The organism is Saccharophagus degradans 2-40 (assembly GCF_000013665.1).
Taxonomy (GTDB): domain Bacteria; phylum Pseudomonadota; class Gammaproteobacteria; order Pseudomonadales; family Cellvibrionaceae; genus Saccharophagus; species Saccharophagus degradans.
Map to the genome: position 1 here is coordinate 3505856 of NC_007912.1, position 461373 is coordinate 3967228.

Here is a 461373-nt window from a genome sequence, read left to right on the forward strand (position 1 = left end):
CATTGGGAATCGCGATTCCCGTCAGACCACTGACCAAGAAATATGGCATCAGTTGTCTGCTGAAATGTTTCTTCTGGCCGCCTGAAAATACCAGTAGGAGCGTTCCTGCGATCAGCGTCTGCCAGAAGGCATAGCTTGCTGCAGGTAAGCCCTGTGAGGTAGCCGTTTTAGCTAGCGCCAGCATCAGCGCAATCAAAAGTCCGTTCAGCAGGAGCAGCCCCCAGGTCAGGACCTTTTCTGAAATAGGCAGCGGTTGCCGCAGTAAAATATTCATGGTCAACACTCTCCGGTTAATCAATGTTTCGTTCTGACCGATAGTGTGCCGCTTTTTTTTACCCCGACAATTAGCTAAACTCGAACATGTTTTTTTCCAAAAAAGAAAGAATCAGGGGGCGCCATGGCTACCGACAAATTCGTTGCCATGAAGATCTTCCGACGGGTGGCGGAGCTGAAAAGTTTCACGCTGGCGGCGGATGATCTGGACACCACGCCGGCCACGGTCAGCAAACATATTGCTTTTCTCGAGCGCGATCTGGGTACCCGCTTGATTCACCGGACCACGCGTCGGCTGAATCTGAGTGATGCCGGACTGACGTTCCTGAAACGCACGCAAGAACTATTGGATGCACTTGAAGAAGCCGAGCTTGAAGCACAGGGCTATCAGACAAGCCCTAAAGGGTCGATTCGACTAAATGTACCGATGTCTTTCGGGTTGACTCACCTCACCGAGGCTGTCGACAGTTTTTTGCGCCGCTATCCGGATATCGACATTGATCTGCAGTTCAGTGATCGTCTGGTCGATCTGGTAGAACAAGGCGTGGATCTTGCCATACGGGTGCGTCACTCGCTCGCTGATTCCAGCTTGCAGGCCCGTGCGCTGAAACAGTCCCGCAACGTCGTGTGCGCTGCCCCGTCCTACCTTGCCCAGAATCCTGAGATCAGGTGCCCGGATGATCTGGTCCATCACAATTGTTTGCTGTACACCCTGCACGACCGCCCCAAAGTCTGGGAACTGGGCAATCAGGAAGTGATCGTGGGAGGCAATTTCAGAACCGACAGCAGTCTGGCGATCCGGGAGTGCCTGATTGCTGGCGCAGGAATCGGTTTCATCCCGCGCTTTCTGGTCGAAAACGATCTTGAAAACCAGAAACTGGTACCCCTGCTGACCGATTTTCCCGCCAAACCGTACACGGTGTTTGCCTTGTTTCCCCCCGGACGCAAACAGCCAGCGAAGGTTCGCCTGCTGGTGGCACACCTCGAAGAGCACCTGAATCAGAAGTCGTTCTGGGAATAAGGTCGACCCGCTGATAAATTGAGATCGTGATATTTTCCAAATTGGAAAAAATATTGTTCTTAATTCTCTATTTTTTGAACCAAAGCGATTTCTTACAGTGGCATCTCCAACAACCAGGAGATATCGCTATGAACCGCAAACTGAACATTTTCCGAACTTCCATTTTTGGCCTGATGCTCTTGCCGGGTTTGACGTTTGGCGCAGACGTCGCCTCCAGTCCCTGGGGATCAGACGATGAAATTGGTCGCCTGAACCTCATCACACCGGAGTCCAGACGAGCGGCATTGCAGAATCTGAACCCTGCTGTGACTTACGACCTGAGTGTGGAATATTTCATTGGCATGCCCAGCTGGCAGGCGGCAGGTGATCCGCATTTCCAGATATGGATGACGCACACACCGAAAGGAACCAAAGTCGATGACCCGTTATCCGTGGGAGACCGGCAAAATGACCGGGTCAGCTATTCCGGTTCGGCCTTCTCGATGTATGCGCATACCGGCACCCATATCGACGCGCTCAACCATTTTGGGCTCAATGGAAAGATCTGGAACCACTTCTCGGCAGCGCAGTATCTCGGTGACCGCGGCTGGCAGAAGACCGGGGCAGAAAACATTCCGCCGATCATTGCCAGAGGCGTCTTGCTTGATGTACCCGCAGCCAAGCAAGTTGATGAACTGTCACCGGGATATCGGATCACCCGGGAGGACCTTGAAAAGACGCTCGTCGCCCAGGACACCGTAATCTTTCCTGGGGATGTGGTACTGATCCGTACAGGGCGCATGCGCCACTATAACGACGCACAACGATTTATGGAAAATGCTCCGGGGCTGGGCATGGCTGCAGCACGCTTTCTGGCTGAAGACAAACAGGTTTTGTCATTAGGCGCAGATAACCTCAGCTTCGAAGCGTTCCCATCCGAAGACGCGAATAACTACGTGCCCGTTCACACCTATTTGCTCGCGCAGCAGGGAGTCACGATTATGGAATTGGTCGATCTGGAGCAACTGGCCAGAGACCGAGTCTATCACTTTGCCTTTATCGGCACTCCGTTAAAGCTGCGCGGCGCTGATGCGGCCCCTCTTCGCCCCATCGCCATTCCATACGCTGATGCTGAATAACAGCAAGTCTTAACCACTTACCCTACATTTGGAGATATTCAAAATGAACATTCTTGAAGCCCTTGACTGGCGCTACGCGGTGCGAGAATTTTCACCCAGCATTCTGGACCATCAGACGGTTACCACCCTGCTGGACGCAACGCGCAAGAGTGCCTCCTCTTATGGACTACAACCCTACAAAATTTTGCTGATCCAATCAGAAAGTATTCGTCGAGAGTTGCTGGCCCATTCCTTCGGGCAGCAGAAAGTCGTCTTTTGTTCGCATCTGGTGGTCTTTGCCGCCCAGACGGATATCGGGGACCCGGCTGTGGATCGTTATATCGCCCAGTGCATGAAAACGAGAGGGCAATCAATGAGCGAACTCGCAGGTTATGCTAGCAACATGAAAGCCGCCCTTGCCGCTAAATCCGATTGGGAAAAGAAAGCATGGGCCCATCAGCAAGTCTATATCGCACTGGGAACGCTGCTCGCTGCGGCAGCCTCAATGCGTGTTGATAGTTGTCCAATGACTGGATTTGATCCGAACGGATACGACCAGGTTCTGGGGCTGGCTGAGCGAGGGCTGGAAAGTTCCGTCGTCGTTGCTTTAGGCTGTCGAAGTGCTAACGATTACAGCGCAAATCTGCAAAAAGTACGCTTTGATTACGATGAGGTGGTCGAATCAATAACGGCATGAATGGCCCGGATCATTGAAACCAGAATGTAGACAAAGGACTACTTCGGGAGGGGCCGGTTATTTCGAAGTGTTTCAGGCTAGGGTTTGGCGCAGGCGAAAGGCACCGTTTAATAGACCAATTCAGTTCCCGTTTTGGGAGTTGAACCCGCGTCCTACAGCACCACCAAACCAATAAAAAAGCCTCACCCGCAAGGGTGGGGCTTTTTTATTGGCTGTGAGCCTGAGCTTTGGACTTGCACAGTCGGGGTTCACAAAATTGTCAGGAACAATTTTGGACGACCGTCAAGTCGCCCCCCAGGGGTGAGGGCCAAGGATGGCCCGAATCCACCCCCCCCGCCTCCACCACCTTGTAAATAGCCCTAATGAGCCCTCACCAGCCATTAGGGCTATTTATTAACCCACAACTTTACCATCAAGAAATTAGGGCTGATGCGGGGATTTGCGTGTCAACTTCCCCATCAGTGAGACATTTCTAAATTAGAGTTTTCCAGTTTTTGTCGATAGACAGCTGGAGGTACATCACCAGGACTGTCATGCGGTCTTTCTTCGTTGTAACCAATCATCCATACCCAAGCCATGTCGCGAACCTGACGTATAGTTTCAAAAAAATAGACATCCAAAAACTCTCTTCTGAACGATCCGTTAAATCGTTCGGCAAAGCCATTTTGTTGCGGCTTGCCAGGCTTGATGTAAGCCATTTCGATATTGTGCTCATTGCAGCAGGCAGGGAACTGTCAACTACTATTGCCAAACATTCGCGAGCTCCTTCGTCTATAACATTGAGGGTGCGAAAGGTTTTTCCGCAATACAAAGTGTCGTGCATAAAATCCTTAACAGCTTCGTGTTCAAGGCTCAGGTTGGCATACACTTTTTTCAGACGAGCATTTTCGTCTTCCCGTTCTTAAAGCCGTTTAACATCGGAAGCTTCCATACTTCCGTATTTACTTTTCCAGTTGTAGTATGTTGCATTGCTTATGCCATGCATGCGGCATATCTACTCAACTTTCAGCCCTGCATCTGCTTCTTTAAAAATTGAAACTATTTGGGTTTCTGTAAAACGGGAGTTTTTCATACCAGCCTCCTGAGTAGGTTTTCTCAGAAAACTCTAATTAAGTCTGTCTCAGTCCAGGGGAGGCTGACAGTGAATTAATACCGGTATAGACCGAAGGAAAATAAAGCATAATCGGGTTAAGGTTCACATTAACGTTCCGTTCCCGATTATTTATCTGCAATTATTTCGTCCCCAATTATTTTATAACGCCTGGAATGGACACATATTTGGCTACTATCTTGACATGTTGTATCTATAATATTTTCGACTAAAAAAGCTTCTTCAATATCTGGGTTCACTATGGTTGTCACTTTCCTGAGTTTATGTTCTTTTTCATCCCATATAAAAATATCATAATTTTCATTAAGTCCTCTGGGGGCTACGCCAACCCATATACCCAGATCAATGAAGCCATCAAAATTGAAGTCTTTGGTTATATTGTAGTTGTCATTCCAATTCCTGGTTTCCAGGGTTGTTATCTCTTCAGCATTTCCATTCGGATAGACAACTCTAACGCTACTGTTCTCTTTGGTTAATACTAGTTCGAGATTTGGAGTTGGTTTGTATTTGAATGGGAATACATTTTCCGGAGAACTTAACTCTGATTCTGCATGAACTCCTGCAGAAATAATAAGCATAAACAACAAAATATATTCCAGTTTCATGGCTTGTACTACTCCTGTAATGATAGGATTAACCGGCAATTGTACCAGTGTTTTTCAAACTCACTAATTCGCTAATTGACTTATACAATTGTCGAGTTGTTTTGCCGCTTTTATAACTGCGTGATCTTCAGAGAATGACTTTTGATAACAAATTAACCAGTCATTATTATTGTCTTTGATATGAGAGGCGCTCTGCTTGATTAAAGAAATCCTCATCTGCGCACTGCACGTCCTTGTTTTTTTAAATCCATCCTCGGAAATGGGCCCAGGATGGGGAGCAAAAAGAGCCGTTAATATTTTATCAAGCTCACTGTAATCTGAGGAACCGCTACTATGTTTGTTGGCGAGCTCTTTAGATATATAATTGACATCATTTAGCAATTCTTGCGATTTATTTTTTTCGTAGATACAGGCTTCTATTCGTCCCCACGATGTCTCAGTAGAAGCGTTGGCTTCAATGCAAGTAAAAAAACAAACATTACAAAAAATCATAACTCTACAAAACATAACCATTTCCTCTAATTCGCAGGCTATTATCGAGTGTTAATAAGACGTTTTTGCTATTTCCACATATTGTGGGTGGTATTCTCGAGTCGAGCTCTTAGACTACCATCATCTCTAAATTCTATGTGCAGAACAACACCGATGCGATTTCCATTGGACTTTCTGCTACCGAGTAATTTCATTTCTTGTGACTCATTTAGTTTTGTTAAGTCAACTTCTTGGTTATACCTCTTATCAGGCAGAAGATGCCACTTTTTACAATGACGTTTTGTATAATATTTCTGGTCTAAAACTCGCTTGGGCTTGCCACTACGTTCAAATTCTAAAGGATATTCCAAATAGCTAGTGCTGCACTCTGACAACTCCGCGTATTGGTACTCAACATTGATACTATCAGGCAATTTTTCCCCTTCAAAATCTTTAAAAGGCGGAAGCACCACCAAACCGGTCCACTCACCTGGTACGTTTGGGTGAACGTAAATGACGGGATCGTTTAGGTCGACATTTACATAGCCAGCGTAACTTTGTGAAACGGGGAAATTATATAAAACTACACCGTAGCCGCTTGTCGAAGCTACATTGACCTTTACGCTATATGACTGCTTTGAGCAGCCTGCCAACACACTAAATGTAATAACAAGCATTAAATATATATTCAGAAATTGCTTTTTTTCCATGCTCCTCTCTTTCTTAACCTATTTTTTTCGCTTAAAAACAACAATAGCGATATAATCACGGTCTGGACCATATTAAAGTTTCCGCCAAAATATGGCCTCGCCATGTAACCCACTTTATAGCAATACATGAAAGGGGATGCCCGGTAATTTAACGCACAATACACCCAAATTGACACGCAGTGGTTTAGAGTATAGGAAGTATAAACGACCTTTTTGGCCTTCTAGAGGGTATAGGAAGTATAAACCACCGATTTGCCCTTCATCCGAAGTATCTTACCTGAAATCCCCTCACCCGTTTACCACTCAAGCCCCAATTTTCTCTATCGAACCAACCCAAACCGCTTAAAAAAGGTTCAGCTTAGCGGCAAATTCTCTGATTGATGATTCACGGGATGTAAGCAGCCCCACCGCTCCACTTAAAAGTTGGAAGTGTTAGCTTTGTGCTTATCAGTCAAAGAGACGACTCTGCGATGGATCGAACAGGCTGGGCGTCAGTGGCGGCGCTCGCTCTGGTGGCAACTCTTGCTGCTTGGCAGCATTCGCTTTGACCGCTTTCTGCTTTAGGTGCTTGAGAATCTGCTCAATCACCTTGGGATCTTCGATGCTGGCAATCACTTTGACGCGACCGCCGCAGTGTTCACAAACCTCGATGTCGATGCTGAACACTCGCTTGAGGCGTTGCATCCAGGTCATAGCGCGATGGCGCTCTGCGGGGCTCTTGTCGAGCCAATCCACCTCCGACGATTGCAACTTGTCGGAGTTTTTACCCCGTTTGGCTGACGTCACATCAACTCGGTGCTTGCTATTGGGTGCGAATACTCCGTGAAATCGAGTGAGGTTGACTCGTGGCTTAGGAACCAGAGCAGCCAACTTGGCAATGAAATCCAAGGGCTCGAAGATCACATGCGTTGTGCCATTGCGATAGGGTGTCTTCAGTTCGTAACGCACCTGACCATTGGCCGTCACTACCAGACGCTTTTCTGAAACTGCCGGCCGGCTAATGTAACGACACAGCCGTTCCAGCTTATCGCGCTGATGCGCTTCCGCCATCACGCCCGCATGCAAGGAGAAGCCGGCATGGTTGGCTACTCGACTGCTTGAGTCGGCTTTATCCTCACGCTCTGGCAAGGTTTGCAGGGTGAAGACTTTGCGCCCCTGTTGGGGGCCGGTGGCAATGCGGTAGGTCACCGATGCGCCGTGCAATTGAGTGAGTGCATCGTCTTCACTGTCTTCCAGCATCAACCAGGTATTCTCAGCATAGCGTTCCAGCAGACCTTGCTTTTCCAGACAACGAGCGATGCGGTGGCTGAGGGTGTGAACGAGGGTATTCAACTCACCGTGAGTCGGCGCTTTGACGCGATGGAAGCGCTGCTTGCCATAGTCATCTTCGGCATAGACGCCATCGAGAAACAGCATGTGGTAGTGGACATTGAGATTTAGCGCGGAGCCAAAGCGTTGGATTAGGGTCACTGAGCACAGTTTGTGCAGAGGCTTTGGTGTAACCGGCTTTTTTTATCAGATGAGTTGAGAGTGTGCGATAAACGATACTCAAGACCTTGCCCATCAGCTCTGGATGGCGAGCCAGTAGAAATCGCAACTGGAAAGGAAAGCTCAATACCCACTGACGAATGGGCGCTTCAGGAAACACCTCATCCACCAGCAGAGCCGCACTTTCTGCCATACGTCGAGCGCCGCAGCTGGGGCAAAAACCGCGTCGTTTGCAGCTGAAAGCGACCAAACGCTCGTGATGGCAATCCTCACAGCTCACCCGTAAGAAGCCATATTCCAGGCGGCCGCATTGGAGGAAGTCATCGAATTCTTGTTGAATGTAGCGAGGGAGGTTTTGTCCTTGGGCTTCGAGTGAAGCTTTGAAGGCTGGATAGTGCTGCTCGATGAGCTGGTAGAGCAGCGCCTGTTCGGGTTGATGACGTTCGTAACGGTTTGCTTGAGTGGGCGATTGATTCGCCGTGGCGCTCCTTGCCAGTGACATGGGTATCTTCCGCTGATACTGTACTTATATACAGCATAACGACTTGCGGTCAGACGTCCAGTTTAGACCGAGATATCGCTCAACGCTTAACCCGCGTTAACCCTCACGAGTTGTTATCAACCCCCAGCAGCTGAGCGAATGGGTTTTGAACCGACGTCCCACTCCACCACCACCTTGTAACTAGCCCTAATGAGCCCTCACCGGCCAGTAGGGCTTTTTATTTACCCACAAGAAATGAGGGCTGAATCCCTTTAAAGTAACTGGCGACATACTTCATCGTTTCAACCTAAACCTTTCATCAATATATAAATGTGATCATCTATGAGCTTTGTATAGGCGCTCTTTGATTGTTCTCCGGTAATCATGCTCCAAGTCGTGAACATGACAACCGGCGCCATCACTAAGCGATTATCAATGGTGTTTGCTAACTTGTTGAGCTCTCCTCTTGCAACGCCGCGCCTTAGGATGTTGGCAATGGAATGTATGCCGTTCGATAAAACGACGGATTTGTAGGCATTCACCAGGCTGGGAAAGCGATGCCCTTCCGCAATCAGAACCTTCATGAGGACTGCTGATCCGTTCACGAAAAGTTGCTGGTATACCCTCCAGTAGAAGTTCTTTAGCAAGTCCCTAGTGCTTAACGACTCATCTTTGCTGGTCTCATCAATCTGCGTCATGGTGCCCGCCAACCGGATCTTTACGGCTGCCTCAAAAATGGCCTCTTTCGACTCAAAATAGAGATAAACGGTACCTTTTGCGACACCCGCACCCTTGGCAATGTCTTCGATTTTAGTGGCGGTGAAGCCTTGGTTTGCCCAAAGTTTCATGGCTGAATCTACGATTTCGTCTGGTCGCGCCTCTTTGCGGCGTAAGTTACGTTTATGGCTTTCTGTATGGGTCACTTAATAAATTCTCTTGCCGATTATGCATTGCTACAGTATATTACTGACTTGCAGGTCATTAATCTACCTTTTTAAACAAAGTTTGGCCATTTCATGTGGTCAAGCTGGGGCACAGCATGACGAAGAAAGCGAAAGATAGAGCGGTATCTGAAGAGATAATGCCATTAATCGAAAATGGTATTGCGAAACATCTCGCGATAAAGCGTAACTGGCAACCCGTGCGTCGTAAGTTTTTGATTCTATCCGTCGTTGTGGGGTTAATCGCATTGGGCGGAATTGTTGGCATGTATTTTCAGCCACCGGGATTGCAGCTCTTCTTCAGGGCGACAGGTCTTGTGCCCGGTGCTGGGTCAGAACACCCGATTGCGACGCCGGTTCAGCGGCAAGCATCACTGGCAACACAGCAGAATATGACGATTAAAGCGCTCGGGAGGTTGATGCCCTATGGTGACGTCATCGTGGTTGCTCCACCGTTCGGCGCTGGTGATGCGCGCATCGCAAAAATTCTCGTTAAAGAGGGTCAAGTGGTAGACGCCAACGATGTCATCGCGCAACTGGATAGCCTAGATCAATTGCAATCCGCGGTTAATGTTGCAGAAGCAGGTTTGGGTGTAGCGCTAGCAACATTGAACCAAATGGAAAGCCTTGTAGACACTTCTCTAAAAGATCTTTTTGCCAAGCACGAAGGCGCAGAGGAGTCTTTACATGTTGCTTCACTAAACCACCAGCGCGTAGTCGATCTTTATAAAAATTCAATGGTGTCACTCAAAGAATTGGAGCAAAGCGAATTAAGCGTAATTACAGCGAAAAAGTCACTAGAACAAATTGAGGCTCAATTGAGTCGCACGGTTGGCGGCGAAAGCCAAACAGATATTCAGCTTGCATTGTCTCAATTAAAATTGGCAAGGGCTGATGTTGAGCGCGCAAAAATAGATCTTCAAAAAGCGTATATACGAGCGCCGAAACCCGGCACCATAATCCGTTTACATGTGCGTGTAGGCGAACGTCCTGGAAATTTGGGTGTTGCTACTCTCGGTGCCACTGATTCGATGCAGGCTGAATTAGAAATCTATCAAACAGATATCGCTGATGTAGTGGTAGGCGCAAATGTGTTACTTACTAGCCCAGCACTTAAAACACCGCTACAAGGCAAGGTTTCTGAAGTTGGCTTGGAAGTTGAACGCCAGAGTATCGTGGGCACGAGCCCTGCATCCAATCTAGATGCACGCATTATTAGAGTAACAGTCGATTTAGATGAGATGTCCTCGCAGCTCGCGAAGAGCTTAACGGGTTTAGAAGTTACCGCCACGGTGGACATCTAATGCTCAGCGTAAAATGGCTAAGCAAGCTTCTAGGTAGAATGCCGATCGGTTGGCTGCAGCTAAGTCATTCTAAAGGGCGCATGTTTGCGGCTATCGCCGGCGTGGCGTTTGCAAATGTTTTGGTATTTGTTCAATTGGGTATTCTAGGTGCGCTTAGCGGCACTATCAATTTTTCATATAACCCTCTCAGCGCAGATATATTAGTCTCCTCATCGAATGCCAATACCCTCACAGATGGAGTGCCATTGAGTCGCCGCTGGCTTTGGAAAGTGTTAGCAGTACCTGGCGTGTCCGCCGCGTCGCCTCTCTATTTAGGTAAGGTAGACTGGCTGCTGCCAAATGAAAAAACCGCGTCTTTAACCGTTTATGGCTTGCCTATTGAGGCTACTGCGTTTTCAGGCAGCTTACTTAGCGACAAATTAAAAGCGATTGCAATTCCGGGCACTGCTTTACTTGATCGTCGTACCCGAGGTTTAGATACACAAACCATTGACGCACTATTCGGTAGTAAAAATGCCACTATTGAACTGTCAGGCACCAAAATTAATATCGTCGGAGATTTTGAATTAGGCGGTGGTTTTAGTGCAGACGGTGCACTTATTGTTTCAGATCAAACCTTTTTAACGTTGTTTCCAAATCGCAGCTCAGGCACACCGTCTCATTTATTAGTCAATCTAGTTGATGGCACGCAGGTTGCGACCATGGTTAACAAACTCATGGATATTTTCAGTAATGAACCGTTAAAAATCCGCAGTATGGCAAAGGCGCAAGCCGAAGATCTCGCTTATCAAACTACCCAGCGCCCGATAGGCGTTATCTTTGGCATGGGTGTTTTTATCGGCATATTGGTGGGTTTAGTTATCGTCTATCAAGTTCTGTCTACGGACGTGGCAGACCATTTGCGTGAGTATGCAACGTTTAAAGCGATCGGTTATCGGCACAGCTTCTTTTTAGGTATTGTGTTTGAAGAGGCAATTATTCTTGCCATCTTGGGGTTCATTCCAGGTTTGAGTATTTCGCTACTCATTTATGAAGTGATGTCCACAGCGACGGGTTTACCCGTGGCGATGGATATTTCTCGTGCAAGCTTGGTCTTTATCGGCACCATCGCTGCCTGTACATTGTCGGGAGCTTTTGCCACGCGGCGACTAAAATCCGCCGACCCTGCGGAGCTTTTTTAATGCACCCAATTCAAGTTAAAGAATTGAATCACTGGTTTGGTCAAGGTGAGGCAAAAAAGCAGGCATTGTTTGATATCAATTTAGATATTGAAAAAGGAAAACTGACTATTCTAATGGGACCGTCGGGCTCAGGCAAAACAACACTGCTTACCATAATGGGCTGTTTGCGAGACGTGCAGCAGGGCAGTATTCAAGTGTTGGGTAATGAGCTATTAGGGCTTGACGATTGGAGCAAAGAAAATCTACGTCGCAAGTTTGGCTTTATTTTTCAAGCACACAACCTTCATGAAAGCTTAACCGCAATTGAAAATGTCTTGATGGGTTTAGAAGTACATGGCTTAGGGCAAAAGGATAAGCAGAACACTGCCGCTAAACACGTGCTCTCACTTTTTGGGCTGGGCGATAGAATGCATTACCTACCAGAAAATTTGTCCGGCGGGCAAAAGCAGCGTGTTGCTATCGCCCGAGCCTTAGTTTCGAATCCACAGATAATATTTGCCGACGAGCCGACGGCCGCATTGGACTCAACATCTGGAAAAAACGTGGTGCAAACTTTAAAAGTCCTAGGCGAGCAACGTGGCGTTACAACAATTATGGTTACTCACGACAACAGAATATTAGAGTATGCCGACAGAATCATTACCTTAGAAGATGGCCGTATCATTTCCGATAAGTTGGTTTAGCACAGCAGCGCGCAGTCGAATTAATAAGACAGAACACACCATATTAGAGGAATGGAGTAAAGCCATAAAGCCTTGGGGTACCAGATTTCGCTTAATGATGAAGTGCATGACCACAGTCAATTGTCAACCCGAGTTTCAGCTAGCCTCTGACAAACAGGGCTTTGAAGCTCCTGCGTAAGCAGCAGCCCGCATTAGCTTGCTACAGCAATCGTTGGACTGATTCAGTTTCCATCTTGGGAACCAGACCCGTGTTTCACCCCACCACCATCTTGTAAATAGCCCTAATGAGCCCTCACCGGCCATTAGGGCTTTTTATTAACCCGCAATTTTACTCTCAGGAAATGCGAAACGATGAGGGTTATGCCCACTCTTTCGTACTCAGACAGCTTCAGAGGTACTTTTACGCAAGCAACTCGCCTCATACTCCAGCACATCTTCGCGACGATACCTGACTTGACCGCCCAACTTTACGTAAATTGGTCCAATCCCTTCGGATCTCCACCTCTCTAGTGTAGCCTCACTCACTTGCCAACGATTACACAGCTCTCTTTGCGTCATAAGTGATTGATATTCATTCATATTAATTCTCCAGTATATTTTAGTTGATACAGTCCCATTTTGGGACTATTATTTACTTTATGAAAATCATTGCCTTGTCGACACTGAAAGCTTTCTGGGAAGAACACCCAGAGTACATGGACGCTAAAGAGCCAACGCTAGCTTGGTATCGCCTTGCGTTAGCGGCTGACTGGAGTACACCTGTTGACGTTAAGCAGGATTTTAGAAATGCCAGTATCCTCAAAGACGGGCGTGTGGTTTTCAATATTGCAGGGAATAAGTATCGATTGGTCGCTTGGATCAACTACGCCTATCGCGTGGTGTACATTCGTTTTATCGGCACCCATACGCAATACGAAAAATTCGTCGGGAACGAATTTTCATGAGCGAAGCGAGCCCGAAGGGTGAGGCTCATGGACGAGCTGAATACAAGATTGATGTACAAACTATTTAAATGCCCCAAAAGGTAGAAACGAGAGGTACAAACTATGGACATCAAACCCATTAAAACTGATGCCGACTACCGAGCGGCATTAAAAGACATTGAAAGCCTAATGATGGCTGGTCCTGACACACCTGAAGGTGAAAAGCTGGATGTGATGGTCACCCTTATCGAGGCCTATGAAGGCAAACATTTCCATATGGAACTGCCTGATCCCGTTGAAGCGATCAAATTCGAAATGGAGCGTAAGGGCTTAACTGTAAAAGATCTTGAACCCATGATTGGTAAGAGCAATCGCGTGTATGAGATTCTCAACCATAAACGCTCGCTCACACTGAAAATGATATGGAACCTGCATAAGGGATTAGGCATTCCTGCGGAGTCTCTGATCAAACCGCCGCAAGCACATGCCTTATAACGCAAACCCTCAAAGCATTGCCGAGATAGATGCGAGGCTCGCTGAACTCAAAGAGGAGCAAAAACAGCTTTTAGCCTTCAGAGAGCAACTGCAAGAAGCCTCGCCGATTGCGCCTGACTCGACTTCATATTCACCAGATCAAAAGATTGCCATCTTCAGGAGTTTGTTTCGCGGACGAACAGACGTTTTTGCTAACCGCTGGCAAAACAAACAAGGGCGCAGTGGCTACTCTGTCGCTTGCGATAACGACAAAACGGCAGGACAGCCGTTTTGCACAGCTTCAGCTGCCTGAAAGGTGAGCGCCATAGACGGCGCGAATGAATGGGTACAGGGGATCTGCCACAAGCCTCGCGTCAAATGCCAAGATTGTAATCATCGACAATTCACCGAAATCAACGACCAGGTAATTTATCGCCACTTAGCTGGTCAACAGGTGGTGGGAGTCTACCCGTTGATGCACGACAGCACTTGTTACTTTCTCGCAGCCGATTTCGTTAAAGGCCAATGGAAGGATGAAGTGAAAGCGATGTCGAAAGCCTGCCAGAGTTTCAAAATACCACATGCCTTAGAGATTTCACGTTCAGGCAACGGTGCGCACCTTTGGATTTTCTTCAACGAGAAAGTTCCCGCCAAGGAAGCAAGGCTCTTGGGGTTTGGTCTGCTAGATAAAGCAATGGAAATTTACTCGAATCTATCATTTGATTCTTATGATCGTCTTTTCCCAAATCAGGATATTATGCCTGAAGGCGGGTTTGGTAATTTAATCGCACTACCTTTGCAAAAAGAAGCGAGACTGTCGGGCAATAGTTCCAAGGCTGAGTGAAACCGACAAAAACAAGATTTTGAAGATTATTGAGAAAGCGAGGTAAGCGGATATTACTATTTATCGAGTCGCGCCTCTATCCAACCTTGTGGTGCATGGTTTTTATGCCTAAGCTGAAAATGATACTGACATCATCGACAGCAGGGGCAATATGAAATTGAAAAATTTCAAACAATACAATGACGACTTAAATTCAGTCAAAGTTAAAAACCTAAACGGCAGTGTAACCAATAAGCGCCTATACAACCCTTGTGGATCATGGATTAAACACTGGGAAAAGTTAGCCAACAAAACCAATAGTGGTTGTGGTGTACAAGGTTGTTCAACAAAAACAAAGATAGAAGGCGGTCACGTGATTGAGTCCGGCAGCGACGACGATAAACACTACATCGTTCCGCTATGTGACAAACACAATGGTGGTCCCGATGGTGAAGAATTTACCGTGAAATCAGATGACCTAATGTCAGCCATAGAGTGTAAAGCTTAGAGACTTCTATAGCGACAAATCTGCAAACGACTATTGGAAATTAGTCTAAGATAACTATTACATTGCCTAACTGATTTCCAGCTTCACCGGATTTGTATTCAATCTCAATTTGATTATTTTTAATAATGAGCCTTTCTGGTGTCCCAAGGGACGTATCAACGTGCACCTGAGACAAGGCATCAGCAGAGGTTATTCCACACTCATCAAATGATGGCGCCCCCTATACAACTCATAGAAGTGTTCTTTCTCGCTAAAGCCAGATGTTCGCAAATAAAGATTTAGCCCTTTGTTATTCAGTGATTCATTTCCGATTTCTTGAATTGAATCAGCTGCCATGCAATCTGGCATTTTTGAACAAGCAGAACTGGCAACCCCTAGCATCACAAGCATGAACACCTTTTTCAAAATCATTTCCAGAATTCCTGCCATGTAGATATATTCTTAAAGTCCTTAGCAACACCGATTTTTGTAAGATGATGAGAAAGTCCATCAGGAAGCTTTAATACAAAGCCTTTAGCTAACGGAATGTCAGTAATATAACCTTTGCTGAATGGCTCAAAATCGTAAACGCTTTCAACTTTCCATGACGATAAAAAGTTAGCGCCATTTTTGGTTGTATTGACCTTTAAATAAAAACGGTGGTCAGCATTTTTTAAGCGTTGATTGGTCGGTTCTACAAGCAGTGCACCATTGTTCAAAATGTAGTCGTGTGTATTGACGTTCCTTTTACCTCTCATCAAAGGCTTTGCTTATGAAGAGTTGAGAAATACTTTATCACCTGTGTTGATATTAGACAAAGGGCTTCGTTTTGCGGCAAGGTTTTTAATGTAGGACTTCATTGCAGTCATTGTATCTTTAACAACTACAGATTCTTTATAAACTTGCGCATTGATTGTTAATATTTTCCCATCGCCATTAACATAGTGGTTCGCTAATTCAGCAGCTTCTTTAAAACCGTGAAATTTCCCACCCCACCATAGAGCCTCGAAAAGTTCTGTCATAAATTCCTTTTCATTGCTGGTGAACTGCCTTCCCGCCTTACCTTTACACGTGAGGTAATCAATTGTGTTTTGCAATAGGTCAAAGCTTTCTTTTGACTCAAATACAGCAACCTTGCCCATATGCCATAGTGGCGCAGATGGAATATTTTCTCGATCCTCTAAGCATTAGTTGCTTTTTACAATTACGCTTTCAACTGACATAACGAATAGTGCCCCGTGTTGTAGTTTTTCCCTGAATAATTTGACGCTCTAAATCAGCCGATTGTAAGACTGTGTGATGGGCATCGCAGGAATTGTTTCACAGGTTGATTTAGCGATGGCACCAATAACGTTATTTGACTGGGTTTGGCGGTGGTCTGTCGCAACCTAAAGATATGAGCATCGCCAATATGGACGTGAGCTCAAATCCCATATTGCCGCTGGATTGAGGGCGAAGCCGCCCTTAGGAAGCAGATGTTCCTTAAGGCCTAACAACTATGCCTGCACTCAAGCTTATTGCTAATCCTTGCTACCTTTGCTGAACTTATGGAAATAGCAGTTTTAAGCGAAGCGCATTCAACACGCCCAGCTAATGCTTAATACCCCACCTCATCCACACTTTTATAAGCGTAAGGGTGGGCTAGCTCCCACTCTTTTGCTAGGCGTTTTGCTTCGGCTATTTTTTGGGGTGGCATATTGTTGTCGGTAGCAATTTGTTGTTGCAGGCTTTGGGCAAAAGGCTTTCGGGATATTGCGTAGTTAGGGTCGTTTTCGGCGACATCTAGCGGGCGATTAATCGTTAATTCTAGCCACTTATAGGATTCCACCAAATCTCGTTCAATACCCCTGCCGTCGAAGTAGGACATGGCAATTGCAATCTTCGCTCTGGTATACCCCTGCTCTGCTGCAATATAGGCCCAATCAAACGCTGTTCCGAAATGAACTGGTTTTACGCTATGGCTTGGTTTTGTGTGCAGGTAGCTGTAGGCATATTGCGCCTTTGCATACCCTTTAGCTAAACACTTATCTAACCAATACAAAGCTTTCTCTGCATTTTGATGTGAAAAGTCCGACGGCTCATGCCAAGGGATGTAGAAGTGGTACAGCTCAAACTCTGCATCTACATAGCCTTCTTCTGCTAACGCTAAAAGTAACTCTTCTGCTTTTTTATGTTCTTCTTTATTTATCGACTCTTTAGCCTCTACAAAAATGGCGTGTTTACCTGGAGCCGATGCAGTGAATTTTAATTCATTGCGTTTTAGCGCTGCCTGTTTTGCTTTCTGCTGTAGCTCGGCTAGGGGCGTGCTCGATATTGTCCACTGCCATTCGTCGTTTGGCCTATCTTGAGTGCGCCCACGCTTTTCGTTAGCCCACTCCAAATCTGCAAGCCTTGCACTCTCCCACTCCGCTAATGCCTTTTCTTCTTCTGTTTGCTCGCGTGCAGGCTCGCAGCCTACAACACACACAACCAAACCAAACGCTACAAGCCTTAATATAGCTTTAGTTGGAACAGGAGAAGTCAAGCCATACAAATTGTAAATAACTTTACTCATAAGCCAACTGCTCGAGGCGCGGAGGCGCTATTCAACTGGTTGTAGGTATCCACTAAAGACTTTTTGGTGCCGCGCAATGACGCTGTCAATAACGAGCTCACGCTTGGCTGGCTCATGGTGCGCTCTCTAACGTAGCTGGTATCCATGCAAGGCTCTATTGTAAGAAAGTCTTTATGCGTAATTTCAAACTTATGAGCATTGGCATAAAGCTCTGCCATACCTTGGCGTATCTGTAGTATCCACCTGCCTGTAACCTGCTGGCACCTGCCGCTGCACACCATAACCACTGCAACTGTCGCTAGCTACACTTCGCGAACTAAGTAACTGCGCCGGTCTGCTATTTTTTGCCTAAACACTAAGGGGCAGCTTATTGGACACATAAAGAATTTTATTTCGCCCTGCTTGTGCAGAGCCTTGACAAATATCGATAATACCTTGCGCTACTTTATTTAGGTTCTTTTGTATTAGCGCGCGAATCGTTTCATCTGAAGTTACTATTACCTTTGATTCGCGAATTAACACTCTAATATTATCGATCGATTCTGTTGCTCGATTGAATTGACTATTCTTATATAGCTCACAAATACACGTCTGTACTTCTCGCGCAAAAGGCTGAACGAAAAAGCGTCGTTCTGCATCATCAATACTATCTATAAGTTGAGATTTAAACCGCTGGTAATGCGTGCTAAGCATTGCATAGCTATCACTTTGTTTCTCGCAATAATGGCTAGCATATAGCTCTTGAGCTTTAATTGTTAACCAAATGGGAAGCGCTGCTTTATTTACAGTAGCAGCAACTACCGCAGATAAGTTTTTGCCGGCATCCAGCCCGAAGTTTTACCAAATGGCTGAAGCGATAATTGGGTCGTTTTGGGGTAGCGGAGGAAGCTCCAAGACTCGAATATTCCCTTTCATGTTATTTTGCCAAATACATACCTCTTCCTCAAGGGCTTCTCTTACACACTTCTCTACACTAAACATATACAGGAAACTCTGATTAACCCCAAACGCATTTTGGCTTACAGGCATCATCGTCCTCGTCGTTATTTTATTTCGCCAGACAACCAGTCTGTCTCAATAAAATGCCTAGAGGACAAAAATGCCTGTAAGCCAAAATGCGTTTGGGGTTAATCAGAGTCTCCCTAGATCGAAATAAATAAGGCTAGTCATTTTCACATATCAATTTCGGATTGCGGCATTGTTTCAATACATATATTAAGCAGATTGAATTTGATCGATTTTCGCCTTGTTTATTGTTATGTCTTAAGCTGAAAATTTTGTGAGCATGCCGTCAGCGATTATAGTGGCATTTTTTAGTCAATGCAGCGTTTCAGTTGCCGCTCTGAACCCGACGATGATTTATGTCGTGTTCATCGTCTGCAAACTATTATCCTCGCTTTATCAAAACACAAAAGCAAAACCAACGCTGAGAGCTTGATACAAAGTACTATCAACCACCCAGCGTTCGCTTAGATTTACCGCTTTAGATCCCCACACAAATAGCAAAATGCGCGGCGCGCTTTTCATCCTATCTTTAAAAAAATCGCTTTGCTACCAGGCAAATTAACGACCAATAATCTCGACCTCCGTAAAACTGTTCCAGTTATTTACGCTATTTCCGTAGCCAATAATTCTTACATAGCGAGCATTGCTATCGGTCACATCAAAATTTTGAATCTCTGTTGTGCTGCTTGACTGCTCATCAGAATAAACGGTTTGCCAGGTACTATTATTGGTTGAGGTTTCGATGCTGATAAATGCCGTGCGTTGGTCGCCTCTAAAAAAGGCGATGCCCACATCGGTCACAGTTTTACTGCTGCCAAGATCATAGGTAATCCACTGCGAATCACCATTAGCCGACCAGCGTGTACCCAGGTCGCCATCACGGGTATTGGCAGGCACATTGCCATCGTCCGCACTGGCTAAGACAGAAACAACCTCTAGAGAATAAGCTGTTTGCGAATCAGCTTTAACACTCATATCAGAAATCGTATAAATCTCTGCGCCATAGCTGGTATAAACATTGGCGATAATTTCTAAGCTACTGCCATTGATACCTGATACCGATACGGTTTTTTCAGAAAACGCATTCACATTTTCAGATATCACTTGTTGGGCACCGCCATCAACGCGGTAATAAACGTTCAAGTAATCGGCATCTTCCATGGCGCCTACACCTTCTAGATTCATGGAAATTTCAACGTTGGAAGCACATGAAATATCAATAGCACCGGAACTGTAGTTAACTATTTCTTTTTCAACGCTGAAGTCACTGTCACTCCAAGGCAGAGAACAATTCGTTGCAGCTTGCGTGAAGTTAAACCAATTAACATTCATTAAATAGCCACTATTTCCGGTAAACACGAGGTACAAATCCTGCACGCCGCTGACGCCACCGATATCGCAAGAAACCGTTTCATAGGTCGTCCAACTGCCCGTTCCATTAACAGAGCACGTGCCAATTAACGCGCCTGTTTGGCTGTCTAAACGAAGCTCAATATTGCCACCGGAGGTAGCACTACTAACGCGCGCTTCAAAACCGCTTGCGCCATTGCCAAAATCAACATCGTTGAATGCAATCCATTCGTTGTTGTTAATGTAACCAACCTGTTCGCCACCGTCATCGCTGGAGGATTCAATTTCAACGCCAGCCATATCGCAGTAGGCTTCGGCTTGGATACCGGCGAATGCATCAAAATCACCGCAATCCGTTATAACTTCGTTAGTCTCAAGAGCTTTACATATCGCTGGCTCGTCAGCTGCGCTTGACAGTTTTACCACCGTGTTAGAACTGCCACTTGAATTACTGATGCTACCAACAGAATAAATGGTGGAGTTGGTCACGCTGCTGGCGACAGTCACGCCTTGTTTTGTCATGTTACAGAGCAATAGATTATCCGCATCACTCACCTTAACCACCAAGTCACGGGTTAAGGCTTGGTTATCACGTTTCCAAAGTCGAATATCGTGATCATCACCTTTAATAAGCGCCAAAGCGTTTGATGCCGAAGGACGGTTGTAACCGTTTAACGGGTCCAACACTTCAATATCGGCCGTCACGTTATCGACAAAATTGGGGATTTCTAAAACAGTGGAATAGGCGGCATCGGCTTTCGCACGCTTAAGTACACTGTTTGATGGAGGACCATAGGCGGAAGCATCGCCTTCACCACCGTTAGCTGAATTCCACGCGCCGTCGCACGCTGGCACGCCATGCCCGGCAATACCTCTAACCGTCATACCGTCTACAATCATACCCTCGCTCGCATATTCCATGACGACGCCCGCTCTTGAACCCGTAACGGTGGCGTTATAAATCTCGATATTGCCAAGGGAACCAGCACTGTAGTACCCGCGAAACGAATCTTCAGTCAGGCTATATTGGTAACCTTTTCGGATGGGCGAATATTGCACGCCACCGCTCATGTTTTGACACTGATTGAAGTTATCCGTATCAAACAGGTTAAGAAAGTAATCGGCATCGGCAAAATTCGTTCCTATGAGTTCATCGCCATTAAAGAGGACGTTAAAAGGCACACCATTGCGGTCTGTTCCGCCAATGCCGTTAGCATACAAATCATCGGTAGAGCGAGATTCTGCGATGATTTCAACGGTATTGAATACCACGTTATCGACACCGTTAAAGGCAAGCGTATGACCAAAGCCACTGTGATCAATCAGAACATTTTCAAAGTAACTATCATCTAAACTAATAAGAAACATGGCCGTTTTCTTGGACAGGCGAACGCCGGGCAGCGTGCTAGACGAGTTACCCGTTTTTCCATAGAGAGAACCTAAACCATAGGGCCGAGAAAAACGTGTCTTTAAAGTAAAATCAGAAACTTTGTGATTATCCCCAGTGAATACAGCGATGGTGCCGCCAGAGGTATGAATAAAAGCGCCGTACTCGCCCTTACTGTTGGGCTTCTCCTGAATATTCAGCCCCTTCCAAACGTTACCGGAACCCCCAAACTCCATGAGGTTTGCGTGAACAAGATTAGGCATTTCTAACAAGATCGTGGAGTCGAAGGTGAAGGTAACGCCGGTCAGGTCAAACGTATTATTGTTGCCACTAAACTTAAACAGGCCCGGCCAATTACCTTCGACGTTCGCCCGCCAATCCCCACCGGGGAACAGTGATTTAGACGATGATGATATATGATAGGTGCCGGGGGCCATTTTTATGTTTTGATTGCTGCCATCTTGAAGAGCAATAAACTCGGCAAGGCTTGAAATCGTCTGCTGGGCAAACGAAGCCTGACTTATTAAAAGGCCTAAGGCCAAAAACAGGATTTTTTTCATGTGTGTAACTGTTCCGTTTATTTTTGGTTTAAACAGTCGGTTTATTACAATTACTACCGCAATAAACCTATCTTTGATAATGTCGTGGTGGAAGTTGCAGGCACTATACTAGCGGCAGTATAAACTTTATACGCACGCCTAAGTCACACGAATCACTATTCGTTCTCAAGCATCTCAAAACGCCCCATGGGTAAGAGAGAAACTGGCTCGCTGCTAGGGTACCAGCGCAGCCAATTTGCTATGAACCCCAATGACTCGAAGATCATATGAGTCGCTCCATTGCGATACGGTGTTTTGCGTTCATAGCGAATCTGCCCGCTAGCCATCAACGCCAGACACTTCTCGGGAAGCGCAGGGCGGCTCACGTAGCAGCAAAGCCGCGCAAGTTTGTCCCGCTGAAGAGCTTTCGCAACTACGCCAGCATGCTGGAAAAAACCGATGTAGCTGGCCACGCGGCGGTTGGTCATTGCCTGATCTCCTCGCCCAAGCAAGATTTGCAGGGCAAAGACCTTACGACGACGCTGAGCCTCAGTGGCGATGCGGCAGGCGACGTACAAGCTTGCCATTACGTAAGTACTGTTTGTCGCTCGGACAACCATCAAGTCAGTAAACTTCGCGCTGCACTGGGCGAGCAAGCCAAGGTCGACAAGTTCCAAGACCAAGAGGCCCCAATTGTGTTCTTGAGCATGTGTGCCAGCGACACCAGTGAATCACCCCGAGGACTGAACTTCCTCTTCGATAAGCACCGCATTAACGTAGCTATATCGAGAGCACAATCACTGGCAGTAGTCGTCGGCAATCCTAATATCGACAAAACACCGGTGAGCCGGGTTGACCAGCTCAAGTAGGTAAATCTGTTTAATGCAGTCACGAAGAACTAATACTTTCTTTGACAGCCCCAGAAGTCGACTGCCTCAAGCAGTTGGCTTCTGGGGCCTCAATATCTTTCTCCCGATACATAACTCGCCCCTGTAGTTTCAAATACCTGGGGCCAATCCTTTCGGAACGCCACCGCTCTAAAGTCGCTTCACTTACGCCCCATCGATTCGCCAGCTGCCTCTGATCCATGTGTATTACCGTCATAAAAACTCCTGTGTTGGACTATTTGGTAACCACCATGAACGCTCAAAACTACGGATCAAATCAAGCTAATTTGGGTTGGTTAGAGGCATAAATATCGATAGCTAATCGCAGGTATTTAATGGACTTGTTCGGTTGCGAGTTAGGGAACTGAACCCGCGTCCCGCCCCACCACCAAACCAATAAAAAAGCCTCACCCGCAAGGGTGGGACTTTTTTATTGGCTGTGAGCCTGACTTTTGAGCTTCCACAGTCGGGGTTCACAAAATTGTCAGGAACAATTTTGGGCGACCGTCAGGTCGCCCCGCAGGGGTGAGGGCCAAGGATGGCCCGAATCCAATCCCCCCGCCGATTGCCGAGGAAAGTTAACAGGCAGATTAATGCGGCCGTCGTATTTACAATAACTTATCCCTTATTACCAATACTTCTAAACCGTAATGCCGCCGTATCGCCCCAATCCCCCCACAACGGCCCTTTATCTATCTGCCCTTAAAACCCAAACAACACTCACCCAGCCTAAAACACGGCTTTTTGGCGCCAAACAACTCCTTTATTGCTAATCTAAATGTTAAGCGTTATCATTCGCACACATTAAGAGCATTATTTCTAACTGCTCACTTTGGCCATTTTTGGAGTGTTTCCTTATTATGATTTCCCGACTGTCCCCTTTGGTAGCTTTTATCTGCCTAACTACTACATCTGTTGCTTTTGCCGAGGAAGGCACCAGCTCTAAGCTGGAAGAAACCTTTATATATGGTGAGCAGGGAAAGACAGACACTGCAACAAAACTTGAGCTAAGTATTTTTGAAACCCCGCAAACCGTTACCGCGGTTTCTAGAGCGCAGCTGGACGAATTTGCGTTAACCAGCATTTCTGATGTGCTTAACTATGCACCAGGCATTACCGTAGAAGAAGTTGAAACTAATCGAACCTACTACACTGCGCGCGGCTTCGATATTGTTAACTTTCAATACGATGGTGTGGGCATTCCTTTTATTAGCGGCTTGAATTTAGGCCAACAAGATACGGCTATTTATGAAAAAGTTGAGATTGTTAAAGGCTCTGCAGGCTTGATTACTGGCTTGGCGAACCCTTCTGCAACAATTAACTATGTACGCAAACGACCAACTGATGATTTGCAAGCATCTGCTGCACTTAGCCTTGGACAGTGGCAAAACAAGCGCGCCGAAGTGGATATAGCAACTGCACTTTCAGATTCAGTGCGAGCACGAGCAGTTGTGGCCTATGACAATGGTGAAACCCATTTAGATCGCAATAAAAACACAACTCAATTGGGCTACGGCATTTTTGAGTTCGACTTAAGCGATAACACCATGCTAACGGCGGGATACAGTTACGACCGCAATGAATCTAAAGGTGTTTTATGGGGTGCGTTGCCCTTACTTTATACCGATGGCTCGCGTACAAATTATGACGTATCTACCAGTAATGCGCCCGACTGGACGTTTGCCAACACTACGCAAAAACAAAGTTTTGCAGAGCTGGAACATCACATAAATCAAAATTGGACAGCGCATTTACACCTTACGCATAACCAATCAACTTACGATTCAAACTTATTTTACGTATACGGTACACCCGAGCGCGAAACCGAAGTTGGACTATTTGGCTATGCCAGTGCCTATGAGCGCGATGAAGAGCAATTAAATGTAGATTTGTTTGTATCTGGCGATTTTAGCCTGTTTGAAAGAAACCACCAGCTAGTACTTGGTTACAGCGATTCTGATACCAACCTTGCCGAAGCATCGCATTACAATAATACCGATGGCTTCCCGGTACTTGGCGCCGACTGGGCCAAAGGCAATACTCCAGCGATGGATTTTCCTGATCACGACCCCGCCACAAGCTCCACCGATATAGACCTAAGCCAAAAAGCGTTTTATGTGGCTGCGCGTTTAAATGTACTTGATAACCTAGCGTTATTATTGGGTGCAAGAAATACAGAGCTTGAGCAAACAGGCGTAAGCTACGGCGGCGAATCGAATGCGAGTGCAAATAAAACTGTACCCTATTTCGGGGTTACCTATGCATTAATCGACAGTCTAATGTTGTACTCAAGTTACAGCGAAGTATTTAAGCAACAAACTTGGGTGAACAGCGAGCTGCAACCGCTTGGTGCTACCGTGGGGGCATCCTCTGAATTAGGGTTGAAAAAGTCGTTTAATGACGAGCGCTCAGTGCTAACACTTGCAGCATTTTCATCTGAACAAAGTGATTTTGGTGTATTTGTAGCTCGAAATGAAAGCGGCATTGCAATCTACCGAACTGCGGAGTTAAGCAGCTCTGGCTACGAGCTGGAATTTTCTGGTGAGGTTACTGATGGCTTAAACATTGGCGCCGGCTTAACGGTATTGGATATTAAAGAAGACGACGAAGATGCGCGTCCGTTCATTCCCACACAGCTTTTAAAATTCTCGGCTTCATATGTATTGCCTAGTCTGCCTGACTTAAAAATTGGTAGCTCGGTTAAATGGCAGAATGAAACTACCACAAGCGATGGATCGTATACCCAAGATGCCTTTACCTTACTAGACATTGCTGCGCACTATCAAATTAACGCCCAGTTAAGTGTGTCGCTAAACCTAGAAAACCTAGGTAACGAGAAGTATTTAAACAGCCTGTATTGGAGCCAAGCGTATTTCGGCGAGCCGCGCAACATGAGTGCCACAGTACGCTGGAAGCTATAATCTAACCAGTACTTTATACCTAAAAAAGCCCGCCTCTGTTGCGGGCTTAATTCGTTTAGTGTGAGAGAATAATGCGAAAGACATTTTTTAAAGTTCACAGTTATTTGGCTCTAGTTGCCTTAATACCACTATTTATAGTCTCAATAACGGGCAGTATTTTGGTGTTCAAGGTTGAGATTGACCAATGGCTTATGCCAAAAGTAGCCGCTCTACCTTATACACAGAGCGAAAAAGAAGTACCCGAACGACTTAATCACAACATTCTGCAGCAGCATATAGAAGGTGAGTTTCCAGATTATATTTTGGGCGCGTGGGAGCTATTTAACGATGGGCACGAAGCTGACCGCGTGTACCTCGTTAAAAAAGGCACCGACGACTGGTTTAAAATTTACTTTGACCCCTTTGCAAATAAAGTACTGAGCGAGCCGGTAAACTTTAGTCACTATATAACCGATTTTCTACTGCAACTGCATTACACGTTTATGCTAAACGGCATAGGTGGCAAGCACGCCCAATGGGGTACGGTACTGGGTTTAATTGCGGCAGTAATATTAACCTTGCTGGGCATAACTGGCTTAGTTATTCACAGAAAGTTTTGGCTAAAATTATTCGACCTCCGTATTAAAGTATCTTTGCGTGTATTTTCTGGCGATTTTCATCGTTTAGTTGGTGCTTGGTCGTCTCCTATTATTTTTATTCTAGGCGTTACCGGTATTTACTTTAATGCCGTGGCTATTTATCACGAATTATTTGAACACCCCAGCGAAGAGCATTTTGAACCGACAGAAAACCTCTACGATAGCAGCATCGATTTTCAACAGTTACTAAACGATAGCCGAGTACAACTTGATACTTTTACCCCAACTTATTTACTCTACCCGTACGAACCAGAGGTAAATATAACTGTATTTGGTCACCAACAGCGCGCCAACCCTTTTGCGAGCAACTACTCCTCTACCGTCACCTACGACCGTACAAATGGAGAATTACTTAACGCCTTTGATGGTCGCGATGCCAGCGCAGTAGTTAAAACAACCGACAGCTTTCGCGAACTTCACTTTGGGTCTTTCGGAGGCTTAGGCAGCAAGATTATATGGTGTGTGGTGGGATTATCGCCCGTTTTACTGGGAGTAACAGGCTTGTATATTTGGATATTTAGAAACAGGAAAAAGAAGAAAAAAGGATGAGCGCACCAAGAAAAACAATCTTCGGGCAGTATCGTAGATTCACAACTTAAACAATAATCGCACAGTGTGAGAGCCTATATCTTTGCCAGACTAGGCATGGCCTTTAATATTGATTAGCTACAGGTAATAGGCTGAGCTGTACTCAGACACTTAACGCACCCCTTGGATAGTTTGCACTTGCTTTCGCTATAACAGGGTTATTAATTATATTTTTAATTAAGGAAGGATTTTTGATATGAGCGCAATTAATTTTTTCAGCTCTTAATATTGTTTATATTTTTCGTATTATGCTTGGGCCCAGAATTTCATGTGCTAGTGTCTAAACGTTCCCACGGTGGAAAAAATAGGCTGGTTTATCGCGGTATTTATATTTTGGGTGTTGGCCTAGGTAGTGTTTCTTATAATCACGCAAAAGCGTGCGGACGAAATTAAGCGGCAAAGAGGTACAAACACTTAGCATTATTCTGCTAAGCTCTGCTGCGTATGCTGTGTAGCCTTACTTCACACTTATACTCTGCGAAAAGCCGCAGTTGAATCTGGCAATAATGATACTAAGTCGCGATTAGGCAGAGCTGCGAGATACTGGCGTTACAATACCCGATAAACACTACTCACTCGCGGCAGCTCTTTGCACATCTAACCAGTATTCAGGTTCGATAAGTTTTATAGAGTCCGGCAGGGTTGGATTGTGAATTATTATTATGTCGCGCTCAGATAATTTCGCGCTCTGAATATACTCGCCATACTCCTGCTCAAATAACGCGTGCAACTCGCCAGAGCCTTGCATTATTTCTAGCCCATCTCGAATACGCTTTGCAATAAGCGGTTCGTGCTTACTTACAAAAATATACGAGGGCATATTTATGTACACTGCCACACCAGGCACTATGCTTATGCCCTGCTCACCAAGCGAGTGGTGCTCTGCCTCTTTATAAGCTTCATTTACCCCTAGCAACATATAATCAAAACGGCCGTGAGCAAGCATGCTATAGAGCGTGTCACGTTCGGTACCGTAAACTATAGTGTAACCCTGCCGCTTCATTACATCTGCTGTTAGCCAATTTACGGCCATACCAACAGATTTTGTTTTTAACTGTTCCGCCGTACGAATATTTTGAAACTCTTGCAGGTCGGCATTTCGCACCAGCATTAGCCGATAGTTAAGTAAGCCGCGTCGAATTGGAATGCGAATAGGTATAGCGTCCATTTCACGCTGTTTAGTTGGCAGGCCAACAACGGTATTAATATCACTCTCGCGCAACATTAGCTTGTTGAAGGCGCGCAAACTGTTCATGCTATAAGTGGGTGTTTGAATGATGTAGGGGCCATATTGTTCGATGGTTGCATCGAGCGCAGCTTTGATAATTCGTATTTTATAGGCGTGGCGTAAATCGTTATCGGATTCCGGAGGCATGGTTTTGATCACCATAGGGCCAATTCCGCCGGATATACTTGGCTGGGCGTGAACCAGATTGAAGGTTAGAACAATTAACAATAAACATGCCTTTACACCACAAAGAAGTAGCAACTTGCAATAGTTGATGCGGCAATAGGCACTGAGCGCTCTACAGAATGACTTAGGCATTAGACTACACAGCCGTTTTAGAGTGTGTTTATCCCCAAGTAGGCATGACATTACCAATAGGCAACTCTTTAAAAGAGGGATTGTTCTTTAAGTTTAGACGGGATTAGATATTAAACAACTTAGCCCTTCTTAATTGCGAAGTAGCTTTATATTAATGCCCTACCCCATGACTCTATAGGTTGGCAGGCCGTACATAAAAAAATAGCGCTCCGAGGAGCGCTATTTAATTTGATTTTAGAAAAATAAATCTAAAACTTATTCCTCGGCAACAACAGCTTCAGAAGTAGCTGAGTGATAAGGTGAAGAACCATTATCAGTATCTAGCGAATCACCAGTGTTGTAACCACTCTCAAAGCTATCTTCAAATACTAACGCGGTACCAGCAGTATCAGAGTAGATTTTAATATCATCAACATTAAAAGTACCAGTTACTGTTCTGGAGTTATCCGCAAATCGGAATGCGATATGGGTAACACCACCAACAGCCGTAGCTGAACCGGTATAAGGAACCGAAGTAACCGCAACACCATCGATAAGAATATTCAACACAGGAGCAGACGAAGCATCAGCAGCTTCCCATGTTACTTCAACATCCTGCCACTGACCTGGTGTAAAGGCATTCATCACATCGATGCCGTCTTGGTCACGTATTGCAAAGTTGTCATCTTGAATACGTAAATCAAGAATTGCTTTACCACCACTAGTACTAGTATCAGTGTTGTACAGAGTGATATAAGCATCTTTAATCGTATCGTCAGACCCTAAAGTATCAAGGTCTTTGAGGAAAGATACATTTAATTTACCCGCCAACTGCGCTGCAGGCAGAGCATATCTCAATTCACCAGTGTCATCGGTGCTTGTATCAATAATTTCTGCATACTTATTGCCAGCGGTGCCAGGGCCAGATGTATCGCCAGAGCCACCCGAACCGGAGTCATCCCCAGGAACTTCCATAACCGCTACAACAGCTTCGAAAGTACTTGAGTTATAAGGCGAGTTCGCGTTGTCAGTATCAAGCGAATCATCAACACTATAACCTTCAAAGTCATCAGAGAACACCAAAGCAGTGCCAGCTGTATCTGAATAGATGAATAGGTTATCTATATTGTAAGTACCCGTTACTGTTCTTGAGTTATCTGCGAATCTAAAGGCAACGTGTGTAACACCACCTATTGCAGTTGAAGAACCAGTGTAAGGTACGGAAGTAACGGCTACGCCATCGATAAGGATGTTCAGCACAGGAGCAGAGGCATCATCAGCGGCTTCCCAAGTAATCTCTACATCCTGCCATTGACCTGGAGTGAAAGCATTCATCACATCAATGCCATCTTGATCACGAATTGCAAAATTGTCATCTTGAATACGTAAATCAAGAATCGCTTTGCCACCACTTGTGCTTGTATCAGTATTATACAAGGTGATGTAAGCATCCTTAATGGTGTCATCAGAGCCTAAAGTATCTAGATCTTTCAAGAAAGATACAGTGATTTTACCCGCTAGCTGCGCAGAAGGTAGTGCATATCGTAGCTCACCAGTATCGTCGGTTGAGTTATCAGTGATACGAGCCACTTGGCTTGTAACTGGGCCGGAAACCTCTGCACCAGTGATTGTGATAACCAAGTTTGCAGTTGTACCGTCAGCCGACTCAAGCTCGATAGAGTCTAATAACGGATCGTCAGTAGAGGTTAGGTTCGCAACGGCGTCTGCTGAAGTGTCTAGAGTGTATGACCAACTGCCTTCCGCAGTAATAGAAAAAGTGCCGTATGTAGTCATAGCGTCGGTTAGCGCTACAATTGTCGCTTCACCAGTATTGGGGTCGGTAACAGTAACAGTACCAGTAAGCGCTTCTGTTGCTTCATTGCTAACAGTGGCAGTTAAACCTGCAAATGTCGCCGGAGTAGCTGCTGCTTCAATTGTAACGGAAGCAAAAACAGACTCATCAAAGTTATCGTCATCGGTATAAGTAGCCGTTACGCTTATGCTATTACCTTGGTCGGAATCGGCAATTACATAAGTAGAGCCTGTCGCACTGGTAATAACAGTATCGCCGGAAGTCCAAACGTAGGAAATAGAGCCTGAGATGCCATTAGCATCTGTTACGACTGCGGTTAGGGTGGCACCTGGATCGGTGTCGCCAGATAAAGTTATCTCGCCATCAAAAGGAAAGCGAATATCGGCTTCACCGCCATTGTCACTACTGCTGCTGCCACCGCAGCCGACCATAGCCATACATAGCGCTGAGAGCGCCAATGCCTGTGTCTTCATCTTCATTATGTTTATTCCTGTACTTGGATAGCAATTAGTCCTCAATTTGTTCGGCTCACGAAGTACCCCGCACTGCAGAGTCACCGTGTTATCTTTATAAAGCTCCCATTCTCATTTTCTTTGGGTAGCTATGCTTTGCTTGGCTATTCATTATTTAGGCATAAAGCGAGCGCCGGACTGTACCTGCTCGTCTATTGCTCATTCGATAACCTTTTGCAAAACCGCATTCGAGTAACTACATTCAACCATAAAGTTTACAGCTCGACTAGCACTGCAAGGCATTAGAACTAAAAAATCTCTTAGGCGACCAATTTATACCCAGTAACTGTGTATATACGCCCAAAAGTGTGTATATTTGAAACAAACTCATAGATTGTATTACCAAATACACGCTATTGGTTTACAAACAAGAAGACAATAAAGACTCTAAAAGCGCCTTCTTGGCGTTAAAACCAATTAGAAACTCTCAATTATTTCTCGCTCGTAGCCGCAAATTGTTAACCAATTTACTATAGTCAACATCTAGCTATCTCGCCAATTTCAAACTGGATTTTTTAGGCTTATTGAGGGAGAGACTTGCCTGACTAGGTATTTAAAGAGGAAGAATAAACGGCTTTTCTGTCTAGCGCAGTAAATCGCAGGCACTAAAAAGCCCAGTTAGCCACCCACACAAATTGGATACGCTAAAAACTGGGCTAAAGATGAAATAACTTATTAAATAGTACTATTTAGCACGCCAATGGCTAATAAAGAGAGGCTAACAAATTAGCGTAGCTCTGGGTCTTCGCCTACAAGCTGTAAAATACACTTTAAGTTTGCATTGAATGCTTCGCCACTTAAACCTTCGCTAGTAATGGTAATGTGGCCTATTTTTCTTCCGGGCTTTTCATCTTTGCTGTAATCGTGAAAGCGAGCCCCTTCTATGGCGGCAACATCTTCTTCGCGAGGCAATTTGCCAATAATATTCACCATGGCGCAGGAGTTTATCGCGTCTGTTTTACCCAAAGGCAAACCGCAAATAGCTCGCAAATGGTTTTCAAACTGAGAAGTATGCGCACCCTCAATAGTCCAGTGACCAGAGTTATGCACGCGTGGCGCGAACTCATTGGCTACCAAGCTTTCACCAACCTGAAACAGCTCTACAGCAATCACGCCAACGTAATCCAGCTCATCGAGCAAGGCTTTTGCAAGCTTTTCTGCTTGCTGCTGATAAGGGTCGTTCTGCAGGGGAAGTGATAAGCGCAAAATCCCCTCGCGATGATGATTCTCTGTAAGCGGGTAATACACAATCTCACCCTGCTTAGATCTCGCGGCAATAATAGAGACTTCTCGGCTAAAGTTAACCATAGACTCTAAGATGCAAGGCACTTGCCCTACACTCTGCCAAGCGGCTTCTAGCTGGCTAACATCGCGAAGCACCGCTTGCCCTTTACCGTCGTAGCCTTCGCTGCGAGTTTTAAGTATGGCGGGCAGCCCAATCTGCTCTACGGCGCTTTGCAAACTTTCTAGGCTATCTACGGGAGCGAAATTTGCTGTAGGTATACCAAGGCCGTTAAAGGTGCGTTTTTCTTTAAGCCTATCTCCCGCAACGTTTAACGCTTTTGATGATGGCAACAGGGCGAGCTTCTTTTCTAGTGATTCCACAACAGATTTGGGAATACTTTCAAACTCATAGGTGAAAACGTCGGCCCACTCAAGCATTTGTTGATACGCTTGCTCATCTTGATAATCTGCACAGATATGCTCGCCATAAGGCGCCGCGCACGCTTTTGGGTCGGGGCTGATAAACTTAAACGACATATCAAGGTTTGCACCAGCTTGTGCGATCATTTGAGCAAGCTGCCCACCACCAAGAATACCTACTCTCATATTACTGCTCTCGCGGGTCTGGATTATCTAGAACGGTTTCTGTTTGATTTTTTCTAAACGCTAACAGCGCTTCTTTAATAGCTGGGTACTTATTAGAAAGCATGCTCGCTGACAATAACGCGGAATTAGCCGCCCCAGCTTTACCAATAGCCAATGTTCCTACAGGAATACCAGCTGGCATTTGCGCAATGGATAACAACGAATCCATGCCGTTTAATGCTTTGGATTGCACCGGCACGCCCAATACAGGTAAATGGGTTTTCGCGGCAACCATGCCAGGTAAGTGTGCTGCGCCACCTGCGCCGGCGATGATCACTTCAATACCGCGACCATCTGCGGCTTCAGCGTATTGAAAGAGCTTATCTGGGGTGCGATGAGCCGATACAACCTCGGTTTCGTATGGAACACCTAGCTGCTCCAATATATTGATAGCGTGCTGCATGGTTTCCCAATCGGACTTGGAGCCCATTATCACGCCCACAATGGGAGTGTTTGGCGTATTACTCATAAACAATTACCTTTATAAAAAGAATGGCCGCCAGCCTGAAAGCACACCAAGTAAGCACAACAAACAGGCAACTATACACGTTAGGACAAACGAAAGCCGAGCACCACCTTCCCCATAAAGGCAGAGAAGGCGATAGATTCACCGGCATCGCGGTAAAAGAGGTGCGCAAACCCTGTCAAGGTTAGCAAAACCCTAGCAATTACTAGCAATAGAGCGCTACATAGCAACAAAGTAGCTGCTTGCTTATATTACTCTTAGAAAAAGATGCCGCAATATAAAGGAATGCACACAACAAGTATATTCGAATATAATGGACGAAACATTCGTTAAAAACTGACAAAACCCCATGATTAACTACAAGCAACTTTATTATTTTTGGGCTGTGGCGAAACACGGGGGCATAACCCGCGCATCGGAACAGCTACATCTCACCCCACAAACCATAAGCGGGCAATTGAGTGAGCTGGAAAAGGGTTTTGAAGCCACACTGTTTGATCGCGTTGGCCGCAGGCTTGAACTCACCGCCTTAGGCAAACTCGCATACTCTTACGCCGATGAGATATTCCAAGTAGGCAAAGAGCTGGAAAACGCAATTACTAAAAAAAATAACATTCGCGAGCGTGTTTTTAGGGTGGGTATTTCTAGCTCGGTCCCTAAATCTATCGCTTACAAACTGTTGTCGCCAGCCTTAGAGAAAGACCCCGGCATACACCTTGTGTGCAAGGACAATAACCTCGAACACCTATTTGCCGATTTAGCGCTTCACAAAACCGATTTGGTTATTGCCGATAAGCCTTTGTCCTCCGACGTAGGTATTAAAGGCTATAACCATTTACTGGGCGAATGCCCTATTGCTTTTTATGCCACACCTGCACTCGCTGAGCGCTACCGCCCTAACTTTCCACACTCTCTTAACAACGCCCCACTGCTACTTCCTGGCGAAGATAGCGCCTTGCGCATTATGTTGCAGCGCTGGCTATCGCAACAGAGCATCAACCCTATAGTTAAAGGTGAGTTTGACGATACCGCATTAATGAAGGCGTTTGCCCAGGAAGGGGTGGGCATATTCCCAGGCCCAACCGTTATCGACAAGGAATCCCAGAAGGAGCATGGCGTAGAAATGCTAGGGGAGATAACCGAGTTAAAAATTCGCTACTACGCAATTTCTGCCGAGCGCAAACTACGCCATCCCTCGGTTGTGGCTATTAGTGAAGCCGCGCAGCAGAATTTGTTCGCTCCACATCAAGCTGCACGGAATATAGACATGGATGGACATCAGGATATCTAAGTGAACGGAACTAGCTAAAGCTTTATCTGGCAACCGCTACAGGCGAGAAGTTAATTTTCGCCCTCAATAATAAACTGATTTTTGCCGCCCTGTTTAACACGGTACATAAGGGCATCTGCGCGATTCATTACATCTTGCAACGTGGCCTCGCCATTGGTTAGCGCAACACCAATACTCGCTTTTGGTGCCCATGTTGCGCCGCCCTCAAGTGCAATAGGCTTTATTAACGCGTTAAACACCCTCGCAACTAAATCTTGCGCTAAACAAGCAAGGGCCTGCGCCCCATTTTCGGCGTGGTATACGCTGTCGAACCCCAACCGAATAGTAAGCAGCATTTCGATGCCGTCGCGCACAAGGCTGTGATCATCTGTAAGAAGGGCTTTCATTGCTATCCATTGTTATTTCACTTGCTTAAATATGGTTTAAGCGGCTGAATACTGCAAATATCAAAATAACCTAGCAAAAGTAAAAATGAGGCTAACGGGGCGAAATAAACCTGCAAAGAATAGTCTGGAACTCTTGTTGGCTCATATCCACAAACTCTAAAACACGCCCATAAAGCATAGCCGTAGGCACATTGCGCTGCCCCAGCTCTTGCTGAGCCTGATGTAGGCAATACAAAATTACACGCTCGGTACGGGTTAAGCCATCTCGCACATCGGCTAAGTTGTACCAATCGGCTTGCTCGAGCTCAGCTTGCTTAGTGTTGGTTGGCTTGCCAATAGACAATGGTTAGCACCGTTGTAGTAAATTACGAAAAACTGACACAGCTGCCAGCTATATATACCCACAGACTTTAGGGCAAACTAACGTAAGAATAAACACCCCCACCCAAATTCGCTACCCTACAGACAATTTCTGCACAAGCGTGTGATTACATTCCCCCAGCCTCCACCTTTAATTTGCTAGTATCTGCATCAAAGTACACGTTCCAATAACCGAACATTTACTCACTATAACGATAAAAACATATTGAGGCGCAAGCATGAAGCCACTGCAAAAAATAGTGATTCTAGGCGGCGGCACCACAGGCTGGATGTGCGCGGCAATGCTCGCTAACAGCGTAAATACCAAGCGCATAAATATAGAGCTGGTGGAATCTGAACAAATAGGCACAATCGGTGTGGGCGAATCTACGGTACCGCCGTTTATGGATATGCTGGCGTCGCTGGGTATAGATGAGGTGGAGTTTATTCAAGCCACTCAAGCCACTTTTAAGCTGGGAATTCAATTTAAAGATTGGCTTAAAAAAGACGAAACTTTTTTTCACCCCTTCGGCCGCGCCGAAGCCGGTATGGATGAACTTAGCCTTTACCATTTATGGCTGCGCGCGCAATTAAACGGCGACACTTTTTCGCGTTTTTTAGATTACTCCCCCAACAGTGTAATGGCACAACAAAAACGGTTTGCCCCATACAAAGCCGTGCCCGGCACACTACTGGCAGACTCGCGCTATGCATTACATTTAGATGCGGGCTTAGTAGCAAAATACTTGCGTAACTTCGCGCAACAAAAAGGCGTTAAACGAACAGAAGGTAAGGTAGAAAAAGTAAATACATCTATAGACACAGCACCGCGCATTTTATCGCTGCAACTAGAAAGCGGCCAAACAATTAACGGCGATTTTTTTATAGACTGCTCTGGCTTTAGGGCGCTGCTTATCGGCGATGCTTTGCAGTCTAGCTTTACCGATTGGTCTACCTATTTACCCTGTAACCGTGCAGTTACCGTACAAAGTGAAGCGCTACCCGAACTGCCGCCCTACACAAAAGCCACTGCACAATTAGCTGGCTGGCAATGGCGCATACCGCTACAACATCGCACGGGCAACGGTTACGTGTATGCAAGTAAATACATTAGCGATGAGCAAGCTACGCAAACACTGCTAAGTAATATACAAGGTAAAACATTAACTGAACCGCGTATAATTCCTTTCACTACGGGCATGCGCAAACAAGTTTGGAAAGCAAACTGCATTGGCGTTGGGCTTGCCGCTGGTTTTATAGAGCCTCTGGAATCCACCGCTATACATTTAGCTATGCGCGGTATTGCAGAATTTTTACAGCAGTTTCCACACAGCGATTGCAACCCAGCATTAATTAACGAATACAATGCACGCCTACAACAGGATTACGAAGAAATTCGCGATTTTATTATTTTGCATTACGCTGCAACCGAGCGAAATGACAGTGACTTTTGGGCCTACTGCAAAAATGTAGACTGGCCAGCATCGCTAGTGCAAACGGTTGAGTATTTTAAAGCTCGCGGCGACGTGCCGCGCAAGCTTGCCCCACTTTTTGAAAGTACAAGCTGGCGCAGCCTTTGCGAAGGCATGAACATTCGGCCTAGCGCTTATTCTGCCTTTATTGAAAACGCGGATTACAAAGCCAGCAAACAACACATGCAAAACTACAAGCAGCAGCTTGTAAGCCTCGTAAAACAAATACCCACCCACAAGGCGTTTATTGAACAAAACTGTGCGAGCAGCAGCAAATAACCAAACATTAAAAGCTAGTTAGTGGCGCTTTCATTTTCCATTACCGATGCCGCCATTAACACACCAATAACCGCATGCGGATGATGCCCGTCAGTTTTGCTTGGTACACTAATAGGCCGCTTCGCAACATATGCGGAGTAATCCACTTGCGCGCCCATCGGTGGCGCAACAGAATGAATTTGAGGGCCGCCGTCTTCGAACACAGTTATAAAAGGTTGAACGCCCTGCCAACCGCGCTGCGCCACCTCTAAATACCGCTTATTTAACAAACCGAGGTTTACCCCTTTGCGCAGCGAATAAATAATCATACTGCTGCCGCTTATTTCAGGATAATTATTTTCTTTTTCGTAACTATCCATCACTTGATACCACAAACCGGTATCGGGGTGCTGTACCGCTGCTGCGCCAGCTGCCCAACGCTGAAATAAAGTAAGCACCTGCGCGTAACGTGGGTGGTCTTTTGGCAGGTACTCTAATACATCTACCAGCGCCATGCTAAACCAACCGGAAGCGCGCGACCAATATTCTGACGAGGTACCTGTTATTGGGTGTGCCCAAGGTTTATTTTTGTCGTAGTCCCAAGATTGGTAGGGTAAATTTTCTTTAATGTTAAATGTACGCTCGGACGTTAAGATAATTTGCCCCGTTGCAATATCTAATAAGTCTGGCCTATTAAACCTTATGCCATAACGCACCAAAAACGGGTGCACCATATACAAACCATCTACGGTCATTACATTGTGGTACTTCGCGTTATTTTTATGCCAGTAGCCACCGGTGGGCGTTTTATTGAAGGTAGACGGCGCAGCCTGTGTACCCAAAAAGAAATCCAACATATTTTTAGCTGCAACAGCATATTTTTGCTCGCCCGTTTGCTCGTACAAAAATAAAGCGTTTATCGCAGGGTGCACTTTATCTAACTCGTTTTCTAAATGGTGAATTGTGCCATCTTGCTCTATATACGAGTCGGCAAACGCTTTTACGTAAGCTAGGTATTGGGGCTTGGGATGATTGGCATATATTTTTTCCATGCCGTGCAAAATAATACTATTGGAATGATCCCAACCTTTTTTAGTCATGGTATTAATGGTTGGCTGATAACGCTGAATTAACGCATCACTTAGCTCTGTACCTACATTCTTGTTTTGGTATTCGGCATTAGCAAAGCTAACCGGTATATGCGCTAAATGTGCAAACAGCACAATGAGTAATAATCTCTTCAAGCTGAAGGTCCTTTTAATAACGTTGCTAGATCGGTGGCCTTATTTTTATAACTAACCACACTTTTCACTGCTTTACCGCAGCGACTACGATTATAAAACCACCCAACCGGCATTACCATTATTGCTAACCCTGCCTAACCAATAGCATCAAACAACCCAAACCTGACTGACCAACCAAGCTAAGCTCTCTTAACAGCAATAAATGCATTGAAGTGAAAGCCTGCCATTACAAAGCATGACAAAAACCAGCCAATGTGAGGACTTATGCCTCTATTTGTACATTTTATGAAGCGCACAATTGATTATTTAGTACTATTGTAATATTAATATGCAAGAGCCTAGCTGGCTCCAAACCAAAATAATCAATAACAGGCTGCGTTACCAAGTAAATAATCGGGTTTCAGCAGTTTTAACTTTCTGGGTTTTCACCACTAAAACTGGTGCGCAGTCTAGCCCCCATAAAAATAAGAGAGAAAATAAGAGAGACACTCATGTTTAATATACGCGCTTGGCAACTTGACTTGCCCTTGGCGTTATTGGCGTTTTCGTCTACAAGTTACGCTATCGATAACGGCACTTACACAATTCAATCTAAACACAGTGGCAAGGTTGTAGAAGTGGCCGCAGGCAGTGTAGATGATGCTGCAAATGTGGCCCAATGGCCCAGTAATGGCCATCCTACCCAGCAGTGGATAATTACCCAAATTAGCGGCGATGATTACTCGGTAATAAATGTAAATAGCGGCAAAGCTATGGAGGTATACGACTTCGGCACCACGGACGGCGGCAACATAGTGCAATACCCCTACTGGGGAGGCGCCCCCCAGTTGTGGACAATTACAGATCAAGGCGGTTATTACAGCTTAATAAACAAACACAGTGGTAAAGCTTTAGATTTGTTAAATTGGGATACCACAGACGGCGCCAATATAGGCCAGTGGGCTTGGTGGGGCGGCGATGCGCAACTGTGGGCACTGAACACAGTGCAACCCAGCACAGTCACCTTCACACTTGAAGAAAACCAAGCGGGTTTTTGCAGCGTAGATGGCAGCATAGATAGCAATCATACGGGCTATACCGGCAGCGGGTTTGCCAATACAACCAATGCAAATGGCCAAGGAGTTAATTGGTCGGTAAATGTAGCCACAGCTGGTACCTATACGTTTACATGGCGCTATGCGGGCACTAGCAACCGCCCAGCCAACTTGCTAATAGATGGCAGCACACAGGTTTCGGGCATTGCTTTAAATTCAACCGGCGCATGGGCAACTTGGGCTAATAGTGCAGAAATAAGTGTTTGGCTTGACACAGGTGTGCACTCACTTCGGCTGCAAGCCACAACCAGCGCGGGCTTACCTAATATAGATTCGCTTAGCATAACCGGCCAAAGCGCAGCAGCGGGCAACTGCAGCGGCGCAATTGAACCTATCACTTTTGCCACACCAAGCTTTACCAATATAGCGGTGCACGACCCCTCGGTAATAGAAGCAAACCATCAATACTACGTATTTGGCTCCCACCTTTCTGTGGCTAAAACGCCCGACCTAAAAAACTGGTCGCGCGTGGCGGATGGTGTAACCACCAATAACCCATTGTTTAACGATGTAACCAGCGAACTTGCAGAAGCATTAGCTTGGGCAGAAACCACTACCCTGTGGGCGCCAGATGTTACCTATGTAAATGGTCGGTATTTGATGTATTACAACGCCTGCCGTGGCGACTCACCACTGTCGGCTATGGGTATTGCTTCTTCGAACAACATAGAAGGCCCTTACACTAACGATGGTATATTCCTTAAATCTGGAATGTGGGGCCAAACCAGCGAAGATGGCACTGTGTACGACGCAACCGTGCACCCCAATGCTGTGGACCCCGTTATTTTTAGCGACGCAAATAATCGCATGTGGATGACCTACGGTTCGTATTCGGGTGGTATTTTTATTATGGAGTTAAACCCATCCACGGGGTTCCCTTACGCGGGGCAAGGTTATGGTAAACATTTAATGGGTGGCAACCACGCGCGCATTGAAGGCGCTTACACCATCTACAGCCCAGAAACGGGCTACTACTATATGTATGTAAGCTACGGTGGCCTAGGCGCAGATGGCGGCTATAACGTTCGTGTGGCCCGAGCAACTAGCCCAGACGGCCCCTACTATGATGCCAACGGCACCAATATGGCCAACGTAAAAAGCAACCCAAGCTTGCCACTGTTCGACGACGCCAGCATAGCACCCCACGGTGTAAAACTTATGGGTAACCACGTGTTTAGCGGCACTAACAATGTACTTGGTTACGTATCACCAGGGCACAACTCTGCATACCGTGACGCCACTACCGGCCAAACATTTTTACTATTCCACACACGCTTCCCTGGGCGCGGCGAAGAGCATGAAGTGCGAGTGCATGAAGTGTTCTACAACGATGCAGGCTGGCCGGTAATAGCACCATTGCGCTATGCCCAAAAAGTAGATGCCAACAACCCAAATAGAAGTGCGAGCGAGCTAAATGCAGTGTACGCAAGCGAACTGCCAGGTAGCTATCAGCTAATTAACCACGGCAAAGACATAAGCGCGACAATTAAAAATTCCGTTAACATCACGCTAAACAGCAACGGCAGTATCTCTGGCGAGCTATCTGGCAGCTGGACATACAACGCCAACACCCGCAATACCGTAATCACCGTTGCCGGTGTGGCCTACCGCGGCGTGGTATCTCGCCAATGGAACCAAGCACGCAACCGCTTCGAAGTCACCTTCAGCGCCCTATCTGCAGACGGCACAGCAATATGGGGGGTGAACAGCGACTAAACTTTAATCGCTAATTGCTAGTTATTAATGGCTAGTTGCTAATCTCCAACAATATATCCAAGGGCGGTTTCGATCGCCCTATTCACAAACATCCTGTGAACTGCGACCTGTCAGCTGTCTACTATCGCCTGTCAGCTATCCCCTAATAGCCTTTCCCAATCACCTCCATTTTATTAATCAATTTCTATTAACCCTGCCAATCTAATAGTATTTCTCTCGTAAGTTAATCACAGCAAACAACGAGGCATTACTATGCAAACTATTATCAACACTAAAATTCTTCCATTTAAAGCCACCGCTTTTTCTAAAGGCGACTTTATTCCTGTAAGTGAACAAGACCTACTAGGTAAGTGGTCGGTAGTGATGTTCTACCCTGCGGACTTTACCTTTGTATGCCCAACAGAGCTTGGCGACATGGCAGATCACTATGCGCAATTACAAGAGATGGGCGTTGAGGTTTACTCCGTATCTACCGACACGCACTTTACACACAAAGCTTGGCACGACAGCTCGGACACCATAGGCAAAATTAACTTTCCAATGATTGGCGACCCAACCGGCACCATTTCGCGCAACTTTGGGGTAATGATTGAAGAAGACGGCCTAGCACTGCGCGGTACATTCGTCATTAACCCAGAAGGCGAAATTAAAGTAGCGGAAATTCACGACCTAGGTATTGGCCGCTCTGCGAAAGAATTGGTTCGTAAAATTCAAGCAGCACAATACGTAGCTGAGCACGACGGCGAAGTTTGCCCTGCCGCTTGGCAACCAGGTGAAGCAACACTTGCTCCTTCTTTAGACCTTGTAGGCAAAATCTAAACCCTACACTTGTGGCTCCCCGTAAGGGTAGAGCCACACCCTTCAACGGTAAATTTCGACTGAGGCATAAACATGTTAGATCAAACTTTAATTAACCAGCTCAAGCAGTACGTTCAACATATTAAACGCCCAGTTGAGTTGGTACTAACACTAAATAGTTCCGACAAAAGCGAAGAACTACAAGCATTAGGTGAACAACTGGCAAGCTTGAGCGATTTAATTTCACTGCAAATAGATGCGGCAAGCAGCAAACGCAGCCCAACGTTACTGGTGCGCTCGCCAGATACAAAAAGTGAAATACGCTTTAGTGGCATTCCGCTAGGACACGAATTTACCTCGCTGGTACTTGCGTTATTGCACACAGGTGGACACGACACCAAACAAGAGCAGGCCATACTAGACCAAATTAAAACACTAGAATTGCCGAAAGGGGCTGAATACTTTGAATTTGAAACGTACATATCTCTTAGCTGCCAAAATTGCCCAGAGGTAGTACAAGCGTTAAATATTTTGGCGGCAATTAACCCGCAAATTAAACACACAATGATAGACGGCGCGCTGTTCGAGCAAGAAGTAAGCGAGCGCAAAGTAATGGCCGTACCCAGTGTATTTTTAAACGGCAAGTTATTTGGCCAAGGCCGCATGAACATTAGCCAAATACTCGCTAAGTTAGATAGCGGCTCGGCAGAGAAACAAAAAAACGCGTTAAACGAAAAACCTAATTTCGACATGCTTATAGTCGGTGGCGGCCCCGCAGGTGCATCTGCAGCGATTTATGCCGCGCGCAAAGGCATTAAAACCGGTATTGCCGCCGAACGCTTTGGCGGGCAAGTAGCCGATACATTAGCCATTGAAAACTTTATTTCGGTAAAAGCCACAGAGGGCCCGAAGTTAGTTTCAAGCTTAGAAAGCCACGTACGCGATTACGATGTAGATATAATGCAAGGCCAACAAGCCGCAAAACTCACCCCCGCAAGCGAATCGCAATCTGGCTTAGTTGAAATAACACTTACCAACGGCGCGGTATTAAAAAGCCGATCCGTATTACTCGCTACCGGTGCACGCTGGCGCGAATTGGGAGTGCCAGGTGAACAGGAATACCGAGGCAAGGGCGTGGCTTACTGCCCACACTGCGACGGCCCTTTATTTAAAGGTAAACCAGTAGCGGTAATTGGCGGGGGCAACTCAGGCGTAGAAGCCGCTATCGATTTAGCCGGTATTACTTCGCACGTAACACTGCTTGAATTTGGTGAAACTTTGCGAGCAGATGATGTGCTTGTACGAAAACTAAAATCGCTGCCTAATGTAAAAATTATCACCTCGGCGCAAACCACAGAGGTACACGGCGACGGCGAAAAAGTAACAGGCTTGCGCTACACCAACCGCGAAACCAATATTGAACACTCTGTTGCACTTGCAGGGGTATTTGTACAAATAGGTTTAATACCAAACAGCGAATGGCTTGGTGAACCGTCTGGCAATGCGGTAAAACGCACACGCTACGGCGAAATTGAAACCAACAGCAAAGGCGAAACATCTGTGCCAGGCGTATTTGCTGCCGGCGATGTAACTACTGCACCCTACAAACAAATTATTGTAGCTATGGGCAGCGGCGCCAGTGCAGCGTTAGGCGCGTTTGATTATTTAATGCGGCAAGAAACTGATGAGTCGAAATCTGTTGCGGCTTAAGCTTTTAATCACCAATTAATGGCTTCAACATACACCACCACGCTACATAAGAGTGATGCAAACTAAAGAGTAAACTCTATATGGATATAGAGATTACTCTTTTTTATTATCCACTAGTTAATATTTAGAATCGTCTGAATAACCTTAGGTCTGCGCCCATTGACGAAGCAAATTATGGTACACGCCAGTTAGCTGAACTATTTCTGGGCTATCGTCGACTTGAGCGCGCAAAGATTGAATTGCCATATCCATATCGAAAAGTAGCGTGCGTTTTTCGTCGCTATTTACCATGCTTTGCAACCAAAAAAATGAAGCCAAACGTCGGCCTTTGGTTACCGGGGTTACGCTGTGTAAGCTAGTAGCAGGGTAAAGCACCATATCGCCAGCGGCTAATTTAACGCTTTGCGAACCGTAAGTATCTTCTATAACTAACTCGCCACCCTCGTACTCATCTGGCTCCGATAGAAATAGTGTCATAGAAATATCTGTACGCACTTTTACTGGCGTGCCGGGCACTTGGCGAATTGCGTTATCTACATGCACACCAAAACTGCGACCACCTTGGTAGCAATTAAATAATGGCGGGAATATTTTTAGCGGTAGCGCGGCGGACATAAACATATTATTTTGCGCTAGCGCGGTAAGAACAATATCACCCAGCTCAATGGCTATAGGTGAGTTTTCAGGCAATTGCAGGTTGTTTTTTGCTTTGGCAGACTGGTAACCTGCCGTTATATTGCCGTCGGCCCAATCTGCATCTAGCAGTTTGCTTTTTGCAGTTTCAACTTGCTCTTTACTAAGTACGTTAGGAATTTTTAATAGCACTGGTAATGCTCGCCCAATAGATAGTTAAATTTTATTTCAGATACAACAAAGCGGCGAGCTTTACTTAAGTAAAACCCGCCGCCCTTTATTTACCGATTAGAACGAGAAGCTAGTTTTTACAGAAACGTAGCGACCGTCACCCGGTATAAAGTGCCCACCGCCCAACTGATCGATATACGACTCGTCAGTTAAGTTTTCGGCATTTAGCTGTACCGCCCATGCATCACTAATTTGATACGATACCATTAAGTCAAAAATTTGGTAATCGTTCGCTTTTTCTCTGCCAGTAGTACTAGTGCTATTGTAGCGCTCGCCCAAATACTGTGAACCCAAACCAAAGGCGAGTTTTTCGTTTACATCGTAGCGACCCCACAAGCTAAACGAATGCTCTGGTGTGCGTGGCAATGCATTACCTTCTTGGTCGACTTCATCATCACCCTCGGCGTTTAATACTTCACTTTTTTGGAAGGTATAACCGGCGGTGATAGATAGCTGATCGCTAACCTGACCTACTGCGCTTAACTCTAAGCCATCTACACGCTGATGACCATTAAGCGTATCGTAACGGCTTTGCTCGCTATCTGCAGTAAAGAAAGGATCGTCAGTAAGCGTATTGGTTTTATCTGTACGGAATAACGCACCACTTACAAACAATTTGCTATCTAACAGCTCCCACTTGGTGCCCACTTCATAGCTTGTGGTTTTTTCTGGGTCAAGGTTATGCATATTACTGTCTGTACGTGTATTCGCGGTTAAATCTTCGGCCATTGGGTTAAAGGAATTACCCGCACCAAAATACACGCTGCCGTTTTCTGCAGGCTTATACACCACACCTAAGTTCCAGCTTAGTTGAGAATCTTCTGTACCTACTTTCACACTTGGGTCATCGCCACTTAAATCGTAAAAGTACTCGGTTTCGAAAATATCGTAACGCAAACCAACAGAAACTTCCCAGTTAGGGTTTAGTGTTAAAGTGTCAAAAGCATAAATAGAGGTGGTATCACCGGTCGCCTTGTCGTCTTTACCTAAGCTTGTATAAGTACCTTCGTAATTAACACGCGGGTTTGGATTGTACAAATCATTTAGCTCAGGCGTAGTATCTAAATTATCAGTACCGTTATCGTCATACACTCCACGCTCAAACTTTTCTTTACCCATTTCGAAACCCGCAACTATATCGTGGGTAACACCGCCAAGCTGGTATTGGCCGAGTAAATCTACTTGAACAACATTTAAGGAATCGCGAGTATCACGTGTTTTCTCATCATTTAAGCGTACATCAGTGCTTGTGGTTAAGCTAATAAAACGCGGCGCAGTAACAACAGATTCGCGGCTCACAGAACCGGTACGCCCTAATACACGCAAGGTAGTAGAAGCATTTAAATCTTTTTCGTATTTAACAGTAAGCGATTGCGCTTTAATGTCTTCGAAATCGCGGTAAACATTACCGTAGAAATTGCTAAACTCAACGGGTGGCGCTCCACCTTCTGAATCAGCTAGCTCCGCAACCGGATCTGATGTTGCGCTGTTTGATACCCACGGGATGCCGTAATCAGGCAAATTATCTTGTGTTTGGAAATCTGCATTCACGCTCAAGCGCGAATCGGTGCCAATACCTGTCGCAAAAGACAGCGCTACGGCTTTAGTCGCGTTATTTACTTCGTCGCGGCCTGCAACATCGCCAGCATCAGAAAGCACGTTTACACGCAAAGCACTGGTCGCACCCAACGTTTTGTTTACATCCAATTGCGCGCGGTGATCGCTTTCACTACCCAAACGTAAAGATACGTCGGCAAACTCATCGAGCTTCGCAGTTTTAGTTTGTAAATTAATGCTGCCACCTGTAGCACCACGACCATAAACTGCAGACCCAGGGCCCTTAGCAACTTCAATTGCTTCTACGTTGTATGTGTCACGCGTGTAGCCTGCAATATCACGCACGCTATCAATCATTATGTCGTTTTGCGTACTAAATCCGCGAATAGACATACTGTCGCCTGTTGGCGTTCCGCCTTCACCTGCAGCCATAGAAATGCCTGGCACATTGCGCAATGCATCGCGCAAGCTGTCCACATTGCGATCTTTCATTACTGACTGTGGGATAACACTAATAGATTTTGCAGTATCTAGTAACGGCTGAGTGTATTTAACAGAAGTAGATTCATCTACTTTATAGCTCTCTTCTGTTTGAGCAGACGCCTTCGCTGTCGCCAACTCCGTAATTTCTTCGGCATTCGCCATTGAGATAGGTAGCGCGGCAGATATAGCCAATGTAAACGCGCTGTATTTAAAGCCTGTAAGTGCTGGCTGAGAGTGTTTATTTTTCATGGTGAATCCCCCTAGATAGATAAAGTTTCTAGGGTGCGGCGTATCGCTTCTCCCTAGAAAGGCCGCGACAATACCAACAGATCAATCTAAATGCAAATCATTATTGTTTACATGCGTATTATCTTGTGCGATACTGCGCCGCGCGATTAGGGTGCTATCAGTACGCCCCCTACAAACACATATGTAACTCGCACATTTAAGTGCCCCCTTCTTTCGAGGTAAATTTCTTGCAACCGTGTCTAAACTTCAAGCCGATACGCTCGTTGGCGGCAGCACTCCTTCTATGGGCAGGGTCAAGCCAAGCTCAGACGCCCGACACCGTAGATAGGCTTACGCAACAATGGCTAGCCACCGAGCAGCAAGCCAGCGCGTTAATGTCGGAATGGCAGCTTCAGCAACCTATGCTTGAGCAGCGCAAAGCACTACTGCAAGCCGAAAAAGAACAGCTATTAGCCATTCTCAAGCAAAGCGATGCTGGTCAAAGCAGTGTGGATACTCGCCGAAGCGAGCTATTAGCAGAGCAATCGAACCTGGAGAAGCAGCAACAGCAATTAACGCAATCTTTGGAACAGCTAGTTGCTCGTCAACATTCGCTTACTGAGCTGCTGCCCCCTCCACTAGCCAGCGCCTGGCAAAAGGAATCGGCTACTCTCAGCGAGTCACCAGAAGCGTCGCAACTTTTACAGGTAGCCTTAGCCCAACTCGGCCAACTTGCAGATTTCGACAATCGACTCTCCGTACACGAAGCCCCCATCCAACAGCCAGACGGCGGTGAACTATTGGTTAAACAGCTGTATTTAGGAGTGGGCATGGCATGGTTTAGTAGCGCAGATGGCGAATTTGCCGGCTGGGGACAAGCGAGTGATGCAGGCTGGGAGTGGCACATAGACACTAGCGCCAACGCCAAAGAAATTCACAAAGCAATTGCCATCTATGAAAAACGTCAACAAGCAGATTTGGTAAAGCTCCCAATACAACTCACTAGCTCGAATGCGCAAACGCCATTACATAACGTGGAGGCGCAACAATGAAACTGCCAATTTCTTGCATTATTTACGCCCTGCTATTTATTACGCTACCAGCTACAGCCGCGAGCGATAACATTGAGACCTCCTTGCTTAAGCACATTAGCGAGGCACAAAAAAACCTTAGTGCTACCGAGCAACGTATTGCAGGGCAACGCAATAAACTCGCCAAGCAACTTAATTCACTAGAGCGAGAAGTACTGGCTCTACGAGAAAAAACAGCTGTAGCGCGACGCTTAGCCGACGAAAAAACGCTAAGCCTTTCGCAATTAGAAAAGCGTTTAGAAGGCTGGCGCCAACAACAGGCGTATCAGCACAATTTGTTAAACCGGTTTTTACAACAACACGGTTCAGAAAATACTGGCGAAACCCATTCCGTTGCCGACCAACTTGCAGCCATAAACAACGTTAGCCTTAAATTAGAACAGCGCTTCTTCCCCCAATGGAGTAACAGCAATATTGTTTTAGATTCAGGCAAAATCACTAAGGCCCCAACGTTAGCCGTAGGCCCGGTGACTTGGTTTTGGGATAAAACAAACAACAGCGTAGGGCTGGCCAGCAAAAGAGAAACCACACCAAACGCTTTGCATATAGAAGCGTACCTAAGTGGCGGTGATAGTAATGCAGTAAATGCGTTGCGTACTGCACCAATAGGTGAAATTGTTTTCGACCCAACACTAAACCGCGCACTAGCCCAGCAACAACATGCAGAAAGCGTTATAGAGCACATTGTTAAAGGCGGCCTTTGGGCAATACCTATTGTGCTATTTGGATTATTCGCGTTGGCCATCGCGCTGCACAAGGTTGCACAACTATGGCGATTACCCGCCTACGTAAGCTTTACTCCGCAAACATTGGCAAATGTGCTGCGCAATGCACAATCGCCACTAGCTCAAAAAGTACAAGGCATGCAGCGCATTCTGCTTGATATTGGCGCAAACACAAAATCGGCGCGCGAACGCGACGATTTGCTGTTTATGCAATTGCAACAAGATAAAACAACGTTAGAAAAACGTATTGGCGCCATAGCAATTACAGCCGCCGTTGCACCGCTATTAGGGTTGCTAGGTACAGTAAGCGGCATGATTGAAACCTTTAAAATGATGACCCTTTTTGGCGCCGGCGACCCAGAAGTCGTTTCTGGAGGTATAGCACAAGCACTTGTCACTACAGAGTTGGGCTTAGTAGTAGCAATACCGGCATTAATTCTAAATGCGGTACTGTCGCGCAAAGCCAAAACCTATTACAACGAGCTAGAAAGCTTTGCCATTTTAATAAGCAAGTGCGACGAACAAACTGAATTAGACAACACTGATAAGCAATCAGGCAACGCTAAAAAATTACCTGCATCACGCAACAGCGCCACTACCACACTCAACGAGGAAGTAACCGCATGATTGAGCAAATAAGCCAAAATATTCTTTGCTGGGTGATCATTGCACTCGCTTTTTTTTGCTACCAACAATTATGGCTAAATTTTCTAGCGCAAAAAAAAGTCCCCTCAAATAAAGAAGCGAACCACACTATAAAGCACGACTTTACCGCGGTGTTAATTGGTGCCCTGCCCCTGCTAGGCTTACTAGGCACTATAACCGGCCTGCTAGATTGCTTTGCCGGCATAGCCAACCAAGGTGCCGATGGCAGTCAAATTAGCGCAGGCATCGGCGATGCGCTACTCACAACCCAATTAGGTCTTGTGTGCGCTATTCCTGCTTGGCTGCTACAAGCGTGGGTTAAATCTGTAGCAGAAAAACCGGCCTCTATTAACCAACCTGAACTAATCGGCTAACACTATGCCAACGCGATTACAACGCAGACTAGAACAGCAACATCCGCAATCTATTGATATGTCACCCCTGCTCGACGTGGTATTTATTCTGCTTATATTTTTTATTGTAACCACAGTATTCGTAAAAGAAACGGGGGTTAAAGTAGATAAGCCACAGGCTATTTCGGCGCAAAAGCTAGAACAAACAGCCATACTTTTAGCCATAACCGATGCAGGCGAAATATTTTACGACGGCAGCAACATCGGAGTTTCGGGCGTGCGCAGTACCGTTGAACAATTACAGCGCTCCAAGGCGCGCCCCGTTGTTATCCAAGCAGATAAAACTGTACCAACGCAACTCTTACTAGAAGTAATAGATGAAGCAAAATTAGCCGGTGCACAAACCGTTAACCTTGCGGCTCTTACACCTTAGGCAATTAGCATCATGAACTATAAAGCAAATATTAAACGGCGCGTAAGTTGGCCGTCAAAATTGCAATTACAAGCAAGCTTGCTAAGCCTAGGCATTCTAAGCGCTGCTTTATTTTTGCTGTGGCTAGGCCAATGGCTGCAATTTACAGTAGAAGACAAAATAGAAATTCGTGAAATTGCTATCGCAACACCGCCTCCTCCACCACCACCGCCCCCCACATTGGAGCAACCAGTAGTAGAAACGCCAATTACCTTACAAGTAGAAGGCACAGGCCCCTCGCTTGAAACCATCAAGCTTGAGCCAAAATTTACTTTAAAAAAACCAGATACCCCCACCATTAATACTCAGCAAACCCAATGGCAATCTCTAGAAATAGATTGGGATGCATTGAGCTTAAACGACCTAGACGGCTTACCCTCGCTGCTTACACAGCTGCGCGTTACATTTCCTAAAAGCTTATCGCGCAAAGGGGTAAATAAAGTACTCGTAAAACTTGATGTTGTTATCGATGAGCAGGGCAAGCTGACACTTGTGAATATAGTAGAAAACCCCCACCCCGAATTGGTGAGTGAAATACAACGGCTAGTTCGCAGCACACGCTTTACGCCACCCCAAAAAGACAACCAACCTGCACGCGCACGTTTTATATGGCCCGTAGAGATAGAAGCTTGAGCAAAATAACAATGAAGAATTATATCACCCCAAAGCTATTACTTTTGAAGTTAGTACATAGCAAAGCCTATGCAGCTATAATGGTTAGCGCTTGTCTGTACGCCCAGTCAAATAGCGCCCACGCAGAATTACACATTAAGCTACAACAACCCACGTGGGAGTTTTTACTGCACAACCAACCACAACCCACAACACAGCTATCTACCCAAGCACAACTGGCTAGTAGTGAAAGTCACTTCGCTAGTAAAATTCAGCCTTTACTGGCCGCACAAAAATACGATGCAGTATTAAAAGCCTTTAACCAACGCGACATAAAAAATGACAGCGCAGCTTTACGGCAACTGCGCGGGCAAATACTGCTTAGCATGCAGCGCACAAAAGAAGCCGAGCAAGCACTACTTGCCGCTATTGAGCTAATGCCAAACCTAGCACTTGCGCATCGCAGTTTAAGCATGGTGTATATGGTAGAAAAAAACTACGCCGCCGCAAGCAAACACCTGCGTAAAACCATCGAGTTAGGTGTAGCCGATGCCCAAGTGTACGGGCAACTCGCTTACGTTAATTTACAGCAAGGACAAGCGGCCAGCGCCGTAGCGGGCTACCAATATGCGCTCTTACTAGACAGCGATAATCAACAATGGCAGCAAGGGCTACTCTATGCACTTATAAACAGCCAGGCATTCGATCAAGCGCAAGCCTTACTTGAAGGCATGTTGCAAGCCAACCCGAAAGACACCAACCTGTGGCTGCAGCGCGGGCAAATTGCACTTAAGCAGCAGCGTCCACAACAGGCACTTAGCAGCTTGGAAACAGCCCTAGTACTGGGTGAAAACAACGCAGATAATATTGCTACCCTTGCGCAACTCCATATACAAAGTGGCAGCGCAAATAGAGCGGTAACTCTACTGGCAAACAACATTACCAAAATGGTAGCCAACAACAATAAAATTGAAGTTATAGACCAAGTATGCGCTTGGCTTGCCTACCAGCAGCAATGGCAGCAACTTGCAAACCTTACCCAAGCCCTGCAAAAAAACACCAATAACATACCTGCCCATTACCGTTCGCGCTTTGCGGTTTACGCCGCGCAAGTTGCACAAAGCAACGGTAAAACCAAGCACGCCACCAAACTGCTAGAAGAGGCAGTTAACAACGACCCAAGTAATGGCGAAGCCTTATTAACACTGGCAAATATTTTACGCAGCCAACAGCGTACGCAACGCGCCAACCTTTATTACATTCGCGCAGAAGCCCTAGCCGATTACAAAGAGCGTGCTTTATTAGGTCGCGCTCAGCTAGAAATTGACGCAAACAATTACCCGGAGGCGCTGCGTTTGCTGCGCTTGGTAGCTCAATTAAACCCAGCCCGCACGGATGTATTGGCGAATATTCAATCCCTAGAAAATCTAGTACGTAATCGGAGTTAAGATTAGTGAAAAAGTTTTTAATTACGCTTCACCGCTGGTTAGGCGTACCCCTTGGTTTGTTGTTTATTGTTACCTTTGGCACAGGCTGCCTAACGGCGGTAGATGAGTTATTGCATCGCGTGGACCGACAGCAATTAAGCGCTAATTATGAATACACCCCAACAACTATTGAACAAAATGCTGCAGCGATAGAAAAAATCACTGCAGATAAACCTGGTATTCGCGCAGTTACACTGCCCACACCCAGTAAGCCCTATTATCAAGTAGTGGCGCGCGGTGAGACTTGGACTTACGCCATAAATGATCTAGACAATGCCGCCCACTACCAAGAAGGCAACGATGGCTTTTTCCACACGGTGCTCGATTTACATCGCCATTTTTTACTAGGTAAAGAAGGCCTGTTTGGCGTGCAGGGTAAAGAATATGCCGCTTGGGTAGGCTTGCTAGCACTGCTGTTAAGTTCACTTGGCCTATGGCTTTGGTGGCCCTCGAAAAAAACATTTAAAGTAAAAGACATGTTACCGCGCGGTAAAAAACGCAAACACTTTTACTACAGCCATATGACCAGCGGGGTTGTTGTGCTCGCAGTAATCGTTCTGCTTGGCCTAACCGGTGCATCTATTACTTATCGCTCAATAACCCAACAACTGTTTGGCGTTGAACGCAATAAAGCCTCTACCATGGCCCCTATCGTCGTGGCGCCCACATGGCAGGCTTGGTTAACCGCAGCGCAGATTGCAATGCCTGAAGGCGCTCAACTAGATTCCGTGCGCTTTCCTCGTCAGCCACGCAATAGTGGCGCCGAGCAGCGTAATACCAGCAAGCCCGCTAACAGCGAAAATACTACGCCGAACAATAAAATGGGCAATAGAGCAAACAGCGCAGCTAATGAGGCTCGCAAAAATACAAAAGGCGAAGCCGAGGAAAGCGCTGAGAAAATATTTGAGTTTAAATTTAACGCCGCAGGCAACTGGTTTGGCATTGCATCTAGCTCGGTAAAAATAGACAAAACTACATCTGCCCTAAAAGACGTAAATCTATTTAGCCAACAAACGTTTGGCGAAAAATTCTACTCGATATTGGTGCCACTACACACTGGCAGGCAACTACCTGCAGCATATGCATTTGTATTGTTGGTATTTAGCTTTTTTGGCACAGTAATGGTGCTGTCTGGTTTGGTAAGCTTTGCAATAAAAAAGCGCAAATGGAAAAAGGCAAAGCGAGCTAACACGCTCGAAACAGAACTAAGCCCTAGCTAACAAGAAAAAATACACCATTAGAAAAATGTAAAAGATAGGACGACCAGCTGTTAGCCTAACACTAGCAACTGGTCGTTATTAGATATGCGCGTAACAACAATAATAATTAAGCGCGACTCATAAATTTATGATCGACAGTACTCACTTTAATTTTTTCGCCAGATGCTATGTACTCGGGTACCTGAATAACTAGGCCGGTAGAAAGCGTTGCAGGCTTGGTACGCGCGGTAGCTGATGCACCTTTAATTGAAGGGTCGGTTTCCACAATAACCAAATCTACCGATGCAGGCAGGTCGATAGCAACTGGCTGACCATTTACGGTAAATACCTGAATACCTTCTGTTGTTTCAGTAACGAAGGGTAACTCTTCGGCAATAGCATCTTTATGGAGGTTGTACGGGGTGTAATCTTCGTTATCCATAAATACGTATTCGTCGCCGTCTACATAGCTAAAGGTTGCTTGATGACGGGAAAAATCCGCTAGGGTAATCATTTCGTCGGCTTTAAAGCTTTCGTCTACTTTTAACCCGGTAGCGACTTCGTACATGCGCACACGGTAAATACTGCCACCAGCACGGCCCTGCGAGGTGGATTTATACACATCTTTAATAAGGTAGACCTTACCGTTATGTTCGATGGCTTGGTTCTTTTTAATGTCACTGGCTTTAGGCATAGCAATCTCACTGTCAATTTTGCCCGCGAAATTAGCATATTCTTTAATTTTGGCCAAGTATTAGCGTGGCCTGCAACCATATAAAGTGAACAAACCTGTACCACCAGCGCTTAGGGTTAAACTGCGCGACCGCTACGCCCATACGGCTAAACCGGCTACAATAGCTCGCAGTGGCTATCCAACCACCCCACAGTGTTATATAAAGGCGCTTAAAGAATGCAATTTACCCTCAACGCCATAGGCAAAATTCACACGTGTTATAAGCAAAAGTTTGGTATTCCACGCCAAGCGGGGCTTAGCCCCAGTGCAGAAGCGCGCATAGAGATTTTCGCCCCCTACAACCGGATAGAAGCCTTTGAGGAGCTAAAGCAGTCTTCCCATATTTGGGTGCATTTTGTGTTTCACGAGAACCGCCGTACGGAGTGGAAACCCAAGGTTAAGGCCCCTCGTCTTGGCGGCAATAAAACCATTGGCGTATTTGCCACTCGCTCGCCGGTTAGGCCTAACCCTATTGGGCTATCGGCAGTGCGACTAGAGACGATAGAGCATTCGAGTAAGGGGCTATTTTTAGTAATACGCGGCGGCGACTTTTTAGATGGCACCCCAGTTGTAGATATAAAACCTTACGTGCCCTATTGCGATAAAATAGACAACGCAACCAATGGCTTCGCTGCAGATGCCCCCGCAACCTATGCCGTACAGTTTGATGAAGAAACACTAAGTAAAATTCGCGCGATATCTATCGCCAATTTAGAGCCGCTAATTATAGAAACATTGCAGCTTAACCCCGCCCCACAATACCAAACAGCCGATACCAGTAAAACTTACGCCTTGCGCCTGTTCGACTACGATATCCACTGGCAATTGGCTTCGGTAAATGCCATTCGGGTAACGGGCATTACTCAAGCAACCATATGAGCAACCACATAAGCAAATACATAAGCAACCAACTGCAACTTGCTACTATCGGCTATAAACCCAGCTCGGTAAGCCCAGGGTGCCCCTCCGGCCTTGGGCCGCTAGGCCAGTGAAATTTGCGCTGTGCTTCGCTAATGGCCACATCATTTATACTGGCATGGCGCTGCGCCATTAGGCCCTGCTCGGTGAACTGCCAATTTTCGTTACCGTGCGATCTAAACCAATTACCATTGGCATCGTGCCACTCATACACAAACCTCACCGCTATACGGTTATCTGCGTGCGCCCAAAGCTCTTTTATTAAGCGGTAGTCGTTTTCTTTTTGCCATTTGGCAGATAAAAAACGCACTATCTCGCGTCGGCCATTTAAGAAAACATCTCGGTTGCGCCAGCGACTATCTAATGTATAGGCGGTTGCGACTTTGTGAGGGTCTTTATTGTTCCATGCATTTTCAGCCATGCGCACTTTTTGCAAAGCGTCTTCACGCGTAAAAGGCGGTAATGGCGAGCGTGTATCTTCTATATTAATATCGAAATTCATTGCCATATTCCGCCTGAGTTAGCATTAGAACACCATTTAAAACAATCACATTAAATAAAAGGTGAGATAACCTCACCCTACTTGGCTAGTATGTTTTGTAAGGTAAAAACTTACCCGAGAGCACAACATTGACCCTATCCCCTTTTGGGCATGCTTCGCGTTTTATATCCATACTAAAGTCGATAGCGCTCATAATGCCGTCGCCAAACTCTTCGTGTATTAGCTCTTTAATAGTAGACCCGTACACGTTTACCACTTCGTACCAGCGATAAATTAACGGGTCTGTAGGTACAGCGGTTGGCAGTGAACCTTTGTATGGCGCTATTTGCAACCAAGCAACGGCTTCATCTGGCAAGTCGAATAATTCGCCTATTGTTTCTGCTTGTTTTTTATCGAATGTCATTTGCCCCAAACAAGCCGCAGTTGTCCATTCTTTAGAGAGGCCAATCGCCTCTGCAACGGCAGACCATTTAATGCCCTTTTGTACTTTAGTGGCAACTATTAACTGGGTAACTTCTTCGCGACTGCTAATCATAACTATCTCCTAGGTAAGAGGAATACAATGGAGCTAAACCACTGCGTTAAAAAACATTTACGCGCGCACTTATTTATTCACCAACAAATAAACAACAATAACAGCCAGAATGAGCGAAATTCCCTGCCATACGGCAATCGGGTTTCGCTCCATTAATGGCGGGCGCGTTTTATCTAAAAATTGTTTATTGGGATGGCGCAGGTCGTGAATATATTCGAATATTTCTTCTTGGCGCCTATCGGGTAACGGGTGCACAGCTTTGCGGATGGCATCATCTACCCAAGCAGGAATTTCACTGTCATCACTAAGCAAGCTGTTGTACCAAAGGTTGCGCTGCGCCGAAATTGTTTTAGCTTTGGGTACATTGGTACCGTAGGGGTATTCGCCAGAGAGTAAAAAGTAGGTAATCACACCTAGCGAGAATAATTCTGAGCGAGGCGAGCCTGGCTGACCTAAAAAATACTCTGGTGCACTATACAATGCAGTGCCTTGCAGGTAGGTATCGGGGTTAAACAGCACCGCCTCATTTAAGCCCGCAACACTTACCGCACCAAAATCTATAATTTTTACGGTGCCGTCTTTATCTAGCATAATATTTTCGGGACGCAGGTCTTGATGTAGCATTTCCATACGATGAAAAGCCTGCAAACCCTTGGCGATTTGCTCGATGATATCGCGCACAATTTCGAGTTTAGGCTTTGGGTTATCTAGTGCCCACTGCGCTAGCGTTTGACCTTCGATATATTCAAATACCGTATAAATATAGTTACGTTTTCTATCGGGTAAGTCAGCTTTTAGTACATGGCTACTATTAATGCGCCGCGCAACCCACTCTTCTAGTAAAAATCGCTCTAAGCTTGCTGACGTATTACTTAGCTCTGTAGAAAGTACTTTAAGCACTACGTTGTGTTTAGTTTGTTTATCCTGCGCTAAATACACTCTGCTGCGACTAGTAAAATGCAGCTCTCTTAATATGATATAGCCATCGAACTCCATACGCGGCTGCAGCTGTGGCGGTAAGGGAAGCGCTTCTGCTTGCTGCTTAACACTTTTATTAGCTTGCTCAGGTAACTCATCTACCCGTAGTATTTGAATAGATAAATTGTCGTCACTGCCGTTACTTAGAGCGTATTCAACTATTTTTTTAGCGGCCTCATCTAAATTAGCAGCGCCACTGTTCACTGCGCTTATAATTTCTCCCGCTGGCGCGAATTCATATACACCATCAGTAGCGATAATATACACATCATCTTTGTGCACGGTTTGCGCTTGGTAGTCGAAAGTGCAATTTGACTCTATGCCTAGCGCGCGACTTAAATAGCTTATTTCCTGCGTTTCCCATAAACGATGATCGTTGGTGAGCTGCTCTAAACCATTTTTGTTCAACCTGTATACGCGGGTATCGCCTACATGAAAAATATGCGCGGTAGTATTTTTGATTACTATGGCGCTAAAGGTACATACATAGCCTTTATTCAAATCGAACCGATAAACGCTACGTAACGATTGCGAATGCAACCACGAATTGGTCGCGCTTAACACGCGCTCTACAGAATTTTTAACTGACCAGGCTTCGCTGGTACAGTAGTAATCATCTAAAAAGTTTTTAACGGCTACTTGACTTGCAATTTGGCTTACTTCACTGCTGCTAATGCCATCGGCCATGGCCATAGCCACGCCTTTCATCGTTAGCATGGCGTTTTTGGGTATATGCACTGCATGAAAATCCTGATTCACCGCCTTGCGGCCTTTATCAGAACATTGCCCTACAGAAACTTTAAGCTGTGCAGTCATTATTATTCTCTTTAAGGCTTAACCCCCAGCAGCACTAACAATGCCACTGAGGGTTATTTAAATTAAAGAAATATGTTGCTATTACGCCGTACGTTTTGCACCCGTGCGCACATGTGTGGTGTAAAGCGTTAAACCGGTAAATGCCAAGCCACCCACAAGGTTACCCAATGCAGTTGGAATTTCGTTCCAAATAAAATAATCCATTACAGAAAACTCACCGCCCATAATTAAACCAAATGGGAACAAGAACATATTTACAACAGAATGCTCAAAGCCCATAAAGAAGAACAAGAAGATAGGCATCCACATTGCTATAACCTTGCCGCTAACCGATGTAGAAATCATCGCCCCTACTACACCTAGCGATACCATCCAGTTACACAGCATGCCGCGAATAAAAATAGTTATCCAACCTGCAACACCATGCTCGGCATAACCTAGCGTACGTGCCTCGCCAATACCCGCAACTTTAGAACCAATCGCGCCAGCCTCTACGTTAAAGCCATAAGTAAAAATAAACGCCATCATAAAAGCTACCGTAAGCGCACCACCAAAGTTACCTAAAAACACAAGCCCCCAGTTGCGCAATATTCCTTTTACCGTTACGCCTGGGCGTTTATCCAGCCAAGCAAGCGGTGCCAACACAAACACCCCTGTTAACAGGTCGAACCCCATTAGGTAAAGCATACAAAAACCAACGGGGAACAAAATTGCACCAATTAAAAACACGCCCGTTTGCACAGCAATGGTAACGGCAAATACCGCTGCTAACGCTAATATTGCGCCAGCCATATAGGCGCGAATTAATGTATCGCGGGTGGACATAAATACTTTAGATTCACCGGCATCCACCATTTTGGTGGCGAATTCCGCGGGGGCTAAATAAGACATAATTTCACTCTCTTCTGGTTGGGATTCTGCTAACTTAAAAGTTAATAAATATTGCGTACCGTTTTGCGGGCTAACTAAGATAAAAAATATTTTTTACGTTTCGAATCACTCTGTAATTAGTCGCACTGTTGTTAATCACCCCATGGGTAGTACAAAACAGAAGCACAAAACGGAACTACAAAACACACAATCGATAACAGGTAAGAGCAAGCCCTATGCCAGAACAGGTAGTTCACCCCATATACAAGCCTAATTTTGACTTATGCACCATTACGCCACAGTGTTTCCCTATAAATAAAATTCGCCAGCGCCCCAACATATGACTTTATATTTTCACCCAACGGTAAAACGCTCCAACTTCGAGCAAGCAAATAAAAATCCAACAACTTAGTCCTCAACCAAACCAGATCAATCACTACAAGCCTCCAAACCCACAAGACAAAAGTAGTGCATAACACCCAAATTGGTGCAAAAGTTATCCATAAAAAAAGGCGAGCCCATAAGACTCGCCTTTAAAGTAGTTATACAAAATTTATATCGATCTATATTTTTACAGGTAACAGTATTTTTACTGGTACCTGTAAACTGCCAACTGTAAGCTCGCCCTTATTGACAACTACTCCACACTAAATCCAATACCTGTGGGCTTTGCTCTTCCACCAAAAAGCCGCGGTCTGCATCATAGTAGCCCACACATTCTTCTGGTATTGTTTCCCTATCGCCCCAATCGCTGCCATTCAAGAAGTAGTAGCCACCTTCTGCACCTACGGCTAAATCGTAACTAATGGTATAAATTGCGCTAGCGCCAACTTGTGTAAGCTCGGTGATTGTCCAAGCATTTAAGTCGCCTGCAACATACACACCACCACTTACATCTACACCAGTCATATCTACATTAAGCGTTAAGGTTGTTGGCCCAGCCGCTTGCGGATCGAAAACATCACAGCTTGCCCAAACTGCGGTAACTAACTGCTCCCCATTTTCGCCCACCGTATATAAACGATTTAACGTATCTTCTGGGTTTGCACATTCGCTAGGAACCGTTTCGCGCGTACCATTTTTTAAGCCAATCGCATAGTGGTAGCTTCCGCTTTGCGCTGCTTGGATATGCGTGGTGTAACTATAAATGTTTTCGCCTTCATATAGCATGGGCTGCAATGTGTCTTCGGTAAACGCCCCGCGAATAAATACCCCTGCGCTGGTGTCTTGGCCAGTCATATCCACTCTAAAGGTAGTAGCTAGCCCCGCTTCTGGGGTTTCGCTTAACTTGGTAACCTCCATCCATTGGCCACCAATATGAAAGTTTAAGCCGTCGCGGTGATCGAAGTAAGCAACATGCTCGTGAGATGAGCCCTGCCCCCAAGGTGTGCGACATTCGGTTGATACCCAAGATGGCTCCCAAAACACCACTCCAATACCACCAGCATCAGCAACCGCTTGCGATAAATCGGTAAGATATTTAAGTTGGTTCTGTTTGCTCACAGGTAAATATGCGGGGTCGGCAATGCCAATAATATTGCCTAAGCTATCGATGTTTTCTTCATCCCACAGGTAGCCTGTTTCAAGCATTAACGGGTCTAAATTAGGGTGACGTTCCTTTAAGGTTGCAATCATGCTTGCAACGTCTTCTATTGGTGCTTGCTCCCAACCGTAATAAAACGAGAAGCCCGCGATATCAATATCCGTTACTCCGATGCTTTTTAACTTATCAAAAAATGCGACGGCTTTATCTGCACCTGCCACGTGGATAGCAATACGCGGAGCGTTGGTCATCCCTTCACTAATATCGCGCACAGCAGAAATCGCAGAGTTATACATACGCGCAACATATTGATCTGAGTAATTTGTTTGCCCGCCTTTACTCACATTTAACCCCGTACCCGCATCATTCATTTCTATAATGAGGTTTTGAGTCGTCATCATGCCGGAGTTAGATTCGTTACCAATTTGAATAAGCTCGGGCATTAAACCTTCGTCGTTTAACCCTGTGAGTACTGATGTTACGTAATCGTATATATGCGCAGCCATGGCGTCTTCATCGCCAAAGTCATTTTCCCATGCGCGCGGCGTTGTTTGCCTGCCGGGGTCTGCCCAAATATCTGAGAAATGAAAGTCGAGCAGCACTTCCATACCGGCGGCTTTTGATCGTCGAATTGTTTCTGTTACATCTTCAAGCCCACTGTAATTAGCTTTCCAATTTGCCGCTACAGATTCTGGCTGGGTAATAAGCGCCTGCCAGTAGGGGTCGTTCCAGTGACGCACGCGCACAAGGTTGCCGCCGTGATTGGCGATCACTTCGTAGGGGTCTACTACACTGCCTGCATCTTTATACACTGCGCCGCAGTCTTCCATTTCGTTTACGTAGGAAAGGTCGTTACCGAAATAGAATGCAACAGGCTCCGCTTCTGGTTCAGCTTCTGGCTCCTGCTCTGGTTCTTGTTCAGGCTGGGGTTCTGGCTCAGTCACCGGTGGCGGGTTGCTGTCACTGGCACCGCCACAACTCGCCATAAAACTGCACGTTAAGGCAAGTAGAAATAGCTGGATTATTTTTGTCTTCACGAAAGCCTCCTCTTAGGGCTGTTTATTGTTATCTACTGGTTACTTTAGAGGCAATTTAAACACTTCAGGTAAACGTTTACCACATATTTTCATACAATCTTACAAAGGAGTACAAACCCAGGTCACGGCAATTTAAAGAACCACCCTCACCCGCTCACATAAAAACCATATATATCAATAAGTTACAACTAAGCCAGCAGCCATTCAAACCACTTCAGTGACTCACCAGCACGGGCAACTTAAACAGAAAATAAGGTAAACGATTACCCATTGAGTTATAAAAATACAACGCATGAATACTTATTTTTATAACGCTCTATGCGTTCAGCCCAGCAAGTGCAAGAGCGAGAGCAAGAGCAAGAAAGTAAACATACCGCCCCCACATATGGGAGATAAGAGGTGATACGCTAGCCCAAAGCTAGCATTTAACAAATTGGCCACCCTAGATAGGTATGGGTGGCGCTTTGCAATACTGCTGAATGTAATCGGTGTGCTGCGGCATGCTGGCAAGTGCCTGCTGAACCGAACTCCGAATATTTTTTAAAAAGTGATGAAGCTCATCCTCAGACATCATATCCACAATAGGATGATACCCCTCTGGCTCTATGCCCTGCCCCAACATGACTTGCACCCAGGAATACTCGCCAAATAGCTCATCGTCTTTTGGGTAAAATCGAGAAGATTTTTTAAATAGACTGATACGGTGCGCGAGTGTTTCGGGTATAGACATATTTGCGCAGTAGCGCCAAAACCGCGAATCGTTACGCTGGTTTACGTGATAATGCAAAATAATAAAATCGCGTATATGCTCAATCTCTGCTTTAGTTTGCTGATTGTATTCAGCCACATCGGTATCGTTTATTCCATTCGAAGGGAACAAAAAAAGCAGTCGCAAAATGCCGCGCTGTATTAAATGAATACTTGTAGATTCAAGAGGCTCGATAAAGCCGCTTGCCAACCCTAATGCAACGCAGTTTTTATTCCAGTGTTTTAAACGCTGGCCCGTGCGATATTTAATTACTCTTGGTTCTGTTAGCAGTTCGCCTTCAATATTATTTAATAGTGTTTGCTTAGCTTCTTCATCGCTAATATGTTTACTGCAATACACTAAACCGTTTCCCACTCTATGCTGCAGCGGTATACGCCACTGCCAGCCGGCAGCGTGAGCAGTAGAGCGGGTATAAGGTATGGGCGCTTGCGTTGCTGCTGTTTGCACTGCCACTGCGCTATCGCAGGGCAACCAGTGGGACCAGTCTTCGTAACCGGTTTGCAATGTTTGCTCTATTAATAGGCCAATAAAACCTGTGCAATCTATAAATAAATCGCCTTCTACTTCTTGGCCGCTTTCTAACACTAACGATTTAATATAATCGTTATGTAAGTGTGTTTTAACTTCAACAATTTTACCCTTTATACGTTTTACGCCAAAGGTTTCGCTGAATTTACGCAGATATTTAGCGTACAGGGTTGCATCTAAATGGTAGGCGTAAAAAATATTGCCGCTATTGGGGTGGGCAAATTTATTTTGTTTGGCGGCTTCTAGCTCTAAGCAATAATCGCCGTAATCGTGGTTAACGCCTAAGTCTACTCCCCGCCGCCAAAAATGTTGGAAGCCTGCGGCCCAACAATCTTTACCTACTGCGCCAAACGAATGAATGTAGCTCGACTGGGTATCCTTCCAACGTTTGAATTCGATACCCAGTTTGAAGGTTGCTTGGGTGGCAGCCATAAAGTGCGGTTCTTTAATGCCCAACAACTTATGGAATGTTTGTAACGCGGGAATGGTAGCCTCACCCACCCCTACCGTGGCAATCTGATCGGATTCCACTAAACTAATATCGAGGTTTTTACCGAGTAACTTAGATATGGCCGCTGCGGCCATCCAACCTGCTGTGCCGCCACCTGCGATGACCACTTTTTTAATTTTATTTTGTTTCATTTAAGCCTCGCAATTAACGGTGAACCGCTCAACGATTAAGCTGGGCGAGCAGCAGCGCGCGCAATTTACGTGCGGCAGTATCGTCTAACTCACCTAGAAACCCTAGCGCCTGCTCGGGAATATGAGCGTTGGTACTTTCGTCTGCATCGAAAATGTAGTGATTAAAGATATTCTTCCAAGCTTGGCGTTGCTCTGGGGGCAAATCACGCAGCGTTAATAGCGCGTGATGCAATACATTTATGGGTGGCCCCATAAATGCGGGCGTCTCTCGCCACCAGTAGTTAATTAACACATTGAGTTTGTCTAGGCTCTCTACGTGATGCCACCACATGCTTGGAATAAACACCGCGTCGCCAGGCTCCAGTTCGGCAACCTGCGCGCTTGCTAACGCATTGCGAAAACGCGGAAACTTGTCAAAATCGGGCGCATAGAAGTCGACCAAACTAATTGATTGGCCACCGGGCGCAAATGTAAGCGGGCCAGGGTAAAGGTTTTGTAATTGCTCCGGAGGGAAAAGCGTAAAGCGCCTGCGCCCCACTACTGAACAAGCTATATTATTTGGCAAGTCATAATGCGCAGCTATTCTATTTTTATTGCCTATCCAAATACTCACCCTAGGGTTCAATTCGTTAAGGGCAAGGTCGTTAGCCCCACGCATACCCGGCAAGAAGCTATCGATTACCGAAGAGCTTACATACAATGTTGGTGGCTTAGACTGTTCCGCCACTGCGAGAATTTCGTTTAAAAAGCTTCCGAGATGTACTTTTTTAGCGGCGTAGTTAAAGCCAGTAAAATCTTCGTTATAAAATATGCGGCCTTCTATTTCTGGCGCACCTATAGATACCGGTACAGGCAACCCCTGATAAAACTGTTGAATATATTCAACAGCTTGTGCGTTAGATTGCTGCCCCGCCTGTACAATGGGCCACTGGCTTACCAACCCTTTAAGAATTAACGGCTGGGTAGAAGTAAGGACCTCTTGGGAAATGTTGCTTGGCGTACAGCCGTTAACTTCTCGCACTTTGCCCCCAATATTTGCAATACTTTCAACGCTCACCATACGATCAACACTGCCTGCAATATTTTGTGTATTAGGCATTCTTTACACCCACTTTTTATTAACCGGCACTAGTTGCTTTTGCTATTTAGCAGCCGCTAAGAGTCGGTTTTTTCTATCTATAAGTACACTAAAATTAGAGAGCGAAGCCAATGCCATATAGGCATGCTGCAATGTACCACTACGACTAAGCGCTTCTAACGCCGCACCAGATAAATTCTCTAATCGCTCTTCGTGCACGGTATAAAAACCTACCAGTTTATTTTCTGAGCCATCATTTAATGTAACACTAAGCTCAAAGGCCTCTAGTAGGTCATGCTTAATTAACTCGTCAAAAAATAATTTACTGCCCTTTTGGCCTTGGTAAATGGCCTCTAAAATAGACCCTATGCGCTCTAGGTAAGGTGTGTTACCACCCATAGGTAAAAAAACCGGTTCACCTTGGGTAGTACTTATTCTCGGGCTTTCCATATTCACATGAATAATTCGCCCAGGCTCACCACCTTGTTCGCTAGCCTGAAAACCAATTAGAAATGGCTCGCGCTCTATTACAAGCGGAATATAACTGGCTTGCCAGCCGGATTCGGTTAAATATAAGTTTTCATTTTCTTCAAACCCCATAAACGCTGCCGCATAAAACTCGCCGGATTGTTCATCTTTTTTAAAGCAAATGGGGTAATGGGATAATATATTGCGAAACTCGAAAGGAAAGGTGAGCACAGAGGCAACCGCATCGCCTAAACTGGCGCTACGTTGAGTATTAATTTTTAGGTTTTTATGGGTTACGTTATTTAAAATTACGTGGCTACTCATTTTATCTCCAGCCTGTGGGCACCATATGAAAAGCGTTATTTATATGTAGCTCTAAATTCTGCTGTTTGCTGTTTGCTGTTTGCTGTTTGCTGTTTGCTGTTTGCTCAGCCTATAACATAACATTGTGTTTTACCACGCCATCTAGCTTATTTAAACTACATTATAGAACATAAAAAAAGCCGCTAAATTAAGCGGCTTGTATGGGTTACCATATTACTCATTAGCTTTACTACACACGCTTAAAAGACGTAACGAGCGCCTAGGTTATAGCGGGCGTGACCTACAGCGTATTCACGTACTTGATAGCTTGAACGACCGTGTACACGTTTATTTTCTTCGGTGATGTTAATACCCTCTACGAATACAGACACATTGTCGTTAATTTCGTAGCTAACATTCAGGTCTAACTGAAAATACTCTTCAACAAACTTTGGATCTTTACCTGGGTCAACTAAGAACTGATCACGCCAGTTATAAGCCAAACGGATTTCTAAGCCATTTTTATCATAAAAGCCCACAAGGTTAGCGGTATCGCTCATTCCGGGCACAACCCACTGCTCTTCATTAAGGTTAAGGTCGTAATCTAAATCGCCATCTACAATAGTGTAGTTCGCCTGTAAGCCGAAACCCGTTTCGCCAAAGGTATGCTGCACCATAAACTCCATACCATTCACGCTGGTTTTGCGTTGATTGACTGGTTTACTTACGTCAAAGTAAATAGCAGGGTCCCCGGGTGCGCCATCTAGCTGCACAGTGGCATCTTCGCCTTCACCAGTGATAATTACATATGGGTTATTCCCATTCGCGTAGTTTTCAATGAAATAGGTATTAATGTCGTCGTCATCAAAAGTAACGCTTGAATCGCCACCTGTAATGGCCTCTATCGCTTCTTGATACAAGGCTCCACCATAAGGTGTAGTAACATTCTCATATAGTAGAATATCTTCAAACGTGCCATTCGCTATAAAGTTAGTAACATTTTTAGACCAAATACCAGCAGATGCGTAGCTGGCCTCACCGTAGTACCACTCTATAGAAAGGTCTAAGTTATCGGACTCCATAGGTAACAATTGTGGGTTACCACTACCGGCTGTACTATCTTCTTTACCTATCGACCAAATATTTAACTGCCCCTTTAAGGCACCATAGGTAGGACGAGTAATTGTTTTGCTATAAGAAGCGCGCAAAATTAAATCGTCTATTAATTCAATATCAAAATCAATGCTAGGCAATAAGACATCGTAATCACCTGTTAACTCAGTAAATTCCTGCAGGTCATCGCCGTTTTCATCTTTTAAATAACCGTAGAGGAATGTGTTAGACGAAACATCCCAACCAACCCCGCCTACAACAGGGGAAAGAGCTTCGGAATTCACTTCGGTGTACTCATACCGTAAACCAGCATATACGTTGTAATCACGATTAAACGCTTCACCTAAATAATGGCCTTGCACATAAACCGAACTAGAGGTTTCGGTGGTCAACTCATCAGAATTAAAATTATAGGTTGGGCAATAACCGGTACCGCACGGTCCCCCACCCTTAGAAGGGTTTGTTGTGTGGTCTCCAGAAATTAACAGATCTTCACCTCTTTCAATAAGAGCATCGAAGTCCCAAGAATAAAGTAACGTTTCTTGTCGTGGGTCGCCGCCACCATTCAAGCTATCAAACACACCGTCAATAGATTCGAAACTTAATAGATCGGCTATATCACCTGGCTCACCGACGCCGCTCCAATTGTTACGCTGAATATCGGTATATTGGCTGCGGTTTTTAACTTCCATTGTAGCCACACCAAAATCGATGGTATGTCCGCCATCGAATTCAAAATCACCCTGTATTTGTAGCTGCTTAACATCCATTCGAGAAACTGCAGTGCCAAATATACTACCGGTAATTCGTACATCGTTCGGGTCTTTTTCATCTACACGAATAATTTGACCGTAGTCGTTACGCTCACCTAGTTCAACATCCAGTATTGGCATACCGTCTGCAGAGAAATAACCGCTAGTTGTAATTCGGTTGTTAGACGCAACAGCAACTACGCTATTTGAACCGTACTTACTATTAGGGCTGTTTTCACCGCTTGAGTCGTGATAATCCAAAGAAAAGCTTAATTTTTCTGTCGCGTCCCACTTAATATTTAGGCCAATAGAATTGTTCTCGTTCAAAATCGCAAACTTACCAACGCCTTGTAAACTATCAGTAGCACACCCTACATGACGATAAGTAGTTGGAGACCAGATACGCCCTTCCTGCACCCATTCGGACTCTCTAGTTTGACAGCCAGGGTCAATCCATGCGGATAAATCTGTATGCTCGGTCGATATGGCATTTTCTGCATAGGTGTAATCCACTGTTGCTGTAACAGTATCAATTGGGCGCCATTGCATGGTTAGCTGGGCATTTGTGCGCTCGCGCTTAAACTCATCAAGGTTGTATTGAATGTTAGTAGGAATTGCATAAATGCCACCCTCACCAACTTCAGAAGGGAATCCAATAGCTGTTGGATCGCCAACCGCTATCGCACCACTATCTCCTTCACCGTTATCAATTTGCTCTTGCGTAACCAAGTTACGGCTGTAAAAATCCTGCGTGGTTGCAGACTGAGATCCACCTTCTCGATCTTGATAACTTGCAGCCAAAGAAATACCGAAGGTGTCGTCTGCAAAAGTATTACTAAAAATGCCTGATATTTCAGGCGTTACAGATGCCCCATCTCTGTTGCTCGGGTCATGCACACCCTTACCGCTAATTACAGCTTGAAAACCGGGCTTGTCCAATGGCTTAGCTGTTTTTACGTTTACTGTTGCACCAATACCACCAGTAGCAACATTTGCGCGACCAGACTTATAAACCTCTACCGCCGAAATACCTTCTGAAGCAATGTTCGCAAAATCGAACGACCTACCCCCGTTAGTAGGCATTTGCCGATCATTAAAAGTAACAATGTTAAAATCTGGTCCAAAACCGCGCACCGTAATTTTAGAACCCTCACCACGCTCACGGTCAATCGCAACACCCGTAATACGTTGTAACGATTCAGCGAGGTTTGTATCGGGGAATTTACCCATATCTTCTGCGGAGATGCCATCCACAACACCTTTGGCATCGCGTTTCATATCCATGCTGCGCTGTAAGCTTGCGCGAATACCCGTAACGATTACTTCTTCAAGTGCATTTTCTTGATTATCTTCTGCTTGTGTTTGCTGCTCTTGTGCATTGGCACTTGCAGCTACTGCTGTAGCAATACTTACAGCCAGTAATTTATGTTTGAATGATTGCTTATACATTTTTTGTCCCCTAATTGGAGCGATTATTTTTTTAAACGTTTGTATTTATTTCGAGTAACGCATTCAAGGTATGCCCGCCGCTTAAGTGTGCGGCGGGCTATGTTAAGCGTTAGTTGGTGACATTGATCCAGTTAAAGTTAATGGCCCCACCGATAAAGTCGAAACGAAGTGTTTGTTGACCAGCAGACAATTGCATCTCTACAGTTTGAGTAGTCCAATTTTGCCAACCACCGGTATCCGCTACAGGAATAGTGCTTGTAGTAATGCCATTGGAAGTAATGGTAAAGCCATCGCTACCACCACTGCTGGCTACACGCAATTCAATGAAGTAGGTACCATCAGCCGGCACTTCGACGTTGTATTGAAGGAAATCACCTGCGTCGATATACCCAACATTTTGACCGCCGCCTTCATCTGCGGTGTCTTCAAGCTGAACACCAGCCATTGACGAGTAATCTTCAGCTTCGATAAAAATCGCAATAGGGGGCGGAACAATTGCAAACCAGTTAAAGTTCATACCGCCAGCAAAATTAAACACAATAGCGTGTTCACCAGCAGTTAGATCAAACTCACCAGACTCCAATGTGGTCCACACTTGCCAGCCACCAGTACCAGGTAGGCTTTGGCCATCGATAAGCATATCGTCGATAGAAACATCAAACTCAGAAGCGCTTTCTAAGCCACTTGCCAAGCGATATTGGAATTTATAGGTACCGTCGATAGGTGCAACAATGGTGTATTCCAATGCTTCACCTGCGTCGATATAGCCAACGTTTTGGCCGCCGCCCGCGTCTTGGGTATCTTCCGTTTGCACTTCACCCGTTACCGCCGTGTAAGCTTCTGCTTCGTAAATAATGGGAGCAGGACCGGCCTTTACGATGGGCTGTTTGGCTAATGGCCCCTGGAAGCAGCTTTCATTCGAAACACAAGTAATTGCAACGTTATCGAAAACTAAATGCCCTGGTGCTGCTAGCTGAACCACAATGGCTTTAGTAATTGAATTGGTATCTAAATAGAGAGGCTGCCCTTCAACACCGTTACCGCCCAAGAACCAGTCTTGGCCCACTGCCCAATCGGGTGTAATAAATGGATTGGCTAAAAAGTCGCTAACGGGAATGTTGTACGTCACCCAAGTATCTAGCTGCAAGTCTGCAACGTTTAGCAGAACAGTGCCAAGGAATGGCCAACCGGTTTCCATGCGTATTTCGATGGTTTCGGTAGTTGTAGATGCGCTATCGATATACATATCAAACTGCAGCGCGGAATCTTTTCCAACTAAGCCTAAGCTCGGAGTATTCAAACTAAAATTAGACCATGTGCTTGCATCCGATTGATACCGAATAACAGCGCCACGTTCGCGGCTTGGGTCCACTGTATCTAAAAATGCGAGAGTTTCTAAATAGTTCAGGTAGTCCACATAAGCTAAGTAAGCTTGATATTCCTCGTAGCCCTCTTCACCTTCTTCTACAGGGTCCACTGGTGCAACTTCTGCTACAGGCTCCATAACGTCGGGCTGAGAAACAATACCTCTATGAGTAGGCACAGCGCTTTCTTGCTCTGTAACAAAAGTAACAGCTTCTTCGGCATCAGAGTAATGCCAGCTTAACGATGTAAGCTCATCTGTGAACAATGGGGTAACAATTTCACCAACCGACTCAATACGGTTGGAAGCAAGCTTATCCACATTTTCGTCAGCCGCGAATGCGCAGCTTTCTATTTGATCGGTAACAGACGTGTCACACTCATAAACCTTTACAAAATCTACCAGCATTGCATTTGGCAAACCTGAACTTGCTGCCGTTAACTCCATCATTATTTGCAGGTCTTGGCTAAACGGCTTAGTGGTAGTATCGGCAACCACGGTATCGCCGCTTAAATTGTATGACCAGGTATTAAGGGTATCTACGGTATGAATATGTATATCATCTATATACCAGCGAATCAGACTCTCATTCCACTCTATGGCATAGGTATGAAATTCCGCACGTACTACTGCGTTAGTGGGTTCATTAATTTCAACACCATTTACTAATCCAATACCCCAATGACCACCAGCAGTTGCCTTATTGTTCGCGCTCTCGATGGCCATTAATGCATTTTTACCATCGAACATGTCGGCCATTGGCATTAAGCCAAAGCCAGAGTACAAGCTTTTACCATCGGGCAACTGAATGCTCGCCTCAATACGCCCAGCCTGCCCCAGTGCAGCGGTGCTTTTAACGTAAGATGTTTGCCCTTCTACAGCGCTTACCGACAACACACCTTCAGAAGCAGATGCGTTCATCGCATCCCACGCCATGCTATCTAAACTATCGAATTCGTCGGACCACGTTAGCGTCCACCCAGATTCCTCGATGGTTTCAAAGTCACTTATTACGTTAATAGTCACCAAGGCACTGGCTGTATCGCCCGATGCGGTGTGGGTGGCCACATAGGTAAAGGAGTCTTTACCAGAGAAGTCCGCATTGGGTGTATACGTAAAAGAGCCATCGGCATTGAATACCAGCTCGCCATTAGCCGTGGTGCTACCGCTTTCTAATGCGAACGTGAGGCCTCTGCCAAAATCGTTTTCACTTACATCCGCCTCAACCGCATCGCCATCTTCTTGCGTTTTAAACACATCGCCTACGGCAAATACGTTGCGTTTAACAGTGTCATCAGCCGCATCCCCGCCACCACCACATGCCGTTAGGCTTGTAGCAGCCGCTATAGATAGCGCTAGATACAATTTATTCTTAACCATTGTTAACCCCATTATTGATTATTATTGATTGCGTATTGGGCATGCCTGAAACGTTGCTTCGCAGCAACGCGAGCGACAAACACGCCCTTAAATCAGTGATTAGCACATAGCTATAAACTTGATACAGCTCACAAAAAATGTCGCTATGTACCCGATAGTAAGAGGGGATGAAAAAAACGTCGTTCGACTAAAGGGTACTGAGTGAGAATCAATTGAAAACAGAAGGTTCGACCTAGCCAAACGATTCGAACGCCTAGGTTTTATAGGGCTTGCAGGGCAGTTTTGGCGTTTAGATGCTTAGCAAAAAACAGCAGAAAAGATGTTGACACAGGTCGATTTAAGGGGGGATATGTCGCTGTTTTGAGGTATAAATTCGAAAAAGCACTCAAGACCATGTAAGCGCTTTCGCGTAAAGCTTAACCACCGAATATTATTGTATGATTTTTTAACGACCCAAACGGAACCAAAAAAGCCGAGCGGTGACCACTCGGCTTTTTGAAATCTTAGTACCCATGAATGGGGTAATAATTTTAGCTTAAAGTAATTCTTACAATTTCAGTTCGATACCTTCATTCTTTAAAAAGCGGCGCCAGTCTTTATCTAGATCTGCCGGGTCGCCAAAGGCTTTTCTAAAGGCTTTTTCTCTATACATAGATTTTTGCGCATTTTTGTTTTGCTTGGGCAAGAGCAATAGGTAATCTATAAGCTCATCCCCTCGCTGCTCGTATAAAAAACGTACCAAATAGGTACCCATTATGTAGAGCACTTCTTTGTTGGACTTCTCTTTTTCTTCTAGATTATCCAAGCGAACGAGGTCTTGAATACTCAACCAACCGCCATTGTCGATTAGATCTTGCGCTCGCGACCAGTTAGTAGAGGAGATATTTTGAGTATGCGGGCCGAAGGGTTGCTTAATATCATTAAACTCAAAGGAGTAAGCTAAGCCATCGTACAGCCACAGTGGGTAGTAGGTTTTCGTTGTGGAAAACACGTTTGCCGCAACCGCAACCTGCTGTAACGCTTCTTTAGTTATAAAGTTGGTTTGCTTGAAGAAGTTCCAATCTGAACGCTTGCTTAGGTTGTCGTGCATAATGAGCAAGCCCGCTCGCTCACTGTATGAGCCTTTACCACGAATAAGGTAGTCCTTCTTTTTTAGGTAATCCATATACTCGGCTTCGTCTTGAAACAATATGGCTACCAGCTTGGTATCTAGGGGTTTAACCGCAAGGTTGGCAGAAATTAAAAACTCGCGTATAGAGCGGTAGGATATTTCAAGCTGCTGATCGAATATTTTCGCACCTTCGTCATTATTGCCAGTGTACAAAATGGACCAGTGATCCCCCTCGTGGGTTTTTACAGATAAGCCCGTGGTGGCGGTAATGTCTGCAGCTACATCACTTACATTATCTGCTGGCGGTAAAACCCCCTCGTCCATCGACTTGGCAATTTCACCTGGGTTATGGCGATAAAGCAGCTTGAAGTAGCGTACTTTCACATCTTCAGCAGACTTAGGGCTAAATTTGGCTTCAATTTTGTAGATAGACTCGAGAATAGGAACCAGCGATTTAGCGTAACGGCCGTATGCGCGTTCGTTATCTGCCAACACGGCTTTGTACAGTTTCAATGCCCCTTTGCTATCCCCTTTTTTAAGTAGCAAGGCTGCGTAATTATCGGTAACTGCCAAAAGGCTTTCGCTATCTGGCTCTAATACCAACATACCTAGGTCGTAGGTTTTTTTAGCGTATTGTAATGCTGCCTTTGCATCACCTTTTTCTAACGCTTGAGTGTATTGACTATACGCTTGAGCAAAATCCTTTTCTTCATCTGCGTGAGCTACTGTTAGGAGGGTAAAACTAAGTGCATATAAAAAGAAAAGTATAGCCTTCATAAATCTCACTATTTTGGTTATATAAGCATGCCTACTTTGCTGTACGCACAACTTAGATTATTGAATAAAGCCTAGCGAAAGACTTTAGCACACGGCCGCAAGCCTTCCAACACAAGATTCAACCAATTTTAATACCAATAATGGATAACTATATTGACCAATCCTAATTCAAGTAATTAGCCCACCTACCCATGGCCTTGCTTCCTAGCCATATAAATAAATAGTGACCACAAAGGGGCGTGCACCCCGCGAGGTGCACGCCATAACAACCAAGCTTAAAAAGTGTAGTTTTCCCAATCGGTATCGTACGCGCCGCCATCTAATGGAATAACGGTAAACGAAACTCGCACCACATCCCCCGCGCTTAGCCCAGTTACCTCGTAAACACTTGTGTCTGCCTGAGCAGACATCCTTACATTTTGCTGGTTACCACCGTTCACTAAGTAGTGAATATCTACCGCGCCCGCTTGATGCACAGTAAACGTAACAGATGAGCTAGAGGTAGCGCTGGCACAAATCAATTCGCAACCGCTGCCAAATGGATTGCTGGTGGTATTAACAATACCGCTAATAGTGGCAGATTGTTGACCGCCGGTATCTGTAGCATAAACCGCCACATTGTATTCGGTTGCTTCGGTCAATCCGCTAAGCGCATACGAAGTATCAAACACTGTTTCAGTTACAAATACTGCGCCGCCAACCTGCACCTCTATGGTGTAACTTGCTATACCGCGATCATCTGTTGCTGCCGCCCAGCTTAAATCCGCAGAGTTAGGCCCCACGTTTGCGCTATATACACCGCCATCAAGTGTTGGTAGTAAATCGTCGGTTTCGCTGGGCGTGGTTACCGTAATGCTTACCCATGCGGTTTCATTGCCAGAGCGATCCTTAGCTTTAACTTGAATGGTGTAACTTGTGCTGGCCGTTAAGTTATTAAACGAGGCGATGCTGGCTATAGAAGACGTTTCTTCTATTAATGTATCGGCTTGTAATACCTGCACTACATAACCTGCCATACGGTAGTTATCGGTAGATGCATCCCATTTAACATCCAAGCTCGTTTGGGTAAGGTTAAGCGCTTGCAAGTTTGCCGGTAGTGTAGGCGGTTGCGTGTCGTCGGGGTTGTTATCGGCGGTGGTCACCACGGTAAAATCATTGGGCTGCGCAATAAACTCAAAGCCATCGCTAGCCAAAATAGTTTTTGGTGTACCGCTAAAGTTATACGCTACGTAGGTTTTTATTCCGTCCTTTTCAAACACTAATGCAGCGGGGTCGTTTACCGTTAGCTCGCCAGTGCCGGTTTTTAAATGGCCGAGCGCATTCCACGTGTGCAACCAGTGGTAGGTGTGCGCCTTGGTTTCACCAAACTCTGGCGCATAGTTACTGCCTACCGTGTTGTAATCGGCGATGGCCGCTTCTGCATCAGTCAAGGCCCATAGGTTCCACCAAATATCGCGCCACTGATCGTCGATTAACCCCGAAGGTTTATTGTTGCTCGATTCACTTAAACCCAGTGCCACATAGTCTTCCATATACTCGGGGTGTAAGCCCACATGAAAAATAAGCGGGTTGGTAGGCAGCCCTTGAATACCAAGAATATGAGCGTAAGCGCCACTGAACCAGGTAGAGAACACGCCGCCATGCCCCCAAATAATAGAGGTAGTTAGTTTGTCGTAACCCGATGGAAAATTATCGCGGTCGGCATCGGCCCCCAAGTAGCGGTCGATGTTGTTCCAATATTCCCAGTAGGCCACCGACGAAGACGCGTGCAAATACATACCGCGCTCCACTAACTCATTATCGCCAGTTATTAACCCGTACAGAATAATTGCACCATAGGCATTGGCCGCTTCGGATGTGGATTCGTTGTTGTTACCCAGCACAAAGTTGGCACTACCCGATGCCCAAGAAAAGCCATTGGCGGGGTCGAAGTTACGCACGTAAGGGAACATAGTATCGTCTTTGGCACCGGCGTAATCGCGAATAAGCAGTTCCACCATGGGACCATACTGGTCTGCGCCACACCAGCTTGCATCTACTCGGCATATTTCTGCAGCGGCGCGTACAAAATAGCCGTAGTGAAAGTGGTGATCGTTTAGTTGTTGGTGTGCAGCAAAAGATTCTTCTAGGCCAAGCAAGGTATTCCACTCGGCATCGTACACAAAGTATTTTTTCTCATCCAAACTGCCGTTGGTGTTGGCGCTAAACCAATCTTGCAGTTCGGCTTTAAGCCAATTTAACAGCGTATCTGCTTCGCTTGTCATACCTACCGAGCGCGCTATTGCCGATAACTCGGCAACTTTATTAAACGCTTTGCCCGACCAATAGGTATCGGTGTGCGGGTTCCAATTTTCTGGCCCTTCAGCTACAAACGCCTGCACTAAGCCTGCGAGCACAGAGGAATCGAAATCCCCTACCGATGACGGTAAATACGGTAATACTCCCACATAAGGAATGGTGTAGCTAAACGAATCAATATGGGCAAATTGCACCATCCCGCGCGCACTTCGGGTTTTGTAGCCGCTTAATGCTGTATCGGAATACTTCCAATGCATGGGCAGTAACCCCGCGAGGGTTTGCACTGGCGTATTGCTTTCATTTTTATAGGTATGAGTAACCGTTACCATGTTATTGGTACGGTCTACCGAGTATTGAATATCTACTTTGGCAACCACTGCACGGGCGCTATCTTCAAACGCCTGAATAACAGTACTTGAAGGTGTACCGGCGCCCGCTGTAGGTAATAACGTTAAGGTAAATTCGTTCGCTGCATTGGTTAACGTAATGGTATCGGTTTCGATATTGTTAAAAACCGTTTCGCCTTCACCGGTAATTAAAAAGTCATTTTTGTTACCCGCTACACTGGTCCAAATACCTAAACTATTATTTTCATTATAAAACGTGCCTTTTTCACCGCCGTCTGCAGCTTTGGTGCGCAACACCATGTTGCCGCGATAGGCTTTAAAAAACACATAGGGGGAGCCGTGTACAAATGTGGCCTGCATAACCGGCAGGTTGCCACTCTGCCATTGCACGGTAGCGGTGCCATCGCTGTAGGATTTTAAATACGCTTCTAGGTTGGCATATTCGCTATTCGCTACCGCTATTCCATCGAATACCTCGCTAAAAGGGTCGGGTACAGAGTAAATAAACTGGTTGCCTTGCGCGCCCAAGCCGTTGGGTATGCCCATAATACGCACGCCTTTATTCGAGATACGTGCAGTTATTGGGTCTGGCGTTATGTAACCTGCGCCTGCCGGGTCACCTATTTTCATTTCACCTAAAAAAGAAACCGAGCCCCACCATTTATGCGTTGGGGTTGGCACGCTTGCCGCTTCCCCAACCACCTGCGGTGTACGGTAGGTTGGTGCGCCTATAGGGTCACAGCCGCTTACTCCTGGCTCCACAACGCCGGCGTTATAAATCCAATTACCGTAATCGTACACACAGCCATAGCTAGCAGGGTTAATCGCATCCGCAATACTGCCCGCGCCGTAGGCAGTAATAGTGTAAGTACTGGTATCCGCCGCATTTACGGTTGGGCGACTCATCGGTGTTGGTGGCTCTTCGGTGTAGCTCGCGCTAACTGCAATTGTAAATTGCTGCTGCAGGGTTACGTTGCCGTCACTATAGCTAAGCACCACTTCAGCATTACCAGCATGAGCTTGCTGGGGCGTGCCGGTAAGTATTCCGGTATCTGGGTCGAACGCCAGCCAGCTAGGCAAAGTAACCGCCGCATAGCTAATGACATCCGATTCGTCTGCGTCGCTAGCCATTATTTGATAGCTATACACGTTGCCCGCCGCAATGGCTGTAGCCGGCGTAGATTGAACAACTGGATCGCTGTTTTCGGGTTCGGGTGTTCCCGTGTCAGGCAGATCCGTATCGGGAATATCCGGTTGCGCGGGCTTGGATGTGCTTGAGCCCCCACAGGCGATAAGAGAAACAAACGCCACAATGTAAATTGCGGCACGTATCAGTCGCAGTATCATGTAAGTATCCTAGTGTAATTATTATTTGATAGATGAGGCAGGCTAAGCACACAGACAGTAAAGGTGTGGCAGCCGGTCAAAACTTGCGCTGTAGTTTTTATAGTTAGGCAGCAAGCTCGGCCAAATTACACTTGTGGGGTATGGCGGTCGTCCTTTATTCAACAAAGTGTGAAAGCGGGAGAAAAACGCTGTGCCTGAAACGGCAAAATTTACTGGCACACAGCTGTAAAGGCCGTCACACGGTGCACCGACTTCTAAACCAAGTATTTTCTCGCCTTGGTAACACGGATTATGGCAAAGCTAATTACGTAAATTTTAAGCTCCCACTTTCAACAACGGGCGCAAATGAAGCCTTTAGCAAAGCCCACGTTTGTTAAATTGGGCGCCAAGCAAGCAATCCACTTATAACCAGCAAAACTTTCGGCTTTCGCCTATGCTTATAGGTATGGGCGTTTAGCTCTCCCTTTTAGCAATAAGTGAGAATTGGCTGTAAATATTGAATAAGCTATTTAACAAACAATCCAAACTCGCACCTCAGCAAGCAACTCGCCTGCAACGCTTGTCTATGTCTGTTGCTTCCTACTTAGTCACCCTGAGTATTCTCTCGTTTTGCGCTTGGCTAGACCTGGTCGCCTGGCAAATACCTTTTCATTTTTTTGTCAGTTTGGTTGTTATTAATGCCGTATTCTTTTATCTAATATACCGCGGTTACAACTTGCGCTGTAAAGACCATAGTATGACAGCAGCGCAAATGATCGTATCTCTGGTCCCAACGCTTTATAGCGTCTATTTTCTAGATTTAGGGCAAGCACGCGCGTCTTTCCTTGTGGTAGCGATTGTGCCCCTGCTTTACGGCATGCTGGCACTTACAACCCGTACTTTTCTCCAAATTGGCATATTGTTTATAGCTTTATACATACTGATGATACTTCTCATTAATAAAAATAGGCCCGATTCAATCAATCCAACCATGGAGGTATTACAGGCTTTTGCCTTAATAGTTGTAGTCATTCAAATCACTATCATCGGCGGGTACATTAGCGGCCTAAGAAGTAAACTACGCAATCGCAACAAAGAACTAAATATTGCCTTAGTTAAAATTAGCGATATGGCAAACCGCGATGAATTAACTGGCATAGCCAATAGGCGTAAAATATTTGAAGTACTGGATACAGAAGTGAAGCGTAAGCGTGAGCCGAATACCGCTATCGGTATCTGCATACTAGACGTCGATCACTTTAAACGCATTAACGATACCTATGGACACCAAGCGGGCGACGAAGTACTAAAACGCATAGCAGAAGAAGTACCCAAATCACTACGCACAATGGATTGTTTTGGCCGATATGGCGGTGAAGAGTTTTTACTCATTCTACCTAGCACCTCTCTCGAAGGAACTGAAATTAAAGCAAACAGGGTAAGGGAAGAAGTTGCTAAGCTAGAGTTTAAAAACCTACCACCGGGTGAAAAAGTTACAATATCTATAGGTATTGCGGAGTATTTTCCTGAGGAAGAAATAGACGCCACTATTCAACGTGCCGATAAAGCGCTATATGAAGCTAAAGCCCATGGTCGCAACTGCTGCGTTGTGCACCCTTCTCCTTAAGTTAGCCTCTTACGTCAGCCAAACGGGTTTACTGCATCAAACCTTAAGCTGCAATTGCCACACAACAATAAAGCGCAGGCACTTTCGCGCCTGCGCCGCCATTGTTATATAGCTATAGCTATGCAGCCATGTTTTTTAGTGCACACTATTAATTGGAATACGTTTCACGTCTTCCGGTGGCACGTCTTTTTTGGCGATAACCAAATTTAATACACCATCTTTTAACTGGGCGGTTATATCGTCTGTGTTGGCATCACTAGGCAGCGAAAGAGTACGCTGAAAAGAACCATAGCGACGTTCCATACGATATACATGCTTCTCGTTTTGCTCAGCCTTTTCCTCTTTACTACCGCGAATAGTCAATACATCGTTACTTACATCTATCGATATATCCGATTCGCTCAGGCCGGGCACATCCAAACTAATATGGTAGTGAGTTTTATCGCCACTCACATCCACAGTGGGGCGGTAACCGCCAAGCAAACTATTAGCGCGGTTAGTAAGTAAATTCGCATCTGCGAAGCGCGCGCCCAACGACGGAAAACCGAATGAACTAAATACATCGTCAAACAGCTTATCCATTTGTTGATGCAATTGGATTAAACTATTCAATTGCGGCGCGCTTGTCTCGCTGTTTTCCGCACTGTGTATAGCTGGTGCTGCAGCGTGTTGTTTTGCCGCCTCTTCGTGTTTAAACCAATTCCAAGGGTTAAGAGTTTGTAAGTTCATAAACACTACCTCCATCGAATTTGACTGTTGGGAATCGAACATTAGAATTCGCACTTTATAATTCAAACATCGCTATTCGAACATAGGGGCCGCAGCAAGCCACGGCCCCCTTGCGGTTATGCAGCTTCACTATCGTTAGCTTCTGCTTGCTCCTCCTGCTTGTTTTCTATCGCTTTTTCACCACTATTTATGGGAATAGCGCGAGGTTTCATCGCCTCTGGCACCTCTTTAACCAAGCTAATAGTGAGTAAACCGTCGCTTAACGTAGCGTCAACAACCTCTACGTAATCCGCAAGATTAAAATTGCGCTCGAATGCACGATGCGCAATGCCCTGATGGAGATATCGGTGCTCTTTGTCGGTATTTTTCTTACCGCGAACAGTTAACACGCCTTTCTCTACATTAATATCGAGTTCACTTTCAGAAAAGCCCGCCACAGCAAGTTCTATTGCGTACCGGTTATCATCTAGCATTTCGATATTGTAAGGGGGGTACCCCGACGAAACAGCATCGGTAGTTGCAGCACTGTTTAATAATGACGCTAGCCTATCGAAGCCGATACTGCTGCGATAAAGAGGGGTAAGATCAATTGAGTTCATAATACATCCTCCGTTAGAAGCAATATAAAATAAAAACAACCAAACTGGTGCGCTCACCAAGGACACAACACCAGTACTTCTTATATATACCCTGTGGAGATATTTTCAACTCTGCTTATTAGACAATCTAAGCATAATAATTATTTTTGTTTATAGCTTTAGATTAAATAGTTTCATTCCTTGTGCTGTAGAAATAGCAGAACGCTAACAACCGATTAAAATCGTTAGCGCTAAATGTTATCGATGACTACCACCACATTAAGATTTCGCAACAAGCTAAGTCTTCACAATAACTAAAGTCACATACCCCACTTTCACGCCAAATTTGGTTAATACCGATTCATTAATAAGCGTGTTTTTATTTACCATATACATTCGGTCTTCTACTTTTACATTTATAGCGCTACCTTTGTATGGAACCGTTAGCACGTAATTTAAGAATAAAGCATTGCCGGCAACTTCGCCTACCCCCTCCCCAACGGTGTCATTCGCGGTTGCTACAAAGCCACCCGTGCTATCGGGCTGTAATTGCCATTGTCTGCGCTGTTGTTCGCCGTCATCAAACTCAAAGTATTCATCTAAATGCCCTATACCGGCATCATCCCAATGCGCCAATATTTTTGCATTAAAATAGCGAATGACTTTACCTTGCCTATTTTTAACTATGCCGTGAGCGTGCAGCTCGCCGTTAAAAAACTGGGGCAACACTAGGCGTGGCGAGTTGTTTTTATAAGTTTTCACATCTACACCACTGCACCCTGCTAACCCGGTAAAGAGTACTATCAACGCCGTACACGCCAGAGCACGTCGTAATTTTTTAGCTATTTCGTTCATTTGGCTCCACCTTGCTTACAGCCGGCAATTGAATAAAAACACCCTTACCTTTACGCGCTAGCCAGAAAAATAGATCAATCCCCCTGCAGTAAAAGAAATTCCGCCCCAAAAAAAAGCCCCGCTTTAAGGCGGGGCTTTAAAAATAGATAAAAATTAATTCGATTACTTGCTTACGCTATAGCCTTTACCTAGCTCAAGCTTTGTAAATGTTACGCGTGTGTAGTCACCGTTTTTCTTGTCGGTTTCCCAATCGCCGGTACCAGCGCAGGCTGGGTACCAAAAGCCAGGGTCATCTTTCACACTACACTGATCGTAAGCGCCGGCTTTAAAGTACAACCAATCGCCTAAATAACCTTTAGGATGATCTTTTTCATCCACCTTGCCGTAAGCATTTACATTGTTTGCTAGGTTAATGCTGTATTTAACTGTAGGTTTATTCGCCGCAGTAAAGGTTAAGTGCATGATGTCTTTGTACACGTTTATCTCATAGCTAAAAGATTCATCTAATGCTATGCCTTTGTCGCCTGGGTTTTCTGAATTATCCCAAGTGTTGCCCCATACTGGATAAGCAATATCGGTTCTATCTGGATTTGCTTTTTCTAGGTTGCGCTCGTATGTCCAAAAAACTGACCCCGTTTTATGATCGGGCCATTTTTTGTAATAGATTTTGATAGGCTCGTTACCCCAGCCATACCCCTCGCCTTTGGCGATTAGGTCTTTATCTTTGCCGGCGTGAATTTGCCCCACTACAACAGAGTATGCAGGAAACTTATCAGTATATTTGGCATTAAGGGCAACGTGGTTTACCGCTAAAGTAGCTTTTAAGTTGCCGCCTATATCGCCAAATGCTTTTGCCTGTGGGTGCGAAGCCAATGCAAAGTTATTGCCTGGCGACTTAGTTCCAATTCTAGTATTGGTGCCGCGAATCATTTGGCGCAATTCACTGCGTGAGTTTGACGAGCCGCTGGTAGTGGTGGCTTGGTTAGGAGTAGCAAATACCAATCCGCCCTCGCTATTTACATAGAAATAGTCTGAGTGCATATACTTTTGCAGCGCCTTGGTATCCACTTCGTCAACTTTGCCATCTTTGTTGTCGTCTAGCGGAACGGTAATTTTCCAATGGCTTAAATCGTATGCCATTGCGGGCAGTACAACATCGCCTGCTTGCATCTGCTTTTCTTGAACGGTATTCGAACAACCGATTACGCCCACAGCACCGGCCACAAGGCCTAAGCTTAAAAGGCTTTTATTCTTTATTTTAAACATAAGAACTCTCTACTATTAACCAAAACCCCAAATTGGTTTTATTTCAACCAATCCAATTTGAAGACCAATTTGCTTGTACGCTGAGAATAGCCGCAATTTAGGCTTTAAACAAGAAATCCCACTGGTTATGAGTAAAAACATCTAGAAACAGCCTTTTATATACCCTGAATTGGTTAACCAATTCAGGGTGGTCTGAATAAAGAGTATAGACGCTTGTGCAGAAAATTCTTGAGGGGGAGTGCGCACCCGAAAGGGTGCGCAAGGTTAAAGAAAGGAATTAAGAACCCGCTTGATCGCTGTCGGCTGTATCGTTTGCGCTCTCTTCAGATGGCTCAGCATTAGCAATAATCAGGTCACTGCTTTCGATGCCCGCTAAGCGATTAAACTCGTAGCTAGATAGCGTGAACACTTGCTTGCTACCAACCTCTTTCACGTAGTAGTTGTTTTCCTGCTTTAGGAACTGCAACGTGCGCTGAGCGTCCCCTTCTACCTCTAGGGTTACAAGGTTATCGCTAGCTGAAGGCTCCTCGAAATTTGGCGCCTGCTCTGCAATACCAGACACCTTGAAGTTTTCCATCGCGCGACTTAGCTCACTGGCTTTTTGCACATTGGCAGTCCAGGTTTCACTTTCATCTGGGCTCGCAATTAGCCAGTCGCTATTTTCTTTACGCAGCACGTAGCTTTCGCTCTTTACTCGCGTCACATTGTTTACTGCCAGTAGCGAGCGATCTAACCAATCATTTGGCTTTGCAGGAAAGTCATAGGCATTTAAATTTAACGCATAAACTTCATCGTGTTTTTCAACCCGTACATGCGATTGCTTAAAGCCTGGCGACGTACCTATGTAAAGAGTGGGCAGCTCTTTATTACCACTAAATAGTTGAATTTTTCGTTCGAACGATTCATCTGTAACATTAAATCGAGCATGGGCACTTTTGGATGTAGCAACTGGCCACCGCGTTTGTAACTGTGAAATTTGATTTAATACAGTGCTAAGTTTGGATTGCGCTGCGGGGTACGCCTGCTGCGCGTCTATATGCCACGAATCACTTTTTTTGATTAACGTAACACTCGCATCGGCAGTGGATACGATTATTTTATCTACCGAATCTTCACTCACTGCCAGTAATGGCTCGGCAGAAAAGTCACCATTTTGCGACTGATTTCCTAGTATTAACCCACCGGCAACAAGCAGTTGCACCGCGAGTAAACTAGCCAACCATTTATTTAGCTTTTTCATTGCAACCACCTTAGTTAGCTAAAAGCTTTACATATTGACGTTGTTTTACTTGGCGTGCTCGGCGAGCGCCAAAGGCGAGTAGCGCTAACGCGAAAGCGGCCAGGCCATAGTTAAAGTACTCCCAAAACATCTGTGTGCTTTGCTCCATTGCAGGGAGAGTGCGGTTAAAGTGGCCGCGCGAGCGAATACTTAATAAGCCTGCGTCTTCTAAAGACCACTCCACAGCATTTGCTGCAAACTGTAACGGGTTGAGGTACTCGGTACGCTGTGCATTGCTTACTAACTGTAAAACCTCATCGCGTAGAAAGTCGTTAGAACTTACAAGAATAATTCGTGCAGTTTCAGGCGAGCGTTCAATAACGCCGCTAAATTGAAACGCCTCTTCTGCTTCGCTAGCAGTATCTTCTTGTGACGCGTTTTCGGTTTCAGCTTCTGGCTTGCTCTCTAACAATGGCGAGTTTTTACCCGCGAAGTAGGAGTCGAAACGCCCTTCGCTTAGCACGCCCAAGGCGAAGCTATCGCGCTGGGTACTGGGTGTAAATCCACTTACGCCATTGGCGCTAACCTGCGGCACAACACTAAGCGATTGAGATACCCACGACTTGTTTGAACTGCGCAGCAATTCGGTTATCGTGCGTTCGTTTTGCTTTTCTTGGTTTACCACAATGGGGGAAGCCCAAGGTACTGTTAGTTGGGGTAACTCTGCGCTAATTAAATTATCGCCATTTAACCCTTCGCCGCGCACATCGACAAAATAGGGGTAATCCAACATGCGAATTTCTTGCAGCTGAAAGCCACCCACATTGCGACTAACAGGCACGGGGAACGCCGTATTTTGCGGGTCGAGTACTAGCTCATCATCTACGCTTAAACCATAGTGCGCTAACCAATCTTCTAAGCCGCTGGTATGCTTTTGCATAGCTAAACTGCGGTTAGATAAATTAGCCGAAAACGGTGAGGTTGCAGCGATAACCGTACCGCCTTTCATCAAGAACTGATCCACCGCAAACACTTGTTTCTCATTCAGCTCTTTTGGCGCGGCCAGCACTAGAATGTCCGCCTCACCCGAAACAGCGCCATCGGATAAGTCTTCGCTAATAACATTCAACTCGCTGCCTATAAATGCTTCTAAGCGCGAGAAACGAGCGCCACCTTGGCCGTAACCCATATAGGGTGATGCAGGGGCATTGCTAGGTGTAACCAGCGCAACCGTTTTGGTAAAACCTGTAGCGAAGCGTTTTATGCCTGCCTCTAAGTTTCGCTCGAAGCTTGCCTGGGTCATGTCATCAATGGGGATTTGCACAACCTGTTCGCCGTTGCTGAGCGTCATATAAAAATAAAAACGCTCGTTACTAAACAGGCTGGTAGCCATGGGCATAAAGCCGTAATCATCACCAATGCGTTTGGCTATTTCGGCGTTGCTATCTGGGTCGATAACATTCACTTTTAATCGCCCATCGGCCTGCGCTTTAGTGCTATCAAGTACGCTGGTTACTTGCTGTTTAAACTCCGCCAATTGAGACGGTAGTTTCTCGTCTGCAGAGAGGTAAGCGTTAAACATTAAATTGCTTTTTACGGTATCAAATAAATTACCGCCAGCTTGATAGCTGTGTAGCACCTTTTTAATTGCGCGGGTTAAATCGTGCTCTGGGTTACGCAATTGCACATTAATGTCAGATTCACTGCGCGCTTGTACTTCTATAAGGTCGCCAAAGCCGAGTACTTGATATTCGTCGCCGTACTGTACTAGCACATCAAAATAGGAACTCACAATGGATGATTGGTATCTATCTGCCACTTGGAATGGCACTGGCTGAATGCCAAATTTTTGATTAGCCTCTTTTTCTAACTCTGGCTCGGCCATCGGGTCTACAAATTCAATGCGAACTTTACCATTGCCCGCTACTTGGTATTCTTTTATTAAGTCGCGCATTTGCGGCACTAACGGCGCAAGTAGTGGGTGAGTTTTTGCACTGAAATAACCGCGAACCAAGAGCGGTTCTTGCAGTTGATTTAAATACCCCTTAGTGGATTCAGAGATGGAATATTGGTTGCCGTGGGTAACATCCATGCGCAATACATTTATTTGATTCAACCAAATATTTGCCCCTAGCGCATTTAAAGCAAGCAATGCGGTGGCGGCCACCCACTGCTTATGACGCGGTTTAACCCCATCGGTAGCCCAGCGTTCGCGCTCTAATACGTAGGTATTCAGAACTAAAAATACCGCAGCAATACTGATGTAGTAATACAAGTCTCGCATATCAATTACGCCGCGAGTAATAGACTCGAAGCGCGAGCCTGTACCCAATAAGCGCAACCATTCGCCAAACTGATTACCGGCAAAACTGGTAATACTGCTAGTGCCAACCAAATATAATAAACCGCTAAGCGCACAGGCACTTATTAAACTCACAATTTGGCTATCGGTACGGGCAGAGGCAAACAAGCCGATACTTAAATAAGCCGCACCAAGTAAAATAGCAGCTATGTAACCGGCGAATACAGGGCCCCAATCTAAATCGCCTATGTACGCTACGGTAATAGGCAGAGGTAATGTCAACACTAACGCAACGGCAAGTAAAAACATACAGCCTAGAAATTTACCTACAACAAAATGCCATAACGGCACGGCTTGAGTAAGTATGTATTCAAGGGTACCGCTGCGACGTTCGTCACTCCATAGTCGCATTGTTAAGGTTGCACACAAAAATACTAACAGTAGCGGCATCCATTCAAACAGTGGGCGCACATCGGAAATATTGCGCGCAAAAAACGACTCCCCCCAAAAGAATATAAACAATGTAATTGCGGCAAATGTTGCCAAAAACAAATAGGCAACGGGCGAGGCGAAAAACAACGCAACCTCTTTTTTGGCCACACGCATTATGGTGCCCTTTGGCAACATGTCTGAGTGCACGCTTGCATTATTATTAGGCTGCATGGCTTATACCTCCTAACGAACTCGTTTGATTAACTTCTTTAAATAGCGATTCTAGGTCACGTATTTCGGGTTTTAATTGAATGAGCTTGTGCTTTGCTTGCACAATGGTTTCGGCCACTAACGCGGCCACGCTATCTAGCTCGGCATTTTTTTCTATTTCTATGCAGTAAATGGCATTGCTGCTTTCGCTGGGTAATGCAGACACACTCGCTATCCCCGTAAGCTGGGTAAGCAACGTAGATTGATCGGAAGGCAACGACGTATGTAGCAGTAATGAGTTACTGCGTTTTAGATTTTCGAGTAATTCATCCACAGCCAGCTGCCCTGCACGCAACATAAGTACACGCGAACAGATAGCTTCTACCTCTTGCATAATATGGGTAGAAAGAATAACGGTTGCATCCTGCGCGATATCTTTAATAAGTTTGCGCATTAGCAAGGTTTGCTCGGGGTCTAAACCATTAGTTGGTTCATCTAGAATTAGCAACTTGGGCTTACCGAGAATGGCCTGCGCCACCCCCACCCGCTGCTTGTAACCGCGCGATAACGTCGCTATGGGAGCAAGTAATTTTTCAGATATATCGGTAGCTTGTATAACGCGTTTTATCTCCGCGTTTTTTATTTCACCCTCTAGCCCTTTTAAACCTGCAGCGTAGTTTAAGTAATCTGCCACGCTCATTTCGGGGTATACGGGTAGGCTTTCTGGTAGGTAACCAAGCCCCTGCTGCACAAGTTTCGCGTCGTCCTCTAGCGAAACATCATCTAAGCTTACCGAGCCATTAGAGGGCTCTAGGTAACCGCTTATCATTTTCATGATTGTTGTTTTACCTGCGCCGTTATGGCCGAGCAAACCAACAATCTCGCCAGTTTTAATAGTAAAGCTTACGTTATCTACCGCTTTGAAATCGCCATAGCGTCGAGTTAACTGGGTAACATCCAGCATACATCCCTCCTTTCGAGAAGAGTTATTGTTAGTATTTAAGTGCAAGCAGGTGCTGCAGCTTAATAGGAAGTAAAACGAGAACTAAATCGCAATTTAGAACGGGGGTGGTCGAGCAATAACCCTAGAAATGGGGGCTGATGCGTGAGTACGCATAGCAGAAGGTGTGTTCATCGAAAAATACATTGCTTTTGCCTCCAACGCTGCAGGGGAAAGTCCCATAACAAAGTGTTTTACGAAATGCGGAGGTTAAGATAGGGATTCTTTTAAAAAGTTCAAGGGGATTTTAAACGGGAGTTTTGAGACGCTAATCACTAGCAACTAGTGATTAGCGTTTAGCGCTTAATTAGTTACAAGACAACGGCTCTAAAGTAGCGTGCAGCTTTTGGTTGAACTCGCTCACACTTTCACCTTTAACCCAATCTCGTGGGCGAGTTTGGTTATCGGTAACTGCATCTACGCGCGCTAGCATATGGCATGCCACTTGAGTGCGCCCCAGCTCGTTCATGCGTACGGCGTAGTTCAGCGAACTCTGAATAGAATACACCGAAAACCAGCTAAACCACTTGCGTGGGTGCATAGGTGAAATATTGCCTGCGCGAACTTCCTGTAAAAAGAACGCAGCCAATTCCGGTAGTGTGAAGGCGGCTTTAGTTAATTCAAAGCCCACTAGCACGGGGTCGTGGTCGGAGTTGCGAGCAGCAACACTAGCGTCAAAATAGCTCGCGCTGCGGCCGTAATCCAAGTTGTAATCTATTGCATCGGCTTCGTCGGCGTTCACATTCCAAACCTGCGCAGCGGTGAGTTTTTCAAATAAACTATCGCTCACTAACAAGTAATCTAAGGTGCCTACTTGACCATCGAATACGTAGGAGTATGCATGCTCAGATTCCACATTATTAAAGCCTTCTGCCAACAGGTATTGAATGGGCTCCTCTGCAGCATAAGCGTTTAAGTCGCCCAATATTATTTGATCGCTGTCGACCAAGCCTGTGGGAGAAGTTTGCAACCAAGCAATCACCGCTTGCGCAGCCTCCAAACGGCGCTGATTCCAGAAGCCGGCGCCATCATTTTTATCGAAGTTAGCATCGCTGCTATCAGTTAAGCCCGAACTGCCTTTAGATTTAAAATGGTTAGCTACCACGGTAAAGCTTTCTTTACTTTCTAAATGAGTAAAGCTAACCGCCAGCGATACTCTATTGGTAGCCACACCGTTAAACAATGGGTTAGTGGCAAAATCGCGGCCGGCAAATAAAGGCAAGGTTTGCGCAACACTGTCTTCCAGCAGCGCAGGCACTGTACCCTCGGCCAATTGCACAACCGCAGGCTTATAGATCACCCCCACGGCAATGGCATCTGTGCCTACAAACGAAGAGCCTGGGAATGCATAGTCGTACAGAGTTTCACCCGCAACTGCGTTCACGCTATTCACTAGCATTTCAATTGCAGTGGAACCGTCGTTCACATTATCGAACTCATTTTCCAGCTCAACCAAACCCACAACATCGGCATCCATTGCTAAAATTGCCTGGGTTAATTTTGCTAGCTGACGATCGCGTTCTGCAATTGAATCTGCACCGCGCGGGTCGTGCCCTGCCATTGTAACCACACCGCTTTCATCGATAGTTGCGAAGAAATTAAGCACGTTAAAAGACGTGATTTTTAAATTGCCGTCAATACTAGGCGCGGCGGTTGGTCGAGGGTTACTTCGCTCAAAATGGTTGGTGCCATCGCTATGCGAACGCAGTCTCCAAGTCGCGCCAGATGAGGCATTACCGGCCCACTTGTAATCCAACACCCCAGTTAAATTATTTGCCGTATCACCCATTCTTGGTGCAGTTGCGGTTGTATATGGGGCGAAGCCATCTAATAAGTCTATGCTCTCGTTTTGGCTATTTAAACCGTCGTCATACACCATTGAGCGTGCACCTTGCTCTTGCAACCACACATCGTACAGAGTGGCATCTGGCGTATTTAGCTGGCTAAATTGCACTGGGCGCTCGCCCGCCGCCACACGAATTTCGTTAAAGCGGTCTAGCTGATACTGCTCGGTTATTTGCACAGTATCCACTAGCGTAACCAGCATACCTTCGTAGGCTTCTAAGTTGGGCTGATAGCGACCATCTTGATTGATTGTTACATTGCTATTGCCTAACAGCGACACCTGAGCAACATTGACTAAATCCAACTGTTGCTGGGCAAGTATTTCGATGGATTGCACATTCGTTAATTGGGTTTCACCGTAGTACTGCCCCACCGTAGCAACCACTTTTACTAGATCGCCCACATTTACATCAGCTAAAGACGTATTACCCTCGTAAACAAACACGCCCTCAGATGACAAGGCATTGCCGTCTTCGTCGCCAGCCTCTTCCTGTAAATAAAAGCCGCCAAGATTGCGCGCGGTATCGGCATCGTTATTTTGAAAGTCGCCAACAACTACCGCTTCAACGTGTACAACTGTGCCGTTCAACGGGCTTACATCCTGCTCGCCGAACTGGTTGGAAATATAAGTACTTGGGTTACCTTGTATAGAAGAGATAAATACGGTTTCAATGACTGGCGTTTCGCCGTCACCGTCGCCGCCCTCTCCTTCGCCACCGCCATTGCTGCCCGTAGCAAACTGCTGCATTGGCAAAGGCACTGCAGCAGTGGCATTAGTTGTTTCGCCATCCCATGCATTTGGAGTACTGAATATCCATTCAGCAGCATTAAATGCTGTAGATGGCTCACTACCTGTTACACGATAGGCCCAACCGTCTAAATAATCCCATTCGGTACCTGTTCCATCCTGTGTTTGCACACCAAAAACATCGTACAAGGCGCCGTGCTGAAACAATTCAATTGCATCATCACCGTTAATGCTCATAGCAGAGCTTGTGTAATGGGGGGCGAAGCCAAAAAACGCTTCAAATTGCACAGCTTCGCTGGCAACGTAGAGGTACTCACCAGCGCTTACGCTTACAGCGGGGAAGGTAAACTCCTCACCATCGGTACCGCCGCCGTTACTGGCGCTACCCAAACCGTACACACTTAAATCGGCTACATCGTCCGCTACATATAGCTCTACCCCTTTGGGTACGCCACCGGTAATCGGCCCATCGTATACAGCAGTAATTATTACGTTGGCTTGTGTTGCCAAAGGCGTGAGCCCCAGCAATAACGCCATTAATGTCTTTTTCATGCGTCCATAACCTCGAGTTGGCAAAAAGTAAATTCTCGCGCAATGGAAGCAAATTAACGTGACACACAAGTAACTGTTTTTTGGCGTTTTGGGGGCAGTTTTTTTACACAATTAATTTTGTGAAAAATGAGGGGAATAACGTTAACGAAGTTCAAACAAAATCGCCCAGCAACAAAGTGCTGGGCGATAATTAAGTATTTCAAAATAGGCAGATCAATTAACTACATTCAAATAACAAACAATTAATTAAACTGTTTACTCAATTAATTTGCGTAGTACTTGGTAGATATAGACTGCTGCAACACAGAACCTGGCTTGCTAAGTTTGCCACCGGGCACTGACGTTTTCTGGGCAGTTTGCAGGCTATCGAACCCATCGTCGATACTATCATCGTCCACGAATTCATCTTCGCAATAATCTTCGCTCTCCCATGTGTTAATAGTATTCACCGAAATAGCACCATTCGATGCAACCACAATATCGAACACTGCCCAGCACAACGAAGGCTCTCCTGCTGGTGGGGCATAAATGGTTTCGACCCCGTTTAAATTCAATTCCACACGAGCTGGCGATGCCGCTATGTCACTTAAGCCTGAATAGTGATGAACTGCATACCGGTAAGTACCTGGAACCGTAAACGAAGAGATACTTACTACTTCTGGACCAAAGCTCGATGTATCATCCACATCTAGGTATATGTAGCTGTCTCCCATTACTGCGTCTTTTTGGGAGTAATAAACGTGGAAATCATCTATTAAAGCGTCATCTGCAACACCGAAAAAGTGGCTATCTAAATCGTCAGGATCTTCACCCCAACTTAAGGTAATAGTAGAAGAAGCTACATCGACCACCAAACAATCGGCTTGAGCAATATCAGCATCCCCCACATCAATGGTCAATGTACGGCTTTGTACACCGTTAATTGCCGTTAAGAAGGCGGTGGAATTAATCTTCACAGGAACACTAAATAAACCCTGCTCATTACTTACTGCCGAGGCAGTACCAATATAATCGAAACCTCGGGTAGAAACCGCCGCGCCAACTACGGCGGCGCCATTGGCGTCTTCAACACAGCCTTGGATATAAACAGTTTCGTAAATACGGTCGGCATTCCACACAGTAAAATGGGACACTGTACCTTCGTAAACCCAAACACCTTCGCGCTCTACTAATACAGCTTCGCCATCTTCTACCCAAAAACCTGTAGCCTCATCGAAGAAATACAGCGGGATAGTCGCCGGAGGTGCAGAGTTAACTGCAGCCACGGGGATACGAATAGTCGCGGTTTGCCCTTCACCAAGATTCAACTCGTTACCAGCGGCATCGAAAAATTCAACGTTGATAGCGCCAAAGCTTTCAATCTGTGCCACTTCGCCAGAATCGGTAGAACGAGTTTGATATTCACCAGGCATTAATGCTGGGTCGCGGGTTGGGTCGATAATGGTGATCTCAGATGCAATTTCACCGCTGTATACATTGCCGTCGGCATCTACAAATGCGTTAGCAGCAACGGTTACAACATCTACGTTTTCCACATCCAAATCACCGCCGGTAGCGGCGCTAAAGTTAACCACGGCATTGATGGGTTGCAATCGTAATTCAGATTCAACTTCTACAGATTCCGCGGTTAAGTCGATTGAGCGCGATTGAGCGCTAAAACCTTGACCAGAAGCGCTCAATGTAACTCGGCCTTCCATTGGCGACACATATATTATTGCTTCGCCGTTATCATCTGTTTGTGCTGTTTGAGTAGTCACACCGTCTTCGGCTGTCCAGCCGGCCGTGACGTTTACATCGGCCAAGCTAACACCGGTAAAATAATTGCTTAACGTAACTTTTAGCACCGTTTTATTTGAGCAGGTAATTACCACATTGCTAATATCGGCAGCTACGGCATTAAATGTTGTATCGCTGGTAATGGCGCAATCTTGCTCTACGGGTATATTAGAAAGGCTTAACTCTACGTTTTCCCCCTCTTCAACGGTAGCAGGGAACTCAAAATTGCCATCTTCTGTGAGTTCTTTATTTGTGGATAACCCATTAAGCTGAACACTCCCATTCAAGCCTGTGACGCTACCGCTAACATCAAATACTTGAGGCTCGATAACTGGGTCTACGACAGGGTCTAAGTTAGGGTCTACTTTTGAATTGGAGCCCCCGCAAGCACCGAGGGTAAGTGCTGTTATTAATAGGGTGAGCCCGCTGATAGATTTGTTGAACATACTTTCTCCTACTCCATGATAAGCCCGCACATTTCCATATGCAGGTAACTTTTCCAATATAAGGCACTTCTTTTTGCCGAGCGCATTAAACCAAATTGTGCGCCTAAAGCAACACTGGTTAATAACGTCATTATTGAGATACGCATCACAATTACTGCAAACGCCGCAAAAAAGGTTCGCTCGCGAGATTCAATCTGTCGAGCTAGCGCACGTTTCACGCCAGTAAAATCTTACTGAAGCAAGCTTAACCCAATCTGAACAACGCAAAAGATACATTTACTAACCTATGGGCTAACACTATTTAGTAAGCGCGACCTATAACAAAAGCCATATTTTGCTGCACTGTTACATCGATATACTGCGATACATATGCACCAATATACCAATGCTTGCTAGGCGAATAGGTTAGGCGGGGCTGTAGGTAAAAGCCGGTATTTACTTTGATGGGTTCTTCATAGCAATTACGGCAGTTTATAATGCCGCGGCTAGAAAAAAGTTGATGTTCATACCCTGCGGTAAATGCGATTTGAACAGAAGATAACAAAGAGTAGTGATATCCACCTTCTACATATAAGTTTACGGCGCCCGCGGTGGAGCTAACAGAGTTACCCGAACCATTGGTGTTATTTACTTGTTGGGTGAACTTAGCGTTATCGTGATACAAAAACGCAGATACGCCACCCGCTAGCAACCAATGTTTTTGCTGCTTTTCGCTACCAAATCGCAGCGCTTGGGCCGTGGTATCTATGCCCTGATTCAATACTGTATCTGCTAATGTTATTTGCCCTATGGCAGCATAACCGCGATATTCGTCGTACGGAAAAGCATCCTTTACAGAAAAGGCGCAACCACTATAAATAAGAGCACAGCACGCAAACAGCCAAGCGCCTAATGTCTTTTGCCCTTTGACTAAACTGAACGGGTTGATAATCAAAACATATTCTCCGTGAACTGAGCGTACCTATTTTGCCTTTTTATTTGGCCTATATATTTGGTCTATTTATCTAGCCTGTTTAATCGGCCGATTTATTTAACGAGCTTTGACCAACTTACTGTGCCTACCTACACTTTGCCAGCCCTCTTCGACGAGTGGCTTCGCGGCATCCCCTCACCGCCTTACGCGGCCAACATACTAGCGCAATATGTTAAGCCGGCAGGGTAACTTGTTTACACTAAGGCAATAATGCAAACTAGCTTGTTTGTAATTGGCCAAAACGAGATAAAACGCCCTATGGCGCCATCCTTTTATCGTTCCTTTTATTACTATCATCATTGCTATCGTCGCTACCTTCGCTATCGTCTCCCAAGGCTCTTTGGCGCGGTAGCCGTATTTGCGCTCTTAATAGTAATGTTAATATGCTCTGCAAACAGCCGCGCAGATCAAGCGCTAGTAGCAGTGGCATCCAATTTTAATGCGCCCATGCAGCGTATAGTAGCCGAGTTTGAGGCTCAATCTTCACACCGTATAACACTTACCTTTGGCTCATCGGGCAAAATATATGCACAAATTCTGAACGGAGCCCCGTATGATGCTTTTTTCTCCGCCGATCAAGACCGCCCGCAACGCTTAGAAAGTGCTGGGCTAACAGTAGCCACTAGCAGATTTACCTACGCCACAGGCAGGCTGGCCCTTTGGGCAAACAACAGCACCGCACAGGTAAATAACGCTGAAATAATTAGAGCAGGAAACTACAACAAACTCGCCCTAGCCAACCCTACTCTAGCCCCTTACGGCCAAGCAGCACAACAAACCTTAACCCACTTGGGGCTTGCCCAACCTAGCCAATCTCACTGGGTGCTTGGTGAAAATATTGGCCAAGTTTACCAGTTTGTTAAAACCAATAATGCCGACGCAGGCTTTGTTGCGCTCGCACAAATAATGACGGCAGGGCACATTAAAGACGGCACCGCTTGGGTGGTACCCAGCCACTATCACCAGCCTATTCTGCAAGATGCCGTAGTTTTAACGCGCGGCAGCAATAACCCTGCTTTGTTAGCATTTATGGCATATGTTAAATCTGCCCAAGCCCAAGCGATACTGAACGACTTTGGCTACCTCACAGCAAACACGCAAAGTGCACCCGTCGCAAGCGTAAACAATACAAGCACAATTAAAGATGATATTGCCGCTATTTGGCTTACGTTAAAACTGGCGGCCACGGTTACAATTATATTGCTATTTATTAGCACACCCATTGCGTGGTGGCTTGCTCGCAGCAGGTCTTGGTTGCGTGGCCCGGTTAGCGCATTGGTTACCTTGCCGCTTATTTTACCACCCACGGTGTTGGGGTTTTATCTGTTAATCGCCATGGGGCCAAGCGGGCCTATTGGCCAACTTACCCAGCAACTTGGCATTGGGTTGTTGCCCTTTACGTTTTGGGGGTTGGTAATAGCCTCGGTATTTTATTCATTACCTTTTGTGGTGCAGCCCATTCAAAATGCCATTGTAAGTATGGGCGACGCGCCGCTAGAAGCCGCTGCCACATTGCGTGCAAGCCCGTGGGATACGTTTTGCAATGTGGTATTACCACAAGCCAAACCCGGTTTTTTTACCGCTGCCATTTTGGGTTTCGCGCACACTATTGGCGAATTTGGGGTAATTCTCATGATTGGCGGCAACATACCGGAAGAAACCCGCGTAGTATCTGTACAAATATACGATCACGTTGAGGCGCTTAACTACGGCCATGCCCACGCCCTTTCCGCAATAATGATTGCCTTCGCATTTAGCGTACTGCTTGCGCTAAATATTTTAAATAATAAAAAAGCCAATGCGCGTTTAAATATTGGAATTTAACCCATGACAGCATCAGGCCTATATTTAAACCTTAGCATTGGCAGCGCCGACGCCCCCATATTGCAAGTAGATACCACTATCGCTACCCGCGGCATCACCGCTATTTTTGGCCCTTCAGGCTCAGGGAAAACGACACTGCTGCGCTGTATAGCCGGCCTAACGCGTGCTACAAGTGGCAACATTCTATTTAATGGTGCAGTGTGGCAAGATCAAACCCAATTTTTAGCTCCGCATAAGCGACCAATAGGTTATGTGTTTCAAGATGCGAATTTATTTAGCCACTTAACTGCGCTAGGCAATTTGCAGTTTGCAATTAAACGCGCAAACAATGCCAGCGCGAATGAGCTTTTAGATAAAGTGGTGGCGCTACTGGGTTTGCAATCACTGCTTAACCGCTACCCAAACCAGTTATCTGGCGGCGAAAAACAACGGGTAGCCATTGCGCGTGCGCTGCTTATTTGCCCGCAACTTTTACTTATGGATGAACCGCTAGCCTCGCTAGACGAGCAACGTAAACAAGAAATACTACCCTACCTAGAAGCGCTCCACGAAGAATTCTCTACCCCAATACTTTATGTAAGCCACGCCATGAACGAAGTGGCGCGCTTAGCCGACAATATGCTGGTATTAAATAACGGCACGGTGGTGGCACACGGCAATTTAAACCAAGTGCTTACTGATACACAAAGCCCCACCGCGCAGGGCGAAGACACCTGCGTAGTGCTTAACGCAACAGTTGAAAGTAAAGATACTAAGTGGCAGCTTATTTGCGCACGTATTTCTAACGCACAACTTTGGATAAAAGCACCAGACCACGCAACAGCCATTAACCAAACATTGCGCGTGCGTATTCTTGCGCGAGATGTAAGCTTATCGCTAAGCGAACACAGCGACTCGACTATTCTAAATAAATTAGCCGCCACAGTTATTAGTATTAGCGACGATACCGATAGCGCTATGGCCCTAGTAAAACTCGCGGTAGGTAGCGATACCCTATTAGCGCGAATTACGCGTAAATCTGCCCATCACCTTGCCCTACAACCCAATATGCAACTGTGGGCGCAAGTTAAATCTGTTGCCATTGTGGGGTAGCCCACACACAGGCGCAGCCTTAGGCGCGAGTGAGCAACAATCTACCCAATAAACCTGTATAGTGGCTCTTATTAGCAGTGTAACGCTTTGTGGCAATATGAATGGGTTTAACAACCCTTCAGATACCCAAAGCCCCTATACTCCACTCGCCCTGCGACCTCTTAAGTTCCCGTTGGACTAAGCATCGCCCCCACATAGGTTGGCTTATGTCTAATTACCGTGTGCGCTACCAAACAATAGAGTTTGGTGATACCGATATTCATGTGCGCAGCCTGCGCGACAACCAAGAGTTTAGCGACGACTTTGGCATTGCCGAAAAACTTGGTATTTCGTCGTCTACTTGGTCTTTATTTGGCATTCTTTGGGATTCAGGCCTAGTGCTTGCCCACCATATGCATACAGCATCAACAGAAGGCAAACGCATATTAGAGTTAGGCTGTGGAATTGGCCTTGCAAGCTTGGTGTTAAATAGACGCAACCAAGATATAACCGCCACCGATTACCACCCAGAAGCCCATGCATTTTTAAACAAAAACACAGCGCTTAATAGCGATGCAGAAATTCCATTTTTACGCACAGGCTGGGCAGATGAAAAATCTGAACTTGGGCTGTTCGACATAATTATTGGCAGCGATATTTTGTACGATAACTACCACGCAGAGTTAGTATCGGAATTTATTGAGCAGCACGCAAAACCCCATTGCCAAGTGATTATTGTCGACCCCGGCAGAAAACAAACCGGCAGGTTTAGCAAAGAAATGGTTAAACGCGGCTACACGTTTGAAAGCCACAAACCAGAAAACTGTGAATATATTAACGGCGAATACAAAGGTAAAATTTGGTCGTTTACTCGCGTATAGCTTCGCAAAAGTTTGCACTTGTTTAAGGTTGAGGATTTTCTAGAACCGTCGATGTGGAAGTGTCTGCGGTAGGCGCTTGTGAGAAAAAAGCCATAGTATCTAACCACATGCGGTTATCATTTAATGGAGTTTTATCGGAGAGGTAGGGGTTTTCTAAGTGGAATACTTTTCTACTGTTAAAGTCGGTATTTTCTAGCGCGGCTTTTACCTCAGCATCGGCATAAAAGTATGCGTCGAATGAGCCATCATTTATGGCTTGATTCAAACCATACTCTAGCATTTTGGCCAACTCTGGGTTCTTGGGTGAAACAAATATATAGGCGGGCATGGGGTAAACCAACATGATCGATTTATCCACCACTATGCCACGCTCCTGCCAAAGCGTAGCTTCCTTCCACACCTCATGTGCAGCCCTAGGGAAGAGTTCGTACCTGCCCAGCGCAAGCATATCGAACATGTTGTTATAGCGCGTACCAGTAACAACATTAAACCCCGCGTGCTTTAATATTTTGGTGTCGGACCACTCATCCCCCTGCCCCAAGCTAAAAGCTTTTAATTGCGCAAGGGATTCAACTTTTTTTAAACGGTTAACCGCTTGCTGACTTGCCAAAAAAACACGATGGCCCATTAGCCCTTTATAAACCGGTACACGTATAGGAATAAGTTTCGATTCTAGCTCCTGCGTGGTGCCTGCCCACATTAGATCTAACTCGCCTTGTAGAAGCATATCTAACTGACGCAGTTGGGAACAATCCTTCGCTTGCCGGCTCTCTATCAACTGCTCATCACTATAAGATAGGGCTATAGAAATTAGCCCAACAATATATGGGTTAACTGGCGACGTACAGTGCCGCACCAGAGTGTGTGCTTTAGCTTGCGCAGTAAGCAGCAAACACACCACTAGCAGCAATATCCCCCAGCCAACACGTGTAATAGGCTGCAGAGTATTGGTTTTTGAACCTGAATAAATCGTCACATCAACCTTGCTTAAGTATGTACAACAAAAATAGTATCAATAACTACAGTGTAGATGACTTTTACAACCTATAGCGCTTGAAGCCACATTCCGCTTTTGACCGAAACGTGGAAACTATTTCCCAGCCTGCTTTTTATTCGCTTCCGCTATTAATTGTTTAATAAACTGCAGTGCTTGCTTATAAATATCGGGGTGCGTTTTTGCAATTGCATGGCCGGCCCCGGCCAGCTCGCGGTATTCATACCTCACCTTTTCCTTGGCTAGCGCGCTTGCAAACACCCTACTGGCTTGCACATTCACCACAGTATCTGCATCGCCGTGGGCAATAAACATTGGTGAATCTGTTTCATCCGCATAGGTTATGGGCATAGCTGCCGCAGCCAGTTCTGGGGCATCGCTAGGTTTAGCCCCCAAAAACATAGCAAGGCTTTGATTGTTTCGATAACTTGGGTGCTCAAACTCCGCAAGTGGGCCAGCAAGTAATATAGCGGCAAAAATAGACGCGCTTTCACTCTCCCAAAGGCCATGTGTTGCAAACGGGTCGTTATTGCCCGTTACCGCCAGCATTGCAGCTAGATGCGCGCCAGCGGATGTACCTAAAACAATTATACGATTAGGGTCTATGCCATAAGTTGCAGCATTCGCTTTTAAAAAACGAATTGCCGCTTTTACATCCTCGACCTGCGCGGGAAAAGTGTAATCAGGCGCAAAGCGATACATTAGTGCCGCCCCAACAAAGCCCTTGCGTGCGTAGCCTTCTATGGATTTTCGCTTACTTTCCTTGGAGCCCCGTCGCCAAGCGCCACCGTGAATAATCACTAGTGCTGGCCTGGCTGCATTACCTGCCGTATGCGCCGAAGCGATATCAATAGTAAGCGTCACCTCCCCTACTTTTCCCACAGGCACATCGCTATATAACTTTACTGTACCAGTGCTATCGTTTTTATTGGCGCAAGCAAAACTAGCAAACAACAAAACACTTACAAAGCCACAGAAACGTATTAAAAGTTCGGCCTTTATAACAAGTCGCTTCAAAAACATTATGCTCTGCCTCTCATTCTGCTTTGCCTCTGGTTAACCAATTAAATAAAAATGTGAAAAAAAATGCATTTGTATAAAAACGTATATCTTTCTATGCAGAATGTGCCAATAATTTAACCATTCTCGCCCAATAACAAAATAAAGGCTAGCCACTACAGTAAAGCGGCATAACCCAGAGGCACACAATGAACAACCAAACCGCCAAACAGAGCGAGGCACAAATAGCTGCAGTCATTGCCACCCATCGTTTTGGCCTAGGCCCGAAGCCAGGCGAACTTCGCGCAGCGCAAACTAATCCAAAAGAATGGCTTAAAGCACAAATAGGAACTCGGGTATTTAATAACCCACAACAGCCGTTACCAACATCTAGCGACCTAATGCTTGTGTATTACCAATTTAGACAAACTAAAAAGCAGCTCGACGAAGCGGAGGCTAGCGGAAAAAAAATACTCCAACAGGCACAACTTGAATTATTTGCCGAGAAGAACAAACCCATTCGGCATTTCGAAAACTTTATAAATGACTCGCTTAACCAAGCCGCAATGGCTAACAATAGTTTTGCGTGGCGCTTACTCGACTTTTTTTCGAATCACTTTAGTGTATCGGCCAACAACGGTGGCATGAAGTTTCTTGCCCCCACCCTAGAGCGCGAAGCAATAGCGCCACATTTATTTGGTAAGTTTGCAGATATGCTCGTTGCGGTAGAATCGCACCCCGCCATGTTAGTTTATTTAAACAACGAAAAATCATTTGGCCCTAACTCCACCGCAGGTAAGCGCAGTGAAAAACGTAATAAAAAACTGGGATTAAACGAGAACTTAGCCCGCGAGATATTAGAATTACACACCCTTGGCGTAAATGGTGGCTACACACAGGCCGACGTAATAGAACTTGCCAAGGCTATAACAGGCTGGAGCATTCATTTCGCGCGCGACAAGAGCACCGCACCGGGCTTTTTCTTTAGAGCCAATACACACGAACCCGGCGCGCGCAGCATTCTTGGCAAAACCTACCCCACCAGCGGCTTAACACAAGGCCAAACCGTACTGCGCGATTTAGCAGTACACCCCGCCACAGCAAAGCACCTTGCATTTAAGCTAGCCCGTCACTTTGTTAGCGACACACCACCTGCCAGCCTTGTTGCTACGCTAGAAAAAACTTGGCTCACCAGTGGGGGCGATTTAACCCGCGTAATGCACGCGCTTGTAGATGCGCAAGAGGCATGGCTACCAGAAAAACAAAAACTTAAAACCCCGCGCGAATTTTTACTGTCTGCTAGCCGCGCCAGTGAATATGCTAAATGGCAAAAGCATCAGGCCATCAACGCATTAACGGAATTAGGGCAACAACCCTTTAATGCCGGCTCACCCGCAGGGTATGGTGATACAGCCGCAGCGTGGAATGGCGCAGACGCGCTGCGTGCGAAAATTGAATTTAGTGCGACTGCGGCTAAACGTATTAATACGCCAGCCAAAACGCTTATTGAACTTTGCTTTGGCGACACGTTATCGCCATTGTCTCGCCAATCTATTTTACGGGCCGAAAGCCAAGCGCAAGCGCGCGCGTTACTTTTTCTTAGCCCAGAATTTATTCGTCGTTAAACCTCGTATAAAAAGAGAAAACTATGCAACGCCGCAAACTTATAACACTTTTTGGAACAAGCTTACTGTTGTGGCAAACTCCTTTGCTTGCGGCCGCACCCAGTAGCATTGATAAACCCGACAATAAAAGCCCCAGTAAAAAATCCAATAAAAAGCCCAGCAAAAAAATAGTATGGATAATGCTGCGTGGCGCAATGGATTCCCTGCACGCGGTGGTACCACCTATAGATGATGATTTACTGAAGCTGCGCAAAGAATTAGTTGAGCCTATAGCCAATACGCTACAACCACTAGAAAAAGGGTTTGGCCTCCACCCAGACTTGGCTTTTTTTCATAAACTATACAAACAAAAACAGCTTAGCCCCGTAGTCGCTACTGCAACACCCTACAGGCAGCGCTCGCACTTTGACGCGCAGGATTTTCTAGAAAGTGCCACCACGCCCACAAATCACAATAATGGTTGGCTGGCTCGCACAGCGCAGCAATACAATGGCGACGCTATTGCCATTGCACAGTCTACGCCTATTTCTTTGCGCGGCGAGATCGCCGCGCGCTCTTGGTACCCCTCTTCGCTGCCAGAAGCAGAGGATGACCTATACAATCGTTTAGCAACAATGTACGAAAACGATGCTGAGCTTTCCAATTCGCTAAACCAAACCTTAGATACGCAAAACATGGTGGGAGACTTAGCAACCAATAAGCGCCCCAAGCTACCCGAACTTGCACGGGCCTGCGCTACCTTATTGAAAGAAAACAACCAATTAAACTTTGCCATGATAGAAATGGGCGGTTGGGATACGCACAACAACCAAGTGCGCCGCTTAAGTGTTGCCTTTAAAGAATTAGATGCAGGCTTACAAATATTGCACGATCAATTGGGTGAGGCTTGGCAGGATACTCTGGTAATTATAGCTACCGAGTTCGGCCGCACGGCTAAAATTAACGGCACCAAAGGCACCGACCACGGTACAGCGAGCGCTTTATTTTTTGCGGGAGGAAGCTACCAAGGTGGCGATGTAAAAGGTAAGTGGCCGGGCCTGGCAAGCAATCAACTTTACCAAGCCCGCGATTTAATGCCCACATCCAATACATTCGACTGGATAAACCAAAGCATTCAAAGCCACTTAAACCTAACAACAACTCAAATGAATCAAGTTTTCCCAACAATTTAGACGTTTTTATTCGCCAGTATCTAGCCGCTAATTGCTAGCGACTAGATACTAGATACTAGATACTAGATACTAGCGATTAGCGATTACTAAACTTTAAGCACTTTATTTACAGGTAAATCTCTAATGCGTTTGCCGCTAGCATGGTAAATAGCGTTTACAATACTCGGTACCACAGCTGGCAAACCTGGCTCGCCTACACCACCTGGCGCCTCATCCGATTCGACTAAGTGTACAAATAACGGCGGAATTTGATTAATTCGCGAAACAGAATAATCGTGAAAATTACTTTGCTCCACTTCACCATCTTTCACCGTAATTGCGCTAAACAAAGCTAACGAGTGCCCCATAATCATGGCGCCTTCCATTTGCGATTTCACTCTATCGGGTGTAACTACTAAGCCGCAGTCTATTACCGTGTGCATTTCCAACACTTCAACTTTGTCTTCCACCACACGCACTTTAGTTGCGGCTGCAGCGTAAGAGTTAAAGCTTGTGGCGTAGCCAATACCCCAACCTTCGTTAGCGGGTAATTTTTTATCAATACCCGCCTTATCCGCAATAAGGTTAATTACGTTTTTCATACGTTTAGTGTTTACTGCGTATGCGGGGGTAGATTGGCCATAGTTCACCCAGCCGTCAAAGCCCTCTTGCGCAGGGTTTACAATGCGATCGTCGCCCAGCAAGTTCATCCACATTTTGCGCGTGCTAATTTTTGCTTTTGCGGCCAGCTCATCAACAAAACAGCCCATAGCAAAGGCATTGTGAATATTCTGTACCGCGCGAAACCACCCTATGCGAAGATGTGTAGACACTTTTTGTGTTTCTACGCTTAGGTGATCCACAGCGAAAGGTAAGTCGCCAAAACTTTGCGACAACAACATGTTACCGGGGGTATCGGTTTGGTGATTAAAAATCCACCCTATTGGCGGGTGCGCAACACGTGCAATCACATACTCGGCACGATTATCTTTTGTTAATTCTGCCTTGTAATAATTGGCCGAAGGGGAGTGATAAAAACCGTGCTTAACGTCATCTTCCCTGCTCCAAACAACTTTAACTGGGCGGCCACTCGCTTTGGCCAGCTCTACAGCTTCAATAGTAAAGTCATTTTTACCTTTGCGACCAAAAGCGCCACCCATTAATGTAGTGTTAAAAACAACTTTGTCGGCATCTTTTTCTGGGTCGAGGCCTAGCTCTTGAAACACCATGCCTTTACCCCATTGCGGTGTTTGAGTACCAGCCCAAACAGTGCAAATACCATTTTCAATAACGGCAGTTGCAGCAGGCGTTTCCATAGACATATGGTGATGATATGGAAAAGTGTATACCGCCTCTACGGTGCGCTCGGCATTATAAGCATGGCTGTACACGTCACCTTCTGTGCGAACAGAAATACCTTTTTCGCTCACTTTCTTAACAAGATCTTGCATATAGGCGTCGGAATTGTGACTTACGTTTTCGCCCAAGTCCCACTCTATTTTTAGTTTCTTGCGGCCTTCTAATGCTGCCCAGGTATTGGTTGCTAATACAGCAACACCTGAAACTGGATTCGTTAACACGGGTAAGCTTCTATCTCGCAACTGAATTACATCCACCACACCCGCTACTTTTTTTGCTTCGGTTGCATCAAAGCTTTTCACCTTACCTAACAATACTGGTGGTCGCTGTATGCTGGCAATAAGCATATTAGGTAGCTGTATATCGTGCGCGTATGTTGCCTTGCCTTGCACAATATCGGCCTGCCCCTGTAGGGCTACGTCTTTACCTATAAGCGAGAAATCTTTGTTCGCTTTTAGTTTTACGCTTTCTCTATCGGGTACAGGTAGTTTTGCCGCAGCACTTGCCAACTCACCAAAACCTAATTTTTTACCCGTCGCGGTATGCACCACATAATGCTTTTGCGCTTTAACCGCCGTTTTATCTACTTGCCAGGCATTGGCTGCCGCTTGCTCAAGCATATCGCGCGCTATTGCGCCCATTTGTCGCGTATAGGTAAAAAAGCGACGAATAGAAGCCGAACCGCCGGTGCTTTGATCGCCAAATTTACTGTCGCCCGGTGCCAATTGCGCAGTTACTTTTTGCCAATCGGCTTCCAACTCATCGGCGATTATTTGCGGCACGCTGGTTAATATGCCCTGGCCCATTTCCATTCGATGACAAAATATTTTTACGGCACCGTTGGATTCTATACTCACAAACACCCCTAGCTCGGCACTTGCTTGGTGTGCATTATTACCCGCTGCGATACTTAGCCCTGGTATTGCAGCCCCCAAAATAAATGCACCGCCCGCTACACCAGTGGCTTTTAAAAACCGGCGTCGATTAACATTAATAATTTGCGACATTACTTCACCTCCTGCATTTGCACAGCGGCTTGCTTAATCGCTTTTTTAATACGCGGGTAAGTACCACAGCGGCAAATATTGCCTTGCATATAGGTGTCTATATCTTTATCGGTAGGGGATGGTTTTTGCTTAAGCAGGGCCGCAGCACTCATTAATTGCCCAGCCTGACAATACCCGCACTGAGGAACATTATTATCCACCCATGCTTGTTGTAAGGGGTGCAAGCCCTCGCCACTGGCCAACCCTTCTATTGTGGTAATAGCCTTACCTGTTACTGCCGCGAGCGGTGTTAAACAACTGCGCACTGGCGTGCCATCTACATGTACAGTGCAAGCTCCACACTGCCCCAGCCCACAGCCAAACTTTGTACCGGTTAATTGGGCAATATCGCGCAATGCATAAAGCAGCGGCATATTAGGGTCTGCATCTAAAGAGTGTTTTTTTTGATTAATGGTAAGTTCTAGCATGGCTTTTTCCCATCCGAGTTCGATCTATTATTGAGCCCTTAACGTTTGCGTTAAACGTTAGGTCGAATATCCCTAGCCTATAAAAGTATGCAATTACATTTTTATTATTGGGGTAAGCCCCCTATTAGTAACCAAGTATAACTAGCCCGCAGTGGAATATAAGTTATTAGCACAGCCAGTAACCGCACTTGCACATTTTTATCTTATTTTGAGTTTTACCCATAAAATGTGACCCGCTTAGTGAAATCAAGGTTGATTTGTGCGCCACCACTTTTTACTATAGCGATATTCAGCCAACCACTCCGAACCCAACCATATTCCTCATGCCCACTCAGCACTTACATACCCTAGGCCTTCCCGAGGACGCGGATATGGAGGCGATTACCAAGCGCTTTAGGCAACTGGCAATGCACTTGCACCCAGACCGTTCGGGCAATGCCTTGGATGAGAAGTTTTTGCGCTTATGTGAGGCGTACCGCCATTTAAGGCGCCACTATAACGAGCAATCGGCCACCCCATTATCGTTAGCCACTCAAACTCGCTGGGATGGTATAAACCGCCGTCGTGGCCGTCGTGGTTGCCGTACACAGCGTCGTTTTCACACTGTGTGCCATTCCGACTTCAAGGGCGTACACCTCAGCGTTAAAGCCTAATTGCCTTCCTTTGGTATTATTTAACCAACAACAAATGTATACGCTGCTAGACTATTTATAGACACTTATTAGCTAGCCGCTACAGGATCACACCAACCTCACCTCAACTGCCGGCCCATACCCAAGGCACAGCGCTATGAATTTGCAAACGTTAATACAACGGCTTTCAACGCTTTATACCACCCCAGCTAATGGTAATAGCGTAAAGCTAACCCCCTCTACTAACGATTTGCTCTTCACCCCCTTAGAAACTAGCCTACCTGCCTTTAAGCAAGCCATCACCGCTTGCATAGACTGCGTTCTTGCGCTTACTAGCAATTCTACAATTAGCGTAACGCTCACGCCGTCTGGCGATAACCACCTAAGCTCAAACCCGCAGCAACTAGAAACTACCCTTAGAGTAACAAGCCCTACCGCCCACAACGCGCACTTAGTTAGCTTTGCAAAAGCCCTGCAGCAAAGCCCGCATATTTTTGCTTGCCACCAGTACATTCAATCCGTGCATGGCAACCTTCAGGTTAGCGATATAGTTACGGCACAAGAAAACCACTGCCTAGTAATAACCTTTACGGCTTCAATTGCCCAAACAAAGAATAATTCTGATGAACCGCAAACTGAAGAAGAAAATTGGTTCAGCGATGATGCGCCCGATGAAATAAGCCCAGCGCAAACAGATATACCAAATTTAACAGGCAAACGTATTTTAATCGCGGAAGATGATTTGATTAATCGACAGCAAATTACCGCAATACTAGACAAAACAGGGGCGCAATTAGATACAGTAAACAACGGCTTGGCAGCATTAGATAAACTAACCAATTCTGGTTTTTTCGATTTAGTGTTAATGGATTTACAAATGCCTTTAATGGACGGCATAGAAGCCACTAGAACAATCAGAGAAAACCCAGAATGGCAACAGATACCCATAATAGGCCTAACCGAAAACAGTCTAGAAACAGATATTAATATGAGCCTTTCTGTGGGAACAAACGAGCACATTAACAAGCCAATAGAAGAGGAAGCGCTACTTCACATTGTAAATAAATGGCTAACAATCCATTCAAAACGCCCTACAGATTTACCGCAAGTAGTCGTCGACTTTAGTAGCGTAAGTTTTATTGCGCCTACACATGCACAGTTAACTTATTTACTCAATGAATTTACGTCTAAGGTTGCTGAGTTCGTGCAACCGAACAGCCTCAATGCAGAACAAACAATTACACTGTGTAGAAGGCTGAACGAATTAGATATTTGTTTAGCGCTACCTCCACTGCAACACGAAGTAAACCGAATACTAGAAACAAACGACGGTAATGAGAGCACATTGCTAGAGCACTTATTAGACCAATTAATAATAGCGTGTAAACGCGAGCTAAATAAATCTACGCAAACACCAGCATTACCCTATCACGGTATTACCATAGAGGGGTTTGATTGCGACTCTGCAATAGCGCGTCTAGCCAACAAACCAGACAGATACCTACAAGTGCTAAGTTTGTTTCTAAAAAACAACACAAACACTACCAACGAATTATATACCGCTATTGCCGCTGCCGATTGGCAAGCAGCACAGCGAATTGCGCATAGCAGCAAAGGTTTAGCCGCCACCATAGGCGCCACCGCACTAACGGAGGTGGCCGCGCAACTAGAGCATCACCTCAAAAGTAACCAGTCGGTGCCAACAGAATTAAACGCTAAGTATGTAGAGACACTTGAAACCACACTTACCTCCATTAAAAATTACCTAAATACGCAATAATTTTTAATTTATTGAATAATTCCTTTCTTTTTTGAAAAACCTCTCTTTTCATATTGACCCCACACTCTTATTGCGGCTAAATCGCGCAAGTTAGGATGGTCGTGCCAATGCAATGAATGCCCACCTGCACGGTTCTACGAAGTAACGACACTCGCTAAAAAATAAACTTTATTTCTTTTACTCGAAAACCTTAAGGGATTTAAGATGACACTCTCGTTTACACCTCAACTGCGAAACATGCTCGCATCAGCGGCATTTATTCCGCTGCTATTTAGCGCAAATCAAGTACTAGCGGACGAAACCGTTCAAGCCACACCTCAGTGGAAAATAAATTGGTGCGAAAAGCTCGCCCAAAAAGACACGCGCTTAGCCCGCATAATTAGCCACTATTTGCGTTGCGATAGCATTGTAAAAACCAATACAGCTCCCACTGCAGTAGCAAGTGCGCCGCAGGTTAGCAGTGATAGCAGCTATATCACTTTAGATGGTACAAGCTCTAGCGACCCAGATGGCGATACGCTTAGCTACCAATGGACACAACTAGCAGGCGCAGATGCCATAGTTGTAAGCAGCCTAACCTCGGCCACACCCACTTTTTATATACCAACAGGTAGCGCAGGTGATGGTCTTGTATTTGAGTTAGTTGTAAGCGATGGTGAGCTTAGCAATAGCACAGAAGTTGTTATTGACGTGCCCTATTGTAACGATGCCGAAGGCGAAGTATTTAACGAATGTGTCGACCCAGACTGGGCGGGCATTAGCGCGTGGGAAATGCTAAACGACGGCACCTATGAAAACTACCACTACACCAGTGGCCACAACAACTACCAAGCCAATTGGCAGGTGGTAGATAGCGGTGAAGCCCCCTACGGCAATGTAATTGATGTGCAATACGCGGAAGGCCACAACGCCTATTCCATGGTACGCATTTATAACCGCTATGGCGCAGGTAGCACAGCGGATATGGCAGCGTATCAATACGGTCATATCGAATTCGACCTACGCGTGCTGGATTGGGGCAACCAACAGCCCACAGGCTTAGAAGTGATTATCGAATGTGTATACCCCTGCACTAGCGCAGCCTACCCTGTAGACGCTGGCGACATTGGCGAATGGCGTAAAATCACCATGCCGCTAGAATATTTCATCAACACAGGCTTAGACATTTACAACGTCGAAATGGGCTTTCAAATATCGCCTCAATGGGGCGCACAAGCTGGCGTGCATTTTCAAGTGGATAATGTGCGCTGGGTAGAAGGCGAAGCACCGCCTGTAGACACAAGTTACTTTTTATATAGCTTTGATGAACCAGAAAGCATAGACGCCTGGCAAGCTTGGTTTGCCAATAATAATGGATCGACGCCCAATAAAAGCTTTGAAAACGGCGCACTTGCTTTTAGCCCTACATGGGTAAGCGAGAATGATTACTTTAATCACGTTGTTGATTTAGGTGGGGCATACGACCTTAGCCGCGCACGCCTTAGCGCCGATGTTTTACTACCAGAAGAGTATTTCCCTAATTTTGAAGTTGGCTTGAGTTTATTTTTGCTAGATAGCAACGGCATTTATGCCTCTGGTAATTTCTATGGCCCCTGGGACCCAGCTGTACCAGGTCAATTCTTTAATGCCGAATTTTACAATGCAGAGTTTGGCATAAGTTCAAGCGAAGAGAATTTTGATATAACCCAAGTCACGCACATTGGCATAGGTATTTATGCTATTAGCGGGCTTCCATCCTCTTCCAGCACAATATTATTCGACAATATTGAACTAAATTTAAACCACCTAGGCGAACCACCTGTAAACGTAGACCTAGGCAATCCGCCACCAGAAGCAGTAGATAACTACGAACTTAGTTACCTTATTTATACCAGTGGCGGTGCGCCAGATTACGACATGGTGTTCGACTATGAACCGACCGGCAACGGCTTTTATATTCGACCTTACTGGCAGCAAGATGAATTCGCCGTTGGTGTTATGCTTAATCGCCCAGAAACCTTTAACTTTACCGATGGCGAATTAACTGTAGATGTATTTGTACCCCAACAAGCAGTCGCTACCGATGGGGCAATAGAGCTCGAAATGGATGATGCCTACGGCAACTTCGCCAAAGTTCAACTGCAATCATTTAGCACTTTAACCAATAGCGGCTGGCTAACCTTAACCCTCTCACCAATAAACTACGCCACCATAGGCGCCCCTGCTCACTTCGACGTAACTAAAATTACACGCGTGCGCTTACTTATTACACGCGGCAGCGCAGCAGAAGGTAGTTTTGGCGAATTTATTGTTAACAACCTTCACCTAGCCCCGGGTATCGATTTTACTAATGGCGGTAACAGTGGCGGTGATAACGGAGGTACTGGCGGCGACGGGCTTACGTTTTTACCCTTCGATGAATTCGGCTGGGTAGCAAATAATTGGAGCGGTGACTCACCCTTAGATTGGTATCAAAACGGCAATAACATAAGTGTACAATTTTCGACTATTAAAGCCGACGATCGCATGGCACTTATCAATTATTTACCCCATACCATCAATCTAACCAATGGCGCTTTTGTTGGTGAAGTGTATGTACCCAGTGAGCTATTCAACAGCCTGCAATACATTGATGTATTTGTATTCGACGAAGATTACAACTACGCAAGTATACACTTTGCAGATAGCTACGCTCTGGTAGTAGATGGCGAAACAAATCTCGCTCGATTTGAACTTAACGCAGATACCCTTTCAAATTACGACATACAATTAGATCGTATCCACGCGTTAGGCCTACATTTTTACTTTGTTAACGATCAAACAGGCATAACCGAAACGATTGAGTTCACCAACTTAGGCTTGCGGTACGACCCAAGCTTACCAATAGGCAATGGCGAACCAAGTGTGGATTTCTCGGAATGGGGTGTGGGCGCTTATAACGGTGAACCCGGCGCTTCGTTTTATGCCAGTGGCGACACCTTTTATGTTACCCCAAGATGGTATGCGGAGGACGATCAACTAGCAATTGGCCCAGACTTCTATTCGCCCATTGATGTGAAATACGGGCAGCTATCTTTAGAAGTGTTTATTCCTGAAGCAGCGGCAAACTCACCAGCCACCATGACATTTTTCGCACAGGATGTGCACGGCAATCGCGCCAGCACACACCCCATGGCGCTAAATATGTATGGCGGTGCTTTTTGGCACACTATTTTTATAGCACCATTTAGCGCCGAAGCGTTTGCAAACGCAGACCCCGCTTTCGACGCCTCGCAGTTAGCCAGCTTTGATGTTGTAATCGCAGCCAACGGCAGCCCTCTAGGGGAAGCCGGTGAATTTGCTATCCGCAATTTAATATACATGGCTGGAGACCCGCCCCCAGGTAACGAAAATCTTATAGAGAATATGTTTGTATTTTCAACCCAAGGCGCAGCGCAACCCAGCTGGTACTTTGTAGGCGAATCGCTTGCGGTTATACCTAGCTGGCAAAGTGCAGAAGATATTATTACCGCTCAGGCAAGCTTGCCGACTCTTGCTAACCTGCTTTACGGCGGCGCCAGCTTCGATATTTTCGCCCCAGCAGAATATTCGCAAAGCAACTTAAGTGCACGCCTTGTATTTTTTGATATAAATTATCAAACAGCAACCACACAATGGGTAGAGCTAAATACGCAATCAGGTAACTGGCAAACTATTGCGGTAGATAATATTAGCCACCATAGCTTTGCAGACCAACACGTTGATTTTGACGCAACGCTTGTCACACAGGTGAATATAGAGTTCGCAGCAAACGGCAACCTACCACCGCAAGCGGATATAGAAATAGCAAATGGAAGGCTTATAAGTAATTAAGTGCGTGACGCACTAAAGGATATATACGCTGTACTAGAGCCAACCTAAAGGTTGGCTCTTCTATTCTTAACACTCAAACACAACAACCGAACTAATTACTAGTTATACAAACCTATTGCAACACCAACAAAGGTGGCAACTGCCATCAGGGCAGAAAGCCCACCTAGCAAACTATTTCGTTTAGTTTTACAGGCAGACAACCAAAACAAAACGCTCACAATCGTTAAACTAACCGCTGGAATAATTTCAGCAGGTCCCCCCCAATATAACGCGTATAAACAAATCGGAAACACACACAAGCTCAACGGAATACCTATTACAATATCTTTTACTTTCTCGCTTGCGTAATAAGCCAAACGCATAGCGCCAACAGCAACCACCAACGCTGCTAGCACAAAAGCCAATAGAGAAAACGATAAAAAATTGAGTATAAAGGCTGCAGGGAAGCAAACATAAAGCAAGAAATCGCCAAAAATATCTAGGTTTCCGCCGAAATCCGAAACCACATCAAGCTTTCGCGCTATTGGACCATCAATTTGATCGCATACAACGCCAACCACTACCAGCATCACCGCCCATTCCAAACGACCCGCCACAGCCAAACACACACCAGCAGCCCCGCAAATAACCCCAACCAAAGTAACAACAACCGCAGGATTTACATAGAACAGTAGAGGGAAAAGTGGCTTAATAGCACGGCGCATATGTATGTCTCACATTTAAATTCTTAAGCATTACACGAAACCAATGCCATTGCACCCCTAACAAGCAATAGCTAATCCATACCCGCTAGAAACAAAACCAAAGCGTTTGCCACTTCACCTAATGATACAGCTATAGCTTCTAGTTCCGCTTTTTTCTTCGTCTCATTAAAGTTGGTGTCGTCGGCTTTCTTAACTAATAGATACGAATTAGTCGCCACGGAAGTAAACGGTACTATCCCTTTGCGCACATCTAACAAAGCGGCCTCTACACTACAATATGCCTTGGTCTCATTCGCGGTCAAAAAGCGATACTTTTGATACGAATTACAACTAGAGCGGTATACCAATAGCAAATCAGCTTGATAACGCGCAGCCGCTTCGCGCAGATAGGGTACAGTGCGCTTTTCAGGAACAAGCATACTAGGCAAGAAAGACGCATCGTAAATCTTGGGTGAAGCCACGAGCGCCTGCACAAAGTTGGTAGTTATCGAATCGCTCAACTCAGTAAAGTCATTCGAGTAGTAACGCCAATAACTGTCTTCAGATAACTTTAATATCGCCACTCTATTTAGCTTAGGCAAGGTGAGTTTATAGCTAAGAATCCGTTCTATATCTGCGTCGGAAAGCAATTCGCCCGTGCCGAATAAATCAGTACTGCCTTCGCTTTCGGCTTGATATTTTCCCGCATAATATGAGTCTGGCCGTTGTAACGAAGATGTAGAAGCACAGCCCACCACAGAAAGCACCAACAATATACTTAGTATGGTTTTCATAATATTCCCTATATACAATATTTTTTATACATACCTAATAAACAATTTCAGAGTTACTTAGCGGGCGTAAATTTAATCGACCCCACATAAATTTCACTACCGGATTTTTCTACGCGCATACTTTGCGTTTGCGAATCTTCTTTTTCATACCCGTAATAGGTAGTGGCCGTTAACGTTAACGTTAACGTGACCGGTTTGGTTAGCTCTGCCGACATATTTGCATAGAGATTGACATACACCTTGTATTCACCCTCAAGTGCGTAGCGCGCATAATAAACCTCAGGACCATAGCCATCTGTAATATCTACGCTAATTGCACCGCCGCTAAAACCTTGCTTATTACTGTAGCCTACTCGCTCACCTGTCGGCTCTTCCACCCATAGGTCTATATCTGCCGTACGCGAATTCCATGCAAGCGAGAGCCTTATCTCCATAGGTAAATACGCAATTAGAGATTGAGGTAAATCACCAACATTTAGTTTAAAGTCGGTGGTATGTAACAGCCTATTCAACGACTCTAATGCGAGAATACGTAATGGTTCATCCTCTTCCCAGGGGCCCAAAGCAACATATAAGAAGGTATCAACTGCGGCTTGAAAATCCGTTTGCAACCTAGTGGTACGCGCTTTTGCAGATTGTGCCTTGGCTAAATTCAAGTGTGCAGAAGGCTCATAGGGCTGTAATTTAATCACCTCTTCAAACAGGAATATTGCTGTATCAAAGTCTTCTAACTGTAAATAGTTAAACGCAGCTAGGCTTATTGCCTCATCATCCCCCTCACCAAGTTCAAGCACATTGCCAAGAATTTTTCTTGCTTGCTCAACCTCACCGTGCTGGATAAACACCTGGGCGGCATCCATATAAAAGTTAAACGAGGCACGATACTCTTCTCTCCACGTCAAATATTGTATATATCTCGCTTTCGCATCCAACGCATTATTTAATGATGCGTAATACGGGGCCTCGGGTTTCCATTGCGACAAACTAATGCTTTGGTCGCCACCAACTTCGTCCGCGTCTCTACGTATATCTTCAGCTGTGCGCATCGACGCGCGAATTCCCGCAACAACAACCTCTTCAAGCTCACCGTCATCCAAGCTAGCAGACAGTTTTTTAGTTTCTATTGCCTTCCAGTTTTCAATATCCTGTTTAGTTTTTCGCTCTTGGCTTTGCCAACTTTGTACTCGGCTGTGCCATTGCTTTTCCAGAGCGCGAATAATATCTTCCCGTGAAAGCGCTTCATCAGCTATATCCGCTCGATACTCGTCATATTTATCTGCATATTCTATTTGTGCGGGCGGTGGAATGCCGTATTCCACATATTGCTCAATGTCTTCAAGCACCAATAGCGAGGTGTAGGGCGTGGGAATTCTGTGCCGTACACCCAAGGCAACAATACGCTCTTTTGCTGCTGGCCCTTCGGCATTAAGCTCGTCTATTTTAGCGCTTAGCCATTTGAACTTTGCAATGCCAGCCTGTTTCAATGGCAGCTTATTTAAATTGAGTGTTTTATATCTACCATTACCTACGCTTACACCCACTTTGCTAGCTATTTCTGGCACTTGCGAAACTATGCTTAACGACAATTTATTTTCAATATTCCACTTTATAAAACTATCAGCGTTCCAACTACCGCCCCGCCCTTCAAATTTAACATCTACTTTTGGTGGTCGCATACCAATTAACGCAACTAAATCCGAAACAGGTAACAGCCTTGAGCTTAAACTCAAGCCTCCAGAAGCGCTGCTTATTCTGTTCGCCAGACTATGGTTAGTGGGTGCGGTGGTGGTTATACAATACACCGGCCTAGCAGAAGGCTGAAATTCACCATTAAAGAACTGCGGTTTGAAATCGCTAAAAATGATGGAGTAAGATGCATCTAAGCCTGCTAACCTAGAGAACAGAGGATAAAAGTTAGTCGCTCCATCATAAGCAACAGTATTTATATATTTCGTAACGTTAGAGGTTAGCTGTTCGTCTACCGCAAATACTTGCGAGCCTGTAATTGCGTTGGCAAACAATACCACTTCCACTTCAAGCGGTTTGCTTTTGCTATTTTTGGTTTTAACGTTTGCAAGCAATTCTGCGAGTATTGCCTTGTTTTGCACTTCGCTTTCAAGCATAGATAGCGAAGTATCCCAATAAAGGGTTACACGCTCGGCATTCTCTATGGGCGTAAGGTTCGTTCGAGAAAAAGTCATAATGGTCGCCCAATAGCGATCCCCAAAGTCATCTTGCTCTACAATATCTACACGCTTATCGTTAGTGGCAATGGCAAGTACTAGCGGCAAGGTTGCTTCTAACCTCTCTGCATCGCGCTGGCGTGTATAGCGGTAGCCGCGAAAATGCTTATGCTTTATTTTTTTCCAATCTTGCTGCTCACCAAGCGCGCGCTTAAGCTCTGGGAATTTATTTGACGCTAGCAGATCAACTTTCACATCCAATTCGGCTTCACCGCCAATCTTATCAAATGGAAAAGTATATATAAGTCTGCCCGTTTCATCCGCTTCAAGCGACTCTACATAGGTAAACCGGATGCTGCGCGGTTGCCCTTGGTTTATAGGGTAAATTTCTATTGCAAGTTCATTGCTATTGGTTAACTCAACTAAAGAAGGATCTATATTTTCGTCCTCTATCAACTCAAACACTTGCCGCGCCCGTGCTTTTTCTACCGCAACACTGTCTATCATTACTCCTTCCACATCTAAAGCATACGCGGTAAGGGTTGCACTACTCGGTAGAGGGAAGCGCAACATAGCCTCATAGGTTTGGTCGGTGGCATGAGTAACAGACAATTCGACCGTTGTTTTAGCATTACGGCCCGTAATTTCAGTATGAATAGCAACCTTGGGAATAGTAAAAACGGTCCACTCATGATTTTCCAATATGGAAGGCAGCGTTTTAACACTCGCCATTCGAGTAAGCTCGATGGTTTCATCCCCTTCCGGCATTAACGATAAACCATCTGGCGTTAAAGCATAATCAACAACCATCTCTTCAAAATCATCGGCGTCGATAAAAATAATACGCGAACCTTCTACTTTATATTTGTATCGGGTTATTTCGTAGTCCGCCCCTTGGCCTTCTTCTATTAGGCCTTTGCTTGCCTCATCAAATTGAACGATTATTTTACTTCCATCTAGAAACCCGACCCAACGCCCCAATAAACTAGCAGTAGGCGAAGCAAATGCAGACGCGGTTAGAAATATATTAACTAAGATGAAACAGAGGGTAAGTGATCGAAACACTTGCATGGGAAGTCCTTTTCTTAACCTATAGGCATTGTAGGAGGAAGGTTGGCTAGCTGATATTACCCGCAACTAACCATAGGGACAAGCTTGCACCCTCTCGCACACAACAATGAGACAACCCCACCGTCTGTAAACAGCCACAGGGGCCAGCCCATACGTAAACAGCGCAGGTTTAGCGTAAAAGCCATATATAAATTAAGAGAGAATGCGTTTGTTGCACGGGAAGAAATGGAAAGGCTTATTGCAGGGTAGAAAACACTAAAACACCAAGGCCAACCACATGCAGGGCTGGCCTCGATCAGATTTATTACTGCATATTACTACATATCTTATTAAAAACTAATCCACTCTTACCTCAGCTACGCCTAATCCTTTCGGCGCCCAGCCAAACTGCGCATAGGCAATAAACATTAAGGAAACGGTCAACATAACCACAGGATACACCGCAGCAGGAATGGAGTATTCGACAGTATTTAAGAACGTAGTTGCCACAACCACAGCCATTACTGGATTTTGAATACCGGCTTCTATGGCTATAGTGCGGCGGTGAGCACCACTAAAACCTAATAGACGTGTTAACAGTAGGCTAATGGCTACGGCAGCTAAGCAAAACACAGCTAATGGCAGCCCTAAAGTAGAAAACATAGCAGCGATAGTCGCTTTTTCTTTAACGATGGTGGCAATCACTAGCAATATAATAAACACCAGCGTCATTACTTTTACACCTTGCTCACAACGCGCGGCAAACCTTGGTGCTTTCCATGAGGTAAATACTCCTAGAAACGTCGGCACTAATGTAACAACCAAAATCATCACAACCATTTGCGCAATCGAAAAAGAAACCGCTGCTTGAGATTGAAAATATGCGAGTGCTAAGCTTGTTATTAATGGCACACTCACAATTGCCAAAATACTACTCACAGACGTTAACGCAATAGAAAGCGCCACATCGCCGCGACTTAAGTAAGACACCAAATTTGAACCTGGCCCGCCTGGGCTTGCGGCCAAAAGCATTAAACCCACAGCAAGAACTGGGTCTAGCGAAAAGCCAACCGCCAATGCAAAGCCCAATGCTGGCAGTAAAAGTACTTGCAAGCTTACCCCTACTACAACGGGCTTAATATTTTTAAGCAAGTATTTAAAATCTTTTACTTGCATTGAAAGCCCCATACCAAACATGCCCACAGCCAAAAACAAGGGCGCCAATTTCGCCAACACAGCCACGTTATCCATAAGCAGTTCCTTTTAACTTATCCACTGGTTTTAAAAGCGCTGATGGTAGCACAGGCTAAAATCACAAAAATAAAATAACATTCCACCTATAGTGAAAGATTAGTGAATAACAAGGATTTATTTTTAGTAGGGCAAGAGCTAGCGATTGGGGAGCAATTTAAAAACGCGCCAAGCATTGCGGGCTGCCGACGGAAGACAAAATGAGTAGACAAAATGAGAAGTGACAAAATGAGACAGTCACTTATTCAATCAAATCAAAAGACCGCGCCATCCAAAAAATCATAAATGATTACGGTGGTGATGCTACGAAGATTAAAGTTTTGGCTAGGAACAAAATTATCGTCCCTCCTGATAAGCTGGACGCAGCAGTAGCGGAATTGGCCAAACGAGGCGTGAAAATTAAGGTAATAGATGGCACCAAAGATCCATTAGGCTATAGCGGTGTCAACTTCACGATTAAGACGCAATCTGGAATAGTTGGCGAGATTCAGGTCAATACACCTGCGATGATCTATGCGAAAGAGCCAGAACCAATAGCAAGAGCCTTACTTGGAGACGATTTATATACATCTATTGCAACGAAATCTGGAATACCTAGTGGCCAAGGTCATAAACTTTATGAGCAATGGCGAGTTTTGCCAGATTCTGATCCAGAACGTTTAGTAATTGAGGCTCAAAGTAAAGCCTATTATGACGCCATAAGGAAATCTATCAATGGCTATTAAAACAGGGGAGTATTTAAACACTAAAGATGTTTATATCGATTACCCCTTTGAAGAAGTAATGTTTAGGCGTATGAAAAAAAACGGAGCTATTTACAGAAAATTTTATGGCGAGAAAGAGTCTACCGAGGTAATACATTATCAAAATAAGTTATACAATGAGGCTCTGTTGTCCGGCGATGAAATTACGCAAGAAGAATATGAAATTGGTGAACATCGTTGAGTAATCTTGAGAAAGCTATAGCGGTAGCTACAAAAGCACATGCCGGCCAGATAGATAAAGCAGGTCAACCTTATATTTTGCACCCATTACGATTGATGTTTAAATTTGAAGCTGAAATCGAAATGATTGTGGCAGTGATGCACGATGTAATTGAAGATAGTGCCTTTACCCAAGACGACCTTAAAAAGCTAGGCTTCTCAAATGATGTAATTGAAGCAATTGATTGCCTGTCGAAGAGGAATGGGGAGGACTACAATAGTTTTATATTACGCGTATCAAAAAACGAACTAGCTAAAAAGGTCAAAATTGAGGACATTAAGGACAACCTGAATTTAACTCGATTAAAAATAATCACAGATAAAGATCTTCGAAGAGCTGAAAAATACCATCGTGCATTAGCCTTACTCACTAAGCAATAGCTCCAAATAAATCACATCGAGGGTTGATCTCCCTCGTCCGCATGGGAACGCACACGAACTTACCAAGCTACGTAAACCGTCCCCCCCCTATTCAACCCTGCATATTTCCTTGCACAGAAATAACGCCAATGCCCGCCTCATCGATATATCCTCGCTTAACCGGATTTTGATGAAAGAATTCAATATTCTGCTGTATCACCACTTAGCCTTACATCAATTCAAGCTGCACACCTTCTTGCCAAAATTGATTAGCGCGATCACTTTTCTAGGCTTATTTATAAAACACCAATTACTCTAAAGCTTTCCTTGCGTTACATTAAGGCGATATATGTATCCCTTCGTAGAAGCGTGGATACGAGTATACGAATTAACACCGCTTAAGTTTAAGTAAATGGAAATATACGACTAACAAGCCAACCAACTACGCCAACGGCTCCACAATAAATAAGCATTGGGCCGAAAGTTAGTCGTATTATGTGGCCTTCTTTTCCTGTTAGGTGCACAACGGCCGCTGCGGCCACCACATTCATCACGCACACCATATTGCCCGCGTTAGAGCCCAGTAGTTGCAAGGCCAAAATCAACGAAGGTGAAAGGTTTAATGCCTCTGCCGCTTCCATTTGCAGACCAGAAAACATCATATTTGAAAAAGTAGACGATCCTGCGACAAAGCTGCCCAAGGCGCCTATTAACGGAGCGAAGAATGGCCAGTGTGCTTGCAAGCCATCTACGGCTTGGTTAGCTAATTCTGTTGGCATGGCATTTAAACTATTGTCGTTCACTCCAGAATGGATGAATATACGCACCATTGGTACGGAACTACCCAGCGCGATAGCAGCCGGCCATAGGCTTTCTACTGTTTTTTTAACGGCATAAAGGGTTTGCTGTTTAGATGTTTTAAATACAATACAGGTTACACAAGCAACAAAGGCAAACAAGGTACCCGGTAAATAAAGCGGTGCTAGGCTGCTTGAAATGTTCGTGCCAAGAATATTTGCCCAGAGCCATTGAAAAGACAGTAAAGCCGATTTTAGCGGCAACATTGATAGCCGGCTAAGCACAAGCAACAACGCTGCGCTTACATAGAGCAACCAAGCCTGCCACAGGGGGATAACCGCAGCGGAATGATTTACTTCAGTCAGTTCGCTTAGGGGCGGGTCGGTAGCAAATCGCCAAGGTTGCTTTGGCAGTAACCAGCCGTGCCTTGCAACAAAAACCATAATGAGCATGCCTATTAAAGCCCCTATTAAGGACGGAAATTCAACGCCAATATATTTTGCTACTAGCCAAGCGGGTGCGGTAAACATTACCCCAGAGAGAAGCGCGAACGGCCATATCTGAAAACCCTCACGCCAGCTTTTGTTTGCACCAAAAAGACGAGTAAGTAATAGCGTCATCATTAATGGAATAAAGCTTGCGACAAAAAAATCGATAGACATTGCTGTTACAGCGATAGTCCGTAACTCCGCATACTCAATGCCTGGTACACCCTGACCAATACCGACGAGAACCGGTGTTCCAATGGCACCAAATGAAACTGGCGCACTGTCTGCAATTAACGCCAGCGCAACAGCGGCCAAAGATGGAAACCCTAAAACAACAAGAAGCGGGGCTACAATAGCTGCCGGCGTACCAAAGCCCCCAGCCCCTTCTAGAAAGGCACCAAAAAACCACGCGATGATAATGGCCTGTACGCGCCTATCTGGTGAGATGCCAAAAAAGCCGCTTCGGATGCTATCTAATGCTCCACATGCTCTTAAAACATTTAATAACAATAGTGCGCCAGAAATAATAATCAAAATAGAAAGGGCTATTACCCAACCCTCGAGGGTGGCAGCGGCCATTTGTTTTAGGTGTATCCCCCATGTACTCCAGGCAAGAAATGCGAATACAGCAAAGCACAACGGCATGGCTTTTACAGCAGGCATGCGAAAAACCACTAAGAATAAAAATATAGAGGCAATGGGTGTAAGCGCGGTTAGTAGTTGCAATAAACTCATAGTTGAGCACCCTAAAGTAAATGCGAGAACCTTAACTTGATGCACCGCAAAGGTTACGCTATTTTGTGAGCACACTAGCACAAGAAGCTATACAGTATACGGCGTAGTAGAAATTACACATCTCAACGAATTCATGCCCACTTTAATACAAAGGGAGCCGCGTAATGAAAATAGGTCTTTTTAGCAGTAAAAAGTACGATAAAGTTGTTTTTCATCAAATAAACTCTGGGCAACATGAAATAACTTATCACCCTGTTAGGCTCAACAAAGATACGGTGAAGTTAGCAAGCGGATTTGAAGCTATATGCTGCTTCGTTAATGATGAGATTGACGCCTCTGTGATCGCAAGCCTAAGCAACATGAATGTAAAGCTGCTTGCCCTGCGATGCGCCGGTTTTAATAATGTTGATTTACCTGCCGCGAAAGCCAATAACTTGCCTATTTGCCGAGTACCAGAATATTCGCCCCACGCCGTAGCGGAGCATACTTGCGCACTAATATTAGATTTAAACCGTAACATCCACCGCGCTCATAATCGCATACGGGAAAACGATTACTCTTTGGACGGGCTTTTGGGTTTCGACTTACATGGAAAAACGGTGGGAGTGATTGGGGCGGGTAAGATTGGTCGTGCCTTTATCAAAATCATGCTTGGTTTTGGTTGTAACATACAAGTGTGTGACCCCGATTATGCCCAGCCGGACAATCCCAAAATAAAAAAAGGGGACTTGGATGACGTGCTGCAAAACTCGAACATTATTTCGCTACACTGCCCGTTGGTGCCAAGTACACATCACATGATCAACCAAGCGGCCATAGATAAAATGAAACCAGGTGTAATGTTAATTAATACGAGCAGAGGGGGATTAGTGGATACCTCGGCGGTTATACGTGCATTAAAGAACAAAAAAATAGGTCATTTGGGGTTGGATGTATACGAAGAAGAAAGTGAAATGTTTTTTGAAGACTTTTCTGACACCTTCATTCAAGACGATGTATTTGCCCGCCTACAGACTTTCCCTAATGTAACCATTACAGGCCATCAAGCATTTTTCACCAAAGAGGCTTTAGAAAAAATAGCCCGTACAACCTTAACTAACATCGAGCACTTTCAGCGCGGCGAGTTTGATAAAGTTCATTTTGTTTCCACTTAAAAATAAAGTAACAATTTAATGATAGCTCTTATCGACTCTATGGGCGATGAAAAATTCAGGCAGCCGAGTAGGATAAGAGGTAGGCCTAACATTTTACACATCAACAAAATACCACCTCGTTCCCACGCTCCCGCGTGGGAACTCATACGAACTTACAAAGCAGAGCAAACCGCCCTTCCGCAATTCTACCCGGCTTAACCCCTTGCGTTGGTATAGCACCAATAAACGGCTCCATTAACATACCACACTTAACCGAGTGTTAATGAAAGCATTCAACTTTGCGCCACATAATCTCTTCACCTTGATTCAATTCAGGTGGATGCATTCATGCCAAAATTGATAGGCGCTATCGCTTTTATGAGATTATTTATAAAACGCCAATAGCTCTAATATTTTCATTACTTTGCATTTAAGTAAATATTGAGTAAGAGCAAAGCAGACAGACCTAGTTCTTATATAAAAAATACTCTACCTCTTTACTATTATTTAAATACCGTACTCGTTCCCTTAATTAAAATATAGACAATTCTGTTTTAGTAGTTAGCGCTTCGAGCACTTTCATTGCCTTAACAGAATTACCCGAGGCGTTAAGCCGCGGGCTAAACACCGCGATGCAATATTTACCAGGATGTACGGCTACAATGCCGCCACCTACACCGCTTTTACCAGGCAGCCCCACCTTAAAAGCAAACTCCCCGGCCTCATCGTAGAAGCCACACATTTGCATTATGGAATTAATGCGTTTTGTGCGTTTGGGAGTAATAACTTGCTGCTGGGTAGCGGGGTTTACTCCACCCGCAGCTAAAAATAAGAATGCTTGCGCGAGCTGTTTGCAGGTGAGTTTTATTGAGCAAAGCGAAAAATAGAGATCTAGCACACAATCTACATCGTTATGAATATTGCCAAAGCCTTTCATCATGTGGGCTAGCGCGTAATTTCTATGGCCGGTTTTTACTTCCGACTCGGCAATAACAGGGCAGTATTCAATACTAGGAATACCCGAGGAGGTGCGAATAAAATCAAGTAAATCTTCTTTAGGGTTTTTAAGGCAAGACACTAAAATATCGCAAACCACAATTGCCCCAGCATTAATAAAGGGGTTACGCGGAATACCCATTTCATATTCAAGCTGCACTAATGAATTAAACGCCGTACCCGATGGCTCTACGCCCACCCTTTGCCAAGTATCTGCACCCAAGTGTTTCAACGCCAAAGTAAGCGACCAAACCTTGGCGATACTTTGAATCGAAAACGCTTCCTCAGCATCGCCGTAGGCAAAGTGTTGATTAGTAACTGTGGTTAGGTGCATGCCAAGCTTGTTCGGGTCTACATTGGCTAACTCGGGAATATAAGTTGCCACGCTGCCCTTTTCATCTTCACTACTCAGCTCATTAACAATTTCACTGAATATTTTTTTATAATCTATTGCGTCCAATCTTTCACCTACAGCCTTATTTACGAGCTAGCCCAAGCGCGCTACTAAGCTCTAGCAGTGCATTTATTAAGGTGTAATATACGTGAATGACTGTTTAAGTGATATTGATATTTAGGGTACCTCTAAGCAACCGCTCTGTCGCTGTACCAATGCACCACAGCAAAACAAAGTGTTAATAACATACATTAATGCTGGCCTGTAGAACCGTTCGCAATATATTGCTTAAATATAAACGCCAGCCCACGCGCAAATGTAGGGAATTTCACACCGCCGTGATGTACGCCCGCTATAGTATGAAACTCGTAACTAAAATCGCTATATTTTCTGTGAGCAATCAGTCGATCAAACGCCTGCACTTCGTACAACCAATTTAATTCGGTTTCTGGCTCTCCCGCTGCCATAAACAAGCGGGTAGGCAAATTCCTAGCAGGGGTATCTTTCCACAGCTCTTTGCTGTCTCCCCAAAAGAACTCGATCTCCCTTTGCATTATCCAACGGCGCCCCCAAAGAATGGCTGGGCTACAAACAATATACCCTTGAAACAACTCCGGACGCTCGAACATGCTATAGAGACCAAATAGCCCACCAAGCGAGCTACCCACCAGCCCTCTAAAGGATGGATCTACCCGCAAATCACTTTCTATTTTTGGAATAACTTCATTTTCTAGAAATGATAAAAAGGCCTTGGCACCCCCACTGTTTTTATCGAATTTATTTACTGTTGGCGTGTAATCTAATTGTCGCAGGGAGCCAAAATCTGGGTTGTCACCTGCGTAACCTATTCCTACCACAATCAACTCAGGAATATACTTATCGTAAACCAGCGCCCCCAACATGGATGTGATTGCATTAAAGTCCCAATAAGGGTCGAGTAAGTACACTACAGGGAAGTGCTTATCGGTATTTTGGTGATAGCTTTCTGGCAGGTAAATATTGAGTAAATAATGCTTGTTATCGGTTAGGCTGGTTGTAATAGGTATACCCTGTGTCGCACTAGAACGAATATTCTCTCTCGCCCAATCCTCAACGTTAAAATCTTGGCTAGGCGCTGCGCCTGCAAATACTGCCCAAGTAACTGCAATACAAACCATTACCAACTTATATGTATTTCCCATAGCCTAAATCCTTTGAGCTACGGCTTTGCCCGTTTTGTAGCAGCGCCGTAGCCTTCTTATTAAATACGCCGCAGCGCTAATTAATAAACGCGTCTATTGAATAGCGAGCTTATTCGCTTACAGTATACGAGAAGCATTTAACGCTATGTCTGCCCACTGCCAGCTTTGTTCAAATTGCTTACCAATAGCTTTAGCTTTTTGCTTTTTGCCTTGGCCAAGTAATGCTTGCTGCAAACCATATAAAGACCAGCCGTTTTTAGGGAACACGGCTAAGTCTGCTAGATACACCTGCTCTGCAGCGCTGTATTGTTTTGCATCTAACAGTACTGCGCCTAAAGACTGCCGAGCAGGGTAATGCCAATCTGATGGTTCGTTATAGTTAAGTGATGTTTCTAGCGCTATTGCCTTTTCGAAAAGGGCTATGGACGCTTCGTAGTTTTTCGCTTTGCCCTCAAGCTCCCCCTCAAGCACCAAGGCTGCAATACTTAATACGCTTTGCGCGTCGTTTATTTCCCACACAGTGATATTTTTTAGGTCGCTATCGGTAGCTAAAGTTTTAACCATCGATAATTCCAAGCGCGCGCGATCGAGTTTATTTGCCGCAACAAATGCAATGCCCCTTGCATAGTGCCATACCCCAAGCGGGTACTTTAACGCTAAATCTGGCTTTTTAGTGGCGAATATTTTGTCCCACTTACCAAAGCGCGAGTATGCGTACAACGGTGTCACCCAATAGTGTTGCAATGTGCCCAAACCTGGCTCGCGCATAAGTGCAGTATCTATGTGTTGCGCCATATGCTCCGCGGCGTTAATCGCTTTAGCGCTACTGCCTTGCATCGTTGCCATGGCCCATAAAAAATGCCTGTTATGTGGCACATATGCTACGGGGTAAACACCCTGTGCGCCGCACTGCGTTATGTAGTCATCGTCTACCTGCATGGCTTTTTCGTTTGCGATTACACCATCTTGATAGCGCCCAACACGCATGTAGATATGCGAGGGCATATGTACCAAGTGACCTGCACCGGGCACCAAGTCACGCAAGGTATCTGCATAGTCTTCGGCACGCTGCGGGGTTTTAGAGGCTTCTGTGGCGTGAATATAATAGTGAATTAACCCTGCATGGCGCGGGTGACGAGCCAAGCCGGTTTCAAGCACAGTAATTATTTCTGGGGTCCACTCTTTTGGCTTACCGTCGGCATGCCAGTAATCCCACGCATGGATAACCATAAGCGCCTCTGCCAACAGGGCTTTTATGTGTGCATCCTTAGGGTATTTATTTGCTAACGCCCGCATTGCGGCCGCATAGGCCATATCTAGCTCTGCCCGATCTGCCATTGTTTGATCATTGGAATACCGTGCAGCTAAGGCATCAATAAGGTCGCGCTCTTTTACCGTTGCATGTGCCTTAAGGGTTTTGGCCTTGGCAATGGCATCTGCTGCGGGCTTTACAGAATCTGGCTCCATTGCGCCATTAATATTGGGCCCCAATACCAAAGCCTGCCCCCAGTAGGCCATGGCTGAATTTTCATCTAATAGCGCCACTTGCTTATAAGATCGGGCGGCCTCGAGGTGGTTAAACCCATAGGTAAGCGCAATGGCTTGGTTGAAAAAGATTTTAGCCATGCGACTTTTTGACGATATCTCAAAATCGTGCTCACCCATGCCTTTTAGCATGGGCGCTATTTGCCCCTCGAATACATTGTGCCCGCCTTTGGGGCCCTCATTCATAGGATGCTCTGCATTTGTCACATAAGCCACAGCGCAAATCAAAAAAGACGCAAACAGCGCCCGCACACGTTTAATTAGTTTTATTCGGCTCATAGCGTTATCCCTTAGCTTATTTATATTGCGTTGCACTGCATATAACGGCGCACCTCTTCGTCTGTACTAACATTCTCGCTGGCAGCACCACTAACAGCTAAGAGCTAGCCTGCAGCAGTTAGCACTTTTTCAAAGCAAGTAACTTGCGAGTAACGAATATGGTCCACAACGGCCAAGCGCGCTTAACTAGAGTGTAATCGTTGAATAACAATTAGATAATCTTTAGGTAAAATGCTTAATGTGCACGCAACAATACGCCACCAGCACTTGTGAACACTCTGTACCCCATTTACAGTGGGTGTAATCCCATTGCCAATTTTGCTCACTTAACGTTTTTATAACGTTCACACAACGGAAAGTGCACCACTGCGCTCAATACAGATAAGGCTGTCTGCAAATGAGTTTTCACTTTAACGATGTTGAAATAGATACGAAGCAATACCGCATCACTTGCGCGGGTCTCACCGTATCAGTAGAGCCCAAAGTATTTGATATCATTGTCTACCTCATCGAAAACCGAAACAGACTGGTTTCGCGCGATGAACTCTTTGAAAAGATATGGGATGCGCGTGCGGTATCCGACACCACGCTAAGCAACCACATTAAAAGCGCCCGCAAAGCATTAGGGGATGACGGGGAACAACAACACACCATTAAAACCGTTCGCGGGCGCGGCTATCAGTTTATTGCTGAAGTATCGGTTTCCGCTTTAACTGACGAGCCAATTGCAGCTTCAAGTAGTGCGCCAAGCGAGCGGAGCGCACCAGTACAAAGCACTAATCGCTTCCAGCCTAAAGCCACCATTGCATTTTTAATATTTGGTTGCTTATGTGTACTCACACTTATAGGTTATTTGTATAACCTCAGCCGCACGATAGAACCACAACAGCCTAACCTTTCCCCTCTAAATCCCACACTAAGCCCCCCGTTACACGCACAAAATACAACCATACCCTACATTCTGGTTGTTCCTTTTTCAGTATCCAGTGGGGAACAATCTAAATGGGAGCCCTTTGCCGACCAAACTACGCGCGAACTGATTCAATATTTAAGAAAAATATCCGGTATTCGCGTAGTGCCACCCCCATCTTCATTCACATTTAAAACCAATAAGGTGCGCGCACACATTACTAACCAACTGCCTGAGGTAAATTACATTATTGATGGTGTGGTAAAAGAGGATGGCAATGGCAATTTTCGCATTAGCGTGGAGCTAGAAAACATAACCGACAATACCTTAGTGTGGAGCAACAACTACGACATAAAGGTAAACGAGAATAACCAATTTAAAGTGCAAGCAGAAATTGCTGCATCGGTTACGGCATCTCTTCAGGTCGAAGTATTAGAAGCCGAAAGGCGCACCTTAGCACAGGTACCAACCTCTAGCGTAACGGCCTACGAGCTGTACGTTCAAGGTCAGTATCAATTAGGCGCAATGACCCATACCTCTGTTTTGCAAGCTATTACATTATTCAGCGATGCAATCGAAATAGACCCCAATTTTGAAGAGGCATATATTGCCAAATCGGATGCCTTCCGCACAATTATGACGTGGTTCGCCAAACCTAAAGATTTACTACCCAAAGTAATCACATCCAGCATTGATGTTATTGATATCAACCCAAACTCAGCGCGTGCGCACTCTTCACTTGGCTTAGCCTATGTGCACGCTTGACTATGGGATGATGCCTGGAAGATGCTCAACGAAGCCAAGCACCGCGACCCCAATATAGCACTTACCGAGCTGGGCTTTGCTTTGTATTATTCCGCCATTGGTGTGGCTGACGAATTACAGGCAGCCTTAGACAGGGCCGATAAAATAGACCCCTTAAACGAAGAAATAGCCGAATGGGGTATGTGGGCACTGATGATGGCAAACGAGCTAGACGCAGCAACAAAGTGGGGAGAAGCAAAACTAACACTTTTACCTAATACGCCTTACCCAAATCTTAGTTTAGCGGTAGCCGAATATATGAAAGGAAATTACTCGCGCAGTATAACGCTAGCAGAAAAAGGCGTAGCCATGAGCGAACGCGCTCCGCTTCCACTTATTCTTTTAGCACAGGCCTATGCCGCGACAGGGCAAACAGAAAAAGCACATTCATTAATACAAGAGGCCGAAGCGCAAAATGAATACATGTGCCCTTACGAAACTGCCGCCATTTACGCACTACTAGAAGAAAACGAAGTCGTTTTCCCCTTGCTTGATCAAGCCGTTGAATACCGTTCAAACTGTTTAATATTCTTGCGCCATGATCCTAGATTCGAACCCATTCGCACCGATGAACGCTACTTTAATATATTAAAGCGGGTGGGGTTAGATGATAAGGCAGTATTAAACTATGAACGCTAATTTTGCATTTACCTATTTACCTATTTGCCTATTACCTATTACCACGTATAAATCTAGTTAAGCCTCGAACAAAAGCAGAAAAATAAAAATTAAAATAATAATGCAATTAAAAGAATAGCCCGCAGTAAACACCACGGGCTTCGCTATTTAATTAGTACGCTCGTACACGTATATAATCGCACGCATTGCCTGCACTAGAAGTTAACCGCAACACCCTACCCGTAAACGACGAGCTCGCTTTGTAGTTAGATGTTATAGACACCGCTCCACTGCCATCAACAGCTTGCACTGTACCGCGGAAGTCGCAGGAGGTATTCGATTCGCTATCCCAAAACTGTACCGTATTACCGCTTAGGTTTTCTGGAAAGCGAACGCAGTTAGTTCCACCATTTAGCGTTATTTCTGTAGCTGTTTTCATTGCCACATCGGTATAGCTAGCGCACACGCCACCGCCAGATGACGAACTGCTAGAAGACGACGAACTAGATGAAGACGATGAACTCGAACTGCTAGATGTACTTGAACTGCTGCTAGAGCTAGACGACGAGCTGGAACTGCTACCCGTATTTGCACTGCCATATGCCTGCACTTTTATATACGGGCAATTTTCGTTGGCGCTTGGGGTAAGCATTACTACGGTACCGCTAAACGCTGAGCTATTTATATAATTGCTATTAATAGAAAGGCTGCCACTGCCGTTTACCGAGGTTGCAACACCGCGAAAATTACACACGCTATGGGTGTCACTATCCCAAAATCTAATAGCGTTGCCAGCTAGGTTACGGTCTACGCGAATACAGTTTTCACCATTGCCCACATTTATTTCGGTTTTTTGATTCCAACTTAAATTAATAAAATTCACACAACCGCCGGCACCGCCACTGGAACTGCTCGAGCTAGAGGATGAGCTTGATGTAGAACTAGAAGTAGAGCTTGTACTACTAGAAGAGCTGGAACTGGAAGAGCCGCTACCACTGCAACTTATCGCATCGACCGCCGACACCAAAGAAGCACCAGAATAAGTGCAGTTTGCGTTTACCCCTACATTGGGTAGGGCCGTGTAATCTTTAGTTTCGTTGTGTGTCCACGTAGAAATTAACTCGTCTCCCAGCGCAAGGTGCACCCACTGTGAACCTTCACCGTTTGCATCCCAGCCAAATTGGTACACCGTATTATTGTTGTTGCCGTAAGGGCCATAGGGTTCAAAAGGCCCGCCTTCGCTTGTTTGCTTACTCATGGAATTTGAGAAAAACACATTGCGTGGGCCGCTCGCGCCGCTCCAACCGCCTGCATGATAACCTGCTGCCCACCAAATGGGGTACCAAGTACCATCACCAGCCCCACAACCTGGGTTGCAATCTCGATGGTGGTACGGCACTGCTACCGTATTGTTCTCTATTAGGTTGTTGCGTTCCCAGCCACCATGCAAATTTATATCGGCATCTATATTATTGCCTGTAATAACATTGCCCGAAGCAGACCACTGCAGCGTTAAATGACGCAAGTCGCGCAAGGTATTATTTTTTATTAAGCTGCGCCACAGTTTGCTGCCGCGCACATAGCCATTACCACCTTTGCCTTTATTCCACGAGCCTTCTAAATAATTATTTTCGAACTGCAAATTAATGGCCATTTCAGTTACAAGCGGGTGCGAACCAGTCATAAAGGTTCGCACGTTCGATACATAACTGTTAGCAGCCCATTTAAACACTATGCCCATCATTGCGCGCTGGTGATCTAGGTTGTTGTAATTATGTTTTGCATCTTGCGCAGTGTAACCACTCGGCCCGGTTTGGGTGAGATAGAAGTTTTCGAAACCAACACCTTCAACCATTGTTAACGCTACAGCGCGACTATTGTACGAGCCGGATATTGCGCTAGAACCGTCACCGGTGCTATTAACCGGTAAATCAAACTCAAGTGGTTTATCAAGCGTTAACGTTTTGTTGCTGCTATTAATGGCCAATACTTTAAAAATTTGTTGGCGCATATGCATATTAATACGATCGGCGTTTTGCACGTTTTGTTGATCGTACATTTTATGGGTATTTGCAGCGCCAACCCACACATAGCCACCTACGTTAAAATTAGACACATCTTGTATTTTTATAGTGGTGTCACCCACGCTTGCGCTGGCGGTTACATTTTTATGCTTCCAGTGAAAATTCACCGAGCCTTCGTAAAAATCTTTGCGGTTTGCAGGGGCAGTGTTATAGCTATTAGCATAGGATGAATGCACACCGCGAGTTTGCACTCTAAAGGCTCCTCGGCCAGGCCAAATCCAACCGCCCTTGCCACCGCCAGCATCGGTTAGGTCGTTTAAATCAAAATCACTCATGCCTAAATACGCGGTATCGTTGCTCGGTGTAAATACTATGCGTGTGGCAGTGCTGGCGCTTGGGTTATTACCCTTACCGCGAATAACCAAAAAGCTGGTATCTACATGAATTTCTGTATTTATATTTAGCTCGCCAGAGGGTAACTCAATACGAGATAGGTTTTGATAATTGCCCGCACAGTTAGCGCCAATATAATCGACTGCGGCTTGCAACCCCGCGGAATCGTCCGCGCCATCATTTGCGTATACGCCAAAACCACTACTCAATTCGCTGGCTGTAACAATACAATTATTATTGGTTGTAAAACTTGAGGCACTAGGTAACCCAGCCCCGTTTAGATAGCCGGCATCACTCCAATCGGGTAACGCCGCAGTAGCACCTGTTGCCATCACGCCAAGTAGCGAGACGTGCAAATGTTTAATTAATTTATTCTTATTTATTTTCATTTTTTCACCTTTGAATAGCTTTGATATTTGAAGAGTAGAGCTAAGCTATTTATGCATAGGCATCTCCTTGAATTCGAAAGTTAGAGCTCAAGAAGCAAAGGCAGGCTACTGCAATACAAGGGGCTTAGTCGGCCAGGAGCTTCATGTTCATTCCGTACCGACAGCAATACTGGTAACAGTGCCCACAAAGGATGAATCCATATAGCCTAGCCGTCAAGTGGTAATACCAATGCTTGAGTGGCAATCATCGATTTGCACTGCATTTCTGTGACGGTCATACACTCAAACACTGCAATGCATACCTAAAAGCATAAAAAAACCCGCACAAGCTAGCCTGCGCGGGTTTTGGGTTGGCGCTACTCACGCCACGAATATAGGTGCTTATTTATTAAAAATTGGTGGCAGAGCCCACACCTACATCGGTCTCTTCTACCACTACTAATGAATTACTTGGCGCTCCTTTACCAGCGAGAGAACCAGTAGCTTCTATTAAGCCATTCTCGCCTGCTATTAGCGTAGCCTCGCCGTCGTAACCAAAGGTGCTGGCAGCATCGAACCATAGGCCACCGCCATACGCACCCGAAGTGTTGTAAAGCAAATCGCTAAAGTAGGCTTCGCCGGTAAACGAGTGTGCAGGGTCTAGCTCACAGCTGTAACGAATAGCCGCTCGACCTGAAACTGGCGCACCTTCATAAAATTCAGATACACCGCTAACACCGTTCGCTATTAGGTTGTTACTGAAATTTGCTATAAACGCCGGGCCCACTTCGCAGCCCTTAGCACCAATATGAATGGGTTGCTTAGAGTTAATAATCGTGTTGCCAGCTATTTCCACTGCCGATGGCGTAGCGGCGAGGTTACCTGGCTCATCCACGTCGTTATTTAGGTAGATGGCACCGCGCTCACTGGAAGTGGTGTTGGAGCCTGCAATATAGTTACCCACAATGGTATGGCCGTATGGCGCTGCAGAAATACCGCCATCATTACTGTCGGTACCAGAAGGTAAAATAACGTTGTAGCTAACAACATTATTTTGACCGCTTTCTAACGCGAGCATACCTTGCGAATTGACTACAGTGTTGTGGCTAATAGTATTGCTACTACCCTGCACTCGAATTACGCGGGTTTTGGAATCAATATTATCGAAACGGTTGTACTGAATAGTATTAAACCCGTCTAACATTGAATCTAAACCAGTGGTTCGGCCAAGCATAATGGCATACGCAGTAGACTGATCATTCAACAACATGTCTTTAAACAGGTTGTATTGCACAGTATTACCCGTTGCAGAACCATTTACGTAGATAGAAATAAAACCACCTCGCACTTGGCTTACGCCATCTGCGGCTATACCGCGACGGTTTTGAAAAGTGTTGCGCTCAACCAGTGCGTTACTGCCTTTTAGTACTAGCCAGTTGTGGTCGTCGTCGTCCACAGGTGTTGGGAATTCGGCATCACCCGACAGAAGGTTGTGATCAAACACTACGTCATCACCGGTAATTACAATATTGCCATCACCATTGCTGCGGCAGTGATTAGCGCTATCTGCGGGTACAATTAAATCCGCAAATTCCAACCCTGTAATACGCGCACCATCACCACTAACCTGCAAACAAAACTCGCCAGAAATAACAGCGTTACTGCCTTCGGCGCGTGTAATGGTCACCCCGTCGGTAACCACAACTGTGCCCATATTGGCGTAGTCACCTGCGCCAATCTCGATAGTATCGCCTGCAGAAGCAGCAAGAATTGCAGTTTGCAAAGATGGGCCATCGGTAACTTCTGTGGTTGTTCCACCATTACCTTCATCTTCACCGTTACCCGGTTCTACTGGGGGCGCATCGTGACTTACAACAATGGAATAAAAGGTTGCTTGCGCGTAATCCGATGGATCACCACCATTATTTTGGTTGTACACCCCCGCTTTAAAATACATCCAGTCGTTGGCGTAAGCGGCAGCAGTTTTTACTGTGCGCGTAACATCTGGTTTACCTTCACGCATAATGGTAACGGTTAAATCATCACCCTTAGCTTCTACGCGGTAACTCCAAACTTCGCCCAGCGCAATGCCATCTAAAGGGTTTGGCGAGTCTTCTTTGCTATCACCAATCATGTCGTAGCGGTTATCGCCTAAGCCTGGCACCTCGGTAGCAAAATACACAGACCCCAAACTGTTGCCCGGTAATTTGCGATAGTACAAACGGAATGGCTCATCGTCGGACGCATGAATTTGGCCAACAATAACCCGCCCCATCATGTACTCGTACCCTTCGGTAACAGTGGTAGACACATGATCAACCTTGAGTGTGGCTTCCATCACGCCATCCACACCACCGGCCTCATATTGCACTCGCTGATACGAGTTAGAAAACACCCAGTTGTTTTTGTTTATGCCTTGCGTACTTGGCCAATCTGCTGGCTTAGGGCTTTGCTCTGGCCCGCGCATCATTTCACGCAACTCGGTACGCGAGTATTTTGTATTGGCAGATGTAGTGCCCGCTATATTTGGTGTTTTAAATACAGCTGCGCCATCGGCGTCGTAGTAAAACTCGTTTTCACTGGTATAGCCATCGAGTAACCACTGAGGGTTGTACTGTGCATCGCCACTAGGGAAAGTGATGTACCAATGAGTAAAATCAAGATTTAAAGCACCGTTGTAAGCACCCGCTACAGGTTGCACAAAACTCGACCCAGGCCCCACATCTAATTCGCTAAGTACTATTAACGCGCTGGCATTTGCGCCCGCCAGTGAATTAGCATCGTTCAATAAGCCATTAGCCGTTGCCACTAAGGTTGCTTCACCAGCACTGCCCGCTAGCGGCACAAGATCTGCACCTGAAGCAAAATAGGTTTCGTTGCTAAAGTTACTTTCTAGGGAGTTTATTGCACAACCGTTATCAAACGCATAGCTGTCGGCACCATTAGCCCCTTGACCAGCAACGCCGTTAGCAACTAAGTTATTTTCGAAACTAGCAACAAAAGTATCTGCCACACACTTACTGCCGGTATAAGTAGCAATTGCATTATTACTGTTTATTACAGTGTTGTTAGCAACAGTTACTCGGCTAACGCTTAGTGCACTATTACCAGAATTGGCAACCGTTTCTGTATTTAACAATAACGCTGCGCGTTGCGAAGAGGTGGTTTTTAATCCTGCGATATAATTGCCAGTAACAGTGTGACCAAACGGGCTGAACATAATGCCGCTATCGTCGCTATTATCGCCCGCAGAAAGTATAACGTTATTGCTAACGGTATTTTCATAACCGTCTTCCAACGAAATACCACCGGTTGAATTAACAATGGTATTGCCATATACGCTGCTGCGGCTAGCTTGAACCTTAATAATGCGGCGGTCTGCCATTACATTATCGAAACGGTTAAAGCGCACAACGTGCTGACCTTCACCTAAGCCGTCGCTACCCGTAGAGCGGCCAACCTGTAACGCGTAAGCGCTAGATTGCACGCTCGTGCCAGGCATATCTTTGAACAGGTTGTACTGAACAACATGACCACCTTCACTGCCGTCGCCTTTGTTATAGACAGAAACTGCTGCGCCTTTTATATCTAGATTCTTACCGCTAAATACATTGCGCTCAATAACATTATAAGAGCCACGCAAATAAACGTAGTTGTACTCGGCTACACTACCGAGGTCTTCAGCATGACCAAGAAAACGGTTATGGCTAACGGTAACGTTATCACCAGACACCCATACACTGTTTAACTTGTTATTGTCGTCACATGCGGAGCCAAATAATGGACTTAAGTTATCAAATGTTAAGCCAACCAGCCCAGACTGATTGCCGCTTAATTCGATACATGTCGCACCGCTAATAACCGCATCGCCATCTTGGCCCGCAGTTAATGTAACGCCATTGGCAATGGCAATTTCTGCCATATTGGCATACTCGCCACTCGCGAGCGCTATCCATTCGCCGTTACTAGCAGACGCTAAGGCCGCAACCAACTCTTGTTCACTACTTACTATTGAAGTTGCAATATGTGAAGTAGTGGCGGAAGGCGACTCTGAATATTCATCGTAGTCGGTATAGCTTGCCGTAGCTGTAATGGTTTTACCCACCAACTCGCTGCCAAGGTACAAAATAGATTCCGTCGCACCCTCTATAGCTTGGCCCTCTACATACCAATGATAAGTAGCGTTACCGGCTATACCGTTATTGTCGCCCAGCACGGCTCGCAAAGTTGCACCAGCTAAGCGTTCGCCCTGTATTTGCAAGTTGCCTTCGGTATTTTCATTGCGGGCGGCCACTGCCGTAGTTGCATTGGATTGGATATTTTCCGCAAAGCCCGCGTCATCTATATAAGATGCCGTGACAGTAATAACTTTGCTTTCGTCTTCTGGGGTAAGCTTATAGGTTGCAGAAGTTGCACCAGCAATATCCACCCCATTGGCCTGCCATTGATAGCTAACGGCAGAACTCACGCCTGCAGGGTCACTCACATTTGCAGTTAAGGTACGCACTACCCTAGCTTCACCAGCGATACTTACTACACCGTCGCTTACTTGCAGTATATCAAAGCCTGCATCAAAGCTAAGCGGACGAAGGCGCGGCTTAAATTCTGCGCGCAGCGTAACGGTTTGCCCAGAGGGTAAATCTTGCGTGGTTATAAGGTATGGCTGCCCAGCTTCTGTTTGCCCTTCGGCATTTAAAAGTGGTAAAGAACTATTGGCAAAAATTAACTTAGAGCCTGCAGCAATAGATAAACCCGTTTCGTTTTTAACTGAAATATCGCTATACATTACGCGATTAGGTCGATCGAATGCTTGAGTTGCTACACCAATTGACAGACCAGGCAGAACTTCACCCCAGGTTACTGTTGAAGGGCACGCTCGAGGATGGGCAGGCCGCCAAATGGTAAGCACTTGCGAACAACGGTTTTCGGCAGCGAATGTTAATGCGCTAGCATGATCGCCATAACCGTTATTACTATAAGAAACATAATTATTTGAACTGTTCGTATCTTCAGCATTAGTAGCTAGAGCTACCCCCGAAGACAGAAGCATTACTGGAAGCAATACACTTCTCATCTTTCCCCCTTAAACAAAAAGACACGCGCACACCTAGCGGTGCAGCAACGCTATAAATGAGTGACGACAACAAAACTGTCACATACGTCCTGTTTGGCCCAACATTGGGCGTCCTTTCTTTTGTTTATCAAGCGCCTATCCATTTTTAATGCGCTGTATCGCGCTGGCTTCGGCGTTAGATGATCATGTAAGTAGCATCGCTCTTTAATTAGGCGATTTTTGTAGTCGATAAATAACAGCAGTGCTTTTATCGTGCGCCAGATAATAATGCATTTTTTGTAAACCAGTAAGCCGCTAGCGACATTAAGTTTGCAAACTGGGTGGATTTTTTTGAAGCTTATTTTTCTTTACTTTTTATTTGCACACTAATTGGATAACACTTAGGCAAGTACAACACAATGAAAGCAGCGAGGTAGTTTAATACTACAAATAAACTCAATATTGGTTAACCAATTTAGCTTAAATTACTTATTGCGCTTAAGGCGCAATCTAAATGGATGGAAGTGCAGAAGTTTTATATGTGGAGTATAAACGTTAGGTAATAAACACTAAAAATTTAACTTCGCGGTATAAAGTTGTGGGGGCTGTACCATTAACTGTGTAATTGCCTATCATTAACCCTCTTTGAGGAGATAGGCATGAACCCAAAAGATCTCGAGGCCTTCGCGAAAGAAGCGGCTAAAGGCATCTATATCTGGCTGAAATTGTTTATACCATTTAACATCATGCCCGCCATCTTCAATTGAGGTGAATTTATAATTCACTTTTACTTGCTCCAAATAATCGACTAAAGGCTGCATCGACTTGGAAGGGTAGATAGGGTCCTTCTCACCTTTAACAATATACAGCGATTACTATCAAAATTAATCACGCTTATCTACACAAACAATTTAACATAACAACTAGTTAGTATATTAGCGTGCTTTCCGTTTAGATTTATAACTCACGTTTTATTTATAGTAATAAGCACAATAAAGCTGTTGTTAAAGCCAATTTTTAGCTTCAGCAATTACGGTTTCCATGCGTTGGCGAAACGATCGGTGGCGAAGACCACACAGGTACAACGTTTCTTTTGCCGTGTTAACCAGCGAGTGCACGCTAATTAATTCGGGCTTAGCAAATGCCTCTACCGCATGTGCGGGCAGCACGGTAAAGCCCAAGCCCATACTTACCGGCTCTAAGATTAAGCCTATTTGATTAGAGAAGCCCTTTTTAGGGAATTGGTTAACATGAGCAAACTCAGGGAAATTAGCGCCTAGTAACAAGTTCGCGTGATGCGCTCCATCTGGGTGATCAATAAACCCCAACCCCATTAATGTATGCCAGTCGGGCTCTGTTGCAGTCTTGGGTGTAACCAGTAACAAACTCTCTTCGGCTATAGGTGCGCAACGCACATCGGCCGCACTCGATTTGGATGTCATGAAACCAATATCTGCCGTCGCATTGGTTATTGCGGCTTCAACATCTGCATTTGGGGCAAAGCGGTAGTCGATAATCAGCTTGGGGTGCGTTTTTTGTAGCGCCAGTAAGTGTGGGTATAGCTTAAGCCCCACACTGCCAGGCGAAATTACCCGTACCAGCCCTTCAAAAGGCGGGTCTTCACCTACATTCCGCTCCAAGCTTACCAGCGCCTGCATAATATCTTGCGCGCCGGCGTATAGCTTTTCGCCTGCCGACGATAAGCTAAATTGCTTGCCATGCCGCACCAACAAAGGCACACCAAGCTGCTCCTCCAGCTTGCGCACATGCTGACTCACGCCCGATTGCGTCATATTTAGGCGCTCTGCAGTGCGGGTGAAATGCCCTACTTCCACAAGCGTACAAAAACTACGTAACCAAAGAACATTTATCATTACACCAAACCATCATTAAAATAAATTATCATTTATATAACAAATGATAATTTTACCTAATCAAAGTCCCCCTGTAACCTTTTCTTTATTAGTCAAACAGGAGACCTTAGCCATGAGTAACACTTACCCAAGATCGTTTTCACATATAGGCATATCGGTGCCCAACCTTGAACAAGCCGTGCAGTTTTACACCGAAGTGATGGGTTGGTACCTAATCATGCAGCCCATAGACATCACAGAGGACACGAGTGCCATTGGCGAAATGTGTACTGATGTATTCGGCGAAGGCTGGGGAAGTTTCAAAATTGCGCACCTATCTACAGGGGACCGCATTGGCGTGGAACTTTTTCAGTTCCCAAATCAAACCAACCCCGAAAACAATTTTGAATATTGGAAAACCGGAATCTTTCACTTTTGCGTGCAAGACCCAAATGTAGAAGAGCTTGCAGAGCGTATTGTGGCGGCAGGGGGCAAAAAACGCATGGCCAAGCCGCGCTACTATTACCCAGGCAAAAAGCCTTACCGCATGATTTATATGGAAGACCCTTTCGGCAACATTTTAGAAATATATAGCCATAGCTACGAGTTGATATACAGCGAAGGGGCGTACTAGTTAGCAAGGTCTAGCGCGAAATGCGCCATGTAAAGTAGTTCACTACCCAGCCGGCAATTGCACATAGCCCCCCCTATTAACAACCCAACGCTAAAAATCTACAGGCATAAAAAAAGCGAGCCCATTACTGAGCTCGCTTTTTAACGATCAATATGAAATTCTATTATTTAGCAGATAACTTACGACGGCTTAAGCCTAAACCAATCAAGCCCAAGCCAAATAGCATAATAGTGCTTGGCTCTGGAACAGAGAAGTTAAGGTTATCGATGGCGCCAGAACCTTTAAGGCCTATTTGCATTGAGTACACACCCGCCACATTAAAGTACAAACGATCCCAAGTATTATCACCACCGGTGTGAGGGGTAAAGAAATTACCCGCCTGGATCTCGTCGCCATTAATATCGAACAAGTGAATAGCATTGTTTGCTGTGTAGCCATTTTCGGCATCTTCGATATCGAAGAAATCTAAGCTATTTAGAGTAACACCAGTACTAAAATTAATTTCGAAGTAACCGGCAGGCTGTGAACCCTCATCATCGGGGTTAGCACAGGTAGAGCCATCACAAGTGCTTGGGTGCTCATGGATGATTAAAACATTGCCTGGGTTAGCAGTACCAAGGCTTGGGTTTACCACATTATAAAATGGTGCTTCCAGGTCTGGGTCGCGGCTGTTTTGGTTGGTGGTATCGAATGCAACAGCAAGATTAGACACATTGCGGTCTACGTTCACACCATTAAAAGTAACGCCGTACGCAGCATACTCGTTATCGACAATTGTGCCCTCTGCTACATCGTTAAAATCTATAACAGTTGCAAACGCAGAAGGTGCCACACATAGCGCAATAGCGCCTAACACTGATGTAAATTTCTTCATTGACTTCATTCCTTATGTTTCTCGTGGCAGAAACTAAAATAGTTGTAATTACAGGTTCCCCCTATCAAAGCAAAAGCCATACCAAAACATAAAAACCAGTAAAGTAAGGCCCTTAATAGTAAGTGAGCACACACACCAAAGAGCGCCCGTTAATTTTTTCGACACCCTTAGCTCCAAAAACCGTATTTACCACCCCACCGCACATATCAGGCCTTCCAACGCATTTAGCCACGCTCTCGCTGTAATTTTTGAGACATTAGGCTAAAGCGCTGTTTCTGGCGCCAACTAAATAACAATAAAATTTGCCTAGCTCGACTTTTCGCGCAGGCAGTAACGTCAAGCTACCGGAGCACCAATGAATAACCATTCCTTCAAGCCTAAGTGGAGTACATTTTTAACCTGCGCTATTGCCGCTGCTTCGCTTAGTGGCGCAGCCAACGCCACTGAGTATAACGACCCATACTGGGCAAGCCCCAATGCTAATACCGATTTTGTAGACCATTTCGACAGCCCAACCCTTAACCGCGAAGCGTGGCTGGTAGAAAAAGATATTTTTGTAAACGGCGAGGATCAGGATTACCAAGATGTAGAATTCCCTGCTGCAGATTGGACAATAGGCACAGCACAGCCAGATGAAGACGCATTAGATGGCAAAGCTTTAATTCTTAAAGCGCGCTATATGGATGGCGAAATACAAGACTATTACGGCGGTAACGGTAAGCCGCTTTTTATTCGTGCCGGCCGTATCGAATCGCAAATAACCGACGCAACAACCTTTACCTACGGCAAGTTTGAGGCGCGAATTAAAACGCCTCCTGCACGCAATGCAGAGTTCCCAGCATGGTGGCTACTGGGTAATTACCCCGACGTAGGTTGGACCGCCTGCCAAGAATTGGACATTATGGAGTTTACTGGGGCAGAAGCTACAGCCGTACCGCAAACCTATTGGACAGCCCCCTACCCAGTGCACGGTGGCGTAAGCACACCTTACACTGATTTAGGTATTACCAACCCCCAAACGGAATACGTTACTTACGGCATAATTAAAACACCCGATTCCGTAGAATATTACGTAAATGGAATAAAAACCCAAACCTTCTCCCGCGCCAACCAAGGGGATGATCAGCCTTGGCCATATGTAACGCCCATGCGCATGATATTGAACCACGCCATTACTCACGCGGAATGGCCGGCTGTAGGTAACTATAATGCTGTAAGCACCGACCCGTCTGTGCCAAACCGCACTGGCGCAAGCTGGCAAGATGCCGAAGGTGTATGGCAATACGAATACATAGACACCGACGCAATGGCTGCCAATATTGGTCGCGACGGTACAGACTTTGTAGTGGACTACGTTGCTCACTGGCCCCTACCCGCCAGCGACCCCATGCAAAAATACACCGATGGCAGTAAATACAGTTTCTTCCGCAGCGAAAATAACACTAAGGGCTTTTACAACCTTAGAGGCTGGTTAGCGCCGGTAGCCGTAACCGCTGACGACTATCTACGCACCGATTGGGCAGACGACGAGCGCGACCACGCCCCAGATAATGCTGCCGATGGCTATGTAGGTTCTAAATGGGCAACACCTGCCGACGACAACGCGCACTGGGTAGAAGTCGATTACGGTAGCGACAAACAAATTAGTTATTTATGGATAGATTGGTCTTGGAACTTACCATCGGTGTACGACATTTTTGGTAAATCGGAAACCACAGGTGCCTGGGAACATATTGTTACATCCACACAAACTAGCGAAGGCTGGGCAGAGCATATATTCGATGTAAATAAACCTTACCGCTACATTAAGCTTGTTACTCGGGGGCGAATTAATAAAGCAGAACCCATTTGGTTGCTGGAATTAAAAGCGTTTGAAGATGTAGAAAACATGTACCCCAAACCCGTCATTGCAGGTATAGATCGCAGCGAGAATATTTTAAGTAATGGCACATTCGATACCGATTTAAGCAATTGGGGCACAGAAGCCTACGACGGCTCTGACCCAACATACACCTCGGTAAATGGCGAAGCCGTTATTAGCCTTACTAACGATGGCGCCAATGCCGGCTCGGTGCAAATGCATACGTCTAATTTTGGTTTGCAAAAAGACTATCGCTACACCGTAAGCTTCGATGCAAAAGCAGTTGCTGCGCGTAATATTCAGATGCGATTATCTAAAAACGATTTAAACCCTAACGCAGAAGGCACCTACTTACTTGAAACTATCGCACTGAGCGAAGCCATGACCAATTACAGCTTCACCGTGGATTTTACAGCCATGGATGAAAGTGGTCGCCTCGCATTTTTATTTGGCGAAATGGGGACAGATACCGTAACCATAGATAACGTAGTAATAAGTGAAGGCGAATTTATTGGTAGCGGAGAGACACTGGTACCAGTTATAGGCCCAAGTAATTTAATAAGCTACAGCACAGGCTGGGAAACAGACTGGTGGGGCGTAGTTGGCCGTATAGCCGATGGCGATGCAGGATCGAAAGCCAGCGGTAACGATGGCGAAGCCGAAGGCATGGATTTAGATATTACCGTTAAAATTGAAGAAAGCTTTGAAGTGCGCGAAGTGTGGATTTCTGGTGACAATTCGCCAGACCGTAGCCTTGATCAATTTAAAGTGGAATATGGCGATGGCACAACCCTTATTGACTGGACACCAAGCACCACCGACGGTACCTACGAAATATTTAATACCTTCGCTAATACTCCCGACGTTGGCGAGCGCGATTTTAAATTCTATTTCCGCCCACCGTCAGGCCAGCTTGTTGAAGTAGGTAATGTGCAATTAATGGCCGTAGATTTAATGCCCCACCGAATATCGAGCGTTGCCCTCGATGAAGGCGCAGTAATTAGCCCAGCAGAAACATTGCGGTATAGCAATACCAATACCGACGACGCCACCTACACCTTTAGCGCACCCGAAGGCAGAACAGTAAACAATGTGATTATTGATGGCGAGTCTAAAGGCGCTATTACCGAATTCACTTTTACCGACATTTCTGCAAGCCACGTAATTGCTGTGGGCTTATCACCTGCTGTTGTTGAAGACGAAGAAGAGGAAACCGAAGAACCCGAAACAGAAGAGCCAGAAACCGAGCAGCCAGAAACAGAAGAACCTGAAACTGAACAGCCAGAAGAGAACAACGGCGGCGGCAATAAAAAGTCGGGTGGCGGCAGCTTAGGTTGGTTCGCACTATTAACCTTGCTAGGGCTAAGGATAAGGAAAAGACAGCTAACAGCTAACAGCTAACAGCTAACAGCTAACAGCTAACAGAAAAGCAAAAGGGCTTGGCGGTTTACCGTCAAGCCCTTTTTTTGGCGATAACAGTTATTTAACTTGCTATAAATCTTCTAGGTTAAGCCAAAGGGATTTATCGTCGAAAGGTGTAAGCGGGCTCATATTGGGGTTACTTAACCTAAATATTTTACGCTCTTGTAGGTTAGCCCTATCTAACGCGTCTTTAATAACAGGGTTGGCAAAAAATATGTCGTCGTAGCTGCCATCGGCAATTGCATTACGCATACCTTGCTCAATAACTTTAGCTAATTGGTGGTTATCTTTAGACACAAAAAAATACATTGCAAAGGGGTAAACCAATAAAATTCGCTTTTCAATTGTTAGGTTTAAATCTGGTCGGCTGGTTACTTCACTCCAAGGCTCGTGCACAGCCCTAGGGAATGCATCAAAGCGACCGCCATCTAACATGTGAAACAAGCTTTCGTATTTTAATGGTGCAACCACATTTAAGTTTGCGGCCTTCAATACAACCGTATCGCCCCACTCGCGGCCTTGCCCCAAGGGAATTTGACGCAAGTCTTCTAAGGTTTGCACTCTATCAAATCTCGACTGATCCCCCTGGCGAATAATAAATATTCGGTGGCCTAACAAGCCCTTGAATAGAGGTATGCGAATAGGTAATAACTGCTCTTCGTACTCTTTTTGCGTACCGGCCCACATAACGGTAATGCTACCGGTTTTAACACTTTCAACAAGACGGGTTTCGGTAAGGCTTTCGTTGCGCACATTGTGAGTAAACTCACCGCCGCGACCGCTTTTTTCTATAGCTAACTTTAATATATTGCCAATAAGCACTTCTTTGGCATCATCCGTAACTGCGTAGGTAAGCTGTGTTTGTGCTTGCGCACTCACAGCCCCCCAAACACATGCACACCCGGCAATGGCCATATTTACAATTATTCGTCTAATTTCTGATCTGATCACTTATATGGCCTCGCAACCTTCACAAAATAGGGTAAGCGCTCCCTATTAATCGTTAATTATAACTATTAGTTTAGCTGGAATTTTTTGGTCGACCAGTTTTATATGGCGATTAAAAGAGGTTTTTAATGCCAGCCCTTAGGCAGGCGCGGGGAACAGTGGCTAACTACTCTGCCACGGGCTTTTTAGCTAACTTGCGCTGCAATGTGCGCCTATGCATTTTAAGCTGGCGCGCGGTAGCCGATATATTGCCATTATTTTCGGCAAGCGCCTGCTGAATATGCTCCCATTCCAAGCGGCGCAGCGACATGTTTTCTATATCTTCGCCTTTATCTATGGGCGCTGGAGCGCTTTCTGCACTCCCCTCAAACGCCAGTAATATTTGATCTATTGTGGCAGGCTTCGCTAAGTAGTTTGTCGCCCCAAGCTTAATAGCTTGCACGGCCGTCGCAATGCTGGCGTAGCCGGTAAGTACCACTATTTTAATGGTGGGGTTTGCCGCTAGCAGCTGTTGAATAAACGGTAGGGATAAGCCCTCTTCTAGCTTTAAATCCAACAGCGCCATAGTAAATTCTTGTAACTCCACGTCGACCGCATTTACTGCCGGAAAATACGCTACGTTAAACCCGCGCGCGGTGAGAGCACGTGTAGTTACCATCGCCAGCGCTGCGTCGTCTTCTATATAGAGTAACTTTTGGATCATGCTCGCTCCTCGCCTGCAGGCTTGGCCCATGTTACCGGCAGTTTAATACTTACCTGAGTAACCTGCGGCTTGCGCTTAACCTGTACCTTTCCACCCAGTTTTTCAACCGTGGAGTTAGACAAAAAAATACCAATGCCCATGCCGCTTTCTTTCTGCGATATTACCGGCTTACCCCATTGTTCCTCTATATCGCTAGGTAGACCATTGCCATCGTCTTCAATATCAATTGTCAAAATCTTACTTTTAGCATCTACTTCTAAGCACACCTTCACTTGCCTAACCGCGGCTTGAATTGCATTATCAACTAAATTAATTACCGCGTGGCGAAACAACACACTTTGCTCTATAAAAAATTCACTAAAGTGCTGTTCATTACTAAACACTATGGCAGGCATAATACGAGGGTTTGCTAATAAATAATGCTCTCTAAGCTCATCACTGAATTCAGCAATATTTTCGAGACTGCCACCATCCTGCTGTTGCTGCGATAACAAGCTAAGCTTACTCAACGTTTTTTTACAGCGCTCTATTTGCCCCAGCATTAATTCTACATTTTCGTTCTGGCTACTCGCATCCCATTTGGCGGCGCCCTGTTTATAACTGTGTTGCATTTCCCCAAGCACTACCGCCATGGTAGAAAGCGGCGTACCCAGCGCATGCACGGTAGACGCAGCCAAAGTACCAATACCCACCAACTGTTCGTTTTTTAATGTTTCTTCTCGCACCTTCGAAAGCTCAATTTGCCTATCGCGCAACGCCGTAGCTAAGCGCGAAACAAAAAAACAAATAAGTACAGCACTGCCAACAAAATTCACCCACATGCCAAGTAAATGAAGCTGAAAATCTGAAGACATATGATGAACATGCTCACGCACATCGGTAAACATAATAAACGTGTAGGCAAGCATACAGCCCGCGCTAAACAACCAGCCAATTATCGAGTTGAAAATGGCCGCACTTATAGCTACGAGCACCAATAAATAGTAAATAAACGGGTTAGTGGCGCCGCCAGTAAAATAAATAAGCACCAGCAAAAATACGGCATCAAACACAAGCTGACGCAATAAGTTAGCATCGGTAACGCTAGCCCCTTTTCGGTAACGCGCCACCCAGTAGCCACAAAAGCCAAACCCCACCAAGGGCAGTAAGTATGCTGCAGTGTGTATTCTCACATCCACTAAAAAAGTAAACGACAATAACGCCACTACTACCGCGCACAGCAGGGCAGCACGTAACACCAATAACCGCTTTAAAATTAAACGGCGGTTACCGCTTAGGGTTTGATTAAAGGTTAGATTCGTTTGCATAGGCTCGCACCTTACCACTGTGGTTAAAAAACTGGAATCAGAAGCCTACCTGTGCGACATATTGTCGCAACCAGCTTCTCACTCCTGTCCACACCCGCTCCCCCCCTAGCTCATTAAGCAGCCTGCGACATTATGTCACTTTGCAGTGCGGTACTATTTAACTAGCATGCAGCCATCGCAAAGTAGTACAGCCCCTCGCTGTCGCTATAATTTTCGCAAAGGAACCTAAATGCTCCAACTAGCCAATACGCCTGCAAGCAAAAACCTCAAACTATCCGTATTAACGGCAGCCATATTAATTAGCAACTCCGCACTGGCCGAACACAACAATAATCAGCTAGACAAGAAAAATGTTGAAGAGGTGAAAGTGTGGGGCGAAAGCAAGGCGAGTGATCAAGCCGATTTTACCACCCCCAATAGCGTGCTCACCCGTGAAGACTTTCAAAGCATAAATATTGCAACCACAGAAGATGTGGTTAAATTTGAGCCGAGTATTGTTATTCGTCGCCGTTTTATTGGCGACTCCAATGGCACTATGGGTATACGCGGTTCCAATATGTTTCAAACTTCGCGCTCCATGGTTTTTGCCGATGGTGTGCCACTGCACTACCACTTGCAATCTCGCTGGAGTGGCGCGCCTCGCTGGACCATGGTTTCCGCCAGTGAAATTGCCCAAGTAGAAGTGCTGTACGGCCCTTACTCTGCAGAATACAGTGGCAATGCAATGGGCGGTGTAGTTGTTATAGAAACAGCCATACCGCAACAGCGTGAATTCCATTTTGATGGAGCCTTTTTTACCCAGGATTTTAACGCCTACAAATTCGACGATAGCGTAAATGGCTTTAAAGGCTTTATATCGGCAGCCGATAAAATTGGTGACCTAAGCCTTTATGCTTCTTACAACCACTTAAATAACGATGCACAACCACAATCGTTTTACTACAACACACCAACCGAAACAGACAATCCCAATACCGCAACCGGCGCATATGCGGGCAAAAGCAGCACCGGTGACGACGTGCTGTACTTTAGTGATTCGGGCGTAGTAAATACCCAAACCGACAACCTAAAATTTAAAGTAGGTTACGACTTTGGCCACTGGCAAACCCTACTTAATATTGCCTACGAAGACAGACAGTCTAGCTCCGATAGCCCCACCCCCTTTTTAGAAGATTTAAACGGCAATAAAATTTGGGGGGGTAATGTTGTAGTTGATGGGCAAAACCTTACCATTCCCGCTAGTCGCTTAGCCGTAAGTGATATGGACAGAAGGAGCCTCTCGGTAGGCTTGCGCTTAAAAGGCGATTTAAATAGCAATACATCATTAGAAGCAAACCTTAACCAGTTTTCTATTTTAGAAGATCAAAATAGAAGCTCTAGCGTTAACCCTAATCACCCCAGCTACACCTTAGATGGGCAAGTGTCTGATTATGACGATACGGGCTGGACAACTGCCGAAGCAAAATTACGCTTTAGCCAGCTAGGCAACACACACCTTGCCTTAGTAACCGGCGTACGCCACGAAAGCTACCAGTTAAATTACAGCGTATACGACTCGAGCAACTACGCCGCAGGCAGTAAAGATACCCTCACAAATACAAGCGGAGGCGAAACAAGCATTAATGCCGCGTTTGCGCAGTTTAGTTGGGACATTAACAGCCAATGGGATATGGCTTTTGGCGCTCGCTTCGAAAGCTGGAAAAGCAGCAACGGCTATATTTCTGAAGAAAACACCACCACAGGCAATGTAGAAAAAGCCCCCGTACCAGAAATATCTGCAGAGAAATTATCGCCCAAGTTATCTGTTGGTTTTAGCCCAAATAGCGATTGGCAGCTGCGCTATTCGCTGGCAAGAGCTTATCGTTTTCCAATTGTGGAAGAGCTATTTAGCCAGTACCAAGCCTACAATGCCATTAGCCTAGCCAACCCAGAACTGAAGCCCGAAGACGGCATACACCAAAACATTATGATTGAGCGCAGCCTCAATAATGGCTATGCCCGCATTAATGTTTTTACAGAAACCATCGAAGATGCAATAGACTCGCAAACCACACTCTTGCCAGGCGGAGGCTCAGTGCGAACCTTCTCGCCGGTAGACGAAACCAAAGCGCAAGGTGTGGAATTTATTGTAAACCAGTACGACTTCTTGATTAGCGATTTAGATATGCGCTTTAATTGGGCCTATATTGACACCGAAGTTATAAGTAACAGCACCGCTGAAGGCGACGATATTAGCCCAGAGAATTCAATTGTTGGTAACGAGCTACCGCGCATGCCACACTGGCGCGGCAACCTGATGGCAAGCTATGCACTTACAGAAAAGTGGACCACCAGCGTAAACCTACAATACGCGAGCGATGCCTATGGCCGCACCGACAATACAGATACCGAACGCAACGTATACGGCGCGCAAGATGGCTACACGCGCATAGGCCTTAAAACACATTACGCGCTAAACAAAACGCTAAAGCTAGGCATTGGTATAGACAACCTTACCAACGAAATAGCCTATGTAGCACACCCTTGGCCGGGCAGAACGGTATATTTTACTTTGGCGTATGACTTAAAATAAAAATAATTTTTAGGTAGGCTGTGCGCACTGCGCCACGGCCTACAATTAACCGTTAGCATATAAGACACAATAAAATGAGCAACCCACATTTATATCGTACGCTTTGGCGCTGGCATTTTTATGCCGGCGTTTTTTGTATTCCATTTATTATTTTTCTTTCGGTTTCTGGTGCAATTTATTTATTCAAACCGCAAATAGAAAGCTGGCAAGACAGAGCCGAAAACAATTTAACCCTAAGCGGCCAAACCGCCAGCGCAAACCAACATATTCAAGCAGCGCTCAGCGCCTTACCTGGCGCGCTATTTACAAGCTATCAATTACCGCAATCTGCTAATCACGCCATAGTTATTACGCTAAAGAAAGATGCAACCAAATTCGCCGTTTACGTTCACCCCTCTAACCTCACTATTCTCAAAGTTGTAAATAAAGATTCATCGTTTATTAATTTGGTGCGCACATTTCACGGCGAGCTACTTGCGGGCAATGTAGGGTCAATACTCGTGGAGCTCGCTGCTTGCTGGGCGATTGTATTAGTGTTAACTGGGCTGTACCTGTGGTGGCCGCGCAACCTTAAAGGTTTTGGCGGTATTGTGTACCCGCGTATAAACTTGGGCGTGCGCACAACCCTGCGCGATTTACATGCAGTTACCGGCTTTTGGATTGCTTTCTTTACCCTGTTTTTATTACTAAGTGGTTTACCTTGGGCGTTAGTATGGGGAGGCGCGTTTAAAGAAGTACGCCAGTGGGCCAATCAACCTAAAGTGGCTGTTCATACTCATGGCGAACATGCAGCTCACGCATCCAATCAACCAGAAAGTAAGCAGCCAGATTGGACCTTAAGCCGACAGCAAGAAAAACCCGTATGGATGGCTCAAGCGGTAGCCAACGCTAATTTACCCCAAGCCGTGCTCGCCGCCGCCCACGCGCAACAACTCGCTCCACCAGTAGAACTTTCCCTTGCCAATAGCGAAACGAACAATTGGAAAGCGGCCTCGCAAAATCAAAACCGCCCACTGCGTACAACGGTTTGGCTAGATGGCGCAACAGGAGCAATAACAAAGCAATCTACATTTAGCGAGAAAAATACATTAGACAAAGCAATAGGTATTGGCATTGCCGCGCATGAAGGGCAACTGTTTGGCTGGTTTAATCAATTACTGGGGTTAATTACTGCACTTGGCTTAGTCACCCTAAGCATCACTGGGTTTTTAATGTGGCGTAAACGTAAACCAAACGAATCACTTAAACAAGCGTTAGGCGCGCCACCGCCACCCAGCAAACGCGCAATGGGTACAGGTGTTGCCGTTATTACATTAGCAACTGCCGCATTTTTACCGCTGCTGGCTATTTCCATTATTGCTTTAATTATTGTGGAACAAGGCGTATTGAGGTTTTTACCTCGCACTAGAGTATGGCTGGGTATTTAGCGCGCGGGTTTACGCCTGCGTTTTAAAGCTAGCCATACGCCCGATACCACCCAAAAAATGGGCACAAACATTAGCAGTAACCACAAACATTGAATAACACCATTCCACCATTGCCCCACATGGAATTTGTACCTAAAGTTCCACGTTTTTGTTGCTAGGTTTTGTGCTTCTGCATTAAAGGAATCAATTACGCGGCTATCTTCTGGCTCTAGCCAAACCCAACTATATGGGTGGTTTTCTGTAGGTAGCTGTACGCGAACTTTTATTGGGTCGCCCGCTTTTTTTGCAAAATAAATTCGCCGCGGCTCGCCATTGGCAAACACACTGTTAGAACTTGCCAATATTTGGGCGAGATTGGGCACACCCACCGTCTCGGCCTGCGGGTGCTGAGGTAAAGTCACACTGCCAAAAGTAAAGGCTTGCACCAAAGCTTTAGTGGGCGCAACCCAAAAAAATGCGATGCCCGATAACGAAATAAGAAACAGCGGGATAAAAGTATACACACCAAGTAACGCGTGTATTTGCCCAATTTTAGATTTGGCATTGTTCGTGGGGCGGTAAAGCATGCGCTTTAAACGACGCTTAGGTTTTGCCCATAACGCCAACCCTACAAGTAAATTAATACACAGTATGGTGGCAGCTGTAGACAATACATTTTGGCTTACTGTGGCGCTGTGGCCACTTTGTAACAACCTGCGATGCCACGACAATAAAAAACCGTAGAAGGTATCATCATAGTAATACTGCTTAAGCACATCGCCGGTGTAAGGGTTAACATTCGCGTATTTGCCATTCGCCAAACCTACCTGCCAAATATCATCAGGTTCAACCTGTAAATTCAGTAGCGTTATGCGCGATTGAGCTTGAGCTTGCGCGCGCTCGACAACAGCATCAATAGAATAACTGCCGCTTTCGATCTCATGAGCCAATACGGGAGTTTCGACTTCACTTACGTCGACAGGCGTATCCACGGTCCACGCATTTGGCCACATTATTTTTTGAATGTCTGTAGCGTATACCAATAACAACCCGCTTACACACATGCTAAGAATAAAAATGCCCGCCACGAGTGTAAGTGCTAAATGCACACGCCTTAACCAGAGATAAAACATAAATACTGTATCTTTTATTAACGTCTAAACGCAAAAAGGCTTTGGTGGATGTAGTTAACTACTCCACCAAAGCCTGTAACACTTGCATACTTAATAACTTAGAACGAATAGGTTACGCCAGCGTTAACAGTGGTACCCAAGCCTTTGGTGTTGTAACCGTTGTAGGTGTATACCTGCGAACGCGCTGGGTAGTAATCTTGGTTAAACAAGTTTTCTACACCGAGTTGCGCCAACCAATTACCAAAACTGTAAGTCGCACTTAGGTTAACAATGCTATAACTTTCAATTGGGCCTTGATCGCCTACATAGTTGCCATCTACAGCTTCAAAACGGTCGCGGTCACCCACTCTTAAAACGGTTGCATGTAACTGACCGTTACTATTAAACGCCCAATCAACATATGCCGTAAATTTAGGTGCACTAATTTGACGACCACCTAAGTACACATCGTTTTCGGTGTCTTTACCTTCCACCCAAGTGTAAGTTGCACCTGCAGTTAGGTCTTCATTCACTTGATACTCAAACTGGCCTTCGTAGCCCCAGATTTTTTGCGGCGCACGCACAGGCATATATACACCTGTTTCTGCGTTGTATTCGCTGCCCGTACCCAGCTCCGACGTGCTGCGGTAAGCGGCAACTTCTATGCTTAGGTTATCGAAATCGCTAGCAAAACCAACTTCGTAGTGATCAATAAGCGACGCATCGGTGCGAATAAGTGCAATATCTTCTACTGTAGCCGTACGCAATAGACGGCCAATATCAGATACATCTGCCCCCTGGGAATAGTTCACAAATGGACTAATGCCAGAGAAACCGTTGTAACGTAAACCCAAGTTATAGGTGGTTGCGTTGTAATTAATTTCGCCGCCGGTCACATCAAGCGGTACCGAACACGTCTCGGCAGTGCGACATAATTTTAAAGTGCTGTAGTCATCTACGCTAATATCAATATCTTCACTGCGCACACCGGTTTTAATCACAACATCTTCGGCAACAACCCACTTACTTTGTAAATAAAGTGCCTTGCTGCGCATATCCATTTCTGGCACCCATACACGGCCATCAACAAGTGGTTGCGATGTGGTGTCGTTAAGGGCGTCTAAACCGTATATAAACGTTGCGTCTACACCATCCCAGTTAACCGCGGTGTTGAATGAAAAACGCGCGCCAGATTTAACCGATTTAATCATCGACTGACCGCCGGTATAACCTTCATCGGGGTTCGCCAATGCTGAAGAAAAGAAAAACACATTTTCAATTTTTTGCTGGTACACATCGGCAACAAATTGGGTGTTAGCAAATAGCGCATCGTGCGTGTACTTCGCCATCACATTGTGGTTGCCGCGTGGCCCTTGAGGCACACCAGGTTTTGGCTCGCCAGAGGTATCTTTAATTGCGTAGGTTTTGGTACCTGAATTTACACTGCCAGACACATCAACCAAGTCGGCATCTTGTTGCGACTCGTAGTAGTTGTAAGTAACTTGCAACGCTTGGTCGTCATCAAGCTGGTAACCCAACTTAGTGAAATAGTTTTGCGTGGTGGTTTCCGATAAGCCGTAAATCAAGCCAATAATGTCGCCTTCGGCATCGCGCTCTAAACCAGTTTTATCGTAAGTAGCACTAAATACATAGCTAAATTTATCCACGCTACCATCTACAGTGCCATTTAAACGCTGACCGAAACTATCAGCTAAATCTACCGCGCTAAAGCGTGTAAGTACACTCGCCTCACCGCCAACCGTGCGGCTTTCATCAGGCTTGCGGGTAATGTAGTTGATCATTCCACCCGCTGCACCATTACCGTAAACAGAGCTTGCGCCTTTTACTACTTCAATACGCTCAATTACGCTGCCATCCAGAGTGCGAATACCAAGCGACCCATTTCGCAAAGGCGTAGATTGCGGCACGCCGTCAATCATAACTAGTGCATTACGACCGCGCAGTGTTTGCGCGGAGTTACTTGAAGTACCTGTTGCAGGGGCCATACCAGGTACTTTAATAGCCAGCATATTTTGCAGCTCAGGACTTACGCGCATTTGCTGCTCTATTTCAGCCCTGCCCACTACGGCCACAGAAGCAGGTACTTCGCTTTGGCTTTCTGCAACACGGCTACCCGTAACGATCATCTCTTCTAGCTGCCCCGCCACGGCAGAGCCACTTATACCGTATACAGCAAGTGCTGCAACGGTGGACGCTAAAACTGACTTTTTCATTTTTCACCTAAACGTTGAATCATATATAGGCGCCGGATTCTACATAAATATAAATATACATGCAAATCATTATCATTTAGATGCACATTAACCTAACCCCCTCTAAGCATAAAAGTGCCATTTATTTGCAACTAGCTCAAACACACCCTACGTTAAAGCCTATAAATAAGCCATCAGCTATATAGGCACATTTAAAGAACAGCAAAATAATGACACTTCAAAGTAAAAGCTAACATTTTAGTACCCGCCATTTTGGTATAAATATTCCATCTAAACCAAATTCAAGCGGTGCATTATGACGACACACACTCTAAGAGTTGCACGGGTAGAAAATCCCACGGCGAACAGCAAAGCCATCTATTTTGAACCCAACTCCTTGCCTGCTGCATTCGCGGGGCAATTTCTTACCCTTATTGTGCGCCCAAACGACAAAGAGCTTCGCAGAGCATATTCCCTTTTCACCACACCAGAAGAAGGTTTGGCGATTGGTGTTAAACGGGTACCTGGCGGCATAGTCTCGAATTACCTCAACACTTACGCACGCGCGGGAATGGAAATACAAGTTGCAGGCCCGAGTGGCAATTTCACCTATCGACCAGAAAAAAACACCGGCGCAAAACACCTTATATTAGTTGGTGGTGGCAGTGGTATTACTCCGCTTATGGCCATTTTAAAAACCGCGCTCGCACAGCAACATGTAGAGCATATAACCCTTTTATATGCCAATACCTGCGAGCAAGAAATAATGTTTGCGCATGAACTAAACACATTAGCTGAAGCAAACCGCGAAAAGTTTACGCTAATTCATTACCTAAACTCAGAAAACACACAACAAATAAAGCAACGCCAAAAAGGCCTGCTAGGTTGGCTAGGCAAAACTACAAGCTACACCACCGCAGGTTTTTTAACGCAAGAGAAAGCTCTAGAGATTTTAAAGCAACATAATATTGCTGTAAGTAATACACAACAGCCCTCTACTTACGCATATTTATGCGGCCCAGGAGGGTTCATGACACTCGCAGAGCAAGCTCTACTAAATATTGGTGTTGCATCTACGAATATAAAAAAGGAAAACTTCGTTGCCAGTGCACCCAGCAACCCTACCCCTAATTTTACGCCGCCAAACTGCGAAGCCAGAGTAAAAATAGCCGGCGACTACAAGCGCTTCACGGTACCTTCTGGCAAAAATATTTTACAAGCAGCCATAGACGCCAATATTGATTGGCCCTTTTCATGCCGTGAAGGAAGCTGCACCGCCTGCTACAGCCGCTGCACTTCGGGGCAAGTGCACTTGCTTAGCGATAGCGCGCTTAGCAACCAAGAGCTAGCCGAAGGGGGTGTACTACCCTGCGTTGGCTTTCCTAAAAGTAAAAAGCTTGAGCTAGTTATCGACTAGCTTTGCGCTGCACATCAAACCAGATTAAATAAAACCGAATAAGTAAACCCAACCAATTCGGATATTTTTTTATTACTACTACATAGAGACACACCCCATGATAAACCCGAGCGAATATATTATTGAAGAGCAGTGGTTTAACGCCGAGCTACCACGGCAAGAATTTAGGCAATTTATGCAAAGAAATAACTATAGGGGCCTGCTAGATACAGCACTATGGTTTACCTGCTTAGCCTTGAGCGGATATTTAGCCTACACATTGTTAGGCACTTATTGGGCAATACCCGCGTTTTTTGTTTACGGGGTGTTTTATTGTGCTTGCGATGCGCGCTGGCATGAGAGCAGCCACGGCACGGTTTTCCATACAGCATGGCTTAATACAGCGCTGTGCTTTATAGCAACCGCTATGCAGCAGCGGGATATTATTTTTACCCACTGGTCACATGTGCGCCATCACTCTTATACATTAATTAATGATATAGACCCAGAAATAACAGTTACCCGCCCGCCCACATTTTGGGAGCACTTTTTAAATTTTTGGAGCCTAGGCGAAGCTAAATACTATATACCTATTCTCTTTCAGCATGCATTTGGCATTGTAAGTAAAGATGCAAAGAAGTTTGTACCCAAAGAGGAGTACACCAAAATGTTTTGGTGGGCCCGCGCAAGCCTATTGGTAAACCTTATCCCCATAGCACTGTGTTTCTACTTACATAGCGTAGTGCCAATTTTATTTTTTGGTTTACCTAAAATATATGGCAACTTAATTCAGCGCGCATTTATTTTGGCGCAACATGCAGGGCTAGATGACGACACATGGGATCATCGCCGCAATTCGCGCACTATAAAGGTTAACCCACTACTTGGGTTTCTTTATATGAATATGCAGTACCACACCGAGCACCATATGAACCCATTAATGCCGTTTCACCAATTGCCTAAGTTTTCGAAACGCATTGCAGACCAAATGCCCAAGCCCTACAACGGACTGATTGCGGTGTACAAAGAAATGCTACCAGCACTGCGCAAACAAGCCAAAGACCCAACTTATTTTGTAGAGCGCGAACTACCCACCGCCAAACAAGAACGAAAAGTAAAGCGTATTAAACCGTTAGAGCCCGATGCAGTAATGGTTCCCATGGCGGCGAAAAAGCAAACATCTGGCCAAACAGACGTTATTGCAAGCGATAGCCCCCTTGCCGAAAACATACAATGGCATAAAGCAATAGTAGCGCATGAGCTAGGCGAAAATGATGCCGTAAAAGTTTGCATTAACGGGAATCACTACGCTATTTACCAATTACAACATGGCAGCTATCACGCCACCGATGGTATTTGCAGCCACGAACACGCATTCCTCGCCGACGGGCTAGTAGACGATGGCAAAGTGCTGTGCCCGAAGCACAATTCAAAGTTTTGCATTAAAACGGGAAAGGCAATGAACAGACCGGCTAAGCAGCCAATTAACGTTTACCCCATTAAAAAAGAAGGCGATGACTTGCTAATTGGTTTAAGTATTCAATAGGCTTAAGCACCTAATAGTCAGCTCATTACCTGCACCCTAAAGCACGCGCTAGAGAAACTTCTAGCACAGGCTTTAGGTTGCACACACAATCAATACCGAAGCAATACCGAAATGCCAACCTCACAAAACAAGCTATAGCAAACGCTCTTTAATTGTAGTTTTGTACTTTTTAGGGGTAACACCAAACTGCTTTTTAAACAGTGCAATAAAGTGAGAGGGGCTAGAAAAATTGAGTTCGTAACTAATATCTGTAATAGAGAATTCGCTCTGGCTTAGCATTCTAGCGGCACTATATAGGCGGTGGCGAATACTATATTCCGAGTAGTTATAGCGAAACACGCTCTTAAACAATCGTGAAAAATAAGATGGCGAAAGGCAACACATTGCAGCCGCCTCGTTAAGTGAGAGCTCGACGCTTTTTTGATGGCGAAATAAGTTTACAACAGGTTCTAACTTAGCATAGCTGCTTGAGTTTTGGATGGCTTCGGTATGGGGCGACTTTAATGGCGAGGCACTTTCTGCCAGCCAAGTGAGTAACAAACGCAATAACGATTGGCTTTTATCGCTGTAGGGGTCGCGCCTGTAACTTTCGTGCAGCCACGTTACAACACGATGAATATCCTTAGAATCACAGGCGTTTAAACGCAGATGCATACCGTACTTAAAAAACGATTCCGCCGAAGCCAGCCCATTGTCGGCTAAAAAGGAAGGTAAAAACTGAATAATATGCCACGATTTTTGCCGGCTAGATAACTCGAAATCGTGTGTTTCTAGTGCTGGGGTAAACACCATGTCGTAATCTTGCAGTGACGACTCGCCTTGATTGTAGAAAAAGGTCCCCTCTATTTTTTCGAATACAATTAGCTCATGCACTTCGTGAAAATGCATAAAGCACGAGTAGGGATCGTTATCGCTGTAACTTACGTGATGAACCTCGAAATTGTAGCCCTGCTGAATACAAAACGGTTCGCAGTAAGGTTTATTTTTCTTCATTCCGCCACAACCAGTAAGAGCATATATTTAACACTAAAAAACCATAAGGTTAATTACAAGGTATATGCTCGCACATCAACGTGCAAGTAGCTTTTCATTTATAAGGCTGTATTTCCAGAAAAAAATACAACCTCCACCTTATATCGCCCTAACAGCATACAGAATCGCCGCCAGTCACACATAGCATAATTCTGTTGTTTTTACCTCTCTAGCTGACAGATTGTTGTTATTTTTAATGGTTAAATTATGTATAGCTTTAAAATCACGCACACAACCATGAGATTATTATGCGCTCCACCAAAGCATTAGTATCCGACGGCAATGGCGCCTTCGACGTTAAGCAAATAACGGTAGGCGAACCGGCAGCCAACGAGGTACGGGTAAAAATAAAGGCTGCCGGACTATGCCACACCGACTGGGATTCAATTCAAAATTGGAATAAGCCCTTTATCGTCGGCCACGAAGGCGCAGGCATTGTGGATGCGGTAGGAGAAGGGGTAACCAAGGTGGCCCCAGGGGACAAGGTTATTCTTAACTGGGCCATTCCGTGTGGCCAATGCCAGCAATGTTTAACCGGCTACCCACATATTTGCGAAATAAACTCGCCAGTATGCGGCAAGGGTTTATGTGGCCATGCCCATGCTAACGCCACACTTTACAATAATGCTCCACTCGAACGCTCTTTCCACTTAGGTACCATGGCCGAATACACCGTGGTTAAAGAAGCCGCTGTTGTAAAACTTGAAACAGACATTTCTTTTAGCGCCGCCTCTATTGTGGGCTGTGGCGTAATGACCGGCTGGGGTTCGGTAGTGAATGCCGCAAACGTAAAAGCCGGCTCTACCGTTTGTGTCATTGGTTGCGGCGGGGTTGGATTAAACGTTATTCAAGCCGCACGGCTTTCCGGTGCAGCAAAAATTATTGCCATAGATATAAACGACGAACGACTCGCTCAAGCCAAACAATTTGGTGCTACGCATGGAGTAATCGCCAATAGAGCGGACTCGCACTTCGACGAGGTGCTCACTCAGGTCAAACAGATCAACAACAACCGTGCAGCCGATTACGCCTTTGAATGCACGGCCGTGCCTGCGCTGGGTTCGGCACCGCTAAAGCTAATACGCAGCGCGGGTACCGCCGTACAAGTAAGCGGTATAGAGCAGCGTATCGACTTCGACTGCGAATTATTTGAGTGGGATAAAATTTACATTAACCCCCTGTATGGGCAGTGCAACCCCGAGCGCGACTTTCCACGCATACTTGCGCTTTACGCCAGCGGCAAACTAAAACTAGACGAGCTGATAACCAAAACTTATAGCTTAGAAAATATTACAGAAGGCTTCGACGATCTATTAAATGGCCGTATAGCCAAAGGTGCAATTATTTTTGACTAAGGCGAGTAAATTCCATGGCGTACCAACAAATTGAAAAGTCGAACCCTGCTTTTACCCAACAAGATTTATGCCTGCTAACCATACACGCCAGTAGCTTACAGGGGCGTGCCAATGTATCGGTATACAATGCTTACAGCCAAGCCAAAAACTTACCCATCGTCATTTTGCTGCATGGTGTATACGGCAACAATTGGGTGTGGATGAATTTAGGCGGCGCCCACATGGTATACGAATCTCTTAGGCAAGCCACACCCAGCCTAACCGAAATGGTGCTAGTAATGCCAAGCGATGGCAATTATTTTGCTGGCTCGGCTTATTTACCCTTACAAGATAAAGGCAATTACGAAGCATGGATAATAGATGACATGTTAGATGCAACAATCGCTACTATTGATTGTGTCTCTAACCAATCTAATATCTATATTGCAGGCTTATCAATGGGCGGTTACGGAGCTTTACGTTTGGGAGCAAAGTATCCCTCTAAGTTTGCAGGTATAGCAGCGCATTCGGCTATTACCCAGCTAGAGCAAATGAGTGAGTTTGTTAAGGAGCCCCTCTCACATTACTTGTGCCAAGAAAAAGCAGAAGCCTCAATATTGCACTGGGCGCAAATAAACCGCGCCAACTTGCCCCCTATACGCTTTGACTGCGGCACAAATGATTCGCTACTTGCAGGCAACAGGCTGCTAAGCAAGCAATTTGAGCAGCTTAACATCTCTCATATTTACGAAGAGTGCGAAGGACAACACAGCTGGGATTACTGGAACACACAGCTTGCGCACACGCTGCAATTTTTTAATCGAATTGAAACAGGGAAAAACGAACTAAGCAATCAGTAAAACAACTGACAAAGCAATTAACAAATTACAGAAGAATGGCCAGCAATCACCTGCCAGCCATTTTCACTACGCGCTCGCTGATCTTTACCTAACAAAGGGTCTAGCGCCTCTTTAAGCGCGTGATTTAAGCACCACACGCGCGTAAAGCGCAGTGGTGTTGTAACCTCTAGCCCACCCGCCTCGCTCACCAACTCCACTTGGGCGATCACAATAAACACATTCTCTGCTGGTAGTATTTCCAACTGCTTTAGGGTGAGATTCTTAATAGTGAATAATTTTTCTCTGTGGGCAAGTAGGTCTTGCTGTTTGGTAATTTTTTGCCCTAGATGATTAGTAAATATTAGCTCTGGCGATAGCAAAATATCCAGCTCGTCCACATTGGAACTTATCATCGCTTTACGAAGCCGTTCCTCTAGGCGTTTAATGCTCTCTATCATGCTATTACTCAATCGCTTATTACCTTTTCCATTTACGCCTAGCTGAGTACTGGTAGCAGCACCCAGCATTAACTAGCAACTACCAGCGCGCCCGATAACCGCGCACATCAACATGTACGAAAGGCCCGTGAGCAGCGTTCGCTTGGTACAACCCAAGGCCGCCAATTAGATGTTTGTAATCTGGTGCTTCGCGATAGAACTTTTCTACCATATCCCACAAGAACGTGGCATCGTCTACATTTACCTTACCATCTTTATTTAAATCGTCCATAACGCCATCTTTGGGGTTTTCATCTACAAAAATATCTGCAGCGCCACCCCACTGGTGACGCGAATATTTTTTATTTTTAATAGCAGCGTTATAAAATGGCGTGCGGTAGCCACTCATTATGGTAAAGCTTTCCATGGCGATGCCTTCGCGATTTACCGCTTCGGTAATATATTCTAACTTCCGTAACAGTCGCGTTTGCAACACCACATATTTAGGGTAACCACTGCTTTGCTTACACAAAAACTGCTTTAGCGTGTAGTGAGGCGAAACTAACATATCTTGATTGGCTTTGGTGACTTCTACAAAGCCCACTGGCGGCTTGTAGTTGTCTAGGCCTTTGTATGCCTCTTTGGGGTATTCGCCTATTGTGTAACCATTCAATTTTTTGTTTTTTACCTGCGCCATAGGGTGCATAACAAAAATTTGCACCGTAGATGCCAACTCACCCTTGGGCTGAACAACTAATGTTTTCATACCGGGGGTAGCTGGGGCCTTCCATTTAAAAGATGTAACCTGTTCGCTTATGGTATCTTGAGCAATGGTAAAAGGTAGCGCTTTGCCGTTTTTTACCACGTTAATGTCGACTGTTTTTTCGGGCAGCACGAAAAAACTCATAAGCGTATATTCTGTTTTACCCTGCCCCACACTAATCACATACCCAGACCGACCTGTCTCGAATGCAAGGCTTTTAGCGCATACGCACAAACACAACAACGAAAAACAAACCTTAACTAATTTGCTATACATAATTAACTCTTATTCTATAGGTAGCGTTAACGCACTAAACAACGGTTTATCGCGTTCGTAAATATCGTTTCTAAACTGTAACTTGCCACTACTATCTACCCATGCAGTCCAATATTCTATATGCACTGGCACGGGTGTTTTTAAATTAACCGTTGTTGTTTTTGCGGAAGATAACACCTCATTAATTTGATCTATGCCCATTCCATTTGGCTCTAACAATTTACTCGCCAGCTCTATCGGGTCCGAAACGCGAATACAACCCGAGCTAAATGCCCGCTCAGTTTTTGAAAACAGCTCCCGCGACGGTGTATCGTGCAAGTAAACATCGTAAGCGTTAGGAAACATAAACTTCACTTGCCCCAATGCATTCAACGGCCCCGGCGCTTGCACCATTCGATAAGGGAACCTTTTATGCAGTTTATCCCACTCGACATCTGCTGGGTTTACCACTGTGTTCTCACCCAGCGCATACAGGGTAAACCCGTATTTTTCTAGGTAGCTAATATCTTTCTTAATTTCTGGCAGCTTATCCTGCACGGCGAGCTTTTGCGGCACTGTCCATGTAGGGTTAAAAACCAGAAAGCGAATTTTATCGCTGAACACCGGCGTTTTACGGTAGTTTCTGCCAACAATAACCGGCTTTTGCATTACCAGCTCGTTACTTTTGTAAACCCGCAAATCAAAATTGGCTATGTTAACTACTATAAAATAGTCCCCCATATTTTGATCAAGCCACCGCCAACGCTCGAGGTTCACCACAACATCATTTGCGCGCTGTACGGGTGATACATTCAACGCAAGTAACGTATTCTTGCCCACCACACCATCTGGCTCCAGCCCGTGGCGCCGTTGAAAGCGGGTAACTGCTTCCATCAGCTCACCTTCGTAGTGCGTAAACGTCTCTTCACTTTCACTTAGATCACCCCAAAACCGAAGTCGTTCCGCAATGGGCGATAAACGCGTATCGGCCATACCTTTTTTAATGGCAGGCGAAAGCGCTAATGGCTCCCAGTCAGGAGCTTGGGTGCTATTCAACCAAGCTAGCGTTTTTACTAGCCGAGCGTAACGGGGCTGCCGCGGCCGCAAAGATTGCACAATGTCGGCTATAGGTACGTTACTAGCCACTTTCGTTAATAGTGCTCGCGCGTCCACCACTTCCTTTGCTGGCTTCCACTCATTCGTCAGCGTTTCTGGGTCAACTTTACCGGCCAGAATATGCTGCGCTAAAAACAAAAATGCATCCGTTAATACCAACTCGGCATCACTCGAGATTTCACTCGGTTCAGTAATAAGCTGGCCTAGGTAGGCAATATGGTAGTCTGCAGGTAGCAAGCCTTCTTTATCGACCCCTTGCAATACGGCAATCAAGTCTAACGCTGCGCTATTAAAAGCACGGCCAGAATCTTTTAACCATAGCGGTGCAAACCCTGTCTCTTCGTAATAGGCGTTTAACAAAGCACTGTTGCGGATAGGTGCGCTGCTAATTTTTGCAGGATATCCAGCACTCCAAGCCTCTAAGCGCTGGCGGATACTATCGTTAACAGCAGCACCTTGAAGGGCACTACTCGCGAATGCATCGCCGGCCAGAACTAGCGCACAAATCACGGCCACAAGGTCGCGACGAAATGCGTGTATGTAGTGGGAAAGTCGATGGTGAGAGAAAAACGACAAGGTGAAAAATAAGCTACCATTAAAATACATGCATAGGTCCCGTGGTGCAAAATTTAAAACGATGAGATTGGAATAAAAAGAGCATCTATTATGCTGCGCGGAGGTGTAGATTTTGGCAGAGTGTAATCAGAGTATAGGGGCGTAATTTAAGAATTAATACTCCTATGTAAAAATAATTTTTGCTCGATCACAACGATATTCCAGCACTGGCTTTATGTGCAGCAAACCCTTGCTACTTTCCTAAAAAATCGGTTAACTGTCGGCCAACCCCCGCAATGACATATACCTGTTTTGCTAAGGCCCAACTGGCACCAAAGTCATCATGCAAGATTACCATGCTGACTCTTTTACCGCAGCCTAAGGCAGCGCACCAACCACCATAGAAGCACTTGCTCCACCTACCCACAGGGGTGTTATTTAGTATATGACTGTTACCTGCCGATACATTTATCGACTAACTGCCGCACTGCTGCTTTGCAGTAGCTGTGCACTTGCCGCCAACACTCCCCAAACGCAAAACGCCACACCCGAAGCGCCCGGAAGCCAAATAAGCACAGCAGAGCAAGTTGCGACAATTGAAGAATTTTACGCAAAGCGACTTGTTGGCCTTGAGCCCATTCGCGCTATTTTCCCTGCTGCATGGCTAACCGAAACACCTGCTTGGAATGAAGAAAAAAATAAACTGCAACAGCATCTAGCCGCATTATCACAAGCAGACACCACAAATACCTCCCCACACGAGCTGGAACTGACGCAGCTAAAATTGATGTGGGTGCTATTTACACCCGCAGAGCGCAGCGATTTGATCAATTCAGCCAAAACCCAGCTGCTTGCTCAAACCAACAAACAAAATGCGCAAAAAATACTTGAACAAACCCAAGCGGCAGCCAGCGAGCACGAAAAGCAACTGCAGCAGGTTAAACACGAACTGGCCCAAAGTGAGGACGACAGAGAAAAGCGCTTGCTGGCTATACAATTAGGTATCGAAAAGCGCATTGAGTTAATAACGGCCAAAACCAAACTGATCGCCGATGCGCAAATAGCATTTAGCCAAGATGTAAGCGATTGGAAAGAAATTCAATCTCTCATCAGCAATGCGCTCGATGACGAGCACTTCATCCCCGGCACCCGAGATTTCACCCTGTATCGCAAAACCCTGCGCGACCGACTTGCGGCCTCTAACCGCGCCGTAGCCAACAAACATGTATTTGTTACTACGTACTTTCGCGACGACATGAACCTGCCAGAAGAGGAGCAAAGCTTTAATGTGCAGGTAAGAGAAACAGACAGTGATAAAAACGTCGAGCGAGTCAATACTGTACTTAGAAAGCGTCTTGAACTCAGTCAAAGTGAAGAGAATTTTATCGCTAAAAAGCAAACGCTAATCGTAGACCTCGCGGTTTGGCACAAACAATATCGCACCGATCTATTACTTCTGCGTGGCAAACTAATCAAGCAAGTTATCGACAATAACGCTTTTTCGCTTAACAACTTCGACCCAATTGCAGTCGAGTTACGCACGCTTTACGCCTCCACGCTTTTCTCTAAATGGAGCAAAGCTTACGTTAAAACCTATGGCACAAGTAAAAAAACATCGTTAACGTTTTCTAATATTACCCATCTGCTAAAAGTACTGCTTACCACGTGTTTTATTGTGTGGTTATTTCTAAAACGGCAGCTGGTGCTGGATAGCGCCAAACGCTGGTGCCTTACCCGCACTAGTAACGCGCGTTGGCGTAAAGCCACCGCACTTTTGTTTGGTGCACTACAAGAATTGTATATATTTATAATTTTGTTTTTCTTTGGGGGTAGCGTAATAAAAATACTGGTAAGCGTAGGCATTAGCTCTGCCGAAATGTTCAAACCGGTACTAAATAAAATTGTATTGTTCTTTCTACTACTTGGGCTTATTCAATATGTACAACCTTTTTTAAGCCAGCGCGAACAGCGCAAGGGTAGAGATACACATGAAATAGCCGCCATTGAAGAGGTTTTTTCTTTAGTGCCTCAAGTTTACCTTTACTACTGGTTGGCTGCGGGCGTTGTGGCAAGCTTAATATCTCAACACTTAAATGAAAGCTTACTGGGCTTTCACGCAGTCAATGTTATCACCTTCGCATTTGCGATAGCCTTGCTTGTTATTATATGGGTGCGCCGTCACACTTGGCGAACCATAAACGAAAAAGCCTATAATTCGGAGTTGTGGCAGAAAATTAGCTTCAATGCACGTCGTAAACCCTGGGAACCTCTAATTCTGCTTATTGGCGGCGGCATGGGAGTTTACCGTGTTGTTTGGTCCGTTTTGTTAGACAGGCTAACAGAGCTAGAGCTCACCCGCAGCTTTCAGGCTATGGTAAGCCGTGCGATATTAGAAAGGCAGTACCGCAAAACCACCACAAAACTCTATGCAGAACGCTTCCCCGATAAATATTGGCGAAACTTCCATTTTCAAACCCCAGCAGAAGCCCACTGGTACGTTGAGCGCTCGGAACACCAAGAGGTTATTCAGGCAGCCTATGAGAACTGGCAGAGTAAAGGCAAAGCAACACGTTTACTGATTTGTGGCGACCGAGGTATTGGTAAATCTGAGTTAATCTCCAACTTCTTACGTAATGAAGAAATAAAGTGCTTGCACACACATATAGACACAGGTGAAACATCCGTAGCTGCGGTATGCCAGCGATTATCGCTGTCGTTTTTACAATCGCGTATGGATACACCCGAAGATATTATCAATGCGCTAAAACTGATGGAACCACAGGTATTGTGCGTAGAAAATATTGAAAACACTATTTTGCGCAAAGTGGGTGGCTTTGCCGCCTATACGGCCGTAATTGATATTATTTTACAAACATCTGACAAACACTTTTGGCTGGTAACCTGCACAAGCTACGCATGGACAATAGTACAGCACGGCGTAATTGGTGCAGACTGCTTTACCGAAAACATAATGGTAGAAGGCTTAAGTGAAGAAGCATTAAAAACTGCCATGCTAGCAAGGCATAACGATGCACACCCTGCTACCCCGGACTTTAGCCAGCTAAATTTTAGCAATCCCAAACAGGGGCGGCTTCGCGATAAACTGCAACAGCAAGATGCAAGTGAAAAAGGCGAAGAGCTGTATTTTCGAATACTGTGGGACTACACCAAAGGTAACCCAAGGCAAGCACTGTATTACTGGAAGGCCTCTCTCGCATGGGACGGATTAAAATGCACGGTACGATTATTTGAAATACCCGAACACAGGGTGCTCGAAACCCTACAAGATAGAGCACTTATGCTACTTGCCGGTTTAATAGAACATAACGGCTTAACCTTAAGAGGCATGCAAGAAATAATGAATTGCCCAGAAGCCACGGTGCGCAGACACATTGAAGAGCTAACACCTTACGGTATTGTATTTAGCATAGAAAACGACGACTCCTGTGGCTGGCACGTGGAAAGCTTTTGGACCCGTGCAGTAGAAAATTATCTAGAAAAAAGACAATTGCTTTTTAAAGGAGCAGCACTATGAGTTCCGATGCTTATCAAATATTTTCTGCATTCGATTTTTCTAGAATAAGCCTTTCGGTGATTATTTTAGTGGTCGCTTTTGTCTTGGCGCGCTCGTGTAAAATATTTTCTAACCGTCTGTCTCGCGGTTTTCCCGATTACCGCTTGCGTATAGAACAGGTAATGACAACGGTAAACTTTATTTTAATTGTCGGTTCTATTGCACTCGCCATATTTTTACTGTTTCGCAGTAAAGAAGCCGCTTTTGCCATAGCTGGCTCCATTGGTTTAGCGTTTGCCATCGGCGCTAAAGATGTAGCCGCTTCATTGCTCTCTGGCCTTATAGTGCTGTTCGACCGATCGTTCCGTGTGGGCGACCGCGTTAAATTTGCCGACATTTACGGCGATGTGTTAGCTATTGGCGTTAGGTCTACACGAATACGCACATTAGACGATTCCATAGTAACCGTGCCCAACAGCCAATTTATGAATAGCCCTGTCATTAGCGCCAACGCCGGCGCACTGGATATGCAAGTGGAGGTGGAACTTTTTGTAAGCCCCGATAGCGATTTAGCATTGGTTGAACAGCTAGTGCGTGAATCGGCAATTGCTAGCCGCAGCATATATTTACACAAACCTATTAAAGTGCTGTTTAAAGACCAGATAGCTGGCAATATATTTTACACCCGCGTATTGCTAAAAGCCTATGTAATAGAAGTAAACTACGAAAAAAGCTTCGAATCGGAAGTGACTCAACGCTGCCATGCAGCATTTGCTCAAAACGGTATTAAGCACCCGCAAGGGGTGTACTAAGCCAAATAGCCATGCGGCCAAGTACCGCATGGTTTCTCCACTAACTATCACTATTCACTGCTATTTATAGCCCTTCCCACTTAAGTTGATTAACGCCTTTTCTGAACTATTATAGATATACACTCTACAATAGTTACCTTATGACTAATCTAACCCCCAAACGGCTACTTATTTCTCGGCTGGAGCTTCTTTTAGGCCTGCTGGCGCTGGCCTCGGTGGCGGCGTTGTTCGTACCTGCCGATTGGCTAACACGCGACTACAATTTGCCTATAACAGCGCTTAAAGCAGATATTTACAGCGATCAAGCTATAGGTGGCCAAAGCAACGTTGAGTGGATAAATGAAGAAGCGCGCGCGTGGCAGTGCACACTCAAACCCGGCTTTGCGGACCCTTTTTGCAGCTTTTTAATCCATTTAGTGGGTAAAGAAGGTAAAGGATTGGATTTGAGTAAATACACTAATATGACGGTTCACATTAAATACACTGGCCCACCAAAAGGCTTAAGAATATATTTGCGCAACCGCAGCCCCAATTACTATGTATTGGGTAACCTAAACAGCACCAAGTACAACACTGTTGAACTAACTAACGCCGAACTAAACAAAATTACGCGCTTTAAACTTGCCGATTTCGGCGTGGCCGATTGGTGGCTGGCTAGCCACTCCGTACCAGTCGAGTTTTCACAACCAGAATTTAATGATGTAGTACTATTTGAAATACAAACGGGTACTAGCCTAAAAGATGGAACCTACAACATAGAGCTAACGGAAGTAAGTTGGAGCGGCCCAATTGTTAGCCAAGAAGTTTTGTACCGAGCTATCGTTATTCTGTGGGCTGCGGTTGTGTTTAGTTTACTGATATATCGACAAGTTAGATTAAACATTCAGTTAAAACAAAAAGCCCAGCAGCAGGAAGAGCTGATCAATATAAATAAACTGCTAAATCTGCAAACTCAAAAATTCGAAGAGCTGGCTAAAACAGACATGCTAACCGGCGTCGCGAATCGATTAGGGGTTAGAGAATACTTGTTTGAAGGGTTGAACAATTGGCGCAACAACCAATCACCTTTTTCGTTAATACTTATCGATATAGATCACTTTAAACTGTTTAACGATACCCACGGCCACGATGTAGGTGACAAAGTACTTAAGGGCGCTGCGGAAATATTCCGTAACAGTGTTCGCAATACCGATTTAGTGGCCCGCTGGGGAGGCGAAGAATTTATTGTTATTTGCCCAAACACAGATACACATCAGGCAACGACCGTGGCTGAGAACCTAAGAACCAGGCTCGCCAGCGCAGAGATATTTAATGGTTTAAAAGTAACGGCAAGCTTTGGCGTTGCCAGCATGAATACCCCAAGCCTAGAGCATTTATTTAAACAAGCCGACGAAGCACTTTACAGCGCAAAAGAGGCGGGCAGAAATAAAGTTGTAGTCTCTTCAACCTTAGCGAACCTGCCTAGCCTATAACCTATAACCTATAACTAAGAGCTAAGCGCTAAGCTGCAGCGTTATTAATAGGGGAATCTAGTTCCCCTATTAATGGAGGGTTATAACGAGCTAATTTTTTAGCCCGCGGCCGCCGTCAATTAACGACTAGGCTTTAGCCGTTAACGCTTGGCCATCAAATTTAATACCATTCCAACCATACTCGATAAAATTGCGAATATTCGCGTGATCATCGCCTTCGGGGTTACCCAGTACATCTTCTCGATAGTATTTACCAAACAGCGCAAGCGTTGTGGATTCAGACAAATTATTTAATTGCGCAAAAGCAAATATTTTACAGCTGCCAGCGTTAGTACCAGCTTCATTTTCGGTATCGCCATTCTTAAATGCCGTGGGCGTATAATCGTAGTTGTGTTCAATAACCGCCATGGTTTGCTCAAACTCTACTTCGGTAAGGGCGCGGTTTATATGAGTTAAGAATGCGGTTAAATCTTTGGTTTCTGCGGTCATAGTAAGGTTCTTAAATTACTCTTAAATGTAGTTAATAAATAAATGGTATGCTCAATATGCTTTAACAAGTAGCCTACCTGCGTTTGGCACGGCCTTTGCGCACTGGCGCCTTACCCACGGGCCTTGCTTTAGCGCCACCTTTAATTTGGCTGGCAAACGGCACCAAGGCTTTGGGGCCATTACCAATTAAGTCTTTTCTGCCCATGCGAATAAATTCTTCGCGCAACATATCCCAGTTTGCTTGATCGTGGTAACGCAACACGGCTTTCTGAAAGCGACGCTGTTTTAAGTCGCGCGGGGTACGCACGCTATCGCTTTTGTAGGTTACTTTTTTAAGTGGGTTTTTCTCGGAATGGTACATGGCCGTGGCCAAACTCATTGGCGAGGGGTAGAAGGTTTGTACTTGATCCAAGCTGTAATTATTGTCTTTTAACCACAGGGCAAGGTTAACCATATCTTCATCTTCACAGCCTGGGTGTGCGGCTATAAAGTACGGAATAAGGTATTGTTTTTTACCCGCTTCTTTCGAGTATTTATCAAATAACTTTTTAAACTCAAAAAAGGTACCAATGCCCGGCTTCATCATTTTTTGTAGCGGGCCATCTTCGGTGTGCTCGGGGGCAATTTTTAAGTAGCCGCCCACGTGGTGAGTAACCAATTCTTTAATATACTCTGGGTCTTCTACGGCCAAGTCATAGCGCAAGCCAGAGGCAATGGCGACCTTTTTAATGCCGGGTATTTTGCGCGCTTTGCGGTACAAATTTGTTGTTGGCGAGTGGTCGGTAACCAAGTTTTTACATATTGTTGGGTACACGCAAGACAAACGACGGCAGGCGGCGTGGATTTGCTCGTCTTTGCAGTTAAGCATATACATGTTGGCCGTAGGCCCGCCTAAATCCGAAATGGTGCCACTAAAGCCCGGAACTTTATCGCGAATATCTTCTATCTCGCGCAAAATACTTTCTTCCGAGCGGCTTTGAATAACGCGGCCTTCGTGCTCGGTAATAGAACAAAAAGTACAGCCACCAAAACACCCGCGCATAATATTTACCGACGTTTTAATCATGTCGTAAGCGGGTATTTTATTTTTACCGTAGCTTGGGTGCGGTACGCGCGCATAAGGCAGCGCAAATACAGCGTCCATTTCTGGGGTAGATAACGGAATAGGTGGCGGGTTTACCCACACTTCGCGCTTGCCATGCTTTTGCACCAGTGTGCGCGCATTTTGCGGGTTAGATTCTAAGTGCAATACCCGCGACGCGTGGGAATAAAGCGCGCGATCTTTGCTTACCTTTTCGAAGGACGGCAAACGTATTGCAGTTTTGTCGTCATCTAGGTTGGCTTTTCTGTGCAATGGCATAGGAATAATGCGGATGGGCTCTATTTGGGGCTCTTCCATCATTAAATCTCTTTCACCACCCTGCACTGCCGCTTGGTTGGCGTTAGATTTACACTCGCCATCACCAGTTTTATTGCCCATCCCTTCCATGGCGTAAGGATTGGGTATTTCATCAATATTTTTAGGCCAGTCGATACGGGTAGAGTCAATTACACTCCAGCCTTCGGGCACTTCGTTGCGAATAATAGTAGTGCCGCGAATTGATGTTAAATCTTCTATTTTTTCGCCAGCCCCTAGCGCCACGGCCAATTCAATAATGGCGCGCTCAGCATTGCCGTACAGCAATATATCTGCACCGGAATCCACCAGTACAGAGCGGCGAACCTCATCGCTCCAATAATCGTATTGCGCTATGCGGCGTAAACTCGCCTCTATACCGCCCAATATAATTGGTACGCCTTTATATGCTTCGCGACAGCGGTGGCTATATACCGTTACCGCTCGTTCAGGGCGTTTACCGCCTTCATTATTGGGCGTGTAAGCATCGTCGTGGCGCATACGCAAGTCGGCGGTGTAGCGGTTGATCATGGAATCCATGTTGCCCGCCGTTATGCCAAAAAATAGGTTGGGCTCGCCCAATACCCGAAAAGACTCCACGTCGGTCCAGTCTGGCTGCGCAATCATACCTACACGAAAGCCCTGCGCCTCTAGCAAGCGGCCTATAAGGGCACCCCCAAAGCTTGGGTGATCAACGTAGGCATCGCCATTTACAATAATAATGTCGCAACTATCCCAGCCCAGCTCATCCATTTCGGCACGGCTCATAGGCAGGAACGGCGCGGGGTCGAAGCAAGATGCCCAGTATTTAGGAAAGGATTGAAGCTGTGGGGCGACTTTTATAGGTTGCATATGCACATCAATTAGAAAAAAGAGGCGCGCATTGTACCCTAGTTAATGGCCGCAGAAGAGGGGCTAAAGTGTAAAAACGTCTATTTTTTGTACTGCAATGAGCAACCGCTACTCTACCTTGTAGCCCATGCCATATACAGAGTGAATTAAATCACCGCCACCCCCTGCTTTATTAAACAGCGACAGGCACAACTCCAAATCCAACAGTGCTACCATACGCAGCCAATTCACTGCACCTAACATCACCATGCTAGAAAAAGCCCACCTACTAAAAATTGCTCGCACCAAAATGCCTTTCGGCAAATATGGCGGTCGTTTACTCATAGATCTGCCAGAAGAGTATCTGTTGTGGTTTCAGCACAAAGGCTGGCCACAAGGCGAGCTTGGCACGCTACTTGGCATTACTTTAGAAATTAAGATTAACGGCCTAGAGCATATTATTGAGCCATTAAAAGAAAAGTAGCGCCCCAATATGCACTATTATTACGCATACGCTTTATACCCTCTAAAGGTGCCCAAATGCGTCTATACTTAGCCTAAGAGGCTGATTTAACGCCGCCACCAAATGCATACATTCCGCGCCAGCATAGTGATTTAGCCTGCGCAGCCTTATAGCCCCAACACTTAAAGAGCCTAATAGCGCCTAGCCCCCATGATAAGACAAATACTAGCGTCGCGTTTTAAGGTGCTTACTTTAGCAATAGGTATTGCACTGGCGAACGAAGGTTATGCCAAACAAGAAGAAGCTCACGATTCTTCCTTGCTAAGCATGAGCCTTGCACAGTTACTTGATATAGAAGTAACAGGGCCAACACGCGACGAGCAAACCTTCAGGCTGGCGCCTGCAGCGGTATCGGTTTTTACCCATACCGAAATCGCAGCTATGGGGTTAGCTACTCTCGATCAGCTAGTTAATTTCGCGCCTGGCTATCAATCTAATCGCAATGGCGGCAGCCCAATTTACGCTCCCTACACATCTCGCGCCCGTCGCATAAGCGGGTCAAGCTCTGAAATATTATTATTGGTAGATGGCCAACGTATTAATGACCCGCGTACAAGTGGCGCGTCGAGTATTGTGCCTCAGTTCCCACTGGCTAATATTGAGCGCATTGAGTTTATTCGAGGGCCAGGTTCTGCCCTGTATGGCTCCAATGCCATGCAAGGCGTTATTAATATTGTTACCCTCTCGAATCAAAACCGAGCCTCTTTGGAAGTGGGTAGTTTTGACCACACAGCGCTTAACTTTTTTAATTCACAGCAAGTTGCACATATCCAAATAGACAGCTTTCTGGATATACAACAGGATGGCGGCGACAATTACAACATTCCTTCTAGCACCTCGCCCGATGGAACTGTAGCCACACAGGACCCGAAAAGTCGGTTGAGCCTTAATATAAAAGCGCAAAAAAATAATACCCAGCTTAAACTCCAACACTACGCTGCAGAAGCTGAAGACTTTTACCTAAATGGCGGCATTGCCAACGGCGTAAACAAACACAAAAGCGAACTAAGCGCATTGGAACTAGTGCAAACTTTTCGTTTAGACAACAGCTCGTCAATGATAAGTGCAAATTACACGCGCTCGAGCACACTAAGAATTCAACAGTTACTGCCCGCTGGTAGCATGAGGGACATGAGCACTCCATCTAGCGATGCACCGTTTACAGGCGGCACTAAAGATAATGTGTATAGCGAATATGAATTGCAGTGGACAAATAACTGGCAATTAAACAGTGCCAATAAACTGCAGTTTGGAGCAAGCTACCGCCATATAGACTCTCCAGAATTACAGGTGACCACCAACTACGATATAAAAGCGTTTATTGCGCGCGAGTTTCCCATTACCTACTACGGCAAACAAACCGACGGCCCGCCAGCACAGCATGCATCCACGCGGGATATTCTAGGTGTTTACTTACAACATCAAACCACCGTTGCCGACAAGCTACACATCACCCTCGGTGCTCGCCACGATGAGTTTTCGAACATAGGCAATAGGCTTAGCCCACGCTTAGCGTTGGTGTACACGCCAACAGACGCCAACACGTTTAAATACTTGTACGCCGAAGCCTACCGAGCGCCCTCAGAAGCCGAGCTAAATTTAACCGATAACCCACAGTTTTTAGGCAACCCAAACTTACAACCCGAGGTGGTAACAACATCCGAAATAATTTGGATATTTCAATGTGAAAAATACAGCCTAACCAGCGGTATTTTCGAACATCAATTTACAAACGCAATAGTGCAGCAAAGCATTGGTGAGCGCACCCAGCAGAACTTCAACATGGACCAAAGCCCTGTGCGCGGCGCAGAGCTCGAACTAGCGCTACAGGCAACACCTAAACTTTTTGTGCGCGCCAACACCACCGCGATTTGGGATAAACCAGAAACCTCTTACCGCGAAGCTAGCCGTCTGGCTTCTTTAATGGTGAGCTACCAGCACCAACAATGGAATGCGAATGTAGGCGCCTACTGGCACGGCGAAACGGAAATGGCCACCAACGGCGACGACTCGCAGCGCACCCAAGTAGATGCATTCACACTTGCAACAGCCAAATTAAGTAGAGCCATTAATTCACAGTTAAATGTTTACCTTAAGGCCTACAATGTATTTGATAGCAACATAGCTACCGCCCCAGAAAGTTCAAGCTTGCAACAAGGTATCCCCAATAGAGGTCGTAGCATACAACTCGGGTTTACCTACCACTTTTAACGCCATTCATACCACTGGGCCACGCCCGCATCTAATTGGTGTACACTAGCCATCGTTTTACATCACTCACAATGTAACAGTAAGTTAACTGTTTACGGCTGCCCCACAGCACTCTAGCGTGCTTTGCGCCATTAAATATAAGGATGCATTTATGCTATACGACAATATATTAGCCACCATAGGCAACACCCCAATCGTTCGTTTAAATAAGCTCGCCCCAGAAGGGCAGAATATTTACGTTAAGGTTGAATCGTTTAACCCTATGGCGTCGGTAAAAGACCGCTTGGCATTTGCCATTATCGACGACGCCGAAAAGCGCGGTGTGCTTAAGCCAGGCCAAACCGTAGTAGAAGCTACCTCGGGCAATACTGGGATTGCATTAGCAATGGTTTGCGCTGCTAAAGGCTACCCATTTGTGGCGACTATGGTAGAAACCTTCTCGGTAGAGCGCCGTAAATTAATGAAGGCACTCGGCGCAAAAGTAATCCTTACCCCAGCTGCCGAAAAAGGGACTGGCATGGTTAAAAAAGCTGCAGAGCTTGCCGAAAAGCACGGTTGGTTTTTAGCTAGCCAATTTGAGAACGAAGCCAACCCTGCCTACCACCGCAATACAACAGGCCCAGAAATACTGCGCGATTTTGCAGGTAAAGATTTAGATTACTTTGTTAGTGGTTGGGGTACCGGCGGCACCATGACAGGCGCAGGCCAAATGCTAAAACTGGCCCGCCCAGACCTAAAAGTGATTGTGGCCGAACCACAAAATGCAGCCATGCTAAGCGGCAACCCTTGGTCACCGCATAAAGTACAAGGCTGGACACCCGATTTTGTGCCTGCAGTGCTAGACAAAACCGTTGCAGATGAAATAGTAACCGTAAGCGACGATGACGCTATAGCCACCGCCAAAGCTCTGGCTACACAAGAGGGTATATTCTGTGGAATTTCTTCTGGCGCCACCTTAGCGGCAACGATTGCCTACGCTAAGCAAGCACCTACTGGCAGTACGTTTGTAGTAATGCTACCGGATACCGGTGAGCGCTATTTATCTACGCCACTGTTTGCAGATATTACTGAAGAGTCTGACGACGAGTGGTTAAGCCAGCAGTAATACCTTTTGCCGCGGGCGTTTCGCTCGCGGCGCAACTTTCTAGGCGCTAATGTCTATTTTCCACTTTCTACTTTCCGATTTCTACTTTCCACGTTCTACCTTTCACTTTCTATCTTTAATAATCTACTCGTCTTCTACTTCACTTTCTCGCACTTAGCCGCCACAACTTAACGTTTAGCTTTGCAGAAAATTGAACAAATAGCCGCTAATGGGCCTTCACCTTTTGCTTACCACAACGCGCGCATTCGTACACAGTAACGAGCTTACCCTGTTTAGTATCAAACTTATTATTGGTAACCACTTTCCATTTGTGAAACCCTTCGCGACAAAGCGTTTTACCCTTGTGTTTTTGCGCAGCGGTTGGCCGTTTAAACGGAAGAATAGTTGCAGTGGGTTTTTCGTCTGACATTAATGCTCCTTACCCATCGCTTTAAATACAAGCGTAACAATTAGCAATACAATAGCCCCAACAATTAGACCAATCAGCCCCTGCCAAACGATCGACGCCAGCGACACAGCGACGCCTTCAAACCAATTGCCATGCAACCAACCGCTAAGCGTGGCATGAATAGAGTGATCTACATGGTGCAACCATGCAATAGCGTGAAACCAAATACCGCCGCCCACAAGGAACATGGCAGCGGTACCCAGTATTGACAACATTTTCATTAATTGCGGCGCGAACCACAACAACCCAGCTCCCACCTTTTGCAATACCAAGCTGGCTTTATTCGCTAAAAACAAGCCAGCATCGTCTATTTTTACAATAACAGCCACCACACCGTAAACGGCGACAGTAATACCAATGGCCACAAAACTAAGCGCTAAGCATTGCTTTACAAACGAGTACTCACTCATCACACCCAGAGCAATAACAATAATTTCTGCCGACAATATAAAATCTGTACGAATTGCACCGCGAATCTTTTTCTTCTCTAATGCCAGCAACTCTTGTGCATTGGCAACGGTTTTTCGCTTTTGCTTGCGCTCCAGCTCTTCTTTCGGGTGAAAAAACAACCCCCATATTTTTTCCATTCCCTCAAAGCACAAGTACGCCCCACCAATCATCAATAACGGGGTGATTAACCAAGGGGCAAACAAACTAATTAGCAATGCTAAAGGCAGCAATATCACTTTATTAAGTAATGAGCCCTTTGCCACAGCCCAAACAACGGGCAACTCTCGGTCTGCCTTCACACCACTTACTTGCTGGGCGTTTAGGGCTAAATCATCGCTTAGTACGCCAGCGGTTTTTTTAGTGGCAGCTTTACTCATTAGCGCAACATCGTCCAAAACTGTTGCAATATCATCTAACAGGGCGAAAAAACTACTTGCAGGCATGGGAATCTCGAATTATCGACGTCGAATTATTAACGTTTAATGGAGTTAGTAGGTATGTAACCCTAGGTTTAGCGCTAGCATTACACACGCAAAGCTAATAGGGGTCTAATTGTGGGGCAATTATGCCGGCTAAACCAACATATTAACAAGAGTGCAATGTAGTAGCACTGACGGGGATACGTATACGAGGACGTGCACGACCACAAGCAATCTCGCTGTAGTCGTGCAGTAACATAGACGACACGGTTCTAAATGCCACTAAGCAAATATGCTCAGCAACCACTTAAGCGGCAAAACAACCACTGCGAGCCGTGCCAAAAGCAGCTCAAACCTTAATGACTTTAGCTAACAAACTAGCGGCTAGACGCTCTGCTTTTTCTCTATTTGCTTGGGTAAAATTAAAATCTTTATCGAAGGCATCCAATACGGTTTTCGCATTTTCCGCCCCCTGATCGGCCGCCACCTTCACCCATGCGAAACCAGATACTGGGTCTGGTGTGCGAACACCCTGACCAAGCGCGTACATCAAACCAATATCTACTTGTGCATCTAACAAATTTTTATTTGCGGCTTTTAGTAGTAATTTGTGTGCTAGCACAAAATCTTGAGGAATATTTTTACCCGTGTAGTATTCGCGCCCAAGAAAAAACATAGCGCGGGTATTGTCGCCGCGTGCAGATTTCTCTAACCATCTAACCGCTTCAGCGTAATCGGGTTTACCGCGATGGCCGTTGTAGAAACTTACACCCAGATTGAACTGCGCCTTATCGTGCCCTGCCCTAGCGGCCTTTTTCCACCAGTAGAGCGCATCATCCACATCTTGCTCAACACCCACCCCCTGCATATATAAAATGCCGAGAGTAAACTGAGCATCTAAATGATTTTTTTGTGCGCTGCGCTCGTAGAGATCTACCGCCCTTTGCATATCTTTCTCTACACCTTCACCACGCTCATATTGTATTGCCAAAGTATAAAGCTGTGCGGGCGTAAGCACAGACAAATCTTCTTCGAGATCTAACATTTTGAATAATGCCTCCAATGCACCGCGACCAAACTAAGTATTATATTAAAATTTAGGATAAAAAAGTTTTAAGTACAAAATAGATCGACAACCCCGCGATAATGGGCGCAGCTATTATTGCCACCATTGTTACGGTGCGCTTGAGGCGTTGCTGAGCATCTAGCTGTTTAAAAAAATCCTCACCGAGTATTTGATATACCTTTTCGGCTTCGGCATCGGTTAACTGAATTTTCATATAACACTACCGTTACTCATCACTTCTTAATTTTGCTTATTGTTTGCTTCATTGAGACACACTTTGATATTCAAGCATTATCACTGTGCGATTATTAGCTTATACAATTATTGTTACTCTATTTTTATTCTATAGCCACGTTTCGAGTAGCGCTTTTGCACATCGCTTATTTGGGTCAAATTCGTACGCACAATACCCTGCAACTCGCATACTTGCTCATCCGTTAACGGCGCAACAGGCGTTGCTGACTGCGGCGTAGAGGCTGCTGCATCAGGCTCGTTCTCACTTGAGGCATTTGGCACATTAGATGCCGGGGGAGATGCAAGTGCAGATGCAATAGGAGATGCGGGCCTAAACCACGCATATAGCCCCAATGCCCGCGTAACAATACTGTTCGATAGCAGTTTAAAACACTGGGCGATTGAGGCTTGAAACTGTGCCATTGCAGTTAGTACAAACGCTTAGCTAGCACCACCTACGGTAATTTTGATGGGGTCGACGGCGCTCGCCATTAAGTCCATCAACTTAGCCATACCTTCCTGCGGTTGCTGCTGTCTTGCAACCACGTTCACATTGTATTTAGCCGTATTATCAGTAGAGCGTGTATTTTCGCGGTTAGTAGCCACTTTACCCTTGATAGACCCCTTCCAAAACAAACCGCCGCCACTAGCTTCTGTTTCAACAGATGCTTCGGTAGACGTTTTAGAGGTAGTTGAAGATTTAACTTCCATACTAAAATCGATAGTTACCGATTCGATAAGTAATGCAGGGATGGGCACGAGGCCCAACAAAGGTGCTTTTACTGAAACAACTTCAGTAGAAAGCGTGCCAGAGCCGTTATCCACCGGACGCTCTAAATCGAAATCTAGCGTGGTGGTTTTACCATCTTTAAAACCAATTTTATTGATAAAAGTTACCATGGTTTGCGCAAGGTTATATTGCGCAATGCATGATGCCGCCAACGGGCCGCCAATTAGCTCTTCCATTGGCAAACCACTAAATTCATTACCTACAGACATTGTTGCTCTCCATTTCAGATTAGTTGGTTTTTTGTTTGGCCAAACAGATACAAGCTAGCTGGCGTAACAAAGCGTTTAAATATTCCACTAGAGCAAACTTAAGCGTATGAAGACTGCCCTATGCTAAATTAATTTATGGGATACTTTTAACTATGTTATCGTTTAATTTAATTAGCCCTTCGGGTGGGTTGCCCCCTTTGACTTTCACGCTTACCTTTACATTATTCTTGCTTTTACCCATCATGCCGTGGCCGCCCAACTCCATTTGCATTTTTTTCGGCCCTTTTGATTTATCAGAATCACCACTCAACGTAGATAAATAAGCATCAAACTCGACAGTCACTTCATCTATAGTGAGTGAGCTTAAGGGTAACAAGGAAAAAAGAGGGACTTTAACTTCGAGTTCTGGCTCGCCATTGGCGTCCAAATCGGGAACATGAATAGTAGTGGTTTTCGCAACCAGCTTATCGCCATCGCGAGTAAAGTAATTCTGAATAGTTCTAAGGTGTTGACGCTCTACCGTTTCGCGCGCGTGCACCAATGCACCAGCCAATGCTTCAACAAGCTCGTCAAATCCATGAAGTGCCATAGGACGTTCCGTTATTAATTATTAATATTATTGTAAACCGAGTGTAATAATAGTTTAGCCGTCTGTCGACGGCTAAACATATTAATTATACGTTCGAGGGGTTTAAGCGGCGTTTTATTCGCGAATAATTGCAACTTGACGTGAAATGCCACGCCAAATAAATCGTATACGCTATTAACTTGCTAAGATTTTTTCAATTTCCTCCGTTGCGCACCCACCAACATGATGGCCTAATGCGCGATACACCTCGAATTGCGTCTCATCAAAAAATTGATCACTAGTACTTTGGTGTGGAAACGCAGGGTTTTGCCCACGATAAAAATGAATGTATTCGGCCTCGCTACCGGTAAAAGACAATTTGATATAAATAATTCGGCCTGTCTCACCATTCGGATAAACAATATCCCCCACAGCGTAATTACGTGCAGACACACCATCGACGGGCTTGATTCCGCTTAGATCTATATTCAAACAAATACCCAAATCAATTTCAGCGTAACGCTGCAAGGTAATTAAGCCAAAAAACGTGAAGTTTGGGTCCGCTTCTGCATCGATACAAATAATAGTTTTGCATTGCCTGCGCAATAATTCATACACGGCCAGATTTTCAATGTGGCCACCATCCGAACAGTTAACGTAAGGCTTGTACTCGTTTACCGTTGCCAGCGCTTCGCTCATCAAATAAGAAAGCCCTAGTGGCCAGCGGGTAAATGGTTTGCCAGCTTCTACGTCGCGCACTTTAGCAGGATGCGGCAGCCAGTAATTCAAACGTACATTCAGTAACGTAAGTAAAAAAGAAAGTGATTTTTTACCTACGGTACCCATATTGGGCGACGCAGCGGCTGCAGAAATAGCCATAGCGGTGGCTAAATTAAAATGCGGATCAATTTTTTCTAAAGCGTGTGTTTTACAGTAGCCCGTTAAATCGCTGCCACAATGGCGTTTACTTAGTATAAAGGGCACTGTTTTACGTGACCGCAACTGGGGGTTACTACTGCCCTGTAAGTTAAGCGCCGTATTCACTATATGGTAGGGTGCCGCGCTTTCACACCCGTTTAACTCGCTCATCTTCAAGGTATCAACCGTTTGAAGTTCGTCGTTCTTAGGGCTAATTAAAAACGTACGGCTTAATCTATCGCGATAAAATGGGTGCAAAGAGAAGCGATTAACATTCATAAAAAACCAGTTATAAATCTGAATGGCCACACCCAATAAATATAACCACCACTCCGCGTTACCCTTAAATAAGCGCAGCTCTTCAAACACCAACATTTCATCATTAGTGACAAAAACATTGGTTTTAGACAAAGTTAAAATGTGATTTTTATTGCTAGTAAACAGCCCTTCAAAGAAGTGTGATGGAGGCTCTTTATCTACCTTGTGGGTAAACACAATTTCATCTGCGCTGGACGCTGTGACTTCGTAATCGCAAAATTTTAAGTGCTTCTGGGTAAATACGCTATCTAGCGAGCAATCCATGCCTGTTAAATCAATTTTTTCATCCCCATTGTTTTTCTTTGCACAAAAAGCACTGTGCGCCAAATTCATATCTTGCGCTGAATAGCCTTGCAGCAAATCATTAGATATAGAGCACTCACCACTTACACTATTCGCATTTGGCAGTTCGGTGCGCTGCACAAAAGGCGAATCGATTGCATGTACGCACAGGAATATATACAGCGCAAATAAACTTAAAGGGGCAGCGACACTAGCGATAACCACCACCACCTTACCTCGAAGTTTAATAATACCGTAAATTATTAAACCCAATAGCAGCACACTAAACACACTTACATGGGGAATGTGATCGGCTACCAATTCTACAAGCCTTTGCTTCAAGGATGAGGCATTCATTGCAACCACGTTACGCAACACCATAAGTAAGGGAATTGCGATGATAGATGCTACCGCAAGCAAGGTTGTGCATATCAACCAGCCATCCCATTTATCGCGCTTAACCCAGTTTAGCCGGCTCATAATTATCGGTCGCAATGTAAGCATCACCACCAATGGTGTTACGCCAAGAATAGGAATACCCCATTGCATGGCGGTGCTAAAACGGCCGGTAACCTCAAAAAACACTTCGGTTATAAATACAGCAAGAATAACAATAGGTAAAAATGTCATTAAACTGCGCAAAACGCCTTCAATAAAAAGTACGGGGATGCGCAAACCACTGCCAATGCCTTCCGAGTTCAAATACTCGCTGTAGTTGCGAATATGATTCAACGCTTCTGGCTCGGCGCCGTCTATTCTATCTGTGAGTAATTTTTCGCTACCCGGTTTATCTTTAGTGAGGGCACTAATACACGACCCGGTATAGCCACCGCCAGACACAGTGGAAAGGTAGTCTATTTTGCTAAACAAGCCCTTACATATTAGCTGCTGAATAACCCCCAAACTAAATGACGCCGAACGAATACCTCCCCCAGAACAGGCAAGCCCGACCAAATCATTTTTTATGGTGGGCTTGGGGTCTAGCGCTCTATCGTCAGGCGAGGCCCCGTCTGCACGCGCCGCATTCAACCGGCGTTTACTTATCTCTTCAAACTCCGCGGCGAGCACCTCTGCGGTGAACTGTTTATTTTCATCTAATTTTGACATAGCTTATCTCGCTAGTTAGGTGCTGTAATTGCAGCAGACGCGGTAGCTTCACATTGCTCATCTGACTTTACAGTTTCGTTTTTTGATAACACTGCCGCAGTGGCACAATTACTGTGCACGTTAACGGTAGTAAGAATAGGGTCAACAATAGGATCAATAGCCGCCAGCAGTGCCACGCCAATAGCCACAGGCAAATTGAGCGGCTCAAATACAATTACCAACATACCTAGGGCAGCAATACCCGGTGCGCCGGCAGCGGCAACCGCGGCGAACATACCGGCAACAATAACAATAAATATTTCGTACAGGCCGAAATCTAAATTAAAGATTTGTGAGACAAAAACCACTGCCAATACAAAATGCACCACATTGCCCTGCGGATTTAAATTAATACCTAAAGGTAAGATGAGATCTGACTTGGTAGGATTAAGCGAGAAACCATTACGCAAGCTGCTCAATGCACTGGGGATAGCCGCATAACTACTAGAAGAAACAAAAGATATAAGCAGCGGCCCCTTTAAGCGCTTGAAGCTTTCTATAATTGATACCCCCGTTGAGCGCGCAATGACTAAGGTATAAAAAACCATAAGCAGCAATGCAATGACATATACGCAAGCCACCAGTTTGAGCATAGAAGTTAAAATACCTGGTCCAACCTGCGCCACCTGCCCCGCGATAATAAGCACCAGCCCGACTGGTAACGCGTACATAATCCAACCAACAATTTTTAACAACGCCTCGTAAGCACCGGTAGCGGCCTTAATTGCAATGTCGCCACCTTGCTCACTACACTTACCAAGTGCCGCACCAAGTAAAATACTAAACAGCAGTAAACTTAAATTTTTCCCTTGTGTGGCGGCTTCAAATACGTTGGATGGAATAATGTCTCGCACAAATTCGATAATTTTATGGTCATCACCCAAAGAACCCGTAACAGCACTTTCAAACCGTGTTACTTCTGCACCAAGAATCTCTGCACTACTTGCTTCTAGCCCCTTGCCTGGCCCCACTAATAAACCAATTGTAAGTGTAATAACGGCAACCAACATCATACCGCCTACAAAAACAATGCCTATTCGCATTACATAGGCATTACCTATTTTGCGAATAAACAGGGAACCAATACCACTCACAATCGCGCCAATCATTAGCGGTAGAATGCACATTTCGAGTAGTGCTAAATATATTTCACCTAGTCGACCTAACTCCATTGCAAGAGGTTTATTTAACCACCCTATTGTGCCCCCCAACGCCACGGCCCCTAATATAGCCAGCGGGTGAGATAAGAACCGGCCTAGCATGGGCAACGCCTTATTCATATAAACCTCCGCTTAACCCACACTTTTGTTTAAGCGCAGTTAACTCGCCATCCATTTTAATTTCTCGTAAAAATAGGTTTACCCAATTCAATAGCGAAGAGTCATTGTAATTGGTGGCTATGCTTATGTTATCTGGGCGTTGAAGGTTTACCATTTTTAGAAACAGCCCTGCTTTTTTATTGTCGTTTAACAACTGTATTATTTGCATGTTATCGGCATATATGGCAAACACCTCGTCGCCTTTGATTAACGCATCCATAGCAACAAGTAAATCATCATAGCGGCGAATGTTGTGGCCTTTGAATAAATCGTCAGCAAACTCTGCATACGAAGAACCACCCTCTACAGCAATAGTAAGGGCTGGAACACTTTTTTTATTCGACTTAATGCGAGGCATGCCTGCGACAATCGCAGCCTGCGTTAAATCTAACTTTTCCATCGCCAAGCGGTTTACTAATAGAGTTTGGCTCAACTCTAAATATGGGTCACTAAACGCTACGTATTGCGCACGACGCAGAGTACTACTTAATGTAGAGACAGCTAGATCTGCGTCCCCCCAGCTGATCAAGTCGACAACATGGTCATATTTATGTTGCGATAAATCGATAATGAGGTTCGTATCCAGTTTTTCGGCGAGCAGGTAAGCCACTTCAACATCGAAACCACATACTTTTCCATCGTAGATTTTGGCGGCGCTGCCGGCGTTACATACCGAACATTGGTCGCCGTGAGATTTCACTAAAAAAGGTGCCACCCCGATTACACCAGCAGAATTTGCTGTGGCATTATGCAAGCTTTTCATTGCTACTCGCACGCTGCCTTGTTGAGCTATTCTAGCCATTGCCGGCGCGCGCAGCCCGCCTTTAGCCGCAGCGGCAAATGCGCCCCTATCAGAGGGCTCATTCGTGCCTGTATCGCTATTTGCACTCACCATACTGCAACAACTACTAGCAAGTACCGCCAGAATAAATTGGTTGCTTTTAAAACGCGCAAACTTCAACCAAGCGCCGCCTAACATATTCATTAGTAAAACATCCATATTGTCGCAATTAGCAAGGTAAGCGTTATAAACGGGAAGTAACACAGTCGCGCGATGTAATTGTCGTTATTGCGAATAAACGCCGGTGTTTTTTCGCTGGTTATTGCCAGTGAATTGGCCGACACAATAAGAATAATGAAGTACATACAGAAGTAGAATATTTCCAAATAGATTATGCCAAACGCATTTAAGGTTTCGCGTAAGTGCACGTGGGACACAATCAAAACAAAATACAAGGCCGCACAATATGACAGCACATTGGCAGAACTAAACCCTTTAAGCTCTATATCACCCGCTTTTACTGTGGTGATAAGCAACACTGCAAATACAAGTAAACACACCACTACAATAGGTAACATATCAGCAATAAAAGGATCAACAAACAGGCGAGCCAAGCCAACATTAAAATACAATTCTGGGATAGCGTTATTACCACTACCTACCGTATCTAGCGCTGTATTGTAATTATTTTTTTTGTAGCTAAAGTGGCTGCTAACCAATTGCCAGCCATCGAGCACAATATCCTCTTCCACTCCCGGTGTATCGCTAGGCCTTACCGACGAGTAAGCAGAAAATTCTGGCATCAACACCGTGTTTTCATGAAGATCATTAGGCCAAATGCGTATCCACACATCTTCACGGTCGAACGGATATTTTCGATAATCAAAAGTTTGTCTTAACGTAGTTGCAAACTGCCAACGCACATGAATATTGCCACGGCTATCAACCTTTGAAATGGGGTTACTAAACTCTACCGATTCAGCTTCGGGGAATACCGGTGTTAGCGAACTTACGTCCTGACCTGCAAAGCTATCGGGGAATCGAGTCCAAATATAGCCTGTCATGGTAACGTTGTTGGCGCTATTAAAATCGAGTGATTGCACGAATACGCGCATACCTAATCGGTGGCGCTGTGCGCTGTATTCGCTGCCATCCTCATTAAAAATAGAAAGATATGCTAATGCATCTTCATTAGAAAACACGGGCACAAAATCTTCTGGTGGCACGATACTTGTTAAATCTTTGGGGCACAGTTTTTTCAGCCCGTTAGCATTTTCTATAGTTTTACTGCCGCCATACGAAGCGAGCTTATAGCATGCCGCTCTTAGTCCTAAATTGTCCATTTCGTTTTGACTGCTGTTTGTTGCTAGAGCGGAATCAGCACCGTACACATAAACTACTCGCCAAGTTAAACCAAGCGCGACAATCGCCAACACCGATACTGCCGCAGCGTACCAATTTAAACGGCGCTGATTTAAGCCAAACAAACGCAAAATTAAAAATAGTAAGCAACAAACAAGTACAAAACTCGCAATAATAAGCTGTAAAAAATCATGTCGCAGCTGCCAGTTGTCTTGCTCAAAATCGCTAGGATCTACGATAACAATTAGCTGAATATAACTTTCCTGTGACGCGCCGTCTAATATGTCGCCCGCTTTCGATACGGGTGCTTGCCGTGCAGGAGAGACTATTTTAGATGCCCCAACATAAAGCTTCGAATAGCTTTTATTGGCTTGACTGTAATCACTTGCTGAATCTGCGACATTCATAAACCCACAATATTGACGATGGGTTAACCCCTCACAGTCGTCCAAACAGCACTTAAGATCTGGTGAAGCACCCAGCGTTTGCACTATGGCTTTTAGGCGCTCATCATTAGTATCTGTTACTTGCTGGGTTAAATATGCTTCGACCGGGTGAGACAAGATATTGCCAGCCTTACCAATTAATACAGCGTAGCCCTTTGCCCCTAACGCCAGGTTCGACAATTTATCTCTCGCATCCATTAACGAAATATTGCCATATGCCACACCCAGAGTTTGTTTGGTGGTAGGCTCGATTAAAGGCAAACTATAGTCCGCTAGCCATTTTTTAGCGCTGGCGCCATAGGCTGCTTTCTTCCAGCCTCGCGTTTTTAGGCCTTCACAGTACCAACTCGTTTTACCACTGCAATCAGGTTCTATTTTTGTATGGTCGTAGTAATCTTCGTCATTTACTTGATCGTCGTACCGCACCAAGCATATTTTTTTATCGCTTAACTCTAGCTGCGCGCTTCTGGGTTGGTTATTGTTTTGCCACTCTAACGACAGCTTACTCCAATCCACCACATACGCAGTATGCTTGCGCAAGCCACTTAGCCATTGGTTTAGATTTTGCGTTTTGGATTGCCCCACTAGCTTTTTACTTGAGCTTAGCGTCACATAGGTTGCGATAGCCGAATCCAATTCTTTATTGTGGGTAACACGCTCACCCGCGGAGTTAATAAATTCTTTAAATGCAGGGTTAGCGGTATAAATTCCGGTAATTCGCGGTGTTTGCAAATTAATATGATTGGCGAATACATGCCCAGAAGGAAAGACGATATTGTGTTGATAGGAATTGACTAGGTTAGCATTGCTACCAGGCTGTTCTGTTTTCGCGAGAATTTGAGCCGGCCTCTGCCCCCACGCAGCTGAATTATTAGATTGACTAAAGCAGTATCCTGAATTGGATCGCTCGAGGCCTAATGCGAACACCCCATGCTGTGCTCGAACATCTTGAGTAAATGCCACGCCGATTTGGTTGTAAATATCGCTACCGGGAATATCAACATAGCGCAAGAATAATTGATCGGCTAGCGCTTGCTCTGAAACACTAGAGCCGGAATCGATTGCCGCAGAAAAAACATTCAGTGTTTCAGTTTCTAGCTGTTCAACCCCTTGACGCAAAGTTTGAAAAAGCTCTCTTACCTGAGACTCGGCTAAATCCACCTGTTGCTGCGCTATATCTTGGGTATTTTTGTCCACCTGCGCTTGATTGCCAATCAAACTGGAGATTGCGGTACAAATAAAGAAGCCGCTTACTATTACCAATGCGATAACAGTAAGGTTAAGTTTGTTTTTCATTCCAACTGCCCTATGAGGTTCGGTAAAGGCCAAACATTATTATTGTAGTTTTCATGGTCATGTGGGGAGTAGCGCTAAAAGCGGCCGATAACGACCCTAAACCAATTTCCGGTCGACCATGTTAGCAGCGGTATAGTAGACAGTTTTACAATTAATGTCAGCAATCGTAGGGCATTCATTAGTTAACCCGTTAGACGACACCACTTGCACCAATATAGGGCTAACAGCGTATTGGTCGCCGTATTAGTTAAGTTGACGCATGCATAAACATTAATGTCGGGTAGACAGATATAGTTGCTATATAAAGTATTGGGAGAAAAAGTATAGCGAGCTGAAGTGCAGCTAGAAGAAGATAAGTAGGAAAAAGATAAGTAACGAAAAGTTAGGTAAGAAATAGACAGGTAAGAAAAAGATGACCAAAAAATAAGAGAAATTAGCCCTCGTGCACAAGCGGGATAATAAGCGTAAAGCAGCTACCTAAACCTAAAGTGCTTTCTACGCTAACTTGAATACTCAATATTTTACATAAATTGGCCACTATAGCTAAACCTAACCCTGTGCCTTTGCCAACCTGAAATTTGGTTCGATCATCAAATTGCTCAAACCGACTAAAGAGTTTTTTCTGGTCAGCTTCGCTAATACCCACACCAGTATCAGCAATAGTTAACGTAATAGAATCTATACTGTTGCGAGCAATTTTAACCGAAACGCCGCCCGACTCCGTATATTTAATTGCGTTAGACAATAAATTTAGCAGTATTTGACTCAGCCTTACTGAATCAGTTTGTATGATAGGCACTTCCACATATTCGTAATCTATACGCAATGATTTTTCTTCGGCCGCTAGGCTAATTTGGCCCATAATATCGGCACACAATTGCGGCAGCTCTACTGAAGCGATATGTAAATCTAGTTTATTGGCCTCTATTTTACTTAGATCGAGAATATCGTTAATCATGGCAAGTAAATGTCTGCCGTTTCGCTCTATTACCTCCATTGCATTCACTTGCTGATTTTGAAGTTGATCTTTCTTTTTTAGCAGCCGAACAGTAAACCCTATAATTGCATTTAGTGGGGTGCGCAATTCATGCGACATGTTCGCCAAAAAGTCTGTTTTTACACTCAAGGCCCGTTCAGCCCGTAACTTTTCCTCTTGAAGATACTCGTTTAACAGCGTTTGCTCTTTTACCATTTGTTCTGTTTTAACCAGCAGTGCCTCGGTTTGATCGTTTTTGCTGCGAAAAACATTGGCCGCGCGGGCTAACAAGCCAATTTCATCTTTTCTATTAATATCGGGTATGTGCACACTACGCGTGCCTTCTGCAAGACTTTCAAACACCGACGTCAATCGCCCCAATGGTGCTGAAATGCGAAAATAGAATGCCGCCACAACCAAAAAGACAAGTATTACGCCAGCAATGGTTAGGTAATTGCGTAAATCTTCTTGTTTTCGTAGCAACTGGTCGGCATTCAAGCGTGCATCACGTGCGACCTGCTGATGAAAATTAAGCAATGTATCTGCCTGATAGATAATCTCATTCGCAGACCCAGTCATTACAACATTTATTAAGTACACGTAATGACGTGTAAGAGAAACTATTCGAGTAAAGTTTTTATCGTGATTGCTTAACCGTTCACTTATATCTCTGCCTTTATCGCTGTATTTTTCTAGCGTTTCCATGGCGACCGAATAATGCTTTTTATATTTATCGATATGACTTAGATCTAATGACACCAAGTAACCTAGTGATTCCAGATGGGCTGCCATATACTGTGTTTCAAACTTAAACTCATCTGCATCACTCATCCACGATAAGTCAAACGTCCCCACCAATGCATTTCCACCAGTATTGACATGACGACCGATAAGCCCCATGCGCTCTTGACGCATTTTTCGGACCAGCTCAAAATTTTCTTTGTAAGACTCTACATGATTAATGGTGGCGTTTATTTGATCGGTATGCTCGCGCAGAGCGTAAACATATTTTAATGACTCTATATTTTTCAATATGGAATGATATAGCTCGCCAATATTATCGGCCGCTAAAGGGCTGGAGTTTTTTTTAAAAATAAGTACATTGCGCTGTAAGTCTACCGTGTCGCGCCCCACTTCATTTAGCACATTTGAAACCTGTTCGGCTTCAATTACTTGGCGAAGTTGACGATCAAATAAAGAGTGAGAAAGAGAGAAAAAATATAACGCAAGAAACAATGGAGCAATAAGCAAAACCCCAGACACGACAAACTGCGCTTTAATTGAAAAAAAATTAATCCGCATAAAGGGATGCGCGCTTAAGGGTGAAAATTTGACTTACCATGTAACAACTATAATCCCTAACATTAAAATTCGGCTAATATTAAAAATCAGCGAGTATTAGCTACTAATAAATTCATACCACTTACGTAAACTGTAATCATAGGTAGGCATAACGGTATTCCATACCGCTACATTACTTAAGCGCTTTATGTAGGCGCCGCCGGTTCTAACATCCCCCGCCTTCACCGACACTAAACCATCTGTCCCTTTTAGCACTTCGGTAGCCTCTTTGCCGTCGTACCAATAATCCCATTCACTTTTCGATAATAAATTTGCCGACCGCTGGGGGTTAGATATGTAATACCCTTGGCGTGCAATAAAGGCACCTGGCCAACCAGACAGCCACCAATTCATATAATCGTATGCGGCATCTTTAACATGCCCTGTAGTTGCCGACGACAAACACATTACACCGTGCCAGCCGCGATACCCCTCTTTTGGCGCAGCATAGGTAACCGGCACCCCCAAACCATTGAGGGCCGATACCGCAGGGGAAAACATACTTCCGATAACCACCCGCTCGTTTTTCATAAAACTGACCGATTCGGGTACGGACGTCCAAAAGCCACTAAAATGGCCATCTTTGCGTAGATCACGCAAAATGGTAAACAGCTTGTCCAGCTCGCTCTCCGTAATAGAGCCAATATCGGCAAATGTCATTGCACCAGAAGCCTGCGCCGCAAGTGCCATGTCAAACAGGCCGATGGTAGGCGCGTTGACTACCCCCACTTTACCTCTGTATGCGCTGTCAAATAACCAAGCCCAGCTCTCCGTTACGTAGGGTTCGCCTTTGGGAATAACATCCGTGTTGTATCCAAAAGAATCTACATTGTGCACATACGGTAAGAAACTGGCTTGTTTTGAGCTATTTGCCCCCAAACTACCATCTGGTTGCACATGAAGTATTTTATAGGGCGCATCACCCGCCCCCAGTTTTGCATTTTCAGATAGCTTGCCCGTTTTGGTGAGGTTATTGATCTCACCCCAAGCGCTAATACGGTCTATATCAATCGGCTGAATGGCATCCGACTGCCAAAGAATATTAATGCTGTTCGACCACTGCTCGTATAAGTCGAAGCTCGCTGGCATAAGAGATGCCTTTTGCAATACCGCCGCACTGCCTTTTGCTTCGAAAACAATATTTATACCTAGGTCTTTCATCGCCTGTTCGCGAATAGGCTCCTGCAGGGTGACATGGGTACCTAAAACCCGCAAAGTTGGCGTTTTTTTCGCGAATACATAGGGGGCTTTGCCCGCAACCACACCCGCACCAGTAAGGGTGAGCGCTTTATTTAGAAGCGACCGGCGGCTAATGACAGGTTTGGTCATGTGGTATATTCCATTGAGAGATTGGGCCGAGATAAGAATCTACCTAAAAAGTGTAGTCGCCAATTAAGGGGCAGGCCAATTCTTAGCGGTAATAGTCTGGTTTGGCAGCGATTTGCACCGCTATAAAGCATAATTCTCGCGCAATATACGCGGTCAGCGGTTATTCGTGGTATAGAATGCCACTTCACAAGCAGTATGCAGCCAAGTTTAAACGAGCCCCCTTAGACAATGACAATCGCACCCATAGGCTTTGGCGGTAAAGGCTTCAACATAGCCATATATATAGCCAATCGACCACCGATAGATAGCTACCCACAGCTCAACACATTGCACGGTTTAGCTGCAGGTGAGCTTGCCCATATTACTGCCAATTGCAGCAATCACTGGCGCAAGGTTTTTAATGTTTACGCAAAGTTTTTGCTTGCGCTCGATAACACTATCGAAACAGATTGCGCATTATTTATGAGGCGCGAGATTACCCGCTGGCAGGATTATAGAGATAAGAATTTACTGCAAAGCCACAGCCGTGAAGCGCTGCTGTTTAGCCCGCCAGATTTAGCAAATACAAATGCTATTCATATTATTGCGGGTAAAACCTACGCCAACGATTTTAATTTAAACATTGAACTGACATGGCTCGACAATTATTTTGCTATAAACAAACAATACAACCTTATTGTGAGCCCATACTTAGATTACCGCCAACTGTCCAATGCGCGCATTGAACAGCTGGCGAATTTAGTTAAGCTGTGTTTGAGCAGATAAAAACGTTACACTAACCGCTTAATCGCCACAGCTGTGCGCAACTTATCTCTGCCAAAGGTTTGCATTTTTATAAAATCATCGCGCGCAATAGGGATATGCTGGCAGTCAAACGACACCTGTATTTTTTCATCTAAATCTGGGTCGTGTACGTACAGGCACATATCATCAATGGCCGTTACCGTTACCCAGTGGGGTGCTTTTCTGCCATCTAACCGATAGGTGCTTATAAGCACAATCACTGCGTAATTATTTTGTAGCCAATGCTCAATATGACTAAGGCTTAATTCGCAATATTCAACAATCACACCTTCGGCTTGCGCTTTATTTTTGAATTGCTCGTCCACCAACGTCATTACACTTTTTTTGTGTTCGGTACGCACGCCCTCTATAAACAGTGGTGCTTGCGTATTAACAAACGCCGTTGCTTGATACCCACGGCGCTGCGCCGCCAATGCCAAACCAATCGGGTGGCAACCGCCGTGCCCCGAGGTCATAAATATTGTGGTGGCTTCGCGCCAAATGTCTAACTCTTGCTCGTGACTTAACTCGCACTGTGCATCTAAACACCCCATAGCCATAAGCAGCGATGCTGGGCCACAGGTGAACTCGGTGTTTTGCCTAAACCAAGGTACATCGTGGTAACCCACCACTAACTCTGGCGACACACTGCCTACGGTGCGAATGCGTTTTTGCATGCGCAATGCATCGGAGTGATCTTCGTAATAATCGCTGTATTCACCAAATATGCGGTAGCCCGCAGATTGGTATAGCGCTATGGCTCCGGCATTATTTTCCGCCACTTCCAAGCGCATAAATAATCGCCCTACTTGCGCTGCACGCACTTCTAGCTCGGCAAGTATTTTTTTAGCTACACCCTGCCCACGCGCGCGGTCATCTATTGCAATAGAGTACAAGCGCGCAAGCCGTGTGCCTTGGTGCAACAACACTAAACCATACCCCAGCAACATGTGATTATCGCGAGCGACAATAAAAATTCCATTATCGGCTTCTAACCAGTGTTTAAACCGGCGCTTGGATAATCTATCGCCGCTAAAGCAGGCCTGCTCTAATTGCACTAGCGCAGCTAGGTCGTCCTTCTGCGCTGTACGAAGGGTAATGTCGCTCATAAATTAGCGGCCGCGCTGCTCCAAGCGTTGTTGGAACTCCGCCATAATGAGCATATACAATTCTTTGCCGAGGTACGCATCTTCTACCTTGTGATCGATACTGGGGTTATCGTTCACTTCGATTACGTACACTTTGTTATCTTTTTGTTTTATATCTACACCGTATAAGCCTTTGCCAATTATATTGGAGGCTTTAATGGCGGCATCGAGCACGGCCTTTGGCACTTCGAACGTTGGCAAGGTTTCGAAACCACCCGATACAAATCGCTTGGCGCCGTGGTTATAAATTTGCCAGTGGTTGCGCGCCATATGGTACCTACAAGCATAAATGGCTCGGCCATTTAATACGCCTATACGCCAATCGAAATCGGTGTAGAGGTACTCTTGCACAAGCACTAAAGCAGACTCTGCAAAAATACTTTCTAAGTTTGTTTTTAACTCGGCCCGATTCTCTACTTTATACACGCCCTTAGAGAACGCCCCTTCTGGCATTTTTAATACCATAGGGTAAGCAAATTCCTGCTCGAGTTTATCGAGCTGTTCATCGTCGCAGCTAATAACAATATGTGTTTTAGGGCTAGGCACTTTTTGGTAGCTAAACGCATCGTGTAAAAACACTTTGTTACAACAGCGCAAAATAGAAATAGGGTCATCAATGACAACTAAGCCAGCTTGTTGTGCTTTGCGAGCCAAGCGATAGGTGTGATGATCTATCGCCGTTGTTTCGCGAATAAACAACGCATCGTAGTGGGATACGTTCTCTAATTGTTGCTTGTTTACCGCTTCGGCATATATACCAAATTTGGCCGCCGCTTTTATAAAGCGCGCAATTGCCTCTGGGTCGCTTGGCGGCGATGGCTCGTCGGGGTTTACCAATATGGCCAAATCCCAACGCTGGGTTTTCTTGTGCGCTGGGTTGCGCCACACCAACTGTGTAAACGTACTCAATTGGTTAAAAAAGAAAGTTTTATCGTGCTCGTTTAAATTGGCATAGGGTACGCGCTCTACTTTTACGCACACGCCAGTTTCTTCGCGCCACAATTTAACGCGCAATATAGGGGATGGATACTGCTCAAAAATTTTGCGCGCTAGCTTTTTATATTGCGCGTGCTCGCCAAAACCAAAGCAAACCAATAGCTCTAACGCAGGTTCGTTTAGCTCTAAGTTTATTTGGTTAAGCTCGCGCCCCCAGTACAACGCTTTACTGGTGGAGGTAGAGGCATCTCGCAGCTCGTTAATAGTGCTAACACTGGGCAACGATTTGTGCTGGCGCGCTTCTGCTAACAGCGAGCAATAGTAACCTTTACTTAAATATTGCTCTGTATCGCACAGGTTGAGTATGCGCGTTTTTGGCTCGTTAAGTTTGGGGTAATCTTGCAAATATTGATTAAAGCTAATGACCTCGGCATCACCGGCATCGAACAGTAGCGTATCGTTATCAACAACTATTAGGGTTTTATACATTCGACGACTCTTTTAATAATTTTTCATCAATATTTTGATCAGCTAACAACGCTAACATATAAATAAATGCCGATACGGACTCTAACGGCGCCGACTCAGACAAAGTGTGATAGCCGGAAGTAGGTATCTGCAAAGTTGTGCCATCGACCAAACCTTTTGAAGCAGAAATAATGCGCCCCATTTCTGTCGAGCCCAGCGAAGCCGGTGGCTCGTTGCGGCTGGCCAACTCGGCATTTTTTGCTTCTACGTATTCATCTTTAAACTGCACACTAATATCGTTGGCAGCACACAACTTAGCTAATTTTTGAGTTAGCGCATTGTTAAATTTCGCGTTGGCGTCTTTATTGCGCAGCACTAGCTCCTGCTTTTGAGCTGTAGCAAAATCGGGGTACGGGCTGGTATCTACCACAACCAATTGGTTGGTAGAGCCACCAAAGCGACGAAACCACTCTAACAGGTAGCGCCAACTTTTGCCGGCCTCTTCCTGTGCGGTAAAAAATGCGGTGCCCTGAAAACCAATTTCAAACATATACACCAGTACAGCAACGGTTAAAACGTTATCCATTTGGCCGATTAATGCTTGTTCTGTAACTTTTAAATTATCTTTAAAAGCCACTGGTGTGCCCGCCACCAAATGCTCCATACCTTCTAATTCAAAAATTAGGTTGTTGCGGTATTCGCAAATATAAGCATTTTTAATTTTGCCCTTACCGCGATAAGCGCCCGACCAAGGTTCGTAAGCGTAAACCTGCTCGTTGGGGAAGCGATCTACCACTTTGCGCATAAGCTGCTCATCGACAGAATTACCCAGCAAATCGGAACGAGCGCCCGCCACAAATGCTGCGTATTGGAATTCGTTAGGGCCGGTGCACACTAAACCGTGGCGATCGGAGTGCGCAGATAGCATCAAGCTATCTGGCTCGCTGCCTTGCGCAACCAGCAAGCCTTCGTACCACGTTACTTTCGCGCCGCGCTCTTCTAGCTCACGCTGTAATACACGAAAAAAAGAATGCTCAGCACCCACTACGCTAGGGCTGCGCACGAGAATAGAAAGCAAGTTGATAAATGTTGCGGGCAAACCGGTTTTAGAGTCGGCGACCAGTGCAGATAAAGCGTCTTTAATATGAGCCATTAGGCAATATTCCTGTGTAATTGACGCCTTGAGATATGCTGCGAAACACGGAGGAGAACGCACCAACCTTGGGGCTGTAGAAAAAGTGCTATATATACCTAGCATAGCGCGATAGCAAGAATTATTAGAGCTTAGCCCAATATAATTACGACTATTTTAATCAGTGAGTTTTTAACGCTAAATTACAGGTGTTATTAGGGTGTTTTACACCCCCACAAACAGCCATAATGTGCAGGAGCTCCCCCACCCATCGCTCACTTAAAACTGTTAAACTACGCGCACATTAATCAGGTCGCGTCGCAACACCTGAGTTTACGCCCAGTTTTTTCACTCCACTCCAAATCGGTTCACATGACTATTTTTGATTTACCCGCCTCCGCATGGCTTTTACTCACTTCCGCTGCATTTTTAATTGGTATGGCTAAGACAGGTGTACATGGTGCCGGCATGGCTGCAGTACCGCTTTTAGCACTGGCATTTGGCGGCAAAGCATCGTCGGGCATCGCCCTGCCCATGCTAATCATGGCTGACATATTTGCTGTGGCCTACTACCACCGCCACGCCAACTGGGGGTTGCTGTTAAAGCTTTTCCCTTGGGCCGCAGGCGGTGTAATTATTGGTACCGCCATGGGTACATTTATTGACGACCAGCAGTTCCGCTTTTTAATGGGCATTATTATTTTTATAAGCCTAGGCATTATGCTGTGGATGGAGCGCGGCAATAAAGAGCGCGTGCCAAACTCTTTGGCATTTACCGCCTCGATGGGTTTGCTGGGCGGCTTTACTACTATGGTGGGTAATTTAGCAGGCCCAGTAATGGCTCTGTACCTGCTTAGCTCTCGCCTGCCCAAAAATGAATATATTGGCACCGCTGCTTGGTTTTTTATGGTGGTAAATGTATTTAAGGTGCCATTCCACATTTGGGGCTGGCACACCATTACCACAGAGTCGTTTTTGCTTAACCTCTCTACCCTACCGCTAATTGCTGTTGGGGCCCTGTGCGGCATATGGATAGTTAAGCGTATTGCCGAGCGGTTTTATCGCATATTTGTTATTGCCACTACCGCTGTGGCGGCAGTGCTTATGGTTTTATAGGTCGTCTAAGGTGGTGTAGTTACCGAACTGATCTTGCACAATAAAATCGACAATATCGCCAATTTCTTTTAGCTGGAATGGTTTACTCACCGCAAAGGCAAAACCAGATTTAACCAAATCGTTATTGTGCGAGTTTATATTTGCGCTTATTGCGCAGGTGTAGGGCAGATACTGTGGGTATTTCTCTTTTAGGTTTTCTAGCAGCTCTAGTCCGTCCATTATTGGCATTTGTATATCTACAAATAATATGTCGGGCACGACGCTTTTAAGAATATTTAACGCTTCTAAGCCATCTGGGGCTTGCATAGTGCGCACGCCAACGCGCTCGAGCACTTTTGCCAATATATCGCGGTTAATTGATACGTCGTCGACAATGAGTGCGGTTAATTCAAATTTGGAGTAATCGGCAGAGCCATCGTTAACCGCTCGCTTGGCTGGCGCTAAATCGGGGTTGGGGCCATTCAGCGGAATATCCACCTCAAATATAGAGCCAAGTGCAGAGGTATCTTTTAAACCTACGGTGCCGCCCATTAACTCTACAAGCTTTTGAATAATCGCCAACCCTAAGCCTGTACCGCCCTGCTCAAACCCCGCTTGCCCTTGATAAAAAGGCGTAAACAGCTTTTGTTGGTTTTCTGGGGTGATGCCTGGGCCAGTATCAATAATGGTTAAAATTAGATGGTCGTTCTCGATGGCAGCCTCGAGGTGCACCCTACCGTGTTCGGTAAACTTAACGGAATTACCCAATAGGTTAAACGCAATTTGATTGAGCTTGGCTCGGTCTACACAGGCGATATATTCTTCGGGGATATCTATCTCAGAGGACCAGTCGAGCTTCTTCTGTTGGCAGCGAACGCTAAATACCTTGTCTAGGGATTCGATCATATCCCGCACATAAACGTTTTCGTAATACAGGATCATGCCGCCAGATTCTATTTTGGTTATATCCAACACATCGTTGAGCAGCGACAACAGGTGCTTACCGGCACCCTCAATAGCTTTTAGCGTATCTTGATGGCTATCGGGTATATCGGCATCGGAAGTAAGTATTTGTGCGTAGCCCAAAATAGCATTCATGGGGGTACGAATCTCGTGCGACATAGTGGCCAAGAACGTGGTCTTCGCTTTGTTGGCTTGATCCAGCTCGTCGGTATAGCGGTTTATTTGGTGATATACGATGTTAAGCGCATCCACTACCGCACTAAATTCGTTTTTCTGGTCGTACTCTATGGGCTTAATAGTAATGCGATCGTCGTCGCTTGTCTGAATACTATCGCGAATAATTTTAGTCACACTATGGAAGGGCTTAAGCAGCAACTCTAGCGCTATCAACATACACGCAATAAAAAATACAATCATCACAATGCCGTTTAGCATTATCGAATGCATAGCTTCGTCAATTTCTAAGTAGAACTCCGCCTGAGGGATGAGCACGCCATACACTAAACCTGTGGCGCTTTTCAAAAAATAGAGTTCATACACCTCGCCGTTCACGCTCACATTACTGCTTACGTTGAGCGCGCCTTTTTCAAGATAATCAATATTTAATTGCTGCATCCACGGCAACTGCTCATAGCGTGTCATTACCGACTTGGGTAGCAGACTATTAGAAAGAATAAAGTCGCTTTGCGAGTCGATGATAAACGACTCAGCATTACTGGTTATATGGTTTGCTTCCGTAAACTGGGTCATTTCCTTTAGCGACCAATCCACAGTAGCTAAACCTATAATGGCGCCCGCTTGGGAGTACATTAAGCTGTCTACTGTCATCATTAGCTCTTTCGAGCCGGCTTCGTCCCAATAGGGAGCCGTCCAGTAGCTGCGGCGCTCTCGCGTCTGATCTCGCGGCCATGTGGTGGGCAATGCGGTTAAGTACCACTCCTGCGAGGGGTAGTTGTATTCATCTGAGTTTAAATCCCAAGTAAACTCAACCTCCCTTTTTGCATTCCAAAAAACATAGGGGCCAAATAACCTGCGCTGGGGGTCAAATTGGTATGGCTCGTACCACAAACCACCGCCAATCGATTCCGGAAACTGGGTAAACACGCTTTTTAAGTAATTTTGAATCGCTGTATCTAGTGCAGTTGGCGCTTGCTGCTGCGCCATGGTGTGCATAAGCGTACCCACCTCTGCCAGCTCAATGGCTTTACGCTCCATTAAATCTGTAAGGGCATTTATACGGTGATAGTTATCTTTAACAGTTGCGCGAATCTGGCGCTCGCGAATATCCACCAGCGCATCACGGCTAGTATCGTGCGAATAGATGAGCAACAAGCCGTAACCAGCCAGCTCGAGCAAAAACACTGCCAGCAGGATACGTGTTTTAATATTCATTAACGATTGCACTTATCCAGTAAATTGGGTTGGACAGCTTTGCGCCATCCTAGCATGACTTAAGTCTAGCTAATGTAGCGCAGCTTGCCATGTGTTGTGGCCCATAACCAATTTCGGCAAAAGAATTGCTATCTTTGCTTAGCTTGGTAAGCTGCCAATTCAGCTAAATGACAAGACACACTATGAAATCTCCAACACACTGGCAGGTTTATATACTGCAGTGCGCAGATGGCAGCTACTACACAGGGGTGACGGTAGATATAGCTAGGCGGGTTCACGAGCACAATCACGCCAAGCTAGGCGCAAAGTACACCCGCGCGCGGCGCCCCGTTAAAGTGGTATACAGCGAAGCATGTATAGATAGATCGGCCGCCTGCAAGCGCGAGGCGGCTATTAAAAAACTGCCCCGCAGCGCCAAAGTAGCCCTTATTGCCAGCCAATCTAACGAGGTGGGTCCACCCTGCCAGCATGGGACGAGTTCATCCTAAACCAACAAGCAATGGAATAGCGGTCGGCTTTAGCAGGCAGTACTTCATGTGGGAACTCTTCGCTTAGAAAGGTAACCAAGGTAGCAAAGCGCGGCGCTACTTTCACGCTGCTGCCATCTTCAAGGTAAATAACCAACTCGCCGCCATCCTCATCGCGCCATTGAGGGTTTAGGTACACCACCATCGACAACACCCGGTTGGCCTCGCCTTTAAAGGCATCCACATGCTTTTTATAAAAGCCCCCTGGCGGGTAGTGGGCAAAATGGCTTTCAAAGGAAAACAACCCCAGCAATAGCTGCCTATTAAGCGCCACCTTTAAGCTGTCGGCCCACGCAAGCCACTCTGCTCCTGCGGCAGATTCTGCCGTTATCCAACTAATGCTATCTTTGCGTACACTGCGATCAACCGCATGGGATTGCTGCCGGCCAATGCCCGCAGGGCGAAGCTGCTCTCTTTTCGCTTGCTGGTATAGGGCGTGCGCCAAGGATGCAGGCACGGCTTCGGCATTAATACTATACCCTTGCACGCGCAACTGCATGGCTATGTCGTCCAGTAGTGTTTGCTGCTTATTAAGTGGTAAGGCTTCTATGGGAGGAATCACTCTAAAAGAAGGCGGAATCGCCAAAGCCGCTATTATCAATACACAGAGCGTTGCGGCAAGTATTTTTTAACGCTGTAGATTAAATAAATTAGTAATAATTACGGCGTCAAACAGGTGGTGTTTGGTAGTATGCCTTCAATCACAGTTAGCAGTCTAATTTACAATGTCTCACAACCCATTTTTCGCCCTCTACGAACAGCGCCTAGCCATCGCCACACGCGAGTTTAACGCACGGGGTAAATCCCTTATTCGTTGCCCGCGCTGCTGGCTTGCTGAGAATACCTGTATCTGTGCGTGGCGGCCCTGCTCTACCAGTAATATTGAATTTGTTTTACTGATGCACTCAGACGAAATATTCAAACCCACCAATACAGGGCGCCTAATTGCCGATTTACTACCCCAGCAAACCCATGCCTATTGCTGGCATAGGAAATCCCCAAGCCCAGACCTACTGCAACTGTTAAACGATCCGAATCGCCGCTGCTTGTTGTTATTCCCCGTCAATGACCACGATTTGGCAGAACGTCCACGCGAGGTATACCACCACCTACCCAGCGACGATAAAATAAACACCCTCGTTTTACTCGACGGCACCTGGAAGCAGAGTGCGCGTATGTTTCATTTAAGCCGCTGGCTTGATAAACACGCCAGCCTTACCCTGCCCGAAGGTTTGGTTAAAAGCTATAGCGTACGCAAATCCGACCGGGCCGAGCGCCTTTCTACCGCCGAGGCTGCTGGGTTGTGCCTTGCCCTGGCAAAGGAGCAACACAACGCGGATTTACTTACCGATTACTTTGATGTGTTTAATCAACACTACCTCGCCACCCGCGGCTGCTACACCCCAATGCAAAGTGAAGCCCATATACGTCTTAGCGAACACATAGCAAAACAAGCCTACTAAATACAGGCGAGCAAGCGCTAAACCATTGGCTATACTTACTCCTAACACCGCGCGGACCACCGCGTGCCAGCGCTAGGCCGCTTAGCCACTACAGGCTGAGGAACTGCGACACATAGGAGTGCCCAACAGGCAATGACCCACTACCCGGAGTTTGTCGAGAACAGAAAATATTTAGAAATGGATAGCTCTGTTCCCGAGCGGGAGCAACTGTGGGCCATGTTAAATAATCTCACGCGCATCCATTTGCTAACCGCAGACAAATTTAATAGTTTTGACAGCCTTATTAGGGAATATTTAATTTCTGGCTGCGAAGTATTTGGCTTAGAAACAGGCATAGTGAGCGAAGTCACCAGCGCAGGTAGCTACATAGTAAAAGATGTAGTAAGCCCCTTAGATGTATTGGAAAAAGGGCAGGAGTTTGCACTAGAAGATACCTACTGCAGAGAAGTAATAAAAAGCCGCACCGTGCTCGGGTTCCCTGAAGTTGGCAGGCTAGATTACATGAACTGCCACCCCGTATACCAAAACCTTAAGCTCGAAGCCTATTTATCGGCCCCTATATTTGTAGATGGCAACCTGTACGGCACGCTCAACTTTACCTCTACCCAGCCCCGCTACAAGGGCTTTTCTAGTCACGAGCGCGATTTAATAACGCTTATGGCGAATGCAATTGGCAATTTTATTTTACTGCGCCAAAAAGAAGCCAAATTAGTCAACCTAAATAAACGCATTAAAAAGTTTGCAGCCTATGTTGCCCACGATTTGCGCAACCCCATAGGTAGCATTATTGGCCTCGCACAAATGGGCACAAAGCCCACTACAACAGACAAAAGGCGTATAAGCATTCTGGAAAAAATTCTCCCCACGGCCACCACTGCCCTAGAATTTGTAAACTCACTACTGGAAAATGCAGCGCTAAGCAGCGGCAAAATAAGCCCCAAGCTCACCACCAACAACCCTGCAACACTGTTACAAAGCGCCGCAACCAAGGTAACGGCACTACTTAAAGAGTCATGCAATACGGTGGAATACAGCCATACCCACACCAACTTGGTTAGCTGCGATAGCGACCGCATTCAACAGGCGCTGGTTAACCTTTTAACCAATGCAGCCAAGTACTCACCAGAAAATACGCCCATTCAAATTGCAACCTATGACACGAACGATACAACAACTTTTGAAATCAAAAACACCATTGCAGTAATACACACGCAAAACGCCAACGAACAGCACAGCACATCTGTTTATGGCTCTACGGGTTTTGGTTTAGATATTGTAAATGAGATTCTTGACGTGCACGGCAGCACACTAACAATTCAAAATGACGGTAAAGTCTACACTGCACTATTTGACCTACAAGCCGCAACTTCGCATAAGTAACACTGAGCCCAACAAAAAATTACATCTAATCACAACCGTTTGCGCTTGCAACTCGTCCTTTGCTGTTTATGATGTGACTGGCTCCACGCCATTCCAATCACCGGTTTGCCTTATACTCACCGCTTTTACAAGGATTGAACATGCACCCTGTTATATCCGTCGCCGGCTTAACCAAAGCATACCCCTCTGGGTTTCAAGCGTTAGCTGGTGTTGACCTATCTATTAATCAAAGTGAAATATTCGCCCTACTTGGCCCCAACGGCGCAGGTAAAACCACATTAATAAGTATTATTTGTGGCATTGTTAACCCCAGTGACGGCAGTGTAAAAGTAAACGGTCACGACATTATTAAAGATTACCGCGCCGCGCGCAGCCAAATTGGCTTAGTGCCCCAAGAGCTAGCGGTAAGTATGTTTGAAACCGTATGGGCTACGGTTAAATTCTCGCGCGGCTTGTACGGCAAACCCGCGAACGACGCATGGCTTGAAAAAATACTGCGCGATTTATCTTTATGGGATAAAAAAGACAACAAAATTATGGCGTTATCGGGTGGCATGAAGCGCCGCGTACTTATCGCCAAGGCCTTAGCCCACGAACCCAAAATTCTATTTTTAGACGAACCCACCGCTGGGGTGGACGTAGAGCTGCGCCAAGAAATGTGGCAAATGATTCGCGAGCTGCGCAAAACCGGTGTAACTATTATCCTCACCACCCATTACATTGACGAAGCCGAAGAAATGGCCGATCGCATTGGCGTTATAAGTAAAGGCAAAATTATTCTAGTAGACGAAAAAGACGCGCTAATGAAGAAGCTGGGCAAAAAACAACTTAGCCTGCAACTACAGGAAGCATTACCTGAAATTCCAGCAGTGCTTTCACATTACAGCCTATCGCTTTCGAACGACGGTCTAACTCTAACCTTTAGCTTCGATAGCCAACAGGAAGGCAACCCTATTCCCTCCTTTTTAAAATCGCTTGCCGAGCAAGGCATAGAATTTAAAGACCTGCAAACCCAGCAAAGTTCGTTAGAGGATATTTTTGTAAGCCTAGTGGGAGGTGCCAAATGAACATTCACGCAATAAAAGCCATTTACCTATTCGAAATGGCACGCACGGCCCGCACACTTATGCAAAGTATTGCCTCGCCAGTATTATCTACCTCGCTTTACTTTATTGTTTTTGGTTCGGCGATTGGTTCTAAAATGGTAGAAATCGATGGCATAGATTACGGCGCCTTTATTGTACCGGGTTTGATTATGCTTTCGCTGTTATCCGAAAGTATTTCTAACTCTGCGTTTGGCATTCATATGCCGCGCTTTACTGGCGCTATTTACGAAATACTTGCAGCCCCCATTTCTGCATTAGAAATAGTTATTGGTTTTGTCGGGGCCGCGGCCACTAAATCGGTTATTTTGGGCATTATTATTTTGGCCACAGCGCGGCTATTTGTAGATTTTTCCATTGAACACCCGTTTTGGATGCTGGCGTTTTTAATCCTCACCTCGGTAACCTTTAGTCTATTTGGTTTTATTGTAGGCATTTGGGCCGATGGGTTCGAAAAACTGCAAATAATTCCAATGATGGTTATCACACCACTAACCTTTTTAGGCGGCACGTTTTATTCAATAAACATGCTACCGCCCTTTTGGCAAACCGTTACACTCTTTAACCCTGTAGTGTACTTAGTGAGTGGGTTTAGGTGGGCGTTTTACGAATCGTCAGATGTATCTGTAGGTATAAGTATTGCCATGATTCTAATCTTTATGACCCTATGCCTAACAGCAATCTACTGGATATTCCGCACTGGCTACAAACTCAAAGTTTGATTCAAGCGCTAATTGCTAAGCGCTAATCTCTAGCTTTTAATCACCAGTTTAAATCGTTAGCCGAAAACTCACCGGCTAACGATTTATTAACTGTCAACGGTCCTCTGTAAGCTCTCCCCTCAACTATCCTTTTCAACTATCCTTTTCAACTATCTTTTGCTCTAACCCATTAACCATTAACGTATATTCTATTTGGGGGCTATATTTTAAGCTCAATAACCAGCGCACTTTTTCGCAGCGGTTTTTATCGTTAATGGTACCTACATCTACACCATTAATATTCCATACGGTGTGACCAAGCTGTACGCCCCTACGCTCCGATTCGCTGCCTTTACCTATATAACTCACTTGTACCTTATCGCCATCCAAACGGAACTGAACTTGCGATTCAACGGGCGGTTTATAATCGGTATTGTAGGCGTAGAAATAGGCTTTTTTATTGGGGTAATCTAAAGTAACAATGTGCGATTTTAAAATTACGGCCCCCAGCAAACTTGGCGCTTTTTCACGTACACTCGCGTTTATATCCGTTAGCTTTAGCTTGCCTATTGCAAGCGAATCTATCGGCACTTGTACCACATCTTGCTCATGCGTTAAGCGCGCTGCAGATTCAGGGGCATAGGCACGCGCTACAATATTGCCCATATAACCTAACTCACCTTGCACTTCGCGGACATTATTTATTGCCTCGTACGCTGGTTCCGCTAAGGCAACAAGTGTTGGCGCCCCAGTATCAAACATTAATTTATCGTTAAGATGTTTTCCCACTTTGTAATCAAAAATTGGTGCGAAGGGGTAGCCAAATTGCAATAAAGGCACCTCTTTAGTGTTTTTACTTTTCTTTACATACTTTAGCGCTTTAACCGAGCTAGCAATGGTAAGCGTGTTGTCTTTAGCATTTAATTGCCATACAGCTTGAGGAAATAAATCTGAACCTATCACGCCGCCATCTAGCACGCAGCCACCAATTGGCAAATGGGACGGGTCAAAAACCAGTGCGGTAAAATCACTGAATGTAATACCACCAAGCTGCAGGGTATCTACCTGATACTTATCCATAGTAACAGCTACGCCATTGGCGTCTGTGCCGGTGTTCTTGGCCACAGCTCCATGCTGCCCCACAGGCTTTAAGCCTGCTGCCTGCGCAGCTTGTGTTGTAATAACCGTAGGCGAGCCACTATCAAATATAAACCTAAACTCTTTATTGTTTATTTTGGCGCGTAAAAATATTTTATTGTTTTCGACAACAATAGGAATAACCTCGTTAAATTCTTTATGCGACAAACTTGGCGATTTAGGCGCCTGCGCACACACAAGCATAGTGGCCCCCAAACTCAACATAACCATAAGCAGCTGAAGTAACCTATAACTACTACCGAGCATACTCTTATTCATTTAGTTATCTCCTTTAAGATTCACCTTTAAGAATCCACGTTAATACACCCCATTTAGGCTCGCTATTATTTACGACCCAGCGAAAACCCAATTTGTTCAATTCTGCACGCCCACAACAGTGCTCACTACCTATTCATGCGAAATAGGTCTAAAAAACGGCGTTGAACTACTCATTTACACACGCATTGATAAGTAAAATATTTATCGCATCACAGTATTACTCATCACATTATCACCCCACATTTATTGCACGCGTTCAACTAATCATGCGAAAAGGACCCCGACCATGAGAAAACTTATAGTTAACATATTCGTCATACTCTGCAGTATTTGTATTGCTGCAACCTCACAGGCCGACAGTTTACCTAGCGGCGGCTCTGTAAGCGGCCACTTAGCTGCAGGCGATATAGACCCATACACGTTTAACGGTAACGCTGGCGAAGCCGTTACTATTGTTATGGAAGAACACACCACATCCTACGGCCAAATATATATTTACAAACCAGACGGTAGCTATTGGACTTATGCGAACAATTTGGCGCATTTAACCTTACCGGTAAGCGGCACTTATACCGCGGCTGTTAAATTTTCTAGCACTGCGCAAAGTGGCAATTACACGATACGCTACGTTCGTGGTGGCGATAGCGTAGAAAACGGCGTGCTCACCAGCGGCGAAACCGCTAGCGCTAATCTGCAAGCATTCGATATAGATAGCTTTACATTCGGTGGTGGCGCAGGAGAAGCGGTAACCTTAATGCTTGATGAAAGCGCAAGTAGCTACGGCCAAATGTACTTTTACAAACCCGACGGCAGCTATTGGACCTACGCCAATAATTTAGCGCATTTAACATTACCGCAAACAGGAAGCTACACCGTAGTAGTGCGACTTTCTAATTATATCCAGCAAAGCAATTACGATTTACATTTTGTACTAGGGGGCGATGCCATAGAAAACACACTGCTGCTTAGTGGCGAAACTCACAACGAAACGCTAACCAGTTACGATATAGACAGTTACAACTTTATTGGCAATGCAGGCGAAGCCATTACCCTAATAATGGATGAAGACCAAAGCAGTTATGGCCAGATGTATTTTTATAAACCCGATGGCAGCTATTGGACCTACGCCAATAACCTTGCGCACTTAACGTTGCCACAAACGGGGCAATACACTGTGGTTGTTCGCTATTCCAACTTTATCCAAGCCGGTGATTACGCCTTACATTATGTGCGCGGTGGCGACGAAGTAGAAAATGGCGATTTCACTAGCGGTGCAACGCGCACAGGCAACCTGGCCGCATTAGATATGGATAGCTATAACTTTAGTGGCAATGCCGGCGAAACAATTACGCTAATAATGGACGAAGACCAAAGCAGTTATGGCCAGATGTATTTTTATAAACCCGATGGCAGCTATTGGACCTACGCCAATAACCTTGCGCATTTAACCCTGCCGCAAACGGGGCAATACACTGTTGTTATTCGTTATTCCAACTTTATCCAAGCCGGCGATTACGCCCTACATTATGTACGCGGTGGCGACGAAGTAGAAAATGGCGATTTCACTAGCGGTGCAACGCGCACAGGCAGCCTGGCCGCATTAGATATGGATAGCTACAATTTTAATGGCAATGCGGGCGAAACAATTACGCTAATGATGGACGAAGACCAAAGCAGTTATGGCCAGATGTATTTTTATAAACCCGACGGCAGCTATTGGACCTACGCCAATAACCTTGCGCATTTAACCCTACCACAAACCGGCGAATACACGGTTGTTGTGCGCTATTCAAATATTACTCATAGTGGTGATTACGCGCTGCATTTTGTGCGCGGTGGCGATAATGTAGAAAATGGTGATTTATCCAGTGGCAGCACGCAGTCGAGCAACCTGAATAATTATGATATGGATAGCTATACATTTAGCGCGCTAGCTCAACAAGAAATTGTTATAGCCATGAGTGAATCTGTATCTAGCTATGGGCAAATATTTGTTTACAAACCCGATGGTTCCTATTGGACCTATGGCAACAATTATTTAAACGTTACTTTACCCACCAGTGGCACTTACACCGTTATTGTAAGGTATTCCACTATAACCCACAGCGGGCCATATAGTCTTAGCTACGCTATTCAACTTTAGTTAACACGCAATATATTTTTACACTTATGTACTATGCTGAGCTTAGGAATGAGCATTGACCTTTGGTAACAGGCCCTGAATAAAGCTTATATATAAAAAGCTCCCCCGAAGGGGAGCTGCTGACAAACAAATCTAACTGTCGTAAGTTAATCTGCGTAGATTTCAAAATCCCACAGTGAGTAACCGTAACCTGTGCCACGCTCGGTACCTAGTACACGAATATAGCGGCCAGACGCGAATGGCAGAATAATTTCATCTGTACCGCCATCGCCTGCGGTTTCGGTGTAAACGGTAGTCCAATCAGCCCCATTGTTTGAGGTTTGAATGTTATAGCCTTTACCGTATGCACCTTCCCAGTTAAGTACCACTCGACCAACAGGATACACTTCACCCATATCTACAGAAATCCACTCACTGTCTGTCCAAGCACTGGCCCAACGCGTGCCGGTGTTGCCATCGGTTGCATTAGCGGCGGTTGGCTCTGCCCATTCCGATGAAGAAGCACTCGTAGGCTTACCTAACGCCAAATCACCTTCTGGTACAACCACTACAGGTTTTAGTGCACCGTAAACATCGAAACTAAACAGAGAGAAGCCGTAACCAATGCCGCGCTCTAAACCAAGCAGGCGCACGTATTGGCCAGTAGCCGTTACTGCTAAGTTATCTATACCGCCATCGCCAGCTTGTTCGCTGTAGGCAAGCGTCCAGTGTACGTTATCGTCCGAAACCAATATGTCGTACTTGCTTCCGTAGGCATTTTCCCACGTTAGGTTAATGCTAGATATTTCATAAACATCACCTAGGTCTAACGTAATGGTTTCGTTATCGTTCCACTCGGATGACCAACGGGTGCCGGCATCACCATCACACACAAAGCTTGGTGCTAACGCGCCTTCTTGCGATGAGGCTGTAGCGGTACACGCTAATGGTGCAGTTGGGTCTACTTCTGGCTCTGGCTCAGGCTCAGGCTCTGGCTCTGGCTCTGGCTCTGGCTCTGGCTCAGGCTCTGGTTCTGGTTCTGGTTCTGGTTCTGGTTCTGGCTCTGGTTCAGGTTCTGGTTCAGGCTCTGGTTCAGGTTCTGGTTCTGGTTCTGGTTCTGGTTCTAGTTCTGGGCTTAACGCATCGCCAATGTTTAACCAGTTAAGGTTAACACTTGCACCAAATACCAAGCGCACATCGTGCTCACCTGCAGTAATTTCCAAATCGGTATCCACAGTTGCCCAAGCTTGCGCATCAGCTGCTGCAGGTACAGGAATTTGGCCTTTCTCAACACCGTCTACCAATACGGTAATGGTGCCGCCGGTTTCGCTGTTTACACGTACCGCTACGTTGTAACTGCGAGTCGCTGGGTTTATTACGTTGTATTCAACCCAAGAGCCAGCAGCGTTCTCGCCCATTTGCAAGAAGCCATTTGCATCAGTAGTAGGTGCTACACGTCCACCGCTTTGGTAAGCGTAAGCTTCTGCTTCAATATGCTTTGGTAAAGTGTGAATGCTGTCTTCACCGTGCACAGGCATGTTGATGTACGCGCTGCCTAGCTCGGTAAGTACACCCGACTGGCGGTAATCAAACAAACCGTTGTACGGGTGACCATTGCGACGACCAGTGAACCACGCATAGCGTTCTACATTTTCGTGTTGCTCCATGTAGTCTACTGCTTGGGTCATAAAGAAGATTTGCTCTTCTTCTGTGGTGGTATCGTCCCATGCAGAAAACTCGGTCATCCAAATTGGAAGGTTGTATTTTGCAAACAGATCGATATACCACTCGATGCCGCCAACACCACCCATGTAAGCATGGATAGAAAGCGCATCTACACGGCAGTCAGGGCACACTTCGAAGAAATCGTCAAAGTAATCAATGGGGTCGTAATAGGTAGTGCCATTTTCTGTTACACAGTTGCCACAGAAGTTCATAGCAACGGAAACAATTTTCAAACCAAACTCATCGGCTATGGCTTCTAAACGTGGCCACTCGGCTGCCGCCTGCGAAGGCGTCATGTTGGCTTGCTCTAAGAAGTTAGGCTCGTTGAACGCAAGAATGTATTTAACGTCGTCGCGGTGCGCATTGATGTAATCGCGCATTGCTTGATCGTCAAAACCACCGTTCCACGCCATAGGTACAAACTCTACGCCGTAGTTTTGGTAAACATCTTGAATCAGTGAATCTGGCTTAATAGACCAGTTGTACCACCAAGAAATACCCTGCGAAATAGCTTCGAAGTCGGCAACTGAGTGGTGACCAAAACCAAGTCCGCGCTTATCGCTGCGCGATAAACCGTAGTTATCGTCAACAGTAATAATGGCTGCAGTTTCGTCTGTCGCTTGGCCGTCGCTTACAATTAAGCTAACGCGGTAGTTACCTTCTTTTTCAAAGTCGTGACTTACTTGTACGCCGGTTGCAGTAGTACCGTCACCAAAGTCCCAGGTATAGGTAAGCGCATCGCCGTTTACGTCGCCAGATTGGCTCGCGTCGAAATCAACACTCAATGTTGCAGGGCCGCCATTTACAGAAGGCTTAATTGCAGCCATCGGTGCGCGGTTTACAGGTTCACTTGGGTTAACAATTTCCGGTGTAGATGCACCACCACCGCTAATATAAATATTGTCAATTGCGAGGCTTTCTATTTCGCCAAAACCTAACAATTGAAATACTTGACGCACATCGAACATATCTAAATCTTGTGCGATATCAGACATCGGTATAACTAAGTCGTGCCACTGACCGTCGCGTGCGAAACCGTATGGGTCGTTACCAGGGGTAAACTTAATCCACACTTGACCGATGTCGTTTACGCTGCCGCTCTTAATGCCCACTTGGAAATCAGTTTGATCTGTGGTTTTCATTGAGAGGTGTAATTTCGCATCGGCGTTATCAAACGCAGAAAGGTTAAAGCCTTCGCGAGCCGTTAAGCCCATACCGAACCAACCTTGACCGGTTGATTTCAAATGCAGTGATGCATTGCCTTCAACCACTTCGCCTGGCAATAGCTCTAAGGTATCAGCCCAAAGAAATAAATCACCTTCTACACCAAAACCAAAGTTACCTGCGCTCATATTTTCTGGGCTTTCGGTGTAAATACCGAAGCTGCCAAACTCTGGGCGAGGTAAAGCAATACTGCTTTTTAGATAAATGTCGTCCACAGCAATTTGGAATGCTTCTGCTTGGCCTGGGCCAGACATGCTGAAGAAAGTTTTGATGGTTTCGAAATCCATCGCGCCGAATTTAGCCAGAGGAATATTCACCTCATGCCATTCGCCGTCGCGCTCTAAACCGTACTCTTCACCGCCGTTTGCCAATACAACAGCACCTTCACCGCCAGAGGTACTGGCCATGTTAATGCTGATATCGGAGGTAGCGGTTGTCTTCATCATGAAGTGCAGGTAGCCGTGTTTGTAGTTGCGCATGTTGTAGTCTTTATGCAAAAGACCCATGCCCCACCACGCATCTGGCGCCACATCATAAGCCAATACAGAAGTGCCTTCGTACGGGTCTATGCCCGCTACTTCCATATTGTTCCAAATGTACAGGTGCATACGATCACCCCAGTTCAATTCATTGAACACGGGGGTCAAATCGGTCATTACGCCGAAGTCACCGGTTGGTAAGTTTTCGTTTGCGTCAAACACTTCGGTGAATTCGTTGCTGTATAAGCGCACGTAGTCCACAAGCATTTGTGCAGGGAAATCTGCAGTAATAAGCGCTGGGTCTTCAATTTCTACAAAGTTCCAACCACCTACAGCCAAGTTAAGCAGCAAATGCTGAGCACCGTGAAATTCCGACATGTTTGGGTCGGTAATATCCATGGTGAAATAGGTATTGTCGTTTACAGAAATAGATAGCTCGCTAGGAGTCCACTCTAAACGATAGGTGTGATACGCCTCGTTCATAGGCGTTGTAACATGCGTTTCGGCATGAGCATCGGCCTGCAACCAATCACTCCAATCGCCACTTTCGTGCCACCAGTGCACAGCACCAGACACCGCAGTATTGGTGGTGCCCGCTTCGCGCGCAGCCTTGTAGCCGGCTTCTAAAATATCGATCTCACCAGATTTTGGCCAGCCGTCTACACCAAAGTTATCACCCAAAGTCCAAAACGCTGGCCACAGGCCATCGTCTAACTTAGGCAATTTAATTCTTGCCTCTAAGGTACCGTATTTAAAAGAAAAGCGACCATTTGTATGGAGACGTGCAGAAGTAAACTGCTTACCTTCCATCTCTTCGCGGCGCGCCTCAATAACGAGGTTGCCGTCTTCAATGCGTGAATTGGTGGCATTGGCGGTGTAGTACTGCAACTCACCATTGCCGTTACCACTACCACCCACATTGTAAGACCATATGCTGCGGTCAATTTTATCGCCTTCGAATTCGTCGGACCAAATTAGGTCTTGGGCGACGAGTTGCGAAGAAGCGGTAAGTACACCTAGCGAAAGCAGGAGCTTACTCAGCTTGAAAGTATTTCGCGTTGTCATAGTGAATACCTGAGTTATGTATTGTATTTATTGTGTTGTTCTACACCCATCTCAGTGGTGCAAATAACCATTGCCAATTGAGGTGCACGGCTAGAAACAGCTCGGGTATTTATTCCGTTTTTATTCCCCGAATGTAACCTGCGCAACGAGCAAAGAAGCGCATAAACCCATGCATTAGCAAAGTGGTGCCTTTGGGGTGTGCCAAAATATGCTGGCCGACGCTCGGCACGACTCACTGCGAGGTCAACACGCCCATTGGGTTGATACCAAGGTAAACCTCTCCAAAACAAGGTGCGACCGAGTTGTGCAACTCGAACGGAAAAGAGTAAAAAAGGCGTAGTTTGATTATTTTTAACTAACTCGAACGCCCATCAAAGTCCCGTGGTTACTGATATTCACCACAAATAAGGGACGAAACGGACCAACAGCAAGACGAAGTGGACAGGGCTAATTTACACCCTAATTTTGTAAAAAATTGCCCCTAGGCCACCCCCATCAAACACGCTAAACTAACGCTTGCAGCAGGGTTTACAGTAATGAGTGTGCGTGGTTATATGCAGTGCTGCGCCAGCGCTAAGCCGGCTAGCCATTTGAGAATAAGTAACAAAAAACGCTGCCAATCTGCATAAACTGGTACAGCGAAACGCACAGTGGTACGCCCAAGCTTATAAATATTTGAAATAAACAACCTTAGGCAATCCACTATACTAATTACAACGGTAATAAGGGCCCTTTTGCAGTCCATCCCAGTATTGGCAACATTTGCGATTGCATTACTGAATGCATAATAAAAACTAACCCTCGCACTAGGTATCATCTCCACTATGAATCTTGTTGTTTTTAATTTTCATGACGTTGTACTCTGGATGACAGCCATGCAGTGCCTGTTGTTTGCCGGCCTTTTATTGGCCACGAATACAAGCAAAAACATAAGCATGTACTTTCTAGCAGCCTTTCTTGTGGCCCACGCGCTAATACCTTTGCACGAGATGATTCTGTGGGGCGCAGAGTTCAAACTGCGAGTGCGCAACAATTGGCCCGAGGTGTACTTTATAGGCGCCGCCGCCTATTACGTGGATGGTGCACTGCTATTAATGTGTATTAAATCGCTGGTGTTCCGCGATTTTAAGTTTAGAAAAACAGACCTGCTGCACCTTTTGCCTTTGGCTGCATTTATTGTGTTTATGAGCATTGCCTTTTATAGCCATAGCTATGCCGAACGCTTGCACCTTATTAATAGTGAAACCTTTGTGTATGGTGCAGGTTACACCTTTATGGAATTTTTCAGCAAGGTTGTACGCTTTGGCTACTGCTTTTTATGCTTGCAGCTAGTGTTTAAATATAAGCACCTGCTTAAATCCACCCACTCCAATGTAGAAAAAGTAGATATAACGTGGATAAGCATGCTTGTTGTGGGCTTTATGATAGTAATGGGCCTAGAGGCCATACTCGCGTTTTCTAAGGTTATCTTTTTGTTTAAGCCCTACCATATGGATTTCTTCCAAAAAATGGGGCTTACCTGTTACTACTCGCTATTTCTGCTAGTGAATCTTTTGGTGTTTACAGGCATTCGTTACTTTTCTAGCTTCGAGCCAGTAAAAGAAGAGCCAGAAAAACCAAAAGACGGCGCCAAAAAGAAAATATCCGATCACTTACTTAACCCAGACTTAGCCCGCGAAATTGACGAAGCCATGCGCGGCACCAAATCCTATATGGAACCCGATATCACCCTCGAACATTTGGCCGACGAGCTATCAATTACCGCACGCGACCTATCCATGATTATTAACCGCCACTTTGGTGTTAATTTTTACGAATTTGTAAACCGCTACCGTATAGAAGAAGCGAAAGCAATGCTGGCCTCGCCAAAGCATAGCGATACAACAATTACCGATATATACCTAGCGGTGGGGTTTAATAGTAAGTCGGTTTTTAATACTTTCTTTAAAAAACTAGTAGGCACAACACCTTCGCAATACCGCAAAGAGTTAGCATAAGAACTAATAATGAGCGAGCAATAACACTAAACGGCTTAATCCAAATAGGTACTTGGTTCTAGCATTTATCCCGCACAAAAAAAGCTCGCCGTAGCGAGCTCAGTTTATTGATAAACCTCTCTATTATTTTAGCGAAGAGCCTAATCCTTCTAAATCCGCAAATTCTAAGGTTGAAAGCTCAAAAAACGTATGAATATATCCCTATAACTTGCTCAATTCGTCCATGAATTGAGCATTTTTGATCTTTCAACCTTAGAATTTACTCGCTGAATTGCCTAGATCAAGTTTGTCATCAGTCTGAGCTCGCCGTAGCGAGCTTTTAATTTTTATTAATCACCAGTTTGTAACTAATGCTTAAAATTTAATTACAGCCAGAATTAAATCTATCGGCGCCATCCCAAGCGCAGTTTCCACCAATACATTGGGCTAAATTATTATTGAAGCTGTTGGTACCGTGGTCGAATATTTTAAACCAACCGCCGTCATCCCACACTGCCGTAGGCTGGCCTTTTGCCGAGGCATAGCTCGCGTCGAACAGCTGGTACCAATAGCGAATATTATTGCACTGCATGGCGCTGTAGCGGCTGCCCCAACCTACGCCCCACTCGCCAATATACACAGGCATACCTTGGCCTACGCCGTTTGCCCAGCTTTGCATTATATCCATTGGGTTACCCACGTTAGATAGCGTCCAAGCATCGGCGTAATCGCCTTGGTTATCGCCACTAAACGACCACGGGTCGTAATGGTGAAAAGTAGCCATTACATATGCATCGGAACCGCCGCCAACATCATTAAGGTTTGGCCATACGTTTGCCATTTCACCTGCACCAAACCACTGGTTGCCACCAATAATAACGATTCGCTGCGCATCTATCGCGCGAATTTTGTTATAGGCTTTGCCCGTCATAAAACGCAAATTGGCGGGGGGCATAGGCGACTTATTGGCATCGCTTAGGTGTGGCTCGTTTAATATTTCAAATAGCAAACGGTGATCTCTGTCTTTAAATATATCGGCAATATCTGCCCACAGAGTTTCTAACACCCACCAGCGATTATTGGTTTTTAATCCACCTTCGTGATGCGCATTAATAACCACGTACATGCCGGGTAGCGAAAGCGCGTAATCTACTACTTGAGTAATTACAGCTAAGCGAGAGTGGTTGCGATTGACTGCGCCTACATTTGCATCTGCAACAAGCCTGTTTCCGCCTACGGCTTCAGTCCAAGTAATAGGGATGCGCACATTTCTGTAGCCCATATTGTAGTAAGCATCTATTTTACTTTTTGCAGCATTAAATGTTCTTGGGTGTTGCGTACTTTCGAACATTTGCCCCAAATTAAACCCCTTGCCCATGGCTGCCGCTGCTTGCTTAGCAGTAATACCGGTACTTGGAGGGTTTATATCATCACAGCTCTCTGGTGTAGCTTTAAACCAGTTTATATTCCAGCCACCAGTAATCGCACTAATACCGAAATTCACATTGCCAGCAGGTAAAAGCGCCGAGCCTGTTACCGTTGTCCAATTTTGCCAACCACCCGTATTGGGCAAAGTAGCGGTATCAAAATTCTCTGCGCCAGCCGAACCCTGCAAATTAAAACTGCCGCCATTAGGGCTAGCCACACGGTATTCAAAATTGTACACCTGCGTGCTGGGGATATTCACAGTGGCATAGCTAAGCCAGTCGCCAGCATCTATCCACCCCACATTTAAGCCGCCTCCGGTATCACTTGTGGTTTGCGTTCTAATGCCGCTCATTTGATCGTAATTTTCGGCCTCGAATACAATGCTCGCGCAGTTCGAAGGTGGGTTAATGGGCGGGTCGATTGGCCCACTGCAATCTAAAGGTACGAACTCCAGCCAATTAATATTAAACCCGCCGCTTGGCACACCAATACCAATAGACTGCTCTCCTGCCGCTAATGTCACTGAATGAGAAAGGGTTTGCCAATTTTGCCAGCCACCCGTGTTGGGTACATTCATAGTTCCATACAAGGTTTGACCGGCATTGCCCTCTAACCGAAGTACACCGCCGCCATTTCTACTGGCAACGCGATAGCGCACCTCGTACTGCCCTGCAGCAGGTAGGTTAACTTGGTAACTAAGCCAGTCGCCGGCGTCTATCCAGCCCACATTTAAACCGCCACCAGTGTCTGCCGTGCTTTCGGTTTGAATACCACTCATTGCCACGTAATTTTCGGCTTCAATGCGTTGAGTGTCACATGCAGATTGCGCAAAGCTAGATGAGGAACACACTAATACCACGGCCGCTAAAGCCGATTTGTTGATTTGCCACATAATAGAACCCTTGTTGATTATTTTTTTAGGGGTGCCACGGCCTCGACCAACCAGTGCTGAAGCCGTAACAGTACCAATCAACATAGGCCGCCATAGCCACGCATGCGACCGAAAAAACGTACAAACAGGAGTTAGGACCTAGAAATACCGCGTTTTGCGAAGTTTGTACCTCGCATATACGTCAATTAGCACCTAATGCATTTATTGCGAAATAGTGGCTTAGATGCCATAAACAAAAACGAATTAATGAGGGCTGTGCAACCACACATAAATAAACTGAAGAGGGTTAAATAATGCTAAGTAAGCAGGGGATTCAAGGCGTGCCACAAGAATGGTACCGTTTGTGCGCCCAAAGCTCTGGCACTACCCTAGAAGTAGAATAGTGTTACAACTAATAGATGCCAATTAAAGCTAGAAAGTTTTCAAGCCCTGGCGGCACACTGTTATCGTACTCCCCCACACCTAAGCGCTGCCGCTCATTGGATAGCTCAGCGTAAATAGCCGCCCCCTGAGATTGAATAGTCGCTCTATCCGCTGGCGAAATAGTAAAAGCAGACTTAGCTATGCGCGCATCAATCAATTGAGTAACAGCCTCGCCGCCGCCCCTCATTTTTATAAATTCATACCAGCTTAGCGACAATAAAAAGTCCAGTTTGGCCAATTCACTATTCCCCCCATTAGGGTTTGCAAGTTCAAATTCAGATTGCGTGGAATATAAATCCGCCTGCACCTGAGCAAAGCTAATAGACCCATAAACAATTGACTTAAGTACTGCATTTTTAAATTGATCGTAGTCTTTTTCTGCGTACTGGCCAGCCAGCACAGCTAACGCAGCTAAGTCTCCATCGTTACCTAGCGCCTGCAATACTTCTTCAGGGTAATTTCGATACATTTCCAGCACATCTGGCGGAACATAGCCGCGAGATGTTAAAAACTCTATGGATTCCTCGACCTCATTTCGAGTAGCGAACCCAGCCAGCTTTCTATTTATATCTTCATCCGTCAGGCTGTTTGTGGTTGGGTCAAAACTCGGCTCTTGGAGGGGTATATGTTTTGGCGGTGTATGAGGCACTTCGCTTTTAAATGCAGCGGCACTTGCTAGGGTTTTTAAATCACCAGTAGCTGACTGCAAACCGGTTGCCTGTAGTATTAAAGCTGCGACAAACACGACTAAAACGGCGGCTACGATTAGCAATGTTACTGGTAAAGCGCCCATCTTCGTCGAATAGGCCGTTAAAAACGCTAATTTTTGAGCTTTCAATTTCACTGTCCTTTTAATTTTTTATAGCATCCTTGTAGCTGCGGAATATGTGAGCCCGCACCGAGACTAGCGATATTAGGCACCATTCGCCCAGCATGCAACCGATTACATTCATACAGCAAAAAAAGGCACATTCGGGCTGAGTGTGCCGCCGGTATTGAGAAGGTGTGCTCTTTGCATTACCCCATCGTATTAGGCCATTGTATTAGACTACCACACTAACCTAACGCTTTTTTTACCGCCCCTTCCATAGAGGCAGGCTTAGTAAATGGCGCGAAGCGTTTAATGGGCGTGCCGTCTTTACCAATTAAAAACTTGGTAAAGTTCCACTTTATATTGTTGCCCATAAAGCCCGGTAGCGCGGTTTTTAAATACCTATACAACGGGTGAGTATTGGCACCGTTCACGTGTATTTTTTCGGTAATTAGAAAATCCACCCCGTAGTTAATTAAGCACCCTTCAGAAATAGCCTTGGCATCCCCCGGTTCTTGCTTGCCAAACTGATTACACGGGCAACCTATTATCACTAGCCCTTCGCTGGCGTATTGCTGGTGAAGCTGCTGTAAACCTTCGTACTGCGGTGTAAAGCCGCACTTGCTTGCCGTATTAACAATTAACAGGGCCTTGCCCTTAAAGTCGCTAAAACCTATCAATTGGCCTTGTAGGCTCTGTATGTTTATATCGTAAATTGAAGCCATTTTGGTGCGTGCCTATAGTATTAATTGCTGTAAAAACGCAAGACTAACATAACGCGTTAATCGATCCATTACTCTTTACCCACAAACAAGTACCGCGTTACTATTTTGGCCAGCTCATAGCCATGCAGCACCAACATAATAAGGGCCAGCGCCCAGCTACACTTCCAAACACATCGTTTAAATACTTAATTGTAGAGAGCACGTTATGAAAAGTGTAAACACAAGCAGCGCCGCAACTAGCCAGAACTTTCTTGGACATAATTTTCTTGGACACGCACAATAGCATTTTTTAATGAGCATCTTGGGTGAGCTTACTCGTCACGCTCACCGCGCAGTTAGCACATAGCAGTAGCGCATAGTTAATGTAAAGCTAACGTAAACTTAACCCGCTTTGCGTTACGCTATGCGCACCAACGCTTCCCAAAACGCAATTATTAAGTGGCTAAAATATGAAACCTTACCCCTACTCTAAACCGACGCCAACATTAAATTGGCTTAAGCCTTGCGCCACTTTATTTCTATTTGCTTTCACAATATTTGTTAGTGCGGCGGCAATTAGCGCAAGTGGCGAAGCAGCTACCAAAAACAAAGTGTTATATATTGGCCGCTTCGACCACACTATACCAAACCAAACCCGTTTCACTTGGCCCAATTCTGCCATTGCGTTTCGGTTTGAGGGCACACAAGCCAGCATTGCTATAGCCAGCCCCAATAAAATGCGTTTTCAAGTAAATGTAGATGGCAAAATTAAAGATCTATTTGTAAAAGCAGGCGAGCACCAATACACGCTGGCAAACACACAGTAACGCTTACTCGCTTAAGCGAATCGTTTACCGGCATTGCAGCCATTACATCGGCGCCAATAGTAGACGGCATACTACTAGCGCCGCAAAGCCCCGCGAAAAACAAATTGCTTGTTATAGGCGACTCTATTACCGCAGGTTACGGCGTAGAAGGTGAAAGCGAACAGTGTGGTTACAGTATAGAATCCAGCAACGCGCAAAAGACTTACGCGGCAATTACAGCCAACAACTTAAACGCTAGCTTGCACACATTGGCGTGGTCCGGCATTGGTGTTTGGCGATCTTACGGCGAACAAAAGCCAGTAAACCCCACTATTACCGTGCGCCAACAACGTGCACTAGCAGACGACCCCAACAGCAAATGGAACAGTGCGCTATACCAACCTAACGCAATTTTAATAAATATTGGCACCAATGATTTCTGGGAATTTAAAAAACCAAATATTGTGGCCGAACAGTATAAAAAGCACTTACAAAAACTTATAAATACACTGCGGCAAGATTACCCAACCCAGCCCTATTATTTAATAGTAAGCCCTATGCTGGGTGGCGAAAAACGGGATTCACAAAAACAAATACTGGCGAGCTTCACCAATAGCAATATTGCCGTATTAGATTTAGGGAAAATAGAACCCGAAGATGGCCTGGGCTGCCACTACCCCCCAAACCTAACCACTCAACACCGGCTAGCCACAAAACTTACAACGCGCCTAAAAGCCGATTTAAACTGGTAAGCATAAATTACAAACCACTCATTCAAATATAAGAAACCGTACAAAAAAAAGCCCCGCCCAAACACTACTATTCGGGCGGGGCTTATCTTTACTAGAAATTAGCAATTACAGTTTCGAGTTAGAACCTATTCTGTAAGCGCCTCTGCCACGCCATAGAATGCTTCTTTTTCTACATAGGGGCCATTAGCTGGGCCACTAAATAATAGCGGCCAATCATCAGCGCCTTGACGATTATCAAAATCTAACAACCAGCTATCACCATCCCATATACCCCATACGGTTAAGCCCCCGCGCAAATGCGCTGGCACAACAGTCAAGTAGGTTTTTACAATGGATTTATAACGCGCCTTTTGCAACGCAGCGGCTTGTGACGTGTAAGTTGAATATTGCGGGAATGAACCACTGCCATAAGGGTTATTAATAGGCACATCCAGCTCAGTAATTTTTACCTTTAAGCCGCGATCCACAATAGCTTGGAAAGCCGCAGCAATATTGCTGGTGCTGGGCCAATCAATTTGCACGTGCATTTGAAAGCCCACACCATCGATAGGCACATTGTTCGCTTGCAAGTCATCGACTAATTGCAACAAGCAATTTAACTTATTGGCATTGCCACCTTCGGTATCGTAATCGTTGTAATACAACTCTACGCTAGGGTCTGCTGCTCGGGCCGCGCGGAACGCATTGGCAATATAAGCTTTACCTAAACGCTGGTAAAACAAAGAGTTGCGATAACAACTAGATTGGCTCTCATCGATAGCTTCGTTTACCACATCCCAGCTTACTACTCGGCCTTCAAAATGATCGGCAATAGTGGTTACGTGGGTATCCATCATAGACGCAAAATTACCGCTGTAATTATTCATCCAATTTGGTACTTGGTAATCGGAATGCCAAATAAAAGTATGGCCGTGCACACTTACGCCGTTGCTATTTGCCCAGTTAACCATGGCATCCGCTTGACTAAAGGTGTAGCTATTTTCGGATGGGTGCAAGTAACTCATCTTCATAATGTTACCGGCTGTAATTTGGTCGAAGTGTTTTTTAACAGTTGCCTCTTTCGCAGCAATAGATAAAAAGCTACGGCTCTCATTACCCGCAGTTACAGCAACGCCAATGGGGAAATCTGCCAAGGTATATAAGTTTGCAGCAGAACCGCTAGAGCTAGAACTACTTGAAGAAGTAGAACTTGTGCTTGATGAACTAGAACTAGTAGACGAGCTTGAACTGCTAGACGAGCTTGAACTGCTAGACGAGCTCGAACTAGAGGAACTTGAAGAGCTGCTAGAACTAGACGGACAACTATTTACCACCCCACCCGCATTAGACGGTTGCGATTCGCACGTTGCTCGGCCGATACAACTTTGGTTGTTTTCCCAACCCCAACCACTATTTTGGTTATTGCATAAAGGGCGAGGCGCATCTTGATACCACTTACACATTTCTACACAGTTTGCGCCCGATGAACTGGAAGAGCTGCTAGATGACGAGCTTGAAGTGCTAGACGAGCTACTCGATGAACTCGAACTGCTGCTAGAACTAGAGCTGCTAGACGAAGAACTAGAGCTTGAGCTGGAAGAGCTAGACCCTGTAGCACATACAGCCCCCGTTACCGCTGGTGTTTCTGCCGCGCCATTAGCCGTGCCTTGAAAACCAAATTCCACCGACTGCCCAGGTTGAATACCGCCGTTCCAACCAATATTGCTGGCGCTATAAGGGTTATTGCCAGACAGCGTAGCGTTCCATGAATTTGTTACACGGTTGCCATTAGCGTATTGCCAGTTAACCGCCCAACCGTTTACTGCGCTACCGGTATCGTTTGTTATGCGAATACTCGCGGTAAAACCCGAACCCCACGAATTGGTTACGGTGTATTCACAGGCTGCACTTGCAGTTTGCGCTGCGAGTACAAGTCCGGTGCTTATACTTATTATGCCCACGGTACGCGCCAAGGCGCCGTGGATAGATTGACGTAGCTTGATCATAAGAGATCCTCACAAACATGATTATTTGACCGAAAACACGCCACACATTAAATGCTACAACTGACAATTTCGGCTTATGGTTATATAAGTAGGCGCTAGGGAATAACGAATAATTTAGTACCCAATGAGCAGGTATAAATTAACAACGGATCGAATTACCAAGTGGAGCCCACTTGTTTTTTAACGTTTAAGCAAAAGCGCAAACATTAAAACTGGCTTTATGTATTTATTATTGTAAAAGCGTAATACGTAGGTAGTAGGTATAGAAACACACATATAGTCACGCAGACCATAGCATGCAGACATTATAAGCCTAAGCAGGCAAATACGGTAGCCCAACCAATAAAATTGTGAACTAATAATTGAAATAAACGGTGGAAAAGATAAACACTAAACAATAGCAAGTGACAACTAGTGGACTAGAGCGCACCTCTTGTCCACTAGCCCACTTTGTTTTCGGCTTGCCCCATTATGGAGTCGATTTGTTAATGGGTTTTTAATGAATAGTTAATGGGTAGTTAATGAGTTGTTATTACCGTTTGTGCAGCTTTTAGCCCTGCCCCCGTAACATTTAAGGTAAGCGCACCCGGCTTACCCGCAACACCACGAACAATAACCAAACACTTACCGTTAAAAGCATTGCGGGTATGCGAAGTAAAAGACGTTAAATCCGTCGGGTCACCGTTATCCGTGGCCACAATTTCCCCAGGGCCAGCTAGGGTAAAGCTTAATGGATTATCGGCAGTGGGCACGTTTGTGGCATCGGCATCTTGCACATCTACGGTTATAAACGCGAGGTCTTTGCCATCCGCTCGAATTCTGGTTCTATCTCCGGTTAACTGTAATTGGCTAGCACTGCCAGTAGTGGCAACAACAGATTGCGCCCATTGCTTACCATTTTTATAGGCCACCACTTTTAATGTGCCGGGCTGATAAATAACGTTGTCCCAACGGATGCGAAATGCATTTTTGCCTTTTATTTTTCTACCTAGCGATTTACCGTTTAGGAATAATTCAGCTTCATCCCCAGATGTAAATACATGCACAGGTGTTACTTCGCCAACTCGATTGGGCCAATTCCAGTGAGGCAGAATATGGGCCATGGGTAAATCTGGTCGCCAGTGCGCTTGGTACAAATAAAACCGATCTTTTTTAAACCCCGCCAAATCAATTACACCAAAATACGAGCTGCGCGCGGAATAGTAAGGGGTGGGTTCGCCCAAATAATCCCAACCGCTCCACACAAAACCTCCAGCCACATAAGGGTGATCAGCAAGGGAACCCAGCACTTTATCGGCAGAAGAACCAAACGGCGCGGTATACAGCTCGTAGGCGCTTACGTGCGCAGAATTAGGGTCACCACCGGCACCATCTGCTACTGGTGCACTTGCACCTGCGGTTACCGGAAAAAAGTATTCCCCCCGCGAACTTACTGCGGCCGCGTTCTCGCTACTTATTATTACTTTATTTGGATAAGCCTCGCGAAACTTGGGGTAAAGCGGCGCGGTGCGAATACCTTTTAAGTGCACGTATTCAGGTGCATTGCGAATACCTTCGCCTTGATAATTCAAATTGATCATATCCATAACCGGCGGCAACGCCATACCCGGCTTGGCAAAATTAATAGAAACCGAAGTGGGTCGAGTTGGGTCTTCACTTTTTGCAATATCATGCAGTCGTTTTGCAACTGCTGCGCCAGCTTCGCCGGTATATTGCTCGCCTACTTCGTTGCCTAGGCTCCAGCCTATTACCGATGGGTGGTTGCGATCGCGGCGAATAAAATTTCGCACATCTGGTTCCGACCATTCGGGAAATATAAGGTGAAAGTCGAGCGGTGTTTTTTTGCGCTCCCAAGAGTCGAATATTTCGTCGATAACTAAAAAGCCCATTTTGTCTGTTAGGTCTAGCAACTCTTTCGCTGGCGGGTTGTGCGCCATACGAATGGCATTTACGCCCATCTCCTGCAATAACTCTAATTGGCGCTCCGCTGCACGCACATTAAATGCTGCGCCCAACGCACCTAAGTCGTGATGTTGATTTACCCCTTGAATATAAACAGGCTCACCGTTAACCACCACGCCGCGCTCGGGGTCAAACGCTATATCGCGTATGCCGAAAGTGGTTTGGTAATTATCTACAACAATACCCGCTTGCATTATTTGCGATACGGCCAAATACCGCTGCGGTTTTTGCGTGGGTAACGGGCCCCAAAGCTTTGGGTTATTTATTGTAGCGTTAGCCGTTACCGTTACATTTTTTTGCGCTGGTACGGCAACGGCGGTTTCGGTTAACGTAGCAATGGCTACACCGGTTTTATTATTGGATGCATCCAACTCGAATATACGGGTTGTTACATCTACATGTGCCTGGCTGCGATTGTGCTGCGATTGTGATTATTTATTTTTACCGAAACATTTACTTGCGCTTGCTGCGCCGAAACAGCTGGTGTTGTGATATGCGTACCCCATTGGGCAACATGCACTTTAGATGTTTTGGTAAGCCACACATTGCGATACAAACCGCCACCGGGGTACCAACGCGACGAATGCGGCGGATTATCTACACGAATAGCCAATTGATTGCGTCTGCCCGGCAAAATGTACGGTGTTAAATCTACTCGCCACGAAGCATACCCATAAGGCCAACCGCCCACCAATTGGCCATTTAGCCACACCATCGCATAAGACATAGCCCCATCTACATCCAAGAAAATAGCTTTGCCAGCATCTTCTGCCGGTATATCTAAACCTTTGCGATACCACGCCACACCGGGGCTAGGTAAACGCCCCATTCCACCGCCCACTTCGGCATCCCACCCCGCCATAAATGGGCCAGCAATTGCCCAGTCGTGCGGTACGTTAACCTGCTGCCAAGCACTGTCATCAAAACTAGATTGCACATAGGGAAATTCGCTACCGGGGTTTGATGGCGGGCGCTGGTAATGGTGTTTAGGGTCTGCAATAAAATCGTTAGCTGTAGGTAGAATCCACGCTTTAAGCACCTGCTCATTGGCCACAAGATCTATCGCTTCGGTGGGCATGGCATCGGCTGGGCGAGCATCCTCGGCACTTTCTACTTCTGGCCTTACGTCATAAATAAGGTTATCTACAACGTCGCCTTGCTGGTATTTTTTAAATGCCCAGCCAGTATCTAGTAACACGCGTTCACGCGGGTTTTCTGGCTGGGTGGCGTGGTCTACGCTTGGGGCCATGCCACTTCGGCAGGCAAGCAGAGCACCGCATACCGCTAATATTACGCCCCATACTGCTATTCGAGAACAAGCCATAGATAACCTATTGAAGATGGTTTTATTTATTTCCCCAATATGTACAACGTGTTAATCGTTATAGCGCTAACGGCCCTATATGCGGTATTTACGGGCTTGCAGCAGGCCCAATAAATAGTATTAACACACCATATGGTATTTATGACCATTTTATGCAAGAGCTGCATACAAGTAAACATGCGCGTGCAAGTAATATTGCGTTAACAACATAAAAGTAAGCAATAGCGGTATGTTTAATTTGTAATTAAATGGATAGACGAACAAGAATTGAAGTGTGCGCCCAAGCGGAGGGCTTACCTAAAGTAACGAAATAGAGACAAGTGATGTATATGGAAACTATCCACACAAGCCTACCAATCATCCTCTGCACGCATTTGATTAATACTTTCGGCAACAGCATTTGCAACATGTATTATGTCGACATCTAGCTGTGCCAATAGATGGTGAATATCAGTGTATTTGAAGGGTTTTATCACCCAGGGGTATTTTTTTAAATCTTTTGCCATGGCATAAGGCGCGTGCGGCTCTTGAATAATTAGCCGAATGGGCACTGCTACATCGGGCGCAATAGCTTGCAGCTCTTGAGGGATACTTGAGGGCTCTGTTAGATCTGCAATTACAAACCTAGATATTCTAGCAAGCAGGGTAATAGTTTCTGTAATGTCTCGGGCTTCAGCTTGGTCGAAATCAAAAATGACTGGCACAAGATTGCGGCTGCGAAGCTCTACTTTTAGTGCATCTAGCACCGCTTTGCGCTCGGGCTTAAATCGCCCCAGTAGCAAAACAACCTTACGTGTAACCGTATCTAGCACATCGCGAATTTCTGGGTTGTTTACTAGCAGGTAAATAAACTGCGCTACGCGAATATTATCGGTAGTAATACTAGGTGTGTGCTGAGGGGTTACTATTAAGTCGGTTGACGAAGCCGGCTGGCCGCGTAAATCCCACGCAGAAACACCATATACATGTGCGCCATCCAGCTTTGCGCCTTCTACATTGGCGCCCACCATATTTGCATACTCTAATATAGCACCACGCAAATCAGCGCCCTTTAGGTTAACCCCGGCCAAGTTCGCTCGAGAAAAATCCGCCCCCTGCAAATTAGCACCACTCAGGTTTACGCCCATTAAATTTGCGTCTAACAACCGTATATGGGGTAAATCTGCATCACATAGGCTAGCGCATTCTAATTGCGCCCCCTTCATTGCAGACCAAGTAAGGTAGTTTTGGGTAAACCGAACGCGGTCCATCTTCGCGCCCCGCATATCTACATATCCTAAGCACACATCCTCAAACGTTGCATCGCATAAATCTATAGCTGGCACAGTTAATGAGCGAACGTAATCGCCCTTACTCCACAAACCAACCTTACCATTATTGGCGCCACCTTCACCCGCATTGCCACGCTGAACAAACGCCATTTGTTTGCCAGCTTTGTATGTATGCCACTGCTTTATTGCACTCTCGCGCTCTTCGCTGCGAATAGGCGAACGCACTAACTCTTCAAAACGACTAGCGTCTTCGGTGTTCATATCGCACCCCTAAGTAATAATCAGTTTGATTATAGTTACCAGCAACAATTCACGAACAATTATGCGCTTAGAAAGCGCAAGTTGAATAGAGGTATAAAGCGACAATTATACCTAGCGCAGTTTTAAAAACTGGCCGAATAACGCCTACGAGGCATAAATTAAAAACCGCATTAAAGCAAGGCAGCCGTAATACGTTGTATCAACAGTAAAAAATACGTTCCACCTATGAAAATAACCTCGTAATAATTGCGTTTTCCTCTATCTAACACTCAACATCCATCTAGTTGATTCGTGCGACGAAATATCATATCCCTTTCCTTTTCCGTGTAAAAAACCGCACCGCATACGTATTCATTTGGCTTGCTTGCGCCCATCAGGATTAAGATAAACACCAACAACAATAACAAATGAAAAATAGATAAACCCAGTAAAACACACTGCAATAAAAATAATTTAAAGCATACGCTAAACCTAGGCTGACGCACGGCAGTGAAATTTACATATTTTTAAATCTATTAAGAACACTGATAAGCACTAACTGCGGACCTAAGCCAGCAGATGCAAACCTGCTAAGTAGCAATTTTTTTACCGAAGAAAAACTGGAGAGTTAAACCTTCACACCATTTCAATGCAGTTTGATATCTATCAATTTGAAATAACTACAACAATCAAAATTGAAAGGATTAAATAATGAGAAAACTCACGCAACTATTCATTTTTGCGGCAGCACTTTTTAGTATCTGTTCGCATGCTCAACCGCGAACCGCGTTCGTTCATTTGTTCGAATGGCAGTGGAACGATATTGCTAGCGAGTGCGAAAATGTACTGGGGCCAAAAGGCTATGCGGCAGTGCAGGTATCCCCACCCCAAAAATCGGTTAGTAGCAGCCAATGGTGGAGTCGTTACCAACCTGTTAGCTATGCCATAGAGGGCCGTTCTGGCAATCGCAACGAATTCGCCAGCATGGTAAGCCGGTGTAAAAATGCTGGGGTGGATATATACGTAGATGCCGTAATTAATCATATGGCTGCCGGCGGGCGCTATTACCCAGAAGTGCCTTACTACGCAGAGCATTTTCACACGTGCTACGGCCAAATTGATTACGGTAACCGCTGGCAGGTACAAAACTGTGACTTGGTAGGGCTAAACGATTTAGCAACAGAACAAGACTATGTACGCACAAAAATAGCCAATTACTTAAACGACTTAACTAACCTTGGCGTAGCTGGCTTCCGCTTTGATGCTGCGAAACATATCCCCGTGGGTGACATTGCTGCAATTAAAGCAAAACTTATTGGCAACCCGTATATATTCCAAGAAGTGATAGGTGCGCCGGGCGAGCCCATCCAACCATCAGAATATACCTACTTAGCAGACGTAACAGAGTTTAACTTTACCAAATCGGTTAGCCATTTTTTTAAAGGGCGCGGACCAATTAAAGAGTTAAAAAATATTGGTACTTGGGGCGGTTGGGTTGCAAGTGCAGACGCCGTAACCTTTGTTGCCAACCACGATAACCAGCGCCAGGATACAAACAACACCATTACCCATAAAGATGGTGATAACCGCAATACTATGGCGCACGTATTTATGCTGGGCTGGCCCTATGGGTACCCTAAAGTAATGTCTAGTTATGAGTGGTACGATCACGACCAAGGCCCTCCCGCCCACGGTGCTAGCAGCTGTAACAGCGGCTGGTTATGTGAACACCGCACGCCAGCTATCGCCAATATGGTTGCTTTTCGCAATTTCACTGCAGACGAATTTCGCGTAACCAACTATTGGGATAACGGCAACAATCAAATAGCTTGGGGCCGAGGCGGCAAAGGGTTTGTAGTTATAAATATGGAAGGCAACAATTTAACCCGTACATTTCAAACAGGGATGCCCGCTGGCCGTTATTGCGACATTATTTCGGGTAACTACAACGCGTCTAATAAAAGTTGTTCTGGCAATATTATAGATGTAGATAACAATGGCAACGCAGTAATCACCGCTTACTACCGCAACGGTGCCGCAATTCATGTAGGCGCTATTGTTGAAGACTGTGACGGTACAGATTGCTGCACAAACTGCCCAACAGAAAAAGTTGAAACCACATTTTCTTGCTCTAACGGTAGCACCTATTGGGGGCAAAGTGTGTATGTGATTGGCAACCAAGAAGAGCTTGGAAATTGGAACCCCGCACACGCAGTTAAATTAGACGCGAGCGCTTACCCAACGTGGACAGGCACGATTGAGCTTACCCAAAATACAGACGTAGAGTGGAAGTGCCTAAAACGTGACGAACAAACCCCCTCAAACGGCGTGGTGTGGCAAGGTGGCGCAAATAACCAATTTAATACTGGAACAACCAATGCGTACCCAACGGGAAGCTTTTAAATACGAAGAATTAAAATAAAAAGGTTTTACATAAGGGAATAAAGCAGGTGGCGTAAAATAATTTTACTCCACCTGCTATTTAACACTTACGTATATGCAAAAATAATTAGCCATAGAGCATATGCATTAAACGAAAGCTTTTACCTATTTCGGCCTAAGTGCCTAGGGCCGAGTAGCGCCTAAGCTACAAAACTATTGCGCCAAATAATTGATTAAGCTCGAAAACATGTGGTAATTATGCAAATAGTAAACAGCATCACCATCAATTACGCCACGATCATAGCGCACACTGGCCTCGCCGATATCAGTTTTTAGTATACCTAAGCGAGACAAACTAGCATCGGTGTTTGGCTGCGTTTCTATTTGGTAAACATACAACCCCGTATGGGTCCAACTATAATATTGGTTTAACGCATCGGTATTTGCCGGTCCAATTGGCTTATCATGCATTTTCACAGGAATAGCAAAACGAATACCGTTTTCATCATGGCTAAATGCAATACCACGGGCATCAAAACTAAGTGTCGTTGACGACTCGCGCTTACCTATTACTTCACTGCCTAAGCTGCGCAGGTTTGTAGGGTCACTCACATCAAACAGCTCCACTTTAACACCCTGAAACCAAGTTAAATTGCGCGCTTCGTCGAATATTGCATCTCGGCCCACGCCCAACAATAAATTCTCCCCCACTGGATGTAAGTAATCAGACACACCAGTAACCTCAAGCTCACCGGCAATGTAAGGGTCTGCTGGGTTAGAGAAATCAATAGCATATAACGGGTCAATTCTATCGAAAGTAACGACGTAAGCGTGATCACCAAAACTACGCATGGCATAAACAATCTCGCCCGGCTTACCAATAGAGGCTGGGCGTTCAGCATTTGGCAAGGTAGCTATAATGTCTAAACCTTCTGCAGAGCTTGGCGATTGCTTAATTACCGCAATACGATAGGGAGTAGCATCACTGTAATTGGACACTCTATACAAAACGCGCAATGCCCCGTCTTGCTCGCCAAAGCAATAAGATTGATTACTGCAAGCTATAAAACCCGGCAACTTAACACTACCCTTATAGCTAATTTCACTTTCTTGGGCATCATTTTTTAATGTGAATTTATGCACTTTTACCCCAGCATAAAATGCATTGGAGAAAGCATAAATTGCATCCGCAGAACTGTATATTTCTGTTGCCGAAGCAGGTAAACAACGCGAGCTAATTGCTAAGTTATTATCCAAGTCAATTTGAGTAATAACCAACAGTGACCCGGCATATACATCCACGCTTTCTGGCCACTCCGGTACGGTGCAGTCAGCAGCAGTAACCAAAGGCGTACCTACGCCATTTTCGTCGTAAACATGTGGCAATAAATCCGCAAGGGGCGCTTCATCTAAACGCTGTGCATTTTCCTCATTGCTCGCGCTGCTAGAAAAATCAAACCCTAAACGATTTAGGTTCGGGCTATAACGGCTGGCAATATATAATTTGCTACCAATACGTCTGCTCGATACTAAATCACCATCAAAAGTAATTCGCTCTGCCTCGTCCATTAATTCAGGGGTATCAATATTAGCAACAGAAATAGCTACCTTATTAGAAATTTGATAATAGGGGTAATAACCATACCCATAGCTCCAATAATAAGGCTGTGATTCTCTGGTGTTACTTACAATAGCTAATCTATTGCCTTGCGGTGTTTTGCGAAAGTAAGCACCAGAAACGTGAAGATAATTTTCTTCATAGGGCAACGTCACCTGCCCCACATGTTGAGTTGTTCCGGCTGCTGAATCTTTACTGTAGGCTTCAATCAACACTCCCTGTGTGTAATCGCCATACCCACCTGAACCGCTAGATGAAGCCGAACTAGAACTAGAGCCAGAGGTTGATGAGCTAGTGCCGGTAAAATATAAAGAAGAACGCACCACAAAGAAGTGGTTACCGTCGGATTCAATTATATCCGCCTCATCCACGCCATCTTCTTGGGTATTGGTAATATCATCAGGCTGAGTATCGGGCTCGGCCACGGGCGAACCAGAAGATGTACTCGATGCGCTAGAAGCACTGGATGAACTGGAAGAACTGGACGCACCGGAAGAGCTCGAAGAGCTAGATGAACCAGACGCCGAATTTGCAATGCGTAAATTTAAATGATTATGCACGCCCTGTTTTAAATAATCTTCGAGTGCAGTGTCATCATCTAGTGCGCCAACGAAACATTCAGGCAATTCAAACTCACCTGAATATGAGCCAACAAAACCAAAATGAGCAGATTGCCCCGCTGCCAAATTAGCGTTCCAAGCCACATTACTCGCGGTTAGCACATTACCGTCTACAGCAAGCTCCGCACTCCAACTATTGTTTATAGTTGGAGTGTTATCGAACAACAAAGCAACACTCCAACCCTCTTGCAGAGATTCACCCGCGTTAGTAACTGCAACATTAGCTACATAGCCATTGTTCCACACGCTGCCAGAAACAGCGCACGACACATCCGCATAGGTGTTAACGCCTAACACCATACCAAGCGGCGCTAAAATAAAATTTAATTTCCGTAACATAAGAAAGCTCCCGTAGGATATTTTAGTAAATTAATTAAATAAAACTAAAAGTCGATACGGATCGCAGCAATGCATTGAAATAAAGACTATCGCACACAGCTGGCCCGCAAACATGATTTACAAATGTTTATTATTAATATGGTAACTAGCTGTCCACACTGCCCTTTAGCAACAACAGTTACAGCAATAAAGCCCAAAACTTATAGTGGGCGAAATACCAAACCATGTATACAAGAGAGGTGGCGATACAGTGTATAGCACATTGAAGCGTACAACCAAATGAAGAGAGTGCCAACTTAATGAGTAAGAGAATTAAAAAAGGAACTACATGCCAAGTTGACTTATAGAACATAACAGAGAGGATTAAACGTATTTTTTAGCCACACGAAAGCGGCTTAACTAGCCAGCACAATAAAATTGTAACAATTAATAGGTACGCCAACCTTAAAAAAGCAAGTTAGCCTAGCAACGAGCGCAGTAATAACTTACCCATAATTACAAAATTAAGTGCTGTGCTAAAAATGAATTACACCCAAAGTAAGAAGTATAACAACAGCGTATCGAAGCCCCTTTCCAATAGCCGTTAACAGAAAAAACACCCAAAAGTTAACCCGCATCATACCCGCAATAAAAGTAAGCGCATCACCACCCAACGGCATCCAAGCAAGCAACAAACTCCACACACCATATTTTTGAAACCACGCCTGGTAGCGCGCCAACTGATCTAGCTTAAAAGGAAACCAACGCTTAGTTTGAAAACGCAAAAGATACTTGCCCAACAGCCAATTAACCACTGCCCCCAATGAATTGCCAGCAGTAGCAAACAACCACAACAAGGCGACATTCTTGCCATCTGCCAGCAGGGTAACGAGCAATATTTCGGAGTAAAAAGGGAAAATAGTGGCGGCAATAAAGGCGCTACCAAACAACAGCCAATAACTAAGCATAATATTTTATATCTATTTTTGTACCAATTTTAGAGTAAAGATAACCACATTTTTCTACAACCAAAACAGCGCCTTACTTTATGTGGTATTGATTGTAGTGTTCAGGCAGAAGCTTTTTACTCTGATTGCCCACCGCCGCAACTAACGCATGAAACAGTTTGCGCTGGCAAGAGCTATAAGGTAAATATTCTGGATGCCATTGCACGCCAATTATAAATGGCTTAGTTTGATGTTCAAATGCTTGAACAAAGTCATCTCCATCCACCGCTGCTACTTGTAGCTCACTTGAAAGCTTATTAACCGCCTGACTATGCAAACTATTAACACCAATTACGTCCTTTCCTAAAATAGCGGCTACTTGACTACTCGGTTGCAAATAGGCTTTTTTGATAACAAACGCACTATTTTTATTAGGCGTTTTTCTTCGAAGGGGTCGAATATCTTGAAATAAGCTTCCTTTTAACACCACATTAATTAATTGCGCACCACGGCATATTCCCAGAAGAGGAACCCCCGCTTGCAAAGCGGCTTTAATCATTGCTATTTCTAGACTGTCTCGCGCAGCATCATAGGTTGCCCCTGCATCCCCACTTTCACCATAGTGTTCTGGGTCTATATCGTCACCACCACCTATCACTACACCATCAACCGCTTGCAGTAATTTTGGTTGCGCCGGCGAAAGATAACAGCTACGCGCACCACATAACCGCAATATAAATTGGGTTGCCCACCAGCCAACCTTCAATTTCTTACTTGGCCCGGTTACGGCTATCAAGGGGCGCGTCATGTGTTTTCACCACTTTTCATAAATGCATTTAACGTTTCTAACCACTGGCCATCTATGCTTGCGGTTAAGCGATCTAAGTTAACCGAATATTTTTCACAAAGTTGATTCAACATAAGCGTATTACAGGCCAGCTTTTCCACCTGCAACCATAGCGACCATGGGTAATCGATATTCCAATTTGGGTTGTCTATATCACAATTTGGCAAACGATAATGAAATGTCGGGCGCGGTTTAATACGATCATCAGAGACTTTATTGCGCACCCTATTTTCATCTATAAACGCAAACAACGGCAGCATATCTAGGCTGCGATTTCGTGTTGGATTAAACGCTAAATAATCGTCTATTAACAGCTCGATTGTAGGCTTATAACTTGGCGCAAGTATGTGTCGAATATAATCATTTTTAAAATGCCGAATATAAGGCGATAACGTTCTTGTCCAGTTAATATCCTCTTTCGCTTTTATCCAATCATACAAGCAAAAATATGCTCGTAAATACTGCAGAATAGTCTCGGCACTTAAATCTGGCACATCGGGGTTCAAATGCAAGCCAAAAGCGAAGTGTACCGCATGGCGCGTGCCTAATGCCCCCGCCTGCTGCATGGAAGATATTAAAGGTAATAGCTTAGTTAAATTATTGATCTCTATAGGATCGGTTACCACCTCCCACGGCACAAACGCTTCTGCAGCTTTAGATAAAAGCGGCAACCCAAAAGCTTCGATGGTTTCATTAATGGGTTCACGCTCACTACGGCTTAAAGCCTCGCCTAACGCTTGCAATTGCGACGAGTCTAACTCCAACTTAAAGCTACCAAGCGATGTACCTGTAACCCTATACTCAAACATATGGGCTTCTTCTATTTCCCCACCATAGAGCGACGTAATAGCAGCCAATACATCCTGAGGTGGAACACCTGCAAACTCTACTTCCACGCCTACGCAACGAGGCTTGCCTGCATAGTTAGCAATAACGGGAGGTAATAAACTAGCCATTTAATTCACTCCTACATAGCGAATAGCAACATTATCATGCGAATGAAAGGTGTACGAGTTATTGGACCAAGAGACTTGGCCACAGCTTAGTAGAAATGCGAGTAACGCTGCACCACTGTAATTGGTATGAAGCCATCGCTGAATGTGTGCGGCCTAAGCTTGCCATTATAACCAGTTAAAACAAATTCAAGCCAATCAGCATATCAATTGACACCAGCCCAGCACGCCTGTATAAAACACTGTATATCCAACAGGAGGTTAGATATGCCCAAACCCAGAAAAATGCAGGTTTCGTTAGACGCCACACCTTATTATCACTGCACCTCACGCTGCGTGCGCCGTGCTTTTTTGTGTGGTTACGATGCCCTTACAAACACAGACTACGAACACCGCCGCCAATGGGTGGAAGATAGAATTCACCTACTAGCCGAAGTCTTTTGCTTAGATGTTTGCGCCTATGCGGTAATGTCTAATCACTTGCACCTTGTACTTCATATCAACCAACCAAAAGCGCTAGCACTTACCGCTAAAGAAGTATGCGCCAGATGGCACCGCATATATAAAGGCACACTACTTACCCAAAAGTACGAGAAAAACGAAAATTTAACAGACGTAGAGCTAGACGCAGTAGCCATAAAAACTGAGCTGTGGCGCGAACAGCTATTTGATATTAGCTGGTTTATGCGCGCCCTAAATGAACCCATTGCCCGCATGGCAAACGCAGAAGACCACTGCACTGGCAGTTTTTGGGAATCGCGCTTTAGCTCGCAAGCACTGTTAGATGAAAAAGCACTTGCCGCGTGCATGGCATACGTAGACTTAAATCCAGTGCGAGCCAAAATGGCCGATACGCCAGAAAACTCCGTACACACTTCTATTAAACTTCGTGTAGACCAAATAGCTTACAACCAAAACCAACCCAAAACCCTCTACCCTTTTGTGGGCAACCCACGCCAAACAATGCGCGACGGCCTACCATTTAAATTAAACGATTATTTAGAACTAGTAGATTGGACTGGGCGTGCGGTGCGATCGGATAAACGCGGTAACATTAGCCAGCACCTACCGCCAATTCTTACACTGCTAGGCATAGCGCCTGCTGAATGGCTAATTTTAACTACTCAATTTGAAAAACGGATTTCGACTTTTGCAGGTTCCGAAAATGCTATTCGGTTAGCAGCTGAAAATCTTGGTTATAAAAAGCCACCGGGTATCAGTTTGGCTAGAAGTTTGTTTGTATAACTCAGCGTTAGCGTAAAACACCCACTTCAATAATTTCGCTCGCCTAAAATTTGTGAAAACGATTAAAAATGCCGATATTTTGGGGTATTGGACATTTCACACTTCAACAAATACTTAAGCCAAACTCATAAGAATATGAAAACCGGCAATAGTGAAGATTTCCTTAACTACTGCCTGTCTCTAATTGTTCGCCTAAAATTTGCGAAAACGATATAAAATGCCAATATTTTGGGGTATTGGACATTTCACTTTCCAATCAAGATAAAAATCAAATAACCACAATAAAAAAACAGGCAGTAGCTAATATCCCCCTTAACTCATGCCTGTCTCTAATTGTTACCGCCCAATTCAAGAATTTCGCTCGATTAAAATTTGTGAAAGCGATTAAAAATCGCCGGTATTTAGGGGTATTGGACATTTCACTTTCCAACAAAAATATAAATCAAACTAACAGGAATAAAAAACAGGCAGTAGCTAATATCCCCCTTAACTCATGCCTGTCTCTAATTGTTGTCTTTGAGCGAATTGTTAGGAGCTTTAATCTGAGCTGGAGCCCACAAGAACATATATAGAGTCTCTAAACTTTAAAATATAGGAAAAATCCCAGTATATTGGGTAAAATGGATGTCCGCGCTGGAATGTAAAACTCTGAACATTACTAGCTTTGCGTAAACATACCCCCATTTTTTCGAGCAATAAACCCATAAGATATTTATGGTGTTCAGTTCCTACGAATTCCATATTTGGGTGAGAACTTTCTGTACCCTCATATGTGAGCGCTCTTTTAATAGCATCGAGAACCTCCTTGTTATTTGACTCGTAAATTTGTCCAACTTTCACACTGGAGTCGACAGCAGATCTAACAATATCTCCCCCGTTGTTCAGGCTGATATCTTTAACTAAAAAGAGCTTAATATCAGCCACATAGTTCAGTGCTAGACCATTTATCTTAAATAAGATTTCATCTAAATAAACTTCTAACTCTAAAATTTCATTCATATCTCTTTTGGCTTCTAACGTCCGGCTCACCAGCGCCCAAACCGGAGAGGCTTTTGTGGTAACGTGTAGCGCAGCGGAACCCACAAAAGCAGCGTAGGTTTGGGCGTCTGCGTGCAGCCGATTGTTAGAAGAATCAGTGTTCGATCAAGTCCTCCCAGCAAGCAACAACCAAATCTCTTGGTAAATTCATTTCCTTCAGGAATTTCTTGTAGAAATTGGTATTACCCTGTTTTTTAGGGACTATTATCATAGCAATGTCTTCAGGCTTAAACTTAAAGTTGCAGGTTGACCGCCACTCTCTTTCACAATAAATAGAATCAAACTCTGAGGTGTCAAATGTTTTAATGTATGCCATGAATGTTTCAAAGCTGCTTTCTATTTTAGAGTGACCTGACTCTATAAAGCTCAACGCGCTTAATATGTCAGACGCGTCAATGTATTCATCTAGTTCATGCTCTTCAATAATGCCATCAATCTGTCCCTGCAGACTATCAACTTCACTTTCAGCTTCATCCGTTAAGACATCATCAACTGAGTAGTAACCTTGATATATTGCATTAAGTAACGAGGTATCCTCTAGTGTATAAAGAACTGGATTAAAACCCGCCTTAACAATTGAATCTCGGTGAAATCCTATTGCAATTTTACCGTACCTATTCGAATGGTAGGCTAGATGTTGAAGCGGAATATCCGCAACACAACAAACAGGCTTAGATTTTACTGTTACTGGCACATTTTTTCGTATTTCGACCTTCTTTGTATCTAGATTATAACTACGCTTTTCGGGAACAATAACTTTAACAATCTCTTGATAATTACCGACCCTTAGCTCCTTTGAGTCAAGAATGGCTTTGAGGGCATTGTAACCTTGCGCCGCCGGCTTTAACTTTTTTAGTTGCTTATTTTTCTTAGAGTCCCATTGCGGACCTCCAGTGAAGTGCCAAAGAATTTTTGAAACTGTTCCCGGTCTGAAGCTCATAAAAGTCTGTTTCCTAGGCTAGATCTCTTCTAACGCAGAGCTAAACGGCGCACAAAGTGGAGCTGGTTTGTGCAACAATTTGCGAAGAAAATGCACAAACAAGCGGAGCTTTGGGCGTCCAGTGGAGGCCGCAGGCCGAAACGGTGTTTTAGCGTTTTGTTATGAGAGACCACTAACTGCACCTGCAACACCTTATTTTTTAATACCAACCAAATTGATTAGTAACCCATAGATGCTTTTGACCTTACTTAAAGCAGCGTTGCTCAAAAGCCAATAAAATAATACGAACCTGTAGACTATTTACCCAATAGGCACACACTTGATGACTAGTACCAACGAGGTTTAACTAATTTGTGTGTTTTTACAATTTAGTTAAACCGGATTAAAACTGCCAACCAAGGGCTACGAAAGCACGTTGTAAATGGCTTTAGCCTATTACTTTTCTAAATGAAATGAAAGTGGAAATCAAAGGGAGATAGCCATTCCATAGCACTTAGAAATACAATTCCAATTTAGGCCTTGAAATTGACCTTGGCGATACCTAGCTGGTAGCTCATAACGCATAGCTAAACGGCGCACAAAGTGGAGCTGGTTTGTGCAACAATTTGCGAAGCAAATGCACAAACAAGCGGAGCTTTGGGCGTCCAGTGGAGGCCGCAGGCCGGAACGGTGTTTTAGCGTTTGGTTATGTTTACTTAGAGCTTTCATAGATTTCCATACTGTCGAAATATTGAAACCATATTTTTCTTTTAATTTTTTCAGATAGAATAAAATACCCAACCAACACACCAATCAGACCAGCTGAGATTAATAAAACCAGTCCGAACATTTCAGGAGCGTCAAGTGACCAAAAAAACTCACTCACCCATTCGTTATTCATAATCAGAATTACTAGAAATATGAATATGCTGCTTTCGATGCATTTCCAAACAACTAATCCAAATGGAATTTTAGGTTTATTATTTAACATAGCACTCAAACATTAATGGATAAACATAACATTTTAATATATGTCATTGGCATATATACCCATATGCCTAAATACAGACATTATGGGTAAAATTAGTTGGTAAATCTATTAAGACGCCCCAAAAAAGAGGATTGGAGCGCCACAAAAACATATCTACGCCTCTGCATCTCTCGGCGGCACCTTTAACTACCCTATTTTGTAAACCGAATAGAACCCAACTCCGCACAACACCAGACACACAACTCCAGCCCCCCATAACAACAGCCCCAAAATACCACACACTTTCTCAGTTGCGCTTCCCTACAACACAGCTAGTTCGAAGCCGATTGATCTTTAACTGTATTCTTACATCATTAAAATACAAGCTATCGCCAAACAAAAAAGCCCCAGTCAATGACTAGGGCTTTGAGTGATAATTTCATTTTTTATCGAGAATTGCGAAATTCGCCGGAAGGCGGCGACGCCTTTCTCGGCCTACAAATGCGGTATACAACGCGGCTTTACCGCGCCGTATTTTTTTGGAGGGGCTAGTTAGCTTCGAACGCTCCCATATCGGGCGCGCTGCCGTTACTTGGTAAACCTACCTCTACACCGGCGTCTATTAAATCGCTGCCGCTTTTTAAGCGGAATAGGCCGTTGTTTGGCAGGCTGCCATCTATGTTACGTGCAGCGGTGGCTTTGGATAAATCTACGTTTTCAAAATCTGCCGTGGATGCTGTTACTCCGCCGTTCCACGAATTGTATTTGTTGTCGGCATTGCTAATATTCACAGCGCCAGATACAGAAACATTATTGCGGAAGTAGTGTTGCTCACCCGAGTTTAAGTTGTTGCCAAAGCCGTAGTTAGTGCCGTTGGCGTAGGCTGTGCAATTAAGCACTGTAATACCGCCGGCATTATTGTTTTGATCAAAACCTTTTACGGGGTTGCCGAACGCAACCGAGTTGGTAATACGATTGTTTGCAGCCACGTGGTTACCGCCCAATTTAAAGCCGTTGCCATTACCCGCAAAACCACCGTAACCCCATACATCTACACCGTTGCGAAATGCCCAGCTATTTTCAATAGTTACTTCTTCTGGGCTATCGTACAGGTCAAATCCATCGTCGGAGTTTTCCCACGCGCGGCAACCAATAAATTTATTGCCTGGGCCTTGGGTTTGTTTAGGGCCAAAGCCATCGGCCATGCTGCCGTTTTTCTTGGGATCGTAATTGCGATAGGCATCTGAATTAATGACGGTGGTGTAAGACCCGCCTTTGTTAATTTCTAAACCTGTATTGCGGTTGTAATAAAAGGCGCAATTTTCAAATGTGTTGTGCGCACCCGTTACATACACACCTTGGTAGCCTGCACGGGTAATTTCTATTCCTTTAAAATACCAGTAATCGCCAGTTAAGAAAAAGCCGTAAGAATCTTGCACCCACTCACGTTCTGGGAACGAAAAATCAAACACTGCACGACCGCAATTGGCTGCCACCATTTTGATAGGTGCACCAGCGGCACCCGAGCGCGAAAGCACTTTGGTATTTTTATTACCCGCACTATAGGCAACGGTGTAGGTACCAGGCTGCATTAATATCATTTGCCCCGCGCCTACAATTGAAAGTGCTGTGTCTATATCCATTGCAGATGCAAAGCTATTGCCGCTTGCACTAGCCGAACCGTTTGGTGTTACGTAATACACGGTTGCTGCAGTTTCGCCACTTGTTTCACCGGGGCAACTTGCGTTGCCAGTGTTATTTTGCAAAGCAGTGGCAGATGCAACATTAGAGTTTAGCTGGCTGCCGTTTAAGCCGTATTTAACCCAGTAATAATACGTTGTGCCTACTGCAGTGGTTGAATCGGTAAAGCTGGTTGCAGAAGTGCTAAGCGATGCAATACGTGTACGCCCACTTGGGTTTGAATCTGTATCGCGATAAATTTGTACGCTGGTTAAAGCGGCAGAAGAGCCCCAGCTTAAGCCTATAGAGCCAATATTAGCGGTTGCCGTCAAGCACACATCACTACCACAACCTTCATCATCGTTACCGGTATTGGCTATTACAGCCGACGCAGCACCGGAATTATAGTTGCTGCCGTTTGCGCCGAATTTAATCCAGTAATAGTAGGTTGTACCGGCCTGTGCGTTGTTGTCGGTGTAGCTTGTTACCGAAGGGCTTAACGACGTTAACCGCGTACGTCCACTTGGGTTGGGATCGGTATCGCGATACACCTGCACGCTCGACAGCGAGCCACTCACTGTCCAATTTAAATTGATAGCACTAGCTGTATCGGTTGCCGATAAACAAACCGTTGCTCCCCCGCCACTACCGCAGCCAGCTTGCGAAGAGCCACTTGAACTAGAACTTGAGCTACTGGAAGACGAAGAGCTAGAAGAACTGCTAGAGCTGCTGCTTGAACTTGTGCTGCTAGATGAACTACTAGAACTAGACGATGTGCTCGAAGTACTAGAGGTGCTGGAAGAGCCATCCGACGGAATAGAGCACTCTTTAGCACTTTTAGCCGGGTTAGGGTCGGAGCCAAAAGTGGCTACGCTACAAACAAAAGAGCCATTAAGCACTTTAAAGGTAAATTTACCCGATGCGCCAAACGCCACATTGGTAGGGCTTGAAACAGAGCAGGTTTGATTGGTTTTACATATGGTGGTGTAACCGCTAGGGCGATTGGTAGCTGCTTGCGCGCAGGAAGCCGCTGCCACCAATGCGAAAGCAGTAAGGATGTATCGAAACATGAAAGAGTCCTCGGGTTATTTGCTTTTATTGTTGATCATTATTCGAGCAGGCATAGCTACTCGCGGCGCGAATATACCGCAATAAAGGGAATAGAAACAGAGATTGGCCTGACACGCTAGAAAAACAACGCACCAGAAGGTATTACAATCAAGAGTAATTCGAGCTACCATGCGGCATTACCAATAAATAATAATATTTATATCAATTTGGAATAAGCTGTTAGCTTTTAAAGCTCGCACAAGGTAATTCAAACAGGATGTATACATCGCGCCTAATCACTTATGTGCGCGCAATATAAATACATACAGAGCAACAATTATGAATTTTCTACGCCTTATTACACTCGCACTCGCCGCAACACTATTAAGTGCCTGCGGTGGAGGTAGTTCTGGCCCAGCCAAAGAGATAAACGCTTCCACCAGTTCCTCTAGCTCTAGCAGCTCCACGAGTTCTAGCAGCTCATCCAGCTCTAGTAGTTCGTCTAGCTCAAGCAGCTCGTCTTCCAGTTCCAGCAGCTCATCCTCTAGCTCTAGCAGCTCTTCTGGTGGTAGCGCCGGCACACTCACTATTCAGGAAAGCGAAAAAGGCTTTTGCACTGTTAACGGTGAGATTGTGAATAATCACGAGGGGTATAGCGGTACAGGTTTTGTAGACACCGCCAATGCCGAAGGCGCCAGCATTACTTGGAAGGTAGATGTCGATGGCGGCAATTATGATGTAAGTGTGCGATTCGCAAACGGTTCCACTGCACGCGGCGCAACGCTTAGCAGTAACGAAATAAATACCACCTATGGTTTTGCTACCACTGGCGACTGGGCCACATGGGCAGACGAAACCCACACCGTTTCGTTAGCCGCAGGCGAAAACACCATCCAGCTAAGTGCACTTACCGCGGGTGGCTTACCCAATGTAGACGCTATTACTATTGCAGGTGCAGGTGTACTCGCAGCAGACTGCGCCACAGAGCATACTGGGCCAATGCTTTCGCAAACAGGCAACCCTATTTATACCGAGTTAAATAATTACAAGTCCTGGCTAACGGGTAGCGGCACAACAGCAGCCAAATTAGCCGCAGATAAAACAATTGCCGACAATATGATTACCTGGCAAATGCCTCACGGTGGTTTTTATAAATACGGCGTATCTAAATACAGCTCGGCTTGGAACGGTAGCGATGCCCGCTCTGGCTGGACTGGGGCCAACGGCGTTGAGCTTGGCACAATTGATAATGATGCAACCGTTAGCGAATTATTATTTTTAGCGGACGTATATAAACGCAGCGGTGAAACTAAATATAGAGATGCCGCAAGAAGCGCGTTGGAATTTTTACTTACCATGCAATATTCCACTGGCGGTTGGCCACAGGTTTACCCTGCGCGCACTGGCACCAGTTACTCCAATCACGTTACGTTTAACGATAACGCCATGGCTCGTGTACTTATTTTATTGGATAAAGCCGCGCGATTAGAAGCACCACTCGATGGCGACATTTTTACCACAGACCAGCACACGCGTATTACTACCGCAATAAATGGCGGCATCGATTTTATTTTGAATGCGCAAATAGTACAGGGCGACGTGAAAACCGTTTGGTGTGCGCAACACGACCCTTATACCTACGAGGCAAAAGCAGCTCGCTCTTATGAGTTGGCCTCTAAAAGCGGTAAAGAATCTGTATTGGTTGTAGCGTTTTTAATGACACGCCCGCAAAGCGAAGCCATAGAAAATGCCGTGAAAGCAGCCCTTGCTTGGTACCGCAACCCAAATGTTCAAGTCGCCAACACCGAGTATGTAAAACGCACAAATAACGATGACAACTACAACCCGATACAAACGAAAGCAGGTAGCACTATGTGGTACCGCTTTTACGATTTAGACCAAGACGTTGGATTCTTTAGCGGCCGCTCTGCAAGTGACAACCCAGCAGGTAACGGTAAGCAATACGACATTATGCTTATTGAACCCGAGCGCAGGTATGGCTATGAATGGGGTGGCAATTACGGCAAAAAAATAATCGATTACGCTAATTCGGTAGGGTATTAATCGATAAACGTTAAGCGCTAATCGCTAGTTTTAGCTGGCGATTAGCCATTCTGTACTAGAGTTTGAATGCGCACACTAATGGGTAGTCCTCGCTCGGGGCGGCCGAACAAGCTTAGCACCTACCGGCTTTACATTTATTAAATAGTTAAAACTACCGCTCGAAGATAATCTAATAAACGTTAATCGCTAGTTTTAGCTGGCGATTAGCCATTCTGTACTAAAGTTTGAATTCGCATATTATTGGGTAATGATCGCTTGCGGGGGTGGCATATGCGTCGAAACGATCGGCTTTACATTTATTAATCGTTAAACCTGCCGCCCATGCGTAATCTATTTGCGCTATTGCTTTGGATTTAAAACCTGTGAATGTAAGCCCCCAAAAATTATTTTGCAGCGGCGAGCCGTTCACCATTTTTAGGTATGGCTCGCTATTTGGCTCTGCATTGAAATCGCCAACTAACACCACGGGCAACTGCCAATTTTTTATTACCGCAGGTAATGCATTAAGTAGTATTTCCGCCGAGCCCAACTGCGAGGCTTCATCTACCCCCCAGTGTGTAGTTATAAATAGCCAGCTTGTGTTGGTGTTTTTTGCTTTTAGCTTCACCCAGTAAGCAAAGCGTTTCTCCCATTTATCTTCTACTAACTCAATAGCACCTTTAGCCAATAATCGGTACATATCACTGCGAAACAAAATAGGGGCATTGGCAACAGGCAACCAATTAGGGCCAAGCGCCTCTTCTATATATTGCTGCTGGTTAGTTGATGCTTCCTGCAAGCCAATTACGGAAGGGTTCGCTTTTACAATAACATCCACCACGTTATTTTTTCGCTTTTCCCACGCCAGCTCGCCGGGGTCGTTTGCGTGCTCTGTGCGAATATTAAAGCTCATTACTGTATTCGCCATACAGCTAGATGCAGCTAACAAACTGGCCACAATGAGCGTACCCATATAAAAAGAAAAGCGGTTGTTAGTCATTTTGTATTTCGTCGCTTGTTTCATTGCTCTAATGCCCTATTGATTAGCGGACATATCTACTACCACCAACCGTTCGCCGGTAGCTAAAAAGCGATTATTTTCAGCTAATGCAAACCCGCGGAACCCTGCTTGAGTATGCAACTGTATTCGCTCCCACGTTACGCCATCGTCTAGGCTCGAAAACAATAAACCATGACTACCAATTACAAATAGCTGACCGGTTTGCGGATGCACGTGCAGCGACCTAAGCTCGCCATCTGGCCCGCCGTTTACTATTTGCCACGCACTAGACTCTGGTGGCTTGCGCAGAATGGTTTGATTGCCACCAAAACCAATTAACGCACCCTTAGGTGTTTCGCTTACATTTCTTAATGCGCTGGCGGTTCCTGTGTTAACAACTTGCCAGTTATCGCCCTGCGCAGAGCCGACTATTAAACTGCCGCTTTGCCCAGCGAGATAAAATTGTTGAGTAGATGCAGAATAAAAGCTGCCGTATAGATCAGGTATATTGGCAATGGCTTGCACCGCCCAATTATTGTTGGCAGGGTTATACACCGCTATTTGCCCGCGCTGACCAACTGCTACCACTACGCCATTACTTGGGTTTACATCCCCTGCCCATAAGCGGTGTGGTGCTTGTATTGGTTGGCTCTGCCAGCTTTCACCTAAATTTGGTGATATATAAAAGCGACCGTCGGCTTCAATAGCAATAACAGAATTATTAAAGGCATTATAAATAAGCTGGGTAAAAGCTTCGTTGTTGTCGAAAGGCGTCCATAATACCGGGCGCCACGATTTACCATAGTCTTCAGATTTCATTATTGCGCCGGTGGGCCCTGCCGCTAATAAATGATTATTGGGTAAAGAGATTAAACTGCGAAAAAAAGGCGGCGTATTGGGGTTGGGGTACTGCACATCGTGCATTTGCCAAGCGGGCGTAATGTTGTTACTTAATTGAGCATCACTCTCTATACCTGCGGTAACTACTTCGCCCACTGTACCTAGCGCCAACCAGTGGTTATTAAAAGCCTTACCTAAACGGTAATACCCCGATAAATTTTCTTGCACTGTTTGCCAAGGCTGCCCAACGCCCGAACTTAAATGCAATTCACCACCGCGCCCAAATGTCACCAGTTGACCACTATTGGTATTAAATAAAAGGTGCTGCACACCGTAGGATGCATTTACTCTAGTCGCTTGCCACGTTTTACCAGCATCTACAGAGGTGGCAAACATGCCACTGTGCCCAGACAGTAAAAACGTTTTATTTGCGCTATTGTAAATTACGCTGCTCACACCGTGCGCAACAGTATCTAAGGTTACTGCGCTAGGCTGCCACGTGTTTGTTACTAAATCGCCACACACTATTTGGCCGTTTTGCGCGGCGATAACTAATTCGCTGCCGTTTTCAGAAAAAGCTGCGGCACTAAACGGCGCCTGTACTTTGGTATCAAACAGGCGCCAGCCTTGTGAGATTTCATCAAAAAGTAAAAAGTCGCCCTGCTCGGCAAGCGCTACAACATGATTACTCGACGAAACCAAATACCCAATACTAGACGCTAAATTGGTTTCTAAAACTTGCCACTCATAACCATTTTGAGATGTAGCTAAAAATCCATTGTCGCCGCTAGCAATAAGCGTGTTATTAAATTCAATTAAGGCTTTAACCGCTGGCGTTGCAACTCCTACGGGGTGCCATTGCGGCTGGCCCTCTGGCTTTAATAACAACTGTCCATTAGTGCCCGCAGCAAGCTTATCGCCATTTGTCCGAATAAGCGCGGTTAAATAATCCGAACTATTTTCACTGCGTTCAGCGCTTTGCCAAGAAGTACCGCCATCGAAAGATTCTAAAATAGTGTTGCTGTCGCCAACAGCAAGCATATTATTTTCATGCACAGATACATCGCGAATAGTATAGGCAGTAGCGCCACTATACTGTTGCCAACTTACGCCATTTGTCGAGGTAGCAATAACACCGTCGCTACCCCAAATAACATACTGGTTATTGTGCGCATCATATAAACCGCCATCATAGTCTGGGTTTACGATATGTACGTTATATTCGCGCAGACTCGTAACGGTATCAGCTTGGCCGCAGCCCAACAACACACATAGGTAAACGCAAGCGAAAACTAAAGCGCAAAAAATAGAACGGAGAAACACGAAAAACGAGCGCAGCATAGCAAAACCTGAATCTAATAATAGGTAAATAATCACTAGAACTGCGCACATAAAGTGATATTGACAATATTGTTATTGTATTCGCGATACGACTAGGCAATCAAGCAAGAGACGGGAAGTTATAAATAATTTTGAGCCAAATCAAATGGTGAGTACTACTGCCACAGCAATTTCATACCCACAATGCACACCATAAAACAGATTAACCAAAATACAATTGGCGCGGCAGCCCCTTTAAATTTTAAACCGCCAACTTCGCATTCCACTGGGCCAGTTGAAATACGCAACACCAAGGTTAGAAACAAACAACCCAACCCCGCCAAAGGCATACCCACCATAACAGGGAACTGCTCACGAACAAGCGAGCTCCAGTAATCGCCAGGCGTATTGTGCACAGTGGCCAGTTTGAAAATTAAAAACAAGCCAAACAGCGTAAGAATTACAACTAGCACCCAGCTCATGGTTAGCTGCAGTTTGCCTAACGGAGTTTGATTAAACTCTTGCTTATTCATGCATCCCTTCCTAATTGCCTACTTTAAGGCTTGCTCTTTATGGATTATTTTTTGTGGGAGTGTAAAGCCACTATTTCCGCCAATTTGCCCAAGGGTCTGATTCATCTGGCGCCGGTTTGGTAGGTTTTTTATTATTGCTATTAGAAGTGCTATTGGAAGTGCTATTGGAAGTGCTATTGGAAGTGCTATTGGAAGCGCTATCGCCAGAGTTCCCCCACACACTGCCGGACTTTGACTTGCCATCGTCGCGCCCTGTACGTGGGCGCTTGTTAGGGTAATTTTTATTAGACCGGTCTTTGCTATTTTCTCTACCACCCTGCCCACGTGCGGCAGCTTTTTTAGCGCGCTTTTCTTGCAGGCGTTCGGCATCTTCTATGCTTAGCTCTGCAGGCTCACCGGGTACTTGGCCATCGGGAATAATGCGATCGCGTGGCGGCAATGCAAATTGCTCGTCCGTGGCCCTTGGCAAACTCTTAAACTGGTAGAGGTAAAATGCTTCTACTTTTTCTCGCGCCCAACCTGTTTTCTTTAAAAACTTCACGCTGGAATCGATACTAGGGTTAGTTTTAAAGCAGTTGATATTGAGGTAGGCAAACAAAATTTTCCAACCGTAGTGCTCTACAAGCTCTACAAGTAAGTTTTTTAAACTCACACCGTGTAGCGGATTGTTTTTGTAGTTTATTTCATCGTTCATGTTGTTCTACCGTAAATTACAGCGCGCCCTATGAGCGCTGAGGTTAGTTTCTTTTCGCTAAATATATGGTGTGGCGGCTTCCTTTACCTTTATGTGCGCGCACCGTTTTAACATCTACTTTAAATTTGGCTTTTTTAAGCTGGGTGGTAAATGCTGGGTCGTGCCAAGCAGACCACACAGCCAACACGCCCTTAGGGCGCAAGGTGTTGTGAATTGCATTTAAACTTGCCAGCGAATACAAGCTCGTATTGTCGGCATGCGTGAAGCCTTCTGGGCCGTTATCCACATCTAATAAAATTGCATCGAAGGTGGGCCGCTGAGGGGTGAACATGTCTGCAACATCCCGTAGGCACACGCGGGTGCGAGGGTTATTAATGGGGTAGCCCGCACATTCGCCCAGCGCACCTTTGTTCCATTCAATAACTTCAGGCACAAGCTCTGCCACTGTTACTACACAACTGTTGCTGGTGGCTTTAAGCGCTGCCGCCAACGTAAAGCCCATACCCATGCCCCCTACGAGCACCGCGGTATTGTCTGCACCACTTATATGGGCACACCCTAAATCTGCTAAAGCAATTTCAGAGCAGTGAACACGGCTATTCATTAACTCACCGCGCACACCTTTAAGCGATATAGAAAACTCTTTTTCGCGCTGGGCAAGCCGTAATTCGCCGCCATTATTGGGGATGCTAGCCGTTCCTAGCTGAGACCAAGGGATCATAGACTTTCAAATAAGAGAGGGAAGAACCGCAACTGTAACAGAACACAGAAGGTTAAGCAGCGTTAGGCTTGGCGAGATTATGCCGAACGAATAGAAAACCAGTATCTAGCCACTGGAATATCAAGTCTTCAGATAGCAAAAACTCCCAAAGAGGGAGTTTTATATGAACTTCTAGAGTTGAGTCGCTAACCACTAGTGATTGGTCTCTAGCGATTAGCGACTACAAATTATCGATTATCTGTACATTCCAAGTTGATGTTAGTTTCAATCTGGAAGTTGGACTGCGTGGTATGGCGCTCCGCAAAGAATAAGTCGAAGCTGTAGGTTTGCCCTACTTCAATGCCCAACTCTGCAGCTGCTTTATCAAGATCGATACTGCGCTCAATCATGGAGTGCACACCGCCTATATCAATAACCAACTTGCCGTTGATATAGAGCCACAAATCATCATCGCCGCGGAAGGTAAACACTTCGCCACCTTCATATAGGAACTCTAGGTGCGTTTCCAAAGTGAAGTAGAAGTTGTGGTCTTGACCTTCTGTATTGCCCCAGCCTTGGTTATCCAGCGGGAAGAAGTTTCCGTTACTGTAACGCCAAACGGAGTTTTCTCCTTCGCGGGTAATTTCTAAGCTAGTATCGAAAGCGATGTTTACGCCCTCAACGTTGCGGTACCACTGGTCAAAAGTAGCTTTACCGTTAGTAGTTGGCGTGCTGCCATGCTCGTTTGCATATACGGGTAAGCGATCTTCACCTAAGTACGGCGCAACGATGCCGTAATCTTGCCCAACCTTGTATTCAAAATCTGGGTGACTTTGATGGAAGTCGCGCAAAGTAACGGGAATATACCTGCTAGTAATATTCGACGTATCACACACTTGCGGCTGTGTAGTCACAATTACAGTGTCTACGTCGCTGTTGTGTACGGTATCGTTAACAACTAAATCAAATACATAAGTACCTGCTACATCCGCCACAATATTGGGGGACACCAAATACGAATCCACCAGCTCGCTTTCACTTCCCTCTGGCGCAGACACCATAGTCCATTGATAGGTTAACGCAGCACCTTCAGGGTCGGTACTGGCACTACCGTTAAGCATAACCAAGTCACCCTGATAAACCACCTGATCGGCACCCGCATTCGCTATAGGTGGTAAGTTCTGTGGTTCAGGTTCTGGCTGCGGCTCAGGTTCTGGCTGTGGTTCAGGTTCTGGCTGCGGCTCAGGTTCTGGTTGAGGCTCAGGTTCTGGCTGCGGCTCAGGTTCTGGTTGAGGCTCAGGTTCTGGCTGTGGCTCAGGTTCTGGCTGTGGCTCAGGTTCTGGCTGTGGCTCAGGTTCTGGCTGTGGCTCAGGTTCCGGCTGTGGCTCAGGTTCTGGCTGTGGCTCAGGTTCTGGCTGTGGCTCAGGTTCTGGCTGTGGCTCAGGTTCCGGCTGTGGCTCAGGTTCTGGCTGTGGCTCAGGTTCTGGCTGTGGCTCAGGTTCTGGCTGTGGCTCAGGTTCCGGCTGTGGCTCAGGTTCTGGCTGTGGCTCAGGTTCTGGCTGTGGCTCAGGTTCTGGCTGTGGCTCAGGTTCCGGCTGTGGCTCAGGTTCCGGCTGTGGCTCAGGTTCCGGCTCTGGATTCGGGTCGATACCTGGGTCGGTACAAATAATACGGCTTGAGTCTAAATCATCGGTAAAGTCATCGCTGTAGGGTTCGAACGGAAAGTCGAAACCAACATGCGGACGGCCAAGGCCTAATTCACTTAACACCTTATCTTCTTTAGCGCGCACAATAGGTAAACGGCTATTGGTGCTTGGATCGTACATCCAAATACCGTACTTGCTGTTCAATTCACCGTCTTCGTTTGTGCTCGAACAAAACGACGAAACCCCCCCCTCAGATACAGTCACACACTGCGACCACGCTAACAATAAGCGCTCGGTACCATCGCGATAAGGTGCAATAGAACTAAACCAACCCGCTACAGAAAGCTGGTTAGGATATAAATTAGACGCTTCGGATGTAATTGGCTGCGGAGCAAATGAAGCAAATACAGATGTTTGATTTTCAGTATGCGGATCGGTAAGCGCAACCGCACTGCCCCCCATTACATTGTTGTAATGGTGCTTAATAATTGCCATTAAGCGGCCATCTTCAGACTGAACAATATTGTCGATTGTTAAGAACTCTTCGTCTGAAGTATTAATGGTGTGGGTTTTATAAAGTTGCTCTAGGTCGCCTCGTACTGGGTCTATACGCAACAATGAATAGTGATTGCTTGCCAACACTGGGCCAACCGGTGTATCGATGGCATAGGCGCACATTTGCGAATCCAACCAGCTGGTAGGTGCATCTAAACCTTGTGTATCTGGCTGAGTATTAAAGAACGATGTGAATATGTCGTTATTGGATTTACCGGACCCAGCATTGCTTTCAGTTGCACACTGGGGCACTTCTTTGTAGCTGCGCGACCAGCGTACAAAAGCTACTCGACCATCTTTAAGCGTGGTAGGTGTAGTATCGTGATTGTTGCCATAGGTTAGCTGCACAATATTTTCGCCGTAGGCGTTCATTATGTGTAGCAGCGAAGGCTTCTCGCTTGGCCCTACTTTGTAGCAGTTTTCATTTTCTTCAACGAAAATATCAGTAGGGTTATTGGGGTTGCCGGCCGAGCGATCGGATGAGAATACAATATCGCCAGTTAGTGTGAACGTTGGGTTGGTATCTTCACCAGCATTTGCCAGAGTATCGTCGGCTATAACACGCTTGATGGTTTGACTGGTTAGGTCGTAGGTGTAAATGCTCCAGCTTGAATGCGCGCTATTGCCCGCCTGCCCGTGTGCCGCAAATACAATAGTATTGCCATCTTGCGAAACGCTTACGTCTTTAACGTCGTAGCCCGTACCGCCAAAATAATCGGTTAATACATCTAGCTCAATTGCACCAATTTCTAAGCCAGTGCGGTGATACAGCTTAGCGCCTGGGTTAAATTCGTAAGGCGAGCTTAAATCTGTTGGTGTGCCTAGGTCGTTATTGAGCTTGTTATTAAAGTGATTCGTCTTGTTTTGCTGCATTTGCGCAATACTGCGCTCAACATAAACAAACGACGTACCACCAGTGAACTCAAGCGGCGTTTGGGATTGGCTATTACCAGGGGCTGTATCACCCGCGGTACCGGCGTTATCCCCACCCGAACACGCGCCTAGAGTAAGCAGGCTGCAGGCCAAAATTGCACTTTGAAGTTTTGGGGTTTTCTTTTTCATAACCAATCACCAACGTCATCACGAACTATTGCTTGATCGTTATATTGCCATTTTTGGCATTTTTTCAGCGGTACAAACTCACAAAAAGGCGGTGGGGAAATGTGCAGTAATTAGCAATTTAAGCATTTAGTACCAAATTGCGTGAACTGCTTAAAATTTATGCAGAAAACCGAGGGAACTTTTATATGTGCGGGTAAATATGCGGGGAGCAAACCCCGCACATTTAAACAACAAAGTGACTATATTTTACACAGAGGGCAAGAAAGTAAATGAATATTGCACGGAAGTCGCAGAGACATCTTTTTTACCAAAATTGATGCGCTTAATTTTATCTAAAATACTCTGCTCTAAATTAGCAACACCCAACTCACTTGCCACTAATTCTAAATCAGTTAACTCGCCATCGGGCTGAATAACAAATTTAAAAATGAATTTACCGCCTAAATCAGGGTGATCGCGTAGAAATCTCTGGTAGTCGGATTGCGTTCTACTTTTGGTGCGCTCCAACACCCGTCGAATGCTCTCCATATCGCGCATACCCGCGGTATAGCTACCATAAGCAGATGAATGTGAGCGCCCACTCTGCTCTCCGCCGGTTGTAGACACGCCTTCTACAATTAACGAATTATGCTCTGCAAGTGCAATGGCGTCGCTGCGCATATCGGCATCATCTACGCTAATACCCGTGCCCACCATAGTTGCGCTATCTTTACCTAGTACCTGGTTTGCACTGTGCTCTACGCGTCCTGCATCTGAGTGAGATACATTTTTGTTTTGCAGCTTTTTGAGGTCGAGCGAGTTACGTAGCGAGCTTAATTCGTTAGATAAACCACTCAAGCCCTGTGCTTTAGCAAAATCCTGTTTAGTTTCTTGCTCTGTTTTAGGGGGCGCAGGCGGTACAGGGGTACCCGTAACTTTTTTCTGTTCTACCGGCTTCACCTTTTCTGGTTTCGGCTTAGGTTTTGGCTGCTCTACAACCTTCTGCGGTTCGGGTTTTGGTTGTTCAACAATTTTTGGCTCTAATAGTATGCGCGTTTTAACCACCTCTTCTGCCGTATCGTCGAGCGTCAACTCTAGCTCTGGCAGCAAGGGGATAACAATTAACAACAATAAAAATGGCGCGACTACACGAATAAGCCATTTTTTAAAGCGCGCATCCTGTTGCTCGTCTATCTCCCAAGGTAACACCAACTCTAAGGAAGCTGGCTGAAAAGCGTGTTGCATATTACCCACCAATATCCGAATTTGTGCTAACCGCGCCACTTACTTGCACATCGTACGCGCCTTTAACAACTTGGTTTACTGCTAACGAAATATTACGTAAGTTATTTTCTTGGCAAGTTTCCATAATGCTTTTTATTAGCGTATAGGAAGCAGATTTATCGCCAAGAATAGTCACCGACAACCCAGAGCGCTTTTCGAAAGGAGAAAGCTCACCCTTGCGCTCTACATACTCCGCCAGCACGGCAGACAGCTCTGGAATAACTTTGCCGGGGTTAGGTGCAAGTAGCGCATCTATTTCGCCTACAAGTTCATCTTCAAACCAGATCTTGTCTTCGCCGATAATAATCGCCACTTCTTTGTGCGGCGAACTGCCGGCGCTAGAATCTGGTAGAGCAACGAATTTAGCATTGTGAATTTTTTCAGCATCGCCAGAATTCAGAAGCAAGAAGAATACTAAAATAGTAAAAATATCCATTAATGCTATTAAGCTCAGCTTAGAAACGGGGTTAGGCTTTTTCTTTTGGTAAAAAATAGTCGAACCGACTTCTTTCAACAACATTAGCTTTTCCCCTTTTTTGCATCATCTAAAGAGATTTTAGGGAATAGCTCGATTTCTACCAAGCTGGCAGCAATGGTTGTTTTATATGACTTCACAACTTCCATAGTGGCTACTAACTCCTGATAATTAACTTCGGGGTCAGATAGCAACAACACATCCTCTTTTTCGGCCAGCTCTTGTTTTAAAGCCTGTAGCACCAAAGAAAGTGTGTGGTAGTCGTAGCTACTTACGCCTTCGGCTTCTACACGAGGAATTTCTTTAATAAGCGTATTCTCTGGGTAAAACACCTTAAAGCCGTCTTCGGCAATAATTACTTCTAACTGTGATTGCGGCTCGTCACTTGCAACCACGCCACCGGTTAATTCTGGCAGCGAAATTTCGAGCACTGTAATTTGCGTAAACGTCATACTCACCAGCAATACAGGTACCAACACAATCATTAAGTTAAGAAATGATGTGACGTCTATATCTGCTGGTTCTTTATCTTGATTAGCAAGTTTGTATTTCATGTTCGCTACTCAGTATTAAGTTGCAGGAAGCTCGTCGCCAATCTCTTTCACTTCCGTACGCTCTACGCCTGTTTCCTTCTCGATATAACGAGTAATACCCGCTTCTATTAGACGGTGCATAGTCATAATATTTAAAAACTTAACCGCAGACATTTCAATAGAGCGCACTATTTTGGCGGTTTTGCTTTGTAATACAGAGTGCAAAATTAACAACGGGATTGCCGCAATCAAACCAAATGCGGTGGTGTTCATGGCAACAGAAATAGAGGATGAAAGCAGCTCAGACTTTTGCGCAGGGTCTGCTTGAGCAACAGCGGTAAACGCACCGATCAAACCAATAATGGTACCCAACAGGCCTAGTAACGTAGCAATGTTTGCCAATACAGCAAGGTAAGAGGTGCGCTCTTCTAAGCGGGGCATGGTTTCTAGCATACCTTCGTTCATAGCGTTTTCTATATCGGCGCGCTGCTTAGAAACGGTCATCATGTCTAAACCGCAAGCAATAATACGTGTAACTGGCGCTTGGCTTTCGCGCGTGTAAAGCTGCATTTTGTCCATATCGGTTGTGCGTAATAAAGGCAAGAACGATTCAAAAGCCTTTATATTGCGGATGCGCTCACGCGTCAGAAAAGCCCAACGCTCGAAAGCTATTGCCAGCCCTACCGCCAACACCAAACCGATTGGGTAGATAAAAAAGCCACCCTCAGAGAAAAAGTTGGTAATAACCATATAGAAATCGGACATTTTGTCTCACCTTCAGTGCTTAAATAAATGTATAAAATTAATTTGTTTGTTCCATGTTCATTTCGTCGTAAATATTGATAGAACGTAACATTACGTCTCTATCAATTAATTGCAGGGTAGCATCGTGCTTTTGCTCCATATCCCACTGCAATTTATCTGGGGTATCATTCCCCTTCCAAGGAATAAAATAACTCACTGCAGGCTGTTCCCTATCTGCAAAGAATGTAGATTCCAATTTAATATTGGGCTCATCGCTTGCTACTTCAGCGGCCTTTTTCTTATCGGTTTGCGCTTCGCTTTTACTGTCTTCGGCAAACGCTGGCAGTGCTAAAACGAGTAGACCGGCCACCGCCACAAACCGACGAGCTAAAGTGCGTGTAGCAATTGATGTACTAGCAGTAAATATATACATATTAACTTACCGGTTTTAATAGCGTTTTATCTGCGGGTAGCGCTTGAGCAACGCCTGTGCGTTTTTGTATTTCCATTAGCCAGTTAGCGACTTTTTTATCTTCACCACCGGTTAAAAACATATAGGCTTCCATATGCTTTTGCGCACGCAAAGGTAAATTGAGATACACATCATATAACACGGCTAAATTCAGGTGCGCCTCTGGGCAATCTTTCCACTCGGCCAAAGCATGGGCATAGACGTTTTGTGCTTTTAGGAACTCCCCTTGTACACGCAAAGCATGTGCTAGGCGCAACCAGGCATTCATATTGCTACGGTTTATTTCTAGCGCTTTTTGATAGTGCGTAATAGCAAGCTTGGTGTCTTTAGACTCCATGGCGATATCGCCTAATAGCACCCAAGGCCCAGATAGTGAGCTATCGCTCTGGGTGAGCGCGTTAAGCGTTTTAGTTGCGCTATTAAAGTCGCCTTTATTGAAAGCCCTACGAGCAGTAATAAATTGGCTTACCGATTCTTTATCAATACGGCCACGTTTAATATAGGGGTTGGGTAGGGCTTCATAAGGCTGGGTTACGCCTTCTTTATCTACCTCTAATACTGGTACAAAGCGCAAGGTAGCCATAAGCTCTGCCGCCTGCTCCACATCCGCACCAGTGGTTTTAACTCCGGTGGTATTGCAGGCGCTTAGCGTCAATACGGCACTAGTAACAAGCGCGGCAAAAACTAATTTATTAACGTATTTCATCGCCATAACTCACTAATACCTCACTCTTTGCATATCGCTCTGGGTAGAGAGCACGTAACTGCACAAAACTTTTATCTATCCACTCGTTAAACTCGCCATCCCACGCCCGACTAGCATTGGCTTCATGTAACTCTATTGCCAACTGATCAAGAGGCTGGGCTTGCTCTTCGATAATACTTTCATACAGTTGAATATCGCTGCCACTTAGGTTGCTAGGCGGCGGAGCAGTTCGCAGATCGGATGCTAATGCCTGATATAACTTCGCGATTTTATAACCCGAAAGTGTTACGTATTCCAGCACGCCCGATTCGGCAGCTTGCTGATAACTCGCACTAGCCTGCTCTAAAAACGCGTTGCGCTTAGGTAAGCTTTTTACCAAAGGCTGAGTCAACTTGGTGTTATGGAATTGTTCTGCGTAGAAATCGCCGTATTTAGTATTGGCCCAGGCCGCCAACCAAATACTGCGCTCAGTTTTATTATCGCCAGCTTTTCTATTAGCCTCTATCACTCTACGCAGCCAGTATTGCATTTTGCCGGCTTCACCTAAGGTTTCGTAATTAAGCGCAAGCCTGTAGCGCGCTTCCATTCGCGTATCGAAAGGCTGTTCGTAGCGGTGCGCATACTGCTTAAAGTATTTAATCGCTTTCTCATGTTCTGCCGATTTTTCAAACATCATTGCCGCCGCAAATAAGGCTTCGCGCTGCACTTCCACATCCGGGTCGTTTGCATTTAGCGCCAAGTATTCTTGCGAAGCCGCTTGCCAGCGTTCATCGCGCTCGTAGGCTAATGCCAGTTTTCTGGGGAATTCCACAGCCAACTCGTGCTCACTGAAGTTAGCTTTTAAATCTAGAAGCTCGTCTATTGCTGTATCCCACTGCTTTAACTCCATCAATAAAATAACAGCATCGTATTGCGCGGGTACACGACGTGTAGAGTTTGGGGATAACGCTTTGATTTTTAATAGTTCGGCGATAGTGGCTTGCTTGTCGCCTGTTTGCACTATTGTTTCGGAATTTTTGTAGATAGTCGTGGCTAAGCGTTCAGATATAACGTTGTATTCTTCACTTTCCTGGACGACCAGCGCTCGCTGATTCAAGTAACTCGCTTCAGCCTCAACATAGTTTTCTAATTTAAACCAAGAGTGCGCCGCTATACCGTAAGCGGTTTTCTTAAGATTGTTGTCGAGGTTTGGGTTCTTATTCAGCAGCGCAGTAGACACTTCAATGGCCTGTTCATACTTATTTAAGCTAAACAAGTATTCTGCTGCGTTAGTGAGTACCGAAGGTGAACGCTCATCCGCGTGGAAGGTGCCAGCAAAATTAAGCATGGAAGCCACAGCTTTTTCTTGCCACTGTCTAACCGCTTTCGAATTTTGCTCGGCTTCTGGGTAGGTATCTATGTGTTTTTGATACGAAATAATCGCTGCGTAACCCGCATCGGGCCGCTGCTCTTCTGCGCTTTTGCCCTTGGGCGTATAAGCAACGAACTCGTAATCATGTACCGCTTCGGCGAATCGTTTACCGGCAAATAACACTTCTGCACGGTAGTACATAGTTGAATCGAAGTTCGGGTCATTAGGGAAAGTGTCTGCTAATTCCTTGTAGTAAGCCGCTGCGGAATCGTAAGACGCTTTGGCATCTTTGCGCGCAACACTAATACGCTTATCTTGCCCCTTGGGCTTCTCTTCGAGTTCAGCCAGTTTTTTGTCGTAATCCTGTGCTGCGCTGTGATGGAATTTGGCCAGCTCTTCTAAATATTCACGTAATGAAGTTGAAATAGAAGCGCGAATGGATTCATCTGCAACGTTAAAATTCGAATGAATACCGTAAGCTTTTACGTAAAGCGCTTTCTCTTCTAACGCCAGCGCAGGAAAACCACCTTTGATGTGCGCATTGATAACCATATTGTGAAACACGGGCGCACGCTGCGAGCTAGGGTTAGCATCAATATAAGCGCGGTAGCTATTTACCGCTTCGCCGAATAATTCTTTTTCTAAGTAAAAGTCACCCAGTTTTTTATACAGCATCCAAACATAAGAGCGGCCAACCAAACCCGGTACATTAGGAATTGTTTCGGCGCCGGCTAATTTATCTAGCGATAAACTTATTGAGTGCAATGTATCTTCAACCACAGGCTTTTCGGCCTTACCTAACCCTTCAGCAGACTCTTTGCCCGCGAGGTAGGTGTTCAATACGTTTGCGTAGGAATCTAAACTTTTTTCATATTGAAACTGTTTGTAATGCGTCCAGCCCAACATATAGTGCGCGTTTACCCAAAGCGTACCAGTATTAAGGTGCGTAACTTGTTGGTAAGCGTGTTTAGCTTGGTCGTAACGCTGGTTGCTAAAGTGGATATCCGCCACACGGAACCACGCCTCAGCCAAATTGGGGTAGTAAGGATGCTTAGATGTAAGTTCGGTTAACATACGTAAGGCTTTTTCCTGCTCACCTTCCATATCGTATGCTTTTGCTAACTGATAAAGCACTTCCGCGTTATCTGGCGAATTGGGGTACTTTTCTAGAATTTTTTCGTATTCTTTAATAGCTTCTAAATAATAGCTTTTCTTTTCTACATCTTGATGTTGCGTGTGCACAGATTCCATCATATACACATCGGCAATACGGCGTTCTATTTGCTCTTTTAGTTGTTTATCTTCAAACAAGTCGAGCAATTCTTTATATTCTTCACGCACTTGCGCATGATCGAGCTTTTCAAACTCAATTTCTTGCTCTTGCTTTGGCCTATACTCTAAATCGCCAAGCGTGCTTTGACGGTTATTTCCGCCACACGATGCGACAGCAATAACCGCCACTAACATTGGCAAAGTTCGCTTTAGAGGCTTCATTTCACTTGCTCCCCATTGCTTTTAGCCTTGGTACCACTCGCACCGTCGCCTTGTGCTCGCTCTAATTCAAGCAGCGTTGAATCGTACAAACGCGCTTTTGCTAAACGTGATTGAGCTAGGTAATAACCCATTCTATCTTCGTGTTTATTTAATTCTTTGTTTACTATGTCGCGCATTACGGGTTCCAAGCGCGCTATATAGGCGCGTGTTTTTTCTAACTTTTCTTCAATTTCTTTGTGCTTTTGCTGCACTTGGCTTTCGTAATCGGCGGGATGTTGATATACCGACTCCACTTGCGCCATTTGCTGAGCGAGTTTATCTAAAGCCTCTAGCTCACGCTGTGTAGTTTGTAATAGCGCGTCCATGCGCGCTTGCTCTTCTTCCGAAAGGGTGAGCGCATGCAACCTTAAGTCTGCGCTATCTTGTGTAAACTGTGCGGATAATACCTTCTTGCGCTCAAGCGCTTCTTTAATGCGCTCGGCCATACTTTTTTGCTTAGTCGCCTTTAAAATAATTAAGTGCTCTTCGGCCTGTATTTTCCAATTTTCTAAGTTCGCCTCTAGCGCGTATAAATCTGCTAGCTCCCTAAGGGTTTCGTTAAACGGGTTGCTAGACATTAAATCGACTAAAAACGGGGTAAGCTTTTTGTAATCAACAGATGGCTTGGAACCGTACCAATCTTCGCTATCCATTACCGCTTCTAGGTTAGCGACAAATTCGCGCGGTACATCCAAGTCCGATATAGCCCCTCGCGCCTGCTGAAGCATATTCAGCCCTTCGCGGAATTGCTTTTCGGCTAACAAGTTACCCTTTAATGCCTTTCTAGGTGAGCCTTCTTGCTCGTATAAATGTGCCAATAGCACCTTGGCTTCTTGCACCTCAGGAATGGCAATTGAGCGGCTGTTTAGTATTTCCAACGCCGGTATTGCATCATTAAAACGCTTTAATTTAATGGCCGACCAAGCATAAGAGAGCAATGCTCGGTTTGAATACAGCCCCGTTGTGCGAATATTTTGTAAATAAAGCCAAGCTTGCGGCAAATTGCCCGCCTGTAGTGCTAATTGCGCAAGGCCATGTTTTGCCCTGTCTCCTAGCACAGACATTTCTTCGTTCGTACCCGAGTAACGCGAAACTTCCTCTAGGTTCACCACTGCAGAACCTAAATCCCCCGAGTTAAGGTGTCCAATGGCAAAGTTAAACAGTAAATAGGGGTATGCAGGGTTATTTTTCGAAAGCGGTTTTAAAGCTTCTTTTTGCTCTTGCGTATGGCTGCCATCGTTGCGAATTAAGGTGGCCAAATAGTGGTAATCAAAATGCAGCTCAGGGTCTACATCGCCGCTAATCCGGTCGAGTGCAGCGTAGGCTTGATCTAGCTGGGATTTGTTGTAATGCAATTTGGCAAGGTAATACCAAATGCGGTTACGCACGGTATCTTTGGTGGCAGAGTTAACGAGTGCCGCCAAGTTTCGCTCAGCCTCATCTGGCATGCCATAAGACACCATCATGCCACCGCTAAGCATTTCGCCTTCGGTATCTAACGCTATGGTGTTGCCTATTTCACTTGTGTATTCGTGTTCAACAAGTGCCGAAAAGTAATCTTGTTGAAAGTAGTCAAATAGCACTACCCCGTACTCTAACTCTGCCCGCGAGTGTACGTGCGATTCAAATGGGGCCGCCACGGTGTTTACCGCGCACAGAAAAAAAAACAAGGTGAAGAGACCCTGTTTTTTTAGCCTTTTAATATGAATACATCTATTAATCACTTCTGTTACCGCAACAGTTTTTTCGTCGCCTTAGTTCAATCACCATTGTTTTAACTTAAAAACAGGTTCCTGCGTACTTTCGTCGTCGGTTACCAGTATTTCTAAGTATTGGCTACCTAGCCCTTTATCGAACTCCAGTTCTGCTGCGCGCTTGTAAACTCTATCGTTAGCGCCTATCCCTGTAAAAAAAGCGGTAAGCCTATGCTCGCCCTCACTCATATTGGTTACATAGAGCTTTTGCACACCGCCATTTAATAGTGCTGTGCGCTGTTTTTCGGAATAGACGTGCGACGTTACTAAACGCCCATCAATTTTTACCTTCACGCTCTCTAACGTAAAAAAGCGGCCGGAGTTAACCGTAATAAAAACCGTAAAGCGCGTATTTGAGGGAAACAGCATGTTTTCCTCTAGCAGCCGCAAATCTTTATTAAGTACGATCACCTCTTTTTTAAGCGCTTGTACTTCTCGCGATATTTTAGCGATGTCTGATTCGGCCTGCGTATCTTTTTGGACTTGACCTTTGGTTTCATCAAACTCGATATCTACGCCTGTATACCAAGCGTCGCCCTTGGGCTTTTCTTGGGCTAGCAGGGAGGCTGAACACAAGCAAAATGCGAACACCGTCACTAAATTTAAAATTCGTACTAGTAATTGGCTAAACAAGTTCTCACACCAGTTAAATAGTTGTTAGAGGTTCCCTAACTTATCGGAATGTATTTATACTTAACTTCCCGCGTGCTGTTGCTAAAAGTTAATTGAAACAAAAACCAGATCACACTAATTTTTTGGGTTTTCACATGTCGCTCACAATTTTGACAGAAGAAAAAATGAATTAGTGCATTTTTTAATGGTCGCATTGCAACCGTACTCGGCAGCGAATATCTTATGCACTCACCTGCAATGCAATACCTTTTACTACCGATTAGTCGAAATAAAGGCTCAATACGTGAACTACTTAACAAAGAATTTATTGCAATTTTCTGCCGCCTTAATTGTTTGCGGCTTTTCCTCTTCCCTTGCATTGGCTCAAGACGCATCTGAGCAAACACGCAAGCCTGTACGCGTGGTAATTCCAGATAAACGCGTTGATGCGGCGCAGCCGGCGACTATCGATACAGAGAAATTTGAGCTGGGCGCTTACGCAGGCATGCTCTCGGTAGCAGACTTCAATACAAACCTTGTAACGGGCTTCTCCCTCACCTACCACATCACCCGTGATTGGCTAGCACAAGTACAGATGGGGCAGTCTACGGTAAGCCGTGCCACTTTTGAGGATATTGCCGATGCAAACTTTCTGGCAGATGGCGAGTACGACTTTACCTACACCACCCTTAGCGGCGGTTACCGCATAGCCCACGGCCGCTCGTTTTTAAGCACCAAAGGTAAGTACGATTCCGCGATCTTCCTATTAGCGGGAGTTGGTAACATTGAATTCGCCGGCAACTCTGCTGCGAGCGGGCTTTTAGGCCTTAGCTACCGAGTGGTACCCACCGACTGGATGACTATAAACTTGGATTTTAAAAACCACCTATTCGAACGCGAGTTTTTAGATACCACCAGCCAAACCATGAACAATGAATTGAATATTGGGGTTAATGTGCTGTTTTAGTAAAAATGAACAGTTCAAGGCGGAGTTACACCAAGCTCAGCCAGCTAGACCGTACAAGAGCGCCCCAAGAATGGGGCGCGAAGAGAGAAACCTTAAAATTAGCGCTTACTAAAATAAATAACCTACCCCCACTCCTATCTGTGAAGTGCGAGTTAGCTCGTCTTCTACCAACAAGCTGGAGTTAAAGCTCACATTGCGGTAATCGCAGCGAACAATAATTTTTCTTGTGAGTGCAAACTGGTAACCCACACCGTAGGTGTAGCTAAAATTGTTTTCACCCCCGAGCGCAGTCTCCCCCACGCCAGCTACAACATACAGGGCAGAAAGGTTAGATTTACGGTTGCTTCTAAACACTTCGCCTTGGAAAATATTGTAACCAACCAAAAAGTCGAAATGTTTAAAGTCTCTGTCGGCACCCTCAAACAGGCGCCCTTGGCTTTGTTCAAAAGCAGACAATGCTAAGTGACTTTGGGCGTAGTTAAACTGCAAAAAGAAATCTTCTGTGGCTTTAAAATTGGCGCTTACGCCGGCATAGAGCTCGCTACCGAAATCTTCGATATTAAGCATGCCGGTGCTCACCCCCACTTCAAAAAAGTCTGAGTTTATTTTGGCCTTATCGTTTTCTGCAGCCTGTGCAGTGCCAGCAGTGGCGAGCAAAAATACCGCTGCGCCTATGCCAGCCAATATACGACCGCTTAGAAAAACGTGTTGAAACCGACGAACCATCCTTCCAACTCCAGATTATTATTTTCAATACTTATATCGAACCAACGCTGCTCGATGTTAACTACAAAATTTCTACCTACGTAGTAATTTAACCTTAGGCCATAGCTTTTTAGGTCGGAATCGCTAAAGCCAAGCGGCACCAACTCTGGCTGAGATTCAATTTTCATTGTACCCATGCCGTAAAGTATGGCTGGTGAGAACTTCCATTTGGAGATAGGCTCGGCAACAAGGTTAAGCCCCATATAGCTGCCACGGGTTTCTGGTGCATAAAAACGGCCGGTTTCAGCTTCGATAACAAGCCAACTAATGGGCCTATACCCTGCGGATAACTTTAGATTGTCGGCGCCTTGCAGTTCGCCCGATGAGAACGCACCTGCCGCAAAGCCTACCTGCCACCCTTTATTGAGGTAGTCGCCGTAGCTCACCGAGGGTAAATCTGCGGGCTCGCCAGACTTTTGCATGGTGCGCGCTATTTGGCTTTCTGATACCCAGCCCACCTGGTTGCTTTGGCTTAACACTTCATACCAGCCGGGTTGACGGGTTAACACCACCACACCTTCACCCTCTTCTATTACATAGAAAATAGGGTAACCACGGCCAGGCCCTGTGTGTAGCTCTAGGTAAGGGTCGATAACCTCCAATAACACACCCGAGAGTTCAAAATCTTTCGCCGCCGCAAGTTGCGGAATAGCGAGAGCGATAACAATGAAGGGGGCGAGCTTGGAAACGAGATATTTGTATAGGCCAATAAATCGCAAGGGACAATACTCTTAGTGTTAATGAATTTTTTATTCTAACACCCAGTTATTGGCTAAAACTTGGCTTTAAGGCCAAAGTGTTCTGTATGTCACACTTCAAGCCTATGGCCTCTACCAAAGAGGAAGGGCCAACAGGTAAAAGCACCTGTTGGCTAAGAGCTAAAACGCAGTAAGCAAGGTACCTTGTGCCTGCGCTACACAAAGTCCATTGGGCAACAACAACTCACAAATAAATACAGCTAAGTGCTCTTTTTCCATTTCGATGCTGCCACGCAACAGTAAGGGCTCGCCGCGCCATGGGTTTATAAAACTTAACTCGTATTCCGATATGTCGTAACTTCCCGCATGCTCCGCAGGAATAGTGCGCACACCACAGTCAATAACGCAGCCTAGTAAACTACTAAGCGCGGGGTTATGGCTAAGCTGCGTATCCTTTAGGGTTACATCTAGCTCGATTGAGTGTTCGGCCATACGCTGGATGGCGATATCAAATATTTGGCTTGCAGGGTGCTGCTCTAAGGTCGAAATTACTGGGTGATGGTTAGTACTTACTACTACAGATTGATCTAATTGAGTATGTATTCGCATTGGAGACCTCCGAGATTATTGTTGTTTTGTGCAACAAGCATTAATCAAAACAGGGGACAGGCAATAACGCATTACAAGGAAAGTATGTTAAATGGTAAAAAGTTGAAGTTTTTTTATCAAAAATTGAAGTGCTGAATGATTAACACGGGCAGCCAAATTTGAAAAAATTAATAATGTCGCACGCTCTAATAAAAGTAAGACATGCAAAGAGGCAAGTAGAAGCGCACCTGAAAAATACGCCCAAAAGCTGCTGGGTATAGGGGCAACTACCTGCCCCTACACAAGCTGTATTACTCTTTAACTACATCGATATAGTAGCCTTCTACCCCGTTTACGGTGTCTTTCACTAGACCGTGTACGTCTGTCTCAAAGCCCGGTAACGCAGAGTTGAAATCGCGCGCGAACTTCAAGTAGCTAATAATAGTGCTGTTGAATCGCTCGCCCGGCACCATCAAAGGTATACCCGGTGGGTAAGGGGTTACTAACATCGCAGTAATACGGCCTTCTATTTCATCAATAGATACGCGCTCTATTTCGCGGTGAGCCATTTTTGCCCAAGCATCTGCTGGGGTCATAGCAGGCTCTATTTTAGATAGGTACATATCAGTGGTAATTTTAGCCACGTCGTACTTTTTATACATATCGTGAATTTGGGTACACAAATCGCGCAAACCAATGCGCTCATACTGTTTGTGTTTACTCACGAACTCCGGTAAAACACGCCATAAAGGCAGGTTTTGGTCGTAATCGTCTTTAAATTGCTGCAATTCCGTCACCATGGAATTCCATCGGCCTTTGGTAATGCCGATAGTGAACATAATGAAGAAGGAATACAGGCCGGTTTTTTCGATGATAATGCCGTGCTCAGCCAAGTATTTACTTACAATTGCAGCCGGAATACCAAACTCATCGAAGTCGCCCTTCAAGTTTAGCCCGGGGGTGATGATAGTGGCTTTGATGGGGTCGAGCATATTAAAGCCAGATTCAATATTGCCGAAATCGTGCCAGTCATCATCTTCGCGTATAACCCAATCTTCGCGCTCGCCAATGCCCTCTTCGGCAATATCCTTAGGCCCCCAAACTTGGAACCACCAGTCATCATCACCAAACTCTGCATCTACTTTGCGCATGGCACGGCGGAAATCGAGCGCTTCTAGCAGCGATTCTTCTACTAGCGCGGTACCGCCGGGGGCCTCCATCATGGCTGCAGCCACATCGCACGAGGCAATAATGGAATATTGCGGGCTGGTGGAAGAATGCATTAAGTAGGATTCGTTAAAACGGTGAGTGTCCAATTTACGGTTGTTGCCGTTTTGCACCAATATTTGCGACGCCTGCGATAAGCCAGCAAGCAGTTTATGGGTAGATTGTGTGGCGAATACTAAGGTGTCGTCCGAACGCGGCCGGTCTGTGCCTATGGCGTGCATGTTTTTATAAAAGTCGTGGAACGTAGCATGGGGCAACCAAGCTTCGTCGAAATGCAATGTGTCGATATTGGAGCCAAGAATCTCTTTGATTTGCTCCACGTTATACAAAATACCGTCGTAGGTACTTTGCGTAATAGTGAGGATACGGGGCTTTTTGTTTTTGGCTTTACGCGCAAACGGGTTGGCTTCTATCTTTTCGCGGATAGATTCCATAGTAAATTCAGACTTTGGAATAGGACCAATAATGCCGTAGTGGTTGCGCGTAGGCATTAAAAACACAGGGATGGCGCCGGTCATAATAATGGAGTGCAAAATCGATTTGTGGCAGTTTCTATCTACTACCACAATGTCGCCAGGCGCTACGGTGGAGTGCCACACGATTTTGTTGGATGTAGAAGTACCGTTAGTCACAAAAAACAAATGGTCACTGTTAAATATACGGGCGGCATTTTGCTCGCTCGCGGCAACTGGGCCGGTGTGATCCAGCAGCTGACCTAGCTCATCTACCGAGTTGCACACGTCTGCGCGCAGCATGTTCTCGCCAAAAAACTGGTGGAACATTTGGCCAATGGGGCTTTTTAAAAACGCTACGCCACCAGAGTGCCCAGGGCAATGCCACGAGTATGAGCTATCGCTTGCGTACTCCATAAGGGCATTAAAAAATGGTGGCGCGAGTGACGACAAATACTTTTTCGCCTCACGGATAATATGGCGCGCCACAAACTCGGGCGTGTCTTCAAACATGTGAATAAAGCCGTGTAGCTCGCGCAATACATCATTGGGGATATGCTGCGCAGTGCGGGTTTCACCGTATAGGAAGATAGGAATATCGGTATTGCGCTTTCTAACCGCTAATATAAAGCTTCGCAACGCCTCAATAGGTACGGCCACTTCTTCGGGTGAACCCGAGCCGAACTCATCGTCGTCGATAGAAACAATAAAACACGATGCACGGCTTGCTTGCTGAGCAAAGGAGGTGAGGTCTACATAGCTGGTAAAGCCTACAACTTCCATCCCTTCGTTACCAATTGCTTCGGCTAGATCGCGAATACTCGAGCCAGAGATATTTTCGGCCCTAAAATCTTCATCGATGACGACAATGGGAAAACGAAATTTCATATCTTTTGTTCCTATCATTTTTAAAATTTACACTTTTGAATAATTAGGCAGCAATGGCACCTAATTTAAGCATCCACTTTGGAAACAAGTAACTTACTAATTTTCAAATTATCCATGTCGACCACTTCGAAGCGGTAACCTTCAAACAGCAAATTATCAGTTAATTTTGGCAGTTTCTTTAACTTGTACATAATAAAGCCAGCCAGTGTCTCGTAGCTGTCTGAATCGGGGAATTCTTCCACCCCTAAACAACGGCCAACATCGATGATAGCAGCCGAGCCATCGATTAACCACGATCCTTCGCCGCGTTTCACAATAAGCTGGTCGGCCAATACACCCGTAAAACCGTCTACTACCACGCTCATTACATCTTTCATGGTAACAAGCCCTACAACCAGTGAATACTCATTCAACACGGCGGCAATGGGTTGGGTATGGCATTTGAAGGCTTCGAGCGCCTCAGATAAGCTAAGTGAATCGGGCAGATAGAACACATCTTTGCTAACGATATCTGACGACAGTCTTGCCTGCTCACCAGCTAGCACCTGCTTTAGCAGCGCTTTGGATTCCACTAAACCTACAATTTGATCTAGGCTGTTGTCGCATACTAGGTAGAAGTTGTGCGGGTGTTGAATAATTTTTTCGCTAATGTCGGCGTGGGTATCGTTAATATCGAAGTACACCATATCGTCACGCACACACATTACCGAGGTTAGGCTACGATTTTCCAGCTCAAATACGTTACCTATCATTTGGTATTCTTGCGACGGAATCGATCCGTTTGCGGCGCCGGCATCCATAATGGCCACAATATCCTGCGCGGTAACTATATCCACACGCTCGGTTGGTATACGACATAGCTTTAAAATTAAATCTGACAGGCTGTTAAAAAACAGCACAAAGGGCTTAAGCACCATTACTGAAAACATCATGGGCCTTACTACCCGCAGGGCAATTTTTTCTGGCAGAGCCATACCTATACGTTTGGGAATAAGATCGGCAAACAAAATGAATAGGCTGGTAACCAATAAAAAGGAGCAAGTAAAACTTACCTCATCGAGAAACCGCCCTTCGTAAACATAGCTAATAAGCGTTTTTAAGTAAGGTGTAAACGTGTTCTCACCAATAATACCGCCCAATATAGCGATTGCGTTTAGCGCAATTTGAATAGCCGCGAAAAACGCGCCCGACTTAGCTTGTAAATCCAGCACCAGTTTGGCGTTCTCGCTACCTTCATCCACCAAAATATTAAGCTTTAGTTGGCGTGCAGCCGCTAACGCAATCTCGGCAATAGCGAAGAAGGCACTAGTAACAATTAATACCACTATCCAAAACAGGTTACTGTCCATATTACAAACTCTAAGGTGTGTGCTCGGCGAGAGCGGGCTAAAACCCCATTGGCACAAATCCACCAAACTAAGGGGCTGTTTACTCGGCGCTTCGCACAGTAGCAATGGCTTACTTAAAGGCTAGCAGAACGCTTAAACAAAGGTACTCAAAAAGGAAGAAACTTGGGCTGATTTAAGGGTATTTAACCAGCCGCGAATTTTGGCGAACGTTACAACCTTTGCGGCTGCATAGCAACGAATAATTTGACGGTTTTTTTGTTGTAGGCCCTGCAGCACTAGGGCGGCCTCTACCCAGCTTAGACGCGCGCAAAGCCGCCGCCCACTTAGCACAACAGCTAACCGTAAACACTTGTATTAGAGGGCAAGCGAGTAACAGAGGGCTAACAATAATTAAAGGTATGCCTATAAAAAAGGCCGACGCTCTGGGAACGCCGGCCAAACACGTTAGCCTGCTATGGCTAAAACTAAAATCGCAAAGAACTAACCTTAGTGGCTAATCATCCACGGGCGCATCGACGGGAACATTTTTTCCCCTTGCGCGGTATACATAAGCTTGGAATGACTTAATTTTTTCTGACAGCCACAGCCCTTCGCATGCTGCTCATCATCTTGCCGGCGCGCAGCGGTGGAATGCGTCGGCTCATGCTGGTTGCGCTCGTTTACTTCGTAAGCGTGCTTTTTAGCGCTTGGCATTTTCGTAATTGTGGGCGGCAGGCGAATAATGCGGGCCGCTAGCTCACCACAGGTTGGGCAAGCACAGGGTTTATCGCTATCGGCTATGGTTGCCAAATCGTTAAATACACCATGCTCTTTACATTTATAGTCATACACTGGCATGTTCGCGTCTCCTCAATCTAACTGCATCATGTGGTGCTAAGGGGCTTTCGCCCCGTGAGTTTTGTTTACTACTCTAAGTCTGGTGCCAGCGGAACCTGAACAGAGCCGTCTAACTCCACTGTTGGCCCGTCTGCCCCCGGCTGCACATTAAATTCAAAGATATCGGTAGGTAACCAAAGCGTTGCGCACGCGTTGGGTATATCCACCACACCACTAATATGCCCTTGCACCGGCGCCGTACCCAAAATGGCGTAAGCCTGCGCGCGCGAGTAACCAAACTTCTCTAAATAATTAATAGCGTTTAAACAAGCCTGCCTGTAAGCCACGTGCACATCTAAATAATGCTGCTTACCGCCTTCATCTACCGATATACCTTCAAATATTAGGTAATCGTCGTATTTAGGCGTGATGGGGCTAGGTTTAAAAATAGGGTTTTTAATGGCGTATTTTTCCATGCCGCCTTTAATAAGATTTACACGTAGGTGTATCCAACCAGCCATTTCGATAGCGCCGCAAAAAGTTATTTCGCCGTCGCCTTGACTAAAGTGCAAATCCCCTACAGATAGCCCTGCATCTTTTACATAAACCGGAAAGTAAATTTTGGAGCCGCGCGATAAATCTTTAATATCGCAGTTGCCGCCGTGCTCCCGCGGTGGAACCGTACGCGCCCCCTCTGCTGCGGCTTTTTCTTTTGCATCGCCCTGCATTGTACCCATATGGGCGGTTTCTGCGTAAGGTAAGGTAGCAAGAGCTGGCGTTCTATCTGGCTCGGTATCGTACAGTGCTTTTTCGCGTGTATTCCATTCATCAAGCAATTCTTTAGATGGCAAGCAACCTATTAAACCTGGGTGAATTAACCCCGCATACTCAACCCCTGGCACGTGCCGTGATTTAGTAAACATACCGTTTATATCCCAAATGGATTTTTGCGCTTCGGGGAAGTGATCGGTTAAAAAGCCGCCGCCATTCTTTTTAGAAAAGAAACCGTTAAAGCCCCACAAGCTTTCGTCGAAAGCGCCTATATCGAGAATATCTACCACCAACAAATCGCCCGGCTCTGCGCCCTCAACCCCAACAGGGCCAGACAAAAAATGCACTTGGCTTAGATCTACATCGCGCACATCGGCTGCGTCGTCGTTGTTTTCTATTTGACCACCGGTCCAATCGTAGCACTCGATTTTAAAATCATCCCCAGGCTTTACTTTTACTGCCATGGGAATATCAGGGTGCCAGCGGTTGTGAATTTTCTCGTTGGTGTAGGGCGACTCTTTTAAATCAACCTTAATGATAGTTTCTGCCATTGCTGCTTCTCCTAAGAGTGTTTACGTCGCAGTGTATTCACATTGCGCGATTTGGGTTTTAACTACTTATTCGTTTAACTACTTATTCGTTTAACTTGCTGGTTTAACTTGTTTGTTTAATTTGCTCGATTAACTGTGATTTCGTGCTTCCATTATTTACCGGCTTTAACTTACGTACTATTCGATATACGACTTAACCAACTACGTTAAATGACGTATAGGAACGCTTTAAGCGCTACACAGACAGATACTTTTTAATTTTGTCGGTATCGACATCGTCTCGCAGGTCTTCGTGAATAAAATTGCCTTTATCGATAACGATAATTCTGTCTGCCACGGCCATGGTAAAACTCAGCACTTGTTCAGACACAATAATGGTTATGTCGCGCATCTTTTTAATTTCGTTAAGTACATTGGCAATATCTTTAATAATGGATGGCTGTATACCTTCTGTGGGCTCGTCTAGCAGCAACACCTTTGGGTTAGTCACCAACGCGCGCGCAATAGCTAACTGTTGTTGTTGGCCACCAGACAGATTGCCGCCCTTGCGTTTGCGCATTTCTCGCAGCACTGGGAACAATGCGTAAATATCGTCGGGTATTTTTTTAAGGCCAGAAACTTCCATTCCGGTCTCGATGTTCTCTTGCACGGTTAAAGATGGAAAGATCATGCGCCCTTGTGGCACATAGGCAATTCCGTTTTCCACACGCTTGTGGCTTTCCATGTCTGACACGTCTGTGCCATCCACACTTATGGAACCGCCAGATAAAGGCAGCACACCGATAAGCGATTTGAACAAAGTCGTTTTACCCATACCGTTACGCCCCATTACCGCAAGGGTTTCGTTTTTAGGCACGGTAAAATCAAGCCCGTGTATCACTTCGCTTTGGCCATAACTTACTTTTAAATTAGATACGTTTAACATACATTCACCTTTACTATTCGCAGGGTAATATCAGCCAAGCATTAATGCCCTAAATACACTTCGATCACTTTCGGGTCGGACTGCACTTTCTCCATATTGCCCGCGGCTAAAATCTTACCCTGATGCAATACCGTTACCTTCTGCGCTATACGCGCAACAAACTCCATATCGTGTTCAATAACTAGTACAGATCGCCCTTTGCTAATTTTCTTCAACAATTCGCCTGTTTGTTCGCGCTCTTTAACACTCATGCCGGCTACTGGCTCATCTAGCATTAGCAACTGCGGGTCTTGAATAAGTAACATCCCTATTTCTAACCACTGCTTTTGCCCGTGGCTAAGCAAACCTGCCTCTGTATCTAGCTGATCATCCAGCATTATCTCGGCTGCTATTTCGTGAATTTTTTGCAGCACGGCTGTAGAGCGTTTAAAGACTAGCGAGCCTAAAACCCCACGTCCTGCGGGGTAAGACACCTCTAAATTTTCGAGCACCGTTAAGTTCTCGTAAATTGATGGTGTTTGAAACTTACGCCCTACCCCCGCTCGCACTATGGCGTGCTCACTCATTTTGGTGAGTTCCTTGTTTAAAAACTTAATACTGCCGGAGGTGGATTTTGTTTTGCCGCAAATCAAATCCAATACGGTTGTTTTACCCGCGCCATTCGGGCCAATAACAACATGTAACTCGTTTTTATCTATGTAGAGGTTTAAATCATCTACGGCTTTAAAGCCGTCGAAAGATACCGTTAACCCCTCAATAGAAAGTGTAAAATCTGTTGTAGAACTCATCACCTACCCCACTCAATCAATTAAACTCGGTTTACAATTAGCTCGCATCTTCGGCTAACGTTTTTGGTTGTGCGCCAAACTTCAACAGCAACCATTTTTTAGCGCGCTGTAAACGCGTGGTTAGGTGATGGCCATAATCCTGCCAAATACCGGCCAACCCATTAGGAAAGAACATTACAACCGCGATAAATAGCCCACCCATTAAAAACAACCAAAGCTGAGGAAAGGATTCCGAAAACGCCGTTTTACCAAAATTAATTAGCAAGGTGCCGTACACAGCGCCTATTAACGACATGCGCCCACCTATCGCACAGAATATAACCATCTCAATAGATGGCACGATGCCGACAAAAGAGGGTGACATAAAGCCCACTTGCAAAGTGAACATAGCGCCGCCAATAGCAGACATTAATGCAGCAATACAAAAGATAAATATTTTGAAATTAGAAACGTCATAACCAGAGAATCTAACGCGGTCTTCTTTGTCGCGCATTGCTAACAATAAGCGACCGAACTTGCTGGTAAGAATAAAACGGCCCAGCATAATTACACCGAGCAATAAAAAGCAGTTTAGAAAATAAAATATATATTTTGCGGAGTCGGAGGTGATATCCCAGCCATTTAGCGTGCGCAAATCGGTTATGCCGTTAATACCGCCGGTAAACCCCTGCTGGCCCACAATGAGTACCGTAAGAATAACCGCCACTACTTGGGTAATAATCGCAAAGTAAACACCGCCCACCCTGCGCTTAAACATGGCAGCGCCTATAACGTAGGCGAACACGGTGGGCACAATTAAAATAGCTAAAATGGTAAAAGTTAAACTGTTAAACGGTACCCAAAACCAAGGCAGTTCGGTTAACTGGTTCCAATCCATAAAATCTGGAATACCTGGGGTAGATTGTATGGCTGTGTTTTCTGGCGAGCTGGCTTCCAACTTTAAAAACATCGCCATGGCATAACCGCCAAGACCAAAAAATATCCCCTGCCCTAAACTAAGGGTACCGCCGTACCCCCACAACAAAACTAAACTTACTGCGGCAAACGCGTAGGTTAAGTACTTGCCTACCAAATTAAGCCTAAATAAATCTAAACACACTGGAAAAACAACCAGAATGAGAGCAGCGAGAATTAAAAAGCCGGTTAGGCCTTTTTTCCCACCCATTAAATTTTCATATACAAAGCTCATACTCGTCTCCCAAATAAGCCTAAGTAAACACAGATACGCCGCTGTATTAGCGACGCACCTTACTGGCAAACAAACCTTCTGGTTTAAACATTAGAATCAACACTAACGCCAACAGCGTGTATACTTTTGCCATTGAACCGCTTATGAAGAACTCCAAAATAGATTGCGCCTGCGCAATGGAAAAGGCTGACGATATAGTGCCCACTAAACTACCTGCTCCGCCGAACACCACAACCATGAACGTATCTACAATATAAAGCGACCCAGTAGTTGGCCCAGTAGAAGCAATGGTGGTGAACGCCGCGCCCGCAATACCTGCAATGCCACAACCTAAAGCAAAGGTGTAACGGTCAATTTTTTTAGTGTTTATGCCAACCGCGCCACTCATTACACGATTTTGCGTAGTAGCTCGCACGCGCAAGCCCCAGCTAGATTTAAATAAAAGGTAAAATACGCCCAGAGTGACAAGCGTGGTTAAACCAAGTACGAACATGCCGTTAAGGGGAATATCAATGGTATCGGTTGGCTGGTAAGACCCCATCAACCAATCTGGTAGCGCCGGGCTAACTTCGCGCGCGCCAAAAATAGAACGAAACGCCTGCTGCATAATTAGGCTTAGGCCCCAGGTTGCCAGCAACGTATCTAAAGGGCGCTTATACAAATGCCGTATTAATATAAATTCCGCGAAATACCCTAGTGCCCCCGCCATTACAAAGGCCACCAAAATGGCAAACACAAAGTAATAGGACATAAGCTCTGGAAAGTAGGCCTCGGTGAGGGTAGATATAAAGTAAGTGGTGTAGGCGCCTACGGCCATAAATTCGCCGTGAGCCATATTAATTACACCCATTTGACCAAAAATAATGGCAAGCCCTAACGCCATTAAAAGCAGTACGCTGAATAAACTAATTCCAGCGAAGCCCTGCATTGCCAAGATGGACCCCAATTCGCTGTAGGTATAACCGCCCATATTTTTTCTCCGCTGTTTGGATTTTTAAAAAGTGAAAGCGAACCTCCTTGTTCGCTGTGAAAAGTAAATCTATTTACTGATAACCGGCTGGGAATGGGTCTGGTTCGATAAGGTCAGATTCGTACACTACCGTTGCTTGACCATCTTTGTTCCAAACACCTACGCGGGCTTTACTCCACAAGTGATGGTTTTTGTGCAACTTCACATAACCTTCTGGCGCGGTGGTTAATTCAATTTCACCACTTTCTGATGCCGCTACAACTTTATCTACATCGAAGGAGCCTGCTTTTTCTACAGCGGCCTTCCATAACCATGGGCCGAGATAAGCTGCCTGCGTTACGTCACCAATTACACTGTCGTCACCCCACATTTCTTTAAAGGCAGACACAAAGGCTTTGTTGTTGGGGTTATCTTGGCTTTGAAAGTACTTCATGATGGAGTAGAAGCCTTCTAAGTTTTCACCGCCAATACCCAACACTTCATCTTCGGTTACAGAAATAGTTAATAGGGTTTGCTTTTCGCCAGTAATGCCCGCAGCTTTTAATTGCTTAAACCATGCAACGTTACTGCCCCCAACCACTGCAGCGTAAATAACATCTGGTTTTTTCAGGCGAATTTTGTTGATAACCGAGCCGAACTGCGTATTACCTAATGGCTTATATTCTTCACCAACAACTTTGCCGCCCAACACATTTTCTATATGTTTGCGTGCAATTTTCATTGATGTGCGCGGCCAGATGTAATCCGAACCGATGAGATAAAACGTTTTCGCATTTTTCTCTTTCGCTACCCAGTTCAAACCATCTAAAATTTGTTGGGTTGCCTCTTGGCCCGTATAAATCACGTTTTTAGATTGCTCTAACCCTTCGTAAAACGTTGGGTAGTACAGCAACCCATTTTCTTTTTCAAACACTGGCAGTGCCGCTTTGCGCGATGCGGATGTCCAGCAACCGAATACAGCAGCTACCTTATCTTTTACTAGTAGCTTTCTAGATTTCTCGGCAAAGGTTGGCCAATCACTGGCGCCATCCTCTTGGATAATCTCGATCTTTCTTCCTAAGATGCCACCCATATCGTTAATTTGTTTTATTGCAAGCTTCTCAGCCTCTTGCGCGCCGGTCTCACTGATTGCCATGGTGCCGGTTAACGAATGTAAGATCCCGACTTTGACCGTATCTTTAGTAACGGCAAGCCCTGTGGTATTTGCCTCATCGGCCAGTGCCGAATGCATACCAAATAAAAAAGCGCTCATCCCAACAATCTTTAGGAGACCTCGTCGGGATTCGAAGCGCGTTAAACTGCTAGCTAATTGTGTGAGTTTCATAACCTACCCTCTGTGTAGTGATTGCACCGGAAGTAATGCGTGGGGCTATTTTTACCCTCTAAAGCCTTAGCCACCATTCGACAAATGATCCCCCTAGATACGTCATTTAACGCATAGGCGAATGCGCAAAAGCGTCATATCGTAGGCGCACATATAGATGACTGAGCTAGTGCTTCAACATTCATCGCGGCTAACATCAAAGTTTTAGCAGGAGGAAAGCGAAGGGTTGGCGCGAATTTCGCTTAAGGGGTAACAGCGCATTAAGAACGATGCGAGCACGCAGTTGGATGCCAGCTACAGTCACATTGGAGGAGATACAAACAGGGCAAAAAACAACCTGAAGTTAATGGTGAAAATGCGGGGCAACTCCTTGCCTGAGCCTTAATAATTGGGCGAGGAGTAAACACTATGGCGGCTAAACAGCAGATTTATCGCGTTCGACGCAGTTACAACCAGTGGGTGAACAACCAGACCCTAGAGGATTACGCGCTGCGCTTTACCGCTAAGGCGTCTCGTAAATGGTCGCTGTTGCGGGTGGCAAACACTGCGCTTGGGTCTATTTCATTTTTAGCCTTAGAGGCAATAGGCGCTGCCATAACCATTAGCTATGGCTTCGATAACGCCATGGCAGCCGTACTTGTGGTGGGTTTGCTTATATTCTTTGCAGGGCTACCCATTTGCTATTACGCTGCAAAATATGGCGTAGATATAGATTTGCTCACTCGTGGTGCAGGCTTTGGTTATATCGGCTCCACCGCCACCTCACTTATTTACGCTTCGTTTACATTTATATTCTTTGCACTTGAAGCCGCCATAATGGCAAAGGCGCTGGAGCTAACACTCGGTATTCCCCTAGCCATTGGCTACATTATTAGCTCACTCGTCGCCATCCCACTGGTGTTTTACGGCATTACATTTATTAGCCGCTTCCAATTGTGGACCCAACCATTATGGATAGCCCTACAACTCGCACCCCTTATTTTTATTCTATTTAACGACGCAACCTTAGTGGCAGATTGGCAGAGCTACACCGGCACCAAACAGTCCTCACCTGGGTTAAATATTTTATTATTTGGTGCAGCGGCATCGGTGATGTTTGCGCTAGTAGCACAAATTGGTGAACAGGTGGATTTTTTGCGCTTTATGCCAGAAAAAACAGCCGGTAATAAAACACGCTGGTGGTGTGCACTTATTGCTGGCGGGCCGGGCTGGATAATCGTAGGCTGTATTAAACTGGTAATAGGTTCCTTTCTCGCTGTGGTGGCCATTCAATACGGCAGTAGCCTTATAGACGCTTCCGACCCCACCACCATGTATGCCATCGCCTATGGCTACATTACGCAGAACCAGCACCTTGCACTGGTACTTGCTGGCTTTTTCGTTGTGTTATCACAATTAAAAATTAACGTAACCAACGCCTATGCAGGGTCTATTGCTTGGTCTAATTTTTTCTCGCGCCTCACTCACAACCATCCAGGCCGGGTTGTATGGCTGGTATTTAATGTGTCAATTGCTTTGCTACTTATGGAGCTTGGCATTTACCACGCCTTCGAAAGTACTTTAAGTATTTACGCAATTATTGCCGTTAGCTGGGTGGGGGCATTAGTAGCAGATTTAATAATAAATAAACCGCTTGGCTTTAGCCCACCCAACATAGAATTTAAGCGCGCACACCTTTACGATATAAACCCAGTAGGCGTAGGCAGCATGCTTATCGCCTCGATTACTGGTGTACTTGCTTACCTGGGCTTTATGGGTGAGCACGCACATGCGCTTTCTCACTTTATTGCGCTGGCCACAGCGTTTATATGCTCGCCCCTAATAGCTTGGGGCACAAAGGGTAAATATTATATTGCTCGCCCAGCCTATGTATTTAGCGATCAACACCAGCATGTTAAATGCAGTATTTGTGAGAACAATTACGAAACCGAAGACATGGCCCAGTGCCCAGCATACGACGGCTATATTTGCTCGCTATGCTGCTCGCTAGATGCGCGCTGCCAAGACCTATGCAAAACCCATCAATCCATTAGCACTAGGCTTGTTACACTTGCGCAACGTTGCCTGCCCAGCTTTGCTTCAAATTACTTAAATATTCGACTTGTACATTTTGTATTACTGCTCACCCTTGTGGGTGCAGTAACGGGTGTTTTGTTAGCACTGGTTTATACCAATATAAAAACCGATAGCCTTACTATTAACCAGCTACTGGAAGCCACCTTATGGAAGGTGTTTTTTATACTCACCATCGTAGCTGGCGTTATTTGCTGGTTATTTGTATTGGCGCATCAAAGCCAGATTGTTGCGCAGGAAGAATCGCAAACCCAAACACGAAAATTAGTGCAAGAAATAGAAGCCCACGAGAAAACCGACTTAAAACTACAAAAAGCCAAAGAGCAAGCAGAAGCCGCTAACAATGCCAAAAGTCGATATTTAACCGGCATTAGCCATGAATTGCGTTCGCCGCTAAACACCGTATTAGGCTATGCCCAATTGATGGAGATGGACTCGGCACTAAGCGAGGCTAACCAAAATAAAATAGCCGTTATTAAACGCAGCGGCGAACATTTAGCTGATTTAATTGAGGGGCTGTTAGACATTTCTAAAATTGAAGCTGGCAGATTAGAAATACAGCGCAACACTATTCAATTTAAAAGCTTATTGGGTCAATTAGAAAAAATGTTTTTGCTACAAGCGCAAGACAAAGGCTTAACGTTCACTTGCGAACGTCTGTCACCCATGCCTGCAACAGTTATGGGCGACGAAAAAAGAGTAAGGCAAATACTTATAAACTTACTCTCTAACGCCATTAAATATACCGAACACGGAGAGGTGAAATTTAGCATCAATTACCGCAACCAAGTCGCAGAGTTCAAAATTAGCGATACCGGCGTGGGTATAAATGAAGATGAATACGAACGCATATTCAAGCCATTTGAGCGAGTGCGCCGCCCAGGTAGCCCAGCAGTGCCAGGCACGGGCTTAGGACTAACCATTACGCGCCTACTTACCGACATAATGGGGGGCGATATATCTGTAGAGCGCAACCCGAATGGCGGCAGTATTTTTACTGTTTGGCTAATGCTTTCTAGAGTAGATACGCCCAAAACGGCGCAAGTAAAACCCAGAAAAATATACGGCTACGAAGGCGAGAAAAAATCGATAATGGTGGTGGACGATGACGCGACTCACCGAGGTTTAATTGGCGACCTACTTACTCCATTGGGTTTTGGCGTAGTGGAGGCACCAGACGCAGAGGCCTGCCTAGCCATGATAAGTTATTTCACACCCGATATATTTTTAATAGATAGACGAATGCCAGGCATGAACGGGCCAGAGCTCGCAGCCAAACTGCGACAAATTGGGTTTAGCGTGCCCATAGTAATGGTAACAGCCAACGCCAATGAAGATATTTTAAGCCACGATGAATTAGCCCAGCAAAATAACAAAGAGGTAAGCGATACAGCCTACAACGAATACTTAGTAAAGCCGATTAAGCTAGACCAACTGTTACAAACCTTAGATCGCTACCTTGCTTTGCAATGGAAGCTCGCACCCAGCTCGTCGCATAGCCTGCAAGAAATAGAGTCCCGTGCGTTTAACGGCGACGGCCTGCCTACCCAAGATATACGTGAAAAGCTTATCATACATGCAGAAATAGGCCACCTAAGCATGCTTAAAACCATTGCTAATCAACTGGCAAACGACCCGAACATTAACCCTTTATTTTTAACTCAGTTAAAAAAATATATTAACGAAGTTAAATTTAAAAAAGTCATCGAATTATTACAGGTACCATCCTTATGAATACGATAAGCCCAGATAACCATATCGTATTAATAGTAGACGACTCCCCTGATACCCTAGGCATGCTAAACGAAGCCTTAGAGTCTACAGGTATGACTACATTGGTTGCACTTGAGGGTAAACAAGCGTTAACCATTGCACAAAAATTAACACCCGATGTTATTTTGCTAGATGCAATTATGCCGGGCATGGACGGCTTTGAAACCTGCGAGAAATTAAAAGCAAACCCCAGCCTTAAAAATATACCGGTGATATTTATGACCGGGCTAAGCGATACAGATAGCATTGTGAAAGGGTTTGCCGCAGGCGGTGTAGACTATTTAACCAAACCCATTAACCCAAAGGAATTGGTAGCTCGAATAAATGCCCATTTAATCAATGCGCGCACGGCGTTATCTGCGCAACAAGCGTTGGACTCTGCTGGCCAAACCATTTTGGCGGTGAACAACGACGGCGTTAAACAATGGGCAACACCCGCTGCCAGCAAGTTACTAGAAGAGCTAACCATTAACTCGCCCACCAACACACTAGAAGACCAATTAAAACACTGGCTGGCCAACCACCCTACAGAAGACAACAAAATGCCCTTTTGTGCTGCCGGCCAGCATTACACTGCAATATATTTTGGCTTATCCGATCAAGGCGAGCATTTAATTCGGTTGAATAATGATACAGCAGTAGATGAAGCCAGTGTATTAAAAGAACAATTTGGTATAACCAAGCGTGAATCTGACGTTTTTTTATGGCTAGCTAAAGGCAAAACCAATCGCGAAATAGCGCAAATTATTGATATAAGCCCACGCACGGTAAACAAACATTTAGAGCAGTTGTTTAAAAAGCTGGCGGTAGACAATCGAACTACAGCAGCCGCTATGGCCATACAATGTTTGCAGAAAAAACGGGGGTAATGCTATAGGCTAATTCACAGCCTAATTTTTATAGTTTAGCTATTTTAATCTAACTACAAGTTTTCCTTTATGCTTACCCGCACCGAAGTAGCTAATAGCCTGCGGCACTGCACTTAAACTTTCTCTAAGTTCCACCACTGGCACTAGTTTTTTAGCTAAATACCATTCGCAAATAGTGGCTAAATCTTTATTTGTTTTTAAAGCGACAATAGACACACGCTTGTTGGTAAAAAGGGCAACCCAAGGTTTAAGCAGCAACAATTGAATTAGGCGCATAACACTCCCTCCCACTGTCACATATCGACCATTAGGAGCGAGCACCTTAAGATAGCGAAAAACACCTCGATTAGTTTTCGTATCAAGAATTAGGTCGTACTGAGCCGGCTGCCGAGTAAAGTCTATACTCTGGTAATCCAATGCCTCATCAAAGCCGTTTTGTTTTAGCATTGCAAGTTTATGAGCCGCATCTACAGCCGTAACATGTGCATCATAGAATTTTGCGATATTTAACCCGTACGCTCCAACGCCTCCACCGGCGCCGTTAATAAGTACTTTCTCGCCGCAAGCTAAATTGCCTACATCCACTAAGCCCTGCAGTGCTAAGCACGCCGCATGAGAGATTGCGGCCGCATCTTCGTATTTCATTTGGCTTGGTTTTAGAAACAACGCGTTTTCATCAGCGCTCACATACTCGGCGAAACCACCAAAACCACATTCCGATAGATCACCAAATACAGTATCACCAACTTTAAAATTTTTTACGTTTACACCACACTCAACAACCTCCCCTGCTATTTCCATTCCTGGGATAGGTGTTTTAGGTTTAAACAAACCGAACATAAGCCTATAGACCAGAGGTTTACCACTAACCATACACCAATCATAATCGTTAATGGCAACAGCCTGTACCCTCACCAGTACTTGATTGGCCGCTGGGCTTGGCGTTTCTATCTCTCTTAATTCAAGCTCATCGGCAGAGCCATATTTGGTTTGAACAATCGCTCTCATCTTTTATAGCTCCTATAGCTCCCTCAAAGTAGAGCGGTAGTAGAGTATTTACAACCAATAATATATAGCCTGCTAAAGGGCATTATTAAATATAAGCCGTTAAATCTGTCCCCTCAGAACTACTCACAGCCATTACCGCCTCTCGCTTCGCCAGCATTCGCAAATAGCCACCTAAATGCTTATAGCCAAGTGGTGGTTTATTAAAACCGCTTGCCCAGTGCGCCAACATAAATAAAAAGTAGTCGCATACAGTTAGGCTACTGCCCACTAAATACTCTTTACCTTCTAGCTTACTATCTATAAAGGCAAACATATCTGTTACACGCGCTTCTTGCGCTTGCTTAATGGCTGCAGTGTTATCGCTGGTGGTGTGTTTTTGCGGGTAGAAATAAACCATTAATTCTGGCTGCACGGTAGAATTCAGATAAAACAGCCATTGGTAAAATAGCGCTCTGTTCGGGCTAGCCACTTCGGGAATTAAGCCAGCTTGGGGATGCTTTTCACAAAGGTGTAAACAAATTGCCGCACTTTCGTGCATAACCAAATCGCCATCCACTAACGTAGGAATGCGCCCAGTAGGGTTAAGCTGCATATAAGCCATGGTTTTTTGCTGCTCACGCTTTCTATCTACCAGCTCCAACTCAAACGCCACACCCATTTCCTTTAGCACCATATGGGGCGCCCAACTGGCATTTCTTGGGTAGTAAAACAATTTATACATAGGTCGCTCACTCTTGCCTTACAACAATTAGTTAACCCAGTATATCGCCGCTACAACCGGCCGCCGAAGCGCAGAGCTATAGTTTGCGATGTAGAGCGTATTGAATGCAAAATATAGCGCGTAGCTTTAGGAGTTGGAACGACAGCTTTGTTAAGTGCATACCCCACAACCGGTGGCGTAATAATACTGAATATAAAAAGCGCATTTTGAGGGAAGCTCAATAGCCCGGCTAAGAATAGATACGCCATATGCACGCCATCTATCGAGAAATATGTAAAGTAAAAAAATGATATCGCGCAAGCCCAACCTAATCGATGCGTATTTAGACCAATAAAAAATGTATTGGCTACCAGAAGCAGCAACAGTGAAAAGAGAAAAACCCCGCTAGTCTCAGCGAATGTAACAATAGGCCTAGCAAGTTCATACTTCCAAGGCACAAGCTCCATATACATACCTCGATATAACTGAACGAAAAATATCGCCAGAATTACATATATAAGCGTGTATATAACACTTCCTATACAGTGATATAGCTTGTTCATCTCTTTACACTCTTAACATAGGGCTAAACCCTTTTACGACCGCGAAAAAATAAAATTGCACCATAAAAAACAAGCAAAAATAGCCCCACCAAACCAACAACCCCTAGCACGGTATTGGCTTGTTTATTACCAAGCCACTGCAAGTAGTGAATTTTATAAAGCGTATTAATAAGCGCAGTATCGCGCCCCTTTTGTCGAATGCTTAAGGTTTGCCAATCTAAACTTAGCTCGATACCTGTTGACGTAATATAAACACCATTCGTCATACTTTCTAGGGTGCCGTAGCGCTGAGGGTTGTGGCTAACTGCATCAAGCAACAGTTTGTTGGCATTAAGCTCAGAGGGCGCAGGCATAGGGTTTAAGCTACCGGGATCTAAATGCGCCCACCCATCAGCTGCTTTAACCAATAAGTGCTCGCCAAGAATAGTTTTTACCAACCGCACTTCAAACCAATCCGGCTTGGTAGGTAACGTTCGCTCACTTAATGCATAATACTTTGGCGATAATTGTTCGTAGGCTGCGGCATAACCTGGCTTAATCAAAAAAACCATACCTGTCACTAACCAGCCCACTAGCGGCAGTATGAGCACCATACCCATTACGCGATGTATTTTTCTCGTTTTCAAGCTCACTCTTTATGCTATCTGCATACTATCTGTATGTTATGTGCATGTTATGTTTTGCGTCATGCGTTAAGTTTTGCGCGTTACACGCCGGTTTAACTTTTTAAATATTTAAGCTATTTGAAATTTTTAAACCATTAGTTATTAGCTTTCACTTAACGCTAAATTAATTTCATCCACAAAACCCGGTAGCGATGCTTCGCTATAGCCAACATGCACCGCTCTTATCTTGCCATCTTTGCCTATAATCACCATATGCGGAATAGCTTCTACGCCGTATTTTTTTGCTACACGGCCTTTGTGGTCATAGCCTAAAATTAGGGGGTAATCGGCAAGCTCTTTCGCTATGGCTTTGTACAGCTTTCTAGATTCTTTGTAAGTAACCGCAATTACCTGCAACTTATCGGTACCGAGCTTCTTTTGAACCCCACTTAACACTGGCAACTCACGCATACAGGGGCCACACCAAGTAGCCCAAAAAGTAACAATTACCACTTTATTTTGATAGGCGCTTAACTCGATTACATCGCCGTTATTATCGCGCCCCAATACACCATAGGGCATTTCACCCACTGCTGGGGCTGCGTTAATTGAGCACGCGTAGAGTAAACCAAACAACCACACTATTTTTTTACAATATTCCATATCTTTATCCTTAAATTTATCCATTTACTATCAAGTGAGAGCAGTATGTATTTGACTAATTTAACCCTCAATGGGCGTTCAAGTACGTAGCTATTTCTGGCTTAAGCTCAACCAACACTTTTACTATAGCTTCAAGTAGTTCTCTACCGTTTAAAGTACCGTCCACAATCCATACTTCTCTATCCACTTCTTCTAGTTTATTTACGCCATTCACGGCGCGAATCGCTTCGGCGATTCTATAGCGAAATTTGGACTCCAAAGGCTCGTCACATATAAACTCAGCCGCATTAACACACACACTCCATTGATATTCAGGTAAATCCTCGTTTACCGCTGCAATTCCAAATAAATCGATATTATCTGCAGTAGCTTCCCAGTGCGCCAAAATGCCGTCGTCGACCTGATCAACTTGTTTAATTTCAATACCGTATTCTTCTAAATTCAAACTATCCCCCAAACACCTAATAAAAGTAGTTTTTTCGCCCCTTAATAGCAATACAACGGGCCACGCATAATCCCCCAACAGTCTAGTTCGGTTGAGAGGAGCTACGAACAACGCTTTGTTTTTAGCAGCGTATCCCAATACTTGTTAACAAACCCAAAATTTACGCTACCGCGCGAATGGTGAAGCTGGTGATAAAGCATATAACCACTAAAGCGGCCGTTTGCGAATTGATAATTGGAATGCAGTGTTATGGTAAACACCATTCCCATAATATGCAGAACAAAAGCCACCCCCAAGCTTAATGGGAATATAGCCATAAAAATGGGTGCGCTAATTGCTATTAATGTTGCCTCTACGGGGTGCACGCTATATGCGCTCCACGGGGTTACTCTTACCGACCAATGATGCACTGCGTGATACTTACTAAAATGCTTAGTATGTAATAGGCGGTGTACAAAGTAAGAGTAGGTTTCGTAATAAACAGAAAATACCAATACTTGCCAAACAAAATTAAAAACAGTGTTAGGCCAAAGGTCGCTATAAAGTTCGCGAGTAAATAAACTGCCAACCGCGAAAATTAAACAAGATATGGCTCCGTACTTCATCTCACGCTGTTTTTGATTCGCCTTTAAAGGACGAGTATCAATATAAGCCCCGCTCTTCAATTCTTTCGAAAACCAAAGTGAGAGCTTATCCACTGAGTATGCGGCAGTGAAAAATACCAGCAGGTTTACCAACGCAGACATAGCAAGAGCGATGTACCACGCAGTATCCACCCAAAAGTTGAGTAGCCCGTTAATGCTAGTAACTATATATTCCACCTATATGTTCCAACTAAATATTCCAACTATCCAATTCCAACAATCAATTCCAATTAAAAGCGGTTCTGCGGGGTAGTGTATTGCAATCGTTTCAATGCTGCGACACCAAACTAGCTTTGTACTTAGCTACACACGCCCCCCATTACAGCCACAAAATAGTCAAACGAACCTTAAGATGCACAAAACATACTCAAAATAAGGTTTTTAACGCCAGAAAAGCGTGTTATGGTAGCAGAACGGAAAACAACCTAAGCTGTCATACCAATAAAATAACTATAAAGGCGATCTTATGAAGAACCTTATCCGCTGTAATGCATTGCTTGCGGCATTTGCACTTACCCCATCGTTAGCCCTAGGCACAACTTATACAGTAGACACAGTCACAGAGCTTAAAACACGACTAGAAAATGCCAATAACGGCGACATTATTAGAATTGACGGTAATGGCGGCAATAATGGCGTTTATAGCTATTCGGGAAGCACCTACACTATTTACACCACCGATGGGTGGACAAACCTTGCCCCAATGTTTCTTATTCGCGATGCAGCCAATGTCACCATAGAAGCACTTAACGCTGCGAAAAAGCCAATACTGAAAGGTAAAGATTACACAGACAAATATGTGTTTTACGGCCAGAAGGTACCTGGGCTAACCATTAAAAATATTAAATTTACCGATGCCCGTAAAGGCGTGGTGATAGATAGGTCGAACAATATCACCTTTGAAAATAACGAAATTTTTGAAATTGGCGAAGAAGGTTTCCACCTGCGCGACGGTAGCGACAACGCCATCATTCGCAATAACCATATTCACGATACGGGCTTGGTAAAAGTTGATCGCGGTGAAGCTATTTACATATGCAACGATCGCAAAATGTGGAACCCCTACTATCAACCCAACCCAGTAGAAGAAAACTACCAACAAAATTGCGATAACGCACATATTTACAACAATACTATTGGCCCGAATATTGGTAACAACGGTATAGACGTTAAAGAGGGCACTGTTGGTGTGTATGTTGAAAACAATACGTTTAACATGGCTTGGACACGCAGCGAGCTAACCAGCACCAGTGCCTCCGCCCACCCAAACGTTGTAATACACTTTAAAGGCACAGAAGGTGTAGCCACCGGCAATACCTTTAACTTTGCCAACGCGCCTTCTTCTTTGTTTCGCGCAATAAGTGTAGACAGGCAACTTGATGACGACCCCGCGCTAAATTTGATTCACGGCTACAACAACTGGGCAGTTAATAATACGCTTAATAATGCTCGGTCTGGCGATTATGTTTTCCACGCCGCGAGTGATGGTGGGGCAACTTACGGCTGTAACAACGGCGCGCCAGATTACGCCCCCAATCCCAAGTCTGATCGTATTTACAATTCTGTAAGCGGCGCCGGTTGTACACCGCCTACTGCCCCCACAAGTGGAAGTTCATCGTCATCATCTGGGTCTTCTAGCAGCACATCGTCAAGCAGTAGCTCGTCGTCTTCTAGCAGCTCGAGTAGTTCATCTAGCTCATCGTCGTCTAGCAGTTCGTCAAGTAGTGGCGGCTCATCTAGCGGTGGCAATGTGGGCAAAGAATATAATTGGAATAACGGCGCAGAAAGCACCGCGTTTAAACACGTTTCGCAAAACGTTGCTAACGGCGTAATAACGCTAACCCTAAGCGCCGACAACAACGACCCCTATATGCGCATGTACAGCACCAATATAAATGCCGATGTGTACACGCATATTGAAATGCGCGTAAAAAATAATACACCCGGTACAGCATGGCGCATGTATTTCGACCCAGCAGGCTCAGCTGGTGAAGGCGGGAACTCGGTAAGCTTTACAGTTAACAGCAATAACACTTGGCAAACAGTAACTATAGATATGACTGCAGATGCCGACTGGCAAGGCACCATAGACCGGATTCGTTTAGACCCGCAAGGTTATGTAAATGGCACCATAGACATAGATTACATTAAAGTAATCTCACCTAGCGGAGGCAATAACGGCGGCCAAACACACTGTATTAGTTATAGTGGCACCAGCTTAACCGAACTTACTTTAAACGATGCGAGTTGTATTACAGTGGCTGACGGTTTAACAAACAAAGAAATATCCATTGCCGATAGCGATGCAAATAGCTCGTGCGATATTCGCGGCAGTGCTAGCTCTAAAGACGGCACTGGCTACCATGTAATAGATGGCAATTGGGAGAAAATAAGCGGTGGCTGGACTGGCACCGCTATTCAGTTCGATGTAAGCAATAACTGTAAATACCTAAAGCTACGGGTTAGGTAAAACCATAGCAATTGAGGTAACACCATTACTAAAACTTAAACCCCGCTTAGGAGGGGTTTAATACTCTCAGAAAGCCAACGTAGTAATATCAACTGATTACGATTTATTAAGCTTAAGCAACGAAGCAGCAGAGTAAGCAGAACTCCTACCAGATTAGCCTGAGCTATTTATATGATTTGTGCAGTTAGCGGCAAAGCAAGCACTTTTATTAATCGCAATAAGACGAAAAGAGATTACCTGTGCTAAAAATAAAAACTGTTCAATCTCATTCATTGTTTAACGAAATCCCCTGCCTTGCCAATCCAATAATCAATCTAACGTTTCTTCATTATTTATCGATTCCGCCACTTGCTTGGTAACACTTTCGTGCCTAAAAACAATGCGATCCACTTTAAATAATTTGGAGCGACCAGACATGGTAAAGGTATAGGTTTCGCCTGCTTTTAAATTGTAAACAACCGGCCATTTAGCGTGATCCCTATCTAAGCGGTTACCTGTTGCCCACACAAAACGGTTATCTGCCCCGCCAAAATATTTTGAATCGGTTGTTAAATAATTTAATGGCGTTTCGGCGGCGCCGCTTTCAAAATCCCCTTCTAAGCGGATAAATGCATCGTTAGCCACATCGGTGCGATCACCAATGGTTTCGCGCGCGCAACGTAAATGCAAATAATAGTTGCCAGCCGTATTAACGGTAAACTGATAAGTTAATGGCGACTTCGCAGGGCCGTTAGTCACTTCGTTGCCATTGAATTGAATATAGCCATCCCCCGTGTAGCCATCTACCTCGGTTAGCTGCTGCCACAGGTCTAAATGGCTAGGCGTATTTTCTGCTTCCATTACCACTAGGCCATTATTTTCTACATAGCCGCCGCTCGGTTGCGGAGCATCGGCAATGGGGTATACCACTAGCGCCCAATCTAATGTGATTTCATTAGGGGCCACACCCAGCGGTACACTGCCCTGCCCCTGTAAGGTATCGCCTTGGTAGCGTGCTCCGGTACGAGGGTTAAACCATATCACTTGGTAAACTTTGTTATCGGGCAACGTAATATCGCTAGTACCGCCATCGCGCAAATAAATTACGTATGCTTCACCCTCTTTGGCCAACACCCAATCACTATCGGTTTCTGTTACGTCGTTAGCCACCATCAGTGTTTGTAAATCAATATTCAATTCACGCTGTAAAATATCGCGGAAGAATGTAGCCAAATAGCCACCTTGCAGCCAAAACTCGTCGAACTCACGCAAATCTTCTACCGCTAAATCGTACGCGTGGCCAGCGCCAGGGTTTTTCAAATACCATTCAAAACCTGCCCCGCCTGACATCACACTGGCCCACATCCAAAATACACGCTGCCTTTTTTCTACGCTTGTGTTAGGTTGCGGTGCGTTTGCGCCAGAGGCCTCTGTAAACGTCACTACCCATGGGCGGCCAGCGTCGGTAGATTTGTTTAGCCATGTTTTTGCTTTTTCGTACACATTTTCGGTGTTCGACGCAGAATTAGGGATACCACCATATTGGAAGGTAGGGCCATCAAAATTTTCATCGCCCAGTAACCCCTCGTACAAATCGTGCTCGCCCGGGTAGGTGTGCATTAACACCGCGTGTTCGTAGGGGTCTGTTTGCTTAAAAAACGCGGCAAAACTTTTTTGCTGGTCTAGCGTATTGCCGTTTTCTTCCCCTAAGTTCCATTGCAATGCGGGGTGGTGTGCAAAACGCGAGATAAGTTCACGGTAATAAAGTTTTCGCTCTAACCCCAGCTCGCCGCCATTTAGCAGCTGATCGTTTTCTTGCTCTTGCGTAATAATGTGAATAAGCATTCCTTTTTGCTGCATAAACTGCAACACGCGTTCCCACTGATCGAGCTTACTCACATCAAAGGTTTTTTCTGTGCCCGTATCGTTGTAGTTAACCCACGGGTGCGCATCACAACCGTCGCCTTGTACGGTGTTCGCCATGATATAAACACTGTTTACGCCCCGGCCAGATAAATAATTTACCAAACCAATTAACGACTTACCCTTGCCGTTATTCCATGTGGGGTCACCAGTTTGCCAGTCGCTTAAATGCGGTTCAAAATCGTGCAATATACCTTTGCAGCTTGAGGCAGAAAAATATTTTGTAGTGTTATCAAAACCGGAATAACCAAAAATATTTTCAGGGCTATCTAAGCCTGCCTGTATAAATACCGTATTATCTTTGCTAAAACGCAAATACCGTTCGCCCTGTTTGTGCTGTAACAAACCCCGCGCGCGCATATCCGGTGCAGTAAAGCTGCCTTCCGTTATTGTAAAAGTCCCTTGCTTACCGTCGAGGCTAGCAACCGGCGTCCCCGCGTTCGCTTCCGCACTTACCGCAATATTATTGCCCGAGCGAAACGAAACGTTGTAGCCCCACTCCCCTGCGGATGGAGGCATAAAGTAGGCGCGCCAAGTATCTCCCTCTTCTGCCCCCGAATCAGCCGCTTGCGCATCTGCCGCGAAGTGACCGGGTACAACAATACTTTCTTCGCCCTTGCTGAACGTAACGTTAAAACGATAATCGGTAAAAGTGGCCGCTTCGCTTTCGGCTGCAGCTAAACCATTACACAATAACTCAACACGGTCATAAGTATGTAGGTCGCCACTTATTTCGCAACTTCCTGTTGCCGGCTCTACCGGCTCCAGAACAACAGGGTCACCATTGGTACACAACTCTAAACTATGCCACCTACCGCGTGATGTGGCAGAGGTTTCACCTTCAACCACTAAGCCATTGGTCGCGTTGGTGAATTCAACTTGTATCTCATCACCGGTATTAATGGCAAAAAACTGATTATTCACAACATGAGTTTGCAAACTGTAATCGGCAATCTCTGTTCCATGAATACGGGTATTTTGTACTTGCCCTACAAGCGTGCCATTTACCTTTACCGAATATGATGACTCGCCATCAGATTCCTGCATGGTATGGAGTTTAAAAATTACACTCGCAGAATCGCCGCCGTAGGTTTGTATTGCTGCAGCCGTTGCTAATCGGTCCGCCACTTGCAATGCACTCAAGCCAAGTTTGGTATCTGTTGTGGCGTTAGCAAAACCATTAATACCGCTAAACTGGTCGAAGTTAACAGCTTCGATTGCTACGCACGCGCTGGCCTCCACAACATCGTCGTTATCCACAGTCTCACCAGCATCTGGGTCTGGGTCTGAGTCTGGGTCTGGGTCTGGGTCTGGGTCTGGGTCTGGGTCTGGGTCTGGGTCTGGGTCTGGGTCTGGGTCTGGGTCTGGGTCTGGGTCTGGGTCTGGCAACGAGTCTGGATTGCTATTATCCCCTTCGCTACCACCATCGATAGCAGGCGAGCCGCCCTCCATACTGCTATCGCTTGCTCCACCGCCACACCCTACAAGGCACAGCAATACCAAGTACATTACCGCTTTAGCACAGATTATTCGCACGCTTACACCCCTATACCGTCATTTTGAAATTACGGGCGAGTATAAAAGGTGGGGCTTTTTTAAAAGGAGGCGTGGTTATCACTTCGGATAACAACCTAGATGGCCTGACCGATAATAGGCGCATTTATGATGCAGTTTGCCTTATTTACGCTAGATCATTGGTGAGACAAACCGCCAACAAAACCTTTAGCCCACTCTTACAGCACGACACTAGGCATACAGAATCGGCTAGCTAGGAACATCACTGACACTCACCTCAGCCTCTGCCGCATTCACAATTTCGCCAGCCCTTTCTTTATCGGCCTGTGTCGAATCGACACCATCTTGATCGGCACCAGCCTTTGGGGAAAAGACTAGCTCGGTATAAAGCGAAAAGTGGTCGGAACCGATAGAAGGCAACCGCTGCATTTTCTTTAACGTAAAGTGCTCGCTGTGAAATAAATGATCCAGCGGCCACCTTAGAAAAAAATAGCCCGCATGAAATGTATTAAACATTCCACGCCCAACACGCGGGTCGAGTAACCCACTAATTTTTCGAAACAGACGCGTAGTTGTAGACCAAGCAACATCGTTTAAATCGCCCGTTACAACAATTGGCCCTTGTGTTTGCGCCACGCGCTTTGCCACAACCAACAACTCAGTATCGCGCTCGGTAGACTCTGCATTTTCTGTGGGGCTGGGTGGCGCAGGGTGCAAACAATGTAGCCTTACCTTGCTGCCGCACTGGAGCGAAACGGTCACATGCACAGATGGAACATCCTCTTCCACCAAAAACGCTAACTCTTGCTTAATAAAAGGTAATTTTGAATAGACGTGCATGCCGTACAGGTTGTCGAGCGGGCACTTTACCGTATGAGGCATAGCAGGCTCCAGCACGCTTAACTGCTCTTCCCACCACGCATCCGTTTCTAAGGTTACGAGAATATCGGGCTTATATTCTTTAACCAACGCAATAAGTGCCGCGCTGTTTCGATTGGTTTTAAGCACATTAGAAGTGATAACACTTAGCGAGCTATTACCGCTTGCTAACGGCGCGATTTTTACTTCCTTGCGCCAAAAAGGTGTGTAAGGCAGCACCCAACACAGCTGGACTACCACACAAATCAGCGTTGCGGCCAACATAACCAATGCAGCAACAGATTCACTGGTAGGAAAAAGGAGGTGAGCGATAGCTAAGGCCGAAGCCAAAAAAAGTATTTGTAACCTAGGAAAATCTAGCCCGCGCACACTCCAATGGGTGATTCTCACTAGCGGCAGCACAGTGGCTAAAACAATAATTAACGTACAAACACTCAGTAGTATCAACATGTAAAGGTCACGAATCATACAATTTGAAGAGCCCTATACTACCACGAGTAAAAAAACATCCTTAAAAAAATACTCTAAACGAGATATACGTTTACTTACATACACCTATCACACACCTATTGCACGTTTTGTTCGCGCATCATAATCAACAGCACTTGTAAAACATGCGCCTAAATAACATGCGCTTAAAGCGATAACCAACAACCTCTAGCCACACCAATAAACAGGCGTGGCTAGAGGTTAGAAAGTTGGCTTATTGATCCTTCAACAATTCGAACACCTGCCCCTCTTGGCTTACAGCCATAATCATTGGCCCTTCAACTTGCTCAATAAAAGTTAAGTTAATATTCGCACCCTCATAATAAAATTCTGTTTCTGAACTTGCGAAAAAACTCAGCGTTGGAGCGCCCACCTGGCTAAGCATTAGCTTTTTGCTTTCGAAAGATATAACAATGGGCGGAATACTTGGATGAATGGTATAGCTGCCAGCGTAATTAGCAACAATCGCATCATCCAATTTTAGGCGCGGGCGTTTAAATACATGCTGTAAGCCGTAGGTAAACCCAGGCGCATTAATTCCACCGTGACCAACGTGGGGAACAACTTTCGTTTTAATACGCAGCCCTTTTAAGTTCGCATCTTTAAGCTGATTGGAGAAGTCCGTGACCAATGGTTTATTAAACTCTAAACCGCCCACACCTAAAAATAGGCGCTTACCTTTTAGCGCTTTACTACCGTTTAGCTCGGCAAGCTTGGCTTGAAAATACGTTTGCTCGGCAATATAAGGGGCAGAGAGCGCGATATAGCCGTCAAACAATTCCGGCTTTTCTAAAAGCGCAATGGTTGCAAATAAACCGCCTAGTGAGCTGCCAATAAGCGTGCGGTGACTATTCGCTCTGTATTTTGTTTCCACAAACGGAATAATTTCAGACTCTAACGCCTCTAAAAATAAGCTCGCGCCACCGCTTAATGGTTGGTTTGGGGCTGGCGTATAGGTGAAATCACGAAACCTTAGCTGCTCTGGCACCGCCCCTTCGCCAGACCAAGTAATGGCAGCAATAATACTGTTAGGCGTTTGCCCATCATATGTGAGGTTACCCAATACATCTGCACTCGACGTAAAGTGCCACTGACCATCTAGCACATAAATAACAGGGTATTGCGCCTCGCTATTTTGCTCATAGCCGCCGGGCAACCGAATACGCACTTCGTACTGCTGATCAACAATTTGCGAATAATATTGGTGAACTTTGGCGCCGGGGTAAATAAAGTCTGCCGTTTCTTCAAATGCCGGTACGGCTGTGTCCGCAGTTGCATGCATACCCAGCCCGCATAATGCAAAGCAGAACGGGGTGAAATATTTCATCATTTTTTTCATGTGCTAGTCCTTTATCAGTCCATTATTTAACTTTCATTTCAAATACAACGCCCTACAGCACAACATGGTCGTCGCGCCACTACTTGTAAGCGTTAAGAGGGAAAATTACAGATAAAAATGTGAGCTGAGCGAATAAAGTGCCTAACGGATGCTGTAAATGTTGAAAGGTAAAATCAGATTAGGAGTGGAACGCCACACAACTCTCCTGCTCTACAACAGAACGTTAAAGCGATACAAAATGCAAATACACCAAAATGTACAAATAAGACTCGAGCACTAGAGAATGATAGTGCCGTTTTCATTTACCAACGGTTGGCACAATTCTGGCTTGCACGTACATACACAATAGCGCTTAATTAAAAATACCGCGCTAAATATGCTAACCGCGACATCAATTCCACCAAGCCTGCGCCAATTCGCAACTTTTGCCACCAAAACAATGACTAGCGCGTCAAGCGCGCCCAAGGAAAGCGTCATGAAACTTACACACATCCTTGTCATTCTTACAATTTGCATACCCTTTTCAAGCACCCTTGCGCAAAATGACTCCCCCAAAGAGCATAAGCCTCCTGCGCATACAGAAAAAAGCATTCACGAAGCAAGTATAGAAAATGTCTCTCGCATCATTGAGGTGGAAGACGGACCTAGTGACGAAAAACTCAAAAAACGATTGCAATCAATTCTTCAAAGCTCAGAAAAATACCAAAATTTAGAGGTTAGGGTCGCCAATGGCTTGGTTACTATTTACGCGATAGCAGATAACGAAAAAGACGTAGATTGGGCTGGTGACATAGCGAAGAATATTGAAGGCGTAGTAGCGGTTATTAATAACATTTCAACCCCTAAACAAGATTATTTCACGTTAGCCCCTGTGCGAGCTGAGCTACTAGCAGTTTGGATAAAATGCCTAGAAGCAGTGCCTCTTGTGATAATTGGCGCCCTCATACTTTCTACATTTATTTTTATTTCACGCTATAGCTCTTATATCTTAGACAAGCCCATCAACTACTTATCTCAAAGCGAGTTAATTCGTATTGTTTTAAAACGTGTCATCTCCACGCTTATTATCATAGTCGGGTTTTACTTTTTTCTTAAAACGGCCGGCCTTACCCAATTTGCACTAGCTATAATTAGCGGCACGGGTGTAATTGGTTTGGTGCTAGGTTTTGCTTTTCGCGACATAGCCGAAAACTTTATATCAAGCTTGCTGCTTAGCGTGCAGCGTCCATTTAGGCTTGGCGATGTGGTAGAGGTAAGTGGCCACAAAGGTATTGTAAGAAAAGTAACCGCCAGAGGAACAACATTAGTAGATTTTGATGGCAACCACATACAAATACCTAATGCAATTGTATATAAAAATATTATTCAGAACTTCACTGCCAACCCTAATCAGCGCGGCAAATTTATTATTGGCATTGGCTACGACGCGAGCGTACAAGGCGCGCAAACAATCGCTGTGGGGGTAGTGCAAAATCATTTCGCCGTTTTGCAGGACCCAGAACCTCAAGTACTTATAGATCAACTAGGCTCGTCAACTATTAACCTACAAATTTTCTTTTGGGTAAACGGCCATGAATATAGTCTACCCAAGGTTTCATCCATGCTCATGCGCCAAGTTATGCGAGAATTCGAACGCAACGGAATATCAATGCCCGACGACGCACGAGAAATAATATTCCCTGAAGGTGTGCCTGTTTTTATGCAAGGTGAAAAAACGTCCCTCACAAATCAAGCCTCGCCCCCTCTGTCATCCTCCCATCAGATACCACGTAACGCGCCCATAGAAAAAGACATATCACCCAATAACGAACAAGAAGACCTTAGTAGCGACAACCTAGATATTCAACGCCAAGCAGATATGGCAAGAGACCCAGAAGAAGGGGCGAGTATAATCAAATGAAAGCACACATGAGTATTGAAGCGATTTTATTTCACACAAAAAAAGTCACTAAAAACTTATCGTTCCGCTGTCTGCTATATTGTGTATTCGCCCTAACCGCGTTCTTCACGGGTTCGCTACTAGAACCTTTTGTGCCTAACGAAATAAAAGACCTTGTTACACCACAGGGCTTAAAAGGGCTTTTAACCATACTTGCATCCAGCATGCTTGCTGTAACCACCTTTTCACTTTCTATTCTAGTCCAAGCCTATGCCACAGTGGCTACAACTGCTACACCGCGTGCAAGCAAACTCATTATGGAGAATGACACAGCGCAAAACGCTCTGGGGACATTTATCGGGGCCTTTTTATTCAGTGTGATTGGCTTAATAGGGATAAGCTCAAACTATTACCAAGAGAATATGGTGGTTGTACTATTTCTATTTACCGTAGTAATGATTTTTTTAATAATAATTATGCTGTTGCGATGGATCGACCAACTCTCCAAGCTAGGCCGCATAGACGAAACTATTGACGTACTTGAGCAAGCGCTCGCGGAAGCAATAGACACACGCAGCAATTTCCCCGCGCTGAACGCCAATATACTAACTCTACCCCAAGAAGATCTAGGCAAAGATAAATGCAGAATCTATTCCGCTAAAGTGGGTCACGTACAGCACATCGACCTACCAAAATTAAACGCACTTGCAGCCAAACTTAATTTAAAAATTTACATTACTGTAGGGCCCGGAGACTTCGTAGACAGTATTACCCCAATGGCGTATATAGATGGTGACTGCAGCGAGGAAACCCAGCAATGTGTAGTAGACGCTCTAAGCATAGGTAACACGCGAACCTTTTCACAAGACCCTCGCTACGGGCTAATCGTACTTTCTGAAATTGCCCTTCGTGCATTATCGCCCTCGACGAATGATCCTGGTACTGCAATTCAAATACTTAGCAGCTACGTTAAAGCTATTAAACTTTGGGATACAAATACCAGTAAAAACCACAGGTCGCTTAAAAATGATCGTGCAAGCATTAAATTTGAACACGTATATATGTACCCAATACAGGAGTCAGACCTGTTTGAAGATATGTTTGCAGCTTTATTACCCGCAGCGATGCCCCACAAGATTGTGACTGATAAAATCAGAAAGTCATTACTAAGCTTTCAGCAGCTAAACAATAAAAAAATTACCGACTGCGCAAACGATTGGCTTAATAAACTAAACGCGCACAGCAACAGCCTACGGCACTAATCCACAATATTAACCAACCGCCAAAAAGTCGTTCCAGCCCGAATTATTATTAGCACAAAACACATTCGCTAAACCTTATACGCACAAAAAAGCCCGCGGTAGCGGGCTTTGAGTGTCTCGGCATGAGGATCACCCACGCCGAGAAAGAGCTTTAAACTTAGTAACGATTAAAACTTAGCTTTAACACCTACGAATATACGTGGGCCGTAGCTGTTTAGCTCGCCTAAGTTGTCGCGGCTGTAGAAGTATTGCTTTTTAGGCTCATCAAACAAGTTGATAGCTTCTAAGCTTAACTTCACGTTTTTGGTTAGCTTGTAAGAAACACGCGCTTCCCACACACCCACATCGCTAACATAACGCAAACGCGTACCATTGCTTGTGTATGGCTGGAAGTACTCGCTGCGGTACTTATAGATTAAGCTCGTGTCTAACTCACCAATTTGGTAGTAGATCTGACCAGAGAATACATTCTCAGAGAAGCCTGGTACGTTACCAGGCTCCACTATACCAATGTATTCCTCAACGATATTGCCATCCTCATCCGTCTTAGTGATATCACCGTAGTTGCTATCTTCGAACTCGAAATCTGAGATCGCGTGGTTGAAGCTACCCTTCACACCCAAGCCACTCCAGTAGCCAGGCAAGTAAGAGAAGTTGTGTGAAGCGTTAAGCTCAAAACCAGTTAAGTTACTCGTTTCTTCGTTCGTGCTAACAAGATCAAATTCTGCTTGAGTGCTAACACCGTCTATTAAGAAACTCTCAGTAGTGCGAATGGTTTCGAAACCACCCTGGAATTTCTTATGGTAAACACCGAAACCTAACATAGTATCGTCGTTCGCATACCACTCGATAGCGGCGTCAAAGTTCCACGAAGTAAGCGGCTGCATATTGGGATTGCCGTCGCCATCAACACTATCGATTAACTGATTTACGTCGGTAATATCGTCTTCGGTGTTCTCATCGAAATCACGCTTGTAACCAAGATCAGCAGGATCTGGGCGTGATAGACCACGATAGACAGCACCACGTAACATCAAGTTATCAGTAAGGTCTGCAATCACGTTTACGCTAGGCAACAACTCAGTGTAATCGCCACCTGCAGTTACTTGCTCTGTATCTCCGGTACGCTCTAACTTCAAAGTGCCAGAATCGTTTGTTACAACGTTAAATGCTGTACGGTAACCCACAGATTCAACTTCTGTTTGCACTACACGTACACCAAAGTTACCGCGAACAGGAGTGTTAGCAAGTGAAGTTTCAAAGTCCGCCATTACGTACGCAGCAGTAGTCATTTCGGTAACGTCTGTAACTTGAGAGGTACCATCTTCTAGCTCAGGGTACTCCAAACTTTCACCGCGATAATTTGCAATCATTTGAGCGGCACATACAGTGTCAAACGTCGCCCAACTATTCGAACTACCAACCACGCTGCCGTCACTAGCAAGTTGAGTAACTAAATCGCCGCTTCGCTCGCTACTTAGGAAGTTACTTTCTGGGAAATCGATAGCACATGCTGTATTCACCGCAGATATCGCTGCAACATCTAACGCTTTCGTCTCCGGGTTAACGTTATTGCGATCAACTTCGAATTCATTACGCGCGCTACCCAAGTCTAGGTATTCTAGCTCTGAGTATCGTATACCACCCTTAACAGATGTAATAAAATCTGTGCTCACACGCCAATCAATATCCGCTCGGAATGCGGTAGCAGTGTTAGTTCGGTCAACATCATTATCTATTCGTACACGATATTCATCTGAGAATACGGCATGATCGGTAACGTCAAAATCTAACACAGCATATTGGAGAATACCTGAATCCATATCCCAAGCAACCAAAGGACGGTAAGAAGATGAGTCACCATTCACATCACCGTTGTTCGATTGAGTACGCAATAAATACTGCACTTCTTCACGAGTCGTTTCAGAGAAAGAGTAATCACCAGAAATAGTAATGTCGTCGGTTAGCTCGTAAGCAACATTCAAACCATAACCCAAATACTCTTCAGTACGAGAGTATGTCTCGCTGTTAGATTCGATAGCAGTTTCGCCAGCCCAACTAGTAACGGCACCAGTACTGCTAATTACAACAGCCTGATCAGTGATGCCTGGCGTAACACGCCTCATGTTAGCGAAGTTTAAGTCGTGACGCTGCTCAGCTTGAACACGCTTCGACTGCTGCACATCTAAATTAATATCTAGCTTATCTGTAGGCTGGAACTGAATCGCAGCAAAAACCGCATCACGCTCATCAGCCGTATCATTTTGACGGTAGCCATTAGAGCTAGGGGCAAAGCCGTAAGGGCTGCCATCATTTACAGCCTTACCCGTTTCAGGATCTTTCGTAGTGTTATAGGTGCCACCAGAATTGCAATCGCCGCTGCTCGTGCGATAAAAACCAGCACTAATATCTGGATCATACAAACAAGCATACAAAGATGAACCACTCGGGCTAGAAGAACGCATCTCAGATTCTGGCTGAGAAATATCACTCTTCTGGTAACCCAAAGACACACCCAAAGCGGCATCACCAATTTCGAACTGATCAATATAGCTTACCGTGCCACGGAAGCCCAAGTTACCGTTCATTGGGTCGTCAATATTTGCTTGATTAGGGTTGAAGTTTAATTTGGCATCAACCTGGATACGTTGCTTACCGTATTCCAAAGGCTTAACAGTTTCTAATGCAATCAAACCAGCAACACCACCTTCAATTAGGCTGGCGTCTTGGGTTTTGTAAATTGCAATTTTGTTTACTAATTCAGATGGGAACTGAGAGAAGTTAACAGAACGGTCACCACTACCATTGGTAGCACCGCGGCCGTTAAAGGTAGTGGCGCTCAAGTATGGGCCAAGACCACGAATAGAAATTTCGGTTGCGCCGCCGTTCTCACGGTGAGAAGCAGCACCTGTAATATTCTCTAACGCCTCACCAATAGAAAGCGCTGGCATATCACCAATATCGGTAGCAGATAAACCATCAACAATAGTGGTGGAATTGCGTTTAATATCGATCGTAGATTGGATTGTTGCGCGCGTGCCGGTAACAACAACTTCTTCAAGCTGACCTTCCGACTCCTGTGCATGCGCAACGTTAATACAGGACACAGCAGCGATAGCACTTACTAGAAGCGACTTTCTAAAGCGTCCGTTACTAGGGGTTCTCTCGGTTGTATTCACTTGTCTAGCCTCTTTATTGTTATTGCGCATTATTACCTCCAGGGTAGTTTTAGTTTTAATGCTCTTAAAATCAGCGCTCTTCGGCACTGTATTACTCATTCAGTTGCGGAAACTTATAACCATATTGCAAACCAGAAGCTTGCTGAATCTATAACTTTAGCTATATCCCCGCCCCAAGCAGAGCACAAGTTCTCATCCGGTCTACATTTTGTCAACCAATTTTTCATATTTTATTCTTACCGAAACGCCAAACCCTATATTTATCAGCCATATAACAAGCTTTCAGCGACTAAATACATCCACCAACGGCGTAACAGGAACACGACACATGAATAACCAGACGACTTTGGTTTACCAATTACTATAACCAATCAGAATAACTCATGACCAATTTAACGTTGCTCTTACCAATTAAATGTGTTGTGCTAAAAGCCTAGTAGGCAATCTTATTACTCGCCACTCGGGGAGCCATATTTTGGCGCATAACTATCCATAGTCCCTATCAACACTGCACCACACTGTAGGTTAGCACTTACACACAAACAAACCCTTTAAGAAGGCGCATCAACCAAAACTAGCGATTCGCAATAGCAATGAACCAAAGAGGCAACTCACAACTCAAAAAAACAGAAGCGGGCTCTATCAAAAATGGAAGACACCTGCTCGGCAGGAAAAAGACAAAAGGAAAGAGAAAGGGAAAGCAGTACTAGTAAACGAGAGTAATAAGCATTAGGAGGATAACCACGCTATCGACTAACACAGTTCTAGCATAGGTAATATTTTACTGCGTAATCTTCAACCCAATGTAGGCCTAGCGGTTTTTAAACGCGAATATCGTGTAGCGGTTACTATTAGCGGTAGATTACCGGTACTATCTGCATCAAAAAAAGCCCCTCACGCAGAAGGGGCTTATAAAACATAACTTACTGTATTGTATTAATTAACAATTACTTCTCTACTCAACATCATTAAACCGCCACTTCTGACGATTATTATTTACTGAGCTGGCAGTACGCACATTTGCACCGTTGTTAGCGCTGCCACCTTGCACCTCCAATACTTCGTTACCGGCTTTGGTACGAATTAAATAAGTGCCGTCCGATTGCCCTTCAATAACCCACTGCTGGTTGGTGTTGCCTTCGCAAGCCCACTGGTGTGCATTATCACTTCCATTATCTGCATCTAAACAAGAGCCACTGTTTAAACTAACCAGCTCAAATGTATTACCACTTACGTGCTGGGCAATCCACTGCTGATTCAAACCGCCGCTGTATGACCACTGCTGAACATTGGTACCGTTACTGGTAGATACACCAGATACATCTAGCGCCTTGCCAGAAGCCTCATTAATTATGTAGTAGGCACCCTCTTCTAGCTCTGCTGCGGGATCTGTTGGATCTGTTGGATCTGTTGGATTATCAGTTTCTACAAATTCAAACCAATTAATATTTAAGCCACCATTAATAAAAACAAAATGTAGCTGTTGATACCCAGCAGAGAGCTGTACAGGCACGCTAATAGTTTGCCAATTCTGCCAACCGCCTGTGCCTGGTATTTGCACATTTGCCAAAACAGTATCACCAACACTTAGCGCAATTTCTCCACCTCCATTTTGACTTGCTACGCGTAAATTAAGAGTGTAACTACCCGCATTCGCCACGCTCACGCCGTAGTCCACCGAATCACCAGCGTCTATCCAACCAATATTTTCGCCACCGCCTTGGTCGCTAGTATTTTCTGTTTGAATACCGCTTGCTAGACAATAACTTTCCGCTTGGATTTTTCCTGCTAGGATACTTACCGTCGCCTCTTCGCAAATATCCTCTTGCACAGGTGGCTCCATGCTCCCTGCTGGCACAATGTGAAATGAATCAATATTAAATTCGCCACCATCTATTACCAAGCGCAACACTTGCTCACCTGCATTCAGCTGTAGCCCACGGTGAAGCGTGCTTACAAACGTTTTCCAACCACCAGTTGCAGGTGTTACTAATATTGGAGAAACCGACTCGCCGTTTACTTCAAAATGAAACTGCCCGCCGCTACTTGCAGACGCACTAGCAATTAACACATCAAAGCTTTGCCCTTGGTTTACATTAACGGAATACTCAAGCCACTCGCCGGCATCTAACCAACCAATGTGATATCCGTTTGCGTTTGCCTCTATATCCACATCATCTGCGCGCAATACGCCGCCGTTGTTACCAGTGCTTACATCTGCGTACGCTGCACCCGCGCCACCAAGGTCGTAATGCTCAGCCTCTACCAACCCAGGAATTTCAATCGAGTTTTCTGCGTATGGGAACTGAGGCAATTCGGGCGGTGCTTGCCACGAGTGCGGGCTTTGCCCCAACCCCGCTTTCCAGCGATAGGTTGCAATCGAACGCGCAGGTACCGATGCATTAAATTGATTCCCCTCACTAATCACATCAAATTGCTGCACGCCGTTGGTGGAATTAGCCACAATTAAAACGACATAGCCATCAGGGTTCAAAAACGCAACATTGGTAACGGTTTGCAACGAACCGTAATTACTTTCTATACGCAGGGCGCCGGGCTTTAGGTATTTACTGAATTGACTCATCAACCAATATTCTGGCGTTTTATACCAATTGGCGTTGTCGCCATCATATTTAACCAATAGCGTGGGATCGAATGCACCTAAGCCGTTATATGGCCCTTGGTTTGCTTCGTTTAGAGTTTGGGTTGTCATTGTTACCCACGAAAGATAGCCAGTAGCCCAATTGCGAAAATGACGTATAAGTGCTTCGTAGCTGCGCTTATTACCATCTGAACTTAACCCCCAAATAGTACCTTCGGTAAACACCACGTCTTTATCTGGGTGAGCATCGTGCAGCTGCCCCATATTTTCAGACACACCACCGTAGTGATGGAATGCAGTGGCATCTACGTAATGGTCTTTGCCCATTGCTTTGAACGAATCCAACTGCAATTTCGCTTGCTGCCAATAATCAAAATTATGGTCTAGTGTCCACAGTTTTACATCAAGCTCTGGGCCATAGTTGCCATCAATATTGTGAAAGTTTTCGTATACCTCTATAAGTAGGTCGCGCTCCATTTGCCATGTTATAACCATGCCGGGGTAAGCCCCTGGTTCGAACTGACGTTCGTTTTGCATGCTTAAGGCATAAATGGGAATACCCTCTGCTTGATAAGCTTCTACAAATTTACGCAAATAGGCCGCGTAGTCATCGAGCATATCCGCTTTAAGCGGGCCGCCATCTACCATGTTATCGCCTTCACGCATCCAGCGCGGCGGGCTCCATGGGGAAGCGAGAATTTTTAATTCATTATTTGTTTCTACGCCAACCTCTACCGCCATACGAATAGTTTCAATAATGCCTAAGCTTTCGTCGCGAGCAATAGAAAACGGCGACGTGGGTGTATCTTGATAGGAATACCACCCCTTCGCATTATCCGGCGCTGGTATTGCGCGTGTTCCATCTGCAAAATCTGACGTGCCTATTGATACACGAAAAAAATTCATTCCCATGCCCTGCACAGGGTCGATAAGTGAACGCAATACTTCTTTTTGTTGTTCTGCTGTTTTGTTTTTTCGAATAGCGTAAACCGTTGTATGCTCTAGCGACGCACCTAAACCAAGCAACGTTTGATACGTTGTGGAAGGGTCCACCTCTAATAACGTACCAGACGTTTGCCCAAGCTGAGTAATAACGCTAGGTGTTAGTTGTTCTAATCTGCGAGGAATATCCGATTCGGGCCACGGGTTGGTATACCAACTCGAGCTCATGGGATTAAATTCGGTAGATACAGTAGCTGTAACACTGTAATCGTCTTGTTGAGATGACGCTGTCGAATTATAACAGCTGGTTAAAGCGCAAAAAATAAACGCGGCTTTCTTTAAATGAAATATGTTTTCCATAGGATACTCATTATTATTTTTAGAAATCGTTCCCTATCAATCTTTGTTCTATTCGGTAATACATTGGGTACTAAAACGCAGCGCACAAAATAGCCTTGTAATATATTTTTAATACCGTGCCCGAAACAACAGCACGCAGGCCGACTATATCCAGCAAAGCAATAACTACTGCTTACTAAGTATTTCTAAAGAGGTGAGAAATTGAGCCTAACATTAACCAAAATAATTAATGTATCTGGCTAGAAAAAGGGGGCGCACCTTTTTCTGTGCGCCCCAAGGGACTACTCATGCTGCAAGTAGAAATTACTGAACAATGTTAAAACGCCATTTTTGACGATCGCTATTGGCTGCACCGGCAGTACGTACATTAGCACCGTTATTAGCGCTGCCATTTTGCACTTCTAATACTTCGTTGCCGGCTTTGGTACGAATTAAGTAGCTGCCATCTGATTGCTCTTCAATAACCCACTGCTGGTTAGTGTTGCCTTCGCAAGCCCACTGATGTGCGTTATCGCTCCCGCTGTCGGCATCCAAACAAGAACCACTGTTTAGACTTACCAACTCAAACGTATTGCCACTTACGTGCTGTGCATTCCACTGCTGATTTAAACCGCCGCCATATGCCCATTGATGAACATTGGCACCGTTGCTAGTAGACACACCAGACACATCTAACGCTTTACCAGAGGCTTCGTTAGTAATGTAGTAAGTACCTTCCTCTAATTCGCCCGTGGCAGGCGGCTCGGTAGGTGGCGTGGTTGTAGCAGGTGTAAACTCAACCCAGTTAACATTTAAACCACCGGCAAGAAAATCTAACCGTAATACATGGTTACCTGCACTTAACGTTAACGGCATAGAAAGTGTTTGCCAGTTTTGCCAGCCGCCGGTGCTCGACACATCAAAGCCACCAACGTTAGCGCCATCTACATTTATGTTTACCTTGCCGCCACCGTTTTGACTGGCAACACGTAACTTAAGAATAAAGTGAGTGTTTGTATCTACATTAATGCCGTAGTCCGCCCAATCACCTGCGTCTATCCAACCGATGTTTTCACCGCCGCCGGAATCACTTGTCGCTTCGGTTTGTAAACCATTCATATCGCAGTAATCTTCTGCCTCTACTTTACTAGGTAGATTTTGCATAAAACCGTCACATGGGTTTACAGGGGGTGGAGGGGGTGGCGCTTGACCTTCACTCACTTCAAACCAATTTACATTCATGCCCGCGCTAGCAAAATTTAAGCGTAAAACATGCTCACCAGCAGGAAGATTGACAGTAATTTGCGTGGTTTGGTACACCTGCCAATCGCCGGTTACTGGCGCAGTGAGGCTGCCAACTTGGCTGCCATTTACCGCTACGTTGATGGTGCCAGCATTAGCATTCGCCGCAACCCGCGCTGCAAAAGTGTACTCACCTGCTGTATTTAGCGTAACGTTGTATTCGGCCCAATCGCCTGCATCTATCCAGCCAATGTTTTGGTTGCCATCAATATCGCCGGTGCTTTCTTGTTGAATACCACTGCTTGCGCAGTGATCTTCAGCTTGAACGCGGCTGGGCAAAGTGAATGTCTGCGCGTTACTGTCATCACACGTTGGTGCGGGTGGTGGGGGCGGAGGCGGTGGTGGTGGCGTATTGCCCGGGTTAATTGCATCGTAAAAACCTTGGTGCCATTGATGACTGCTATGACCATTGCGCACATTATTTTGTGCAAACGCAATCATATCAGCGTACAAATGCGTTGGCGGTGTACCACCATTATTTATATAGGCTTTTACTTGATTGTAGGCCGCGTTTGGTGGAATCGTCCAAAGGGTTTTGTCGTGCGACATTTTTTTGAACGACCAAGGAAAATACCCCGACAAATTTTGCTTAGCCCAATCGGTCATTGCCGCTAAGTTACCGTTGTCGGTTTCGCCGTACTCACCAATAATAAGCGGGATATTGAGGTTGTCGGTAATCGCATCTCGACCCACAGTGTCAGATAGCGGCCCGTAGTGATGCAGCTGATACACCAAGTTGTCATCCCACTGGGAATAAACTCCGGAAGCCGCTTGTACTTCTGGGTCAGTCCAATCTATTTTAGTTAGATCGGAACTCCACCAGCTACCTTCAACCACAATGGTATGGTTATTATCAACTTCGCGAATGGCGTTGCGCATTGTTACCATAGAGCTAAGCAATTCAAACTCGCGAGTTGGCTGCGGTACTGGCTCGTTAATTAAATCGTAACCCCAAACTACAGGCTCATCTTTATAGCGGTTAGCAATATGACGCCAAACGGTAGCGGCAATTTGTACATTATTGCCATCCCAAAATTTTACCGTATCGCGCGGCTGGCTCGCATTCGAATCGACATTGTCTGCGTGATCCCCAGGGTTTTGGTACCCCGGCGCTGCGTGCATGTCCAGCAACACATACATATTGTAAGTGCGACACCACTCAATTACGCGATCGAAATATTGAAAACCGTGATTGCTTAACTGGCCATTTTCCCAAAACATATTGTAATGAAATGGCACACGTACCGAGTTAAAGCCAAGCGCGCTTAAATCGGCGATGGCTTGCTCATCTACATAATTCAATCGCCATTGGTGCTCAAACTCTGCAGCTTTAGCGGCGCTACCGAAAGCATCGGTAAGTGAATTTAAAAACTGGGTGTGAGTGCGATAATTAAAATCGCCCATCATCAGGTAACCTTCCCATAACAACCAGTTACCTAGGTTGATGCCGTTAAAGTTTAGCTCTTCTCCGTTTTCATCAAGAATTCTGGTTCCGTCTGTGTGAACAAATTGTGCGTGGGCAGAAGAGCCCAACATGACACTAAGCATTAGGCCGCACAACAGCGCCCTGCCTAGACCAAGCTTACCCTTGGTATTGTGGTGTGATTGCTTCATAAAAAGCCTCTTATTATTCATTATTTTCTAGCGCTATGTGTTATGCGCTAGTAAAGGGCCATGTAAACTACAATGAACTTCATTATTAGATGGCATCCGAATAGCAAAGAATGTACAGCTAGCTTAAATAATTATTAACGCTTGTGGTTTTTATAACCGTTATAGCCTGATCTATGGATGCAACGTTTTATTATTTTTAGTCTCTTTGCTTCCATTAAACGTTAGCCACATTTACGTCTATATGCGTCCGAACTGACGACAAATTTGGTTCGAATATTTTCTTAATGCATGCAATGGCGTTCGAGAAAGTTCGAACTTGCTGAAAACCTTGCAGCACTAGGCCGGAAGAGTTGAAACCATTTTCACACTACTCGCAAAGATCACTATAAATTAATTGAATCGACTTAAATTAAAGGGAACGAAATTATAATAAAACGCTTGGATGGGAATTTTGGCGTAGAGATATTTAGATACAAAAAACGGCGCGTAAGCGCCGTTTGTATTTGTTTAGTTTAAACATGCGATTCAATTTAAGTTAATCACAAAACTCACAATTCAGTTCTATTAGCTTCCACTGCCAGCAGCTTAATCTATAACTAGCGTTACAACGCTCTGTGCGGGCATGGAATAGGCAAACTTTTGACGGTCGTGCACCAATGTAAATGACTGTAATTGAGTAGTATTATTAAGCACTACTACAACAACCTTTTTCTGCGGCGTAAGAAAAGCAACATTAGGTAAACCCGCCACACGGTGCGAATGGATACGCACCGAGCCTGGCGGTACATGTTTAGCTGCGTGGGCAATAATGTAATACGCGGCATTGCGCTTCACGTTATCGCCATCAATAGTTAGCGCGCCTAAGCAGGCGTCGCATCCACCAAGAGTGTGAGGCTGTAAGTTACTGTCTGCGGCTAAATTCCACTCCAATACCGTTTTGCACCAATTGCGGGTTGCCCCAACAATTAAATTTTCTACATGCCAAGCTACATCGCCCCAAAAGTTGGAATTTGCGCCTACCCACTGCTCAGTAAAATATAAGTGCTTATCTGGGTGAGCATTGTGCACTTGGCTTATGGCATTTACATCGCCGCCATATAAATGGAATGCCGAGCCGTGAATATATTGATTGGCAACGGGGTGATTCAGTACCTCTATGGGGTATTCGGGTTTGTCTGCGTTGTGATCCCACACAATGATTTTTGTTTTTAGCTCTGCCTGCTTAAACGCGGGGCCTAAGTGATTAGCAATAAAGTCGGCTTGATCTTTTGCATGCATGAGCAAGCTTGGGTTATTACCCGGGTGCATAGGTTCATTTTGAATAGTAATGGCATCTATGTTTATGCCGTGCTCAGCCATTGCTTGAACATATTTAACAAAATATTGTGCATATACGCTGTAGTATTCTGGGTTTAGCTCACCACCAATGGTAGAGCCGTTTGTTTTCATCCATACAGGCGGAGACCAAGGGCTAGCCATAAATGTAATATTTGGGTTAATAGCTAATATTTGCTTAAGTATGGGGATAAGAGTTTTTTCATCTTGGGCGATAGTAAATTTTTCTAGCTTTAAATCCACTTCGCCAGGCGGCAAATCGTTGTAGCTAAACGGGGCGGGGTCTAAATCTGATGCGCCTAGGCTTAAACGCAAATAAGACACGCCAATACTGGGCTTATTAGTATTCGCACCATCACTTTGACCAAATATTTCTTGTAATAGCCGCGCTCTAGCTGCGTCACTCATATTGGCTAGGTGAGTTGCACTGCCGCCATTAAGGGTATAGCCAAAGCCTTCCATGGTTTGAAATGCTTGGCTTTTATCTATGGTAATAAGGGGCATTTCGGGGCTGGGAGCTACCGCGTACTTTTCGCCCTGCTCTTCGAACGCCGCACTTAGATCACCGCTGGTTAACCAGTATTGATTGGCTGACGCGGCACAGCTGAACCCCATAACCACTAGGCTTATCGCGCTACAGACGAGTTTAACTTTACGTGCTAGGCGTTGCTTATTTATATTTTTTAGTAACGTCATAATTCTCACTTAATGTTTATAGGAACCTCTGAATAACCCCAATTACTCTTTGCGAGAGCCAAAAGTAATTGGGGTTATTCAGAGGTTCCTATACAGCTAAAACACAACTTTAAGCAGTGCTTACAAAGTTTGCGTTCGGCTGCGCTTTTTTTCGTTTAGCCAAACCCTGAATATAGTTAAAAATAGGTAAGTGCTTTTTGCACAGCTTGCTTACCTATGCGCTCACCAATAATTCTGCCGGGAATATCATCTGCCGGCGGATGAATACCACCCCATATTCTGGATAAGCTGCATTGATCGGCGGCATCGCGATACGTAGCCCACTGCAGAGACATATCTGTTGTTGGCCCCTGCTCAAACACTAAGAAATTATTTTGTTGCATATGGAATTCGCCTAAGCCACCGGGGAAGTATTCACTACCAGTTAACTCTGTTAGCACTTCGGCCGCGGCACGTGAATAAGTAGAATGACCGGACACATATCCCGCAAAAGGCGGCGTAACAAAAGTGGGACGCTGATAAGGCCACCAATTTTCTGCCAGAATCCACCCAGCACCAGCGTGATCGGTTGCGGGGTTTGCTATGTAATCTGGCCCGCGCCACGCGAATAGTTTTATTTTGCCAATATGCTCGCCTTCGCTGCCGGCAAGCTCATCGCCTTCCTCAACCAGCTCAATATAACCATCGTAAAGGGGGAGGCCTTCGGTGTGGTAAGAAGGTAATGCAGGGTTCGACGATTGCCCAAGTTGTGCCATTGCGCGTATAGCCGAAACAGGTCGGATGTAATCGTAATAACCTTTTATACCCCAAGCGGTTACTGCGGCATCATGCATTGCTGCGCCTAAAGCGAAATAGGTTTTTATATCCCACTCTAAAGGCCCAACTGCATTGCCGGTGCCCTGTATTTTTCGTTGCAGCTGCGGGTTGTCGCTTATGCTATTTAAAATAACAAACCAATGACCAGGGGGTGTTTCAGAGTCTGGCCCGTCAGCCCAAAACTCTGCAAGTACACGACTGTAATCACCCAGTTTTACAATTTGCGGGGCGTAGGGTTCGCCAGTGATGGGATTTAATGCATGGCCGGTGCTCGCATCGCCCCCCATAAAGGTTTTATAAAACTGATCAAATTCTTCAAAATTACGCGGTAAGTTATCTATATTGAAGTTACCTAAGCTCGCGGGGGATATATCTAGGGTTTTATCGATGCTTGCATCCATATGACCAGACCAAATAGCCACCAGCGCAAAATTCCATTTATATTGTTCGGCCAACATACCCGTTGCTTGTGGCGGTGCACCGGGGTCGTGATACACGTTGTAAGTAAAGTTGTCGCGCTCATAGTGTGTTTTATCACTCTCGCTTAACGCGAAGGGGTTAACAGCACCCCACTCTGGCCCTAAAAACGGTGGCAAACTTGCAACGGGGTTACCGGCTTGATCTATGGCTTGCGAAAGTGAAATTGCTTGCCAGTGATTTAAGTCAATAATATTAGGGTTGCCCGGCAATTCCGGTTCTATTGGCGGGTTTACCGGTTGGTAATAATTATTGGCGTAGCCGTTGGCTTCGTTGCTGCCATCCTGCAAGCCGTATTGAATGTAACATTCGGCAATATGGTTACCTAAGGCTGCAGCGCTGCCATTGGCGTAATCGGTACTGGTGATATTTTTATCTAACCCAAGCTCAGCCATTAATGCATCCGCTTCGGTAAAAATATAAGCCGCACCTGGCGATTCCACAAACCTGTGTTTTATTAGCCGGAATGCTGCGTAACTTAACGCTTGCTCGCGATTAGTGAAGGCATCGCTACTATTGCTAAACGAGGAGAACTCACAGCTAAAGCCCTGCTCGGTTTTACCCAACAAATAGGGGCTGCTAGCATTTGTGCTACTATCAAAAGCAGCCCAAGCATCGAACATGGCTGCTGAAATATGAAACAAATTACGGGCATGTACGGTGGGTCGTGCGTAGTCGTTACGAATAGCTTCAAGCAACACTTCATTCCACTGCCGCGCAACCGACGGCGCTTGAGTATCTTCCCGCGCTGGCGCGCTGGGCGAACCGGAATTTGGAGGGTTATCCTCGCCTTTTGGCTGAGAGCTGCCTCCCCCACAAGCGAATAAAAAAGAAACACACCCACCAACAAAAACACTTTGCAAAAGCTTTTTTACAACTACCCCCACAAGCTCACCACTTTTTATTATTAATTTTTATAAATTTTTATAAGCACTCGATTTACAAACACTAATCTCTAAACATTAATTGCTAAACACTATATTTATAAGCAATTAACCTATAAACACTTAATCCTTAAGCACATAAACCAGATAGAAATTAAAAAGCCTCTACAGTAAAAACACATTCACCACAAAAACCCTTTTAATTCCTATCTAGCGGGGCCAAAACCCACACCAGATAGGATTATTACAGCTACTAATAGCTAACTTCTAATCACTAGCTTCTAGCTATTAGCTGTTAGCTATCCTATTTAATTTCAAACCAATTCAAGTTCCATTGGTTATCTATAGACTCTAAACGTAGCGTCGAACGACCTTCTGGTAGCGTTATTTCGTAGGTATTGGTTACGTAGTCTTGCCAGCCACCGGTGTTAGGTACGGTAACAGTGGTAAGTACGTCGCTGCCAATTTTCACTTGGAACTGCACATCACCTACTTGGCTAGCCAAGCGGAAGTCGATGCTATAAACACCTGCAGTAGGAACATTAATTTCATAATCCACCCAGCGGCCGGTTTCGAAGCTACCAATGTTAGAGCCACCACCTATGTCGCTAGCGCCTTCGGTGTTAACACCAGGGTGAGCTGCGGTATAGTTTTCAGCTTCTATTTTGCTAGGCACGGTGTAGAAGGTTTCACCGGTTGCAATAATGTCGCTGCCGTAGCCTTCGTCACTGTCGTTAAACGCTGCAACGTAGTAGTAGTAAGTTACATCTGCCGTGGAGGTGTTATCGGTATAGGTTGTGGTATCACTTTCGCCTACAACAGTAAAACCAGAACGCGGTGCAGTAGAGCGATAAATTTTATACCCTGTTACATCACCCGTAGCACTTGCCCAGGTTAAGGTGGTAGCCGCAATACCGTTGTCGTCTGCCGCACCCAAAGTAAAGGTAACATCGCTGGCAGCGCCTGGAATGTTAGTAAATACAGAGGCAGGTGCAGCTGAAGTAAGCGCATCCTTAACCCAATCGTTTACAACATAATCCATATTGCCGTACGCGAAGAATGAGAAGTAGTTTTCTATATCTTCCACCGTCGCTTCATTTACATTAATAGAAGGTAATGCGCGGCCAGTGACATCAACCCATTCTTGCGGCATCTCTGGTACTAAATAAATTTCTGCCCAAGTATCGGTACTGTTAGCATCAATAAACTTACCAGAAATGGTGTAGCTTTCGCCGCCGGTTACTTCTACCGCTTGATAAATTACTGCATGGCTACCCGCTGGAGAAACTGCGCGGAAAGCTGCACCGGTATCACTACCTGCAAATTCACCTGCGGCGTAGTCGTAATCGTAATTGCGCTCGTCACCCCATAAAGATATTTCTGTCCAATCGGCTTCAGAACCCGCACCAAAGCTACCATTAGTAACGATGTTATTGCCTTGTGAATCTACCAATTGAATTTCGTCGTAGATAACATCTACTTGAGTAAAACCGCCGGTTTTAATAGCGAGGTACATAGTTTTAGTGCCTTCGCCTTCGTACGGTACTGTTGCACGCGCAGACACATCACAGGCGGTGGCAAAAGTATCTTCCCAACCATCACAACCCCACGTTTGCGCTTTAACTAACAGCTGGTTACCGTTGTTGGTCACGTAGCCCCAAGTACCATTACCCAAACCACCAGAAGGCGTAGTAACTTTGTAAGACCAAGCCGTCGCGGCCCAATTTAGGTCGTTGTAGGTATCGAATGTAGCGCGAGTAATTTCGCCGCCCAACTCACCTAAACCATTCCAAGGTTGCATTTCACCAACTAGCATTGGCGTGTATACATCGCGTGCTTGTTTTGCCCAATCACACACGCCGGTATCGCCCGCTTGGCCGCAAGTTAACCAGTCGCGGTGTACTTCGTAGCCTATGTCACCCCAACCAAATAAGCCTGGGTAAAAGTGCGGTTCAAACGCAACGTTTTCCATTCCGTAATCAAGCGGGTCGCCATACGCTGTAATACCGTCGGCATTGTGGCCAGCAAGAATTACGATGTGATCTTCATCGTATTCGCGCACTGCGTCGTAAAGCTCGATTGAGAAATCGCGCAGCGTGGCAGAATCTGTACCCCAAGGTTCATTTAATAAGCCGTACCCTGCAACAGTGGCTTCACCGTTATAGCGTTCGGCAATTTTGCCCCACAGCCATTTGGTGCGCTCTTGATACTCTTCGCTTTCCCACAACATATTCTGGCCTTCGCAACCAGTATGTTGCTCATAACCTTGGCCACCAGCAGCACCGTGCAAATCGAGCACTACGTAAATTTCACGCTCTTTTGCTTCGGCTATTGCCCAATCTAAATAATCCCATGCGTTTTCTTTTAACGTCATTGGGTTAGCATCGTCTTCGATTAAGTTGTGAGGGAAAGGAACACGCACAAGGTTAAAGCCTGCTTCGTCAATTACGTCCCAATCTTGTTCTACAAACCAACTATCGCGGTGCACGCTAATTAATCGGTCTTTTTCCGCTTCGCCAAAACGCTCTTCGAGTGTAGCTTCTAATGTACACTGATCGGGTATACCTGCGCCTAGCGGATCGTTACCGTTGTCGAACATCCAAAATTCCATGCTCAACCAGTTGCCTATGTTAATACCACGCAAAGAAACTTTTTCGCCCGCTTGGTTCATCCATAGTGTGCCTTCAGCTTTTAGCATGCTGTAGCTTTCTGCGCCCGCTGCGGGTTCTTCAAAAGCTGGCGGTACAGGTACAATATTTTGTGGGCCATTGGAGCTACCACCACAGGCCTGTAAACCAATGGCAGATGCAATAAGCATGGTGCTTAGTGCGAGCTTTTTACGTGTAAATATTTTGGTACTTTTCATAGTTACCTACCTCTATTAGACAAGCTTAATTTTTATTAACGTTATTGTGCGCTTGGCACTGATTATTTTGTAAATGCACATTGGGCAGACCGCACCCGGTGCTTGTACTTTGCTTACTGTTTAAATTCGTTTCTGGTGTTCACATCCGGATGAGTAACGGTAATTGTTTGGTTTGCAGCCACATTAATTAGCGAACGACTTCTGCCATCTGGCCATTTTATTAGCACTTCGCTAACCACATCTGTTTGCCCTAAGCCAAACACCTGCTGCACAGGGTTTTGCGAAATAAAATTACTGCCTATTTGAATTTCGCGCATTTGCTCTGTGTTTTGCGTGCGCACGAATATGCGCGCACCCGCAGCTTGCGTATTCGGCGCTAGGCCTTGCAGGTTTACAGTGAGGTAATTGTTCGGTTGGTTCGCTGAACCGCCAAATGTGTTGTTTTGGTAAAACTCAAATGGCTCTACGCCCACACCTAAAACAAATAGGTCTGTATCGCCATCGTTATCTGCATCAAAACACACCACGCCTCGGCCATGCTTGGTAGAAATAATACCGTTCTCTCTTGCTACCTCGTTAAACCGAATTGTTTGATTGGTGGCACCTTCGCTAATAAATAACCGTGAGCGGTCTTTAGAAAAATCCAAATCAATAAGCGCTGCATCCCAACCATTTACGTGAAAGATATCTAAGTACCCATCTAAGTTGAAATCGGCAAGGCATGCTGCCCAACCCCAGCCGCCATCCTGCACCCCCATGGTATTGGTGGTATCGGAAAACAACTGTAATGCGCCTATGTCGTTGGTTTGATTTTGGTAAAGACGGTTGCCAGGGGAATCGAAAGTCAAAATAGCAGAAACAAACCAATCTAAATCGCCGTCGTTGTCTATATCGCCAACGGCACTGCCCATTCCGTTCTCATCTTTTATTGCGCTTTCGTTTGCGTTGTAAAAACTACCGGAACCCGAGTTGATAAAGACTTTACTGGTACCAAAATCTGACACCATCAACAAGTCGGTGTAACCGTCGTTATTAATATCCGCAAATGCGCCTAAAAAGCTGTAATCGTGATTTTCACCGAGTGTGGCGTTACTGGTAGGCCTAGCAATTATTTCTGAGGCCAACCCCACTTGAGCAGTTACGTTGATAAAACCAGCACCTGCGTTATTGCGAAACAAGTGTTGTTTTTCTATGCGCGCAGGGGTACCCCAATGCGCAACAAATAGATCTAACCAACCATCACCGTCGTAGTCGCCAAAGCTTGAAGATATGGTGTGCTGGGCAGCGAGGTTTTTTAAGCCCCATTGTTCAGTAGCATCAATAAATACCTGTTCACCGTTTTCGTTAATACTGTTAAGCATTAAGTAATTGCGGTGCCCTTCAATACCACCTATAAATAGGTCTAAGTCGCCATCTCCGTCCACGTCGGCAAAGGTTGGGCCGCATCCCATTTGGTCTGCAATTGCTAGCCCTACCTCTGCCGCCATTTCTGTGAATTGATTGTTGCCTTCATTTTTATACAGCAAATGAGGCCCCACATCCCCGCGCACAATAAACAGGTCCGTTAAACCATCGTTATTAAAATCCCCACTGGCCACACCGCCGCAAAATTTTTGCACATCGGAAAGCGAGCCGGAATTTTTGTAACCTTGGTAGTAACTTATATTGGTGCTTTGGGAAACCTCAGTAAAAAGCTTAACGTTGCTGGCACCGCTTTGCTGGCCACCACTTGGGTTACCTGCTTGGCTTGCCTTTTGCGCCGAAGGCGAACTGCTGCCCCCGCCGCAAGCCGCGAGGCTTGCAACAAAGCCAACCAACGCGAAACGCAAAGCGCTTTTTACTAGGTTTAATTCACTCACTTTTTTTACCACTCGATAAAAAGTTATTGTGCTTTTACAGCGCTTAGAACTGCGCGTTAAAACGAACACCCATGGTGCGCGGTGCAGAGAATCGACCAGGGAAACCTTCCGCTGTACCGTTATCTACTGATGCGCTAGATTGAGTCATTTCGTCGGTAGCGTTGTTGATAAACAAATCAACAGTCCAGTCGCTGCCTGGGTCGAAGGTCACACCTAAGTTAACTTTGGCGTAGGCCTCTTGCCCTGCAGGGTTGCCGTAATAAAAGCCCGTTTGTTCAACATCGTTAATCATGTTGTTGATAGGTGAGCGGTTTTCGTTTTGATCGCGGAAAAATACTTCGTCGGAATACATCACGTTAATACGTGGCGTAATTACACCTAACGACGTATCAAAATCCCAACGGAAGGAAGCATTCACAGAATACTCTGGCGCTTGTGGCAAGCGATTACCGGCCAAATCATAGAAGCCTGTTTCACCGCCGTTTTCATCCAACACCGGCGTGTTGTTAGTGCCAAAGCCCGCACTATCTACAATGTAATCAGTGTATTCAGCATGTAAGTATGCACCTGCAAGCGAGAAAACACCTTGGCCTACACGCCACGTAATTTCAGTTTCCAAACCACCAATTTCTGCACCAGCCACGTTGGAGTTAACAATTTGGTTTAGGTCTTCGTCAAAACCAGAGCGAATAAGGTCTTCGTAGGTCATAAAGAATGCCGCCGAGTTCCAACGGAAGGCGCCGGTATCTAACTTGTAACCCAACTCGTAGTTGGTGCTGTTTTCTGGGTCGGTAGATTGCCCACCATCTTGAATAACACCCGCGCGGTAACCTGTTGCCACACTGGCGTATACCATTGAGTCGCCCCACTCGTAATCTGCACGCGCTAGATAAGTTGTTTGCGTAGATTCAGCTTCAACATCGTTGCGCAGTGTTGCAGCACATTGGCCGCGTACGCGCTCTTTGCCAGTAAAATCATCTAAGCCGTCTGCGCCTTCGGCACCGGTGCGGTTATCAAGGAAATCTTCAAACACAGAAAGGGCAGAACCGCCAAGCGTTGGACGAATAAATTCATTTTCGCAATCCTGAACGTTGCGACCGCCACGATCGTATTTCAAATCGTCGGTATAACGAATACCACCAGTAAGTGTTAATGCATCAGTTACCCTGTATTTTACTTGGGCATAAATAGCTGCAGACTCTGCACCACGCGCAGGCTGTATGAAGGAGTTACCACCTTGCAACCAGCTACCTTGGCCGTCGAAATCAAAACGAATGCCGGTTTCTTCGGTGAAGAAGTAGGCACCTACTGTCCACTCAAGCTTGTCGCTATCGATATTTTGAATTTTTAATTCATGGCTATTGGCAACAGAATCTTGATACTCCGTACGGCCTTCTTGGAAGCGAGAAATAACGCCAGCGTCTTGATCCACCACCTGCTCGCGGTGCAAATCACTGCCACCGAAAATGTACTGCATGTTAATGCCATCGGTGATGTCAAAATTCACCGTAGAGCGCAACACGTCACTCTTCATTTTTTTAGATACGGGCGAATCGATAAAGGCTTCGTACTTACCCTCTTTAACCAAAACAGGGTTTAGCAACAAACCGCCTACACCTTGATCGGTGAAAGTTTCGTAAGAAAGCACCCAAGAGAGGTTGTCGCGAATATCCCACAAACCAGTAACACGCGCTGAACGCACATCGGAATAGTTCAAGCGCTGACCTACGTTAGCACTCCGACCAATATCTATACCGCTGAAGTTGTGCTCGGTACCGCGCGGGTCTGTGCTTACTGCTTTCACCCAACCGTCGTCTTGATCGGAAATACCTGCAATACGGAAAGAGAGGTTATCTAACACAGGCAAAGTAAACCCAGCAGATATTTGCTGACGGTTAAACGATCCATAAGTCACACTCATATCCGCTTCAAACTCGTTGCCCGGGCGCTTAGTTTGTAGCAATACCGCACCACCGGTGTTGTTACGACCAAACAAAGTACCCTGTGGACCGCGCAAAACCTGTACGTTTTCTAAGTCGTACATCAACGCCAACGCGCCCTGTGCACGTGCAGCATAAACGCCATCTACATACACACCCACGCCTTGGTCACCGGTTTCAGTTGGGTTGTTGGTGCCCACACCACGAATAAAGATTTTAATGTCCGACTGCTCTTCTTGGCCCGACACCACAAGGTTAGGGGCAAAACCGCTTAAGTCAGTCACATCGGTAATGTCGTTTTCAACCAATGCTTTTTGCGAGAACACACTTACCGCAATTGGCGTGCTTTGCAGGTCTGCTGCACGGCGCTCTGCGGTTACCACCACTTCCTCTAGTGCGCGAGTAGTGTTATCTGCCTCTTGCGCAAAGGTTTGGGCAGCGCCACTGGCGGCAACAATGCAACCAATAGCTAAAGATAAGGGACGCTTAATACTCATAGGATTTTCCTTCGTTATAGTCATTATTTTGAATGAACAAATCACCACGCTCGGCAGCTAGTACAAAAGCAGAATTGGGAGCGAACCAAACCGCTGCTACCCACCAAGCTGTGCACTTATATTTGTGATCGTGGGTTGAGAGTAACGCCAGCATTTTGAAGCCGTCGTTCGAGGTGGATACGTTAGTGGGTTCGGTTAAAAATTGGGGGGAGGGAAAGCGTACGAGCACAGTAGAACGGGGTTTGAATACAGGCGAACCCCTCGTCAATAGCGGCCTGCGGCGCGGTCACGCAACCTGCTACCCAGCCTGAACAGACCTGTTTGATACGAGAAAAAAGTTCGCTTACGCGTCAAAAAAAGAGCTAGCGAGCCACCCTAAACGCGATTTGAACACTGTTTTAACATTAGCTACGCCACCTTTAACACGCCGCGCAAACCGGCAAATAAAGTGAGAACTACTTGTTGATTCCCTATAATTGAGCATCACGCTGCCTACCCTGTTTAAGTTTTTCTGCAACGAATCACTATTAAACAAAATAGAAAAATTCTTCATTGTTTACGTGCCAACGTTTGTAAACGCGTTGCTATAATCGTATAGTTAGCCGAGAATAAAACAGCGAATACAGATTATTTATGGATACAGTACTCTTTAATTTTCACGACCTTGTACTGATTCTTACCGCCTTTGAATGCCTGCTTTTCGCGCTATTACTAAGCGCAACCAATAAAGAAAAAGTCATAAGCACTTATTTTTTTATAGGCTTTTTAATTTGTCATATATTTATCCCTGTGCACGAACTTACCTTTTGGGGTAAGCAATTTCGTATATGGATGCTAGATATATCGCCCAACTTATTCTTTGTGGGCAGCTACGCTTACTTCTTAGATGGGCCCTTGCTGTACTTTTTTGTGCGCTCACTGCTGTATAAAGATTTTAAATTCAAGCAAATACACCTATTACACGCGCTGCCAGTCATACTGTTTTTTATTCATATGGTGGTATCGTTTTACTTGCAGGGCTACGACGAACGGCACCGCTTAATAGAAACCCAGCACATTGCTTATTCATCCCCCTATTTATACTTCGATGCCGCCGGTCGCTATATGCGCGTGGTGTATGCGGTGTTATGTTTTGTGCTTATATTTAATTACGGCGAGCAACTTAAAAACGTATTTGCCAATTTAAATAAACGCGACCTTGCCTGGTTGAAAGTTATGCTAACTAGCTTCTTAGTATTATTTAGCTGGGATGCCTTACTGCTAACTATAAAGCTACATGGCCTAGCCAACGACGACTTTAATATGGACTTATTAAACGTATTCGGGCTAAGCGGCTATTACCTAACCTTCGCCGTGTTAAACATACTTATATTCTTGAAGTTCACCCTGTTTACTTCGGTAGCCTCGGTAAACGAAAGTGCAACGCCAGAGCGCCATGACGAAAAATTAGAAGGCGTAGATAAAGCAGTCGTTGACCATATAGAAAAAACGATGGCAGAGTCTAAAATTTATACAATGCCAGATATCACGGTAGATAGATTAGCAGCCGAAATGAAGATGCCAGCCAAGCGGCTATCGCAAACCATAAAACAGCATTTTCACTTAAACTTTTACGAGTTTATTAACAGCTACCGTATAGAAGAAGCCAAGCGCTTACTTAGCGACCCAGAAAGCGCCAATAAAACCATTACCGAGATTTACTACGAAGTTGGCTTTAATAGTAAATCTGTGTTTAATACATTCTTTAAACGCGTTGTAGAGCTTACACCTAGCCAGTATAGAGAGCAGCAAGCTAAGGCAAATAACAGTGATAAGGCGGGGTTTGCGTTGGTTCGGCGGGAAAAATAAGGCGGATGTACACCGCCTCAGACTGATGACAAACCTGGCTCAAGTAACTCAGCGAGTAAATTCTTAGGGTGAAAGATCAAAAATGCTCAATTCATGGACGAATTGAGCAAGTTATAGGGACATATTCATACGTTTTTTGAGCTTTCGCCCTAAGAATTTGCGGATTTAGAAGGGTTAAGCTCTTCGCAAAAATAATAGTGGGGTTTATCAATAAACTGAGGCGGTTGTACACCGCCTTTTGCTTGACGCTCTAAATGTGCTCTTTGGGTTCCTAGAAACTCAACATCTCCTTTAACCTTGCCGCGTTTCTGCGCGACACTTCGGCAACAACGCCGTTGGTGAGGGTTACTTCGTAGCCGTCGCCCACCGATGCCTCTATATTTTGTATATGGTTTAAGTTAATAATGCCTTGCCTGCTCGCCCTAAAAAATATTTCACTTGGCAGCACCTCTTCTATTTGGGTCATGTTTTTGCGTACAAATGCTTTTTTGTTAGCGAAAAACGCGCGCACATAATTCTTACAGCTTTCAATGTAGTAAATATCGTTCAGCGCCACCAAATGGCAAGCTTCGCCGTCTTTTATAAATATTTTGCTATTTAGCTCAAGCTTTCTTGCTGGCGGTTGCACCTGCTGTGTAAGCGTATCATCACTAAGCAGCTTATTTACTGCCACTGCTAGCCGCTCTTGGCTAATGGGTTTTAGTAAATAATCTATCGTTGGGTACTCGAAAGATTTAATTGCATATTCAGAATAGGCGGTGGTAAATATTATTTTTGGCAGCTCGTCGAGCTCTTCTAAAAGCTCTAACCCTGTTTTGCCGGGCATGTGTATATCTAAAAATAACACATCGGGTTTGGTCGCCTCTATTAATACTTTGGCCTCGTGGGCATCTGCGGCTTTGCCAACAACATTAATAGCGGGGTAATCGCTAAGCATGCGTGCTAAGCCTTCGCGCGCCAAGCGGGAGTCTTCAATAATGAGTGCTTTCATCGTTTTTCTCAATAGGTAAAATTAAGTGAACGGTAAAATGGGTGGCGCTAGGTTCTAGCTTGATACTTGCGTTACTGCCATACAGCAACTGCAAACGATGCTGAATATTTTTTAACCCTGTGCCTGTGCCATCTGCATTGGCTTTTGAAACAGGTATAGGGTTAGTAACCACAATGCTTAACTTACCGCTCAACTTGCCGCTTAGTTCTGCTACGGTTACATCTAAATCGCCACCACTGGGCAAGTTTTCCATGCCGTGCTTTACAGCGTTTTCTATTAATAGCTGCAAAATCATAGGCGGTACTAAGCAATGCTTTAGTTGCGAACTCACGTTCAAATTAAACCGCAACCTATCCTCTAGCTGCAATTTAACTATCGCTATATAGCGCTCTATAAACCCCAGCTCTTCTTCGAGAGTTACTTTAGGCTTACTTGTACTGGCAAGTGAATAACGGAGTATTTCTGATAAAGCCGTTACCATTGCATCTGCATGATTAGGATTTTCGTGAATAACAAATCGAATATTATTTAAAGAGTTAAATAGAAAATGTGGGTTAAGCTGATTCGCTAAATTACTAAGCTGTGATTCACGCAGGTTGTTTTGCAACTTAAGGTTATCTAGCTCCGACTGTTTCGCCCTGCGGCTTGCCACTGTAGATGTATAAATAAATATCCAGCCACTCATGTACAACATTTGTATAAAGGTATTGCTGATAAAAAAGTTAACTAACATTTCGGTTTCGCTAATACCAATACTTGCAAGCGTTTCTGGGTTAAACAGCTCATCGCCAAAGCCAGGTAACAGCGCTAAAAATATAAGTGTGGTTATTGTAAGCCCGCTTACCAAGCCATAGATTAAAGCAATAGGAATAAGTTTACCCATACCCATATTGGCGCCGTTATAGCGCGCATATAGGGTGCGAAAAACAAGTACAGCGAGGGTAAACAGAGGCAGCCAAATAAAAGCCGCCGTCACATTCATTTCTACAAAATCTTCGCGCATTAAGAATGCGACGAGCTGGAATAAGAATACAACCCCTACACCCGCTGCGTGGTATAGCCAAAATCGTTGTTGTTTAGGGAAAAAAGCCACTTTTTATTCCTACGCTTTCAAGCGATTATAATTCAAGTATTGCGATGATTATTAGGTTAGCCAGGTTCTAAGAAATACAAAATCAAAGCAAGCCAAATAAATACTCATAAAAACATGCAATGCAATAACACCACCTACAAACCAATACAGTACTTTGCTAGCAGGGCTATTACGCAATTGATATTGGCGCACACAAGCAACAAGCGTAAACAGCGGGAACAATACACTTGTCATTAATATACCCAGTGTGATGGCATTAACCTTCGCCAGCAACTCAAAGTTCACCCCCACAAATATGGGCAAAATTAGAAATAGCACCAAACTTAAACTCGATAGAGTTGGCCATATTAACAACGCTGTTGAAGGTTTATGAAACTGCTTTTTAACATAGCGGTATGGCACCCAACAAACCGCATACAACAACCCAATAACGGAAAACAACACGGTAAACATTACTAGCGCTAACAAGCCAAATACATTCAGGGCAGACGTTTTTTGGTAAAGGTTACCAACAACCTGAACGGTTTCACCTGCTATTGGGTCATTAGTCATCGCTAAGCTTGGCAAGTTTGTCCACGCATCGGTGAGTACGTGTTTATCGTAAGCAATTTCATTACTTACCCAGCCTTCCAACAACGGTGACCTGTGTACTACATTTTCCTCGTGCCATATTTTTTGTGCACCTAATAAATGCAGCATTAAGTCCATACGTTTAGTTCGAGAATTAATCGGCCTATACCAGCCATCTAATGCTTTAAACTTATCTGGCAGCGGGTATGCTTTCGCCGCTTCACTCCAATCGGTAGGGAAGGTTAGCTCGCGAGTAAGGTATTTTTTAATTTGCTCTAAAGAATGGTGAAAGGCAAGGCCATCGCCTGTCATTAGCAGCACGAAGCCTGCGTCTAGTTCACGAAAATACCCTACAAATGCCATGCCTCCCGCTACAGCGCCGCCGTGGCCATTCATCGTTGCGCCTTGGTAGCCATCGAGCATATTTGTTATGCCATAACCCGCTTCAATACCCTGCCGTGCGCCCAATGTAGAATGCGGCATTTCCATTTTATCGAATAGGTGTGCGGGTAGTATTTGGTGGTTATCCACACGGCCTTTGTTCATTAAGAATGAAAGGAAGTGAGTCATTTCAGTTAGCGATGAGTTAACAGCCCCCGACGGACGCACAGTAAGCGACCAATAAGGCTGATGCTTGCCAGAATGATACACCTTGGCGGCGTTATCGTATGGCTGAGGCTTAAAGAAAGTTGTTGTTGGCATACCTATAGGCGTAAAGAAATGTTGCTGTACATATTCTTCGAAAGGTACACCGGTAATTTTCTGAATAATAAATGCAGCAACAGCAGGGCCGGAGTTGCAATAGGCTTCTCGTGTGCCCGGTACCCAGCGCGTTACACGGGACTCTGGAAATAAATTTAGCCCTTCTTCCAATGTAAGATTATCCCGCGCCTCATAGCTGTATGCGCGCATATGCATATCATCCCAGCCGGTGGTATGCTCTAACAAATGAATAAAGCGTACAGGGTCGGTTGCCTCCCACTGGTTTTCGAAGGGGATTTCAGGGGCCAACGAGCGCACCTCGGCGTTCATATCTAACAGGCCTTCTTGCTCTAGCTTAAGCGCAGCCAGGCCGACAAACATTTTAGAAATAGACCCTATGCGGAATAATGTATTCGCTGTTGCGTCTATATTCGCATCCCTATCTGCTTTACCTTCTACGTGCGTACCGCTTAATTTACCGCCTTCAATAACTGCAAGCGCGAATGCAGGTGCATCGTGAGTTTCGCTAAGGTTGTGAATTCTTTCCACTAGCCCGTCGAAACTTTGCGCTGGCTGTTCATCTTGCGCGAAAGCCTGCAACGGTAATGCTAGCGCGAGCATTGAAATAGCAACGGTGGTAAATAACTTTCGTGTACGTTTAACAGTTTGCATAATCGTCTCCTTGTTTGAGCGTGATTATGCCGGCAAGGTTTTACAAATATTCAAAATGATGCCGAGTGGCGAAAAGCCGCAATCGAACGGTATGTTTCACAGCAACTCATTATGCAGATAAGCGTATGCACAACAAAATTAACCAATACATACACAAGCAGCCGCAGTACTAACAGTAAAAGCTCAAACAGCTCATGCGCTATTTTCGAAATAAGAATAGCGCTTGTTTATTACTTAATGAATATTAGATGCATACCAGCTAAATTCCTACCCATTACAGCGCGTTCAAACTAACGCCGCCCTCTTTTTTGAACCTATTTAAAAAACTGTAACCTCCTCTGCAGCCCAATAACTACAGGGCCTTTCTACATTAAACGTTCAATCTTAGCGGCTAACTAAGGGTTGAACGATACAACTTTATTTTTGGTATAGCCTGATGTTCGCGCATTGATTTAACCCATGCGACATAAGAATAATTAACCTATACAAGGACAAAGCTATGACAATTAAACGTTGGCCGTTCGACCGAAAAGGCCCACCTAAAAAACCTAACGCTAAAAAATTACTCGCAAGCTTAGCGGCTGCACTAAGCTTAACCGCCATGCAAAGCACTGCAGCGGTAGAGCCATTACAAACCAGCGGCAATCAAATTCTTGTTGGCAACCAAGCCAAAGCCCTTGGCGGCCACAGCTTGTTTTGGCATAACGTGCCGGCAGCAGGCAGCTTATACAATGCAGATACAGTAAGCAGGCTTAAGAATGATTGGAACTCCAAGGTTATTCGGGCCGCAATTGGGGTTGAAGTACCTTTCAATTCAGAAAACACCTACATAGGCAATAAGGGCAGCTCGCTGGCCGCAATAGACCGCGTAGTTAATGCCGCTGTTGCCAACGATATGTATGTGATTATCGATTTTCATACTCACCATGCAGATCAAGTAGAAAACGTTGCCCACGACTTTTTCAACGAAGTTTCTAGCCGTTACGGTCATTTAAACAATGTTATTTATGAAGTATTTAACGAGCCAGAATGGTGTGGCGAGCACGGTCGGTGGGCATCTACCATTAAGCCCTACGCCGAGCGCGTTATCCAAACCATTCGCAACAATGACCCAGACAACCTAGTAATAGTAGGCACTACCTGTTTCTCGCAAGATGTAGATGTAGCCGCAGCCGACCCCATTAACGATGTAAACGTGGCCTATACGCTACACTTTTACGCAGCCACCCCTGCCCACCAGCAACCCTTGCGCGACAAGGCCCAAACCGCGCTCGACCGCGGCGCGCCACTATTTGTAACCGAATGGGGTACAACCACATTTACAGGTGATGGTTTTGTAGATGAGGCGCAAACGCGCACATGGATTAACTGGTTAAACGAACGCGGTATTAGCCACGTTAACTGGTCGGCGTCTACCCAGCCAGAAAGCTCAGCTATATGGAATGGCGACATGACCTACAAGCATTCGGGCTTATTGGTTGGCGAACTGGTGCAACAAACAAATGGCACAACCACGCCACCAACCGGTGAAATAAGTGGCCCGTGCGATTTACATTTTGTACCTGCCAAAGCCGAGGCTGAAAGCTTCTGTACCGCCAAAGGCATTCAATTTGAAACCACCACCGACACGGGCGGCGGCCAAAACATGGGCTGGCTAGATGCCGGCGACTGGGTAACTTTTGATGTAGATGTACCTGCTAGCGGCCAATATTTAATAGATTACCGCGTAGCATCAGAGCTAGGTGATGGTCGGTTCCGCACCGAAGCCGCCAACGGCACTGCCCTTGGCACAATATCTGTACCCAATACCGGCGGCTGGCAGAATTGGCAAACGCACACACACACAGTGCAACTCTCGCAAGGCACACAAACCGTTAAACTAGTTGCCGAAACTGGTGGCTGGAACTTAAATTGGTTTGAAGTGCGCGCAGGTGAGGTGTGCGAAGGCGCTGACTGCCCATGTGAAGGAGCCGAATGCCCTTGCCCAGATTGCAACGGCACACCGGTTAAGTTTGAGGCAGAAACGTTTGTGGCTATGCAAGGCGTGCAGCTAGAAAACACATCCGATGTGGGCGGCGGCCAAAACGTTGGCTACATTGATAGCGGCGACTGGATAACTTACAACGGGGCCTTGCCCGCAAGTGCAGACAACCGCTATGTAGTGTCTTATAGAGTAGCGCGTCAACCTAGCGGCAATGCCAAATTTAAAATAGAACAGCCAGGTGGAGCAGCGGTATATGGCGAAATTTCGGTGCCCAGCACCGGCGGCTGGCAAACATGGACAACCATTAGCCACACCATAACAATTCCCGCTAACGCAAACGGCTTTGCACTAGCAGCAATAGATGGCGGTTGGAATATAAACTGGATAGAAATAAAACCGGCGACCACTCAACCACCCGAGCCAATCAACCCGTTAAAACTTCAAGCTGAAGATTACATCAACTTTAACGACACCACCCCCGGTAACGAAGGCGGTGCACACAGAAGCGATGATGTAGATATTCAAGCAACTACCGATACCGGTGGCGGTTTTAATGTTGGCTGGGTAGACGCTGGCGAATGGCTAGAGTATGAGTTCTTTTTAGAGTCTCCTGATTTTTATGCAGCTGATGTACGGGTTGCTTCAGACCAAACTGGCGGCGCACTGCAACTACAAATAGATGGCCAAAACGTTGGCCAAGCCATTACCGTTGGCAACACCGGTGGCTGGCAAGCGTGGACAACCAAAAACACACTCATTGGCGACCTAAGTGCAGGCACCCACACGTTGCGTGTATACGCGCAAAGCGGCCCATTAAATTTAAACTGGGTAGAGCTAAAGCGTACAACGCCCGCACCAGCCACTTCGTGTTTTAATATTGCCGAAGACCGCTTAAACGTTCACCTAGATGCGCACTGTACTGCAGGCAGCAACCTGCAATACAATTGGGATTTTGGTGACGGCAACAGCGCAACCGGCGTAGCCACTAGCCACAGCTACTACACTAGCGGCACTTACACCATTACCTTAACCGTTAGTGATACCCGCACCACAGACACCTCTAGCCAACAGGTAACGGTAGATTTTTCTGCCCCTGCAGGCCCTGTGGATTTTTACGGCGAACTAATGGTGAATGGCAACCGCATTCACGGCGAAAAAACCGGCGAACCCGCACAAGTACGCGGCATGAGCTTTTTTTGGAGCAACACCGGTTGGGGCCAAGAAAAATGGTGGAACGCCAGCACCGTGGACCGCATGGTTGATGAGTTCAAAGTAGAACTTGTGCGCGGCGCAATGGGCACTGATGAAGGCGGCGGTTATTTACACGACGCGTCTAATAAGGCTCGCTTACAAGCAGTTGTTGAACAAGCCATTGCACGCAATGTGTATGTAATTATCGACTGGCACACCCACCATGCCGAAGATAACATTGCCGAAGCCATTACATTCTTTAGCGAAATGGCGCAGCTTTATGGCCACCACGACAACGTGATTTTCGAGATTTACAACGAGCCATTAAACACCACAAGCTGGGGCACTATTAAGCACTACGCTGAACAAGTTATTCCTGCTATTCGCGCTCATTCCGATAATTTAATTGTTGTGGGCACGCGCACCTGGTCGCAAAACGTAGACGAAGCCGCGTTCGATAAAATTAACGACAGCAACACCGCCTACGCCCTGCACTTTTATGTTGGCTCGCACGGCAACCACGTTCGCAACCTAGCACAAACCGCACTAAACAACGGCGCGGCTATTTTTGCTAGCGAATGGGGAATTTGGCCAAACAACAACTACGATGGCATGAACGCCGACGATTGGATGAACTTTTTAGACCAAAACAAAATATCTTGGGCTAACTGGGCCATATCCGACAAAGTAGACCCCAACACAGGCCAACTAGAACCACCCAGCATGTTCAACCCAGACGGCAGCCTAAGCAGTAATGGTCAATATGTAGTGAACAAACTAAATGAATACGCAGCACAAGCACCGTGGAGGGAGGCAATCGCTAATTGATAATGATTAGTTGCTAGTTTTGGATGATTGAAAATGGACTTGCACCTTCCATAAAAAATTTAAGTTCCCTCGTTGTTTAGCAACACCTACCGTGGTTAGGCCTTCGCCTAACCACGCTTTTTATTATTTATTTTCACAAACAATTATTTATCTACCGGCGGTAAAACAGTACTCCACGCCGCTGCCAACGTATTAATACCAATAACCGTTGCAGCCTGATAGATCACATTCGCCTGCTGCTGCGCGTACACCGCATTCGCGGCCGCCATAGCAACAGAGCTACCAATAGTGTGATACAAATTCCCCATAGCCACAGCTGGCGCCTCACCAAGCACCTTCACATTCTCCTGGGTAACCGCATCGGTAATTTGCCCATTAACAGACGTTGGGTAGTTCATTTCCTTCACCTTTTTACTCCACATAAAATCATTAATTCGTGCTGAATTTCACACACCGAGCGAGACTGCTGCCTGCCTCCTGTAAGCTGTCTCTCCTGTAAGCTGTCCCCTATCCCTTAAACAATATTAACCCTATTACGTCCCCTCTCCTTCGCCTGATACAATGCCGCATCTGCACGCTTAATTAAATCTTCAGCGCTCGCCAACCCAGACGACAACGCCACACCTATACTCACGGTTAAAAAACTTTTAACCGGGGACGTTAAGTGGGGTATAGCTTCGTCGCGAATAGCTTCTAATATTCTATCGCCAACAGTCATAGCACCTTCCATACCTGTGCAGGGCAATAGTACTGCAAATTCCTCACCGCCATAGCGAGCGGCAATATCAATGGGGCGCATTAAAGCTTTTTCTATTGAATGCGCCACAGCACTTAACGTTTCATCCCCGCGCACATGACCGTAGGTATCGTTGTAAGCTTTAAAATGATCGATATCAATTAACAGCAAGCCTATTTCACTTTGGTCGCGCCGCGCTTGGCGCCAGTATCTATCCATCACCTCATCGAAGCCGCGCCGGTTCAAAATTTTGGTAAGCCCATCGTGATTGGCAAGCTTCATTAACTCTTTATTTGCCCGCGCTAATTGGTTTTTCATATGGGCGATGCGCCCCATGGCTTTTAAAATAGCCTCTAGCACAGTGTGGTTTACAGGCTTGGTTACATAAGCATCACCGCCGGCTTCTAGCCCTTCTACAATATATTCATCGGAGTGTGTGGCACTAAGGTAAATAACGGGCAGCCAATCATCGCCGCTGGCTTCGCGAATTTTGCGGCAGGTTTCAAAACCATCCATGCCCGGCAGCTGCACATCCAGCACCACAATATCTACCGCATTCGTAGCAAACAGCTCTAGCCCAGCCTCGCCACTTTCGGCCTGCAATGCCCGGTAACCAATTTTCTCTACCACTCCCACCAAAACCTTGCGTGTGGGTAGGCTATCTTCAATAACTAAAATATTCGTGGCCATTCCATTCCCCCTCTGTGCATCCTTTTAAGTGTAGCAGCTATATAAAAAGGGGGCAGTTTGCCCTAAATACTCCGTAGGCCCGATAAAGCGTAGCTGCCATTGGGCAAAACGGCTGCGAATAAACTATGGCGCAATAGAGCGGTAAAAAAGCCTGATGGGGGCAGCGCCTTAGCTGGCCTACTTGTGAATCGTGGGCCCAATAAAGCAGAGCTGCCATTGGGCGGGAGGGGATAATGGGAGGCTAACTATTCCATACTGTTACGCAAGCTGCGTCGCATTTGACTAAACTGCTGCGATTCGTATTCCACCAAAGCGTTATACTGCTCCTGGGTAAGAACCGATTTAGCCTCGGCAAAGTAATTTTGTGAATAGCTATCTAGCGCGCTCATTATTAATTGCTTACCGTCATTGGCAGCGGCACCCCCATCTTGAGCTAGCTGATTGGCAAGACTTAACTGATTATTAAAAGAATCTTTGCTTTTAAGCTTGGCAAGTAACAAGCTACGCTGTTGAATATTATCTAATTGCGACTCTGGCGCTAGCGCACGATTAAATTGCTTTTGTTGGTACTGCTCAAAGCCAGAATCTTTTAGCAACCTATAGTTCTCGTACTCCTCTTGCGGCAACACTGCTGCTACTTCTTTATCTATGCTCTCAAGGGCTTGTTGCTGTTGCTCTACATTTCGCGCCAACTCTTCTTCCGTAGTGTAATAACTCGCCGTGGTTTTATTTAATACCGCTTCACGAGCGGCCAATAACTTTTTAAGCGTTTCCATCTCGCTTTGCGGCAATGTTAAATCCGGCAAAAAAAGCGCATATTTTTTATCTACTATCACATCGGGGGTTACCCCTGTCATTGCGGCTAGCTCGTTATTACTAACAACATCACTCTCACAATGTGTGGCCACTAACCCTTGCTGCATCGCGCCCGACGCTAAATCTGGCTGCGATAAAATATAATTCTGTAGTTCATCAATATCCGCCTGATACTGTGAACGCACTTGCGTTAATGCATTAGCATTCTCTGTACGTAAATTCGCTAACTGTTGCTTGGTGCCTTCAAGCTGTAAATAAACATTACTGGCAACAACCATGCTACAAACCCATGCAACCGCCAAAATAACCAAAATTAATTTAGTGGCTCTAAGCTTACCAACAGTATTTTCTCTGTTCATCACATTCTCCATACCACAAGTAATACACGGCTACCTAAAGCGCTACAGTAACTAACATATAACCCCAAAAAGTAAAAACCGAGCTCTATAAAAGCAGCTCGGTTTATTGTATTTATAAAAAATTAAAAGCTGCTGATATTGGAAGATTTACAACTTTTCCAAGCCCCAATACAAATATCCCCAGCGTTGCGTAAACGGCTGTTAGTAATAACCGCTGTAGCGTTCGGGCTGTCTGAACGGAAGATACCTTCACCCATATTAGATATATCGCAGTTATCTACACTTACCGACATGGCAAATGTTTTACCACCATTCTGACGAAGAAACTTACCCATTTTATTCACAATACAGTTAGAAACTTTTAAGTTAGTCACTGCGTTTACCTGAATAAACTTATCTTCGCCGTCATAGCCTTCAACATTGGTTACCGTCACGTTACCTTCAGACTTAACGGTCATGGCATCTTCACCTACGTTAGTCCAAAGAATATTATTTAACGTACCGCCGTTGTAAACGTGAATACCATCCACACCGTTATTGCCAATAATTACATTCTTTAACGTTGCACCGTTTTCTACACGGAAAGCAGGTTTTTGGCTTTCAGATTGGCTACCATCACCCAAAGCACTGGTAGGGTTAAATGTTTTACAACCACCATCGTAAGTACCGCTGGTTACCTTAATAGTAGAAGACACAGATTGGCTACCAGTAGAGCTACAACTAGAACCTTTTCCACCAGAACTGCTAGAAGTGCTGGAAGAACTTGAACTACTAGAGCTAGAAGAACCGCGCACCGCAGAAGCAACACCCGAGTTGTAAGCAGTACCATTTACATAATATTTAACCCAGTAGTAATAAGTGGTGCCCGATGCCGCGCCGGTATCACTAAAGCTAGTAGTAGAGCTAGATACACTAGCAATACGCGTGCGACCGCTTGGGTTTGAATCGGTATCGCGATAAAGCTGCACGGAAGATATAGAACCAGATACAGACCAACTTAAATTGATACCATTGCTAGAACCCGAGGCCGATAAGCACACCGTAGAACCACCACCGCTGCCACAGCCACCACCAGAAGAGCTACCGGAAGAGCTGCTAGACGAAGATGAAGACGAGCCAGAAGAGCTAGAGCCGTTTGATGGGATTGAACATTCTTTTACAGATTTAGAAGGAATAGGGTCACTACCAAACGTAGAAACACTACAAGAAAAGCTACCGTTTAATACTTTATACACAAACTGCCCAGACGCGCCAAAGGCTACATTCGTAGACTGACTTACCGAGCATGTTTCACCAACCTTACAAATTGTTGTATAACCACTTGGGCGGTTTGTTGCGGCGTGCACAGAAAGGCTAGCCGCAAGTAATCCTACTGCAACGAGTATCTTGTTAAACATTATTTGTCTCCATTATTTTTTGTTCTGGCATCACTCTGTAAAAAATTACAAAGACTACAGATAGAGAACGCAAACATGAGTTGTTAAGAATGGGTGAAACTACTTTTATTGTTTTGCCAACACTCACCCTGCTAGAACCTTAAAAAGCGATTAGGTTTCGCCCATAAAGGTCTGGCCAAATTATCAATACAGCCAACCATAATAGCAATATTTTGGCTATACCATTTTGTAATATGACGGCATTTTGGTAAACCATTAACATATTTATAAAGATTTACGCGCCATTAATGTATACCTTCGGTTACCTTCACCAAAATCCGCGTAACTCAATAGGTGACAAAAGAATAGAGATTTAAGAAGAAAGGAAAAGAACAAGAATGGGCGACCACATTTGGTAAGGCCAAATCTAACAAAGTTAAATATAATTAAGTGCTAAGAATATACACACTTACATTAAGTGCAATTATCTGAGACTGGCTATTAATCGATGCAACGGCAGGTTGAATAGAAATACGTTATGCGGGTTATGGGAATTTATGCCCGGCCCAAGAAGCCCGATGGCGGCTTTGCCTTATCGGGCCTACGTTAGATTCTGTAGGCCCGATAAAGTGCAGCTGCCATCGGGCAGTTTCTAACCGGTAGCACAAAGGCTTAATTACGTGCCTAAAGCTATCAGTTAGCTACAAATGCAAAAGCCCTAAGGAGGTATATAGCCCTAAGAAAAACACGCACCTACATTAAATACAATTATTTAAAATAGACTGTTAATCGGCGTAAAGGCACGTTGAAGAAAAATACGTTTACCGGTAGCGGGCGTACTCTCGACCTTAGAAGCCCGATGGTGGCTTCGCCTTATCGGGCCTACGTTAGAATTTGTAGGCCCGATAAAGCGCAGCTGCCATCGGGCGGTTTACACTTTATAGCACAGCGCTATCCTCAAGCTTACCTTTTATAGTTATTGGTATTTAATGTATATATTAAAAACAGCGACTGCCGAGGCTCTATCTTGGTGATAAAAGCTCCATTGTTTATGTACTCTGCAAATAGCTGATAAAACTCTTATGGAAAAAGGGTCATAGCTATCATGCATAATTAGAAGCGAAAGAACATAACTTGGCTTTTATTTTGTGACGCGTGATAAAAATGATAATATTTTTAAATTAACGAAATACTGAACAATGTGAGAAAGGGCTTTTTTGGCATTCGCCCACAACAGACAGATTTAAAGGACTTAACGAATGAGATTTATTATTATTTTCATAGCTTCAATATTTTCTGCGGCTGTATATTCAGAGACACTTAATGAGACCCGCACCGTAAAGCGCATATTTGCGGAAGGTACAGCGTCAGGAGGGTTCTATACTAACGAAGGGCTACCGCAATGCCTCTATCATATAATGTACCTTAAGTTGGATACAGATGCTGGCAAGGCTCAGTTTTCTATGCTGTTAGCAGCTAAAGCTTCAGGTCAAAAAATAGTACGTATTGATTACACCGTTAACCCTAGTAATGGCAAGTGCAATTTAACAGGCTTTCATGTTGAATAGAATCTAACAAACGCTAACAAGTATCGCCGTCGAAAAGTATCTTGCTTTATGTGCAAATTCGCTGTCAGTTCATCTCGATAAATCCTGCCAGCGATATGAGTATAATTAAATTCTGCGATGAGCTTAGCGTTTAAGAATAACCCCATTCAATATATCACGCCCCCAATCATCACAGCCTCCAATGCTTGGTAGTACCTGCATACCAGAAGCTTTTGCCATCATCATATTAGATAAAATAAGCTCACCTTTTTTGGTATTGGGATAAATTCGTTTATAACCAGAAGCACTTGAACACCCAGAAGGCGTAAAGTTTTCAGCAAAGGCAACGTAAGCCCGACTGCCATCCGCCTCCCCTTCAATAACTATAAACTCGACAGTTGTGTAAGTTTGCCATGCAGCGCTGCTTATCGAACTAAAGCACATCACCACAAGTATCAACATTAATTTAAATTTGAACATACTCTAACCTATCACTTAGCTGTAAATATTATATTTACGCTACTTATTTAGAAACAAACCATTAGTTGGTATGCACCCAACGAAAAGAAGGAAAGTCCATAAAGCACGTCTCTCCCGCACCACCGAACGTAACTTTTTTATCTTGCGCTTGCGAGGCCAAAAGAAATGCCATTATAGAAGCAGCATTATTATCGTTCATCCCATCCCAGCGTATTGAACCGTCATTTCGCGTACAATTAGTTTCAATAGGCCTACCCAAATCGATATATGCGAAGCATACGTTCGTATCTTTATGGCACCCCAGTTTACTAATTTTAACAGTGATATTTTCTGCGTAGCTAAGTGACGAAAAAAACATCAAAACAATTACTATAAATTGGTACTTGCTCAAGCTCATATCCCCATAAATATTCATTTATCTCTGCTTGCACATCTGCAACCGAAGCGCCCTAAAAGATAGTTAGATTATACACCGCATCTTCTGGCGTAACCCAACTGCCTACTGCAAGGCAAGTTTCTTCTGAAGTGCCCTTACCTGTTGAATCACGGTAGAACATTCTAATTTGGCGATCGGAAGCCTTTGCCATCATCACTAAAGACATTCAAGCCTTACATTTTTCTAAATTTTCTTCATCTTTCAAACTACAAATTGAATGAATTCCGTACCCATTATTAACGTGCAACCTGTCGTCGACTCCTAAATATGCGACCTTGCCAGTGCAAGAATAATTAGCATGCGCAACAACAGGAACTAACAACAAGCCTATTACAAGTAGTTTCACTAAAACCTCTCTCACCATTCTGAACAAAAAAAAAGTGCTTCACAATTACCCCAATTGCCTTAGCCACCACACGTCACGGCTAGTGAATTTCGCCAAAGCTGAACAGCCGCTTCACCATCTGATTTAACTACATTAAAAGGAATACTTGGCAATGCCGTATCTAGCTCATCAAAATCGGCAGGGAAGTTAATTGTAGCTTCTGCATTATTATTTAAAGCTATCGAGAACCATGCAACCACAGATTCGGAATCGCCTTTTGAGACCCTGAAGCCATATTTTTCAACAGAAACTGTCTCTAGCTGAGTACTACTTAGCTTAGAATCGAATTTGGCACACCCCATACCCAACTGACGTTGAAGTAACTGCTCAAAGGTAACACTTGTAGTATTTACGGCTTTTTCAATTTCCTTAGCTATACCTACATCAATCGCAACACCTATGGCAATACCGGCAGGCCCCATTGAGGACATAAGCATCATGCCCGCGCCTGCGCCTCGGCCTTCGAAGCTTAGGGCTGATGAAGTAGAATTAACAATAACTTCATTGTTACGATACGAGTGCTGAGCACAAGAAGTTAATACAACTAAAAAAACAAAACCTAAAGCTCTACATACATTCATAGCATCCTCCTACCCAACACATCTAACTATATAGCACTTATCAGCTCACACCTTATAGGCTGAGCTTAACGTGCTCCATAACTGGATACCCATGATCATCACAATCAAGCACATAATAACTAAGCTCTTTTCCAGCATAACTCGCACTCAGAATCATCGAGTATATTTCTGAAGCCAATTTATTGCTTTTTTTAAGCGCAATTAACGTATCATACGTACAATCAGCTGGGTTAATCATTTTCTCAAATCTTACGTAAACAGTACCATCAGTATTATTCTTCGAATGAGGATAGATTAAAGTAATCGCAGTAGATCCACTCCAGCCGGCGAAACTACTAGTAGCAAATAAAGTTACAAACAGAGCTATCAAATATTTCATAAATTTCCTTTATACCCTTAATAATATTCAACTAACTTTCTGCAGGATCGAACTGTGTAACCGGACAATAACCAGTATCGCTCGCAGATGTGTGCACTGTTGCGCTCAGCCCCATAGCCCAGGAAGTTATCACCAAAGAAATCATCGCAGTGTTATCTTGCTTAATAAACATCCAGTAATACCCGCTCGTTCAATTCTGCGGAACCTCAGGGTCAGAACCGCTCACACCAATCCTCATTAACAATCCAGATGACAAGCTTGTAATGTTGACAATCTCCCCAGTGACATAACTTGGCCCAGAGTAAGAGGAGGATAGCGAAGACACCGAAAGACAAACCAACATCAACGCAGCACAATAAAAACGTTTAACCATAACAACCCCCTGTTGCTTCATATATAACTTTAAAAGCCATCAGAAAGACTATTTCTGGTCTTGAAAGATAGCGATATTTGTAACATAAATACGACCGTCAACCGCCAAAGAAAATCACCGAATAACAATATAAGTTGCTTCAAAGTAGTTAATATTTGAACCACACTCACCATGAAACATAACCTCCTTTCCCGCCATATGAGCTGCTAACCCGATAGATAACATTTTATCCCTACCTAGCACGCTTTTGGTCACCTGAATATAAGTGGGTTCACACGTAATATTATCCCCGCTTTTCACCTCCCACTTACCAGTTGTTATAAAAAACAAAAAATCTGCCGTAGCGCTATAGTTCATTTGCCGAATCTTAGCCCAGCTTGTTTGGTCTGCATTGACCACATTAGAAAAAACAAGAAACATTATTAAAAACAATATTTTCATAGAACAAATTAACACTCTGTTAGTTAACAATAAAATAACATTCACCTAACACTAACTCTTAACCAATTGTACTGAATTAGGTATCAATCTATCAGCTGAAGCCTGCGGACAAGTATCCGCAGCCCAAAAACGTATTCTCACTTTGTAGCCAGCTAACATAGCGGTTTGAATAAGGGAAAAACGCATTTTCATTGCGTCGTCGCTCGGTAGGCCCAAGCGATAATCATAACCGTTAACGCGTACAATAGCGTAAGGCTCTTGCCCACCAAACTCACCCATTTTCACAGCTACTGGAACACCGTCGCAATCAGCAGCACTAAAAGCATTAACAGAAAGTACACAACCCAAAAGCGCTACCACTATTTTCCACATATTCTTACCAATGAATTCTCTAAAACAATATCTAAACGAACTAGCTTTTAAACGTTTCAGCTATACGAACATGTTCAACTAATTAACGATTAAAACTTTCCCCTACAATACTTCACCCAAACCTCGTTACCGCCACAACCACCATCTACTACACAATCTAAACTTTGCTTTTGTGCTGCAGTGTAAAGCAATAACGAATAAAACTCTTTAAAGTGAGAATGACTCATATTCAGTCTAATATAGCTAGGTGTAACACCCGCGCACGCCCCGTGATTATCGCCATGCAAGTACAACACTCCTTCCGTACCCTGATGAAAGGACTCTGGCACGCCAACAGAGATCCAATCTCCTTTTTTTTGTGCGTCTAGGGCCTTCGCGGTGGAGCTTAGAACCAAAAACGCACATATAAACAACAACTTATTCATAAAAACCTCGTCAACACGATTCACGAAGCACTAGCACCAATTAAGCTGCTAGCGTCATTTATTCAGCACTACTTAAAACCCTTAAAACCCTTAAAACCCTTAAAACCCTTAAAACCCTTAAAACCCTTAAAAGGTAATGAAAAGCCGATTAATAAAACAGCGCTCGTCTGTAATATCGAAATTAATATCTACTTCTTTACCCATTGCTGCGGCAGCTAAAGCTACGGACAACATGTTTCTCGCCCCTTCGCTAGTCACATCGTTTTGGCCTACTCGCACATAATGGTACTTACCGGTATTGTCTACTGGGCAAAGTAACGAATCCGTGTTGAAGATAAGTACAAAATCCCCATTTGCTAATGGGTATATTGTCTTTATCGTAGACTGGTGCCATTTATTCTCTGCAAAGACATTACCTACAACAGAAAACATAAACAGAAATATAACTGCTTGAAAATAATATTTAATAACTAAATCCTCCCAAAAACCCAAAAACCCAAAAACTATTATTATGCATCTAAGCGAAGCATATAAGCTGGCGTTGAGGTTTCATAAGCAGAGCAATCAAACGCCCCCAAAAATCGAATAATTACCGGTTTATCTTGCGCCTGAGCAGCAAGAGCTAAAGCGAACATTTCTTTAACGCCAGGGTCTTTAGAATTACCAAGAAGATGCCAATTCTGATTCTCTATAAAAATCAGAATATTTCCACCAGCCTCAGGCTGCAGCCGTTTAACTTTACCTGCAGCGCAATCAACTGCATAAACCTCAAGCGGAAACATCATTAGCACCATCACACACAAAAACTTCATCAATCACCTTAACATTTACTTTAGGAATAGGGCTCTTATATTCGTCACTTCATTTCCCCATTAGCAGAACCTTACTAAACTAGTGCCTGTCTCGATTATCAGATCCAACTTGATCACAGAAAAATTTGGCACCAGTCTTTATCGTACAGTGCCCGTCTCGATTGCCCTTGGACACTCAACACCCAAACCTAATCAAGATATAAAACGAAAAAAATCATAAAACAGAAACTAATCAAATCTCTTTAACCAGTGCCTGCCTCGATTACCGAGCGTTTATCTCTAATTAAGCCCAGAGGTTATCTGAATATTAGAGATCTTACAGCTAGTGCCATCATTATTGGTATAAACCGTGACCTTCTTCTTTGAAAGGGCCATAGCGAGCGCAGTAGAGTACAACCACTGCTGCTCTTGGGTTGAGCCTTTGAACTGGAGCCATCCATAAGTACCGCCATCACAATTACCGGGAACAAGCCTATCGCCTATCCTTATTGCTGGATTTGTTCCAGCCCCTTTCAAAGAAGTAATTTGGCCACTCACATAATTCTCGCCGGCGCCACAAACAGGCGAGACCATAACAAACAAAAACAGAATATTTTTTAGCATACACGAGCCTTTTAAATTAAATACAGGTTCAACAATTGCAGATTTCATTGCGCACCATTTATTCTAACTAGTAGGTAAAACTTCCAAAATCCCAAGAATTTTCCCTAACTGTACATTTATCGATATACGCCATTTCAATGGGCTCACCCGTAGTACGAGCGAGCAGAGCAACAGATACTACTGTTTCAAATAGCGGATGCTCGTGAGAGATGGCAATTCTTCCCATTCCATCTCCACAAGCGTTAGGCAAGTCCTCCATAAAAATAAAAAACACGCCTTTTTCACTCTCGGTATAAGTGGTAAACGAAGATGTATGCCCAGATACTCTCGTTACTTTCGCTTTTATGGGAACAAGGTTTCCAGCAAAACACCAATTCGAAAAGCAAGCCAACAACACTAAGAAAAACACTTTCATAACAGTCTTGATTACCTTTAATTTATTATTTACCCGGAATTCAGCTACTCGATAAATAACATTTTTACCAAGCTAGCTACTTTGTATAATTTACCAACTCGCATTGACAGCCACCGCACACAACTGTATAAAACACTGTATAAGCATGACAGGAGGTCGCTATGCCTAAGCCCCGTAAAATGCAAGTGTGTTTAGATGCCACACCCTACTACCATTGCACCTCTCGATGTGTGCGCCGCGCTTTTTTGTGCGGGGTAGACAAAATAACTGGCGCCAATTATGAGCATCGTAGGCAGTGGGTAGAGGAACGTATCCATTTACTTAGCCAAGTATTCTGCATAGATATTTGCGCCTACGCCGTTATGTCTAACCACTTACACATTGTTTTACACATCAACGCAGCGAAAGCAGAGCAATTATCCTTTAGTGATATTGCAGACCGCTGGCATGCCATTTACAAGGGCACGCTACTTACTCAAAAATTTGCTGCTGGCCTACCTTTAAGTAAAGTTGAGTTAGACGCCGTAGCCGAAAAGCTAGAGCAATGGCGCGAGCAACTTACGAGTATTAGCTGGTTTATGCGGGCATTAAACGAACCTATTGCGCGACAGGCAAACGCCGAAGACCACTGCACTGGAAGCTTTTGGGAATCGCGCTTTAGTTCGCAAGCGTTATTGGATGAGAAAGCGCTAGCTGCATGCTTGGCTTATGTAGACTTGAATCCCGTCCGTGCGAAAATGGCCGATACGCCAGAAAACTCCGATTTTACCTCTATAAAACTTCGCGCTGAGCAATTAAAAGAGAAGAAATCTCAACCTAATTGCCTTTACCCTTTTGTAGGTAACCCGAGGGAACCAATGCCACAAGGTTTACCTTTTAAGCTTAATGACTACTTAAATTTAGTTGATTGGACCGGTCGTATTTTACGTAAAAATAAATGCGGCACCATCGACAAAAACTTGCCGCCTATTTTACACCGAATAGGCATAGAGGCCAACGAATGGCTTACATTAACTGCACAATTCGAGCAGAAAACATCTACTTTTGCGGGCGCGGAAAACAAAATAAGAATAGCGGCCGAATTACTTGGTTATAAAAAGCCTCCCGGAATCGCTAACGCGAAAGCTTTATTCGCTTAAACACAGCTACAACTACTTTCTTTCGATCTCCTTGAGGCTCCCGCTCGCCTTAAATCTGGCTAAACAGCCAGTATTCAGGGGTATTGGACATTCAAAATCTAAACTTAACAAAAAGATAAAACTAACGAAAATTAAAACAGGCACTAATTAAATTTCTTTAACTAGTGCCTGTCTCGATTATTCTTTCTGTCTCGATTATTCTTTCTTTAACTAGTGCCTGCCCTATAAACAACAACAAAATTTCTTTAACTAGTGCCTGTCTCGATTATTTTATTTTATTTAACATCCTTTACTCAACAAGACTAACATTCCGCACTAACGCAATACCCGATATGCAGCGTTGATTAACCTGTACCGTAATCTTTTTCCCGGCTAATTTCGCGGCTAATAGCAAAGAATACTGATATTGCCCCGGCGCTCGAGAAAGATCTATAACGAAAGATTTATTGTAGTATGTGGAATCTCCAATACAATCAGGCTGCCAACTCATCCCATCGACCATTTTTACATGCACCCTGCCCGCGTAATCACTTTCACCATTATCATGCACCAACACTTCCGCAACATCGGCGTCTACCCATGCGTTTCCACTTTGAGCGAGGCAAGAAATACTCAACCCCATTAGTGCCACCAATATAATATATTTCATTTAAATCGTCTTACCTTAAAAAGTTAAAAGTAATATTCAGCATCGCTAATGCAATTTAGCCGTTGATCTTCAAGGTGATCTAAGTGCCTGTCTTGATTATTTCCGATTCCTTGCCTATTCCTTGCCTGTCTTGATTATTCCTTCTATTGTTTTTAGTCGAGTGCCTGTCTTGATTACTGTTGATTACTGTTGCGTGTCCAGCTTTGTGAAAAAATTTTTAGCCACAATCAAAGGCACCTTCTCCTTAACCACACGCCCCCTCGACATCTCACTCTCATCCAATTTAAAAGTTACGATATATCGATCGATATACTTGTCGTTTTTTGATTTCAAATCGTAATAAACAAGCGTAACTGTCTGAAGCATATCCGAAGGCTGAAAAGGAAACACCCCCTCTTCAACCAGCTCTACGCTATAAATTTTTGCTTCCACATTTGAACTGGAACCCTCCTCAATCAATGTTAACCCAGCATTAATATAGGCTTCGAACTCTCGACCATCATTACTTTCGTAATGACACCCCACAATAAAAAAAAACGATAATATTAAAATGAAACTTTTCATATAAAATAATCACCACTGTTCATATTTAACACTATATTGAGTAAATGTATCTCCCAACCCCTGAAAAGTTGTATCCTCTAATCTTTTCCCTGTTGGAACAACAGTAGATTTCCCCCTATCCCAGTCATAAATATCCCACCAAAGATGAGTAACACTTCCACTAACTTTTGGTATTCCACCACTGTCTAAATCTATCGTAAGATTCACTTGAGTTTGTAAAGTAGTGGTCCCAGCAGTGTAATACCAGTCCTCACTAACTGAGGCTCCATCAATATGCGAGCTATACACGCCGGCATAACTCGCAGAATCACCAGGAGCTAAAGAATTAATTATATTTTCAACTTCGTAATAGAACACATCAATATTATGATCAATTCCTCTCAGGACACCAAATTCAGTCCAAAGCTCAGACTCTCCACTATAAACAACAGCTGCTCCATTACCATCTAAATAATGATTAAATGCCTTTCGAGCATTAGGATAGTCGTTAAACCAACCACCAACATTCATTGCAACCCTATAATAAGCTCGCTTGGCCGTCCGTCCCGCCCCCCCCTCAGCATTAAACAAATGCCCAAGAGCCGCAGTAATCGCTCCATTAGCAAACTTTCCACCGCTAATCCTAGATGTGGTACCACCAACTAGAGCGGCAATTGAAGTACGTGCAAATACATTTCCAAAATTTGGTCCAATGCTTCCCATTACACCTTTGGTCAAGCCAGCGCTAATAAAACCGTGCCCAAATTTTCCGCCCTGTAAATCAGCAGTTACACCACCAATTACTGCATGAGCAGTTATTTGCTTTGCAATTTGCGACCCTCTAAGCAGGTTGCCCCCAAACGAATGAAATGCGGAGTTAGCTCGACCAAACATTGTTATGGACATATCATTCAATGCTTCGTTCGTTCTACCTAACGCGTTGAAATGATTGCCCACAGCATGAAATGCGATACTCGACCAAGCTGAAACAATTCCCGCACCTATTGCATCGCCGGGGCTCGCTCCAGCAGCATATGCCTGTAAGGTTGTCATAACTGCCACCACTGCAATCTGAATAGCTATATGCACTTCCATTGCAGTCATAACAATCGCTGCCAACGTTACTGCAAAATAACCACTAGGGTCCGTCGCATTCAGCGGGTTATTCATTACATAACTATACCTATTCAGCGATTGCGTATTATCCGGAGCTTGAACATGTGGGTCAGCCTGCAAAAAACGCCCCAAACGAGGATAGTAAATACGACCATTCATATGGATAACGCCAACCGAATCTAGCATCTCGTGGCCGGTAAAACCTTTAGGTGTTATAGAGCTATTAAATAAAGCAGCGGCAGATAAACTCAAGTTTTCCAGGCTGTCCGCCGAGCGCCGAAAGCCCCAAGCATCAAAACTCATTAAGCTAGTAGCAGTGCCGCTTGCATCTAAAATGATATCAGTCGAGCCCAAATGATCTTTTAATATGTAGTGAACATCTACCGTACTAACTAGTGAAGACTGCCCGTCTGATGTAATTTCATTACCATCTGCATCGGTATAATAGGTATGTAATGTACCTCCCATTAAGTGCCTTCGCCATTTAATATTTCCGTTAGCAAGTTTTACTTTTTCTACGTTCCCTAAGTACCACGTTTCCTCTGTACTTAAGACAGCCCCTCCTGCACTTTTTTTCTCATCTTTGCGGTAATAGCGCTTACGATCTGGGCCATATGAAAAATTGATTTCAGTCTGCCCCTTCGTGATTTTGCTTACCATATCGTAGGTGGTGTAGTCGAATACTCTCGCCCCGTCTCCCAGCATATTCCCGTTGGCATCGTAACGATAATTAATTGTGCCATTTGATTCGATTGTAGAAGTAACCGCATTAGGACCCGCTCTCATCCCACCCGACAACAAATCGTATTTATATGTGCCTACATCCTGCTTGTACGTAATATTACCTCGGAAATCATATTTGACATCATGAGTGCGGTCGCTCGATGGGCACGTGTAGTCTGGGGCATGATGAATGCCGTATTGATAATCAGTATTTTGAAGCAGATCGGTTTTTACCAGACGATTTAAACGATCGTAACAATAGCTTTCACGCCAATGACTTTCTGTACCGAGAGCACCGCTAGTATTGTAGCGCCGAATTAAATTACCTACATCATCCCACTTATATGTAATACTTTGAGCATACATACCCGAATTCGCAGATTGCGAATTGAGTAGACCCGACGCGACATTATAGGACTTATTAATAGTTACCAAATTTGCCAGTTTAGCCTGCTCAAGTTGACCCCTTGCATCCATTTGAGTTACTTCATAGAGCAATGCATTGTCTTCTATGTTGTAAATTTGCGTTAAGAAACCATCTTCGTTGTATTCATTCCTAACGCCACTTTCAATAGCTTCACCATTCCTTAGTACAAAATCCCCCAGAGCATTGTATTGAGCCAATACACGACCATTAGTGTAATCGTACTTTGTGCGAGTCTCATAAATATCACCATCACCAATCTGCTGGGTAGTAGACACCTGCTGCCCAAACTCGTCATACAACGTTTTAACAAGATAATCAGTGGGATCACCGGGTTCATATAAGCGCCCTTTGGTGTATACAACAGCAGTAGGTTTTAGCAGCGCGTTATCAACCTTCTGCATACCTAAATTGTCATATTCATCGTAATACCACCGAGTATTACCTTCGATTGTGCTATCGGCAAAATAATCTACACGTGAGACTGGGCGACCAAGCAAATCATACTGATTAGAGACATATGTATTGTTAGCGCTAGTTTGCCTAATTAATTCACCAAATGCGTTATATGCATACTGCCAAAAGCCTTTGTTCGGATCCCACATGGCAGTTTTTCGACCCAAGCCATCGTAACAAATTACCACCTGGAAATCGGAGGTAGGCTGACGACATAAGCCCTCAATGGTGCCGTATGAGATCTCAATATCACCGGCATTATTTGGACCTTGACCTGCAGACAACAACTCTGTAGATAATAACTCTCCCTTAACACCGTACTCATAAATAAGGGTTGACCCAATAGTATCCTGTATACTTTTTAGCTCTCCGGCTGCGTTTTTCACTTCAATTTTGTGTTGATTTAGTGCATTTATATATGTCGTAGTGTTACCAGAATAAGATAACCTTGTTGTTGCACCACCAGGCTCCAACACCAAGGTCGCGCGCCCCATTAAGTCGAAGTAAGTTCTCGTCCAGTAACCAGGGCCTTCATCTGCAAAATACGGATTACTTACCCGAACCAAGCGCCCAAGAACATCGTATTGTTTATCTACATTGACATAACCGTTTAAGCCTAACGTAGTAGTTCGCACCTCTCTTCCAGCGATATCCATAAAAGAAGCGGCTTTAACTTTGCTATAACCTGCACCATTATCATAATTAAGCACTACAGTTTTAGCCGAGGAAGGACAAGCAATAGGCGAACTATTACAATTTTTGTATTGGGTTGCAGTCCACCTTCCCAAGCTAACAATCTCCTCTCTTGTTTCACGCCCCCAAACATCGTAATACTTTAACGTATTAACACCGTTGATCCCTTTTATTGATTTTGGCGCCCCGTATTCATTCCGAGATTCTACAATATCAAACTCATGCCCCAATGGGTCTCGCACACTTTCAACAAATCGACCTGTTGAATCAAAGCGTGTGACAGTTTCTCGCACCTCAAGCTCATCTGAAAACCCATTCCAACCACTTACAGCTTTAGTGCTGACATTCCCAAGGCCATCATATTCGTACGTAGTGGTCAAAATTTCACTAATTAACGCCTCCTCCCCTTCTTGATAAGGCAAGGATGTTTCTGATTTAAGTAAACCAGGATGCCCAAGGCCATCAGACGACGTGTAATAATCGAACTCTACAAACTCAGTTTTAGTTTCTCCATTTCTATCATGAGTGACCGTTGATTTTGTAAGTCGTCCCAAGTCACCAAAACTAAATGTTTCGCCATGTAAATTAAAGGTCCTGCCTGTGCCATACTCATTTAGCGTAGTTGTTGTAATATGGACATCTTCTCCAATCAGATGCTGCACCGAACTTGTTGGGTTATTATTAATATCAACGTCATTTAGTGTTACCGTTTGATTTGCTATTTTTTGTAGCGAACTTGCAGCAGTAAACTGCGGGCAGTCTCCCTGAGTATTAGATGTGCATTCATAAAGAGCATTAACTCCTTCACTCAAACTCACAACGCTTAGATTTTGATTCGGGCCCGATTGAGTCTCGTAAGTTAACTGATAAGTCGCACTTAGATATGGGACGATTGGTCCCAACACCTGCGTACCAGACGTTTTAGCGCTTACACCTACACTAGTTTTAGAAATTTTTGCTGCTCCTGCGCCAGCGCTAAATTTCTTAGAACTATAGACGTTATAGGCTTCACTCAACACACCGCCATCAGGAGCGTATACAATTGTCGAGAGTGGACTGCCAATATAGGGGAAATCTTGACGGTATGTGGTAGCGGTTTCTATACCAGTTTGCTCATCTTTGGTGACTAAGCGGTGAAAACCAAGAAAGCCCCGACCACCGGCTTGCATTTTAGCTTCACCATAAAAATATGAAACTGCAGCACGGCTATATTGATCGATACTACGAATACCTTTGTTTCCTGATGGGGATAGAGGATCATTCGTTATCTGAACACTTGGTGCAGGAGAGCTTACTTGTGTAACGACATAATAAGGTGCTGCGTACTGTAAAATAGGAGCAGCCGTTTGAATCTTATTTTGAGTCTCAATATTTAGCCCCTCATTAACCGCCCTATAAAAATCCTCCACCTCATCGACATCAAACGTATTACAAACTCTATAAGTACCAGTCTGCCATGAGTCCACTACACAGCTCAAAAACTCCTCTTCTTCGACCGCAGTTTTAAGATTCAACGCCGAATAATTGCCAGAAGTACTAATAGGTTCATAAGTGACATTCGTTACCGCCCCAGCGTTATCTATTGATTTTATAGACTCAAAGCTTTCATGCGAGCTTTCAAAATAATGAATAGAAAGCCTTTCATCATAAAATGTGATTAAATCAGTATGCGAATCACCGTTGACATCTGAAAAGACATAATTAGCCCCCCCTTTCCATATAACCTTTTGTTTCGATTCGCTAACGAATTGATCTGCTGTTCTATCCCAATGATAGACATTAAATTTGGTAGTAGAGTCAGATTTAGACTCGCTAACTAGATCCAATAACCCGTCACCATTAACGTCTAAAAGCCTAATAACCTTATCTTCAGGTAGTGCAAGTATGGAATCCGGATCGGAATTAAATCCAACCCCTCTGCTAAGGTATACTTCAACTTGCCCATTGTTATGATACAAAACATCAGTCAGCCCATCCGCATTGATATCTCCAACCGATATGCCGGACTCAGGAAAATAATCCGAGTCTTCATGATCATAATCGCCAGAGACTCTAACCCCTAAATCTAACCATGATTCAAAGCCACTATCTGTGGCTACTACAATTTGTAGTTTCTCGCGCATATAAGAAACGTCTAGTATTTTTCCATTACTTTCTCGGCGCTCTTGACGCTCAATGTAGTCACCGACTAACAAATCAAGCCTGCCGTCTCCATTAAAATCACCAAAGCCATGAAATCGAAATTCTTGATCATCAGTAAGATAGGACGCACCATATGGACAACTCCAGCACACTAAGGGCATATCATCCCGTCGCTCTAAGCGCTCAACTCCCGAATAGACAAGTTCCTCCCCGTTGGGTTTGAACCTATAGTAGCGATCCGAAGTTATTTCTTCTTCTGGATTTTGCTCCATTAGATATACACGACTTTCTGTTAGTGCATCGGTAAGACCGTCACCATTCACATCAATAAAAATTGCTTCTTTATCAAGGATACCCGTGTGAATTGAATTTGAAGATAACCTCCAGTTACCATTTTTTGACGGTTTTGCTAAATGAATATTCCACCCCTTAGCCCCTCTTGACCGATAAATAGCAACGTCCGCATGGCCATCGGCATTATAGTCGAGCGATTGCAAACCTACGAAGGACCGCTCGTTTTCATCAAACTCTACAACCATGCCGTCAAGATCTCCATTCTCGTCGACAAATCCTTGCTTTGTTAACGTACCAAATACTGAGATTGCGTAATGAAGCTCGTGATCGTAATTTTTACCTATGACATCAGAAGAGTTATTGGTCAACACCAACCAAGCAACATCCAATTCTCCGTCGCCATTTATATCTATTGGTTGAAACTGTGTTGTAGGACTGATGCTCGATCCTAGCCTCAAATCGATATCTGGGCTACCGCCAGCCTGAGCCAGCAAATCACCATCGACGACCCCCCAAGAAAACTTGGTTGCCTCCTTGCACGAAGTACCAACACATTCTTGAATCGCTGTGACTAATGAGCGGTCTTTCTCTGCTACAGGGGATGTGTCTCGGTTATAATAGATATGATAGTTGCGAACATTTTTGTTACTAGTTACATTATTATCAACATTAACGCTGCTTAGTCGAACACTTCGCTCTGTGTATATTCCGGCTAAATACCCCTTTTGCACATCGGGCCGTCCTTCGTACCCGAAACTAATTACTGTATTCGCAGCTCCCCCTGAACCAAAAGCATACTCTATGCGATCGACCCTAAAATTATTTCCATTCTCTTGTATGTAATAATACTTAATTGCATTACCGATGCTATCTTCTGAACGAGATAGCCCCCAAGTTAGAACCTTTCCTCCGGGAAATATTTGAGATGCTTGAGAATCGATAAACTCATTTGGCACACGACCAAAATATTGAATCGTTCCATCTTTTTTTACTGCCGTAAAATAACTACCAGAAGAGCTGGCGTTACCGTGTAAAGTAACAACAACCTGAGAATCTATTTCTGTTCTGTATTTTGAACCCGACTCACCATATACTCCGCTAATTTTTAGAAGCCTCATTCCATCGAAACAAAAGCGATCTTCATTGGTAAATGTTAACGGCCTAGATACACCATCAATAAATTTAGTTTGACGACAGCGAGTTATAGCCGATGAAGCATTTAGGCTCCAACCAGTCCCCATAATCCCATTCGCAGCTTGACTAGAATAAGAAAAAGAAACAGAAGGGGTTACACCTGCCGTACCGGCCGGCGTAAACACCGAGATAGTGTAAGTAGCGGCACCAGTTTCACTTACCTTGAATTCACCACCTAATGTTCCAAATGCGTTTGCAGTACGCGTATTTACAGATAACATCTCATCAATTGAATTAGCCGTATAATAACCTTCATCCACCACCCCGCCAGAATTACTATAAATCACATCAACAACATACCCACCAACTCCAGATAACAACACCAAATCCATGCGGCCATCAAGGTTGTAGTCCTGTAACGCAATTGTGTTTCTTCTATCAGAAGGATCGAAGCGTGTTTCTGTATCGATGTTAGCTACAATAAACTGAGGGAACCCGATTTCTGTCTGCAGTGCAGTTAACGCAGGCTCACCTGCTTGATAACCACGGATAAAGTAGTCTTCCTCTCGATCTCCATTCATATCGCCAGAGAAGTAATCTGCGTTCAATGTTGCCCGAGTAAAACTACCCAAATACCCTTCATCTAAATCTAGAAGTTCCGGCTGGGAGTAACCAAAGTTAGATGGCAAACGATTTAGAACAAAACTTGGGGGACCTTGGATATTGAGCGGAATTGATATATCACCTGCAATAAGAACAAATACATCCCTACCGTAAAAGTAAATGTCTCCGCTTACCCCATCGCCATTAAAATCTCCGTAATAAATATCGTAGTCTGAGAGGTCTAATCTTTCGTCTGGGCTATCATCTAGCGGAATATCTACCTTTACGACAGTGGATTGAAAATCGTTTTGAGCATTTGAATCGGTTGCGGAACAAATCGTTCTGGGATATGAGAGCCCACCACTGGTTGTCTCCATATAATCTGAGCAGACTTTTAAAATGTACTTGTATGTTCCGTTCTCACTTTTAAATATTGAGTAATTAAGCGTGCCTTTTGATAATTCAGGAACAATTAGTATCTCTTCGCTGAAGACTGGATCATTTGCAACCAAATCGGCCCTGGCCTCGTAGAGGCTAAGCGTTTTCTTTTCATCGGTATCTTCATTTTCTACCCAAGCAGCCGGATCAATCACTAGGTTAAAGCTTCCGTCATAGCTATGGGTCTCATCACTACTTAAATACCCTGCAAACACAGGAGTACAAATAGCGCAAAGCGCAGTTAAAACAGTAATGCGCACAAAAGCGCCCAATTGCTTTTTAGTGAATGCAATCATCTTTGGCCTTTACGGGTAGAAGCGAATTTAGAGGTTAATCACGGAGACAAGCGGAAAATAGAAGTGCGAATTCCTTTGCAATATGCATGCGTCCCAGCGCGCGGCGATATTACCAGTCAAATCCGTCGCGCTCAACAAACCAACGCCACCAACTTAATAAATAGACACAAAAACCAAACTTATAAACTAGTAACAAGCCAAATAAACCAGACTAAATTACCAGAAATAAATATGCATTAATAACAGATACCACTAGCACAACAGGTAAATTAATCTGGCAACTTGGTTTGCATGCAACCCAAGTTTATGCAGCACACACATGACATAAAGATTAACCGCCCCACAAATAGCAGCGCCACAATAACGACATAAACGCCAAAGCAGCCGCATAACTTACAGTCCCACACGAATTTGGAAAAACTAGAATATTTTTATTTAGCCAACTGTTTTCACCCTATAATGCCCCCCACTTTAACTAGGAGTTAACACAACAATGAATAAATACACGTGTAAATTAATTTTCATTTTCTGTGCAGTTGTTTGCTTACCTGTTGTAGCCAACACCACATGTACCGGCACAGTACAATTTGCCGGTTTAAACCCCGCTTCAGGGCTGCTGCTAGTAAATTACGGCTACGGGGTGCAATATCATTGCAAGGTGGGTGAAACATGGAACGATGTACCGGCAGAATCCTGTCGGGCTTTTTACAGTATGCTGCTTTCTGCACAGCTAGCGGGTAAGCGACTACAAGCAAGTTACAATGACGATTTCACCTGTTCACGAGAAAACCTAGGTGATAACGAACCGACTAAGCACGTGCTGTATAGGGCGATTATTGTGGATTGATATTTTTCACCTGCAGCCTAAGGTTTTTAACATTGGGTTTGAAATATTTGTAGGTTGCGAGGCAAATAATTTTTGAAAGTGCTCGAGGGGGTAAGGCAGTGCCATTTAACTGGGCTTACCAGATGGCGGCACTGCCTTATCTGGCCTACGGGCTGCAGGCCTGACAAGTGTGGTTAACTAACTAATTTAGCTAACACGACGCGTTGTGTAACCAAACCAAACAACACCATCAAGAAAAGAAAAACAACACCATCCATTCTGCCGCTACCGCTCGAAGCAGGTTCACTGCCGCCAGAGCTAGAACTTGAAGATGAACTAGAAGAGCTTGAGGAAGAGCTACTCGAAGAAGTGGATGAGCTAGAAGAACTAGAGGTTGTACTGTTTGAAGAACTAGACGAGCTGCTACTTGCGTTTTGATCTTGCGTGTATGCGTATAGCACTATATCCCAAATGGAATAGCCCCAATCATTACCCGCGCTTCTTTCGGTTGCGTTTATTCGCAGGTGTGAGTAGCTGCCAGTGAGTGATAGCTCATCGGCGCGGTCGCCAAAGGTGCCATTCGTTACGCTTGCGAGTACTGTCCAATTTTCGCCATCGTTAGAGCCTTCTAGGGTGTACGCTTTTGCGTTTGCGGCTTCCCAGTTTATGAGTATGGAGTGCAAATCTACGGCTGTGCCTAAATCTAACTCTAGCCACGTAGCCTCTATACCGTGGCGCGATTCCCAGCGGGTTGCGTAGTCGCCATCGATTGCTCTGCTCGCAACACTAAGTGAACTGCTCGCAGTGGCGGCTACAGGGGTAAGTATCTCGGTACCTTCGGGGGGCGGCAGTGCAACAAACTGCACTTCTATTTCGTGGTCGCCTTGTATATTGTCGAACGTATATTCGGCAACAGGGCCAACGCTTACGCCATCGATAAACACATCGCCAATAGCATGGGTTACATTTGCAGTAATTGTAAAGTGGCTACTGTAACCGCTTACGGTTTTTACTGTAGGCCCAGGAGGGTTTATTGAACCACCAGCATTGGTAACAACCGTTGTTGAGTACAAGGTGGAATGCTCGGTAAGCACTATATTTTTAAACAACAACTCACCGTTACCCAGTGCTGCAGTGCCGGATTGAAACGCTATAACCGCATCGTTAAAGGTTTGTTCTGACGTGAAGTTTAAACTTACGAATTGCCATGCGTCTGCATTTGCAACCACAACTTCTTGATCTAATATACCCTGCGAGGCTTCGGCACTAGCCGCCACAAATGCACGAAAGGCGCGGCCGGCAGTATTGGATCGCACATCAAACGCTAAGGTATATTCTTTACCGGCTGTGATGTTTTGCCCTGCTTGGTAAATCATAGGGTCTGATGCATTTTCGCCGAAAGCGCTTGTTTCAAACGCAATGGCTCCGCTATTTTGCGCTGCATTGGCAAGCGTGGCGGTAGCATTTACTGTGCTTAACACCCACGATGTGCTGGGCTCACCTTGCAATGCAGCGGGTGTTGTTTCATCACAGCTTGCGTAGTCGTTAGCATTGGTAGCTGTGCAGTAGCCTACGTAATCCACTTCTAATGTTGCGAGCGATAAATTGGGGTCGATAGTACCACCTAGATTCCCGCCAACGGCCAAGTTGAGTAGTACAAACATTTTCTCTTTGTACTGCGGGCACGAAGACACATCAAACGAGGTAATCAGGCTGCCATCTATAAAAAAGCTAATGTTATTTGCATCCCACTCCATGGCATAGTTATGCCAATTTAGTACATCACTGCCGCCATTTGGGTAAACGTAATCGTGCCTATCGCCGCAGTTATTAGCATTAAAGAAGTTTATGATGTAAATATTAGGGCCGTTCGAAAACCACTCCCACACATCTATTTCACCGGCACCGGGGTTGGGCCATTGCTCGTAATCATCATCGTATTTACGCGGGGTTTCGGATATGCGGTTTTCGAGCATCCAAAATGCCGGCCACGTGCCGCCCTCTAGGTTGTGGAAGCGAATGCGGGATTCTATACGGCCATACAAGAACTCTTGTTTATCTTTGCTGTTTAATCGCCCTGATGTCCATGTTTTGTTTTGGCCACCTAGGCCTGCACACTCGACGGATTGCTTTCTTGCTATTATTTTTAGCGTACCGTCAGATACGTCGTAGTTTTTATTAGCGGATGTTTCATCTGCGGTATAACACTGCACTTCGTTGTTATAATTTGCTTCTACTTGGGCTGTCCAGTTGGTCCAATCTACGCTATCCCCATCGAATGTATCTATCCACTGTCTCTCCCACCCTGCCCACACGGGCAGAGATAGGCTTAACCCTATTATTAAACTGAATACTTTTTTCATGGCACACCTTTATTGATAATATTATTTATTTTTATGGATACAAATTAGATAAGTCCCTAACTCACAGGCTTTTTTATTCAAGTAAGGGAAGGGTATAGTAACTAAGAAAGGAATTCGTTCTGCTAAAGGAAAAACACGTAGGGATAATCCTGAGGCGTGTTCACCTACAATAATAAAGTGGAACACACAGCAATTAGCCGAGTGCCACTTTTATTTATTCGCGTAGAAAAAGAAATAAATGAACGAAAGGACTCCCATTACCGTCATTAGGCGGGTAATGGGAAGTTAAACCCAAATATTTACCACACTAAAATGGTGAATACACTGACAAACTCCAAATTCCTTTTACGAGAGCCAACAAGTGTTTGGGTTAACCTAAGGCTCTTTTAACTATTCCAACTATTAGCAGTAATTGACAGCACCCAGCGCTACAACCGCTGAGCGCCACCAATAAGACTGTAAATTAATTCACAACATCTAATTTCCAAATTTGGTTATTAGCATTACTGCACGCCCACTGCTGTACATTATTAGAGCCCTGATCTTCATCGAGGCATTTGTTTGAATGCGCAGCAGAAAGCGTTACTTCCATGGTAGCCCAGTTCTTAACATCAACCTTCCACGTCTGATTATTGCCACCATTACACGTCCACTGATGTACATTAGCGCCATTAGCTTGACTTACATCAGAAACATCTATGCAGACGTTAGTATTACTTAGCGGCCGAAGTAGAAGCCTATAGCCACCAAGATCAACAATTTTAAAACGCTGTGCACTGGAACCATTGCAAGACCATGTTTGTGCATTCGCCTCGGTATCGGGTGAACCGCCCGCTATATCTAAACAACGATTAGTTGCAGTATTTTTTAGCTCGTAGATACCGCTAATGCTTGGCGGATCTAATTGAACCGGTGCGTTAGGGGTTGTTTTTAAAAACCAGCGTTGGTTTATGTTTGAGTAACACTGCCACTGCTGAACATTAGATGAAGCCATATCTAGATCTAAACACTTCTCTGAGTTTTCTGCAGAAAGCTCTACTTCCATCGTAGACCAATTAATAACATTCATCACCCAAACTTGGGCCTTACTCGCATTACAACTATACTGCTGGATGTTGGCACCATCACCGGAAGCTGCGCCAGCCACATCTACACACTTATCGCTGTTAAGCGCCCGAAGCTCCAGTTTAAAGTCGCCCAGATCCGTTACAGTAAACACTTGGTTTGCAGCACCATTACAATCTGCAGCTTCAACATTGGCAGTGTTTGAATTGCTGTTAGCGGCAATTGCGAGGCATTTATTGTTTGCTTTATTTTTAATAAATACCGAACCAAACGAGCCAACAAAACGAGGGTCGGTCATTAATTGATTGAAATGAGGCCCGGCATTACCTGACTCTATATGGTAATTGGCCTCGTTATTTACCCACCCCTTATCAATATCAAACCAGTTAAACGCTTTTACACGCGGGTATTGATTGACTAGTGAATCACGGAATTCTGTCATCCACGTGCGCTTCGCTTCGTCATCATCTGATAGCGCCACTCCCATTTCGCCAACGACGATGGGCAACCCTGTACCCGCGAGTGCGCTATACCATGGGTCCATTAGGTTAGAAAAGCTGTTGCCGTAGACGTCGCCATAAATATCAATGCCTATCCAATCTAAGTAGCCCGGTATATTAATGTTATCGACTGTGTCTTGTATGCCGTTGCCACAAATATCTGCGCCAAACCAAACAGATGTACCAAATTCAACATTGTAGGCATTGTTTGCTCTAAATATATCAACCACATGCTTAAACGCTTGGCGCCAAGCCGGCCAACCCGCAGAATGCTTACAGGAAGGCGACCAGTCGTACCATGCGCCGTTCATTTCGTGAAATAAATCGATAACTATTTTTGTTTTTTCTTCCCGTAAACCTATGGCTAAATTTTCTATTAAGTCGTCGTGCTGACCGGCATTAATTTCAGATATTACATCTCTATCCGCTCGGGCATTCTGCCCATTGCCACCGTGCCAGCATTCACCATCTTGCGTTTGGCCATGGGCCTCCCAGTTTATGTAAGGGATACGACCTTGTGCCTTAATTCTTTCTACCTCTACCTTCCAGTTTTGATAGATATTGGGCGCTCCATCAGGTAAAAACCATTCGGGAAATATTTTCCCAAAGTAAGCATTGGTGTTGCCAAACCATTGAGAATTTTGATTCCACTCCCAGTGCTCGGTTTGTTTATCTCCACACGGATTGGATTCAGACCAATTGCGGTCTGTAAAAGCTCCCATATAAATACGGTCTGAGGCGGGCTCTGCTGCATATGTTATTGCGCTAAATGCAAGCACTACTGGTGCGAGCATAGAAACTAGAAAAGACTGATTACTGTTTATTTTTATCATTATTATCTCTTTACTTGTATTAGGTTTTACTAATTGATATTTCAGTCGTTAATATTGCTCCATAAAAAAACTATATTGATACTCGGCAAAGTGGATAGAATTCCTAAACATTCAACCCTAAGTAAATTGTTTGTATACCACTTAATTTGAAAACAAAGCGCCGCAATTAAAACACTTTGCAGCTCTGCCCCACCGAATATCAACGCCTAGTGTTAACTTGCCAGCCCTAGACCTGTGTAGAAAGGTCTAGGGCAACTATCAGCTAGTCAACTGCTTCAACACTCCACCAATTCATATTCCACTGGCCACCCAATGCATCAAAGCGCAATGTGTGTTCGCCGGCGGGTAAGGTGATAGTTGTACTTTCGGTTTGCCATGTTTGCCAACCGCCTGTAGCGGGTACGGCAACGGTATTTAGCACTTCATCATTTATAGATACGGTAAAGCCTGTGCTGCCCGGCTCACTCGCTAAGCGGTAGTGGATGTTATAGGTCGCCGCGGTATCGATTGTTACTTCGTATTCAAACCAATCGCCGGCATCTATAAAGCCAATATTAATACCGCCGCCGGTATCGGTAGTGTTTTCGGTTTGTAAGCCCATCATATCGCTATGAGCTTCTGCTTCTACTTTGCCAGGTAAATGCACGGCTACAAAGGTAGTGGCTACCTCTTGGCTGCGATAGCTTTCTGCCGTGTCTGTTACAGCCGTTACGGTGTAATAGAAAGTTTGCTCGCCATCTATGGTGCTATCCACGAAGGTGGTAGCTGTTACATTTTCAGCTAACAAGGTATAGCTGTTGCCAGAAATTGTTGAGCGATAAACATTGTAGCCAGTCACGTTGGCATCGCCGCTTGCGGTCCAACTTATTGTTGCTGCGCCTGCATCTTCGGCTAGCATTACGCCGGTAGGTGCGCCGGGCAGGTCAAACAAGGTTGGCGCTGTTTCGGCGGTCATGGCTGCACGCATTTCTTCGTGAATGTCGTACGGGGTAGTGCCAAAGGCTTCAAATAGATTTTCTATTTCTTCTATCGGTGCGGTTAAAAAATCTACCGCGGCAAATGGGCCTTCGGCTAATACATCGCTGCCATCAACCGGCTGGCTTTGCACTAAGAATATTTCTGCCCATGCACTTGCACTGCCGTTATCTTTAAATACACCAGAGAAGCTATAGCTTTTGCTGGAATCTAACGTTATAGCTTGGTACACGCCGCCGTTAATGGCTGCAGCACCACTCATGCGTAACACCGCGCCATCGCTACCCGTAGGCACACCTGCACCGGTGTAGTTGTAATCGATAATGGGCATTGCACTTTCGTACCACTCGGTCCAACCGGTACCAGCACCAAAGCCGCCATTCACAATTATTTCTTCGCCGGTTACATCGTCGATAATGCTGATGCTATCTAATGTTGCATCGAGGTTACCTTCGCAACAGGCGCCGAATTTAATCACTAAATAGTAGGTTTGCTCGCCTTCTCTATCGGGCGTAAAACCGGTGCGACTTACACCACATGCGTTGGCAAAGCTGCTATCCCAACCGGCACAGGCCCAAGTATCGGCTTTGGCCAATAAACCTAAACCGCGCTCGTTTGTTACCATGCCCCATGTGCCACCACCTTGACCGCCGCCACTGGTAATAATTTTGTAAGACCACGCCGTAGATGCCCAATCGAAACTCGCGTAGGTATCGTAAGTGGCACGTGTAATTTGCGCACCAAGTTCGGGGCCTAGGCCTGTCCACGGTTGAAATTCACCAATTAAAAACGGGGAATCTAATGCATCTAAGCGCGCATCCCATTCGCACACGCCGCTGGTGCCCGTTGGGCCACAGGTTAACCAGTCGCGGTTTACGTCGTAGCCTATTTCACCCCAACCAAAAATACCGGGGTAAAAGTGCATTTCGTAAGCAACATTGGTTTGGTTTACAGTTGCAGGGTTAGGGTACGCGTGAATACCTGAGTGGTGCCCTGGTAAAATAATTATTTTGTCGGCATCCACTTCGCGAATAGCATCGAATAATTCGATGGCTTCTACTGCGAGGTTTTCTGGTGTGGTGCCCCACGGCTCGTTTAGCACGCCGTAAGCCGCTACTGCGTCGCGGTCGGCATAGCGTGTAGCCACTTGCTGCCACAACCAGCGCGTACGCTCTTGGTAAGCTTCGCTACCCCAGTATTCATTAAGCTCAGCACAGCCACTGTGATGCTCCCACCCTTGTGCCCCTACGGCACCGTGCAAATCTAAAATTACATACATGTCGCGGGCTTCGGCCTGCTCAATGGCGTAATCAATGTACTGCCACGCATCGTCACGCAGTGTCATGGGGTTGTTTTCGTCTTCTATTAGGTTCCAAATAAACGGCAGGCGAATAACGTTCATACCGAACGAGGCGATAATGTCCCAGTCGCGATCGTTTATCCAATTATCGCGGAACAGATCCATAAGACGCTCGCGCTCAGCAAAGCCAAAGCGGTCGTCAAAAACAGCTTCGAGGGAGCATTGATCATTCACATCCTCAGAGCCTTGCTCCATCATCCAAAACTCTTGCAATAGCCAGTTGCCCAGGTTCACACCTTTTAACAACACTTGGTCGCCATTGGCGTTAACCCATTTAGTGCCATCGGTATGTAGGGCCGAGAAGTCGGGCTCTGGTTCTGGTTCTGGCTGCGGTTCTGGTTCTGGCTCCGGTTCAGGTTCTGGCTCCGGTTCAGGTTCTGGTTCTGGCTGCGGTTCTGGCTGTGGCTCTTCCACTACGGGCTTAGTGCCGCTGGAGCCTCCGCCACAGGCGGTAAGGTTAAATAGGCTAAGCAGTAGTAAGCTCGCCCCAAAGAACTTGGCGCTTGTTAACAGTGCGCGCAGTAGTTTTTCTCTCATGGTATTAGGCCTCTTGTACAGCGCCTGCAATTGCACTCTGTAATTACAAAGCTACGCGCTGTAATATTTTTTTATTGTTAGCTGATACGGCGCGGGGTAAGAACGGTATGCGCTCTGGCTATCAGTTGTGCCAGTGTGCGCCTCGGTGGGCCAAGTAGTCGTTCGTTTGGCCTTAAACGAACTTATTTGGTGACTTACTTGGTGAGAAACACCGTGCCACTAGCCACAAACGCAGCTAGTGGGCCTATTTCTGGTAGAGTAAGCAGCGCCCAAGCCCGCATCCAGCCTACTAATTTGGGCCTTTAAGGAGTAATTAAGCGTTGTAAATTACGCGCCCGCCAATGCTAATATATTGAGTTCGGGTAAGCAGCCAAACCCAAAAAGTCACAGATTTAACTGGGAAAAGAGTAAAAAATGGACAACCCAATAGAAGAAAATATACACACAGCAAGTGGCGCTCAGCCAACTGTTCGCTTTATCGGCTTTTGGCTGCGAGTATTAGCCCACGTAATTGATTCGCTACTTGTAATAGCCGCAACCTTGCCGCCACTTCTAATGATTTACGGCAACAGCTATTTAATTGGTGCCCATACGTGGGGGGTGTGGAACATTCTTATTGGCTATGTTCTGCCTATAGCCGCAGTGATAGTTTTTTGGCGCTATAAATCTGCCACACCGGGCAAAATGGTTATTGGGGCACAGGTAGTGGATGAAAAAACCGGCCTCGCCCCCAGCTACGGGCAATGCGTTATTCGCTACGTGGGGTATATAGTTTCTTTTGTTGGCTTGTGCTTAGGGTTTATTTGGGTGGCGTTCGATAAGAAAAAGCGCGCATGGCATGATTTAATGGCAGGGACAGTTGTTATAAGTAAGAAGAGCAAGACCTTAGCGGATAAAAGTAAAAAGCACCAAGAGTAGCCCCCATAAAACAAAATAAAATTGCGCGACCTCTGCATTACTGCACACGCATGAATATTTTATTTATTGGAGGAACCGAGTACGCAAATACTCTAGTGGCGAGCGCGTAGGCACGCGCTGCCACAACATCGCGGCATGTAATTGTTTCGTTATTATTAGTACGCTTTACAGGCGCGATAGATAAGCATTATTCCAATATTAACCAGCTAGCCAAACGTGCAGAACACACAAGAAAGCCGCAGGTATTATTATTTGTACACCACACGGTTAAGTCACTACTACCCAGCAGCTAAACCGTGCTTAATACTGGAATGCCGCGCAGTGTAGGCGAAACGTTTTACTAACAAAACCCGCAAACCCGCGAAATGCGGCACACCTCAAACTATGGGTCGCGCAAATGCTACATGTGTCTCACATTTCAACTAAGGAATGCATTTAATTATTCTTTAGGCGAGTTACTCAACTTTAACGCAAAACTTTTTATAAAATATTGCTTATAAAAATCACGTGTGAAGCTTTTTTTGTGCCTATTAATGTCAAAACTTAATTCGCTTTTCTAGAATTTATCAAGATATAAACGTGACTCACCGCAAGCTACGGCACTTGCAGTGGCATTCAACTTTAAGTTCCGCCAGAATTTTTAACCAGCGGGCGAATCACCACCGCTGCGTCTATATTGCGAAGGTGTAACCCCCATTTTCTTTTTGAAAAACGTGTAAAACACAGATTTACTATTAAACCCCACCATTAAATAGATATCTGTAATAGTCGTGTTTTTATATTCTTCGGATACAAGCATGCGCTTAGCTTCATCTACCCTATATTGGTTGATAAATTCATAGAAGTTCACACCAAAGTGTCGATTAATAACCATAGACAAGTCTTTAGGCGGGTAGCCCAAGCTGGCCGCTAGGTTATCGAGGGTGATATCTGGTTCCATAAAGGGTTTATCTTTAGCCATCGCGTCACTTATTTTGGCCGCAACAGCAGGGTTTAGCATGTGCTCTTGAAGCGGCTTTTTACTTGCCTCGGCCAAATGCACAGGCTCGAAGCTGGCAAAATAGCGAATACCGGTAAACACCAATAGGTTCACAAGTATAAACATCATGTAGTAGCCGCTTAGGCCCATCCACTCAAAAATTGCCCAGTGGAAACTTTCAAATAGGTTAATAACTTTGGTTATGGCTAGCACCATCTCCATGCTAACAATGGCTAACACACCCAATACCAGCATATGCACCCATGTAATATCCATTTTTTGCACATCGGAATGGGTGGATTCACGCAGCTTTTTATACTTACTTATAAGCACTAAGCACAATACGCAATACACCACGCGCATACTTTTAGCCATAAACTCCAGCAACACATAGCCATTGCCGTATACAAATTCTTCGCTGCGTATTAGGTAGTCGCGCTGCTCGAAGGGCAACCTATAAAAGGTAAGCAGCATAAAAACAATAAACATTAGTACCGGAATCAAGTGCCAAACATCGCGCTTTTTAAGCTCAAAATCGCGAAAAACCAGCGCTTTGATACACAAATACAGCAAAGGGCCATCCAAGTAGTAGGCCGCCCCGCCAATAAAATAAATACTGGGCATATGGTCGCGCACAATAAGCTTAAATTCCGCGCCCCACAGAATCATCTCGTGTACGGGTATAAAGGCATGGGCGAACAAAAAAGCCGCCAGAAAGTAGGTACTCTTAAGTTTGGCCTCGTTGGTGGCGACTAGCAGGCAAGCAAAAAACAAGCACTGCATGGCTGTCATCCAAAGGATTACATCGTGAAAATTAAATATGGTGAATCCCATCAGAGTCTAGGCCCGCACTTAGCTTGAAGGTGTAAAAAGCATTTAGGCTGCGATATTCGGCAGCCGTCATTGTTATTAGAACTTTAGAATATAGGAATCGTGTTCGGTGTCCAAGTGGTGCTTGCAAAGGTTTTTCTCTGGCTTGTAAGCCCCTGTTAAAAACGTGCTGTTTTACCACCCCCGCTAGCCGTTTTCTCCTTAACCCCCTCCCTTAATACCAAGTGCTGGCGTGCCTTTTTAGAGCTTGAATAGGTAGGGCGGCAAAAAAAGTAAGTAATGGCCAACATTCTCCAACAACACCCACAACCATATAACCCCTTGTTTTTATTAAACTTTCACCCGTTCGATTAAATACGTACAACACGTACGCCTAAATATTGGGGGTTTGTGGGTTCGAATTCCATTAGCAGAACGACGTGCCCTTGACGCTACGATAATGTGTGCATCAAGACGTAAGCAGCAGCCCATTGGGCCAGCTTAAATATGAACACCGCACACCCAGTGCAGGTTAGTAATATAAAGCACGTTATGAAGTTTTCCTCAACAGAACGGCTTTTCTAGCAAACGGTTAACAGAGTACGGCCTCTGTCATTGAGTTTTTCTGGGTTAGGTTACCTCAATGGCAACAGGTTTGGTTAATACGGCTGATAGACATTCCCCGCCTTTCTGTAACTCTTAGCTCCGTGGTTACCACGGAGCTTTTTTTAACCAATAATTTTTAACCAACAATTTTTCACCAACAAAACCATCAACCCGTTTAACCCCACCAGCACATAACAATAAAACCGTCTACTTTCTAACCAAACTTATAACACGGCTATTTTTGTATTTTGGCAGAGAGAAATAGATGAATAACACCATCAAAAACGGTTGACGCATTAGCCGCACCATTGCAGCCATAACTATTGCCATAGGTGGAATAAGCTCAGCAGCAAATGCAGAATAACTAGGCGATGCGCAGATAGAACAAAAAATCGACCTGCTTCTTAATAAAATGACGCTAACCGAAAAAATCGGTCAGCTGCAATTACGCGACTGGGGTATGTGCGGTGCAGATAAAACCGGTGGTTTTTTAAACGTTAACTTTGATGCCGTAGCCGGCAATATCACTGACGATTTACAACGTGTAGCAGTAGAAGATATAGCAGGCAGTGTTACACGGCCTATTCGCGAATTAAAAGGCTTTAAAAAAGTGAGCTTGATAGCTGGCGAGTCTAAAACAGTAAGCTTTACGTTACACACAGATGCACTGGCATTTCACAACTCAGATATGCAACGGGTAACAGAGCCGGGGGATTTTACCCTTTGGATAGCCGCACACGCGCAAACAGGGTTAGCGGCAAAGTTTGAAGTGACAGTGAAATAATTAGCAGTTGGCTTATATAGCGCTGTTTTTACTTAAAAGAAAAAGGGCTAGCTGTTCGGCTAAGCCCTTTTTTGGTCGATAAGTTGCGCGAAGCAAACTTACTCGGCGTTAACCTCTAATGTTGTGTATAAACCTAGACGCTCGGTATTAACGCCTTTTTCCGTGGCGTCTACTTTTATTTCTACTTCCAGCAAGTAAAAGCCAGCCTTATCAATCACCAATTCAAAAAAGCCTTTACTGTCGGTTGTGGCAATAATTAGCTCGCGGTCATTTCTATGACGGGTGCCTTCGCGCGTTAATTTTACTTCTGTACTTTCTGCAACCGGCTTTCCATTAGCCAACAATTGAATGGTGTGTTTTTCTTTTACGAATAGCTCATTGGGGTGGCCGCTAAACACCAGCTCCAGCCCATTGCCTGTTACAGCCAAAGCTGTTGTATTCAGGTCGTTTCTGGTTATGTAGGTTTCTACTCGGTTATTCACTTTCATAACCGATATATCTGTCGCCCCTTTCGGCAAACTCGCTTTTACCTGTTCCAACTTACCAAATTCACGCCCACGGTTGCCTTCTGCATCTTTAAAAAGCGTAAAGTAAATAGGGTTTTGCACTACGCCAACGCGGTAGGTACCCGATTGCGCTAACTCAATCGCTGTTGTGCTTTTTCTACCAAAGTTAATAAGTGCTTCGCTGTGGGTTATTTCACCGTTGGGCTGCACCACTTCTAGCTTTGTAGATTGCGCTAGCTGCTGTCTGAATGCAGCACCTGGGTCTTTGGGTGTTGGTTTTTTGGCGAGCTTTTCTCCAGCCAGTAATAGTGCAACATCTTTAAGGGGGACACCACCTAAGGCAAAATCTGGGTGGAATATATCGTTAGAAATACTTAAATCGATAGCGACCACTTCGGTCTCTTCGCCAGACAAAATAGTGTGTGTTGGCACCATCCAGCGGCTGTGCGCTGCCGCTTGCGTACTGGCAACGGCCAACAGTAGCACCAAGCTATGTTTAGCTATTTTACCTGTGGTATTAATTTTTGATTTTAGTATGTTTTGTATTAATTGAATATTCATTGCGCATTTACCTCAATAATAATTTCACCGAGTTCATTATCTGCAGCCACTACTTGACGACTAGACTGCCCCAACTGAATGTTCTCGCGCGCGTAGCTACGCCCACCTTCTTCGCGAGAGGCTTCCACATTTATTAAGTATTCGCCAGCTGGCAAAGGGTTACCCTGCTGATCTTTACCATCCCACTCAACAGTGTAAGTACCGGGCTTGCGCGTAGCACCCGAAACGCCATCTAAGTTTTCGTCTGAGGCACGGCCTAGCTTGCGCCACCATTGGCGAATATCTTTAAGCCAAGTGTCTTTTTCGTGCCACACGGCTAAAGTAATAATGCCTTCGCGCGAGGAGGTTTCTACCCAAACAGCAATATAAGGTTTGTGGTAGGGGTCTACATCTAATTTGGGCACGGTGAGCGTAACCACTACACTGCTTTTCGCATTTGCACTAGCTACGTTCTTATCGGCAAATACTTGCCCAGAAAAAAACACAGAAAGTACAAACGCAGCCATTAATCCAAGCCAACTATTACGCAGGTTTACTGCAATACCCTGCAGACTATTTTTACTGCAAACATTCATAGGTCTTCTCGTTGCTTATTACAATTACACGCCCGTAATACTGGGCACCCAAACAAAATAAATTATTACTGGTGTTGCCACCCCCAATGCGGTTACCCACAGGGCGTTAACGCGCTGGCGTTTATTTTGAAAAACTAAAATAAACCCGGTAATGGCAAACAGCACCATAAGCAGTGCCGACAAATCAATTACCCAAGACCAAGCACCACCTGTATGCCGCCCTTTATGTAGATCGTTCATTACCGCCAACACACTGCCCTTTTGATATTCCAGTAGCAGTGTTTCGTCTTCTACTAAGAAAATAGCCGAGGCATAACCCGCAGGTAATGAATAATCTAGAATAAGCTCGCCCGCATCTTCATCTAACTCCATACGATTAAACTGGCTTAAACCATGCCGCTGCTGCACATACTGCTTAAGCGCCGCGAGGGGTGGATTTTCGAATGGCGTATTTTCTGCTGCGAACAATTCAGAAAGTGCGGGGGTAAATGGAATTTCTTTGCTCTCATCACTCGCACTACCACCAAAGGTATCGAGATGATTTAAGAAAAAACCCGTTATACAAAAAAATATCAACAGCGCAAAAAGCGCTGTTGATATATAGATGTGAAGAAAGCGTGCGTAGATATAAATTGCCCTACGCAGCGCCGACTTTGCCGGTTTGGCATTTCGCCGTTTCATTTAACTGCACTACCCTTTCGGTTACGGTTTAAATTAAAACTGATAACCAACAGTTAATTTAACGTTACGACCTGGCTCGTAATCCAAGAGGTAAAGCTGCCCGAAGCGCGGATGGTTACTGGTGCCTGTACGCGAAGATTGCGATGCGTAGAACTCGTCAAACACGTTATCTATACCAAACGTTACGGTTAAGCCATCAACGGTTTCGGGCTGCCAGCGCGCAGACATATTGTGCACTGTGTAGCCGTCTTTATCGTTGTTTAGTGTTGCAGAATCTAACGCTAAATCGCCATCAACAGCACCAAGGTGTTGAACGTCCCAATGTAATAGCGCGTTAATAGAAGGTAAGTCGTAATCAATGCTTAAGCTAATTGGGTTGCCGCGCTGACGATCTTGACGGGCGCCATCTAAACTTGCGTATTGCTCGTTTGCATCTAAGTCACTTTGCGCTTTAGAGAATACAAGCAATGTTGTTAAGTTACCTACATCGTAACCAACATAGGCTTCGAAACCTTTTAAGTTCATGGTGCCTACGTTATCTTTCCACGAGCGGCCGCCCACTTCGGCTGGCGGTGTTGCGTAATCGTAAATGTAGTTGGTAATACGCGTATTAAAGAAGGTAATACCTGTAGAGAACGCATCAGCACCTAGCACTTCATCTTCAAACGAAATAGCAAGCTCGGTATTTAAGCCACCTTCGGCTTCAATACCTGGGTTTGCAGTTTCATACAGGCCAGCACCAATAAACACTTCGCCTATTTCTGGGCCTTTAAACAGTTGTGTTGTGCTTAAGCTGGTTACAAGGCTATTTGAAACTTGGTATTCCAATGCAAGCGCTGCGGTAACTTTAGAGAAGCTATCGTCTACTACAGTAGAGTCAATATCGAAGCTGTTGTAACGCACACCAGGAATAATACTGAAGTCGCCCAACTCAATTCTGTCTTCTATGAATAGCGCTAGGTTTTGAGCGCTTTCTTCACTTTGCAGGCTGCCATCGGTACGGTAAGCCGTATCGTAATTGATTATGTCTACGCCGTAGGTAAGGGTTTGAGCACTGCCTACCGGCGAAACAGCCAAAATATTAAAGCCTGTGTTGGTTGCTTCACCTTCTACTAATGCAGGGTCTTCTGGCCAGATTGCCTGATTGGCACTTTCATCGCGCCACAACTTACTTTCGTTGGTAAACGCCGCCACGCTCACTTCGCTATCGCCCAGTGTTACGTCGTAGTTAAGGGTAATGGTATCGCGGGTAAACTCGGTATCGAAGGTTAGCGGCAAGCCAAGGCTCTCACTAATTGCCCAATCGGTTGCAAGGCCCATATCGGGGCGGTAGCTGTAATCGCCTTTATCTTTATAGGCTTCGTAACCAATTTTAAAACGTTGGTTTTCAGAAAGATCCCAACCGAACTTAACCAATAAATCTGTAAGCGTGCCCTCTAAGCCGCGTACTTCACCATCGGTATTGCCCACTTCTACACCATCGGCATCTAAAATTTTGCCACCACCTACGGTGTAGTTGTCGCGGTTAATTGTGTTGTAATACACCAATGCATCAACACTCTCGCTAAGCTGGCCATAGCCTGTTACCGCCGCACCCATAGAGGCATTATTGGCATAGCTTGCCTGCACGCGGCCACCAAAATCTTGCCCTGCTGCGAGCAGGTCTTTGGCGTCTTTTGTTTTAAAGCGCACTGTACCGCCTAAGCCGCCATCTACCACCGAGTTGTTACCAACTTTAATATCCACCGACTGTAAAATGTCGGCGTGAATTTGTAAGTTGCCCATGTGGTGATACATGTATGTATTTTGGTTTGCGCCGTCGATGGTGATACGCAAGTCTTTGTCATCCATACTGCGGATGGATATACGCTGGTTTAATGAGTGAGCACCGCCCACATCCACGCCAGGAATGCCGCGCAGCAGGTCACTAATATGATCCGCCTGCTTTAGCTCGATGGATTCCACATCCATTTTTACCGATGAAGCGATAACCTGTGTGCCCCAAACGTTTATTTCTTCAATTAGATCGTTTTCTGCTTGAACCTGTACAGAAACGGCTAGCGCAAGCGCACTGGGTAGAAACAAATGCTTACCCGCTGGTTTTGAAATGGTCATGTAAACCCCGAAAATAGAAAGACGCTAATGAGAATGATTTGCAGTTGCGTATTCTAGTTGATAATATCCGCTTGTACGCAGCCATTTGCTATGCAAAAACGTCATTGTGTTATGCGAAATCGTCACTACAGGACCTCTTATGACCGCCGCACCTATCAATACTAATCCGAGCAGCCGCGCCCTTACGGCCCCAGCACTCGAGGCGCTAGCGAACTACGCAGGGTGCAGAAACGCCACAATCCACAGCAAAGGCGCAAAAACAGACACGTTAATTAACGGCCATTTCACCTTAAAGCGGGAGTTCGATGGCATATTGGTGCATGCCTGCAATATGGAAGAACAAAAAGATGCCCTAGTAGCCAGCCAGCAACACGCTGGGCTTACCTTTGGTGTATTGATAGAAGGGAAAATAACGTTTGGCTTTAATGGAGAGTTCGGCACTATAGAAGCTGCAAACGGCGCCCAGGGTTGGGCCACTAACCTCACCCAAAACGCCGCATGGCAGCGCAAACTGACCAACAAGCAGCAAGTGATTAAACTTGTGGTTTCTGTACCGCCGCAATGGATAAAACAGCACCTGTGGCAAAACCCCGCCCCAGCCTTTTTAAATAGGTTTATAAGCACCCATTTAGCGCGAACACATTGGCTGGCATCCGGCAGTTTAGTGCGCCACGCAAAAGCGGTAATGAGCAGCCACAGTAATAGCCCCAGTCAAGCCCTGCACTTCCACGCCAATGTACTCGCATTTATTGCGCAAGCACTGGACGACATTGAAGCCAGCGGCGAGCGCATTTTTAACTTGCACAACCCTAACCGAACCAGCCGGAGCCTTAGCAGCCAAGCTATAAAAGTGCAGCAGCATTTAGAGCACTGCATTAATGAGCTGCAGCCGGGTGCTCACATTCAATTGGAAGATATATCACATGCGCTGGGCATGAGTGTAAGCAAATTGCAGCGTTTATCGAAAGCACACTTTGGCTGCACTATTGCCGAGTACATTCGTATTCGTCGCCTAGAAAAAGCGCGCCACGAAATTCAGCACAACAATTTAAGTATTGGCGAAGCTGCTTTTTTAGCCGGCTATAATCACAGGTCCAACTTCTCTAAGGCTTTCAAACAATATTTCAATTTATGCCCCGGCGACATAGCGCCGCAGTAACGTAATTTTTACGTGAGTAACGCTACAATTCCCCGTTCTAAAAACACCTTTAGTTTAACGCGCCACTTTTTACATAATTGCAACAATTAGGGGTAGAAAGAGTTGTATATTTTGTGCAAAGTTGAACTACACTAAAAGTACGCACTAGCGTAATGAATTGTTGCAGGTTCAGATGGAGTTGATTCGGGCCAAGTGATATTGCAAGCGGTAAAAAGCTGTCACATTACATTTTTTTGTTACAGTTTTATTGCGATTACCCTTAATACCTATAGCCCGCAAAAAGTAAAAGGTATAAGCCTTTTACCACGACTCAAAATAAAACTAACAAGAGTCTTTTTTATGCAATTAGCTACCCACGCCAATACAGATACCCTAGCCCCTCTCTTTTTGCTTATTGAAGCGAATAACCAAGACGCAGATATACTTGAAATAAGGTTGCGAGACGCGTACCAACACCACCACGCGGTACTCGCTGTAGATTCGGTTCAAGCCGCTAGCGAAGCGCTTACAGACTTTGAGTTCGACGCGCTTATTTATTGCTCTAGCACAGAAAACCTAAACACAACCGATACAGTAAAAGCGTTTTGCGAACTTACGCCAAACTTACCCATTATTGTAATTACCGACGATAACGACTTTAGCTTAGCCAACCAAATTATCGCTAGCGGTGCAGAAGATTACTTGCATAAAAACGAACTAACCGCGGAAGCGCTATTGCGCAGCTTAGCGTTTGCCACACAACGAAAAAAAGCGCAAACATCGCACTTATTACACAGCCACTCTTCATTGGGCACCGATTCTATTCACGACATAACAACCAATCAAAACCCGCTACAACAAGATTCTTTAACAGAAATACACAACTTAAGTTATTTTTACAATTACGCAACCACAGCCATTTTTCGCGCACAACGTGCAAACGCTCAGCTAGCTGTTTTATTATTTGATATAAACGACTTCGAGCTAATTAACCAACAGTTTGGCCGTCACACTGGCGACCAGCTTTTACAGTTAGTTGCTAAACGTTGCGAAAACATTGTGCGCCACACTGAATGTATTGCACGCCTATACGACGATACCTTTGCAATTATTACCGATACCCTAAACCACGAGCACGAAGCCTACCCGCTGGTAACGCGCCTACAACAATGCTTTGACTCACCATTCGAAACGTCGCAAAAGCAAATAGTTGCAACGCCCTCTATTGGGGTTGCATTTTTACCTCAACCTGCAGATTTAAACCATTGGGTAAAACAAGCAGACGCAGCCAAAACCCAAGCCAAAGCCAGCGCTAAAACCAACGTTGAATTTGCAAGCGAATCGGCATCGGCCGGCTACAAGCGCACACAAAGTGTTGCAGCCAAAATAGAAAAGGGTTTACAGGGCCGTGAGTTTAGTACGGTTTTTCAAAGCTATTATTGCGATGACGACAGCAACCCACTGTATGCAGAGGCGTTTAGCCGCTGGCGCTCTACAAGCCTAGGCAATGTAGCCCCGCGTGAGTTTTTACCAGCACTCAGCCAAAACAGCATGTTAGATGAATTAACCAAACAGGTGCTTGCCAATGTGGCACAACTGCAAGAGCAAGCACTTGCCGCTAATAGGCCTATAGGGAAATTTAGCGTAAATATTAGTACGGCTCAGTTACACGACCGCATTTTTTGCGAAAACTTTTTACACTGGCTAAGCGTAAACGACTTAAGCTCAAACACTATTTGTTTAGAAATTTCTGAACGCGAAAGCATTAATGCCATTCTTGCGTGCAAAAGTAATATCCACTTTTTACACCAGCAGGGCATTAGTTTTGCGCTAGATAATTTTGGCACCGGCAATACAGCCATGACCCAACTAGCAGACCTACCCATAGATTACTTAAAAATAGACCGCGCCATAACCCAAAACATAGATACCAACAAACCCATGCAGGCACTTAGCTCTAGCGTAATAAAAATGGCGCACAAGCTGGGCATAAAGGTAGTAGCTGAAGGCATAGAAACGCAGGAAGAGTTTTACGTACTGCGCGCATTCGACTGCGACTTCTACCAAGGCTTCTATTTTGGCCAACCCTGTAATTCACATACGTTGATGCAAGAACAAACCGTAGACATGAGGGCGCATTAAGGGTAGCTAACAGCGATTAGTTTACAGTTAACAGCCAAACCCTATTAGCGGCACACCCTTGGCTTTAGCTGTTAACTGTAAACTGTCCCTCTGTTAACTATCTTTCAACCCCTTTGTTATCAATCTATCTAAAGCGTTTGCAAAGGCTTGCTTATCGTTCGCTGTCAACGCGGCAGGGCCGCCGGTGTGTTCGCCGGAGGAGCGCATTTGCTCTAGGAAGTCGCGCATATTTAAGCGCGGGCGTATATTTTCGGCGGTAAGTAGCTCGCCCCTTGGGCTAATCACTAAACCGCCCTTTTCTATTGCCTCGGCGGCGAGGGGGATGTCGGCCGTTATTATCAAATCACCGGCTTCCACCTGCTCGACTATGTAGTTATCGGCAACATCAAAGCCTGCAGATACCTGTATAGCTTTAATAAACGGCGATGGAATAACCTTAAGCGGTTGGTTGGCTACCAGTGTAACCTGTACCTTACGGCGTTGAGCTGCGCGAAAAAGCACCTCTTTGATCATATTTGGACAGGCGTCCGCATCTACCCACACCCGCATGAAACCTTCTCCAAATTAAGTTAAAATAGTTGTACAAAAAACAGACATATGGCGCCCAGCAATGTATAATCGCGCCCCTTTTCCGTATTCGTGGCTAAAAAAGCGGCGATACCCTACCGGCTACACCAAATCAGGAATATTTAATGACCGAATCCAGCCCCAATTTTGCTCAACTGGGCCTAAATGAACACATTCTTAAAGCACTAACAGACGTTGGTTACGAAACCCCCTCCCCCATTCAGGCCAAAAGTATTCCTGAGTTATTAGCTGGACGAGATATTCTGGGCCAAGCCCAAACCGGTACGGGAAAAACCGCAGCATTTGCTCTACCAATACTTAACAACCTAGACCTAAGCCAAAAAGCGCCACAGGTTCTAGTACTTGCACCTACCCGCGAACTAGCCATTCAGGTAGCAGAAGCATTTCAATCATACGCCCATCACTTGCCCGGCTTCCACATTCTACCTATCTACGGTGGCCAAGGGTACGACCAGCAAATACGCGCACTGAAGCGCGGTGTTCACGTTATTGTGGGCACACCCGGTCGTGTTATGGACCATATGCGTAAAGGCACGCTAAAGCTAGACCAACTTAAAGTATTGGTACTAGACGAAGCCGACGAAATGTTGCGCATGGGCTTTATTGACGACGTTGAATGGGTACTCACTCAAACCCCACCTACCCGCCAAATCGCGCTATTTTCGGCTACCATGCCTAAAGAGATTGCTAAGGTTGCTAACAAATACCTTAACGACCCAGCGCTTATTAAGATTGAAGTTAAAACCCAAACCGCCGACACCATTCGTCAGCGTTACTGGGGCGTGAGCGGCCACCACAAGCTAGATGCCACTACGCGCATACTCGAAGCGGAAGAGTTCGACGCGATGATTATTTTCGTGCGTACCAAAACCACAACTATCGAGCTGGCAGAAAAACTGGCCGCACGCGGCTACTCCAGTGCGGCACTTAACGGCGACATCTCGCAAAACCTGCGTGAGCGCACCGTAGAGAAGTTGAAAAAAGGCCAAATTGATATTCTAGTTGCTACCGATGTAGCGGCACGCGGCCTAGACGTAGATCGCATTAGCCACGTACTAAACTACGATATTCCCTACGATTCAGAAGCTTACGTGCACCGCATCGGCCGTACAGGCCGCGCTGGTCGCTCGGGCGAAGCCATTCTTTTTGTTGCACCGCGCGAAATGCGTATGTTGCGCACAATAGAAAAAGCTACCCGCAAGCCTATCGAACTAATGAAAATGCCAAGCACGGATGATATTAACCAAATTCGTGTTGATCGCTTTAAACAAAAAATATTGGATGCAGCCAAATCACCAGGCCTAGAGTTTTTCCGCAAGCTCGTTACCGAAATGCAACACGACAACGAACTGGATACTGCCGACATAGCAGCAGCGCTTGCTCTTCTATACCAAGGTGACCAACCACTATTGTTGGAAGACCGTCCTCAGCGTCAACAGCGTGAATTTAAAGAGCGCGATGGCGACTTCGATAAACGCGGCCGTGGCGACAGAGATGGCCGTGGACGCGAAGGTCGAGATCGCGGTAAAGGCCGTGAAAAAGACGAAAACATGGAGACCTACCGTATAGAAGTAGGCCGCAAAGACGGTGTTAAGCCTGGCGACATTGTTGGCGCCATTGCCAACGAAGCAAATATTAGCAGCAAGTTTATTGGCCACATTAAACTGCACGACGACTTCAGCACCGTAGACTTGCCATCAGGTATGCCCAAAGAAGTTTTCGAAACCCTAAGCAAAACTTGGGTTTGTCAAAAGCAGCTGCGCATTACCCGTGCAGAAGGCAACGCTGGCGGTGGTCGAGGCCGTGGTGGTGACGACTTCAAACGCAAAAAACGCCCAGCCAATAAAGATGGCGCACCGCGTAAACCAAGAGCCAAAAAAGCCGATAGCTAAAACACGGCTATAAATTGTTAATTACCAAAGGCCCACAGGTTTCCTGTTGGGCCTTTTTTATGGCCAACTGAAACGCATTACACGCCATATGGCCCCCCCCTTCATCCCGTTATGTCACCAATATCTTTTTGATATTAAAAATAACGCTTTTAATGCCAAAGATCTCAAGTCATTGATTTTCTAAACTATATTGTAAATACCCAGAACAAATATCACTCAAAAACGATTTGACAACGTTGTCAAAAAGAAATACGGTAGAGCCATGACAACGTTGTCCATTGGTAACCGAACCGATATTACGTACACCGGTCATTTTTAAAAAAGCAAACTATAAGCAATCACTTACTCTGCCGAGCAGGAGTTAACCATGAGAAATAAACTACGCAGTGCTATTAAGGCCATAAACTACGAATCAATCACTACCGCAGCTGTTTTGGGGATGGCTGCCCCAGTGTTCGCACAGGATGCAGGACCGATCGAAGAGGTTACCGTTACTGGTATTCGCAGCTCTTTGACTCAATCCATAGACAAAAAACGCGACGCTAATGCTGTTGTTGACGCAATTACGGCAGAAGACATAGGCAAGTTCCCAGATAAAAACGTTGCTGACTCCCTATCGCGCATCACCGGTATTGGTGTGAGCCGTGAATTTGGTGAAGGTGAAAAAATTACCGTTCGCGGTGCTAGCCCTTCAACTAACCGCACCTTGTTAAATGGTCAATCAGTAGCGTCTGCAGACTGGTTTATCTTAGATGTGCCATCACGCAGCTTTAACTACACCTTACTTCCTTCAGCGCTAGTTTCTAGCTTAGAAGTATATAAGTCGCCTGTAGCCAGCATGGATGAAGGTTCTCTAGGTGGTACTGTTGTACTCACTACTCGCCGCCCTCTAGACCTTCCTGCGAATGCTGTTTCAGTAAAAGTAGAAGGCCAATATTCAGAAACCTCTGGCGAAACCGATCCACAACTTTCTGCCATGTACTCCTGGAAGAATGACGACGAAACAATTGGCTTGTTAGTTTCTGGTGTAAGCCAACAACGTAAAGTTGTGCGTGAAGGTGTAGAGATTTTAGGCTGGCGTGACACTGGCGGCGTAAAAGTGCCAAGCCATATTGGTGTACCGCGCTTTGAACAAGAACGTGACCGTCAAACCGTTTTTGCCAGCGCCCAATTTGCTCCAAGCGAGAATTTAGATTTCACCTTAAATGTTTTGAAATCAAAAATGGACTCGAACAACCACAACCAAAACTGGTTGATTTTCCCAAACAATGAGGCCACCGAAGCATTAACGGACCCAACTGTTTGGACAAGCAGCACCGTAGAAGACGGCAACTTGGTTGCGGCGAGCGTTGCCACTGGCGGCTCTACCGAATTCGACTTTATTAACCGTCGCTCTTCAACCGAAACACAATCTGTAGATTTAGACATCAACTATTTAAGCGATTCACTGAATGTGCACGCACAAATAGGTAGCACAGATGCCAAAGGCGGTACCTATCGCGAAGCGTCTTACTCTGCTCTTCCAATTAACGATATAGGTTACTCGTTCGATTTACGTGGCACGCCAGAGCTTGAGACGACTGTAGACTCATCTGACCCAAGCGCATTTGCACCTGGCTGGATTTGGGGTGGTAAAAAACCAACTACAGATAAAGAAACCTACGCTCAAGTAGATTTTGAATTACCAATTGAAGCAGGCGTATTTACCGCAATTAAAACCGGTATTAAATTGCGCGACGCAGAGCGCACTCAAGAGCGTGCAGTGTTCAGTTGGCACGGCCCGAACACCATCGACGAAGACAATGTATCTGGCAGCTACTTAGATCACGTATTTGCTACTTGTACCACCTTTGAGGTATGTGGTTTAGGTGTAGGCACACCAGAAAGCATCGACGTATTGGCTTCTGGCAACATGACAGAGCAAATGTACCACGATCAAGCAGCGTTCGAAGAAATTGCATTTGTTGGCTTAGACGGTGTACCCGCAGATTACGCTGTGAGCTTAGAGCTAGCGCAAAACTGGGAAGTATCTGAAAAAATCAATGCGCTTTATGTGCAAGGTGATTTTGAAGGCGACGGTTTCCGCGGCAACATGGGTGTTCGCTACGTATCAACCAAGCAAACTTCTGGTGGTTATGAGTTCTCTGACGATTCTTGGGGCTTTTACACTATCGACCGCGAATGGTTAACACCATCAAGCTTAGAGTGGGTAACCACAGACAATAGCTACAGCGAAATATTGCCAAGCTTTAACGTTGCGTTTGATTTAAATGCAGATCAAATCTTACGCTTCAGCTCAGCGCGTGTTATGTCTCGTCAAAACTGGAACGACATTTCTGCAAGCGAATCGTTCGGCTCTTTGAACCAAGCAGCACCTGCAGGTACGCGCAGCAACCCATTGCTTAACCCACAAATTGCAGATCAGTTTGATATTTCTTGGGAATGGTACTTCGACGATGCGTCACTGTTGTCTGCTACCTACTTCTTTAAAGATATTAAGAGCTACAGATCTTATGTATTTGACACATCACCACGCTACAACGAAGAAACTGAAGAGTTCGTAGATGTAACCTTCCAACAGCCTGTAAACGGCCTTGGTGGAACAACAGACGGCTTGGAACTTTCTTATCAGCAAGGTTTTGGCGACTTTGGTGTTGTAGCCAACTACACCTACACCAACGCAACCAACGAGCAAGAGCGTGACGAAACGTCTCCAGGTTCAGGCCTCGTTGAAGGCACATCAGACCACATGATGAACCTCACCGGCTACTACGAAAACGACGTGCTAAGCGCGCGCTTAATGTATAACTACCGCACCGAATGGTACAAAGGTTTGCATTTTAACGGCGATGAGCTGTGGAACGACGCTTTCGGTCAATGGGACGCGAGCTTCAGCTACAACGTTACCGATAACGTATCGCTCTCTTTAGAAGCTATTAACCTGCTAAATGAAGAAGTCATTGAGTACAACACCGATAAAGCACGCGTTATGTCGCTTTACCAAAACGGTCGCCGTATCGTTGCCGGTGTATCCATTAACTTCTAATTTGTATCACAGTAAACTTTGGCTTGGCTTAGTCGCTAGTGATCCTACGCTAAGCCTCGCCTAAGTTAGTAAAGTAAATGTGCCCTCTGGCTTCGCCCCTAGCCTAGAGGGCCACCCCTCAGGGTACCCTTAACTGCATTTTGAACAGATGGTCAGAATTTAGTTAAAGCTATCTTGATACACCGAGCTTTCTCCAAGCGCTAAACGCACTCTAGTTTGAGTGCAGGGTTAATTAGGTTCCCCTCTGATTTAGCATTTGGTTGTGGTTAATGCTCTGCATTAGCCACCTTTTTATTCCTTGGGCTTTGCAAACGCATGGATGCGGCGGCTCTGGGCACCCAATATGACCTTGCGGGTGCAACCAAAAATTCACAATTGCAGCGCAGGCCGCTATAGTCGCGCCCAGCGTTGCATAAAAACAAATAAACCCATTGCTTGCGCGGCATTTGTCGCAGATGTACATAGGAAGAGGTTCTCCATGGCCAATTTGCCACCCACACACTCACCACTATTTCTCGGCGTAGACGGCGGCGGCACCAAATGCCGTGCGGTACTTGTCGATTCAAACAATACTGTACTTGGTGTTGGCGAAGGCGGCCCAGCAAACCCCTATCACGGTGTAGAGCGCACTTACGAATCCATAATGAACGCAACAGACATTGCTTTGCGCAATGCGGGTTTAACGCCTAAGCATAAAGCGAATATTGTTGCGGGCCTGGGTTTAGCCGGTGTGCATTTACCTAGCTTGTTTCAAATAGTTAACCAGTGGGATCACCCTTTTAAAGCGCAGTACCTCACTACCGATTTACACATAGCCTGCATTGGCGCACACGAGAGCGACGACGGCGCAGTAATGGTTGCCGGCACAGGCAGCTGCGGTTTCTCTTATGTAAACGGCCAAGCCGTTACGTTAGGCGCGCACGGCTTTCCTTGCGGCGACAAAGGCAGCGGCGCTTGGCTTGGGTTATCGGCTATTCAGGCTGTGCTTATTGCAGAAGATGAGCTCGGCCCAAGCACTATGCTAAGTGACTTAGTAGAGGAGCAATTACAAGCGCGTGGACTAATGATTGTAGATCGCTTATCTGGTGCTAAATCGAGCGATTACGCAAAATTAGCTCCACTTGTTTTTCACGCTGCCGAACAAGGTGATAGCGTCGCCCTCAATATTGTAAAAGACGGCGCCGATTATTTAAGTCGCGTGGCCAATAAACTCTGGGCCACCAAGCCACCGCGCATGTCATTAATTGGCGGCGTTGCACAACGTATGCTCGATTGGATGGATGCAGACATTGCCGCACGCATGTCTGCCCCACTTAGCCAGCCGGAATTTGGCGCTGTACGTTTTGCCAAAACCAAGCACGCGGCTAAACCGCAAGAAATAGCCAGCTAATATATTTAGCCCAATGTGTTACGCCTTATGGCGCAACACATTCTTTAACTATTTTCGCAGTCTCTCTAAAAATAGGTTTTAGCACCAAAGCCAAATTGAACAAGCTGAATATTTAAGCGAATACTTCAAGCTAAAACCTAATAAACAGCGCTAAACGTACTATAGCGATATAGCAATGTAGAGAGCACCGCAGCGCCAATTAGAGACACACCATGAAACTAAGATTATTACCACATAGTATAAGTTTAGCATCGCTATTACTGCTAAGTGCTTGCCAGCAAGAGCACGCAACCAGTACAAACGCGCAACTCTCCCCTATTGCACCGCCTGCTATCTCTATTGTTCCCGCACCGGTTTCGGCAGAAATAAAAACAGGGCAGTTTGTTTTTGGTAATAGCACACAGCTTACAGTTAACAGCGAAAAGCTAAGAGATGTTGCGCAGCTTTGGGCGGATTTTTTTAATGTTGCTAGTGGTATTAATTTACAGGTTCAAAGCGCTACAGGTAATAGCGATGAAGCAAATAGCGTAAGTCTTGAGTTGGTGCCGGCTTCAGAATTCTCATCAAGCAATGCAGAAGCCTATGAATTAACGGTTACAGATAATGCAATAACAGTACGCGCTAGCACTCGCGCGGGTATTTTTTACGGCTTAACCAGTTTGCGCCAGTTATTGCCGCCGCAAATAGAATCACCCTCCCCTATTAATTCTGTAAATTGGGTTGTACCTGCGGTTGCTATTGTCGACGAGCCCTTATACCCCTATCGCGGTATGCACTTAGATGTAAGCCGCCACTTTTTCGATGTGAATTTTATTAAACGCTATATAGATATATTAGCGTTCCACAAAATGAATCGTTTCCATTGGCATTTAACCGATGACCAAGGCTGGCGTATTCCGATCGACGCCTACCCCCTACTCACAGAAAAATCGGCTTGGCGAGACAAAACGGTTATAGGCCATACCTACGACCGCGACGTAGCTTACAACACTAATAGAATAGGCGGTTTTTATAGCAAAGAACAAATACGAGACATAGTTGCTTACGCTGCAGAACGCCAAATTATGGTAATTCCAGAAATAGATGTCCCCGGCCACGCAGCAGCTATTTTACACGCTTACCCAGAGTTTGGTTGTATCGAGCAAGTTTCACAGGTGCAAAGCAACTTTGGCATTTTCGAGCAAGTGCTTTGCCCAACCGAGCCAACCTTTGAATTTTTGCGCGCAGTGTTTACCGAAGTTGCCGAGTTATTCCCTGGCGAATACCTACATGTAGGTGGCGACGAAGTAAAAAAAGTTCAGTGGCAACAGTCACCCTTTGTTACCGAATTAATGCAGCGTGAAGGTTTAAAAGACTACCACGAAGTACAGAGCTACTTTATTTGCCGCGTAGGCGAGATAGTAAGTAGCTTAGATAAAAAAATGTTGGGCTGGAACGAAATACTCGACGGGGGTATTGCTCCCAATGCGACTATTATGTCTTGGCAAGGTGTTGAAGGTGGTATTGCTGCCGCCGAGCTGGGCCACGATGCGATTATGTCGCCGGGAAACTATGTGTACTTCGATCACTTTCAGTCTCGCTCGGTGGATGAACCACTTGCCATTCACGGTATTACACCGTTATCAGAAACATACTCTTACAACCCCATGCCCGAACAATTTGCTGGCACAGAAAAAGCCAAGCACATACTCGGCGCCCAAGGGCAACTGTGGACAGAGTACGTGCCTACCACAGCAAAAGCGGAGTATATGATACTGCCAAGATTAAGTGCGGTAGCAGAAATAACCTGGACACCAGTCAACAAGCAATCGTGGCAAAGCTTTAGCGAAAGGCTACCCAGCCTATTTGCCCGCTTTGACGAAATGGGCTTAAACGCAGCGCGATCTGTTTATGCAATTACCGCTACCGCAAAAACGGAAGGCAGCGGTGAAGATGCCAAATACCGCGTAAACCTTGCCTCCGATACGGCTCATGTAATTATTCGCTACACAACCGACGGCACCTTGCCGAATGCGCAATCGCCTATTTATAGCGAACCATTTTTAGTAGAAGGCGATACGTTTGTGAGGGCGCGTAGCCAAGATAAAATAAGTGGTAACTTCTACCTGGAATCGCAACTGCGCACCGTAAAACACAAAGCCGTTGGCGCCAAGCTAACACTGTTAAGCGAAGCGAATACAGAGTGGAATAAAGACCCAGTAAAAACCTTAAGTGATGGCATTACTTCGATAGACCAAATATTTCAACTCGACGACTGGGCCACATTTTTTGGCGACGAGGTTGTTGCACATATAACCTTCGCTAAGGCACAAACCGTTAGCGAAGTAAGCATTGGCTTTAACCCTGGCAAGCATCGCCAAATGTACCCACCCACTCGTTTGCATATTTTAAGCTCAAGCGATGGCGAAACATGGCAAAGCTTGGGTGAAGCCGACCCACAACACCTTGCCACCGCAAAAAATCGCGTAAGTTACACCTTTGCACCAACAACCACTCGCCACCTACGGATAGAGGCGGAAAATAAAACCCGCGTACTAAGTACCGAAAGCGGTAAGCTAAAAAGCGTTCCCCTATACTTAGATGAAATAATCGTTAAATAAACGCCTAACAGGTAATAATTATGAACAACGAACTAACTCAAAGCGCAGCCCCCGCTGCACGTGCACCTAGCACGCTGATACCAATGATAATAATTGGTACACTTTTTTTTGTTTTCGGCTTTGTTACGTGGCTTAACGGCTCGCTCATTCCTTTTTTAAAAATAGTGTGTGAGCTAACAGAGTTTCAGGCTCTATTCGTTACCTTTGCCTTTTATATTGCCTATACCTTTATGGCTGTGCCTTCTGCACTTGTGCTAAAGCGTACAGGCTATAAAAACGGTATGGTTGTTGGCCTTGGCGTAATGGCGGTAGGCGCACTTATTTTTATACCTGCGGCACAATTACAAAACTACATGGTATTTTTAGTTGCGCTATTTTTACTCGGTGCGGGTTTAACGCTACTGCAAACCGCTGCCAACCCATACATTGTATGTATTGGCCCGCGCGAAAGTGCTGCTACCCGTATTAGTGTAATGGGCTTAATTAACAAAGGTGCTGGCATAGTTGTGCCAGTGGTATTTACCACCCTTATACTTACCGGTATGGATCAATTCGAGCCAGAAGTGCTTGCGGCACTCACTGCAGAAGAACGTGCAGCCCGCCTAGCAGAGCTCTCTTCTCGTTTGGTAACGCCCTATATCTATATGGCTGTGGTGCTACTAGGCTTAGGCGCTTTTGTTAAATTTTCTCCACTGCAAGAGCTAGAATTTGAAGACAACGATTCGCCCGCAGTAGAAAAAGAGTCGGATATTCTTAAATACCCTCAAGTTGTACTCGGTGCAATTGCGTTGTTTACATATGTAGGCGTAGAAGTAATCGCCGGAGACACCATTGGTTTATATGGCCAAACAATTGGCGTAAAACATTTTGGCTCGCTCACCTCTTACACTATGGCCTTTATGGTTATTGGTTACGTACTTGGTGTTGTGTGTATACCTAAATATCTAAGCCAAGAGAAAGCGCTATTAGGTTCCGCTGTATTCGGTATGTTATTTGTTGCTGGCGTAATGCTTTCATCGCAAGAAAGCACACTCATTTCTAGTATTTTATTCGGCTGGGCAGGTATTCCTGTAGTACCAGATACCATTACTTTTCTAGCGTTATTAGGTTTAGCGAATGCACTGGTTTGGCCCGCCATATGGCCGCTAGCCTTACAAGACCTAGGTAAATTTACAGCTGTTGGCTCTGCACTATTAATTATGGGTATTGCAGGTGGGGCTATTATTCCATTAGCTTACGGGCATTTCGCCGAAGGCGGTAACGGCCAATCTGCATACTGGGTAATGATTCCCTGCTATGTGTTTATTCTTTTTTACGCACTCAAAGGCCACAAAATGCGTAGCTGGAAATGAAATCTAGTCACTAGTATTTATTAATTAGCGTTTGAAAAGGCATACTCTGGTGGGTATGCCTTTTTTAGTTAACGCTCAGTCACTTATGTAACAGCACCACTGCCCACTTCGTGCTATAACGTAGCAGCACAAACAATAATTGAGCCACCCACTTATAAAAGGTGATTATTATGGCCACACAACGCTATTTGGCCCTCGACGTTATGCGCGGGGCAACGCTCGCCATGATGATACTTGTGAACACCCCCGGCGACTGGGGCTTTGTTTACGCCCCCCTGCTACATGCAGATTGGCATGGTGTCACCATTACCGATTTTGTGTTTCCGTTTTTCCTTTTTATTATTGGTTCGGCGTTATTTTTTACTAGCCGTTCTAGCGGGCAGCTAGCCCCAGCAATTAAAGCTAAAAAAATAATTAAGCGTACAGCGCTGCTATTTACTATTGGCTTATTGCTGCATGCATTCCCTTTTACTACGGCGCTTAGTGAGTTACGCATACTAGGCGTATTGCAACGCATAGCGCTAGCCTATGGCATAGCGGCGTTTATTGTATGGCTACCCACCACGCAACGGCTAATGGCGGCGCTAGGCATATTAGTAGCCTACTGGCTTGTATTTATACTCACCGATAGCAGTTACCATTTAGCAGACAATATTGTAAGGCACATAGATATTACCATTTTAGGCGCAGAACACTTATGGCAAGGTAAAGGCTTAGCCTTTGACCCAGAGGGCTTACTTAGCACCTTACCTGCCGCCGTAAATATATTGGCGGGCTTTGAAGCTACACGTTTATTGGTAAGCCAACCAGCTGGCGAGCCAAATAATGCCACCAGCCGCCAATTTAAATTGGCGCTGTACGCCATGTGCAGTATTACTATTGCATTAATTTGGCACCGCTGGATGCCCATAAATAAATCGCTTTGGACAAGCAGCTTTGTGCTGCTAACTAGCGGCGTGGGTGTGCTAGTGCTTTTATTATTAGTTAGATTAGAACCTTACCGCGCAACTGCAGCTATTTATCGCGCCTTCGCAATTTATGGCCAAAACCCATTGTTTATTTATGTATTATCTTCACTTTGGGTGCAGTGCTATTTTCTGTTTCATATAGACGGCGTAAATATTTATGCTTGGCTGAATAATCAACTGAACTCAATTGCCGAACCTTATTTGGCAAGCTTGCTATTTGCTCTGGGGCATGTCGCGTTGTTTTGGGGAGTGGCATACGCATTACATAAAAAGCGTATTGTAATAAGTGTTTAGTTTTGCTGATTCGTATTAAGACGCTCGCTTTTAGAGTTTAGCCTTTAGTTATTAACGACTGTAAATATACAGGCAAAAAAATGCCCGCCACCTTGCGGAAAGCGGGCTAATCACCTATCAGAGTGACTGACAAAATAACAATCGCTAGTAGCTAGCAGCTAATTTCTAGTAACTAAAGAATCGATTGAGACCAAATTAAAATCTTCATCAAAAGCTGTAAATTCAGCGCGGTAGCCTGGGGCTATTCGGCCCATGCATTCGCCTAACCCCATCATATCGGCGGGGTATTGGCTTGCCATTTTCACGGCTTCTTCTAAAGGAATACCTATCATATGCACGGTATTTTTAACCGCGGCCAACATATCTAAATCTGAGCCTGCCAATGTATCGTCGGCGGTGGCGCAGCGGCCATTTTCTGCGCGAATAACTTCGCCGTTTAAAGTAAATACTTTTTCTGCGGCGCCAACCGTAGGCATAGCATCAGTTACCAAAATAACTTTTCCCTTTGGCTTAGCAGCAATGGCTACACCCAAGGTTGCAGGGTGCACATGAAAGCCATCGACAATAATGCCACACCAACTTATTGCGCTTTGTAACGCGGCACCCACAACCCCCGGCTCTCGGCTCGACATTGGCGTCATGGCATTAAATAAATGGGTAAAGCTTGTTAGCCCTGCGTCTAACGCTTGGCAAGTTTGCTCGTAAGTCGCCGCAGTGTGACCAGCCGCAACCACTACACCAGCATCTACCAAACGTTTTATCGTTGGTGTATCGGTTTGCTCTGGCGCGAGAGTTACGAGGGTTTTACCTTTTTTAAGCGACGTTAAAATATCGAATGCTTCGTCATCAATCACTTTAAATTTATTGGCATTGTGTACCCCTTTGCGAGCAGGGTTTAAAAAAGGCCCTTCTAGGTGGATACCTACAATACCTGGCACGCCTTGCTCTATGGCGTCGTTAACTGCGGCAATAGCGGCGCGCATTACATCTAAATCGTCGCTAATAAGGGTTGGCAGCATTGCACTGGTGCCAAATTGTTTATGCGCTTCGCTCATAGCAATTAAAGTTTCTACTGTGGGGGCATCATTAAATAACACACCGCCACCACCATTGACTTGGGTATCAAAAAAACCGGGGGCAAGGTAATTGCCCCCCAAATCTATGGTGCGGTCAACATCGTTGGGCAGCTGGTTTACAGGTACCAATTCGCGAATATAATCACCGGCAACAATTACTGCGTACGCTTCATCGGCACAAACTTGGCCGTCAACATCGGCGCCCGCATAGGTGCCGCTATCTCTGTAGGCGTGCAGTAAATTTGCATTGATAAGCGCGGTGATCATTATAAAGTCTCCGTAACCTTGTTTAGGTGTGGGGGTTCATCTGGGTTGTAGCCGCGAGCAAGTGACACCGCATTCGCCATGCGATAAAAACTTTGCACACCCAATATAGGGGCTATGGCAGGGTTGGCATTTTGCACTACTGGCAAAATATAGTCGCCCTGTTCGCCCTCTGCGGCGTAAAGCACTTTGGCACCGCGCGCGCGAAAATCGCTAACAAGTGCATCTGTACCTAAACGGGTTTCGTCCCTTTGGCCAAACACCAATACAGGGAAGTCTTTATTCACAATCGCCATAGGGCCATGCTTCACCTCTGCAGCACTATACCCTTCGGCATGTAAACCGCAGGTTTCTTTAAATTTAAGTGCCGCTTCTTGCGCAACACCAAAGCCAAGGCCACGTCCAATAACAAACATATTATTGGCATGCTGCAAGGTTTCTACGCCTTTTGCGCTCCAGTCTAAATCCCATGCTTGTGCTAGGCTTTGGGGCAATACCCCTAAACCCTGCTGTAATTTTTGGTCGCCACTTAACTCGGTTACTAAATGTAAAATAGAAGCCAAGGTTGCAATATACGACTTTGTAGCCGCAACGCTTTTTTCTAGGCCTGCGCCTAAAGGCAGTACTATATCGGCCATTTGGGCTAGTGGGGAGTCTTCTACGTTCACCATGGCCAATGTAAGCGCGCCAGATGTCTTAGCCTGCTCGACGTTGGCGAGTAAATCTGGGCTTTTGCCTGATTGAGAAAACGCAATATACAAAACACCGTCTAGTTTAGGGCGCGTTTGGTATACCGATGCAATCGAAGGTGCTGCCGAGGTGGTTAGCAGGCCCAAGCGAGTTTCTATTAAATATTTCGCATAGGTGGCTGCATGGTCAGAGCTACCACGAGCCATTGTCGCCACCGCGCGCGGGGCGAAAGCTAATATTTTCTTTGCCGCTTCGGCAACCAACGCCGCGTTATTCTGTATTTGATTTGCTACCACACTAGAAGCCTGCTCGGCTTCGCGGTACATAAGTGTTTGTGCGACAGTGGCGGGTACAACAATAGCCATGATTCTTTCCTCACCCCTATGGGTAGTATTTTGCTAGTTCGGCTTGTGCTTAACACCAAGGCTTAATTGCTGGCTTTTGCAACACAACCGGAGTAACGATCAATCGAGGCACACCTCGAGACAACGTTGTCATTATTGTTCGAAAAAGCACCGTTGTAAAGCAAAAATATTTATACTGGGGCAGTTTGGGAGGAGTCGCGCACAATAAGTTTAGGTAAAAACCCTTCACTTTCAACAACTTGCGAGCCTTCAGCGCGGCTCTTTAAGGTGTCAATTAGTAGTGCAGTGGCACGCTGCGCAATGGTGCTAGTGGGTTGCTGGGCCGTAGTAAGGTTTGGCCAGGCTTGGCGCGAAAAGGGGCTATCTTCGAACCCCACTATGGAGAGCTGATTTGGTACATCTACACCCGCAATACGGGCAGCAAACAAGGTACCCGCTGCAATTTCATCGTTACAGGCAAACACCGCGGTTGGGCGTGGGCCATCTAGCTCGAGTAACGCACGGGTGCGCTCCACTCCAGATTCAAACGAGTATTTACCGGGTAATATATGGTTTTCGTGGGGGGTGATGCCGTTATCTGCTAAGGCAGAGCGGTAGCCTTCCAAACGTTCGCCACTGGATTTATGCTCTTCATCACCGCCCAAAAAGGCGATATCTTTGTGGTTTAAATCGATTAAGTGCTGCGTAATTGTGTAAGCCGCTGTGCGGTCATCGATGTAAACACAAGGCGACAATGTATCTGGTGCGGCGCTGCCAGATAAAATACGTACGAATTCGACTTTTTTATTAGCAATAGCTGCGAGTATTTCGGGGTTTTCGGAAATAGGCGGTGTGAGCACTAGGCCCCCTACCCGGCTGCGATCGATCATTTCGATCACTTCATCAATAATGTGCTCGCCAGATGCATTACACGGGTGAATAACTAGCTCATAGCCGCGCTTATGGCATTCGTTAAGAATACCGCGCTGCATATCGATTACGTAGTTGCTGTTGGGGTTATCGTAAATAAAACCTATGGACGATGCAGCGCCACGCAAACCACGGGCAGACAAATTAGGCTTATAACCAAGCTCGTTAATCGCTTTCCATACTTTTTCTTGCAGGGCTTCACCAACGGTACTCTCTTTGTTTACTACGCGCGAAACAGTTTTAAACGATACCCCTGCGAGCTTAGCTACATCTTTAATTGTTGGTTTCATCTACAAGAAGTGCCTAATTAGTTGGTAATTGCCGCGAGTATACCCGTATTTTAAGCTTAGGCCAAAAACTGCAACAACAAGTAACGCCCTTTACGCAATAGCTAACTATGGGCAAAAACACGCAATAAAACCGCTTCGTCGCATTTAAAGTTTAAAGTAATACGGCCTTAGGTAAGCTTGCCCCAGCAGAGGCCTTTACCTTTTGTAGGCGCTCTACCTGTTAATCTAGCACCCATTTTCAAGCCAATTTAGCGTTGCACACAACGAGTATAAACAGCCAAAACTGCTACCCCAATTACCCATGAGCCGACAATTATGAAGATAACCCCAATCATTTACTTAGTACTTGCACTCATTATAAGCCCGTTTAATGCAAACGCCGCCGAGCAACAGGGGTGGCAATCTTTATTTAACGGTAAGAATCTAGATGGCTGGGAACCTTACGTGAGTTTTCAGCCAGAAACCAACGAGTACTTATTGGTTTCTAAACATACACCGCGCGGCATAAACAACGACCCCAAAGGTGTTTTTTCGGTAGTTGATGGCCTGCTTAGGGTATCCGGTGAAGAGTGGGGTGGGCTAACATCACACGCTGAGTTTGAACGCTTTCATTTAATGTTTGATATTAAGTGGGGTGATAAAAAATGGCCGCCTCGTTTAGATGTAGTGCGCGATAGTGGCCTCTTATACTATGCCGTTGGCCCACATGGTGCACAAAGCAGCCACTGGATGCGCAGCCACGAATTTCAAATTCAAGAAGGTGACTGTGGCGATTACCACAGCTTAGATGGTGCACTTATTGATGTGCACGCAGGCCACGCCAACCAGGGCGATTGGCATTTCTATAGGTACGACCCGTCACTTCCACTACAAAAGAATATTAGCAGCCGCGTACTTAAATTAGGCAATTACGAGAAGCCATTCGGCGAGTGGAACACCATGGAAGTAATAGCAGACGGCACAACACTCATTCACAAGGTGAACGGCAAGGAAGTATTTAGGGCCTTTAATTCTCGACAAAAAAACGGCGACCAGATAACACCGTTACAGAAAGGTAAATTGCAAATTCAATCGGAAGGTGCAGAAGTATTCTACAAAAATATAAAAATTAAAAAACTGCCTTAGCTCCTACTTCCTACTTTCTATTTTCTATTTTCTGTTTGAACTGCGCGGTTAACTTTTAATAGTTAACAGCGCAGCTAACAGGGCAACTCAAAACAATAAGAAATTTGCGTAGCAAGCATGCGAATGTTTTCAATATCGTCGTCGGACCAATTAACTGCCGCACCTTTACTTTCGCAGCAAATAACACCCACGGGAGCAAACTCTTTATGTAAAATAAAATCGAGCAACGAGTGTATATCTAGCGGCTCAAAATAGCTTTCATTAAAACAGCTGGTAACAGGGTGTGCTCGCGCTCGGCTAGCCACTAAAAGCTCGCGCTCAACAATTGCATCAAAATAAACAGGAAAGTCACGGCGGTTAAGCTCTAGCCCTTCCGTAAATTCCTGCGCCTCTACATCGTAATTAATAAGGCTTATTACTTTTTGTTTATGCTCACCAAACCGCCATAGGCTAATTAAATTTGCATTGGGAATGAGCTTTGCTGCAACCCGGCATATTAACTCCAACTGCCTCTTGCCGGTTAACCTAATTACATTACAATAATCTAAAAGCTCAACACTCAAGTCTAGCCAAAAAACATTACCAAAGCTCAAATTCGTACTATATTGATAGGTATAGTTTATTTTAAACAGATAAAAGCAAGCTTCTCTTACCAAAGCTCACTACATATAGCCGTGCGCTTTACAATACTAGAAATGGACAAATGCTACTGGATAGACGCCAAGATGTTGAATTGCGTGACGCAGTGTCAAGCTTGCGACAGATGTTATCCGTCGCTAAAGATGCGTCTACAGCTTACCAGGACACATTAAAAACGGCCTGTGAGCTCACTCACTCACCCTTCGGCTTTATAGCCAAAAGAGAAATAATCGACGGTTCTTTAGAACTCAAGGTTTCCCACCTTTGCCACAACGAAGTAGAAGCCACAAGCGTAAGTGAACCCCTTTTCCTACCGCTCACACCCCAAGTAAAATTAAATTTTTGCAATGGGGCACAATTAATTAGTCAGCAAGACTTGACTAAGCTACAGGGGTTTTTCGAAGGGGTAGAACGATTTAAGCAAATGATGGCCATCCCCATTTCGGATGCTCACTCTATACACGGGGTGTTATTTCTCGCCAATGCCCAAACGGCCTATCACACATCTCTTTCCATGCGTTTATGGCCGCTTATAACCAATTGTATTTGCATTGCGCGTATTATTGATCAGCGTAAAAACAGTACCGATCAATCCCCCCCACAAGATAGCAGTACTCCAAACGAGCTATATTACTTATTCGAAGGCGTTTGCCCCCTTAGCGTAGTTACAGTAGACCACCAACTAAAAATAGTCCGCATGAACCCGCGCGCCGAGGCGATATTTGGCTACAACCAAAACCAAATTATCGGGTCTCATATTTCTACATTGCTACCAGAAAGATTTACCAACGAACACCATACACAAACTTTTGCCTATAACCCCCTCGCTCCACCACAGCATACTAGCAGCCCCATGATTGGCCGTAGCTATAAGGGCGTGGCTATAAATTTCGACGTAAACAAACTGCAATATGTGCTAAAGGGCAAGCGCCATCATATTCTTATTATGCGCGACACCACCGAAATAGAAATTGCGCGCGCTCAGCACGAGGATGAGGTAGAGCGTTTTCGTATTTTGGCGGACTTGGCCCCAGTAGGTATTCTGCAAGCGAATAGCGACTGGTCTGGAATCTACGCCAACGACCGTTGGTGCGAAATAGCAGGCAGGTCGATGAGCGATATTCTAGAGCTTGGCTGGCTTTCTGCCATTCACCCCGACCACTTTCACAATGTAATCGAACCCTTGCGCACTGCAATTAGCGAAGGTAAGGAGTTCAAACGCGAGTGCTTGTTTTTAAAGCCTAATAGTGAACAAACATGGGTAGAGCTACACGCACGTCCTCAAATTTCGACAAATGGCGATATTACTGGGTTTATAGCCACAATATTGGACAGTACTTTCCGCCACGAAGCAGAAGATAAACTGCGCGAACTCGCCGAGCACGACCCGCTCACAGGCTTGGCCAACCGAGCAATGTTTCAGCACCGGCTTGAACACGGGCTTTCGCGAACCCATCGCCACGGCTCCCTCGCCCTATTGTGCTTGGATTTAGACGGGTTTAAAAACGTAAACGATACTTTGGGGCATGATAGCGGCGACGAACTACTTATAGAGGTGGCCAAACGTCTTACCAAATGCGTGAGAGAGGAAGATACTGTTGCCCGCGTCGGCGGGGACGAATTTATGATTTTACTCGAAGGGTTAAAAGACGCCCAAATAGCCGCCGAGGTAAGCGAAAAGATTTTAAACTCACTCGAGCCGCCGTGCAGTATTAACCGTCAAGAAGTCTTTATTAGTACAAGTATTGGCATAACTTTCGCTACCAAAGGCGACAAAAACGACTCTAAATCGCTAATGAAACAAGCCGATATGGCGCTTTACCGTGCAAAACACGAAGGCCGTAATAACTACCAATACTACTCCCCAGACCTTGAACGCGCATCGCAGGAACGACTCTACTTAGGCAACAGCCTGCACCACGCGTTACAACGCACGGAGTTCCAAGTTTTCTACCAATTTAAATCCAGCCTTTCCACCCATAAAGTAACAGGGTTCGAAGCCGTATTACGCTGGGAGCACCCACGCCGCGGCCAATTACAACCCGATCAGTTTATTCCTATTTTAGATGAAAGCGGTTTGATCGTACCGGTAAGTCGCTGGCTAACCCATACAAGCTTTATGCAACACGCCAAATGGAAGGCGAAAGGGCTAATAGAGAAGGATGCCAAAATAGCAGTGAATGTATCTCCTCGCTTATTGCGCGACCCCTACTTTATTCGAGGCTTGGCAAACTCGATACAAGATTCAAAAATTGACCCAACTAGCGTGATCATAGAAATAACTGAAACAGCCCTTCTCGAGCACTCAGAGCAAACTACCGATGCCCTGAACGGGCTAAAAAGAATAGGAGTGGCAATTTCCCTCGACGACTTCGGCACCGGCTTTTCATCGCTAACCCATCTTAAGCGCTACCCTATAGATCAAATTAAAATTGATCGATCATTTGTACAAAATCTATTAAAAGATTCAGGCGACAAAGCAATAGTCAAAGCCGTAATAGTGCTCGCCAAATCGTTAAAGCTTACAGTTGTTGCAGAGGGCGTAGAAGATAAAGCCACACTCGATTATTTAGCATCGCTAAACTGCGACGAATACCAAGGGTTCTACCTAAATAAGCCACAACCTGCAGAAGAGATTGAAAATTTACTGCTTAACGGCCTACAATTAGCCCCCTCTCAAGCAGATAACTCATCAAAATAAAAAGCTAACATGTACAGCTTTGTATGCTCCGCAAACTTTCAACTAGGTTAAAACATGGCAAACCAAAGTGACAGCAAACTTGTGCCCAATTATTATGTAGCTATAGGCGCATCTGCAGGCGGGTTAGAAGCCCTACACGAGTTTGTCCAGGAGCTACCTAGCGACAGCGGTGCTGCTTTTATAATCATTCAGCATCTTTCACCCGACTTCAAATCGGTAATGGCAGAGCTGTTAAGCCGTCACACCAGCATGCCAATATACAACGCGGAAGATGGCGCTGTTGTAGAAGCTAACACTATCTACCTTATTCCCGCGCGCAAAAACATGATGATCGCGGAGGGCAAGCTTTTACTCGCCGACCAAATGCCAGATACCGGCATACACTTTCCTATCGATATATTTTTCCGCTCCATAGCAGAAGATCAACACCACCACTCTATGGGTGTAATCCTTTCTGGTACAGGGAGCGATGGCAGCAGAGGGCTGCTCGCCATTAAAGAGGTAGGCGGCCTCGTTTTGGTGCAAGACCCAGCGTCGGCCAAATTCGACGGTATGCCTTTCAATGCAGTGAAAACTGGCGTGGTCGATGTGGTTGCGTCAGCATCAGAGCTGCCTGCTAAAATAGTAAACTATATAACCCATCCAATTGTGAGTGGCAGCGAAAAAGCACTTACTAGTGCAGTTAAAAGCGATACAGGCGCGCTTAAAGAGATTTATCAATTATTGCGCGAAAAAAGCAATATCGACTTTACCCAATATAAACCGGCTACCGTAGAGCGGCGTATAGAAAGACGTATAGGTATAAACGGGTTAAGCAGCCTACAAGAGTATTACAACTTTATTTTAAAGCACCCACCGGAAATGGCCATCCTATCGAAGGATATGCTTATTGGCGTAACACGGTTTTTCCGCGATGACGAACCATTCAAAATGCTGGAAACCAAAATCATTCCATCTATATTGGATGACACCCCAGTAACAGAGCCAATTAGAGTTTGGGTTGCAGGCTGTTCAACAGGCGAAGAAGCCTATTCCATTGCGATACTCTTTGACGAGGCAATGAACGAACGCGCGGAAGCAAGATCGATAAAAATATTTGCAACAGATGTAGACCCAGATGCCATTGCGGAAGCTAGTGCAGGGGAGTTCAGTACCAACATTCTTACCGATATGAGTGAAACTCGCTTTAAAAAGTATTTCACTCATACATCTAGCCACGCCACTATTGCATCCAATATTCGGCAAATGGTGGTATTCGCTACGCACAATTTAATGAAAGACCCACCCTTCTCTAATACGCAACTCGCTATTTGTCGCAACGTGCTTATTTATTTTCAGCCACCAGCCCAAAGACGTGTTTTGTCTATGCTGCATTTTTCATTAAAGAAAAACGGCTACCTATTTTTAGGCAACTCAGAAACACTAGGCGATTTGGCCTCGCATTTTGAAACTACCCACGAGCGCAACCGCTTTTATCGCAAAATATCCAATGTTCGTAGCGTGCATAATACTATGTCCAATATTGGCTCAGTAAACGCAAAAAACCCTGCGATGCCCAGCGTAGAGCAGCTATACCGAAGCTACCAACGCAATCAACCTGCATCTAGCTTTCCTTCAATTACTGAGTCTCTTATTCAAGATTACGCACCACCGGCGATAGTACTGGATGGCGACCTAGAAATTTTACATGTATATGGTGATGTGACGGCCTACACCCGGAAACTACAACCAGGGAAATTTAGATCGAGCATTGAAGATGTAATAAGCCCCGACCTAGAAATTGCGGTATCAACGGCCCTGCATCGTGCGCGCACAGAAGAAGACAGCGTCAAATACGATAACATTCAAGTAACAACAGATAACGGTCAAACAGAAAATATCAATTTACGGGTACGCTGCGTCAAACAAAGTAGCGCGGCTATCCAGCTTTACTTTATTGTTATTTTTGAACCATCCCAAAGAGTTATTACATCAACAGACACGTCGCTAACCTTTGACGCCAAAGATCAAGTACAACAACGTATTCGCGACCTAGAACTTCAGCTGCACCAAAAGCAAGAGCACCTGCAAGTTATTATTGAAGAGCTCGAAACCACCAATGAAGAGCTGCAATCTTCCAACGAAGAATTAATGGCAGCCAACGAAGAACTGCAAAGCACTAACGAAGAGTTGCAGTCGGTAAACGAAGAGCTGTACACCGTTAACAGCGAATACCAAGAGAAAATTGAAGAAATAACGCGCATAAATACCGATTTAGACAACATTATTAAATCGACAGATATAGGCATTATTTTCTTAGATAACGCCATGCTTATTCGCAACTACACCCCAGCTGCCACGCAAGCGGTGAACTTATTACCCTCCGATATTGGCAGGCCGTTCCATCATATTTCACACAAACTACACTACAATGGCCTATTAAAAGATGTAGCCAAGGTTATTGAGGATGGCCTGCGAATAGAGAAAAACATTCAAACAGTACACGGTAATATTATGAGTATTACACTCACTGCTTACATTGATGAATTCAATGTAAATAATGGTTGTGTAATTACGCTTACCGACAACACCGAAAAAGTAAATTTAAAAGCTCGCCTAGTAGACAGCTACAACGAGCTGCGAGGTACGATCAATACTTCGCTGGTATCATCTAGCACTAAAGTACAAGTACTCATCCTTGATGACGACCCAGATGATTGCCTGCTAGTTAAGCACCAGTTAAATGGCGACGCGCAATTAAGTGGCGATTTTCAAGCCACTGCAGTACACACCCTAGAAGAAGCACAAGCTCTATTGCAAAAAACACACTTTGACGTATGTTTAGTAGATTATTACTTGGGCAATAGAAACGGATTGGAACTAATAGAAACACTAGCAGACCCCAAATCCAGTACTGCATTTATTGTGCTTTCTGGCGCTTTGCAAAACGCTACCCGCGAAAAAGCGCTTGAACTTGGGGTTTACGACGCGATAGACAAAGCGCACATGACACCCTACTTGCTAGAGCGCAGCATTCGCTACGCCATTAGGCATAAAAAAACCGAGCTGTTCTTGCTCGCGCAAACGCTAAACACACCCACAATTTAACACTGCAATTTTTGCAGCCAGTTAAACCGCGAGTACGGGCGCTACATCCAAGAACGCCCGCTCATTTCTACTTCATACAAAGTATTGTTTGCCAAGGCATGTGCATCTTGCTCGCCCATAAAAGGAATAAACGCAGCCCGCGATGCCAATACAAACTGTACGCTAGCCAATTTTTTACGCTTTAAAAAAATAGATTGATAAACCTTTGCTTGCTGTACTTTATAACGAGGGAAAATAAAGTACTCCACCCCGATAAAACCACTGCGCACAACAAGGTAATCGTCACACTGCATCCAGCCATAACGACGCCAGCGGCAGTAGAACAAGGGCATAAGTAAAAACACCAACGGCGTAAACACAAGCAACTCGTATTGCTTGCTTACAATGGCAACTGCAGCGGTAGCGGCAAATAACGGCAGCACCACCATATAGAGCTTTCTAACTAAATAATATTTACTTATTGACTTGAATGCATCTTTTTGCAGAGAAAATGTGGGGTATACATGCTTTGCCAACCCATCGAATTCCGTATCGTTAATACTTGGCACCAATATTTTCTGCATAATGCTAGCCGCCGGCTGGCCGCTACTGGCATTGAATGGTTCGAGAATAAGCACCAAACGCCCTACTATTCTATCCATCCAATTTTGCACGTAGCGCAGTGCCTGTACGCGGCTTTTTTTCACCTGAATTTCATGTTTGTTCAGCAAGCCACTATTGCGTTGATACACATTTTTACCGGCGTATAGCTTAAAGTCATACAGCGATAAAATGGAACCGAGCACAGATAGCAAGCTCATTACAAAAAACACAAAAAAAGCAGACACTATAAAAAGCATAGTAATAACAAATACAGATTTATTACTTATCCAAGTAGCAAAGTCAAAGCCGATGGCCTCTATCACATGAAAAAGTAACGTTTGTATCTGCTCAAAAAACGGAGCCATAAAAGCCAACAATAACCAAGCTCTATTATGAGTAATACCATGCAATATAATATCGGCGTTACTGCGAGTAATAAGTAATGTTTTAGTAGCTGGATCAACCTTATCCGTTTCCGTATTGGCGGTTGTATCGCTCATGTCGCCTTCGCTACTGCGGCCGGCATTATATTGTTCGATAGTATCTTTTATAGTGGCCGCTTTCGCTAACGATAGCGCAGCAATACCCACCTCTTTTTGTGCAGAGCCAGCACTATCCATATTCAAAATAACTAACCCCAAGGGCCTAAAATAAAATGGCTCCTTTACGGTTATATTTTGAATTCGAGCAAACGGTAACTCCAGCCTATCCTTTTGCAGAATACCGCTGCGAATTAAAAACTTATCGTCTTGTTGAATATAGAAAAAGTTTAAATAATAAAGGCTCGCCCCCAACACCAATACAACAAAAGCGTAAAAGGTATAAAGTGCAATAGCCCCCCACCCCAAATCAAAATGCTGTGCAGTTATAAACACACCGATAAAAGCGGGGTACAAATTGGCAATATGCTTTAAGCCTCGAAAGGCAAAAAACACAATTGCCCAGGGTGAGAGCCGCTGCCAATCATTGCTCATTTGCAAGCCCTCGGCTGTCTAAAATATGTCCGCGCAGAGCCTCGGCTTCTTCCACAGGTAACCCAGGTATGGCAACGGAGTGCAGTGCCCCGCCGGCGCTGTACATTTTTAAGGTGGCTAAACCAAAAGCGCGCTCAATAGCGCCGCGCGATACCTCAATATGCTGCAAACGTGTAATGGGCTGCACAACCACCTTGCGAAATACAATGCCCGAGTAAAAACTTACATCCTGCTCGCGTACTGCATAGGCTTTACATTTGGCCCCAAGCCATACCAACGCATAAAGCCCTAAGAAAACGGGTACCCCCCAAATGCCGTACTGCTTAATAGGGGTTAAATCTAAATCTGTAGCGAATAGGCTAACAACAAAGCAGGCGCCCAATATAAAACCCAACGCAATCGATAGTACGCTCACGCATGCCACCGCATAGCTTGCTGCGAGCTTTTGCGGCTTCTGCGCTTCAAATCGCGGTAAATCAGTAACGGGCAGGTTCGTATCCACGGTCAATCTCCTATAATCTGCATGCCTATAAATCGCCTTATGCGACCTTTGGTGCCGTAAGGTAGAATAACTACCTGTGCCCGCGCAAGGTTAAAAATGTGCCAAGTGGGCATATACAACTTTTAACGGTAGCTAACGCTACATTCAGCAGCCAGATATAGACCCAACCGCCATGACAGATACCACTGCACCACTTTCCGAAAATTACCTCTACCGCTTTGGCGGCATAGCGCGCCTATACGGCCGCGATGGCCTAGAAGCGCTGCACCGCGCGCACTTTGTGGTAGTGGGGTTAGGGGGCGTTGGCACGTGGGTAGCAGAAGCCCTAGCGCGCACGGGTGTAGGTGAGCTTACCCTTATAGAATTGGATGAAATTTGTGTAACCAACACCAACCGCCAAATACACGCGTTGGCCAGTAATGTTGGCCGCAGTAAAAACACCGCTCTTGCAGAGCGCTTACTCGATATAAACCCAGAACTAAAAATTCACTCTGTACACGACTTTCTTACCCAGAAAAACTTGCCCGACCTTATTGGTAAGCAACACCACGTGGTAATAGACGCTGTAGACTCATCCTCAGTAAAAGCGGCACTAGTGGCTTACTGTAGTCGCAATAAAATTCGCTTAATTATGTCTGGCTCGTCGGGAGGGAAACGCGACCCATTAAAAATAACCATCTCAGATTTGGGCCAAACTATTTGCGACCCCATGTTGGCAAAGGTACGCAATATTCTCTACCGCCACTACAAGTTCACTAAAAGCAGTAATCGCCAGTTTAGGGTAGATGCCGTTTATTCGACCGAACAAATGGTATACCCCAAACCAGACGGCAGTGTTTGCCAAGAAAAAAAGGGGCTGCAAGATGGGGTTAAACTCGATTGCGCTGGCGGCTTTGGCTCGGCCACCATGCTTACCGGTAGTTTCGGTTTTGCCGCGGCCAACAAAGCCATAGAGCGCTATTTAGCAAGCGCGCTAACCAAATAAAAGAACACAGGCACAGAGCCATGCGTTTAACGCTGTTAATCATCATTTTATTTGTGGGTAGCAATTGCTCATTAACTCAAGCAAATAAAAGCCAATGCTACGGTACTACCGCACAGGGGCGCATCGAACACAGCGTTAAACTGCCGGCAAAAGGCACCAATTTTGTAAGCTACAGCGAGCTAGCCGGTGCCTTAGGGCGCACCTACGTACATGCCGATGTTGCCAAGATAATACTTGCCGCTTATGACAGTTTGGCGTTATCCCACCCTAATAAAGCTTATAAATATGCAGAGACAGGTTTAAAACATGGCGGTAAGTTTAAACCCCACAAAACTCACCAAAACGGGTTATCGGTAGATTTTATGGTGCCGGTTACCAACCCGCGAGGCGAGTCGGTTCACCTGCCTACCCACGCATTTAACCGCTTGGGGTACGATATTGAGTTTGATAACAACAGCCAATATAAAAACCTAAGTATTGATTACCCAGCCATGGCGGCACACCTTGTTGCGCTTGATAAAGCCGCTAAACAACGTGGCTTTAAGCTTACCCGAGTAATTTTTGACCCGCAGCTGCAACCCGAGCTGTTTAAAACACCCCTCGGCGCATACCTAAAGCAGCATATTGTTTTTTCTACTAAGCGCGCCTGGGTTCGCCACGATGAGCATTACCACGTAGATTTTGCTATACCTTGTAAACCTTAACTGTATAGAGATATAACTTATGGAAACTCTGCATTAATTTAAGAGTCTTAACTAGGGAACCTACACAGTAGCAACACAAACCACACGTTAAATATGTAGCGCCTTAACGAAGGAAACACACCATGATACGTAATTACCTAGCTGCATTTACCGGCCTTTACCTTACAATATTTTCCGCCCCCTCTTTGGCTGCCGACCGCACAGATAAAACCCTTACCTTTGAACCCACCCCATTTAAAAACAGCGAGCTTTACTGCGAAAACGATAACGATATATTTCCGGCAAAGAATGAATTCGAGCTAATAAACTACTCCATAATGAGTTCAGAAGAAGGCGAGCGCTTTGGGTTTATTACGCTACGCAATACTTCCTCTGGCCAACGTATTTTTACGCAAGACCAACTTCTAGCCATATTGGGCGACTGCTCCCGCAAACCACCGCAACCAATAGAAAAGAAATTTGCAGGCAACGAAACCATAAGCTTGCAGGTAAATTTTGGTTTAAGTCGCTTTCCTATACTCAAGTTAATAACCGAACGATAACGGCTGCTTGGCACATATAGTTACATTAAAAACAATAAAATATTTATGTGCCTGTAGTACAGCGTAGAACCTAAACGCCCCCCCCCACCGCCTTCGCTAGAAGCCGAGTTTACCGCTTACCCGCCCTTTATTTATATTATTTTTAACCTCATAAGCCCAGTCAACACACAACTTGTATGCTAGTCGCCCAATAATTAGTGCACTAGTCAACAAGCTTATGTACAATACCCAAAAAACATATAGTCATTTTGACACACAGAGTGTTTTTTAAAACAACATATAACAATAAAAAAATTATACATAAGTCCCACCTAAACACCGCTATGGCTGAATTGTTTTAAACAAGAAGTTTGATAGGCGCAGCGCAGTAATTCACGCCTTCAAGGTTACCGAGCAACAGCGCGGTAATGCAGCAAGCAGGCTTAATAACATTTAAGTCTTTTAATAATAGGGGCAACCCATAGAGGGGAATTCGACCATGAGAAATCACTATACATTTAAAATAAAGCCCATAGCTATCGCCATCGGTATTGCTGGCGGCAGCTCTACTACTGTGCTCGCGCAAAACAATTCGTTAGAGGAAGTTGTCGTTACGGGTATACGCGCATCACTACAACAAGCAGTAGATATTAAGCGTGAAGCTAACGGCGTTGTGGATGCAATTTCCGCAGAAGACATAGGCAAGTTTCCAGATACAAACCTTGCGGAATCTCTACAGCGTATAACCGGTGTATCTATCGACCGCAGCGGTGGTGAAGGTCGCCAAGTAAGCGTGCGCGGCATGGGGCCAAGTTTCAACTTGGTGCTTTTAAACGGTCGCCAAATGCCAAGTAAAGAAAGTGGCCGTGCGTTTAACTTCGACGAAGTAGCGGCCGAAATGGTGAGTGGCGTTGAGGTATATAAAACATCGTCCGCTGCGGTGCAATCTGGCGGCATAGGTGCCACCATTAATATTAAAACTGCGCGCCCACTGGATATTGGCGACAAAATGGCGGGCAGCGTAAAGTTATCTAGCGATTTAGATGCGGGCGGCACCACACCACAAGCCTCTGGTTTGTTCAGCAAAAACCTAGATGACTCTTTTGGCATTTTACTTGCCGCTAGCTATCAGCAGCGCGAGTCGCAAGAAGACCAGTTGCGTGTAACTAAGTGGAACGTAGACCCAGACGTATCTGGCGTAGCGAATTTCGATAATTCTGCTAACACCAATAACCATATATTTGTACCTCAACAATCGGCGTTTAACCGCAGGCAAGATACTCGCACACGCATTAACGGCAATCTAGTGTTGCAATACGCACCTTCCGACACGCTGACCGCTACTGCAGATTTACAATACTCCGATTTTAAAATAGATCGCTACGCAGAAGAGCTGGCATTATGGTTTAGTCAAAATACTGCGCAATCTATCGTTACCGATAAAAACGGTACCGTCGTAGCCTACGATCAGGGCGCTAGCACCATCGACTTTTTTACCAAGGCACCCACCTCACGCACAGTTAATACCTCAGCCAGCTTAAATGTAGATTGGGCCATAACCGACGCCGCAAAATTAAGCGTAGAACACTCGGCTTCGACGTCCGAATCCAACCCAGATGGCGAGTACAACATTAATCAATCCGACGTACAAATAGCACAAAACTGGGGTTTTGCAGTATCTGGCGATTTAGCCTTCCCAGTATTCAACTCTGATGCAACCGCGACACCCTCTGTACAAGACCCATCGCGCCTGCGCACTTGGGTTAACGAGTTGTATTCTAACAATTACAAAGATGAAATTAATCAAACACGTGCAGATTTCACCTTTGACGACGGCGGCTCTACAACGCTCGCCGCTGGCGTAATGTTTACCGATCAAACCAAAACTATCTCTAACATTTCTAACAACCTTTCGTGGGATGATTTTGCCTGGGATACTGCCAGTGGCTACGGCCAACAAGATGTAAACGATGCAGACTACACATGGGTAGCACTAGATAGCGGGTTTATGGATCAATTTAGCGGTAGCGCAGATTTACGTGCATTGAACCTCGGCAATTATTCATTCGACCCTAACGCAGTGCGTGCAGCGTGGCTTGCCGATGCGGGCGCGCCTGCAGACCACTTCGAGCCTACATTTCAAAACTCATCGTTTATTATTAACGAAAAAACCACCGCTGCTTATTTTGAGTTAACCACTGCCACCGATTTTGCAGGCAAAGATTTAACGTTAGTTGCTGGCGCACGCTATGAATCCACAGCAATAGATTCAACCGGTGTAGAGGCTTCGCTTACCCTGCTTACCTTCACCGACCCAGAAGAAAACATGACCACAACATTTAGTGCTGAGGACTTCTTTACCGCAAGCGCTGGCTACGATGTGCTCTTGCCAAACATGTCGGCCAAGTTAGCCTTAAACGACGATATGGTTGTACGTGTTGCCGCTTCGCGCAGCTTAACGCGCCCATCGCTCGACAAAATGACACCCGTGCGCACGATTGCAACAACACGCCCAGGTTTACTTGCTGGCAGTGCCGGCAGCCCCGATTTAAAACCCTTTATAGCAGATAACTTCGACCTTTCGTTAGAGTGGTATTTAAATGAAGTAGATTATATTTCTGCGGGGTTTTTCTTAAAAAACGTAAACAATTTTATTGTAGACGGTGTACTAACCGAAACAATTAACGGCGTAACAGACCCATCCACCGGCACAGACCCAGAAGGCCCTGACGCAGCAGACCAACTTGCTGAGTTTGAAATTACACGCCCAGTCAATGGTGAAGATGCACAGCTGCATGGTTTTGAACTTGCCGGCCAGCATGCATTTGGCGATACCGGTTTTGGCACTATCGCCAACTTAACCCTAGTGTATACAGATTCCGACTACAACGTGGATGACGTAAAGCAAACATTTGCGGTTACCGGTTTAAGCCATTCAGCGAACTTAGTTGGCTACTACGAGAAAGGCCCCTTCCAAGCGCGTATTGCCTACAACTGGCGCGATGAGTTTTTACAGCGCTTTGGTCAAACCTCACAGGCAACCACCGAGCCCACTATTGTCGACGCCTACTCGCAAATAGATCTTTCCGCCAGTTACGATATTTCAGATAACGTATCTGTATTTATGGAAGGCATTAACATAACCGATCAAGGCAATCGCTCTCACGGCCGCTATGCCAACCAATTGGTAGAGGCGACCACTTCCGGCCCGCGTTATGCCGTAGGTGTACGCGCACAGTTCTAGCCCCGTAGCAGTGTTGGGCCATCTTTATGGTGGCCCTTTTTTCTTTCAAAAAATTCAGCAAGCAAGTTGAATGGAGCACTGAAAATGAAAGTTAAAAAAGTAGAATCCATACTTGTTGTGGGTGGTGGTACAGCTGGCTGGTTAACCGCAGGCATTATTGCGGCAAAGCATGGTACTTCGGTATCCATAACCGTTGTGGAGTCACCCAACATTAAAACGGTGGGGGTAGGCGAAGGTACTTGGCCCACAATGAAAACAACCCTGCAAGAAATGGGCGTTTCAGAAACAGACTTTCTAAGGCAATGTGATGCATCGTTCAAACAGGGCGCGAAATTTTGCCAGTGGAAAACTGGCGAGCAATCAGACTACTACTATCACCCGCTAATGCTACCGCGCGATTTCGACGAATTTAATAGCGCACCTTTCTGGCTCGACCAAAAAAGCGGAGAATCCTTCTCTAACAGCGTGTGTTTTCAGCAAGCTTTATGCGAAAAAAACCTTGCGCCTAAAACATTAACAATGCCCGAATACGCAGGCGCTGCAAATTATGCCTACCATTTAGACGCGGGCAAATTTGCACCGTTTTTAACACACCACTGCACAAAAAAATTAAACGTTACCCACGTTAAAGCCACTGTAGAAAATGTAAAACTAACAGATAGCGGCGAAATAGATTACCTACTAACAAAAGAAGCAGGCCAACTTGAGGCCGACCTTTATATAGATTGCTCTGGCTTTTGTTCACTACTATTAGGGCAAGCGCTAGATGTGCCCTTTGTAGATAAGAGCGATATTTTATTTTTAGATACAGCCATAGCCACTCACGTACCCTACCCAACTGAAAATTCAGCTATTGCTCCCCACACCCTTTCTACCGCCCAAACAAGTGGGTGGATATGGGATATAGGCCTGCAAAGCAGACGCGGCGTAGGCCATGTTTACTCTAGTAAGTACATCGATGATCAAACAGCAAAGCAGCAATTGGCCGACTACCTGTGCACCGATGTGCAATCGCTAGAAACCAAAACAATTCCTATGCCCTGCGGTCACCGAGAGAAGTTTTGGCAAAAAAACTGCGTAGCCATTGGCCTAGCCGCTGGTTTTTTAGAGCCACTAGAAGCATCCGCTTTAGTACTGGTGGAAATGTCTGCCCAATTTATTCGCGACCAGTTACCCGCGCACACCAGTATTATGCCTATTGTTGAAAAACGCTTTAACACCACCTTTCACTACCGCTGGCAGCGTATTATCGACTTTTTAAAATTACACTATGTGCTTAGCCAACGACGCGACTCCGAATTTTGGTGTGCACAGCAAGATGCATGCTCCATACCCGAATCCCTACAAGAACTATTAAACCTATGGCAATATCAACCCCCGTGGCGCCACGATTTTCTGCACAAAGATGAAGTTTTCCCCGCGGCAAGCTATCAATATGTACTTTACGGCATGGGTTTTAAAACACATTGCAGAGAAGACGAAGTAAACAAAGCGCGCTACCAGCAGCTACTAGAAGAAACAAGCTTCACCAAACATCGCGCTATTAAAGCCCTACCGCCAACACGTGAGTTGCTAAACACATTACATCAACACCGCATGCAGGTAATTTAATTATGGCCAGTATAGAATTATTAAATTTTTCCCAGCACGCCAACTTAGTCGTAAGCGAGGCCTTCGAATATACACGCGAAGCCAATAGCAATATGGTGCCCGTTCTACTTAGTGAAGTAGGCAGCCTTGCAACTCACTTTCCATTGTTTTTAACCAAGAGCGCTCAAACAGGAGAATTTGTTTGTATAGCCCTTATGGGGTTTTCAGCCGAAGAAAATCTCTACCTTTTAAATGGCCTGTGGAACAGTGATGCATTACCCTTAGCATTCGAACGCTTGCCATTTCACGTTGGGCCAAACAATGAAGTGTATATAGATACCCACAGCCCATTGGTGTCCCAACAAGATGGCAAGAAAATCTTCACCCCTAACGGTGAGCCTTCGAGTTATATGCAAAAAATATTGCAGTGCTTATCGTTAATACACACCGGTCGCGACGACACCATTGCGTTTGTACAAACACTACAAGACATGCAATTAATTGAGCCAGTGCAATTAGATGTCACTTTTTGCGACGGCAGCCAAACAAAAATGGAAGGGTTATACACGGTTAGCGACCAGCGTTTAAATAGCCTGTCGGCGCCATTACTAGACACCCTAAATAAACGCGGCTACCTGAGTGCAGCCATAGTAATGAACCACTCTATGGGGCTAGTACAACAATTGATTAAAAAGAAAAACACTCAACTAGAAACCGTAATGTGTGAGAGTTAAGTAGCAGAAGCTAAGTAGCGAGAGTTAAGTGGAAAGAGCTAAGTGGAAAGAGCTAAGTAGCAAGTTTAAAAAAGCACAGAACAACAAAGAGGCAAAACTTAGTCACCGTTAAAATTGAACAACTTCTGCGCGTTGGCCGTAGTGGCTGCTATAACTTCGCTAGGGCTAATATTTTTTAGCTCGGCAATTACTGCTACCACTTCGGGTAAATACTCTGGGCTATTGCGCAGCCCTTGGCGGCCGTTCATTGGCATATCCGGTGCATCGGTTTCTAGTAGCAACGCATCTAATGGCATAGCGGCTACGGCTTTGCGGGTTTTATTTGCCCTTGGGTAAGTAATGGTGCCACCTATACCTAAGTAAAACCCCTGCTGCCAATATTGGTCGGCTTCTTGTGTGCTTCCGCTAAATGCATGTACTACACCACCGTGCGTTAACGCACCATTTTTTAAATGTACCAACGTCGCATTGTGGGCTTTCACACTGTGTAAAATAATGGGTTTGCAAAAGCGTTTGGCTAATTCAATATGATAATTAAGCACATCAACTTGCCATTCAAAGGGCACATCGCACAGCTTATCTAACCCACATTCCCCAACGGCAACACATTTTTTGTGCGATAAAAATGTCGCTATTTCGCTCTCTAGCGATTCCAACTTAGCAATTACCGATTGATTCACCCACCAAGGGTGCACACCTACGGCAAAATATAACGAGGGGGTTTGTTCAATTAGCGCTTGTATTTTTGGCCACTGGCTTGCACTTACCCCTGGCACCACTATTTTTTGCACGCCCGCGCGTAAGCTACTGGCCAATACTGCTTGCCTGTCTGCATCAAATTTGGGGAAGTCTATATGACAATGAGTATCTATCATGTTTTTGGCCAGCATGAGTAAAAATTTTGTATATACCGCTAGGTGTTATTACTAACGCAAAACACACATAGCATTCTGCACAATTAATCCATATTTGCTATGCAACCATTCGCGGGTTGTGGCGTCTTAGCTTTAAGCAATTACATTAGGTTATATGCTTATTCAGCCTAATAAACTAACTAGGCACCTAACATACTAGAAATAGAGCAGTTGAATTACCATGCGCAGTTTACCCCCAGTTTGTATTCAAATAATAGCAAGTATAGGTTTAGCGGCCGCCATTAGTGGCTGCGCAAGCACCCCCAAAGAGCCAGTTATTAGCTTTACAACACATATTTATTTAGATGGAACCAAAAGCTTCGATTACACCAGCACTATGCAAAGCAAGAGTAAGAGCAAACCCAGTGGCAAACGCGATAAGCCCCCGCGAGATGGCGCGCCCCCAAGAGATGACAAACCACGTAATTCGCACAGCTCACACGAAGACGGGCCTAACAAAGAAGCCATTGCCCAGCGTGCGCAACAGCGTTTAATCGAGCTATTAAATACCAACGGTTATTGCACAGAGGGCTATATCACACTCGAAGAACACATAGTACGCACAAGCATTGCCATAAAGGGCCAATGCATAGAGCAAGCGAATGAAAACGATAAATTATTATTCCCCAATACGCGTAAGTCAAAAGTGACAGAGGAGGTGATAAATCCACTTTAGCAATGCGTATTTTTTATTCAAAAAAACTAGGGCAGTTAAGGGGGTGAATATGCTGCCCTAGCATTCAAGATCAACGTGTTAATGTCTTGCCATTAGCTCGCTCCAGTAAGTTGTTTGTAAGCTTCACTTAAGCGCTGGGTTATTTCTCCATTGCAATGGCTTATTTCTCGGCCATCCACACTTGCAACGGGTATAAGCTCTGCCCCTGTTCCAGTTAAAAAGCATTCGTCGGCGGTATATAAATCGTAGGGCGCTAACGCGACTTCTTTACAGGAAATGTTAAGCGCGTTGGCCAAGTCGATAATTGTTTGCCGCGTAATACCAGCCAGTGCCCCTTCTATAACTGGCGGCGTTAGCAATTCACCGTGACGCACTACAAATACATTATCCGCCGAACCTTCTGCCACCCTACCCGCAGCGTTTAATAAAATGGCCTCATCGGCACCGGCTACATTGGCTTCCATTCTTGCCAGTATATGGTTTAAGTAATTCAAACTTTTAATTCTTGGATCTAAGCCATCGGCACCCAGCCTGCGTGTAGATGCAATAATTACTTTAGCACCGCGCTTGCGAATATCATCGCCCACAACACTTAACTGGCCCACAATAATAAACACGTTAGGGCTGTGGCATGGGCGGGGGTCTAACCCCATTGGCCCTTGGCCGCGGGTTACCACTAAACGAATGTAGCCATTGGACCATTGGCACGCGTCTATTAACGCTTGGGTTGCACGCGTAAGTTGCTGGCCATTGTAGGGCATAGCTAGCTGTAATATTTTTGCCGAATCAAACAGGCGCTGTAGGTGCTCAGCAAGCTTAAACACTTTACCGTTATAAAAACGAATTCCCTCAAACACCCCGTCGCCATACAGTAAGCCGTGGTCTAACACCGAAACCGAAGCCTCACTCGCAGGTATAATAGTGCCGTTTAACCAACACATTGGCTCGGCGGCCGCTTGCGTTACTGCTTGCTTTAAACTAGAGGTGCTCACTTAATTCTCCTGCAAAAATGGTTTGGCATTGGCCTGTAAGGGTTACGCGGTTTTCAATAAGGGCTACTTTAACTACGCCACTGCGCTTAGACGCTTGGTAGCCCGTTAAAGTGGTTTTGTTAAATTTAGCTGCCCAATAAGGGGCAAGGCTGCAATGAGCCGAGCCGGTTACTGGGTCTTCGTTTATGCCTAGCTCAGGTATAAAAAAGCGCGAAATAAAATCGTATTGCGGTTCGTCACTAGCGGCGGTAATTACCACACCGCGCAAAGGCAATGCGCAAATAGCGGCGAAGTCTGGCTGGCAATCGCGTACTGCCTGCGCACTTTCAAGCTCGATAAATAATTTTTTACCCGCTTGGCCACTCCACACGGGCTGTTTGCCGAGCGCGTCTGCTACATCGGCATTAATTGCAAAAGGTGTTGGCGCAACCTCTGGAAAGTTAAGCGTAATTCCCTGCTCGTTTTTTACCGCGGTTAAATCACCACTTAAGGTTTTAAACACCAGCGTCTCGCCGCTTTGGTTAAAGTGATTCCACAGTGCGTGCGCCGATGCCAATGTAGCGTGGCCACACAATTCAATCTCGGCTGCAGGTGTAAACCAACGCAAGCTGTAACTGCCATCATCAAGCGCCAGTAAAAATACCGTTTCAGAAATATTTAGCTCTGCCGCCAGTGCTTGCATCCAAGCATCCGGCTTAGGTGAAGAAAGTAAACACACTGCCGCAGGGTTGCCGCCATAGGGTGTTGAGGTAAAGGCATCTATCCAGACTATTGGGGTGCTCATAAGCGCTCCTTCTTATTTGCTTTTATTGTGTTTCAACTTAACCCTAGGCGTTCAACAGCAACCGATACAGCCACTAGCCATATGGTTGCCGCGCAAATAGCTGGGTTAAATTTTAAGCAACACTTTACCTAGTGCCAGCAAAGCAGTACAGTTGCAAAATAAAATTAATTAAACCAGTACAGTTGTACAGCAACCAAACTGTACCTATCAAAAACCCATACAACTGTTATTGGCTAGAACGGCCCCGCCAGTAAGGCCCAAATAGTCTAAAAACAGCAAAGCAAAAACCAAAAGCAAAAACAGACAGGCATACTATGTCGCACCTTTACCAAACCTTGGCCACCGATATAGTTAAACAAATAGAAAACGGCCATTACCGCCCCGGCGATAAGCTGCCCGGTATTCGCGCAATAAGCCGCCAGCGCAATGTAAGTATTGCCACTACCCAGTCGGCATTCAGGGTATTGGAAGATGATGGCTGGGTAGACGTTCGCCCGCGCTCAGGCTTTTATGTGCGCGCTCGCCAAACCGTAAGCCCTATCGTTGCAGCGGCACAGTCAGACCCAAAGCCCAGCAATGTTACCGGCCAAGATATGGCCCTAAGCCTGATAAAAGCGGCCAATAAACACCATATATTACAGCTGGGCGCCGCAGTGCCAGACTTGTCTTTTTTACCTGTTCAGCCCATAAGCCAAGCCACCAGCCAAGCCCAAAAGCGCTTTGGCGACCGCGCATTAAGCTACGAAATGCCGCCGGGTGCGCTAGAACTTCGCCGCCAAATAGCACGCCGTATGGGCGAGGCGGGTTGTGCGGTAAGCAGCGAAGAAATTGTAATTACAAGCGGATGCCAGGAAGCGCTTACTATCGCCCTAAAGGCCGTCACTAAAGCGGGAGACATTGTAGCTATAGAATCCCCCACCTTTTACGGGCTGTTGCAGGTTATAGAATCTCTTGGCTTAGAAGCCTTAGAAATACCCGTAGACCCACAAACAGGTATGAGCCTAGATGCCCTAAAATTGGCCCTAGAGCGCTGGCCAATTAAAGCCTGTGTTGTAGTGGCCAACTGCAGTAACCCCTTGGGCTACACCATGCCCGACGAGAGTAAGTTGGCACTTACATCACTACTTACCGAGCACAACGTGCCCCTTATAGAAGACGATGTGTACGGCGACTTAAGCTTCGATAAGCACCGCCCAGCACTGTGCCGCAGTTTGGCACCGCAGGCCGATATTATTTACTGCAGCTCGTTTTCTAAAACCTTAAGCCCTGGGTTGCGCGTTGGCTGGATAGCCGCCGGTAAGCACTTGGCGCGCGTAGAGTACTTAAAGTACGTAAGCAATATAGCCAGCGCTACCTTGCCGCAACTTACGGTAGCTCACTTTTTAGAAAGCGGCCGATACGACCGCTACCTGCGCCAAGCTCGGGGGCAGTACGCGCGTGCGGTTAGCCGCATGACCGACGCCGTTTTGCGCTACTTCCCTGAGGGTACAAGAGTAAGCCAACCCAGAGGCGGCTTTGTAATATGGGTGGAACTGCCCTGCGCTATTAATACATTTGAACTTGCCCAGCTGGCCTTAGGCCAAGGTATTAGCATTGCACCCGGCCCTATATTTTCAGCAAAGCAAAAGTTTAAAAACGCTATGCGGCTGTCTTGCGCCTGCAAGTGGGATGAAAAAGTAGAAAAAGGCTTAGCCTGGTTGGGCGCTAGAATTGAACATATGCAATTGAGCAAATAACAGCACTTACCCCGTGGCTGTATTTATGTTGCACAAAATATGGTGCCGAAAATACTCGGCACCATTACAATGCGCGCCCCAGTTTTGGGGCTAACACTCACTATTTGTACGGTAAACAGTAGATGCAAGAAATTCTGCTAGGTAGCAACGAATACGAAAGCTTTAATAAACACGGCTTTTTAGTGCTGCGCCATTTCGCCCCCAAAGCCGATTTAGAAGCCCTGCAAAGCCTAGCGCAACAGCAATTGGCTAACCCAGAGCAACCATTAGAACTAGAAGCGGCCGTTGGCTACCCCGGCGCCCCTACCCATGCCACCGCAGACGGTGGCAATACCGTACGCCGCCAACTAGGTGCTTACGTTCGCCAACCGCTATATAAAGCGTGGGCCACAAGACCAGCTATGGTGCAAGCGCTGCAAACTTTATTTGGCAATACTCAAGTCTTTTTAAGCCAAGCGCACCACAATTGTTTAATGACTAAATTCCCTGCCTTTAGCAGCGATACCGGCTGGCACCAAGACATTCGTTATTGGGCGTTTCAACAACCACAGCTTATTACTGCGTGGCTAGCACTAGGCGAAGAAGATGCACGCAACGGCGGCTTGAAAGTAATACCGGGCAGCCATCGCACAAGCTTTAGCAAAGAACAATTCGACGAGAATTTATTTTTTCGCGCAGACTTACCAGAAAACAAAGCACACATAGACCAAGCAATGGAAATTAACTTGGCCCCCGGCGATGTATTATTTTTTCACTGCAAACTTTTACATTGCGCCAGCCGCAACCACACAGATACACCCAAACTTGCCTTGGTGTTTACCTACCGCGATAGCAACAATGCGCCACTAGTAAATACACGATCTGCTAGTCAACCCGAAATAGCATTAGCGCCGCCTAATCCAGACTCGCCTGTACTCAGGTTGATCTAGTAACAACAAACTGTACGCTGCTAGCTGTTAACTGTTCGCTCTCACCCAATATAGCTTATGGTTCTATAGACCATATTGCCCGAACATCTTGTATACATGTATACTCCAACTCGATTCACTCGCACCTTAACAATAAAAGCAGCAGGAAAAGTGAATCAAACACGCTAACTCGCAATGGGTTAGTACAACGTATAGCAGCCACTCAATTCCTATCTTACTTACCAACCAAGCAGTGGCTAATATGGAGAATAATAATGAAGTCAATCAATGTATGCGGCAGACGCCTCAAGCAAGCCCTCGCAGCAATAGCAACCGCTGCAGCAACTCTCTGGTTTACGCCAGTGGATGCACAAACCTTAACCTCAAACCAAACTGGTACTCATGGTGGTTACTACTATTCCTTCTGGACCGACAGTGCTGGCACTGTTTCTATGACACTCGGCAATGGCGGCAATTACAGTTCATCGTGGAGCAATACCGGTAACTGGGTGGGAGGTAAAGGCTGGCAAACGGGGGGACGCAAAACCGTAAACTATTCCGGTACGTTTAACCCCTCGGGCAATGGTTATTTAACCCTCTACGGTTGGACCCAAAACCCACTCATTGAATACTACATCATTGAAAGCTGGGGCACCTATCGCCCAGGTGAAAGCGGAACCTACTACGGCACCGTCAACACCGATGGCGGCACTTACGATATTTATCGCACCCAACGCGTTAACCAACCGTCAATTGAAGGCACTGCAACGTTTTATCAGTACTGGAGTGTTAGGCAACAAAAACGCGTAGGCGGCACCATAACAACCGGCAACCATTTTGATGCGTGGGCGAGTCATGGCCTTAACCTAGGCACACACAATTACATGGTAATGGCCACCGAAGGTTATCAAAGTAGCGGCAACTCCAATATTACCGTTAGCGAAGGCAGCGGTTCGAGCAGTACTAGTTCGAGTAGCTCTAGCACCGGTGGCCCAAGTGGTACCAATATTGTTGTGCGCGCACAAGGTGTAAGCGGCCAAGAACATATCAATTTAATTATTGGCGGTAACGTAGTGGCAGACTGGACGCTTTCAACCAGCATGCAAGATTACACCTACACCGGTAATGCCGCAGGCGACCTGCAAGTAGAATACGACAACGATGCTAGTGGTCGCGATGTAGAGCTAGACTATGTGTATGTGAATGGCGAAATTCGTCAAGCAGAAGACATGGAATACAACACCGCAACTTACAGTGGTGAATGTGGTGGCGGTTCCTATTCGCAAACCATGCACTGCAGCGGTGTAATTGGCTTTGGCGATACCAGTGATTGTTTTAGCGGCAACTGTAATGGTGCATCTTCTACAAGTTCTAGTTCGTCTAGTAGCTCAACCAGCTCTAGCACAAGCTCTGGCGGTAACAATAACAGCGGCATTACTGTTCGCGCACGCGGTACCAATGGCGATGAACATATCAACCTTATTGTTGGCGGCAATATAGTAGGCAATTGGACGCTCACCACCAGCAACCAAAATTATGTTTACAACGGCAATGCATCTGGTGATGTAGAAGTACAATTCGACAACGATGCCAACGGTCGCGATGTTATTCTCGATTACGTAATAGTAAATGGCGAAACTCGCCAAGCGGAAGATATGGAATACAACACGGCGACCTACAGCGGTTCCTGTGGTGGTGGCTCCTATTCGGAAACAATGCACTGCAGCGGCGAAATTGGTTTTGGTCACACCGACGATTGCTTTAGTGGAAATTGCACTAGCAGCAGCGGCACAACCGGTAGCTCTGGAGGAACATCAAGCAATAACGGTACAAGTAGCTGTAACGGTTATGTAGGTATTACCTTCGATGATGGCCCAGGCAATAACACCGCTACATTAATAAACTTACTACAACAAAATAACTTAACCCCAGTAACTTGGTTTAACACAGGCCAAAATATTGCTGCCAATACAGGTCAGTTTGCCCAGCAAAAAAGTGTTGGTGAAATTCAAAACCACAGCTACACCCATTCCCATATGCTTAATTGGAGCTATCAACAAGTTCGCGACGAACTCGCCAGCACCAATCAAGCTATTGTGAATGCTGGGGGCGCAACGCCAACTCTATTCCGTCCGCCTTATGGCGAAACAAACTCCACCATTAATCAAGCGGCACAAGATTTAGGCCTGCGCGTAATAACCTGGGATGTAGATTCGCGCGATTGGGATGGCGCAAGCGCTTCAGCTATTGCCAACTCGGCTAATCAGTTGCAAAACGGCCAAGTAATTTTGATGCACGATGCCAGCTACAACAATACCAACGGAGCCATATCACAATTTGCAGCCAATCTAAGAGCAAGAGGGCTATGTGCAGGTAAAATAGACCCAAGCACTGGCCGCGCAGTTGCACCAAGCACAAATACCGGCGGCAACACTGGCAGCAATACAGGAAATGGCGGTAATGGCGGCATGTGTAACTGGTACGGCACCAGCATTCCATTATGCCAAACTACCAACGACGGTTGGGGCTGGGAAAACTCACAAAGCTGCGTTTCGCAAAATACCTGTAACTCACAATAAACTAGAGTGCAGAATTAGCGCTGTATAGTTAAATGTTAATATTAAGGGCGGTTTAAAACCCGCCCTTTTTAATTCTGGGAAATATGTAAGCAACCAAATAATCGCTATTACTAACCCGAAAAACCTTAAAAAAACTGTGCGGTAAGTGATTAATTTACGAAGGCGTGATCACCACACAATCTCAATTGGCGTTCCTACTTTCACCTTATCCATAAACTCGTCCATGTCTGAATTAGTAAGTGCAATACAACCGTTTGTCCAATTAAAGTTTTGCATTACAAACGCCAACCAACCCAATCCATTGCGCTGACCATGCACCATAATAAATCCGCCCGCAGAAACACCACGCGCTTTAGCTTTGCGTACATCTTCGGCATTTGGGTAAGAAATATGCATAGCTCTATAAAATGCTGAATCTTCTTTTTTATAATCCAAGCTATACACGCCTTCTGGTGTGCGCTCGTCACCCTCTTGCTGCTTGTGCCCCTTAGGGTTTGCACCAAACACAACAGCGTATTGTTTCACTACGGTTTCGCCTTTCATAAGGTAAAGCGCCCCCTTTGATTTAACAACCTTAACTAAATCAACCTCTGCGAATACCAAGCCAGACAAACACAAACCAAACAATAAAACAAAGTATTTCATTTAGTCGCTCATAAAATTAATAAATTAAACGCTTAACATGTGGAATACCAATCGATAAGTGCCAAATAATAATCACTAGCTACTAGTAGTTAGTTACTAGCGATTAGCAATTACTAACTAATAACTATCACAACACTCCCTAGTCGCCGTTCCGTTTCTACCCGCATATGCGCCTCGGCCGCTTGCCCCATGCGATACACCTTATCTACCGCCGGCATAATCGCTTCGGCTTCTATCATATTTTTAAGCGTAGTTAGCTCTTCGAGTGTTTCGCGGGCAAATGCAACGTGTACGGCTCTGCCCTTACCGTAGCGTTTAATATTCGCTTTTAACAAATCGGTTAAACGCGGGTTGCCAATTAAATAAACGCCGTTAGGTACCAACGACGCTATACACCCTTCAAAAGAGCTATTGGGCACCATATCAAAAATCACATCGTAGCTTATAGCATTGCGGGTAAAATCTGTTCTGGTGTAATCAATAAACTCATCGGCACCTAACGAGCGTATAAAGTTCTCTTTAAACCCAATATCTACAGCGGTAACGTGCGCACCCCAATGCTTAGCAATTTGCAATGCAAAGCTGCCTATACTGCCACCAGAGCCATTTATTAGTACTTTATCGCCCGGTTTAATATTTGCCTTACTTAAAAAGTGTAATGCATTTAACCCACCTAAAGGCACAGCAGCGGCTTGCTCGAAAGAAATATTGTTAGGCTTTTTAACAAGGGTATAACTTGCAGGCAAACACACATACTGACCATAGGCACCAAAACGCATTTGGGTACTGCCAAATATTTGGTCGCCTACACTAAAGTTTGTAACTTGTTCGCCTAGCGCTTCAACCTCACCCGCAAAATAACCACCCAGCACAGGGTTGCGAGGTTTAGTAATACCCATGGCTAAGCGTAATGGCAACCAAAACCATTTAACCGCAAACTTAAATGCACGCATTTCGCAGTCGGCCTTGGTGGCTTCGGCGGCGCGCACCCGAATAAGTATTTCATTAGGTTTGGGGGCAGGTTTTGGCACTTCCCCCACATGTAATACACTGGGTGCACCATATTGCTTACATAAAATGGCTTTCATAGGCTTTGCATTTTTAGTGGGTAGAAAGAGGTAGCCCGCTAACTTAGCTAGCGGGGCTGAGATTATTAGCGCTACGTACGCTTAAATTTGCTTGCTTCTCGTATTTTGCACTTTTCCAACACGTCCAATTTTTCCGTGTTGGACAAATTATTCCAATTACAAATTTCGGTTAATGTGCGATTACAGCCCACACAGATATCACCTAAATCTAAACAGCAACACCGCACGCACGGAGATTCAATAGGCTGCTCGTCGTCACTCACGATAGCTCACTTTGCGCAGCAATAATACGCGGCCCAGTAATATAGTAAATAAGAGGTATAACTATAGCCAAAAAGAAATACACAAAGCCAGCGTACACAGCAATAGAAGCTGGCATTAACCAAGCAAACAATACAGAAACAAAGCCAGTACACACTTGAGCAAACCAAATAAGCGTACTGCGCCTAACAAGTAAAGTTTCCACTGTGTTTAATGCAAGCGTAGTGGCAGAGCGGTACGCATGCAGGTAAAGCAACCCTATAACACTGGTTAAGCCAACATAGCCTACACCATAAATAATAAATAGATTTGCCATTTCACGGGCGCTGGTAATTAAAAATTCACTTGGTAACCAGCCATTACTTACAAAATGGAAAAAAGAAGAAAACATTAAGCGCAAAGGGTAAACATAAATAAGAATAATAAAAATCATTAATAAGGTGAGAAAAGTGGATACCTTATCCTCTTGCCCCACTTGCCTACTCCAATTGCGATGAAACACCCAAAAGGCAGCAATTTGTGCAAAGCTAAGCGCAAAAGCGGGCACATTTTTAAGGGCTAAAATCAATTCACTGTAGCTATGGGGAATACTGCCCACAGATACCACCAGCATTGTCATCGCAAACGCGAATGCAGCATCAGAGAACACCTCCAATCGCGTCATACTTTCGCCACGTAACCTAAACCCGTTTTTTACTGGTAGCGCTGCGAGTGTTTGTTCTGTCCAAGTCATTGCATTCTCTCTGTTTAGGAACCTCTGAATAACCCCATCCGCTTCGCTGTTCTTCTTGCTAAGGACTAAGGCCATTAGCTGCGAAGAACGCCTTGAGGCTGAACGTCTTGGCTCTAGTAAAAAGCTATTGGGGTTAATCAGAGTTTCTTTTAATACGTTCCGTGTAGCAAGCCTGCACTAAAGCATACCTTTAATTTTTGCTAGCCCGTAGGCGTTTACCGTAGTTGCATCTTTAATGTCGCCAGCAATAATCATAGCTTCAAACTCTTGCAAACTAAAACGGCGAGAGATAAGCCCCTCTTCTTCCGTGTCGAGATCTGTTTGCCCTTGAGTTAATTGCGTGGCAAGGTAAATGTGATAGCCCTGACTAGAATACCCATATGCCAAATACTGGTGCCCCACATACACCATGCTAGCAGCCACCAACCCCGTCTCTTCTTTTAGTTCCCCTGCAGCTAAAGCTAGGTGATCCGCGATTGGGCTTTCCTCCCAAGACCCCTGAGGCAATTCCCAATAGCGCGCTTCTACGGCGTAACGATATTGTTGCACCAAGTGAATATGCCCCTGCTCGACTGGTAAAATTACCGCAAAGTCGGGTTTATCTACCACACCAAAAATACCTTCGGCACCACTCGGCCTTAAAACTTTGTCTTCGCGTACGCTCATCCATTTATTGGCATACACTACGCGACTTTCTAGTTTGGTTATTTCTCGCATTACCATTCTCGTATTTCGTAAGGCGGGCTTGAGCAACGCTTGTGTATAACTACACAAGCTTCACCTATACATTCACCGTGTATTTTAAGTCGCTAACTTCATCACCAGTCATACCGCGAAAGCCCCATTGATACGGCGCTTGCTCTTTTATAACAATTTCCACATCTACCGGCGCCATGCCTAGCTGATCTTCTATGTTGGTAAAAATGGCTTTTATTAACGCTTTTTGCGTTTCTGGCTTGCGGCCTGCCATCATATTAATTTCTATTACGGTATACGCATCGGTGCGGCCACCGGGGTAGTAAAAGTCTGCTTTATCCATGGGCATAAAACGGTGGGCACGCTTGTCTTCTGGCATGCCAAGTACATTTTGCATGCAACCGTGTATCACATCCGAAAGCTTCGCTTTTATTGGGTTAAGGTTTTCTTTTATTCCGTAAATAACAATCATCTTTATCGCTCCCTATACATGCCTAATTTATCTATAATTTGTGCTGCTAAATGCATAGCAAAAAACGCTACTTTAAAAGTGCAATAGCGCGGCGCTTAGCTTTTAGAGCCAAACTCATTAATATTCAAAGTAAAATTATTGTTGTCGGTTGCTATTAAGCCTACGTTCGGGGCATATTTGTAACGCACGTTTTCCAGTACTACGGCTGAGTCTATCACGTTAACAATAAAGCCACTTTCCGCCACATCAATTATAGTAATACGCTTTTCCGCCTTTTTTATGAATTCGGTGCTTTTGTCATCGTAAACAAATACATAGCCTTCTATGCGGCACAGCGACCTGTCAACCGCCTTTACTTCACCTATAAAGTGCCGTCGAGTAGATTTCTCGTAGAGCGAGCGGTACATAACATGCAGCTTTTCACCAACTTCAACTATCATTCACTTTCCTCTATAAAAATGCGGCGCAGCTAAGGCCTTGCTATGCAAAGGCTTCGCGTGTTCTAAAACACCTATTTAAAATCACCCTATCAATCTATAAGTAAACCCAGCCAATCTAATACGGCCATTGGGTTGCATGCAAGCGTTTACAACCGTGCTAAACACTAACCTACACTCACTTCTGGCGTCTGTTAGCATAGTGTAAAACACGTCCCAAGAAGCTGCCCCCCCTAGCAGATCACTTAAACAAAAAAATAGTTTGTAAACAGGCTGGTGGCCGCTAGCTTTTCTGTGTAGCTAAGCTCATACTCAATGCGCTATACACTGCCCAGTAGGTTTACATAAACGGGTTGTGCCTAGCTACCGGTTAGCTAACACTAACTTTGGATCATGAAGCCACAAACTAGAGGAAATGTCATGAGCAAAGGTCAAGATGCAAAAAAGAACGCCAAGAAGAAACCGCTGTTAACAGCAAAAGAAAAGAAAGCCGTTAAAGCACAGAAGAAACACCCCACGAATGTTTTAGGACATTAAGCAGTATGTGGCCATTCGATTACGCAATGGCCACTATTTTTACCACGCCCCGCGGCTAATTATTACAGCAATTACACGGGCCCAAAATAAAACGGGTTAAATAGCTAAGCTTCTTTTGGGGCGCATAGCGCTTTGCTATAAAAGCCAGACTGGTCGAAACAACACACCCTTCGTTTGCCGCTAGCCAACATATCGCACGCATTGGCTATTCGCTTTACCCGTGTTTTCGCCTGCTTAGCAGACTCTACCCAGTGTATCCAATCTACACGTGCTATTACCGTTGTTTGCTGCCAGTTTTCCAGTGCTGCTGGTGTGGCCGCTAGCGCATCACTTAAATCTTCTGGCACCTGTGGCTCGGGCTCTGTCGCTACAGGGGTAAATGCCACATCCACTTTCTTTCCAACACTGTTACTTAACGCTTGTAGCAATTCACCATCTACCTGCAGCCAATGGCTTAGCTTACCGTCTGGCTGAAGTGTTGCGCTAAATGCGTGGCCATTAATAGTACCCTCTACGCTGGTACGGCCCCTGCGCGGCAATTTATCGCTCGCGCTTTTTGGAAAAACAATAAAGGCCCATAAATTACCAGCAGTATGGCCCGCAGCTTGGCACAACTTGGCTTTAAACGTAATACTCATTCGCAGTGCTCCTTTATACCGCGGGCAGGCGCTAGCTAATTAATGGCGACTAATAACTTAACAATTAGTGAGCTATTCTTCGGCAATAACATCGAAGCCGCCAAAAATTAGGCGCTTGCCATCAAAGGGCATGGGATTGTTATTTGGGTCCATTCTTTCATCGGCCATAATAGCTTCCCAGCCAGCATCTCTGGCGGCTTTGGATGGCCAAATAACCGTAGAGAAGACAACTGTCTCATTACTTTTACACTGCACGGCCCTAGGAAAGGACGTTACCTCGCCATCTGGCACGTTTTCCCCCCATGCTTCAATAACCTTAAGCGCACCGTGATCTTTAAATACCGCGATAGACAATTTTGAGTGAGCGATATATTTGTCTTTATTAGCGGTTGGCACAGCGGCCACAAATCCATCAATGTAAGTCATAGTGATTACCTTCTTTCCATTATTTGGCTTTTGATTGCCCCTTAGGGATTGCTTACTGCTTTATTTATACATGCTGATCAAAAAGGATGGGGTTACCATCGGGGTCGATAACCGAGAAACTGCCAGGGCCAGCATCGCCAGCTACAGAGTTTTCCACAACCTCTATCCCCTTTGCTTTAAGCTCTGCACACAAGTCTCGCACATCGGTAAACCCGTCGACGTTTTCCGCACTCTGATTCCAGCCTGGGTTAAACGTTAAAATGTTCTTATCAAACATACCCTGAAACAAACCAATATTAGTATCGCCATTTTTCATAATTAAAAAACCATGCGATTCCTCACCGGCAAAAACCTCGAAACCTAGCTTTTGGTAAAACTCTTTCGATTTATTTAGGTCTTTTACGGTTAGGCTTACAGAAAAACAACCAAGTTTCATACTCTCCTCCATACGCATATCTAGAAACGTTAACAATGGTATGCTATAGAATAGTAGTACAATACTTACGTTAAAGTAGTGTTGCTTGCACTATGACGCTGGCACAAATTGATAGTATTCATTAATACCCGTTAATATATTAGTGGTAGCAATTGCAGATAAAATCAATCCCATTACCCGGCTTACCACGCTGGCACCGCTAGTACCAATAAATCGAGTAATGAACCCGGACAAGAGCATTAATATGTAAACCACTACCAAAACCAGCAACATCATTACCACTGTTTGAACTTGCTCGAACAAACTGAATATTGCGTTTTCTGTTAGCAGCACAGCCGCCAACATTGCCCCAGGGCTAGCAATGGAGGGCACGGCCAACGGGAAAATAGCCGTATCCTTGTGATCATCCTCTAGAAACTTAATCTCTTCTTCTGGTTTACTGTCTCCAAAAATCATATTAAGCGCAAACAGAAATAACACTATCCCCCCAGATATCTGAAATGCCGAAAGCGGAATAGATAGCGCCTTTAGGATTATTTCGCCTATAACCACAAAAAACAGCAATACACACGCAGCAACAATAGTGGCCAGCAATGCTATACGACGCTTTGTTTTTTGATCGTACTCACGCGTTACAGCAATAAACACCGGCACGGTGCCTATTGGGTCTATAACTGCAAAAAAGGTTATAAAAACGGCCAAATAATCTATCATTTACTAACTACCACAAAACGGATTAAAACGAATACCTTAGCTCGCAGTACTTATTGGCCTGCGAATTAGGTTGAAACTGGAAGTAAGAGCCGTATAGCCCAGAACAGATTATACGCAAAAAACAGCACTTAAAGCGCTAATATCGTCAAAGGCGAAGCAACAAAGTAGGGCCTGCCTAGCGAAGGCGCGACCAGCTAGCATCTTACGCTCGTGCTGCGCTAGCAGGCTATTTGAAACGACTACATGCTTGAGTAAAACGTAGTGTGTGTTGGGTTAATTGTATAGCGCACAGGTCTTGGTAGTTTTCACGCCATTAACAACAGATACCTGCTTAGATACCGTTTGTACCTGAGTGCTATAAGGCAACCCCACCAACTCTTGAATTGTTTGCCAAGACCGGCTTGTGTTGCACTGGTCAATATTTACTAGGGTGCAGTACATCCTTACTGGCTCACCTGCTTTACCCTCCGGGCAAGATTTACGAACTTCACACGCTTCTTCGTAACTAAAATTACCCTCGTGACTTGCAATTTCTGGTATACATTTAGAAAAGTCATTATTGGCCTCAGCTTTCTTAGATTTATTATCATTAATTATTTTGGAAAACAAAGGGGGTGACTTACTCGAAACTCTCATTTCACCAGTGGTAGGTGAGACCTTTAACAAAGTAACATTCTGCTTGCTTAACGTACTGGTTAGCCGCATAAAAGCAGAAGCGTCAGCTGCAGAGCCGAACTCGTAATTAATATTGATGTCGCCATCATTTTTTACTACATCTATTATCTTTACCGATACCGGCTTTTTGTTCTTAAGCTGTGCAACCCAAGCAGGTAGTTCATCTGGTAAATGTACCACCTCTGTAGCTTTCCCTTGTACACACGGCTTATCAGAAAAGCCTACTGTTCCATCAGCGCCTAAACATCTATATGCTTCAGCTTGTGCGTAATGCATTACAAATAGAATTAGAACTATTAAATATTTAGCTTTACTCATATATTCCTGCGTAAAATACACATAAACATTCTAAAACGCTAATTATTAAGGTGAACGTTTCTTAACTTACTCGATGCTAAATCAGCAATTAACGAAAGAGTTTCCCCTCCATGTTTTTCAAACTTTCATACTATCTAGCTTTACTCAACAGAATCGCCATTCACTTTCCCGCTAATCCGTACACATATTGGCGAAAAATATCTTTTCAAAACATTGCTGTCATTTTTAATTGCGTAAACATAATATTTTTTGTATTTATCTTCTAGTAGTAGTCATTCTGCAAGCTATTTGATAGTAGCCTTCAACGTACTGCATTTTCAAATTAATTGTTACGCACAAATTAATCCATTACCTCAAACAGCCACCCACCCCCCCTGAATAGCGGCTGTAGGAAAAGCAAAGCATAACATAACAGTCATGTTTTCTTGTTCAATTCCTTGAAACCTTCACGCTCGGTGGATTAACTAGCATTGAAATTGGGGTTTTGGCGGCTGGGTCGTTTTAGCGCCCTGACTGGATTTAAAACCCCAGAGACCAATATCTACCCAGATAGACCGAAACGGAGCGCTTGCGATTCCTTAACGAGAGGGTATCTGATTTTGTTTTGTCTGACTTTGTCTCGATAAATCAGCAAAGCGCTCTTTAATTATTGGCACCCCGCAGAAACCAAATAATCTGGACCTAAATTCTCAACTGCACAAGCCCCATTTTCAAAACCTTTCGCAACACTTTTCATCATTTCACGCTGATAGCTTTTTATCTGCGCTTCTTCATCTGGCGAACGCCATCCGGCCTCGGTCATTACCAGTGTTCGCTGCACATGTTCACTTACCTTCTCTTCAGCGGACCCTGTTTTTAATTTAATAACTTCACGCACTAATAGCGCACCGCCTTGGCCGCTATAATAGATAACACCCTCTAGATCAAAACTGCAATTGAACTGCCGACCGCCGCCGTGACATACAACATTAGAAATTTCATCAATGCGAGACACTATATGGCCACCAAAATACGGGCTAGCATAACGACTTGCTCCGTACTGTATGTCCGCATTGGAATTAAACGCCACTTCGCGTAACAGCATCATCAAAATGTCGTCTTCCTTGGGCGCCTGTAGATTGTCAGGCAATGCTATTTTGCCGTTATCCTGCATAAGACTGGCTTCATAGGCGCTATATTTCTCCATATAATTACTGCGGCTCCAGTACGCCTTTATATCAGTTGCACTGGTCTCGGTAACTGTATAGTACGCTGGTGAACGAAATTCGTTATCTTCTAAATACACAGATTGGAGTTGCTTAGACGGCACCTTTTCTGGCAACCAGCTGCCAGATTGGTTGACGAATATAGTCTGTCCAATACGCCAATCCATGCTCGATATCAAATCGTTAAATCTATGTTTAATAACGATATAACGTAAATCTGGACACCGCTTTGCGACAGGCTCAACTACACTGGCCACTAATTGCTTCTGGTAGTCTGTATCGACTGCCGAGGTACCTACCAAAGGAATCGAATCTGTGAAACGCTCTAATTTATGAAACACATAAACCGTGGCGAAAGGAAAAGACTTCTTACCGTTACCGTTGGCATATCGCTGTGCCTTTTCGTACTCGGCTTTCTCTGCAAAGACCTCGTTTTCAACCTGTTTTATCTTCTTATCGATTGCTTTCAATCGGGTATTTTTTTCCTGCTGCCCGAGGGTTTTGTCTATTGCTATTTGGGTTCTTTGCATCTCCAGAGGAAGCTTCCGATAGGTGGCTTCTGCCTTAAACCAATCGTTATTTTTTACTCCCTCCATCGCCTGTAAACTGCTTTTTTGCACCCATCGCTGGTAATACTGATTGTAACTAAGCCTATCTTCATCGGACATTTCCACTTGATGCATTGTAAACAGCATAAAAACATCATTGTCAGATAGCTCTGAGATGTTGGATACCCCCTCCCTCTTTAACGCCTGATCGATCATCATTGGCAACATGGGTGAAGTGCCTTTTTGAATGTACTTAACCCTCTCTAACGTAAGCTCTCTGGCCAAAGCATGAATGTCTTCATCACTTATACTAGGGCCAGTGGCAGGCTGAGTTTGCTCTACCTCAATGCTGGCATAATTGGTAACACAAGCATTGCTCGATTGTATGCCATCTTCCGGACGGGATAGCCATGCATCGTATGCAGACGTTTCGACAACTCGCTCGTGAAAATGTGCGAGCCTTTCTTGCTTTTTTTCGGCCATTGCTTCCGCCGAGATTGCCCCCGCGAATGTCGCTTGACTGGCCCCAGCCCAGCATATACCACCCAGAATCGCCAAACACTGGAATCGTCCTAAATTCATTTTGCACACTCCTGTTTCATTTCTATTTTAATTAACCACATCAAGACATCACATCTAATTACCCACTTTAACCATTGACACCCCATCAATGCAACGCTATAAATAACTGTATATTCAGACAGGAAGTCAACATGCCCAAACCAAGGAAAATGCAGGTTTCTTTAGATGCCACACCATATTATCACTGCACTTCACGCTGTGTACGCAGGGCCTTTTTATGTGGCTTTGATACGGTAACCAACAAAGATTACGAACACCGTCGACAATGGGTTGAAGATCGCATTCATTTATTAGCCGAGGTATTTTGTGTTGATGTATGCGCCTATGCGGTGATGTCTAATCATTTACATCTCGTGCTGCATATCAATCAGCAAAAAGCCTGTGCACTATCGGACTTGGAAGTGTGCCAACGCTGGCATCGGCTGTATAAAGGTACTTTGCTCACCCAACAGTTTGAACAAGGCAAAGCACTTACCCAAGCCGAGCTTGAGGCTGTAAAAGCGAGAATAGAGGTATGGCGCGCGCAGCTGCACGATATTAGTTGGTTTATGCGGGCACTTAACGAGCCGATTGCGCGCATGGCCAATACAGAAGATAACTGCACAGGGAGCTTTTGGGAATCGCGCTTTACTTCGCAGGCGCTATTGGATGAAAAAGCACTAGCAGCGTGCATGGCGTATGTGGATTTAAACCCAGTGCGAGCCAAAATGGCCGCTACGCCAGAAGATTCGGAACATACCTCTATCAAACTGCGTGTAGCGCAGGTGAAAAATAAAAAACAACAACCTACCACCCTTTACCCATTTGTGGGCAACCCACGCCAACCTATGCCCGAAGGTTTACCATTTAAACTGGCCGATTATTTAGAGCTAGTAGATTGGACTGGCCGAGCAATTCGCGCCGATAAACACGGCGCCATTAATACAAGCTTACCCCCTATTTTAAGTCGCCTTGCTATACCTACTGCAGAATGGCTAACACTCACTACACAATTTGAACAGCGTGTTTCGACGTTTGCCGGTTCTGAGCGTGCCGTTCGGTTAGCCGCCGAGGTATTGGGGTATAAAAAACCTCCCGGCGTGGGGCTGGCTAAGCAATTATTTGCCTAGCTCTTTTATTTAATTCTTAAGACTTTCGCCTTTAGTGGTTTCGCTCGCCTTGAGTTTGGGGTTTTGACGGGTGGGTCGTTTTAATTCCCTATTTATTTCATCTTGTCTGGCAGGCTCAAATTAACGCGTGCTCTTAATTTTCGCTGCGGACCTTTTCATAACATGACTGTCATGTTTTCTTCTTGAATTGTTTGCCAAGACTGGCTTGTGTTGCACTGGTCAATATCCACTAGCGTGCAGTACATCCTTACTGGCTCACCTGCTTTACCCTCCGGGCAAGATTTACGAACTTCACACGCTTCTTCGTAACTAAAATTGCCCTCGTGACTTGCAATTTCTGGTATACATTTAGAAAAGTCATTTTTGGCCTCAGCTTTCTTAGATTTATTATCATTAATTATTTTGGAAAACAAAGGGGGTGACTTACTCGAAACTCTCATTTCACCAGTGGTAGGTGAGACCTTTAACAAAGTAACATTCTGCTTGCTTAACGTACTGGTTAGCCGCATAAAAGCAGAAGCGTCAGCTGCAGAGCCGAACTCGTAATTAATATTGATGTCGCCATCATTTTTTACTACATCTATTATCTTTACCGATGCCGGCTTTTTGTTCTTAAGCTGTGCAACCCAAGCAGGTAGTTCATCTGGTAAATGTACCACCTCTGTAGCTTTCCCTTGTACACACGGCTTATCAGAAAAGCCTACTGTTCCATCAGCGCCTAAACATCTATATGCTTCAGCTTGTGCGTAATGCATTACAAATAGAATTAGAACTATTAAATATTTAGCTTTACTCATATATTCCTGCGTAAAATACACATAAACATTCTAAAACGCTAATTATTAAGGTGAACGTTTCTTAACTTACTCGATGCTAAATCAGCAATTAACGAAAGAGTTTCCCCTCCATGTTTTTCAAACTTGCATACTATCTAGCTTTACTCAACAGAATCGCCATTCACTTTCCCGCTAATCCGTACACATATTGGCGAAAAATATCTTTTCAAAACATTGCTGTCATTTTTAATTGCGTAAACATAATATTTTTTGTATTTATCTTCTTGTAGTCATTCTGCAAGCTATTTGATAGTAGCCTCCAACGTACTGCATTTTCAAATTAATTGTTACGCACAAATTAATCCATTACCTCAAACAGCCACCACGCCCCCTGAATAGCGGCTGTAGGAAAAGCAAAGCATAACATGACAGTCATGTTTTCTTGTTCAATTCCTTGAAACCTTCACGCTCGGTGGATTAACTAGCATTGAAATTGGGGTTTTGGCGGCTGGGTCGTTTTAATTCCCTATTTATTTCATCTTGTTTGGCAGGCTCAAATTAACGCGTGCTCTTAATTTTCGCTGCGGACCTTTTCATAACATGACTGTCATGTTTTCTTGTTTGAAGTTCCTATTAATTACGCCCATTTGGCAATCCTGCTATTTTGGCTAACGCCTTGCTTTGCGGAAAACAAAACACGCAGCGGAAAACCAGTCCGACAACATGCGCTCGTTAGCCATTTCCAGGGTATTGCAGAATAGCTTTCAGAGAACTATGGTCAACCGGTGACGATGTGTGCTCATGGAGTATCTTCCACGAGCTTCCATCGTACTTTAGTATCATTGTTAAGCGGTTACTCAGTGCTCGCAATTCCTTCCCTTCAGGTGAGATTGCCGTATAGGTAAGGACTGCATGCCCAAAAGCGAGTTCCTCATATACCATCGATTGAGCATCTGAAATACCAACCATTACTCGCTCTTCTTCGAGTGAAGAAAACCACTCCGTTGCCATACCTCTCCAGGAATCTAATCCGCGTGTGGACCACGTGCCCCACATGTCGAATATGTGTATATCGTTGTGGTAAAGATTGACAAATGCATCAACGTCTTTCGTGAAGACAGCGGCTTTGTACAGATCTAGAATCATTAAAAATGGTTCGCGTTTTTCAGTCATGAAAATTATCCTTGAACGGCTAACGCCTTTGTAACGGGCATTTTTTGTGTAGTGGAGTTTTGCGGTAAAGTGGCGAAGCCACCGCAAAACGGAGCGTAGCAAAAAATGTCCTGTTGACAAACTTGATACTTATGATGACCTCCTCCTCCGGAGACCAATGGAAACCTTCTAAACTTAAATCACCACAACAAAAGTTAATTAAAGAAGGAGATCATCATATGAGATTTTATACCATTTCCCACAAACATTACTGTGGAATAGATTTGCATACCAAAATGATGTACGTCTGCATACTTGATTCTGATGCTAACATACTGATTCATAAGAATATACCTACTAATGGTAAGGCGTTTTTAAAGCTCATAGCCCCCTATCGCGAAGACATTGTCGTAGGCGTTGAGTGCATGTTTTCTTGGTATTGGCTGGCTGATTTGTGCGCCAAAGAAGGCATCGAATTTATCTTAGGCCATGCACTTTACATGAGGTGTATTCACGGCGGAAAGGCCAAAAACGATAGAGTTGACTCGGAAAAAATCGCACGCATTATGAGAGGCGGCGATTTCCCTCTCGCCTATGCCTATCCTGCCGAGCTTCGGCCTGTTCGCGACCTCATGCGTAGACGAAGCCATTTGGTTCGCATTAAGAGTGAGATTCAAAGCCATATTAGTATTACCAACTACCAATATAATCTTGAGCCGTTCGACAAAAACATCGTTCACAAAGGTAATCGCGAAGGTATAGCAGATCACTTCGATAACGCTTCTGTACGACTTAATGTTGAAACCGATATTGCCGTTATGGACAGCCTTCACGATCAGATACGGAACCTCGAAAACTACATTATCAGGCATGCGAAAGACTACGATGGCCGAATGTTGTACCGATTAAAAACAGTTCCTGGGATTGGCGATATTTTGGCTTTAACAATCATGTATGAAATTCTATCGATCGATCGCTTTCCAACGGTTCAAAAGTTTTGTTCATACTCCCGTTTAGTTAAATGTGCGAATGAGTCGGCTGGCAAAAAAATGGGGACATCAGGCTCAAAAATAGGTAACGCTCATCTAAAATGGGCCTTTTCTGAAGCGGCTATTCTATTCATACGTGGAAATGATAAAGCTCAGAAATATGTTACTAAATTAAGCAAGAAGTTTGGCAAAGGTAAAGCGCTGTCCATACTATCCCACAAATTGGGACGCGCTATTTATTTTATGATGAAAAGGAACGATGTCTTTGATATGAATTACTTTTTTCGAAATAGTTAAATGTTTAGGGTAGCGTGTTTGAGCTAGCAGGTATAACTAGGGTGCCGAGCATAAAGATCCTAAGCTGAGTTATCCGTTTAAGCTTCGAGCTTACTCTTAGCCTGATGAAAAAATGCCAACTCTCTCGCTTTGAATAGACAGAACACGCTACCCGCCCTACGCTTTTTTGACGTGTGACTGCCCCTTGACTGAGTGATCTATAACTGGATACAAAACACCGTAAGCCCGATTCTTTGAAGCGCCAGATCCAAGGGTAACCGATAAATTTCTAGTAGCGCCTTAGTAAAGCTAAGGCATCCAGATTACTTCAGCGAATGAAAGCGTCGAACGTTAATTTGGACTGACTCTCAATAGGTGTTTGGTACAGTTACCACTAAGCCTTCCATGAAATTATCGTCAGTAGAAACATTCAAAATTGCTTTTTTATTAACTCTAGGCATTAAACCAAGGGTTTTGGTGAGTTATTGTTCTTTGACAGGTCCGGTCATATAGGTGTTATAACCTTACCCGTATAACTCCATGACAAACGCCCCAATAATAGCGCCAAATATAAAACAAGTTACAGCAATTAGAGTTACATTATTAGCACTTTGATTATTAACCGCGTTAACCGAAGCCTCTTTCTGAACAAATTCACCCAAAGGTTTAACTTCAGGCTCTAAAACCGCACCAACCGAGAAATACCCCACTAGCTGACTCGCCACTAGCCTTTCACCAGCCTTTACCACGTACTCCAGCATACTTCCATCTTCAGGAGCCAAAATCTCGAGAACTACTTTATTAGTTTCGAAATCAAATAGAACATCGTCTTTCAAGACTGGCTTTCTCGGCTCGGCATGTATTCGAGAAATAAATCCGTCCTCAATTGACTCTGGAAGTAACGGTACTTTAATTTCGATTGTCATAATTACCTAGTAAGTTATAACGCCCGGCTCACCAGCGGCTAAACCGGAGTGGTTTTTGTGTTAAAGTGTAGCACAGCGAAACCACAAAAACCGCGTAGGTTTGGACGTCTGCGTGGAGCCGCTTGTTAGGCTTGAGACTCTTAAAATAATTATTTTTCAGAATCGTCATTTCCTTTCAATTTTTCATCTCGCCTGATTCTTGAGAGCTTAACTTTTTCGGGCATGATAAATGTGTACATGAAAAACTTTGATACAAAATCGTGCACTTCCTCTGAATCAGTCGCTTCTATATTTTTCAAATTATCCCTATCTGGATGGGCACCCCAATTCCCAAATATTCTAATTTGATGTGCCCAATCTTTGATATCGCCAGGCAATGATGCAAGAGAGTTTATCTGCTTTATAAGATCATCTTTTGGGTTTGCACCCAGCACTACCAGTGATAACTGTAGTGCTCTACGAAACATAGAACAAGCGGCTTTATCCGCCCCTATACTCATGCATTTTAAAGCTTCTTTATAATCAGCAAGTACATTTTCATCAATAAAAGCAACATCCTCATTGCCAATTTGATCATCGATAACTGCAGGAAACTTCTCGTCCCACCCTTTCATTTCAAAGTTTTCATGCTGAGAATATTCGTTCTGCCGTAAATAGAAAGTTTTGAGAATTAACCTTCTGCATGGCTTACACCTAAAAACTACATAAAATTCAGCGTCACGGTTAGCTAAAACATGGCTTCCTGACCATTGTTTCTCAATGTGTGATTTGGCTCCACAATGAGGACATATATCGATTAAATCATGGACATGTTTATTTAAACCTTCCTCAGCCTCAGATAATTTCATCTCTTGTTCCTAAATTTTGTGGAGCCTAACGCCCGGCTCACCAGCGCCCGAACCGGAGAGGCTTTTGTGGTAAAGTGTAGCGCAGCGAAACCCACAAAAGCAGCGTAGGTTTGGGCGTCTGCGTGGAGCCGATTGTTATATTTTTTTTGCAGTGTCTTCGGACTTCCAAATGAAATAACCATTGCGGTCAACTTTGAAATCTTCTCGGGATTTCCGAACACTTACGCTTTCTTTCTCCTTGCTAAACAAATTGGAAGCATTTTTCGATCGGCTTTGGTAATTCTTTCTTTCGTTGATAATCTTTGACATTTTCAGTACCTCCTAAGGAAGCGCTTAATCTCTGATCTGTTTATCTGTGGCTTACAGTATTCTGTTATTCTTTGGGTATTTCCCCCAGCTGAAGTTTTCCTGGCCTCTGAACTCCCATTCTCGTCAACTACTAGATCGAATACGCGCCCGTCAGTGGCATTTTTGTGCCACGTTCTGTTTGCACCATCATAAGACAGGCTCCAATCAAGAAGTTCACCGTCTATACTTGACAAGTCATTAACTACATCTACAGCGGAAACATATCTTTCTTTCAAATCTGTAGCCAAACACTTTTTTATCGTATTAATTAAAGCTTGCGGTATGTGCTCAGGGTAATCGTTTTTATTTGGAAATTGCCCATTTACAACCGCATGCCTAAACCTATGACGATTGAGGTCGCCACCTTCTATAAAAGTAGCATATTCAGCATAAAAAATATCATCCCCAACACACATTCTATGAAGCGTCAGTCCGAATTGGTATATATCAAACTGATTGTTAAAGTTTTGAGTACTAAAAGCCTCGGGAGGCACCATATTGCCATATATTCTATCTTGACCAGCAACACCACTGAACGTAGTTTGTTTTGTAAGTCCAAAGTCCGATAATAGTGCCTCCCCCCTCTTTGAGAACAGAATATTATCTGGCTTCACATCAAAGTGGATCAGTCTTTTAGAATGGATATTGTGCAACCCACTCAGCACTTGTGTGGACCAAATAATAATTTCCCTAACGCTAATAGGGGATTCTCTTATTCTTTTTTTAAGAGAACCAAGTTCAAAATAGGGCATTGCAAGAAAGATATGATCATCATCCTGGCAGGCATAGTAAATAGGGACAACATTAGGATGACTACTTAGATGTAATAGGCTGGCTTCTTTAAAATATTCATTCACATCAGAAAAGTCTGACTTAAGCATTTTTTTTACAACTATTTCAGCATTCAGTTGTAAATCTGTTGCAGTGAAAACAGTAGAGTTTTTACCTTCTAATCCAATTTCATGCCGTATGTGAAAGCTCAATTCTGCAGTTCTCGTTGTATTAAGCATGAACTGCTCCTAGTGCTGTGAAAATTGCCTCTTTTTCCTCTTTGCTATGCGTATTCCAGTTTTCAACTTCGTCATAAACCTTAGCACCGTCAATGTATAACTTAAAATCTGCCCGCTTCATGTTAAGTTTTGGAGTAATTGTTGAAATCTGACCACAAAAATATGCCAATAGCATACTGCTTGCAAAAGCCTCTTGAATCACTCCTTCAATTTCGATACGTCGTATTTTTAATGTTTGAGAATTGCTTTCAACCACTCTCAATCCTGCTTTTTCGATTTTAAACTCTCTTAGAATATCTAAAATCGAATTCCTTATATATTTCAGCGCTTCAGGTGTTGGTAACGCTTTAGGTATTTTGATGTCTTCAACGTTAACAATTAGTGCTTTGTCTGTATCGTAGACAGCAATAATTACCGAACATGGTTTAGCTCTAATGCCCAGAGTATTCACATAATCTCCCTAAAAATATAACGCCTTGCTCACCTGCACAGACTGCGGAGGGCGTTTTTGTGTGAAAATGGAGCGCAGCGACTGACACAAAAACGTGCGTAGCAGTATGTGTCAGCGTGCAGCAACTTGTTAGGCCAAGCGGACATTATAGCGATATACCTCCATGTTTCCGTATGTATTTGAGCCTTTAAATGTTAAGCGTATATTGTTTTGCAAGAGAACCTCGTATTCATGCTTTAACTTTTGATTGCCCCATGTTTTAAATGCATAAGCATGTATTTTTAAATTATCTTCTATGTCAAAAATGGCAATTTGGCCCTTAACCTCAATTGCGTGCCACCGCGCTACCGAAGGCATAGTTGTAGTTGACACAGGACCACAGGTAATATCTATATCGCTTTTCGCAAATAAACCGCCTCGAAATAAAACTTGCCCCTTAGGCAAAAGACCTCCAAATTTAATCAATTCGTCGTTAATAAGTGCGGCATTGTTTTTCTTTTTCGGTTTCACTCTATAACTATGAATATTTGGTACATCCTTTAAAAACGGCATTGAATTTTGCCACTCACAATAAACCGCAGATTTTTTTAGAGCGTCCTCTAATGCAGAATTACATTCGCCGGGGCCATTATCACTGATGATGTCTTTTACAACCTCATCTACATCTTTAAACGTTCTTATAACCCGTAGGGTTTGAGCCCCGCATTGTGCAAGGGCTAGCTCATGTGCTGTATGAGGTCGAGTATCGAAAGGCAAAACATCAAATAGTTCAAACTTTGGATTTTTCATTACACTACCAAGCGCCTAACGCCCGGCTCACCAGCGCCCATACCGGAGAGGCTTTTGTGGTAAAGTGTAGCGCAGCGAAACCCACAAAAGCAGCGTAGGTTTGGGCGTCTGCGTGGAGCCGTTTGTTAGGGCTTTTAGGCAAAATTTTTGAATACATGATCTAGCTTTGTAACAATTCGTGCTTTTGGTATGTATCCGTCTCTATTTAGCAGGCTTGCGAAATGCTTCTCACATACGACAACATCACAATAGCAGCTAGCAACGCCTATCCCTCCCCAATCCTCTAGATCACTCTTCTTTGGCTTATATTGCTCATTTTTAAGTACTTGGCGATGTAAATGTATATCCAGCTTTCGAGTTGGCATTGACATCAAGAATTCTTTATGTTGCTCCTTACTAAGTTTTTCCATTATTGAAACACTTAAAGAATTCTTTTGAAATACTCGATTCAGCGGGTCTATTATATCGACCATAGACATTGCATGTAACCAATCGTCCCACTTTGATTTATCGAGCTCATGCTTCTTTTCGTTAATTTGAGAAAGATGGTTAAAAAAGTTATTTCGATGGGAATCTAAATTAACTGATCCCACAGGATCAATATCGAACATTTCCGAACCCGTTAAAACCGATTTATTCACTAATGCTTTGAATGTTTTTAGTAATTCAGATTGAAATTCGACTCCAAATGCAAACTCGATTCCCTCACCGATAAGTTGTTTCGGTCTTGGTTTTATATCAACTCCTAACTTTCTAAGAGCGACTTCAATCTCTCTTTCAACAATACTCGGATACGGTGCAAATGTTTTATCTTTCGATATTTTCCACATCAACTCTCCTAGGCGCTTTCGTCGCCCTACGTTTCCAATTCTCGAAAACTCGATAAAATGAGTTGACGCTAAGGGAAATATACATTTCGACTTCGAAGCAGCCAGAAATTCACCTAGAATATTTTTGTCACGAACTGTTGTGTCTAAACCATTAGCAATTCTAGCTAATTCAATCCATTTATTTTGGTCAAGGTATACAATCATGTCGTGCCCTAACGCCGCCAGCAGCGGCAGATTACATGGAGCACCTTTTGTGAAATAATGAGCGCAGCGAACACAAAAGGAGCGGAGTGTAAGCTGTCCAACCCACGAAGTGGGTGTGGCTGACTGGCCTTGTTAGCTGCTACAGCAAGAAGCAACTTCATTAGGGAGTTTTTAAATTGAGGTTGCATTTCTAATTCAGTGGAATTATCTCTATCTCAGCCTCAGGAAAGTATTTAGCTGCTTCTCTTGCGATCGCCTTAGAATAAAGGCATCCGTGAAACAAATCTATAACACCTTTATTACTTAAGAAAAGGCTTACCACTGCAGCTTGCTTTATTTTAATGACACTACCTTTCTTCACCCTCCTCACTTTAGCCTTAAAAGGCCATGTTCCGAGTGATGTTGTAATTTCAATTTTCTCTCCAAGATCACGGAATATTCTTTTTTCGATGTCTTTGTACTTTTTCTTATTGTACTTATGCCCTAAATAGGGAACCAATATTCCTATAAGTGAATAAGCTAGAATATTAATAACAATTTCCATGGGCTACCCAACTATAAAGCTAACGCAGAGCTAAACGGCGCACAAAGTGGAGCTGCTTTTGTGCAATAATTTGCGAAGCAAATGCACAAAAGAAGCGGAGCTTTGGGCGTCCAGTGGAGGCCGCAGGCCGAAACGGTGTTTTAGCGTATTGTTATGTGCTTGTTCATTTTGTAAATGTGAACTCTTTTAGACCAATATATGATTCATCGGTCATCGACAACATCGTTTGACCATTAGTTAATGGAACTGAGATGGCAAACAAGTTTTCTTTACCATTAACTGAGAAGTACATTCTTTCTTGCCCTGATTTACTAATGAAAAACCCAATAAATTTAAAGTCTTCTTCCTTAAAGGCATCTTCAAAGGGTGGTTCATTTTCATCAAATTGATAAAGACCGTACTCAAGGTTGAAATAATCAATAAATTCTCTTGGCTCAGTATCTGGCTGGCTTAAAAACTTATCACATTCTACTAATTCTTCCATGATTCCCTCTTCGTGGGTAACTTGGGCACATAACGCTGAGCTAAACGGCGCACAAAGTGGAGCTGGTTTGTGCGACAATTTGCGAAGCAAATGCACAAACAAGCGGAGCTTTGGGCGTCCAGTGTAGGCCGAAGGCCGAAACGGTGTTTTAGCGTATTGTTATGCATTTACTTTTGCGCCTTTATTAGCCCGAACATAGTTATGCAGAAGCCCAGCAAGATTATCTTCGTATTTGTAGAATTCTGTGTCTAGCTCATCTAGATCAGACTCATATTCTTCATTGTTTTCGTAGGGTTCTAATTGCGCCCATCGCTTTTCTCGATTGGTTGATGGGCCAGACTCTGGAAACCAACGCAACGCTTTTTCAAGTAGCTCGGCTGATTTTAAAGCGCCTATTATTTTTAATCCATCCAATATTTCTAGGTAATGATCTCCCAACGAATTAAAAAATAGTTGATCAAATCCTCCATTATGTACCTCTCCATCAAAACACCACAGCAGATAAACTAATCTAGCTTCTGATCCGATTCGTTCGAGGTATTCCGTGTTTCCATCACTTCCAGCGAAGACTATCTCATGGCAAGCATTGAATAAATCGAAAGCCGGTTCTTCATTTTCAGAAAAATCAGAGAACTTCACTCATACTCTCCTTGATGCATAACGCCCGCCATATGCGGCAAACTTTTTGTTGATTGTTTGTGCTAGCGTTAGCGTTAAAGCACAAACGAGCAACGGAAAGTTTGTCCAGCCAGCTTGCTGGCGATGCATGATGGCATTGTTATGGTTTTTGTGCTTAGAAGCCAATAATTTACCCGCCCAATATGCTGATCATTGTAATGGCTAATACAGACAAAAAAACCGACAGATAAAACAATTTTGCTATTGATAAATCATCAGATTGATCTTTAAAGAATATGTAACTAATTGCATGCTTGGCTCTCGAAGTAGATTGCCTAGTAGAAAATAGAAATACTCCATATCTGATTGCAGCCGCTAACAATAGGACAATGGCGAATACAAAACCTATCAATGCCATAAATGAAATCGCTAACCCTACCAACATCGTCAATCGTCCATTTTCATACAAACCATAACGCAGAGCTAAACGGCGCACAAAGTGGAGCTGCTTTTGTGCGAAAATTTGCGAAGCAAATGCACAAAAGAAGCGGAGCTTTGGGCGTCCAGTGGAGGCCACAGGCCGGAACGGTGTTTTAGCGTTTTGTTATGAGAGACCACGAACCATACCTGCAACACCTTAAATATTTTATTACCAACTAAATTGATTAGTAACCCATGCATGCTTTTGATTTTACTTATAGCCGCGTTGCATTAAAGCCAAAGCTGTAGCACCAACCTTCTTCGCTTTAAGTATAAATTACAAAACAGCTAAGCCAATACTCGCAAAAATTGCGTTTAGCCTATTACTTTTATAAATGGAATGGAAGCAAATAAAAGAGGAAAATAGCCATTCCATAGCAAATACAAACATACAAAATTTAGGCCTTAAAGTTGACCTTGGCGATACCTAGCTGGTAGCTCATAACGCCACAATAACCGAGCGGAGCTCAGCGTGGTATTGTGAGCAAAGCGAACCACGCTTAGCGGAGTCCGGTTGATTGTTTTGTTAGAGCTATATATGGGACTTAAAAATGCTTTTCTCATTTTTGTGCTCAAACGCTAGTTTTTCAATTGCATTACGTGAAGCTTTATAAAATGATCTTGGGCTGGAATCCACTGGGTGGTATTTAATTTCTTTTAAAGTGACCTTAACATTTATATACCAGTACTCTTGAAAAGAACTAATCAGACCATCGAGAACACCTTCCATTACTGCGGGACTACATCTCTCTTGATCCGCCGGCCATTCGGCTTCATCGATGTACGAGAACTCATCTGCAGGCTCCAAGTACAAAGTTACATAAGCAAAATCCGCTCTAGGACCATATATCCTCTGCATTTTCCCTTCAACGGAAACGGGAGAATTCAATGACCCTTTAGGTCTTCGTATCTTATTTTCAAACCATTCGTTCAGTTGTTTGCTCATTTTCTGCTGCAGCTCTAACGCCAATGTAAACGGCGAGCGACGCAGGAGTGAGTCCAGCGGAGTGCCGTAGGCATGTAGCGATGTTTGACATTTTTGTTAGGTAATTTCATTGCTGCGACCTGCGAAGCCTAACGATTAAGTACACCCAGACCACCGAGCTAACTACAAATATAAACCCGGCAAGTTTTGACGCTGATGCGATTATTATTGAAAATGCCAGTAAGCTTGGAACAAAGCTAAGAATTTGGCTAATCGTTGACAATGGATTGGGATTTCTTTGCTCGTCTTCTTTAGAAATTCTGGCTAGACCCGCATATGCTATTGAGGCAGGAATACTAATACAAAATAAAGACAAAACTATAGGCACGCACCAACCAGTAACATCATCTGGACTTTTAACAATATAGAGAACTAGTGCCAGCTGAATTGCTGCATAAGCTCTCATAATAGTTCTCATTTCTTTATGATGCTCTGACATTGTGTTTACCTAACGCCGCCCACAGGGGCCGCAGTGGAGGTGATTGTTTTGTGCAAGCGTAGCGAAAAGCACAAAACAAGCGCCGGAACGAAGGTCCAAGCCGCGAAGCGGCTGAGCCTGGTGGGCCTTGTTAGAAATTTTATAAATCTTCAATACAGCCACCTTGATATGTTTTGTGGTGCTCAATTGCAACGCAACCATATTCAAAGTTATAGGTTGAATCGGCTGCACACTGCCCCACAACCTCTCGCTCCTCATCGGGTTTCCATGACCACGGAAGAACGCAATCGCCTTCACATTCGTCACTGCTTTTACACACCTTCCCTGCATCATTGTACTTTGTGCCGCAGAAAGCATAGCCTCCAAGATTTACGTATGGCTCGCCACCGCGAACGGTGCAAAATCCACTTTGCAAAGATGTACAACCAGCCAAGCCAAGTATAACGATTAAGAAATATATATTTATTTTATTCATGGCATTGATTTCTAACGCAGAGTGCAGCGGCAGTTTGTGGAGTGGCGATTTGTGCTAGCGTAGCGATAAGCACAAAAGGAGCCACGGAACAAACTGTCCGACTGGCACGTATTGTTAGAATTTGTACTGATAAAACTCTGTATCATTTACTCTTTCCATTAATTGAAACCCATTCTTTGTAAGCACCTTAATAGAACCGATATTGTCAGGACTTACGCCGCCGACAACAGAAACAACTCCATGTATTTTGGATAACTCATAAAGTAAAGAACAAATCAGCTCACTTCCAACACCCTTCCCCCAATAGTTTTCAGATATTAGATAGCCGACACGAACCTGACACTCTTCTGACTTATTCTCAAATTTATAAAGAAACAGCAATCCAATCAATTCCCCACTATGGGTAAGATAAATCGAGAATACATCTCCCTCCACTAACCGTTTCTCAAGCCAAGATTTTGCTTTATATATGTCATCTATATCTTGCCAGTCATAGGGTAAATGCATTGTGACATTTACAGATAAAAGCTCTAAAACACCGTCAATAACTTTAGAATCATAAATATCTATTCTGCGAATATCCAACCTATCAGACGAAATATGTTCGAACAACGCATTCTCTCCGAAAAATTCTAACGCCACTGTAATAGGCATTTTTTGTGTAGTGAAGTTTTGCGGTAAAGTGGCGAAGCCACCGCAAAACGGAACGAAGCAAAAAATGTCCTATTGACAGTTTTGTTAGTTCTTTTACTTAATACGAAAAACGACATTTACACCCTGTTTAACGTTTATGCTTTTAGGAACAAACATTACTGTATTATAGGAACCTTCTCTATATGCCATATCAGCCATTATTTGCTCTGATCTAGCACCGAAAGTAGCGAAAAACTCACTAAAGTTCGAAGCCTGGGAAATTGCGTACACAGATTGAATTTTTGTACCGAGGCTTATGGCCATTTTCTCAGCTTTATCTCTAGCATCTTTGCTTGCAGTTTCCATCAATTTCGCTTCTATCTCCTTACGGTTAGAGATGTCAAACGCTGTTCGTGCGCCAGAAACATTGTTTATTGCAACCAAGTCACTCATAAGTTCCGAGTACTTTGATAGATTTTCTAGTTTCACCGTAATGGAGCGAGAAACCTCATACCCTAAAACATCAAGTGTATTGTAATCAGAATCTCTTTTTCTCTTGGTGCTCTTTTCTATATCCGACGCTTCTACGTTTCCAACCGGCACACCGTATTTTTTTAGCACTCCAATTACAGAAGTAGATGCCAAATTTACGGTTTTTAATGCAAGATCCGAGTCTTTTTCAAATGCCATTACGCCCAATTGAATAGTGGCTATGTTTGGCTTTACATCCTGTTCAGAGCTTCCTACAGAAACGACGAAAGGAAAATCAGGCAGATTTGCACCAGAAACCGACTGACATAACAGGAGAAAAAATACAATTCCAAATATTTTATTCATTTTAACTTCCAGTTTGAGTGAGAACTAACGCCTCAATAACCGGCGCAGCTTTGCTGCGTCCGGCGCCGAAGGCGCGAAGTTGATTGACTTGTTAAGTGTTTTTCTTTTTGAACTCATTAGCTTTCTCAAGTAAATCGGGTGAGAGACTGAAACTTACTATCTCTGGCTTTTTTGTAAGCTCAACTTCTGTCGTTGATAAAGATGCTATAAAGTCTTTTATGCAACTCCACACATATATTATTTCTCTCTCATCGTTCAGAGATACAATTTTTCCACTATCAGAATCTAAACAGAATAGATCGTGCCAATCGCCATAAAATGGAATTAGATGAGCAGGAACATCCCAGTCGGCCTGGACGTTTTTCCCATTTTCAATTTCAGCGGCTGACCAGAAATTGTGGCTTAAAGAATCTAACTCACCATCTATTTCGATAGAAGCATATTGTGAATTTAGATTTTCTACAGTCTCCAAAAATTCTCGCAATTTCTGACTCCTAGTGACACTTAACGCCGCCAACAACGGCAGACTTGTGATTGTGGCTTTTGTGCAAAAATGGCGTAGCCATGCACAAAAGGCGCAAGCGCAAGGCTGTCCAGAGAGCGCAGCGAACGATGTTGCTTGGCCTTGTTATAGCTTTCGTTCAAATACTGCACCGATTGCTCCCATACCATATGTAATGATGACTTTTAAAAGCCCAATGCCAATTGCACAGCTGGGTAGCATAAAAGCGTATTGAGCCATTTGTAGATAATGAATATATGTAAGCTCGTAATCAAATATTTGCGAGTAGCGAATTAAGCCACCAACCAATGCTAAGAACACCAATAAGAAAACAACCAATTTAGAAGGCTTATGTACAAGCGAAGACTTTTCAACGAGTAGCAGGTAAAGATAGATTACCGTTGCAACCACACCAAAGCCCATTACTAAATATAATTTCAAGTGTTCCATTCTCTAAATTCTTGGTGTGCTATAACGCAGAGCTAAACGGCGCACAAAGTGGAGCTGCTTTTGTGCAACAATTTGCGAAGCAAATGCACAAAAGAAGCGGAGCTTTGGGCGTCCAGTGGAGGCCGAAGGCCGGAACGGTGTTTTAGCGTTTTGTTATGAGAGACCACTAACTGCACCTGCAACACCCTATTTTTTTATACCAACCAAATTGATTAGTAACCGATAGATGCTTTTGACCTTACTTAAAGCAGCGTTGCCCAAAAGCCAACAAAATAATACAAACCTGAAGACTATTTACCCAACAGGAACACACTTGATGACTAGCACCAACGAAGTTTAACTAATTTGTGTGTTTTTACAATTTAGTTAAACCGGATTAAAACCGCCAACCAAGGGCTACGAAAGCACGTTGTAATTGGCTTTAGCCTATTACTTTTACAAATGGAATGGAAGTGAAAATCAAAGGAAGATAGCCATTCCATAGCACATTCAAATTAACCTATATTTAAACCTTAAAACCGACCTTGGCTATACCTAGCTGGTAGCTCATAACGCATAGCTAAACGGCGCACAAAGTGGAGCTGCTTTTGTGCGAAAATTTGCGAAGCAAATGCACAACAGAAGCGGAGCTTTGGGCGTCCAGTGGAGGCCGCAGGCCGAAACGGTGTTTTAGCGTATTGTTATGAGAGACCACTAACGACACTTACATTACCTTTAATTTTTATTACCAACCAAATAGATTAGTAACCCATAGATGCTTTTGGCCTACTTGAAGCAGCGCCGCCAAAAAGCCAATAAAAAAATACAAACCTGAAGACTATTTACCAAACTGGTAAAAACCTGACGACTAGCACCAACGAGGTTTAACTAATTTGTGTGTTTTTACAATTTAGTTAAACCGGATTAAAACCGCCAACCAAGGGCTACGAAAGCACGTTGTAATTGGCTTTAGCCTATTACTTTTCTAAATGAAATGAAAGTGGAAATCAAAGGGAGATAGCCATTCCATAGCACATTCAAATTAACCTATATTTAAACTTTAAAACCGTCCTTGGCTATACCTAGCTGGTAGCTCATAACATTATAATATATCCCACCCCGCCACCTATCCCCAATACACCCCCAGTAAGACTGGTTTGCTCGGCAGCTAGTTGAGCGTTAATTCCAAAAACACACCTAAATAATCTTTAATTACGCGACTATTAGGCTCATGTTCGTTTAACTCGCAAATTAAAGCATGCTTTATGAATTAAATATACCGTATAAAAGCAATTATCTGCCTTTTGTTTAATGCAGCCAACCGCCTGTAACGGTTTGTTTTTATTTAACTTTTTTGCGCGGCTCATTCCACGGTCTTTTTATGCGTCGCGACGCCGGAATGTACGAGTTGCTAAAACGGGCTTTAGACCTGTCACTAACGTTGCATTCGGCGCCATGCCCAATAAAAGCAACTGTTTGCAGGGCATTTGAGTAGATTGAATTAAATTAGAAATTAACACTCAGAAGTGGGTAACTATATGCTTATATGTTTGCAGATATGGATTGAAGGCTGCATAACAAATGCACTACCTTCAATTGACATGATTAGAAATAGAGATTTATTTTTTTACACAGTAATGCTCCCTTAGCTTCAACTACTCTGTAACTATTCTATGACACCTACAGAACCACTGCCCAATTCACCATCATCCTCCATCAAATTCTCTTTCTTAGCACCACTCATTTTCTTCTCAATTGGCGCAGCCTCTTTATAAGCCTTCTTGGTTGCCGCCAAAAATTTATCTTCCGTTACGCTGCCGCGCAGTTGCCAGCTGGGGGCTACTACTATCATTTTGTAATCGGGCCTAGATTTAAAGTCGTCTTTATCTAGTAGCTTCATTGTTGTGGTAAGCACAATTAATGCGGGCGCGATGGATGCGAATATTATTCTGCCGCGCAGCCTTAAACGTGTGGCTTGGTAGGCGCATATATATAGGCCTACAAACAATACAGCCATCGCTACTAGTTCTGGGGTATAGCCGTTTAACCATAGCCATGCCATGTTGAATTTTATTACCCATTCGGAAAGGTCTAGCAGCATAAATATACTTTCGGCCAGTAGCGCGAGGTTGGCATAGAGTAAAAACTTTACTTCTAAATGCTGTAGTTTGGCGGCAATAGACCATACCCCCGCAAAGCCAAGCGCAACTAGCACTACATATATACCCTCGGCATATTGTTTGGTAAGTGTTTCGCTAAAGGGGGCTTCTATGTATATGCTCCATGCATTTAAGCTAAGCACTGCAATACTGGCAATTATAAATACCCACCACTGGCCAAGTAGCCTGTAGGTTTCTTCAAATTTAGAAAAGCGCAAAGGCGGTGGCACGGGGGTGTGCTCGGTTACTATGCGCATGTGGGTTTTGCCCACTACCAATGTGTCGCCCGCTTGCAAAGGTGTGGGGTGGGCATTCACGTTTATTATTTGTTTGCCGCGCAATATTGTTGTGCCGTTTGCCGATTCTAAATCGGATACAAAAAATACTTCGTGTTGATGGTCGTACTCTACGCGTACATGTTTACCATCGGCGTAGGGGTCGTTAATAATGTGCTGGTTGCTAAACCCGCGCCCTATATCTACACGGGTACCTACGTATTTTTGTATTGCTATTACATGGCCGCTTCTGTCTATACTTTGAATTATCATTGCCATGCCACCTGTTTAATAAATTTTTCTAAAAACTGGGCCGAATCCTCTTGGGTTACGCCAGATAAGGTGAAGTGCTCCATAACCGCTACGTGTGATTTATCGAGCGTAACGCCCATATAAAATACATCGTACAGGCCTTTAAATTTTTTGTAAGGGCGAGTGCAGTAAGAAATTTTGCGTTTTAGGCCATCTTGCTCGCGAGTTACTATATCTATTTCGCATGTGTAGTTTTCTACGTCGTCTTCACCGGCTTGGTTGCCTGGGCGCGCGTGGGATACTTGTTTTTGTAGCATGCGGTAATAGGAATACTCTGGCCAATCTTTACCTTGTATATGCCAAAATTCGTATTCTACAAAACCCGATGTAAGGGTTTTATAAATAGGGAACGACGACGCGCTGTGGCAGCCACGCTTTATAACTATTAGGTGGTTATCTTCATCTTCGTCGCTATCGCCCCAGCAATGTAAGTTGGGGTGCACTTTGCCAACTACTAGGGCCTCGCCCATATCTTCTATTGGCCAATCGGGTGAGAGCAGTTCGGTTACTACGTAGTGGCTTGCCTTTTGAATTTGCTTGCCTACTTTTTGTTGTAGCTCTTCTTCGCTGTATTTGCCTACTTCTAAATCTACCAGTAGCGCTTTAAGTTTATCTACGGGTACTAAAAAACCCACTTGGTTGCCTTTGGTAGCCACGTTTAGGCCTACCACTTCGCCATTGGCATTTAGGTTTGGGCCACCGCTCATGCCGGGGTTAAGCGCACCAGAGAAGTGTATTTGATCGAAAAAGCGGTTATCGATAAGGCCGTTGTAGTTGCCTTCTACTATTGTCATGCCTAGGTCGTGCGGGTTGCCCACAGAATATAAGCGCTCGCCGCGCGCGGGGGGTACGGCGCTTAGCGCTAGCGCTGGGCGTTTAACCGGTACCGATAAAATAGCCACATCGCTAATGGCATCTACCGCTTCTATGTTTAGGGGTATTTCTTCGTCGCCTATTTCTATTATTGCGCGGTAGTTTTCTGGCTCGAACAATACAGAGTTAATAACATGGTAATTGGTTGCTATTAGGCCGCCATCGCCAATATAAAAGCCAGAGCCAAACGAGCGCGCGTTTTTGGAATCTACATTTATTATGCGCACCTGAAAAATAGAATCTTTAAAGGTGGAAATGGTGTGCTTGGCTTGCTGGCCGCTATCCACTGCCGGCTTATTATTGGGGGCAAGCTCTTGTGTGTAGGCTGGCCCGCTAATAAGCGCACACACACTTAGCGATACCGCTGCTAGCCAATGTGCGCATTGGCCTATGGCCGAATATTTTGTTGTTTTCAAAACGCGTACTACTCCTTTTAGGGGTAAAGCGTTACACCTTATTACTACAGCGCTAAGGCCTTTGTAACACCCCATTTAAGCCGGAAGGACAGAAATTAGTTATTGCTATAAAGCTAGTTTGACTCATATACCCTGCGTATGTTCAAACCGCTATTTATTTGGCTTTGCATTAAGCAAATATTAACAAGTAAAAAAACCGAATAAAGAAGGAGTATAACGCACGGTGCTGAAAAAGAAATGGCTCGCAAATAGACGTACAGGCACCAATTAAGCGCAATATATGTGCAATATAAGCGCTAAGTTATTGGCAGCAACATGCTAAGGGCGGCGCCAATTAGTTAGCCTGTAAGTAACTGTAGTACCTGTTGGGGGCGCTGGTTGGCTTGCGCGAACGCGATGCTGATATATTTTCTACTATTACTTGCATATTGTTTAACTTTAACCCTAAGTGGCAGTTCACGGCCAGCTACTGCTGGGTATTAGGCGACAGGATATTAAGGGGCTGTATATAAATGACTGTGTTTTAGAGATTTTAAAATTATTACTGATATTTGCGTTATTAGTTAAGGCTATCTCTTGCTTCTGCTATTAGCCATTAATGACCACACCTAAACACCCTACCGCTCTAGTTTAGCTGCTAGAGGCCTGACAGCGATAAACGAACTAAAAGCACTTTCAATAACCAACTGTTAACGCCGGCCATGCACCCTAAGCACGGGTTAATAACCTCCAGAAGGTATACCAAACCAACGTTTTGGCTTGACCAATTATGGTTTTTTAAGCACACTTTGGCTAAATTTGCTTAACCAAATCGTAAAAGAGAGCCCACTATGCCCGTTTTTCGCCCATATTTACGCTTAATTGCGCTTGTTACTGCCCTGCTGGGGCTTACCGCTTGTACAACACCGGCAAATGTTAGCGCGCCGGCTGTTACCACTGTGCATATGGCTGGGGATTCAACTATGTCTATTAAGGATGTAAAAGATTACCCTGAAACGGGTTGGGGCGTGCCTTTTGCCACCTTTTTTGACGAGTCTATACAGGTGGTGAACCACGCTAAAAATGGCCGCAGCACACGCACTTTTATAGAAGAGGGCCGCTGGCAAGTCATTATGGATGCGCTTAAGCCTGGCGATGTGGTGTTTATACAGTTTGGCCACAACGATGAGTCGGTATCTAAAAAAGACCGCTACACCACCCCAGAGCAATACAGCAATAACCTAAAACGTTTTATTAACGATGTGCGCGCTAAGCAAGCTAACCCAATTTTACTAAGCCCTATTACACGCCGTTATTTTAATGAAGACGGAACCATTAAACATACCCACCCCTATGCCGATTTAAGCCGCAAGGTTGCCGCTAGCGAAGAGGTTGTATTTTTGGATATGGAATTAATTACGCGAGAGTATTTTCAGAAGCTTGGCGATAAAGACTCGGCCTTACGCTTTATGCATATACCGGCAGACACGCACCCCAACTACCCCAACGGCGTACGCGACGACACACACCTAAACAATATGGGCGCACGCGAAGTAGCGCAATTGGTATTGGCCGAGCTTAAAAAACAGCAACACCCACTTGTTAAGCGCGTGCGTACCGCAGACCCAAAACATTTAAAATTAAGTTACTAGGAAACCTATGTAATAAATCCTGCACATAAAAAAGCCCCAATGTTTGGGGCTTTTAATTACAATCACTATCACATAACGCTTTACAACAAATTACGGCTTATTTTTAGGTGGTGTTTGTACTGCAAATATAAAATTGTGCAGTATCCAAAACACCTCTGCGAAAGCGTTAAACACAACAACAATAACCTGCTTTACATCGCGCGCCATTACATATAAGCACGGTATAAGTATTAGCGTTACCACGGTGGCAAACAGCACCCCAAAGGCTAGCGATACCGCCATAGGAATCACAATTTGTGCCTGCAGGCTGGGTTCAAAAATAATAGGTATTAACCCAAAAAACGTAGTAAGCGATGTGAGTATTATGGCCCTAAAGCGTTTAACACCTGCCATGCATACCGAGGTGACTAAATCGTAACCGGCCTTTTTGGCGGAGTTGACGTAATCCACCATGACTAGCGAATCATTTACCACTACCCCCACTACGGCGAAAATACCAAACAAACTCATTGCACTTAGATCTAACCCCAACAATAAATGCCCGTATATTGCACCTACTACACCAAAAGGTATTACCGACATAATCATTAGTGGCTGCAAGTAGGAACGCAATGGCAGCGCCAGCAGGATATAAATAGGAATTAATATTTTAAATATATTAATTATATTGTTCTGCATGGTTTCGCGGTTATCTTTTAAATCGCCTGCCTCTTCAATTTCTACGCGACTGTACTGGCCTTTTAATTTTTCGAACAAATCGGCTTTTAGCGCATCGGCTACTTTAAACGTTGAAGTTTTTTCTGCATCGACCGAGGCGTACACAGTAATCGCCCTGTTACCATCTTCGCGGTAAATTTGGTTTACGCTATCTACAAAATCGATATTGGCAATTTCGTTTAGTGGCACACGCGTACCCGCCGGTGTTTGAATTAACACATTGCCCACATGACTAATGGCATCGCGGTAGTGCTCTGGGTAGCGCACCATGACTCTTATTTCATCTCTGTCGCGCACTATGCGCTGCGCCTCTAAGCCGTAAAGTGCTGCACTGGCTTGGCCGGCAACATCGGCAATGGTTAAACCTAAGCTAGTGGCATGGGGTTTTAAACTAAAGCGCGCTTCGGTAACTGGGTCTTGCTCGCTATCGTTAATTTCAAATACGCCTTCGTAGGTTGCAAGCTCGTCTTTTATGGCTGCAGCAACGGCTTTTAGTTGGGCTTCATCTTTACTTTTAATTCTAAAGCTAATATCGCCGTTATTGGCGCCACCGCCACCACCACCCCCAATGGTATCGCGAATAGTTATGCGTTTTAGGCCTGGGAACTTAGGCATAATTTCGCGCACCTTGGCAGAAAGCACCAAGGGTGAAGCGGGCCGTATTTCTGGGTCTACAAGTTTGGCTGTAATTTTTGCAGACGTGCGGCTGTGAATTTCGAGCATAATTCTATCAACCATGGTTGCGCCGTATTCTTCCTCTACCATGGCATTCGCTTTTTCTACAATGTCGTTTAGCGACTCTATTGTATTTAGGGTAACTTGCTCTGGCGTGTTTTCTGCCATTTCTATATTTATATCTAAAAAGTCGTGCGGTACTTTTGGAAAGCCCACAAAACCAATTTTACCGGCAATAAAAAACGACGCGGTAATAAAAATAAGCGCAGTAAACGCCGCCCACACTACGTAGCGATAGTGAATTGCTTTGTAAATAAACGGCTGATAAATATTTTGAATAAAGTTATTTAGCTTGCGATCTACCGCTTGCCTAAAACGCATGTGCGCATTGCGCGGCCCTTTTAAAAAGCCGCGTGTTTCGGGGTTTTCTGGTTTCATATGCGCCAAATGCGACGGCAGAATTAATTTAGATTCCACCAGCGAAAACAACAAGCACAGTACAACCACAGTTCCAATAGCATTAGAAAATTCCGATTGCGGGCCGCTTTCCATTACCATAGGCCAAAACGCGGCTATGGTTGTAAGCACGCCAAAGGTGGCCGGCACTGCAACCCGCTGCGCACCGCGTATTACGTTATCTAGGGTTTGGCCTTTTTCTTCTACCTCCGAGGCCACGCTTTCGCCAATAACTATGGCATCGTCTACCACCACCCCCAGCACCATAATAAAGGCGAATAAACTTACAACGTTAATGGTTACATCTATGTAGCTTATGGGCAGCAGCGCCAAGGCGCCTAAAAAGCTAACCGGCAGCCCCATCATTACCCAAAACGCTAGGCGCAAGCGTAAAAATGTTGCGAGAATGAGCAACACTAAAATGCCGCCAAACCACATATTACTTAGCATCATATTTAGGCGGCCATTTAGGTAGTAGGTTAAATCTACCCACGGCTCTAGCCTTACACCTTCTGGCAGGGTGGCTTGGCGTTTTTGTAAATAGTCGTTAACGGTTTCCGAAATAACCGTAATACTTTGGTCGGCCGATGCACCCACAAAAAAGATTACCGCGTTTTGGCCATCTAATTTATTAAAGCTAATGCCCTCTTCAAAACCATCGCGTACAGTGGCTATATCGCCCACCAAAAGCTGGGTGCCGTTGGGTAAAGTTTTAATGGGTATATTTTCGTATTCGTAGCCCACATAGGCTTGGTTTTCTACGCGAACAGAAATAGTGCCTTCGTCTGCGCGTATTTGACCGGCAGAGCTATTGGTAGAGAACTTACTAATGGCTTGCGAAATATCGTTAAAAGTTAAATCGTATTCGCGCAAACGAATGGGGTCGACTTCTATGGCAATTTCGTACCCTGCACCGCTGTAGTAATCGGTAATGTTTACGCCGGGTAAATTTTGCAGTTCGTCTTGTATAGATTGGCCCAGCTGTTTTAAATATTTTCTATCTAAATCACCAGAAAGACTTATGTACATAACTTCTTGGCGGTATTTGGCCTGATTAACAATTGGCCGCTCCATACCCGCCGGAAAACTCGAAATAGAATCGATGCTTGATTTCACATCATCGAGTACTTCGCGAATATCGTAGCTTTCTAATACTTGAATATTGGCGCTAGCATTCCCTCTATTGGAATAGGTTATTACCCGCTCTAGGCCTTGCACTTGCGCTAGGGCTTCTTCTAATTTTACGGTTATGGCTTCTTCTACTTCTTGCGGGGCGGCACCGCGATAGGGAATATTGACGTTTATCCAGTTTATTTCCATTGCTGGAAACATCTGCTTACGAATTTGTAGCGCGGCCATTACGCCAGCAATAATAATACACGCCATTAATAGGTTGGCGGCCACGCTGTTGCGGGCAAACCAAGCAATTATGCCTGTGCTGGTATCGTAAGATGAATGCAAGGCGCTGCCGTCTGGTTCTTGTTGCGGTTCATTTGGTGGTTGGGTATTGGTTGGCGAAGACATTATTTAACCTCCTTTACATCGGCGGCGCTCGCAATTGCCTTTTCTGTAGCCTCTTCGCTTTTGGGGGTAGGTGCGCCTTCCCAGGTTAGCTCCATACCGGCAATGGGCGCGGCCAAAGTAGATACCACCATTAAATCACCGTCGGCCAACCCGGCAGATACTATGCTGTGCTTGCCTTCTTCTTTTAGTACCGTTACCTCGCGCAATTCTAATTTGTGATCTGCTACAACGGGGATTGCGCCGTTAATAAATATACGGCGAGGAATTTTTAATGCCTGCGGTAATAGCTCGCCGTGAATTTCTGCCGACACATAGGTGCCAAAGGGTAAACGGGGTGTAGCGTTATTAAGCGCGTAGGGATCGATAATGTGTGCCACGAGGTAAATCATACGGCTTGCGGCATCTACCATGCCTTCGTCGCGCACAATGCGTGCCTGCCACGTTTGCGTTTGACCATACACATGGCCGCGTAACACTACTTGTGCATTGCGACCTGCATTTTGCAAAATAGAGAAATCGGATTGATTAACAGGTAAACGTACTTCTGCAAGGGAAACATCTAACAACTCGCCCAGCGTGCCGCCTATGTTTAAAAACGTACCGGGGCTAACATCGCGGCTTTTAACTAGGGCATCGAAAGGGGCGAGTATTTGGGTGCGCTCTAAATCTTTTTGCGCTTGGGTGTAGGCCGCCTCTGCTGCTTTAACAGAAGCCAATGCTTGCTCTTGCTGTGGTTTGCGCAAACCCAACTCAGATGGCTCGGCGTTGGTAATAGACGCCCACTCGGCCTCGGCTACCCGGCCCTGTGCGCGCTCTTGGATAAACGCAGCGCGCGCACTGGCAAGGTTAGCTTTGGCTTGCTGCACTTTTACTTCGTAATCGAACGGGTCTATTTGCGCAAGCAGCTCGCCTTTCTTAACCAAACCGCCATTTTCAAACGCGGGAGACACAGCCTGCACCTTACCACTAACCTCGCTAACTATGCGGGTTTGATAGCGTGAACGCACCTCGCCCTGCGAGTGAGCGACTAACTGAATGGGGGCTAGCTCTACCTTTTCTACTGAAACATAAGGTACAAGTTTTTCTTCTTCGCGTTTATCGTCTGACGATTTGGTAAACATAATCAGAGTGAATACAGCAGCTCCACCAAGTAGAACCGCTATAGGCCGAAAAATTTGTTGTTTGGTTACGCTCATTAGAAAAGTCCCAAGTAATATAAAACAGCCGCCATTCTAGACGGCAAAACCATGTATTGCGTTCGAATAACCCCAATAGGACACCCAAAAACCCAATTTAGATTCAAAATATTTAAACACTAATTGTTAATCGCTAAATGCTAGGTGTTAAGTGCTAGGTATTAGTAACTAGCGATTAGCGATTAGAAACTAACGATTGCCCACCAATTGTAATGGTAATGGGTAAAGGCATGGGTATTAGTGTGCCTAGTGGCAGCTGGGCGGGGGTGAACGGGGAATAGGGTCGGTAAAGCGCAGTGGAATGGTTAGCCTAGATGCTAGCGCGCAGTTAGATACGCGCAACATCTACAGATACTTGCAATATTGGCGATTCACCACCGCCAAATATTACACCGCGCAGGGGCGTTACATCGAAGTAGTCGCGGCCCCATGCGGTAATAATATGCTGGTCGCCAGCTATTTGATTGTTGGTGGGGTCAAATTCAAACCAACCTTCGCGGGGCGAGTAAACGCTTATCCACGCGTGAGTGGCATCGGCCCCTACCAGGCGCTCTTGGCCAGGTGCAGGCAAGGTTTCTATATAGCCAGATACGTATTTAGCTGGGTAGCCCAACGCGCGCAAACAGCCTACCTGCAGGTGGGCGAAGTCTTGGCATACGCCTTTTTTATTGGCGAGCACTTCGTTAAGCGGCGTGGCTACGGTGGTAGATTCTGGGCAGTATTTAAAATCTTCGAATATGCGGCGAGTTAAATCTGCCACGCACGATAACAGTGGTTTATCGGGTGCGAATGAAGGTGCCGCGTATTCGCGTAGCTCATCAGTTGCGCGCACCATGGGCGAATCTAAGCAAAACTCACGCGCGAGCAATAGCTCTGGGTCTTTCGAGGTGGCTAGCAGTGAAAGCGCATCGGCGCAGGTTACGCCAAAATCCAAATTTAACGCACTGTGTTGTGCCGATACCTCTACTTCGCTTTCGGAAGTAATTATTAAGGTTTTGTGGGCGCGCTGTAATTCAAAGTGGTAAGAGGTGTTACCAAAGTAATCGGTGCGCTTACCGGTAAATGCAGGGTGCGGCGATACGCTTATAAAGTTGCGTTCGCAGGTTTGCCGCAATGTGCTGCGCGGCACCATTTGCGCCAAGTTATAGCAGCTAGAAACGCGCGCGGCATATTTGTATTCGGTTATGTGGCGAATGCGGTATTTCACAATTCCTCCGACAACCGGCTAACTAACTGCTGCGGCCCAATGCGGTGCTCGAAATGTTTCTCGCTAATCACAATACTTAGGTCGCCTAATAAGTTATTAAACTGTTTAAGGTGAGCAGACAATTGGGTGCGTCCTTCTTTGTGCTCTTCGCACATTACATCTAACGACGCTAAACGTATGGCGGTTTCACCTTCGAGAATTACGCGCTCGTCTGGGCTTAATTCATAGGCTTTTGCTTTGGCCTTGGGCAGGGTTGCCAACTGGCTTTTTAATTCGCTAAATTGAAACAACAGCGAGCGCGGGTTGGCGGTATCCATCATTACCAGCTCGAGTACTTGCTTCACCCCCATGCGCGCGCGGTAGCGGCGGCGATAGCTTATTAAACCTTCTACCGAAGTAAGCAGCGCTTGCATTAAGGTTTTTTGATCGTTTTCGCTAAGCACGGGAGTTAGTAATTGATCCATTATGCATATGGTTTGCACACCGCGTTCTATGCGGCGGCCAATTTCCATAAACTGCCAGCCTATGCCGTGCACCATACTTTCGCGCGCTAAACCAGCTAAGGCCATAAGTGCCGTTACAAAAGGGTCGAGCGCTTCTTCGGGGGCAGATGCCATACCGCCGCTTAAAGACTGCTCTAAATCATCGAGGCCATCGCGTATATCGTTTATTACGCGCAGTGTATCGGATGAGAGTAGCTCTTTAGATTCATCGGCACAGCGCAACATGGCATTTAAATTAAAGTGCACACTGCCAGCGCGATTGGCGTCTTTGGTTAGCGACAGTAATTCTTTATCTGGGTTGGCTTGCAATTCTGGCGAGTGAAAGCCCGGCAAGGTTGCAGTAATGGCCGATACGGTTTGCAGTAAATATTTGCGACTGGTTTCAGAAATAATTTCTTCGCCGTTAAGCAATACAAACACGGTGCGCAGTATACGCAGCGACGCTTCTGCGCGCTCGGCGTAACGGCCCATCCAAAATAGGTTTTCTACTACGCGGCTGGGCAGGCTCATTAGGTGTTCGTCGCCCGAGACTATTAACGTATCGCCACCTGCACTGTCGTTTTCTACGCGCTCGGGTTCGGAGGCTATTACCCAGGTATCTTTACTTTGCGAACCTGCTTGGGCAGAAATTAAAAAGCCGCCCTCTTCGGTACCCACTCGGGTTAAGCCGCCGGGCATCAAGTAATAGGATTTTTCGAACGCCACCGCATAGCTGCGCACAATGGCCGGCCTTGGCTGTAGTTCGCCGTTAATAAAAGTAGGCAGATGGCTGGCAATTAAGCAGGTTTGCGCCACATAGTTGGCCGGTTGTGCTTTGATGCGTTGCAGCCATTGTTCGCGATCTTTTTTGCTTAGCGTATGGGTAAGCACACTGCTGCGCCCTACGCCGCGCGAAATAGGCTTAATTACCAGCTGATCAAAATGGCTGGTGATGTACTCCATATCTTTTTTATCGCCACACCAATAGGTGGGAATAGATTTCATACGCGGTTCGCGGCCAAGCAATGCTTTGCTTATTTGCGGCAGGTATTTAAGCAATACGGGGTTTTCTAATACGCCGGAACCCAGCGGGTTAGCAATAACCACACGGTTTGCGCGCACCACTTCTAGCAGGCCGGGCACACCCAATTGAGAATCGCCGCGCAGCTCTACGGGGTCGCAAAACCAATCGTCTACGCGCCGTAAAATCACATCTACGCGGCTTAAGCCATCGAGGGATTTCATCCACAAAAAGCCGTTGCGCACCACTAAGTCGCCGCTTTGTACCAGCGGAAACCCAAGGTAGTTAGCTAAGTAGGCGTGCTCGAAATAGGTTTCGTTATGGGCGCCGGGGGTAAGCAGCACTATGCGCGGTTGGTCGTGCGCTTCGCTCATAGACGCCAGCTTTTGACGCAGGCGCTGGAAGAACGTGGCCAAGCGGTGCACTTGGCTATCGCGGAACAAGCTGGGCAACACCCGCGACATAACCGTGCGGTTTTCTAAGGCGTAGCCCATGCCGCTGGGGGCTTGGGTGCGATCTGCCAGTACGCACATTTCACCGTCGGCATCGCGCACCATATCGACGGCGTGCAATATAAGCTCTTGATCGCCGGGGGTAACAATACCTTGGCAAGGGCGCAAAAAGCCGTTGTGACTAAACAGCGCTTCTGGCGGAATAATGCCGTGGCGAATTAAATCGCGCGGGCCGTATATATCTTTTAATAGGGCGTTAAGTAGCTCGGCGCGCTCGAGCAAGCCAGATTCTATTTTGTTCCATTGGCCGCTGCTAATAAGTGCGGGAACAAGGTCTAGCTCCCAGGTGCGGCTTAGGCTGGCGCTATCGCCGTAAATATTATAGGTGGCGCCATCGTCGCGCAGAATACGCAGGGCCTTGGCTTGACGGTCACTTAAACCGCCTGCCCCCAATGTTTTTAGGCTTTCTAACAGGTAGTTCCAATGCTCCCGCTGCTCGCCGGTGGGCGTAAAAACCTCGTCCACATGCGCTTTCGCCTTGCGGTAGGCAAGGGGGATTTGCGCTGTATGAATGTTGGAAGTTTGGCTTTGAGATTGCGACACGTTGTCACTTACCTGCAGTAGAGGATGAATTGGGCGCTATGATATAGAGATAAAAGCACCACGGCACCCAGTAAAAAGCACTAATTTATAGCAGTAGGTGTTGGGTGCCTATAAAGATTGAGTTAATTATAGGCACCCGCAACGTAAATTGCTGGTTATCTAGGCTTTCGTCTTAAGTCTAAGGTGTATGGGTATTCACCTGCTGGTTCTTCTGGCGGCGGCGCCATAGGCTTAGGTAACTTACCGTGCGGGAAGAACTCGCGTACTGCGTTTAGGTCTGGGCGCGGGGTAATTGGCCCAGGGGTGTGCCCCATTTGATCGAACCTATTTACCCTGCGCGACTCGGCTTCGAACGCGTTTACAGGGAAGGTTTCGTAAGTGCGACCGCCCGGGTGCGATACATGGTAAGTACAACCGCCAATGGCGCGGCCATTCCATGCATCAATAATATCGAACACCAATGGTGTGTGCGTGCCCAATGTAGGGTGCAATGCCGAAGGCGGTGCCCAGGCGCGGTAGCGTACCCCAGCAACATACTCGCCTTTTTTACCTGTGTTGCGCAGCGGCACACGGCGACCGTTACAAGCAACCACATGCCGCCCCTCAGTTAAGCCTGTAAGTTTTACCTGTAAGCGCTCTACCGACGAGTCGACGTAGCGCGCAGTACCCGAGCTGCCTATCTCTTCGCCCAGCACATGCCAAGGCTCTACGGCCCAGCACAGCTCCAATTCGATATCGTCTACTTCTACCCGACCGTAATGGGGGAAGCGGAATTCTTGGAACGGCAACAACCACTCTTCGCGGAACGGAAAACCGTGGTCGTTTAGGTCTTTAACCACATCTTTTACGTCGGCCCACACGTGGTGAGGCAACATAAATTTATCGTGTAGCAACGTACCCCAGCGCACCAGCGGTTGCTTGTAAGGGTTTTGCCAAAAACGCGCGGTTAAGGCGCGAATTAACAACATTTGTACCAGCGACATTTGATAGTGCGGCGGCATTTCAAAACCGCGGAACTCCAATATGCCCAGCCGCCCTGTGGGTGAATCTGGCGAGTAGAGTTTGTCTATACAAAATTCTGCCCGGTGCGTGTTGCCGGTAATGTCTATTAGCAGGTTGCGCATTAGTCGATCGACTAGCCACGGTTCGTTGACAAAACCATCTGGCATTTGCTCGAAAGCTATTTCCATTTCGTAAAGCATTTCGTCGCGGCCTTCGTCGGCGCGCGGCGCCTGACTGGTTGGCCCCACAAACCCACCAGAGAACAAATACGACAAGCTGGGGTGGTGCTGCCAATAGGTCACAAAGCTGCGCAGTAAATCTGGCCTGCGCAAAAATGGGCTATCGGCGGGCGTGGCCGCACCTAGGGTTACGTGGTTGCCGCCGCCGGTACCGGAGTGACGACCATCTAACATAAACTTCTCGGTGCCTAAACGCGACTCGCGTGCGGCTTTATATAGCTCGGAAGTAGTGGCGACTATTTCATCCCAGTTGTTCGCTGGGTGAATGTTGACTTCTATTACACCTGGGTCTGGTGTAACCAATAATTTAACAAGGCGCGAATCGCGCGGTGGCTCGTAGCCTTCAATAATTACCGGCACATCCATTTCTTTGGCTACGGCTTCTATGGCCGCAATAAGCGCTACATAATCATCCAATAGCGGAATGGGCGGAATAAATAAATGCAGTTTGCCCTTGCGGCTTTCTACACATAACGCGGTGCGCACAACGGGTACGGTTTGCGTTTGTTTTGCGTTTGGTTCTTTTACCGGCTCGGCCACTTGCGGCTGAATTTTTTCTGCGCCTTGTAGCAATTCGCTGTGCGGAGCCAACGACTGGCGTTGCTCGAACGGATCGGGTTTTACATCGAGTTCTTTTTCTTCTTCGAGCGGTAGCGACCCCAATGGCAAACGCAGCCCCATGGGGGAGTCACCTGGAATAAGCACAATGCGCTCGCGTCGCATTGGCCATTTGCTACTTATCCAATTGTTGGCTAAGTCTTTGGCTAGGGGCAGTACAAAACCTGTGGGTTTATCTATGCCCTTTTCAAGTAAATGCACTAAGCGTTTACGGCTTAAATCGTTGCGCATTACCGAGTTGCACAGTTTATCTATGTTGTTGGGCAGCGAGCGTTCTTCTAGCAGGTAATGCAAACCATCTTCATAGGCGGGTTGGGCAAAGTCTTTTTCCAGGCCCAGTTTGGCAGCCAGTTTGCGTGCAAATTTGGTGCTGGTAGTTAAACCGTGGCCGTAGTCTTTATCTACTCGCGCTAGGAGTTTGTGATCGGCCCACAGTGGCTCGTTATCTTTACGCCAAAATAAACCCAGCGCCCAGCGCGGAATTTCTTCGCCCGGGTACCACTTACCTTGACCGTAATGCAGTAAGCCGTGCGGGGCAAAGTGATCGCGCAGTTTTAACAGTAGGGTTTTCGCTAAGCGCAGCTTATCTTCGCCTAGGGCGGCGGTGTTCCACTGTGCCGATTCCATATCGTCTATAGAAACAAACGTTGGCTCGCCACCCATGGTAAGGCGCACATCACCGGCTTCTAATTTGCTATCTACAAATTTACCTAGAGCAAGTACTTCTTGCCACTGCTGCTCGGTGTAAGGTTTGGTTACGCGCGGGTCTTCGTGGATGCGCGCGACGGTATTTAAAAAGTCGAATTCTACTTCGCACTTATCGGTAAAGCCGGCAATGGGTGCGGCAGAACTTGGGTCTGGCGTACACGCAAGTGGGATATGGCCTTCGCTGGCAAACAAGCCCGAGGTTGGGTCTAGCCCTACCCAGCCTGCACCGGGTAAAAATACTTCGCACCACGCGTGTAAGTCAGTGAAATCTTCTTCTGCGCCCGAGGGGCCATCTAATGATTTTTCGTCGGCTTTTAACTGCACCAAATAACCCGACGCAAAGCGCGCAGCTACGCCCAAGTGGCGGAACAACTGCACCAGTAACCACGCCGAGTCGCGACAGGAACCCAGCTTTTTCTCTAGGGTTTCTTCTGGCGTTTGCACACCCGGCTCTAGGCGGATGGTGTAATCCACTATTTTTTGAATGCTTTGGTTAAGCTCTACTAAAAAGTCGTTGGTGGGCCTAGATTTAAGCGATACACCTTTTACTAGCTCTGCAAACTTGGGGCCGTAATCTTTGGCTTCTAGGTAGGGCAGCAACTCTTTCTTTTGTTGATCTTCGTATTCAAACGGAAATTTTTCGGCATACTCTTCTAGGAAGAAATCGAACGGGTTGATTACCGTCATATCGGCAATAACTTCTACTTCTACCGAAAACTCTTTGGTTTTATCGGGGAACACCAACCGCGCAAGGTAGTTGCCAAAGGCGTCTTGCTGCCAGTTTATAAAATGCGTTTCGGGTTTTACTTTAAGGCTGTAGCTGGTAATAGGCGTACGGCTATGGGGCGCGGGGCGCAAGCGCACGACATGGGGCGACAGGTTAACCATGCGGTCGAATTTATAATACGTGTTGTGCTGTAAAGCGACACGGATAGTCATACATACACCTAAGAGCGTTAACGAGAGTAGAAATAGCCCGCACACTTGGCGTGCGGGCGAAATGGGTATTAATGGGTAAAGCTAATAAAGCCGAGCAAATTAAATGGTTGGAAACCACCGGTTGGCAATTATCGAATGGATTGTTGCCAGTTTTAACTGCAGTTCATTCAGGTAATCGCGCAGGGGCATGCCCAGCTCATCGTAATTTACATCTTCAAATACTGTGGCCTGTAATTCTTGCAAAGATGTGACCACTGGCCGCGATCGCGGTAATTTTGCAGCAGAATCTGCAATTGCCGCTAAGCAGTGATGAATAGAACGCGGAAATGCTGGGTCTTCTAGCAGGTAATTAAGTACTGCTTCGCCCTTAACCGAGGTTCTTACTGTGCGGCGGTAGCTTTGATCGGCACCGGCAGAGCGCAATACGTTGCCCCAAATAATTTGGCGGCTGTTCACTACTGTGTCGTCTTCCTCTAGCGATAACACCGCCGCTACACCAGCATCAACTATGCGAGTAGTCATATCGGCACGCTCTAGGTTTCTGCCTAAGCGCAAGAAATACCATGCGGCGTCGTGTGGCATGGTGCCGTATAGCAAACCTAAAATTTGTTGGCAGCCTTTTACTACGCCATCTAGAAACTGGTGACGCTTAGAGCGGTTGATGCCCTGCTGTAAGTTTTCTTGCACATACAGGCTTAGCTCGTTGGTTAGCTCCCAGGTTTCTTCTGGCACAACATCGCGGGTGGTGCGTACGTTTTCACGAATTAGCGCCAGCGACGACACAATCGAAGAAGGGTTAGATTCGTCGCCCACCAAAAACTTAATAACGTTGCGCTCGTCGTGCACTTTGTAGCGATCTTCAAAATCTATTTGTTGGCTATTTAGGGTAATAAGGTTGTACCAACTTAGGTCGACGTTGCGCGGCAAGTCGAACAGTAGGTTGTCGTATACCTGAATTAAACGCGCGGTGTTTTCTGCACGCTCTAGGTAGCGCGCTGTCCAATACACCCTTTCTGCTACTTTAGATAGCATTGTCATGTGTTACTCCTCCACTATCCAAGTATCTTTACTACCACCGCCCTGCGACGAGTTAACCACCAGTGAACCTTTGCGCATTGCCACGCGGGTTAAGCCGCCTTTGGTAACGTAGGTATCTTTAGATTGCAAAATGAAGGGGCGCAAATCTAAGTGGCGCGGCTCTAGGTCGCCTTTGCCAACAATGGTTGGTGCAGTAGAAAGATTAAGCGTTGGCTGCGCAATATAGTTGCGCGGGTTAGCTTTTATAAGCTCGGCAAACATGGCCTGATCTTTTTTAGTGGAGTGCGGCCCCACCAGCATACCGTAACCGCCAGATTCATTTGCGGGTTTAACCACTAGCTTGTCTAAGTTGGCCAATACATATTCGCGCTGCTTATCGTCGTAGCACAAAAAGGTTTCTACGTTAGGTAGTATTGGGTCTTGGTCGAGGTAGTATTTGATAATGTCTGGCACGTAAGCATACACCACTTTGTCGTCTGCCACACCGGCACCGGGTGCATTAGCTAAGGCCACATTGCCTTTGCGCCACGCGCGCATTAAACCGGCAACGCCGAGCACAGAAGTTTTATCAAACACTTCGGGGTCGAGGAAGAGATCGTCGATACGGCGGTAAATCACATCTACTCGCTCTAGCCCAGAGATGGTTTTCATGTATACGATATCGTCGCTTTGCACCACCAAGTCGCTGCCTTCTACTAGCTCAACACCCATTTGTTGGGCCAAATAAGCATGCTCGAAGTAGGCGGAGTTAAAAATGCCGGGGGTAAGCACCACAATGACGGGCTTTTTAATTCGCCGTGGCGAAAGCGCAACCAGGGTATCGAATAGGCGTGCGGGGTAGTCATCCACACGGGCGATATCAATTTTTTCAAATAGCTCTGGCAATACGCGCTTGGTAATAGCGCGGTTTTCTAGCATATACGACACGCCAGACGGTACGCGCAGGTTGTCTTCTAATACGTAGAATTCGCCATCGTCGGCACGCACTAAATCGGTACCGCAAATATGTGCCCATACGCCGTGCGCTGGGTTCATGCCTTCGCATTCTTTGCGGTAGTTTTTAGATTGTTTGAGAATAAATTCGGGGATGATGCCGTCTTTGATAATTTTTTGGTCGTGGTAGAGGTCATCGATAAACAGGTTAAGCGCCTGTAAGCGCTGCTTTAAACCCGCTTCGGCTCGTTCCCACTGCTTAGATGAAATAACACGAGGAATAATATCGAATGGCCAGGCGCGATCGATGTTGCCACCTTCGGTATATACCGTAAACGACACGCCCATCTCTTTGATGGTACTTTCTGCCGATTGTTTGCGCGATGCGATATCTTCTTCGCTTAGTGACCGCATTAACGACACAAGCTTTTTAGCTTGCTTGCGCGCATTGCCATTAGAATTAATCAGCTCGTCATAAAATTTATCTGACGAGTAGGTACTCCAATCTATTGCCATTCCGTATACCCGCTAACTTATTGAAGAGGCTTTATACCAACTTAACAGGGAAATAACCTGTGTGGCATTGAATTATCTTTTATTGGGAACATCACGCACCAACGTTTGGAATGTGAACCTGTTAACCTGCAGGATTCACGCCTACTTCATTACATTGATAAGTAAATTGTTACCAGTTATTACCAATTCGGTACAAAAGCCTCACCGCACGCCGAATTGGCTGGTTTAGGCGGAACAATACAGGCAAGAATAGGCGCCAGCAAGCCAAACACGTTAACATTTAACAGTACGATACTGTTTGCACGATCATGGCACAGTCTACGCGAATGTAAAGGGGGGAAGGCCTGAAACCGCCTTAAAGCAGTGCACACAAGCAGACTTGTGCTCAGCTACGGAACACAATAATGCCATGCCACACTAAAAGCGTGTGGTATGGCACATGGCGCTTTACTGAGTGAGTTAGGCGCTGCGCCTTTATACACTGCGACTCACTTATTTCAACGCGTGCTTAATTATATTTGCAGCTACTTTGTTTAACGGAAGCACTTCTGCTGCCGCATCCAATTTCACTGCAGCGCCGGGCATCCCCCAAACAATAGAGGTGGCTTCATCCTGCGCAATTGTGTGACTACCGGCATCACGCATCCGCTTCAGTGCTTCAGCTCCGTCGGCACCCATACCAGTTAAAATGACGCCCATGGCTTTGTTGCCCACCTGCTCGCATACTGAATCGAACAATACCTCTACCGATGGCCTATGACGATTTACCATTTCGCCGGAATCCAACAAGCAAATATAGCCCTTAGCAGTTTTGCTTACTTTAAGGTGGGCATCGCCAGGGGCAATATACACACAGCCTTTTTCTATAGGCTGCTGGTGTTGCGCTTCGTATACTTTTACCGCACTAGCACCATCTAAGCGTTTTGCGAACGATGTGCTAAATGCAGGTGGAATATGCTGGGTAACAACAATAGGCGGACTGTTTAAAGGCAGACTAGATACAACCGCTTTAATAGCTTCAGTGCCACCAGTAGACGCACCTATGGCACACAAAAAGCCTGTTTTAAGCGACTTGGACTGAGCCACAGCATCCAACCCTGTAGCTTTAGCTTTGCCTACCCCTTCCATAGCCGTTACATTTGCGCCCGCCGCACAGATAAGTTTGCGAATAATCTCGTCGCGGTACTGGCTTAAACCTAAATCGGAATGCTGCTTGGGCTTGCCGATAAAGTCCACGGCACCCAAGCTTAACGCTTCGAGTGTTTCTGGCGCCCCTACTTGAGTGAGAGTAGAAATCATTACCACTGGTAATGGGTGCAAACGCATTAGGTTTTTAAGAAAAGAAATACCGTTCATGCGCGGCATTTCTATATCCAGTGTTAGCACATGGGGGTTAAGTTGTTTGATCATTTCGCGCGCTTGATAAGGGTCTTCTGCCGCGCCACACACTTCTAGCCGCGGGTCGCTGGTAATCATTTCGCGCAGTAATGAACGGATGAGAGCGGAGTCGTCAATTATTAGTACTTTTATAGGTTTCATCTTGGCTCCTGCTAAAACAGTTCTACATCGCCCGCACTGGGCTTAGTGGCCAAAGAATCCAAGTAAGCTTTTTCTTGTTTAACCAAGTTAGTATCTGATGCAATACCCATTTTTTTCATTTTGGCTTGCCCTGTTGCGGCAAAATAAAGAATTTTTCTTGGGTAGTTACCGCCTAAATCTTTTGCAATAACAGGCAGTTCATCATTAGCTAAAAAGCTTTCTACAAATTCTATATTGCGCTGGCCTATATCCATGCGCACCATATTTGCCAGCACCCGCCCGCCGCCGAATAATTTGATCTCCAGCCTATTGCGCATACCGCCGCATTTAATAATGCTATTTATTAAGTGCTCCATCGCCCAGTTGCCGTAACACAGCTCGGGGTTACTCAAGCTATTGCGAGTGATTTCATGCCCTGCGGCTTGTTCGGGTAACATAAAATGGTTCATACCTCCTACACCGGCAACTGGGTCGCGGATACACGCAGCGATACACGACCCCAGCACAGTCACTAACATTTCGTCGTTTTTAGTTACATAGCATTCGCCAGGCTGTAATTTTACGGCCACCTTAGCGAAACGAGCATCCCAGTAGCGGTATACATTGGTAAACCCTGGTAGCGCAGGCTTTAAACGAGCATCTGCTTTACTTGTTAATCCCTTTAACATTTTCAGTACGCTTTTTGATAAATAGTACGGCCCATACTGTTAAATCTATCGGTAACCTTATAGAGGTTTTCCGAATGGCCAATAAACAGGTGGCCATTATCAACGAGCATATCCGCGTAACGGTTGAAGAGTTTTTTCTGGGTTGGCAAATCGAAATAAATCACCACGTTCCGACAGAATATAATGTCGAAAGAACCGCGCATTGGCCATTCGTGTAATAAGTTGAGCTGACGAAATCGAATTAATTCGCGCACGCTGTCTTTTATTTGAACGTTATTGGAAGTTTTATCCCTTTTAAAAAACTGCCGGTATTTATCCGGTACGCCCTCGGCTCTATCAATGGGGTAAACCGCGCCCGCGCCTTTGGCAACCACATTGGAGTCAAGATCGGTGGCTAGAATTTTCACATCCCAACCCTTTAGGGCCGAGAAGCTTTTAAAAACCATGGCTATTGAATATGGCTCTTCGCCTGTAGAGCAACCTGCAGACCAAATTCTAATTTTACGACTCGCTGCATTAGCCCGCATTAAATTTGGAATAACAGTACGTGCCAAATATTCAAAGTGGTGTATTTCGCGAAAAAAAGCCGTAAGGTTTGTAGTAATTGAATTGATAAACTCCGTTTTTTCGGCCGCGGGCGATGCTTCCAACAAGTTACAATACTGATTAAAATCAGATAACCCAAGCGCGCGTAACCGGCGCGACAAACGACCATAGATCATATTGCGCTTATGATCGGAAAGACTAATGCCTGTCCACTCCATTGCAATACGTTTTATTATTTCGAAATTGGCAATAGACATAGGAAACTCACGCGCTTCGTGATCCCCAACTACTGCTGTTCGACTTGGGTTAACCATGCTATAAAACCGAGTATTTATACAAACAAAGAGGCGATGAGTTGCATCGCCACACACATTTAAGCGTTAAACGTTAAAAGTCTTCCCAGTCGTCATCTGAAACGCTGGGTGCGCTAGAGGCGCGAGTAGAAACGCTCTTTTTCGCTGGGCGAGCACTAGCACTAACGACCATGTGTTGTTGATTTTGCGATATAGTGAAAAACGACACCTCTTCCATTAGCCGCGCTGCTTGCTCTGCCATGGCCTCACCTGCGGCCGATGCTTCCTCTACGAGTGCTGCGTTCTGTTGCGTCATTTCATCCATTTGCGAAATTGCAGTGTTTACTTGCTCAATACCCGAGGTTTGCTCGGTTGCGCCATTGCTTATTTCCTGCATCATATTACTTACGGTTTCTACCGACGACACCAGCTCTTCTAGGGTTTCACCAGAGCGATTGACCAGCACTGTGCCATCCTCCACCTTAGAAACACTATCGCGAATAAGCTCTTTAATTTCTTTCGCCGCAGCGGCTGAGCGCTGAGCAAGGTTTCGTACTTCACCTGCCACTACCGCAAAACCTCGCCCTTGTTCACCTGCGCGCGCGGCTTCTACTGCGGCGTTAAGGGCGAGCAAGTTAGTTTGGAAGGCGATTTCGTCGATTACGCCGATAATGTCGTTAATTTTTTTACTGGATTCGCTTATTGCACCCATTGCCTCAACAGCTTTAGAGACTACCTGACCACCTTCACCTGCTTTTTTCTGAGCAGACATAGCTAGGGTATTAGCCTGTTGTGCGTTTTCGGCGCTTTGCCTTACGGTAGAGGTCATTTCTTCCATACTAGAGGCGGTTTCTTCTAGTGAAGAAGCTTGCTCTTCTGTGCGCTGACTTAAATCGGCGTTGCCCTGTGCAATTTCATTAGCCGCTGTGCTTATTGCATTTGAGGCAGTTCGAATTTTGCCAATAATATCGGTAAGTTTTTCGATGGTACCGTTGGCGTTTTCTTTTAATTCGCCAAAAGATCCGTCGTAATTGCGGGTAATACGCTCTGTTAACACGCCACGCGCCATAGAGCCAAGCACACGCGAAATATCATTCAGCGCCACTTCAACTGTAGTGACCAAATCATTCAGGCCTTTCGCTAACCCTAAGAAGAAACCGTTCTTGCCATCCAGTGAAATTTGTTTAGTAAAATCACCCTGAGACGCGGCCGCCACCATTTCGTCTATTTCTTTCTCTATTGCCACTTCAGCGGTGCGATCGGCCCATTCCACAACAGCGCCAATTTTCTTTCCATCTACAAAAATGGGGT

General features: G+C 45.2%; 342 protein-coding genes and 5 pseudogenes (2 of these 347 only partly in view). 107 read left to right on the top strand and 240 right to left on the bottom strand.

From position 1 onward, the window contains the following. Nucleotides 1–274: the beginning of a DMT family transporter gene (locus SDE_RS14505; RefSeq protein WP_049762656.1), read on the bottom strand. It extends 653 nt beyond the left edge of the window; 274 of the gene's 927 nt are visible here — the first part of the coding sequence; it begins with the start codon at nucleotides 272–274; its stop codon lies off the left edge, out of view. A 123-nt stretch (nucleotides 275–397) separates the two neighbouring features. Here SDE_RS14505 and SDE_RS14510 point away from each other — a divergent pair, with 123 nt between their 5' ends. The 3 genes from SDE_RS14510 to SDE_RS14520 all read left to right on the top strand — a co-directional run bounded on the left by SDE_RS14510 (nucleotide 398) and on the right by SDE_RS14520 (nucleotide 3088). Next, complete coding sequence (locus SDE_RS14510) at nucleotides 398–1294, top strand: LysR family transcriptional regulator (protein ID WP_011469250.1); 897 nt, start codon at nucleotides 398–400, stop codon at nucleotides 1292–1294. 128 nt (nucleotides 1295–1422) lie between these two features. After that, the gene (locus SDE_RS14515) at nucleotides 1423–2412 is read left to right on the top strand and encodes a cyclase family protein (RefSeq protein WP_011469251.1); all 990 of its coding nucleotides are present in this window, start codon (nucleotides 1423–1425) and stop codon (nucleotides 2410–2412) included. 43 nt (nucleotides 2413–2455) lie between these two features. Further along, nucleotides 2456–3088, top strand: a complete 633-nt coding sequence (locus tag SDE_RS14520) for a nitroreductase family protein (RefSeq protein WP_041324729.1) — start codon at nucleotides 2456–2458, stop codon at nucleotides 3086–3088. A gap of 458 nt (nucleotides 3089–3546) precedes the next feature. Here the strand turns inward: SDE_RS14520 and SDE_RS21960 are convergent. The 6 genes and pseudogenes from SDE_RS21960 to SDE_RS14550 form a co-directional block, all read right to left on the bottom strand. Then, a pseudogene (locus SDE_RS21960) lies at nucleotides 3547–4160 on the bottom strand (integrase core domain-containing protein). A gap of 146 nt (nucleotides 4161–4306) precedes the next feature. After that, complete coding sequence (locus tag SDE_RS14530; protein ID WP_011469254.1) at nucleotides 4307–4804, bottom strand: XAC2610-related protein; 498 nt, start codon at nucleotides 4802–4804, stop codon at nucleotides 4307–4309. 63 nt (nucleotides 4805–4867) lie between these two features. Then, a complete protein-coding gene (locus tag SDE_RS14535) occupies nucleotides 4868–5311 on the bottom strand; it encodes a hypothetical protein (RefSeq protein WP_041324731.1) in 444 nt (147 codons plus the stop codon). 53 nt (nucleotides 5312–5364) lie between these two features. Further along, a complete protein-coding gene (locus SDE_RS14540; protein ID WP_011469255.1) occupies nucleotides 5365–5985 on the bottom strand; it encodes a hypothetical protein in 621 nt (206 codons plus the stop codon). Between the two features lie 447 nt (nucleotides 5986–6432). Next, a pseudogene (locus SDE_RS14545) lies at nucleotides 6433–7975 on the bottom strand (IS91 family transposase). 281 nt (nucleotides 7976–8256) lie between these two features. Beyond that, nucleotides 8257–8877, bottom strand: coding sequence for a TetR/AcrR family transcriptional regulator (locus tag SDE_RS14550; RefSeq protein ID WP_011469256.1), 621 nt, complete (start codon nucleotides 8875–8877; stop codon nucleotides 8257–8259). Between the two features lie 116 nt (nucleotides 8878–8993). On the opposite strand from SDE_RS14550, the gene SDE_RS14555 reads away from it, so the two are divergent. From SDE_RS14555 to SDE_RS14565, 3 genes are read left to right on the top strand one after another with little or no spacing between them, the layout of a single operon-like run. Next, nucleotides 8994–10199: an HlyD family efflux transporter periplasmic adaptor subunit gene (locus SDE_RS14555; RefSeq protein ID WP_011469257.1), complete on the top strand. Its 1206-nt coding sequence runs from the start codon at nucleotides 8994–8996 to the stop codon at nucleotides 10197–10199. 38 nt (nucleotides 10200–10237) lie between these two features. Then, nucleotides 10238–11380 (top strand): ABC transporter permease DevC, encoded by a 1143-nt coding sequence (gene devC / locus SDE_RS14560; RefSeq protein ID WP_226986511.1) that lies wholly within the window; start codon nucleotides 10238–10240, stop codon nucleotides 11378–11380. After that, nucleotides 11380–12063 (top strand): ATP-binding cassette domain-containing protein, encoded by a 684-nt coding sequence (locus SDE_RS14565; protein WP_011469259.1) that lies wholly within the window; start codon nucleotides 11380–11382, stop codon nucleotides 12061–12063. The genes devC and SDE_RS14565 overlap by 1 nt, the downstream gene beginning before the upstream one ends. A gap of 378 nt (nucleotides 12064–12441) precedes the next feature. On the opposite strand, the gene SDE_RS14570 is transcribed toward SDE_RS14565, so the two are convergent. After that, nucleotides 12442–12642: a helix-turn-helix transcriptional regulator gene (locus SDE_RS14570; RefSeq protein WP_011469260.1), complete on the bottom strand. Its 201-nt coding sequence runs from the start codon at nucleotides 12640–12642 to the stop codon at nucleotides 12442–12444. 59 nt (nucleotides 12643–12701) lie between these two features. On the opposite strand from SDE_RS14570, the gene SDE_RS14575 reads away from it, so the two are divergent. The 4 genes and pseudogenes from SDE_RS14575 to SDE_RS14595 all read left to right on the top strand — a co-directional run bounded on the left by SDE_RS14575 (nucleotide 12702) and on the right by SDE_RS14595 (nucleotide 14791). Further along, nucleotides 12702–13007 (top strand): type II toxin-antitoxin system HigB family toxin, encoded by a 306-nt coding sequence (locus SDE_RS14575; protein ID WP_011469261.1) that lies wholly within the window; start codon nucleotides 12702–12704, stop codon nucleotides 13005–13007. Nucleotides 13008–13109: 102 nt separating this feature from the next. Next, a complete protein-coding gene (locus tag SDE_RS14580) occupies nucleotides 13110–13481 on the top strand; it encodes a helix-turn-helix domain-containing protein (protein WP_011469262.1) in 372 nt (123 codons plus the stop codon). Beyond that, a pseudogene (locus tag SDE_RS23260) lies at nucleotides 13471–14304 on the top strand (TOTE conflict system archaeo-eukaryotic primase domain-containing protein). The gene SDE_RS14580 and the pseudogene SDE_RS23260 overlap by 11 nt, the downstream one beginning before the upstream one ends. A 151-nt stretch (nucleotides 14305–14455) precedes the next feature. Continuing rightward, nucleotides 14456–14791, top strand: coding sequence for a hypothetical protein (locus SDE_RS14595; RefSeq protein ID WP_011469263.1), 336 nt, complete (start codon nucleotides 14456–14458; stop codon nucleotides 14789–14791). A gap of 189 nt (nucleotides 14792–14980) precedes the next feature. Here SDE_RS14595 and SDE_RS14600 read toward each other — a convergent pair whose 3' ends face one another. The 8 genes and pseudogenes from SDE_RS14600 to SDE_RS23245 form a co-directional block, all read right to left on the bottom strand. After that, the gene (locus tag SDE_RS14600; protein ID WP_143710900.1) at nucleotides 14981–15220 is read right to left on the bottom strand and encodes a hypothetical protein; all 240 of its coding nucleotides are present in this window, start codon (nucleotides 15218–15220) and stop codon (nucleotides 14981–14983) included. Continuing rightward, entirely contained in the window at nucleotides 15199–15489 is a 291-nt protein-coding gene (locus tag SDE_RS14605; protein WP_143710901.1) for a hypothetical protein, read from the bottom strand. Before SDE_RS14605 ends, SDE_RS14600 begins: the two co-directional genes overlap by 22 nt. Nucleotides 15490–15540: 51 nt before the next feature. After that, on the bottom strand, nucleotides 15541–15912 hold the full coding sequence (locus tag SDE_RS14610; protein WP_011469264.1) for a hypothetical protein: 372 nt from the start codon (nucleotides 15910–15912) through the stop codon (nucleotides 15541–15543). A gap of 455 nt (nucleotides 15913–16367) precedes the next feature. Next, the gene (locus tag SDE_RS14615) at nucleotides 16368–17324 is read right to left on the bottom strand and encodes a tetratricopeptide repeat protein (RefSeq protein WP_011469265.1); all 957 of its coding nucleotides are present in this window, start codon (nucleotides 17322–17324) and stop codon (nucleotides 16368–16370) included. Further along, the gene (locus SDE_RS14620) at nucleotides 17321–17542 is read right to left on the bottom strand and encodes a hypothetical protein (protein ID WP_041324740.1); all 222 of its coding nucleotides are present in this window, start codon (nucleotides 17540–17542) and stop codon (nucleotides 17321–17323) included. Before SDE_RS14620 ends, SDE_RS14615 begins: the two co-directional genes overlap by 4 nt. 130 nt (nucleotides 17543–17672) lie before the next feature. Next, nucleotides 17673–18017 carry a hypothetical protein gene (locus tag SDE_RS14625; RefSeq protein ID WP_011469267.1) on the bottom strand — a complete coding sequence of 115 codons (345 nt, stop codon included), beginning with the start codon at nucleotides 18015–18017 and terminating at the stop codon, nucleotides 17673–17675. An 870-nt stretch (nucleotides 18018–18887) separates the two neighbouring features. Beyond that, nucleotides 18888–21626: a carbohydrate-binding protein gene (locus SDE_RS21415; RefSeq protein ID WP_011469268.1), complete on the bottom strand. Its 2739-nt coding sequence runs from the start codon at nucleotides 21624–21626 to the stop codon at nucleotides 18888–18890. Between the two features lie 216 nt (nucleotides 21627–21842). Beyond that, a pseudogene (locus SDE_RS23245) lies at nucleotides 21843–22177 on the bottom strand (transposase); the annotation flags it as partial. Between SDE_RS23245 and SDE_RS23175 the strand changes: the two are divergent. Then, nucleotides 22121–22474, top strand: coding sequence for an AAA domain-containing protein (locus SDE_RS23175; protein WP_226986434.1), 354 nt, complete (start codon nucleotides 22121–22123; stop codon nucleotides 22472–22474). The pseudogene SDE_RS23245 and the gene SDE_RS23175 overlap by 57 nt on opposite strands. A 19-nt stretch (nucleotides 22475–22493) precedes the next feature. On the opposite strand, the gene SDE_RS23100 is transcribed toward SDE_RS23175, so the two are convergent. Then, the gene (locus SDE_RS23100) at nucleotides 22494–22709 is read right to left on the bottom strand and encodes a helix-turn-helix transcriptional regulator (protein ID WP_011469270.1); all 216 of its coding nucleotides are present in this window, start codon (nucleotides 22707–22709) and stop codon (nucleotides 22494–22496) included. Nucleotides 22710–23352: 643 nt separating this feature from the next. Here SDE_RS23100 and SDE_RS14650 point away from each other — a divergent pair. Both SDE_RS14650 and SDE_RS14655 read left to right on the top strand, forming a co-directional pair. Further along, the gene (locus SDE_RS14650) at nucleotides 23353–25413 is read left to right on the top strand and encodes a TonB-dependent siderophore receptor (protein ID WP_011469271.1); all 2061 of its coding nucleotides are present in this window, start codon (nucleotides 23353–23355) and stop codon (nucleotides 25411–25413) included. A gap of 71 nt (nucleotides 25414–25484) precedes the next feature. Next, on the top strand, nucleotides 25485–26600 hold the full coding sequence (locus SDE_RS14655; protein WP_011469272.1) for a PepSY-associated TM helix domain-containing protein: 1116 nt from the start codon (nucleotides 25485–25487) through the stop codon (nucleotides 26598–26600). A 607-nt stretch (nucleotides 26601–27207) separates the two neighbouring features. Here the strand turns inward: SDE_RS14655 and SDE_RS14660 are convergent. The 4 genes from SDE_RS14660 to purE all read right to left on the bottom strand — a co-directional run bounded on the left by SDE_RS14660 (nucleotide 27208) and on the right by purE (nucleotide 32827). Further along, nucleotides 27208–28029 (bottom strand): transporter substrate-binding domain-containing protein, encoded by an 822-nt coding sequence (locus SDE_RS14660; protein WP_158303881.1) that lies wholly within the window; start codon nucleotides 28027–28029, stop codon nucleotides 27208–27210. A gap of 411 nt (nucleotides 28030–28440) precedes the next feature. Beyond that, nucleotides 28441–30456, bottom strand: coding sequence for a VCBS domain-containing protein (locus SDE_RS14665; RefSeq protein WP_011469274.1), 2016 nt, complete (start codon nucleotides 30454–30456; stop codon nucleotides 28441–28443). Between the two features lie 759 nt (nucleotides 30457–31215). Next, on the bottom strand, nucleotides 31216–32319 hold the full coding sequence (locus SDE_RS14670; protein WP_011469275.1) for a 5-(carboxyamino)imidazole ribonucleotide synthase: 1104 nt from the start codon (nucleotides 32317–32319) through the stop codon (nucleotides 31216–31218). 1 nt (nucleotide 32320) lies between these two features. Further along, nucleotides 32321–32827: a 5-(carboxyamino)imidazole ribonucleotide mutase gene (gene purE, locus SDE_RS14675; RefSeq protein ID WP_011469276.1), complete on the bottom strand. Its 507-nt coding sequence runs from the start codon at nucleotides 32825–32827 to the stop codon at nucleotides 32321–32323. 346 nt (nucleotides 32828–33173) lie between these two features. On the opposite strand from purE, the gene nhaR reads away from it, so the two are divergent. Further along, a complete protein-coding gene (nhaR, locus tag SDE_RS14680; RefSeq protein WP_011469277.1) occupies nucleotides 33174–34115 on the top strand; it encodes a transcriptional activator NhaR in 942 nt (313 codons plus the stop codon). 50 nt (nucleotides 34116–34165) lie between these two features. Here nhaR and SDE_RS14685 read toward each other — a convergent pair whose 3' ends face one another. Both SDE_RS14685 and SDE_RS14690 read right to left on the bottom strand, forming a co-directional pair. Then, nucleotides 34166–34501: a diguanylate cyclase domain-containing protein gene (locus SDE_RS14685; protein ID WP_011469278.1), complete on the bottom strand. Its 336-nt coding sequence runs from the start codon at nucleotides 34499–34501 to the stop codon at nucleotides 34166–34168. A gap of 91 nt (nucleotides 34502–34592) precedes the next feature. Then, nucleotides 34593–34844 carry a hypothetical protein gene (locus SDE_RS14690; protein ID WP_011469279.1) on the bottom strand — a complete coding sequence of 84 codons (252 nt, stop codon included), beginning with the start codon at nucleotides 34842–34844 and terminating at the stop codon, nucleotides 34593–34595. A 256-nt stretch (nucleotides 34845–35100) separates the two neighbouring features. Between SDE_RS14690 and SDE_RS14695 the strand changes: the two genes are divergently transcribed. Next, the gene (locus SDE_RS14695) at nucleotides 35101–36612 is read left to right on the top strand and encodes a tryptophan halogenase family protein (protein WP_011469280.1); all 1512 of its coding nucleotides are present in this window, start codon (nucleotides 35101–35103) and stop codon (nucleotides 36610–36612) included. A 14-nt stretch (nucleotides 36613–36626) separates the two neighbouring features. Here the strand turns inward: SDE_RS14695 and SDE_RS14700 are convergent, their stop codons facing one another. Continuing rightward, nucleotides 36627–37835 carry a glycoside hydrolase family 88/105 protein gene (locus SDE_RS14700; RefSeq protein WP_011469281.1) on the bottom strand — a complete coding sequence of 403 codons (1209 nt, stop codon included), beginning with the start codon at nucleotides 37833–37835 and terminating at the stop codon, nucleotides 36627–36629. Between the two features lie 491 nt (nucleotides 37836–38326). On the opposite strand from SDE_RS14700, the gene SDE_RS14705 reads away from it, so the two are divergent. From SDE_RS14705 to ahpF, 3 genes are all read left to right on the top strand, one after another. Beyond that, on the top strand, nucleotides 38327–40645 hold the full coding sequence (locus SDE_RS14705) for an RICIN domain-containing protein (protein ID WP_049762658.1): 2319 nt from the start codon (nucleotides 38327–38329) through the stop codon (nucleotides 40643–40645). 252 nt (nucleotides 40646–40897) lie between these two features. Next, a complete protein-coding gene (gene ahpC / locus SDE_RS14710; protein ID WP_011469283.1) occupies nucleotides 40898–41464 on the top strand; it encodes an alkyl hydroperoxide reductase subunit C in 567 nt (188 codons plus the stop codon). Between the two features lie 72 nt (nucleotides 41465–41536). Beyond that, on the top strand, nucleotides 41537–43153 hold the full coding sequence (ahpF, locus tag SDE_RS14715; protein ID WP_011469284.1) for an alkyl hydroperoxide reductase subunit F: 1617 nt from the start codon (nucleotides 41537–41539) through the stop codon (nucleotides 43151–43153). A gap of 144 nt (nucleotides 43154–43297) precedes the next feature. On the opposite strand, the gene SDE_RS14720 is transcribed toward ahpF, so the two are convergent. Next, a complete protein-coding gene (locus SDE_RS14720) occupies nucleotides 43298–43978 on the bottom strand; it encodes a Fe2+-dependent dioxygenase (protein WP_011469285.1) in 681 nt (226 codons plus the stop codon). Between the two features lie 96 nt (nucleotides 43979–44074). After that, nucleotides 44075–46306, bottom strand: coding sequence for a TonB-dependent receptor (locus tag SDE_RS14725; protein WP_011469286.1), 2232 nt, complete (start codon nucleotides 46304–46306; stop codon nucleotides 44075–44077). A gap of 227 nt (nucleotides 46307–46533) precedes the next feature. Here SDE_RS14725 and SDE_RS14730 point away from each other — a divergent pair, with 227 nt between their 5' ends. Genes SDE_RS14730 through SDE_RS14760 form a run of 7 tightly spaced genes read left to right on the top strand, consistent with a single transcriptional unit; the run spans nucleotide 46534 to nucleotide 52890 of the window. Next, a complete protein-coding gene (locus tag SDE_RS14730; RefSeq protein WP_011469287.1) occupies nucleotides 46534–47337 on the top strand; it encodes a DUF3450 domain-containing protein in 804 nt (267 codons plus the stop codon). Further along, entirely contained in the window at nucleotides 47334–48728 is a 1395-nt protein-coding gene (locus SDE_RS14735; protein WP_011469288.1) for a MotA/TolQ/ExbB proton channel family protein, read from the top strand. The genes SDE_RS14730 and SDE_RS14735 overlap by 4 nt, the downstream gene beginning before the upstream one ends. After that, nucleotides 48725–49120: a MotA/TolQ/ExbB proton channel family protein gene (locus tag SDE_RS14740; RefSeq protein ID WP_011469289.1), complete on the top strand. Its 396-nt coding sequence runs from the start codon at nucleotides 48725–48727 to the stop codon at nucleotides 49118–49120. The genes SDE_RS14735 and SDE_RS14740 overlap by 4 nt, the downstream gene beginning before the upstream one ends. Nucleotides 49121–49124: 4 nt before the next feature. Continuing rightward, entirely contained in the window at nucleotides 49125–49532 is a 408-nt protein-coding gene (locus SDE_RS14745) for an ExbD/TolR family protein (protein ID WP_011469290.1), read from the top strand. A gap of 12 nt (nucleotides 49533–49544) precedes the next feature. Then, nucleotides 49545–50204: an energy transducer TonB gene (locus SDE_RS14750; protein ID WP_011469291.1), complete on the top strand. Its 660-nt coding sequence runs from the start codon at nucleotides 49545–49547 to the stop codon at nucleotides 50202–50204. Nucleotides 50205–50248: 44 nt separating this feature from the next. Next, nucleotides 50249–51631 (top strand): tetratricopeptide repeat protein, encoded by a 1383-nt coding sequence (locus SDE_RS14755; protein ID WP_041325820.1) that lies wholly within the window; start codon nucleotides 50249–50251, stop codon nucleotides 51629–51631. Nucleotides 51632–51636: 5 nt separating this feature from the next. Further along, nucleotides 51637–52890 carry a PepSY-associated TM helix domain-containing protein gene (locus SDE_RS14760; RefSeq protein ID WP_011469293.1) on the top strand — a complete coding sequence of 418 codons (1254 nt, stop codon included), beginning with the start codon at nucleotides 51637–51639 and terminating at the stop codon, nucleotides 52888–52890. A 106-nt stretch (nucleotides 52891–52996) separates the two neighbouring features. On the opposite strand, the gene yeiP is transcribed toward SDE_RS14760, so the two are convergent. Further along, complete coding sequence (yeiP, locus tag SDE_RS14765) at nucleotides 52997–53563, bottom strand: elongation factor P-like protein EfpL (protein ID WP_011469294.1); 567 nt, start codon at nucleotides 53561–53563, stop codon at nucleotides 52997–52999. 216 nt (nucleotides 53564–53779) lie between these two features. Here yeiP and tsaA point away from each other — a divergent pair, with 216 nt between their 5' ends. Then, on the top strand, nucleotides 53780–54481 hold the full coding sequence (gene tsaA / locus SDE_RS14770) for a tRNA (N6-threonylcarbamoyladenosine(37)-N6)-methyltransferase TrmO (RefSeq protein ID WP_011469295.1): 702 nt from the start codon (nucleotides 53780–53782) through the stop codon (nucleotides 54479–54481). Nucleotides 54482–54533: 52 nt separating this feature from the next. Here tsaA and SDE_RS14775 read toward each other — a convergent pair whose 3' ends face one another. The 12 genes from SDE_RS14775 to SDE_RS14830 form a co-directional block, all read right to left on the bottom strand. Beyond that, nucleotides 54534–55022, bottom strand: coding sequence for a DUF1348 family protein (locus SDE_RS14775; protein WP_085978726.1), 489 nt, complete (start codon nucleotides 55020–55022; stop codon nucleotides 54534–54536). An 85-nt stretch (nucleotides 55023–55107) separates the two neighbouring features. Then, nucleotides 55108–55557 (bottom strand): cyanase, encoded by a 450-nt coding sequence (gene cynS / locus SDE_RS14780; RefSeq protein WP_011469297.1) that lies wholly within the window; start codon nucleotides 55555–55557, stop codon nucleotides 55108–55110. Nucleotides 55558–55626: 69 nt separating this feature from the next. After that, on the bottom strand, nucleotides 55627–57351 hold the full coding sequence (locus SDE_RS14785; RefSeq protein ID WP_011469298.1) for a bifunctional protein-serine/threonine kinase/phosphatase: 1725 nt from the start codon (nucleotides 57349–57351) through the stop codon (nucleotides 55627–55629). Between the two features lie 81 nt (nucleotides 57352–57432). Next, nucleotides 57433–58242, bottom strand: coding sequence for a formate/nitrite transporter family protein (locus SDE_RS14790; protein WP_011469299.1), 810 nt, complete (start codon nucleotides 58240–58242; stop codon nucleotides 57433–57435). Between the two features lie 606 nt (nucleotides 58243–58848). Next, entirely contained in the window at nucleotides 58849–60801 is a 1953-nt protein-coding gene (locus tag SDE_RS21420) for a glycoside hydrolase family 53 protein (protein ID WP_011469300.1), read from the bottom strand. Between the two features lie 442 nt (nucleotides 60802–61243). Then, entirely contained in the window at nucleotides 61244–62740 is a 1497-nt protein-coding gene (locus SDE_RS14800; RefSeq protein WP_011469301.1) for a tryptophan halogenase family protein, read from the bottom strand. 28 nt (nucleotides 62741–62768) lie between these two features. Continuing rightward, complete coding sequence (locus SDE_RS14805; RefSeq protein WP_011469302.1) at nucleotides 62769–63839, bottom strand: cupin-like domain-containing protein; 1071 nt, start codon at nucleotides 63837–63839, stop codon at nucleotides 62769–62771. Between the two features lie 42 nt (nucleotides 63840–63881). Continuing rightward, nucleotides 63882–64610, bottom strand: a complete 729-nt coding sequence (locus SDE_RS14810) for a SapC family protein (RefSeq protein WP_011469303.1) — start codon at nucleotides 64608–64610, stop codon at nucleotides 63882–63884. Nucleotides 64611–64849: 239 nt separating this feature from the next. After that, a complete protein-coding gene (locus tag SDE_RS14815; RefSeq protein ID WP_011469304.1) occupies nucleotides 64850–67903 on the bottom strand; it encodes a TonB-dependent receptor in 3054 nt (1017 codons plus the stop codon). A gap of 109 nt (nucleotides 67904–68012) precedes the next feature. Further along, nucleotides 68013–70646: a carbohydrate-binding protein gene (locus SDE_RS21425; protein WP_011469305.1), complete on the bottom strand. Its 2634-nt coding sequence runs from the start codon at nucleotides 70644–70646 to the stop codon at nucleotides 68013–68015. 547 nt (nucleotides 70647–71193) lie between these two features. Next, a complete protein-coding gene (locus tag SDE_RS14825) occupies nucleotides 71194–72534 on the bottom strand; it encodes a tetratricopeptide repeat protein (RefSeq protein WP_011469306.1) in 1341 nt (446 codons plus the stop codon). A gap of 275 nt (nucleotides 72535–72809) precedes the next feature. Next, nucleotides 72810–76526 carry a glycosyl hydrolase gene (locus SDE_RS14830; RefSeq protein WP_011469307.1) on the bottom strand — a complete coding sequence of 1239 codons (3717 nt, stop codon included), beginning with the start codon at nucleotides 76524–76526 and terminating at the stop codon, nucleotides 72810–72812. 496 nt (nucleotides 76527–77022) lie between these two features. Here SDE_RS14830 and SDE_RS14835 point away from each other — a divergent pair, with 496 nt between their 5' ends. Beyond that, nucleotides 77023–78132 (top strand): GGDEF domain-containing protein, encoded by a 1110-nt coding sequence (locus tag SDE_RS14835; RefSeq protein WP_049762660.1) that lies wholly within the window; start codon nucleotides 77023–77025, stop codon nucleotides 78130–78132. 135 nt (nucleotides 78133–78267) lie between these two features. Here SDE_RS14835 and SDE_RS14840 read toward each other — a convergent pair whose 3' ends face one another. The 10 genes from SDE_RS14840 to SDE_RS14890 all read right to left on the bottom strand — a co-directional run bounded on the left by SDE_RS14840 (nucleotide 78268) and on the right by SDE_RS14890 (nucleotide 93024). Beyond that, complete coding sequence (locus tag SDE_RS14840) at nucleotides 78268–78861, bottom strand: Hsp20/alpha crystallin family protein (protein ID WP_011469309.1); 594 nt, start codon at nucleotides 78859–78861, stop codon at nucleotides 78268–78270. A 116-nt stretch (nucleotides 78862–78977) separates the two neighbouring features. After that, entirely contained in the window at nucleotides 78978–79460 is a 483-nt protein-coding gene (locus SDE_RS14845; protein ID WP_011469310.1) for an Hsp20 family protein, read from the bottom strand. Between the two features lie 276 nt (nucleotides 79461–79736). Then, entirely contained in the window at nucleotides 79737–80294 is a 558-nt protein-coding gene (locus SDE_RS14850) for a DUF3833 domain-containing protein (RefSeq protein ID WP_011469311.1), read from the bottom strand. A gap of 162 nt (nucleotides 80295–80456) precedes the next feature. Then, a complete protein-coding gene (locus SDE_RS14855) occupies nucleotides 80457–81560 on the bottom strand; it encodes a polysaccharide lyase family 7 protein (protein WP_011469312.1) in 1104 nt (367 codons plus the stop codon). A 277-nt stretch (nucleotides 81561–81837) separates the two neighbouring features. Beyond that, nucleotides 81838–82800: a DUF4340 domain-containing protein gene (locus SDE_RS14860; protein ID WP_011469313.1), complete on the bottom strand. Its 963-nt coding sequence runs from the start codon at nucleotides 82798–82800 to the stop codon at nucleotides 81838–81840. A 10-nt stretch (nucleotides 82801–82810) separates the two neighbouring features. Further along, nucleotides 82811–85744: a Gldg family protein gene (locus tag SDE_RS14865; RefSeq protein ID WP_011469314.1), complete on the bottom strand. Its 2934-nt coding sequence runs from the start codon at nucleotides 85742–85744 to the stop codon at nucleotides 82811–82813. Continuing rightward, on the bottom strand, nucleotides 85734–86687 hold the full coding sequence (locus tag SDE_RS14870; RefSeq protein WP_011469315.1) for an ABC transporter ATP-binding protein: 954 nt from the start codon (nucleotides 86685–86687) through the stop codon (nucleotides 85734–85736). Before SDE_RS14870 ends, SDE_RS14865 begins: the two co-directional genes overlap by 11 nt. A 343-nt stretch (nucleotides 86688–87030) precedes the next feature. Next, complete coding sequence (locus SDE_RS14875; RefSeq protein WP_011469316.1) at nucleotides 87031–89868, bottom strand: ExeM/NucH family extracellular endonuclease; 2838 nt, start codon at nucleotides 89866–89868, stop codon at nucleotides 87031–87033. A gap of 263 nt (nucleotides 89869–90131) precedes the next feature. Then, on the bottom strand, nucleotides 90132–92090 hold the full coding sequence (locus tag SDE_RS14880) for a hypothetical protein (RefSeq protein WP_011469317.1): 1959 nt from the start codon (nucleotides 92088–92090) through the stop codon (nucleotides 90132–90134). Nucleotides 92091–92391: 301 nt separating this feature from the next. Continuing rightward, nucleotides 92392–93024, bottom strand: a complete 633-nt coding sequence (locus SDE_RS14890) for a hypothetical protein (protein WP_011469318.1) — start codon at nucleotides 93022–93024, stop codon at nucleotides 92392–92394. 414 nt (nucleotides 93025–93438) lie between these two features. Between SDE_RS14890 and modA the strand changes: the two are divergent. The 4 genes and pseudogenes from modA to SDE_RS14905 form a co-directional block, all read left to right on the top strand. After that, nucleotides 93439–94134 (top strand): annotated as a pseudogene (gene modA / locus SDE_RS23105) (molybdate ABC transporter substrate-binding protein); the annotation flags it as partial. 66 nt (nucleotides 94135–94200) lie between these two features. Beyond that, the gene (gene modB / locus SDE_RS22870; protein WP_041325828.1) at nucleotides 94201–94887 is read left to right on the top strand and encodes a molybdate ABC transporter permease subunit; all 687 of its coding nucleotides are present in this window, start codon (nucleotides 94201–94203) and stop codon (nucleotides 94885–94887) included. A gap of 3 nt (nucleotides 94888–94890) precedes the next feature. Then, nucleotides 94891–95979 (top strand): molybdenum ABC transporter ATP-binding protein, encoded by a 1089-nt coding sequence (modC, locus tag SDE_RS14900; protein ID WP_011469320.1) that lies wholly within the window; start codon nucleotides 94891–94893, stop codon nucleotides 95977–95979. Nucleotides 95980–96185: 206 nt separating this feature from the next. Then, on the top strand, nucleotides 96186–96839 hold the full coding sequence (locus tag SDE_RS14905) for a class I SAM-dependent methyltransferase (protein WP_011469321.1): 654 nt from the start codon (nucleotides 96186–96188) through the stop codon (nucleotides 96837–96839). Nucleotides 96840–96861: 22 nt separating this feature from the next. On the opposite strand, the gene SDE_RS14910 is transcribed toward SDE_RS14905, so the two are convergent. Next, nucleotides 96862–97815 carry a hypothetical protein gene (locus SDE_RS14910; RefSeq protein WP_049762661.1) on the bottom strand — a complete coding sequence of 318 codons (954 nt, stop codon included), beginning with the start codon at nucleotides 97813–97815 and terminating at the stop codon, nucleotides 96862–96864. Between the two features lie 114 nt (nucleotides 97816–97929). Beyond that, nucleotides 97930–98856 (bottom strand): alpha/beta hydrolase, encoded by a 927-nt coding sequence (locus tag SDE_RS14915; protein WP_011469323.1) that lies wholly within the window; start codon nucleotides 98854–98856, stop codon nucleotides 97930–97932. Nucleotides 98857–99041: 185 nt separating this feature from the next. Between SDE_RS14915 and SDE_RS14920 the strand changes: the two genes are divergently transcribed. Beyond that, a complete protein-coding gene (locus SDE_RS14920; RefSeq protein WP_011469324.1) occupies nucleotides 99042–100457 on the top strand; it encodes a DUF1800 domain-containing protein in 1416 nt (471 codons plus the stop codon). Between the two features lie 23 nt (nucleotides 100458–100480). Further along, nucleotides 100481–101629 carry a DUF1501 domain-containing protein gene (locus SDE_RS14925; RefSeq protein WP_011469325.1) on the top strand — a complete coding sequence of 383 codons (1149 nt, stop codon included), beginning with the start codon at nucleotides 100481–100483 and terminating at the stop codon, nucleotides 101627–101629. A gap of 86 nt (nucleotides 101630–101715) precedes the next feature. Here SDE_RS14925 and SDE_RS14930 read toward each other — a convergent pair whose 3' ends face one another. Further along, entirely contained in the window at nucleotides 101716–103974 is a 2259-nt protein-coding gene (locus SDE_RS14930) for a xanthine dehydrogenase family protein molybdopterin-binding subunit (RefSeq protein WP_011469326.1), read from the bottom strand. Next, on the bottom strand, nucleotides 103974–104441 hold the full coding sequence (locus SDE_RS14935; RefSeq protein WP_011469327.1) for a (2Fe-2S)-binding protein: 468 nt from the start codon (nucleotides 104439–104441) through the stop codon (nucleotides 103974–103976). The genes SDE_RS14930 and SDE_RS14935 overlap by 1 nt, the downstream gene beginning before the upstream one ends. A 323-nt stretch (nucleotides 104442–104764) precedes the next feature. Between SDE_RS14935 and SDE_RS14940 the strand changes: the two genes are divergently transcribed. The 3 genes from SDE_RS14940 to SDE_RS14950 all read left to right on the top strand — a co-directional run bounded on the left by SDE_RS14940 (nucleotide 104765) and on the right by SDE_RS14950 (nucleotide 110684). Then, nucleotides 104765–105094, top strand: a complete 330-nt coding sequence (locus tag SDE_RS14940; RefSeq protein WP_083763039.1) for a J domain-containing protein — start codon at nucleotides 104765–104767, stop codon at nucleotides 105092–105094. A 136-nt stretch (nucleotides 105095–105230) separates the two neighbouring features. Next, the gene (locus SDE_RS21430) at nucleotides 105231–106853 is read left to right on the top strand and encodes a response regulator (protein ID WP_011469329.1); all 1623 of its coding nucleotides are present in this window, start codon (nucleotides 105231–105233) and stop codon (nucleotides 106851–106853) included. 204 nt (nucleotides 106854–107057) lie between these two features. Further along, the gene (locus tag SDE_RS14950) at nucleotides 107058–110684 is read left to right on the top strand and encodes a PKD domain-containing protein (RefSeq protein ID WP_011469330.1); all 3627 of its coding nucleotides are present in this window, start codon (nucleotides 107058–107060) and stop codon (nucleotides 110682–110684) included. 98 nt (nucleotides 110685–110782) lie between these two features. Here SDE_RS14950 and SDE_RS21435 read toward each other — a convergent pair whose 3' ends face one another. The 4 genes from SDE_RS21435 to SDE_RS14970 form a co-directional block, all read right to left on the bottom strand. Then, complete coding sequence (locus SDE_RS21435) at nucleotides 110783–111388, bottom strand: CDP-alcohol phosphatidyltransferase family protein (protein ID WP_011469331.1); 606 nt, start codon at nucleotides 111386–111388, stop codon at nucleotides 110783–110785. Between the two features lie 71 nt (nucleotides 111389–111459). Next, the gene (locus tag SDE_RS14960) at nucleotides 111460–112161 is read right to left on the bottom strand and encodes a hypothetical protein (protein ID WP_011469332.1); all 702 of its coding nucleotides are present in this window, start codon (nucleotides 112159–112161) and stop codon (nucleotides 111460–111462) included. 53 nt (nucleotides 112162–112214) lie between these two features. Continuing rightward, nucleotides 112215–115415: a VIT domain-containing protein gene (locus SDE_RS14965; RefSeq protein ID WP_011469333.1), complete on the bottom strand. Its 3201-nt coding sequence runs from the start codon at nucleotides 115413–115415 to the stop codon at nucleotides 112215–112217. Nucleotides 115416–115751: 336 nt separating this feature from the next. Next, nucleotides 115752–116645: a bile acid:sodium symporter family protein gene (locus tag SDE_RS14970; protein WP_011469334.1), complete on the bottom strand. Its 894-nt coding sequence runs from the start codon at nucleotides 116643–116645 to the stop codon at nucleotides 115752–115754. Nucleotides 116646–116965: 320 nt separating this feature from the next. Here SDE_RS14970 and SDE_RS14975 point away from each other — a divergent pair, with 320 nt between their 5' ends. The 3 genes from SDE_RS14975 to SDE_RS14985 are packed head-to-tail and all read left to right on the top strand — an operon-like array spanning nucleotide 116966 to nucleotide 118009. Further along, on the top strand, nucleotides 116966–117370 hold the full coding sequence (locus tag SDE_RS14975) for a hypothetical protein (protein ID WP_011469335.1): 405 nt from the start codon (nucleotides 116966–116968) through the stop codon (nucleotides 117368–117370). Then, nucleotides 117360–117590: a hypothetical protein gene (locus SDE_RS14980; RefSeq protein ID WP_011469336.1), complete on the top strand. Its 231-nt coding sequence runs from the start codon at nucleotides 117360–117362 to the stop codon at nucleotides 117588–117590. Before SDE_RS14975 ends, SDE_RS14980 begins: the two co-directional genes overlap by 11 nt. Then, nucleotides 117587–118009 carry a hypothetical protein gene (locus SDE_RS14985; protein WP_011469337.1) on the top strand — a complete coding sequence of 141 codons (423 nt, stop codon included), beginning with the start codon at nucleotides 117587–117589 and terminating at the stop codon, nucleotides 118007–118009. Before SDE_RS14980 ends, SDE_RS14985 begins: the two co-directional genes overlap by 4 nt. 383 nt (nucleotides 118010–118392) lie before the next feature. On the opposite strand, the gene SDE_RS14990 is transcribed toward SDE_RS14985, so the two are convergent. Continuing rightward, nucleotides 118393–120009 carry an L-lactate permease gene (locus SDE_RS14990; protein WP_011469338.1) on the bottom strand — a complete coding sequence of 539 codons (1617 nt, stop codon included), beginning with the start codon at nucleotides 120007–120009 and terminating at the stop codon, nucleotides 118393–118395. Between the two features lie 164 nt (nucleotides 120010–120173). On the opposite strand from SDE_RS14990, the gene SDE_RS14995 reads away from it, so the two are divergent. Beyond that, on the top strand, nucleotides 120174–121163 hold the full coding sequence (locus tag SDE_RS14995; protein WP_011469339.1) for a 2-hydroxyacid dehydrogenase: 990 nt from the start codon (nucleotides 120174–120176) through the stop codon (nucleotides 121161–121163). Nucleotides 121164–121674: 511 nt separating this feature from the next. On the opposite strand, the gene SDE_RS15000 is transcribed toward SDE_RS14995, so the two are convergent. The 3 genes from SDE_RS15000 to SDE_RS15010 all read right to left on the bottom strand — a co-directional run bounded on the left by SDE_RS15000 (nucleotide 121675) and on the right by SDE_RS15010 (nucleotide 125537). Further along, nucleotides 121675–122598, bottom strand: coding sequence for a glutaminase (locus tag SDE_RS15000; protein WP_011469340.1), 924 nt, complete (start codon nucleotides 122596–122598; stop codon nucleotides 121675–121677). Between the two features lie 185 nt (nucleotides 122599–122783). Continuing rightward, a complete protein-coding gene (locus SDE_RS21440) occupies nucleotides 122784–123713 on the bottom strand; it encodes an alpha/beta hydrolase (protein WP_011469341.1) in 930 nt (309 codons plus the stop codon). Nucleotides 123714–123830: 117 nt separating this feature from the next. Beyond that, entirely contained in the window at nucleotides 123831–125537 is a 1707-nt protein-coding gene (locus SDE_RS15010) for a tetratricopeptide repeat protein (RefSeq protein ID WP_011469342.1), read from the bottom strand. Nucleotides 125538–125934: 397 nt separating this feature from the next. Here SDE_RS15010 and SDE_RS15015 point away from each other — a divergent pair, with 397 nt between their 5' ends. Both SDE_RS15015 and SDE_RS21445 read left to right on the top strand, forming a co-directional pair. Next, the gene (locus tag SDE_RS15015; RefSeq protein WP_011469343.1) at nucleotides 125935–127212 is read left to right on the top strand and encodes a winged helix-turn-helix domain-containing protein; all 1278 of its coding nucleotides are present in this window, start codon (nucleotides 125935–125937) and stop codon (nucleotides 127210–127212) included. 21 nt (nucleotides 127213–127233) lie between these two features. Further along, nucleotides 127234–127890, top strand: a complete 657-nt coding sequence (locus SDE_RS21445; protein WP_011469344.1) for a tetratricopeptide repeat protein — start codon at nucleotides 127234–127236, stop codon at nucleotides 127888–127890. Nucleotides 127891–128041: 151 nt separating this feature from the next. Here the strand turns inward: SDE_RS21445 and SDE_RS15020 are convergent, their stop codons facing one another. From SDE_RS15020 to SDE_RS15035, 3 genes are all read right to left on the bottom strand, one after another. After that, on the bottom strand, nucleotides 128042–130675 hold the full coding sequence (locus SDE_RS15020) for a hypothetical protein (RefSeq protein ID WP_011469345.1): 2634 nt from the start codon (nucleotides 130673–130675) through the stop codon (nucleotides 128042–128044). Between the two features lie 388 nt (nucleotides 130676–131063). Continuing rightward, nucleotides 131064–135728, bottom strand: a complete 4665-nt coding sequence (locus SDE_RS15025) for a polysaccharide lyase family 7 protein (protein WP_011469346.1) — start codon at nucleotides 135726–135728, stop codon at nucleotides 131064–131066. A gap of 983 nt (nucleotides 135729–136711) precedes the next feature. Next, nucleotides 136712–137581 (bottom strand): LysR family transcriptional regulator, encoded by an 870-nt coding sequence (locus SDE_RS15035; RefSeq protein ID WP_011469348.1) that lies wholly within the window; start codon nucleotides 137579–137581, stop codon nucleotides 136712–136714. Between the two features lie 112 nt (nucleotides 137582–137693). Between SDE_RS15035 and SDE_RS15040 the strand changes: the two genes are divergently transcribed. Next, entirely contained in the window at nucleotides 137694–138194 is a 501-nt protein-coding gene (locus SDE_RS15040) for a lactoylglutathione lyase family protein (protein ID WP_041324752.1), read from the top strand. 163 nt (nucleotides 138195–138357) lie between these two features. Here SDE_RS15040 and SDE_RS15045 read toward each other — a convergent pair whose 3' ends face one another. Further along, nucleotides 138358–139068 carry a PEP-CTERM sorting domain-containing protein gene (locus tag SDE_RS15045; protein WP_011469350.1) on the bottom strand — a complete coding sequence of 237 codons (711 nt, stop codon included), beginning with the start codon at nucleotides 139066–139068 and terminating at the stop codon, nucleotides 138358–138360. Between the two features lie 355 nt (nucleotides 139069–139423). Between SDE_RS15045 and SDE_RS15050 the strand changes: the two genes are divergently transcribed. Beyond that, nucleotides 139424–142330 carry a family 16 glycosylhydrolase gene (locus SDE_RS15050; RefSeq protein WP_011469351.1) on the top strand — a complete coding sequence of 969 codons (2907 nt, stop codon included), beginning with the start codon at nucleotides 139424–139426 and terminating at the stop codon, nucleotides 142328–142330. A gap of 90 nt (nucleotides 142331–142420) precedes the next feature. Here SDE_RS15050 and SDE_RS15055 read toward each other — a convergent pair whose 3' ends face one another. From SDE_RS15055 to SDE_RS15065, 3 genes are all read right to left on the bottom strand, one after another. Then, on the bottom strand, nucleotides 142421–143302 hold the full coding sequence (locus SDE_RS15055) for a transporter substrate-binding domain-containing protein (RefSeq protein ID WP_143710903.1): 882 nt from the start codon (nucleotides 143300–143302) through the stop codon (nucleotides 142421–142423). Nucleotides 143303–143465: 163 nt separating this feature from the next. After that, the gene (locus SDE_RS15060; protein WP_011469353.1) at nucleotides 143466–144002 is read right to left on the bottom strand and encodes a response regulator transcription factor; all 537 of its coding nucleotides are present in this window, start codon (nucleotides 144000–144002) and stop codon (nucleotides 143466–143468) included. Continuing rightward, nucleotides 143999–145309 (bottom strand): ATP-binding protein, encoded by a 1311-nt coding sequence (locus SDE_RS15065; RefSeq protein ID WP_011469354.1) that lies wholly within the window; start codon nucleotides 145307–145309, stop codon nucleotides 143999–144001. The genes SDE_RS15060 and SDE_RS15065 overlap by 4 nt, the downstream gene beginning before the upstream one ends. A 229-nt stretch (nucleotides 145310–145538) precedes the next feature. Here SDE_RS15065 and SDE_RS15070 point away from each other — a divergent pair, with 229 nt between their 5' ends. Together SDE_RS15070 and SDE_RS15075 are read left to right on the top strand one after the other, a co-directional pair. Further along, nucleotides 145539–147881: a TonB-dependent receptor gene (locus tag SDE_RS15070; RefSeq protein WP_011469355.1), complete on the top strand. Its 2343-nt coding sequence runs from the start codon at nucleotides 145539–145541 to the stop codon at nucleotides 147879–147881. Nucleotides 147882–147955: 74 nt separating this feature from the next. Then, nucleotides 147956–149308, top strand: a complete 1353-nt coding sequence (locus tag SDE_RS15075; protein ID WP_011469356.1) for a PepSY-associated TM helix domain-containing protein — start codon at nucleotides 147956–147958, stop codon at nucleotides 149306–149308. Here the strand turns inward: SDE_RS15075 and SDE_RS15080 are convergent. After that, nucleotides 149305–150420, bottom strand: coding sequence for a PepSY-associated TM helix domain-containing protein (locus SDE_RS15080; protein ID WP_011469357.1), 1116 nt, complete (start codon nucleotides 150418–150420; stop codon nucleotides 149305–149307). The two genes, SDE_RS15075 and SDE_RS15080, sit on opposite strands and share 4 nt — an antisense overlap. A gap of 98 nt (nucleotides 150421–150518) precedes the next feature. Beyond that, a complete protein-coding gene (locus SDE_RS15085) occupies nucleotides 150519–152633 on the bottom strand; it encodes a TonB-dependent receptor (protein WP_011469358.1) in 2115 nt (704 codons plus the stop codon). 295 nt (nucleotides 152634–152928) lie between these two features. Here SDE_RS15085 and SDE_RS15090 point away from each other — a divergent pair, with 295 nt between their 5' ends. Further along, a complete protein-coding gene (locus SDE_RS15090; RefSeq protein ID WP_011469359.1) occupies nucleotides 152929–154029 on the top strand; it encodes a ferredoxin--NADP reductase in 1101 nt (366 codons plus the stop codon). A 97-nt stretch (nucleotides 154030–154126) separates the two neighbouring features. Then, nucleotides 154127–155554, top strand: coding sequence for a fatty acid desaturase (locus SDE_RS15095; RefSeq protein ID WP_011469360.1), 1428 nt, complete (start codon nucleotides 154127–154129; stop codon nucleotides 155552–155554). Nucleotides 155555–155686: 132 nt separating this feature from the next. Here SDE_RS15095 and SDE_RS15100 read toward each other — a convergent pair whose 3' ends face one another. Then, a complete protein-coding gene (locus SDE_RS15100; RefSeq protein WP_011469361.1) occupies nucleotides 155687–156547 on the bottom strand; it encodes an AraC family transcriptional regulator in 861 nt (286 codons plus the stop codon). A 287-nt stretch (nucleotides 156548–156834) separates the two neighbouring features. Between SDE_RS15100 and SDE_RS15105 the strand changes: the two genes are divergently transcribed. Together SDE_RS15105 and SDE_RS15110 are read left to right on the top strand one after the other, a co-directional pair. Beyond that, complete coding sequence (locus SDE_RS15105; RefSeq protein WP_011469362.1) at nucleotides 156835–157941, top strand: Zn-dependent alcohol dehydrogenase; 1107 nt, start codon at nucleotides 156835–156837, stop codon at nucleotides 157939–157941. Nucleotides 157942–157955: 14 nt separating this feature from the next. Beyond that, nucleotides 157956–158780, top strand: a complete 825-nt coding sequence (locus SDE_RS15110) for an alpha/beta hydrolase (protein WP_011469363.1) — start codon at nucleotides 157956–157958, stop codon at nucleotides 158778–158780. A gap of 17 nt (nucleotides 158781–158797) precedes the next feature. Here the strand turns inward: SDE_RS15110 and SDE_RS21450 are convergent, their stop codons facing one another. The 3 genes from SDE_RS21450 to SDE_RS15125 all read right to left on the bottom strand — a co-directional run bounded on the left by SDE_RS21450 (nucleotide 158798) and on the right by SDE_RS15125 (nucleotide 161936). Beyond that, the gene (locus SDE_RS21450) at nucleotides 158798–159229 is read right to left on the bottom strand and encodes a nuclear transport factor 2 family protein (RefSeq protein ID WP_083763127.1); all 432 of its coding nucleotides are present in this window, start codon (nucleotides 159227–159229) and stop codon (nucleotides 158798–158800) included. 67 nt (nucleotides 159230–159296) lie between these two features. Then, on the bottom strand, nucleotides 159297–160235 hold the full coding sequence (locus SDE_RS15120) for a hypothetical protein (protein ID WP_011469365.1): 939 nt from the start codon (nucleotides 160233–160235) through the stop codon (nucleotides 159297–159299). Nucleotides 160236–160244: 9 nt separating this feature from the next. Continuing rightward, a complete protein-coding gene (locus SDE_RS15125) occupies nucleotides 160245–161936 on the bottom strand; it encodes a L,D-transpeptidase family protein (protein WP_011469366.1) in 1692 nt (563 codons plus the stop codon). Between the two features lie 394 nt (nucleotides 161937–162330). Between SDE_RS15125 and SDE_RS15130 the strand changes: the two genes are divergently transcribed. The 3 genes from SDE_RS15130 (at nucleotide 162331) to SDE_RS15140 (ending at nucleotide 167683) form a co-directional block, all read left to right on the top strand. Then, the gene (locus SDE_RS15130) at nucleotides 162331–165420 is read left to right on the top strand and encodes a cellulose-binding, type IV (RefSeq protein WP_011469367.1); all 3090 of its coding nucleotides are present in this window, start codon (nucleotides 162331–162333) and stop codon (nucleotides 165418–165420) included. Beyond that, nucleotides 165417–166211: a mechanosensitive ion channel family protein gene (locus tag SDE_RS15135; protein ID WP_011469368.1), complete on the top strand. Its 795-nt coding sequence runs from the start codon at nucleotides 165417–165419 to the stop codon at nucleotides 166209–166211. The genes SDE_RS15130 and SDE_RS15135 overlap by 4 nt, the downstream gene beginning before the upstream one ends. 140 nt (nucleotides 166212–166351) lie before the next feature. Beyond that, on the top strand, nucleotides 166352–167683 hold the full coding sequence (locus SDE_RS15140) for a GGDEF domain-containing protein (protein WP_011469369.1): 1332 nt from the start codon (nucleotides 166352–166354) through the stop codon (nucleotides 167681–167683). Nucleotides 167684–167809: 126 nt separating this feature from the next. On the opposite strand, the gene SDE_RS15145 is transcribed toward SDE_RS15140, so the two are convergent. The 3 genes from SDE_RS15145 to SDE_RS22875 form a co-directional block, all read right to left on the bottom strand. Further along, nucleotides 167810–168172 carry a HopJ type III effector protein gene (locus SDE_RS15145; RefSeq protein ID WP_011469370.1) on the bottom strand — a complete coding sequence of 121 codons (363 nt, stop codon included), beginning with the start codon at nucleotides 168170–168172 and terminating at the stop codon, nucleotides 167810–167812. Nucleotides 168173–168245: 73 nt separating this feature from the next. Beyond that, nucleotides 168246–170420 (bottom strand): YgiQ family radical SAM protein, encoded by a 2175-nt coding sequence (locus SDE_RS15150; protein WP_011469371.1) that lies wholly within the window; start codon nucleotides 170418–170420, stop codon nucleotides 168246–168248. 108 nt (nucleotides 170421–170528) lie between these two features. Continuing rightward, entirely contained in the window at nucleotides 170529–170669 is a 141-nt protein-coding gene (locus SDE_RS22875) for a hypothetical protein (protein ID WP_158303882.1), read from the bottom strand. Here SDE_RS22875 and SDE_RS15155 point away from each other — a divergent pair. From SDE_RS15155 to cysK, 3 genes are all read left to right on the top strand, one after another. Beyond that, on the top strand, nucleotides 170668–170883 hold the full coding sequence (locus SDE_RS15155) for a DUF3820 family protein (RefSeq protein WP_011469372.1): 216 nt from the start codon (nucleotides 170668–170670) through the stop codon (nucleotides 170881–170883). The two genes, SDE_RS22875 and SDE_RS15155, sit on opposite strands and share 2 nt — an antisense overlap. A gap of 189 nt (nucleotides 170884–171072) precedes the next feature. Next, nucleotides 171073–173133, top strand: a complete 2061-nt coding sequence (locus SDE_RS15160; RefSeq protein WP_011469373.1) for a TonB-dependent receptor plug domain-containing protein — start codon at nucleotides 171073–171075, stop codon at nucleotides 173131–173133. A gap of 151 nt (nucleotides 173134–173284) precedes the next feature. Beyond that, complete coding sequence (gene cysK, locus SDE_RS15165; RefSeq protein ID WP_011469374.1) at nucleotides 173285–174238, top strand: cysteine synthase A; 954 nt, start codon at nucleotides 173285–173287, stop codon at nucleotides 174236–174238. A gap of 205 nt (nucleotides 174239–174443) precedes the next feature. Here cysK and SDE_RS15170 read toward each other — a convergent pair whose 3' ends face one another. From SDE_RS15170 to SDE_RS15230, 13 genes are all read right to left on the bottom strand, one after another. Next, nucleotides 174444–174647, bottom strand: coding sequence for a hypothetical protein (locus SDE_RS15170; RefSeq protein ID WP_041324755.1), 204 nt, complete (start codon nucleotides 174645–174647; stop codon nucleotides 174444–174446). Continuing rightward, on the bottom strand, nucleotides 174647–175579 hold the full coding sequence (locus tag SDE_RS15175; protein WP_011469375.1) for a DUF808 domain-containing protein: 933 nt from the start codon (nucleotides 175577–175579) through the stop codon (nucleotides 174647–174649). Before SDE_RS15175 ends, SDE_RS15170 begins: the two co-directional genes overlap by 1 nt. Nucleotides 175580–175904: 325 nt before the next feature. After that, on the bottom strand, nucleotides 175905–176600 hold the full coding sequence (locus SDE_RS15180) for a tetratricopeptide repeat protein (RefSeq protein ID WP_011469376.1): 696 nt from the start codon (nucleotides 176598–176600) through the stop codon (nucleotides 175905–175907). A gap of 52 nt (nucleotides 176601–176652) precedes the next feature. Beyond that, nucleotides 176653–176835, bottom strand: coding sequence for a hypothetical protein (locus SDE_RS15185; RefSeq protein ID WP_041324756.1), 183 nt, complete (start codon nucleotides 176833–176835; stop codon nucleotides 176653–176655). A 113-nt stretch (nucleotides 176836–176948) separates the two neighbouring features. After that, entirely contained in the window at nucleotides 176949–177278 is a 330-nt protein-coding gene (locus SDE_RS15190) for a hypothetical protein (RefSeq protein WP_011469377.1), read from the bottom strand. 18 nt (nucleotides 177279–177296) lie between these two features. Next, nucleotides 177297–177854: a DUF2589 domain-containing protein gene (locus SDE_RS15195; protein WP_011469378.1), complete on the bottom strand. Its 558-nt coding sequence runs from the start codon at nucleotides 177852–177854 to the stop codon at nucleotides 177297–177299. Between the two features lie 133 nt (nucleotides 177855–177987). Beyond that, nucleotides 177988–178443, bottom strand: a complete 456-nt coding sequence (locus tag SDE_RS15200; protein ID WP_011469379.1) for a DUF2589 domain-containing protein — start codon at nucleotides 178441–178443, stop codon at nucleotides 177988–177990. A gap of 174 nt (nucleotides 178444–178617) precedes the next feature. Beyond that, the gene (locus tag SDE_RS21455) at nucleotides 178618–181047 is read right to left on the bottom strand and encodes a patatin-like phospholipase family protein (RefSeq protein WP_011469380.1); all 2430 of its coding nucleotides are present in this window, start codon (nucleotides 181045–181047) and stop codon (nucleotides 178618–178620) included. Nucleotides 181048–181058: 11 nt separating this feature from the next. Continuing rightward, complete coding sequence (locus SDE_RS15210; RefSeq protein WP_011469381.1) at nucleotides 181059–182366, bottom strand: dicarboxylate/amino acid:cation symporter; 1308 nt, start codon at nucleotides 182364–182366, stop codon at nucleotides 181059–181061. Beyond that, entirely contained in the window at nucleotides 182359–183390 is a 1032-nt protein-coding gene (locus tag SDE_RS15215) for a substrate-binding periplasmic protein (protein ID WP_011469382.1), read from the bottom strand. The genes SDE_RS15210 and SDE_RS15215 overlap by 8 nt, the downstream gene beginning before the upstream one ends. Continuing rightward, nucleotides 183390–186290 (bottom strand): hypothetical protein, encoded by a 2901-nt coding sequence (locus SDE_RS21460; protein WP_011469383.1) that lies wholly within the window; start codon nucleotides 186288–186290, stop codon nucleotides 183390–183392. The genes SDE_RS15215 and SDE_RS21460 overlap by 1 nt, the downstream gene beginning before the upstream one ends. A gap of 433 nt (nucleotides 186291–186723) precedes the next feature. Further along, nucleotides 186724–188568: a sensor histidine kinase gene (locus tag SDE_RS15225; RefSeq protein WP_011469384.1), complete on the bottom strand. Its 1845-nt coding sequence runs from the start codon at nucleotides 188566–188568 to the stop codon at nucleotides 186724–186726. A gap of 96 nt (nucleotides 188569–188664) precedes the next feature. Beyond that, a complete protein-coding gene (locus SDE_RS15230) occupies nucleotides 188665–189936 on the bottom strand; it encodes an ABC transporter substrate-binding protein (protein WP_011469385.1) in 1272 nt (423 codons plus the stop codon). Nucleotides 189937–190164: 228 nt separating this feature from the next. On the opposite strand from SDE_RS15230, the gene SDE_RS15235 reads away from it, so the two are divergent. Then, nucleotides 190165–190701 (top strand): DUF6942 family protein, encoded by a 537-nt coding sequence (locus SDE_RS15235; protein WP_011469386.1) that lies wholly within the window; start codon nucleotides 190165–190167, stop codon nucleotides 190699–190701. Between the two features lie 5 nt (nucleotides 190702–190706). Here SDE_RS15235 and SDE_RS15240 read toward each other — a convergent pair whose 3' ends face one another. From SDE_RS15240 to SDE_RS15250, 3 genes are read right to left on the bottom strand one after another with little or no spacing between them, the layout of a single operon-like run. Continuing rightward, entirely contained in the window at nucleotides 190707–191828 is a 1122-nt protein-coding gene (locus tag SDE_RS15240; RefSeq protein WP_011469387.1) for a GNAT family N-acetyltransferase/peptidase C39 family protein, read from the bottom strand. 3 nt (nucleotides 191829–191831) lie between these two features. Continuing rightward, a complete protein-coding gene (locus SDE_RS15245) occupies nucleotides 191832–193292 on the bottom strand; it encodes a RimK family protein (protein WP_011469388.1) in 1461 nt (486 codons plus the stop codon). Continuing rightward, nucleotides 193285–194424, bottom strand: coding sequence for a hypothetical protein (locus tag SDE_RS15250; protein WP_011469389.1), 1140 nt, complete (start codon nucleotides 194422–194424; stop codon nucleotides 193285–193287). Before SDE_RS15250 ends, SDE_RS15245 begins: the two co-directional genes overlap by 8 nt. 351 nt (nucleotides 194425–194775) lie before the next feature. Here SDE_RS15250 and SDE_RS15255 point away from each other — a divergent pair, with 351 nt between their 5' ends. After that, nucleotides 194776–195519 (top strand): sulfite exporter TauE/SafE family protein, encoded by a 744-nt coding sequence (locus tag SDE_RS15255; RefSeq protein WP_011469390.1) that lies wholly within the window; start codon nucleotides 194776–194778, stop codon nucleotides 195517–195519. Here the strand turns inward: SDE_RS15255 and SDE_RS15260 are convergent. Continuing rightward, complete coding sequence (locus tag SDE_RS15260; RefSeq protein ID WP_011469391.1) at nucleotides 195514–197853, bottom strand: hybrid sensor histidine kinase/response regulator; 2340 nt, start codon at nucleotides 197851–197853, stop codon at nucleotides 195514–195516. The genes SDE_RS15255 and SDE_RS15260 overlap by 6 nt on opposite strands. Before the next feature lie 182 nt (nucleotides 197854–198035). On the opposite strand from SDE_RS15260, the gene SDE_RS21985 reads away from it, so the two are divergent. Continuing rightward, on the top strand, nucleotides 198036–198341 hold the full coding sequence (locus SDE_RS21985) for a GIY-YIG nuclease family protein (protein ID WP_143710904.1): 306 nt from the start codon (nucleotides 198036–198038) through the stop codon (nucleotides 198339–198341). Here the strand turns inward: SDE_RS21985 and SDE_RS15265 are convergent. Further along, the gene (locus SDE_RS15265) at nucleotides 198295–198981 is read right to left on the bottom strand and encodes a 2OG-Fe(II) oxygenase (RefSeq protein WP_226986435.1); all 687 of its coding nucleotides are present in this window, start codon (nucleotides 198979–198981) and stop codon (nucleotides 198295–198297) included. The two genes, SDE_RS21985 and SDE_RS15265, sit on opposite strands and share 47 nt — an antisense overlap. 124 nt (nucleotides 198982–199105) lie before the next feature. Between SDE_RS15265 and SDE_RS15270 the strand changes: the two genes are divergently transcribed. The 4 genes from SDE_RS15270 to SDE_RS15285 all read left to right on the top strand — a co-directional run bounded on the left by SDE_RS15270 (nucleotide 199106) and on the right by SDE_RS15285 (nucleotide 203048). After that, nucleotides 199106–199843: a tRNA-uridine aminocarboxypropyltransferase gene (locus tag SDE_RS15270; protein ID WP_011469394.1), complete on the top strand. Its 738-nt coding sequence runs from the start codon at nucleotides 199106–199108 to the stop codon at nucleotides 199841–199843. Between the two features lie 132 nt (nucleotides 199844–199975). Continuing rightward, nucleotides 199976–201223, top strand: a complete 1248-nt coding sequence (locus tag SDE_RS15275) for a GAF domain-containing sensor histidine kinase (RefSeq protein WP_011469395.1) — start codon at nucleotides 199976–199978, stop codon at nucleotides 201221–201223. A 140-nt stretch (nucleotides 201224–201363) separates the two neighbouring features. Then, nucleotides 201364–202290 (top strand): ABC transporter ATP-binding protein, encoded by a 927-nt coding sequence (locus SDE_RS15280; protein WP_011469396.1) that lies wholly within the window; start codon nucleotides 201364–201366, stop codon nucleotides 202288–202290. Then, on the top strand, nucleotides 202287–203048 hold the full coding sequence (locus tag SDE_RS15285) for an ABC transporter permease (RefSeq protein WP_011469397.1): 762 nt from the start codon (nucleotides 202287–202289) through the stop codon (nucleotides 203046–203048). The genes SDE_RS15280 and SDE_RS15285 overlap by 4 nt, the downstream gene beginning before the upstream one ends. A 132-nt stretch (nucleotides 203049–203180) precedes the next feature. Here the strand turns inward: SDE_RS15285 and SDE_RS15290 are convergent, their stop codons facing one another. Further along, a complete protein-coding gene (locus SDE_RS15290) occupies nucleotides 203181–204443 on the bottom strand; it encodes a retropepsin-like aspartic protease (RefSeq protein WP_011469398.1) in 1263 nt (420 codons plus the stop codon). Between the two features lie 286 nt (nucleotides 204444–204729). On the opposite strand from SDE_RS15290, the gene SDE_RS15295 reads away from it, so the two are divergent. Further along, a complete protein-coding gene (locus SDE_RS15295) occupies nucleotides 204730–206586 on the top strand; it encodes a hypothetical protein (RefSeq protein ID WP_011469399.1) in 1857 nt (618 codons plus the stop codon). Nucleotides 206587–206732: 146 nt separating this feature from the next. On the opposite strand, the gene SDE_RS15300 is transcribed toward SDE_RS15295, so the two are convergent. Continuing rightward, nucleotides 206733–211058: a glycosyl hydrolase gene (locus SDE_RS15300; RefSeq protein ID WP_011469400.1), complete on the bottom strand. Its 4326-nt coding sequence runs from the start codon at nucleotides 211056–211058 to the stop codon at nucleotides 206733–206735. A gap of 824 nt (nucleotides 211059–211882) precedes the next feature. Between SDE_RS15300 and SDE_RS15310 the strand changes: the two genes are divergently transcribed. Next, nucleotides 211883–213055, top strand: coding sequence for a helix-turn-helix domain-containing protein (locus SDE_RS15310; protein WP_011469401.1), 1173 nt, complete (start codon nucleotides 211883–211885; stop codon nucleotides 213053–213055). A gap of 361 nt (nucleotides 213056–213416) precedes the next feature. On the opposite strand, the gene SDE_RS15315 is transcribed toward SDE_RS15310, so the two are convergent. From SDE_RS15315 to SDE_RS15325, 3 genes are all read right to left on the bottom strand, one after another. Continuing rightward, entirely contained in the window at nucleotides 213417–215438 is a 2022-nt protein-coding gene (locus tag SDE_RS15315) for a carbohydrate-binding protein (RefSeq protein ID WP_011469402.1), read from the bottom strand. A gap of 307 nt (nucleotides 215439–215745) precedes the next feature. Further along, nucleotides 215746–216615, bottom strand: a complete 870-nt coding sequence (locus SDE_RS15320) for a hypothetical protein (protein WP_143710905.1) — start codon at nucleotides 216613–216615, stop codon at nucleotides 215746–215748. 218 nt (nucleotides 216616–216833) lie between these two features. Next, nucleotides 216834–217313, bottom strand: coding sequence for a glutathione peroxidase (locus tag SDE_RS15325; RefSeq protein ID WP_011469404.1), 480 nt, complete (start codon nucleotides 217311–217313; stop codon nucleotides 216834–216836). A 449-nt stretch (nucleotides 217314–217762) separates the two neighbouring features. On the opposite strand from SDE_RS15325, the gene SDE_RS15330 reads away from it, so the two are divergent. Beyond that, the gene (locus SDE_RS15330) at nucleotides 217763–218119 is read left to right on the top strand and encodes a hypothetical protein (RefSeq protein ID WP_011469405.1); all 357 of its coding nucleotides are present in this window, start codon (nucleotides 217763–217765) and stop codon (nucleotides 218117–218119) included. Between the two features lie 104 nt (nucleotides 218120–218223). Then, complete coding sequence (locus SDE_RS15335) at nucleotides 218224–218850, top strand: SGNH/GDSL hydrolase family protein (protein ID WP_011469406.1); 627 nt, start codon at nucleotides 218224–218226, stop codon at nucleotides 218848–218850. Nucleotides 218851–218975: 125 nt separating this feature from the next. On the opposite strand, the gene SDE_RS15340 is transcribed toward SDE_RS15335, so the two are convergent. From SDE_RS15340 to SDE_RS15350, 4 genes are all read right to left on the bottom strand, one after another. Continuing rightward, nucleotides 218976–220835, bottom strand: coding sequence for an endo-1,4-beta-xylanase (locus tag SDE_RS15340; protein WP_011469407.1), 1860 nt, complete (start codon nucleotides 220833–220835; stop codon nucleotides 218976–218978). A gap of 518 nt (nucleotides 220836–221353) precedes the next feature. Further along, nucleotides 221354–223168, bottom strand: coding sequence for a beta-galactosidase GalB (galB, locus tag SDE_RS15345; protein ID WP_011469408.1), 1815 nt, complete (start codon nucleotides 223166–223168; stop codon nucleotides 221354–221356). Between the two features lie 23 nt (nucleotides 223169–223191). Next, nucleotides 223192–224121, bottom strand: coding sequence for a sugar-binding domain-containing protein (locus SDE_RS23110; RefSeq protein WP_011469409.1), 930 nt, complete (start codon nucleotides 224119–224121; stop codon nucleotides 223192–223194). Nucleotides 224122–224471: 350 nt separating this feature from the next. Beyond that, entirely contained in the window at nucleotides 224472–225653 is a 1182-nt protein-coding gene (locus tag SDE_RS15350) for a pentapeptide repeat-containing protein (RefSeq protein WP_011469410.1), read from the bottom strand. Between the two features lie 690 nt (nucleotides 225654–226343). Between SDE_RS15350 and SDE_RS15355 the strand changes: the two genes are divergently transcribed. Next, complete coding sequence (locus SDE_RS15355; RefSeq protein ID WP_011469411.1) at nucleotides 226344–228035, top strand: carbohydrate-binding module family 20 domain-containing protein; 1692 nt, start codon at nucleotides 226344–226346, stop codon at nucleotides 228033–228035. Nucleotides 228036–228227: 192 nt separating this feature from the next. Here the strand turns inward: SDE_RS15355 and SDE_RS15360 are convergent, their stop codons facing one another. The 4 genes from SDE_RS15360 to SDE_RS15375 all read right to left on the bottom strand — a co-directional run bounded on the left by SDE_RS15360 (nucleotide 228228) and on the right by SDE_RS15375 (nucleotide 233320). Then, a complete protein-coding gene (locus SDE_RS15360) occupies nucleotides 228228–230591 on the bottom strand; it encodes a beta-propeller domain-containing protein (RefSeq protein ID WP_011469412.1) in 2364 nt (787 codons plus the stop codon). 515 nt (nucleotides 230592–231106) lie between these two features. Further along, nucleotides 231107–231538 carry a YqaA family protein gene (locus SDE_RS15365; RefSeq protein ID WP_011469413.1) on the bottom strand — a complete coding sequence of 144 codons (432 nt, stop codon included), beginning with the start codon at nucleotides 231536–231538 and terminating at the stop codon, nucleotides 231107–231109. 73 nt (nucleotides 231539–231611) lie between these two features. Then, entirely contained in the window at nucleotides 231612–232325 is a 714-nt protein-coding gene (locus SDE_RS15370) for a gamma-glutamyl-gamma-aminobutyrate hydrolase (RefSeq protein WP_011469414.1), read from the bottom strand. Then, a complete protein-coding gene (locus tag SDE_RS15375; RefSeq protein WP_011469415.1) occupies nucleotides 232322–233320 on the bottom strand; it encodes an amidoligase family protein in 999 nt (332 codons plus the stop codon). Before SDE_RS15375 ends, SDE_RS15370 begins: the two co-directional genes overlap by 4 nt. A gap of 264 nt (nucleotides 233321–233584) precedes the next feature. Between SDE_RS15375 and SDE_RS15380 the strand changes: the two genes are divergently transcribed. Next, complete coding sequence (locus tag SDE_RS15380; protein ID WP_011469416.1) at nucleotides 233585–234562, top strand: transposase; 978 nt, start codon at nucleotides 233585–233587, stop codon at nucleotides 234560–234562. Between the two features lie 537 nt (nucleotides 234563–235099). Here SDE_RS15380 and SDE_RS15385 read toward each other — a convergent pair. From SDE_RS15385 to SDE_RS23115, 4 genes are all read right to left on the bottom strand, one after another. Next, complete coding sequence (locus tag SDE_RS15385) at nucleotides 235100–235645, bottom strand: hypothetical protein (protein WP_011469417.1); 546 nt, start codon at nucleotides 235643–235645, stop codon at nucleotides 235100–235102. Nucleotides 235646–235694: 49 nt separating this feature from the next. Beyond that, a complete protein-coding gene (locus tag SDE_RS15390) occupies nucleotides 235695–236540 on the bottom strand; it encodes an abortive infection system antitoxin AbiGi family protein (RefSeq protein WP_011469418.1) in 846 nt (281 codons plus the stop codon). 691 nt (nucleotides 236541–237231) lie between these two features. Beyond that, complete coding sequence (locus tag SDE_RS15395; RefSeq protein WP_041324766.1) at nucleotides 237232–237420, bottom strand: hypothetical protein; 189 nt, start codon at nucleotides 237418–237420, stop codon at nucleotides 237232–237234. Nucleotides 237421–238037: 617 nt separating this feature from the next. Next, on the bottom strand, nucleotides 238038–240239 hold the full coding sequence (locus SDE_RS23115; protein WP_011469419.1) for a right-handed parallel beta-helix repeat-containing protein: 2202 nt from the start codon (nucleotides 240237–240239) through the stop codon (nucleotides 238038–238040). A gap of 319 nt (nucleotides 240240–240558) precedes the next feature. Here SDE_RS23115 and pelA point away from each other — a divergent pair, with 319 nt between their 5' ends. After that, nucleotides 240559–242283 carry a pectate lyase gene (pelA, locus tag SDE_RS21465; RefSeq protein WP_011469420.1) on the top strand — a complete coding sequence of 575 codons (1725 nt, stop codon included), beginning with the start codon at nucleotides 240559–240561 and terminating at the stop codon, nucleotides 242281–242283. A 217-nt stretch (nucleotides 242284–242500) separates the two neighbouring features. Here the strand turns inward: pelA and SDE_RS15420 are convergent, their stop codons facing one another. The 15 genes from SDE_RS15420 to SDE_RS15490 form a co-directional block, all read right to left on the bottom strand. Next, nucleotides 242501–243286, bottom strand: a complete 786-nt coding sequence (locus tag SDE_RS15420) for an endonuclease/exonuclease/phosphatase family protein (RefSeq protein ID WP_011469421.1) — start codon at nucleotides 243284–243286, stop codon at nucleotides 242501–242503. Nucleotides 243287–243298: 12 nt separating this feature from the next. After that, complete coding sequence (locus SDE_RS15425; RefSeq protein WP_158303883.1) at nucleotides 243299–245371, bottom strand: YCF48-related protein; 2073 nt, start codon at nucleotides 245369–245371, stop codon at nucleotides 243299–243301. Nucleotides 245372–245598: 227 nt separating this feature from the next. Continuing rightward, nucleotides 245599–245955 (bottom strand): hypothetical protein, encoded by a 357-nt coding sequence (locus tag SDE_RS15430; RefSeq protein ID WP_011469423.1) that lies wholly within the window; start codon nucleotides 245953–245955, stop codon nucleotides 245599–245601. Between the two features lie 70 nt (nucleotides 245956–246025). Further along, entirely contained in the window at nucleotides 246026–246649 is a 624-nt protein-coding gene (locus tag SDE_RS23120; protein ID WP_011469424.1) for a VF530 family DNA-binding protein, read from the bottom strand. Nucleotides 246650–246692: 43 nt separating this feature from the next. After that, the gene (locus SDE_RS15440; protein WP_011469425.1) at nucleotides 246693–247370 is read right to left on the bottom strand and encodes a hypothetical protein; all 678 of its coding nucleotides are present in this window, start codon (nucleotides 247368–247370) and stop codon (nucleotides 246693–246695) included. Nucleotides 247371–247597: 227 nt separating this feature from the next. Continuing rightward, complete coding sequence (locus SDE_RS21995) at nucleotides 247598–250612, bottom strand: fibro-slime domain-containing protein (RefSeq protein ID WP_011469426.1); 3015 nt, start codon at nucleotides 250610–250612, stop codon at nucleotides 247598–247600. A 246-nt stretch (nucleotides 250613–250858) separates the two neighbouring features. Then, nucleotides 250859–251836, bottom strand: coding sequence for an AgmX/PglI C-terminal domain-containing protein (locus SDE_RS23180; RefSeq protein ID WP_011469427.1), 978 nt, complete (start codon nucleotides 251834–251836; stop codon nucleotides 250859–250861). A gap of 1 nt (nucleotide 251837) precedes the next feature. Beyond that, on the bottom strand, nucleotides 251838–252395 hold the full coding sequence (locus SDE_RS15455) for an ExbD/TolR family protein (RefSeq protein WP_011469428.1): 558 nt from the start codon (nucleotides 252393–252395) through the stop codon (nucleotides 251838–251840). Next, nucleotides 252395–252904 (bottom strand): ExbD/TolR family protein, encoded by a 510-nt coding sequence (locus tag SDE_RS15460; protein ID WP_011469429.1) that lies wholly within the window; start codon nucleotides 252902–252904, stop codon nucleotides 252395–252397. Before SDE_RS15460 ends, SDE_RS15455 begins: the two co-directional genes overlap by 1 nt. A gap of 15 nt (nucleotides 252905–252919) precedes the next feature. Next, the gene (locus SDE_RS15465; protein ID WP_011469430.1) at nucleotides 252920–253648 is read right to left on the bottom strand and encodes a MotA/TolQ/ExbB proton channel family protein; all 729 of its coding nucleotides are present in this window, start codon (nucleotides 253646–253648) and stop codon (nucleotides 252920–252922) included. 37 nt (nucleotides 253649–253685) lie between these two features. Further along, nucleotides 253686–254060 (bottom strand): hypothetical protein, encoded by a 375-nt coding sequence (locus SDE_RS23130; RefSeq protein ID WP_011469431.1) that lies wholly within the window; start codon nucleotides 254058–254060, stop codon nucleotides 253686–253688. Nucleotide 254061: 1 nt separating this feature from the next. Then, complete coding sequence (locus SDE_RS15475; protein WP_226986436.1) at nucleotides 254062–254811, bottom strand: tetratricopeptide repeat protein; 750 nt, start codon at nucleotides 254809–254811, stop codon at nucleotides 254062–254064. Then, nucleotides 254792–257650 (bottom strand): tetratricopeptide repeat protein, encoded by a 2859-nt coding sequence (locus SDE_RS15480; protein ID WP_011469433.1) that lies wholly within the window; start codon nucleotides 257648–257650, stop codon nucleotides 254792–254794. The genes SDE_RS15475 and SDE_RS15480 overlap by 20 nt, the downstream gene beginning before the upstream one ends. Next, a complete protein-coding gene (locus SDE_RS15485; protein WP_193339774.1) occupies nucleotides 257647–259329 on the bottom strand; it encodes a tetratricopeptide repeat protein in 1683 nt (560 codons plus the stop codon). The genes SDE_RS15480 and SDE_RS15485 overlap by 4 nt, the downstream gene beginning before the upstream one ends. 123 nt (nucleotides 259330–259452) lie before the next feature. Beyond that, entirely contained in the window at nucleotides 259453–260076 is a 624-nt protein-coding gene (locus SDE_RS15490) for an AraC family transcriptional regulator (RefSeq protein ID WP_011469435.1), read from the bottom strand. 283 nt (nucleotides 260077–260359) lie between these two features. Between SDE_RS15490 and SDE_RS15495 the strand changes: the two genes are divergently transcribed. Continuing rightward, the gene (locus SDE_RS15495; protein ID WP_041324777.1) at nucleotides 260360–261022 is read left to right on the top strand and encodes an outer membrane beta-barrel domain-containing protein; all 663 of its coding nucleotides are present in this window, start codon (nucleotides 260360–260362) and stop codon (nucleotides 261020–261022) included. Nucleotides 261023–261130: 108 nt separating this feature from the next. On the opposite strand, the gene SDE_RS15500 is transcribed toward SDE_RS15495, so the two are convergent. The 12 genes from SDE_RS15500 to urtA all read right to left on the bottom strand — a co-directional run bounded on the left by SDE_RS15500 (nucleotide 261131) and on the right by urtA (nucleotide 274251). After that, nucleotides 261131–261748: an outer membrane beta-barrel domain-containing protein gene (locus SDE_RS15500; protein ID WP_049762667.1), complete on the bottom strand. Its 618-nt coding sequence runs from the start codon at nucleotides 261746–261748 to the stop codon at nucleotides 261131–261133. Then, nucleotides 261718–262506 (bottom strand): SH3 domain-containing protein, encoded by a 789-nt coding sequence (locus SDE_RS15505; protein ID WP_011469438.1) that lies wholly within the window; start codon nucleotides 262504–262506, stop codon nucleotides 261718–261720. Before SDE_RS15505 ends, SDE_RS15500 begins: the two co-directional genes overlap by 31 nt. Before the next feature lie 159 nt (nucleotides 262507–262665). Next, nucleotides 262666–263094 carry a hypothetical protein gene (locus SDE_RS15510; protein ID WP_011469439.1) on the bottom strand — a complete coding sequence of 143 codons (429 nt, stop codon included), beginning with the start codon at nucleotides 263092–263094 and terminating at the stop codon, nucleotides 262666–262668. A gap of 290 nt (nucleotides 263095–263384) precedes the next feature. Beyond that, on the bottom strand, nucleotides 263385–265640 hold the full coding sequence (locus tag SDE_RS15515; RefSeq protein WP_041324778.1) for an arginine/lysine/ornithine decarboxylase: 2256 nt from the start codon (nucleotides 265638–265640) through the stop codon (nucleotides 263385–263387). Between the two features lie 65 nt (nucleotides 265641–265705). Beyond that, a complete protein-coding gene (locus SDE_RS15520) occupies nucleotides 265706–266989 on the bottom strand; it encodes a hemolysin family protein (protein WP_011469441.1) in 1284 nt (427 codons plus the stop codon). A gap of 486 nt (nucleotides 266990–267475) precedes the next feature. Then, nucleotides 267476–267826, bottom strand: a complete 351-nt coding sequence (locus tag SDE_RS15525) for an FmdB family zinc ribbon protein (RefSeq protein WP_011469442.1) — start codon at nucleotides 267824–267826, stop codon at nucleotides 267476–267478. 68 nt (nucleotides 267827–267894) lie between these two features. Further along, nucleotides 267895–269127 carry a formamidase gene (gene fmdA / locus SDE_RS15530; RefSeq protein ID WP_011469443.1) on the bottom strand — a complete coding sequence of 411 codons (1233 nt, stop codon included), beginning with the start codon at nucleotides 269125–269127 and terminating at the stop codon, nucleotides 267895–267897. A gap of 235 nt (nucleotides 269128–269362) precedes the next feature. Then, nucleotides 269363–270052 carry an urea ABC transporter ATP-binding subunit UrtE gene (gene urtE / locus SDE_RS15535; RefSeq protein ID WP_011469444.1) on the bottom strand — a complete coding sequence of 230 codons (690 nt, stop codon included), beginning with the start codon at nucleotides 270050–270052 and terminating at the stop codon, nucleotides 269363–269365. A 41-nt stretch (nucleotides 270053–270093) separates the two neighbouring features. After that, nucleotides 270094–270840: an urea ABC transporter ATP-binding protein UrtD gene (gene urtD, locus SDE_RS15540; protein WP_011469445.1), complete on the bottom strand. Its 747-nt coding sequence runs from the start codon at nucleotides 270838–270840 to the stop codon at nucleotides 270094–270096. A 37-nt stretch (nucleotides 270841–270877) separates the two neighbouring features. Next, nucleotides 270878–272029: an urea ABC transporter permease subunit UrtC gene (urtC, locus tag SDE_RS15545; RefSeq protein WP_011469446.1), complete on the bottom strand. Its 1152-nt coding sequence runs from the start codon at nucleotides 272027–272029 to the stop codon at nucleotides 270878–270880. 46 nt (nucleotides 272030–272075) lie between these two features. After that, nucleotides 272076–272999, bottom strand: a complete 924-nt coding sequence (gene urtB / locus SDE_RS15550) for an urea ABC transporter permease subunit UrtB (RefSeq protein WP_011469447.1) — start codon at nucleotides 272997–272999, stop codon at nucleotides 272076–272078. Nucleotides 273000–273072: 73 nt separating this feature from the next. Next, on the bottom strand, nucleotides 273073–274251 hold the full coding sequence (urtA, locus tag SDE_RS15555) for an urea ABC transporter substrate-binding protein (protein WP_275450093.1): 1179 nt from the start codon (nucleotides 274249–274251) through the stop codon (nucleotides 273073–273075). Between the two features lie 480 nt (nucleotides 274252–274731). Between urtA and SDE_RS15560 the strand changes: the two genes are divergently transcribed. Beyond that, nucleotides 274732–278130, top strand: coding sequence for a hybrid sensor histidine kinase/response regulator (locus tag SDE_RS15560; RefSeq protein WP_011469449.1), 3399 nt, complete (start codon nucleotides 274732–274734; stop codon nucleotides 278128–278130). Continuing rightward, nucleotides 278127–279038: a response regulator transcription factor gene (locus SDE_RS15565; protein ID WP_011469450.1), complete on the top strand. Its 912-nt coding sequence runs from the start codon at nucleotides 278127–278129 to the stop codon at nucleotides 279036–279038. The genes SDE_RS15560 and SDE_RS15565 overlap by 4 nt, the downstream gene beginning before the upstream one ends. Before the next feature lie 39 nt (nucleotides 279039–279077). On the opposite strand, the gene SDE_RS15570 is transcribed toward SDE_RS15565, so the two are convergent. The 6 genes from SDE_RS15570 to SDE_RS15600 form a co-directional block, all read right to left on the bottom strand. Next, the gene (locus tag SDE_RS15570) at nucleotides 279078–280046 is read right to left on the bottom strand and encodes an NAD(P)-dependent alcohol dehydrogenase (protein ID WP_011469451.1); all 969 of its coding nucleotides are present in this window, start codon (nucleotides 280044–280046) and stop codon (nucleotides 279078–279080) included. An 85-nt stretch (nucleotides 280047–280131) separates the two neighbouring features. Then, nucleotides 280132–280767: a glutathione S-transferase family protein gene (locus SDE_RS15575; protein ID WP_011469452.1), complete on the bottom strand. Its 636-nt coding sequence runs from the start codon at nucleotides 280765–280767 to the stop codon at nucleotides 280132–280134. 565 nt (nucleotides 280768–281332) lie between these two features. Next, the gene (locus SDE_RS15585) at nucleotides 281333–281935 is read right to left on the bottom strand and encodes a PepSY domain-containing protein (RefSeq protein WP_143710907.1); all 603 of its coding nucleotides are present in this window, start codon (nucleotides 281933–281935) and stop codon (nucleotides 281333–281335) included. Nucleotides 281936–282076: 141 nt separating this feature from the next. Continuing rightward, on the bottom strand, nucleotides 282077–282577 hold the full coding sequence (locus tag SDE_RS15590; RefSeq protein WP_158303884.1) for a TlpA disulfide reductase family protein: 501 nt from the start codon (nucleotides 282575–282577) through the stop codon (nucleotides 282077–282079). 67 nt (nucleotides 282578–282644) lie between these two features. Beyond that, entirely contained in the window at nucleotides 282645–283022 is a 378-nt protein-coding gene (locus SDE_RS15595) for a hypothetical protein (protein WP_011469456.1), read from the bottom strand. A gap of 101 nt (nucleotides 283023–283123) precedes the next feature. Then, a complete protein-coding gene (locus SDE_RS15600; protein ID WP_011469457.1) occupies nucleotides 283124–283843 on the bottom strand; it encodes a sterol desaturase family protein in 720 nt (239 codons plus the stop codon). Nucleotides 283844–284132: 289 nt separating this feature from the next. Between SDE_RS15600 and SDE_RS15605 the strand changes: the two genes are divergently transcribed. Next, nucleotides 284133–286136 (top strand): right-handed parallel beta-helix repeat-containing protein, encoded by a 2004-nt coding sequence (locus tag SDE_RS15605; protein ID WP_011469458.1) that lies wholly within the window; start codon nucleotides 284133–284135, stop codon nucleotides 286134–286136. Between the two features lie 309 nt (nucleotides 286137–286445). Here SDE_RS15605 and SDE_RS15610 read toward each other — a convergent pair whose 3' ends face one another. From SDE_RS15610 to SDE_RS15620, 3 genes are all read right to left on the bottom strand, one after another. Beyond that, nucleotides 286446–289574, bottom strand: a complete 3129-nt coding sequence (locus tag SDE_RS15610) for a DUF5060 domain-containing protein (protein ID WP_011469459.1) — start codon at nucleotides 289572–289574, stop codon at nucleotides 286446–286448. 228 nt (nucleotides 289575–289802) lie between these two features. Beyond that, nucleotides 289803–290882 carry an endonuclease/exonuclease/phosphatase family protein gene (locus SDE_RS15615; protein ID WP_011469460.1) on the bottom strand — a complete coding sequence of 360 codons (1080 nt, stop codon included), beginning with the start codon at nucleotides 290880–290882 and terminating at the stop codon, nucleotides 289803–289805. 253 nt (nucleotides 290883–291135) lie between these two features. Further along, the gene (locus SDE_RS15620; RefSeq protein ID WP_011469461.1) at nucleotides 291136–292260 is read right to left on the bottom strand and encodes an alpha/beta hydrolase; all 1125 of its coding nucleotides are present in this window, start codon (nucleotides 292258–292260) and stop codon (nucleotides 291136–291138) included. A gap of 475 nt (nucleotides 292261–292735) precedes the next feature. On the opposite strand from SDE_RS15620, the gene SDE_RS15630 reads away from it, so the two are divergent. Both SDE_RS15630 and SDE_RS15635 read left to right on the top strand, forming a co-directional pair. Beyond that, a complete protein-coding gene (locus SDE_RS15630) occupies nucleotides 292736–294160 on the top strand; it encodes a mechanosensitive ion channel family protein (protein WP_011469462.1) in 1425 nt (474 codons plus the stop codon). Nucleotides 294161–294168: 8 nt separating this feature from the next. Then, nucleotides 294169–295401: a DUF2254 domain-containing protein gene (locus SDE_RS15635; protein ID WP_158303885.1), complete on the top strand. Its 1233-nt coding sequence runs from the start codon at nucleotides 294169–294171 to the stop codon at nucleotides 295399–295401. A 167-nt stretch (nucleotides 295402–295568) separates the two neighbouring features. Here SDE_RS15635 and SDE_RS15640 read toward each other — a convergent pair whose 3' ends face one another. The 8 genes from SDE_RS15640 to SDE_RS15675 all read right to left on the bottom strand — a co-directional run bounded on the left by SDE_RS15640 (nucleotide 295569) and on the right by SDE_RS15675 (nucleotide 316749). Next, nucleotides 295569–298610, bottom strand: coding sequence for a TonB-dependent receptor (locus SDE_RS15640; RefSeq protein WP_011469464.1), 3042 nt, complete (start codon nucleotides 298608–298610; stop codon nucleotides 295569–295571). A gap of 925 nt (nucleotides 298611–299535) precedes the next feature. Continuing rightward, nucleotides 299536–302484 carry a carbohydrate-binding protein gene (locus tag SDE_RS21470; protein WP_011469465.1) on the bottom strand — a complete coding sequence of 983 codons (2949 nt, stop codon included), beginning with the start codon at nucleotides 302482–302484 and terminating at the stop codon, nucleotides 299536–299538. Between the two features lie 303 nt (nucleotides 302485–302787). Continuing rightward, on the bottom strand, nucleotides 302788–305379 hold the full coding sequence (locus tag SDE_RS15650; RefSeq protein ID WP_011469466.1) for a carbohydrate-binding protein: 2592 nt from the start codon (nucleotides 305377–305379) through the stop codon (nucleotides 302788–302790). 585 nt (nucleotides 305380–305964) lie between these two features. Further along, nucleotides 305965–307410, bottom strand: coding sequence for a glycoside hydrolase family 30 protein (locus SDE_RS15655; protein ID WP_011469467.1), 1446 nt, complete (start codon nucleotides 307408–307410; stop codon nucleotides 305965–305967). A gap of 176 nt (nucleotides 307411–307586) precedes the next feature. Continuing rightward, complete coding sequence (locus SDE_RS15660) at nucleotides 307587–309590, bottom strand: vanadium-dependent haloperoxidase (protein ID WP_011469468.1); 2004 nt, start codon at nucleotides 309588–309590, stop codon at nucleotides 307587–307589. A 301-nt stretch (nucleotides 309591–309891) separates the two neighbouring features. Continuing rightward, on the bottom strand, nucleotides 309892–312453 hold the full coding sequence (locus SDE_RS15665) for a carbohydrate-binding protein (protein ID WP_011469469.1): 2562 nt from the start codon (nucleotides 312451–312453) through the stop codon (nucleotides 309892–309894). Between the two features lie 113 nt (nucleotides 312454–312566). Further along, on the bottom strand, nucleotides 312567–314312 hold the full coding sequence (locus SDE_RS15670) for a CRTAC1 family protein (RefSeq protein ID WP_143710910.1): 1746 nt from the start codon (nucleotides 314310–314312) through the stop codon (nucleotides 312567–312569). A gap of 43 nt (nucleotides 314313–314355) precedes the next feature. Continuing rightward, nucleotides 314356–316749, bottom strand: coding sequence for a TonB-dependent receptor (locus SDE_RS15675; protein WP_011469471.1), 2394 nt, complete (start codon nucleotides 316747–316749; stop codon nucleotides 314356–314358). Between the two features lie 633 nt (nucleotides 316750–317382). Between SDE_RS15675 and SDE_RS15690 the strand changes: the two genes are divergently transcribed. After that, entirely contained in the window at nucleotides 317383–318597 is a 1215-nt protein-coding gene (locus SDE_RS15690) for a helix-turn-helix domain-containing protein (protein ID WP_011469472.1), read from the top strand. 271 nt (nucleotides 318598–318868) lie between these two features. On the opposite strand, the gene SDE_RS15695 is transcribed toward SDE_RS15690, so the two are convergent. Genes SDE_RS15695 through SDE_RS15705 form a run of 3 tightly spaced genes read right to left on the bottom strand, consistent with a single transcriptional unit; the run spans nucleotide 318869 to nucleotide 322625 of the window. Next, on the bottom strand, nucleotides 318869–319588 hold the full coding sequence (locus SDE_RS15695) for a LytR/AlgR family response regulator transcription factor (protein WP_041324785.1): 720 nt from the start codon (nucleotides 319586–319588) through the stop codon (nucleotides 318869–318871). Then, nucleotides 319569–320681 carry a sensor histidine kinase gene (locus SDE_RS21475; RefSeq protein ID WP_011469474.1) on the bottom strand — a complete coding sequence of 371 codons (1113 nt, stop codon included), beginning with the start codon at nucleotides 320679–320681 and terminating at the stop codon, nucleotides 319569–319571. Before SDE_RS21475 ends, SDE_RS15695 begins: the two co-directional genes overlap by 20 nt. 51 nt (nucleotides 320682–320732) lie before the next feature. Then, nucleotides 320733–322625, bottom strand: a complete 1893-nt coding sequence (locus SDE_RS15705) for a serine hydrolase domain-containing protein (protein ID WP_011469475.1) — start codon at nucleotides 322623–322625, stop codon at nucleotides 320733–320735. Between the two features lie 499 nt (nucleotides 322626–323124). Here SDE_RS15705 and SDE_RS21480 point away from each other — a divergent pair, with 499 nt between their 5' ends. After that, complete coding sequence (locus tag SDE_RS21480; protein WP_011469476.1) at nucleotides 323125–326628, top strand: cellulase family glycosylhydrolase; 3504 nt, start codon at nucleotides 323125–323127, stop codon at nucleotides 326626–326628. A 143-nt stretch (nucleotides 326629–326771) separates the two neighbouring features. Here the strand turns inward: SDE_RS21480 and SDE_RS15715 are convergent, their stop codons facing one another. The 4 genes from SDE_RS15715 to SDE_RS15730 all read right to left on the bottom strand — a co-directional run bounded on the left by SDE_RS15715 (nucleotide 326772) and on the right by SDE_RS15730 (nucleotide 330626). Next, nucleotides 326772–327026, bottom strand: coding sequence for a RebB family R body protein (locus SDE_RS15715; protein ID WP_011469477.1), 255 nt, complete (start codon nucleotides 327024–327026; stop codon nucleotides 326772–326774). A 116-nt stretch (nucleotides 327027–327142) separates the two neighbouring features. Continuing rightward, the gene (locus SDE_RS15720) at nucleotides 327143–328054 is read right to left on the bottom strand and encodes a GGDEF domain-containing response regulator (RefSeq protein ID WP_011469478.1); all 912 of its coding nucleotides are present in this window, start codon (nucleotides 328052–328054) and stop codon (nucleotides 327143–327145) included. Nucleotides 328055–328299: 245 nt separating this feature from the next. Beyond that, nucleotides 328300–329229: a hypothetical protein gene (locus SDE_RS15725; RefSeq protein WP_011469479.1), complete on the bottom strand. Its 930-nt coding sequence runs from the start codon at nucleotides 329227–329229 to the stop codon at nucleotides 328300–328302. A gap of 122 nt (nucleotides 329230–329351) precedes the next feature. After that, nucleotides 329352–330626, bottom strand: a complete 1275-nt coding sequence (locus tag SDE_RS15730; RefSeq protein ID WP_011469480.1) for a pectate lyase — start codon at nucleotides 330624–330626, stop codon at nucleotides 329352–329354. Nucleotides 330627–331864: 1238 nt separating this feature from the next. Between SDE_RS15730 and SDE_RS15735 the strand changes: the two genes are divergently transcribed. Further along, a complete protein-coding gene (locus tag SDE_RS15735; RefSeq protein WP_011469481.1) occupies nucleotides 331865–332173 on the top strand; it encodes a hypothetical protein in 309 nt (102 codons plus the stop codon). A gap of 123 nt (nucleotides 332174–332296) precedes the next feature. On the opposite strand, the gene SDE_RS15740 is transcribed toward SDE_RS15735, so the two are convergent. The 11 genes from SDE_RS15740 to SDE_RS15795 all read right to left on the bottom strand — a co-directional run bounded on the left by SDE_RS15740 (nucleotide 332297) and on the right by SDE_RS15795 (nucleotide 337854). Continuing rightward, entirely contained in the window at nucleotides 332297–332632 is a 336-nt protein-coding gene (locus SDE_RS15740; protein ID WP_011469482.1) for a hypothetical protein, read from the bottom strand. Nucleotides 332633–332693: 61 nt separating this feature from the next. Further along, nucleotides 332694–333047 (bottom strand): hypothetical protein, encoded by a 354-nt coding sequence (locus SDE_RS15745; RefSeq protein ID WP_226986437.1) that lies wholly within the window; start codon nucleotides 333045–333047, stop codon nucleotides 332694–332696. Between the two features lie 426 nt (nucleotides 333048–333473). Continuing rightward, nucleotides 333474–334034, bottom strand: coding sequence for a hypothetical protein (locus tag SDE_RS21485; protein WP_011469483.1), 561 nt, complete (start codon nucleotides 334032–334034; stop codon nucleotides 333474–333476). Between the two features lie 52 nt (nucleotides 334035–334086). Beyond that, on the bottom strand, nucleotides 334087–334413 hold the full coding sequence (locus tag SDE_RS15760) for a hypothetical protein (protein WP_041324789.1): 327 nt from the start codon (nucleotides 334411–334413) through the stop codon (nucleotides 334087–334089). Between the two features lie 487 nt (nucleotides 334414–334900). Beyond that, on the bottom strand, nucleotides 334901–335227 hold the full coding sequence (locus tag SDE_RS15765) for a hypothetical protein (protein WP_011469484.1): 327 nt from the start codon (nucleotides 335225–335227) through the stop codon (nucleotides 334901–334903). A 51-nt stretch (nucleotides 335228–335278) separates the two neighbouring features. Further along, nucleotides 335279–335599, bottom strand: a complete 321-nt coding sequence (locus tag SDE_RS15770) for a hypothetical protein (protein ID WP_011469485.1) — start codon at nucleotides 335597–335599, stop codon at nucleotides 335279–335281. An 89-nt stretch (nucleotides 335600–335688) separates the two neighbouring features. Next, entirely contained in the window at nucleotides 335689–336024 is a 336-nt protein-coding gene (locus SDE_RS15775; protein ID WP_041324793.1) for a hypothetical protein, read from the bottom strand. Between the two features lie 126 nt (nucleotides 336025–336150). After that, nucleotides 336151–336456: a hypothetical protein gene (locus SDE_RS15780; protein WP_011469486.1), complete on the bottom strand. Its 306-nt coding sequence runs from the start codon at nucleotides 336454–336456 to the stop codon at nucleotides 336151–336153. 77 nt (nucleotides 336457–336533) lie between these two features. Further along, nucleotides 336534–336809: a hypothetical protein gene (locus tag SDE_RS15785; RefSeq protein ID WP_226986438.1), complete on the bottom strand. Its 276-nt coding sequence runs from the start codon at nucleotides 336807–336809 to the stop codon at nucleotides 336534–336536. 306 nt (nucleotides 336810–337115) lie between these two features. Further along, nucleotides 337116–337487, bottom strand: coding sequence for a hypothetical protein (locus SDE_RS15790; protein WP_011469488.1), 372 nt, complete (start codon nucleotides 337485–337487; stop codon nucleotides 337116–337118). A gap of 19 nt (nucleotides 337488–337506) precedes the next feature. Next, nucleotides 337507–337854 carry a hypothetical protein gene (locus tag SDE_RS15795; RefSeq protein ID WP_011469489.1) on the bottom strand — a complete coding sequence of 116 codons (348 nt, stop codon included), beginning with the start codon at nucleotides 337852–337854 and terminating at the stop codon, nucleotides 337507–337509. A 161-nt stretch (nucleotides 337855–338015) separates the two neighbouring features. Between SDE_RS15795 and SDE_RS15800 the strand changes: the two genes are divergently transcribed. Then, on the top strand, nucleotides 338016–338993 hold the full coding sequence (locus SDE_RS15800; RefSeq protein WP_011469490.1) for a transposase: 978 nt from the start codon (nucleotides 338016–338018) through the stop codon (nucleotides 338991–338993). 289 nt (nucleotides 338994–339282) lie between these two features. Here the strand turns inward: SDE_RS15800 and SDE_RS15805 are convergent, their stop codons facing one another. The 3 genes from SDE_RS15805 to SDE_RS15815 form a co-directional block, all read right to left on the bottom strand. Then, a complete protein-coding gene (locus SDE_RS15805; RefSeq protein ID WP_011469491.1) occupies nucleotides 339283–339642 on the bottom strand; it encodes a hypothetical protein in 360 nt (119 codons plus the stop codon). A gap of 183 nt (nucleotides 339643–339825) precedes the next feature. Continuing rightward, nucleotides 339826–340206, bottom strand: a complete 381-nt coding sequence (locus tag SDE_RS15810) for a hypothetical protein (protein ID WP_011469492.1) — start codon at nucleotides 340204–340206, stop codon at nucleotides 339826–339828. A gap of 9 nt (nucleotides 340207–340215) precedes the next feature. Further along, entirely contained in the window at nucleotides 340216–348504 is an 8289-nt protein-coding gene (locus SDE_RS15815) for an FG-GAP-like repeat-containing protein (RefSeq protein ID WP_011469493.1), read from the bottom strand. Nucleotides 348505–348997: 493 nt separating this feature from the next. Here SDE_RS15815 and SDE_RS15820 point away from each other — a divergent pair, with 493 nt between their 5' ends. Then, complete coding sequence (locus tag SDE_RS15820) at nucleotides 348998–349351, top strand: hypothetical protein (RefSeq protein WP_041324795.1); 354 nt, start codon at nucleotides 348998–349000, stop codon at nucleotides 349349–349351. 173 nt (nucleotides 349352–349524) lie between these two features. On the opposite strand, the gene SDE_RS21490 is transcribed toward SDE_RS15820, so the two are convergent. The 3 genes from SDE_RS21490 to SDE_RS15835 all read right to left on the bottom strand — a co-directional run bounded on the left by SDE_RS21490 (nucleotide 349525) and on the right by SDE_RS15835 (nucleotide 356963). After that, nucleotides 349525–351693, bottom strand: coding sequence for a family 16 glycosylhydrolase (locus SDE_RS21490; protein WP_011469494.1), 2169 nt, complete (start codon nucleotides 351691–351693; stop codon nucleotides 349525–349527). A gap of 463 nt (nucleotides 351694–352156) precedes the next feature. Then, on the bottom strand, nucleotides 352157–354091 hold the full coding sequence (locus SDE_RS15830) for an RICIN domain-containing protein (RefSeq protein ID WP_011469495.1): 1935 nt from the start codon (nucleotides 354089–354091) through the stop codon (nucleotides 352157–352159). Between the two features lie 262 nt (nucleotides 354092–354353). Further along, nucleotides 354354–356963: a carbohydrate-binding protein gene (locus SDE_RS15835; protein WP_011469496.1), complete on the bottom strand. Its 2610-nt coding sequence runs from the start codon at nucleotides 356961–356963 to the stop codon at nucleotides 354354–354356. Nucleotides 356964–357377: 414 nt separating this feature from the next. Between SDE_RS15835 and SDE_RS15840 the strand changes: the two genes are divergently transcribed. Further along, nucleotides 357378–357881: an RDD family protein gene (locus SDE_RS15840; protein ID WP_011469497.1), complete on the top strand. Its 504-nt coding sequence runs from the start codon at nucleotides 357378–357380 to the stop codon at nucleotides 357879–357881. 640 nt (nucleotides 357882–358521) lie between these two features. On the opposite strand, the gene SDE_RS15845 is transcribed toward SDE_RS15840, so the two are convergent. Beyond that, entirely contained in the window at nucleotides 358522–359694 is a 1173-nt protein-coding gene (locus tag SDE_RS15845) for a helix-turn-helix domain-containing protein (protein ID WP_011469498.1), read from the bottom strand. 994 nt (nucleotides 359695–360688) lie between these two features. On the opposite strand from SDE_RS15845, the gene SDE_RS15850 reads away from it, so the two are divergent. Next, nucleotides 360689–361060 carry a fibronectin type III-like domain-contianing protein gene (locus SDE_RS15850; RefSeq protein ID WP_011469499.1) on the top strand — a complete coding sequence of 124 codons (372 nt, stop codon included), beginning with the start codon at nucleotides 360689–360691 and terminating at the stop codon, nucleotides 361058–361060. Nucleotides 361061–361158: 98 nt separating this feature from the next. Here SDE_RS15850 and SDE_RS15855 read toward each other — a convergent pair whose 3' ends face one another. The 4 genes from SDE_RS15855 to SDE_RS15870 are packed head-to-tail and all read right to left on the bottom strand — an operon-like array spanning nucleotide 361159 to nucleotide 365498. After that, nucleotides 361159–362127 carry a DUF4198 domain-containing protein gene (locus SDE_RS15855; RefSeq protein ID WP_011469500.1) on the bottom strand — a complete coding sequence of 323 codons (969 nt, stop codon included), beginning with the start codon at nucleotides 362125–362127 and terminating at the stop codon, nucleotides 361159–361161. Then, nucleotides 362124–362702, bottom strand: coding sequence for a DUF2271 domain-containing protein (locus tag SDE_RS15860; protein ID WP_011469501.1), 579 nt, complete (start codon nucleotides 362700–362702; stop codon nucleotides 362124–362126). The genes SDE_RS15855 and SDE_RS15860 overlap by 4 nt, the downstream gene beginning before the upstream one ends. Nucleotides 362703–362726: 24 nt before the next feature. After that, a complete protein-coding gene (locus SDE_RS15865) occupies nucleotides 362727–363383 on the bottom strand; it encodes a PepSY-associated TM helix domain-containing protein (protein ID WP_011469502.1) in 657 nt (218 codons plus the stop codon). A gap of 33 nt (nucleotides 363384–363416) precedes the next feature. Then, nucleotides 363417–365498, bottom strand: coding sequence for a TonB-dependent receptor domain-containing protein (locus SDE_RS15870; protein WP_011469503.1), 2082 nt, complete (start codon nucleotides 365496–365498; stop codon nucleotides 363417–363419). A gap of 139 nt (nucleotides 365499–365637) precedes the next feature. On the opposite strand from SDE_RS15870, the gene SDE_RS15875 reads away from it, so the two are divergent. Both SDE_RS15875 and SDE_RS15880 read left to right on the top strand, forming a co-directional pair. Continuing rightward, entirely contained in the window at nucleotides 365638–366657 is a 1020-nt protein-coding gene (locus SDE_RS15875) for a helix-turn-helix transcriptional regulator (protein WP_011469504.1), read from the top strand. 339 nt (nucleotides 366658–366996) lie between these two features. Then, nucleotides 366997–368778, top strand: a complete 1782-nt coding sequence (locus SDE_RS15880) for a putative bifunctional diguanylate cyclase/phosphodiesterase (protein WP_011469505.1) — start codon at nucleotides 366997–366999, stop codon at nucleotides 368776–368778. Between the two features lie 93 nt (nucleotides 368779–368871). On the opposite strand, the gene SDE_RS15885 is transcribed toward SDE_RS15880, so the two are convergent. After that, nucleotides 368872–369327, bottom strand: a complete 456-nt coding sequence (locus SDE_RS15885; protein WP_011469506.1) for a YaiI/YqxD family protein — start codon at nucleotides 369325–369327, stop codon at nucleotides 368872–368874. Nucleotides 369328–369470: 143 nt separating this feature from the next. Between SDE_RS15885 and SDE_RS15890 the strand changes: the two genes are divergently transcribed. From SDE_RS15890 to SDE_RS15920, 6 genes are all read left to right on the top strand, one after another. Further along, nucleotides 369471–371258 carry a DEAD/DEAH box helicase gene (locus SDE_RS15890; RefSeq protein ID WP_011469507.1) on the top strand — a complete coding sequence of 596 codons (1788 nt, stop codon included), beginning with the start codon at nucleotides 369471–369473 and terminating at the stop codon, nucleotides 371256–371258. A gap of 367 nt (nucleotides 371259–371625) precedes the next feature. Next, complete coding sequence (locus SDE_RS15895; protein WP_011469508.1) at nucleotides 371626–374304, top strand: TonB-dependent receptor; 2679 nt, start codon at nucleotides 371626–371628, stop codon at nucleotides 374302–374304. Nucleotides 374305–374782: 478 nt separating this feature from the next. Beyond that, nucleotides 374783–375694, top strand: coding sequence for an N-acetylglucosamine kinase (gene nagK / locus SDE_RS15905; protein ID WP_011469509.1), 912 nt, complete (start codon nucleotides 374783–374785; stop codon nucleotides 375692–375694). Between the two features lie 212 nt (nucleotides 375695–375906). Then, nucleotides 375907–378294: a beta-N-acetylhexosaminidase gene (locus SDE_RS15910; protein ID WP_011469510.1), complete on the top strand. Its 2388-nt coding sequence runs from the start codon at nucleotides 375907–375909 to the stop codon at nucleotides 378292–378294. Nucleotides 378295–378314: 20 nt separating this feature from the next. Further along, on the top strand, nucleotides 378315–379646 hold the full coding sequence (locus SDE_RS15915) for a sugar MFS transporter (RefSeq protein WP_011469511.1): 1332 nt from the start codon (nucleotides 378315–378317) through the stop codon (nucleotides 379644–379646). 170 nt (nucleotides 379647–379816) lie between these two features. Further along, nucleotides 379817–380908 carry an acyltransferase family protein gene (locus SDE_RS15920; RefSeq protein WP_011469512.1) on the top strand — a complete coding sequence of 364 codons (1092 nt, stop codon included), beginning with the start codon at nucleotides 379817–379819 and terminating at the stop codon, nucleotides 380906–380908. A 158-nt stretch (nucleotides 380909–381066) separates the two neighbouring features. Here the strand turns inward: SDE_RS15920 and nagA are convergent, their stop codons facing one another. From nagA to SDE_RS15935, 3 genes are all read right to left on the bottom strand, one after another. Then, on the bottom strand, nucleotides 381067–382251 hold the full coding sequence (gene nagA / locus SDE_RS15925) for an N-acetylglucosamine-6-phosphate deacetylase (protein ID WP_011469513.1): 1185 nt from the start codon (nucleotides 382249–382251) through the stop codon (nucleotides 381067–381069). After that, entirely contained in the window at nucleotides 382251–383303 is a 1053-nt protein-coding gene (locus SDE_RS15930; protein ID WP_011469514.1) for an SIS domain-containing protein, read from the bottom strand. The genes nagA and SDE_RS15930 overlap by 1 nt, the downstream gene beginning before the upstream one ends. Before the next feature lie 170 nt (nucleotides 383304–383473). Next, entirely contained in the window at nucleotides 383474–384502 is a 1029-nt protein-coding gene (locus SDE_RS15935) for a LacI family DNA-binding transcriptional regulator (protein WP_011469515.1), read from the bottom strand. A 315-nt stretch (nucleotides 384503–384817) separates the two neighbouring features. Between SDE_RS15935 and SDE_RS15940 the strand changes: the two genes are divergently transcribed. Beyond that, nucleotides 384818–385627, top strand: coding sequence for a 3-keto-disaccharide hydrolase (locus SDE_RS15940; protein WP_011469516.1), 810 nt, complete (start codon nucleotides 384818–384820; stop codon nucleotides 385625–385627). Between the two features lie 74 nt (nucleotides 385628–385701). On the opposite strand, the gene SDE_RS21495 is transcribed toward SDE_RS15940, so the two are convergent. Beyond that, the gene (locus tag SDE_RS21495) at nucleotides 385702–386133 is read right to left on the bottom strand and encodes a GAF domain-containing protein (RefSeq protein WP_158303886.1); all 432 of its coding nucleotides are present in this window, start codon (nucleotides 386131–386133) and stop codon (nucleotides 385702–385704) included. A 197-nt stretch (nucleotides 386134–386330) separates the two neighbouring features. Here SDE_RS21495 and SDE_RS21500 point away from each other — a divergent pair, with 197 nt between their 5' ends. Together SDE_RS21500 and SDE_RS15955 are read left to right on the top strand one after the other, a co-directional pair. Next, a complete protein-coding gene (locus tag SDE_RS21500; RefSeq protein ID WP_011469518.1) occupies nucleotides 386331–388967 on the top strand; it encodes a putative bifunctional diguanylate cyclase/phosphodiesterase in 2637 nt (878 codons plus the stop codon). A gap of 54 nt (nucleotides 388968–389021) precedes the next feature. Continuing rightward, nucleotides 389022–392054 (top strand): chemotaxis protein CheB, encoded by a 3033-nt coding sequence (locus SDE_RS15955; protein ID WP_011469519.1) that lies wholly within the window; start codon nucleotides 389022–389024, stop codon nucleotides 392052–392054. Between the two features lie 41 nt (nucleotides 392055–392095). Here the strand turns inward: SDE_RS15955 and SDE_RS15960 are convergent, their stop codons facing one another. Together SDE_RS15960 and SDE_RS21505 are read right to left on the bottom strand one after the other, a co-directional pair. Continuing rightward, entirely contained in the window at nucleotides 392096–393610 is a 1515-nt protein-coding gene (locus tag SDE_RS15960) for a PH domain-containing protein (RefSeq protein ID WP_011469520.1), read from the bottom strand. Further along, the gene (locus tag SDE_RS21505; RefSeq protein WP_011469521.1) at nucleotides 393600–394112 is read right to left on the bottom strand and encodes a PH domain-containing protein; all 513 of its coding nucleotides are present in this window, start codon (nucleotides 394110–394112) and stop codon (nucleotides 393600–393602) included. Before SDE_RS21505 ends, SDE_RS15960 begins: the two co-directional genes overlap by 11 nt. A 172-nt stretch (nucleotides 394113–394284) precedes the next feature. Between SDE_RS21505 and tcdA the strand changes: the two genes are divergently transcribed. From tcdA to SDE_RS15995, 6 genes are all read left to right on the top strand, one after another. Continuing rightward, the gene (tcdA, locus tag SDE_RS15970; RefSeq protein ID WP_011469522.1) at nucleotides 394285–395097 is read left to right on the top strand and encodes a tRNA cyclic N6-threonylcarbamoyladenosine(37) synthase TcdA; all 813 of its coding nucleotides are present in this window, start codon (nucleotides 394285–394287) and stop codon (nucleotides 395095–395097) included. Between the two features lie 20 nt (nucleotides 395098–395117). Next, entirely contained in the window at nucleotides 395118–395801 is a 684-nt protein-coding gene (locus SDE_RS15975) for a penicillin-insensitive murein endopeptidase (RefSeq protein WP_011469523.1), read from the top strand. A 122-nt stretch (nucleotides 395802–395923) separates the two neighbouring features. Then, entirely contained in the window at nucleotides 395924–396343 is a 420-nt protein-coding gene (locus SDE_RS15980) for a hypothetical protein (RefSeq protein ID WP_011469524.1), read from the top strand. Nucleotides 396344–396821: 478 nt separating this feature from the next. After that, nucleotides 396822–399566, top strand: coding sequence for a TonB-dependent receptor (locus SDE_RS15985; protein ID WP_011469525.1), 2745 nt, complete (start codon nucleotides 396822–396824; stop codon nucleotides 399564–399566). Between the two features lie 84 nt (nucleotides 399567–399650). Continuing rightward, on the top strand, nucleotides 399651–401177 hold the full coding sequence (locus SDE_RS15990) for a tryptophan halogenase family protein (protein ID WP_011469526.1): 1527 nt from the start codon (nucleotides 399651–399653) through the stop codon (nucleotides 401175–401177). Between the two features lie 2 nt (nucleotides 401178–401179). Next, complete coding sequence (locus SDE_RS15995; RefSeq protein WP_011469527.1) at nucleotides 401180–401890, top strand: SapC family protein; 711 nt, start codon at nucleotides 401180–401182, stop codon at nucleotides 401888–401890. Between the two features lie 98 nt (nucleotides 401891–401988). Here SDE_RS15995 and SDE_RS16000 read toward each other — a convergent pair whose 3' ends face one another. Next, nucleotides 401989–402765: a TatD family hydrolase gene (locus SDE_RS16000; protein ID WP_041325891.1), complete on the bottom strand. Its 777-nt coding sequence runs from the start codon at nucleotides 402763–402765 to the stop codon at nucleotides 401989–401991. Nucleotides 402766–402985: 220 nt separating this feature from the next. Here SDE_RS16000 and SDE_RS16005 point away from each other — a divergent pair, with 220 nt between their 5' ends. After that, the gene (locus tag SDE_RS16005; RefSeq protein ID WP_011469529.1) at nucleotides 402986–403480 is read left to right on the top strand and encodes a hypothetical protein; all 495 of its coding nucleotides are present in this window, start codon (nucleotides 402986–402988) and stop codon (nucleotides 403478–403480) included. A 92-nt stretch (nucleotides 403481–403572) separates the two neighbouring features. Here SDE_RS16005 and ilvE read toward each other — a convergent pair whose 3' ends face one another. After that, a complete protein-coding gene (gene ilvE, locus SDE_RS16010) occupies nucleotides 403573–404472 on the bottom strand; it encodes a branched-chain-amino-acid transaminase (protein WP_226986439.1) in 900 nt (299 codons plus the stop codon). Beyond that, nucleotides 404459–405256 carry a PhzF family phenazine biosynthesis protein gene (locus SDE_RS16015; RefSeq protein WP_011469531.1) on the bottom strand — a complete coding sequence of 266 codons (798 nt, stop codon included), beginning with the start codon at nucleotides 405254–405256 and terminating at the stop codon, nucleotides 404459–404461. The genes ilvE and SDE_RS16015 overlap by 14 nt, the downstream gene beginning before the upstream one ends. Nucleotides 405257–405570: 314 nt before the next feature. Here SDE_RS16015 and SDE_RS16020 point away from each other — a divergent pair, with 314 nt between their 5' ends. The 3 genes from SDE_RS16020 to SDE_RS22005 all read left to right on the top strand — a co-directional run bounded on the left by SDE_RS16020 (nucleotide 405571) and on the right by SDE_RS22005 (nucleotide 410479). After that, nucleotides 405571–406992 (top strand): PLP-dependent aminotransferase family protein, encoded by a 1422-nt coding sequence (locus SDE_RS16020; protein WP_011469532.1) that lies wholly within the window; start codon nucleotides 405571–405573, stop codon nucleotides 406990–406992. A gap of 122 nt (nucleotides 406993–407114) precedes the next feature. After that, nucleotides 407115–407921: a phytanoyl-CoA dioxygenase family protein gene (locus tag SDE_RS16025; protein WP_011469533.1), complete on the top strand. Its 807-nt coding sequence runs from the start codon at nucleotides 407115–407117 to the stop codon at nucleotides 407919–407921. Nucleotides 407922–408175: 254 nt separating this feature from the next. Continuing rightward, on the top strand, nucleotides 408176–410479 hold the full coding sequence (locus SDE_RS22005) for a glycoside hydrolase family 11 protein (RefSeq protein ID WP_011469534.1): 2304 nt from the start codon (nucleotides 408176–408178) through the stop codon (nucleotides 410477–410479). A 168-nt stretch (nucleotides 410480–410647) separates the two neighbouring features. Here the strand turns inward: SDE_RS22005 and SDE_RS16040 are convergent, their stop codons facing one another. From SDE_RS16040 to SDE_RS16095, 13 genes are all read right to left on the bottom strand, one after another. After that, complete coding sequence (locus SDE_RS16040) at nucleotides 410648–411124, bottom strand: L,D-transpeptidase family protein (protein WP_011469535.1); 477 nt, start codon at nucleotides 411122–411124, stop codon at nucleotides 410648–410650. Nucleotides 411125–411237: 113 nt separating this feature from the next. Then, nucleotides 411238–412212, bottom strand: a complete 975-nt coding sequence (locus SDE_RS16045; protein ID WP_011469536.1) for an NAD(P)-dependent alcohol dehydrogenase — start codon at nucleotides 412210–412212, stop codon at nucleotides 411238–411240. A gap of 71 nt (nucleotides 412213–412283) precedes the next feature. After that, nucleotides 412284–412475, bottom strand: a complete 192-nt coding sequence (locus tag SDE_RS22010; RefSeq protein ID WP_083763052.1) for a DUF1289 domain-containing protein — start codon at nucleotides 412473–412475, stop codon at nucleotides 412284–412286. After that, nucleotides 412472–413206, bottom strand: coding sequence for a TMEM175 family protein (locus SDE_RS16050; RefSeq protein WP_158303887.1), 735 nt, complete (start codon nucleotides 413204–413206; stop codon nucleotides 412472–412474). Before SDE_RS16050 ends, SDE_RS22010 begins: the two co-directional genes overlap by 4 nt. Before the next feature lie 177 nt (nucleotides 413207–413383). Continuing rightward, nucleotides 413384–413923, bottom strand: a complete 540-nt coding sequence (locus SDE_RS16055; protein WP_143710911.1) for an NUDIX domain-containing protein — start codon at nucleotides 413921–413923, stop codon at nucleotides 413384–413386. Nucleotides 413924–413987: 64 nt separating this feature from the next. After that, nucleotides 413988–414374, bottom strand: coding sequence for a tautomerase family protein (locus SDE_RS16060; RefSeq protein ID WP_011469539.1), 387 nt, complete (start codon nucleotides 414372–414374; stop codon nucleotides 413988–413990). Between the two features lie 95 nt (nucleotides 414375–414469). Next, complete coding sequence (locus tag SDE_RS16065; RefSeq protein WP_011469540.1) at nucleotides 414470–414814, bottom strand: hypothetical protein; 345 nt, start codon at nucleotides 414812–414814, stop codon at nucleotides 414470–414472. 638 nt (nucleotides 414815–415452) lie between these two features. After that, nucleotides 415453–415986, bottom strand: coding sequence for a YdeI/OmpD-associated family protein (locus SDE_RS16070; RefSeq protein WP_011469541.1), 534 nt, complete (start codon nucleotides 415984–415986; stop codon nucleotides 415453–415455). A gap of 72 nt (nucleotides 415987–416058) precedes the next feature. Next, on the bottom strand, nucleotides 416059–416412 hold the full coding sequence (locus SDE_RS16075) for a DUF1428 domain-containing protein (RefSeq protein WP_011469542.1): 354 nt from the start codon (nucleotides 416410–416412) through the stop codon (nucleotides 416059–416061). Nucleotides 416413–416476: 64 nt separating this feature from the next. Continuing rightward, the gene (locus SDE_RS16080; RefSeq protein WP_011469543.1) at nucleotides 416477–416848 is read right to left on the bottom strand and encodes a VOC family protein; all 372 of its coding nucleotides are present in this window, start codon (nucleotides 416846–416848) and stop codon (nucleotides 416477–416479) included. A 90-nt stretch (nucleotides 416849–416938) separates the two neighbouring features. Further along, a complete protein-coding gene (locus tag SDE_RS16085; protein ID WP_011469544.1) occupies nucleotides 416939–417562 on the bottom strand; it encodes a MarC family protein in 624 nt (207 codons plus the stop codon). 273 nt (nucleotides 417563–417835) lie between these two features. Continuing rightward, nucleotides 417836–418555 carry a DUF4124 domain-containing protein gene (locus SDE_RS16090; RefSeq protein ID WP_011469545.1) on the bottom strand — a complete coding sequence of 240 codons (720 nt, stop codon included), beginning with the start codon at nucleotides 418553–418555 and terminating at the stop codon, nucleotides 417836–417838. Between the two features lie 646 nt (nucleotides 418556–419201). Beyond that, the gene (locus tag SDE_RS16095; protein WP_011469546.1) at nucleotides 419202–420890 is read right to left on the bottom strand and encodes a hypothetical protein; all 1689 of its coding nucleotides are present in this window, start codon (nucleotides 420888–420890) and stop codon (nucleotides 419202–419204) included. Between the two features lie 131 nt (nucleotides 420891–421021). Here SDE_RS16095 and SDE_RS16100 point away from each other — a divergent pair, with 131 nt between their 5' ends. Beyond that, a complete protein-coding gene (locus SDE_RS16100) occupies nucleotides 421022–421999 on the top strand; it encodes a transposase (RefSeq protein WP_011469547.1) in 978 nt (325 codons plus the stop codon). Between the two features lie 155 nt (nucleotides 422000–422154). Here SDE_RS16100 and SDE_RS16105 read toward each other — a convergent pair whose 3' ends face one another. Together SDE_RS16105 and SDE_RS16110 are read right to left on the bottom strand one after the other, a co-directional pair. Then, nucleotides 422155–422796: a DUF4124 domain-containing protein gene (locus SDE_RS16105; RefSeq protein WP_011469548.1), complete on the bottom strand. Its 642-nt coding sequence runs from the start codon at nucleotides 422794–422796 to the stop codon at nucleotides 422155–422157. Between the two features lie 711 nt (nucleotides 422797–423507). Next, nucleotides 423508–423948 (bottom strand): YybH family protein, encoded by a 441-nt coding sequence (locus SDE_RS16110; protein WP_011469549.1) that lies wholly within the window; start codon nucleotides 423946–423948, stop codon nucleotides 423508–423510. A gap of 218 nt (nucleotides 423949–424166) precedes the next feature. On the opposite strand from SDE_RS16110, the gene SDE_RS16115 reads away from it, so the two are divergent. Next, nucleotides 424167–425213, top strand: a complete 1047-nt coding sequence (locus SDE_RS16115) for an IS110 family transposase (RefSeq protein ID WP_041324801.1) — start codon at nucleotides 424167–424169, stop codon at nucleotides 425211–425213. A 503-nt stretch (nucleotides 425214–425716) separates the two neighbouring features. Here SDE_RS16115 and SDE_RS16120 read toward each other — a convergent pair. The 19 genes from SDE_RS16120 to SDE_RS16210 form a co-directional block, all read right to left on the bottom strand. Next, a complete protein-coding gene (locus SDE_RS16120) occupies nucleotides 425717–426118 on the bottom strand; it encodes a biotin/lipoyl-containing protein (RefSeq protein WP_011469551.1) in 402 nt (133 codons plus the stop codon). Between the two features lie 149 nt (nucleotides 426119–426267). Next, the gene (locus tag SDE_RS16125) at nucleotides 426268–426966 is read right to left on the bottom strand and encodes a DUF4145 domain-containing protein (RefSeq protein ID WP_011469552.1); all 699 of its coding nucleotides are present in this window, start codon (nucleotides 426964–426966) and stop codon (nucleotides 426268–426270) included. Between the two features lie 311 nt (nucleotides 426967–427277). After that, nucleotides 427278–428324, bottom strand: a complete 1047-nt coding sequence (locus tag SDE_RS16130) for a serine/threonine-protein kinase (protein ID WP_011469553.1) — start codon at nucleotides 428322–428324, stop codon at nucleotides 427278–427280. Beyond that, nucleotides 428317–428775, bottom strand: a complete 459-nt coding sequence (locus tag SDE_RS16135) for a hypothetical protein (protein WP_011469554.1) — start codon at nucleotides 428773–428775, stop codon at nucleotides 428317–428319. Before SDE_RS16135 ends, SDE_RS16130 begins: the two co-directional genes overlap by 8 nt. A gap of 129 nt (nucleotides 428776–428904) precedes the next feature. Then, nucleotides 428905–429564: a hypothetical protein gene (locus tag SDE_RS16140; RefSeq protein ID WP_011469555.1), complete on the bottom strand. Its 660-nt coding sequence runs from the start codon at nucleotides 429562–429564 to the stop codon at nucleotides 428905–428907. Nucleotides 429565–429698: 134 nt separating this feature from the next. After that, nucleotides 429699–430598 (bottom strand): hypothetical protein, encoded by a 900-nt coding sequence (locus SDE_RS16145; protein ID WP_011469556.1) that lies wholly within the window; start codon nucleotides 430596–430598, stop codon nucleotides 429699–429701. Between the two features lie 190 nt (nucleotides 430599–430788). Beyond that, nucleotides 430789–431142 carry a hypothetical protein gene (locus SDE_RS16150; RefSeq protein ID WP_041324803.1) on the bottom strand — a complete coding sequence of 118 codons (354 nt, stop codon included), beginning with the start codon at nucleotides 431140–431142 and terminating at the stop codon, nucleotides 430789–430791. A gap of 163 nt (nucleotides 431143–431305) precedes the next feature. Then, complete coding sequence (locus SDE_RS22880; protein ID WP_011469557.1) at nucleotides 431306–431626, bottom strand: hypothetical protein; 321 nt, start codon at nucleotides 431624–431626, stop codon at nucleotides 431306–431308. Nucleotides 431627–431785: 159 nt separating this feature from the next. Beyond that, nucleotides 431786–432265: a DMP19 family protein gene (locus tag SDE_RS16160; RefSeq protein WP_011469558.1), complete on the bottom strand. Its 480-nt coding sequence runs from the start codon at nucleotides 432263–432265 to the stop codon at nucleotides 431786–431788. Between the two features lie 169 nt (nucleotides 432266–432434). Next, nucleotides 432435–432740 (bottom strand): hypothetical protein, encoded by a 306-nt coding sequence (locus tag SDE_RS16165; protein ID WP_143710912.1) that lies wholly within the window; start codon nucleotides 432738–432740, stop codon nucleotides 432435–432437. A gap of 516 nt (nucleotides 432741–433256) precedes the next feature. After that, a complete protein-coding gene (locus SDE_RS16170; RefSeq protein WP_041324806.1) occupies nucleotides 433257–433670 on the bottom strand; it encodes a hypothetical protein in 414 nt (137 codons plus the stop codon). 106 nt (nucleotides 433671–433776) lie between these two features. Further along, nucleotides 433777–434148 carry a hypothetical protein gene (locus tag SDE_RS16175; RefSeq protein WP_041324808.1) on the bottom strand — a complete coding sequence of 124 codons (372 nt, stop codon included), beginning with the start codon at nucleotides 434146–434148 and terminating at the stop codon, nucleotides 433777–433779. A 139-nt stretch (nucleotides 434149–434287) separates the two neighbouring features. Beyond that, complete coding sequence (locus SDE_RS16180) at nucleotides 434288–434623, bottom strand: hypothetical protein (RefSeq protein ID WP_011469560.1); 336 nt, start codon at nucleotides 434621–434623, stop codon at nucleotides 434288–434290. Nucleotides 434624–434737: 114 nt separating this feature from the next. Further along, a complete protein-coding gene (locus tag SDE_RS16185) occupies nucleotides 434738–435265 on the bottom strand; it encodes a GNAT family N-acetyltransferase (RefSeq protein ID WP_158303888.1) in 528 nt (175 codons plus the stop codon). Between the two features lie 105 nt (nucleotides 435266–435370). Continuing rightward, nucleotides 435371–436093, bottom strand: coding sequence for an SIMPL domain-containing protein (locus SDE_RS16190; RefSeq protein WP_011469562.1), 723 nt, complete (start codon nucleotides 436091–436093; stop codon nucleotides 435371–435373). A gap of 91 nt (nucleotides 436094–436184) precedes the next feature. Beyond that, nucleotides 436185–436577, bottom strand: a complete 393-nt coding sequence (locus tag SDE_RS16195) for an SMI1/KNR4 family protein (RefSeq protein ID WP_011469563.1) — start codon at nucleotides 436575–436577, stop codon at nucleotides 436185–436187. A 144-nt stretch (nucleotides 436578–436721) separates the two neighbouring features. Beyond that, nucleotides 436722–437045 (bottom strand): hypothetical protein, encoded by a 324-nt coding sequence (locus SDE_RS16200; RefSeq protein WP_011469564.1) that lies wholly within the window; start codon nucleotides 437043–437045, stop codon nucleotides 436722–436724. Between the two features lie 1645 nt (nucleotides 437046–438690). Beyond that, nucleotides 438691–439731: an FHA domain-containing protein gene (locus SDE_RS16205; protein WP_011469565.1), complete on the bottom strand. Its 1041-nt coding sequence runs from the start codon at nucleotides 439729–439731 to the stop codon at nucleotides 438691–438693. Then, nucleotides 439728–441059, bottom strand: a complete 1332-nt coding sequence (locus tag SDE_RS16210) for a S1 family peptidase (RefSeq protein ID WP_158303889.1) — start codon at nucleotides 441057–441059, stop codon at nucleotides 439728–439730. Before SDE_RS16210 ends, SDE_RS16205 begins: the two co-directional genes overlap by 4 nt. Nucleotides 441060–441889: 830 nt before the next feature. On the opposite strand from SDE_RS16210, the gene SDE_RS16215 reads away from it, so the two are divergent. Then, nucleotides 441890–442690, top strand: coding sequence for a rhamnogalacturonan acetylesterase (locus SDE_RS16215; protein ID WP_011469567.1), 801 nt, complete (start codon nucleotides 441890–441892; stop codon nucleotides 442688–442690). 90 nt (nucleotides 442691–442780) lie between these two features. Here the strand turns inward: SDE_RS16215 and SDE_RS16220 are convergent, their stop codons facing one another. The 11 genes from SDE_RS16220 to SDE_RS16270 form a co-directional block, all read right to left on the bottom strand. Continuing rightward, a complete protein-coding gene (locus SDE_RS16220) occupies nucleotides 442781–446062 on the bottom strand; it encodes an efflux RND transporter permease subunit (RefSeq protein ID WP_011469568.1) in 3282 nt (1093 codons plus the stop codon). Next, complete coding sequence (locus tag SDE_RS16225; protein ID WP_011469569.1) at nucleotides 446062–447258, bottom strand: efflux RND transporter periplasmic adaptor subunit; 1197 nt, start codon at nucleotides 447256–447258, stop codon at nucleotides 446062–446064. The genes SDE_RS16220 and SDE_RS16225 overlap by 1 nt, the downstream gene beginning before the upstream one ends. A gap of 328 nt (nucleotides 447259–447586) precedes the next feature. After that, nucleotides 447587–448465, bottom strand: a complete 879-nt coding sequence (locus SDE_RS16230; protein WP_011469570.1) for a transglutaminase family protein — start codon at nucleotides 448463–448465, stop codon at nucleotides 447587–447589. After that, a complete protein-coding gene (locus SDE_RS16235) occupies nucleotides 448462–451023 on the bottom strand; it encodes a circularly permuted type 2 ATP-grasp protein (RefSeq protein ID WP_011469571.1) in 2562 nt (853 codons plus the stop codon). Before SDE_RS16235 ends, SDE_RS16230 begins: the two co-directional genes overlap by 4 nt. 155 nt (nucleotides 451024–451178) lie before the next feature. Continuing rightward, entirely contained in the window at nucleotides 451179–454529 is a 3351-nt protein-coding gene (locus tag SDE_RS16240; protein WP_011469572.1) for a DUF2126 domain-containing protein, read from the bottom strand. Nucleotides 454530–454628: 99 nt separating this feature from the next. Continuing rightward, nucleotides 454629–455567 carry an alpha-E domain-containing protein gene (locus SDE_RS16245; RefSeq protein WP_011469573.1) on the bottom strand — a complete coding sequence of 313 codons (939 nt, stop codon included), beginning with the start codon at nucleotides 455565–455567 and terminating at the stop codon, nucleotides 454629–454631. Nucleotides 455568–455570: 3 nt separating this feature from the next. Next, nucleotides 455571–457016 (bottom strand): circularly permuted type 2 ATP-grasp protein, encoded by a 1446-nt coding sequence (locus tag SDE_RS16250; protein ID WP_011469574.1) that lies wholly within the window; start codon nucleotides 457014–457016, stop codon nucleotides 455571–455573. A gap of 492 nt (nucleotides 457017–457508) precedes the next feature. After that, nucleotides 457509–458555: a protein-glutamate methylesterase/protein-glutamine glutaminase gene (locus tag SDE_RS16255; protein ID WP_011469575.1), complete on the bottom strand. Its 1047-nt coding sequence runs from the start codon at nucleotides 458553–458555 to the stop codon at nucleotides 457509–457511. 11 nt (nucleotides 458556–458566) lie between these two features. Beyond that, nucleotides 458567–459223, bottom strand: a complete 657-nt coding sequence (gene cheD / locus SDE_RS16260; RefSeq protein WP_011469576.1) for a chemoreceptor glutamine deamidase CheD — start codon at nucleotides 459221–459223, stop codon at nucleotides 458567–458569. A gap of 2 nt (nucleotides 459224–459225) precedes the next feature. Next, nucleotides 459226–460083 carry a CheR family methyltransferase gene (locus tag SDE_RS16265; RefSeq protein ID WP_011469577.1) on the bottom strand — a complete coding sequence of 286 codons (858 nt, stop codon included), beginning with the start codon at nucleotides 460081–460083 and terminating at the stop codon, nucleotides 459226–459228. A gap of 73 nt (nucleotides 460084–460156) precedes the next feature. Further along, nucleotides 460157–461373, bottom strand: partial view of a methyl-accepting chemotaxis protein gene (locus tag SDE_RS16270; RefSeq protein ID WP_011469578.1) — the 3' portion only. Its footprint extends 1087 nt past the window's final position; 1217 of the gene's 2304 nt are visible here — the last part of the coding sequence; its start codon lies off the right edge, out of view; its stop codon occupies nucleotides 460157–460159.

Coding starts and splice junctions, on each gene's coding strand:
- SDE_RS14510 (WP_011469250.1), top strand. CDS start 398: ATGGCTACCGACAAATTCGTTGCCATGAAGATCTTCCGACGGGTGGCG.
- SDE_RS14515 (WP_011469251.1), top strand. CDS start 1,423: ATGAACCGCAAACTGAACATTTTCCGAACTTCCATTTTTGGCCTGATG.
- SDE_RS14520 (WP_041324729.1), top strand. CDS start 2,456: ATGAACATTCTTGAAGCCCTTGACTGGCGCTACGCGGTGCGAGAATTT.
- SDE_RS14530 (WP_011469254.1), bottom strand. CDS start 4,804: ATGAAACTGGAATATATTTTGTTGTTTATGCTTATTATTTCTGCAGGA.
- SDE_RS14535 (WP_041324731.1), bottom strand. CDS start 5,311: ATGTTTTGTAGAGTTATGATTTTTTGTAATGTTTGTTTTTTTACTTGC.
- SDE_RS14540 (WP_011469255.1), bottom strand. CDS start 5,985: ATGGAAAAAAAGCAATTTCTGAATATATATTTAATGCTTGTTATTACA.
- SDE_RS14555 (WP_011469257.1), top strand. CDS start 8,994: ATGACGAAGAAAGCGAAAGATAGAGCGGTATCTGAAGAGATAATGCCA.
- devC (WP_226986511.1), top strand. CDS start 10,238: ATGCCGATCGGTTGGCTGCAGCTAAGTCATTCTAAAGGGCGCATGTTT.
- SDE_RS14565 (WP_011469259.1), top strand. CDS start 11,380: ATGCACCCAATTCAAGTTAAAGAATTGAATCACTGGTTTGGTCAAGGT.
- SDE_RS14570 (WP_011469260.1), bottom strand. CDS start 12,642: ATGAATGAATATCAATCACTTATGACGCAAAGAGAGCTGTGTAATCGT.
- SDE_RS14575 (WP_011469261.1), top strand. CDS start 12,702: ATGAAAATCATTGCCTTGTCGACACTGAAAGCTTTCTGGGAAGAACAC.
- SDE_RS14580 (WP_011469262.1), top strand. CDS start 13,110: ATGGACATCAAACCCATTAAAACTGATGCCGACTACCGAGCGGCATTA.
- SDE_RS14595 (WP_011469263.1), top strand. CDS start 14,456: ATGAAATTGAAAAATTTCAAACAATACAATGACGACTTAAATTCAGTC.
- SDE_RS14600 (WP_143710900.1), bottom strand. CDS start 15,220: ATGGCAGGAATTCTGGAAATGATTTTGAAAAAGGTGTTCATGCTTGTG.
- SDE_RS14610 (WP_011469264.1), bottom strand. CDS start 15,912: ATGGGCAAGGTTGCTGTATTTGAGTCAAAAGAAAGCTTTGACCTATTG.
- SDE_RS14615 (WP_011469265.1), bottom strand. CDS start 17,324: ATGAGTAAAGTTATTTACAATTTGTATGGCTTGACTTCTCCTGTTCCA.
- SDE_RS14620 (WP_041324740.1), bottom strand. CDS start 17,542: ATGGCAGAGCTTTATGCCAATGCTCATAAGTTTGAAATTACGCATAAA.
- SDE_RS14625 (WP_011469267.1), bottom strand. CDS start 18,017: ATGCTTAGCACGCATTACCAGCGGTTTAAATCTCAACTTATAGATAGT.
- SDE_RS21415 (WP_011469268.1), bottom strand. CDS start 21,626: ATGAAAAAAATCCTGTTTTTGGCCTTAGGCCTTTTAATAAGTCAGGCT.
- SDE_RS23100 (WP_011469270.1), bottom strand. CDS start 22,709: ATGACGGTAATACACATGGATCAGAGGCAGCTGGCGAATCGATGGGGC.
- SDE_RS14650 (WP_011469271.1), top strand. CDS start 23,353: ATGATTTCCCGACTGTCCCCTTTGGTAGCTTTTATCTGCCTAACTACT.
- SDE_RS14655 (WP_011469272.1), top strand. CDS start 25,485: ATGCGAAAGACATTTTTTAAAGTTCACAGTTATTTGGCTCTAGTTGCC.
- SDE_RS14660 (WP_158303881.1), bottom strand. CDS start 28,029: ATGGTGATCAAAACCATGCCTCCGGAATCCGATAACGATTTACGCCAC.
- SDE_RS14665 (WP_011469274.1), bottom strand. CDS start 30,456: ATGAAGATGAAGACACAGGCATTGGCGCTCTCAGCGCTATGTATGGCT.
- SDE_RS14670 (WP_011469275.1), bottom strand. CDS start 32,319: ATGAGAGTAGGTATTCTTGGTGGTGGGCAGCTTGCTCAAATGATCGCA.
- purE (WP_011469276.1), bottom strand. CDS start 32,827: ATGAGTAATACGCCAAACACTCCCATTGTGGGCGTGATAATGGGCTCC.
- nhaR (WP_011469277.1), top strand. CDS start 33,174: ATGATTAACTACAAGCAACTTTATTATTTTTGGGCTGTGGCGAAACAC.
- SDE_RS14685 (WP_011469278.1), bottom strand. CDS start 34,501: ATGAAAGCCCTTCTTACAGATGATCACAGCCTTGTGCGCGACGGCATC.
- SDE_RS14695 (WP_011469280.1), top strand. CDS start 35,101: ATGAAGCCACTGCAAAAAATAGTGATTCTAGGCGGCGGCACCACAGGC.
- SDE_RS14705 (WP_049762658.1), top strand. CDS start 38,327: ATGTTTAATATACGCGCTTGGCAACTTGACTTGCCCTTGGCGTTATTG.
- ahpC (WP_011469283.1), top strand. CDS start 40,898: ATGCAAACTATTATCAACACTAAAATTCTTCCATTTAAAGCCACCGCT.
- ahpF (WP_011469284.1), top strand. CDS start 41,537: ATGTTAGATCAAACTTTAATTAACCAGCTCAAGCAGTACGTTCAACAT.
- SDE_RS14725 (WP_011469286.1), bottom strand. CDS start 46,306: ATGAAAAATAAACACTCTCAGCCAGCACTTACAGGCTTTAAATACAGC.
- SDE_RS14735 (WP_011469288.1), top strand. CDS start 47,334: ATGAAACTGCCAATTTCTTGCATTATTTACGCCCTGCTATTTATTACG.
- SDE_RS14740 (WP_011469289.1), top strand. CDS start 48,725: ATGATTGAGCAAATAAGCCAAAATATTCTTTGCTGGGTGATCATTGCA.
- SDE_RS14745 (WP_011469290.1), top strand. CDS start 49,125: ATGCCAACGCGATTACAACGCAGACTAGAACAGCAACATCCGCAATCT.
- SDE_RS14750 (WP_011469291.1), top strand. CDS start 49,545: ATGAACTATAAAGCAAATATTAAACGGCGCGTAAGTTGGCCGTCAAAA.
- yeiP (WP_011469294.1), bottom strand. CDS start 53,563: ATGCCTAAAGCCAGTGACATTAAAAAGAACCAAGCCATCGAACATAAC.
- tsaA (WP_011469295.1), top strand. CDS start 53,780: ATGCAATTTACCCTCAACGCCATAGGCAAAATTCACACGTGTTATAAG.
- SDE_RS14775 (WP_085978726.1), bottom strand. CDS start 55,022: ATGAATTTCGATATTAATATAGAAGATACACGCTCGCCATTACCGCCT.
- cynS (WP_011469297.1), bottom strand. CDS start 55,557: ATGATTAGCAGTCGCGAAGAAGTTACCCAGTTAATAGTTGCCACTAAA.
- SDE_RS14785 (WP_011469298.1), bottom strand. CDS start 57,351: ATGACTGCACAGCTTAAAGTTTCTGTAGGGCAATGTTCTGATAAAGGC.
- SDE_RS14790 (WP_011469299.1), bottom strand. CDS start 58,242: ATGTCTTATTTAGCCCCCGCGGAATTCGCCACCAAAATGGTGGATGCC.
- SDE_RS14800 (WP_011469301.1), bottom strand. CDS start 62,740: ATGAAACAAAATAAAATTAAAAAAGTGGTCATCGCAGGTGGCGGCACA.
- SDE_RS14805 (WP_011469302.1), bottom strand. CDS start 63,839: ATGCCTAATACACAAAATATTGCAGGCAGTGTTGATCGTATGGTGAGC.
- SDE_RS14810 (WP_011469303.1), bottom strand. CDS start 64,610: ATGAGTAGCCACGTAATTTTAAATAACGTAACCCATAAAAACCTAAAA.
- SDE_RS14815 (WP_011469304.1), bottom strand. CDS start 67,903: ATGTATAAGCAATCATTCAAACATAAATTACTGGCTGTAAGTATTGCT.
- SDE_RS21425 (WP_011469305.1), bottom strand. CDS start 70,646: ATGGTTAAGAATAAATTGTATCTAGCGCTATCTATAGCGGCTGCTACA.
- SDE_RS14825 (WP_011469306.1), bottom strand. CDS start 72,534: ATGAAGGCTATACTTTTCTTTTTATATGCACTTAGTTTTACCCTCCTA.
- SDE_RS14830 (WP_011469307.1), bottom strand. CDS start 76,526: ATGATACTGCGACTGATACGTGCCGCAATTTACATTGTGGCGTTTGTT.
- SDE_RS14840 (WP_011469309.1), bottom strand. CDS start 78,861: ATGAACTTACAAACTCTTAACCCTTGGAATTGGTTTAAACACGAAGAG.
- SDE_RS14845 (WP_011469310.1), bottom strand. CDS start 79,460: ATGAACTCAATTGATCTTACCCCTCTTTATCGCAGCAGTATCGGCTTC.
- SDE_RS14850 (WP_011469311.1), bottom strand. CDS start 80,294: ATGAACGAAATAGCTAAAAAATTACGACGTGCTCTGGCGTGTACGGCG.
- SDE_RS14855 (WP_011469312.1), bottom strand. CDS start 81,560: ATGTTTAAAATAAAGAATAAAAGCCTTTTAAGCTTAGGCCTTGTGGCC.
- SDE_RS14860 (WP_011469313.1), bottom strand. CDS start 82,800: ATGAAAAAGCTAAATAAATGGTTGGCTAGTTTACTCGCGGTGCAACTG.
- SDE_RS14865 (WP_011469314.1), bottom strand. CDS start 85,744: ATGCAGCCTAATAATAATGCAAGCGTGCACTCAGACATGTTGCCAAAG.
- SDE_RS14870 (WP_011469315.1), bottom strand. CDS start 86,687: ATGCTGGATGTTACCCAGTTAACTCGACGCTATGGCGATTTCAAAGCG.
- SDE_RS14875 (WP_011469316.1), bottom strand. CDS start 89,868: ATGAAAAAGACATTAATGGCGTTATTGCTGGGGCTCACGCCTTTGGCA.
- SDE_RS14880 (WP_011469317.1), bottom strand. CDS start 92,090: ATGTTCAACAAATCTATCAGCGGGCTCACCCTATTAATAACAGCACTT.
- modC (WP_011469320.1), top strand. CDS start 94,891: ATGACAGCATCAGGCCTATATTTAAACCTTAGCATTGGCAGCGCCGAC.
- SDE_RS14905 (WP_011469321.1), top strand. CDS start 96,186: ATGTCTAATTACCGTGTGCGCTACCAAACAATAGAGTTTGGTGATACC.
- SDE_RS14915 (WP_011469323.1), bottom strand. CDS start 98,856: ATGTTTTTGAAGCGACTTGTTATAAAGGCCGAACTTTTAATACGTTTC.
- SDE_RS14920 (WP_011469324.1), top strand. CDS start 99,042: ATGAACAACCAAACCGCCAAACAGAGCGAGGCACAAATAGCTGCAGTC.
- SDE_RS14925 (WP_011469325.1), top strand. CDS start 100,481: ATGCAACGCCGCAAACTTATAACACTTTTTGGAACAAGCTTACTGTTG.
- SDE_RS14930 (WP_011469326.1), bottom strand. CDS start 103,974: ATGTCGCAAATTATTAATGTTAATCGACGCCGGTTTTTAAAAGCCACT.
- SDE_RS14935 (WP_011469327.1), bottom strand. CDS start 104,441: ATGCTAGAACTTACCATTAATCAAAAAAAACACTCTTTAGATGCAGAC.
- SDE_RS14940 (WP_083763039.1), top strand. CDS start 104,765: ATGCCCACTCAGCACTTACATACCCTAGGCCTTCCCGAGGACGCGGAT.
- SDE_RS21430 (WP_011469329.1), top strand. CDS start 105,231: ATGAATTTGCAAACGTTAATACAACGGCTTTCAACGCTTTATACCACC.
- SDE_RS14950 (WP_011469330.1), top strand. CDS start 107,058: ATGACACTCTCGTTTACACCTCAACTGCGAAACATGCTCGCATCAGCG.
- SDE_RS21435 (WP_011469331.1), bottom strand. CDS start 111,388: ATGCGCCGTGCTATTAAGCCACTTTTCCCTCTACTGTTCTATGTAAAT.
- SDE_RS14960 (WP_011469332.1), bottom strand. CDS start 112,161: ATGAAAACCATACTAAGTATATTGTTGGTGCTTTCTGTGGTGGGCTGT.
- SDE_RS14965 (WP_011469333.1), bottom strand. CDS start 115,415: ATGCAAGTGTTTCGATCACTTACCCTCTGTTTCATCTTAGTTAATATA.
- SDE_RS14970 (WP_011469334.1), bottom strand. CDS start 116,645: ATGGATAACGTGGCTGTGTTGGCGAAATTGGCGCCCTTGTTTTTGGCT.
- SDE_RS14980 (WP_011469336.1), top strand. CDS start 117,360: ATGGCTATTAAAACAGGGGAGTATTTAAACACTAAAGATGTTTATATC.
- SDE_RS14990 (WP_011469338.1), bottom strand. CDS start 120,009: ATGAGTTTATTGCAACTACTAACCGCGCTTACACCCATTGCCTCTATA.
- SDE_RS14995 (WP_011469339.1), top strand. CDS start 120,174: ATGAAAATAGGTCTTTTTAGCAGTAAAAAGTACGATAAAGTTGTTTTT.
- SDE_RS21440 (WP_011469341.1), bottom strand. CDS start 123,713: ATGGGAAATACATATAAGTTGGTAATGGTTTGTATTGCAGTTACTTGG.
- SDE_RS15010 (WP_011469342.1), bottom strand. CDS start 125,537: ATGAGCCGAATAAAACTAATTAAACGTGTGCGGGCGCTGTTTGCGTCT.
- SDE_RS15015 (WP_011469343.1), top strand. CDS start 125,935: ATGAGTTTTCACTTTAACGATGTTGAAATAGATACGAAGCAATACCGC.
- SDE_RS21445 (WP_011469344.1), top strand. CDS start 127,234: ATGCTCAACGAAGCCAAGCACCGCGACCCCAATATAGCACTTACCGAG.
- SDE_RS15020 (WP_011469345.1), bottom strand. CDS start 130,675: ATGAAAATAAATAAGAATAAATTAATTAAACATTTGCACGTCTCGCTA.
- SDE_RS15025 (WP_011469346.1), bottom strand. CDS start 135,728: ATGAGAAGTGTATTGCTTCCAGTAATGCTTCTGTCTTCGGGGGTAGCT.
- SDE_RS15035 (WP_011469348.1), bottom strand. CDS start 137,581: ATGATAAATGTTCTTTGGTTACGTAGTTTTTGTACGCTTGTGGAAGTA.
- SDE_RS15040 (WP_041324752.1), top strand. CDS start 137,694: ATGAGTAACACTTACCCAAGATCGTTTTCACATATAGGCATATCGGTG.
- SDE_RS15045 (WP_011469350.1), bottom strand. CDS start 139,068: ATGAAGAAATTTACATCAGTGTTAGGCGCTATTGCGCTATGTGTGGCA.
- SDE_RS15050 (WP_011469351.1), top strand. CDS start 139,424: ATGAATAACCATTCCTTCAAGCCTAAGTGGAGTACATTTTTAACCTGC.
- SDE_RS15060 (WP_011469353.1), bottom strand. CDS start 144,002: ATGATCCAAAAGTTACTCTATATAGAAGACGACGCAGCGCTGGCGATG.
- SDE_RS15065 (WP_011469354.1), bottom strand. CDS start 145,309: ATGCAAACGAATCTAACCTTTAATCAAACCCTAAGCGGTAACCGCCGT.
- SDE_RS15070 (WP_011469355.1), top strand. CDS start 145,539: ATGCTCCAACTAGCCAATACGCCTGCAAGCAAAAACCTCAAACTATCC.
- SDE_RS15075 (WP_011469356.1), top strand. CDS start 147,956: ATGAGCAACCCACATTTATATCGTACGCTTTGGCGCTGGCATTTTTAT.
- SDE_RS15080 (WP_011469357.1), bottom strand. CDS start 150,420: ATGTTTTATCTCTGGTTAAGGCGTGTGCATTTAGCACTTACACTCGTG.
- SDE_RS15085 (WP_011469358.1), bottom strand. CDS start 152,633: ATGAAAAAGTCAGTTTTAGCGTCCACCGTTGCAGCACTTGCTGTATAC.
- SDE_RS15090 (WP_011469359.1), top strand. CDS start 152,929: ATGACGACACACACTCTAAGAGTTGCACGGGTAGAAAATCCCACGGCG.
- SDE_RS15095 (WP_011469360.1), top strand. CDS start 154,127: ATGATAAACCCGAGCGAATATATTATTGAAGAGCAGTGGTTTAACGCC.
- SDE_RS15100 (WP_011469361.1), bottom strand. CDS start 156,547: ATGAAGAAAAATAAACCTTACTGCGAACCGTTTTGTATTCAGCAGGGC.
- SDE_RS15105 (WP_011469362.1), top strand. CDS start 156,835: ATGCGCTCCACCAAAGCATTAGTATCCGACGGCAATGGCGCCTTCGAC.
- SDE_RS15110 (WP_011469363.1), top strand. CDS start 157,956: ATGGCGTACCAACAAATTGAAAAGTCGAACCCTGCTTTTACCCAACAA.
- SDE_RS15120 (WP_011469365.1), bottom strand. CDS start 160,235: ATGTATAGCAAATTAGTTAAGGTTTGTTTTTCGTTGTTGTGTTTGTGC.
- SDE_RS15125 (WP_011469366.1), bottom strand. CDS start 161,936: ATGTATTTTAATGGTAGCTTATTTTTCACCTTGTCGTTTTTCTCTCAC.
- SDE_RS15130 (WP_011469367.1), top strand. CDS start 162,331: ATGACTGTTACCTGCCGATACATTTATCGACTAACTGCCGCACTGCTG.
- SDE_RS15135 (WP_011469368.1), top strand. CDS start 165,417: ATGAGTTCCGATGCTTATCAAATATTTTCTGCATTCGATTTTTCTAGA.
- SDE_RS15140 (WP_011469369.1), top strand. CDS start 166,352: ATGACTAATCTAACCCCCAAACGGCTACTTATTTCTCGGCTGGAGCTT.
- SDE_RS15145 (WP_011469370.1), bottom strand. CDS start 168,172: ATGACCGCAGAAACCAAAGATTTAACCGCATTCTTAACTCATATAAAC.
- SDE_RS15150 (WP_011469371.1), bottom strand. CDS start 170,420: ATGCAACCTATAAAAGTCGCCCCACAGCTTCAATCCTTTCCTAAATAC.
- SDE_RS15155 (WP_011469372.1), top strand. CDS start 170,668: ATGCTAGAAAAAGCCCACCTACTAAAAATTGCTCGCACCAAAATGCCT.
- SDE_RS22875 (WP_158303882.1), bottom strand. CDS start 170,669: ATGGTGATGTTAGGTGCAGTGAATTGGCTGCGTATGGTAGCACTGTTG.
- SDE_RS15160 (WP_011469373.1), top strand. CDS start 171,073: ATGATAAGACAAATACTAGCGTCGCGTTTTAAGGTGCTTACTTTAGCA.
- cysK (WP_011469374.1), top strand. CDS start 173,285: ATGCTATACGACAATATATTAGCCACCATAGGCAACACCCCAATCGTT.
- SDE_RS15170 (WP_041324755.1), bottom strand. CDS start 174,647: ATGTCAGACGAAAAACCCACTGCAACTATTCTTCCGTTTAAACGGCCA.
- SDE_RS15175 (WP_011469375.1), bottom strand. CDS start 175,579: ATGCCTGCAAGTAGTTTTTTCGCCCTGTTAGATGATATTGCAACAGTT.
- SDE_RS15180 (WP_011469376.1), bottom strand. CDS start 176,600: ATGTTAGATCTCGAAGAAGATTTGTCTGTGCTTACGCCCGCACAGCTT.
- SDE_RS15185 (WP_041324756.1), bottom strand. CDS start 176,835: ATGAAAATTCAGTTAACCGATGCCGAAGCCGAAAAGGTATATCAAATA.
- SDE_RS15190 (WP_011469377.1), bottom strand. CDS start 177,278: ATGGCACAGTTTCAAGCCTCAATCGCCCAGTGTTTTAAACTGCTATCG.
- SDE_RS15195 (WP_011469378.1), bottom strand. CDS start 177,854: ATGTCTGTAGGTAATGAATTTAGTGGTTTGCCAATGGAAGAGCTAATT.
- SDE_RS15200 (WP_011469379.1), bottom strand. CDS start 178,443: ATGGCACTTCATGGATTTGACGAGCTTGTTGAAGCATTGGCTGGTGCA.
- SDE_RS21455 (WP_011469380.1), bottom strand. CDS start 181,047: ATGTCAAAATTAGATGAAAATAAACAGTTCACCGCAGAGGTGCTCGCC.
- SDE_RS15210 (WP_011469381.1), bottom strand. CDS start 182,366: ATGAATAAGGCGTTGCCCATGCTAGGCCGGTTCTTATCTCACCCGCTG.
- SDE_RS15215 (WP_011469382.1), bottom strand. CDS start 183,390: ATGAATATGTTAGGCGGCGCTTGGTTGAAGTTTGCGCGTTTTAAAAGC.
- SDE_RS21460 (WP_011469383.1), bottom strand. CDS start 186,290: ATGAAAAACAAACTTAACCTTACTGTTATCGCATTGGTAATAGTAAGC.
- SDE_RS15225 (WP_011469384.1), bottom strand. CDS start 188,568: ATGCGGATTAATTTTTTTTCAATTAAAGCGCAGTTTGTCGTGTCTGGG.
- SDE_RS15230 (WP_011469385.1), bottom strand. CDS start 189,936: ATGACCAAACCTGTCATTAGCCGCCGGTCGCTTCTAAATAAAGCGCTC.
- SDE_RS15235 (WP_011469386.1), top strand. CDS start 190,165: ATGACAATCGCACCCATAGGCTTTGGCGGTAAAGGCTTCAACATAGCC.
- SDE_RS15240 (WP_011469387.1), bottom strand. CDS start 191,828: ATGAGCGACATTACCCTTCGTACAGCGCAGAAGGACGACCTAGCTGCG.
- SDE_RS15245 (WP_011469388.1), bottom strand. CDS start 193,292: ATGTATAAAACCCTAATAGTTGTTGATAACGATACGCTACTGTTCGAT.
- SDE_RS15250 (WP_011469389.1), bottom strand. CDS start 194,424: ATGGCTCATATTAAAGACGCTTTATCTGCACTGGTCGCCGACTCTAAA.
- SDE_RS15255 (WP_011469390.1), top strand. CDS start 194,776: ATGACTATTTTTGATTTACCCGCCTCCGCATGGCTTTTACTCACTTCC.
- SDE_RS15260 (WP_011469391.1), bottom strand. CDS start 197,853: ATGAATATTAAAACACGTATCCTGCTGGCAGTGTTTTTGCTCGAGCTG.
- SDE_RS21985 (WP_143710904.1), top strand. CDS start 198,036: ATGAAATCTCCAACACACTGGCAGGTTTATATACTGCAGTGCGCAGAT.
- SDE_RS15270 (WP_011469394.1), top strand. CDS start 199,106: ATGTCTCACAACCCATTTTTCGCCCTCTACGAACAGCGCCTAGCCATC.
- SDE_RS15275 (WP_011469395.1), top strand. CDS start 199,976: ATGACCCACTACCCGGAGTTTGTCGAGAACAGAAAATATTTAGAAATG.
- SDE_RS15280 (WP_011469396.1), top strand. CDS start 201,364: ATGCACCCTGTTATATCCGTCGCCGGCTTAACCAAAGCATACCCCTCT.
- SDE_RS15285 (WP_011469397.1), top strand. CDS start 202,287: ATGAACATTCACGCAATAAAAGCCATTTACCTATTCGAAATGGCACGC.
- SDE_RS15290 (WP_011469398.1), bottom strand. CDS start 204,443: ATGAATAAGAGTATGCTCGGTAGTAGTTATAGGTTACTTCAGCTGCTT.
- SDE_RS15295 (WP_011469399.1), top strand. CDS start 204,730: ATGAGAAAACTTATAGTTAACATATTCGTCATACTCTGCAGTATTTGT.
- SDE_RS15300 (WP_011469400.1), bottom strand. CDS start 211,058: ATGACAACGCGAAATACTTTCAAGCTGAGTAAGCTCCTGCTTTCGCTA.
- SDE_RS15310 (WP_011469401.1), top strand. CDS start 211,883: ATGAATCTTGTTGTTTTTAATTTTCATGACGTTGTACTCTGGATGACA.
- SDE_RS15315 (WP_011469402.1), bottom strand. CDS start 215,438: ATGTTGATTGGTACTGTTACGGCTTCAGCACTGGTTGGTCGAGGCCGT.
- SDE_RS15325 (WP_011469404.1), bottom strand. CDS start 217,313: ATGGCTTCAATTTACGATATAAACATACAGAGCCTACAAGGCCAATTG.
- SDE_RS15330 (WP_011469405.1), top strand. CDS start 217,763: ATGAAACCTTACCCCTACTCTAAACCGACGCCAACATTAAATTGGCTT.
- SDE_RS15340 (WP_011469407.1), bottom strand. CDS start 220,835: ATGATCAAGCTACGTCAATCTATCCACGGCGCCTTGGCGCGTACCGTG.
- SDE_RS23110 (WP_011469409.1), bottom strand. CDS start 224,121: ATGGCTTGTTCTCGAATAGCAGTATGGGGCGTAATATTAGCGGTATGC.
- SDE_RS15350 (WP_011469410.1), bottom strand. CDS start 225,653: ATGAACACCGAAGACGCTAGTCGTTTTGAAGAGTTAGTGCGTTCGCCT.
- SDE_RS15355 (WP_011469411.1), top strand. CDS start 226,344: ATGAGAAAACTCACGCAACTATTCATTTTTGCGGCAGCACTTTTTAGT.
- SDE_RS15360 (WP_011469412.1), bottom strand. CDS start 230,591: ATGTTACGGAAATTAAATTTTATTTTAGCGCCGCTTGGTATGGTGTTA.
- SDE_RS15365 (WP_011469413.1), bottom strand. CDS start 231,538: ATGCTTAGTTATTGGCTGTTGTTTGGTAGCGCCTTTATTGCCGCCACT.
- SDE_RS15370 (WP_011469414.1), bottom strand. CDS start 232,325: ATGACGCGCCCCTTGATAGCCGTAACCGGGCCAAGTAAGAAATTGAAG.
- SDE_RS15375 (WP_011469415.1), bottom strand. CDS start 233,320: ATGGCTAGTTTATTACCTCCCGTTATTGCTAACTATGCAGGCAAGCCT.
- SDE_RS15380 (WP_011469416.1), top strand. CDS start 233,585: ATGCCCAAACCCAGAAAAATGCAGGTTTCGTTAGACGCCACACCTTAT.
- SDE_RS15390 (WP_011469418.1), bottom strand. CDS start 236,540: ATGAGCTTCAGACCGGGAACAGTTTCAAAAATTCTTTGGCACTTCACT.
- SDE_RS15395 (WP_041324766.1), bottom strand. CDS start 237,420: ATGAATAACGAATGGGTGAGTGAGTTTTTTTGGTCACTTGACGCTCCT.
- SDE_RS23115 (WP_011469419.1), bottom strand. CDS start 240,239: ATGTTTCGATACATCCTTACTGCTTTCGCATTGGTGGCAGCGGCTTCC.
- pelA (WP_011469420.1), top strand. CDS start 240,559: ATGAATTTTCTACGCCTTATTACACTCGCACTCGCCGCAACACTATTA.
- SDE_RS15420 (WP_011469421.1), bottom strand. CDS start 243,286: ATGAAACAAGCGACGAAATACAAAATGACTAACAACCGCTTTTCTTTT.
- SDE_RS15430 (WP_011469423.1), bottom strand. CDS start 245,955: ATGAATAAGCAAGAGTTTAATCAAACTCCGTTAGGCAAACTGCAGCTA.
- SDE_RS23120 (WP_011469424.1), bottom strand. CDS start 246,649: ATGAACGATGAAATAAACTACAAAAACAATCCGCTACACGGTGTGAGT.
- SDE_RS15440 (WP_011469425.1), bottom strand. CDS start 247,370: ATGATCCCTTGGTCTCAGCTAGGAACGGCTAGCATCCCCAATAATGGC.
- SDE_RS21995 (WP_011469426.1), bottom strand. CDS start 250,612: ATGAAAAAGAAAACCCCAAAACTTCAAAGTGCAATTTTGGCCTGCAGC.
- SDE_RS23180 (WP_011469427.1), bottom strand. CDS start 251,836: ATGCAACACGCTTTTCAGCCAGCTTCCTTAGAGTTGGTGTTACCTTGG.
- SDE_RS15455 (WP_011469428.1), bottom strand. CDS start 252,395: ATGTTGTTGAAAGAAGTCGGTTCGACTATTTTTTACCAAAAGAAAAAG.
- SDE_RS15460 (WP_011469429.1), bottom strand. CDS start 252,904: ATGAAATACAAACTTGCTAATCAAGATAAAGAACCAGCAGATATAGAC.
- SDE_RS15465 (WP_011469430.1), bottom strand. CDS start 253,648: ATGTCCGATTTCTATATGGTTATTACCAACTTTTTCTCTGAGGGTGGC.
- SDE_RS23130 (WP_011469431.1), bottom strand. CDS start 254,060: ATGTATATATTTACTGCTAGTACATCAATTGCTACACGCACTTTAGCT.
- SDE_RS15475 (WP_226986436.1), bottom strand. CDS start 254,811: ATGGCGATGAAATACGTTAATAAATTAGTTTTTGCCGCGCTTGTTACT.
- SDE_RS15480 (WP_011469433.1), bottom strand. CDS start 257,650: ATGAAGCCTCTAAAGCGAACTTTGCCAATGTTAGTGGCGGTTATTGCT.
- SDE_RS15500 (WP_049762667.1), bottom strand. CDS start 261,748: ATGGTTCGTCGGTTTCAACACGTTTTTCTAAGCGGTCGTATATTGGCT.
- SDE_RS15510 (WP_011469439.1), bottom strand. CDS start 263,094: ATGCGAATACATACTCAATTAGATCAATCTGTAGTAGTAAGTACTAAC.
- SDE_RS15515 (WP_041324778.1), bottom strand. CDS start 265,640: ATGAAATTTCGTTTTCCCATTGTCGTCATCGATGAAGATTTTAGGGCC.
- SDE_RS15520 (WP_011469441.1), bottom strand. CDS start 266,989: ATGGACAGTAACCTGTTTTGGATAGTGGTATTAATTGTTACTAGTGCC.
- SDE_RS15525 (WP_011469442.1), bottom strand. CDS start 267,826: ATGCCAGTGTATGACTATAAATGTAAAGAGCATGGTGTATTTAACGAT.
- fmdA (WP_011469443.1), bottom strand. CDS start 269,127: ATGGCAGAAACTATCATTAAGGTTGATTTAAAAGAGTCGCCCTACACC.
- urtE (WP_011469444.1), bottom strand. CDS start 270,052: ATGTTAAACGTATCTAATTTAAAAGTAAGTTATGGCCAAAGCGAAGTG.
- urtD (WP_011469445.1), bottom strand. CDS start 270,840: ATGAGTTCTACAACAGATTTTACACTTTCTATTGAGGGGTTAACGGTA.
- urtC (WP_011469446.1), bottom strand. CDS start 272,029: ATGAGCTTTGTATATGAAAATTTAATGGGTGGGAAAAAAGGCCTAACC.
- urtB (WP_011469447.1), bottom strand. CDS start 272,999: ATGGGCGGTTATACCTACAGCGAATTGGGGTCCATCTTGGCAATGCAG.
- urtA (WP_275450093.1), bottom strand. CDS start 274,251: ATGAGCGCTTTTTTATTTGGTATGCATTCGGCACTGGCCGATGAGGCA.
- SDE_RS15560 (WP_011469449.1), top strand. CDS start 274,732: ATGGCGGCTAAACAGCAGATTTATCGCGTTCGACGCAGTTACAACCAG.
- SDE_RS15565 (WP_011469450.1), top strand. CDS start 278,127: ATGAATACGATAAGCCCAGATAACCATATCGTATTAATAGTAGACGAC.
- SDE_RS15570 (WP_011469451.1), bottom strand. CDS start 280,046: ATGAGAGCGATTGTTCAAACCAAATATGGCTCTGCCGATGAGCTTGAA.
- SDE_RS15575 (WP_011469452.1), bottom strand. CDS start 280,767: ATGTATAAATTGTTTTACTACCCAAGAAATGCCAGTTGGGCGCCCCAT.
- SDE_RS15590 (WP_158303884.1), bottom strand. CDS start 282,577: ATGGAATATTGTAAAAAAATAGTGTGGTTGTTTGGTTTACTCTACGCG.
- SDE_RS15605 (WP_011469458.1), top strand. CDS start 284,133: ATGAAGAACCTTATCCGCTGTAATGCATTGCTTGCGGCATTTGCACTT.
- SDE_RS15615 (WP_011469460.1), bottom strand. CDS start 290,882: ATGTTGATACTACTGAGTGTTTGTACGTTAATTATTGTTTTAGCCACT.
- SDE_RS15620 (WP_011469461.1), bottom strand. CDS start 292,260: ATGAAAAAAATGATGAAATATTTCACCCCGTTCTGCTTTGCATTATGC.
- SDE_RS15630 (WP_011469462.1), top strand. CDS start 292,736: ATGAAACTTACACACATCCTTGTCATTCTTACAATTTGCATACCCTTT.
- SDE_RS15635 (WP_158303885.1), top strand. CDS start 294,169: ATGAGTATTGAAGCGATTTTATTTCACACAAAAAAAGTCACTAAAAAC.
- SDE_RS15640 (WP_011469464.1), bottom strand. CDS start 298,610: ATGCGCAATAACAATAAAGAGGCTAGACAAGTGAATACAACCGAGAGA.
- SDE_RS21470 (WP_011469465.1), bottom strand. CDS start 302,484: ATGGAAAACATATTTCATTTAAAGAAAGCCGCGTTTATTTTTTGCGCT.
- SDE_RS15650 (WP_011469466.1), bottom strand. CDS start 305,379: ATGAAGCAATCACACCACAATACCAAGGGTAAGCTTGGTCTAGGCAGG.
- SDE_RS15655 (WP_011469467.1), bottom strand. CDS start 307,410: ATGACGTTACTAAAAAATATAAATAAGCAACGCCTAGCACGTAAAGTT.
- SDE_RS15665 (WP_011469469.1), bottom strand. CDS start 312,453: ATGAAAAGTACCAAAATATTTACACGTAAAAAGCTCGCACTAAGCACC.
- SDE_RS15675 (WP_011469471.1), bottom strand. CDS start 316,749: ATGAGTATTAAGCGTCCCTTATCTTTAGCTATTGGTTGCATTGTTGCC.
- SDE_RS15690 (WP_011469472.1), top strand. CDS start 317,383: ATGGATACAGTACTCTTTAATTTTCACGACCTTGTACTGATTCTTACC.
- SDE_RS15695 (WP_041324785.1), bottom strand. CDS start 319,588: ATGAAAGCACTCATTATTGAAGACTCCCGCTTGGCGCGCGAAGGCTTA.
- SDE_RS15705 (WP_011469475.1), bottom strand. CDS start 322,625: ATGCAAACTGTTAAACGTACACGAAAGTTATTTACCACCGTTGCTATT.
- SDE_RS21480 (WP_011469476.1), top strand. CDS start 323,125: ATGACAATTAAACGTTGGCCGTTCGACCGAAAAGGCCCACCTAAAAAA.
- SDE_RS15715 (WP_011469477.1), bottom strand. CDS start 327,026: ATGAACTACCCAACGTCTGTTAATGGGCAAATTACCGATGCGGTTACC.
- SDE_RS15720 (WP_011469478.1), bottom strand. CDS start 328,054: ATGGCCACGAATATTTTAGTTATTGAAGATAGCCTACCCACACGCAAG.
- SDE_RS15725 (WP_011469479.1), bottom strand. CDS start 329,229: ATGAACAGAGAAAATACTGTTGGTAAGCTTAGAGCCACTAAATTAATT.
- SDE_RS15730 (WP_011469480.1), bottom strand. CDS start 330,626: ATGTTTAACAAGATACTCGTTGCAGTAGGATTACTTGCGGCTAGCCTT.
- SDE_RS15735 (WP_011469481.1), top strand. CDS start 331,865: ATGAGATTTATTATTATTTTCATAGCTTCAATATTTTCTGCGGCTGTA.
- SDE_RS15740 (WP_011469482.1), bottom strand. CDS start 332,632: ATGTTCAAATTTAAATTAATGTTGATACTTGTGGTGATGTGCTTTAGT.
- SDE_RS15745 (WP_226986437.1), bottom strand. CDS start 333,047: ATGAATATTTATGGGGATATGAGCTTGAGCAAGTACCAATTTATAGTA.
- SDE_RS21485 (WP_011469483.1), bottom strand. CDS start 334,034: ATGAATGTATGTAGAGCTTTAGGTTTTGTTTTTTTAGTTGTATTAACT.
- SDE_RS15760 (WP_041324789.1), bottom strand. CDS start 334,413: ATGAAATATTTGATAGCTCTGTTTGTAACTTTATTTGCTACTAGTAGT.
- SDE_RS15765 (WP_011469484.1), bottom strand. CDS start 335,227: ATGAAAATATTGTTTTTAATAATGTTTCTTGTTTTTTCTAATGTGGTC.
- SDE_RS15770 (WP_011469485.1), bottom strand. CDS start 335,599: ATGTGGAAAATAGTGGTAGCGCTTTTGGGTTGTGTACTTTCTGTTAAT.
- SDE_RS15775 (WP_041324793.1), bottom strand. CDS start 336,024: ATGAATAAGTTGTTGTTTATATGTGCGTTTTTGGTTCTAAGCTCCACC.
- SDE_RS15780 (WP_011469486.1), bottom strand. CDS start 336,456: ATGTTTTCTGTTGTAGGTAATGTCTTTGCAGAGAATAAATGGCACCAG.
- SDE_RS15785 (WP_226986438.1), bottom strand. CDS start 336,809: ATGATGTTTCCGCTTGAGGTTTATGCAGTTGATTGCGCTGCAGGTAAA.
- SDE_RS15790 (WP_011469488.1), bottom strand. CDS start 337,487: ATGAAATCTGCAATTGTTGAACCTGTATTTAATTTAAAAGGCTCGTGT.
- SDE_RS15795 (WP_011469489.1), bottom strand. CDS start 337,854: ATGAAAGTGTTTTTCTTAGTGTTGTTGGCTTGCTTTTCGAATTGGTGT.
- SDE_RS15800 (WP_011469490.1), top strand. CDS start 338,016: ATGCCTAAGCCCCGTAAAATGCAAGTGTGTTTAGATGCCACACCCTAC.
- SDE_RS15805 (WP_011469491.1), bottom strand. CDS start 339,642: ATGAAATATATTATATTGGTGGCACTAATGGGGTTGAGTATTTCTTGC.
- SDE_RS15810 (WP_011469492.1), bottom strand. CDS start 340,206: ATGAAAAGTTTCATTTTAATATTATCGTTTTTTTTTATTGTGGGGTGT.
- SDE_RS15815 (WP_011469493.1), bottom strand. CDS start 348,504: ATGATTGCATTCACTAAAAAGCAATTGGGCGCTTTTGTGCGCATTACT.
- SDE_RS15820 (WP_041324795.1), top strand. CDS start 348,998: ATGAATAAATACACGTGTAAATTAATTTTCATTTTCTGTGCAGTTGTT.
- SDE_RS21490 (WP_011469494.1), bottom strand. CDS start 351,693: ATGAAAAAAGTATTCAGTTTAATAATAGGGTTAAGCCTATCTCTGCCC.
- SDE_RS15830 (WP_011469495.1), bottom strand. CDS start 354,091: ATGATAAAAATAAACAGTAATCAGTCTTTTCTAGTTTCTATGCTCGCA.
- SDE_RS15835 (WP_011469496.1), bottom strand. CDS start 356,963: ATGAGAGAAAAACTACTGCGCGCACTGTTAACAAGCGCCAAGTTCTTT.
- SDE_RS15840 (WP_011469497.1), top strand. CDS start 357,378: ATGGACAACCCAATAGAAGAAAATATACACACAGCAAGTGGCGCTCAG.
- SDE_RS15845 (WP_011469498.1), bottom strand. CDS start 359,694: ATGGGATTCACCATATTTAATTTTCACGATGTAATCCTTTGGATGACA.
- SDE_RS15850 (WP_011469499.1), top strand. CDS start 360,689: ATGACGCTAACCGAAAAAATCGGTCAGCTGCAATTACGCGACTGGGGT.
- SDE_RS15855 (WP_011469500.1), bottom strand. CDS start 362,127: ATGAATATTCAATTAATACAAAACATACTAAAATCAAAAATTAATACC.
- SDE_RS15860 (WP_011469501.1), bottom strand. CDS start 362,702: ATGAATGTTTGCAGTAAAAATAGTCTGCAGGGTATTGCAGTAAACCTG.
- SDE_RS15865 (WP_011469502.1), bottom strand. CDS start 363,383: ATGAAACGGCGAAATGCCAAACCGGCAAAGTCGGCGCTGCGTAGGGCA.
- SDE_RS15870 (WP_011469503.1), bottom strand. CDS start 365,498: ATGACCATTTCAAAACCAGCGGGTAAGCATTTGTTTCTACCCAGTGCG.
- SDE_RS15875 (WP_011469504.1), top strand. CDS start 365,638: ATGACCGCCGCACCTATCAATACTAATCCGAGCAGCCGCGCCCTTACG.
- SDE_RS15880 (WP_011469505.1), top strand. CDS start 366,997: ATGCAATTAGCTACCCACGCCAATACAGATACCCTAGCCCCTCTCTTT.
- SDE_RS15885 (WP_011469506.1), bottom strand. CDS start 369,327: ATGCGGGTGTGGGTAGATGCGGACGCCTGTCCAAATATGATCAAAGAG.
- SDE_RS15890 (WP_011469507.1), top strand. CDS start 369,471: ATGACCGAATCCAGCCCCAATTTTGCTCAACTGGGCCTAAATGAACAC.
- SDE_RS15895 (WP_011469508.1), top strand. CDS start 371,626: ATGAGAAATAAACTACGCAGTGCTATTAAGGCCATAAACTACGAATCA.
- nagK (WP_011469509.1), top strand. CDS start 374,783: ATGGCCAATTTGCCACCCACACACTCACCACTATTTCTCGGCGTAGAC.
- SDE_RS15910 (WP_011469510.1), top strand. CDS start 375,907: ATGAAACTAAGATTATTACCACATAGTATAAGTTTAGCATCGCTATTA.
- SDE_RS15915 (WP_011469511.1), top strand. CDS start 378,315: ATGAACAACGAACTAACTCAAAGCGCAGCCCCCGCTGCACGTGCACCT.
- SDE_RS15920 (WP_011469512.1), top strand. CDS start 379,817: ATGGCCACACAACGCTATTTGGCCCTCGACGTTATGCGCGGGGCAACG.
- nagA (WP_011469513.1), bottom strand. CDS start 382,251: ATGATCACCGCGCTTATCAATGCAAATTTACTGCACGCCTACAGAGAT.
- SDE_RS15930 (WP_011469514.1), bottom strand. CDS start 383,303: ATGGCTATTGTTGTACCCGCCACTGTCGCACAAACACTTATGTACCGC.
- SDE_RS15935 (WP_011469515.1), bottom strand. CDS start 384,502: ATGAAACCAACAATTAAAGATGTAGCTAAGCTCGCAGGGGTATCGTTT.
- SDE_RS15940 (WP_011469516.1), top strand. CDS start 384,818: ATGAAGATAACCCCAATCATTTACTTAGTACTTGCACTCATTATAAGC.
- SDE_RS21500 (WP_011469518.1), top strand. CDS start 386,331: ATGCTACTGGATAGACGCCAAGATGTTGAATTGCGTGACGCAGTGTCA.
- SDE_RS15955 (WP_011469519.1), top strand. CDS start 389,022: ATGGCAAACCAAAGTGACAGCAAACTTGTGCCCAATTATTATGTAGCT.
- SDE_RS15960 (WP_011469520.1), bottom strand. CDS start 393,610: ATGAGCAATGATTGGCAGCGGCTCTCACCCTGGGCAATTGTGTTTTTT.
- tcdA (WP_011469522.1), top strand. CDS start 394,285: ATGACAGATACCACTGCACCACTTTCCGAAAATTACCTCTACCGCTTT.
- SDE_RS15975 (WP_011469523.1), top strand. CDS start 395,118: ATGCGTTTAACGCTGTTAATCATCATTTTATTTGTGGGTAGCAATTGC.
- SDE_RS15980 (WP_011469524.1), top strand. CDS start 395,924: ATGATACGTAATTACCTAGCTGCATTTACCGGCCTTTACCTTACAATA.
- SDE_RS15985 (WP_011469525.1), top strand. CDS start 396,822: ATGAGAAATCACTATACATTTAAAATAAAGCCCATAGCTATCGCCATC.
- SDE_RS15990 (WP_011469526.1), top strand. CDS start 399,651: ATGAAAGTTAAAAAAGTAGAATCCATACTTGTTGTGGGTGGTGGTACA.
- SDE_RS15995 (WP_011469527.1), top strand. CDS start 401,180: ATGGCCAGTATAGAATTATTAAATTTTTCCCAGCACGCCAACTTAGTC.
- SDE_RS16000 (WP_041325891.1), bottom strand. CDS start 402,765: ATGATAGATACTCATTGTCATATAGACTTCCCCAAATTTGATGCAGAC.
- SDE_RS16005 (WP_011469529.1), top strand. CDS start 402,986: ATGCGCAGTTTACCCCCAGTTTGTATTCAAATAATAGCAAGTATAGGT.
- SDE_RS16015 (WP_011469531.1), bottom strand. CDS start 405,256: ATGAGCACCCCAATAGTCTGGATAGATGCCTTTACCTCAACACCCTAT.
- SDE_RS16020 (WP_011469532.1), top strand. CDS start 405,571: ATGTCGCACCTTTACCAAACCTTGGCCACCGATATAGTTAAACAAATA.
- SDE_RS16025 (WP_011469533.1), top strand. CDS start 407,115: ATGCAAGAAATTCTGCTAGGTAGCAACGAATACGAAAGCTTTAATAAA.
- SDE_RS22005 (WP_011469534.1), top strand. CDS start 408,176: ATGAAGTCAATCAATGTATGCGGCAGACGCCTCAAGCAAGCCCTCGCA.
- SDE_RS16040 (WP_011469535.1), bottom strand. CDS start 411,124: ATGAAATACTTTGTTTTATTGTTTGGTTTGTGTTTGTCTGGCTTGGTA.
- SDE_RS16045 (WP_011469536.1), bottom strand. CDS start 412,212: ATGAAAGCCATTTTATGTAAGCAATATGGTGCACCCAGTGTATTACAT.
- SDE_RS16050 (WP_158303887.1), bottom strand. CDS start 413,206: ATGACTTGGACAGAACAAACACTCGCAGCGCTACCAGTAAAAAACGGG.
- SDE_RS16055 (WP_143710911.1), bottom strand. CDS start 413,923: ATGCGAGAAATAACCAAACTAGAAAGTCGCGTAGTGTATGCCAATAAA.
- SDE_RS16060 (WP_011469539.1), bottom strand. CDS start 414,374: ATGATTGTTATTTACGGAATAAAAGAAAACCTTAACCCAATAAAAGCG.
- SDE_RS16065 (WP_011469540.1), bottom strand. CDS start 414,814: ATGATAGTTGAAGTTGGTGAAAAGCTGCATGTTATGTACCGCTCGCTC.
- SDE_RS16070 (WP_011469541.1), bottom strand. CDS start 415,986: ATGAGTATTACGTTTAAAGCCAAGTTGTGCCAAGCTGCGGGCCATACT.
- SDE_RS16075 (WP_011469542.1), bottom strand. CDS start 416,412: ATGACTTACATTGATGGATTTGTGGCCGCTGTGCCAACCGCTAATAAA.
- SDE_RS16080 (WP_011469543.1), bottom strand. CDS start 416,848: ATGAAACTTGGTTGTTTTTCTGTAAGCCTAACCGTAAAAGACCTAAAT.
- SDE_RS16085 (WP_011469544.1), bottom strand. CDS start 417,562: ATGATAGATTATTTGGCCGTTTTTATAACCTTTTTTGCAGTTATAGAC.
- SDE_RS16090 (WP_011469545.1), bottom strand. CDS start 418,555: ATGAGTAAAGCTAAATATTTAATAGTTCTAATTCTATTTGTAATGCAT.
- SDE_RS16095 (WP_011469546.1), bottom strand. CDS start 420,890: ATGAATTTAGGACGATTCCAGTGTTTGGCGATTCTGGGTGGTATATGC.
- SDE_RS16100 (WP_011469547.1), top strand. CDS start 421,022: ATGCCCAAACCAAGGAAAATGCAGGTTTCTTTAGATGCCACACCATAT.
- SDE_RS16105 (WP_011469548.1), bottom strand. CDS start 422,796: ATGAGTAAAGCTAAATATTTAATAGTTCTAATTCTATTTGTAATGCAT.
- SDE_RS16110 (WP_011469549.1), bottom strand. CDS start 423,948: ATGACTGAAAAACGCGAACCATTTTTAATGATTCTAGATCTGTACAAA.
- SDE_RS16115 (WP_041324801.1), top strand. CDS start 424,167: ATGAGATTTTATACCATTTCCCACAAACATTACTGTGGAATAGATTTG.
- SDE_RS16120 (WP_011469551.1), bottom strand. CDS start 426,118: ATGACAATCGAAATTAAAGTACCGTTACTTCCAGAGTCAATTGAGGAC.
- SDE_RS16125 (WP_011469552.1), bottom strand. CDS start 426,966: ATGAAATTATCTGAGGCTGAGGAAGGTTTAAATAAACATGTCCATGAT.
- SDE_RS16130 (WP_011469553.1), bottom strand. CDS start 428,324: ATGCTTAATACAACGAGAACTGCAGAATTGAGCTTTCACATACGGCAT.
- SDE_RS16140 (WP_011469555.1), bottom strand. CDS start 429,564: ATGAAAAATCCAAAGTTTGAACTATTTGATGTTTTGCCTTTCGATACT.
- SDE_RS16145 (WP_011469556.1), bottom strand. CDS start 430,598: ATGATTGTATACCTTGACCAAAATAAATGGATTGAATTAGCTAGAATT.
- SDE_RS16150 (WP_041324803.1), bottom strand. CDS start 431,142: ATGGAAATTGTTATTAATATTCTAGCTTATTCACTTATAGGAATATTG.
- SDE_RS22880 (WP_011469557.1), bottom strand. CDS start 431,626: ATGGAAGAATTAGTAGAATGTGATAAGTTTTTAAGCCAGCCAGATACT.
- SDE_RS16170 (WP_041324806.1), bottom strand. CDS start 433,670: ATGAGCAAACAACTGAACGAATGGTTTGAAAATAAGATACGAAGACCT.
- SDE_RS16175 (WP_041324808.1), bottom strand. CDS start 434,148: ATGTCAGAGCATCATAAAGAAATGAGAACTATTATGAGAGCTTATGCA.
- SDE_RS16180 (WP_011469560.1), bottom strand. CDS start 434,623: ATGAATAAAATAAATATATATTTCTTAATCGTTATACTTGGCTTGGCT.
- SDE_RS16190 (WP_011469562.1), bottom strand. CDS start 436,093: ATGAATAAAATATTTGGAATTGTATTTTTTCTCCTGTTATGTCAGTCG.
- SDE_RS16200 (WP_011469564.1), bottom strand. CDS start 437,045: ATGGAACACTTGAAATTATATTTAGTAATGGGCTTTGGTGTGGTTGCA.
- SDE_RS16205 (WP_011469565.1), bottom strand. CDS start 439,731: ATGATAATTCAAAGTATAGACAGAAGCGGCCATGTAATAGCAATACAA.
- SDE_RS16215 (WP_011469567.1), top strand. CDS start 441,890: ATGCCCGTTTTTCGCCCATATTTACGCTTAATTGCGCTTGTTACTGCC.
- SDE_RS16220 (WP_011469568.1), bottom strand. CDS start 446,062: ATGTCTTCGCCAACCAATACCCAACCACCAAATGAACCGCAACAAGAA.
- SDE_RS16225 (WP_011469569.1), bottom strand. CDS start 447,258: ATGAGCGTAACCAAACAACAAATTTTTCGGCCTATAGCGGTTCTACTT.
- SDE_RS16240 (WP_011469572.1), bottom strand. CDS start 454,529: ATGACTATCCGTGTCGCTTTACAGCACAACACGTATTATAAATTCGAC.
- SDE_RS16245 (WP_011469573.1), bottom strand. CDS start 455,567: ATGACAATGCTATCTAAAGTAGCAGAAAGGGTGTATTGGACAGCGCGC.
- SDE_RS16250 (WP_011469574.1), bottom strand. CDS start 457,016: ATGGCAATAGATTGGAGTACCTACTCGTCAGATAAATTTTATGACGAG.
- SDE_RS16255 (WP_011469575.1), bottom strand. CDS start 458,555: ATGAAACCTATAAAAGTACTAATAATTGACGACTCCGCTCTCATCCGT.
- cheD (WP_011469576.1), bottom strand. CDS start 459,223: ATGTTAAAGGGATTAACAAGTAAAGCAGATGCTCGTTTAAAGCCTGCG.
- SDE_RS16265 (WP_011469577.1), bottom strand. CDS start 460,083: ATGGTTAACCCAAGTCGAACAGCAGTAGTTGGGGATCACGAAGCGCGT.